The 378,705-nt window shown below is 67.8% G+C and carries 341 protein-coding genes, 2 pseudogenes and 3 riboswitches (1 of these 346 only partly in view); of the genes and pseudogenes, 186 read left to right on the top strand and 157 right to left on the bottom strand.

The features are described 5' to 3' along the window. From IEY58_RS05915 to rutD, 3 genes and pseudogenes are all read left to right on the top strand, one after another. Positions 1-124, top strand: a pseudogene (locus tag IEY58_RS05915) (electron transfer flavoprotein subunit alpha/FixB family protein); the annotation flags it as partial. A 259-nt stretch (positions 125-383) separates the two neighbouring features. Then, a complete protein-coding gene (locus IEY58_RS05910) occupies positions 384-1,256 on the top strand; it encodes a 3-hydroxybutyryl-CoA dehydrogenase (protein ID WP_189043466.1) in 873 nt (290 codons plus the stop codon). Positions 1,257-1,491: 235 nt separating this feature from the next. Then, complete coding sequence (gene rutD / locus IEY58_RS05905) at positions 1,492-2,292, top strand: pyrimidine utilization protein D (RefSeq protein ID WP_189043464.1); 801 nt, start codon at positions 1,492-1,494, stop codon at positions 2,290-2,292. Between the two features lie 95 nt (positions 2,293-2,387). Here the strand turns inward: rutD and IEY58_RS05900 are convergent, their stop codons facing one another. Further along, positions 2,388-2,879, bottom strand: coding sequence for a hypothetical protein (locus IEY58_RS05900; RefSeq protein ID WP_189043463.1), 492 nt, complete (start codon positions 2,877-2,879; stop codon positions 2,388-2,390). 172 nt (positions 2,880-3,051) lie between these two features. Then, complete coding sequence (gene phaR / locus IEY58_RS05895; protein WP_189043461.1) at positions 3,052-3,663, bottom strand: polyhydroxyalkanoate synthesis repressor PhaR; 612 nt, start codon at positions 3,661-3,663, stop codon at positions 3,052-3,054. 572 nt (positions 3,664-4,235) lie between these two features. Here phaR and IEY58_RS05890 point away from each other — a divergent pair. The 5 genes from IEY58_RS05890 to IEY58_RS05870 all read left to right on the top strand — a co-directional run bounded on the left by IEY58_RS05890 (position 4,236) and on the right by IEY58_RS05870 (position 9,971). Then, positions 4,236-5,348 carry an alpha/beta fold hydrolase gene (locus tag IEY58_RS05890; protein WP_229743517.1) on the top strand — a complete coding sequence of 371 codons (1,113 nt, stop codon included), beginning with the start codon at positions 4,236-4,238 and terminating at the stop codon, positions 5,346-5,348. A gap of 249 nt (positions 5,349-5,597) precedes the next feature. Beyond that, positions 5,598-6,773, top strand: a complete 1,176-nt coding sequence (locus IEY58_RS05885; protein WP_189043457.1) for an acetyl-CoA C-acetyltransferase — start codon at positions 5,598-5,600, stop codon at positions 6,771-6,773. A gap of 182 nt (positions 6,774-6,955) precedes the next feature. Further along, positions 6,956-7,678, top strand: coding sequence for an acetoacetyl-CoA reductase (gene phbB / locus IEY58_RS05880; RefSeq protein WP_189043455.1), 723 nt, complete (start codon positions 6,956-6,958; stop codon positions 7,676-7,678). Positions 7,679-7,891: 213 nt separating this feature from the next. Beyond that, entirely contained in the window at positions 7,892-9,151 is a 1,260-nt protein-coding gene (locus IEY58_RS05875) for a winged helix-turn-helix domain-containing protein (RefSeq protein ID WP_189043453.1), read from the top strand. Positions 9,152-9,242: 91 nt separating this feature from the next. Beyond that, the gene (locus IEY58_RS05870; protein WP_229743516.1) at positions 9,243-9,971 is read left to right on the top strand and encodes a gamma-glutamylcyclotransferase; all 729 of its coding nucleotides are present in this window, start codon (positions 9,243-9,245) and stop codon (positions 9,969-9,971) included. A gap of 79 nt (positions 9,972-10,050) precedes the next feature. On the opposite strand, the gene IEY58_RS05865 is transcribed toward IEY58_RS05870, so the two are convergent. Both IEY58_RS05865 and IEY58_RS05860 read right to left on the bottom strand, forming a co-directional pair. Beyond that, positions 10,051-11,517, bottom strand: coding sequence for a mannose-1-phosphate guanylyltransferase/mannose-6-phosphate isomerase (locus IEY58_RS05865; RefSeq protein ID WP_189043452.1), 1,467 nt, complete (start codon positions 11,515-11,517; stop codon positions 10,051-10,053). A gap of 71 nt (positions 11,518-11,588) precedes the next feature. After that, entirely contained in the window at positions 11,589-12,329 is a 741-nt protein-coding gene (locus IEY58_RS05860; protein WP_189043450.1) for an SDR family oxidoreductase, read from the bottom strand. Between the two features lie 266 nt (positions 12,330-12,595). Here IEY58_RS05860 and IEY58_RS05855 point away from each other — a divergent pair, with 266 nt between their 5' ends. The 6 genes from IEY58_RS05855 (at position 12,596) to IEY58_RS05830 (ending at position 19,216) form a co-directional block, all read left to right on the top strand. Continuing rightward, positions 12,596-13,729, top strand: a complete 1,134-nt coding sequence (locus tag IEY58_RS05855; RefSeq protein WP_189043448.1) for an ABC transporter substrate-binding protein — start codon at positions 12,596-12,598, stop codon at positions 13,727-13,729. Between the two features lie 66 nt (positions 13,730-13,795). Further along, complete coding sequence (locus IEY58_RS05850; protein ID WP_189043446.1) at positions 13,796-14,698, top strand: branched-chain amino acid ABC transporter permease; 903 nt, start codon at positions 13,796-13,798, stop codon at positions 14,696-14,698. A 21-nt stretch (positions 14,699-14,719) separates the two neighbouring features. Further along, a complete protein-coding gene (locus IEY58_RS05845; protein ID WP_189043444.1) occupies positions 14,720-15,559 on the top strand; it encodes a branched-chain amino acid ABC transporter permease in 840 nt (279 codons plus the stop codon). 5 nt (positions 15,560-15,564) lie between these two features. Beyond that, entirely contained in the window at positions 15,565-16,359 is a 795-nt protein-coding gene (locus tag IEY58_RS05840; RefSeq protein ID WP_189043442.1) for an ABC transporter ATP-binding protein, read from the top strand. Beyond that, positions 16,356-17,084 carry an ABC transporter ATP-binding protein gene (locus IEY58_RS05835; RefSeq protein WP_189043440.1) on the top strand — a complete coding sequence of 243 codons (729 nt, stop codon included), beginning with the start codon at positions 16,356-16,358 and terminating at the stop codon, positions 17,082-17,084. The genes IEY58_RS05840 and IEY58_RS05835 overlap by 4 nt, the downstream gene beginning before the upstream one ends. Before the next feature lie 95 nt (positions 17,085-17,179). Further along, on the top strand, positions 17,180-19,216 hold the full coding sequence (locus IEY58_RS05830; RefSeq protein ID WP_229743515.1) for a M13 family metallopeptidase: 2,037 nt from the start codon (positions 17,180-17,182) through the stop codon (positions 19,214-19,216). Positions 19,217-19,259: 43 nt separating this feature from the next. Here the strand turns inward: IEY58_RS05830 and IEY58_RS05825 are convergent, their stop codons facing one another. After that, on the bottom strand, positions 19,260-20,342 hold the full coding sequence (locus IEY58_RS05825) for a metallophosphoesterase family protein (protein WP_189043438.1): 1,083 nt from the start codon (positions 20,340-20,342) through the stop codon (positions 19,260-19,262). Positions 20,343-20,737: 395 nt separating this feature from the next. Between IEY58_RS05825 and IEY58_RS05820 the strand changes: the two genes are divergently transcribed. The 3 genes from IEY58_RS05820 to IEY58_RS05810 all read left to right on the top strand — a co-directional run bounded on the left by IEY58_RS05820 (position 20,738) and on the right by IEY58_RS05810 (position 23,488). After that, on the top strand, positions 20,738-21,961 hold the full coding sequence (locus IEY58_RS05820) for a Yip1 family protein (protein WP_189043436.1): 1,224 nt from the start codon (positions 20,738-20,740) through the stop codon (positions 21,959-21,961). 104 nt (positions 21,962-22,065) lie between these two features. Then, positions 22,066-22,686: a class I SAM-dependent methyltransferase gene (locus IEY58_RS05815; RefSeq protein ID WP_189043434.1), complete on the top strand. Its 621-nt coding sequence runs from the start codon at positions 22,066-22,068 to the stop codon at positions 22,684-22,686. Between the two features lie 145 nt (positions 22,687-22,831). Beyond that, positions 22,832-23,488, top strand: a complete 657-nt coding sequence (locus IEY58_RS05810) for a flavin reductase family protein (protein ID WP_229743514.1) — start codon at positions 22,832-22,834, stop codon at positions 23,486-23,488. 47 nt (positions 23,489-23,535) lie between these two features. Here the strand turns inward: IEY58_RS05810 and IEY58_RS05805 are convergent, their stop codons facing one another. After that, entirely contained in the window at positions 23,536-23,751 is a 216-nt protein-coding gene (locus tag IEY58_RS05805; protein WP_189043432.1) for a Rossmann-fold NAD(P)-binding domain-containing protein, read from the bottom strand. On the opposite strand from IEY58_RS05805, the gene IEY58_RS05800 reads away from it, so the two are divergent. The 6 genes from IEY58_RS05800 (at position 23,722) to IEY58_RS05775 (ending at position 28,361) form a co-directional block, all read left to right on the top strand. After that, a complete protein-coding gene (locus tag IEY58_RS05800; protein ID WP_189043431.1) occupies positions 23,722-24,483 on the top strand; it encodes a LysR substrate-binding domain-containing protein in 762 nt (253 codons plus the stop codon). The two genes, IEY58_RS05805 and IEY58_RS05800, sit on opposite strands and share 30 nt — an antisense overlap. A gap of 99 nt (positions 24,484-24,582) precedes the next feature. Continuing rightward, the gene (locus tag IEY58_RS05795; RefSeq protein ID WP_189043429.1) at positions 24,583-26,166 is read left to right on the top strand and encodes a peptide ABC transporter substrate-binding protein; all 1,584 of its coding nucleotides are present in this window, start codon (positions 24,583-24,585) and stop codon (positions 26,164-26,166) included. Positions 26,167-26,397: 231 nt separating this feature from the next. Further along, positions 26,398-26,634, top strand: coding sequence for a DUF6356 family protein (locus tag IEY58_RS05790; protein ID WP_189043427.1), 237 nt, complete (start codon positions 26,398-26,400; stop codon positions 26,632-26,634). Positions 26,635-26,671: 37 nt separating this feature from the next. Next, positions 26,672-27,442: a class II glutamine amidotransferase gene (locus IEY58_RS05785; protein WP_189043425.1), complete on the top strand. Its 771-nt coding sequence runs from the start codon at positions 26,672-26,674 to the stop codon at positions 27,440-27,442. Between the two features lie 81 nt (positions 27,443-27,523). Continuing rightward, a complete protein-coding gene (locus IEY58_RS05780) occupies positions 27,524-28,003 on the top strand; it encodes an Lrp/AsnC family transcriptional regulator (protein WP_189043423.1) in 480 nt (159 codons plus the stop codon). A 106-nt stretch (positions 28,004-28,109) separates the two neighbouring features. After that, positions 28,110-28,361 (top strand): DUF3297 family protein, encoded by a 252-nt coding sequence (locus IEY58_RS05775; RefSeq protein ID WP_189043421.1) that lies wholly within the window; start codon positions 28,110-28,112, stop codon positions 28,359-28,361. A gap of 22 nt (positions 28,362-28,383) precedes the next feature. Here the strand turns inward: IEY58_RS05775 and IEY58_RS05770 are convergent, their stop codons facing one another. Beyond that, positions 28,384-29,046 carry a cysteine hydrolase gene (locus IEY58_RS05770; RefSeq protein ID WP_229743513.1) on the bottom strand — a complete coding sequence of 221 codons (663 nt, stop codon included), beginning with the start codon at positions 29,044-29,046 and terminating at the stop codon, positions 28,384-28,386. A gap of 453 nt (positions 29,047-29,499) precedes the next feature. Between IEY58_RS05770 and IEY58_RS05765 the strand changes: the two genes are divergently transcribed. Next, positions 29,500-30,099 (top strand): PEP-CTERM sorting domain-containing protein, encoded by a 600-nt coding sequence (locus tag IEY58_RS05765; protein ID WP_189043419.1) that lies wholly within the window; start codon positions 29,500-29,502, stop codon positions 30,097-30,099. 120 nt (positions 30,100-30,219) lie between these two features. Here IEY58_RS05765 and IEY58_RS05760 read toward each other — a convergent pair whose 3' ends face one another. Together IEY58_RS05760 and IEY58_RS05755 are read right to left on the bottom strand one after the other, a co-directional pair. Then, on the bottom strand, positions 30,220-30,924 hold the full coding sequence (locus IEY58_RS05760; protein ID WP_189043417.1) for a glutathione S-transferase N-terminal domain-containing protein: 705 nt from the start codon (positions 30,922-30,924) through the stop codon (positions 30,220-30,222). Between the two features lie 344 nt (positions 30,925-31,268). Next, entirely contained in the window at positions 31,269-32,000 is a 732-nt protein-coding gene (locus IEY58_RS05755) for a hypothetical protein (RefSeq protein ID WP_189043415.1), read from the bottom strand. 407 nt (positions 32,001-32,407) lie between these two features. Here IEY58_RS05755 and IEY58_RS05750 point away from each other — a divergent pair, with 407 nt between their 5' ends. The 7 genes from IEY58_RS05750 (at position 32,408) to IEY58_RS05720 (ending at position 38,838) form a co-directional block, all read left to right on the top strand. Next, positions 32,408-34,090: a DUF1800 domain-containing protein gene (locus IEY58_RS05750; protein WP_189043413.1), complete on the top strand. Its 1,683-nt coding sequence runs from the start codon at positions 32,408-32,410 to the stop codon at positions 34,088-34,090. Next, a complete protein-coding gene (locus IEY58_RS05745; protein WP_189043411.1) occupies positions 34,084-35,370 on the top strand; it encodes a DUF1501 domain-containing protein in 1,287 nt (428 codons plus the stop codon). The genes IEY58_RS05750 and IEY58_RS05745 overlap by 7 nt, the downstream gene beginning before the upstream one ends. Before the next feature lie 54 nt (positions 35,371-35,424). After that, on the top strand, positions 35,425-35,739 hold the full coding sequence (locus IEY58_RS34580; RefSeq protein WP_189043409.1) for an SH3-like domain-containing protein: 315 nt from the start codon (positions 35,425-35,427) through the stop codon (positions 35,737-35,739). After that, positions 35,736-36,047, top strand: a complete 312-nt coding sequence (locus tag IEY58_RS34575) for an SH3-like domain-containing protein (RefSeq protein WP_189043407.1) — start codon at positions 35,736-35,738, stop codon at positions 36,045-36,047. Before IEY58_RS34580 ends, IEY58_RS34575 begins: the two co-directional genes overlap by 4 nt. Next, entirely contained in the window at positions 36,044-36,712 is a 669-nt protein-coding gene (locus IEY58_RS05730; RefSeq protein WP_189043405.1) for a nitrile hydratase subunit alpha, read from the top strand. Before IEY58_RS34575 ends, IEY58_RS05730 begins: the two co-directional genes overlap by 4 nt. Before the next feature lie 59 nt (positions 36,713-36,771). Continuing rightward, complete coding sequence (locus IEY58_RS05725; protein ID WP_189043404.1) at positions 36,772-38,178, top strand: hypothetical protein; 1,407 nt, start codon at positions 36,772-36,774, stop codon at positions 38,176-38,178. A gap of 114 nt (positions 38,179-38,292) precedes the next feature. Further along, positions 38,293-38,838: a thioredoxin family protein gene (locus tag IEY58_RS05720; RefSeq protein ID WP_189043402.1), complete on the top strand. Its 546-nt coding sequence runs from the start codon at positions 38,293-38,295 to the stop codon at positions 38,836-38,838. A gap of 133 nt (positions 38,839-38,971) precedes the next feature. Here IEY58_RS05720 and IEY58_RS05715 read toward each other — a convergent pair whose 3' ends face one another. The 4 genes from IEY58_RS05715 to IEY58_RS05700 all read right to left on the bottom strand — a co-directional run bounded on the left by IEY58_RS05715 (position 38,972) and on the right by IEY58_RS05700 (position 43,106). Beyond that, positions 38,972-40,999 carry a methyl-accepting chemotaxis protein gene (locus IEY58_RS05715; protein WP_189043399.1) on the bottom strand — a complete coding sequence of 676 codons (2,028 nt, stop codon included), beginning with the start codon at positions 40,997-40,999 and terminating at the stop codon, positions 38,972-38,974. Positions 41,000-41,088: 89 nt separating this feature from the next. Further along, complete coding sequence (locus IEY58_RS05710) at positions 41,089-41,301, bottom strand: DUF2842 domain-containing protein (protein ID WP_189043397.1); 213 nt, start codon at positions 41,299-41,301, stop codon at positions 41,089-41,091. A 119-nt stretch (positions 41,302-41,420) separates the two neighbouring features. Then, positions 41,421-42,371, bottom strand: a complete 951-nt coding sequence (locus IEY58_RS05705) for a glutathione S-transferase family protein (protein ID WP_189043395.1) — start codon at positions 42,369-42,371, stop codon at positions 41,421-41,423. A gap of 30 nt (positions 42,372-42,401) precedes the next feature. Then, the gene (locus tag IEY58_RS05700; protein WP_189043393.1) at positions 42,402-43,106 is read right to left on the bottom strand and encodes a pirin family protein; all 705 of its coding nucleotides are present in this window, start codon (positions 43,104-43,106) and stop codon (positions 42,402-42,404) included. Between the two features lie 405 nt (positions 43,107-43,511). On the opposite strand from IEY58_RS05700, the gene IEY58_RS05695 reads away from it, so the two are divergent. Then, positions 43,512-44,267 (top strand): carbonic anhydrase family protein, encoded by a 756-nt coding sequence (locus IEY58_RS05695; protein WP_189043386.1) that lies wholly within the window; start codon positions 43,512-43,514, stop codon positions 44,265-44,267. A 130-nt stretch (positions 44,268-44,397) separates the two neighbouring features. On the opposite strand, the gene IEY58_RS05690 is transcribed toward IEY58_RS05695, so the two are convergent. From IEY58_RS05690 to IEY58_RS05675, 4 genes are read right to left on the bottom strand one after another with little or no spacing between them, the layout of a single operon-like run. Continuing rightward, on the bottom strand, positions 44,398-46,497 hold the full coding sequence (locus IEY58_RS05690) for a hypothetical protein (protein WP_189043384.1): 2,100 nt from the start codon (positions 46,495-46,497) through the stop codon (positions 44,398-44,400). Beyond that, positions 46,494-49,253 (bottom strand): DUF4159 domain-containing protein, encoded by a 2,760-nt coding sequence (locus tag IEY58_RS05685; RefSeq protein WP_189043383.1) that lies wholly within the window; start codon positions 49,251-49,253, stop codon positions 46,494-46,496. Before IEY58_RS05685 ends, IEY58_RS05690 begins: the two co-directional genes overlap by 4 nt. 4 nt (positions 49,254-49,257) lie before the next feature. Beyond that, on the bottom strand, positions 49,258-50,190 hold the full coding sequence (locus IEY58_RS05680; RefSeq protein ID WP_189043381.1) for a DUF58 domain-containing protein: 933 nt from the start codon (positions 50,188-50,190) through the stop codon (positions 49,258-49,260). An 8-nt stretch (positions 50,191-50,198) separates the two neighbouring features. After that, a complete protein-coding gene (locus IEY58_RS05675) occupies positions 50,199-51,212 on the bottom strand; it encodes an AAA family ATPase (protein WP_189043379.1) in 1,014 nt (337 codons plus the stop codon). A 124-nt stretch (positions 51,213-51,336) separates the two neighbouring features. Here IEY58_RS05675 and IEY58_RS05670 point away from each other — a divergent pair, with 124 nt between their 5' ends. Genes IEY58_RS05670 through IEY58_RS05660 form a run of 3 tightly spaced genes read left to right on the top strand, consistent with a single transcriptional unit; the run spans position 51,337 to position 53,749 of the window. Further along, positions 51,337-51,897: a DUF1285 domain-containing protein gene (locus tag IEY58_RS05670; RefSeq protein WP_189043377.1), complete on the top strand. Its 561-nt coding sequence runs from the start codon at positions 51,337-51,339 to the stop codon at positions 51,895-51,897. Positions 51,898-51,929: 32 nt separating this feature from the next. Then, positions 51,930-52,505: a CoA pyrophosphatase gene (locus IEY58_RS05665; protein ID WP_308422394.1), complete on the top strand. Its 576-nt coding sequence runs from the start codon at positions 51,930-51,932 to the stop codon at positions 52,503-52,505. Between the two features lie 35 nt (positions 52,506-52,540). Continuing rightward, on the top strand, positions 52,541-53,749 hold the full coding sequence (locus IEY58_RS05660; RefSeq protein WP_189043373.1) for a CCA tRNA nucleotidyltransferase: 1,209 nt from the start codon (positions 52,541-52,543) through the stop codon (positions 53,747-53,749). A 69-nt stretch (positions 53,750-53,818) separates the two neighbouring features. Here IEY58_RS05660 and IEY58_RS05655 read toward each other — a convergent pair whose 3' ends face one another. The 3 genes from IEY58_RS05655 to IEY58_RS05645 form a co-directional block, all read right to left on the bottom strand. Continuing rightward, positions 53,819-54,223, bottom strand: coding sequence for a lytic transglycosylase domain-containing protein (locus IEY58_RS05655; protein WP_189043362.1), 405 nt, complete (start codon positions 54,221-54,223; stop codon positions 53,819-53,821). Between the two features lie 110 nt (positions 54,224-54,333). Next, positions 54,334-55,224, bottom strand: coding sequence for an oxygen-dependent coproporphyrinogen oxidase (gene hemF, locus IEY58_RS05650; RefSeq protein WP_229743511.1), 891 nt, complete (start codon positions 55,222-55,224; stop codon positions 54,334-54,336). Then, positions 55,224-55,697: a tRNA (cytidine(34)-2'-O)-methyltransferase gene (locus tag IEY58_RS05645; protein WP_189043361.1), complete on the bottom strand. Its 474-nt coding sequence runs from the start codon at positions 55,695-55,697 to the stop codon at positions 55,224-55,226. The genes hemF and IEY58_RS05645 overlap by 1 nt, the downstream gene beginning before the upstream one ends. A 228-nt stretch (positions 55,698-55,925) precedes the next feature. On the opposite strand from IEY58_RS05645, the gene IEY58_RS05640 reads away from it, so the two are divergent. The 11 genes from IEY58_RS05640 to IEY58_RS05590 all read left to right on the top strand — a co-directional run bounded on the left by IEY58_RS05640 (position 55,926) and on the right by IEY58_RS05590 (position 66,205). Continuing rightward, positions 55,926-56,483, top strand: coding sequence for a F0F1 ATP synthase subunit delta (locus tag IEY58_RS05640; protein ID WP_189043359.1), 558 nt, complete (start codon positions 55,926-55,928; stop codon positions 56,481-56,483). A gap of 4 nt (positions 56,484-56,487) precedes the next feature. Further along, positions 56,488-58,017: a F0F1 ATP synthase subunit alpha gene (gene atpA / locus IEY58_RS05635; protein WP_189043357.1), complete on the top strand. Its 1,530-nt coding sequence runs from the start codon at positions 56,488-56,490 to the stop codon at positions 58,015-58,017. 32 nt (positions 58,018-58,049) lie between these two features. Beyond that, a complete protein-coding gene (locus tag IEY58_RS05630) occupies positions 58,050-58,934 on the top strand; it encodes a F0F1 ATP synthase subunit gamma (RefSeq protein ID WP_189043356.1) in 885 nt (294 codons plus the stop codon). 28 nt (positions 58,935-58,962) lie between these two features. Continuing rightward, positions 58,963-60,387, top strand: coding sequence for a F0F1 ATP synthase subunit beta (atpD, locus tag IEY58_RS05625; protein WP_189043354.1), 1,425 nt, complete (start codon positions 58,963-58,965; stop codon positions 60,385-60,387). Positions 60,388-60,478: 91 nt separating this feature from the next. Beyond that, entirely contained in the window at positions 60,479-60,922 is a 444-nt protein-coding gene (atpC, locus tag IEY58_RS05620; RefSeq protein ID WP_189043352.1) for an ATP synthase F1 subunit epsilon, read from the top strand. A 163-nt stretch (positions 60,923-61,085) separates the two neighbouring features. Further along, on the top strand, positions 61,086-61,913 hold the full coding sequence (locus IEY58_RS05615; protein WP_189043350.1) for an acyl-ACP desaturase: 828 nt from the start codon (positions 61,086-61,088) through the stop codon (positions 61,911-61,913). Positions 61,914-62,224: 311 nt separating this feature from the next. Then, positions 62,225-63,292 (top strand): 3-deoxy-7-phosphoheptulonate synthase, encoded by a 1,068-nt coding sequence (locus IEY58_RS05610; protein WP_189043348.1) that lies wholly within the window; start codon positions 62,225-62,227, stop codon positions 63,290-63,292. Next, the gene (locus IEY58_RS05605) at positions 63,289-63,693 is read left to right on the top strand and encodes a GFA family protein (protein WP_189043346.1); all 405 of its coding nucleotides are present in this window, start codon (positions 63,289-63,291) and stop codon (positions 63,691-63,693) included. The genes IEY58_RS05610 and IEY58_RS05605 overlap by 4 nt, the downstream gene beginning before the upstream one ends. Positions 63,694-63,808: 115 nt before the next feature. Next, positions 63,809-64,474: a hypothetical protein gene (locus tag IEY58_RS05600; RefSeq protein ID WP_189043344.1), complete on the top strand. Its 666-nt coding sequence runs from the start codon at positions 63,809-63,811 to the stop codon at positions 64,472-64,474. A 112-nt stretch (positions 64,475-64,586) separates the two neighbouring features. Continuing rightward, on the top strand, positions 64,587-65,645 hold the full coding sequence (locus IEY58_RS05595) for a catalase family peroxidase (protein WP_189043343.1): 1,059 nt from the start codon (positions 64,587-64,589) through the stop codon (positions 65,643-65,645). Further along, a complete protein-coding gene (locus IEY58_RS05590) occupies positions 65,642-66,205 on the top strand; it encodes a cytochrome b (protein ID WP_189043341.1) in 564 nt (187 codons plus the stop codon). The genes IEY58_RS05595 and IEY58_RS05590 overlap by 4 nt, the downstream gene beginning before the upstream one ends. A 90-nt stretch (positions 66,206-66,295) precedes the next feature. Here the strand turns inward: IEY58_RS05590 and IEY58_RS05585 are convergent, their stop codons facing one another. After that, positions 66,296-67,612, bottom strand: coding sequence for a hypothetical protein (locus tag IEY58_RS05585; protein WP_189043339.1), 1,317 nt, complete (start codon positions 67,610-67,612; stop codon positions 66,296-66,298). 339 nt (positions 67,613-67,951) lie between these two features. On the opposite strand from IEY58_RS05585, the gene IEY58_RS05580 reads away from it, so the two are divergent. From IEY58_RS05580 to IEY58_RS05570, 3 genes are all read left to right on the top strand, one after another. Continuing rightward, complete coding sequence (locus tag IEY58_RS05580; protein ID WP_189043337.1) at positions 67,952-69,469, top strand: helicase HerA domain-containing protein; 1,518 nt, start codon at positions 67,952-67,954, stop codon at positions 69,467-69,469. Between the two features lie 264 nt (positions 69,470-69,733). Then, positions 69,734-70,195 (top strand): Hsp20 family protein, encoded by a 462-nt coding sequence (locus tag IEY58_RS05575; protein ID WP_189043335.1) that lies wholly within the window; start codon positions 69,734-69,736, stop codon positions 70,193-70,195. A gap of 77 nt (positions 70,196-70,272) precedes the next feature. Continuing rightward, entirely contained in the window at positions 70,273-70,980 is a 708-nt protein-coding gene (locus IEY58_RS05570; RefSeq protein ID WP_229743510.1) for a sulfite oxidase-like oxidoreductase, read from the top strand. Between the two features lie 48 nt (positions 70,981-71,028). Here IEY58_RS05570 and IEY58_RS05565 read toward each other — a convergent pair whose 3' ends face one another. The 8 genes from IEY58_RS05565 to IEY58_RS05530 form a co-directional block, all read right to left on the bottom strand. Next, positions 71,029-71,796 carry a transporter substrate-binding domain-containing protein gene (locus tag IEY58_RS05565; protein ID WP_189043333.1) on the bottom strand — a complete coding sequence of 256 codons (768 nt, stop codon included), beginning with the start codon at positions 71,794-71,796 and terminating at the stop codon, positions 71,029-71,031. A gap of 37 nt (positions 71,797-71,833) precedes the next feature. Further along, the gene (locus tag IEY58_RS05560; RefSeq protein WP_189043331.1) at positions 71,834-72,604 is read right to left on the bottom strand and encodes a HesA/MoeB/ThiF family protein; all 771 of its coding nucleotides are present in this window, start codon (positions 72,602-72,604) and stop codon (positions 71,834-71,836) included. Between the two features lie 25 nt (positions 72,605-72,629). Further along, on the bottom strand, positions 72,630-73,586 hold the full coding sequence (cysK, locus tag IEY58_RS05555) for a cysteine synthase A (RefSeq protein WP_189043330.1): 957 nt from the start codon (positions 73,584-73,586) through the stop codon (positions 72,630-72,632). Between the two features lie 124 nt (positions 73,587-73,710). Beyond that, entirely contained in the window at positions 73,711-74,160 is a 450-nt protein-coding gene (dut, locus tag IEY58_RS05550) for a dUTP diphosphatase (RefSeq protein ID WP_189043328.1), read from the bottom strand. After that, a complete protein-coding gene (gene coaBC, locus IEY58_RS05545) occupies positions 74,160-75,380 on the bottom strand; it encodes a bifunctional phosphopantothenoylcysteine decarboxylase/phosphopantothenate--cysteine ligase CoaBC (protein ID WP_229743509.1) in 1,221 nt (406 codons plus the stop codon). The genes dut and coaBC overlap by 1 nt, the downstream gene beginning before the upstream one ends. A 16-nt stretch (positions 75,381-75,396) precedes the next feature. Further along, positions 75,397-76,956 (bottom strand): 2-polyprenylphenol 6-hydroxylase, encoded by a 1,560-nt coding sequence (ubiB, locus tag IEY58_RS05540; RefSeq protein ID WP_189043326.1) that lies wholly within the window; start codon positions 76,954-76,956, stop codon positions 75,397-75,399. Between the two features lie 5 nt (positions 76,957-76,961). Further along, entirely contained in the window at positions 76,962-77,771 is an 810-nt protein-coding gene (gene ubiE, locus IEY58_RS05535) for a bifunctional demethylmenaquinone methyltransferase/2-methoxy-6-polyprenyl-1,4-benzoquinol methylase UbiE (protein WP_229743508.1), read from the bottom strand. A 52-nt stretch (positions 77,772-77,823) separates the two neighbouring features. Next, on the bottom strand, positions 77,824-80,466 hold the full coding sequence (locus IEY58_RS05530; RefSeq protein WP_189043322.1) for a DUF2339 domain-containing protein: 2,643 nt from the start codon (positions 80,464-80,466) through the stop codon (positions 77,824-77,826). A gap of 260 nt (positions 80,467-80,726) precedes the next feature. Here IEY58_RS05530 and IEY58_RS05525 point away from each other — a divergent pair, with 260 nt between their 5' ends. Further along, complete coding sequence (locus tag IEY58_RS05525; protein ID WP_189043320.1) at positions 80,727-81,158, top strand: hypothetical protein; 432 nt, start codon at positions 80,727-80,729, stop codon at positions 81,156-81,158. 163 nt (positions 81,159-81,321) lie between these two features. Here IEY58_RS05525 and IEY58_RS05520 read toward each other — a convergent pair whose 3' ends face one another. Then, on the bottom strand, positions 81,322-81,759 hold the full coding sequence (locus IEY58_RS05520; RefSeq protein ID WP_189043318.1) for a hypothetical protein: 438 nt from the start codon (positions 81,757-81,759) through the stop codon (positions 81,322-81,324). 374 nt (positions 81,760-82,133) lie between these two features. Between IEY58_RS05520 and IEY58_RS05515 the strand changes: the two genes are divergently transcribed. From IEY58_RS05515 to IEY58_RS05495, 5 genes are all read left to right on the top strand, one after another. After that, a complete protein-coding gene (locus IEY58_RS05515) occupies positions 82,134-83,360 on the top strand; it encodes an MFS transporter (protein ID WP_189043316.1) in 1,227 nt (408 codons plus the stop codon). 114 nt (positions 83,361-83,474) lie between these two features. Next, a complete protein-coding gene (gene mutM / locus IEY58_RS05510) occupies positions 83,475-84,305 on the top strand; it encodes a bifunctional DNA-formamidopyrimidine glycosylase/DNA-(apurinic or apyrimidinic site) lyase (RefSeq protein WP_189043314.1) in 831 nt (276 codons plus the stop codon). A 20-nt stretch (positions 84,306-84,325) separates the two neighbouring features. Next, positions 84,326-84,727, top strand: coding sequence for a hypothetical protein (locus IEY58_RS05505; RefSeq protein WP_189043312.1), 402 nt, complete (start codon positions 84,326-84,328; stop codon positions 84,725-84,727). A gap of 58 nt (positions 84,728-84,785) precedes the next feature. Then, positions 84,786-85,562, top strand: coding sequence for an enoyl-CoA hydratase (locus tag IEY58_RS05500; protein ID WP_189043310.1), 777 nt, complete (start codon positions 84,786-84,788; stop codon positions 85,560-85,562). Positions 85,563-85,570: 8 nt separating this feature from the next. After that, positions 85,571-86,458 carry a TIGR01459 family HAD-type hydrolase gene (locus tag IEY58_RS05495; RefSeq protein ID WP_189043308.1) on the top strand — a complete coding sequence of 296 codons (888 nt, stop codon included), beginning with the start codon at positions 85,571-85,573 and terminating at the stop codon, positions 86,456-86,458. Between the two features lie 44 nt (positions 86,459-86,502). Here IEY58_RS05495 and IEY58_RS05490 read toward each other — a convergent pair whose 3' ends face one another. Next, positions 86,503-86,844, bottom strand: coding sequence for a hypothetical protein (locus tag IEY58_RS05490; protein WP_189043306.1), 342 nt, complete (start codon positions 86,842-86,844; stop codon positions 86,503-86,505). 146 nt (positions 86,845-86,990) lie between these two features. On the opposite strand from IEY58_RS05490, the gene IEY58_RS05485 reads away from it, so the two are divergent. Then, a complete protein-coding gene (locus IEY58_RS05485; RefSeq protein ID WP_229743507.1) occupies positions 86,991-87,374 on the top strand; it encodes a VOC family protein in 384 nt (127 codons plus the stop codon). Positions 87,375-87,385: 11 nt separating this feature from the next. Here IEY58_RS05485 and IEY58_RS05480 read toward each other — a convergent pair whose 3' ends face one another. Further along, a complete protein-coding gene (locus IEY58_RS05480; RefSeq protein ID WP_229743506.1) occupies positions 87,386-88,606 on the bottom strand; it encodes an MFS transporter in 1,221 nt (406 codons plus the stop codon). A 186-nt stretch (positions 88,607-88,792) separates the two neighbouring features. Here IEY58_RS05480 and IEY58_RS05475 point away from each other — a divergent pair, with 186 nt between their 5' ends. Next, on the top strand, positions 88,793-89,068 hold the full coding sequence (locus tag IEY58_RS05475) for an ArsR/SmtB family transcription factor (protein WP_229743505.1): 276 nt from the start codon (positions 88,793-88,795) through the stop codon (positions 89,066-89,068). A gap of 18 nt (positions 89,069-89,086) precedes the next feature. Here IEY58_RS05475 and IEY58_RS05470 read toward each other — a convergent pair whose 3' ends face one another. Continuing rightward, positions 89,087-89,632 (bottom strand): MOSC domain-containing protein, encoded by a 546-nt coding sequence (locus tag IEY58_RS05470; RefSeq protein WP_189043302.1) that lies wholly within the window; start codon positions 89,630-89,632, stop codon positions 89,087-89,089. A gap of 198 nt (positions 89,633-89,830) precedes the next feature. On the opposite strand from IEY58_RS05470, the gene IEY58_RS05465 reads away from it, so the two are divergent. Then, positions 89,831-90,037, top strand: a complete 207-nt coding sequence (locus IEY58_RS05465) for a hypothetical protein (protein ID WP_189043300.1) — start codon at positions 89,831-89,833, stop codon at positions 90,035-90,037. 4 nt (positions 90,038-90,041) lie between these two features. Here IEY58_RS05465 and IEY58_RS05460 read toward each other — a convergent pair whose 3' ends face one another. Then, positions 90,042-90,389 (bottom strand): cupin domain-containing protein, encoded by a 348-nt coding sequence (locus IEY58_RS05460; protein WP_189043299.1) that lies wholly within the window; start codon positions 90,387-90,389, stop codon positions 90,042-90,044. Positions 90,390-90,915: 526 nt separating this feature from the next. Here IEY58_RS05460 and IEY58_RS05455 point away from each other — a divergent pair. The 6 genes from IEY58_RS05455 (at position 90,916) to IEY58_RS05430 (ending at position 96,522) form a co-directional block, all read left to right on the top strand. Beyond that, positions 90,916-91,440: a PAS domain-containing protein gene (locus IEY58_RS05455; RefSeq protein WP_189043297.1), complete on the top strand. Its 525-nt coding sequence runs from the start codon at positions 90,916-90,918 to the stop codon at positions 91,438-91,440. 141 nt (positions 91,441-91,581) lie between these two features. Then, positions 91,582-93,732: a methylmalonyl-CoA mutase gene (scpA, locus tag IEY58_RS05450; RefSeq protein WP_189043295.1), complete on the top strand. Its 2,151-nt coding sequence runs from the start codon at positions 91,582-91,584 to the stop codon at positions 93,730-93,732. Between the two features lie 93 nt (positions 93,733-93,825). Further along, positions 93,826-94,410 (top strand): DUF2889 domain-containing protein, encoded by a 585-nt coding sequence (locus IEY58_RS05445; RefSeq protein ID WP_189043293.1) that lies wholly within the window; start codon positions 93,826-93,828, stop codon positions 94,408-94,410. Between the two features lie 140 nt (positions 94,411-94,550). After that, complete coding sequence (locus tag IEY58_RS05440) at positions 94,551-95,135, top strand: TetR/AcrR family transcriptional regulator (protein ID WP_189043291.1); 585 nt, start codon at positions 94,551-94,553, stop codon at positions 95,133-95,135. Between the two features lie 32 nt (positions 95,136-95,167). Continuing rightward, entirely contained in the window at positions 95,168-95,707 is a 540-nt protein-coding gene (locus IEY58_RS05435) for a 2,4'-dihydroxyacetophenone dioxygenase family protein (RefSeq protein ID WP_189043289.1), read from the top strand. Next, positions 95,704-96,522: an alpha/beta fold hydrolase gene (locus tag IEY58_RS05430; protein WP_189043287.1), complete on the top strand. Its 819-nt coding sequence runs from the start codon at positions 95,704-95,706 to the stop codon at positions 96,520-96,522. The genes IEY58_RS05435 and IEY58_RS05430 overlap by 4 nt, the downstream gene beginning before the upstream one ends. Here IEY58_RS05430 and IEY58_RS05425 read toward each other — a convergent pair. The 3 genes from IEY58_RS05425 to IEY58_RS05415 form a co-directional block, all read right to left on the bottom strand. Further along, the gene (locus tag IEY58_RS05425; RefSeq protein WP_229743504.1) at positions 96,519-97,373 is read right to left on the bottom strand and encodes a helix-turn-helix domain-containing protein; all 855 of its coding nucleotides are present in this window, start codon (positions 97,371-97,373) and stop codon (positions 96,519-96,521) included. The two genes, IEY58_RS05430 and IEY58_RS05425, sit on opposite strands and share 4 nt — an antisense overlap. Positions 97,374-97,465: 92 nt before the next feature. Beyond that, positions 97,466-98,014: a carboxymuconolactone decarboxylase family protein gene (locus tag IEY58_RS05420; protein WP_189043285.1), complete on the bottom strand. Its 549-nt coding sequence runs from the start codon at positions 98,012-98,014 to the stop codon at positions 97,466-97,468. A 105-nt stretch (positions 98,015-98,119) separates the two neighbouring features. Beyond that, positions 98,120-98,407, bottom strand: a complete 288-nt coding sequence (locus IEY58_RS05415; RefSeq protein WP_189043283.1) for a BolA family protein — start codon at positions 98,405-98,407, stop codon at positions 98,120-98,122. Positions 98,408-98,582: 175 nt separating this feature from the next. On the opposite strand from IEY58_RS05415, the gene IEY58_RS05410 reads away from it, so the two are divergent. From IEY58_RS05410 to IEY58_RS05395, 4 genes are all read left to right on the top strand, one after another. After that, a complete protein-coding gene (locus tag IEY58_RS05410) occupies positions 98,583-99,125 on the top strand; it encodes a J domain-containing protein (RefSeq protein WP_189043549.1) in 543 nt (180 codons plus the stop codon). 73 nt (positions 99,126-99,198) lie between these two features. Next, a complete protein-coding gene (gene cobS, locus IEY58_RS05405; RefSeq protein ID WP_189043281.1) occupies positions 99,199-100,206 on the top strand; it encodes a cobaltochelatase subunit CobS in 1,008 nt (335 codons plus the stop codon). 30 nt (positions 100,207-100,236) lie between these two features. Further along, positions 100,237-102,102: a cobaltochelatase subunit CobT gene (gene cobT / locus IEY58_RS05400; RefSeq protein ID WP_189043273.1), complete on the top strand. Its 1,866-nt coding sequence runs from the start codon at positions 100,237-100,239 to the stop codon at positions 102,100-102,102. Between the two features lie 15 nt (positions 102,103-102,117). Then, entirely contained in the window at positions 102,118-102,597 is a 480-nt protein-coding gene (locus IEY58_RS05395) for a hypothetical protein (protein WP_189043265.1), read from the top strand. A 181-nt stretch (positions 102,598-102,778) separates the two neighbouring features. Here the strand turns inward: IEY58_RS05395 and IEY58_RS05390 are convergent, their stop codons facing one another. The 5 genes from IEY58_RS05390 to IEY58_RS05370 form a co-directional block, all read right to left on the bottom strand. Next, entirely contained in the window at positions 102,779-103,321 is a 543-nt protein-coding gene (locus tag IEY58_RS05390) for a hypothetical protein (RefSeq protein WP_189043264.1), read from the bottom strand. A 195-nt stretch (positions 103,322-103,516) separates the two neighbouring features. Next, complete coding sequence (locus IEY58_RS05385; protein WP_189043262.1) at positions 103,517-104,062, bottom strand: hypothetical protein; 546 nt, start codon at positions 104,060-104,062, stop codon at positions 103,517-103,519. Between the two features lie 30 nt (positions 104,063-104,092). Continuing rightward, the gene (locus IEY58_RS05380) at positions 104,093-104,638 is read right to left on the bottom strand and encodes a hypothetical protein (RefSeq protein ID WP_189043260.1); all 546 of its coding nucleotides are present in this window, start codon (positions 104,636-104,638) and stop codon (positions 104,093-104,095) included. Between the two features lie 264 nt (positions 104,639-104,902). Beyond that, positions 104,903-105,445 carry a hypothetical protein gene (locus IEY58_RS05375; protein ID WP_189043258.1) on the bottom strand — a complete coding sequence of 181 codons (543 nt, stop codon included), beginning with the start codon at positions 105,443-105,445 and terminating at the stop codon, positions 104,903-104,905. Between the two features lie 270 nt (positions 105,446-105,715). Then, the gene (locus IEY58_RS05370; RefSeq protein WP_189043256.1) at positions 105,716-106,258 is read right to left on the bottom strand and encodes a hypothetical protein; all 543 of its coding nucleotides are present in this window, start codon (positions 106,256-106,258) and stop codon (positions 105,716-105,718) included. A gap of 377 nt (positions 106,259-106,635) precedes the next feature. Here IEY58_RS05370 and IEY58_RS05365 point away from each other — a divergent pair, with 377 nt between their 5' ends. Next, positions 106,636-110,259, top strand: coding sequence for a hydantoinase B/oxoprolinase family protein (locus IEY58_RS05365; protein ID WP_189043254.1), 3,624 nt, complete (start codon positions 106,636-106,638; stop codon positions 110,257-110,259). Positions 110,260-110,507: 248 nt separating this feature from the next. Next, on the top strand, positions 110,508-111,713 hold the full coding sequence (locus IEY58_RS05360) for an ABC transporter substrate-binding protein (RefSeq protein ID WP_189043252.1): 1,206 nt from the start codon (positions 110,508-110,510) through the stop codon (positions 111,711-111,713). A 46-nt stretch (positions 111,714-111,759) separates the two neighbouring features. Here the strand turns inward: IEY58_RS05360 and IEY58_RS05355 are convergent, their stop codons facing one another. The 4 genes from IEY58_RS05355 to upp all read right to left on the bottom strand — a co-directional run bounded on the left by IEY58_RS05355 (position 111,760) and on the right by upp (position 119,771). Further along, complete coding sequence (locus IEY58_RS05355; protein ID WP_189043250.1) at positions 111,760-112,641, bottom strand: dienelactone hydrolase family protein; 882 nt, start codon at positions 112,639-112,641, stop codon at positions 111,760-111,762. 111 nt (positions 112,642-112,752) lie between these two features. Then, entirely contained in the window at positions 112,753-117,135 is a 4,383-nt protein-coding gene (locus IEY58_RS05350) for a translocation/assembly module TamB domain-containing protein (protein ID WP_189043248.1), read from the bottom strand. Positions 117,136-117,270: 135 nt separating this feature from the next. Next, positions 117,271-119,082 (bottom strand): autotransporter assembly complex protein TamA, encoded by a 1,812-nt coding sequence (locus tag IEY58_RS05345; RefSeq protein ID WP_189043240.1) that lies wholly within the window; start codon positions 119,080-119,082, stop codon positions 117,271-117,273. 44 nt (positions 119,083-119,126) lie between these two features. Further along, positions 119,127-119,771, bottom strand: a complete 645-nt coding sequence (gene upp, locus IEY58_RS05340; protein ID WP_229743502.1) for a uracil phosphoribosyltransferase — start codon at positions 119,769-119,771, stop codon at positions 119,127-119,129. A gap of 270 nt (positions 119,772-120,041) precedes the next feature. On the opposite strand from upp, the gene IEY58_RS05335 reads away from it, so the two are divergent. Continuing rightward, positions 120,042-121,412, top strand: a complete 1,371-nt coding sequence (locus tag IEY58_RS05335) for an FAD/NAD(P)-binding protein (RefSeq protein WP_189043238.1) — start codon at positions 120,042-120,044, stop codon at positions 121,410-121,412. A gap of 9 nt (positions 121,413-121,421) precedes the next feature. On the opposite strand, the gene IEY58_RS05330 is transcribed toward IEY58_RS05335, so the two are convergent. Then, positions 121,422-122,036 carry an ABC transporter substrate-binding protein gene (locus IEY58_RS05330; protein ID WP_189043236.1) on the bottom strand — a complete coding sequence of 205 codons (615 nt, stop codon included), beginning with the start codon at positions 122,034-122,036 and terminating at the stop codon, positions 121,422-121,424. A 408-nt stretch (positions 122,037-122,444) separates the two neighbouring features. Between IEY58_RS05330 and gcvA the strand changes: the two genes are divergently transcribed. The 3 genes from gcvA to IEY58_RS05315 all read left to right on the top strand — a co-directional run bounded on the left by gcvA (position 122,445) and on the right by IEY58_RS05315 (position 124,865). Further along, on the top strand, positions 122,445-123,365 hold the full coding sequence (gcvA, locus tag IEY58_RS05325) for a transcriptional regulator GcvA (protein ID WP_189043234.1): 921 nt from the start codon (positions 122,445-122,447) through the stop codon (positions 123,363-123,365). Between the two features lie 83 nt (positions 123,366-123,448). After that, the gene (locus IEY58_RS05320) at positions 123,449-123,901 is read left to right on the top strand and encodes an acyl-CoA thioesterase (protein ID WP_189043232.1); all 453 of its coding nucleotides are present in this window, start codon (positions 123,449-123,451) and stop codon (positions 123,899-123,901) included. Continuing rightward, on the top strand, positions 123,894-124,865 hold the full coding sequence (locus tag IEY58_RS05315; RefSeq protein ID WP_189043230.1) for a D-2-hydroxyacid dehydrogenase family protein: 972 nt from the start codon (positions 123,894-123,896) through the stop codon (positions 124,863-124,865). Before IEY58_RS05320 ends, IEY58_RS05315 begins: the two co-directional genes overlap by 8 nt. Before the next feature lie 38 nt (positions 124,866-124,903). On the opposite strand, the gene cimA is transcribed toward IEY58_RS05315, so the two are convergent. Together cimA and IEY58_RS05305 are read right to left on the bottom strand one after the other, a co-directional pair. Then, a complete protein-coding gene (gene cimA, locus IEY58_RS05310) occupies positions 124,904-126,511 on the bottom strand; it encodes a citramalate synthase (protein ID WP_189043228.1) in 1,608 nt (535 codons plus the stop codon). 18 nt (positions 126,512-126,529) lie between these two features. After that, positions 126,530-126,868 carry a hypothetical protein gene (locus IEY58_RS05305; RefSeq protein ID WP_189043226.1) on the bottom strand — a complete coding sequence of 113 codons (339 nt, stop codon included), beginning with the start codon at positions 126,866-126,868 and terminating at the stop codon, positions 126,530-126,532. 255 nt (positions 126,869-127,123) lie between these two features. On the opposite strand from IEY58_RS05305, the gene IEY58_RS05300 reads away from it, so the two are divergent. From IEY58_RS05300 to IEY58_RS05285, 4 genes are all read left to right on the top strand, one after another. Beyond that, entirely contained in the window at positions 127,124-127,927 is an 804-nt protein-coding gene (locus tag IEY58_RS05300) for an arylamine N-acetyltransferase family protein (RefSeq protein ID WP_189043224.1), read from the top strand. A 23-nt stretch (positions 127,928-127,950) separates the two neighbouring features. Next, positions 127,951-129,207 carry a pentapeptide repeat-containing protein gene (locus IEY58_RS05295; protein WP_189043223.1) on the top strand — a complete coding sequence of 419 codons (1,257 nt, stop codon included), beginning with the start codon at positions 127,951-127,953 and terminating at the stop codon, positions 129,205-129,207. Between the two features lie 87 nt (positions 129,208-129,294). After that, entirely contained in the window at positions 129,295-130,473 is a 1,179-nt protein-coding gene (locus tag IEY58_RS05290; RefSeq protein ID WP_189043222.1) for an LL-diaminopimelate aminotransferase, read from the top strand. Between the two features lie 86 nt (positions 130,474-130,559). After that, entirely contained in the window at positions 130,560-131,315 is a 756-nt protein-coding gene (locus IEY58_RS05285) for a MarR family transcriptional regulator (RefSeq protein WP_189043220.1), read from the top strand. Between the two features lie 143 nt (positions 131,316-131,458). Here the strand turns inward: IEY58_RS05285 and IEY58_RS05280 are convergent, their stop codons facing one another. The 5 genes from IEY58_RS05280 to IEY58_RS05260 all read right to left on the bottom strand — a co-directional run bounded on the left by IEY58_RS05280 (position 131,459) and on the right by IEY58_RS05260 (position 134,246). Then, the gene (locus IEY58_RS05280; RefSeq protein WP_189043218.1) at positions 131,459-131,896 is read right to left on the bottom strand and encodes a VOC family protein; all 438 of its coding nucleotides are present in this window, start codon (positions 131,894-131,896) and stop codon (positions 131,459-131,461) included. A 150-nt stretch (positions 131,897-132,046) separates the two neighbouring features. Beyond that, positions 132,047-132,613 carry a c-type cytochrome gene (locus IEY58_RS05275; RefSeq protein WP_229743501.1) on the bottom strand — a complete coding sequence of 189 codons (567 nt, stop codon included), beginning with the start codon at positions 132,611-132,613 and terminating at the stop codon, positions 132,047-132,049. Further along, positions 132,610-133,203 carry an SCO family protein gene (locus tag IEY58_RS05270; RefSeq protein WP_229743500.1) on the bottom strand — a complete coding sequence of 198 codons (594 nt, stop codon included), beginning with the start codon at positions 133,201-133,203 and terminating at the stop codon, positions 132,610-132,612. Before IEY58_RS05270 ends, IEY58_RS05275 begins: the two co-directional genes overlap by 4 nt. 5 nt (positions 133,204-133,208) lie before the next feature. Then, on the bottom strand, positions 133,209-133,769 hold the full coding sequence (locus tag IEY58_RS05265) for a copper chaperone PCu(A)C (RefSeq protein ID WP_189043214.1): 561 nt from the start codon (positions 133,767-133,769) through the stop codon (positions 133,209-133,211). An 81-nt stretch (positions 133,770-133,850) separates the two neighbouring features. After that, the gene (locus IEY58_RS05260; RefSeq protein ID WP_189043212.1) at positions 133,851-134,246 is read right to left on the bottom strand and encodes a hypothetical protein; all 396 of its coding nucleotides are present in this window, start codon (positions 134,244-134,246) and stop codon (positions 133,851-133,853) included. 157 nt (positions 134,247-134,403) lie between these two features. Here IEY58_RS05260 and IEY58_RS05255 point away from each other — a divergent pair, with 157 nt between their 5' ends. From IEY58_RS05255 to IEY58_RS05245, 3 genes are read left to right on the top strand one after another with little or no spacing between them, the layout of a single operon-like run. After that, positions 134,404-135,774 (top strand): chloride channel protein, encoded by a 1,371-nt coding sequence (locus IEY58_RS05255; RefSeq protein ID WP_189043210.1) that lies wholly within the window; start codon positions 134,404-134,406, stop codon positions 135,772-135,774. Continuing rightward, positions 135,771-136,523 (top strand): SDR family oxidoreductase, encoded by a 753-nt coding sequence (locus IEY58_RS05250; protein ID WP_229743499.1) that lies wholly within the window; start codon positions 135,771-135,773, stop codon positions 136,521-136,523. The genes IEY58_RS05255 and IEY58_RS05250 overlap by 4 nt, the downstream gene beginning before the upstream one ends. 11 nt (positions 136,524-136,534) lie before the next feature. After that, positions 136,535-137,044, top strand: coding sequence for an NUDIX domain-containing protein (locus tag IEY58_RS05245; protein ID WP_189043208.1), 510 nt, complete (start codon positions 136,535-136,537; stop codon positions 137,042-137,044). Between the two features lie 183 nt (positions 137,045-137,227). Here the strand turns inward: IEY58_RS05245 and IEY58_RS05240 are convergent, their stop codons facing one another. After that, positions 137,228-139,048: an alanine--tRNA ligase gene (locus IEY58_RS05240; protein WP_229743498.1), complete on the bottom strand. Its 1,821-nt coding sequence runs from the start codon at positions 139,046-139,048 to the stop codon at positions 137,228-137,230. 192 nt (positions 139,049-139,240) lie between these two features. On the opposite strand from IEY58_RS05240, the gene IEY58_RS05235 reads away from it, so the two are divergent. The 3 genes from IEY58_RS05235 (at position 139,241) to IEY58_RS05225 (ending at position 142,912) form a co-directional block, all read left to right on the top strand. After that, positions 139,241-141,232: an ATP-binding protein gene (locus IEY58_RS05235; RefSeq protein WP_189043207.1), complete on the top strand. Its 1,992-nt coding sequence runs from the start codon at positions 139,241-139,243 to the stop codon at positions 141,230-141,232. A gap of 63 nt (positions 141,233-141,295) precedes the next feature. Then, positions 141,296-142,117: a hypothetical protein gene (locus IEY58_RS05230; protein WP_189043205.1), complete on the top strand. Its 822-nt coding sequence runs from the start codon at positions 141,296-141,298 to the stop codon at positions 142,115-142,117. Positions 142,118-142,168: 51 nt separating this feature from the next. Next, positions 142,169-142,912 (top strand): sulfite exporter TauE/SafE family protein, encoded by a 744-nt coding sequence (locus IEY58_RS05225; protein ID WP_189043204.1) that lies wholly within the window; start codon positions 142,169-142,171, stop codon positions 142,910-142,912. Position 142,913: 1 nt separating this feature from the next. Here the strand turns inward: IEY58_RS05225 and IEY58_RS05220 are convergent, their stop codons facing one another. Next, on the bottom strand, positions 142,914-143,603 hold the full coding sequence (locus tag IEY58_RS05220) for an SH3 domain-containing protein (protein WP_189043201.1): 690 nt from the start codon (positions 143,601-143,603) through the stop codon (positions 142,914-142,916). A gap of 134 nt (positions 143,604-143,737) precedes the next feature. Between IEY58_RS05220 and IEY58_RS05215 the strand changes: the two genes are divergently transcribed. Both IEY58_RS05215 and IEY58_RS05210 read left to right on the top strand, forming a co-directional pair. Beyond that, positions 143,738-144,274 (top strand): NUDIX domain-containing protein, encoded by a 537-nt coding sequence (locus tag IEY58_RS05215; RefSeq protein ID WP_189043198.1) that lies wholly within the window; start codon positions 143,738-143,740, stop codon positions 144,272-144,274. Between the two features lie 51 nt (positions 144,275-144,325). Next, positions 144,326-144,829: a YybH family protein gene (locus IEY58_RS05210; protein ID WP_189043196.1), complete on the top strand. Its 504-nt coding sequence runs from the start codon at positions 144,326-144,328 to the stop codon at positions 144,827-144,829. Positions 144,830-144,844: 15 nt separating this feature from the next. On the opposite strand, the gene zwf is transcribed toward IEY58_RS05210, so the two are convergent. The 3 genes from zwf to IEY58_RS05195 all read right to left on the bottom strand — a co-directional run bounded on the left by zwf (position 144,845) and on the right by IEY58_RS05195 (position 148,474). Further along, a complete protein-coding gene (gene zwf, locus IEY58_RS05205; RefSeq protein WP_189043194.1) occupies positions 144,845-146,356 on the bottom strand; it encodes a glucose-6-phosphate dehydrogenase in 1,512 nt (503 codons plus the stop codon). An 81-nt stretch (positions 146,357-146,437) separates the two neighbouring features. Beyond that, positions 146,438-148,093, bottom strand: coding sequence for a copper resistance D family protein (locus tag IEY58_RS05200; protein ID WP_189043192.1), 1,656 nt, complete (start codon positions 148,091-148,093; stop codon positions 146,438-146,440). Between the two features lie 6 nt (positions 148,094-148,099). Further along, complete coding sequence (locus IEY58_RS05195) at positions 148,100-148,474, bottom strand: copper resistance CopC family protein (RefSeq protein WP_189043190.1); 375 nt, start codon at positions 148,472-148,474, stop codon at positions 148,100-148,102. A gap of 248 nt (positions 148,475-148,722) precedes the next feature. Between IEY58_RS05195 and IEY58_RS05190 the strand changes: the two genes are divergently transcribed. Further along, complete coding sequence (locus IEY58_RS05190) at positions 148,723-149,652, top strand: PfkB family carbohydrate kinase (protein ID WP_189043189.1); 930 nt, start codon at positions 148,723-148,725, stop codon at positions 149,650-149,652. Positions 149,653-149,704: 52 nt separating this feature from the next. On the opposite strand, the gene IEY58_RS05185 is transcribed toward IEY58_RS05190, so the two are convergent. Continuing rightward, on the bottom strand, positions 149,705-150,796 hold the full coding sequence (locus IEY58_RS05185) for a YncE family protein (protein WP_189043187.1): 1,092 nt from the start codon (positions 150,794-150,796) through the stop codon (positions 149,705-149,707). Between the two features lie 278 nt (positions 150,797-151,074). Between IEY58_RS05185 and IEY58_RS05180 the strand changes: the two genes are divergently transcribed. Beyond that, positions 151,075-152,316, top strand: a complete 1,242-nt coding sequence (locus tag IEY58_RS05180; protein WP_189043185.1) for a nucleotidyltransferase domain-containing protein — start codon at positions 151,075-151,077, stop codon at positions 152,314-152,316. Here IEY58_RS05180 and IEY58_RS05175 read toward each other — a convergent pair. Genes IEY58_RS05175 through IEY58_RS05160 form a run of 4 tightly spaced genes read right to left on the bottom strand, consistent with a single transcriptional unit; the run spans position 152,313 to position 154,549 of the window. Beyond that, positions 152,313-152,864 (bottom strand): GNAT family N-acetyltransferase, encoded by a 552-nt coding sequence (locus tag IEY58_RS05175; RefSeq protein ID WP_229743497.1) that lies wholly within the window; start codon positions 152,862-152,864, stop codon positions 152,313-152,315. The genes IEY58_RS05180 and IEY58_RS05175 overlap by 4 nt on opposite strands. After that, positions 152,861-153,409: a phage tail protein gene (locus IEY58_RS05170; RefSeq protein ID WP_189043183.1), complete on the bottom strand. Its 549-nt coding sequence runs from the start codon at positions 153,407-153,409 to the stop codon at positions 152,861-152,863. Before IEY58_RS05170 ends, IEY58_RS05175 begins: the two co-directional genes overlap by 4 nt. 14 nt (positions 153,410-153,423) lie before the next feature. Beyond that, on the bottom strand, positions 153,424-153,975 hold the full coding sequence (locus tag IEY58_RS05165; RefSeq protein ID WP_189043181.1) for a phage tail protein: 552 nt from the start codon (positions 153,973-153,975) through the stop codon (positions 153,424-153,426). Between the two features lie 31 nt (positions 153,976-154,006). After that, on the bottom strand, positions 154,007-154,549 hold the full coding sequence (locus tag IEY58_RS05160) for a phage tail protein (protein ID WP_189043179.1): 543 nt from the start codon (positions 154,547-154,549) through the stop codon (positions 154,007-154,009). A gap of 193 nt (positions 154,550-154,742) precedes the next feature. Here IEY58_RS05160 and IEY58_RS05155 point away from each other — a divergent pair, with 193 nt between their 5' ends. The 3 genes from IEY58_RS05155 (at position 154,743) to IEY58_RS05145 (ending at position 157,210) form a co-directional block, all read left to right on the top strand. Then, positions 154,743-154,880 (top strand): hypothetical protein, encoded by a 138-nt coding sequence (locus tag IEY58_RS05155; RefSeq protein WP_189043177.1) that lies wholly within the window; start codon positions 154,743-154,745, stop codon positions 154,878-154,880. A gap of 226 nt (positions 154,881-155,106) precedes the next feature. Continuing rightward, positions 155,107-155,244, top strand: a complete 138-nt coding sequence (locus IEY58_RS05150; RefSeq protein ID WP_189043175.1) for a hypothetical protein — start codon at positions 155,107-155,109, stop codon at positions 155,242-155,244. 73 nt (positions 155,245-155,317) lie between these two features. Beyond that, a complete protein-coding gene (locus IEY58_RS05145) occupies positions 155,318-157,210 on the top strand; it encodes an asparagine synthetase B family protein (RefSeq protein ID WP_189043173.1) in 1,893 nt (630 codons plus the stop codon). Between the two features lie 7 nt (positions 157,211-157,217). Here IEY58_RS05145 and IEY58_RS05140 read toward each other — a convergent pair whose 3' ends face one another. The 3 genes and pseudogenes from IEY58_RS05140 to IEY58_RS05130 form a co-directional block, all read right to left on the bottom strand. Next, positions 157,218-158,054 carry a sulfotransferase domain-containing protein gene (locus IEY58_RS05140; RefSeq protein WP_189043170.1) on the bottom strand — a complete coding sequence of 279 codons (837 nt, stop codon included), beginning with the start codon at positions 158,052-158,054 and terminating at the stop codon, positions 157,218-157,220. 479 nt (positions 158,055-158,533) lie between these two features. Next, positions 158,534-158,653, bottom strand: a pseudogene (locus IEY58_RS34775) (HPr kinase/phosphorylase); the annotation flags it as partial. 322 nt (positions 158,654-158,975) lie between these two features. Continuing rightward, positions 158,976-159,266 carry a PqqD family peptide modification chaperone gene (locus tag IEY58_RS05130; protein WP_189043166.1) on the bottom strand — a complete coding sequence of 97 codons (291 nt, stop codon included), beginning with the start codon at positions 159,264-159,266 and terminating at the stop codon, positions 158,976-158,978. A 107-nt stretch (positions 159,267-159,373) separates the two neighbouring features. Between IEY58_RS05130 and IEY58_RS05125 the strand changes: the two genes are divergently transcribed. Both IEY58_RS05125 and IEY58_RS05120 read left to right on the top strand, forming a co-directional pair. Next, the gene (locus tag IEY58_RS05125; protein WP_189043162.1) at positions 159,374-159,661 is read left to right on the top strand and encodes a DUF6916 family protein; all 288 of its coding nucleotides are present in this window, start codon (positions 159,374-159,376) and stop codon (positions 159,659-159,661) included. 19 nt (positions 159,662-159,680) lie between these two features. Continuing rightward, positions 159,681-160,154, top strand: a complete 474-nt coding sequence (locus tag IEY58_RS05120; protein ID WP_229743496.1) for a lasso peptide biosynthesis B2 protein — start codon at positions 159,681-159,683, stop codon at positions 160,152-160,154. Here IEY58_RS05120 and IEY58_RS05115 read toward each other — a convergent pair. The 3 genes from IEY58_RS05115 to IEY58_RS05105 form a co-directional block, all read right to left on the bottom strand. Further along, entirely contained in the window at positions 160,129-160,830 is a 702-nt protein-coding gene (locus IEY58_RS05115) for a GntR family transcriptional regulator (protein WP_189043538.1), read from the bottom strand. The two genes, IEY58_RS05120 and IEY58_RS05115, sit on opposite strands and share 26 nt — an antisense overlap. 95 nt (positions 160,831-160,925) lie before the next feature. Then, positions 160,926-162,779 carry a TRAP transporter large permease gene (locus tag IEY58_RS05110; protein ID WP_189043153.1) on the bottom strand — a complete coding sequence of 618 codons (1,854 nt, stop codon included), beginning with the start codon at positions 162,777-162,779 and terminating at the stop codon, positions 160,926-160,928. Positions 162,780-162,838: 59 nt separating this feature from the next. Beyond that, complete coding sequence (locus IEY58_RS05105) at positions 162,839-163,849, bottom strand: TRAP transporter substrate-binding protein (protein ID WP_189043152.1); 1,011 nt, start codon at positions 163,847-163,849, stop codon at positions 162,839-162,841. Positions 163,850-164,276: 427 nt separating this feature from the next. On the opposite strand from IEY58_RS05105, the gene IEY58_RS05100 reads away from it, so the two are divergent. After that, the gene (locus tag IEY58_RS05100) at positions 164,277-165,287 is read left to right on the top strand and encodes a Zn-dependent oxidoreductase (RefSeq protein WP_189043150.1); all 1,011 of its coding nucleotides are present in this window, start codon (positions 164,277-164,279) and stop codon (positions 165,285-165,287) included. A gap of 6 nt (positions 165,288-165,293) precedes the next feature. Here the strand turns inward: IEY58_RS05100 and IEY58_RS05095 are convergent, their stop codons facing one another. Further along, complete coding sequence (locus IEY58_RS05095; RefSeq protein ID WP_189043149.1) at positions 165,294-166,253, bottom strand: SDR family NAD(P)-dependent oxidoreductase; 960 nt, start codon at positions 166,251-166,253, stop codon at positions 165,294-165,296. A gap of 201 nt (positions 166,254-166,454) precedes the next feature. Between IEY58_RS05095 and IEY58_RS05090 the strand changes: the two genes are divergently transcribed. Further along, positions 166,455-167,378, top strand: coding sequence for an AraC family transcriptional regulator (locus tag IEY58_RS05090; protein WP_189043147.1), 924 nt, complete (start codon positions 166,455-166,457; stop codon positions 167,376-167,378). Positions 167,379-167,391: 13 nt separating this feature from the next. On the opposite strand, the gene IEY58_RS05085 is transcribed toward IEY58_RS05090, so the two are convergent. Genes IEY58_RS05085 through IEY58_RS05075 form a run of 3 tightly spaced genes read right to left on the bottom strand, consistent with a single transcriptional unit; the run spans position 167,392 to position 168,741 of the window. Then, a complete protein-coding gene (locus IEY58_RS05085) occupies positions 167,392-167,601 on the bottom strand; it encodes a GDCCVxC domain-containing (seleno)protein (protein ID WP_189043145.1) in 210 nt (69 codons plus the stop codon). 9 nt (positions 167,602-167,610) lie between these two features. After that, a complete protein-coding gene (locus IEY58_RS05080) occupies positions 167,611-168,333 on the bottom strand; it encodes a cytochrome c biogenesis CcdA family protein (protein WP_229743495.1) in 723 nt (240 codons plus the stop codon). Positions 168,334-168,339: 6 nt separating this feature from the next. Next, positions 168,340-168,741, bottom strand: a complete 402-nt coding sequence (locus IEY58_RS05075; protein ID WP_229743494.1) for a thioredoxin family protein — start codon at positions 168,739-168,741, stop codon at positions 168,340-168,342. Positions 168,742-168,924: 183 nt separating this feature from the next. Here IEY58_RS05075 and IEY58_RS05070 point away from each other — a divergent pair, with 183 nt between their 5' ends. Then, complete coding sequence (locus IEY58_RS05070) at positions 168,925-169,488, top strand: sigma-70 family RNA polymerase sigma factor (RefSeq protein ID WP_189043143.1); 564 nt, start codon at positions 168,925-168,927, stop codon at positions 169,486-169,488. Beyond that, the gene (locus IEY58_RS05065; protein WP_189043141.1) at positions 169,485-170,120 is read left to right on the top strand and encodes an NrsF family protein; all 636 of its coding nucleotides are present in this window, start codon (positions 169,485-169,487) and stop codon (positions 170,118-170,120) included. The genes IEY58_RS05070 and IEY58_RS05065 overlap by 4 nt, the downstream gene beginning before the upstream one ends. Positions 170,121-170,131: 11 nt before the next feature. Here the strand turns inward: IEY58_RS05065 and IEY58_RS05060 are convergent, their stop codons facing one another. Then, positions 170,132-170,617 (bottom strand): Lrp/AsnC family transcriptional regulator, encoded by a 486-nt coding sequence (locus IEY58_RS05060; RefSeq protein WP_189043139.1) that lies wholly within the window; start codon positions 170,615-170,617, stop codon positions 170,132-170,134. Positions 170,618-170,713: 96 nt separating this feature from the next. Between IEY58_RS05060 and IEY58_RS05055 the strand changes: the two genes are divergently transcribed. Both IEY58_RS05055 and IEY58_RS05050 read left to right on the top strand, forming a co-directional pair. Next, on the top strand, positions 170,714-171,937 hold the full coding sequence (locus IEY58_RS05055) for a diaminopropionate ammonia-lyase (protein WP_189043138.1): 1,224 nt from the start codon (positions 170,714-170,716) through the stop codon (positions 171,935-171,937). A 4-nt stretch (positions 171,938-171,941) separates the two neighbouring features. Then, positions 171,942-173,180 carry a Zn-dependent hydrolase gene (locus IEY58_RS05050; protein WP_189043136.1) on the top strand — a complete coding sequence of 413 codons (1,239 nt, stop codon included), beginning with the start codon at positions 171,942-171,944 and terminating at the stop codon, positions 173,178-173,180. Between the two features lie 131 nt (positions 173,181-173,311). Here the strand turns inward: IEY58_RS05050 and IEY58_RS05045 are convergent, their stop codons facing one another. The 7 genes from IEY58_RS05045 to IEY58_RS05015 all read right to left on the bottom strand — a co-directional run bounded on the left by IEY58_RS05045 (position 173,312) and on the right by IEY58_RS05015 (position 191,519). Then, positions 173,312-185,527 (bottom strand): filamentous haemagglutinin family protein, encoded by a 12,216-nt coding sequence (locus tag IEY58_RS05045; protein WP_189043134.1) that lies wholly within the window; start codon positions 185,525-185,527, stop codon positions 173,312-173,314. Between the two features lie 163 nt (positions 185,528-185,690). Continuing rightward, positions 185,691-186,677: a FecR family protein gene (locus tag IEY58_RS05040; RefSeq protein ID WP_189043132.1), complete on the bottom strand. Its 987-nt coding sequence runs from the start codon at positions 186,675-186,677 to the stop codon at positions 185,691-185,693. A 33-nt stretch (positions 186,678-186,710) separates the two neighbouring features. Continuing rightward, positions 186,711-187,223, bottom strand: coding sequence for an RNA polymerase sigma factor (locus tag IEY58_RS05035; protein WP_229743493.1), 513 nt, complete (start codon positions 187,221-187,223; stop codon positions 186,711-186,713). A 260-nt stretch (positions 187,224-187,483) separates the two neighbouring features. Next, a complete protein-coding gene (locus tag IEY58_RS05030) occupies positions 187,484-188,107 on the bottom strand; it encodes an STN domain-containing protein (protein ID WP_189043129.1) in 624 nt (207 codons plus the stop codon). Between the two features lie 211 nt (positions 188,108-188,318). Beyond that, positions 188,319-188,693 carry a hypothetical protein gene (locus IEY58_RS05025; RefSeq protein ID WP_189043127.1) on the bottom strand — a complete coding sequence of 125 codons (375 nt, stop codon included), beginning with the start codon at positions 188,691-188,693 and terminating at the stop codon, positions 188,319-188,321. 91 nt (positions 188,694-188,784) lie between these two features. After that, positions 188,785-189,969 (bottom strand): hypothetical protein, encoded by a 1,185-nt coding sequence (locus tag IEY58_RS05020; RefSeq protein ID WP_189043125.1) that lies wholly within the window; start codon positions 189,967-189,969, stop codon positions 188,785-188,787. 149 nt (positions 189,970-190,118) lie between these two features. Continuing rightward, complete coding sequence (locus IEY58_RS05015; protein ID WP_189043123.1) at positions 190,119-191,519, bottom strand: hypothetical protein; 1,401 nt, start codon at positions 191,517-191,519, stop codon at positions 190,119-190,121. A 542-nt stretch (positions 191,520-192,061) separates the two neighbouring features. Between IEY58_RS05015 and IEY58_RS05010 the strand changes: the two genes are divergently transcribed. The 7 genes from IEY58_RS05010 to IEY58_RS04980 all read left to right on the top strand — a co-directional run bounded on the left by IEY58_RS05010 (position 192,062) and on the right by IEY58_RS04980 (position 202,162). Continuing rightward, entirely contained in the window at positions 192,062-192,742 is a 681-nt protein-coding gene (locus IEY58_RS05010) for a winged helix-turn-helix domain-containing protein (protein ID WP_189043121.1), read from the top strand. Beyond that, positions 192,735-194,153, top strand: coding sequence for a sensor histidine kinase (locus tag IEY58_RS05005; protein WP_189043119.1), 1,419 nt, complete (start codon positions 192,735-192,737; stop codon positions 194,151-194,153). The genes IEY58_RS05010 and IEY58_RS05005 overlap by 8 nt, the downstream gene beginning before the upstream one ends. Before the next feature lie 317 nt (positions 194,154-194,470). After that, positions 194,471-195,880 carry a carbohydrate porin gene (locus IEY58_RS05000; protein ID WP_189043117.1) on the top strand — a complete coding sequence of 470 codons (1,410 nt, stop codon included), beginning with the start codon at positions 194,471-194,473 and terminating at the stop codon, positions 195,878-195,880. 176 nt (positions 195,881-196,056) lie between these two features. After that, positions 196,057-197,160: an efflux RND transporter periplasmic adaptor subunit gene (locus tag IEY58_RS04995; protein WP_229743492.1), complete on the top strand. Its 1,104-nt coding sequence runs from the start codon at positions 196,057-196,059 to the stop codon at positions 197,158-197,160. Further along, positions 197,153-200,266: an efflux RND transporter permease subunit gene (locus IEY58_RS04990; protein WP_189043113.1), complete on the top strand. Its 3,114-nt coding sequence runs from the start codon at positions 197,153-197,155 to the stop codon at positions 200,264-200,266. Before IEY58_RS04995 ends, IEY58_RS04990 begins: the two co-directional genes overlap by 8 nt. Before the next feature lie 8 nt (positions 200,267-200,274). After that, on the top strand, positions 200,275-201,753 hold the full coding sequence (locus IEY58_RS04985) for an efflux transporter outer membrane subunit (RefSeq protein ID WP_189043111.1): 1,479 nt from the start codon (positions 200,275-200,277) through the stop codon (positions 201,751-201,753). Further along, entirely contained in the window at positions 201,737-202,162 is a 426-nt protein-coding gene (locus tag IEY58_RS04980) for a cupredoxin domain-containing protein (RefSeq protein WP_189043109.1), read from the top strand. Before IEY58_RS04985 ends, IEY58_RS04980 begins: the two co-directional genes overlap by 17 nt. Positions 202,163-202,210: 48 nt before the next feature. Here IEY58_RS04980 and IEY58_RS04975 read toward each other — a convergent pair whose 3' ends face one another. Then, positions 202,211-202,717 (bottom strand): Fur family transcriptional regulator, encoded by a 507-nt coding sequence (locus tag IEY58_RS04975; RefSeq protein ID WP_189043107.1) that lies wholly within the window; start codon positions 202,715-202,717, stop codon positions 202,211-202,213. Positions 202,718-202,773: 56 nt separating this feature from the next. Here IEY58_RS04975 and IEY58_RS04970 point away from each other — a divergent pair, with 56 nt between their 5' ends. The 5 genes from IEY58_RS04970 (at position 202,774) to IEY58_RS04950 (ending at position 208,977) form a co-directional block, all read left to right on the top strand. Then, positions 202,774-202,935 (top strand): hypothetical protein, encoded by a 162-nt coding sequence (locus tag IEY58_RS04970; RefSeq protein ID WP_189043105.1) that lies wholly within the window; start codon positions 202,774-202,776, stop codon positions 202,933-202,935. A gap of 271 nt (positions 202,936-203,206) precedes the next feature. Next, positions 203,207-204,112, top strand: a complete 906-nt coding sequence (locus IEY58_RS04965; protein ID WP_189043103.1) for a LysR substrate-binding domain-containing protein — start codon at positions 203,207-203,209, stop codon at positions 204,110-204,112. Between the two features lie 211 nt (positions 204,113-204,323). After that, positions 204,324-206,540 (top strand): catalase/peroxidase HPI, encoded by a 2,217-nt coding sequence (gene katG / locus IEY58_RS04960; RefSeq protein ID WP_189043101.1) that lies wholly within the window; start codon positions 204,324-204,326, stop codon positions 206,538-206,540. 200 nt (positions 206,541-206,740) lie between these two features. Further along, on the top strand, positions 206,741-208,417 hold the full coding sequence (locus IEY58_RS04955) for a SulP family inorganic anion transporter (RefSeq protein WP_229743491.1): 1,677 nt from the start codon (positions 206,741-206,743) through the stop codon (positions 208,415-208,417). A gap of 161 nt (positions 208,418-208,578) precedes the next feature. After that, a complete protein-coding gene (locus IEY58_RS04950) occupies positions 208,579-208,977 on the top strand; it encodes a GFA family protein (RefSeq protein WP_189043099.1) in 399 nt (132 codons plus the stop codon). 7 nt (positions 208,978-208,984) lie between these two features. Here the strand turns inward: IEY58_RS04950 and IEY58_RS04945 are convergent, their stop codons facing one another. Continuing rightward, positions 208,985-209,866 (bottom strand): aldo/keto reductase family oxidoreductase, encoded by an 882-nt coding sequence (locus tag IEY58_RS04945; RefSeq protein ID WP_189043097.1) that lies wholly within the window; start codon positions 209,864-209,866, stop codon positions 208,985-208,987. 93 nt (positions 209,867-209,959) lie between these two features. Here IEY58_RS04945 and IEY58_RS04940 point away from each other — a divergent pair, with 93 nt between their 5' ends. From IEY58_RS04940 to IEY58_RS04900, 9 genes are all read left to right on the top strand, one after another. Next, positions 209,960-210,868 carry a LysR family transcriptional regulator gene (locus tag IEY58_RS04940; RefSeq protein ID WP_189043095.1) on the top strand — a complete coding sequence of 303 codons (909 nt, stop codon included), beginning with the start codon at positions 209,960-209,962 and terminating at the stop codon, positions 210,866-210,868. A 280-nt stretch (positions 210,869-211,148) separates the two neighbouring features. Beyond that, a riboswitch (SAM riboswitch) is annotated at positions 211,149-211,223 on the top strand. A 289-nt stretch (positions 211,224-211,512) separates the two neighbouring features. Next, a complete protein-coding gene (locus tag IEY58_RS04935; RefSeq protein ID WP_189043093.1) occupies positions 211,513-211,803 on the top strand; it encodes a hypothetical protein in 291 nt (96 codons plus the stop codon). 70 nt (positions 211,804-211,873) lie between these two features. Continuing rightward, positions 211,874-212,818, top strand: a complete 945-nt coding sequence (locus IEY58_RS04930; RefSeq protein WP_189043091.1) for a fatty acid desaturase — start codon at positions 211,874-211,876, stop codon at positions 212,816-212,818. After that, entirely contained in the window at positions 212,815-213,627 is an 813-nt protein-coding gene (locus IEY58_RS04925; RefSeq protein WP_189043089.1) for a phosphate/phosphite/phosphonate ABC transporter substrate-binding protein, read from the top strand. The genes IEY58_RS04930 and IEY58_RS04925 overlap by 4 nt, the downstream gene beginning before the upstream one ends. A 118-nt stretch (positions 213,628-213,745) precedes the next feature. Continuing rightward, positions 213,746-214,597, top strand: coding sequence for a VOC family protein (locus tag IEY58_RS04920; protein WP_189043087.1), 852 nt, complete (start codon positions 213,746-213,748; stop codon positions 214,595-214,597). 145 nt (positions 214,598-214,742) lie between these two features. Further along, positions 214,743-215,498 (top strand): MetQ/NlpA family ABC transporter substrate-binding protein, encoded by a 756-nt coding sequence (locus IEY58_RS04915; RefSeq protein WP_229743490.1) that lies wholly within the window; start codon positions 214,743-214,745, stop codon positions 215,496-215,498. Between the two features lie 54 nt (positions 215,499-215,552). After that, the gene (locus IEY58_RS04910) at positions 215,553-216,263 is read left to right on the top strand and encodes an aspartate/glutamate racemase family protein (protein ID WP_189043084.1); all 711 of its coding nucleotides are present in this window, start codon (positions 215,553-215,555) and stop codon (positions 216,261-216,263) included. Positions 216,264-216,423: 160 nt separating this feature from the next. Further along, positions 216,424-216,798, top strand: a complete 375-nt coding sequence (locus IEY58_RS04905) for a GntR family transcriptional regulator (RefSeq protein ID WP_189043082.1) — start codon at positions 216,424-216,426, stop codon at positions 216,796-216,798. Between the two features lie 63 nt (positions 216,799-216,861). Then, a complete protein-coding gene (locus IEY58_RS04900) occupies positions 216,862-217,713 on the top strand; it encodes a slipin family protein (RefSeq protein WP_189043080.1) in 852 nt (283 codons plus the stop codon). A gap of 14 nt (positions 217,714-217,727) precedes the next feature. Here the strand turns inward: IEY58_RS04900 and IEY58_RS04895 are convergent, their stop codons facing one another. Both IEY58_RS04895 and IEY58_RS04890 read right to left on the bottom strand, forming a co-directional pair. Beyond that, on the bottom strand, positions 217,728-219,191 hold the full coding sequence (locus IEY58_RS04895) for a sensor domain-containing diguanylate cyclase (protein WP_189043078.1): 1,464 nt from the start codon (positions 219,189-219,191) through the stop codon (positions 217,728-217,730). An 83-nt stretch (positions 219,192-219,274) separates the two neighbouring features. Continuing rightward, complete coding sequence (locus IEY58_RS04890; RefSeq protein WP_189043076.1) at positions 219,275-219,940, bottom strand: DUF1345 domain-containing protein; 666 nt, start codon at positions 219,938-219,940, stop codon at positions 219,275-219,277. A gap of 123 nt (positions 219,941-220,063) precedes the next feature. Beyond that, a riboswitch (TPP riboswitch) is annotated at positions 220,064-220,166 on the top strand. On the opposite strand from IEY58_RS04890, the gene thiO reads away from it, so the two are divergent. The 4 genes from thiO (at position 220,157) to IEY58_RS04870 (ending at position 222,988) form a co-directional block, all read left to right on the top strand. Beyond that, a complete protein-coding gene (gene thiO / locus IEY58_RS04885; RefSeq protein ID WP_229743489.1) occupies positions 220,157-221,320 on the top strand; it encodes a glycine oxidase ThiO in 1,164 nt (387 codons plus the stop codon). (Overlaps the previous riboswitch by 10 nt.) After that, on the top strand, positions 221,317-221,526 hold the full coding sequence (gene thiS / locus IEY58_RS04880; protein WP_189043072.1) for a sulfur carrier protein ThiS: 210 nt from the start codon (positions 221,317-221,319) through the stop codon (positions 221,524-221,526). The genes thiO and thiS overlap by 4 nt, the downstream gene beginning before the upstream one ends. A 14-nt stretch (positions 221,527-221,540) precedes the next feature. Continuing rightward, positions 221,541-222,311 (top strand): thiazole synthase, encoded by a 771-nt coding sequence (thiG, locus tag IEY58_RS04875; protein ID WP_189043070.1) that lies wholly within the window; start codon positions 221,541-221,543, stop codon positions 222,309-222,311. A 188-nt stretch (positions 222,312-222,499) separates the two neighbouring features. Further along, a complete protein-coding gene (locus IEY58_RS04870) occupies positions 222,500-222,988 on the top strand; it encodes a DUF3828 domain-containing protein (RefSeq protein WP_189043068.1) in 489 nt (162 codons plus the stop codon). Positions 222,989-223,034: 46 nt separating this feature from the next. Here IEY58_RS04870 and IEY58_RS04865 read toward each other — a convergent pair whose 3' ends face one another. The 6 genes from IEY58_RS04865 to IEY58_RS04840 form a co-directional block, all read right to left on the bottom strand. Beyond that, complete coding sequence (locus tag IEY58_RS04865; protein WP_189043066.1) at positions 223,035-224,561, bottom strand: ABC transporter substrate-binding protein; 1,527 nt, start codon at positions 224,559-224,561, stop codon at positions 223,035-223,037. A gap of 4 nt (positions 224,562-224,565) precedes the next feature. After that, entirely contained in the window at positions 224,566-225,351 is a 786-nt protein-coding gene (gene pcaD / locus IEY58_RS04860; RefSeq protein WP_189043064.1) for a 3-oxoadipate enol-lactonase, read from the bottom strand. Positions 225,352-225,582: 231 nt separating this feature from the next. Continuing rightward, entirely contained in the window at positions 225,583-226,563 is a 981-nt protein-coding gene (locus IEY58_RS04855) for an ABC transporter substrate-binding protein (protein WP_189043062.1), read from the bottom strand. 18 nt (positions 226,564-226,581) lie between these two features. Continuing rightward, positions 226,582-227,700, bottom strand: coding sequence for an adenylate/guanylate cyclase domain-containing protein (locus IEY58_RS04850; protein WP_189043060.1), 1,119 nt, complete (start codon positions 227,698-227,700; stop codon positions 226,582-226,584). Positions 227,701-227,711: 11 nt separating this feature from the next. Beyond that, positions 227,712-228,077, bottom strand: a complete 366-nt coding sequence (locus tag IEY58_RS04845) for a response regulator (RefSeq protein ID WP_189043058.1) — start codon at positions 228,075-228,077, stop codon at positions 227,712-227,714. Then, positions 228,074-231,013: an ATP-binding protein gene (locus IEY58_RS04840; RefSeq protein WP_189043057.1), complete on the bottom strand. Its 2,940-nt coding sequence runs from the start codon at positions 231,011-231,013 to the stop codon at positions 228,074-228,076. Before IEY58_RS04840 ends, IEY58_RS04845 begins: the two co-directional genes overlap by 4 nt. A 238-nt stretch (positions 231,014-231,251) precedes the next feature. On the opposite strand from IEY58_RS04840, the gene pcaC reads away from it, so the two are divergent. The 5 genes from pcaC to IEY58_RS04815 all read left to right on the top strand — a co-directional run bounded on the left by pcaC (position 231,252) and on the right by IEY58_RS04815 (position 235,102). Next, the gene (gene pcaC / locus IEY58_RS04835) at positions 231,252-231,635 is read left to right on the top strand and encodes a 4-carboxymuconolactone decarboxylase (RefSeq protein WP_189043054.1); all 384 of its coding nucleotides are present in this window, start codon (positions 231,252-231,254) and stop codon (positions 231,633-231,635) included. Continuing rightward, the gene (gene pcaH / locus IEY58_RS04830; protein WP_189043052.1) at positions 231,632-232,336 is read left to right on the top strand and encodes a protocatechuate 3,4-dioxygenase subunit beta; all 705 of its coding nucleotides are present in this window, start codon (positions 231,632-231,634) and stop codon (positions 232,334-232,336) included. The genes pcaC and pcaH overlap by 4 nt, the downstream gene beginning before the upstream one ends. A gap of 1 nt (position 232,337) precedes the next feature. After that, positions 232,338-232,910 carry a protocatechuate 3,4-dioxygenase subunit alpha gene (gene pcaG / locus IEY58_RS04825; protein ID WP_189043050.1) on the top strand — a complete coding sequence of 191 codons (573 nt, stop codon included), beginning with the start codon at positions 232,338-232,340 and terminating at the stop codon, positions 232,908-232,910. A 7-nt stretch (positions 232,911-232,917) separates the two neighbouring features. Continuing rightward, positions 232,918-234,276, top strand: coding sequence for a 3-carboxy-cis,cis-muconate cycloisomerase (pcaB, locus tag IEY58_RS04820; protein ID WP_189043048.1), 1,359 nt, complete (start codon positions 232,918-232,920; stop codon positions 234,274-234,276). Positions 234,277-234,448: 172 nt separating this feature from the next. Then, positions 234,449-235,102: a hypothetical protein gene (locus IEY58_RS04815; RefSeq protein ID WP_189043047.1), complete on the top strand. Its 654-nt coding sequence runs from the start codon at positions 234,449-234,451 to the stop codon at positions 235,100-235,102. A 7-nt stretch (positions 235,103-235,109) separates the two neighbouring features. Here IEY58_RS04815 and IEY58_RS04810 read toward each other — a convergent pair whose 3' ends face one another. The 6 genes from IEY58_RS04810 to IEY58_RS04785 form a co-directional block, all read right to left on the bottom strand. Beyond that, the gene (locus IEY58_RS04810) at positions 235,110-235,946 is read right to left on the bottom strand and encodes a DODA-type extradiol aromatic ring-opening family dioxygenase (protein ID WP_189043045.1); all 837 of its coding nucleotides are present in this window, start codon (positions 235,944-235,946) and stop codon (positions 235,110-235,112) included. 12 nt (positions 235,947-235,958) lie between these two features. After that, the gene (locus tag IEY58_RS04805; protein WP_189043043.1) at positions 235,959-236,498 is read right to left on the bottom strand and encodes a MarR family winged helix-turn-helix transcriptional regulator; all 540 of its coding nucleotides are present in this window, start codon (positions 236,496-236,498) and stop codon (positions 235,959-235,961) included. A 68-nt stretch (positions 236,499-236,566) separates the two neighbouring features. After that, positions 236,567-239,257, bottom strand: coding sequence for a nitrate reductase (locus IEY58_RS04800; protein ID WP_308422390.1), 2,691 nt, complete (start codon positions 239,255-239,257; stop codon positions 236,567-236,569). Next, positions 239,254-239,598 (bottom strand): nitrite reductase small subunit NirD, encoded by a 345-nt coding sequence (gene nirD, locus IEY58_RS04795; protein WP_229743488.1) that lies wholly within the window; start codon positions 239,596-239,598, stop codon positions 239,254-239,256. Before nirD ends, IEY58_RS04800 begins: the two co-directional genes overlap by 4 nt. 5 nt (positions 239,599-239,603) lie before the next feature. Then, positions 239,604-242,066 carry a nitrite reductase large subunit NirB gene (gene nirB, locus IEY58_RS04790; protein WP_189043041.1) on the bottom strand — a complete coding sequence of 821 codons (2,463 nt, stop codon included), beginning with the start codon at positions 242,064-242,066 and terminating at the stop codon, positions 239,604-239,606. A 21-nt stretch (positions 242,067-242,087) separates the two neighbouring features. Beyond that, entirely contained in the window at positions 242,088-243,299 is a 1,212-nt protein-coding gene (locus IEY58_RS04785) for a nitrate/nitrite transporter (protein ID WP_189043039.1), read from the bottom strand. 389 nt (positions 243,300-243,688) lie between these two features. Between IEY58_RS04785 and IEY58_RS04780 the strand changes: the two genes are divergently transcribed. Then, entirely contained in the window at positions 243,689-245,410 is a 1,722-nt protein-coding gene (locus tag IEY58_RS04780; protein ID WP_189043037.1) for a bifunctional protein-serine/threonine kinase/phosphatase, read from the top strand. A gap of 1 nt (position 245,411) precedes the next feature. Here the strand turns inward: IEY58_RS04780 and IEY58_RS04775 are convergent, their stop codons facing one another. Genes IEY58_RS04775 through IEY58_RS04765 form a run of 3 tightly spaced genes read right to left on the bottom strand, consistent with a single transcriptional unit; the run spans position 245,412 to position 248,389 of the window. Next, positions 245,412-246,476, bottom strand: a complete 1,065-nt coding sequence (locus tag IEY58_RS04775; RefSeq protein ID WP_189043035.1) for a CmpA/NrtA family ABC transporter substrate-binding protein — start codon at positions 246,474-246,476, stop codon at positions 245,412-245,414. Then, positions 246,463-247,065, bottom strand: a complete 603-nt coding sequence (locus tag IEY58_RS04770) for an ANTAR domain-containing response regulator (protein WP_189043033.1) — start codon at positions 247,063-247,065, stop codon at positions 246,463-246,465. The genes IEY58_RS04775 and IEY58_RS04770 overlap by 14 nt, the downstream gene beginning before the upstream one ends. A 37-nt stretch (positions 247,066-247,102) precedes the next feature. Beyond that, the gene (locus IEY58_RS04765; protein ID WP_189043031.1) at positions 247,103-248,389 is read right to left on the bottom strand and encodes a cobyrinate a,c-diamide synthase; all 1,287 of its coding nucleotides are present in this window, start codon (positions 248,387-248,389) and stop codon (positions 247,103-247,105) included. A 138-nt stretch (positions 248,390-248,527) separates the two neighbouring features. Between IEY58_RS04765 and cobG the strand changes: the two genes are divergently transcribed. Genes cobG through IEY58_RS34705 form a run of 3 tightly spaced genes read left to right on the top strand, consistent with a single transcriptional unit; the run spans position 248,528 to position 251,966 of the window. Then, positions 248,528-249,808: a precorrin-3B synthase gene (gene cobG, locus IEY58_RS04760; protein WP_189043029.1), complete on the top strand. Its 1,281-nt coding sequence runs from the start codon at positions 248,528-248,530 to the stop codon at positions 249,806-249,808. Beyond that, a complete protein-coding gene (locus IEY58_RS04755) occupies positions 249,805-250,443 on the top strand; it encodes a precorrin-8X methylmutase (RefSeq protein WP_456057517.1) in 639 nt (212 codons plus the stop codon). Before cobG ends, IEY58_RS04755 begins: the two co-directional genes overlap by 4 nt. After that, on the top strand, positions 250,440-251,966 hold the full coding sequence (locus IEY58_RS34705) for a precorrin-2 C(20)-methyltransferase (RefSeq protein WP_189043028.1): 1,527 nt from the start codon (positions 250,440-250,442) through the stop codon (positions 251,964-251,966). The genes IEY58_RS04755 and IEY58_RS34705 overlap by 4 nt, the downstream gene beginning before the upstream one ends. Here the strand turns inward: IEY58_RS34705 and IEY58_RS04745 are convergent. After that, positions 251,954-252,691, bottom strand: a complete 738-nt coding sequence (locus IEY58_RS04745) for a cobalt-precorrin-6A reductase (protein WP_189043026.1) — start codon at positions 252,689-252,691, stop codon at positions 251,954-251,956. The genes IEY58_RS34705 and IEY58_RS04745 overlap by 13 nt on opposite strands. 14 nt (positions 252,692-252,705) lie before the next feature. On the opposite strand from IEY58_RS04745, the gene IEY58_RS04740 reads away from it, so the two are divergent. Then, a complete protein-coding gene (locus IEY58_RS04740) occupies positions 252,706-253,815 on the top strand; it encodes a cobalt-precorrin-5B (C(1))-methyltransferase (RefSeq protein ID WP_189043024.1) in 1,110 nt (369 codons plus the stop codon). Between the two features lie 101 nt (positions 253,816-253,916). Here IEY58_RS04740 and cobM read toward each other — a convergent pair whose 3' ends face one another. From cobM to cobW, 6 genes are read right to left on the bottom strand one after another with little or no spacing between them, the layout of a single operon-like run. After that, a complete protein-coding gene (gene cobM / locus IEY58_RS04735; RefSeq protein ID WP_189043022.1) occupies positions 253,917-254,672 on the bottom strand; it encodes a precorrin-4 C(11)-methyltransferase in 756 nt (251 codons plus the stop codon). Next, positions 254,669-255,031 (bottom strand): cobalamin biosynthesis protein, encoded by a 363-nt coding sequence (locus IEY58_RS04730; RefSeq protein ID WP_189043020.1) that lies wholly within the window; start codon positions 255,029-255,031, stop codon positions 254,669-254,671. The genes cobM and IEY58_RS04730 overlap by 4 nt, the downstream gene beginning before the upstream one ends. Then, a complete protein-coding gene (cbiE, locus tag IEY58_RS04725; RefSeq protein WP_189043018.1) occupies positions 255,028-256,221 on the bottom strand; it encodes a precorrin-6y C5,15-methyltransferase (decarboxylating) subunit CbiE in 1,194 nt (397 codons plus the stop codon). Before cbiE ends, IEY58_RS04730 begins: the two co-directional genes overlap by 4 nt. Beyond that, complete coding sequence (gene cobO / locus IEY58_RS04720) at positions 256,218-256,841, bottom strand: cob(I)yrinic acid a,c-diamide adenosyltransferase (protein WP_189043016.1); 624 nt, start codon at positions 256,839-256,841, stop codon at positions 256,218-256,220. Before cobO ends, cbiE begins: the two co-directional genes overlap by 4 nt. Next, positions 256,838-260,494 (bottom strand): cobaltochelatase subunit CobN, encoded by a 3,657-nt coding sequence (cobN, locus tag IEY58_RS04715; protein WP_189043014.1) that lies wholly within the window; start codon positions 260,492-260,494, stop codon positions 256,838-256,840. Before cobN ends, cobO begins: the two co-directional genes overlap by 4 nt. Further along, on the bottom strand, positions 260,494-261,540 hold the full coding sequence (gene cobW / locus IEY58_RS04710; RefSeq protein WP_229743487.1) for a cobalamin biosynthesis protein CobW: 1,047 nt from the start codon (positions 261,538-261,540) through the stop codon (positions 260,494-260,496). The genes cobN and cobW overlap by 1 nt, the downstream gene beginning before the upstream one ends. A 96-nt stretch (positions 261,541-261,636) precedes the next feature. Next, a riboswitch (cobalamin riboswitch) is annotated at positions 261,637-261,846 on the bottom strand. Between the two features lie 133 nt (positions 261,847-261,979). On the opposite strand from cobW, the gene IEY58_RS04705 reads away from it, so the two are divergent. Both IEY58_RS04705 and IEY58_RS04700 read left to right on the top strand, forming a co-directional pair. Beyond that, positions 261,980-262,957, top strand: coding sequence for an NAD(P)H-dependent flavin oxidoreductase (locus IEY58_RS04705; protein ID WP_189043010.1), 978 nt, complete (start codon positions 261,980-261,982; stop codon positions 262,955-262,957). A gap of 41 nt (positions 262,958-262,998) precedes the next feature. Then, positions 262,999-263,676 (top strand): EF-hand domain-containing protein, encoded by a 678-nt coding sequence (locus IEY58_RS04700; RefSeq protein ID WP_189043008.1) that lies wholly within the window; start codon positions 262,999-263,001, stop codon positions 263,674-263,676. Between the two features lie 101 nt (positions 263,677-263,777). Here the strand turns inward: IEY58_RS04700 and IEY58_RS04695 are convergent, their stop codons facing one another. The 12 genes from IEY58_RS04695 to puuE form a co-directional block, all read right to left on the bottom strand. Beyond that, positions 263,778-264,104 (bottom strand): DUF6572 domain-containing protein, encoded by a 327-nt coding sequence (locus IEY58_RS04695; RefSeq protein ID WP_189043006.1) that lies wholly within the window; start codon positions 264,102-264,104, stop codon positions 263,778-263,780. Positions 264,105-264,198: 94 nt separating this feature from the next. After that, positions 264,199-265,545 carry a hypothetical protein gene (locus IEY58_RS04690; protein WP_189043004.1) on the bottom strand — a complete coding sequence of 449 codons (1,347 nt, stop codon included), beginning with the start codon at positions 265,543-265,545 and terminating at the stop codon, positions 264,199-264,201. Between the two features lie 183 nt (positions 265,546-265,728). Continuing rightward, a complete protein-coding gene (locus tag IEY58_RS04685) occupies positions 265,729-266,832 on the bottom strand; it encodes a nucleoside hydrolase (protein WP_189043002.1) in 1,104 nt (367 codons plus the stop codon). A 79-nt stretch (positions 266,833-266,911) separates the two neighbouring features. Beyond that, positions 266,912-269,239: a TonB-dependent receptor gene (locus tag IEY58_RS04680; RefSeq protein ID WP_189043000.1), complete on the bottom strand. Its 2,328-nt coding sequence runs from the start codon at positions 269,237-269,239 to the stop codon at positions 266,912-266,914. A 531-nt stretch (positions 269,240-269,770) separates the two neighbouring features. Next, positions 269,771-270,922: a cysteine desulfurase family protein gene (locus IEY58_RS04675; RefSeq protein ID WP_189042996.1), complete on the bottom strand. Its 1,152-nt coding sequence runs from the start codon at positions 270,920-270,922 to the stop codon at positions 269,771-269,773. A 13-nt stretch (positions 270,923-270,935) separates the two neighbouring features. Next, positions 270,936-271,406, bottom strand: a complete 471-nt coding sequence (locus IEY58_RS04670; RefSeq protein WP_189042994.1) for a nucleoside deaminase — start codon at positions 271,404-271,406, stop codon at positions 270,936-270,938. Next, a complete protein-coding gene (gene xdhC, locus IEY58_RS04665; protein ID WP_189042992.1) occupies positions 271,403-272,236 on the bottom strand; it encodes a xanthine dehydrogenase accessory protein XdhC in 834 nt (277 codons plus the stop codon). Before xdhC ends, IEY58_RS04670 begins: the two co-directional genes overlap by 4 nt. Continuing rightward, positions 272,233-274,554 (bottom strand): xanthine dehydrogenase molybdopterin binding subunit, encoded by a 2,322-nt coding sequence (gene xdhB, locus IEY58_RS04660; RefSeq protein ID WP_189042990.1) that lies wholly within the window; start codon positions 274,552-274,554, stop codon positions 272,233-272,235. The genes xdhC and xdhB overlap by 4 nt, the downstream gene beginning before the upstream one ends. Further along, a complete protein-coding gene (gene xdhA, locus IEY58_RS04655; protein WP_308422388.1) occupies positions 274,551-276,002 on the bottom strand; it encodes a xanthine dehydrogenase small subunit in 1,452 nt (483 codons plus the stop codon). Before xdhA ends, xdhB begins: the two co-directional genes overlap by 4 nt. Then, a complete protein-coding gene (uraH, locus tag IEY58_RS04650; RefSeq protein WP_189043523.1) occupies positions 276,002-276,358 on the bottom strand; it encodes a hydroxyisourate hydrolase in 357 nt (118 codons plus the stop codon). Before uraH ends, xdhA begins: the two co-directional genes overlap by 1 nt. Continuing rightward, a complete protein-coding gene (gene uraD / locus IEY58_RS04645; protein WP_189042988.1) occupies positions 276,355-276,867 on the bottom strand; it encodes a 2-oxo-4-hydroxy-4-carboxy-5-ureidoimidazoline decarboxylase in 513 nt (170 codons plus the stop codon). Before uraD ends, uraH begins: the two co-directional genes overlap by 4 nt. Continuing rightward, positions 276,864-277,775 (bottom strand): allantoinase PuuE, encoded by a 912-nt coding sequence (gene puuE / locus IEY58_RS04640; protein ID WP_189043515.1) that lies wholly within the window; start codon positions 277,773-277,775, stop codon positions 276,864-276,866. The genes uraD and puuE overlap by 4 nt, the downstream gene beginning before the upstream one ends. Before the next feature lie 187 nt (positions 277,776-277,962). Here puuE and IEY58_RS04635 point away from each other — a divergent pair, with 187 nt between their 5' ends. Beyond that, a complete protein-coding gene (locus IEY58_RS04635) occupies positions 277,963-278,943 on the top strand; it encodes a LysR family transcriptional regulator (protein ID WP_189042986.1) in 981 nt (326 codons plus the stop codon). 4 nt (positions 278,944-278,947) lie between these two features. Here the strand turns inward: IEY58_RS04635 and ade are convergent, their stop codons facing one another. The 4 genes from ade to IEY58_RS04615 all read right to left on the bottom strand — a co-directional run bounded on the left by ade (position 278,948) and on the right by IEY58_RS04615 (position 284,613). Beyond that, positions 278,948-280,666 (bottom strand): adenine deaminase, encoded by a 1,719-nt coding sequence (ade, locus tag IEY58_RS04630; RefSeq protein WP_189042984.1) that lies wholly within the window; start codon positions 280,664-280,666, stop codon positions 278,948-278,950. Then, positions 280,663-282,153 carry an AMP nucleosidase gene (locus tag IEY58_RS04625; protein ID WP_189042983.1) on the bottom strand — a complete coding sequence of 497 codons (1,491 nt, stop codon included), beginning with the start codon at positions 282,151-282,153 and terminating at the stop codon, positions 280,663-280,665. Before IEY58_RS04625 ends, ade begins: the two co-directional genes overlap by 4 nt. A gap of 85 nt (positions 282,154-282,238) precedes the next feature. Further along, on the bottom strand, positions 282,239-283,165 hold the full coding sequence (locus tag IEY58_RS04620; protein WP_189042981.1) for a LysR family transcriptional regulator: 927 nt from the start codon (positions 283,163-283,165) through the stop codon (positions 282,239-282,241). Then, on the bottom strand, positions 283,162-284,613 hold the full coding sequence (locus tag IEY58_RS04615; protein WP_229743486.1) for an NAD(P)-binding domain-containing protein: 1,452 nt from the start codon (positions 284,611-284,613) through the stop codon (positions 283,162-283,164). The genes IEY58_RS04620 and IEY58_RS04615 overlap by 4 nt, the downstream gene beginning before the upstream one ends. A 322-nt stretch (positions 284,614-284,935) precedes the next feature. Here IEY58_RS04615 and IEY58_RS04610 point away from each other — a divergent pair, with 322 nt between their 5' ends. The 5 genes from IEY58_RS04610 (at position 284,936) to IEY58_RS04590 (ending at position 291,221) form a co-directional block, all read left to right on the top strand. Continuing rightward, positions 284,936-286,516 (top strand): ABC transporter ATP-binding protein, encoded by a 1,581-nt coding sequence (locus IEY58_RS04610; protein ID WP_229743485.1) that lies wholly within the window; start codon positions 284,936-284,938, stop codon positions 286,514-286,516. Next, entirely contained in the window at positions 286,513-287,589 is a 1,077-nt protein-coding gene (locus IEY58_RS04605; RefSeq protein WP_308422387.1) for an ABC transporter permease, read from the top strand. The genes IEY58_RS04610 and IEY58_RS04605 overlap by 4 nt, the downstream gene beginning before the upstream one ends. Continuing rightward, on the top strand, positions 287,586-288,512 hold the full coding sequence (locus tag IEY58_RS04600) for an ABC transporter permease (RefSeq protein WP_189042977.1): 927 nt from the start codon (positions 287,586-287,588) through the stop codon (positions 288,510-288,512). The genes IEY58_RS04605 and IEY58_RS04600 overlap by 4 nt, the downstream gene beginning before the upstream one ends. 34 nt (positions 288,513-288,546) lie before the next feature. Beyond that, positions 288,547-289,632 carry a BMP family ABC transporter substrate-binding protein gene (locus IEY58_RS04595; protein WP_189042975.1) on the top strand — a complete coding sequence of 362 codons (1,086 nt, stop codon included), beginning with the start codon at positions 288,547-288,549 and terminating at the stop codon, positions 289,630-289,632. A 551-nt stretch (positions 289,633-290,183) separates the two neighbouring features. Next, on the top strand, positions 290,184-291,221 hold the full coding sequence (locus IEY58_RS04590; RefSeq protein ID WP_229743484.1) for a DUF3466 family protein: 1,038 nt from the start codon (positions 290,184-290,186) through the stop codon (positions 291,219-291,221). Between the two features lie 98 nt (positions 291,222-291,319). Here IEY58_RS04590 and IEY58_RS04585 read toward each other — a convergent pair whose 3' ends face one another. The 3 genes from IEY58_RS04585 to IEY58_RS04575 form a co-directional block, all read right to left on the bottom strand. Then, on the bottom strand, positions 291,320-291,820 hold the full coding sequence (locus IEY58_RS04585; protein ID WP_189042973.1) for a glutathione peroxidase: 501 nt from the start codon (positions 291,818-291,820) through the stop codon (positions 291,320-291,322). A gap of 62 nt (positions 291,821-291,882) precedes the next feature. After that, positions 291,883-292,197: a type II toxin-antitoxin system RelE/ParE family toxin gene (locus tag IEY58_RS04580; RefSeq protein ID WP_189042971.1), complete on the bottom strand. Its 315-nt coding sequence runs from the start codon at positions 292,195-292,197 to the stop codon at positions 291,883-291,885. Then, positions 292,194-292,445, bottom strand: coding sequence for a CopG family ribbon-helix-helix protein (locus IEY58_RS04575; protein ID WP_189042969.1), 252 nt, complete (start codon positions 292,443-292,445; stop codon positions 292,194-292,196). The genes IEY58_RS04580 and IEY58_RS04575 overlap by 4 nt, the downstream gene beginning before the upstream one ends. Before the next feature lie 223 nt (positions 292,446-292,668). Between IEY58_RS04575 and IEY58_RS04570 the strand changes: the two genes are divergently transcribed. From IEY58_RS04570 to IEY58_RS04540, 7 genes are all read left to right on the top strand, one after another. Next, the gene (locus IEY58_RS04570; RefSeq protein WP_189042967.1) at positions 292,669-293,109 is read left to right on the top strand and encodes a CBS domain-containing protein; all 441 of its coding nucleotides are present in this window, start codon (positions 292,669-292,671) and stop codon (positions 293,107-293,109) included. Between the two features lie 115 nt (positions 293,110-293,224). After that, positions 293,225-294,172, top strand: coding sequence for a sulfate adenylyltransferase subunit CysD (cysD, locus tag IEY58_RS04565; protein ID WP_189042965.1), 948 nt, complete (start codon positions 293,225-293,227; stop codon positions 294,170-294,172). Further along, positions 294,172-296,058 carry a sulfate adenylyltransferase subunit CysN gene (gene cysN, locus IEY58_RS04560; RefSeq protein WP_189042963.1) on the top strand — a complete coding sequence of 629 codons (1,887 nt, stop codon included), beginning with the start codon at positions 294,172-294,174 and terminating at the stop codon, positions 296,056-296,058. The genes cysD and cysN overlap by 1 nt, the downstream gene beginning before the upstream one ends. Before the next feature lie 88 nt (positions 296,059-296,146). Continuing rightward, a complete protein-coding gene (locus IEY58_RS04555) occupies positions 296,147-296,947 on the top strand; it encodes an SDR family NAD(P)-dependent oxidoreductase (RefSeq protein ID WP_189042961.1) in 801 nt (266 codons plus the stop codon). Between the two features lie 93 nt (positions 296,948-297,040). Beyond that, positions 297,041-297,322, top strand: coding sequence for a DUF427 domain-containing protein (locus IEY58_RS04550; RefSeq protein ID WP_189042959.1), 282 nt, complete (start codon positions 297,041-297,043; stop codon positions 297,320-297,322). A gap of 152 nt (positions 297,323-297,474) precedes the next feature. Continuing rightward, complete coding sequence (locus tag IEY58_RS04545) at positions 297,475-298,395, top strand: helix-turn-helix domain-containing protein (RefSeq protein ID WP_189042957.1); 921 nt, start codon at positions 297,475-297,477, stop codon at positions 298,393-298,395. 166 nt (positions 298,396-298,561) lie between these two features. Further along, positions 298,562-299,764, top strand: a complete 1,203-nt coding sequence (locus tag IEY58_RS04540; protein WP_229743483.1) for a lytic transglycosylase domain-containing protein — start codon at positions 298,562-298,564, stop codon at positions 299,762-299,764. Between the two features lie 19 nt (positions 299,765-299,783). Here IEY58_RS04540 and IEY58_RS04535 read toward each other — a convergent pair whose 3' ends face one another. Then, positions 299,784-300,746 (bottom strand): hypothetical protein, encoded by a 963-nt coding sequence (locus IEY58_RS04535; RefSeq protein ID WP_189042955.1) that lies wholly within the window; start codon positions 300,744-300,746, stop codon positions 299,784-299,786. 114 nt (positions 300,747-300,860) lie between these two features. Continuing rightward, positions 300,861-301,319 (bottom strand): MarR family winged helix-turn-helix transcriptional regulator, encoded by a 459-nt coding sequence (locus IEY58_RS04530; RefSeq protein WP_189043505.1) that lies wholly within the window; start codon positions 301,317-301,319, stop codon positions 300,861-300,863. A 135-nt stretch (positions 301,320-301,454) separates the two neighbouring features. Between IEY58_RS04530 and IEY58_RS04525 the strand changes: the two genes are divergently transcribed. Beyond that, complete coding sequence (locus tag IEY58_RS04525) at positions 301,455-302,378, top strand: ketopantoate reductase family protein (protein WP_189042953.1); 924 nt, start codon at positions 301,455-301,457, stop codon at positions 302,376-302,378. A 120-nt stretch (positions 302,379-302,498) separates the two neighbouring features. Here the strand turns inward: IEY58_RS04525 and IEY58_RS04520 are convergent, their stop codons facing one another. From IEY58_RS04520 to IEY58_RS04500, 5 genes are read right to left on the bottom strand one after another with little or no spacing between them, the layout of a single operon-like run. After that, complete coding sequence (locus IEY58_RS04520; protein WP_189042951.1) at positions 302,499-303,434, bottom strand: ABC transporter ATP-binding protein; 936 nt, start codon at positions 303,432-303,434, stop codon at positions 302,499-302,501. Beyond that, entirely contained in the window at positions 303,419-304,387 is a 969-nt protein-coding gene (locus IEY58_RS04515) for an ABC transporter ATP-binding protein (RefSeq protein ID WP_189042950.1), read from the bottom strand. The genes IEY58_RS04520 and IEY58_RS04515 overlap by 16 nt, the downstream gene beginning before the upstream one ends. Further along, positions 304,384-305,220 (bottom strand): ABC transporter permease, encoded by an 837-nt coding sequence (locus tag IEY58_RS04510; protein ID WP_189042949.1) that lies wholly within the window; start codon positions 305,218-305,220, stop codon positions 304,384-304,386. Before IEY58_RS04510 ends, IEY58_RS04515 begins: the two co-directional genes overlap by 4 nt. Beyond that, positions 305,217-306,188, bottom strand: a complete 972-nt coding sequence (locus IEY58_RS04505) for an ABC transporter permease (protein ID WP_189043503.1) — start codon at positions 306,186-306,188, stop codon at positions 305,217-305,219. Before IEY58_RS04505 ends, IEY58_RS04510 begins: the two co-directional genes overlap by 4 nt. A gap of 37 nt (positions 306,189-306,225) precedes the next feature. Then, complete coding sequence (locus tag IEY58_RS04500; RefSeq protein WP_189042947.1) at positions 306,226-307,785, bottom strand: ABC transporter substrate-binding protein; 1,560 nt, start codon at positions 307,783-307,785, stop codon at positions 306,226-306,228. Between the two features lie 255 nt (positions 307,786-308,040). On the opposite strand from IEY58_RS04500, the gene copM reads away from it, so the two are divergent. Continuing rightward, positions 308,041-308,424 (top strand): CopM family metallochaperone, encoded by a 384-nt coding sequence (gene copM, locus IEY58_RS04495; RefSeq protein WP_189042945.1) that lies wholly within the window; start codon positions 308,041-308,043, stop codon positions 308,422-308,424. Positions 308,425-308,473: 49 nt separating this feature from the next. On the opposite strand, the gene IEY58_RS04490 is transcribed toward copM, so the two are convergent. Continuing rightward, positions 308,474-310,870, bottom strand: a complete 2,397-nt coding sequence (locus IEY58_RS04490) for a TonB-dependent receptor plug domain-containing protein (RefSeq protein ID WP_189042942.1) — start codon at positions 310,868-310,870, stop codon at positions 308,474-308,476. Positions 310,871-311,105: 235 nt separating this feature from the next. On the opposite strand from IEY58_RS04490, the gene IEY58_RS04485 reads away from it, so the two are divergent. The 3 genes from IEY58_RS04485 to IEY58_RS04475 all read left to right on the top strand — a co-directional run bounded on the left by IEY58_RS04485 (position 311,106) and on the right by IEY58_RS04475 (position 315,246). Beyond that, positions 311,106-312,698, top strand: coding sequence for a peptide ABC transporter substrate-binding protein (locus IEY58_RS04485; protein WP_189042940.1), 1,593 nt, complete (start codon positions 311,106-311,108; stop codon positions 312,696-312,698). A 127-nt stretch (positions 312,699-312,825) separates the two neighbouring features. Next, entirely contained in the window at positions 312,826-313,203 is a 378-nt protein-coding gene (locus tag IEY58_RS04480) for a response regulator (RefSeq protein WP_189042938.1), read from the top strand. A 168-nt stretch (positions 313,204-313,371) separates the two neighbouring features. Beyond that, the gene (locus tag IEY58_RS04475; protein ID WP_189042936.1) at positions 313,372-315,246 is read left to right on the top strand and encodes an autotransporter domain-containing protein; all 1,875 of its coding nucleotides are present in this window, start codon (positions 313,372-313,374) and stop codon (positions 315,244-315,246) included. A 27-nt stretch (positions 315,247-315,273) separates the two neighbouring features. Here the strand turns inward: IEY58_RS04475 and IEY58_RS04470 are convergent, their stop codons facing one another. Genes IEY58_RS04470 through IEY58_RS04460 form a run of 3 tightly spaced genes read right to left on the bottom strand, consistent with a single transcriptional unit; the run spans position 315,274 to position 319,237 of the window. Then, positions 315,274-316,962: a methyl-accepting chemotaxis protein gene (locus IEY58_RS04470; RefSeq protein ID WP_189042925.1), complete on the bottom strand. Its 1,689-nt coding sequence runs from the start codon at positions 316,960-316,962 to the stop codon at positions 315,274-315,276. A 13-nt stretch (positions 316,963-316,975) separates the two neighbouring features. Then, positions 316,976-318,274, bottom strand: a complete 1,299-nt coding sequence (locus IEY58_RS04465) for an MFS transporter (protein WP_229743481.1) — start codon at positions 318,272-318,274, stop codon at positions 316,976-316,978. 60 nt (positions 318,275-318,334) lie between these two features. Continuing rightward, positions 318,335-319,237: a TauD/TfdA dioxygenase family protein gene (locus IEY58_RS04460; RefSeq protein WP_189042921.1), complete on the bottom strand. Its 903-nt coding sequence runs from the start codon at positions 319,235-319,237 to the stop codon at positions 318,335-318,337. Between the two features lie 265 nt (positions 319,238-319,502). Here IEY58_RS04460 and ggt point away from each other — a divergent pair, with 265 nt between their 5' ends. After that, positions 319,503-321,137 carry a gamma-glutamyltransferase gene (gene ggt / locus IEY58_RS04455; RefSeq protein ID WP_229743480.1) on the top strand — a complete coding sequence of 545 codons (1,635 nt, stop codon included), beginning with the start codon at positions 319,503-319,505 and terminating at the stop codon, positions 321,135-321,137. A gap of 14 nt (positions 321,138-321,151) precedes the next feature. Here ggt and IEY58_RS04450 read toward each other — a convergent pair whose 3' ends face one another. Beyond that, positions 321,152-321,427, bottom strand: a complete 276-nt coding sequence (locus tag IEY58_RS04450) for a hypothetical protein (protein ID WP_189042919.1) — start codon at positions 321,425-321,427, stop codon at positions 321,152-321,154. A gap of 107 nt (positions 321,428-321,534) precedes the next feature. Between IEY58_RS04450 and IEY58_RS04445 the strand changes: the two genes are divergently transcribed. Continuing rightward, the gene (locus IEY58_RS04445) at positions 321,535-322,932 is read left to right on the top strand and encodes an aminotransferase-like domain-containing protein (protein WP_189042917.1); all 1,398 of its coding nucleotides are present in this window, start codon (positions 321,535-321,537) and stop codon (positions 322,930-322,932) included. A gap of 19 nt (positions 322,933-322,951) precedes the next feature. On the opposite strand, the gene IEY58_RS04440 is transcribed toward IEY58_RS04445, so the two are convergent. Together IEY58_RS04440 and IEY58_RS04435 are read right to left on the bottom strand one after the other, a co-directional pair. After that, positions 322,952-323,461 carry an Lrp/AsnC family transcriptional regulator gene (locus tag IEY58_RS04440; RefSeq protein ID WP_189042915.1) on the bottom strand — a complete coding sequence of 170 codons (510 nt, stop codon included), beginning with the start codon at positions 323,459-323,461 and terminating at the stop codon, positions 322,952-322,954. Positions 323,462-323,496: 35 nt separating this feature from the next. After that, on the bottom strand, positions 323,497-324,246 hold the full coding sequence (locus IEY58_RS04435; protein ID WP_189042914.1) for a haloacid dehalogenase type II: 750 nt from the start codon (positions 324,244-324,246) through the stop codon (positions 323,497-323,499). Positions 324,247-324,472: 226 nt separating this feature from the next. On the opposite strand from IEY58_RS04435, the gene IEY58_RS04430 reads away from it, so the two are divergent. After that, on the top strand, positions 324,473-325,714 hold the full coding sequence (locus IEY58_RS04430) for a metal-dependent hydrolase family protein (RefSeq protein WP_229743479.1): 1,242 nt from the start codon (positions 324,473-324,475) through the stop codon (positions 325,712-325,714). Positions 325,715-325,773: 59 nt separating this feature from the next. On the opposite strand, the gene IEY58_RS04425 is transcribed toward IEY58_RS04430, so the two are convergent. Further along, positions 325,774-326,850 (bottom strand): hypothetical protein, encoded by a 1,077-nt coding sequence (locus tag IEY58_RS04425; protein WP_189042912.1) that lies wholly within the window; start codon positions 326,848-326,850, stop codon positions 325,774-325,776. A gap of 293 nt (positions 326,851-327,143) precedes the next feature. Beyond that, positions 327,144-327,554 (bottom strand): MerR family transcriptional regulator, encoded by a 411-nt coding sequence (locus IEY58_RS04420; protein WP_229743478.1) that lies wholly within the window; start codon positions 327,552-327,554, stop codon positions 327,144-327,146. 71 nt (positions 327,555-327,625) lie between these two features. Here IEY58_RS04420 and IEY58_RS04415 point away from each other — a divergent pair, with 71 nt between their 5' ends. Next, positions 327,626-328,261 carry a cation transporter gene (locus IEY58_RS04415; protein WP_189042910.1) on the top strand — a complete coding sequence of 212 codons (636 nt, stop codon included), beginning with the start codon at positions 327,626-327,628 and terminating at the stop codon, positions 328,259-328,261. Positions 328,262-328,341: 80 nt separating this feature from the next. Here the strand turns inward: IEY58_RS04415 and IEY58_RS04410 are convergent, their stop codons facing one another. Beyond that, complete coding sequence (locus IEY58_RS04410) at positions 328,342-329,295, bottom strand: cupin domain-containing protein (RefSeq protein ID WP_229743476.1); 954 nt, start codon at positions 329,293-329,295, stop codon at positions 328,342-328,344. A gap of 189 nt (positions 329,296-329,484) precedes the next feature. Between IEY58_RS04410 and IEY58_RS04405 the strand changes: the two genes are divergently transcribed. After that, positions 329,485-329,970, top strand: a complete 486-nt coding sequence (locus tag IEY58_RS04405) for a YkgB family protein (RefSeq protein WP_189042906.1) — start codon at positions 329,485-329,487, stop codon at positions 329,968-329,970. Positions 329,971-330,073: 103 nt separating this feature from the next. Here the strand turns inward: IEY58_RS04405 and IEY58_RS04400 are convergent, their stop codons facing one another. The 5 genes from IEY58_RS04400 to cyoA form a co-directional block, all read right to left on the bottom strand. After that, on the bottom strand, positions 330,074-331,423 hold the full coding sequence (locus IEY58_RS04400; protein ID WP_189042904.1) for an aminotransferase-like domain-containing protein: 1,350 nt from the start codon (positions 331,421-331,423) through the stop codon (positions 330,074-330,076). Positions 331,424-331,696: 273 nt separating this feature from the next. Then, the gene (cyoD, locus tag IEY58_RS04395; protein ID WP_189042902.1) at positions 331,697-332,098 is read right to left on the bottom strand and encodes a cytochrome o ubiquinol oxidase subunit IV; all 402 of its coding nucleotides are present in this window, start codon (positions 332,096-332,098) and stop codon (positions 331,697-331,699) included. Next, positions 332,098-332,751, bottom strand: coding sequence for a cytochrome o ubiquinol oxidase subunit III (gene cyoC, locus IEY58_RS04390; protein ID WP_189042900.1), 654 nt, complete (start codon positions 332,749-332,751; stop codon positions 332,098-332,100). The genes cyoD and cyoC overlap by 1 nt, the downstream gene beginning before the upstream one ends. 2 nt (positions 332,752-332,753) lie before the next feature. Further along, positions 332,754-334,733, bottom strand: a complete 1,980-nt coding sequence (gene cyoB, locus IEY58_RS04385; protein ID WP_229743475.1) for a cytochrome o ubiquinol oxidase subunit I — start codon at positions 334,731-334,733, stop codon at positions 332,754-332,756. Next, positions 334,734-335,720 (bottom strand): ubiquinol oxidase subunit II, encoded by a 987-nt coding sequence (cyoA, locus tag IEY58_RS04380; RefSeq protein ID WP_189042898.1) that lies wholly within the window; start codon positions 335,718-335,720, stop codon positions 334,734-334,736. Positions 335,721-336,552: 832 nt separating this feature from the next. On the opposite strand from cyoA, the gene IEY58_RS04375 reads away from it, so the two are divergent. The 3 genes from IEY58_RS04375 to IEY58_RS04365 all read left to right on the top strand — a co-directional run bounded on the left by IEY58_RS04375 (position 336,553) and on the right by IEY58_RS04365 (position 346,471). Further along, positions 336,553-344,457, top strand: a complete 7,905-nt coding sequence (locus IEY58_RS04375; RefSeq protein WP_189042896.1) for a hypothetical protein — start codon at positions 336,553-336,555, stop codon at positions 344,455-344,457. A 245-nt stretch (positions 344,458-344,702) separates the two neighbouring features. After that, positions 344,703-345,635, top strand: a complete 933-nt coding sequence (locus IEY58_RS04370; protein ID WP_189042894.1) for a LysR substrate-binding domain-containing protein — start codon at positions 344,703-344,705, stop codon at positions 345,633-345,635. Then, entirely contained in the window at positions 345,632-346,471 is an 840-nt protein-coding gene (locus tag IEY58_RS04365) for a tetratricopeptide repeat protein (RefSeq protein ID WP_189042892.1), read from the top strand. The genes IEY58_RS04370 and IEY58_RS04365 overlap by 4 nt, the downstream gene beginning before the upstream one ends. A 147-nt stretch (positions 346,472-346,618) precedes the next feature. Here IEY58_RS04365 and IEY58_RS04360 read toward each other — a convergent pair whose 3' ends face one another. Further along, positions 346,619-347,200, bottom strand: coding sequence for a TetR/AcrR family transcriptional regulator (locus IEY58_RS04360; RefSeq protein WP_189042890.1), 582 nt, complete (start codon positions 347,198-347,200; stop codon positions 346,619-346,621). A 210-nt stretch (positions 347,201-347,410) separates the two neighbouring features. On the opposite strand from IEY58_RS04360, the gene IEY58_RS04355 reads away from it, so the two are divergent. Continuing rightward, a complete protein-coding gene (locus IEY58_RS04355) occupies positions 347,411-348,595 on the top strand; it encodes an alpha/beta fold hydrolase (protein WP_229743474.1) in 1,185 nt (394 codons plus the stop codon). Between the two features lie 430 nt (positions 348,596-349,025). Here IEY58_RS04355 and IEY58_RS04350 read toward each other — a convergent pair whose 3' ends face one another. The 5 genes from IEY58_RS04350 to IEY58_RS04330 all read right to left on the bottom strand — a co-directional run bounded on the left by IEY58_RS04350 (position 349,026) and on the right by IEY58_RS04330 (position 354,368). Beyond that, on the bottom strand, positions 349,026-349,676 hold the full coding sequence (locus IEY58_RS04350; protein WP_189042888.1) for a CpaD family pilus assembly lipoprotein: 651 nt from the start codon (positions 349,674-349,676) through the stop codon (positions 349,026-349,028). Positions 349,677-349,726: 50 nt separating this feature from the next. After that, positions 349,727-351,088, bottom strand: coding sequence for a type II and III secretion system protein family protein (locus tag IEY58_RS04345; RefSeq protein WP_189042887.1), 1,362 nt, complete (start codon positions 351,086-351,088; stop codon positions 349,727-349,729). Next, on the bottom strand, positions 351,075-353,096 hold the full coding sequence (locus IEY58_RS04340; RefSeq protein WP_189042885.1) for an FHIPEP family type III secretion protein: 2,022 nt from the start codon (positions 353,094-353,096) through the stop codon (positions 351,075-351,077). Before IEY58_RS04340 ends, IEY58_RS04345 begins: the two co-directional genes overlap by 14 nt. Before the next feature lie 28 nt (positions 353,097-353,124). Further along, complete coding sequence (locus IEY58_RS04335; RefSeq protein WP_189042883.1) at positions 353,125-354,033, bottom strand: SctD/MshK family protein; 909 nt, start codon at positions 354,031-354,033, stop codon at positions 353,125-353,127. Between the two features lie 170 nt (positions 354,034-354,203). Continuing rightward, positions 354,204-354,368 carry a hypothetical protein gene (locus IEY58_RS04330; RefSeq protein WP_189042882.1) on the bottom strand — a complete coding sequence of 55 codons (165 nt, stop codon included), beginning with the start codon at positions 354,366-354,368 and terminating at the stop codon, positions 354,204-354,206. Between the two features lie 327 nt (positions 354,369-354,695). Here IEY58_RS04330 and IEY58_RS04325 point away from each other — a divergent pair, with 327 nt between their 5' ends. From IEY58_RS04325 to IEY58_RS04215, 23 genes are all read left to right on the top strand, one after another. Beyond that, the gene (locus IEY58_RS04325) at positions 354,696-355,295 is read left to right on the top strand and encodes a secretin N-terminal domain-containing protein (protein WP_189042880.1); all 600 of its coding nucleotides are present in this window, start codon (positions 354,696-354,698) and stop codon (positions 355,293-355,295) included. 36 nt (positions 355,296-355,331) lie between these two features. Continuing rightward, entirely contained in the window at positions 355,332-355,565 is a 234-nt protein-coding gene (locus IEY58_RS04320; RefSeq protein WP_189042878.1) for a hypothetical protein, read from the top strand. Beyond that, the gene (locus IEY58_RS04315; protein WP_189042876.1) at positions 355,562-355,942 is read left to right on the top strand and encodes a hypothetical protein; all 381 of its coding nucleotides are present in this window, start codon (positions 355,562-355,564) and stop codon (positions 355,940-355,942) included. Before IEY58_RS04320 ends, IEY58_RS04315 begins: the two co-directional genes overlap by 4 nt. Positions 355,943-355,961: 19 nt before the next feature. Continuing rightward, entirely contained in the window at positions 355,962-356,771 is an 810-nt protein-coding gene (sctJ, locus tag IEY58_RS04310; RefSeq protein ID WP_189042874.1) for a type III secretion system inner membrane ring lipoprotein SctJ, read from the top strand. Next, positions 356,768-357,418 carry a SctK family type III secretion system sorting platform protein gene (locus IEY58_RS04305; RefSeq protein WP_189042872.1) on the top strand — a complete coding sequence of 217 codons (651 nt, stop codon included), beginning with the start codon at positions 356,768-356,770 and terminating at the stop codon, positions 357,416-357,418. The genes sctJ and IEY58_RS04305 overlap by 4 nt, the downstream gene beginning before the upstream one ends. Continuing rightward, on the top strand, positions 357,415-358,023 hold the full coding sequence (locus IEY58_RS04300; RefSeq protein WP_189042870.1) for a FliH/SctL family protein: 609 nt from the start codon (positions 357,415-357,417) through the stop codon (positions 358,021-358,023). The genes IEY58_RS04305 and IEY58_RS04300 overlap by 4 nt, the downstream gene beginning before the upstream one ends. Further along, positions 358,020-359,327: a FliI/YscN family ATPase gene (locus IEY58_RS04295; RefSeq protein ID WP_189042868.1), complete on the top strand. Its 1,308-nt coding sequence runs from the start codon at positions 358,020-358,022 to the stop codon at positions 359,325-359,327. The genes IEY58_RS04300 and IEY58_RS04295 overlap by 4 nt, the downstream gene beginning before the upstream one ends. Then, positions 359,324-359,812, top strand: a complete 489-nt coding sequence (locus IEY58_RS04290) for a hypothetical protein (RefSeq protein ID WP_189042866.1) — start codon at positions 359,324-359,326, stop codon at positions 359,810-359,812. Before IEY58_RS04295 ends, IEY58_RS04290 begins: the two co-directional genes overlap by 4 nt. After that, positions 359,805-360,926: a type III secretion system cytoplasmic ring protein SctQ gene (gene sctQ, locus IEY58_RS04285; protein WP_189042864.1), complete on the top strand. Its 1,122-nt coding sequence runs from the start codon at positions 359,805-359,807 to the stop codon at positions 360,924-360,926. Before IEY58_RS04290 ends, sctQ begins: the two co-directional genes overlap by 8 nt. Further along, complete coding sequence (sctR, locus tag IEY58_RS04280; RefSeq protein WP_189042862.1) at positions 360,919-361,572, top strand: type III secretion system export apparatus subunit SctR; 654 nt, start codon at positions 360,919-360,921, stop codon at positions 361,570-361,572. Before sctQ ends, sctR begins: the two co-directional genes overlap by 8 nt. 27 nt (positions 361,573-361,599) lie before the next feature. Next, positions 361,600-361,869 (top strand): type III secretion system export apparatus subunit SctS, encoded by a 270-nt coding sequence (gene sctS / locus IEY58_RS04275; RefSeq protein ID WP_189042860.1) that lies wholly within the window; start codon positions 361,600-361,602, stop codon positions 361,867-361,869. Between the two features lie 3 nt (positions 361,870-361,872). Next, positions 361,873-362,700, top strand: coding sequence for a type III secretion system export apparatus subunit SctT (gene sctT, locus IEY58_RS04270; RefSeq protein WP_189042858.1), 828 nt, complete (start codon positions 361,873-361,875; stop codon positions 362,698-362,700). Next, the gene (locus tag IEY58_RS04265) at positions 362,697-363,746 is read left to right on the top strand and encodes an EscU/YscU/HrcU family type III secretion system export apparatus switch protein (protein ID WP_189042856.1); all 1,050 of its coding nucleotides are present in this window, start codon (positions 362,697-362,699) and stop codon (positions 363,744-363,746) included. Before sctT ends, IEY58_RS04265 begins: the two co-directional genes overlap by 4 nt. 198 nt (positions 363,747-363,944) lie before the next feature. Further along, positions 363,945-366,578, top strand: coding sequence for an ATP-binding protein (locus tag IEY58_RS04260; protein WP_189042854.1), 2,634 nt, complete (start codon positions 363,945-363,947; stop codon positions 366,576-366,578). A gap of 104 nt (positions 366,579-366,682) precedes the next feature. Beyond that, a complete protein-coding gene (locus IEY58_RS04255; protein WP_189042852.1) occupies positions 366,683-367,696 on the top strand; it encodes a sugar-binding transcriptional regulator in 1,014 nt (337 codons plus the stop codon). Between the two features lie 324 nt (positions 367,697-368,020). Then, a complete protein-coding gene (locus IEY58_RS04250) occupies positions 368,021-368,386 on the top strand; it encodes a DnaB-like helicase N-terminal domain-containing protein (protein WP_189042850.1) in 366 nt (121 codons plus the stop codon). 72 nt (positions 368,387-368,458) lie between these two features. Further along, the gene (locus IEY58_RS04245) at positions 368,459-369,790 is read left to right on the top strand and encodes an ABC transporter substrate-binding protein (RefSeq protein ID WP_189042848.1); all 1,332 of its coding nucleotides are present in this window, start codon (positions 368,459-368,461) and stop codon (positions 369,788-369,790) included. 133 nt (positions 369,791-369,923) lie between these two features. Next, complete coding sequence (locus tag IEY58_RS04240; RefSeq protein WP_189042846.1) at positions 369,924-370,763, top strand: carbohydrate ABC transporter permease; 840 nt, start codon at positions 369,924-369,926, stop codon at positions 370,761-370,763. Positions 370,764-370,767: 4 nt separating this feature from the next. Then, positions 370,768-371,583 (top strand): carbohydrate ABC transporter permease, encoded by an 816-nt coding sequence (locus IEY58_RS04235; RefSeq protein WP_189042844.1) that lies wholly within the window; start codon positions 370,768-370,770, stop codon positions 371,581-371,583. Between the two features lie 10 nt (positions 371,584-371,593). After that, entirely contained in the window at positions 371,594-372,724 is a 1,131-nt protein-coding gene (locus IEY58_RS04230) for an ABC transporter ATP-binding protein (protein ID WP_189042842.1), read from the top strand. A 10-nt stretch (positions 372,725-372,734) separates the two neighbouring features. Continuing rightward, positions 372,735-373,694: a carbohydrate kinase family protein gene (locus IEY58_RS04225; RefSeq protein ID WP_189042840.1), complete on the top strand. Its 960-nt coding sequence runs from the start codon at positions 372,735-372,737 to the stop codon at positions 373,692-373,694. Further along, complete coding sequence (gene xylB / locus IEY58_RS04220; RefSeq protein ID WP_189042838.1) at positions 373,678-375,132, top strand: xylulokinase; 1,455 nt, start codon at positions 373,678-373,680, stop codon at positions 375,130-375,132. Before IEY58_RS04225 ends, xylB begins: the two co-directional genes overlap by 17 nt. A gap of 37 nt (positions 375,133-375,169) precedes the next feature. Beyond that, entirely contained in the window at positions 375,170-376,651 is a 1,482-nt protein-coding gene (locus IEY58_RS04215) for a mannitol dehydrogenase family protein (RefSeq protein ID WP_189042836.1), read from the top strand. A 48-nt stretch (positions 376,652-376,699) separates the two neighbouring features. On the opposite strand, the gene IEY58_RS04210 is transcribed toward IEY58_RS04215, so the two are convergent. Both IEY58_RS04210 and IEY58_RS04205 read right to left on the bottom strand, forming a co-directional pair. Further along, positions 376,700-377,623: an ABC transporter substrate-binding protein gene (locus IEY58_RS04210; RefSeq protein ID WP_229743473.1), complete on the bottom strand. Its 924-nt coding sequence runs from the start codon at positions 377,621-377,623 to the stop codon at positions 376,700-376,702. An 89-nt stretch (positions 377,624-377,712) separates the two neighbouring features. Continuing rightward, a protein-coding gene (locus IEY58_RS04205; RefSeq protein WP_189042834.1) for an ABC transporter permease subunit crosses the window boundary here: on the bottom strand, positions 377,713-378,705 show its 3' portion. It continues 60 nt past the right edge of the window; 993 of the gene's 1,053 nt are visible here — the last part of the coding sequence; its start codon lies beyond the right edge, outside the window; the stop codon is at positions 377,713-377,715.

The raw sequence follows: 378,705 nt of genomic DNA, 5'->3' as shown, positions 1-378,705 counted from the left end.
GGTCATCGTCGCCATCAACAAGGACGAGGAAGCGCCGATCTTCCAGATCGCCGACTACGGCCTGGTCGGCGACCTGTTCAAGCTCGTGCCGGAACTCGCGGCCGAGCTCGACAAGGCGAAGTAAGCGCGTCCCGTAATCCCCGCGAGAGGCGGGGATCCAGGGTTGCCACGAAGGGCGCCCGACGCGGAACGGATGTACCGCTCGCCCTAGGTTCCCGCCTTCGCGGGAACGACGGCAAAGGGCGGCATCTCGCTTCCCTGCTGACGGGCGCCCAAAGGCTCGCTATGAATGGGGGCGGCGTGGGAGTGATCTCGCGCCGCCCTCGTTTTGCCGGCCACCAGAACTGCGGCACGACGAATGCGTTTCTTGTGATGAGGCGGACATGATTTCTCGGATCGGTGTCATTGGGGCGGGTCAGATGGGCAACGGCATCGCGCAGGTCTGCGCGCAGGCCGGCTATGACGTGCGCCTCAACGACGTGTCGACCGACGCGCTCGACCACGCGATGGCGAACATCGGCCTCCATCTCGACCGGGCGATCGGCAAGGGCAAGTTGACCCAGGTCGAGCGCGACCACGCCTTGGCCCGCATCCAGACCGGCACCGACTACGCCATGTTCGCCGAATGCGATCTCGTCATCGAGGCCGCGACTGAGAAGGAGGCGATCAAGCGCGAGATTTTCAAGCGCCTGATCCCGAGCATCCGGCCGGACACGATCATCGCGACCAACACCTCGTCGATCTCGATCACCCGGCTCGCCGCGTCGACCGACCGGCCCGGCAGCTTCATCGGCATGCATTTCATGAACCCGGTGCCGGTCATGGCGCTGGTCGAGCTGATCCGCGGCATCGCGACCGACGAGAAGACCTTCGCCGCCATCCGCGAGCTCGCGGTCAAGCTCGGCAAGCAGCCGGTCGCGGCGGAAGATTTCCCCGCCTTCATCGTGAACCGCGTGCTGCTGCCGATGATCAACGAGGCGGTCTATACGCTCTACGAGGGCGTGGGTTCGGTCGAGGCGATCGACACGGCGCTCCGGCTCGGCGCCAATCATCCGATGGGACCGCTCCAACTCGCCGATTTCATCGGGCTCGACACCTGCCTTGCCATCATGCAGGTGCTCTACGAAGGCTTGGCCGATTCGAAATATCGCCCCTGTCCGCTCTTGGTGAAGTACGTCGAGGCCGGCTGGCTCGGCAAGAAGGCCAACCGCGGCTTCTACGATTATCGCGGCGAGCACCCCGTTCCCACTCGCTGAATACTGATACCGTCCGTCTCCATAAAAAAATCTTCACGCTTTGTACCGGCTGCCTCAAGACGAGGCAGCCGGATGGCCAAGCAATCGGCAATGCTGCGCTGCGTCATAGCTTCGTCGTGATTGCATGGCGGCAATGCAGCCGGCACCGGGTCCTTGGGCACGCGATGATTTGACTCATCGGCGGGCCGGGTGATACCGACAATCACCCCTTTCCAAGAGCCCCGTAGGAGGCCCTATGCCACGCGTGTCGATTGGCGATTGCAGCCTCTATGTCGAGCGACATGGGGACGGTTTCCCTGTTCTGCTGATTTCCGGCCTGAGCGGCCATGCGGCCTATTGGGAGCCGCAGATTCCGGCTTTCTCGCGCGAGTTCGGGCTCGTGCTCCACGATCATCGCGGCGTCGGCCAGTCCGACCATGTGAAGATGTCCTACACCATCGACAAGATGGCGGCGGACGTGGTGGCGCTCATGGACAAGCTCGAGATCGAGCAGGCCCATATCGTCGGCCATTCGACCGGCGGCGCCATCGCGCAGGTCCTGGCCATCGATTACCCGTCGCGCGTCAGGGCCCTCGTGATCACGGCGAGCTGGCCGAAGCCGGACGCCTATTTCCGGCGCGAGTTCATGCTGCGCAAGGAGATCCTGTCGGGCCTCGGCCCCACGGCCTATGTGCAGCAGGCGAGCCTGATGCTCTATCCGCCCGCCTGGGTCGCCGAGCATAACGAGGAACTGCGCCATTACGAGGCGCGCATGATCGCGAATTTCCCGCCGGTCGAGATCATGGAGAGCCGCATCGATGCGCTCATGGCGTTCGACCGGACCAAGGACCTGGGCAAGATCAAGGCACCGACCCTGATCGTCGGCGCCGCGGACGACCAAGTGATCCCGTCCTACCAGAGCGAGGCGCTCGCCCGTGCCATCCCGGATGCGGAGCTCAAGATGTTCGCGTCCGGCGGCCATGCCTTCACCCAGGTGAAGCCGCGCGACTTCAACCAGGCCGTCCTGCCCTTCCTGCAGGCGAACACGCCGACCTGAGCCGGCCCGCGGGCCGGGAACACGCCGGCCTGTAGGGCACTTCTTCGACACGGATCGCCCTCAGGGTGCGATCCGTTGTCGGAACCCATCTGCGCCTACCCCCAATATCCCACCACCGCCCCTGGCGCGTTGAATAAGCCATGCAGGGCCGCGCCCAGCCAGAAGCCGAAGTGGCGGTCGCGGTCGCGCCAGGCGAGATAGACGGCGGCGGTGAGGAAATAGGCCGAGAACAGGAACAGGGCTTGGCTCGGCGGCGGCGCCGTGACGAGCGTGGCGCTTGCGGCCGCGACCACCGAGAGTGTCCTGCCCGTCTCGCCACGCTGGGCGATCAGGTGCAGCAGCAGCAGAAAGACCGCGTTCTCGACCAGCGGCCACAGCAGCACGGCCCGGACCAGGTGCATGACCGATCCCGGAACCTCGGGATCGGCTGGAACGTTAGGTGCCGAGACCAGGATGATGACGCCGCCGCCCCAGGCGAGATGGGCGAGGCGCAGGCTGCGAGCGACATAGCACGCCTTCGGAACCGAAGCGTCGAACAGCGGATCGATCAGGTTGAAGCGGATAGGGCTGCCGGTTTCGCGTGCCACCGATCGAATATCCTGCGCTGCCATGCAGCAGGATCATCGCGTCACGATGACGCCCGGGCCTGTGAAAGAGCTCACAGGAAACAGCCTGAACCTGCTCGTCCAGGACCAATCCCCCGTGTCGGTTGCGCATGAACGGGCCGCCGGCACGGGGGATCAAAGGGCACCGGAAGCGTCAGGTCCCGGTCTTGATGCCCTTCTTGGTCAGCGCATCCAGCTGGCCCTGCAGGCTGTTGAGCCGTTCGGTCAATTCCTGGATGCCGGGCGCCGGTGCCGGCGGTTCGCTCGGTGGCACTTCCTCCCCGCCGGCCGCCTCACCTTCGGCGCCGAACGGTGTGAACATCTTCATCGCCTTCTCGAAGAGCGCCATGTTCTGTTTGCCCATGTCTTCGAGCGAGCCGAACGGAAACAGGCCGCCGAACGAGCCGCCGACGCTCTTTGCCAGCTGTTCCTGGTTGCGCGCGAAGGACTTCATGGTGAATTCGAGATAGCGCGGCAGCAGCCATTCCATGTTGTTGCCGTAGAAGCTGATGATCTGCCGGAGAAAGCTGATCGGCAACAGGTTTTGGCCCTTCTGCTCTTCCTCGACGATGATCTGGGTCAGGACCGAGCGGGTGATGTCCTCGCCGTTCTTGGCGTCGTAGACGATGAAATCGCCGCCCTGGCGGACCATCTGGCTGAGATTATCGAGGGTCACGTAGCTAGAAGTCGCGGTGTTGTAGAGCCGGCGGTTAGCGTATTTCTTGATGATGACGGGCGCCGGATCGCTTTGCGGTTTGGCATTCATCGAGGGGCTACCTTGGCAGTGTTTTTTGCAGCTATGTTGCGCAGCATAACAGATGCAGAAGCGGTTGCCCCACCCCGATTTGTGTGGTGCGTCCGTAATCGCAACGACCCTTTAGCCGGATATAGTCCGATACATGTCGAAGCCGCCCGATCTCGAAGCGCTCGCCCGCCGCTATGTCGAATTGTGGCAGGATCAGGTTGCCGCGACCGCGGTCGATCCGGAATTGACCGACGGGCTTACGCGGCTGATGCAGCTGTTCGGCGGCAGCCTCGCGGCCCAGGCCGGCCTGTGGCAGGCGCTCTGGCCGGACCTGGTCGCCCGCGCCGGCGCGCCCTACGCACCGTTCACGCCCAACCCCCGCCCTGCCGCGTCGGAAGACCCGCATCGTGACGCCCCCCAGTCAAGATCCACCCAGCCAAGATCCACCCAGTCAGGATCCAACAGGCCAGAGCCCCCCCGGCCAGGGGCCGCGGCGGCGCCGTCAGGGTCCGCGCCCGTTGCCGGCGCATCTGCTGACGGCGGGCACGACATGGCACAGCTCAAGGCTCGCCTTGCCCTTCTTGAAGAGCGGCTTGCTTCCCTGGAAACCGGAGCTGGAACCCCGCGCCGAGGAGCTCGCCCGGGCGCTCGACGCCGTCGAGCTTCGTGACTTCGCCGAAGCGGTCGAGAGCGAGCTTGCCCAGCGCGCCGACCGTTTCGCCGCCGGTATCGAGGCCTATCGCCGCCACCCTTATCGTCGCGCGCTCGCCGATCCGCCGGAAATCTGGCGCTCGGGCACAACGCGCCTCATCGACTATGGCCCCGAGCACGGCCGGCCGGTGCTGGTCGTGCCCTCGCTCATCAACCGCGCCTACGTGCTCGACCTCGCGGCCGACCGCAGCCTCTTGCGCTATCTCGCCGCCCGCGGCATCCGGCCGCTGCTCGTCGACTGGGACAAGCCCGGCGAGACGGAGCGGCAGTTCGACCTGACCGCCTATATCGCCGGCCGGCTCGACGCCGCGTTCGAGGCGGCGCTCGACCGGGTCCGCGGCCCGATCGGCGTCGTCGGCTATTGCATGGGCGGGCTCCTGGCGCTGGCGCTGGCGCTTCGCCGCCGGCGCGAGGTGGCAGCACTCGGCCTGCTCGCCACCCCCTGGGATTTCCAAGCCGGCAACGAGGCGTATGCGCGCTTCGTAGCAGCGCTCGCGGGACCCGCGGACATCACGTTCGGGCCGATCGGGTGGGTGCCGACCGACATGCTGCAGACGCTGTTCTTCATGGCCGACCCGCATCTCGCGATCCGCAAGTTCAGCCGCTTCGCCGACCTTGACCCGAACACGCCCGAGGCGCTCAATTTCGTCGCGACCGAGGATTGGCTGAACGACGGCGTGCCGCTGGCCCTGCCCACGGCCAAGGACTGTTTCGGCGGCTGGTACGGCGAGAACCAGCCGGTGCGTGGAACCTGGTCGATCGCCGGCCAGCCGGTGGCGCCCGGCCACTTCGACCGGCCGGCCCTCGTCATCGCCCCGGCGCGCGACCGGCTGGTGCCGCCGGCATCCGCCCGGCCGCTCGCCGCCGCCCTGCCCAAGGCAACGCTCATCGAGCCTGACCTCGGCCATATCGGGCTCATCGTCGCCGGCCGTGCGCCGGCCCAGGTCTGGGCGCCGCTCGGCGACTGGCTTGAGCGCCACGTCCCACAGCCATAAATTCCCGCAGCGATAGCCGCAAATTTCATTAAATTGCCACGAAGCCCGGCGTCTCAGGCGATCCGCTGCAAATCTGCTGCAAATTCAACGACAAACGCCGTCAATTGTCGTCGCGCGACGCCGTCGGGGCTGGACGGCCGTTTTCGCAGCCCCTTATGGTAGCAAGGCGATAAACGTCATGCCGATCGCCAAGCCTGGTTCAACAGGCGGCACCGGCTTCTTCTCTCGTGTTCCCGGAGGAACCATCCCATGTCGGACGTCATCATCGCCGGAGCGGCCCGCACCCCCGTCGGCAGCTTCAACGGCGCCCTTGCCAGCGTCCCGGCCCATTACCTGGGTGAAATCGTGATCCGCGAGGTCATGGCGCGCGCCGGCGTCCAGCCGGGTGAGGTGAGCGAGGTCATCCTGGGCCAGGTGCTGACGGCGGCCCAGGGCCAGAACCCGGCCCGCCAGGCTGCCATCAACGCTGGGTTGCCGATCGAGACGACCGCCTACGGCATCAACCAGGTGTGCGGCTCGGGCCTGCGCGCCGCAGCACTGGGCTTCCAGGCGATCCGCAACGGCGACAGCCAGATCGTCATCGCCGGCGGCCAGGAGAGCATGAGCCAGTCGACCCACGCCTTGCACCTGCGCGCCGGCGTGCGCATGGGCGACGCGCAGATGATCGACACGATGATCCGCGACGGACTGTGGGATGCGTTCAACGGCTACCACATGGGCACCACGGCCGAGAACGTCGCCGAGAAGTACCAGATCACCCGCGAGCAGCAGGACGAGTTCGCGCTCAATTCTCAGCTCAAGGCCGTGAAGGCGGTCGAGTCCGGCCGCTTCAAGGACGAGATCGTCGCGGTCAAGATTGCCGGCCGCAAGGGCGACGTGCTGGTCGATACGGACGAGTATCCGAAGGCCGGCTCGACGATCGAGGGCCTGGCCAAGCTGCGGCCCGCCTTCTCCAAGACCGGCACGGTGACCGCCGGCAACGCGTCCGGCATCAATGACGGCGCCGCGGCCGTGCTGCTCATGAGTGCCGCCGACGCGGCCAAACGCGGCGTCAAGCCGCTCGCCCGCATCGTGTCCTGGGCGACCGCCGGCGTCGACCCGTCGATCATGGGCACGGGCCCGATCCCGGCAAGCCGCCTGGCACTCAAGAAGGCCGGCTGGACCGCGGACCAGCTGGACCTGATCGAGGCGAACGAGGCCTTTGCGGCCCAAGCCTGCGCCGTCAACAAGGACCTGGGCTGGGACACGGACAAGGTCAACGTCAACGGCGGCGCCATCGCCATCGGCCACCCGATCGGCGCGTCCGGCGCGCGCGTGCTGGTGACGCTGCTGCATGAAATGCAGAAGCGCGGGGCCAAGAAGGGCCTGACCACGCTGTGCATCGGCGGCGGCATGGGCATCGCCATGTGTGTCGAGCGGGAATAGCCAGACCGCCCCTTCCGTCATGGCCGGGCTCGACCCGGCCATCCACGCCCGTCTACCGCCACCATGTCTCGTGGCAACGCGTGGATCCCCGGGTCAAGCCCGGGGATGACAAACCATCGAGCTTCGGAGTTTCAACGGGGACCGGCCGGTTAACGGCCGGACGCTAAACAGGGAGACGTACAATGCCACGTGTTGCAGTCGTGACGGGAGGAACCCGCGGCATCGGGGCGGCGATCAGCGTCGCGCTCAAGAATGCCGGCTACAAGGTCGCTGCCAACTATGGCGGCAACGAGGACGTGGCGCGCGCTTTCACCGCGGAAACCGGCATCCCGACCTACAAGTTCGACGTGTCGAGCTTCGAGGCCGTGAAGAGCGGCATCGACAAGATCCAGGCCGAGCTGGGACCGGTCGAGATCGTGGTCAACAATGCCGGCATCACCCGCGACGGCACGATCCACAAGATGACGCCGGACCAGTGGCATGCGGTCATCGATACCAACCTGACCTCCTGCTTCAACCTGGCCCGGGTGGTGATCGACGGCATGCGCGAGCGCAGCTTCGGCCGCATCGTCAACATCGGCTCGATCAACGGCCAGGCCGGCCAGTACGGCCAGGTCAACTATGCCGCGGCGAAGTCGGGCATCCACGGCTTCACCAAGGCGCTGGCCCAAGAGGGCGCCGCCAAGGGCGTGACCGTGAACGCCATCGCGCCCGGCTATATCGATACCGAGATGGTCCGCTCGGTGCCGCCGCACGTGCTGGAGAAGATCGTCGCCAAGATCCCCGTCGGCCGCCTCGGCCAAGCGAGCGAGATCGCGCGCGGCGTCCTGTTCCTGGTCGCGGACGACGCCGGCTTCATCACCGGCTCGACCCTGTCGATCAACGGCGGCCAACATATGTACTGACCCAGGTCGAGGGCCTGTGGCAGGATCGCCCTGCCACAGGCCTTTTTTTCCGGGCATCGTTCTCACCCAAACCTTGACCAACCTTTCCGTCACAACGTCCGACCCCACCCTCGCCCGGCGCAACCGGGCGACGGCTGTCGACGGCTTCTGCAGCGGCCCGCCGCTCGCCTCGCGCGCGCTCTGGCATAGCCCCCAATCCAACTTGGTACAGCCATGACGCCGCGCGAGCACTTCAGCCCGTCGGAAGCGCGGCGCATTGCGCTCGCGGCCCAGGGCTTCGGCCTCGCCCGGCCCGAGACAACCGAGGCCGGACACCTGAAGAAACTGACCCGGCGCCTTGGCGTCGTGCAGATCGATTCGGTCAACGTGCTGGCGCGCGCGCACTACCTGCCGACCTTCTCGCGCCTCGGCGCCTATGACACCGAGCTTCTGCACCAGGCAGCCTATGCCGGGCGCCGGCGCCATCTCTTCGAATATTGGGCGCACGAGGCGTCCTACGTGCCGGTCGAGTATTACCCGCTGCTGCGCTGGCGCATGGCGCGGGCGGCGAGCGGCAGCGGCATCTATGGCGAGCTCGCCCGCATCGCGCGCGAGCGGCCGGACTATGTCGAGCGGATCTACGACGAGGTGCGCGCCCGCGGCCCCATCTCGGCCGGCGAGCTCGAGGCCGAGGCCGAAGCGGCGCCGCGGACCGGGTCGGGCGGCTGGTGGGGCTGGAGCGACGGCAAGCGGGCGCTCGAATATCTGTTCTGGGCCGGGCGGATCACGACCGCGACCCGGCGCGGCTTCGAACGGCTCTACGACCTGACCGAGCGGGTCCTGCCCCGCGCCGTGCTCGCGGCCCCCGTGCCCGAGATAGCCGAGGCCCAGCGCCAGCTGCTCATGATCTCCGCCAAGGCGCTCGGCATCGCGACCGAGCCGGACCTGCGCGACTATTTCCGGCTCCGGCCCGAGGACAGCAAGGCGCGGCTCGCCGAGCTGGTCGAGGCCGGGGCGCTGCTGCCGGTCACCGTCAAGGGCTGGAGCCAGCCGGCCTATCTCGATCCGGCGGCGCGCCTGCCGCGCCGGATCGGGGCCCGCACGCTCTTGTCGCCGTTCGACCCGCTGGTGTTCGAGCGCTCGCGGACCGAGCGCCTGTGGGACTTCCGCTATCGCATCGAGATCTATACGCCCGAGGCGAAGCGCGTGTTCGGCTATTACGTGCTGCCGTTCCTGCTGGGCGACAAGCTCATGGCGCGCGTCGACCTCAAGGCGGACCGGGGGAGCCGCGTGCTGCAGGTGCCGGCCGCCCATGTCGAGGGGCATGCAGACCCCGCCGCCGTCGCGCCCGAGCTCGCCCAGGCGCTGGTCGAGACCGCCCGCTGGCTCGGGCTCGAGCGCATCGAGCTGGGCAGCCGCGGCGATCTGATGCCGGCGCTCGCACGCCACGTGCCGGACGCCATGCGCAGCGAACCGGTCAGCCAGACCGCATAATGCGCAGCGCCCCCGCCCGGTCCCGCCTATGTTTTTCGAGCCCGTTTCTTGCAAGGTGGCGATCGACGCCACCTCGTCGGACGAGAACAGGATGGACCTGACGCCCACGCACCAGCCCATCGACACGCACCAGCCGATCGAACTGACCCGCGAAACGATCCAGGCGGGCACGGTCATCAAGCTCGCCTCCGCCCACGGCATGCGCGTGCTGACCGACGAGGAGCGCGCGACCTCGATCGCCGAAACGCTCGCGGCCCGGCCGAAGAGCGCCGACCCGAGCGGCGATCTCTGGCTGTTCGGCTACGGCTCGCTCATCTGGAACCCGGCCTTTCATTTCGCCGAGCAGCGCAAGGGCCGCGTCCACGGCTGGCACCGGCGCTTCTGCCTGTGGACCCCGCTCGGCCGCGGCAGCCCGGAGCAGCCGGGCCTGGTCCTGGCGCTCGAGCGCGGCGGCGCCTGCACCGGCATGGCGTTCCGCCTGGCGGCCGAGCAGGTTGCCTGCGAATTGGACATCCTCTGGCGCCGCGAAATGCTGAGCGGCGCCTACAAGCCGCGCTGGGTCAAGGTCACGACCGCCGACGGCCCGGTCGACGCCGTTACCTTCACGATCGATCCGGCCAACCCGCGCTATGCCGGAAGGCTCGCCGAGGACGAGATCGTCCGCGTCGTGGCGACCGCCGTCGGCCGGCTCGGCCCGTGCACGGACTATCTGTTCAAAACGACCCAGGCGCTCGCCGAGCTCGGCCTCGAGGACCGGACCTTGCAGCGCCTCAAGCGCCGCGTCGAGGTGCTGCTCGGCGGCAAGGTCGACTGCTCCTGAGCGCGCGGCCACCCTGGATTCCCGCCTGCACGGCAATCCAGGGCCGGCGCCCGATCGGCCGGAGTTACGCTCAGCCGCGTTACGCGCGCCCGTAAGTGTCCTCGAACCGGACGATGTCGTCCTCGCCGAGGTAGCTGCCCGACTGCACCTCGATCAGGTGCAGCGGGATGCGGCCGGGGTTTTCCAGCCGGTGGTTGGTGCCGAGCGGGATGTAGGTCGACTGGTTCTCGGTCAGCAGCAGCTCCTCGTTGCCGCGCACGATCTTGGCCGTGCCCGAGACGACGACCCAATGCTCGGCGCGATGGTGGTGCATCTGCAGCGACAGCTTGCCGCCGGGCTTCACCATGATGTGCTTCACCTGCACGCGCTCGCCGTTATGGATCGAGCGGTAGGTGCCCCACGGCCGATGCACGGTCGGCAGGTGGGTCAGCTCCTCTCGCTTGTCGAGCTTCATGCGGTCGATGAGCCGCTTCACGTCCTGAGCGCGCGACTTGGGCGCCACCAGCACCGCATCGGCCGTCGCGACCACGATCAGGTCATCGACGCCGACCGCGGCGAGCAGCCGCTCCTCGGTCCGGAGATACGAGCCGCGGCAATCGACCGCGACCACGTCGCCGATCTGGACCATCTGGTTCTCGTCCTTGGGCGAGATGTCCCAGAGCGCGTCCCAGGCGCCGACGTCGTTCCAGCCCATGGCGACCGGCACCACGGCGGCGTTCGACGTGTGCTCCATGACCGCATAGTCGATCGACAGGTTCTCGGCCTTGGCGAAGTCCTGGGCCGCCAGCCGATGGAAGTCGAGATCGCCCTTCTCGTGCGCCACCGCCGCCTCGACCGCGGCGTAACTCTCGGGCAGGCGCGCCTTGTACTCGGCGAGATACGTCTGCACCGGGAACAGGAAGATGCCGCTGTTCCAGGTATAGTCGCCCGAGGCGACATATTGCTCGGCCCGCTCGCGGTCCGGCTTCTCGACGAAGGCCGCGACCTCGAAGGCGCCGGTCTGGCCCACCGCCCCGCCGCGGCGGATATAGCCATAGCCGGTCTCGGGCCGGTCGGCATGGATGCCGAACGTCACGAGCTTGCCGGCCGCGGCCGCCGTGGCCCCGGTCTCGATCGCCTTCAGGAAGGCCGGGTGGTCGGCGATCGCATGGTCGGACGGCATGATCAGCATGAGCGCGTCGGGATCGCGCTGGCTGATCCAGAGCGCCGCGGCCGCCGCCGCGGGGCCGGTGTTGCGCGCAATCGGCTCCAGCATGATCGTCTGCGGCTTGACGTCGATCTGACGCAGCTGCTCGGCAATGATGAAGCGATGCTCCTCGTTCGCCAGGATCACCGGTGCCGCGAACAGGTCGGCCTGCAGCACGCGGGCGACGGAGTCCTGCAGCAGGCTGCGGGCGCTCAGGAGCGGCTGCAGCTGCTTCGGATAGGCCGCGCGGGACATCGGCCACAGCCGCGTCCCCGAGCCGCCGGACAGGATTACCGGATGAATAAGGCGCTTGGCATTCAGGATCTTCGGGTCGGCCACGGTCTTCGCCTCCTCGGGCATAGTCCTGTCGTTCGTCCGAAACGTCCGCCCATCCCCTGGATGCGGCGGACATCTCTCTTCGGTATCGCCAGTTACAACGCGAAACCGCCGTCCACCAGCAGAATCGTACCGGTCGTGAAGGCAGATTCGTCGCCGGCGAGATAAACCGCCGCCGCAGCGACCTCCTCCGCCTCGCCGAGCCGCCCCATCGGCTGCCGCTCGATGAAGGCCTTGCGGGCCGCGACCGGGTCGTCGAACGCATTAATACGGTCGTCGAGCGACGGGGTCGCGATCGTGCCGGGGCAGATCGCGTTGCAGCGGATGCCCTTGCGGATGAAGTCGGCCGCGACCGCCTTGGTCAGGCCCACCACGGCCGCCTTGGTCGTGCCATAGACGAAGCGATTGGGAATACCGCGTACCGACGAGGCGCCGGACGCGATATTGACGATCGAGCCCTTGCCCTCAGCCAGCATGCCCGGCAGGAACGCACGGATCGTGCGGTACATGCTCTTGATGTTGAGGTCGAAGCTGAAGTCCCAGTCCGCATCCGAGCATTCGAGGACGCTGCCGTGATGCACGAAGCCGGCGGCGTTCATCAGGATATCGATGGTGCCGATCTCGGCGGCGAGTGCCGCGATCGCCTGGTCGTCGCGCACGTCGAGCCGGCGCGTCTCGATGCCAGGCTTGCCCGCCAGTTCGGCGAGTGCTGCCTCGTTGACGTCGGTCGCGATCACCCGTGCTCCTTCGCGCGCAAACGCCAGGGCCGAAGCCCGGCCGATGCCCTGGGCCGCCGCCGTCACGAGCGCCCGCTTGCCGGCCAATCTCTCAGTCACTGTCCTAATCCTCCCGGTATGATGTCGCTGGGAATAACGCCGTTTGGCGGCTACCCGCTCAATCGTATCGGCCGGAACCGCCGGTCGCCAAGGGGCAGCCGGAACTTTGGTATGAGGAGAAATCGCCACTCGATTGCTTCCTGCGCATCCTTGTTTGCCGCCACGCGATCGCTCGGCTAAGGTGCGCGGCCGAACGAGGGCTGCCGGCCAAGGCAGCCGCCCGGGGATGATGGTCGAGACGCAATTTGCGATTAGGGGGAAAGCCGATGAGAAAAACGACACTCGCTGCCTTGGCTCTGCTGCCGCTCGCCACGGCCGGCGCAATCTGGACCGCGCCCGCCAAGGCCGAGGACGTCACCATCGGCGCGATCGAGATCCTGACCGGGCCGAACAGCCGCTATGGCGTCGCGATCAAGAACGGCTTCGACCTGGCGCTGGACGAGGTCAACAAGACCGGCGTCCTGGGCGGCAAGAAGCTCGTCATCCAGTACGAGGACTCGGCCGGCAACAAGGACCAGGCGGTCAATGCCGCGCGCAAGCTGATCGGCATCAGCAAGGTGCCGCTGCTCCTCGGCCCGACGCTGTCGAACGAGATGTTCGCCGCCGGCCCAGTCGCGAACGAGCAGAAGATTCCGATCGTCGGCACGTCGACGACCGCGAACGGCATCACGGCGATCGGCCCCTATGTCTTCCGCACCTCGCTGCCTGAGGCCGACGTCATCCCCGTGACCCTGAAGACCGCCCAGGCCAAGTTCGGCATCAAGAAGGTCGCGGTCATGTATGCCAACGACGACGCCTTCTCGAAGTCGGGCTATGACGTGTTCAAGGCGACGCTCGAGAAGCTCGGCATCCAGACGCTGACGACCGAGACCTTCGGCACGAAGGACAGCGATTTCTCTGCCCAGCTCACCAAGATCAAGAGCCTGAATCCCGACGCGGTCGTGGTCTCGGCGCTCGTCGAGCCGGCCTCGGGCATCCTCTTGGACGCGCGCTCGCTGGGCTTCGACGAGAAGGTCCGCTTCATCGGCGGCAACGGCTTCAACTCGCCGAAGCTGGGCGACATCGCGGGCGAAGCGGCCGACGGCACGATGGTCGGCAGCCCCTGGTTCATCGGCAAGGACGATCCGGCCAACACCAAGTTCGTGGCCGCCTATCGCGCCAAGTACAAGGATGATCCGGACCAGTTCGCGGCCCAGGCCTACGACACGCTGCACATCGTCGCGAACGCCATCGACAAGGCGGGTGCCGCCGATCCGGAGAAGATCAAGACGGCGCTGCAGGCGGCCAAGTACACGGGCGTCATGGGCCCGTTCTCCTTCACCGAGAACCGCGATCCGGCCGATGCGTCGGGCGTCGTGGTGCTCGAGATGAAGGGCGGCAAGTTCCAGATCCTGAAGTAACAGTCTGAACGGCCGGCGGATCTTCTTGTCCGCCTGCCGCCAGTCCGGCTTGGCACCTTCGAGACAATGCTCGCCCAGATCCTCCAGCAGCTTCCGCAGCAGCTCCTGAACGGCCTCGTTCTAGGCTCGACCTACGCGCTGTTCGCCCTCGGCTTCACGCTGATGTTCGGCGTGCTCGGCGTGATCAACCTGACCTACGGCTTCTATTTCACCACGGGCGCGTTCCTGGCGCTCTACGGCACGAAGCTTTTGGGCCTGTCGATCTGGCTGGCGCTGCCGGGGGCGGCGATCCTGACCGGCCTCATCGCCATCCTGTTCGATGCGGCGTTGCTCACGCCGCTCCGGCGCAAGAAGGCGCCGGAGCTCGCCTCGCTGATGGTGACGCTGGGTGCGACGCTCCTGCTCTATTCGCTCGCGACCGCAAGCTTCGGCACCGACATCCGGCGCCTGCCGCCCGCCGTCATCAGTCATGCCGCCTATACCATCGGCGGCGTGCGCGTGACGCTGTCGCAGATCCTGATCATCGTCACCACCGTGCTGATCGTGGTGGCGCTCCTGAGCCTCATCCGCGGCACGCGCTTCGGCCTCTCCATGCGGGCGCTCGCCGAGAACGGCGAGGCAGCCCAGCTCATGGGCGTCAATACCGACGCGGTGGTGCGCATGGTCTCGTTCATCTCGGCGGCTCTCGGCAGCACGGCCGGGGTGCTGATCGGGCTCAATTTCAACGCGATCCAGCCTTACATGGGCGAGAGCATGATGCTGAAGGGCTTCGCCGTGATCATCATCGGCGGGCTCGGCGACATCAAGGGCGCGCTCGTCGCGGGCCTGGTCATCGGCATCCTCGAGGTGCTGACCGCCGGCTTCATCTCCTCTGCCGTCAAGGATGCGGCCGGCTTCCTCCTGCTGGTCGCCACCCTCTGGTTCCGCCCGGTCGGCCTGTTCGGCCGCGCCCCGGTCAAGCGCGCCTGACGCCCGCCCGCGAGGAAACCCATGTCCGCCGCGCTCGACAGTTTCTTCTTCTCGTACCAGGCCCTGATCTTCGCCGTCGGCGTGAACGGGCTCCTGGCGCTCTCCATGTACACAGTGCTCGCGATCGGCCAATTGTCCCTGGGCCAGGCCGCGTTCATGGGCATCGGCGCCTATGTCTCGACCCTGCTGACGCTCGACGCCGGCTGGCCGTTCTGGGCCGTGCTTATGGCCGCCATGGCGGTGCCGGCGCTGGCGGCCCTCGTGATCGGCGGCCCGACCTTGAAGCTCACCGGCGTCTATCTGGCGCTGGCGACGATCGGGCTCGGCGAGATCCTGCGCATCTTCTGCAATGCGTCGGAGCTCACCGGCGGCGCCCTCGGCCTTTCGGGCATTCCGAACAAGACGAGCTTCGGGCTGATCTACGGCATCCTGGCGCTGGCGCTGCTCGGCGCTGTGCTGGTCGCGCGCTCGAAGCTCGGCCGCGCCATGGAGGCGATGCGCGAGGACGAGGTCGCGGCCGGCGTCATGGGCGTCAACCTGCCGGCCATGAAGCTGGGCGCGCTCGTCGTCTCGGCCATGCTGGCCGGCCTCGCCGGCGCCCTGAACGCGCATGCCAACAGCTTCATCGGCCCGAACGACTACGGCTTCGACCAGGCAGTGACGATCCTGTCGTTCGCGCTCCTGGGCGGCATCGGCTCGCCGTTCGGGCCGGTGCTGGGTGCCGTCATCCTGACCGTGCTGCCGGAGCTCTTGACCGCCCTTCACGACTTCAAGCTGGTGGTGAACGGCTTCATCATCGTCGTCGCCGTGCTGTTCATGCCGCGCGGGCTGCTCGTCTGGCGCATCGGGCGGATCGGGTGAGCGGCATGGCGTCCCCCCTGCTCGAGGTCCAGGACCTGACTGTGCGCTTCCGCGGGCTCGTCGCGGTCGACCACGTCAACTTCACGGTCGAGCCCGGCACGGTGCACGGGCTCATCGGCCCGAACGGCGCCGGCAAGACGACCTGCTTCAACCTCGTCTCCGGCCTGATCCCGCCGAGCGGCGGCACGGTCAGGCTCGCCGGTGCATCGCTCGACGGCCTGCCGAGCTGGAAGCGCACCCGCGCCGGCCTGTCGCGCACGTTCCAGAACATCCGCATGTTCCAGGAAATGACTGTGCGCGAGAACGTGATGACGGGCATGCATGCACGGCTCGCGGCCTCGATCCCGGAGATCCTCGCCCGCTTCGGCCGGTTCCGGCCCGAGGAGCGCCAGGCCAAGGCGCGAGCGGACGAGCTCTTGGCCTTCGTCGGCCTCACGGACGCCGCCGACCGGCGTGCCGGCGACCTGCCCTATGGTGACCAGCGCCGGCTTGAGATCGCCCGCGCGCTCGCCTCCGGCCCGAAGCTCCTGCTGCTCGACGAGCCCGCGGCCGGCATGAACCCAACCGAGACCCAGGCACTGGTTGGTTTGCTGAACCGCCTGAAGCAGGACGGGCTGACCTTGCTGCTGGTCGAGCACGACATGCATTTCGTCATGAGCCTGTGCGACCGCATTACCGTGCTGAACTTCGGCCGCAAGATCGCCGAAGGCAGCCCGCGCGAGGTGCGCGAGGACCCGGCCGTAATCGAGGCCTATCTGGGTGCCAAGGTGGCCGAGAAGCTGAAAGGGAGCGAGGCATGAGCGGGTCGCCCGGCTCTGTGCTGGAGGTCCGCGGCCTGACGCTGGGCTACGGGCGGACCGATGCGGTCAAGGGCATCGACCTCGACGTCGCCGACGGTGCCGTGGTCTCGCTGATCGGCGCCAACGGCGCCGGCAAGACCACGACGCTGCGCGGCCTTTCCGGCCTTCTGAGGGCGCGCTCGGGCTCGGTCAAGTTCGCCGGTGCCGAGATGGCCGGGCAGTCCGCCTACAAGATCGCGCGCGCCGGCATCGTCCAGGTGCCGGAGGGCCGCCAGGTCTTCGCGAACATGACGATCGACGAGAACCTGCGCATGGGCGCCTATCTGGTCGCCGACGCGGCCGAGATTCAGCGCCGCCGCCAGGGCGTGCTCGACCGGTTCCCGCGATTGGGCGAGCGGCTGCAGCAGCTGGCCGGCCTCTTGTCCGGCGGCGAGCAGCAGATGCTGGCGATGGGTCGCGCGCTGATGGCGGACCCGAAGCTGCTGCTGCTCGACGAGCCGTCGATGGGCCTGGCGCCGCTGTTCATCGAGGAGATCTTCCAGATCATCCGTGCCTTGAAGGCCGAACGACGGACCATTCTCCTGGTCGAGCAGAACGCCCAGGCCGCCCTCGAGGTCGCCGACCACGCCTACGTCCTCGAGACCGGCCGCATCAAGCTGCACGGGCCAGCCGCCGAGATCGCCAACAACCCGGAAGTGATCGCCGCCTATCTGGGGGCGGCGTGAGACTCCCCAACTATCCCCGCCTCCGCGGGGATGACGGTTTGTATTATCGGGCGGCAAAGCCTACCACGCTTCGTCACCTTCATAGAAAGCCCCGCTTGCGTCGTTCCCTGCTCCTGCCCGCCCTGATCCTCGCCAGCGTTTCGACCGCCGCGTCGGCCCAGGCCGTGGTGCCCACGGCCGAGGACGGGCTCATGGTGGGCGCCATCGATCCGGCCGTCTCGCCGTGCCAGGATTTCTACGCCCATGCCTGCAACGGCTGGCTCAAGGCCAACCCGATTCCGCCGGATCAGACCAGTTGGGACGCCGATTCCCAGCTGGTCGAGAGCAACCGGGCGAAGCTCAAGGCGATCCTCGAGCGGGCCGCCGCCGATCCCACGCCCGCGACCAAGCGCATCGGCGACTATTGGGCCGCCTGCATGGACGAGAGCGCCATCGAGGCCAAGGGCATCGAGCCGCTCCGGCCCGAACTCGACGGCATCGCGGCGGTGACCGAGCGCCGTGACCTGGCGCCGCTCGTAGCACACCTGCACCTGATCGGCACCGACGTGCTGTTCAGCTTCGGCTCCGACCAGGATTTCCGCGACGCGACCAAGGTCATCGCCGAGGTCGACCAGGCCGGTCTCGGTCTGCCCGATCGGGACTATTACCTGAAGAAGGGCAAGGAAGCGGACCAGACGCGCGCCGCCTACGTCGCCCATGTCGAGCGGCTGTTCGAGCTCCTGGGCGAGCCCGCGGCTCAGGCCGCGCGGGACGCCGACACGGTGATGGCGTTCGAGACGGCGCTCGCCCGCGCCTCGCTCTCGACCGTCCGCCGGCGCGACCCGAGCGCCGTCTATCACAAGGGCCCGCGCAGCGAGCTCGACCGGCTCGTCCCCGACTTCGACTGGGCGGCTTACCTCTTGGGTGTCGGCTCCCCGGATTTCGACGCGCTCAATGTCGCAGCACCGGATTTCCTCGCCGCGGTCGAGCGGCTGCTGGTCACGACGCCCGTCGAGGACGTGAAGACCTATTTGCGAGCCCATCTCCTCGCCCATGCCGCCGACATGCTGCCGGCGCGCTTCGTCGAGGAAAGCTTTGATTTCTATGGCCGCACGCTCACCGGTGCCAAGGAGCTGCGCCCGCGCTGGAAGCGCTGCGTCGGCTTCACCGACGGCGATCTCGGCGAAGACCTGGGCCGGATCTATGTCGAGGATGCGTTCGGCGCCGAGGGCAAGGCGCGCATCCTGGCGCTGGTCAAGAATCTGAAGGCGGCCTTCGCCCAGGACATCGCCGGCCTCGGCTGGATGGGCGCGGAGACCAAACAGAAAGCACTGCACAAGCTCGAGGTCATGGCCGAGAAAATCGGCTATCCGGACAAGTGGCGCGACTATTCGGCACTCGAGATCCAGCGCGACGATGCGCTCGGCAACCGTTTCCGCGGTGCCACGTTCGAGTTCCGCCGGCAGCTCGCCAAGATCGACAAGCCGGTCGACAAGGACGAATGGTACATGTCGCCGCCGACGGTCAACGCGTACTACGACGACCAGCGCAACGACATCAATTTCCCGGCCGGCATCCTGCAGCCGCCGAATTTCGACGCCCATTGGGACGACGCGATCAACTACGGCGCGATCGGCGCCACGATCGGCCACGAGATGACCCACGGCTTCGACGATTCCGGCCGCCTGTTCGATGCCGATGGCAATCTCGCCAACTGGTGGACGAAGAAGGACGCAGCGAACTACCACGCACGCTCGGAATGCATCGCGCGCGAATATGCCGGCTTCAGCCCGCTGCCGGGCGTCAAGCTCGACGGCCATCTGACCTTGGGCGAGAACACCGCCGACAACGGCGGCACGCGGCTGGCCCTGATGGCGCTCCGCAAGGCGCTCGCCGCCCCGGACCGGAATTCGCATACGCCCCAGAAGATAGACGGCTACACACCGGACCAGCGCTTCTTCCTCGCCTATGCCCAGAGCTGGTGCACGAACCAGACGCCGGCGTCCGCCCGGCTGCAGGCGCTGACCGACCCGCATTCGACCGCGTCCTTCCGCGTCAACGGCGTGGTCGCGAACATGCCGGAATTCGCACACGCCTTCTCGTGCAGGCCCGGCACGCCGATGGCGCCGGCCAAGAGCTGCCGGGTGTGGTGAGGAACGGGTCGGGGCTCAGCACCCCGCCCCGTTCCGCCTGAGCTCAGAGCGTCGGCACCGACTTCGGATCGGCAAGCTTCAGCGGCTTGGCCGTGTATTTGAACGGCTTGCCCTCGGTAACGTTCTTGTCGCGATCGACAAAGATCGGCACGCCGGAGATCGACTCGCTGTCGATCGTCAGGGTGAGGAAGCCCCAGATTTCTTCCGCGTCCTTCAGCACGGCGCCCGTGTCCACCGCGCTGTCGCCGGGCGCGGCGCTCAGCTGGTGCAAATTGTGGTAGCCGCCGTTGCCGACGACCAGGAACGGTGTCGGCGTGCCCGAGATGATCTCGTGCTCGATCAGCTGGTAATTATGCACATGGCCCGTCAGCACCATGTTCGGCACCCGGCCGGTGTCGCGGATCGCGTTCTCGAGCGCGTCCGCCATCTTGGAGCTGCCGCTGTGATACGTGTCGAACGAGTAGATCGGGTGATGCAGCGCCAGGATCAGTGCCCGGTCGTCCGGCGCGGTCGCGAACTCGTTGGTCAGCCACTGCTGCTGCGTCGAATCGATCGAGCCGTGCTCCGGCACGTTGGTATACATGCCGATGAAGGTCGCGAACGGCGTCACGAACGTCCAATAGACGTTGGGCAGGCTCAGCTGCACACGCGGCGCATCCTTGGAGATCGGGTCGACGTCCGGGTTGGCCTGCATGAAGTACTGCACCCAGCCGTCGAGCGAGGTCTGCGCCGAGGGATCGTCGACCTCGCCGTCGTGGTTGCCCGGGATCGAGAAGATCGGCGCCTCGTAATGCGCGTAGGGCTCGTAGAACTGCGCGTAATATTCGCTCTTGGCGCCGGTGAAATAGACCACGTCGCCGACGTGGTAGCAGAACTGCGGCTTGGCATCGCCGGCGTCCGCCAGGTGCTGCACCATCAGGGCCGCGACGTTGCCCTGATATTCCGCGTCCTTGATGCCGCCCGTGTCGCCGACGACGTGGAATACCTGCTGCTTGGCAGCGGTGATCGATTGCGCGATGTCCGGGAAATGGTCGGAGAGATCGTAGTGGTAGGGCGGCAGGCCGAGGGCCCGCGGCAGCGGCTGAAAGCTGGTGTTGCGATGGGTCACCGGATCGAGCGGCTGCACCCCCGGATGAGCCTGGGAATGCCCAGGCTTCGGCCTGGTCCGGACGGCACCCGGTCGGAACCGTTGATGCGATGCTTGCTGATGCGGGGTCATGCTGCCTCCCTCTTGCGATGGCGTGGTGATGCTTGAGCGCGGCGCGAGGCCGCGGCACAACGACGACGTGCGGGCGGGCGAGGCATCCTAGCGGAACCGCAGTAATTCGATTGTTATAGATAAATGAATCGATCTGCGATTGAGTTCGCCCATGTCATCAACACGGCATCGCAGCATGGCAAAGGCGCATTTCCATAGACTGTGACTCGGGTCACAACACCGCGAGACACTACCGGCGTATACTGACGCCCCTCTCATGTGCCTCGGGATTTGCCCCGTACGCCCAATAAGGGGGATCGAAAATGACGGTTCTGGATCATCCTCCGGCAGCCTTCGCCGGGATCGTCGCCCGCATCAAGGCGATCCTGCTCTCGCCCTTGACCGAGTGGCCGAAGATCGAGGCGGAGCCCGCCACGATCGGGGGCCTCTATACCGGCTATATCCTCATCCTCGCCGCCATCCGCCCGGTGTGCAGCGCCATCCACGGCATCGTGTTCGGCTACGGCTTTGCCGGGTTCAGCTATCGGCCGTCGGTCGGCAGCGCGCTCTCCACCGCCATCCTGCAATATGTCCTGGCGCTCGCCGGCGTGTTCGTCCTGGCGCTGGTGATCGACGTGCTCGCCCCGCGCTTCGGCGGCCAGAGCAACCGGGTGCAAGCCTTCAAGGTCGCGGCCTATTCCTCGACAGCCGCCTGGGTCGCGGGCATTTTTTCACTGCTGCCATGGCTCGGCGTACTGGGCATTCTCGGGCTCTACAGCCTCTATCTGCTTTACCTGGGCCTGCCGCGCCTGATGAAGGCGCCGGAAGCGAAGGCGCTCGGATATACCGCGACGGTCATTGTCGTCGCCGTCGTGCTCTATCTGGTCCTGGGCTTCATCGGCGGTCGGCTCGCCGGCTTCGGCGCCTCCGTGCCGCCCGAGCGGGCGGCCACCGCCACCCAGGGCAGCGCCGGCAGTGCCGGGACGATCGATCTGCCCAACGGCGCGCACCTCGACATGGGCAAGCTGCAGTCGGCGGTCAATCAGCTGGGCGCCGTCGCCAAGCAGATCGATCCGAGCCAGTCCGGCAACAAGAGCACCGACGCCGGTGCGCCGCCGGTCAAGGCTGTCTCGACCGACAGCCTCAAGGCGTTGCTGCCGGCGAGCCTGCCGGGTGGCTTCTCGCGCACCGAGCTCTCGAGCGGCACGGCGTTCGGTGGCGCCGGGGCCGAGGCGACCTACCAGAGCGGCAGCAATACGCTGAAGCTGAGCGTGACCGACCTCGCCGCCGCCGGCTCGCTCGCGAGCCTGGCCGGCGTGTTCGGCATCGAAAGCGACCATGAGACGGCAACCGGCTTCGACAAGGTCGCGCGCGTCAATGGCCAGCTGACGGTCCAGCAGTACGACCGACAGTCCCATGCCGGCAAATACAGCGTGCTGATCGACGACCGGTTCATGATCGGTGCCGAGGGCACGGTCGGCTCGTTCGACGACCTCAAGAGCGCGGTCGCGACCATCGCGCCGGAGCGGGTGCTGGCGCTCAGATAGCATCGAGGCCGCCACCGGCCGGCGCACGCTCACAGGCCGGAACCCCTTTGTCCGCAAAAGGTTTATAATCGGCACGGGCATTCAACTTTGCTTGGCGGTCCGCCATGATCACCCTCGCCGAAGCGCGCGAAGCCTATCGCGGCTATGCCCCGACCTATGACTTGCTGTTCGGGCCGCTGCTGCAGCGCGCGCGCCGGCGGGCGATCCGGGCGGCGAACGACCGGCCGGGGCAGCGGGTGCTGGAGATCGGTGTCGGCACCGGCCTGTCGCTGCCCTACTACCGGCCGGATGTCCGGCTCGTCGGCATCGACGTCTCGGCCGAAATGCTGGCCAAGGCTGAGGCGCGGGCCCGGCGCTGCGGCCTTGCCGAGCGCTGCCAATTCCAGCTGATGTCGGCCGAGGCCATGGCCTTTGCCGACGACAGTTTCGATCTGGTGGTGGCGCTCTTCGTCGCCTCCACGGTGCAGGACCTGGGCCGGTTCGGCGCGGAAATCGGTCGGGTCTGCCGGCCCCAGGGCCGCATCATGCTGGTGAACCATTTCTCGACGCCGGCCGGGCTCTCGGCCCGGCTCGACCGGCAGCTCAGCCGCTTCGCGGGCTCGCTCGGGTTCGAGCCCTATTTCCCGCTCGACCGCTTCCTCGCGGAAACCGGGCTCCGGGTCACGGCCAGCGCACCGGCCGGGTTGTTCGGCCGGCTCAGGCTCATAGAGGCGGGCAAGGGCTGATCGGCCGGCCCGCGCTGTCGCGCCTGCTGCTGGGTGCCCGCAACCGGGGCATCGTCGCTGCCGACGTCATCCTCGACGTTTTCGCGGGTGCGCCGTGACGGCGGTTTACTTGCAAAGACAAGAAACGTGCGCCATGTGAGGCACCTTGCCGAGACGTCTTCCGGAAGTGCCGCTCATGATCGACGACGCCGACCGCCACTATTATGAACCGTCCAAGGGCCACGGCCTGCCGCACGACCCGTTCAACTCGATCGTCGGGCCGCGGCCGATCGGCTGGGTCTCGACGCGCGGCGCCGACGGCACGGTCAACCTGGCGCCCTACAGCTTCTTCAACGGCTTCAACTACACCCCGCCGATCATCGGGTTCTCCAGCACGAGCCCCAAGGATTCGCTGCGCAACGTGCAGGAAACAGGCGAGTTCGTGTGGAACCTGACCACCCGCGAGCTGGCCGAGCGGATGAACCAGAGCTGCGCCGCCGTGCCCTATGGCATGAACGAGTTCGAGCTCGCCGGCCTGACCCCGGTGCCCTCCCGGCTCGTCAACGTGCCGCGCGTCGCCGAGAGCCCGGTCAATTTCGAGTGCAAGGTCGTCGAGATCCTGCAGCTCAAGAACCACAAGGGCGAGGCGACCCAGGCCTGGCTGACGCTCGGCGAAGTCGTGGCCGTGCACATCGCGAAGCATCTCCTGAAAGACGGCATCTTCGACACGTTCGGCGCCGGCATCATCCTGCGCGCCGGCGGCCCCAGCGCCTATGCCGAGATCGGCCCGGAGACCCGGTTCGACATGCACCGGCCGCGCTAAATCAGGCCCCCTCGCCCGCTCCTGCGGGCGAGGGCTTCCTTAGGCGTTCAGGCGGGAAAGTTGGTCGAGAGTGCCAGCGTCCGCCAGGCTTCGAGCTCGGCCGCGACGAAGCGGTTCTTTTCCTCGATCCGGGCGACCGTGTCGCTACCGAGCGGCAAGCGGAGCGGCGGCTCGGTGGCGTCGACGAGCGCCAGGATCGCGGTCGCGAGCCGGGCCGGGTCGCCCGGCTGGGCATGGTTGGCGCCGGTCGAGAATTCCCGCATGGCGCCGACGGTCGGGGCGTAGTCGGCGATGCGGGCCAGCGGCTTTACGACCGGATCAAGCCGGCCTTTCTCGACATCGGCGCGGCGATCGAAGATCTGAATGCCTTTCGCGACGCGCCGGTCGGCACCTTGCGCATCAATGCGGCGAAATCGGCCGCCCGGCTGGTGCTGCTGCCGATCGTGGCCCGGTTCCTCGCGACCTATCCGGGCGTGCGGGTCGAGCTGACGATCGACGACGCGCTGGTCGACGTGGTATCGGAAGGCTTCGATGCCGGCGTGCGCTTCGGCGAGATCATCGCCGGCGACATGATTGCGACCGCGATCGGGCCGCGCCAGCGCTCGGCCGTCGTCGCCACCCCCGCGTTTTTCGAACAGCACCCGCTACCCCGGGTGCCGCAGGACCTCTTGGGCCTGCCCTGCATCCGCTACCGCTTTCCGAGCGGCGCCCCCTATCGCTGGGAGTTCGAGCGAGACGGCACGCCCATCGAGATCGAGGTCGAGGGCCCGCTGATGCTCGCCGACTGGGACATGACGATCGACGCCGCCCTGGCCGGCGCCGGCGTCGCCTATGTGTTCGAGGGCATTGCCGAGCCCTTCCTCGCCGATAGGCGCCTCGTGCGGGTGCTCGAGGACTGGTGTCCCGCCTACCCGGGCTTCTTCCTCTATTACCCGAGCCGCCGCCAACTGTCCGCGGCGCTGCGCGCCTTCATCGAGTTCGCGCGGCGGGGGTAGATATGCCCTTGCCCGCTCGCGTGGGCGAGGGTTGGCGCCTTCCGCCCTGCCCCGATCTCTGCCACTCTCCTGCCGCTTGCAGGTCGAACGGGGGGATCGATGGTGCCGCGCGGTTTTCTGCTGTTGCTCACGATCCTGGCGTTGCTCACGATTCCGGCCCGCGCTGACCAGGTGCTGCGCCTCGGCAACGGGTCGGAGCCGGCGACGCTCGACCCGGCGCTGTGCGACCTCGAGCCGGACCTGCAGATCCTGCACGACCTGTTCGAAGGGCTGGTCGTGATCGGCCCCAAAGGCGAGGCGCTGCCGGGTGAGGCCGAGCGCTGGACCGTGAGCCCCGACGGCATGACCTATCGCTTCACGCTCAGGCCCGGTCTCACCTGGTCGAACGGCGCGCCCTTGACCGCCGAGGATTTCGCCTGGAGCTGGCGCCGCGCGGTCGATCCCGGGACCGGCTCGAAATACGCCTTTCCGTTCTATCCGATCCTGAATGCCCAGGAGATCGTGACCGGCAGGGCCGACCCCCAGAGCCTGGGCGTGCGCGCGCTCGACGACCGCACCCTCGAGGTCCGGCTCAAGGCACCGACCGGCTTCTTCCTGAAGCTCATCGGCATGCCCGCCTTCAGCCCGGCCTACCGGCCCGCGGTCGAGAAGTTCGGCCGGCAATATTCGCGGCCCGGCAACCTGGTCTCGAACGGCGCCTTCGAGCTCGCCGAATGGACGCCGCAGTCGCGCATCGTGCTCCGGCGCAGCTCGCGTTACTGGGACGCGGGCGCCGTGACACTCGACCGGGTCGAATACCTGCCGATCGAGAACCAGAATGAGGAGCTGAAGCGCTATCGGGCGGGCGAGCTCGACATGACTTACGACGTGCCGTCCGACCAGATCGACCTGATACGCGCCGAGCTTGCGCCCGACCTGCACATCCTGCCGTACCTCGGCACCTATTACCTGGGCTTCAACCTGACCCGGCCGCCGTTCAAGGACAATCTGAAGCTGCGCGAGGCGATCAACCTCGCAATCGACCGCGAGGCGATCGTCGGCAAGATCACCCGGACCGGCGAGACCGCATCCTACGGCTGGGTCCCGCCCGGGCTCGACGGCTATGAGAACCAGAGCTTTCCCTGGAAGGACGAGCCAATGGCGGCACGCATCGCGCGGGCGCGCCAGCTCTATGCCGAAGCCGGCTACGGCCCGGACCGGCCGCTCGAGATCGAGCTGCGCTACAACACGAACGAGAACCACAAGAAGATCATGATCGCGGTGGCAGCCATGCTGAAGCAGGCGCTCGGCATCCGGGTCAGCCTGGTGAACCAGGAATTCAAGGTGTTCGTCGAGGCGCGCAAGGAGAAGCGCGAGACCCAGCTGTTCCGCGACGGCTGGACCGCGGACTACCCGGACCCCAACAATTTCGCCGAGCTGCTGCTGTCGAGCGCCGGCCTCAATGACCCGGGCTATGCCAACCCTGAATATGACGATCTCGTCCACCAGGCCCAGGGGACCGTCGACGCGCCCGAGCGCATGAAGCTGCTCGAAGCGGCGGAGCGGCTGGTGCTGCGCGACCAGCCGCTGGTGCCGATCTACAGCTATTCGATCAAGCGGCTGATCAAGCCCTATGTCCACGGGCTCGAGATCAACATCCTGAACTTCTACTATTCGAAGCCGGTCCGGCTCGACCCGCATTGAGTGGGCGACGTCGGGACGGCGGGACTCTTGCCGCCGCCTCTCCTCCGTCATGCCCGGCCATGACGATTAGAGAAGAAGGCGATCGAAGAGTGAAAATTTTTCGACATATCACCACATAACGGTAAAATTTCCCAGTTCTACTCGATAAACCGCCACAGTTTGGGAACTTATGGCAGGAAATCCGCCATAGAATGGTGCCGTCCAGCAACGAAGCACCCCGAGAGCCCGCCCATGTTCGACAAGCTGTTCCTCGATCATCCGCGCACGGTCGACGAGACCTATTTCGAGCATATGCAGGTCGCAGGCTATTTCGGCGTGACCATGCTGCTCGCCGGGCTCGCCTGCCTCGTCCATGCGCTCATCCCCGGCGCCTTCACCAAGACCGGCAGCAAAGCGGTGCGCCATCTGCACGAGCGGATGGTGACGGCGCGCCATCGCGGCGCGGTCGCGGGGGCGGCGCGCTCCTGAGCCACCGCCGCCGCACCTTCACCACCAGACGCCCCTCATGTGCCGCTGGCTCTCCTATCTAGGCCCCGAGACCTATTTCGACCGGCTGCTCTACGAGCCGCAATATTCCCTGGTCCAGCAGGCGCTGGCGGCGCGCAAGTCGATCTCGACCACGCAGGGCGACGGGTTCGGGCTCGGCTGGTACGGCGATCATCCCGACCCGGGCCTCTATCGCGAGGCGCTGCCGGCCTGGAACGACCGGAACCTGCGCTCGCTCGCACGCCAGCTGCGCGCCCGGCTGTTCTTCGCCCATGTCCGCGCCTCGACCGGCACCGACACGGCACGCAGCAATTGCCACCCGTTCGCGCACGACAAATGGCTGTTCATGCACAACGGCCAGATCGGCGGCTATGCCCGGCTCCGGCGCCGGCTCGAGGCCAAGATCCCCGACGCGCTCTACCCGCTGCGCGCCGGCACGACCGACAGCGAGACCGCGTTCTACCTGCTGTTCCGCCATGATCCCGACGCCGATCCGGCGGCAGCGATCCGCGCCATGCTCGCCGACATCGAGGCCGAGCGCTTGGGTGCCAGCATCGACGAGCCGCTGCGCTTCACCGCGGCCTTGAGCGACGGCCGGCGCATCGTCGCCGTGCGCTACGCCAGCGACGACCGGCCGCCCAGCCTCTATTGGCGCGAGGATGACGGCGCCGTCATTATCGTGTCGGAACCGCTCGACGGCGATGGCCAGCGCTGGAACCGGGTTCCGCGCAACCATTTCCTGGTCACCGCACCGGACCAAGGCGTGACACTCCGCCCCATTGCCATGTGATCGATGGCACTGCGCGATCGGTGGAAAATCTCCCAGGCTATTCTATGATGATGTGACTTCATCCCACATCGAGCGACACCCATGGTAGATTTCGACCGGGCGGATGCACGCATCCTGGCCCGGCTCCAGACCGACGCCGACGTCACGATCGCCGAACTGGCGGAGGCCGTCGGCCTGTCGAGCAACGCCTGCTGGCGCCGCGTCAAGGCGCTCGAGGAGCAAGGGGTGATCAAGAGCCGCGTGGCATTGCTCGATGCCGCCAGGCTCGGCCTCGGCAGCACGGTGTTCGTCAGCATCCGCACCAGCCAGCACAGCGAGGAATGGCTCGAGAGCTTCGCCAAGGGCGTCGCCACGATCCCCGAGATCGTCGAGGTCTATCGCATGAGCGGCGATGTCGACTATCTTCTAAAGATCATCGTGTCCGACATCGCGCACTACGACCGGGTCTATCGCAAGCTGATCCGCGTCGCGAGCCTGCAGGACGTGAGCTCGAGCTTCGCCATGGAGCGGCTGAAGCACACGACCGCCCTGCCCTTGTCCGAAGTCGCGTTCAAGCCGTGACGCCGCGGTTGGCGCTGACGCTCGCGGAGCCTTACCGCTGGCTTGGCATTTCGCGCGCAGGCGGCTATCACCACCCGTCCACCCTCACCATGCAAGACCCGATCCCATGAGCGATGTCCCGCCCGACCGGCTGTCGACCGACCCGAAGAGCCCCCATTTCGACGAGGCCGCGCTGGCGCGCGGCGTCGGCATCCGCTTCGACGGTGCCGAGAAGACGACCGTCGAGGAATATTGCGTGAGCGAGGGCTGGATCCGCGTCGCGGTCGGCCGCACGCTGAACCGCCGCGGCCAGCCGATGACCATCAAGCTCAAGGGCGTGGTCGAGCCCTATTTCCGCGACGTCGCGCCGACAGCGTAAGCCCCCTCAGGACGGGACCGGCTCAGAACTGCACGAGGTCGGTCCGGGTCAGGACCACGTGCCCGGCGACCCCCGGCGCGTTCAGCATGTGCCAGGCCAGGTATTGCTCGGCATAGGGCGAATCGGACGAGACCCCGTCGACCGGGACCACGACCTCGAAGCCGCGCAGCGCCGCCTCCTCCGCCGTGAGCAGCACCGCGCCCTGGGCAGCGACGCCGACCGTGATCACGGTCTTGATGCCGCGCGCCCTGAGGCGCGCTTCCAGGTCGGTGCCGAGGAACTTGTCGGCGCTCGACGTGACCGTAGGCTCGCCGCCGACCGGCGCCGCCTCCTTCAGGACGGCGGCGGCCGTGCTGCCCGGGACCAGGCTGTAACCAACCATCATGCCGGCACGGCGCGCGCGCTCGAGCAGGCCGTGGATCGCCGGCAGGGTTGCGAGGCAGCGCGGCCGCCGCTCGGCATTGCAGGTCTGGGGCACGATGTCGAGCACGAGCAGCGCCGTCGTCTTCGGGTCGACCGTTGCCGGCTTCAAGGCCGGCACCGCCGGCGGCTGGACGGTCGCCCATTCGTCGATGATGGTCGCGGCCTCGGCCGAGGGCACGAGCAATGACCACAAGGACGAGGCCAGCATGGTGGCGAGCCCGAGGACGGCAAGGCGGCGCGTGGTAGGCGGTGGCGAGGACATGGCGTCGAACTCCCCAAATCGGCCCTGATCCCATCGAATGGGATCATATCGGTTGGCAGACCGTTCCCCGGCAGTCAAGAGGTCGCACCCGGCGCCCCAACACGAAACCCGAGCGCGACCAGCGGCCTAGGCCCGGCACTGTCGAATTATTTTACACATCCGTGACAAACGCCGCCGATTCGCCGTCGGGGCGGGGAAATCGAGACCGGGCAAGGCCTTGCCCGGTGCGGCCTCGAATCGGCCCGCTGATCTGCAGTTGCGCCGATTTAAAATGAAAAAATCCCTGGTCCGGGCGGCCGGCGGGGGCCCCGTCGAGATTCCTTACGGTCGCCTGAGGGCGTACCGCACCCAACCGATCGATCGGAAAAAATCCTTTATTATTCAACAAATTAAACTTGTGGCACGAGATATGCTCTGGGTCTGCCAGGGAGTACTGGTTAGGGGCCGACTATCATGCGCACCTTGTTCGGAATCCTGGCGGCGGCCACCGTCGCCCTGAGCATCGCTTCACCGGCCAAGGCCGACCTGATCACGAACGGCGGGTTCGAGACCGGTGATTTCACCGGCTGGATCCACGGCGGCAATCTGGGCGACACCTCTGTCGGCAGCTTCCCCATCGCGCCGAACAGCGGCAATTTCGCGGCCGAACTCGGCCCGATCGGCTCCGACGGCACACTGTCGCAGACCATCACCACGGTCGTGGGCGACGTCTATCAACTGAGCTATTTCCACATCTACGCGCTCGGCGACAACACGCCCGACGACTGGTCGGTCAGCTTCGACGGCATGCTGTTGCAGTCGGAGGCGAACGTCTCGACCCCGCAGACCTGGACCCAGTACACGTTCGACGTGACCGCCGTCGACACGTCGGCGACGCTGCTGTTCGCCTTCCGCGACGATCCGAGTTTTCAGGGCCTCGATGATGTGTCGCTGGTCGACCTAGGCCCCGCCACCAGCGTGCCGGAGCCCGCAAGCCTGGCACTGCTCGCTTCAGGCCTCATCGCGCTTGGCCTGATCACCCGTCGGAAGCCGGCCCGCCTACCCGTCGATTGACGCCGCACCTTACCGGAGACCCCGCACCTTACCGGACCGGCAAGCCGGCCTGCCTGCGCCCTTCTCGATCGAGCCCCGGGGCGCAGGCAGGTCTTTTCTTTCGGACGATGGCTTGTGTCTTTATGGGCGCGGCGGGATCTCGATGCCGCGCTGCACGGCCGGCCGGGCCAGGCCCCGCTCGAGCCAGGCGGGCACATGCTTCAACGTGTCGAACCCGACGATCTCACGCGCGCCGTAGAATCCCACCAGGTTGCGCACCCAGCCGAGCGTCGCGATGTCGGCGATGGTGTAGGCCTCGCCCATGAGCCAGTCGCGCCCTTCGAGCCGGGTCTCGAGCACGCCCAGCAAACGCTCGGACTCGGCGCGGTAGCGCTCATGCGGCCGCTTGTCCTCGTACTCGCGCCCGGCGAACTTGTGGAAGAAGCCCAGCTGGCCGAACATCGGGCCGATCGCCGCCATCTGGAAGAACACCCACTGGATCGTCTCGTAGCGCTCCGCCGGGTCGCCGGGCAGGAACCGGCCCGTCTTCTCCGCCAGATAGAGCAGGATGGCGCCTGATTCGAAGAGCGCCAGCGGCCGCCCGCCCGGGCCGTTCGGATCGATCATCGCCGGGATCTTGCCGTTCGGGTTGAGCGACAGGAATTCCGGCGTCCAGCTCTCGTTGGCGCCGATATTGACCGTATGCGGCTCGTACGGCAGCCCGGTCTCCTCCAGCATGATCGACGCCTTGACCCCATTCGGCGTCGGCAGGGAGTAGAGCTGGATCCGGTCCGGATGCTTCGCCGGCCAACGCTTCGTGATCGGGAAGGCGGAAAGATCGGTCATGTGGCTGGGTGCCCCTGATTGAAGAGCCGGGCGAACGCCGGCCCGAAAGAAGGAGCGGTAGATTTAGGTGCGGGGCGGGAGGGGGACAATGGGGGGATGGGATCGGCTCAATGTCGGCGAGTGGCCGATATGAGACCGTCCACTATCGGCTCGCGAGACCGTCCGAGGGACATAACACAGCTCAGTGCCCCCTCAGGCAGCCGCGGGGCTTGCTCACCTGGAGAGTCAAAATCGGCGCCCCATGCCCAACAATGCCCCATGCCCAACAATGCCCCATGCCCAACAATGCTCAGGGCGCCGATTGAGCCAATACCGACAGCGCGCGAAAGGAGGTCGGGCCGAAGTCAGGCTTTATAAATCTTGAATGCAAAGTCATTTGGATCTGGGTTGTTCGCCGTGGCCAGAGCGTATCCTTTCATCGGACCGTTACAGGTGCAGAAATCTCTGACATAAGCTAGGCCATACTGCCTTGCCGAGGGAACCGTCGGGTCGTTCGAAATAAGAGCCGAAAGTTCGTCTGCGTCACTTTTCTTTGCGGGCCGACGCGCTCCGGTGTAGCCAGGCAACTTCGGCCGCCCGCTCGAATCAATCAGCAGTCCGTCGCCGTATTTCAACTGAGTCGTCAGGCCGGTAATTTCGTTATGATTTAAATCAGACTGCGCTTCGTACTGATTCTCGTTCGTCAAGATCGGATTATTATCGACGCCAAAATACTTCCCGTTATTCAAGGCGGAAAGCGGATACTTATCATCAAACTGGACAGGAAATGACCACCGATCATGGTAGGTCGTACGGTCGGGTTCCTTTAGCGGCGCGTCCATCATCCAATTCATGATCTTTTTGAAGTCGATGGAACTCAGGGCGGTGCTTGCCAGCATCTTCGTCCCGTCCAACAACAGATCCACCCAGGTGGCGGCCTCCACGCCGGATAGCGGGGAGAATCTGGGGAGCGGAAGCAGGGCTACCGCACAGGATGCGGCTGATACGCAAAAAAGCCGCCGGCGCGTAAGGATTGTTCCCGGAACGCTACCGGCATAATCGGGCCATGCTTTGGTCGAAGCTGAGGAAATTTTCATGAGAGATCCTCCATTCTTTCGGATCAATTCGGATAAAATCTCACAATTCACCGCGCCATACATGATATTGCATGATATAGACGTCAAATTTTTCAGAGCCATGCTTTAAGTAACAAATATACTATTATAAAATAGTCCGAATACGGCCTCGCTCCTGGAGGAGTTCTGCCAAATTTCGATGGAAACGGTATCAAAATATGCCACTTATTTTCAACCTAGGCAAGTTTTTTTAATTTATATTCGCGCATAAGATCCATCCTTTCGCCCCAAATCGAGGCGCCGACACATAGGCCACCCCTCCCTCGGGGATGAATCCCCCAGCACCTGCCTACCAATGATGGAGTATGTTGCGCCCGATGGTCGGCGGCTCGTGCCCGCCGGACCAATCCCCAAGAGAGGGGCCGCCAATGGCGACCGCGCCCGAGAGCAAACCTGCCGCCCAAGCTGCTGCCAAACCGCCCGCCCAGCGCCCGCCCGCGGCGAAGCAAGCGGCCGCCAAGCCGGACCCGGCCGAGGCCGATCCCGGCTTCGCGCCCATGGTGCTGGCACGGCTCGGCTATGGCGCCAGGCCCGGCGAGGTCCAGGCGTTCCGGGCGATGGGCTATCGCGCGTGGCTCGACGAGCAGCTGGCGCCGCCGGCGGGCGACGAACCGGCGGTCGCGGCCAAGCTCGCGCGCACGACCTTCCACATCAAATATGCCGAGGGGAAGGACAAGGCCTACCCGGCGGTGGACGAGATGCGGCCGCTTGCAACGCTCGGCCAGCCGATCGAGGCGGTCTGGCCCACCGTGGCCGAGCGCGACAAGCACGACGGACAGGAGCGGCGCCGGCCACTCATGGAGGTCATGGCCGCGACCGTGATCCGTGCCACCTTCGCGCGCCACCAGCTGCGCGAGGTGCTGGTCCAGTTCTGGCACGACCACTTCAACGTCGACGCCTGGGACCAGGACCAGGTCATGGTGGCGCTGCCGACCTATGACCGCGACGTGATCCGGCGCCATGCGCTCGGCAATTTCCGCGCATTCCTCGAGGCGGTCGCGAGCTCGACCGCCATGCTCTATTACCTGTCGAACAAATCGTCGCGCGCGGGGGCGGCGAATGAGAATTTCGGGCGCGAGCTGTTCGAGCTCCATACGCTCGGCGCCGACGCCTATCTCAACGACAAGTACGACCGCTGGCGCGAGGTGCCGGGCGCGCTCAAGGGGCAGCCGGCGGGATATATCGACCAGGACGTCTATGAATCCGCGCGCGCGTTTACCGGCTGGACGGTCGAGGACGGCACCGGGCTCGACGGCCGGCGCAAGCTGCCCAACACCGGCAAGTTCGCGTATGTCGAGACTTGGCACGACGGCTATCAGAAGCGCGTGCTCGCGACCGAGTTCGACGCGTTCCAGCCGGCCATGGCCGACGGGCGCAAGGTCCTGGACCTGGTGGCGTTCCACCCGGCGACGGCCCAGCATCTCTGCCGCAAGCTCGTGGTCCGGCTCGCCGGCGAGAATGCCTCGGCGGCGCTCGTGGCAGAGGCGGTCGCGGTCTGGCAGAAGCAGGCCCATGCCCATGACCAGATCGCTGAGGTCGTGCGCGCGATCGTGACCTCGCCCGAGTTCAAGGCGACGCGCGGCCGCAAGGTGCGCCGGCCGCTGGCGCTCGCCGCCGGCTTCGCACGCGCGACCGAGCTCGACATCGTGCCGACCGAGCCGCTCCTGAACGGCATCGCCTATGCCGGCCAGCGGCTCTACGGCTATGCCCCACCGACCGGCCTGCCCGACCGGCGCGACATCCTGCTCTCGACCAACGCCATGCGCCAGCGCTGGCAGCTGGTGCTGGCGGTCGCCGAGAATTCCTGGGGCACGGGGACCGTCGATCTGGCCCACCTCATGGGGCCGGCCGCCGCCACGCCGCGCGCCGCCGCGGCCTTCTGGCTTCAGGCGATGACCGGCGCGTTCGACCCGGCTGAGACCGAGGCGCTCGCGAGCGGGCTCGGCTGGCCGCCCGATGGCCCGCTGCCGCCGGGTGCCCCCAATACCCAGAAACAGCTCGCCCGCATCGCCGCCTTCGCCGCCATGGCCCCGGGGTTCCAGACATGCTGAGCCATCCCACCCGCCGATCGATCCTGGGCGGCGGCCTCGCCGGGCTCGCCGCCGGGCTGCTGCCGGTGCCGGGCTTGCGCAATCTCGCGTTCGGCGGCACGGGGCCGGACCGGCCGCTGCTGGTCGTGGTCCATCTGCGCGGCGGCTGCGACGGCTTGAACCTGATCTCGCCCGCAACCGACCCGGAGTTCATCGACGCACGCGCGAGCGAGCTGCGCGTCGCGGTCGACGGGCCGGACGCGGGCCATGCGCTCGCGAACGGGCCTGACCCGAAGATCGATTTCCGCCTGCATCCGCAGGCGGCGGGCCTGGCCGAACTCTACAAGGGCGGCCAGTTGGCATTCCTCCATGCGGTGGGCCTGACCGACGGCACGCGTAGCCATTTCGTCGCGACCGACATGATCGAACGCGGCGTCGCCGATGCCGCAGCACTCAACCGGCAGAACGACGGCTGGCTGACGCGCGCGCTCGGCACCGACGGCGCCGCCCGCGGCCTGGTCGCGGCCTCGGCCTCGGGCACGATCTCGGGCGAGCTCCTGGGCCTGCCCTCCGCCATTGCCGTGCCGGGCCTCGATGGGGGCTTGGCGCCGCCGGGCGGGCCGCAGGCGGCCGAGGTGCTGAAGCGGCTCTATGCCTTTGCGCAGGGCGACGTCGGCATCGCCGGGCGTGACGCGCTTGGCGCCATGGCGACGATCGACGGCCGCCTGTCGCGCGATCCCCAAGGCCACATCCAGCCCTATCAGGCGGAGGCGCATGTCGACTATGGCCCCGCCGCCGACTTCGGCCGGCCGCTCAAGACGCTGGCGCAGCTCATCAAGATGGATATCGGGCTCGAAGCGGCGACCGTCGACATCGGCGGCTGGGACACGCACGAGTACCAGCCCGGCCGGTTCAAGGCCGCGGTCGACCATCTGTCGAACGGCATCGCGCAATTCTGGAACGACATGGCGCGCTATCACGACCGGATGATCCTCGTGACGCTGACCGAGTTCGGCCGGCGGCTGCGCTCGAACAAGAGCCAGGGCACGGACCATGGCCGGGCCGGCGTCATGGCGGTGCTGGGCGGCAAGGTGCACGGCGGACGCTTCTACGGCGCCTGGCCGGGCATGACGCCCGACCGGCTCGACGAGGGCGTCGACCTGGCCGTCGCGACCGACTATCGCCGCGTGCTGACCGAGGTGCTGGAGGCGCGCGAGGGTCGCCGGCTGCCTTCGGTCTTCCAGGGCTACAGCTATCCCGGAGCGCTCGGCCTGTTCGGCGCCGCCCCCGGCAAGGCTTGAGCCCATCCGCTCGCCGGCCCATACTCGCGCCCCAGCAACGGTGAGGGGGACGGCATGCGCAGCCATCACGACATGGGCGGGCTCGAAGCGGGGCCGGTCGTCCCGAGCGAGCATGACTACGCGCCCTGGGAAAAGCGCGTCGACGCGCTGATGATGCTCTTGTCGGCGCGCGGCCTGCTCAAGGTCGACGAGCTCCGCCGCAACATCGAGGCGATCGGGCCCGAGGCCTATGACCGCATGAGCTATTACGAGCGCTGGATCACCTCCATCACCCAGACCCTGCTGCAGCGCGGCGTGCTGACGTCCGACGAGTTGGGCAGGCGCATGGAGGAAATGAAGGCGCGCCACGCAGCGGAGCAGGCGCAGTGAGCGGGCCCGCGACCGACGCCATCCCGGCCCGCTTCAAGCCGGGCGACCGGGTGACGGTGCGCGAGGCCTATCCACTGGGCCATCTCCGCACGCCCTTTTACGCCCGCGGTGCGACCGGCGTCGTCGAGCGCCTGTGCGGTGCCTTCGCCAACCCGGAGGAGCTCGCGTTCAACCGGCCCGGCCTGCCGGCCCAGCCGCTCTATCGCGTCCGCTTCCGCCAAGCCGAGCTCTGGGCCGACTACCGCGGCCCGGCGCGCGACACGATCGAGATCGAAATCTATCAGCATTGGCTGGAGGCGGCGCCATGAGCGGCCAACCCCATGATCATCACGTCCAAGGGCATCACGACCACGACCACGATCATGACCACCCGCACGCCCCGCCGCCGGATGCGGACAGCGACCTCACATACCATCAGGCAATGGAGCTCGCCGTCACGTCGCTCCTGCTCGAGAAGGGCGTATTCTCGGCCGACGACATGCGCCGGCAGATCGAGGCGATGGACGCGCGCCATCCGGGCTTGGGCGGCAAGCTCGTCGCACGCTGCTGGGTCGATCCCGCCTTCAAGGCGCGGGCCTTGGCCGACGGCAGTGCGGCCTGCCGCGAGATCGGCCTCGAGATCGGCCCGTTGAAGCTGATCGTGGTCGAGAACACGGCCGAGGTGCACAACCTCATCGTCTGCACGCTTTGCTCCTGCTATCCGCGCATGCTCCTGGGCCTGCCGCCCGACTGGTACAAGAGCCGGGCCTACCGCAGCCGCGCCGTGCACGAGCCGCGCGCGGTGCTCGCCGAATTCGGGACCCACATCCCGGACGACGTCGAGGTCCGCGTCCATGATTCGACGGCCGACATGCGCTACCTGGTGCTGCCGCGCCGGCCGGCCGGCACCGAGGGCTGGGACGAGGCGCGGCTCGCGGACCTCGCCACCCGCGACAGTATGGTCGGCGTTGCCTTTGCTACTTCAGCGGGTTAACGCCTCGTTCGTCATTTGTCCCTAATTTTACAGAGGAGGGGAGTACAAGGAGACGAACGTTGCGCAGTCGGTGGCAATATACGCCGACGTCCAGTCACACGGCGGCACCTGTCGCGACCGCCGAGCCGATCCCGACGCCCGTTGCTTCGCCCGCTCCCGCCCCCACCATCCCGAGCCTCGATGCGTCCAAAGACGCGCGTTGGGCGCAGCTCGTCGAGCTGATCGCCAAGCTGCCGCCCGACAAGGCGGAGCAGTTGCGCGCCATGCTGGGCGCCGACAGTCTCGTGCTCACCCACTCGGCCGGCTTCGGCCAGGTGCTGCAGGCGCTGGAGCTGCGCCGCAGCGGCGATCGCGGCCCGGCGGCCGGCGAGCCCCTGATGCGCCGCGTCTGCCAGCTCCTGGAGCCGTTCCTGATCGACGAGCCGGACGATAGCGATACGGGCGTCATCCGGCGGCAATCGCTCGTGCCCTGGTGGGAGGCGTCGCTCGCCCAGTCGGCGGCGCTGCGCGAAATCGACGAGACCTACCGGCGCGCCGCCGCGGCCAAGGTCCCGGCCGAGATGGAGCGGCTCGAGGAGGAGGCGATGGCCGAGCTCGCGCGCCGTGCCAAGACGCTCGCCTTCAAGAACACGGCCCAGGCGGTGATCGAGGACGTGCGCCGCATCGGCATCGTGCTCGCCGGCGGTGCCGCGTTGGCCCGGGCGCTGAAGGATCTGAGCGTCGACGGACCGCCCCAGGCCCCGGGCATCGAGCTCGACGCCGTGCTGGTCCGCCGCTTCGGCAAGGCCTACGAGGCGCTGAGTACCAACCGCCAGTTCGACCCGGTCTGGCTCGGCCATGCCGTAATGAACCATCTGGCGCGGCCCTGGGAGGTGGTTACCCTCATCCATCGCGTGACCGGCTGCACCGACATCCAGATGCTGGAGCAGACCGAGCTGGCGCCGCTCGTCGACCGGGCCATCGGCCAGCTGGTCGCGGTCGCCGAAGAGGCGGTGCGCGCGATCCGCGAGGCCGCGCGCGGACGCAAGGCCGACCAGATCGAGACGGCCGCCCGATGCGCCAATCTTTATTTCGACCTGGCCGAATCGATCGCCCGCGAGATCAAGCTCGAACGGGCGTCGCATTGGGGCCAGGCCTACATGGCGTCGCGCAAGCAACTGTCGGACCTCATTCCCGCCAAGCTCGGCGATTTCGAGGAGACGATCACCGACTTCCTCGACGACTGGCGGCCGGGCGAGCACAGCCGCGCCGATCACCCGGCCTTTTTCGATGCGATCTCCGCCGCCGACTTCATCGGCGCCATGAAACTGCGCGCAGCGCGCCACGGTTTCGGCATGCCGTTCGGCGGCCTCGAACGGCGGCTGCAGGATGCGCTCGGCCGGCCGATGAAGCGGCCGCCGGCCGGTCGCCCCGACTTCTGGCCGGTACAGAAGCGGCGCCTGCTCGAGGGCCTGCGGCTCATCTGATCGCGCGTCACGAACCGGCTCCTTGCCAAACTGACCTTTGCCAAACCGGCCCCTTGCCAAACCGATCGGCGAGACGCACCCTCCTCCCCGAACCTGCGCGCGGAGGAGGGCGGCATGGCACGGTCGGTTCTGACGATCCCAGGGGCGATCCCAGTGGCGATCTCAGCGGCGATCGCCGTCCTGGCGATAAGCGGCGCAGCGCTCGCGGCCCCGCCGTCCGCAGCACCCGTCGTGACGGCCGACCAGGTGCAGGCAGCCCCGCATCCCTATGACGAGAGCGCCGACGCGCACCAGACGCTGGCGGCGGCGTTCGCCGCGGCGAAATCCTCCGGCAAGAAGGTGCTGGTCGATTTCGGCGCCAACTGGTGCCCCGATTGCCGGGCGCTCGGCGGCATCCTGGCGCTCGACCAGATCCGGAGCTATGTCGCGGCCCACTACGAGGTCGCGGTGATCGACGTCGGCCGCTTCAACAAGAACCTCGACATCCCGGCCGCCTACGGCTTCAAGCTGCGCGGCATCCCGACCGTGATGGTGGTCGATCCTGGGAGCAACCAGGTCCTGAACCGCGACGGCCTCGAGGCCCTGGGCGACGCCGGCACGATGCCGCCCCAGGCGGTGGTCGACCAGCTCGTACGCTGGACCGAGCGCCCGGCGGGCTGAGAAGTTTTTCCTCTCCCGTCGTCCCCGCGAGAGGCGGGGACCCAGGGTTGCCGCGCTGGATCTCTGGCCGAAAATCTTGCTTGTAGCTCTGGATTCCCGCCTTCGCGGGAATGACGGAGGGGAGCTTGGCGCCTTACCCGGCCCGCACGCGCGTGAGGAAATCCTCGACCTTGCGCTCGAGCGTGTCGGACTGGTGCGAGAGCTCGTCGGCGGCGGCCAGCACCTGACCCGCGGCCGAGCCGGTCTCGCCGGCGGCGAGCGTCACCCCACCGATCTTCTGCGCGACCTCGCCGGTGCCGTCGGCGGCATGGGTCACGTTGCGCGAGATTTCCTCGGTCGCGGCACTCTGTTCCTCGACCGCCGCCGCGATCGCGCTCGCGATCTCGTTGATTTCGTCGATCGTCCGGCCGATGCCCTTGATCGCGCCGACCGCATCGCCGGTCGCCGTCTGGATCGCCGCGATCTGCTGCGCGATCTCCTCGGTCGCCCGCGCGGTCTGCGCCGCCAGGTTCTTGACCTCGCTTGCCACGACCGCGAAGCCCTTGCCGGCGTCGCCCGCCCGGGCAGCCTCGATCGTCGCGTTCAGGGCCAGGAGGTTGGTCTGGCTCGCGATCTGGCTGATGAGCGCCACGACCTCGCCGATCTTCTGCGCGCTTTCGGCCAGCGCATTGACCGTGCCGCCCGTCGCCTCCGCCTGGCGCGCCGCTTGGCCCGCGATCGCGGCCGAGCGGCCGACCTGGCCGCCGATCTCGCGGATCGAGGCGGCGAGCTCGGCCGAGGCAGAGGCCACGGTCTGCACGTCTTCGAGCGCGCCGTGCGTCGCCTCGGCCACCTCGGTCGATTGCGCCGACGCCCGGCTCGCCGTCTCGCTCAAGGTTTCGGCCGACGACTGCAGCTGGACCGATGCCGCGGACACGGCCGTGACCACGCCCTTGACGCTCGCCTCGAACCCGTCGGCCAGCACCGCGAGGGCTGCCCGCCGCTCCCGCTCGGCCTCGGCCTTCGCCGCCTCCTGCTCGTGGCGCAGCCGGTCGGTCTCGGCAAGGTTCGTCTTGAACACGGCGACCGTGCGCGCCATGTCGCCGAGCTCGTCCTTCTGCCCCAGGCACGGGACCCCGACGTCGTGCGTACCACCAGCGAGGCGCTGCATGGCGTCGTTGAGGCCGATGAGGGGCCGCGCGATGGCCCAGGTCATGGCAAAGCCGACCGCGACGAGCAGCACGACCGCAGCCCCGGCGGTCCAGCCCATGAGGCCGGCACCACGGCCGGTCGCCCGCGTCACGGCCGTGACCTCGTCGCCGGCCCCGCGGGCGGCACCGGCGGCCACGCCGTCCAGCAGCTCGACCAGCTTGGCGCGCAGCGGCTCCACCTGCCCGGACGCCTGTTCGGCGGTCGCCTTGTTGAGCGCCACCACGCTGTCGGCCAGGTCGACATAGCCCTTGACCCGGCCGGTCGCCTCGTCGATCGCCGTGCCGAGCGGGCCGTCGCCGGCCAGCGTCTTGGCCGAGTTCATGTATTCGACGATGAGCCCGGTGGCGCGCCGGGCGAGCGCGATCTGCGTCGCATCGCCCGTTGCGAAATAGCGCAGCACGCTGACGCGCTGGTCGCCGAAACGGTCGCGCGCGTCGGTCAGGTTCTCGACCGCCGCCGGATTATCGGCCTTCGCCTGATTGATCGCCTGCTGCAGCGCCTGCAGGATCTGGCCGTTCGCCACCAGGAACGGCCCGTTGCGGGCGTCGAGCGCCTTCTTGCGGAACTCGGCGAGCTTGGCGAGCGCAGGGCTGAGCTGGCCCCAGGCATCCCGCGCCTGATCGAGCGCCTGGGCCAGTGTCGCATCGTCTGTGCGGGCGCGCGCCTCGCCGATCGCCTTGGCGCCGTCCGCGGCATAGCCGGCAACAGCCTCCTCGGCCTTCGCGGCCTCGTCCGACTTCTGCGCCAGCATCATGTGCTGCTGCTCGATGAGCGCGCCGCGGAGCGCCAGCTGCACCCGGTCGGTCGCCGTCGCGACGGCGAAGGCCGCGTCGATGCCGCCGATGTTGCGCTCGGCCGTGCCGAAGCCACGCAAACCGACGATCGCCATGGCGGCGACCAGGATTGCTGTAATGCCCAGCCCCAGGACCATCTTGGTCCGGATCTTGAGATCGATCAGCCAACGGAACATGCTGCAGCCTCCCCGCGCCGGTGCCGGCGTTTGGTCCGCCCGCAGCATTGCCGTGGAAGCTTAAGACTTTCTCTAGACGGTCGCCGGAATCAGTTGCCGAAACGGTCCGGCACCGGCGGCAGGTCCTGCATCCAGCGCGTAAGGCGGGCGGCGGGGAAGATCCAGACCGTGCCGGTCACGACGTAATAGGCGACCTCGATGAGCTGATTGTCCGGCAGCACCGCCACCGCCAGCCGCATGACGGCAAGCGCATAGATCGCCAGCCCCAGGATGAGGCCAAGCGTGCCGAAAAGAATGCGCAAGCGCATGAATCCACCCAACCCGTTCCACCATCGGGCCGCGGCACCGGGGCGCCGCGCCGCCGATCCATAGCAGGTCGAACGCGGCGCAGCCAGCCCGGGTAATCCGCAAGGCCGGGCGATCAGGCCGAGAGCCGGTCCCGGCCGTGCGGGGCGGCGAAGTCGATCGCCGGTCCGACCGGCACGATCTGGGTCGGGTTGACCGTGCGCTGGCTCACGTAATAGTGCCGCTTGATATGGTCGAGGCTGACGGTCTCGGCGATGCCGGGCATCTGGTAGAGGTCGCGGACATAGCCCCAGAGATTGGGGAAGCTCCGGAGTGTTTGCCGGTTGCACTTGAAATGGCCGTGATAGACCGCGTCGAACCGGACAAGCGTCGTGAACAGCCGCCAGTCCGCCTCGGTCAGCCGGTCGCCGAAGAGATAGCGGCCGCGGCCCAAGCGCGCCTCGAGCTCGTCGAGCATGGCGAAGAGCGCGTGGTAGGCAGCCTCGTAGGCTGCCTGCGATGTCGCGAAGCCCGCCTTGTAGACGCCGTTGTTGACCGCGTCGTAGATCCGCGCGTTGAGCGCATCGATCTCGCCCCTGAGATCGACCGGATAATAGTCATGGGACGCATCACCCAAGGCGGCGAGCGGGCCGTTCATCAGGCGGATGATTTCGGATGATTCATTGTTGACGATGGTGCGCGCCTGCTTGTCCCACAGCACCGGCACGGTGACGCGGCCGGTATAGGTGGGGTCGGCCGCAGTATAGACCTGATGCAGGAATTCGGCGCCCGTCACCGGATCGGCGTCGGCGAAGCGCCAGCCTTGGTCCAGCATCAAGGGGTCGACTACGCTCAGCGAGATGGCCGCTTCGAGCCGCTTCAGCTTGCGGAAGATGATGGTGCGATGCGCCCAGGGGCAGGCGAGCGATACGATGAGGTGGTAGCGCCCGGCCTCGACCGGAAAGCGGGCGCCAGGCTCGGCGCTCACCTGGTGGCGGAACGCGGAGTCCGCACGCTGGAAGGTGCCACCGGTCCGCTTCGTGTCATACCAGACGTCCTGCCAGACACCGTCGACGAGCATGCCCATGATCTCTCTCCGTTGTTGCGGCGTCGATGATCAGGCGCGCGGCAGGTCGGCCAGGACCAGGTCATACGCGTCCGGCCCGCCGATCGTGAGCCGCGTCTCGTCGGCGATGGCGACGCCGGCCCGGTTGGGCACCGCAATGCCGTTGACCACGATCGAGCCCGCCGACGGCACCAGATAGACGAGGCGGCCCGGCTCGATGTCGATCTCAAGCCCCTGGCCCGGGGCCATGCTGGCACCGAACAGGGTCGCGTCCTGGTGGATCGGCAGCACGCCTTCGTCGGTAATACGGCCGGAGGCGAGCGGCAGCAGCCGGCCCGCCCGCCCGACCTTCGGGAAGCGGCGCGCGGCCCAGGCCGGGGCCACCCCGCGCCGCGCCGGCTCGATCCAGATCTGGAACAGCTCCGTCGTCTCCGCCTCGCGATTGTGCTCGGCATGCATGATGCCGCGCCCGGCCGACATCACCTGCACGTCGCCCGCTTCGGTCCGGCCGACATTGTTCAGATGGTCCGTGTGCGTGATGGCGCCCTGCCGGACATAGGTGATGATCTCCATGTCGCGGTGGCCGTGCAGATCGAAGCCTGTGCCGGCCGCGATCCGATCGTCGTTCCAGACGCGCAGCGGGCCGAAGCCCATGCGCGACGGATCGTCGTATGAGGAAAAGCTGAAATGGTGCCGGGCATCGAGCCACTCGTTCCGGAACGCGCCGAGCTGTTCGTATGGGGTGACATGGATCATGGTGACGGCCTCTCGGAACGAAGGATTTCCTTGGTTCCAAAGATGGCTTGTCGACAACTGGCGGACAATCGGGCGAAATCCAAACAGACTGTTCCGCAAAACCGACCGATGATCACACCCCCACCCGAGGTGGTTAGTCCCGGTGTGTGATGGTTGGGTTGAAACGAGCGACTGCTGAACCATTGTCGCCGTCTCGGCGCGAGCGGGCTGCCGCCCCACACGGGACAATCGGCACTATTCAACGAGATGTTGCGGGCGCTTGATCTACAGGTCTGGATTTTCCAAATAGTAATACCCAATTATCGGCTGCACCAATCTCTTTAGTATAAGGAATTGACGGAATGATGTAGTTTAGTTGACGCGTAGTAATTCCAGATTTTCATCCGAAGTCATGGGGAGGTTGCAATGCAATCGCGTGAGGGTTGTTGTGCCTTTACCGATCCTCGGAACAGCGGACGGCGGGCATTTTTGAAAGCTGGAATGGGTGTCGGGGCGGTGACGCTGGTGGCGGGGACATGGTTTGGCGTGGGCCAGGCGGAAGCCGCTGCGTTGACCCAGGCCCAACGGGACGCCCTGACGCCGGACCAGATCATCGAGATGATGAAGAAAGGCAATGAGCGGTTCCGATCGGGCAAAATGAAAGCGCAGGATTTCCTTGCGCAGAAGCGAGCCAGTGCGGCAGGCCAATATCCGGCCGCGGCCATTTTGAGCTGCATCGATTCCCGCGCGCCGGCGGAAATCATTCTGGACATGGGTATCGGCGATACTTTCAACGCCCGCGTCGCGGGAAACATCGCCAATCAGGATATGCTCGGCAGCCTGGAATTCGCCTGTGCGGTGGAGGGCGCGAAGGTCGTTCTGGTGATGGGCCATACGGCGTGCGGAGCGATCAAGGGTGCGATCGACAATGTGCAGCTCGGCAACCTGACGGGGCTGCTTGACACGATCAAGCCGGCAATTGCCGCAACTCAGTATGCGGGTGAGCGCAGCAGCAAGAACGCCGGGTTTGTTGAAGCCGTGGCGCGTTCGAACGTGCGGCTGGCCATCGACACGATACGGAGCGGCAGTCCCACCCTGGCGGACCTGGAAAAGACCGGGAAAATCAAGATAGTCGGATCGATGTACAACCTCAGCAACGGCGAGGTGACGTTTCTGACCTAGAGCCGGATCGGAATGAGTGGAATCGCTTGGCGATCCACTCATTTCGTGAATCCGTCTCTAATCAAATAGGTAGAGCGCGATTCACGCATTGGCTGGTTCCAGCCAATGCGACCGCGCTCTAGCTGGCGCCTCAGCGTCCCTCGCGGCGCCAGGCGAGGATCAGGGTGCCGAGCGCCAGGATGAGCGCCGCCCAGGCGGGCATGAGCGGCGTCTCGTCGAGGCCGGTCACGATATAGTCGCCGTTCGCGCGGAAGCCGATCCAGCCGCGGCCGGCCGCGTCCCGCCCCGGGGCAACCCGGCGGACGTCCGGCAAGCTGGTGCCGGTGCCGGCCCAATTGATGCTGCCGCCGGTCGCGTCCGTGACGGGTTTCAGCTTGTCGGGCGTCGTGCGCACGTCGGCGAACTCGATCGGGTTGAGCGCGCCGGCGGCGGCGATGGCCGTGCGCGTGCCGTCGCTGATACGGTAGAGGCCGCTCGCCGTGATCGGCACGACGGCGACGGACCGGCCGCCGCTCTGCGGGTTCATCGTCACCGTCTCGGTCTTGCCGTCGGGCCGGGTGAGCTCGACCGGGTGGTTGTCGGGCTCGAGCGTGCGCCGCGTGATGGTGAGCCGCGAGCCTTCGACCATGCCGCGCAGGTCGTTCTCCTCGAGGTCCGGCTCCTTCATCAACCAATAGGCGAGCCGGCGCAGCAGCTCGGCCTGCGGCCCACCGCCCTCGAAGCCGCGCGTCCAGAGCCACATGTCGTCGGACAGGATCTGGGCGACACGGCCCTCGCCGACCCGATCGAGCACCAGCAGCGGCTCGCCATTGAGGCCGGTCATGACGGTCTGGCCGTGGTGCACCGTCGCCTCGACCTGGCGGAACCAGCGGCCCCACGTCGGCTCGCCGTTCGGATTCTTGGGAGCGCCGGGCAGGTCGGCGGTCACCGGATGACGCGAGCCCAATTCGGTGACCTTGGGCTTGAAGCCCTGCTCGTAGACCTCGCCCGATGGCTCGGTCGGCAGTACGGAGCCCAAAGGCGTCCGATAGAGCGTCGTGGCGGTGCCAAGGCTGGGCCCCGCCGCCTCCAAGAGCGCCCCGCCCTTGCGCACATAGCGGGCGATATTCTCGAGATACGTCGCCGGCAGCACGCCGCGCCGCCGGTAGCGGTCGAAGATGACCAGATCGAACTCGTCCAGCTTGACCTCGAACAGCTCGCGGATCGGGAACGCGATCAGCGACAGCTCGCGGATCGGCGTGCCGTCCTGCTTCTCCGGCGGGCGCAGGATGGTGAAATGCACGAGGTCGACCGACGGGTCGGCCTTCAAGAGGTTGCGCCAGGTCCGCTCGCCCGCGTGCGGCTCGCCCGAGACGAGGAGCACGCGCAGCCGGTCGCGCACGCCGTTGATCACGACGACCGCCCGGTTGTTGTCGAGCGTCAGCTCGTGCGGGCCCGGCTCGACCTCGACCTCGAACACGGTCTGGCCGCCGTGATCGATCATGACCGGCAGGCTCACGTCATGGCCGATCGGCATGTTGAGCGTGCGCGTCTCGCCGCCGTCCTTGCGCACGGTCACCCGCGCGGTCTGCGGATATGTGGCCCGCTCGGCGGCGCTGCCGCCCAGGTCCTCGACCTTGAGCGTCAGCTGCACTTCCTTGCCGACGATGCCGAAGCTGGGCGCCTGTGTCACGACGATGCGCCGGTCGCCCTCGTCCGGATGGCCCGACAGCAGGACATGGAGCGGCGCCGTCAGGCCCGAGCGGTCGGCCGGCGGCACGTCATGAACCTGGCCGTCCGTCACCATGGCGATGCCGGCGACGCGTTGCGGCGGCACGTCGGCGAGAGCCGCCTCAGCCGCGCCGAACAGTTCGGTGCCACGGTCGCCGGTCTGGGCCGGATCGCTGGCGCCGGCGTCGATCGTGCGAACCTCGAGGTTCGGCAGAGCTGCAAGCTTGTCCTGCAGCCCCTTGACCGCCGCATCGGTCGCGGCCCGCCGGTCGCCGATCGACTGGCTGGGCGAGACGTCCTTCACGATGAGCGCCACGTCCTTCTGCGGCCGGCGCTGTTCCTCGACAAGCGAGGGATTGGCGACCGCCGCCAGCAGGATCGCGAGAGCGACCAGGCGCCAGGTCGTCCCGCGCGCACGCCGCCACCAGCCGAACCCCAGGATGACGAGGCCCAGAAGCCCCGCCACGATAATCACCGTCCAGGGCAGGAGCGGGGCGAAGGCGATGCCGTAGCCGGTCATTGGCCGAGGCGCTCCAGGATCGCCGGCACATGGACCTGGTCGGCCTTGTAGTTGCCGGTCAACGCATACATCACGAGATTGACGCCGAAACGATAGGCCTGCTCACGCTGCGCCTCGCCACCCGGCACGACCGGCAGGCTCGGAAAGCCCTGACCGTCGACCGCCCAGGCGCCGGCCCAGTCGTTGGCGCCGACGACGACGGTCGAGACACCGTCATTGGTCCGATCCTCCGCCGGCTCGACCCAGAGCGTGCCGCCGATCCAGCGCCCGGGAAAATCCTGCATCAGGTAGAACGACTTGGTCAGCACATGGTCAGCCGGCACGGCGACGAGCGGCGGGATCTTCACGCCCGCGAGCAGCGTCTGCAACCGGCGCGCAGTGTCTGCGACACCGTAGGCGCCGGGCAGGCCCGTGCCCTGGTCGCGCGTGTCGAACAGGATCGTCCCGCCGGTCGCGAGGTAGCGGTTGACCCGTTCCGCCGCCGCGGGGCTGAGCGGCTTCTGCGTCCCGGTGATCGGCCAGTAGATGAGCGGGAAGAAAATGAGTTCGTCGGCCTCGACGTCGACCGCCATCGGATCGCCGGCCTCGACCGCGGTGCGCCGGCTCAGCACGTTGCCGAGCCCGACGAGGCCCGCCTTGCTCATCGCGTCGGTCTCGCCATCGCCGGTCACCACATAGGCGAGGCGCAGCTCACTGGTGGCGGCGACCGTAAAGGCATCCGGCCCGTTGGTTGCCGAAGCGGGCGCCGAAGATTGGGGCGCCGATTGGGGCGGCGCCGCCTGAGCCGGTGCCGCGGCCAAGGCCAGCGCGATCAGCACGCCCGCGAGCCCGGCGCGGCGCGGCCGGAGCAGGCCGCGCAGGCCATAGCCGATCAGGATGTCGATCAGGCCCAGCAGCAGCGCCGCGCCGAGCAGCCCGGGCCGGAGATCGACCTCCGGCATCCGGGTGTAGTTCTCGGCGACGACGCCGACCGGCAGCGAGCCGAAGGCGGCGAGCGACGGCACGGTGGGCCCGAGATTGAGCGCCCGATGGGTCGTCTCGTTGCCATAGAAGCCCGGCGGATGGGCCGGCCCGAGCGTGATCTTGGCCGCCTCGGCCGTGTTGAGCGGCTGCGCCGTCGCAAGCGGTGCGCCAAGATGCCCGTACCCGTCGAGCACCCGCCAGGGCGGCAGCACCGCGTCACCGGTGCCCTCGACGCCTTGGCCCAGCTGCACCAGGCGGCGCAGCATGTCGACGAACAGGCCCGAGAGCGCCAGGTTCGACCAGGCGGTATTGGCGCTGGTGTGGACGAGCACGAGCCAGCCCTTGCCGCGCTGCTGGGCCGTGACGAGCGGCGTGCCGTCCGTGAGCCGCGCCCAGGTCTTGGAGGCAAGATCGACCGCGGGCTCGGCCAGCACCTGCCGGTCGACCGTCACGTCCGCCGGCACGGGCAGGCCCGCGAACGGCGTGCCGGCCGGGAACTCGGCGAGATGGGCCGGCTTCTCCCACGACATGGCGCCGCCGATCGTGCGCCCGCCTCGGCGCAGCATGACTGGCAGCAGGTTGTCGTCCTCGCGCTGGGCCATGGTCGGTCCGGCGAAGCGCAGGAGCACCCCGCCGGCCTCGATCCAGTGGCCGATCGCCTGGTCCTGCTCCGGCGGGCCCGGGTCGCCGTCGGGCAGGACGAGCAGCGTGAGCGAGCGCCCGAGCAGCTCGGTGACGGTGCCGTGCCGAAGCTCGGCAAAGGGCGAGAGCGCGCGGTCGAGGTAATAGGTGTCGCTCAAGAGTGGCTGGCTGCTGCCGCTCGGCCGGTCCGTGGCGATGCCGACCGGGCGGCGGCGCGAGGATTCGTCGACCAGTTCGGTGGCGCCGGCCGAGGCCTCGCCCTCGATCTCGATCCGGCCGACCCGGTTGCGCAACTCGCTCGGCATGGGAATCGCGACATCGAGCGTCGTGCTGTCAGAGCGGAATTGCCCCTCCGCCTCGGCTATCTGCCGGCCGTCCTCGCTCGCCGCGCGCAGGCGGACGGTCGGCGCCTCGCCCTGGGTCGCGCGCTCGACCCGCACGGTCAGGTCTTTCGCCTCGCCGGGGCCTGGTTCGATGAGCCGCGCCAGCCGCTCGTCCGGCGGGACCACCAGCCGCACCGGCCCGAGGCCGCGCAGCGTCTCGAACAGCTGCTTGACCCCGCCGCGATCGTCGAGCCCGTCCGCCAGATAGAAGATCGTCGCCCCGGCCGGGATCGGCAGCCCCTTCAAGCGCTCGGCCGCCGCCGCGCGGTCGGTCGGCCAGGGCTTGGGCGCCAGGCCCGAAATGCGGCCGCGCGCATCGGCCGGGCGCTGCAGCGTCGCGGGTTCGGCCGGCTGTCCGGCCGCGGTCGTGACCAGCACCACGCGACGGTCGGCGCGATCCGCCTGGTCGATGATCTCGTCCGCCCGTCGCTGCATCTCGGGCCAATTGGCCGCCGATGCCCAGCCGTCATCGACGACCAGCACCACCGGCCCCGCGCCCGGCAGCTCGGCCGCCGGATTGAGCAGCGGATGGGCCAAGCCCACGATCAGCAGCGACGCGATCACGAGGCGCAGCAGGATGAGCCACCACGGCGTCTTGGCCGGCGTCTCGTCGGCCGGGTTGAGCCCCATCAGGAGGCGGATCGCCGGGAAGCGCACGATGGTCGGCGCCGGCGGCGTCACGCGGATCAGCCACCAGAGCACCGGCAGTACCGCGAAACCGGCGAGCAGCCAGGGAGCGGCAAAACCGAAGGCGCCGAAACCCAGCATCGCGTCAGGTCCCCGTCTGCTGGATGTCGCGGCGCTGCATGTCGTGCCGCTGGACGTCATGACCGGGGGGGAGCCCGCCCGACAACATGCCGTAGAGCGCCAGGAGTGCCCGATGCGGCGGCTGATCCGTGCGATGGCGCGCGAGCGACCAGCCGTGGCCGCGCGCGAGGGCCGCGAGCCCGTCCTGATGGGCCGCCAGCCGCGCCTGATATTCCTCGCGCACCGTGTCGACCCGCGCGATAAGCAGCGCGCCCTCGCGCTCCAGACCTTCGAACCGCACGCGTCCCTCGAACGGCAAACTCTCCTCCGCCGGGTCGAGCACCTGCAGCAGGTGGCCGCGCACGCCCGCCGCAGCAAAACCTGCCAGGAGTGCGTGCAGCTCCTCGAGCGGCATCAGGAGATCGCCGATCAGCACGATCGAGCCGTGCCGCGGCACGGGTTCGACCGCCGGCAGCCCGGTCACGGCCTCGCCCGCCCGTTCTATCGTGAGGGCGAGCCGATCGAGCACGGCACGGCCGTGCGCCGGCGGCAGGCCCGAGCCCAGCAGCGTTACCCGTTCGCCGCCCCGCACCAGAAGGGCCGCCAGCGCCAGCAGCAGGAGTGATGCCCGCGCCCCCTTGGTCGGCAGGTTCCGCTCGGAGCGCCAGTTCATCGAAGGTGAGCGGTCGTGCCACAGCCAGACGCTCTGCGCCGCTTCCCACTCGTTCTCGCGGATATAGGCACGCTCGGACTTCGCGGTCTCGCGCCAGTCGATGCGCGCAACCGGGTCGCCCGGCACATAGGCGCGGAACTGCCAGAAGGAATCGCCGGAACCGACCCGCCGGCGCCCGTGAACGCCCTGGGCAACCGTGGCCGCAACCCGTTCCGCCTGCACCAAGAGCGGCGGCAGGCGAGCGGCGAGCGCCTCGGCCTCGTGTCGGGAGCGGAGCACGACCATGTTATCGATCAGCCAAGCCGTTCGACCAAGAGGCCGACGATCCGGTCGAGCGTCACGCCGTCGGCCCGGGCGGCGAAGCTCAACGCCATGCGATGCCGCAGCACGGGACCGGCGAGCGCCGCCACATCGTCGATCGAGGGCGACAGCCGTCCGTCCAGGACGGCCCGCGCGCGCGCCGCCAGCATCAGCGCCTGACTGGCGCGCGGGCCTGGCCCCCAGGCGACGGACCGCTGGACCTCGCCGACCGGGCTCGTTTCCGGCCGGCCCGACCGGACCAGGTCGAGGATGGCGTCGACCACGCCCTCGCCGACCGGCACGCGCCGGATCAGCCGCTGGGCCAGCATCAGGTCCTCCGCAGTCATGGCTTGCTCCGGCACCGCCTCGGCCACGCCGGTCGTCGCCAGCAGCATGTGACGCTCCGCTTCGAGGTCGGGATATCCGACATCGATCTGGATCAGGAACCGGTCGAGCTGCGCCTCGGGCAGCGGGTATGTGCCTTCCTGCTCGATCGGGTTCTGCGTCGCCAGCACATGGAACGGCCGCGGCAGCGGATGATACTGGCCGCCGACCGAGACCCGATGCTCCTGCATCGCCTGGAGCAGCGCCGACTGGGTGCGCGGGCTCGCACGGTTGATCTCGTCGGCCATCAGCAATTGCGCGAACACCGGCCCGGGCAGGAAGCGGAACGAGCGGCGGCCGCTCTCGCCCTCCTCCAGCACCTCGGAGCCGATAATGTCGGCCGGCATCAGGTCGGGCGTGCATTGCACCCGCTTGTCGTCGAGCCCCAGGACGGTGCCGAGCGTCTCGACGAGCCGCGTCTTGGCAAGCCCGGGCACGCCGACCAGCAGCGTATGGCCGCCGGCGAGGAGCGTGATGAGCGCTTGATCGATGACGTCGCGTTGGCCGAAGATCACGCGGCCGATCCGCTCGCGCACGGACTTCAGGCGATGCCCCAGCGCCTCGATCTCATTGACAAGGTGCGTTGCCTCGGCGGCGGTCGTGGTGGTTGGATCAAGGCTCACGGGCGTTAGCTCCTAGGGCGTGCCGCGGGTCGATAGACCGATTGTCACCGGAAATGTGCGGACTGCAATCATGCTAGGCAACAGGGCGACCTAACGCCACAGCGGCTTTGGGAGTAGTGATGGAATGAAGACGCCCGAAACCGACGCCCCGCAGGCAGAGAGACCGACGCCCAACGCCATCGGGCCGGGCATCATCGAGAGCTGCGGCGATTTCAATATCCGCATCGCCCGCGACGGCACCTGGTATTACCGGAATTCGCCGATCCGCCGGCTGCCGCTCGTCAAGCTGTTCGCCACGGTCCTGCGCCGCGAAGCCGACGGCAGCTACTGGCTCGTAACGCCGGCCGAGCGCGGCCGGATCGAGGTCGAGGACGCGCCGTTCGTCGCGGTGGAGCTGGAGGCAGAAGGACAAGACAGGGACCAGAGCCTCACGTTCAGAACGAACCTCGATGATAAGGTAGTTGTCGGTGAAAACCATCCCCTGCGCGTCGCGACCGCGCCCGGGACGGACGAACCCCGGCCTTATGTGCTGGTCAGACCCGGCCTTGAAGCGCTGCTCCTGCGCCCGGTATTCTACCATCTGATTGAAAGAGGCGAAGAGGCGACGGTCGACGGCACGTCTCGTTTCGGTGTTTGGAGCAACGGAAAATTCTTTCCCCTCGACAATTCGACGGACGCTATCTGACGACTGACTTCGTCGTCGAGCGGCTGAACGAGGTGCTGGCGCGTCCGCCGGGCACGCGGCCGCGTGGCGATCACGACCTCAATCCCGGCTTCGTGCCGCCGCCCGCGCAGACGCAGGCCTCGGTCCTGGTGCCGCTCATCGACCGGCCCGACGGGCTGACCGTGTTGCTGACCCAGCGCACGGCGCACTTGGCCGATCATGCCGGCCAGATCAGTTTCCCGGGCGGGCGGGCCGAGCCGGACGATGCCGATGCAGTCGTGACGGCGCTGCGCGAAGCGCAGGAGGAAGTGGGCCTCCCGCCCGAGTGCGTGCGGGTGCTGGGCCGGCTCGACACCTACATCACGTCGACCCGCTACGAGGTGACGCCGGTCGTCGGCCTGATCCGCCCGCCCTTTCCGGTGGTCCCCGACCCGCACGAGGTCGCCGAGGTGTTCGAGGTGCCGCTCGCCTTCTTCGTCGATCGCGCCAATCACGAACGGCACAGCCGCGAATGGCAGGGACGCCGGCGCTTCTTCTATGTACTGCCATACCAGGACCGCTACATCTGGGGCGCCACCGCCGGCATGCTGGTCAATCTGGCGCTGCTGCTGCAGACGACGCCCCCATGAGCCGCCCATGAGCCCCTGCCCGTGAGCCCCTGCCTATGAGCAAAGCCGCGCCGGCCCGCCGGATCCCGGTGCCGGACTGGCTCGAACGACCGGCGCTCACGGCCCTGCTCGACGCGCTCGGCGAGGGCCGCTTCGTCGGCGGCGTGGTGCGCGACACGCTTCTGAACCTGCCGCCGGGCGACCTCGATCTGGCGACCCCGCTCGAGCCGCCCGAGGTGCTCCGGCGGCTTGATGCGGCCGGCATCCGGGCGATCCCGACCGGCCTCAGCCACGGTACCGTGACCGCGGTCCTGGCCGATGGCACGCCGGTCGAGGTGACGACGCTCCGGCGCGACATCGAGACCGACGGCCGCCGCGCGACCGTGGCGTTCACGAACAACTGGGCGGAAGATGCCGCCCGGCGCGACTTCACGCTGAACGCGCTCTATCTCGACCGCGCTGGCGGCATCTGGGACCCGATCGGCGGCATCGGCGATTGTCTTGCCGGCCGGATCCGCTTCGTCGGCGAGCCGCTCCGGCGCATCGACGAGGATGTGCTGCGCATCCTGCGCTTCTACCGCTTCCAGGCGCGCTACGGCCGCACCCCGGCCGATCCCGCGGCGCGGGCCGCCTGCCGGGCGCGCACCGACCGGATCGAGCGGTTGGCCGGCGAGCGGCTCCAAGCCGAGACGCACAAGCTGCTCCATGCCCGCGATCCGGCACCGACGGTCCGGCTGATGATCGAGGACGGCGTGCTCGCGGCCTATCTGCCACCGCCGTTCCGGCCCGACCGGCTCGCCGCCCTGGTCGCACTCGAGCCCGAGACCGATTCCCTGCGACGCCTGGCAGCACTGCTCCCGCCGGGTGCCGGCGCCGCGGCGGCCGAGCGCCTGCGCCTGCCGACAGCGATGCGCGATCGCCTCGTGCTCCTGACCGGCGCGAACCCGGTCGACCTTTCCGCCGATGCGCAGACGCAGCGTGTTCTACTCTATCGCCGAGGGGCTGCGCTCTATCGCGACTTCGTGCTACTCCGCGCCGCCGAAGACGGAAAGGCCGACCGGGCCAGGGCGCTGATCGCCCTCGCCGACGCCTGGACCAGCCCGGCGCTGCCGGTCGCCGGCCGCGACGTCCGCGCCCTCGGCATCGCGAGCGGACCCGCGATCGGCCGGATCCTGAGCGAGGTCGAAGACTGGTGGATCGCCGGCGATTTCCAAGCCGACCGCGCCGCATGCCTGGAACGGCTGAAGGCGATCGCCGGTGTTTGAGAACATCTCTTTGCGTCAAGCCCGGGGATGACGAGTGAAACAGGGAACGAGAAGGACGCTCTGCGAACCTTAGCCGCGGTTGCGCAGCCGGACTGCCGCCGCCAGGACCTTCGTCTGGTAGGCGGCTTTGAGCGCCGGCGTGTGGGAATGGTAGAATCCCACCGCCTCGACCATGTTGCCGTGTGCCTCGGCCTTGTAGACGTCGAGGATCGCGGCCGCGACCTTGACGTTGTAGCAGCCGTCCTCGATCAGCCGGGCGCGCACCGCCGGCTCGGCCGTACGGGTCGCGCGGGCGACCGCCGGGATCCAGCGCGTGTTGACCTGCATCAGGCCGAGATCGGCCGAACCGTCCTTGTCGCCGATGACGGCGCCCACAGTACCGCCCTCGACCGACTGGATCGCGGCCAGCGCCTGCACCGGCAGGTGATGGAAGGACGCAGCGGCAATCATGCACGCGAGAAACGGCACGCTCATCGTCGCTCCCTTGAGCCAACAGTCCTGTGACGAGGGATGCCGGACGACGGCGCGCCCGTCAATCCCCCGATCAATCCTTGTTAACCGCCGGCGCGGCGAATCCTCTCGCGTTACGGCCAAATCACCTCGGGCGGCATCGACATCAGGATCGCCTCGACGTTGCCGCCGGTCTTGAGGCCGAAGGTCGTGCCGCGGTCGTAGAGCAGGTTGAACTCGACATAGCGGCCGCGGCGGATGAGCTGGTGGCGCCGCTCCTCATCTGTCCAGGGCTCGAACATGTGCCGGCGCACGATGCGCGGGAAAGCGTCGAGGAATGCCAGACCCACGTCGCGCGTGAAGGCGAAGTCCTTGTCCCAGTCCCCGGTCCTGAGATTGTCGTAGAAGATGCCGCCCACGCCGCGCGGCTCCTTGCGATGCGGCAGATAGAAATAGCGGTCGCACCATTCCTTGAACTTCGGATAGTAGGCCGGGTCGTGCGCGTCGCACGCCGCCTTGAAGGCGCCATGGAAATCGCCCGTATCCGCGTCGTCCGGCACCATAGGCGTCAAGTCGCCACCGCCGCCGAACCAGGCGACCGTGGTCGCGATATGACGCGTGTTCATGTGCGCGGCCGGCACCTTGGGCGAGCGCATGTGGGCGACGAGGGAGACGCCGCTCGCCCAGAAGCGCGGATCTTCGGCCGCACCGGCGATCTGGCCGCGGAACTCCTCGGAAAACTCGCCGTGCACGGTCGAGACGTTGACGCCGACCTTCTCGAACACGTGGCCACGCATGATCGACATGACGCCGCCGCCGCCCTCGCCCCCTTGACTGCCTGGGCGCGACCAGGGCTTGCGCTCGAACCGCCCGGGGTCGCCGACCCGGGTCCGGGCGACATATTCGTCCTCGATCGCCTCGAACTCGGCGCATAGCCGGTCGCGCAATTCCTCAAACCAGGCGCGCGCCTCGGCGCGCCGGGGCGACGGGTCGGCCGCCGGAACAGTCATCGACGGGATGGTCATCAAGCGGATCCTTCGGCAAAGAGATGGGTCTGGCGCAACGCCTCGCCGATTACCATGGCGGCGGCGAGCGCCACATTGATCGAGCGCAAACCCGGCTGCATCGGAATGCGCACGCGCAAGTCGGCGGCCGCATGCACCGCATCGGGGACGCCCGCACTCTCGCGCCCGACCATCAGCGTGTCGCCGGGCGCGAAGCGCGCATCGATGTAACGCTCCTCCGCCCGCGTCGTCAGCAGCACGAGGCGCCCCGGGTTGGCACGGGCGCGGCGCTCGGCCTCGAACGCCGTCCAGGAGCGATGGCGGGCGAGATCGAGTCGGTCGAGATAGTCCATGGCCGAACGGCGGAATTTCGCGTCGCCCACGATGAAGCCGCAGGGCTCGATGAGATCGACCGCGAGCCCGAGGCAGGCGGCAAGGCGCATCATGGTACCGGCGTTCTGGGCGATATCGGGTTCGAAAAGGGCAAGTCGCATGGCGGCCATCGTGCCGGCTGCAACCCCCTCATGTCGAGAACGACAGCCCTGCGACAATAAGGCCGAGCCGTTGTTGCACCCTCGCCGCCCTTATGCTATTGCCGCACGGCTTCCGGACGGACATGGGCCCGCCAGGCCATCTTCGCGTGGCTCAACCCCCCGTTCGGGAAACACATTTCGCGGGGATTCCGGTCCCCATCTTCCGGTAATATCGAAGGTACAGCTCACGTGGCATCCGAAGCGACAGGCGTATCCGGACTGGCTGGCCGTTACGCCACCGCTCTATTCGATCTGGCCGATCAGCAGCAGGCTCTCGACGCGATCGAGGGCGATCTCGTCAAGCTTCGTCAGATGATCGAGGAGAGCCCCGATCTGGAGCGCCTCATCCGCAGCCCGGTCCTGAGCCGGGAGCAGCAGGCTCGCGCCATGGCGGCACTGATGGAGAAGGCGGCGTTCGGGCAGATCGTGCGCAACTTCGTGGGCGTCGTGGCGCAGAACCGCCGGCTGTTCGCGCTCACTGACATCATCAGGGGCTACCTCGCCCTCGTAGCCGAGCGCCGCGGCGAAGTCACGGCCCAGGTAACCGCGGCCCAGGCCCTTACCGAGGGCCAGCTGGCGGCGATCAACGAACAAATCAATCGGGCCATCGGGTCCAAGGTCGCGGTCGATGTGCGGGTCGATCCCGCAATCATCGGCGGACTGGTCGTCAAGGTCGGGTCGCGTATGGTCGACGGCTCGCTGCGCACCAAGCTCACGCGCCTGCAGCTTGCCATGAGAGGGATCTAAGAGAATGGAAATCCGGGCTGCGGAAATTTCCGCCATCCTCAAGGAACAGATCGCCAATTTCGGCACCGAAGCAGATGTGGCCGAGGTCGGCCAGGTCCTGTCGGTCGGTGACGGCATCGCGCGCATCTATGGCCTGGACAAGGTCCAGGCCGGCGAGATGGTCGAATTCCCGGGCGGCGTCAAGGGTATGGCGCTCAATCTCGAGACCGACAACGTCGGCGCGGTGATCTTCGGCGAAGACCGCGGCATCAAGGAAGGCGACACGGTCAAGCGCACCGGCGCCATCGTCGAGGTGCCGGTCGGCAAGGGCCTGCTCGGCCGCGTGGTCGATGGCCTCGGCAACCCGATCGACGGCAAGGGCCCGCTCACCGACGTCAAGATGCAGCGCGTCGAGGTGAAGGCGCCGGGCATCATCCCCCGCAAGTCGGTGCACGAGCCGATGCAGACCGGCCTGAAGGCGATCGACAGCCTGGTGCCGATCGGGCGCGGCCAGCGCGAGCTCATCATCGGCGACCGCCAGACCGGCAAGACCGCGGTGGCGCTCGACACGATCCTGAACCAGAAGGCGATCAACGCCGGCACGGACGAGTCGAAGAAGCTCTATTGCGTCTATGTCGCGATCGGGCAGAAGCGCTCCAGCATCGCCCAGTTCGTCAAGGTCCTGCAGGACTACGGCGCGCTCGAGTACTCGATCATCGTCGCCGCGACGGCGTCGGAGCCGGCGCCGCTGCAGTTCCTGGCGCCCTACACCGGCTGCGCCATGGGCGAGTTCTTCCGCGACAACGCCATGCACGCGCTCATCATCTATGATGATCTGTCGAAGCAGGCGGTCTCCTATCGCCAGATGTCGCTGCTGCTGCGCCGTCCGCCGGGGCGCGAGGCCTATCCGGGCGACGTGTTCTACGTCCACTCGCGCCTCTTGGAGCGCGCCGCCAAGCTGAACGACGCCAACGGCGCCGGCTCACTCACGGCGCTGCCGGTCATCGAGACCCAGGCGGGCGACGTCTCGGCCTACATCCCGACCAACGTGATCTCGATCACCGACGGCCAGATCTTCCTCGAGACCGAGCTGTTCTATAAGGGCATCCGTCCGGCCATCAACGTCGGCCTGTCGGTGTCGCGCGTGGGATCCGCCGCCCAGATCAAGGCGATGAAGCAGGTCGCCGGCACGATCAAGCTCGACCTCGCCCAGTATCGCGAGATGGCGGCCTTCTCGCAGTTCGCCTCCGACCTCGACGCCTCGACCCAGCGCTTGCTCGCCCGCGGCGCGCGGCTGACCGAGCTCCTGAAGCAACCGCAGTTCTCGCCGCTGCCGGTCGAGGAGCAGGTGGCGTCGATCTTCGCCGGCGTCCGCGGCCTGCTCGACAAGATCGAGGTCAAGGACATCAACCGGGCCGAGCTGGCCCTGCTGGCCGACCTGCGCGCCCGCGGCGGTGACATCCTGGACGCGATCCGCAAGGACCGCGAACTCAAGCCCGACACCCAAGAGAAGCTGAAGGCGTTCATCGAGACCTTCATGAAGAGCTTCGCCTGAGCCCAGGCCCGACCAGGACAAGGACTTAGCCGATGGCGAGCTTGAAGGACCTGCGGACACGAATCCGAAGTGTCCAATCGACGCGGAAGATTACGTCCGCGATGAAACTGGTCGCGGCCTCGCGCCTAAAAAGGGCGCAGGACGCGGCCGAGGCCTCGCGCCCCTATGCCGAGCGCATGGAACGGATGCTGGGCTCGCTGGCCCAGTCGATGGCCGGCCTGCCGACTGCGCCCGCGCTGCTCGCGGGCACGGGCAAGACGGACACGCACCTGTTGATCATCGCGACGTCCGACCGCGGCCTCGCCGGTGGCTTCAACGCCACCATCCTGCGCGAGGCCCGTCGGCTGATCCGTGCGCTCCAGGGTGAAGGCAAGACCGTCAAGGTCATGGCCGTCGGCCGCAAGGGCCGCGACGCGATGCGCCGCGAATTCCCGAAGCTCCTGATCGACAGCGTGACCGACGTCGGCCGCCGCGGCGTGCATTTCTCGGAAGCGAAGAGCATTTCCGCGGCGGTGCTGAGCCGGTTCGAGGCGGGTGAATTCGACGTCGCCACGATCATCTTCGCCAAGTTCAAGTCGGCGATCTCCCAGATCGTGACGGTGCAGCAGTTGATCCCGTTCGGCGCGCCCGCGGCCGCGGAGAAGACCGACGAGGCGGCCAGCGCCATCTACGAGTTCGAGCCGAGCGAGGAAGAAATCCTCACCGAGCTGCTGCCGAACAACGTGGGCGTGCAGATCTTCACGGCGCTGCTCGAAAACGCCGCGAGCGAGCACGGCGCGCGCATGACCGCGATGGACAACGCGACGCGCAATGCCGGCGACATGATCAAGGGCCTGACCCTGGTCTACAACCGCACGCGCCAAGCCACCATCACGAAGGAACTCATCGAGATCATCTCGGGCGCCGAAGCGCTCTAGAGGCTCGTCTCGCTTAAGGGAAGACATCATGGCCAACACCAACGTGGGGACGATCACCCAGATCATCGGCGCGGTCGTCGACGTCCAGTTCGAGGGCGACAAGCCGGCGATCCTGAACGCGCTCAGGGTCGATATCCCCGAACGCAACCTCATCCTCGAGGTCGCCCAGCACCTCGGTGAGAACACCGTCCGCACCATCGCCATGGATACGACCGACGGCCTGGTGCGCGGCACCAAGGTGAGCGACACCGGCGGGCCCATCGCGATGCCGGTCGGCCCCGAGACGCTCGGCCGCATCCTGAACGTCATCGGCGAGCCGGTCGACGAGCGCGGCCCGGTCGGCGCCACGCGCACCGCTCCGATCCACAAGCCGGCTCCGGAATTCGTCGACCAGTCGACCGAGGCCGAGATCCTCGTCACCGGCATCAAGGTCGTCGACCTGCTGGCGCCCTACGCCAAGGGCGGCAAGATCGGCCTGTTCGGCGGCGCCGGCGTCGGCAAGACCGTGACGATCATGGAGCTCATCAACAACGTCGCAATGAACCACGGCGGCTATTCCGTGTTCGCCGGCGTCGGCGAGCGCACCCGCGAGGGCAACGACCTCTATCACGAGATGATCGAGGGCGGCATCATCAAGACCGATGGGCCGGGCTCCAAGGTGGCGCTCGTCTATGGCCAGATGAACGAGCCGCCGGGTGCCCGCGCGCGCGTCGCCCTCTCGGGTCTGTCGGTCGCCGAATATTTCCGCGACGAGGAAGGCCAGGACGTGCTGTTCTTCGTCGACAACATCTTCCGCTTCACCCAGGCGGGCTCGGAAGTGTCGGCGCTCCTGGGCCGCATCCCTTCGGCGGTCGGCTATCAGCCGACACTCTCGACCGACATGGGCGCGCTGCAGGAACGCATCACGTCGACCAAGAAGGGCTCGATCACCTCGGTGCAGGCCATCTACGTGCCCGCCGACGACCTGACCGACCCGGCGCCGGCCACGTCGTTCGCGCATTTGGACGCGACGACGGTGCTGTCGCGCTCGATCGCGGAAAAGGCCATCTTCCCGGCGGTCGACCCGCTCGACTCGACCTCGCGCATGCTCGACCCGCGGGTCATCGGCGAGGAGCACTACAACACGGCCCGTTCGGTCCAGCGCGTGCTGCAGCAGTACAAGTCGCTGCAGGACATCATCGCGATCCTGGGCATGGACGAGCTGTCGGAAGACGACAAGCTGGTCGTCTCCCGCGCCCGCAAGATCGAGCGCTTCCTGTCGCAGCCGTTCCACGTCGCCGAAGTGTTCACCGGCACGCCGGGCGTGCTCGTGAAGCTCGAAGACACGATCAAGGGCTTCAAGGGCATCGTCGACGGCAAGTACGACGACCTGCCGGAAGCGGCCTTCTACATGGTCGGCACGATCGAAGAGGCCCAGGAAAAGGCCCGCAAGCTCGCCGCCGAAGCGGCCTGATCGGGTTCACATGCCTGATCGGGTTCACATGGAAGTGGGGCGTTCCCTGCGGCCTGCACGCCGGGGAACGCCCGAGGAAAGGTCCTGACGTATGGCCGAGAAGGTTAAGTTCGAGCTCGTCTCGCCGGAGAAGATCCTTCTCTCCGACACGGTCGAGATGGTCGTGATTCCGGGCGCCGAAGGCAATCTCGGCGTGCTGCCCGGTCATGCGCCGCTCATCTCCTCGGTCCGCCCCGGCACGATCGAGGTCTACGAGGGCAACAATGTCGCCGAGCGCATCTTCATCGCCGGCGGCTTCGCCGAAGTGACGCCGGAGCGCTGCACGGTGCTGGCCGACGAGGCGGTGACCGTCTCGTCGCTCGACAAGGCGGCGGTCGACGCCGAACTGGCCGAGGCGACCAGCCGTTATGGCGAGGCGCTCGCCACGGCCGAGAAGGGCAGCGACGCGGACAAGGTGCGGTTCAAGGCCGCAGAGCGACAGCTCGCGGTTGCGACCGCGAAGGCGCAGGCGGTCGAGGGCATCGTTCGCCACTAAGCCGTCCTGGAGTACCACCGATCGGCCGGCCTTGTCTGAGCGAGGCCGGCCGTCCTTGTTTTCAGGGGCTTACGGAACGACGCCCCTGATGGCATATAATCCCGGTCATGCGTAAGCTGCGAGCGAGTCGCAGCACCGAGAGTTCAAGAGATTAGGTGAGCCGATGTCGCACTGGACCCTGGATGACGTTCCCTGGAAGGAGTTCGACGCCGCGAAGGTGAATCCCGAACTCGTCCGGATCGTCAAGGCGGCCAGCCTCGTCGAGTACAATGGGCACGAGTACGTGAAGTACCTGTGCAATGTCTTCAAGGACGACGACGGCCTCAAGGAGCATCTGCGCCGGTGGGGTGCCGAGGAAGTGCAGCATGGCGAGGTGCTGGCGCGCTGGGCGAAGCTCGCCGATCCCTCGTTCGATTTCGAGGCGTCATTCGAGCGCTTCGTCACCGGCTATCACCTGGAAACCCAGGTCGACGCCTCGATCCGCGGCTCGCGCGCGGGCGAGCTCATCGCGCGCTGCATCGTCGAGACCGGCACCAGCTCCTATTACACTGCCCTTGCCGAGGCGACCGACGAGCCGGTGCTGAAGGACATCTGCAAGCGGATCGCGGCCGACGAGCTCAGGCACTACAAGCTGTTCTACACCCACCTCAAGACCTATCTGGACCGCGAGGGGCTGGGCTTCTGGGGCCGGCTGGGCGTGGCGCTCGGCCGCATCCGCGAGTCGGAGGACGACGAGCTCGCCTACGCCTATTACGCGGCCAACCATCCGGACGAGCCCTACGACCGGCAGCGCTGGACCCGCGCCTATATCGGCCGCGCCTATTCGGTCTATCGCCGCCACCATGTCGACCGGGTGAGCGCCATGGTGCTGAAGGCGGTGGGCCTGCCGGCCAACGGGCGGCTGAACCGCGTCGCCTCCAACTTCGCCTGGTTCACCATGCGCAACCGCGCCAAGCGCTTCTCCCGCTACGGCACGGTCGCCGCCGCCTGAACCCCGCAACGGACCAACATGCGAACGGCCGCCCCCGGACGGCTCCCACGGGCGGCTGTTTTGCTTTCGAGCGCGCGCAGCCAACATTCCGCGTGACACGGCCCCGCCATTGCGGTTAGCGTGCGGCGTCATGATCGCCGCCCCGACCTATTTTGCGCTGGCCTATTTTGCGCGATTTTATACCTGCTACATCGCTGGCGGGACCGGTGCCGTGTGACCTGACGACAAGAACACGCCATCCGACGAGCCGCCAGCTGCCTGGCGGCTTTTTTGTTGCCGCCGGGTCGCCCCACCCCCAGGAGTTGACCCCCGTGCCGCACACCACCGACGACCTGCGCATCCGCGAGATCACCGCCCTCGTTCCGCCGGTCGAGCTCATCGCCGAGCTGCCGCGCACCGACGCGGTGACCGAGACCGTGTTCCAATCCCGCGCCGCCGTGCACGATATCCTCGCCGGCGCCGACGACCGGCTGGTCGTCGTCATCGGCCCCTGCTCGATCCATGATCCCGTGGCGGCGCGCGAATATGCCGGGCGCTTGCTCGCCGAGCGCTGGCGCCTCTCCGACGCGCTCGAGATCGTCATGCGCGTCTATTTCGAGAAGCCGCGCACGACCGTCGGCTGGAAGGGCCTCATCAACGACCCGCGGCTTGACGGCAGCTTCCGCATCGACGAGGGCCTGCGCCTGGCGCGCGGCCTGCTGCTCGACATCAATCGTATGGGCATGCCGGCCGGCGTCGAGTTCCTCGACACGATCTCGCCGCAGTACATCGCCGATCTCGTCGCCTGGGGCGCCATCGGCGCGCGCACGACCGAGAGCCAGGTGCATCGCGAGCTGGCATCGGGCCTCTCCTGCCCGATCGGCTTCAAGAACGGCACGGACGGTGGCGTGCGCGTCGCGGTCGACGCGGTGACCGCGGCCTCGCACCCGCATCATTTCATGGCGGTGACCAAGGAGGGCCGCGCCGCCATCGCCGCCACGGCCGGCAACGAGGACTGCCACATCATCCTGCGCGGCGGCAGCAAGGCGCCCAACTATGACGCGGCGAGCGTCGAGGCGGCCGCGGCCGAGGCGGTGAAGGCCGGCATCCAGCCGCGCATCATGATCGATGCGAGCCACGCCAACTCCTCGAAGAAGCCCGAAAACCAGCCGAAGGTGGTGGACGCGATCGCGGCCCAGGTGGCGGGCGGCGACCGGCGCATCATGGGCGCCATGATCGAGAGCCACCTGGTGGCGGGCCGCCAGGACCTGGTGCCGGGCCAGCCGCTCGTCTATGGCCAGAGCATCACCGACGGCTGCATCGACTGGCCGACCTCGGTCACGGTGCTGGACACGCTGGCGGACGCGGTCCGGCAGCGGCGGCGGGCCAAGGCGGCATGAGCCTGAAAGGCAGCTGCCTCTGCGGCGCCGTGCGCTATGCGGTCGACGGCCTCGACGGCCCGATCGTGCAATGCCATTGCGCCACCTGCCGCAAGGCCCACGCCGCCGCCGTTGCCGCGACGGCGCGGGTGCTGCGGGAGCATTTCCGCTGGACCGCGGGCGAGGATCGGCTCGCCGCCTTCGAATCCTCGCCCGGCAAGCGCCGCCATTTCTGCACGACCTGCGGCAGCCACCTCGTGGCCGAGCGGCCGGCTGAGCCGCATGTCATCCTGCGCGTGGCGACGCTCGACGACGACCCTGGCCAGCGGCCGGCCATGCACATCTGGACCGGGCATGATGTGCCGTGGCTGACGGAAGATGAGGCGGTGCCGCGATATGAGGCGTGGCCGCCGGGACGCTGAGCCCGGCCGTCCTATTGCAGCCGTCACACCATAACCCTTTTGTGAAACCAAAGGGCAACGGGCGCCCGCAAGGATGGCGGTTCGAGTCCGCCGTTTCACCGAAAGGAACTGCCCGATGCCCAAGCCGAAAAAGCCCGAAGAAAAGACTGCGCCCACGGAGATCACCGACGCCATTCTCGTGCTCGACTACGACAGCGAGACGGCGGACTCCAAGGCGAGGATTCAGGAGGAAGCCGGCCAGATCGCGAAGAAGGTGGCGGGCAAGGCCGGGCGGACCGTGCGCCTCTGCAAGGGAGCGGACGAGTTCGCGGCGGCCATGAGCGATCCCTCGAACAAGACGCTGAAGAAGATCCACGTCGTGGCGCACGGCAACCAGGCCCAGGTCGGCAACTACAACGCCGGCCCCCTCGCCGACTGGCTGGCGCCGCTGATTACCAACAAGAACAATCTGGAAAAGATCACGCTGCACAGCTGCCGGTCCGCCGCGGCGCATCCCACGTCCGGCGAGATCTTCGCCAATCAGCTGGCGGCGGCGCTCGCCCCCAAGCTGCAGAAGACGCAGATCAAGAAGCTGACCGTGCGCGGCGCCGACGGCGATTCCTTCACGGACAGCGACGGGCACAACTGGGTGCTGAACGAGGGTGTCAAACCCGAGTACCGCGACACGAAATCTGCGGAAGCCGATTTTATCAAGAACAACACGGTTGACCGCGCGTCGGCGCGACCCAAATTCACGATCAGCCGCGGCGATCCCAGCAAGCCGTTCAAAGGCCCGTTCTGACGGGGGCTGAGGCGCCTGTTGCTCGAAAGAGTTGAACGGGCGAGCCGGCCGTGGCACGCAAGACAGCACGCCCGCTTCGACTCCCGTCGCCCCCGGCCCCCGTGAGGTTTCAATGCCCGAGCCCCACCGATCACCCGCGCGTTCCGCGCTTGGACCGCTGGTGCTGATCGCCGCCATCGTCGGCGCCGGCGCCGCTGCCTTCGCTTATACGGCGGGCTGGCTCTCGCCTGAGCGCCTGACGCCCAGCAAGCTGGTGGACGCGCTGACGCCGCCCTCGGGCCCGCCGCTCGGCCATCGCCGCAACCATGCCAAGGGCATCTGCTTCACCGGCCTGTTCGAGGCGAATGGTGCTGGCGCGGCGCTGTCACGCGCCCAGGTGTTCAGCCAAGGCCAATATCCGGTGCTGGGGCGCTTCAACCTCGGCACACCCGACCCGAACGCGGCGGACGCGATGGAGCGCGTGCGGGGCCTTGGCCTGCGCATCGCGACGCCGGACGGCCAGGAATGGCGCAGCGCCATGATCGACCTGCCGTTCTTCCCGGTGGCAACGCCGCAGGGTTTCTACGAGCTGCTGGTCGCCTCGGGCAGCAAGGAGCCGGACGCGATGAAGAATTTCGCCGCAGCGCATCCGGAGATCGCGGCGTTCGGCGCCTGGGCCAAGAGTGCCCCCTGGACCGCGAGCTATGCCGAGGAACGGTTCAACAGCCTGAACAGCTTCGTCTTCACCGACGGGTCCGACGCCGAGCATGTGGTGCGCTGGTCGCTGCTGCCGGCGGCGGCGCCGGTCGACGTGGCACCCGAGGACCTGGCGAAGCGCGGCGCGGACTTCCTCAACCAGGACATCACGGAGCGTGTCGCCGCCGGGCCGCAGCGCTGGACCATGACGGTGACCGTCGCCAACCCGGGCGACCCCACGGCGGACCCGAGCAAGGCCTGGCCGGCCGACCGCCGCACGATCGAGGTCGGCACGCTCGTCGTGCAGAAGATCGAGGCCGAGGCGGATGGGCCGTGCCGCGACATCAACTTCGACCCGACCGTGCTGCCGGCCGGCATCAAGACGTCGGACGACCCGTTCCCGGCCGCCCGCTCGGCCGCCTATTCGATCTCCTACAACCGCCGCACGGCGGAGGCCGCGAGCTATCCGCGAACCACGCCGGGAGCCAAGCCATGACGGGAACCCATCGCCGCTTCACCCCGCTGCAGCGCCTGCTGCATTGGCTCATGGCGGCCGCGATCCTGGCCATGCTGTTCATCGGCGTGGGCATGGTGTCGACCGTGACGCCGAAATACCTGGCGCTCGTCTCGCTCCACAAGCCGCTCGGCATCGCCATCCTGGTGCTGGCGCTGATCCGCCTGGCGCTGCGCCTCAGCCACGGCGCGCCGGCGCTGCCGGCCGACCTGCCCGAGCCGATGAAGCTCGCGGCCGTGCTCTCGCACTGGGCGCTCTATGCCCTGATGATCGGCATGCCGCTCCTCGGCTGGGGCATGCTGTCGGCCGCCTCATACCCGGTCGTGCTGGCGGGCGGCATCCACCTGCCATCGATCCTGCCGCCGAGCGACCGCCTGCACACGCTGCTATGGGACGCGCATTACTTCCTGGCCTTCGCCTTCTTCGCGCTCATCCTGCTGCATGTCGCGGCCGCCCTGTTCCACGCCCTCGTCCGCCGCGACGGCGTGTTCGAAGCGATGGCACCGACGCCGACGCGCGACGAGGCGGCGCCGGCGGAGTGAGGGCTGCCACGGGGTGGTAGGGCAAGTGAAAGGACGGGTATCTGAGAGAAACTGGCCTACCCTCAGATGCGCGTACTGTGATATCGAAGATTAACTAGTCCGTCGAAAGTCGACGATGCCGCTCTGCGTCAACATAGCGTCAAGAATCGCCTCGCCAGACATTTTACCCTCCAAAAACTCGCAGAAAGCGCACAGAAAATCAGCAGCGCCAACCAACGCGATCTCTCTTTGAACAGCGTGTTTCACCACATTTGTCGGGAAAACTGGGGTGTCAGCCGCTCCTCGCTCACTAGGCGGAAGGTTTCGCCACGCGTTGCCGAGTAAGACACCTTTTCCGTCGGGTTTGTCGGTCTCGAGAAATTTTAACACATGCGAGTCGGCTTGCCGCACATGTTCGAGCGAAACGCTCTTGCCGACACCCTTGCATTCGACAACGCCAAATTTTCCCATGTATTCAAAGACAAACTCCTCCTCCGCGTTAGCGGGAGTAGTTTGAGCGCCGAGTTTAACAATGGCCTCCTCAAAAATTTGCTCCAACTCGCGACCCGTCGCGTAGACGAGTTTTTTCCACTTCTCGATATCGGCACGCTTCTGCTCGTTGGCAGCGATTTCGTCGCTCAGCAATTTGATTTCGGCGTTCTTCTGAGCGATGTCAGCATTGATCGCCGCAACGAACGGCATGGGAATCTGATCGACCCAGTCGGGCGGTAACGACTGCTGCGGCTTACCAATTAAATCTTCGAGAATTAATCTCACCGCCTCTTTCTGCTCCAACTCCGGAATGGCAGGAAGGACGGTAACGCCACCACATATGTTATTATGTCCAGCAAAAGATATGGCCAAAAGCACATCACCAGCAAGCATCTTGCCATAGCGATTAATTGCATAAGCGTTGAGTTGGAGCATGTATTTATTTTGATGCGGCGAGCCAAATACGTCGATCAACTCGCCAGTGAGAGCACCTTGGGGTACGAAGAAGTAGAAGCTCCAACGCTTAAGCCTCGAGAGGTAACGCTCGAACATCGTCACCTTGGTCTCGATAGTGTCACCTGCCTCAAGCGCGATTCCGATATCGAAAGGGGACCACTCCCAGTTTGTGCGTGGGTCGTCGCTCTTTTGCTTGATCACTCGCCGTTCGGGCGTAAGCGCGATGATCTTTCCGCCAGATGCGAGCAGGAGTGATAGCTCCCTTCGGACCTTGTCAAAGAATCCGTGGCGAGGTAGCCGGGCAATCGTATTGTCGTCGAGCGACGCGACGTTGAAGACTATGACATCGAAGTCCTTGAGGTTGAGCGAGGTGAGGTCGGTCCAGGTCGAGCAAGTGACATGAGCATGACCGGCCGAGCCTACGACCAGCACTTTCAGCGGTGGATTAGGCTGTTCTAGTGTTACGGAACGACTGCTCATGGATGCTCCTTTAACTGTCTAGACGTGCCGAGGATGTGTTGCCGCGAGTCGCGCCCGCAACCGCGCGAGCGACGCTTGTACCGAGCGAAGACAATTCTCTTCTCATGGCGCGAGCCACCCGGCCACCAGGTCATCACACGTCATGCAGGTGGGGCACCAAGATTATTCTCCTCCTAGCAGGCAATAAAATACGAGAGCCCATCCCTTTCAAAGCAGAAGTCCCCGCACCCCGCCCCTGCGCGATCAAGACTCCTCTCCGACCCCGCGGATCCGCTATAGAAGCGGGCCCCCGGCCGGAGCCTCCGAGTCGGGGCTCCTTGCGGCTTTGAAGGGTGGGGCATGACGGTTGCCATCGACATGGGTCAGACGGCGGCGGGTTCGGCGGCGACGCTCGATCTCGAGGAGCTGCTGGCGACCCGGCTGTTGGTGCAGGGCAACTCGGGCTCCGGCAAGTCGCACCTGTTGCGCCGGCTCATGGAGCAGAGTGCGCCCTGGGTGCAGCAGGCGGTGATCGACCCCGAGGGCGATTTCGTCAGCCTCGGCGACAAGTACGGCCATCTGGTGATCGACGCCGCCGCCCATACGGAGGCGGGCCTGCAGCGCACGGCCGAGCGGGTGCGCCAGCACCGGGCCTCGGTCGTCCTGAACCTGGAGAACCTGGACGTCGAGCTGCAGATGCGCCATGCGGCGGCGTTCCTCGGCGGCCTGTTCGACGCCGAGCGCGACCATTGGTACCCGATGCTGGTCGTGGTCGACGAGGCGCAGCTGTTCGCGCCCGCCGCCGCCGGCGACGTGTCGGACGAGGCGCGGAAGGCGTCCCTGGGCGCCATGACCAACCTCATGTGCCGCGGCCGCAAGCGCGGCCTGGCCGGCGTCATCGCGACCCAGCGGCTCGCCAAGCTCGCGAAGAATGTCGCGGCCGAAGCGTCCAACTTCCTCATGGGCCGCACGTTCCTCGACATCGACATGGCGCGCGCGTCGGACCTGCTCGGCATGGAGCGGCGCCAGGCCGAGATGTTCCGCGACCTGGAGCGCGGCCATTTCATCGCCCTCGGCCCCGCCCTCTCGCGCCGGCCGCTGCCGCTCAGGATCGGCACTGTGGAGACCGCGACGCGCGGCATGAGTCCGAAACTGCTGCCGCTGCCGGTGGCGCCGTCGGACGAGATGCGCGACCTCATCCTGAAGGCGCCGGAGCCGGAGACGGCACGCCCGATCGTGCGCCGCACGGCGCCGGCGAGCCCGCCGCCCGACATCCTGACGCAGCTGGCCCAGTCGCGCCCGGCGCCGCTTTCCGAGCGCGGCCGGGCGGCGCTCAAGACAGCGACGCCGGAGGAGCTGGCCGAGACGGAGCGCAAGCTCGACGAGATCCTGGCCCAGGTCGCGACCGACCCGGAGGCGACGTTCCGCCCGGTCGCCGTGCTCTACCAGGATTTCCTGGTGCGCTGCCGCATCCACAATCTGCAGGGCAAGCCGCTCGACATCCCGGCGTTCCGGCGGCGGCTCGCGACCGCGCGCGCCGGCGTCGGCGCCGCGGCGGCGGCGAGCCCGGAATGGGGCCAGGCGCAGGCGATTGCGGCCACCCTGCCCGACGACGTGCAGGGCGTGTTCCTGCTGTTGGCGCGCGCGGCGCTCGACCGCCTGCCCTGCCCGTCCGACGAGACGATCGCGCGCGCCTATGGCAGCCGGTCGCTCGGCCGCGCCCGGCGGCTCCTCACCTACATGGAGGAGCAGGGCTCGATCGTCTGTCGCCCCGACCTCGCCGGCCACCGCATCGTGACCCTGCCGGAACTGGGCTGGGAGACGGCGCCGGGCGACCCGAACGCGCCGGATACGGCGGGGGAATTCGTCGAGGGGTAGGTCTCTCCGTCATCCCCGCGCAGGCGGGGATCCAGGGCAACCGCGCGGTGCTTGCTGACGCAGCGAGAGTCTTTGCGTCCCCTCTGGATTCCCGCCTGCGCGGGAATGACGGTAAAGAATACGAGCCACCCCTTGAACTCCCCGACGCCGTGACCAAATCGAGGATCGTCCGGACGCCCAGTCGGGGTTCGGACATGTAGGCGCGCAGGCGGTTCCGCTGCGGCCGTCTGCGCTCCCATGTTGCTCAATCACGAGGATATGGACATGAGTGCTCACGACTTCGCGCCCCTCTACCGTTCGGCCATCGGCTTCGATCGGGTGATGAATCTGCTTCAGGATTCCCTGCATCAGGCGCCGGCCGACAATTACCCCCCGTACAACATCGAGAAGACGGGCGAGCAGACCTACCGCATCACGTTGGCGGTGGCCGGCTTTACGCTCGATGACATCGCCATCACCGCCCGGCCGAACCAGCTCATCGTCGTCGGCAAGCGCCAGGCGCCGGCCAAGGACGGCGCGCAGGTGCTGCACCAGGGCATCGCCCAGCGCGGCTTCGACCGCCGCTTCGAGCTCGCCGACCATATCGAGGTCACCGGCGCCACGCTCGAGAACGGCCTGCTCGCGATCGACCTCAAGCGCGAGCTGCCGGAGGCGATGAAGCCCCGGACGATCCAGATCACCAGCGGCATGCCGAGCCCGAAGGTGATCGACCAGAAGGCCGCCTGACCGGCCCTTCAAACACCGGCCCTTCGGACAAGGTCTCGGTCGACGCCGCCCGGAGTCACTCCCGGGCGGCGTTTTTCATGGGTTCGCTATTCGCGCTTGCGATCACCGGATCGTGTCTGGAGCGGCCGCGGCCGCGCCCCCACATCCGGCGGATGAACCGCGACAAGCTGATCGACGCCAAGACCCGCTGGGCCGCCGAGGGTCGGCTGCTCGTCCCCCAGCCGGCCGAGCGCCGCCGCCTGCCGCCGGGCCAGACGCTGGTCACGGACTGGCCGGTGCTCGACCTCGGCACCCAGCCGAACCTCAGGCCCCGCGACTGGCGCCTCTCCGCCGGCGGGCTGGTCGCCCGGCCAATCGACTGGGGCTGGGACGAGCTCCAGCACTTGGGCGAGACGGAAAGCGTGTCCGACATCCATTGCGTGACGCAGTGGTCGCGCTACGACAACCGCTGGGGCGGCATCCGGGCGGCCGCGCTCGTACGCCGGCTCGAGCCGCTGCCGACAGCGCGCTTCGTGCGCATCCGCAGCTTCGACGGCTACGGCACGACCGTGCCGCTCGCCGATTTCACGGCCGAGGGCGCGATGTTGGCCACCCATTGGGAAGGCGCGCCCTTGACCCGCGCCCACGGCGGCCCGGTCCGGCTCGTCATCCCGCGGCTCTATTTCTGGAAATCGGCCAAGTGGCTGCGCCACCTGTGGTTCACCGACCGCGACGCCCCCGGCTATTGGGAAGCGCGCGGCTATCACCCCCGCGGCGACCCGTGGCGGCAGGAGCGGTATCGGTAGGGGGCTCCCCAATCGTCATTCCCGCGCAGGCGGGAATGACGATTTGTGTCACTGCATCGCCGCTTCCAGCGTCGCGGCCCATGTGCCGTCCGCCTTCGCCGGGCCGAGATACCCATCGATCGCCTGCTTCAGGGCGTCGTCCTTCGGGAAGTACCAGGCCTTGGTCAGATGCGTGAACGGCGCCGGCACGGCGGCGGCGCACAGCACGCCCGGGTGGCGCTTCGCGATCAGGTCGACCTCGATGCCGTCGGTCACGAACACGTCGGCCTTGTTGGCCACGATCTGGTCCGGGACGGTGATGTTATCCGGGTTCACCGTGATCGGCGCTTGATGGAAATTGGCGCGGGCGAAGGCCTCGTTGGCCGCCCCCGGATTGACCACGACGCGGGTCGCGGGCTGGTCGATCGCGGCGATCGAGACGAACTTGTCCTTGTCGGCGCAGCGCACGACCGGCCGCTTGCCGTCCTCGAGCAGCGAGACGGAGAAATCACCCTTGGCGGCACGGTCCGGCGTCACCGTGATGCCGCCGATCGCGATGTCGAACTTGCCCGCGTCGAAATCGCCCTGCAGCGCCGCCCAGCTGGTCGGCACGATCTCGAGCCGGACGCCGAGCTTGCCGGCGAAGCCCTTGGCCATGTCGATGTCGGCGCCCTCGTAGCTGCCGTCGGGGTTGCGCACCGCGAACGGGCGATAGTCGCCGGGCGTGCCGACGATGAGCGTGCCGCGCGCCTTGATCGTATCGAGCATGACGGGTTGGGCAGAGGCAACGCCGCCGGCGACGGCGGCGAGCAACAGGGCGGACAGGCAACGGCGCATCAACGGCCCCTCCCCAAGGGCATTGTTTTCGTTGACGCTAGCTTGCCCCGGCCCCGCAGCATGGGCAATTGGGATCGCGCGGCACCTTGACCGTGTAGAACGAAGTGCCGAGCGCGTCATACATCACGAGCCGGCCGGACAGGCTCTCGCCGATGCCAAGGAGCTCCTTCAGCACCTCGGTCGCCTGCAGCGTGCCGATGACGCCCGCCACCGGCCCTAGGATGCCGGCCTCCTCGCAGCGCGGGATGCTGTCGGGCGGCGGCGGTTCGGGGAAGAGGCAGCGGTAGCACGGGTGCTCCGGCCCGGCATGTGGCTTGTAGGTCGAGAGCTGCCCCTCGAAGCGCAGCAGCGCCCCCGAGACGAACGGCTTCTTCGCCCGGACGCAGGCGTCGTTCACCAGGTAGCGCGTCGTAAAATTGTCGCTGCCGTCGGCGACAAGGTCGTAGCGGCCGACCAGGTCGTCGACATTCTCGGCCGTCAGCCGCTCAGGGAAAAGCTCGAGCTTGACCGCCGGCTCGATCGCCTTCAGGCCCTCGGCCGCACTGTCGGTCTTGCGCCGGCCGACCGTGTCCGTCCGATGGATCACCTGGCGCTGCAGGTTCGAGAGCGACACCGCGTCGTCGTCGACGATGCCGAGCGTGCCGACGCCGGCCGCCGCCAGGTAGAGCAGCACGGGGGCGCCCAAACCCCCGGCCCCGATGACGAGGACGCGGGATTCGAGCAGCTTCGCCTGCCCCTCCTCGCCGACCTCGTCGAGGATCAGGTGCCGCGCGTAGCGCTCGAACTCGGCATCGTCGAGATCGCGCATCTTGCCCCTCAGAGCCCCTCGAACATCAGAGTCCCTCGAACAGCGGCGTCGAGAGATAGCGCTCGGCGAAGCTCGGGATGATCGTGACGATGAGCTTGCCCGCCATCTCGGGCCGCGAGCCGACCTCGAGGGCGGCGGCCAAGGCGGCACCCGACGAGATGCCGACCGGCACGCCCTCGAGCTTGGCCACCTCGCGCGCGATCTTGAACGCCCGGTCGTTCGAGATGCGCACGACCTCGTCGATCTGCTCGGTGTCGAGCGTGTCGGGCACGAAGCCGGCGCCGATGCCCTGGATCTTGTGCGGGCCGGGCGCACCGCCCGACAGCACCGGGCTGTCCTCAGGCTCGACCGCGATCATCTTCAGGCCCGGCCGGCGCGGCCGGATGACCTGGCCGACGCCGGTCAAGGTGCCGCCGGTGCCGACGCCGGAGATCACGACATCGACGAGGCCGGCCGTGTCGGCCCAGATCTCCTCGGCCGTGGTCCGCCGGTGCACCGCTGGATTGGCCGGGTTCTGGAACTGCTGCAGGATGATCGCGTCGCCGATATCCTCGACCAGCTCTTCGGCGCGCGCGATCGCCGCCTTCATGCCGCCGGCGGCCGGCGTGAGCTCGATCTCGGCGCCCAAGAGCTTCAGCATCTTGCGCCGCTCGACCGACATGCTCTCCGGCATGGTCAGGATCAGGCGATAGCCCTTGGCGGCGCAGACGAAGGCGAGCGCGATGCCGGTGTTGCCCGAGGTCGGCTCGACGATCACGGTCGTGGGCTTCAAGCGCCCATCGGCCTCGGCCGCCTCGATCATGGCGCGGCCGATGCGGTCCTTGACCGAGGCCAGCGGATTGAAGAACTCGAGCTTGGCGGTGATATCGGCCTTGACGCCGTAGTGCTGCGTCAGCTTCGACAGGCGGACGAGCGGCGTCGCCCCCACCGTGTCCAGAATGCCGTCATAGATCCGGCCGCGGAAAGAAGGCGCTTCAGACATCAGGTTCTCCTGGCGATCGATGAGGAACGGTGAGGGATCGTGCTTGCCAGCCCAAACACCAGTCGACTTTCGGGGAATGTAGGATGCCGTTCGTTCGTCCGCAAATGCCGCGGCGCCGCGGCCGCTACATCCTGCCGGTCGAGCCGTGGCCGCCGTCGCCGCGCTCGGTCGGCTCCAGCACCGGGACCTCCTGCCAGCCGATCTGCACGACCGGCGCCACGACCAGCTGGGCGATGCGCTGGCCGCGCTCGATCGCGAACGGGCGATGGCTCAGATTGATGAGCACGACCTTGATCTCGCCGCGATAATCCGCGTCGACCGTTCCCGGGCTGTTCAGCACGGTGACGCCATCGTTCAAGGCCAGGCCGGAGCGCGGCCGGACCTGCGCCTCGTAACCCTCGGGCAGCGCGATCGCGAGCCCGGTCGGCACGGCGATACGGCCGAGCGGCGGCAGGATCTGCGTCTGGTCGATCGCGGCGCGCAGGTCGACGCCAGCGCTGAGCGGGGTCGCATAGGCCGGCAGCGGCAGGTCGGCGCCGTGCGGCAGGCGCAGCACCCGGACTTGAACGGTCATCAGGCTTTTCCTTCGCCGAAATAGGCGTCGATGCGTCGGGCGAGGCGCTCGGCCACAGCGAGCTTGGTCGAGGTCGGCCAATGCTCGACCCCGGCCGCGTCGATCAGATGGATCGTGTTGGCATCGCCGCCGAACGTGCCGGTCTCGGGCGCCACGTCGTTGGCGAGAATCCAGTCGCAGCCCTTGCGCCGGCGCTTCTCTGTCGCGTGCGCCACGACATTCTCCGTCTCGGCCGCGAAGCCCACGACGAGCCGCGGCCGGTCCGGGCCCGCGGCCGAGAGGGTGGCGAGGATGTCCGGGTTCTCGATGAGCGACAGGGTCGGCGGCGCACCGCCGGTCTTCTTGACCTTCTGCCCGGCCGCCTCTGCGACACGCCAGTCGGCGACGGCCGCGGCACAGACCGCGACATCGGCCGGCAGCGCCGCCCGGCAGGCCGCCAGCATCTCGACCGCCGTCTCGATCGGCACGAGCGTGACACCCGGGGGCGTCGGCTCGCGGGTGGGACCCGAGACGAGCGTCACGTGCGCGCCGAGACGGGCGAGTGCCGCGGCAATCGCATGGCCCTGCTTGCCCGACGAGCGGTTCGCGATATAGCGCACCGGATCGATCGGCTCGTACGTCGGGCCGCTGGTGACGAGCGCGCGGCGGCCGGCGAGCGGCCTGTCGGTACCGGCGAAGAACGCCTCGACGGCAGCCACGATCTCGAGCGGCTCGGCCATCCGGCCGGAGCCGATCTCGCCGCAGGCGAGGTCGCCGGCATTGGGGCCGAGGCTGATGATGCCGCGTGCGATGAGCGTGCGGAAATTCGCCTGGGTCGCCGTGTGCTGCCACATCATAACGTTCATGGCGGGCGCCACCATGACCGGCTTGTCGGTCGCGAGCAGCACGGTGGAGGCGAGATCGTTCGCCATGCCGGCCGCCATGCGGGCGAGCAAGTCGGCGGACGCCGGCGCCACAACCAGCAGGTCCGCCTCGCGCGAGAGCCGGATGTGGCCCATCTCGCTTTCGTCGGTCAGCGAGAAGAGGTCGGTATAGACCTTGTCCTCGCTCAAGGCCGCAGCCGCGAGCGGCGTCACGAACTGCTGGGCACCCGCCGTCATGACGCAGCGCACGGCGCACCCTCGCTCGCGCAGGCGCCGGATCAGGTCCAAGGACTTGTAGGCGGCGATACCGCCCGAAATGATCAGCAGGACCCGCCGGCCCGCGAGGCTCAGTTCCATGGGCGGACTATAGCTCCTAATGCGTGGCGGCCACCAGTTGAGCGATCGCCATGGCGGCGAGCGCCAAGGCGGCGATCCACAACGGCCAGATCATGGGATTGCGCCCGCTCTCGCTGCCGCGGATCGCACGCACGGTCTCGGGATCGAGCGACAGGCCGCCGTGCGACAATTGCCTCAAGAGCCGCTCGAAATCGCCCATCAGCGCCGGCAGCCGCTCGAGCCCGGCGAGCGCCTCGCCCGCAGTCAGCATGGCCCGCGCCGGACCGGACCGGTTGATCGCCATCCAGTCCTCGACCAGCGGACGGGAGAGCGCCCACATGTTGACCGTGGGGTCGAGCAGGCGGCCCAGCCCCTCGGCCAGCACCATGGTCTTCTGCAGCATCAGGAGTTGCGGCTGCGTCTCCATCTTGAAGGTGCGCGTGATCTGGAACAGCTGCGACAGAAGGCGTGCGACCGAGATCTTCTCGAGCGGCTGGCCCATCAAGGGCTCGCCGATCGAGCGGCAGGCCTGGGTGAAGGCGTCGATCGACTCGCTCGCCGGCACGAAGCCCGCGTCGAAATGCACCTCGGCCACCTGCCGGTAATTGCCGGTGAGGAAGCCCAGGAGCATGTCGGCCAGATAGAAGCGGTGCCGGCGGTCGAGCCGGCCCATGATGCCGAAATCGACCGCGACGATGGCGCCGTCGGCCGCCACGAACAGGTTGCCCGGATGCAGGTCGGCATGGAAGAAGCCGTCGCGGAACACCATGGCGAAGAAGGCGCCCGCCGCCTTGCTGACGATGTCCTTGGGATCGTGCCCGGCCGCGACGAGCGCCGCACGGTCGCCCACGGGAACGCCCCGGATGCGCTCGGTCGTGAGCACGCGGCGGCTGGTCCTGAGCCAGTCGACCGCCGGCACCCGGAAGTCCCGGTCGTTCGCGAAATTCTGCGCGAGCTCGGCCGCCGCCGCCGCCTCGAGCCGGAGGTCCATCTCGAACGAAACGGACTCGGCGAGCCGGCCCACGACCTCGACCGGCTTCAGGCGGCGCATGCTCTGGAAGCGCTCCAACTGCTCCGCAAGCCAGAGCAGCAAGTCGAGATCGCGCGCGAACGCCTGTTCGACGCCGGGCCGGAGCACCTTGACCGCGACCTCGGTACCGTCAGTCGTGGTCGCGAAATGCACCTGGGCGACCGAGGCGGCCGCGACCGCAACCGGCTCGAACCGGCTGAAGCGCTGCGACAGCGGCACGCCCATCTCAGCCTCGATGACGGCGACGGCTTCGCTCCCCGGGAAGGCCGGTATGTTGTCCTGCAGCGTCGAGAGATCGGCCGCAACCTCCTCGCCGATCAGATCGGAGCGGGTCGAGAGCGCCTGGCCCAGCTTGATGAAGCTCGGCCCCAGCTGCTGCAGCGCCAGCGCCAGCCGCTGGCCCTCGCGCAAGCCCACCACGATCTCGGCCGGCGGCCGAACCCAGCGTGCCACGCGCAGGAACGGCGTCAGACCGACGATGTTGCGCAAAGGGAAGAGCGCGTCGTGCCGGGCCAGATGCCAGCCGATCCGGGCGAGCGACCCCAGATGCCGTGCCGCGCGGAACACGCCGATCAGAGCCGCCAGCCCGAATGCATCGCCGCGATGCCGCCCGAGAGATTGCGGTACTTCACCTGATCGAATCCCACCGCCCGCATGCGCAGGGCCAGCTCCTCCTGCGGCGGGAAGCGGCGGATGCTCTCGGCCAGGTAGCGATAGGACTCCTCGTCCTTCGCGACCCAGCGGCCGAGCCGCGGCAGTACCTCGAAGGAATAGGTGTCGTAGAGCCGGTCCAGGACCGGCAGGACGACATGGCTGAATTCGAGGCAGATGAAGCGGCCGCCCGGCTTAAGCACGCGCCGCGCCTCGGCGAGCGCCTCGTCGATGTGCGTCACGTTCCGGAGCCCGAAGGCGATCGTGTAGCAATCCATCGAACCCGAGGGCACCGGCAATTGCTCGGCATCGCCGCACACCCAGTCGATGCCGACCAGGATGCCGCGGTCGATCGCCCGGTCGCGCCCGACGCCCAGCATGTTCCAATTGATGTCGCAGACCGTCACCCGGGCCGCGACCGGCGGATGCTCCGCCGTGGCACCCCGCGGCCGCGTGCGCTCGAGAAAGCGGAAGGCGATGTCGCCCGTGCCGCCCGCGACATCCAAGAGATGCTGCCCCGGCCGCGGGTTGAGCCAGTCCATGAGCGCCGCCTTCCACAGGCGATGGATGCCGGCGCTCATGAGATCGTTCATCAGGTCGTAGCGGCCCGCGACCGAATCGAACACGCCGCGGACGAGGCCGACCTTCTCGTCCTCCGCCACGGTGCGGAAGCCGAAATGGGTGGAACCGGCGGGCTCGCTCTCGGGAGCGGAGGAATCTTGGCGCGTCATGGCGCGGAACATAGCGCGGGCGAACCGGGGCCGCTAGCCCGCCCAGGCGGCGCTAGGCCTGCTTCGCCGGCAGCACGAAACGGCGCTGCACCGCGCCGAGGCCGATGAGTGCCAGGCCGAGCCCAAGGAAGGATAGGACACGCCAGAGCCCGGTCAGGCCGGACATGTCGACGAGGAACACCTTGACGCACACGAGGCCGACGACGCCGAGTGCCGCCAGGCGCACCAGACGCGCGCCCGACCGGATGCCGACGACCATGAGGCCGACGCCGTAGAGGAGCCAGCCGCCCGACCAGGCCCAGAGCTCCGCGTCGTCGATATCGCCGGTAAACACGCTCAAGTCGTCCGGGTGGAAGATCTGCCGGATCTGCAGGCTGATCCAGGCGAAGCCGGCGACGAGCGCATAGACGGCGAGGCCGCGCCGGAACGAGCCGTCCGCGAGATACCGGCGGCCGGCGAGGGCGAGCCCTGCCGGCACGAGATAACCCAGGAGGAGGGAGGCGACACCCGCCTCGGCGCCGGTCAGCGCGGGATTGAGCAGCAGGAGTACCACGCCCAGGCCGACGGCGAGGCCGCCGAGGATCCGCCCGGCCATGGCCGTAACCCGGCGGCCGGTACGCCGGGCGAGGTGGAGATAGGCCAGTGCCTGAACCGCGAGCGTCACCAGATGCGCGGCCCCTTCCTCGAAATCGAGCTCCTCGCTGAGCCGACCCCCGCCAAACCCATGCCGGATCTCGAGTGCCACGAAGCAGGCCGCGAACGCGACCGCACCGGCTTCGAGCACGGAGACCAGCAGGTCGTCGGCGCGCCGACGAAACAGATGCGCCGCAAACGCAAAGGCTGCCGCTGGGAAGGCGTAGGCGGCGATGAGGCCGTTCACGATCTTCGTCGTGCCGAAGATGTAGGTGGGCACGTACCAGTTGAGCAGCAGCCGGACGAGCACGAGGGCGGCAACGGCAAGCGCCACCCGGCGCAGCGGCGGCAGGTCGGCGCGCGCCTCGATCCAGGCGAGCGCCGGCAGAAACAGGGCTACGGCCGAGGTCAGCCAATAATCATGCAGCAGCATCGCCGCACCGAGCGCCAGCGCCGCGACGGCGCCTGCGGCATGGATGCCGGCACGCTGCACCGCCCCGGCGCTGGCGGCGCGCGTCGTCGTGAGCGTGAGGCCGGCCGTCAGGCCAAGCGCCACCATTGCCCAGCCGGTATCTGCCTGGAAACGAGCAATCTGGGCATAGGCGACCGCAAGCGTCAGCACCGGCACGGCGGCGACGAGCGCCGCCCAGTTGATCGGGTTCGGCGCGCGGTTCTCTCCCCACAGGCCGGCAGCGGCATGGAAGACCGCAAGCAGAGTCGCGGCGTAGATGAGCGGACGAATGACCTGCGGCGCCCACGCCCCGGGCAGGACGGCCTGGACGACGCCTTCGATGCTGAGCACCTCGCCGGTCGGCTGCCATTCCGGCAGCGCCCAGCAGAGCAGCGTCAACAGGCCGAACAAGGCCGCGACCCACGGCAGCCGGTCGAGCCGCGGCTCCGTCGCCCCCTTCCACACGGCAATCGGCGACAACAGGAAGAGCCCGAGCCGCGGCATTGGACCGGGGCTGAGCGACTCCAGCACCAGCCCCGCCATGGCGAGCAGGGCAAACGGAATCCACGCCAGGCGCCGGCCGATCGGATGGTCGAGCGCGGCCCCGGGCAGCAGGACGAGGTTGAGCGCAGCGGCCGCGGGCATGAACGCGGCGGCCGACCAGACATCGGGTCCGCCTGCGGCGCCCCCCAGGACGATCCAGATCGCATCGGCCGCCATGGTCGCCCAGCCGAGCCAGGTCCAGGCCGTGTGCCGGACCACCAGGAGGGCGACGCCCGACACGACGAACAGATAGGCGAACAAGCCCGGCAGCGATGGTGATTCGGTCGCGACGAGTGCCGGCGTCACGAAGGCGCCGACGAGGCCGACCGCGGCGGTGAGCTGGCCATAGCGGAGAGCCGCCGCCAGGCCGATCAGGGATGCGGCCGCCATGGCGCCGAAGGCCGCGAGCGGCGCCAGCAGCCCGTAGAAAGGACCCGCTCCATAGGCGGCGCCGAACAGGACGGCCGTGCCGCCGGCCGCAAGACCGGCCGGCGCCTGGTCGACGCCGAACGGCCCGACCGCGAGCGGATCGTCGCGCCGCTTCAGCCATTCGGCCCCCGCCAGCAGCGCCGCACCCAAGAGTGCTGCAGCGACACACCGCGCGGCCGGGCCGAGCAACCCCTGCTCGGCGGCATAGCGGACGAGGAAGACGCCGGCGAACAGCAGGGCGGCGGCACCGACCCACACGCCCCAGCGCGTCGTGATCAGGGTTTCGAGGTCGCGGGCCGCGGCCGGAACCGGCTCCGGCGTCGTGCCGACAGGAGCCACAGGTTCGGGCGCCACGGGTTCGGGCGCCACGGGTTCGGGCGCCTCGGGTTCGGGCACGACGGCTTCAGTTGCCGTGGCTTCAGCGACGGGTTCGGCGGCTTCGGTCGAGATGGCTTCGCTAGTGGTCGGCTCGAGCGGAGCTGCAAGCACGTCGAGCTTCGGCTCGCCCGCGAGCGCCTCAAGCCGAAGCCGCAGTTCCCGGAGCTCGGACAAGGCCGTGCCTGCGCGGAAGAAGCCGACAAGGCCGAGCACCCAGCCGAGCATGCCGATCGCGAAGACGAAGAGCAGCAGAGATTCCACGGGCCTACCGCCTGGACGCCGGGCCGGCGTGATCCAGGCCCGGGCGATCCAGGCCCGGGCGATCCAGGCCGGAGCGGATCCGATCGCGCACAATCATGTGTAGAACAATAGCTTGGCGGAACCGAAGCCGCCAGTACCGAGGCCCCGGAGCTCGGCAGAACGACATCCGAAGGTTGCCTGCACCGGATCGAACCGGCAAGATCCGCGCGCTGGATGCGGGCCGATGCCCGCCGGCACGTCGAGGCCCGAGGGAGATGCACATGGGGAAGCGGATCAAGGCGTTCGGCGTCGGGGTGAAGCATTTCTTCCGGTCGAGCGCCGATCATTCCGCGCTGACGGAATATGCCGCACGCTTCAAGCAGTCGCCGAAGGTGCTGCGGGCTGGACAGGTCGGCGCCCTGGTCGCGATGTATGTCATCGCGAAGCACTCGCCGATCGGCATCGGCAAGACCGTTTCGGACAGCATCAAGGTCGCGCGATGGAACTACGGCGACATGAAGCACTCGGAGCAAAACGTCGACGATTTCCTCGAGACGACGAACCTGTCCGAGGAGGGCAAGAAGAAGGTCCGCAAGCTGCTGAAGAAAGGCAGCGCGGTCGACTACGAGCAATTCTCCTACGCGGATGAACAGGAGCTGCGCACCGTGTTCGGCGACATCTGCGTGGAGGCGGGTCTCTGCGTCAATTTCTGACGAGCTCGATTCCGACGACCTGGAACGAAGCGAAAGCTTGGTGCCCGGCGTCAAAAGCCCGGTTCCGACCCATCCTCGCCGTACAACGAGCTTTGCGCCGATCGCAAGAGTGGAAGTTGGGTGGGCCATTTGCTGATCGCAAGGCAGGGATCTTGTTGTCCTCTTAGCTCATGACAAGACAGTAGAGCAGGTCTGGATGCACCAAAACAAATCCGTGAGCTTTCGCCCATACTCGAACAACTTCAGTTGTCACTTTGGTACTGATAGAAGACGATAATTCGTCCGGGATATGAATCCAAGCAAGCCGTGCGCCATAATAAAAATCCAGAAATCTAGATGCCGATTCGACTGAATCGACATCTTTATCGAACCCATGATCGATGCAGAAATTTTCGAATTCAAATTTCGTAATTTCTTTGGAATCAAGGACATCGTTCAAATTTCGCACATCAATTTGATCCGGAACAGAACTGAGTCCAAGAAAAACATCTGGTGGTAACTTTGTATCACGATCGAATTTGGATTTTAAGCTCTTTCCAGTCGAGGCAGGCAATAGTTCTCCGGGTCTGGACCAGATTTCCAACTCGAGAACTATCTTCATTTTGCTCACAACCATAAAATCGTTATAGATTATTATCCAGCCACCGGATGGTATTTGCCGAAGTCGGGTGAGTGTGACAGCCGATCGCTAATGGCAGAACAGCAAGGCGGCATGGTCGTTCGGCCGAGCCGGTCTTACATTGCCAAATTCCTACAAGGTTGTTCAATCGAATGTCTGTCTAGAGAGCTTGGCTGCTCGAAAGCGGACTGGCAAGTTTCCACCCCGAGGCGACCTTGAGCACGGGCCGCCCCGTACGCTGGCGAACATGGGGGGCTAGCACAGCAGCACCTGTCCGTTTCGCGACAGAAATTGGCCGGACATCGCGAAACGCCCGGCGCTATGATTCAGGCCACTCAAACGGCGATGGCGGGATCATGAGCACGACGCTCGACGACGGCACACTGGCAAAACCGAAGGCCGCCGCCGCGGCGGGTCCGGTCTTCGGCATCCTGGGCTCGATCAGCTTCGCCCATATGCTGAACGACATGATCCAGTCGATGCTGCTTGCGATCTATCCGATGCTGAAGTCGAGCTTCGACCTGTCGTTCGGCCAGATCGGGCTCATCACGCTCACGTACCAGATCACGGCGTCGCTCTTGCAGCCGATGATCGGCTTCTACACCGACAAGCGGCCGAAGCCCTATTCGCTGCCGGTCGGCATGGGCTTCACGCTGGTAGGCCTCCTGCTGCTGTCGGTGGCGCCCAGCTATCCGGTGCTGCTGATCGCGGCCGCTTTCGTCGGCATGGGCTCCTCGGTGTTCCACCCGGAATCCTCGCGCGTCGCCCGCATGGCATCGGGCGGGCGGCACGGTTTCGCCCAGTCGCTGTTCCAGGTCGGCGGCAACCTGGGCTCGGCCTTGGGGCCTCTGCTCGCCGCCGCGATCATCATCCCGCGCGGCCAATATGCCATCTCGTGGTTCTCGGCCGCAGCCCTCCTCGCCATGTGCGTGCTGATCGGCGTCGGCCGCTGGTACCAGGCGAACGCGGCGCTCTTGAAGCCCAAGGCGAGGCACGGCGCCGACCATGCGGCCTTGAGCCGCGGCCGTGTCGGCCTGGCACTCGGCGTGTTGGCGGTGCTCGTCTTCTCGAAATTCTTCTATCTCGCGAGCCTGTCGAGCTATTTCACCTTCTACCTGATCCACAAGTTCGGGCTCTCGGTGCAGGACGCGCAGGTCCATCTGTTCATCCTGCTGGGCGCGGTCGCGGCCGGCACGATCGTCGGCGGGCCGGTCGGCGACAAGATCGGGCGCAAGATCGTGATCTGGGTGTCGATCCTGGGCGTCGCCCCCTTCACGATGCTGCTGCCCTATGCCGACCTCTTCTGGACGAGCGTGCTCTCGGTCGTGATCGGCCTGGTGCTGGCCTCCGCCTTCTCGGCGATCGTCGTGTTCGGCCAGGAGCTGGTGCCCGGCAAGGTCGGCATGATCGCGGGCCTGTTCTTCGGGCTTAGCTTCGGCATGGCCGGCATCGGCGCCGCCGTCCTTGGCCATGTCGCGGACGTCGCCGGCATCGACTATGTCTACAAGCTCTGCTCGTTCCTGCCGCTCTTGGGCATCTTCACCGTGTTCCTGCCGAACCTCGAGCGGCCGCGGCGGGCGTAATTAGCCTTTCGTTATATAACCCGTCGTTCCCGCGCAGTCGGGAACGACGGGAGTGGTGCAGGACGACCGGCCGGTCTATACCGGCCTTCCCGTTCCTTCCGTCCGCGCCGATCCATGCCCGAACTGCCTGAAGTCGAAACCGTCTGCCGCGGGCTCGCCTCGCGTCTTGAGGGGCGCGTCCTGACCCGGCTCGAGCTGCGCCGGCCGGACATGCGCTTTCCGTTTCCACCCGGCCTCAAGGGCCTGGTCGAGGGCCGGCGCGTGGTCGCGATCAAGCGGCGCGCGAAATACATCCTGATGACGCTCGACGACGGCGGCGTGCTGATCGGGCATCTGGGCATGTCCGGCCGCATGCTGATCGGCCCCAAGGCCGAGCTCGTGCTCGAGCCGCACGACCATGTCGTGCTCGAGACCGAGGACGGCACCGCCGTGCGCTTCAATGACGCACGCCGCTTCGGCTTCCTCGACTATTGCCGCGCCGAGGATCTTGGCACCCACAAGCTGTTCGCGGATATCGGGCCCGAACCGCTCGGCAACGAGTTTTCCGGCCCGTACCTGTCGAGCCGGCTCGAAGGCAAGATGACGCCGATCAAGGCGGCGCTGCTGGACCAGAAGATCGTCGCCGGCCTCGGTAATATCTATGTCTCGGAAAGCCTCTACTGGGCCGGCATCGCGCCGACGCGGCTCGCCATGACCGTGGTCGGCACCGCCGCCGACACGCTGGTGGCGGCGATCCGCCAGGTGCTGCTGAACGCGATCGCCGCCGGCGGGTCGAGCCTCAGGGATTACGTCCAGGCAACGGGCGAGCTCGGGTACTTCCAGCACCAATGGGCCGTCTACGGCAAGGAGGGCGAGCCCTGCCCCGATTGCACCTGCACGACGGGCATCGCGCGCATCGTGCAGTCGAACCGCTCGACATTCTATTGTGCCCAGCGGCAGCGATGATGGTGTAGACTGCGCCCCCGATGGTTCGACACCTGCTCCTGCCGGCGGCCGCGGTCGCCCTTGTGCTCGCCAGCCCCAGCCTCGCCGGCTCGGGCCTGACGCCGGTCTCGTATTCAGCACCGGTCTATGTGCCGGGCACCGAGGATGTGCCGCTGATGCCGGGCCTGGCCGCGGACGATGCCGCCTCGCTGGTGTTCGACAAGCCGCAGGGCCGGATCGTCGAAGCGGCGGCGCATGGGGCCGTGACGCGGCACGCGGTCGTGGCCTTCTACGACGAGAGCCTGCCGCAGCTGGGCTGGCGCCGCGCCGCCGCCCCCTCGACGACGACCAAATCCTTCGAGCGTGACGGCGAGCGCCTCAGCCTCGATTTCGACGGACGCGACGGCAATCTGCAGGTCGCCTTCACTCTGGCCCCGCGCTGACGCCGGCTGATCCTGCCCGGCCTGAGCCAGCGGGCCCTTCCCATCCGATGAGGAATTCATGACCTACGAAAATATTCTCGTGGAGAAGCGCGGCGCCGTCGGCATCGTGACCTTGAACCGCCCGCAGGCGCTGAACGCGCTCTGCGCCGCCCTCATCCAGGATCTGGGCGCCGCGCTTGACGACATGGAAGAGGACCAGGCGATCCGCGCCATCGTGCTGACCGGCAGCGAGAAGGCGTTCGCCGCCGGCGCCGACATCAAGGAGATGGCGTCCAAGACCTACATGGACGTTTACCTCAGCGACTTCATCACCAAAGGCTGGCAGCGCGTGACCACCTGCCGCAAGCCGATCATCGCGGCGGTCGCAGGCTATGCCTTGGGCGGCGGCTGCGAGATGGCGATGATGTGCGACTTCATCATCGCCGCCGACACCGCGAAGTTCGGCCAGCCGGAGATCACCATCGGCACGATCCCGGGCTCGGGCGGCACGCAGCGGCTGACCCGCTTCGTCGGCAAGTCCAAGGCCATGGACATGTGCCTGACCGGCCGCATGATGGATGCGGCCGAGGCGGAGCGCGCGGGCCTCGTGAGCCGCATCGTGCCGGCGGCCGAGCTCCTGGCCGAGGCGATCAAGGCGGCCGAGAAGATCGCGTCCTTCTCGCTGCCGGCCGTCATGATCGCCAAGGAGGCGGTCAACCGCGCCTACGAGACCTCGCTCGCCGAGGGCATCCTGTTCGAGCGCCGCGTATTCCACTCGACCTTCGCGCTAGAGGACCAGAAGGAAGGCATGGCCGCCTTCGTCGAGAAGCGCAAGCCGGTGTTCAAGCATAAATGAGCGCGCTCATGTCGGAGGCCGACGGCTGGGTCGTGCCGGTCGTCGGCGGGATCGAAGAGATCGCGCACCGCTATGACGGCTTCATCCTCGACGTCTGGGGCGTGCTCCATAACGGCGTCGAGCCCTATCCACGCGTCGTCGACACGCTCTATCGCCTGAAGCGCGCCGGCAAGCGGCTCTGCGTGCTGTCGAACGCGCCGGTGCAGGCCGAGACGGTGGCCGGCCGGATCGAGAAGATCGGCATCCCGCGTGATGCCTACCACCACATCATGACCTCGGGCGAGGAGGTCTGGCAGCATCTGAAGCACCGGCCCGACGCTTTCTACCAGGGCCTCGGCCGCCGCGTGCTGCATATCGGGCCGGAGCGCGACAAGGGCATGCTCGACGGGCTCGATCTCGAACGGGTCGAGGACGCAGGTGCGGCGGATTTCGTGCTCAACACCGGCCCGGGCGAGCCGGCCGACACGGTCGCGACATACCAGCCGGTGCTGGACGCGGCGCTCGCGCGCAATCTGCCGATGGTCTGCGCCAACCCGGACCTGACGGTGATGCGCGGGCCGGAAGTGCTGATCTGCGCCGGCTCGCTGGCCCAGGCCTACGAGGCTGGGGGCGGCACCGTCCGCTGGCACGGCAAGCCGTTCCCCGGCGTCTACCGCACCTGCCTGGCACTGCTCGGCGTCGCCGACAAGCGTCGCATCGTCGGCTGTGGCGACAGCCCGCGCACGGACGTGGCCGGCGCCAACGCGGCCGGGATCGACAGCCTGCTGGTCGCGGGCGGGCTGCATGCGGACGAATACCGCTTCGTGCCCGGCAACCGGCTCGACCCGCAGCACCTGACGCGCGTCTTGACCGACGGCCCGCGCCCGACCGCCGTGGTCGGCCGTCTCAACTGGTGAGGCTGAGACGGGTCTAGCGCCCGCCGCGCCGATCAGTGGTCCGATCAGTGGTCGGCGCGGTGCAGGATCTGGTCGGCGAGGCCGGTGTCGTAGGCCATGCCCTCGACGGTGACGAGCGCGCCGTGCGGGAAGTCCGACTCGATGAGCCCCTTGCGCTCGAGCGCCTTCCAGGCCGCTTCGTTGGCGAGCCCGGTCGCGTCCGCCGTCATGACGACCGCATGGCCGACGTGGAAATGATTGCCGTGCGGATGCGGCATGTTGCTGATCTCGACGGCGCCGCCGTCGCGCGGGCTCGCGTGATTGGGCGAGCGCGCCAGCTCCTGCATCAGCGTCAGGGTCTTGAGCTGCAGGGCATTGAGGCCGAGCGGATTCTTCTTCGGAGGCATGGGGAGGCTCGTTCGCGGGAGTGAAATGGACCGTCAGGCGTAGCGGTTTAGGGGAAGGTGGGCAAGCGACCGGTCACATGTTCGTCATTTGTTCCAAATCCGGAAGCTGCTAGGATTGCCCTCTGCCGTCAATCGGAGCCTCCGCGATGCCGCCGACCCTGTTCAGCCATCTTTCCCTCGGCGTCACCGACCTCGCGCGCAGCATCGCGTTCTATGACGCGGTGATGGCGGCGCTGGGCGGCGTGCGCTGCTTCACCGGGCCCGTCTCGGTCGGCTATGGGCCGACGATGGACAAGGAGGATCTGGCGCTCAAGCTCCGGCCCGGATCGGACGTGACGCCCCGGCCCGGCTTTCATCTGGCGTTTGCGGCCGATAGCCGCGAGATGGTCGACCGCTTCTATGCGGCAGCGCTCAGCCACGGCGGCAAGGACGACGGCCCGCCCGGCCTGCGCCCCTACTACGGCCCGACCTATTACGCCGCCTTCGTCATCGACCCAGACGGGCACCGGCTCGAGGCCGTGCATCAATAGGCCGCCTGCGCCTATCGCTTCGCCAGGCGACGGGCCACGAACAGGGCGCCGACGACGGCTGCAGTGCCGAGGAAAACGGCGAACGCTGTCGCGCCGACCGCGAGCCCCGACCGGTCGATGAGATAGCCGGTCGCGACCGGCAGCAGGCCCGCCGGAATATAGCCGCCGAAATTGAGCACCGCGTTGGCCTCGGCCCGGCGATGCGCCGGCACATGGAGGCCGATCAATGTCAGCCCGCCCAATTGCCCGAGTCCCTGCCCCGCCCCCGCGAGCAAAGCGGCCGCAACCATGACCGAGGCGATCGAGCCGTTCACCGCGATGGCCACGCCGACCATCGCGAGCACGGTCGCCGTCGAACCGATGAGCAAGATCGCCCTGACCGACAGGCGCCGCACCGCGAACTGCACACCGGTTGCGGTCAGGAACATGACGCAGGCCATGCCGCCGGCGATGAGCGGACTGGTCACGCCCAGCACCCTCGACAGGAGCGAAGGCCCGAGCGACAGCACGAAGGAGGTCGCGGTGATGCCGGGGCCGAAGACGGCGATTCCGCACGCGAGATGCGGCCGATTCTCCACCGGAACGCCCGGCAGACGCGGCCGCCATGTCCCCGGAGTTGGAGCTGGGCGCTTCAGCGGCAGCAGAGCGACCGCAATGAGGGCCGTCGCGAGCACAACAAACTCGACCATGAAAATCGGCAGCACCGGCCGCGCGAGGCCTTGCGCCAAGGCACCCGCCAAGAGCGGCCCCAACCCCGCGCCCAGCACCATTGCGACCGACGCCATGAGCGACGCCTGCTTGCGGCGCTCCGGTCCGCCCAGGTCGACGACGGAGGCCATGCCCGCGGAGACGATCGCGCCGACCGCGGCGCCGGAGAGCAGCCGTGCGGCGACGAGCATCGGCACCGCGTGTGCCGCCGCGAACAGGAAACAGGCGACGATCGCAGCCAGAAGGGCGGGGACCAGCACCGGCTTGCGCCCATACCGATCGGACAGCTGGCCGGCGACGAGCAGCGCCGCCAGGAGCCCGAGGATGTAGGCGCCAAAGATCTCGGTTAGCGTCGCGGCTGAGAAGCCGATCTCGCGCTGCCAGTGGACATAAAGCGGCGTCGCCGAATTCGACAGCACGAACACTGCCGTCACCACCCAGGCCGCCGCCCACATGCGCGAGGCGGCGGGGGCGCGTGTCGCTTCGGGTGCGACGGGGACATCGATCGGCGTCTGGGCGGACATGAGGCGGACTCCACAGGGCGCAAGTACGAATTTTTTCGAACTTACGCAGTCCGAGAAAACTCGTAAAGCCTGTTCGACAAAAATCGTACAGGCTGCTATACGGACCTCATGCCGTCACATCCCACCCCCGATCTGCCCCCGGCCCTGCCGGAGCCTTCCGTCGATGAGTTCCGGCTGGAAACGGTCATGGCGGCGCTGGCCGACCCGCTGCGCCTCACGATCATCCGCAAGCTTCTGCTGGAGTCAGACGAATACGATCACACATGCGGCTGGTTCGGCTTCGATCGCCCGAAATCCTCTCTGACCCACCATTTCAAGGCCTTGCGTGAAGCCGGCCTCATCCGGCAGCGGCAATATGGCCTCGAGCGCCGCAGTCGCGTACGGGTCGAGGATCTGAACCAGCGCTTTCCTGGGCTACTCGATCTCGTGACGAACTGGCAGCCGGTCGAGCCCGTGCGATAGCGGCCGGACCAGTACCGATCAGACCGGCACCAGGGGGCGATACGGTGCCGGCGGCAGTGTCACTTCGATCGGGTCGCCGGGCCGGATCTCGCCCGCGGCGAGCACGATCGCCATCACGCCGGCCTTGCGTACGAGCCCGCCCGCCGCGTCGCGATCGAGCACGGCCGCCATCAGGCCGGGCTGGAACCCGTCGATCTGCCGGCACGGGTTGCGCAAGCCGGTCACCTCGACGATCGCGTCGGCGCCGATGCGGAGCCGGCTACCGGTCGGCAGCGCCAGGAGGTCGAGCCCGCGGGTCGTCACGTTCTCGCCGAGCGCGCCCGGCGCCACATCGAAGCCCCCGGCGCGGAGTTCGCCGAACAATTCCGCGTGAATGAGATGGACCTGGCGCAGGTTCGGCTGGCTCGGGTCCTTGGCGACGCGCGAGCGATGCTGGACCGTCCTGCCGCGATGCGCATCGCCTGCGACGCCCTCGCCGACGATGAGCGCGATGCTCTCCTGATTGGTCTTGCTGAAATCATGCCCCGCGTGCCGGCTCACCGCCACGACCTGCCCCTGCCCCATCCAGCCCCTCGCCTTGCAAAAGTTCCCGTGCAAAAGTTCCCTCATGGGCCGCCCCATGAGCCATGCTGGCCAACCCCTTGCGCCGTAGAACGCTTGTCTCGATCATGGCGCCCGCGACCCATTAGCAAGGGACTTTTAAGCCTGGTTCACTTAGGGTCGCGCGAATTTTTCGCGTCGAGGCTGGAGAGGGTAGGATTGATGAGCGCCGAAATCATTGCGTTTCCGCTCAAGACACCATCCTGCATCGACCAGCAGCGCTGGATTCCTGCGCCCCGGCCGCGCCAGCCCGAGCCAATGCCCGTCTCGGGTTACCTGCACCTCTTCGGCTTTCTGGTCGTTGCCGTGTCAAGCTGGTTCCTGATCGCCGGCACGGTGCGCCGCGCCGCGAGCCTGCTCCACTGCTGACGTTTCACGGCTGATAGATCGCGTAGAGCTTTCGCGCCGCGGTCACCACTTCCCAGGTCCCAGTGAAGCCGGCCGGCACGACAAAACTGTCGCCGGCGCGATAAGGTGCGACCGTGCCGTCATCGCCGTGCAGGACAACCTCGCCCTCCAGCAGGTGGCAGAACTCATGCTCGGTATAGGCGACGCGCCAGCGGCCCGGTGTCGAAGCCCAGAGCCCGGCCGAGAATTTGCCGTCGTCGGAGCCATAGGCGTCGACAATACTCTGCTGCGGCACGCCTGAGAGGATGCGGTCCGCCGGCGGCAGATAGGGTGTGGCCGGCGCCGTATCCGGCGTGATCTTGAGCGTGCCCATCCGGCCTCCTCCCTCGACTGTGTCCGACCATGCTAGCCGGACGGCGGCACGCGGCATATGCCAAAGGAAACAAAGGCAAAACAATCAAATGCCCGACAAACCTGTGCCGCGGTTCACAGGTGGGCCGCGATCGGTCCGGCTATTCGGGGGTCCTCGACGCCTGAGGGGGAACCCGTTTCCATGAACCAGCGCCAGCGAACCGCCTGCCCCGATTGCCACGGCACCGGCAGCGATCCGACGCGTCGCCCCGTCCCTCTTCATCCAGCCCATCTGCGCCCAACCGTTCTTCACCCGGCCCTGCTTTGCGGCACCCCGCCGCACCCGACGCCCCATCAGGCGGAGTCCGCTCCCGCGCTCTGCCGGCAATGCCTCGGCACGGGGCGGCGCTGGGTGACGGCCGAGACGGCATAAGCCTTTCCCTCATCGCGCCCCATGGGCCGGCCCATTGGTAAGGGGTCGGCAGTCATTCGGATCCAGGATGCACCGTGGCCGCCGTTCCCTTCCGGCGGGCCCGACGAGAGGTGCCATGGACGGTTTGCTGCTGGGGCAGGTCGAGGCGGTCGAGCTCGATCTCGCCGCGAATCCCTATCCCGATCTGGTGCGGGCCCATGCCTATTGGCTGGCCAAGCGGCAGGATCGGCTGGCGCCCCGGCGACGCGACCTCGACCCGGTCGACCTGGTTGAGGTGCTGCCGCGCATCATGCTGGTCAACGTCGAGCGCGAACCGCTCGATTTCCGCTATCGCCTGTCCGGCACCGGCATCGGCGAAATGCACGGCTCCGACTTGACCGGGACCCGGCCGCGCGATCTCAGGCCCCCCGCCTATGGCCGGCTGATCGACAGTCATTATCGCGCCGCCGTGGCGCGCCGGACCCCGCTGCTGCACCTGATCGTGCTCGACACGACCGATCGGGCGCACGCCTATGTGCGCCTGCTGCTGCCGATATCGGAAGACGGCGTTGAGGTCACCATGCTGATGTCGATCGACGGCAAGGACCAGAACAAGCTCCCGCTCCGCCGCTTCTTCGAGACCCTGACCTCCCGCCGCTGAGCGGCCTCGTCGGGAGTCTTGCGGGGCCGCCCTGTACGCCACCCTCATGACGCGGCGCAATAGCCCCTATATACTGGCCCCGAGGACGAGACGCGGGATGCTACCCGCGCCCCTGGTTTGGTCTGGAGAGGAGCAGCGCCCATGGTCGATTTCCCCAAGCGGAGCCTTGCCGATTGGCAGGCGCTCGCCGCCAAGGAATTGAAGGGCGCCGCCCCCGAGACGCTGGTCACGACCACGCCCGAGGGGTTGGCGGTGAAGCCGCTCTATACCGAGGCCGATCTCGAGGGGCTCGGGACGCTCGGCACGCTCCCTGGCTTCGCACCCTATCTCCGAGGCCCGCGCGCGACCATGTACGCGAACCGGCCCTGGACGATCCGGCAATATGCCGGCTTCTCGACCGCCGAGGAATCGAACGCCTTCTATCGCAAGAATCTCGCCGCCGGGCAGATGGGCCTGTCGGTCGCCTTCGACTTGGCCACCCATCGCGGCTATGACAGCGATCATCCGCGCGTCGTGGGCGACGTCGGCAAGGCCGGCGTCGCGATCGACTCGGTCGAGGACATGAAGATCCTGTTCGACGGCATTCCGCTCGAGCAGATGAGCGTGTCGATGACCATGAACGGCGCCGTGCTGCCGGTCCTGGCCGGCTATATCGTGGCCGGCCTCGAGCAGGGCGCCCGTCTCGACCAGTTGTCGGGGACCATCCAGAACGACATCCTCAAGGAGTTCATGGTCCGCAACACCTATATCTACCCGCCGGAACCCTCGATGCGGGCCGTCGCCGACATCATCGAGTACACGGCGCAGAACATGCCGAAGTTCAACTCGATCTCGATCTCCGGCTACCACATGCAGGAGGCGGGGGCGACGGCGGTGCAGGAGCTGGCCTTCACGCTCGCCGACGGGCTCGAGTACGTGCGCGCGGCCCTCTCCAAGGGGCTCGCGGTCGACGCCTTCGCGCCGCGCCTCTCGTTCTTCTTCGCGATCGGCATGGATTTCTTCATGGAGGTGGCGAAGCTCCGCGCGGCGCGCCTGCTCTGGGCCGAGCTCATGAGCCAGTTCCAGCCCAAGAAGCCGGAAAGCCTGGCGCTCCGCACCCATTGCCAGACCTCGGGCGTGTCCTTGACGGAGCAGGACCCCTACAACAACGTCGTGCGCACGACGATCGAGGCGATGGCGGCCGTGCTGGGTGGAACCCAGTCGCTCCACACCAATTCCTTCGACGAGGCGCTGGCGCTGCCGACGCCGACCTCGGCCCGCATCGCGCGCAATACCCAGCTCATCATCGCCGAGGAGACCGGGATCCCGCGCGTCATCGACCCGCTGGGCGGCTCCTATTACGTCGAGCATCTGACCGCCAGCCTGGCCGATGCGGCGAGGAAGCTCATCGGCGAGGTCGAGGCGCTGGGCGGCATGACCAAGGCGGTGGCCTCCGGCATGCCGAAGCTCAGGATCGAGGAGGCGGCCGCGCGCCGTCAGGCACGCATCGATCGCGGCGAGGAAGTGATCGTCGGCGTCAACAAGTACCGCACGACCGAGAGCGCCGAGATCGAGATCCTGGATGTCGACAATGCCAAGGTGCGGGAAGCCCAGGTGGCGCGCCTGAAACAGATCCGCACGACGCGCGACGGCGGGGCGGTCGAGCAGGCGCTTGGTGCGCTGACCGAGGCCGCGCGCACCGGGACGGGCAACCTGCTGGCGCTCACGGTCGAGGCGATGAAGGTGCGCGCGACCGTCGGCGAAGTGTCGGACGCGCTCGAGAAGGTCTTCACCCGTCATTCGGCCGAGATCCGCTCGATCGCCGGCGTCTACGCCTCGGTCTATGAGGGCGACCAGGGCTTCGAGCGCATCCGCCACGAGGTCGACGCCTTCGCCGAGGAGGAGGGCCGCCGGCCGCGCATGATGGTGGTGAAGCTCGGCCAGGACGGGCACGACCGCGGCGCCAAGGTGATCGCGACCGCGTTCGCCGACATCGGCTTCGACGTCGACGTCGGCCCGCTCTTCCAGACACCGGAGGAAGCGGCGCGTCAGGCGATCGAGAACGACGTCCATGTCATCGGCATCTCGAGCCAGGCCGCCGGGCACAAGACGCTGGTGCCGGCGCTGATCAAGGCCCTCAAGGACCAGGGCTCGAGCGACATCCTGGTCGTGTGCGGCGGCGTCATCCCGCCCCAGGACTATCCGGCCTTGAAGGCCGCCGGCGTCGTCGCGGTCTATGGCCCGGGCACCAACATCCCGAAGGCCGCGGCCGAGATCCTGGGCCTGATCCGCGAGCAGCGCCTGGCCGCCTGAACCCTGTTTCCCGCGCCCTGCGATCAGGGCGCGGGAGCCCAGCGGTTCGTGCGGTTGCTGCGCTGCCAAACAGTCGTTAGGCTGGACCGCATCATGCCGCTCTCAGCCCCTGCTCCGCGCGAGCATATCCATACCCGTCACGTCGAGTGCCGCGGCTATCGCCGTGCCGATGGCCTGTGGGACATCGAAGGCCACATGACGGACGTCAAGACCTATGGCTTCAAGAACGACTGGCGCGGCGAGATCGTGGCCGGCGAGCCGCTGCATGAGATGTGGATCCGCATCACGGTCGACGATGATCTGGTGATCCACGACATCGAGGCCGCGACCGACCATTCGCCCTATCGGATCTGCCCGGACATCGTCGGCAATTTTGAGCGCTTGAAGGGCCTGCGCATCGTCGGTGGCTTCACCAACAAGATGAAGGCGCTGGTCGGCGGCACGGAAGGCTGCACGCACCTGGTCGAGCTCATGGGCCCGATCGCGACCACGGCGTTCCAGACCATCTTCCCGCTGAAGAAACGCCGCGAGAAGACGCCGGAAGAGATCGCCGCAGAAGCAGGCCAGCCGCCGAAGCGCCCGCCGCTGCTCGACACCTGCCACGCGTTCGCGAGCGACAGCCCGGTCACCAAGAAGAACTGGCCGCAGTTCTATACGGGGCCGCAGGACGAGGCTTAGTGATCCGTCTTTGATTTCTCCTCTCCACCCCCGGGGTAGAGAGGAACCGCTGTGCATATTTTCTGACCATCGCCCCTTGCCTCTCGCATCCCATGCGCCATATCCATTATGGAGCGTTTGATCCGAAACAGGGTGTCGCGATGGGCCGACCGCGTGAATTCGACGAACAGGACGTGCTCGCCACCGCCGGCGAGATCTTCTGGGCCAAGGGCTATGAAGGCACCTCGACGCGTGACCTGACCGCCGGGACCGGGCTTACCCACAGCAGCCTCTATGGCGCGTTCGGCGACAAGCGGGGCCTTTATCTGAAGGCGCTCGACCAGTATCTCGACCGGACCTTGCGTGAACGCATCGCCCGGATCGAACGGTCGCACACGGGTGCCGCCGCCATCGGCGCATTCTTCGACGAGATGGCGGCCCGCTCGCTCGCCGATCCGCTGCATCGCGGCTGCATGATGGTCAACACGGCAATCGATGCGGCCCCGGGCGAGGCGGAGTTCCAGCGCGTGGTCGCCGACGAGACCCAGCTCATCGAGGCCTTCTTCCGCCGCGCGGTCGAGGCCGGCCAGGCGTCGGGCGAGATCGCGCGCCGGCAATCGGCCACGGATCTGTCGCGCCATCTTCTGTCCGTTCTCCTCGGCCTGCGCGTGCTCGCCCGCGTGCGGCCGGATGCGGACCTGCTGAACGGCCTCGCGCGCTCCGCCCGCGCGATCCTCACCACCTAGCCTGTCAAATGTCGATCCCAGGAGCCCTGATCATGAGCGAAGCGAAACCCACGCTCGACGAGAGCAAGGTCGCCTATCAACTGCCGCAGCCCGTGGGCATGGTGCCCGACGTCTTCGTGCCGGCCGTGCTCGACCTCGACGGCGGCGACCCGCGCGAGTGGGTCCCGCAATCGGCCCATGTCTCGTTCAAGCCGCTGATCCTGAACGTCAGCCAAGGCTACTACGTCAATATCCTGCGCGTGCGCCAGGCGGGCGTGCTGTCGCGCCACCGCCATAGCGGCCCGGTCCATGCGCTGACACTGCGCGGCTGCTGGCGCTACCTCGAGCACGACTGGATCGCGTCCGCCGGCGACTACGCGTTCGAGCCGCCGGGCGAGACCCATACGCTGGTGGTGCCCGACGACGTCGACGAGATGGCGACGCTGTTCCACGTCACCGGCGGCTACACCTATGTCGACCCCTATGGCGTGGCGCTGGGCTACGAGGATGTGTTCACCAAGCTCGAGAACGCCACCAAGCACTACGAGGCGGTCGGGCTCGGCGCCGATTACGCGAAGAGGTTCGTGCGATGAGGCGCCTTTCGATCGAGGTCGACGGCACGCCGGCCAGCTATCTCACCGCCGGCGACGGCGGCCCGCCGCTTCTGCTGCTGCACGGAACCTACTGGAGCCGCGTCTGGCAGCCGGTGCTGGAGGACCTGGCCCGGGCCGGCCTCACGCCGATCGCGGTCGACCTGCCCGGCTTCGGCCGGTCGGCGGGGGAGCTCACGCCAGACCGGGCAAGCGTGCCGGCGCTCGCACGCTGGGTCGAACGCTTCGTGGCAGCGCTGGGCCTGGCGGACCAGCCCGTGCTGCTCGGCGGCCACGACATCGGCGGCGGCATCGCCCAGCAGCTGTTCGTCGACGCCAATCTCGACATCCCGCGGCTCGCCCTCATGAACGCCGTCATGTACGAGTCCTGGCCGGCGCCGACCGTGCTGCGCTTCCGTGATCCGGATGTCGCCGCTGCGACCACGCCCGCCGACATTCTGGCGGCACGCCGGCAATCGGTTATCGCCGCACTGGCGCGACCGGCGAGCGAGGCCGAGATCCTGGAATGGCTCGATCCCTGGACCGATCCGCGCGTCGCGCGCTCCTGGCTCGCCATGGCGGTCGCCGCCGACCATCGCTACACGATGGAATTGGTGCCGGCGTTGAAGGCGTCGACCAAGCCGAAGCTGCTGATGTGGGGTGAGGACGACGGGTTCCAGAAGGTCGAGTACGCCGAGCGCTTCGCGGCCGAGATCCCGAACACGCGCCTCGTCCGCATTCCCAAGGCCGGGCATATCCCGACCGAGAACGACGCGGCCGGGATCGCGCGCGAATTGATCGGGTTCTTTACCGCTTAAGCCCCCAGCTCGTCCGGCGTCGCCGTGCCGATGAGCTCCCCGTGCAACGCCTCGGTCGCCTCGTCAGCCGGAAACAGGCATTCGAGGCGTAGTTCCTGGGCCGCGACGGTCTGCGGCGTGCCAACGGTCGTGACCATCGAGAAATAGTCGAGCCGCCTGCCATCCTTGATGAAGCTCAGGGGGACGACCGGCGTCACAGCCTGGATGCTCGTCGCCTTGGGCGGGGCCCAGCCGGGCTCGACCTCCGGATAGGCCAGCAGGGCCGCCAGCAGCTCCTTGATCTTGTCGTCGACCACGCGGCCGACCGCTTCGCGATAGACCCGCTCGATGAGGCTCTGCGCCACGCGGGGCCAATCGGCGACAAACGGGCGCATGCCGGCGGGATCGAACATCAGATGCAGCATGTTGCGCGGGCTCTTGCGTGCCGACAGGTCCGTAAAGCAGCCGAAGAAGCGCGGTGCTGCCCCATTGGTCATGAGCACGTTCCAATAGCGGTCCATGACCAGCGCCGGGAACGGCTCGTGCTGGCGCAGCATGCGGTCGAGCGCCGCGGTGATGCTGCGCATCTCCGGCCCGTCCCAGGCGCCGTCCGGATAGATCGGCGCGTAGCCGCCGGCCAGCAGCAGCGTGTTGCGGTCGCGCAAGGGCAGGTCGAGTGCCGTCGCGAGATCGATCAGCATCTGACGGCTCGGCACGCTGCGTCCGACTTCGATGAAGCTGATGTGCCGCTGCGACACGCCGGTGTCGAGCGACAGCTCGAACTGGCTCTTGCCGCGGACGTCCCGCCAGTGCCGCAACAGGGCACCCAATTCGCCGCCCGGGGACATGACGGTTGAATTCTGTGAAGGCATCCGGGCTTCCTCTCGACACAAGAAGCTGATCCGTTCGCGGCGAGGCCGGCCGCACCGGCCGATCAAGCGGCAGGGCGGCCGGCTTCGATCCCTTAAGCCTGCCAGGCGTGCCGCTGCAGAAACTCCTCGAGCGGCGGCTTGGTCATGGTGCCTGCATAATTGGTGATCGCGGAAGCCGCGACGACCGCCAGTATTTCCAGCGTCTGCTCTCGCCGGAAGCCGGCCTCGACGAAGGCCGCCAGATCCTGCTCGCCTACATGGCCGCGTGTCTCGATCAGCTTGCGTGCCAAGGCGGAGAGTGCCGCGTGACGTTTGTCGGCCGGCAGCCGGCGCGAGCGGATCGCCTCGACGTCGGCCGGGGAAAGACCTTCCTTGAGCGCCAGCATGGAATGGAAAGCAACCGCCCATGCGCAGGAATTCGTGACCGCGTTGGTCAGCAGCAGGGTCTGGATCTCCGCCTCGGTGAAGGTGCCGGCATGGACCTGCTGGAACAGCCCGATGAAGGCCTTGATCAGCTCCGGCGAGTTGGCCATGGCGCCGGCGATGTTCGGGATCAGGCCGAACGTCTGCTTCAGCTGGTCGAGCACCGCCTTCGACTTTTCCGGGGCCGAGGCAATGCTGTGGATCGGATAGGAAGTCATGATCGCTCCTCGTCAATGTCCCGACCAACGGAACCGTCGGGACAGCGAGGAATGAACGCGAAACGCCGATGCCCGCCAACTACCTCCCAGGTATTAAACGGGCTCTCAGAGCCCCGCCTCTTCCGGCGTCGCGGTCTTGAGCGAGAGCGCATGGACCGGGCCCGCCAATTCCTCCTTCAAGAGGTCGTAGACGACGCGCTGGCGGGCGACGCGGCTCTGCCCGGCGAAGGCGGCGGAGACGATCTCCAGGTTGAAATGACTCTCGCCGCCCTTGTGCCCGGCGCCCGGATGACCCGCATGGCCGGCATGGCGCGCGGAATCGTCCTCGATCACGAGGCGTACCGGCTTCAACGCCTCGGTGAGTTTCTGTTCGATCGACTGGGCAACGCGCATGCGATGGGGCCTTCGGCGTAAGTCAGAAAAAGGTTGATGGTGAGATGGGGCCTCCCCACCTGCCGTGTCAACCGACCCCGCGTGTCAATGGGCCGCGTGTCAACCGGCCGGCACACGGGCGGTACGCGCGGCGCGCGCTTGTCTTCCCCCCCGGCGGGCACCCATACTCATCATCATGGCCCGAACCCGCGCCGAATATGTCGACCCAACCGAGCCCGCACGGCCGCTGACGCGCTGCTGCGATCACGAGGGTTGCGTCGCCGAAGGCGAGTTCCGGGCACCCCGCTCGCGCGACAAGCTCAACAGCTATTGGTGGTTCTGCCTCGAACACGTACGCGCCTACAACGCCGCCTGGAACTACTACGAAGGCATGAGCGAGGCCGAGATCGAGGCGGACTTGCGCAACGACACGGTCTGGCAGCGGCCGACCTGGCCGCTCGGCTGGCGCCTCAAGATGCGCGACCCGCTCCATATCCTGGACGACGACGATCCGGACGGCAGCCGCCATCCGCGCCAGCGCGAGCTGACCATAGAGGAAAAGGCCCTTGCGGTTTTCGAACTTGACCCGCCTTTCACCTTGGTCGAATTGAAGAAACGTTACAAACTTCTGGTCAAGCGCCACCATCCGGACGCGAATGGCGGCGACAAAGACTCCGAAGAGCGTTTGAAAGTGATCAATCAGGCCTTCGCGCTGTTGAAGGCCAAATACTTCGCCTGAGAGTGCCTGTCCGACCCACCACCTCCGACCCGCCACCCTCGAAACGCCAACCAGTCACGGGATTGTCCAGCCGATGCCTTCCGCCTCTTCCACCGCTGCCGATACGGTCGTCAAGCACACGCTGCCGGACATCACCGTCTCGGTGCGTCAGACCTTCGGCATCGACAGCGACCTGCAGGTGCCGGCATTCAGCGCGGCCAACGAGCATGTGCCGGATGTCGACGAGGCCTACAAGTTCGACCGCGAGACGACGCTCGCGATCCTGGCGGGCTTCGCCTTCAATCGCCGCGTCATGGTCCAGGGCTATCACGGCACCGGCAAGTCGACCCACATCGAGCAGGTGGCGGCCCGGCTCAACTGGCCCTGCGTGCGCATCAATCTCGACAGCCACATCAGCCGCATCGACCTGATCGGCAAGGACGCCATCGTGCTGAAGGACGGTGTCCAGGTGACGGAATATCGCGAAGGCATCCTGCCCTGGGCGCTGCAGAGCCCGACCGCGATCGTGTTCGACGAATATGACGCGGGCCGCCCGGACGTGATGTTCGTGATCCAGCGCGTGCTCGAGGTCGAGGGCAAGCTGACGCTGCTCGACCAGAACAAGGTGATCCGCCCTCACCCGGCGTTCCGCCTGTTCTCGACCGCCAACACGGTGGGCTTGGGCGACACGACCGGCCTCTATCACGGCACGCAGCAGATCAACCAGGGTCAGATGGACCGCTGGAACATCGTGACCACGCTCAACTACCTGCCGCATGACGACGAGGTCGCGATCGTGCTGGCCAAGGCGCCGAACTTCGACGACGAAGCCGGCCGCAAGATCGTCTCGGCCATGGTGGCGCTCGCCGACCTCACGCGCGCCGGCTTCATCAACGGCGACATCTCGACCGTCATGTCGCCGCGCACGGTCATCACCTGGGCCGAGAACACGCGCATCTTCGGCGGCGACATCGCCTTCGCGTTCCGTCTCACGTTCCTGAACAAGTGCGACGAGATCGAGCGGGCGACGGTCGCAGAATATTACCAGCGCTGCTTCGGCACGGAGCTGAAGGAGACCGGGGTCAGGGCCGGCCGCGCCTAAGGCGGCAGGCACGCCATGGGAGCTCCCGAGATGAGCATGGCCGACGACGCGGTGGAGGAGTTCAAGCGGGCGACCGCGGCGACCCTCCGCGCCATCGCCGAGCGCGACGATGTCACCGTCGCCTATGCCGCCGATCCGCCGGGCCTGAACGGCACGAAGGCGCGCCTGCCGGTGCCGCCGCGTGACCTGCCGCCCGACATCGCGGGCCAGGTGCGCGGTGCCGCCGACGCGATCGCGCTGCGCTTGAAGCATCACGATCCGGCGCTGCACGCCCGCCGCCTGCCGCAGGGCGAGCAGGCGCGCGCGATCTTCGAGGCGGTCGAGCAGGCGCGCGTCGAGGCGATCGGCGCCCGGCGCATGGTCGGCGTCGCCGACAACCTCGCCCAAGGCCTGAATGAGCGCTATCGCCGGGCGGGCTTCGACCGGATCATCGAGCGCAGCGAGGCGACGCTGCCCGAGGCAATCCGCCTTATCGCCCGCGAGCAGATGACCGGCGCCCCGCCGCCGCCGGCGGCCCGCCAGCTGATGGAGCTGTGGCGGCCGTTCCTGCAGGACAAGCTGACCAAGGATTTCGCCGCCCTTGCGCGCGAGATCAACGACCAGGACGCCTATGCCTCGGCCGCACGCCAGCTGATCCGCGACCTGGAGCTTGACCTCGGCGAAGTCGAGGGCGACACGAGCGACGGCGACGACGACCAGGACAGCGCCGACCAGGGCGAGAGCGGCGACAGCCAGCAGGCCGAGCAGCAGTCGGGCGAGGGCCAGCGCGGCGAGCCCGAGATGATGCCGGCCGATGCCGAGCCCGAGGACGGCGAAGAGGGCGGCGCCGACGAGATGACCGGCGAGATGATGCCGGGCGCCGCCGACGACGATGACGAGACCCAGCCGGGCAAGGCGAACCAGCGCCATGCCGGCGGCACGGGCACCGATCCCCATGCCTATCGCGCCTATACGACGGCGTTCGACGAGATCGTGCAGGCCGAGGAACTGTGCGACGCCGACGAGCTGACGCGGCTTCGGGCCATGCTCGACCAGCAGCTCTCGAACCTGCAGAGCGTCATCGCCCGGCTCGCCAACCGCCTGCAGCGGCGCCTCATGGCGAAGCAGACCCGGTCGTGGGAGTTCGATCTCGAGGAAGGCCTCCTGGACGCGGCGCGGCTCTCGCGCATCGTGACCAATCCGACCTATCCCTTGAGCTACAAGATCGAGAAGGACACCGACTTCCGCGACACGGTCGTGACCTTGCTCATCGACAACTCGGGCTCGATGCGCGGCCGGCCGATCAGCGTCGCGGCGATGAGCGCTGACATCCTGGCGCGCACGCTCGAGCGCTGCAATGTCAAGGTCGAGATCCTGGGCTTCACGACGCGCGCCTGGAAGGGCGGCCAGTCGCGCGAGCGCTGGATCCAGGACGGCAAGCCCGCGAACCCGGGCCGGCTCAACGACCTGCGCCATATCATCTACAAGCCCGCCGACGCACCCTGGCGTCGCGCCCGCCGGTCCTTGGGCCTCATGCTGCGCGAGGGCATCCTCAAGGAAAACATCGACGGCGAGGCGCTGCTCTGGGCGCACAACCGCTTGCTCGCCCGGCCCGAGCAGCGGCGCATCCTGATGGTGATCTCCGACGGGGCACCCGTCGACGATTCGACGCTCTCGGTCAATCCGGGCAACTACCTGGAAAAGCACCTGCGCCAGGCGATCGAAATGATCGAGCGGACTTCGCCGGTGCAGCTGATCGCGATCGGCATCGGCCATGACGTAACCCGCTACTACCGCCGCGCCGTCACCATCGTCGACGCCGAGCAACTGGGCGGCACGGTGATGGAGAAACTCGCCGAACTGTTCGACGAGGCGCCAAACGGCAGCCGGCAGCAGCGGCAGCGGCGGCTGGCTTAAGGCAAGCGATTGAATATGGCCGAACGTTCGACTGCTTCGTCGCAGGAGGTCCGGTTCAACACAACCAGCTATCCGAGAAATTATCGTTTCCGGATGCCGATGTTGCTCCTTTGGACCTTCGTCTGCATCATCCCGATTGCAGGCCTCATAAAGCTCGCGCTCGCTGCCATTCTCAAACCGGCACAGACCATGATCCTCGTGCCGATGATTGCGATGGCGATCTTGTTCGTTCCGATATTTTCTTGGCTGCTCGCCAACTTTTGGCGAGGTCTGGTCATCCTGCATGCGGATCGCATCGTCTATGGCCCATGGCCCTGGACCCGGACTATTCGTCGAGATGAGCTCGAAGGCTTTCGTGTGGGCGCCAAGCCGATACCGCTGCTAGTGCTGATCCCGAAAGGCAAGCCGCGCGACGCGTTCGTGTTATCCGTGCATCAACTCGGCAAGGACGACCGATTCTGGCACTGGTTCGAGACGCTGGGCGACACGAAATAATCGTTCCGCGCTCCGGGAGCGACAGGCGCGGATACATACCCTCGCCTGCGGGAGCGGGAGGGTGGCGAGCGTCAAGCGAGCCGGGTGAGGGTGTCTCGGACGAACCACCCTCACCCTCCCCGGCCCTTACGGACCGGGTCCCTTCCCTCTCACGCTCATGCGGGCGAGGGACAATCCATCGCTACCTCACCAATATCCCCGAGAACGGTTGCGGGTTGTACGGGAAATCGGCCACCTCGCAGGCGTTCGTGTGGACGTTGATCGAGCCCGCAATGTTGCCCTGCATCTTGCCGCCGATATATCCGTGGAAGGTGATCGCCCCTTCGTAGGACGCGCTCTGGAAGAAGCAGGGTTGGCTGTAGGACCAGCCGAACGAGATTTCGTAATAGTTGCCGGTATGGGCCGGGATGCCGAAGCTGCCGATGTCGGGATGGATGGTGATCGTGCCCGAGACCGGCATGGTCATCTGCGGGATAGCCGGCACGACCTGCGGCGCCCAGATATAGCCGGTGAACGCCCCGGTCGTGGTGTCGATCGAGGCGAAATGCAGATGGTTGAGCGACGGGTTGCCGAAGCCCTCGTCGTCGAGCTCGAAAAATTGCTGGTTATGGACGAACATCGTCTCAAGATCGCTCAATTGAAAATAATATTGTGCCTCCGCCCGGCCTGGGGCCGCGAAGAGGGCGAGCAGCAGCAAGACAGCGAGCCAGCACCGTTTCAGCATGATGAACCTCCAAGGCGCCAAGGAAGCGCCTGCAGAGGAAGCATCGCGGCCGGTCGCGGAAACGGACTCGGTCGAATGTCCACAGGCGCGCTGTCCGACGAGAACGCTCTGCGATCGACCGAAGGTTGAAGACAGCGCAACAGAGTAAATCTCGGCCGGTCGCAGAACAAGATGCCGGCATCCCGCCGCCAGAACTTATTTGGTCAGGACGCCCGAGAACGGCTGCGGGCTATAGGGCAGCGTAGAGATGCCGCAAGCGCTGTAGTTCGAGGTGATCTTGCCAGCGATCGTGCCTCGCATCTTCGCGCCCTGATAGCCGAGGAACGCAATCGCCCCGTGGTAGGACGCCGTGTTGGTGTTGCAGATGCTGCTGATGGTCCAGGAAAATTCGATTTCGTAATGGTTGCCGCCCTGGCTCAATGGGCCGTTAGCCGAGGTGCCTTGGTGGACCGTGAGCTTGCCGGTAACCGGAATGACCTGCTGCGCCGCCGCCGGCAGCAGCTCCGGCGCCCAGATCGCGCCGGTAAAGGCGCCGGTCGTCGTGTCGATGGTCGTGAAATGCAGATGATTGAACGACGCGTCGTCGAACCCCTCGTCGTCCAGCACGAAATACTGCTTGTTTTCGACGAAGATCTTTTCCAGATCCGCGAGAGAGAAGTAATAGGGCACAACTTGAGCCCCAGCCGGGTCGGCCAGCACCGCAAGATATAGGCCGGCCGCGAGGCAGGATCGTTTCAGCATGACGAAACCTCCCACTCTTTAGGGTTGCCGCTATTTCGTGAGCTTTCCCGAGAACGGTTGCGGGCTGAAGGGATAGTCGACGTAGCCGCAGTCCGGCACGGTCGACCGGATCGTGCCGGCGATGTTCGCCTGCATCGTGCCGCCGACATAACCGCGGAACCGGATCGCCCCGTCGTAAGTCATGTACTGGCTGTCGCAGTCGTTGGCATGCGCCCAGAAGAACGCGATCTCGTAGTAAAGCCCCTGCCCTGACGGAATGCCGAACGGGCCGACGTCGGTATGGATCGTAAGCTTTCCCGCGACCGGCACGGTCACTTGGGGTACGTCCGGCTGGACCACGGGGGCCCAGAGCGTGCCCGTGAACACCCCGTCGGTGACATCGATACTGGTGAAATGCAGGTGGTTGAGTGAGGGATTGGCCGTCCCGTCGTTGTCCAGCACGAAATACTGCTGGTTCTGCACGAAGATCTGTTGGAGATCGGCATAGGTGAAATAATAGCCGGTAAAATCGGCCCTGGCCGAGCCTGACGTCAGGGCAAGGAATAACAGCGCCGCCAAACACGATCGTTTCATCATGATGAGCCTCCAAGGCGCCAAGGGAGCGCCTGCGGGGCAAGCATCGCGGCCGGTCGCGGAAACGGACTCGGTCGAATGTCTGCAGGCGCGCTGTCCAACGAGAACGCTCTGCGATCGACCGAAGGCTGAAGACAGCGGCGTACAATACCATCGCAACGGGCAGGGTCATCGGCAAATCCGACCGGCGGCGCAAGCCGCGTACTACCTTCGCTCTCCAGGGATGCCCGGGTCGAGCCCGGGCATGAACTAAGAGACGAGGCCGGTCTACTGCACCAGGACCCCGGAAAACGGCTCCGGGCCAAGGTTGACGCCGCCTGACACGCACTGGACCCAGTCGCTGTTGAACGTGCCCGCGATGTTGGCCAGCATCTTGCCGTCGCGATAGCCGACGAAGGTGATCGCCCCGGTGTAGGACGCACCCTGTTCGAAGCAGTCGGTCGTGTAGGTCCAGCTGAACGTGATCCCATAATTGTTGCCGGTACCGAAACTGTAGCCGTGGTCACCGACGTCGGAATTGATTGTGATTGTGCCCGTGACCGGGACGTTCATCGACTGAAATGACGGCAAGACCTGCGGCATCACGATGTAGCCGGTGAAGTTGCCGGTCGTCGTGTCGATGCGCACGAAATGCAAGTGGTTGGCCGACGGGTTGCCGAGCCCCTCGTTGTCCAACGCGAAATACAGGTGATTCTTGACGAACAGCGTGTCGAGATCGCTCAAGGTAAAATAATACTGTGCCTCCGCCCGGCCCGGGGCCGTGAGGACGGCAAGAAGCAGCAATAGAGCAAGCCAGCACCGTTTCAGCATGATGCACTCCAAGACGCTAAAGGGAGCGCCTGCGGAGACAGCATCACGGCCGGTCGCGGAAGCGGACCTCGGTCGAATGTCCGCAGGCGCACTGTCCGACAAGAACGCTCTGCGACCGACCTAAGGCTGAAGACAGCGAGAAATGGTACCACCTAACCGGGCGCGTCCATCAGCGAATCTGATCGGCGGGGCAAGCCACGCACAGCCTGTCACCCCACGGGGATGCCCGGGTCGAGCCCGGGCATGATGGGAAGAGACGAGGCTGGCGTCCTATTTCACCAGCACTCCCGAGAACGCGATGGGGGAAAAGTTGACGGGGCCTATCTGGCACTCCGCCCAGCTGGCGTCGATCGAACCCGCGATGTTGGCCTGCATTTTGCCGCCACGATAGCCGCGGAAGGTGATCGCCCCGGTATAGGAGGCGCTTTGGTCGAAGCAGAAGGTGCTGTTGTCGTCCCAGCTGAACGAGATGCCATAGTAGTTGCCGGTACCGAAGAGGCCGCCGATGAAGCTGTCGGGATTGATCGTGATCGTGCCCGAGACCGGGAGCGACTTTTTCGCGATCGCCGGTACGATCTGCGGCGCCCAGATATAGCCCGTGAAATTGCCGGTCGTCGTATCGATGTGCGAGAAATGCAGATGGTTGACCGACGGGTCGCCGAAACCCTCGTCGTCCAAGACGAAATACTGCTGGTCCTGGACGAACAGCTTTTCGAGATCGCTCAAGGAAAAGTAATACTGCGCCTCCGCGCGGCCCGGGGCCGCGAGGACGGCAAGAAGCAACAATAGAGCAAGCCAGCACCGTTTCAGCATGATGCACCTCCAAGACGCCATGGGGAGCACCTGCGGAGGCCGCATCACGGCCGGTCGCAAAAACGGACCTCGGTCGACTGTCCGCAGGCGCGCTGTCCGACGAGAACGCTCTGCGACCGACCTAAGGATGAAGACAGCACCCCACGGTAAATTTCATCTGTTACAGGCACAAGCTAACCGTGCATCGAGCGGGTATGACGCGTTCAGCACCTGGCGGGGCCGATCTTTTCCAATGAGAACTGAATCTCGCAGTCCGGCCATCAGCAGCGATCACTGAAATTGATCGCATCACATAGAAATTGAAAATTGGACGCCCGGCGCCCTGGGCGGCTTTAATCATCCCGCGTTAATGTGATCCAGAAATCGGGGACGGGGCGATGCAGGGCGAAGGGCTTTCCAGCGGGCGGTGGCAGTTCTGGATCGACCGCGGCGGCACCTTCACCGACGTGGTGGCCAAACGCCCGGACGGTACGCTCGCCACCAAGAAGCTACTGTCGGAAAACCCGGAGCGTTATCGCGACGCCGCCCTCCAGGGCATCCGCGAGTTCCTCGAACTGGGACCCACGGACCCGATCCCGGCCGAGCGGATCGCCGCCGTCAAGATGGGCACGACCGTCGCGACCAACGCGCTCTTGGAACGCAAGGGCGACCGCACGCTGTTCGTCACCACCAAGGGCTTCCGCGACGCGCTCCGCATCGCCTACCAGGACCGGCCGCATATCTTCGCGCGCCGCATCGTGCTGCCCGAGCAGCTCTACGAGCGGGTCGTCGAGGTCGACGAGCGGATCATGGCCGACGGCACGGTGCTGCAGGCGCCCGATCTCGGCGCCGCGCGGCGCGATCTCAAGAATGCCTATGACGCCGGCATCCGTGCCTGCGCCATCGTGTTCATGCACGGCTACCGCTGGCGCCAGCACGAGGCGGCGGTCGCCCGCATCGCCCGCGAGCTGGGCTTCACCCAGGTCTCGGTCGGCCACGAGACGAGCCCGCTCATGAAGCTGGTCGGCCGCGGCGACACGACCGTGGTCGATGCCTATCTCTCGCCGATCCTCAGGCGCTATGTCGACCAGATCGCGGGCGAGCTCGGCGGCACGCGGCTCATGTTCATGCAGTCGAACGGCGGCCTGACCGACGCGCGCATGTTCCAGGGCAAGGATTCGATCCTGTCCGGCCCGGCGGGCGGCATCGTCGGCGCGGTGCAGTCGACGCTCTCGGCCGGCTTCGACCGCATGATCGGCTTCGACATGGGCGGGACCTCGACCGACGTCTCGCACTATGCCGGCGAATACGAGCGCGCGTTCGACACCAAGGTCGCGGGCGTGCGCATGCGGGCGCCGATGATGCAGATCCACACGGTCGCGGCCGGCGGCGGCTCGATCCTGACGTTCGACGGCAGCCGCTTCCGCGTCGGCCCGCATTCCGCCGGCGCCAACCCGGGCCCGGCCGCCTATGGCCGCGGCGGCCCGCTGACCGTGACCGACGCCAACGTCATGGTCGGCAAGCTCTCGCCCGACTTCTTTCCGAAAGTGTTCGGGCCCGCAGCCGACCGGCCGCTCGACAAGGCCGTGGTCGAAGCGAAGTTCCGGGATCTCGCCGCCGAGATTTCGGAGAAGACCGGCATCGCGCGCAGTGCCGAAGAGGTCGCCGACGGCTTCCTCAAGATCGCGGTCGAGAACATGGCGAACGCCATCAAGGAGATCTCGATCCAGCGCGGCTACGACGTGACCCGGTACACGCTCTGCTCGTTCGGCGGCGCCGGCGGCCAGCATGCTTGCGCTATCGCCGACACGCTCGGCATGACGCGGATTTTCCTGCATCCCTTGGCCGGCGTGCTCTCGGCCTATGGCATGGGCCTGGCCGACTTCCGCGTCATGCGCGAACGCGCGGTCGAGGAGCCGCTCGGGCCCACGACGGTCGACGGGCTGCAGAGCCACGTGGTCCAGCTCGGCGAGGCGGCGCGCGGCGATCTTACAGCCCAGGGCATCCCGGAAAGCCAGATGACGGCGATCCCGACCGCGCGGCTGCGCTACGAGGGCACCGACGCCTTCCTGGTGGTCGAGCTGCCGCCCGCCGGCTTCGATGCAACCGCCGAGCTCGCCCGGCGCTTCGAGGCGGCGCACCAGCGGCGCTACGGCTTCATCGTGCCGGGCAAGCGTCACATCGTCGAGGCGGTCGCGGTCGAGGTCGTGGGCCACATGGACCGGCACGAGGATCCGGCGGTGCCGGCCACGACCGGCGCGCCCAGGCCGCTCGGCCGGACCCGGATCTACAGTCACGGCGCGCAGCACGAGGCCCTGATCTTCGACCGGCTCATGCTCCGTGCCGGCGACCGGGTCGATGGGCCCGCCATGATCGTCGAGCCGACCGGCACAAACATCGTCGAGCCCGGCTGGCAAGCCCTGCTCACGGAGAAGGGCCATCTGGTGCTGACCCGCGCGATACCGCTCGCCCGCGACCACGCGGTCGGCACCAAGGTCGATCCGATCATGCTCGAGGTGTTCAACAACCTGTTCATGTCGATCGCCGAGCAGATGGGCTCGACGCTCGAGAACACGTCGCACTCGGTCAACATCAAGGAACGGCTCGATTTTTCCTGCGCCCTCTTCGACGGGGAGGGCGAGCTCATCGCCAATGCGCCGCACATGCCGGTGCATCTGGGCTCCATGGGCGAGAGCGTGAAGACGATCATCCGCCTCAACCCCGACATGGCGCCGGGCAACGTCTATGTACTGAACGCGCCCTATAACGGCGGCACGCACCTGCCGGACGTGACGGTCGTGACGCCGGTGTTCCTGGGCGAGTCCCTCAAGCCGATCTTCTACACGGCGAGCCGCGGCCATCACGCCGACATCGGCGGCCTCTCGCCCGGCTCCATGCCGCCCGGCAGCCGCACGGTCGAGGAAGAGGGCGTGTTGATCGACAATTTCCTGCTGGTCGAGCGCGGCCGGCTGCGCGAGGCGGAGATGCGGGCGCTCTTGGCGTCCGGCCCCTACCCGGCGCGCAACCCGGACCAGAACATCGCCGATCTCTCGGCCGAGATCGCCGCCAACGAGAAGGGCGTGAGCGAACTCCGCCGCATCGCGGGCCAATTCGGGCTCGCGACCGTCCAGGCCTACATGCGCCACGTCCAGGACAATGCAGAGGAGCAGGTCCGGCGCGTCATCGACGTGCTGAAGGATGGTGAATTCGCCTACGAGCTCGACAATGGCGCCGTGGTCAAGGTCCGGGTCACCATCGACAGGGCGAAGCGGGGTGCCCGCATCGACTTCACCGGCACCTCGGCGCAGCTGCCGGACAATTTCAATGCACCGTCGGCCGTGTGCTTCGCCGCCGTGCTCTATGTCTTCCGCACGCTCGTCGACGACGACATCCCGATGAATGCCGGCTGCATGCGGCCCTTGCAGGTCGTGATCCCCGAGGGCTCCATGCTGAACCCGCGCCATCCGGCCGCCGTCGTCGCCGGCAATGTCGAGACGAGCCAGGTCGTGACCGACGCGCTCTACGGCGCCTTGGGCGTCATGGCCGGCGCCCAGGGCACCATGAACAATTTCACCTTCGGCAATGCGACCCACCAATATTACGAGACGATCTGCGGCGGCGCCGGGGCCGGGCCGGACTTCGACGGCACGACCGCGGTCCATACCCACATGACCAACTCGCGCCTGACCGATCCCGAGGTGCTGGAATGGCGCTTCCCGATCCTGCTCGAGAGCTTCGCGATCCGCCCGGACTCGGGCGGCGCCGGGCGGCATCAGGGCGGCGATGGTACGGTTCGGCGGCTGCGCTTCCTCGAGCCGATGAATGCGGCCATCCTGTCGAACCGCCGGCGCGTGCCGCCCTATGGCCTGGAGGGCGGTGCCGCGGGCCGGCCTGGCCGAAACCGGGTCGAGCGCGCGGACGGCACGGTGACCGAACTCGCGTCGACGGACGAGACCGCGATGGCACCGGGCGACGTGTTCGTAATCGAAACCCCGGGCGGCGGCGGGTTCGGGCGGGCGTGAGGATGCACCCTCATTATGTCATCCCCGCGAAGGCGGGGATCCATGCGCAAGCCGGAGGCTTGTCGCAGGGCCGACATATCGATGGTGCCGGCAATGAGCAGCCTTCGCTTGCCCTGGGTTCCCGCCTGCGCGGGAACGACGGGGAAAGGGTTACTTTCATGACTCTTCCCTCGAATACCCCTTAAGCTTGCCTAAAAAGGCGCCCGCCAGAGGACGCCCCAATATCCCCCAACAGGAGCTTCACCCCGATGAGACAGATCTTGGGCATCCTCGCCATGCTGCTGGCCGGCTTCGCCGCCGTGGCACCGGCCTCGGCCGAAATCAAGGGCGACGCCGTGCGCATCGGCGTGCTGAACGACCAGTCCGGCCCCTATGCCGACCTGGGCGGGCCCGGTTCGGTCGTGGCCGCCCAGATGGCGATCGACGATTTCGGCGGCTCGGTCCTGGGCAAGCCGATCAAGCTCCTGGTCGCCGACCATCAGAACAAGGCGGACGTCGGCCTGTCGATCGCGCGGCAATGGTATGGGCCCGACCATGTCGACATGATCATCGACTTCACCAATTCGGCGATCGCGCTCGCCGTCCAGGCGCTCGCCAAGGAGCAGGACAAGCTCGCGATCTTCACCTCGGCCTCGTCGTCGGATCTGACCGGCCCCGCCTGCACGCCGACCGGCATCGCCTGGACCCACAACAACTGGTCGAACGCGGTGGCGCCGATCCGGGCGCTCATGAAGCAGGGCTACGACAGCTACTTCTTCCTGACCGCCGACTATGCCTTCGGCAAGAGCCTCGAAGCCGACGCCACGGCCGAGATCACGCGGCTCGGCGGCGCGGTCAAGGGCTCCGTCCGCCATCCGCTCAACACGGCGGATTTCTCGTCGTTCCTGCTGCAGGCCCAGGGCTCGGGCGCCAAGGTCGTCATGCTGGCCAATGCCGGCGCCGACCTGATCGGCTCCTTGAAGCAGGCCGGCGAATTCGGCATCTCGCCGAAGCAACTGGTGACAGCGCCGGTCGTCTATCTCTCCGACGTCAATAGCATGGGGCTGAAGGAAGCGCAGGGCCTGCTGCTGATGCAGTCCTGGTACTGGGACACCGACGACAAGACCCGCGCCTGGGCCAAGCGCTATTTCGCCAAGATGAACCGCATGCCGAACGACAGCCACGCCGGCGTCTATTCGGCCATCACCCATTACCTGAAGGCGATCCAGAAGGCCGGCACCGCCGACACGGATCCGGTCGTGGCCGCCATGAAGGCGACGCCGGTCGAGGATGTCTTCACCGCGCACGGCGAGATCCAGTCGAACAACAAGCTGGTGTTCGACCGGCTCTTGATGCGCGTCAAGAAGCCCGAGGAATCGAAGTATCCCTGGGACTATCTGGAAAAGGTCGCGACCGTACCGGCGGCCGAGGCGTTCCTGGCGCCGGAGAAGACCGGCTGTCCGATGTCGAAGTAGGAGGCGGACAGACCCTCTCCCGCAAGCGGGAGAGGGCGTTTTCTCATTACGCCTCTTCCTGGCCCACGCCGTTCGCGCGCAGCCAGGCGAGGCAGCGGGACATGCCGTCCTTGGCGTCGGCCTCGTTGTAGCTCGGCCGGTAGTCGGCGTTGAAGCCATGCTGGGCGTCGGGATAGACGACGATCTGCGACCGGGTGTTGCCGGTTTCGAGCAGCTTCGCGCGCATGGTCTCGACATGCTCCTTGAGGATGCCCTGGTCGAGCCCGGCATAGAGGCCGAGGATCGGCGCCTTGATCTCGCCCGCGACATCGACCGGGTTGGTCGGCATGGCGTCGGTCGGCGTGCCGACGAGCGGGCCGTACCAGGCGACACCGGCCTTGAGGTTGTGATTATGCGCGGCATACATCCAGACCGTCCGGCCGCCGCGGCAGAAGCCGGTGATGCCGAGGCGCCTCGTATCGCCGTGGTTCTTGCCGGCCCAGGCGACGGTCGCATCGAGATCGCTCATCTCGGTCTTGTCGGGCGCCTTGTTGACCGTCGCCACCACCTCCTTGATGTCGGTCATGGCGACGACGTCGCCGAGCCGGCTATAGAGCTCCGGCGCGATAGCGAGATAGCCCTGCTTCGCGAAGCGGCGGCACATGTCCTTGATATGCTCGTGCACGCCGAAGATCTCCTCGACCACGAGCAGGACCGGGTGCGGGCCGGGCTTGGCAGGCTGCGCGCGATAGGCCGGGATCGTACCGTCGGCGACCGGGATCTGAACCTCGCCGGCGACGAGTCCCTCGGTATCGGTCGTGATCGTGCTCGCCTGGACCGGCTGCACCGTGAGCGCGAAGCCGGCCGCGAGCGTGGTGACGACGAAGCCGCGGCGGCTCAGGTCCATGGTCGGAAACAGGCCAGCAATATCGGATGCGACATGACGCATGGTGAACGTTCCCTCCTCGGAGATGGGGAGATTGGGCGAGACCGACCCTAAGCCCGAGCGGAACTCGTTCGCCGATCAAACCTGCGCGAGCGGCGAAATGCCGCGCGGCAATCAGTAGTCGAATTTATAATTGACACCCATGCTGGTCGACTCGGAACCGGTGCCGACCGTGGCGTCGACCGTCACGCGCGGCACAATCTCGACCTCGACCCGCGCCTTGGTCGAGCCGGCCCCGGCGCCCTGGTCGACGCCGACGAACACCCCGGGGGCGACATATTTCCCGCCACTGACCGAAGCACCACCGAGCGCGCCCTTCTGGCTGCTGCTGCTGGAGCCGCTCGAGGTGGAGGTATTGTCGGAATTGAGCGTCAGCCGGTCGAGCCCGGTCGCGTTGCGCACTCGGTCGAGCACGCCCGGGCCGCCGCCGCTCGCGAGGGAGGCCGCGGCCGCCGCGAGCTGCAGGCCCTGCACCGCCGAGACCTGGCCGACCGAGGTGCCGAACAACACGCGCGACAGCACCTCGTCCTGCGGCAGTTCGGGCGTCGAGGTGAGCTTCAGCGTCGGGCTGGTGGGCGAACCCTGCAGCAGGACGTTTGCGGTGATGTCGGCCGTCTTGGCGGTCGCCAGCAGGTCGAGCTCCGGGTTGGTGCTGCCGGCGAAGCCCACGATGCCGCGCTGGATCGTGAAGGTGTGGCTCAAGACGGCGAAGGTGCCGTTCGCCACCTCGAACTGGCCGGTCACGACCGGTGCGGCACTGGTGCCGCCGACATGGAGCTTGCCGCGCCATTCGCTGTCGAGCCCGCGCCCGCGCACGAAACATTGCCCGGGGGAGCTGAAATCGATGTCGAGCGTGGCGGCGAACGGCGGGGCCGCCGCCTGGCTCTCCGGCGCGCGGCGGTTCGGATAGCGTGAATCGATGCGCACCACGTCGAGCTTCGCGACATTGGGCGGCAGCTGGTCCGGGACGTTGATGTCGGCGCGGTCGAGCGTGATCGCCGCCTTGACCGCCGGACCGGAAAGCGGCCCGGAGACGGCGGCCGTGCCGCTGACGATCGCCGTCGCGGTATCGCCGCGCGCGGCGGTGAAGCTCTTGAGCTCGGCCTTGAGGTCGAGCGCCGGCCCGCCGGCCGCCGCGAGATCGACCCGGCCCGAGGCGCCGACCGTGCCCTGGCCGCCATCGTTGCCGGCGAGGCTACGCAGCACGAAGGATTGCTGGTTGCCGGCGAGATCGACTGTAAGCGCGCGCAGCGTCATGCCAGAGGCGTCATTGTCGTAACGCCCATCGCGGATCGCGAGCTGGCCGCCGGCGTCGGGATGGGCGACGGTGCCGCCGACCGAGAGATCGATGGTGAAGGCGCCGCCGACCCGGTCCTCGCCCAAGGGCAGCATCTCGCTCAGCGTCTCGAGCCGGCCCTCACCCTCGAGCTTGAACAGAATGGCACCGTCGGGCGGGATCACGACACCCGAGAGGTCCGGCTTGATCTGCAGCGGACCGTGGCCATAGAAGCCGATTGCCTGGTTCTTGAGCCCGTCGACCTTGCCCTTGACGTCGACCCGCCCCGGTGCAAGCTCGGCAGTGACGGCGACGCCGACCGGCGGCAGATCCGGATGGGTCGCGGCCGCGAGCTTCAGATCGGGCACAGCGACCGTGACGGCGCCGGCCGGCCGAGCGGGCGAGCCCGAGAGCTTCGCCGAAAAGCCGAGCGTGCCCTCGGTTCCCGCCTGGCCCGCGAGCGCGCCCAGGGCGCCGATCGACAGGTTCTTGCCGTCAAGATCGAGCTTGAGGCTCCTGCCGTCCGCATTGCCGGCGCCGGTAATGCTGCCCTGGCCCACGGCGAGCGCCAGGTCGGCGAAGCTCATGCCCGTTCCCTTGCGCGCCAGTGTCAATTGCCGGCGCAGATCGAACGGCAGGTCGGCAAACTTGCCGTCGAACTTCGCGAGCCTGAGCGTCGCGTCGCTGCCGGGCCCGAGAGCCAAGCTGCCCTGGGCGGCGACCTGGAACGGCTTCTGCGCCGTGCCGGCGCCGTCGAGCGTGAAGCCGAAGGCACCCGCCTTGTCGCTCGCTGCGGCAAGCTTGGCATGATCGACCGAGGCGCCGGCGGCCACGAGCTTGGTCACGTCGAGCGTGAGCTTGCCGCGCGGTCGCGCCCAGATGTCGGAGAGATCGGCCGCGAGGCCCAGATGCTCGAGTGTAGTCCGGCCATTGTCAGCGCTGGCGCCGACCGCGAGATGGGTCGCATCGAGATCGAGCTTGGCGGCAGTGCCTGCAAGCTTGCCCGTGATCTTGACGCCGCCGCCGAGCGGCATGCCCGCGAGCGGCGCCCAGGCGACAAGGTCATTGACGGCACCATCGATGCTGCCGCTGCCGCGCTTGGCCGCAAGGTCGACCGTGCCGTCCACGGCGAGCCGCGTGCCCGGTCCCGCGAGCTTCAGGTCCTTGACCGTATAGGCGGCATCGCCGGTCTGGGCCACCGTGCCGGCGAGCGTCGCCGAGAGCTGGCCCGCATCGAGCTTTGCCTGCAGGGCCACGCTGCGCTGGATCAGGCTCGCGAGCTTCGCGGTCACGGCCAGCCGGTCGATCTTCCGGCCGCCGGCCTCGATGCCGGTGCCGTCAACCTGTGCGGTGACGGCCGGATCGTTCGGCTTGCCGGTCGCATCGACCGTCACGGTCGCCTGGCCGGCATAGCCGGCACCGAGCGCCGCAAGGCGCGGCAAGCTGAGCACCGCCTTGCCGTCGAGCGCCTCTGCCTTCGGGTCGAACGTGCCGTGCCCGGTCAGGTTCACGTCCGTCCCGGAGACGGCGAGATCGGCGAGCGAGAGAGTGCCCGCGGCCGAGCGCCCGCCCGCCGCCTTGAGCGTGACGGTGCCACCCAGCAGCCCATCCGCCTCAGGGATGCCGGTCTTGAGATCGGCGAGGCGTCCCGTCAGCTTGGCGTCGATCGCCTTGCCGTCGGGACTCGCGACCGTGCCGTCGAGCGTCACGCTGCCGCCGAGCGCCAAGCCTGCCAAACCACCGAAGCGGGCGAGATCGGCCGCGGCCAGATGCAGCGTGCCGTCGGCTGCAGTGCCGTCGAACCGGCCCGACGCCTCGAACGCGACGCCGGCGCCGGACGCGGTCGCCTTGCCGAGCTGGATCCGGCTCGCCTGCTTGTCGGCGGTGAGGTCGACCGTCCAGTCGAGCCGGTCGCCGAGCGCGTCGGGCGGCGGCGCGCCGGCGGCCTTGATGCCGTCGAACCGGCCGCCGCCGGTAATGTGCAAGAGGTCGTCGGTGCCGGTGACCAGGTCGAGCTTGGCGGTCACCGTGCCGACGCCGTTCTCGCCGGCCGAGAGCCCGTGCGCGTCGAGACGGATCGATGCGGTCGGCCGGGCGACGGCGCCCTTCATGCCGAGGTCGAGCTCGAAATTGCCCTGGACCGGCTGGCCCGCGACGCTTTCGAGCGTGTGGACGTCGCCCTTGATCGTCGCCGTGGCGTCGAGCGTCTGCTTCGCCGGGTCGAACCAGCCCTTGGCGGCGACCGAGCCGGCGGCGAGCCGTAAGTCGGCGTGGTCGAGCGTGATCGGCTTGTCCTTGGGACCGGCCGCTGCGATGTCGAAGGCGATGTCCGTGCCGGCAGCGGGCTTCATCTGGTCGGCGAGCAGTGCTGCGACATCGGCCGTGCCCTTGATCGACGCGGCCCAACCCTGATCGAGCTTGGCCTTGTCAAGCGCCAGGGAGAGATCGGCCCCGAGCTTGGCGCCGCCGCCGGTCGAGCCGTCGAGCCGGCCGTGCCAGCCGGTGAGCGGGCCGCTGCCCTTGAGCGTGAGGTCGAGCGGCTGCGCGCCCGCATCCGGATCGAGCTTCGCCATGAGCTCGCCCGACTGGTCGGCCGCTTCGAGATCGAGGGTGAGCGTCCGATCGTCGAGCGTCAGCGCCAGGGTCGCCTTGCCCGGCGCCGCGCCGACGCGCACGAGCGAGATCGCCGCATCGGCGCGCCCGCGATGCAGGCTGGCCTTGCCATCGAGCGTCAGGCGCGCCGGCTCGCCCAGCAACGGGGCGCCCAAGTCGATCGCCGGCACGTCGAGGCTGCCAAGCTCGATTCCGACTGGCAGGCGCGGCAGCGAAAACGGTTCGTTCGACGGCTGGGACGGCGTGGTCGACGGCAGCGGCGCCCGCGCGACCAGGATATGGCCGGCGGCGATGCGGTCGATCCTCGCCGTGCCGCGGAGCAGTGCCGCCGCATCGAGATCGACCGCAGCATTCTCGACGGTCAGCCACGTGCCGTCACGGTCGGCGAGCTCGAGCCGGGCGAGCCGCAGATGGAACGGCACGGCACCCTCGAGGCCCGCGATGGTCGCCTTCGTGTCGGCACTGGTGAGCGCGCCCGTCACCTGCGCCGTGAGCCAGGCATGGCCGCCGGCGCTGCCGAGCCACCAGAGCCCGCCGGCGAAGGCGACGACGATCAGCACGACGATCGCGGCAAGGCCGAGGCCGATCCAGCGGAGCACGCGCCTCATGGCTTCTTCCTTTCCGTCATTCCCGCGCAGGCGGGAATCCAGAGCGAGCGACGGCTATGCATCCAGCCTTTGCGGCCGCCCTGAATCCCCGCCTGCGCGGGGATGACGGGGGAAGAACTGCCTGGCGTCACCATCCTAGAACGCCTGTCCGAGGCTGACATAGATCTGGATCGGCGAGTCGACATTGCCGCGCGGGTTCAAGGGGGTGGCAAGATCGAGGCGGACGGGGCCGACCGCCGTGAAATAGCGGAGCCCGATGCCGGCGCCCAAGGCCACGCGGCCCTTGAAGTCGGGGAATTGGCTCGCGTAGTCGGAACCGGCATCGAGGAACGGCACCACGCCGATCGTGTCGGTGACCTTGGTGCGGAGCTCGGCGCTCACGACAGCGAGCGAGCGGCCGCCGATCGGGTTGTCGAATTTGTCGAGCGGGCCGCCCTTCTGATAGCCGAAACCGCGCACCGAGCCGCCGCCACCCGCATAGAAGCGATGGTCCTTGGGAATCTCGGCGAGCGAGGTGCCGACGGTGGCGCCGAGCGTCGCCTGCAGTGCCAGAACGTAGGTGCCCTTGGGGTCGAGCCCGTCGTACCAGCTGCCGGTCAGCTTCGACTGCAGGAAACTCAGGTTCGAGCCGATCGCGCGCAGATAGGGGGTCGTCTCCAGTGCCGCGCGATAGCCCGAGGTCGGGTTCAGGAGATCGTCGCTCGCGTTCTTCTTCACGAACAGCGGCAATCCCACCAGCGTGTAGACGCGCGTGTCGACCTTCTCGTCGACGCGCGCATGCTCGGCCAGGATCGAGGCACCACCGGTGAGCGTCGGATCGAAACGCCGCTCGAGCCCCAGCTGCGCCTTCTGGTCGATCGAGCGGAAGGCGTCGACATTCTGATTCTCGAACGCGATCGAGGCGACCAGGTCCTGGTCGGTGCGCCACAGGTCGGGCCGGCGGAACGTGGTGTTCAAGCCATTGTCGGTCGTGCCGCCGGTCGCGGTGACCTTCAGGCTCTCGGCGCCGCCGAACAGGTCGCGATGCTCCCAGGAAACATTGGCCGAAATGCCCTGGGTCGTATTGTAGCTGGCACCGACGCCGACCGAGCGGGGCGCGCGCTCGATGATGCGCACCTGCATGGGGACGGAGCCGTCGGGTGCCACCGGACCGTCCGGCATGACGTTCACCATGCCGAAGAGCCCGCTGCCGACCAGCGCCTGGCGCGTCGCGTCGACCTTGGCCTGATCATAGGGCTCGCCCGCGGTCCAGGTAATGCGGCGCCGGATCCAGCGCTCGCGCAGGCGCGTGAGCCCGTCGACCTTGACGGCCCCGAACCGTGCCGGCGCCCCCGGGTCGAGCACGATCGTCACCTCCATGGTCTTGGTGGCGATGTCGACCACGACATGCTTGTCGGTGACCCTGGCGAAGGGATAGCCCTTCACCTGGTAGAGCCGGGCGATCTTCGCATCGGCGTCGACGATCGGGCTCGAGACGGCCGGCCCGCCGACCGTGAGCCCGACCGTGGCCGGATCGAACGGGCCGATGTCCGGCGGGGCAGCGCCGCCCGCGGTCGTGAGCGCGACCTTGGCAAGCGTATAGCGCGGGCCGGGCGTGACCTTGAGCTCAACCTGGACCGGCGTCGCCTTGTCGTCGATCACCGGGTCGATATGGGGCTCGTAATAGCCGGCGGCCTCGATCACCGCGGTCAGCCGGTCGGTGTCGTCGCGCGCGCGCCGGGTAAGCGCGCCGATCGTCTCCGGCGGCTTCGACTCCTGCAGCTTGACGAGCTGGGAGCTCGCCTCCAGGTCGGACTGCAGCGCGCTGTCCTCGATGCCCGTGATCTTGGTCTCATAGGCGACCGGCTCCGCCCGGGCGACTGTCGAAGACATGAGCAAGACGAGGAAGCCGGCCCGACTGAGGCACCAGGACAGGCGCCGGCGCGGGCGGGCGGAGGGGCGGATCATCACGGCAAACGGCGCCTGCTGAAGCGGGTTCCGCAACCTTGGCGTCACTTCGTGCCGAACAGCCGATCCCCGGCATCACCCAGGCCAGGCACGATATAGGCGTTCTCGTTCAAGCACTGATCGAGGGCCGCACCGAACACCCGCACGCCCGGGTGAGCGTCGGCGAATTTCGTCATGCCCTCGGGTGCTATCACCAAGGCCAGGAAACGGATGCGCGCGTCATCGACGCCACGTTTGTTGAGCACGTCGACCGCATGGATCGCCGAATTGCCGGTCGCCAGCATCGGGTCGACGATGATGAAGAGGCGCCCTTCCGGCTCCGGCAGCTTCACCAGATATTCGACCGGCATTTTGGTATCGTGATCGCGATAGAGCCCGATATGCCCGGTGCGCGCCGACGGCATCAGCTCGTGCAGGCCCTCGGCCATGGTGAGCCCGGCGCGCAGGATCGAGACGATCGCCACTTTCTTGCCGTGGATGCGCGGCGCGTCCATGGCGACGAGCGGTGTCTCGATCCGCTCCGTCGTCAGCGGCAGGTCGCGCGTCAGCTCGTAGCCCATCAAGAGCGCGATCTCTTTGAGGAGCTGACGGAACTGGATGGTCGGCGTGGTCTTGTCGCGCATCAGGCTCAGCTTGTGCTGGATGAGCGGATGGTCCACGAGCTGAAGCGAGGGGAAGGCGGCGGTCACGGGATGGCGGGCTCCGGATCGAAGAGACCCTAGGGTTATATGCCGCAAGCCCCTCTCTGTGCAGGGCAAAACGCCGTCCCCTGGGCCTCGCCGTCAGGGCCCGAACCGACAGTCGACGCGCAGCACGCGGCCGGCCTCAAGCGCGTAGCATGATACCTGCCGCCTATGGCGTAACGATTCTGTAGTTAAAATTTCATTGACGATCGTTTCATGTGGAAACAATCATCGGCTGCCTCCAACCGGGAGGTTACAGCCGAGGGTGCTCACCGCATGACCGCCATCGCGATCATTGGCGCCGGATTCAGTGGCACCTTGCTGGCGCTTCATCTGTTGCGCCGGACGCCCGCCAGCGTGCGGGTCGTGCTGATCGAGCGGCACAACCGCTTCGCCCAGGGGCCGGCCTATGCGACCGGCAATCCGAGCCATCTCCTGAACGTGCCGGCCGGGCGCATGAGCGCCTTCCACGACCGGCCGTCGGATTTCCTCGAATGGCTGGCGCGCCAGCCGGACGCAGCATCCGACGTCGGTCCGGCGAGCTTCGTGCCACGCCGGCAATTCGGCGTCTATATCCGCCAGCTGCTGCACGAGGAGCTGAAGCGCCCAGGGGCGGCCGACCGGCTGGAGCTGGTGCGCGGCGACGTGGCAGCGGTCGAGGCGGAACCGCACGGGCCGCTCTCGCTCTGCATCGGCGCCGAGCGGCGCATCGCCGCCGACCTGGCCGTGCTCGCCATCGGCAATTTCCCGCCGGAGCCGCCGGTGATCGCCGATCCGGCCTTCTTCGACACGCCGTTCTACCAGCCCGACCCCTGGGCTGGCGACACGCTGAACAGCCTCGACCCGGATGCCCCCGTGCTGCTGATCGGCACCGGCCTCACCATGGTCGACACCGTGATCTCGCTCGAGGACGCCGGCCATCGTGGGCCGATCCACGCCCTGTCGCGCCGGGGCCTGACGCCGCGCTGCCATGCCGCGGGCGCCATCGCGCCGCGCCGGCCGGGGGCGGCGATCCCCGACCGTCTCACCGACAGCCTGCGCATGCTGCGTGCCGAGGCCCGGCGCGCCCAGCGCGAGGGCAGCAGCTGGCAGGCTGTTCTCGACGAGCTCCGGCCGTTCGGGCGCGATCTGTGGCAGGCGCTGCCGCCGCAAGACCGGTCGCGCTTCCTGCGCCATCTCCGGCCCTGGTGGGACGTGCATCGCCATCGCCTGGCACCGGCCGTCTCGCAGCGAATCGAGGCCGCGCGCGCCCGCGGCCAGCTCATGATCCATGCCGGCCGGATCGAAAGCATCACCGCCGGCAGCGAGCGGGCGACGCTCGTCTATCGGCCGCGCGGCGCCGACGAACGGCGCACGCTCGACATCGCCCGTGTGGTGAATTGCGCCGGGCCGGCCTGCGATTTCGACCGGATCCCGCATCCGCTGGTCCGCCGCCTGCTCAAAGACGGGTTCGTCCGGCCCGACCCGCACCGGCTCGGCCTCGATGTGACACCATCGGGCGCGCTCAAGGACCGCTCCGGCGCCATCTCGCGCCAGCTGTTCGCGGTCGGTCCGGTAACGCGCGGTGCCTTCTGGGAAATGACCGCCGTGCCGGACATCCGGCGGCAATGCGAGCTGCTGGCAGCTCAGCTTGCCATGCTGGCGTAATGGACAGCGCTATTTCTGCAGCGCGTCGGCCTTCTCGGTCAGCACGGAGATCAGCTTGTCGATGCCGCCGGTCTTCAAGATCGAGGAGAATTCCGAGCGGCGGGTCGCAAGCTGGCTGATCGTGCCGGTGAGATAGATGTCGCGGATCTGCCAGGCGATGTCATTGTCGTGCATCACATAATTGATCGAGATGGGCTCGCCGTCCGATTTCACGATCTGGGTGCGCACGAGTGTCGCATGCTTGACCGGCTGCTCGCTCAGCACGTTGAGCTGCTCTCCGGAATAGCCATCGAACTGCAGGGCGTAGGTCGCGGTGATGTAACGGCCGAAGGCCTGCGCGAGCTCTTTCTTCTTGTCGGGCGTCAGCTGGTTCCAGGTCGGGCCGACCGACAGGCGCGACATGAAGGGGATATCGAAGGTCGACGTCACGACCGGCTCCAGCTTCGCGTAGCGGCCTTTGACGCCCAGCGCCGCAGCATTCTTCATGTTGCTCAACAGCACGTCATAGAAGCTGCGGATCTGGTCCGAGGGGCCGGCGGCCGCTTCAGCCCGGCCGGCCACGAGCCCGAGGCCGAAGAGGAGGATGAAGCCCAGGGTGAATCCGGTCCGGACGATCGACTTCATTGCAACCTCGCTCTTCAGGGGCGTTCGCCTCACACTAGAGGAAGTGCGCGGTATGGTCGACAGTCCATTTCCGTGAAAGACATCCGCGAAACCCTTGCCGTTCCACGACAAAGTGGTCCCAGACAAAACGGCCGGCCCCACTACGGGACCGGCCGTTCGATCGGATGTCGACGCGCTTCGTCGACTTTCGAGGGGACGAGATCAGATCTCGGCCGGAAGCTTGTCTTGAGCCGCCGGCCGCAGGGTCAGGAAGCCGGCGAGCTCCCCGTAGACCCTGAGAATCCAGGACGACATTTGACCATTCTCCTTGCTCTGGTACCGGGTGATTTCAGCCGCTCTCGCCAATTTCCGCAAACGGCGATATCTTGGGCTCTGCATAACGACAGGTTATGCGACCGAGAGGATGCGATGGCGCGACGGCTCCCGTCCCTGACGGCGCTCAAGGCGTTCGAGGCCGCGGCCCGGCACCAGAGCTTCACGCGCGCCGCCGACGAACTGTTCGTGACCCAGGCGGCGGTCAGCCGGCAGATCCGCGAGCTCGAGGAGGCGCTCGACCGGCCGCTGTTCCATCGCCTGCATCGCCGGGTCGAGCTGACGGAGGCCGGCGCTACGCTCGCCGCCGCCACGACGCGCGCGTTCGAGGGCATCGAGGCCGCCCTGGCGCAGATCGGCCGCGCGGCACCGGAAAGCCTGCTGCCGATCAGTGTCGAGCCGCCGTTCGCCATGCAGTGGCTGCTGCCTCGGCTCGGCCGCTTCAATGCGCTGCACCCGGAGATCGACGTCGTGCTCGATCCGGATTTCGCGATCGTCGATCTCGCCGGCAGCGGCACCGAACTCGCCATCCGCTATTCCGACGACCAGTCGAGCTGGCTCGGCAGCACGAGCCATCCGCTGGCCGAGATCTGGGGCGCCCCTGTGCTGGCGCCGCGCCTGCTTGCCCAGGGCCCGCCGCTCGAAGGGCCGGCCGACCTCGTGCATTACACGCTGCTGCACGAGGAAGACCGGGAATATTGGGCGCGCTGGTTCCGCGACGCCGGTCTGCCGGACCAGGCGGTCAGGCGTGGCCCGGTGTTCAAGGACGCAACGCTCGCGATCGAGGCGGCCGTGCTCGGCCAGGGCGTCGTGCTGGGCGACCCGATCCTGACCGGCGACGACGTCGCGGCCGGACGCCTCGTCCAGCCGCTGCCACAAAGCTCCTGCTTCGGCGCCTACTGGCTGGTAACGCCGGAGGACGGCCCGCAGAGCGACGGTGCTGCCGCCTTCGCCCGATGGCTGCTGGACGAGATGGCGGCCTTCCGCGCAGCTCGCGGCATCGCCCTGCCGGCATGAAGTCAAAGTCCTTGTCCGACGCCCCCGCCTCGGGCGACCTTCAGCCAGCACGCCCCGCCTCTCGCCCTCAAGGAACCGTCGTTATGTCGCCCCCCTCGTCGGATGCCCCGCCCCTGTCGCCGCCGGTCCTGCCCTCCGGCGTGCCGATGATCCGCACCATCGCCATGCCGTCCGACACCAACCCGGCCGGCGACATCTTCGGCGGCTGGCTCATGGCGCAGATGGACCTTGCCGCCGGCAATGCCGCGGCCCGGCGCGCCCGCGGCCGCTGCGTCACGATCGCGGTCGACGGCATGGCGTTCCTGTCGCCGGTTCATGTCGGCGACGAGGTCAGCCTCTATGCGCGCATCCTTTCCGTCGGTCGCACCTCGATGAAGATCCTGGTCGAGGCCTGGCGCCGGCCGCGCCACGCGTTCGAGAGCATCCAGGTCACCAAGGCGACCTTCACCTTCGTCGCGATCGACGAGAACGGCCGGCCGCGCCCGGTGCCTGAGGATCAGCCGCCGCCCGAGAACCAGGACTGCGAAAATGCTTGAGCTTGCTATCCTCGACGATTACCAGCGCGTCGCCCTCTCGCTGGCCGATTGGGGCAGCCTTAAGGACCGGGTCCGCATCACCGTGTTCGACCGGCCCTTGGGCGCCGATGCCGCGACGCTGCTGGCGCCGTTCGACATCCTGTGCCTGATGCGCGAGCGCACGCCGTTCCCGCGCAGCCTCATCCAGCAGCTGCCCAGGCTCAAGTTCATGACGCTGACCGGTGCCCGCAGCCCGTCGCTCGATCTGGAATCGGCGAGCGAGCGCGGCATCGTCGTCAGCCACACCGGCTACGCGAGCCAGCAGGCAACGGCGGAGCTTGCCTGGGGGCTGATCCTGGCGTCGGCCCGCCATCTGCCGGCAGAGACCCAGGCCATGCGCGAAGGGCGCTGGCAGAGCACGGTCGGCCGGGTCGTCGACGGCAAGGTGCTGGGGCTTCTGGGCCTCGGCCGGCTCGGCAGCCGTATGGCCGCGATCGGCCGGGCCTTCGGCATGGAAGTGCAGGCCTGGAGCCAGAACCTGACGGCCGAGAAGGCCGAGGCGGCGGGCGCACGCCTCGTCGACAAGGCAACGCTGTTCCGCACCAGCGACTGGATCAGCATCCATCTGGTGCTGTCCGAGCGCAGCCGCGGCCTGGTCGGTGCGGCGGATCTCGAGCTGATGAAGCCCGACGCCTGGCTCATCAACACCTCGCGCGGGCCGATCATCGACCAGGCGGCCCTGCTCGCGGCGCTCGAAGCGGGCGCCATCGGCGGCGCCGGTCTCGATGTCTATGACGAGGAGCCGCTGCCGGCCGACCATCCGCTGCGCCGAGCCCCGCGCACGATCCTGACGCCACACCTGGGCTTCGTCACCGAGGACGCCTACCGCGTGTTCTACCGCGACACGGTCGAGGACATCGCCGCCTGGCTCGCCGGCAGCCCGATCCGCGTCATGAACCCGGCGTCGCTCGACAAACGGGCGTGATGGTTATCGCCGATTGAGCGAACGGGGCGTTCCCCACCTCAAGCGACCGCCCGCTCGACCGTGGCACCGCGCGTCATCAGGCGATAGACGAGCGCATCTTCAAGCGCCTGGTACGAAGCATCGATCACGTTCGAGCCGACGCCGACCGTCGACCAGCGCTCGCCCGAGGGGCAGCGGCTTTCGATCAGCACGCGCGTGATCGCCTTGGTGCCGGCCTCCGGCGTCAGGATGCGGACCTTGTAGTCCGTGAGCTTGAGGCCGGCGAGCGACGGGTAGACCGGCTCCAAAGCCCGGCGCAGCGCCGCGTCGAGCGCGTCGACCGGGCCGTTGCCCTGGGCCACGACCATGACCGGCCGGCCGCCGACCTCGAGCTCGACCTGTGCCTCCGACAGGGTCTCGATGCTGCCGTCGGCGGCGCGGCGGCGCTCGTCGACCACGCGGAAGCCCGCCAGGCGGAAATAGGTCGCCGGGGCACCGGCATCGAGCGCGCGCCGGACCAGCAGCTCGAAGCTGGCGCCGGCGCCGTCATAGGCAAAGCCGGCCGCCTCGCGCCCCTTCACCAGCGCCAGCAGGTCGGCAAGCTTCGGATCGTCGGCCGCGAGCGGCAGATGCAGCTCGGCGAGCCGCAGCATCAACGTCGCACGGCCGGCCTGGTCGGACACGACAATGTGGCGCTCGTTGCCGACAAGCTCGGGCGCCACATGCTCGTAGCTGCGCGCGTCCTTGGCGACGGCCGAGACATGCAAGCCGCCCTTGTGGGCGAAGGCCGCGGCGCCGACATAGGGCGCCCGCGGATCGGGCAGGCGGTTCAGCCGATCGTCGACCTGGCGCGACAGCTGGGTGAGCTCAGCCATCGCCTCGGCCGTGACCCCGGTCTCGTAGCCGAGCTTCAGCGTCAGTGTCGGGATCAGGCTGATCAGGTTGGCGTTGCCGCAGCGCTCGCCCAGGCCGTTGAGCGTGCCCTGGACCATGCGCGCGCCGGCGTGGACGGCGGCGAGCGAGTTGGCGACGGCGTTGCCGGTGTCGTCATGGGCATGGATGCCGATGCGGTCGCCGCCCAGGAGGTCGGCCATGGTGCCGACGATGCGGTCGACCTCGTGCGGCAGGGTCCCGCCGTTGGTGTCGCACAGCACGAGCCAACGGGCGCCGGCATCCGCCGCGGCACGCAGGCAGTCGCGCGCGAACGGTGCGTTCGCCTTCCAGCCGTCGAACAGATGCTCCGCGTCGAACACGACCTCGCGGCCCTGCTCGACCGCATGGCCGACGGATTCCGAGATCATGTCGATCGCCTCGGTGAGGCTCGCACCCAGGGCCGAGGTCACGTGGAAGTCCCAGGTCTTGCCGACGAGGCAGACCGCGGGCGTGCCGGCCGCCAGCACGGCGGCGAGCCCCGGATCCTCCGCTGCCTTGAGCCCGGCCTTGCGCGTCATGCCGAAGGCGGCGAAGCGGGCGTGCCGGAGCCGCGGCAGATCGGCATAGAGCGCCGTGTCGGCTGGATTGGCGCCGGGCCAGCCGGCCTCGATCGTGTCGACGCCCAGCCGATCGAGCAGGAGCGCCAGTGCGCGCTTGTCGGCGCCGGAGAAATCGACGCCGCGGGTCTGCGCCCCGTCGCGCAGCGTGGTGTCGTAAAGATGGATGCGCTTCATCGGACGGTCCTCCGGCGCTCAGGCGACGCGCGCCGGCAGGACCTCGGCGGTGAGCACACGCTCGACCACCCAGATTTGCCGCAGGCTTTCGGCCACGACCTCGACCAGCGCAGGCTCCATGCCGCCGACCTGCAGATCGACCGAGAGCGCCGACTCGGCGCCGCCCGTGAGGCGGGCCTGGACGCTCGACGGCACCAGCCCGCGCTTGGCGAACAGTTCGAGGATACGCGGCAGGCTGCCCGGATCCGCGGCGGCGCGGACGGCAAAGCATGCAGTGACGGTCTGAGTTTGTTCGAGTTGGGCTTGTTCGAGTAGAGCGACGCGATCAGCGTCGAGACGGACAGTATCCGTGGACATGATGGGGCAGCTCCCACTGGGCATGACGGCGCAACAATTCGACCCGACCCTCCAAGAGGATCGGGCGAATAATTCGCCGAATGGCCAGAATGGGCAGGTGCCGGTCCATATTGCGATGCACCCTATCCCGAGACGCGCGATAAGGGCAAGCGGTTATTTTCATCCTCTTGCGCGGAACAAGTTACGCGCGCAACATTCGGAAAGGGCACGCCCATCGGGCTTGTGCTTCATGGACCATGGCATTGGGGGACATGGATGGCTTCAACTGCTGATCCTTGCGATCTCGACGCCTATCTGGCCCGCATCGCCCATGACCGGCCGCTTCGGGTCGACGCCGCGTGCCTCGCCGACCTGCATGAGGCGCATCAGGCCGCCATCCCGTTCGAAAATCTCGACGTGCTGCTCGGCCGGCCCATCCGGCTCGATCTTGCCTCGGTCCAAGAAAAGCTGATTCATGCCAGGCGCGGCGGGTATTGTTTCGAACACGCAACATTGTTCAAGGCCGCGCTGGAGCAGGTTGGCTTCCATTGCCGGCTCCTCGCCGCACGCGTGCTCGTCGGCGCCCCCACAACCCCACGGGCGCGCACGCACGCGCTCCTCGAGGTCGACACGCCGCAGGGCCAATATCTGGCCGACGTCGGGTTCGGCGGCGCCGGGCCGCTGCACCCCTTGCCATTGCTGCCGGGCCTGGTCAGCCACCAGCCGGGCTCGGCCCATCGCCTCCGCCACGAAGGCGGCCTCTGGGTGCTGGAAGGCGATGTCGGCGCCGGCTGGTCCGACCTCTACGCCTTCACGCTCGAAGCGCAGCTGCCGATCGACATCGAAATGGCCAACCATTTCGTCTCGACCCACCCCTCGTCGGTGTTCAGGCAGATCGTCACCGCCCAGCGCGTCCGCCGCACGCGGCGGGCGGTCTTGCGCGGCAGCACGCTGGAGGTCCGTGTCAATTGCCATTCGGAGACCCGGGAGATTAACGCGGAGGAGGAGCTCCTGCCGCTGCTCGCGCAGGAGTTTGGGCTGGTCTTTCCACCCGGAACGCGCTTCACTGCGCAAGTATAGTTAATTGGAAGCCCGCGGCGCCGATGCAGTTGGATCCCCTCAACCGTCCCCGCACGCCGATTTCCCAGGCGGAACTCGACGAGATCATACGGCGCCACGAGCTGTTCCAGTCCGGGCGGCACGGCGGGCAGCGGGCGCTCCTGTCCTATCGCGACCTGACCGGCCTCAATCTGAGCGGCCAGAATCTCTCCGACTGCGACCTCACCGCCGCGTTCCTCGAGAACACCATCTGCATCGGCACGCTGTTCAACAACGCGATCCTGTTCGGCGCCAACCTGGCCCATGCCGACCTGCGCCGTGCCAAGCTCATCCGCGCCGACCTGCGCGGCGCCAGCCTGCGCGGCGCCAACCTGACCGGGGCCGATCTGTTCGACGCCGATCTGCGCGACGGCGCGCTCGCCGCGCGCATCAGCCCGGGCGAATACCGCAGCATCCGCATCGACGAGGGGGCGAGCGACCTGGTCGGCACGCGCATGGTCAACGCCAACCTGAGCCAGGCGCGGCTCTCGGGCGCCGTCGCGAACCACACCGACTTCAGCGACGCCATCATGCGCAACTGCAAGCTGGTGCGCGCAGACCTGCGCAATGCGGTCATGACTGGCGTCAACCTGGAGGGGGCCGACCTGAACGGCGCCGACCTGCGCGGCGCCGTCTTGAAGGACGCCATCCTGGTCGGCGCCGACATGAGTGCCACCGAGACCGCGGGCGCCGATCTCTCCGGCATCCTGACCGATCGGCCGGCAGGCAAGCAGCTGCACCAGCTGACGGAGCCGCTCGAGACCCTCATCCGCCGGCATGAGGAATGGGCGGCATCGAGTGGTGCCAAAGGGGCGCCGCTCGACTTGAGCGGCTACGACCTCAGGCACGCCCGTTTCCCGGCCGGGGCGTCCCTGCCGGCGCTCCGCGCGACCGACGCGGTGCTGGTGGCGCTCAATCTCGAGGGTCTGGGCCTGCAAGGCGCCCAGTTCGAGGGCGCCGATCTGCGCTCGGTCAAGCTGGTCCGGGCCGACCTGCGCGGCGTCAATCTCAAGGAGGCGAAGCTCAATTACGCCGACCTGCGCGACTGCAACCTGGGCGCGCTCATCCTCGGCGCCAACCGCTACCTGCCGGCCCGGCTCGACAATGCCCGGCTGCGCCATGCCGACCTGCGCGGCGCCGACCTGCGCCGCGCCAACTTCACCGGCGCCGACCTGACCTCCGCCAACCTGACCGGCGCCCACACCGAGGAAGCAGATTTCACGAACGCGACTCTTTCCGACATGATCGGAATGAAACGCTGACCCGAACAATCCGCTTATTGCGCTGCGGGAGAATTTGGTGCTGAGTGGTCGGCCCTTTTTGCTCCAATGCCCGAGTTGCGCGCCACCATGGTCGAGTCCGAATTTCATCGCATCCGCCGCCTGCCGCCCTATGTCTTCGCCGAGGTCAATCGGCTGAAGGCCGCGGCACGCGCCGCCGGGCGCGATGTGATCGACTTCGGCATGGGCAACCCGGACATGGCGAGCCCGCCGCACGTGGTCGCGAAGCTGGTCGAGACGGTGCAGGACCCGCGTACCCATCGCTATTCCAATTCCAAGGGCATCCCGGGCCTCCGGAAAGCGATCGCCGGCTATTACCAGCGCCGCTTCACGGTCGACCTCGACCCGGAATCCGAGGTCATCGTGACCTTGGGCTCCAAGGAAGGCTTGGCGAACCTCGCCCAGGCGATCTCGAGCCCCGGCGACGTCATCCTGGTGCCAAACCCCTCCTATCCGATCCACGCCTTCGGCTTCATGATCGCGGGGGCCGCGATCCGGCACATCCCGCCGTGCGAGCCGGAGCAGTTCCTGGCGACGCTCGAGCGCGCCTACAAGCATTCGGTGCCGGCGCCCATCGCGCTCATCGTCAACTACCCGTCGAACCCGACGGCGGAGGTCAGAGACCTCGACTTCTACGGCGAGATCGTCGAGTTCGCCCGGTCGCGCGGCATGTACGTCTTGTCCGACGTCGCCTACGCCGAGATCTATTTCAACGACAAGCCGCCGCCGTCGATCCTGCAGATCCCGGGCGCCCGCGACATCGCGGTCGAGTTCGGCAGCCTCAGCAAGACCTACTCGATGCCGGGGTGGCGCGTGGGATATGCGGTCGGCTGCCGCAAGCTCATCACCGCCCTCGGACGGGTCAAATCCTACCTCGACTATGGCGCCTTCACGCCGATCCAGGTCGCCGCGATTGCCGCCTTGAACGGCCCGCAGGACTGCGTCGCCGAGTTCCGGGCGACCTACAAGCGCCGGCGCGACGTGCTGATCGAGGGGCTGGCATCGGCCGGCTGGCAGGTGCCGTCACCAGAGGCGTCCATGTTCGCCTGGGCACCGATCCCCGAACGGTTCCGCCATCTGGGCAGCCTCGACTTCTCCAAGCTGTTGCTGGAGAAGTCGAACGTCGCCGTCGCCCCCGGCATCGGCTTCGGCGAATACGGCGACACGCATGTCCGTCTGGCGCTGGTCGAGAACACCGACCGCATCCGCCAGGCCGTGCGCAATCTGAAGCCCCTGTTCGGCGGCTGATCGACACCCCATATCGCCTATCTCACCCGAGGATCTCCCGCGACGAGGTCGACCGCTTAACCCCGAGCCGAGTTCGAGTTGCTGACATGTCTGCATCCCGCCGAGCGCTTTCCCCCGTCGCAGAGAACCCAGTCGCCCATGGCCCCGCCGAGTTGATCGCCCTCGAGAAGTACCGGTCGCTCGGCGGCGAATCGCACCGCGTGCTGCGCTGCCTCGACACGATCCTGGCGAGCGACCGCTACGAGATCGTCGATACCGGTGAGATCGCCCGTTTCCTCGGCATCCGCTCCCAGGCGGTGAGCCGCGCGCTCAAGACCCTGGTCGACCGGTCGATCATCGAGCGCGGCACCCGGATCGGCCGCTCGCACACGTTCCGCCGGATCGAGCCCGCGCCGGCGAAGGCCGCGGTCGACGATCATCTCCTGCAGCTCGACATCGGCCAGACCACGGAAATCGAAGTGGTGCGCGGCTTCCTCGAGGCGAACGACCCGGGCTTCGACGAGGCGGCGCTCCGGCTCAGCCTCAAGTTCGGCATGGTGCTCTACCTGCGGAGCGAGGGCAAACCCGTCGCCGCGGCGCTCATCGACTACAACCCGGCGATCGACAGCGGGCCGACCATCGCCCGCCTGGTGGTCGAGCGCAGGATGCGGGCGCTGGGCCACGGCCGGCGGTTTCTGATGCAGATCGAGCGGCATTTCGCCGGCAAGCGCATCTTCGCCCATGCGCCGGTCGACAATAAGGAGCTGGTGATCGCGCTGCTGCGCCATGGCTTCGACATCGTCGGCCAAGAGACGATGGACGGCCGGATCTCGCTCATCCTGAAGAAGGGTCCGGGGGCATAGAGTCCGTTTGAGAACGTCAGTGGCTGATACGTCGGAGCAGAAGACGGCCCATGGCGTGGAGGGATGGACCTCGAACAGGCGGGTCGGCCTCGGACGCGCTCGCTGACATTGGTCACTCTTCGCCATTTGTCTTCGTATTGCGCTCAGCTGAGTTCTTGGGCGAGCCCGATGAGCAGCCCCTCAGGCCCACGGATGTAGCAGAGCCGATACGCGTCATTATACTGGACGACTTCGCCTACGAGCTGCGCGCCGCGCGTGCGGAGCCTTTCCAGCGTCTCGTCGACGTCGTCCACGGCGAACATGACGCGGAGGTAGCCTAGGGCGTTGACCGGGGCGTTCCGGTGATCTGCGACGACAGACGGCGTGAGGAAGCGGGAGAGCTCGATCCGGCTGTGGCCGTCCGGCGTGCGCATCATGGCAATCTCGACACGCTGATCGCCCAGTCCAGTGACACGTCCGGCCCATTCTCCTTCGATCGTGGCTCGCCCTTCGAGCTCGAGGCCGAGTTCGCGAAAGAAATCAATCGTCCTTCCGAGGTCTTCGACGACGATTCCTACGTTGTCCATCCGCTTGAGCGCCATGTTTCCAATCTCCAAGGGGTCGCCTAATCGAACAACGGAGCTTGAGGTGCCCCAACACCGGCGGCCATCCGGGCCCGATTCGCTGCTGTCCACATCAGAAGCTCGAATCATGGACCGCCTCAAACCGCCGCCCCGTGTTCAACCGGTCTCTTAGGGCGCTCTCTCGTCCGCTGCCCGGACCTTGGCCGGGAAGTGATAGTCGCAGGTCGGCGGGAAGCGCCAGTCGCCGGGCAGTTCGGCCAAGGACGGGCCGCCGGGGTTCTGCGCCGCCTGATAGGCGCGGATGCCGGGGGACCAGGTGCTCTTGACATAGGCGATGGTCGCATGGATCTCGGCCGGTGTGAGCTTGCCCTCGAACGCCGGCATGGCGGTCTTGTAGCCGGCCGGCGCAAAGGACGCGACGCTGTGGGTGACGAGCTCGACAAGCTCCGCGTCGGAATGCTGCCAGGTGTGGCCGGTCTCGTCATGGGGCGGCGCCGGCAGCAGGCCGTCCGGCCCCGGCTCGTGCCAGTTCGGCTGCCCTTCCAGATGGACGCCGTGGCAGGCGGCGCAATTCGCCTGATAGAGCACGGCGCCCGCCGCGATCTCCTTGGGATCGTCGCCCGGCACGGTCCATTTGGCCCGCGCGGGCGCGAAGGTGTAGCCGGCGAGCCCGAGCCCGCCGGCCGCCAGTACCGCAACCAGAACGCCAAACGCTATGACGGGCCGGCCACTCACGAGGCGAGCGACATCAGTTTCGCCGCCATCTGGTCTGGGTCGGTCTCGTGGGTGAAGTTCGTGACGAACCGGCCCGAGGGATCCATGACATAGATGATCGAGCTATGGTCCATGTCGTAGCCACCGTCCTTGGTCGGATGCTTCGCGGCGTAGACCCGGTATTCCTTCTCCGCCTGAGCGATCTGCTCGGTCGAGCCGGTCAGGCCCACGATGTCCGGCGCGAAGCTCGCGACATAGTCCTTCATCACGTCAGCCGTATCGCGCTCCGGGTCGATGGTGATGAACACCGGCGCCATGGCCGCGCGCTTCTCGCCCAGCTTGTCGAGCGCCAGCGACAGGTCGTTGAGCGCCGTCGGGCAGGCGTCCGGGCAATGGGTATAGCCGAAATAGATCAGCAGCCATTTGCCCTTGAAGTCCTGGTCGGTGACGGTCTTGCCATTGCGCGCGTCGACCAGCTGGAACGGCCCGCCGATCTTGGCGGTTGGCGCCCCCTCATGCCACTTGTCCCAGGCGAGGCCGCCGACGAGCGCCACGCCGACCAGCAGCAGGGCCGCGATCGCGACCAGGCCGCTGATCTGGTAGGTCTTCATGCTGCTCATCCCTTGTGCCCCGCCATGCCGCCCATGTCCATATGGTCCATGTCGTGACCGACTGCTGGGGCTGTACCAGCCGGGCCCGAGGCGCCGACGCCGCCGATTGCGACGCTGGTCTCGACCGTGCCGGCCTTCTCGAACGTGAGCGTCAACGGGAAGCTCTGGCCCGCGACCAGCGGCGCCTTCAGGTCGATCAGCATGATGTGGTAGCCGCCAGGCGACAGCGTCACGGCCTGGCCGGCCGGCAGCGGCACCGCATCGACCTGACGCATCTTCATGACGCCACCCTCCATCGTGTGCTGATGGATCTGGACCGTGGCGGCGACCGGGCTCGCGGCCCCGACCAGCCGGTCGTCGGCTGCGGCCGTCACCGTGAGATAGGCGGCACCGATCGTGGATTTGCCAGGGGTCGCACGCGCCCAGGCCTGGGTCACCCGGACCGCCGCAGACGATGGGGCGGCCGCCGCGGATTGGGCAACGGATTGCGATTGCTGGGCGAAGACGGCGCCGGCCACGGCAATGATCGCGGCCAGCGCACTGAACGGAAAACGACGGAACTGCATCGCGGGAAAATCCTTCTGCACGGGGAAGGTCCGCACGGGACGCGCGATGGCGTCGGCGGACGGCAATTCAAGGCGAAGCGGTCAGGCCGCGCCCGGCGGCCCTCGTGCGTGACGGCCGGCGACGGCCTTGGTCTCGACCGCGACGGTTTGCGGCCGCCAAACGACCTCGCCTGCCGGACGCGGTACCGCGATCTCGAACCCGGCCGGCGGCGGAAAGCCCCAGACGACGGCGGGCGCCTGGCATTGCGGGCAGGCGACATGCAGCAGCTTGCCGTGTGCGCCGGGCGACCCGCCCGCGTCGTGGCCGGTTGCAGTCGAGGTCGTGCAGATCGGTGCCGCCGCGAGCGGGTCGGCCATCATGGCGAACGCCGCGGCCGGCGGCAGCATCAGCTGGGCCAGCAGGGCAACAAGCATCAGCACGGCGCCGATCTGGCGCCGGGCGTGCACCCGCCCGGGACTGGAGACATTCCGTCGCATCGGCGGTGATCCTAGCCGATCACGCCCGGCCGCGTCAGGACATTCCGTCGCAGGCCTCCATACGGCGACCGACGCTTGACCGCGGCCGGCCAACCCGCAGCGGTTGACCGGCCGTGCAGGCGAACCGACACTGGCTCATCAGCCAACCGGCAGCAGCATGGAGGATCCCGAAATCACCTTCGCCAGCGGACGTGTATCCAGCCGCCTGCGCCGGCCGCAGACCCTGCTCCTGTCGCGCCGCCTGTGGCGCCGCCGGCTGGTGTTCTGGGGCGGCGCCATCGCGACCGGGCTGATCGGCGCCGGATTCGCCATTGCCGCCAACCGGGCGAGTGCGCTGTTCGGGCTGCTGCTCGCCTGGTCGCCCTGGCTGCCACTCGTCGTGACGCCGCTGGGCTTCGTGCTGTCGGCTCTCGCCTGCCGCAAGCTCTTCCCCGGCGCGCAGGGCAGCGGCATCCCGCAGGCGATCGCCGCGCGCCATGTGCGCAACCCGGCCGGCCGCGATCGCCTGCTGTCGATCCGCCTCACCATCGGCAAGATCGCGCTCACGCTGTTCGGCCTCCTCTGCGGCGCCTCGATCGGCCGCGAGGGCCCGACCGTGCAGGTCGGCGCCTCGATCATGCTGCAGGCCGCACGGCTCGGCGGCATGGGGCGCGAGCGTGGCCTGATCCTGGCCGGGTCGGCAGCCGGCGTCGCGGCCGCCTTCAACACGCCCCTGGCCGGCATCGTGTTCGCGATCGAGGAAATGGGCCGCAGCTACGAGCACCGGACGAACGGCCTCATCCTGTCAACCGTCATTCTGGCCGGCATCGCCTCGATCGCGCTGCTCGGCAACTACAGCTATTTCGGCGTCACGAACGCCGGCATCGGCGCGCTTGGGGACTGGCCGGTCGTAGCCCTCTGCGGCATCGGCGGCGGCGTCGGCGGTGCCGTGTTCAGCCGGCTCGTGCTCTTGGGCTCGCACGCTCTCAGGGCATTCGTCGCGCGCCGGCCCGATCGCAACTCGGTAATTGTCGCCGCGGTCGCCGGGCTTGTCATGGCGCTCCTCGGCATCGCAAGCCACGGCGCCGTCTACGGCACCGGTTATGAGCAGGCGCGCAGCGCGCTCGAAGGCACGCCGCTGCCCTGGACCTATGCGCCGATGAAGCTCGCGGCGACACTCGCGTCCACGCTGTCCGGCATCCCGGGCGGCATCTTCGCCCCGTCGCTCTCGGTCGGCGCCGGGCTCGGCAGTGCCGTCGCGCCCTGGTTCCCGGCGACCTCGTGCGGGGCGATCGTCGTGCTCGGCATGGCGGGCTATTTCGCCGGCGTCGTTCAGGCGCCGATCACCGCCTTCGTCATCATCGTCGAGATGACCGCCGACCACGGCATGATCATCCCGCTGATGGCGGCTGCGGTCCTGGGCTTCGGCACGTCACGGCTGATTTCGCCGGAGCCGCTCTATCATTCGCTCGCGGAGCATTTCATCTCGACCGCGCGCGCCGCCTCGGCCGCAGAAGCGGTGGCCAGCAAAACAACGGAGGAAGCATGATGGCAACGGGCAAGACGGCACTGGTCATCGCCGCCGGCCACGGCATCGGCGCCGCCTCGGCCCGGGCGCTCGCGGCCCAGGGCTGGCGCGTCGGGCTGATGTCCACGTCTGATGCCTGCGAGACGCTCGCGGCGGAGCTCGGCGGCTTCGCCCGGCGCGGCTCGGTCACCGAGACCGCCGATCTCCAGGCGCTCATCGACCTGGCGCTCGCGACGACTGGCCGCATCGACGCCGTCGTCAACAACACCGGCCACGGCGCCGGCTCCAGTGCCGCGACCCAGGCCTCGACCTACAACCCGGACGGCGACCATCACCTGCTCGACATCGGCGATACGGACTGGCACCACGGGCTCGACCTCTATGTGCTGAATGTCGTGCGCATGGCGCGGCTGGTGACGCCCATCATGCAGCGCCGGGGCGGCGGCGCCATCGTCAACATCTCGTCGCTCGGCACCGTCGAACCGCGGCCGGAATATCCGCTGTCGGTGCTGCGCCTGGCGCTGCACGGTTTCACCAAGCTCTATACCGACCGCTACGGCCGCGACGGCATCCGCATGAACAACGTGCTGCCCGGCTTCGTCGAGAACTGGCCGGTCGTGGACGCGGTGCAGCGGGGCACACCGATCGGCCGGACGGTGAAGCTGACGGAGATCGCCGACACGGTCGCCTTCCTGCTGTCGGACGGCGCCGGCGCCATCACCGGTCAGAACATCCTGGTCGACGGCGGACTGGTGAGGGCGGCCCGGTGACGGAAAAGCCGGTGACCCAGATCCCGGAGCGCGCGCTGGCGGCGTTCTGCAGGCATTGCGGCTCCGCCCTGGCGCCGGTCGCGGACGCGCCGAACCAGCGCCGCTGCACGAGCCCGGATTGCGGCAAGGTCACCTACGACAATCCGATCCCGGTCGTGGCCGGCATCGTCGAGCGCGACGGCGCCATCCTGCTCGTGCGCAGCATCGGCTGGCCCGCCGAATGGTTCGGCCTCGTCACGGGATTTCTGGAGCCGCACGAGCTGCCGGAGGCCGGCGTCGTACGCGAGATCAAGGAAGAGCTGGGGCTGGATGCGCTCGCCTGCCGCTTCGTCGGCCATTACCTGTTCAAGCCGATGAACCAGCTGATCATGGCCTATCACGTCGAGGTCGGGCCGGGCGAAGTCCGGCTCGACGAGAGCGAGCTCGAAGCCTGGAAGGCGGTTCCGGTCGAAAAGCTCAGGCCCTGGCCGTTCGGCACCGGCGAGGCCGTGCGCGATTTCCTCGCCCGGCGCTTCGGCTGAGGCTGTCCTTTATCTCCCGCTCTGCCCCATTGGGGCGGAGAGGGTCGGGGTGAGGTGGGGCCTCACCAGCGCCTGTTGTCTAGCGGCGCTGCCCACCTCATCCTAAATCCTTCTCCCCCCTGAAGGGCGGAGAAGGACTTGTCCTGCGACCCGATCGAGCCTGGTTTCAGATCACTCTAGCAATCAGCTGATGACGGCGCGGATGCGGCGGACGCCGGCCGAGGAGGACTGCTCCTTCTGGATCTTGAACTTGCCGATCTCGCCCGTGTTCTGGACGTGCGGGCCGCCGCAGAACTCCATCGACTTGTCGCCGATCGTATAGACCGAGACCTGGTTGCCGTACTTGTCGGAGAAGAGGCCGATGGCGCCCTTCTTGCGCGCATCCTCGAGCGGCAGGACCTCGTTGGTCACCGGGATCGCCGCATCGATCGCCGCCTGCACCCAGGCCTCGGCCCGGGCGATTTCGTCCTTCGTCATCGGCGCCGGATGCGAGAAGTCGAAGCGCATGCGCTCCTGCGTGATGTTCGAGCCCTTCTGCATCACATGGTCGCCGAGGATATCCCGGAGCGCCGCGTGCAGCAGGTGGGTCGCCGTGTGGTAGCGCACCGATTCCTCAGAGAGGTCGGCGAGGCCGCTCTTCGCCGCCTCGGTCTTCGACGCCTCGCGATGCTCGGCGAAGCGCCGCTCGTAGCCGTCCATGTCGACCGTGAAGCCCTGCTCGCCGGCGAGTTCGCGGGTGAACTCGATCGGGAAGCCGTAGGTGTCGTAGAGCTTGAACGCCGCCTCGCCGGAGAGGACGGTCGTGCCCCCGGCCTTCAGGTCCTCGATGTCCTTGGCGAGCAGGCGGATGCCGGTCTTGAGCGTCGTGTCGAAGCGCTTGTACTCGAGCATCAGCTCGTGGCCGATGCGCTCCTCGTTCTGGCGCAGTTCGGGGTAGGCGTCGCCGAACATGCCGACAACCGTCTTGTGGGTCGCAACCCACTCGGTCGGATCGATGCCGAGCGTGTCGCAGAAGCGGATGGCGCGGCGGATCAGGCGGCGCAGCACGTAGCCCGCCCCCTGGTTCGACGGCGACGTGCCGCGCTCGTCGCCGATCACGAAGACCGAGGTGCGAAGATGGTCGCTGATGACGCGCAGCGCCTTCAGGAGCTCGGGCTTCGCCCGGATCTCCTCCTCGGTGTATTTCGACTTGGCGATGAGCGCCTCGACGATCGGCCGGAAGGACGAGGTTTCATAGACCGTCTCGACCCGGTTCAGCACGGCGAGCGTGCGCTCGAGCCCCATGCCCGTGTCCACGTTCCGCTTCGGCAGATCGGTGATCTGGCCGGCCGTGCGGTTATAGGACATGAACACGTTGTTCCAGATCTCGACCCAGCGGCCGCACGGGCAACCCGGGCGGCACTCGGTGCCGCGCTCGCAGGTGCCGCCGATCGGATTGTAGAAGATCTCCGTATCCGGGCCGCACGGTCCCTCGTCGCCGGCCGCCCACCAATTGTCCTCGACGCCGAGGAACGCGATACGCTCCTCCGGCATGCCGATCTTGCGCCAGACGCGATAGGATTCCTCGTCGCGCTCGACGCCGAGCCCGCCGCCGAAGCAGCTGACCGCAATCCGGTCCTTCGGGATGCCGAGCCATTCCGGGCTGGTCAGGAATTCCCAGCTCCAGGCGATCGACTCTTCCTTGAAATAGTCGCCCAAGGACCAGTTGCCGAGCATCTCGAAGAAGGTCAGGTGCGTGGCGTCGCCCACTTCCTCGATGTCGTTGGTGCGGATGCATTTCTGGGTATCGACCAGGCGCGTGCCGGCCGGATGGGGCTGGCCCATCAGGTAGGGCACCAGCGGATGCATGCCGGCGGTCGTGAACAGCACGCTCGGATCATTCTCCGGAATGACGGAGGCGCTCGGGATCACGGCATGGCCACGCTCGGCGAAGAACTTCAGATAGAGGGAGCGCAGACGGTCGCCGTCGATCTTCAAGCTGCCAGGGGTATGTCCGGTATCCAAGGCTCAGAACCTTCGTCTAAAGCGTGAAAGGGCTCGTGTGCCCGAAATTGGGCATTCGGTCGAGACCTGTCAAACGCTTCTTGGCGATGAGACCGTCCCAATTCTGGAACGGTTCAAATTGCGCGAAACGTTAACCTCCTGGCCTCTAGGAGAATGGTTTACTGCACGAGAGGGAACACGCGGGACCGATCGATGGACCCGAAATGGGCACCATACGGCTTCATGGCCGAGCTGCTGGACAGCCTGAACATCGCCGTCTGCCTGTTCGACGACGACGATCGTACCGTGCTGTGGAATCGCAAGTTCCTCCGGCTGTTCCCCGAGCACGACGGCGCAGTGCACGAGGGCGAGCCCTACGGCGCCAACCTGCATCGCTTCTACCGGCAGCGGCTCAGCGCCGAGGAGCTGCCGCATATCGAGCAGTACGTCCAGGACGGCATCGCGCGCCACCGCGCGCAGACGCGTCCTTTCGTGTTCGAGCACCGCGGCCAATGGGTGCGCGTCGCCTCGCAGCCGGTGCCGGGCGGCGGCCGCATCCGGGTCTGGACGCAGATCGACGCCCCGGGCGTCAATACGGTGGCGGCGCACGCGCTGAGCGGCAGCAGCGACAGCGCGATCCTGGAGAATGTCGCGGACGGCGTGATGGTGCTCGACGCCGCCGACCGCATCGTCCAGGTGAACGAGCAGGCGCTCCGGCTCTATGGCCTCCCGAGCCGTGACGACGTGGTCGGGCGGCGCTACGAAGAGGTCCTGGCGGCGGTCTGGCTCAGCCAGTCGCCGTATCAATCGCCACAGCGTTCGGACGAGCACTGGTCACGGATGCTGGCCGAGCATCGGCGCTTCGCGGGCGCGCCGTTCGAGGTGCAGCTGCCGCGCGATCGCTGGCTGCGCGTCATCGAGCAGCGCAACCAGGATGGCACCGCCTACAGCACGCATATCGATATTTCCGAGCTGAAGCGCCAGCAGCGCACGGTGACGCTGGCCAAGGAGGCGGCCGACCGGTCGAACGCGGCGAAGTCGGCCTTCCTCGCCATGATGAGCCACGAGATCCGCACACCCATGAACGGCATCATCGGCATGAATCACCTGCTGCTCGACAGCCCGCTCGACGACCGGCAGCGCTTCTATGCCGAGACGATCGGCAAATCGGCCGAGACCCTGCTTGGCATCATCGACGACGTGCTAGACGTCTCGAAGCTCGAGGCCGGCAAGCTTTCGCTCGAGACGATCCCGTTCGATCTCGACGAGCTGGTCGACCAGGCGATCAGGCTGATGGCGCCCAAGGCCCACGAGCGCGGCCTGAGCCTGGCCCGCGCCGCGGCACCCGGCGCGTCTACGTTCGGACGCGTATTGGGCGATCCGACGCGCGTTCGCCAGGTGCTGCTGAACCTGGTGTCGAATGCGGTGAAATTCACCGAGACCGGCGAGGTGACGGTCACGGTCGCCGTCGAGGCGCCCGGGCGGATCCGGATCGAGGTCGCCGATACCGGCATCGGGCTCGACCCGACCGCGATCGAGCGCCTGTTCGCCCGCTTCGAGCAGGCCGACGGCACGATTGCACGCCGGTTCGGCGGCACCGGGCTCGGCCTGCACATCTCCCGCCAGCTGGTCGAGATGATGGGCGGCCGGATCGGCGCCGAGCCGCGTCCCGGCGGCGGCAGCCGGTTCTGGTTCAGCCTGCCGCTGCCCGCGATCCCCGACGAGGCGGTCCTCGAGGAGGCGGACGCTGGCGCGACGCTGGAGGAGAGCGGGGTGGTCGCGCCCGCGCAGCGCGATGGGCGGGTCCTGGTGGTCGAGGACAACATCATCAACCGCATGGTCGTCGAGGAGATCCTGTCCCAGGCGGGCTTCACGGTCGAGACCGCAGCGAGCGGCCAGGCGGCGATCGACCTGATTGCGGCACGCCTGCCGGAGTCGGCCCAGAACCCCGACCTCAGGCTGCCCGACCTCGTGCTGATGGATGTGCAGATGCCCGGCATGGACGGGCTCGAGACGACGCGCCGGATCAGGGCCCTGTCCACGGCGACCCTGGCGCTGCCGATCGTGGCCTTGACCGCGAACGCCATGGAGGGCGACCGGCGGCAATGCCTCGCCGCCGGCATGGTCGACTATATCGCCAAGCCCTTCGAGCCGAAGCGCCTCATCCGCACGGTCGACCGCCGGATCCGGCGGCAGGTGTCGTAGCAGGTTGCTAAGCCCGCTGCGAAGCCGCTAACTACACTCTCGGTTTAGCGATGGAGCAGCACTTTGCCCAAAACAGTCGCGTGGGTTGTAGGACTCCTCTTTGTGCTGGCGGCATGCAGCGCAGCATCGATCAATGTCAGCAAAGAGGATCGAGATTTTGCCGAGCGTTTCGTCACGCTGCTGAAGGCAAAGGAATACGACCAGATCGATCCGCTGTTAGATCCTCGAGTAAAAACCGCAACCCTACGGGACGCAATGGACCAGGCGGCGGGATTGTTCCCATCGGAACCGCCACTAAATATCCAGTTGATAAACTTGAACAAATTCTTCGTAAAATCGGTCTCCGGCGTTAGTAAAGAACACGTCTCCTTGGAATTTCAGTATCATTTTAGCACTACTTGGCTTTTGATCGACATTGGCTTCTCGAAACAAAATGCATCGATTCTCGTCGATCAATTTCATATATCGCCACTACCAGACTCACTCGAGAACATCAATCGTTTCACTCTCGCTGGGAAGGAACCTGCGTTCTACGTGTTCTTGGGGCTAACAGCTCTGGTGCCGCTGTTCATCGTGATAACGGCGATCATCTGCACCTTGACGACAATGCGACGGCGCAAGTGGCTATGGCTGCTGTTCATTCTGTTCGGCATCGGTCAGCTTTCGCTGAATTGGACGAACGGTTCCCTCTATGTGACGCCTACCTTCGTCCAATTGCTCGGTGCCGGCTGGTCGCAAAGCGGCCTTTATGGCCCCATAATGCTGCATTTCTCCGTGCCACTTGGTGCGATCATCTTCGTTGTCCTGCGCCGACGGCTCGATCGTCGGAATATCGAGGCGACACCGCGCGCAGTATCCTTCCAACCTCCCCCCGACTGGAAGTGAACTAGCTCGAGCGCCAACTCCGTCCCAGCAGGCCACATCTGATTGGACAATATGCTCGCGAACCTGCTGCTCTTTGCCGCCGCGTTCGCCGCCGGCGTCATGAATGCCGTCGCCGGCGGCGGCTCGTTCCTGACATTTCCGGCGCTGGTCTTCACCGGCGTGCCGTCGGTCATCGCCAACGCGTCGAGCACGGTTGCCACATTTCCAGGCAGCTTCGTCAGCGCCTGGGCCTATCGCCGGGATTTCCGGCCGTTCGACGGCATCGGCATGGGCGCCATCCTGGCCGTCAGCCTGGCGGGCAGCGTCTTGGGCGCGCTCCTGCTGCTCCTGACGCCGCAGCGGACGTTCGATGCCGTCATCCCATGGCTGCTCGGGCTTGCGACGCTGCTGTTCGCGGTCGGCCGGCAGCTGACGCCGCGGCTCGCGCGCCTCGTGCGCATCGGCCCTTCGACCGTGCTCGCGGTGCAATTCCTGATCGCGATCTACGGCGGCTATTTCGGCGGCGCCATCGGCATCCTGATGCTGGCGCTGTTCGGCCTGTTCGGGCTCGACGACATCCACCGCATGAACGCCATGAAGACGCTCCTGGCCGGCACGCTCAACGCGGCCGCCGTCGTCTGCTTCATCATCGCCGGCAAGGTGTGGTGGCCCCAGACCCTGGTCATGCTCGTGGGCGCCGTCTTGGGCGGTCTCGCCGGCCCTGCCGCCGCCAAGCGCATGCGGCAGGCTCATCTGCGGGTCGCCATCATCGCGATCGGCGTCGCCATGACGATCGCCTTCGCGCTTCGCCGCTAAGTCAGCGCGGCTGATCGCCCGGCCCCGGCTGACCGCGACGCTCTTCCTGTGGATGGGGCGCCGGCTGCTGCGGGCGCGGCGCCGGCTGCGGACGCGGCGGCGCCTGTGGCCGTTGCTCGGGGGCCCGTTGCTCGAGCGGGCGCTGCTCGAGCGGGCGCTGCTCGGGGACTCGCTGCTCGGGTGGCCGCATCACCGGCTGCGGGCGCTGTTCCATCGGTTGGGGACGGGGGGCCACAACGGGCGGCCGGGCGCCCTGATTGCCCTCGCCCTCATGGCGAAGCGGCGGTGGTGGCGGCGCATGGTGTTCCCAGCGGTCGCGCTCGCGAAAGAACGGCCGGTCCCGATAATGGCGGTCCCAATAGTCGTTGAACGAAAAGACGACGATCGGCAGGCCGAGCTCCGGACCATATGTGTCGATCGGCAGGGACTGATCCTCATAGGGAAAAGCCAGGGCCTCGGCACTGACCCAGCCGCGCGCGTCACCGTAGGACACGTCGCACCAGGTCCAGCCGTCGAGGCAGCCCCAGAGATCGAGCGGCGTGCCGGGAGCAAGCTCGACCAGGGCCGGATAGTCGGTGTCGGGGCCGGCATCGAGCGTCACGCTGGTCGTCGTGTAGGCCGTTTCCTGTGCTGCGGCCGGCAGCGCCAGCAGCAGCGCCGCCAGGCCGCAGAGGGCCATCTGTTTCTTCACGTTCTTGACCGCTCCGCTGTTCCAAACGCCGCGGGCCCAAGCTCGCATCGATAAAAAACAGCGGGCGCCGAGATTTGGTTCAAGCGCGAGACTGGGTTAGGCTCTGCCGCGACGCAACGCAAGCCGGATGCCCCATGATCAAGACCGTCTCCACCAGGCTCGTCTACGAGAACCCCTGGACCCGCGTGCGCGAGGACGTGATCGAGCGCGCCGACGGCTCGCGCGGGCTCTATGGCGTCATCGACAAGCTCGACTTCACCCTCGTCATCCCGCGCCAGGGCGACGACCTGTGGCTGGTCGAGCAATATCGCTACCCGGTCCAGGGCCGCTTCGCCGAGTTCCCGCAGGGCGCCTGGCACGAACGGCCGGACGCCGATCCGGCCGAGGTCGCGCGCGGCGAGTTGCGCGAGGAGGCGGGGCTGCTGGCAGCGGAGCTGGAACCCCTCGGCTTCTTCTATTGCGCCTATGGCATGGCGAGCCACGGCTGCCATGTCTTCCTCGCGACCGGGCTCTCGCCGACCGAGCGGGCGCCCGAGCTCGAGGAACAGGACATGACCGTGCGCAAGGTCACGGTATCCCAGTTCGAGGACATGATGCGCTCGGGCGAGATCCGCGACAGCAACTCGATGGCGGCGTGGAATCTTTACCGACTAAGGTACAATAATACCTAGCCGATCGGCGCGACGGCCGGAGACGCGCCGTCGAACGAACGGGAGGGACAGATGCAGATTCGCCTCGCGAACGTCTTGGCCGCTGGCGCCATGCTCTTTGCCGCCACGGCCGCCTCGGCCAGCGATGCCGACGTCACCAAGATCAAGACCCTCGAAGCCCGCTTCGCCGCCGCGTTCAGCGCCAAGGACCTGGACGGCATCATGAAGGTCTATGTGCCGGACGAGAGCCTGGTCGTGTTCGACGTCGTCCCGCCCCGCCAGTATGTCGGCGGGGCTGCCTACCGCAAGGACTGGCAGGCTTTTCTGGCGACTTTCGACGGGGCACCGCAATTCACCCTGAGCGACCTGACGGTCGCCGCGAACGGCTCGATGGGCTATGGCCACAGCATCCAGCACGTCGTCGGCAAGGGCACCGACGGCAAGCCGATCGACTTCACGGTCCGGGTCACCGACGTCTATCGCAAGATCAAGGGCCAGTGGCTGATCGTCCACGAGCATGTCTCGGTCCCGGTCGACATCGAGACCGGCAAGCCGGACTTCACCTCGAAACCCTAAGCCAGCAACCCGCGCCTAGATCTTGCGCCAGACCCGGCCGTCGCGCGCGAGCAGCTCGTCGGCCTGGCGCGGCCCCTGCGTGCCGGCCTCGTAGTTCGGGAAGTCGCGCGGCCGACGGCTTGCCCAGACGTCGAGCACCGGCTGCACCACCCGCCAGCCGGCCTCGACATTGTCGGCCCGCTGGAACAGGGTCGCATCGCCGATCATGGCGTCGTAGATGAGCGTCTCGTAACCGGTCGAGGGCGCCGACTGGAAATAATCCTGGTACTGGAAGTTCATCTTCACATTGCCGATGTCGAGCGCCGTGCCCGGGATCTTGGCGCCGAACTGCAGCGACACGCCCTCGTCCGGCTGGATGCGCAGCACCAAGAGGTTGGACCCCACATCCTCAACTGGCGTGTCGCGGAACACCGCGATCGGCGCCCGCTTGAACTGGATCGCGATCTCGCTCATGCGGCGGCGGAGCCGCTTGCCGGTCCGCATGTAGAACGGCACGCCGGCCCAGCGCCAATTGTCGATGTTGAGCTTCAAGGCCGCATAGGTCTCGGTCACCGAATCGGCCGCGATCCGGGGCTCGGCGCGATAGGCCCAGACCGGCTTCTCAGCGAGCACACCGGCGCCGTACTGCCCGCGCACGGCGTCCATCGGCACCGAAGCCGGGTCGATCGGCCGGACCGAGTCCAGCACCTTGACCTTTTCCGAGCGCAGCGCGTCGGCGGCGAACGAAGTCGGCGCCTCCATGGCGATGAAGGACAAGAGCTGGAACAGGTGGTTCGGCACCATGTCGCGGAGCGCACCGGTCTGCTCGTAGAAGCTGCCGCGCCCCTCGACGCCGACCGTCTCGGCCACCGTGATCTGGACATGGTCGATATGGTCGCGGTTCCACAGCGGCTCGAAGATGCCGTTGGCGAACCGGAACACCATGATGTTCTGGACCGTCTCCTTGCCCAGGTAATGGTCGATCCGATAGATCTGCCGCTCGTTGAGCACAGCCAGCAGGTCGGCATTCAGGGCCCGGGCCGAGACGAGATCGTGGCCGAACGGCTTCTCGACGATCACGCGGCGCCAGGTCTCGCCCTGCTCGCGCGTGAGGCCGGCGGCGGCCAGCCGCTCGACGATGGGCGCGAAGAATTCCGGCGCCGTCGCGAGATAGAACAGGCAGTTGCCGATCGCGTCCGGTCCGCCCGCCGCCTCGGCCAGGTCATCGGCGAGCGTCTGATAGGTCGCGGGATCGTCGAATGCGCCTGAATGGTAGGTGACGCGCGCGACCAGATCCTCCCACTCCGCCATGTCGACGTCGGTCGTCGCGAACTCGGTGATCGCCTTGGTGAATTCCTGGCGGAACGTCTCATCGTCGAGCGGGCTGCGCGCGATGCCGATCAGGCGGAAGCCCTCGGGCAGCAGGCCCGCATGCTTGAGGTTGTAGAGCGCCGGTACGAGCAGCCGCTTGGTCAGGTCCCCCGAGGCGCCGAAGATGACCATGGTGCAGGGATCGGCCTGCCGTCCGGTCTTGAAGATCGACGCCATGCTGCCTTCTCCCTCTCTGCACGCAAAGCAACCGGGCGACGTCGCCGCCGCCCGGCGGAGCAACTCTACAGGAACTTGCGGTCAGATCTCACGATAAGACAGCAACAGGAAGCCGATGAAGATGAAGCAGGCGGGCCAGATCCAGCCCGCGATCTTGTTGCCCGGCGGATCGAGCCGGATCTCGAGCCAGCGCGACCAGCCCAACGCGACGCTGGCGAGCGCCAGCGGCGTGTGGGTGAGCTCGATCAGCAGCTGATCCTTGACGTTGGCGATCGCGTGCTGATGGGTCAGCAACAGCGCACCGCCAAGCGCGGTCATGATCGGGAAGACCAGCGCCGCCTTGGTCTTGGCGAGCCCGCCGACGCGCACGCGCCACTCGAACAGGCCGAAGATGACGGTGAGCGCCACGAACATGCGGTGCTGCACCACCTCGACGTCGCGGAAGCTTTCCCAGAAGCCCTCTTCGCCCAGGGGCCAGACCTCCGGGTCCGAACGCAGGAACAGGAAGACCGCCAGCCCCAGCAGCACGAGCGGCCAATGTTTGGTGACTGGCCGGGCGAGCTTCGCCTGATTGGCGAGCGCCAGCACACCCATCAGCAGCACGAACAGGCCGGCCCAATGATGGTTGTATTCCGACCAGCGGATGTCATCGAGATTGCGCGGCGGCAGGTCGCCGGAGCCGGGCACGAACGCCGGCGGCGGGTTCTTCTTCTGTGCCTCAGCCTCCTGGTCGAGCTTCTGCTGCAGCGCCGGCAATGCCAGCGCAGCATGGTCGGGCGAGGTCAGCACCGGCATCTGCGGTGTGTTGCGCTCGACGATCTCGTTCCAGGTGACGCGGTCGGTCGAAAGGTCGATCGCCGGCGCCACCGAGGTGAGCGACGCCGCCGCGAAGAACAGCGTGAAGCCGATACCGATCTCGACCTCGGCGAAGCGCTTCAGCCGTGTGATCGGCGTCGCGGGATTGGTCCTGAGCCGCTCGACCAGCAGGTAGTTCATGGCGCCGAGGCACAGGAGACCGGCGAACATCGCCATCTTGGCGCCGACCATGACGCCGTAGGCCGTGCCGTAGAAGCCTGGCAGGTCGCCGACATAGAGGTAGGTCATCGTGGCGCCCGACACGAGGATGCAGGCGACGCCGACCGTCGACATCTGGGAGAAGCGCTTGCCGACCTTGCGCCAAGCCATGCCGTCGTGGCAGCGGCCGAGCGCCATGATGAAGCTCGGGATGCCGCCGATCCAGATGGCCGCGCCCAGCTGGTGCAGGCCCTCGACGATCAAGAGCGGCACGCGGTCCTCGAGCCGGGCATTGGCATGGGTCGTGAGCGTCGCCGCCGCCAGCTCCAGCAGCACGACGCCGGCCAGCACCGGCCGGGGCGTGTTGGGGAAGCCGAAAGCGAGCACGACCAGGAGGGCCGCCGCCAGGATCTTGATCTGGCCGGCGATGGCGAAATCGGCCGACATCACATCGGCGAAGCTCAAGTCGACCGTGCCGATGAGCACCGCCCCCTGCAGCGCGATCGTCGCCGCCTCGCAGACGATGAGTGCCACGGCCGCCCAGCCAGCGATGCGGCGGGTGCGCCGCAGAATGTCGTCGCCGACCGTGCCGAGCGCGTCCGCGAACGGCCGGGCCAGGAAGATCAGGAACAGGATGCCGCCCAGCGCCATGGATTGGGCGACGATGGTCAGTCCGTGCAGAATGACCGACAGGTAGCCGAACAGGTCGATGAGCAGCGCCATGGCGGGTCAGTTCCCGCCGACGGTGAACGGCACGTCGCCGCGCGTGATATGGCCGTCGATCGCCAGCACCTGCCAGCGCAGCGTATAGGCGCCGGGCTTGAGCGCCGCCTTGGTCGTGAGTTGGTCTTCCGGCCCGTCCTCCGCGATCGGCAGCACCTGCTGGCTCCGGTCCGGCAATGTCAGCGTCAGGCGCGAGCGCTTGTGATCGATGCGGCTGTTGAAGCGCAGATCAAACGAGACGTCCGGCCCCTCAGCCGTGCCGTTGACCGCCGGCGTCGAGGCCATGAGGATCGCATGGGCGAAGGCCGGCAGCGGCGCGCCAAGCGCCAGGAAAAGAGCCGCCCCCAGGACCTTGCGGCCGGTCGAGATCGATCGCGTCATCAGATGCATAGTCCGTATCGGGAAAACACGCGCCCGGCACCGCGCGCCCGCGGAGGGACGCCCGGGCAGGGGCAAGGGTTTAGCGCAAGCGGCCGCCACACGTCCATCGCCGGGACGCGCGGCAGACAGCCACGCCGGGCATGGATTTGCCGGATGAAATTCGGTGAAATCGCCCTATCGTAAGCGCCGACTGCGAGCAGGCGCCGGCGCACCGCAGTCTCCCTTCCCTCCGGGCTTGCGAGCAAACCTTGTCCTTCCCCTCTTCATCCGCGACCGAGCGCCCGATCATCTCGCTCGGCTGCGCCTTTTGGGACACGATCCTGCGCGTGCCGGCGATCCCGCGCCACGGCACCAAGGTGCTGGCGGAGGACGCGGTGCAGGCGGCCTCGGGCATGGCGACGGCGGCGGCGGTGACGATCGCGCGCCTGGGTGGGCGGGTCGACCTGTGGAGCCGGATCGGCGACGATGCGACCGGCGACGCGTTCCTCGACGATCTCGCACGCGAGGGCGTCGGCCATGGCCGCGTCCGGCGTGTGCCGGATGGGCGCACCTGGATCTCGACCATCATCGTCGATGCGGAGGGCGAGCGCCTGGTCGTGCCCTTCGCCGACCCGGCGCTCGATCGGGACCCCGGCTGGCTGCCGCTCCACGAAATCGCCGACGCGGCGGCAGTGCTGGTCGACATGCGCTGGCCGGAAGCGGCCGAGCCGGTGCTGGCCGAGGCGCGGCGCTGCCGGGTGCCGACGATCCTCGATGCCGACGTGGCACCGCCCGAACTGCTGCGCCGGATGATCCCGCTCGCCGACCATGTGCTGTTCTCGGAGCCGGCGCTCCTGTCGCTCGTCCCGGGGGCGGACGTCGGCGAAGCGCTCACGACGATCGCAGCCGACCTGCCGGCCGTCGTCGTCGGCGTCACGCTCGGCGCTGAAGGCGCGCTCATGCTGACGGACGGCGCGCTCAGCCGTGTCGCGGCGATCCCGATCGCGGCGCAGGATACGCTCAACGCCGGCGACGTCTGGCACGGCGCCTATGCGCTGGGGCTCGTCCGCGGCTGGGATCTCGTGCGCCGGGTACGCGTCGCCAACGTCGCCGCGGCGATGAAATGCGAGGTGTTCGGCGGCCGGCGCGGCGCGCCGACCTTGGCGGCGGTGCTGGCACGGCTGGCAGAGGCCAAATGAAAATCCCGGACCCACGAAGGGTCCGGGGCAGCAAGGCCGCTATTTCGCGAAGTTACTTCAAGCCATAGATGCCGACGCAGCCGGCGAGGCACTGCGGATCCGACGGGTTCGCCGGCAGCGGCACGAACACGTGGTTGTTGACCGGATCGGCCGCGACCGAATGCGAGCCCTTCGAGGTCGGCACGGTGCCCACGACGCTGTTGGAGGTGGTGCTGACGATGCCCAGCACGCCGCCGGTCGGATTGCCGTTGGCGGCCACGTAGAAATTGCGGTCGCCGGGGTTGAACCATACCTCGTCGGCACCGCCGAACGAGGTGAAGCGATCGACCAGGTCGCCGTTGGCAGCATTGAGCACCAGCACCTGGGGCGGATCCTTGTTGACGACGGAGGCCGAGCCGCAGCCGACGAACAGCGTATTGTTGGGCCCGAGCGCCAGGCCGGCCGGCTGGCATTTCTCGACCGGGAAGTTCGTCAGCACCGTGCCGGAGACGGGATCGGTCACGGCAATGGCCCCGTTGTCCGGATAGCCGCCGACCTGGGGAATGGACGTATAGAAGAAGCCGGTATTGGGGTTCCAGACCGTCTGCTCGATGCCGTTGGTCGCGGCGGGGAACGGGATCTTCTTCACGACATGGCGATTGGTATGGACGGTCGAGATCAGGCTGATGAACGGGGGCGAGTCCGCGTCGTTGGCGATCGCGATCACGTGGTGCCGCGGGTCATAGGCGAGCTCGTCCGCCCGCTTCTTGCCGCCGGTCGACACCACGTCGACGACCTGGTTCAGGTTGAGGTCGACGACCTTGACCGTGCTGTTGCCGTCGCCGACCCAGGCCTCGTCGCCCACGACGACGACGCCATCCGGGCCCGCAACGTCCGTGCCCTTGGCTTTGTTGAAGCCGGCGAAGCCCGGCACGCGCGCAACGAGCGTGCCAGTCGCCGCATTGAAGATATCGAGCGCCGCGTTGGACCGGTCGGCGAGGAAATAGGTCTCGGTCGTCGGATCAACCCAGCTGATGTCGAACTGCTCGAGCGGTTGCCCGGGAATCGGTATTGTTCCAATACGCTGATAGGATTGAGCGTGCGCTACGCCCAGGCAGGCGGAAAAGGCGATCGCGCTGCAAAGTGTCCATCGTAATAGAGACATGGCACCCTCCCGATTTTTCTTTCAGAAGACGCGTCTTCACGAGAAAAATGCGGTCAGGATCCAAGCCGAAGACGCACGACGTTTCGATCATCGGGGGTTCGACGGGACGCGACAATCGTACACGCGTGTCAAAATTGGGGCGCAACGACAGCGGGAGAAGGCGAGCGCGCATGAAAGCATGGGGCAAGCGTACCTCCGCTTGCGAGCCTGGGACAATTTGCCTCAAGCTTGTGTGACCGGGACGCTGTCCGGTGCCGACCATCATCGGGAGCGAGTCTTTGCCGGCCCGAAAATCATCCCGCCTCTTCGCTGCCCCGCCCGAATTCCGGCTGCTCGCCGACTGTTCGGTCTGGCCGCCGTCCGAGCGGCACTGCCGTGCCATCCGAGAAGCGGCAGCCCGCGTCGACTGGGATCAGGCCCTGGCGCTTGCCAAGCGCCATCGCGTCGAGGGCCTGCTGCATGCCGGCCTCTTCCGGGCGCAGGCCGCCGTGCCGCCCACGGTCCGCGAGGCGCTGGGCGCGCTGGCAAGCGCGCTGGCCCGCGCCAGCCTCGCCCTCGGGGCGGAGGCATTGCGGCTGCAGGCCCGTTTCCAGGCCGCCGGCATCCCCGTCCGCTTCGTCAAGGGTACGAGCCTGGCTCAGCTTGTGTACGGAACGCAGAGCCTCCGCCACGCCAAGGACATCGATCTGCTGGTCGCTCCCGATGAGCTCGATGCGTCGTTCGAGATCCTGGCCGAGGCCGGATACGTCCGAGTGGTGCCGCCGGCCGGCATGCGGCCGGACCTGGTCCGACGCTATCTGCGCCACGCCAAGGAATGCGCCTTCGTTCATCGGCAAACCAGGCAGCAGGTGGACGTGCATTGGCGCCTCGTCGACAATCCGGCGGCGCCGGACTGCAGCTTCGACGGGACTCGCCGCATCGACCTGTCGAACCAGCAGAGCCTGGAAACGCTCGGCGGGCCGGCGCTGTTCGCCTATCTCTGTCTCCATGGCGCCTCCCACGGCTGGTCGCGCCTCAAATGGCTGGCCGACATCGGGACATTGCTGGCGCGCGAGGATGCAGCCGGCATCGAGCGGCTGTACCGCGCGGCGCGGTCCATGGGAGCGGGCCGGAGCGTCGATCAGGCGCTGTTGCTGTGCCGGCGCTTGTTCGACCTGCCGCTGCCCGCGGCGCTCGCAACCAAGATCGGCGTGGATCGGCGCGCCCGCTGGCTCGAGGCTATTGCCCTGCACTGCCTGGCAGGCGCGGGTGCGGCCGAGCTCTTCGACCGCCGGTTCGCGACCTCGCTCGTCTTTCTCTCCGGCTTCCTGCTCGGCGACGGTTGGCGCTACTGGCTCGGCCAGCTGCGCCAAATCCTCTTCAGCCTTGACGACATGGAAGGACTGCCGCTGCCGCCATGGGCCACCGGACTCTACCCGCTGCTTCGCCTGCCGCTTTGGCTACGGCGCCGCATCGCGCACGGGGGACGATCGGCCGTCCGCCGGTGGCGGCTTGCCCCTTCCGGGAGCGGCCGCGGTTAGGATTGCGGCGACAGCCGCTGGTCTGACCGGACCTCCATCAGCAGATAGGGCCCGCGCTCGCCGATTTCGCGAAAGCCCAGGCGGCGATAGAGCCGCAGGGCCGGATTGAACTGCTCGACATGGATGCTGACGGTCTTGCCCTGACCGAACGCCTCGTCAAGCACGGTGGTCAGCAGCGCCGTGCCGATCCCCTGCCCGCATGCATCGGGCTTGAGCGAGATGTCGACAATGCGGTGATCCGTGGCGCCGCGGAACAGATAGAGGCGGCCGATCGCGGCACCGCCGCGCTCGACGATGGTGAATTCGGCATCGCGATAGACATCGTCGTAGTGCCGGGTCTGAAGCGCGAACTGATCGAGCAGAAAACGACGCAGCACCGCGTCGGGCCAGCCAGCCTGGGCGAACTCCGGCCACCGGACCGCGAGGTAGAGCTCGGCCAGGAAGGGATGGTCGTGGTCGGTCCGCGGCCTGAGGTTGAGGCCCAGCTGCCGCGGCGCCGCCGAGAGCGGCAGCGCGGGGGGCAGCGCCGCGTCAGCCGCTGCCGTCACGGCCGGATCGGGAACACGCCGTCTTGGGCACAGATGCAGAACTGCATCGCGAGATAGGGCTGACGGTTCTCGTGCGGCAGTCCCTTGCCGACCGGGGCGATGGAGGCGGAATTCAGGGTGGTGGTCGGGTTGGTCGGTGTGAAAGACGGCGAGATGAGCGGTGTGCCAGCCGCGTTCTTGGTGCCGGAATAGACCCGGGTCGGCAGACTGCCGCCCGATACGGGCCCCGAGGTCGCGCCCACGTTGCCGGCTTCGTAGATGATGGTCGCCTCGTGGTTATGCGCCGGCATCTGCGAAAGAAGCAAGGTCTCTGTCTCGCTGCCGGCGAAGACGCCGTTGCCGTTCGCGGCGGCGCTGCCCGTGGCGGCAGCACCTCGGAGATCCGGCAGATGAAACTGCTGGGTGTCGCCGCCGAAGGTTGGGCCTATCACCGCATAGAGCGCCTGGTAATTCGCGATGGGCAGGGCCTGCCCGTTGCACGGTAGCCAGCCCTGCGGCGCCCAGCTCCAGGGGAACACGCGGATCTCGCCGATGAAGCCGTCCATGACGACGCCTCCTCCTAGTGCTGCGTGGGATAAATGCCCTGCGTGCAGATGATGTAGTTGATCGAGAGCGACGGCATCACATTGTCATGGGCGCCGCCCCCGCCCATGGTGGATATCGTCTGCTCCCCCAGGACAAATTTCGTCGCGCCGGTCGTGTTCGCCGGCAGATAGGCGAGCGGCTGCAGGCTCGAACTGCTGCCCGGATAAGCTGTGGTGGCGAGGCCCAGTGCCGCCCCGGGCTCGGTCGACGTGGCGGCGGCGGTGCTGGCCATGACGGCGTGAGTATGAGCCGGCAGCGTCGACGCATCGAGCGCAGCCTGCGTCCCGCCGCCGGTTTGGCCGATCGTGCGCGCGGTCAGACTCGTCCCCTGGCCCTGGCCGATCGGCAGGCGGCCGCGCAGGTCGGGCAGCTTGAAGTTGGTCGTATCGCCGCCCCAGGTCGTTCCAATGAGCGCGTAGAGCGCCTCGTTGCCTGAGACGGATAGGGACGAGCCGTCGCACAGCGCCCAGCCTTGCGGGGCGTAGGGACCGGCGAACATGCGAATTTCGCCGAGATAGGCTTCCATCGGATCCTCCGATCTGCCTTGACGCGGGTGCCTACGGGCGCATCGGATAGAGGCCCGTCAGCGCGATGCAGTAATTCACCACGGCGAAGGGCTGCATATTGTTATGGCCCGCACTGCCGCCCACCGTTGCCAGCATCGTCGAGGACAGCGGCACCGGCGACGCGCCCAACGCGCCATAGAGGTTTGGCGTGTTGCCGTCCGGGTCCGCCGCGACCGCGCCGAAATAGTGACCGGACGGGTTGCCGCCGATGCCTGGGGTCGTCGACGCCTCCAGCGCATGGTTATGCAGCGGGATCTGGTCTGCCGCCAGCGCGACCGTCTCCGATCCGCCCTGATTGCCCACCTGATAAGTCGTCCCGCTGCCCGTGCGGCTCACCCCGGAATGGATCGGCGTTCGGCCGCGCAAGTCGGGCAGATTGAAGGCGACGTTGTTGCCGCCGTAGGCGTTTCCGATTAGCGAATAAAGCGCCTGATTCTGATTGACCGACAAGGATGCGCCATTGGCCAGCGCCCAGCCGGATGGCGCGAAGGCGAAGCTGAACGCCCTGATTTCACCGATGAAATAGTCCGACATCGCTCCCTCGCTCATGTAGCCAGAGGTACGCCGTCACTGGGTTATATCAGATTTCATCAGCAACTATAAGTGGAGAATTTGAAATTTCTCGCTCACGCGCCTTCTTGCAATCTCGCAACCCTTCCCGCACGCTATGGAAGTGCACATCATAAACTACAATCGTGCAGCGACCTATCCAAAGGGAGACCGAGCGATGGGTATGGAGACGGCACCAGCGATCGAAAATGGCGACGTGAAGCCCATTTGGCAGGCACCGGTCATCGAGCTGTTCGACGTGTCGGAGGCCGAGTCCGGGGCTACGCCGATCACAGAAGGCGGCGTCAGCTCGTAAGCGGCAGGAAGTCGTGAGTAGCCGCAAAGCCCGAAATCTCGATGCGGCGCCCGGACAGGCCTGGCAAGCCATATCGGTCTGCAGAGGCGTCGTAGCCTCAGAGGACGTCCGGGCCGAGCTTGAGTGCTCCTTCGAGGCCCTGTGCCGTGGGCTCCCGTACTGCTCGGCGACGCTGGATCGGCCCAGGCATCAATCATAGGATGGCATATCCAGAGGGGGATCAACGATGGGTATGGAGGCGGCGGCGGCGACCGAAAATGCCGAGGCGAAGCCGATCTGGCAGGCACCGGTCATCGAGGTGTTCGACGTGACGGAGGCCGAGGCGGGTCCTACGCCGATCACAGAACCCACCTCAAGCTCGTAAGCGACGGCAATTCGTGGGTAGCGCCCGCGAGGCCCGGGACCGCCACGCGCCGCAAAGACGCGCCCGGTAGCCCATGTCGATCTGCGGAGGCATCCCAGCCGCGGCGGATGTGCGGGCCGAGCTTGAGCGCTCGCTGTCGGCGCTGTGCCGGGGGCCGCGCTCCGCCACGCGGCGCTGGACCGGCGCGAGCGCGGGCCTGGCGGCATGCGACGACGGCGGCCTGTTCGCCGACACGGACGGCACCGCCGTCGTCGACGGGCGGATCGACAATCGAGCCGAACTGCTCGGCGAATTAGGACTCGGCCCAAGCACCGGTCTGTCGGACGCCGAACTCCTCCTCCACCTCTACCGGAAATCGGGGGCCGCGTTCTCAGACCGCGTCCTCGGCGATTTTTCCTGCGCCGTCTGGAACGCGCGCGAACGGACCTTGCTGCTCGCCTCAGATCCGGGCGCGTTGCGGCCGATGTTCTATTGGCTGGGGCCGGACGAGATCCTGTTCGCGAGCGAGCAGCGCGGCCTCTGGTGCCATCCGCGCGTGCCGAAGCAGCTCGACGAGGACCAGATGGCGGCGTGGCTCGCGCGCCTGCCGCGGGAACCTTCGCGCAGCTTCTACCGGGACATCTGCCGCGTGCCGCCGGGCCACAGGGTCGTCTGGCGGGACAACCGTGTCACGATCGACCGCTACTGGCGGCCGGAGGACCTGCCGACGCTCCGGCTGAAGCGCGACGAGGATTATGCGGAGGCGCTGCATGACCTGCTCGACCAGGCGGTCCGCTGTCGCATCGGAACACAGGGCCCCGTCGCCACGCAGCTGAGCGGCGGGCTCGACAGCAGCAGCGTCACAGCCTTGGCCGCGCGTGCGCTCGCCGAGCAGGACCGCCCGCTGATCGCGCTCACGATGGCGCCCACAGGCGAGGTCAGCGACCCCGGCCCCGGCCGCTTCGCGGACGAGTCGTCCCATGCCGCCGCCGTGGCGCGCGGACACGCCAACATCGAGCATGTGCTGATCCCCAATTTCCCCGAACCGTTCCTCGACGCGCTCGACCGGCGCGAGGCCGTGCAGGACTGGCCGGTGCTGAGCGTGTTCGGCGTGCCGGGCGTCGATCACATGGCGCGCACCGCGGCGCACCGGGGCTGCAAGGTGATGCTAACCGGCAACCTGGGCAACATGACCGCGAGCTACGACGGGCTCACCCTGCTGCCGGCACTGGCACGCAGGATGCACTGGCGGCGCCTGGCGCAGAGCATGGCGCAGATGCGGGCGCGCAGCGGTCACAGATGGTCGTCGATCTTGGCCATGACCCTGCTGCCGCTGCTGCCGCTTCCCGCGGCCCGCGCGGTACGGCAGCGGTTCGGCCGGCCGGAACTGGCGCTGCCCGACTATTCGCTGATCAATCCGGCGTTTCTCAAACGATCCGGCCTCGAGGCGCGGGCCGTACGGCATGGCGGATCGCTCGGCAATCTGGTCGACTGGGACGGCCGCCGGCTCCGCCTCGCGGTGTTCGATCGCAGCGATCATCGGGGGCACATGGCGGCGGCGCTCCGGCGGCAATTCGGCGTGGACATGCTGGACCCGACCAGCGACCGGCGCGTTGTCGAATTCTGCCTCGCCATACCGGAGGAGCAGTTCCTGCACCAGGGCGAGCCGCGCGCGCTCATCCGCCGGGCCATGGCGCCGCTGCTGCCGCCGGAAATCCTGCAGGAGCGGCGCCGAGGGTTGCAGATGGCCGACTGGCACGGCGTCGCCACCGCGGCGCGCAAGGAACTCGCCGCAGAGGTCGCCCGGCTGGAGCAGAGCCCGCTCGCGCAGCAATGCCTTGATCTGCCGCGCCTGCGCCGCCTGATCGACGATTGGCCGGCTGCCCACGACATTCGCGCCGACAATTATGTGCTCTATCAGTTCGCCCTGCCCTTCACGCTGTCGGCCGGGCGCTTCATCCGTCGCCTCGAGGGCGGGAACATGTGAGCGCGCGTCACGCCTCGTAGCCGAGCCGGCGCATGACCGGCCCGTGGTCGCGCCCGATCGCCTCGACGAGCGCCGCCGGCAGGCCCTCGCGCCAGGCACCCGCCCTGCCGCGATAGAAGAATGGTGCGGCCGCATCCCAATGCCTTTCACGGAACCCCAGCGCGCGCTCCTCCGCGGCGAGTGCCGCGAACGCGCAAGCATCGACGGCCCGGCCGAGCAAATCGGCATCGGCCGGCAGACCGAAGAAGCGCGCAGCCGCGGCGAAGCTTTCGAGCGGCGCCTGCAGCAGGTCCTCATAACGCAGGCACAGGATCGTCAGGCCAGGCGCGTCGAGCCAGCTTTCGACATGCCGGCTCCAGCTCGACAGGAATTGCTCTAGGTTCGGGTTGAGGCCGGTTTCCGACCGCCCCATCCAGAAAGCTGTATCCGCAAGGCTTGCGACCGCCTGGTCGAGCGAAAACCCGAAATGGCGCGCGAACGACAGCGCCACATCGCGCGGGTCACGTACGATGTAGAGCACGCGATCGACGGCGCCTGGGTCGAACGGCGGGCCCGCTGCGCCGGGGGGCGTCAGATTGGCATCGTGCATCTTCAGGATCCGGCCATCGGCTGCGGCCCGGCACTGCGCCGAAACCCACGGCCGCGCGCGGGCGATTTCGAGCGGGCTCAGGTCCGAAGTCTCGATGTCGAGCGCCTGGTCGTACCTGAGCCTGGCCGCGGCACTCTCGATGCCGAGCGCGTCGAGCGCCGGCCGCTGCCCCTCCCGGCGCAGCGTCTCGAGCACGAGCCGCATCCAGGTATTGCCCGACTTGGGATATGACGCGAGGAGTATCAGGCCGCTCATGCGATCCAGGATTGGGCCAGTCGCGCCACGTCCTCGTTGAGCCGCGCGAAGTCCTTGCGCCGGCGCCAACGCAGGACCGGGACGCGCGCGGCGATCTGCGTTTCGGCATGGAACAGGGCGTTCGTATAGCCGAGCGCCACCGCGACGGATCGCCGGAAGACCTGGTCGTGCAACGCGCGCACGGCCTCGAACGGCTTCTCGATCCGCTGGACGGACCAGTCCTCGCCCGCGGATACCGTCTCCAGCAGATAGATCGCCGCCAGCGGCACAGGCCCTGCGACATCCCCCTGCCGCGCCAGATAATGGTATTTCTCCTGGAACCGACGGTTGCGCTCGAGCCCTTCGGCCGCGAGATCGAGCGCCGTCAGCGAATCGTGCCAGAGCTTCAGCCGGGGAAATGCCGGCAGCACCACGGGACCGTCGGCGGCATGGGCATCGATCACACAGACGTCGTCCGACAGCAGCGGGTAGCCCCGTTGGGCCAGGGCGGCCGCCAGCGTCGATTTGCCGGCGCCCGACGGGCCGGCGAAGGCGACCGCCGCGCCATCGCAGCCGATGCTCGCGGCGTGCAGCGGCAAGAGCCCGCGCCGGTGGCAGAGAATGCCCAGCGCCGACCCGAGCAGAAACAGCCGGAGTTCGGCGTCCGTGGCGCCCGCCCGGGGCTCGATCACCACCTCGTCCCGACGCACGAGATAGCCGCCGACCGCGTCGATCCGCAGGAGACCGCTGCCGTCGCGCCCGATCTGCATGAACGGAGTCTCGCCGACGACGTCCGGCAGCTGCTCCGGAACCGGCCCGAAACGAACGGTGATGTCCGGTGGCCGGTCGATCCCCTGCCAGGGCGAGAGTTCCGGCAGCGGCAGCTCCGAGCGGACGCGCCAGCCGCAAAGATAGCCGTCCGGCCCGGCCGGCATGGCCATGTCAGGCCGGATCGATATCGACGAGCCCGTAGGCGTGAAGACGCGTGAGGAAGGCCAGCACGTCGCGCCGCAGTTCCGCCGCGTCGGCGGTGAAGGCGCTCATCAGCTGCGCGCAGAGATCCCGCACGCTGACCGGCTCGGCCAGCCGCTGCCAGATCGCGGTACCGACCGCGTCGAGGCCGATATATTTCCCGTGATCGATACTCATCAGAACGGTCTGCGTGCCCATGTCGGCGCTCAAATGTCCTTGGCCGCGCGCAACCCTTGACGTGTCAGACAATTCGACGGTCATGGATCCCCCCTCGAACGGAGCGAAGCGCCCCGATATTGCCAGGGGTTGCACTCGAGTTTAAGTTCAATTTGAGCGAAATGCGGTAGGCGACCGTCGCTGGAGGACGCATGTGGGCGCTGGAGACATTCGTCCCCCACCTGGGCGAGACCTTCTCGGTCGACATCGGCGAGAACGCCAGCATGGCGATCGCCCTCATCGAGGCGGGGGCTCTGCCCGGACCGACCGGCCGAGACGGCGCAAGCCCGTTCCAGCTGCAGTTCGCGGGTCCCGGTCCCGCCTGCCTTGCCCAGAGAACGCACCGGCTCATGCATGACAGCCTGGGCGAGATGGCGATCTTCCTCGTGCCGATCGGCCGGCATGGCGACGGCTTCCTCTATCAGGCGGTCTTCAGTTGACCACAGGATGGGCAGCGCCATGACGGCGGCACTGCGCAAGTGGCGGCGGCTCGCCTGGCCCGATCGCGCGCTCCTGTGCGAGGCGGTCCTCCTGCTGGCGATCGCCCGGGTCGCGATCGCGGCGCTGCCGTTTCGCTGGCTGGTCCGGCTGCTCGGCCGCGGCGACAGCGCGGCGGCGCCGTTGGCCGACATGCCGGAGGCGCTGATCACCCGCGTCCGCTGGGCCGTGGTCGCCGGCGCCAGGCGCGTGCCATGGCGGGCGGTCTGCTTCCAGCAGGGCGTCGCCGCGCACTGGATGCTGCGGCGCAGGGGCGTCCCATCCGTGCTCTATTACGGCACGGCGCCGACCTTGACCCAAGCAGGGGCGGCGAAGGGGCTGGCCGCCCATGTCTGGGTCAGGGCCGGCGCCCTCGACGTGATCGGCGGCGAGGTGGCCGGCCGGTTTGCGGTGCTGGCACGCTTTCCGCTCAGCCGGCCGCGCGCTGCGCCCTGAGCTTGGTCAGACTTTCCTGCTGGGCGATCACCGCGTTCGCACGGCGGAACACCTCGCGCAGATGGCGGCGCATGGCGGCGACGGCCTGCGCCTCGTTGCAGTTGGCGAGCCCGTCCAGGATCTCGCGATGCTGCTCGATCAGGAGCGGGATGTGGTCGGCGTCCAGGACCAGCGTCAGATGGCGCACGCGATCGAAATGGATCTTGGTCTGGCGGATCACCGTCCATACGCCGACATAGCGGCTCAGCCGCGCAATCGCGTCGTGGAACGCCTCGTCATGCTCGTAGAACGCCTCGCTCTGGCCGGCCGCGGCGGCCTCGTCCTGGCGCTCGATGATCTCGGTCAGCTCGCGCAGTGACGTCGCGTCGATATAGCGAACCGCCTCGCCGACGAGCGCGCATTCGAGATGCTCGCGGATGAACTGAGCGTTGCGGAACGCCTCGAACGAGATCGGCGCCACGAAGCTGCCGCGCTGCGGCAGGATGCGGACGAGGTCGGCGTCGGCAAGCTTGATGAGCGCCTCGCGCACCGGCGTGCGGCTGACGCCCAGCCGCTGGCACAGGTCGAGCTCCGCCATCGGCGTGCCCGGCGGCAGCGTGCCGCGCACGATATCGCCCAGCAGGCGCTCGTAGACCTGGTCTGCCAGTCGGCCGCTCTGTCGATCGGTATCGTTCATGGCCAAGGCGGGTCGGCTCCATGGAGTACGGGTCGGCGAGTGCGAGGCGGATCGGTCGCCGCCCTTTGCTGTCAATCATCCATCCGATTGTGCCGTCAAAGGAAGCCGATCGAGATCCACGGGATGGCGATGATCAGGATGAGTGCCACGACGAGCGCGGCCAGATGCGGCCAGACATGGCGGATGACATCGTCGGGCGAGGCCCGGCCGATCGCGCAGGCGAGATAGAAGCCGACGCCGAACGGCGGCGTGAACAGCCCGAGCCCCATCGAGAAGACGGCGACGATCGCGTAATAGACCTCGTTCACATGCATCAGCCGGGCGATCGGGAACAAGAGCGGCCCGAACAGCACGATGGCCGGCACGCCCTCGAGCACGCTGCCCAGGATGACGAACATGACGGCCGAGATCGCGACGAAGCCCCAGCGTCCGCCCGGCATGCCCGCCATCGCCGCCACCAGGTCCTGCGAGAAGCCCGACTGCGTCAGCGCCCAGGCCAACCCGGTCGCGGCCCCGACCACGAGCAGGATGGCGCCCGACAGCGAGGCGGTATCGACCAGGATCGGATAGACCTTGCGCCAGTCGAACTCACGATAGACGAAGATGCCGACGAGGATCGTGTAGATGACGCCGATGGTCGCGACCTCGGTCGCGGTCGCAATGCCGTCGACGACGGCGGTCCGGATCACGATCGGCAATCCCAGGCCGGGCACCGCCCACACGAAGAGCTTGAGGCGGGTCCGGCCATCGACCCGCCGCGCGCTGCTCATGTCCTCCCGCCGGGTCTGCATGAACACGACGAAGCAGAGCGCGATCATGCCGACCACCGCCGGCAGCAGGCCGCCGGTGAACAGCGCCGCGATCGAGACGCCGGTCACCGATCCGACGGTGATGAGCACGATCGACGGCGGGATCGTTTCGGACATGACGGCCGAGGCCGACAAGAGCGAGACCAGGTCGCCGTGGCGGTTGCCGCGCTTGCGCATCTCCGGGAACAGCGCCGGCGCGATCGCCGCCATGTCGGCCGCCTTGGCGCCGGAGATGCCGGAGACGAGATACATGGCGCCCAGGAGGACATATTGCAGGCCGCCGCGCAGGTGCCCGACCAGCGAGACCAGGAAGGCGATCATCGCCCGGGCGAGCCCGGCCACCTCGATGAGCGCGCCCAGCAGCACGAACATCGGCACGGCCAGCAGCACGAGGTTCGACATGCCGGCGCTGAGCCGGGCCGGCACGATCGACAGCGGGATGGTCGACGTGAAATGCAGGTAGGCGACCGTCGCCAGCACGAAGGACAAGGCGATCGGCATGCCGAGCATCATGCAGAAGCTCAAGAGCCCCAGGAAGAAGATCAGCAGGTTGTAGTTGCCGAGATCGTCGAAGAGCGGCATGGCGAGGTAGAGCCCGCCGCCCATGACCATCATGACCGCAAGCGAGCCCGCGACCTGCAGCGGTGTCGCATGCTGCACGAGCTTGTCGATCGCCGTCACCAGCATGAGGGCGGTGCCGACCAGCAGCGCCGCCTCGCGCCAGGCCTCGCTGATTTCGAGGACCGGCGTCGCACCCTCCAGGTGGTTCTGCACATGCTTCAGGCTGGGCGGGATGAGCGCCACCAGGACCGCAGAGACCAGGACCAGGCCCAGCGCGTCGGCGCGCGCCCGCCAAGCGGGCGGCATGTTGCGCACGAAGGTCGTGAGCCGCATGTGCTCGCCGCGCCGGAGCGCCACCACGGATCCCAGCATCGACAGCCACACGAACAGCACGGTCGCGAGCTCGTCGGACCAGGTGAGCGGGCTGTTGAACAGATAGCGCGCCGTGGTCGCCCAGCCGAGGAGAACGGCCTCGGCCACGACGAGGAGGGCGGCCGCGGCTTCGACGGTCATCCCGAGCAGCCGGTCGAACCGGGCGAACAGGCCGGGCGGGGCGAGCGACGCGGTCGCGATTTCCATGGGTGTTCTCCTCGGCTACGGCCCTGGAGCGAGACGTCGTGAGCGGGGTCAGGCGCCGCTCAGAGCGGGCCCGAATATTTCTCCAAGAGCGCCCAGGCCTCCGGTCCGAACTTGGCCTTCCAGTCGCTGTAGTAGCCGCCGTTGCGCAGCGCGTCGCGGAACGGCTTGGTGTCGACCTTGTTGATGGTGACGCCCGAGTTCGTCATTTCCGCCGACACCTGCTCGTTGAAGTGCTGGATGTCCTGGCGCTCGAGATCGGCCGCCTGGCTGAGCGCCTCGGTGATCGCCTTCTGCGCGTCCGGGGGCAGGCTCGCCCATTTGTCGCCGTTCGCGAAGATATAGTGCCCGTCCCAGATGTGCCCGGTCAGCGAGATGTATTTCTGCACCTCGTAGAGCTTGGCGCTCTGGATCAGCGCCAGCGGATTCTCCTCGCCGTCGACGATCTTGGTCTGCAGCGCGGCATAAAGTTCGCCGAAATCGATCGGCGTCGGCGAGGCGCCCAGCGTCTTGAACAGGGTCACCCAGAGCGGGTTGCCCGGCACGCGGATCTTGAAGCCCTTGAGATCGTCCGGCGTCACGATCGGCTTCGCCGAGGACGTGATGTTGCGATAGCCGTTGTCGAGGCTCTTCGGCATGACATGCAGGCCGGCCTTGCCGAAGGCGGCGCGCACATGATTGCCGAGATCGCCGTCCATGGCGGCCCAGACCTTGTCGTAGCTCTCGAACGCGAACGCCACGGCGTTGATCCCGCCGACCGGCACCACGGTCTGGTTGACGCCCGAAGTGGACATGAAGTCGAGCGCGCCTGACCGGGTCTGCGAGAACATGTCGGCTTCGCCGCCCAGCTGGCTGCTCGGATAGACCTGAAGCTCGACCAGGCCGTCGGTCGTCTTCTTGATCGCCTCGGCGGCTTCCATGATGCGCTTGGCGCCGGGATGGCTGTTCGGGAAGGCCGTGCCGTAGCGCAGTCGGTACTTCGCCGCCGCGGACGCACGCTGGATCCCGAAACCGGCTGCGACCACGCCGGCCGCGAGGACCGACATGCCGAATTCACGCCGCGAAATGCTCATTGCTTCTCTCCCTCCCTTGAGCGCCGCATGAAACCGTCGGGATGAGATCGACGGGAGGGGGGCCGCCCGATATGCCGGGCGATCCGTGCGGCAAGGCAGGATCGGGGCAGGAGCAAGTCGGCGTTCCTCCACATCGAACAGCCGCTCTCGAAGGCGGCTTGGGATTTCATTGGCAGGACGACCCTACGCTCTAGGATACCAGCGCGCAAGCGCTACGATTCGGCATGAAGCCGCAATCGAGCGTCGCAGCGACCAATCTATAAGGAAATACGCCGAAATTTCGTCGCCATCTTCAGTTTATGGCAGCGACGGCGCCGTACTTTGCATCGCCGCTTGTATCCCAGTTCGTTTATCGATAGCCTTTATATCGGGCCGGCGGCTGCCAGCCTTGCGGACAGCTGCCGGGATTGGCGATCGGGAGAGTGGGATGAAGAGCCTCGTCGTGGAGCGGCCGGGACAGTTGACGGTACTGGAGCGGGCGACGCCGGAGCCCGGGCCTGGCGAGGTGCGCGTTCGCGTCGAGCGCGCGGGCATCTGCGGTTCGGACGTCCATATCCTCCACGGCAGCAACCCGTTCGCCCAATATCCGCGCATCATCGGCCACGAGTTCTTCGGGCGGATCGACGCCGTCGGGACAGGCGTCACGGCGACGCTCGGCACCCGCGTCGTGGTCGACCCGGTCATCGCCTGTGGCCACTGCTATCCCTGCTCGGTCGGGCGCCCCAACGTCTGCACGGAACTGCAGGTGCTGGGCGTTCATCGCGACGGCGGCTTCGCGGAATATTGCTGCGTGCCGGCCGCCAATGCGCTGCCGGTGCCGGACGGCGTGTCGGACGAGCAGGCGCCGCTGGTCGAGCCCTTCTCGGTCGCGGCCAACATCACCGACCTAACGCGCGTCTTGGCCCAAGACGTGGCGCTCGTCTATGGCGCCGGCCCGATCGGGCTCACCGTCGTCCAGGTGCTGAAGGGCGTCTATGGCGTCAAGGATCTGACTGTGTGCGACCGGATCGACGAGCGGCTCGACGCCGCCCGGGCGAACGGCGCCGACCGCGTCGTCAACACGGCGCGCGCCCCGCTGCCGGCGGCGCTCGCGGCAGCCGGCCTCAGGCCGACGCTGATCATCGATGCCGCCTGCCATCCGGCGATCCTCAGCGAAGCGATCGAGATCGCCTCGCCCGCCGCCCGCATCGGCATCATGGGCTTTTCCGCCAATCCCTCGACGGTCGTGCAGCAGCGGATCACCAGCAAGGAACTGTCGATCCACGCCTCCCGGCTCAACAGCCGGAAGTTCGAGAAGGTGCTGAGCTGGTTCGCTACCGGCCGGCTGAAGCCGGAGCGGCTGATCACGCACCGCTACGGCTTCCAGGATTTCGCGACGGCGTTCGACGTGTTCGAGCACCGGCCGACCGAGTGCTGCAAGGTGCAGCTGTCCTTCTAGGCCCCCTCAGAAGCGCTCGCCGACCAGCGCCTCGCTCTTCGCCCAGAGCGTCTTCGCGCGCTCGGGATCGAGGGCGTAGGGCCGGACCCCGGCGCGGATGCCCTCGCCCTCGACCAATTCCGCCACGTGACAGTCCTCGCAATAGCGGCCGCCGACCTCGTCCGGCGACGCCACGACGCCGGCCCAGACCGAGGTCGCAGCGCCCTGCGGCACGGTCTTGTAGCTGAACTCCGGCGTCCCGGCCGGCCGGTTCGCGTTGATCGACGCGATCAGCTGCTCTCTCACCTCGTCCGTCATGTATCGGCCGAGTTCCGTCTGGATCGCGCCCGGATGCACGGCAGTGGCGCGGATACCCCGGCCCCGGTGGCGCCGGTCGAATTCCACGGCGAACAGGATATTGGCCGTCTTTGACCGGCCATAGGCGCCGAACGGCGTATAGGGCGTGCGCGCGAAGCCGAGATCGTCCAGATCGACGTCGGAGAAGCGATGGCCCGCCGACGACAGGTTGACCAGCCGGCCGCCCGGCTTCAGCAGGGATGCAATCCGGTTGATCAGCGCGAAATGGCCGAGATGGTTGGTGCCGAACTGGGTCTCGAAGCCGTCGGCCGTGACACCCTGCGGGCAGGCCATCACGCCGGCGTTGGCGATCACCAAATCGAACGGCTCGCCGGCCGCGACGAGCGCGTCGGCACAGGCGCGCACGCTCGCAAGCGACGCGAGGTCGAGCGCCACCAGATCCAAACCGCCGCTGCCGGTGGCCTGCCCATGAATTGCCGCGGTCGCGGCCCGCGCCTTCGCAAGATCGCGCGCAGCGCCAACCACATGCGCGCCGCGCGCCGCGAGCGCACGCGCCGTCTCGACGCCGAGACCGGCCGACACGCCGGTGACGAACACGCGCTTGCCCGACAGATCGATGCCCGCGAGCACCTCGTCGGTCGTGGACTCGGCGCCGAAAATCCTGGTCATGGTTGTCTTCCTCCTTGAAACGACGTTGCAGGGCCTGGCCATGTCGCCACGGCAGCAGGCCCTGGTCGTCGAAGAAACTGGCGGTTGGCACCGCCGACGGCGCGCCCGATCGCCTCGATCTCTTGCCTGATCCTCTCAAGTGCGATCGCCGGAGCCTGCTGCCGCCTTGCCTGGCGCCAGGCGGGCGCCGATGATGCGGTCATGCACGAGCAACTGGACCAACTGCGCGCCCTGACGGCGCGTCATGCCCGCGGCCGCCGTACCGAGACGGCGATCGCCCGCGTGACGATCCATACGGGATGGCAGACCACACCGACGCTGCCCGGCCTCTACGAACCGATGCTGTGCCTGGTCCTGCAGGGCGCCAAGGAAGTGACGATCGGCGACAGCGTCTTTCGCTACGATCCCGCCAGCTGCTTCATCGCCTCGGTGGAGGTGCCGGTATCAGGTCGGGTGCTCGAGGCGAGCGCCGAGCACCCCTATATCGCCGTCACCCTGGCGCTGGACCGGGAAGCGCTCGCGGCATTGCTGCCCGAGATTCCGGCCGGCACCAAGGCCCCCGCACGCATCGAGCCCACAGCCGCCGGCTTCGGCGTCAGCCCGGTGACGCCGGCGCTGCTCGATGCCTGGCTGCGCCTTCTGCGCCTGCTCGACGCGCCCGAAGACATTGCTGTGCTGGCGCCGCTCGTCGAGCGCGAGATCCTTTACCGCCTGCTGCAGGGGCCGCAGGGCGGTGTGCTGCGCCAGCTCGCCCGCACCGACAGCCGCCTGTCCCGAGTTCGCAACGCCATTGCCTGGATCCGGGCACATTACGACCAGCCGTTGCGCATCGATGCGCTGGCGGCCCTCGCCGGCATGAGTGCCGCCTCGCTGCATCGCCATTTCAAGGCAGCGACGGCGATGAGCCCGCTGCAATACCAGAAGAGCCTGCGCCTGCAGCAGGCGCGCAAGCTGGTCGTCGCCAACTACGACGCGGCGCGCGCGGGCTATGCCGTCGGCTACGAGAGCGCCTCGCAGTTCAGCCGGGAGTATGCGCGGATGTTCGGTGCGCCGCCAGCCCGCGACGCCGAGCGGCTCAGGGGCGACGGGACCGCCCTGGCCGAGATCACCGCCGCGGCCGAGTGAGCGCCGGGATGGATCAGCAACACCCCTTCTTGCCGCCCGCCGCCTGCACGGGCGGACAGGGCACGGATCCATAGGAGCAGAAGACGCAGCAATCGCCCGGCTTCGGGCGGAGCAGCGCGCCGCATCCCGTGCATTCGTAGAAGAATAGGCAGGCGTCGGTCGGCATGGTCTCGCTCTTCCGGGTCGCGCAGAGCGGGCAGGTGATCGTGGAATCGGTGATCATGGCGAAGACCTAGAACCGGGTCGTGAGATCGGTCAGCCAGGCGGGCGAGGCCGTGACGAGGAAGGCTTCGACGGCCCGGTCGGCCCCGGTCAGGATCAGGACCGCGACGGCCAGGGCACCGCCGCCCAGCAGATATTTACCGACAGCGCCACCGCTCATCATCCGGCCGCGCCAGCGGGTGAGCGCCTCGCGCGACAGCATGCCCACGATAACGAGCGGGACGGCGGTACCCAGGCCGAACGCCATCATCACGAGCGCGACCGAGCCCAGGTCCCGGCCTTGGGCGGCGAGCACGGACGCAGCGCCGAGCGTCGGGCCGACGCAGGGGCTCCACACGGCGCCCAGGATCACGCCGATCGCGAGCTGGCCGCCGAGGCCGGACGGCGCCACGCGCGCCATCAGGCCGTTGGCTTCATTGCCGAGGCCCGCGGTCGCTAAAGCGAAGCGCTGCTGCAGGCTGCCGCTCAGGAGAACGATGCCAAGGCCGGCCAGCAGGACCGCCGATGCATCGCGGAAGACGGCGCCGTCAAGCCCGATCGAAAAGCCGACCGTCGCCACGAACAGCCCGATGCCGGTAAAGGACAAGACGAGCCCCGCGGTGAGCGCGACCATCCCGAACCGATGAGCCGCCACCGCGCCGCCGAGCACGATCGGCAGCAGCGGCAGGACACAGGGCGAGAGCGTCGACAGCACGCCCGCGAGGAAACTGAAGCCGACGCTCCCCATTGCCATGACGGGTCAGACCTTCGCTTTGGCGAGCAACGCCTGGATGGAGCCCGCGTTCGTGTCGCCGGTCGAACGCCCCTGCTCGGTGGAGCCGTGGAATACGATCAGCGTGCTCTGCATCTGGGCGCCCATCGCCCGGACCACGTCTTTCTGCGCATCGAAATCGACCTTGAAGACCACGAGATCCTTGAAGGCCGGATCGGCTGTCAGTTTCTCGAGGATCGGCCGCTGCGCGGCGCAGACCGGGCACCATGAGGCCGCAATATCGACCAGGATGGGCTTGCCGGCCGCCTGGGCTGCCGCGAAGGCGGCCTTGTCGTAATTCTGCTCCGTCGCCGCCCGCGCAGCGCCGAAACCCAGGGTCAGAGGGGCAGCGACAAGGGCGGCAAGGAGGAGCGTTCTGCGACGCATCATGGTTTTTCCTTCGGTGGTCTCACAACGGAGCGACGCCGGCCTCAAGACCGGCTCGTCCCACCATTCGCCGCGAGGGACGTCGGGGTTACATTCCCAATTGCGAAACCAGCTACAAGATATCGTGATGCGCTTGGGACCCGGCCGGACTCGTCAGCCGCTGCCCGCCCGGTATAGTCAGCCGCGATGCCCGACGATGACAGCGAAGATTGGTCGACACTGATGGCGCGCGCCCAGGATGGCGATGGCGCCAGCTACCGCCGCCTGCTGCTGGCGATCACGCCTTACGTGCGCGCGATCGCTATGGGCCGCCTCAGCGATGCGGACGAGGTCGAGGATGGCGTGCAGGACGTCCTGCTGACCGTCCATGCCATCCGACAGACCTATGATCCGAGGCGGCCCTTCAAGCCTTGGCTCGCCGGCGTGGCGCGGCACCGGCTGGTCGACTTCCGCAGACGTCGAGCCCGATCGTCAGGGCGCGAGGTCACGCTCGACGCCGACGACGAAACCTTTGTGGCACCCGCATCGAACCTGGAAGAGGGCGCCGGCGACAGCCGGCCTCTGCACGCGGCGATTCAGGCGTTGCCCGCCGGCCAGCGCCAGGCGATCGAGCTCCTGAAGCTGCGCGAACTGTCATTGAAGGAGGCATCGGCCGTGAGCGGCATGTCGGCCGCGGCACTGAAGGTCGCCAGCCATCGCGCCATGCAGCGCTTGCGGCAGCTGCTCGGCCTTTCGGATTCCCGCCCATGAGGCGGACTCCCGACCTCATCGAGGCGCTGGTCGCGGACGCGGCCCCCGTGCATCGCCTGCGCCCCCCTCTGCTGCGGGCCGGCCTGTGGCTGCTTGTTGCGGCGGCCGTCATCGGCATCCTGTCGCTCATCTTCGGCATCAGGCCCGATTGCGCCCGGCGACTGCGCGAGCCCATGTTTCTGACAGGCACCGCCGCCTCGATCCTGACCGGCACGCTGGCGGCACTCGCCGCCTTCATGGCGAGCTTGCCCGATCGGTCGCGCCTGTGGCTGGCGCTGCCCGCACCGGCCGCCGCCCTCTGGCTCTGCACGATCGGCTATGGCTGCATCAGCAATTGGGTCGCCATCGGTCCGGGCAGTATCCAAGCGGGAGAAGCCGTGCGCTGCTTCTGCACGTTGCTTGCCACCGGCCTGCCTCTCACGGGCATCCTCTTCTGGATGCTGCGGCACGCCGCGGCGCTGCGGCCGCGTGGCGTCACGTTCGTCGCCAGCCTGTCGGTCGCCGCCTTCACCGCTTCGGCCTTGACGCTGTTTCACCAATTGGACACGTCGCTGATGATTCTGCTCTGGAACTTCGGCACCGCGGTAGTGATCCTTGGCATCGATCACGCCGTCGCGCGCCGGGTGCTTTAGCGGAGAGCACGTCACTCGGCGAGTGTCGGCACGGCCATCCGCGTCTTGACCCGGTCCATCACGACGAGCGTCCGGAAGCGTTTCACATTGTCGTCGGCCAGCAGCAGGCTGCTCGTCAGCGCCTCGTACTCCGACATGGTGGCGACCGTCAGCACCACGACGAAATCGGCCTCCCCCGTCACGTAGTAGCATTGCTGCACCTCGGGTGCCACGCTGAGCCGCTGCTTGAGTGCCGCGATCCGCTCCGGGCGCTCGCTCTCGACCTCCAACTCGACGAGGATGGTGATCGGGCGTCCGACGCTCGCCGGATCGACCAGTGCCACATTGGCGGCGATCACGCCGGCCTCCTCCATGCGCCGGATGCGGCGCTGCACGGCCGGTGCCGAGAGCGCTACCGCCTCGCCGATCTCGCGCTGCGGCGTGCGGTTGTCGCGCTGGAGAATGTCGAGGATCGCGCGGTCGAACTGGTCGAGCGGAGCGAACGAATGCTGCGCCATGACGCCCTTTCATGAAAAAAACATGCGTTGAGCTGGGCAAACTGTAGCGCCTGGATCGCTTCGGCTGCACTAATGTTTCGGGCAACGGAGACGACGATGCTCTTTGCCAATCCCGACCCTGCCCACCGCCAGCCGCTTGACCCGGCGGATGCCGCGATCCTCGATCCTGCCGCGGCGGACGATGTGGCGCGCTATCTGGCCTATCGGCCCGATCATGCCCCGACGCCGTTGCGCGCGCTGCCGGCACTCGCGGCCGCCTGTGGCGTGGCTGCGATCCACGTGAAGGACGAGTCCAGTCGCTTCGGCCTGGGCAGCTTCAAGGCGCTGGGCGGCGCCTATGCGGTCGTTCGCCTCGTCCTCGAGGAAGCCGCGCGCCGGTTCGGCCGCCCGGTTGGCTATGAGGCGATGACCGCGCCCGACGTGCGCGCCGTCGCCCGGACCATGACGGTCGCCTGTGCCACTGATGGCAACCACGGCCGGTCCGTGGCGCAGGGGGCGCAGCTGATCGGCGCGCGTTGTGCGATCTTCGTTCATGCCGGCGTCAGCGATGTGCGCGTTGCCGCCATCGCCCGCTTCGGTGCGGAGATGATCCGGGTCGACGGCACCTACGACGATGCCGTGACCGAGGCGACGCGCGTCGCGGCGGCGCGCGGCTGGCTGATCGTGTCGGACACGTCCTGGCCCGGCTATGAGCGGATCCCGGGCCTCGTCATGCAGGGCTATACGGCCATGATGCGGGAGGCGGTGCAGGCGCTCGGCGAGCCGCCCAGCCATGTGTTCATGCAGGCCGGCGTCGGGGGCTTGGCGGCGGCCGCCGCCGGGTATCTGGCGCAGCACTATGGCGCGGACCGCCCGACCTTCGTGGTGGTCGAGCCGGATCGCGCCGCCTGCCTCTATGAGACGGCGCGCGCGGGCCATCTCGTGAAGGTGCCGCACGGCGCGCCGACGGTGATGGCGATGCTCGAATGCTATGAGCCCTCGCTGATCGCATGGCGCGTGCTGTCGCGCACGGCGGACGCCTTCATGACGGTCGGCGAGGACGACGCCGTCGCGATGATGAACCGGCTCGCCCGCCCGAGGCGCCAGGACCCGGCGATCGTGGACCCGGCGATCGCGGACCCGGCGATCGTGGCGGGCGAAAGCGGCGGCGCGGGCCTCGCCGGCCTTGCCAGGATCGCCGGCGATGCGGCGGCCCGCACCGCCATCGGCCTCGGCGCAGATGCCCGCGTCTTCGCCATCAACACCGAAGGGGCGACCGACCCCGTCTTGTATCGAACGCTGACCGGGCTTGATCCGGCGTCGGTCGTGAAGGAGAGCTGAGGCCATGACGATCGGGATAGACGGCAACCGCCTCATCGCCCGCCTGCGCGAACTGGGCGAGATCGGCCGCGACGCCGATGGGCGTCTCATTCGCGTGGCACTCAACGACGCTGAGAAGCAGGGGCGCGGCCTGTTCGTGTCCTGGCTCAAGCAAGCCGGGCTCGACGTGGTGATCGACCGCATCGGCAACATCTTCGGCATCTGGCGGACGGGCGATCCCGATGCTGCGCCGATCATGCTCGGCTCGCATATCGACACGGTGGTGAATGCCGGCATCTATGACGGCTGCTACGGCGTGCTTGCCGGGCTGGAGGTGATCGACGCCCTGAAGTGCCACGCGTTCGAAAGCAGCCGGCCGATCATCGTCGGCGCCTTCACCAATGAGGAGGGCGTGCGCTACGTCCCGGACATGATGGGCTCGCTGGTCTTTGCCGGGGGCCTTTCGGTCGACGCGGCGCTGGCGGCCGTCGGCCATGACGGGACGGTGCTGGGCCGGGAACTGGCGCGGATCGGCTATGCCGGCGAAACTGAACCGGGGTTCGTAACACCCCATGTCTATGTCGAGCTGCATATCGAACAGGGGCCGGTGCTGGAGCGGGACGGCATCCAGATCGGCGCTGTCGAGAACCTCCAGGGCATTTCGTGGCAGCGGATCACAATCGACGGCACCGCCAACCACGCCGGCACCACGCCGATGGCGATGCGCTGCGACGCCGGCCAGGCGGCGGCGCGCGTCATCACCTTCGTCAAGGATCATGTCGAGCGGGCCGGCACCAGCGGCGTCGCGACGGTCGGCACGATCGCTTTCCATCCGAACGTCATCAACGTCATCCCCTCGCGCGCGACCTTCACCGTCGACCTGCGCGACCCGGACGAGGCGAAGCTCAAGGCGGCGGAGGCGGCGCTGGCGGACTACCTCGGCCGGCTGGCCGCGGAGATGGGCGTGCGTGTCGCGACCGAGCGGCTGGCGCGGTTCGAGCCGGTGGTGTTCGACGCGCGCGTCTGCGGCCTGATCGAGCAGGCCGCCCGCGAGCACCAGCTCTCGGTCCGCCGCATGACCTCGGGCGCCGGGCATGACGCGCAGATGATCGCGCGCATCTGTCCCGCGGCAATGATCTTCGTCCCCAGCCGCGACGGCATCAGCCACAATCCGCGCGAACATACCGAACCCGACCAGCTCGTCGCCGGCGCGAACGTGCTGCTCGACGTCGTGGCACGGCTCGCGCGGGAATCCGCCCCCTGAGGGCGGGCCCAGTTTCCGCCGGCATCGGCAATGGCGCCCCCAGCCGCTGGAGGCGCATCAACGTCTGCCCCCACCGGATCGGCACGGCAATTCAACGCTTCTCGTTTCCGTCAGGCTGAGCCGTTCCGCTATCAGGGCTGCGCCAGCCTTTCACGCTCTTCCGGCGTCAGGAGTTGCGCCTTTGCCTCGTCGAGCGTTCCGTAACCTGCGACCTGGACCGCGCTCCTGTCATTGTAGGCCGGCCTGGCATCGGAGCTTTTCTGCTGCGGCTTGTCGCGCGGACTGGTGTTCCGCTGGTCCTGCGCCGGCGTCTCGCCGCCGCCGTAGCCGATGACCTCGACGGTGATGATCGAGGGCAGGTCCTGCGCCGGGCGGCTGCTCGACCGGCGTGCCGCGTCCGCCGCCGCGGCACCGGCGGCACCCGACGCGTTGGACGCCGTCGTCAGCGCGCCGATGTTCGGCGCCGCCGCCACGGGGATGCCGGTCGCGGTACCCTGGACCTGGATGTTGGCGGCGTTGACGACCTGCAGCGCTGCGATATTGAGGTTGCCGGAGGCGCGGATACCGCCCTCGCCCGCGTCGACCATGCCGTTCGGCGCGATCAGATCGATGTTGCCGGGCGGCACCTGCGGGATCGGATTGAGCGTCGCGATGCCGGCGCCGGCCGACGGCACGGTCGGCGACAGCGTGACGTCGCCGTAATTGTCGTAGGCGCGCTTGGGCGGCGTGAAGATCGTCGTCGTCTTGGAACCGCGGCCGGCGTTGATGTCGCCGGTTGCCGACCACACCAGGATGTTGCCGCCGAACGTCGTCATGATGCGGCTCTGGCCGAGCAGCACGCTGTCGAGCGAATAGACGTCGATATCGCCGGAGCCCTGCGTGATCAGGCCGGCGCCAGCACCCGGCGTGACACCCTCCTCGCCGATCAGCGTCTTCCCGCCCGGATCGAGGATCTGGATGTTGCCGCCGAACAGGGTGTGGATGCCGGCATCGGCCGTAACGGGGACATTGTGGCCGTTGACGAAGCTTGTTCCCGTGATGGTGCTGAACATCGTGATGCCGCCGGAATAGGTGACCGGCTGTCCATTGGCGTTCAAGGACGGGAACAGCGTCGCGATCGCGTCGAGCCCGCGCAGGTAGGTTTTGTAGCGCGAACTCGATGGATCATTGTACTCGCGGCCGCCGGCCGTGAGCTCCTCGTAATAGACCTGGCGCACGAACACGCCTTGCTGCTCGCTGGGCAGCGCCAGGAAATAGGCGAGCGCATCGGCCGCCGACCCGGTATAGCCGAAGCGCTGCTGGAGCCACTGCAGCAGCTCCTGGCCATAGGCGTGGACGACCTTGCCGCTGCCGGTGAGCCGCGCGTTGCCCGACAGCTGGTTCGCCGGGTCGAAATAGAGCTTGGCGAAATCGGCATAGTTGGGTCCGTTGGCCCCCACGCCGGCCATCACCGTGATGCCGGCGCCGCCGGCCGTGTCCGCCGGGTTGACCACATCACCCGCGCTGGTCAGCGAGCCATAATAGCCCTGATAGAGGTTGCGGCCGGCCTCTACGTCAAGCAGGCCGCGACCGGCGATGGTCGCCGACTGATAGATGATGTCGCGCCCGGCCCGGATCAGCGAGATGTCGTTCGCCCCCGGATTGAAGAACGCATCCGCCGTCGTGCCTAACCCAACGATGTCGCGGCCGGCGATGACCTCGAACGGCTTGGCGGCGAGGTACCAGGTCGTGGGCGACGGCACGAAGCCATTGCCGAAGCCAGGCGACACGTTCAGCACCTGCCCGAGGCCCAGGTCGACGATATCCACGCCCGCGTAGACGAGGGCCGGCTGATTGTCACCGGCATGCAGATCAGTGAGTGGCGTGTCCGGCCCGAACGCGATTGGATTGTTTGTGGACGAACCGAGATAGGGCGATGTCGCGCTGGCGTTGCTCTTGCCGTCGCTGCCCTGAAACACAGGCTGGAACGGTGTCGCGAGCGTGTTCATGGCGGCGCCCGACATCGCCACCACCTGGCTCGACCCGTAGATGGAGCCGGCAGCCAGCAGCGCGAGCTGGCCGGACGGGGACGGCATCAATTCGAGGACCGGGAAGGTTGCAGAGTTTGATGCGGGTTCAGCGAAACGGATGTCGCCGTTGGCGGCCGCCACGATCAGCGTGCCCGGATAGAAGCCGTTGCCGTTCTGGGTGCCGTTCTGCCAGCCGGCGCCCACCAACGGTGCGACGTCGCCGCCGGCCGCGTAGAGATTGATCGCCGTTGCCGGCGTCCACAGGGTGAAGCTGGATAGCCCACCGCTCGAGACCAAGGTCGGGGTCCCGCTTGCATTGGGCAGCGTATAGGGCATGCCGTTGAGGTCGACCAGCGACTCCATGCCCGCGTCGCCGGCGCCGCCGAACACCAGGTTGCCGCGCGTTGTGACGCTGACGGTGCCGTCGCCTGGTGTAAAGATCGGTCCGGGCGTCTTCAGCGAGCGCCTGAACGTATTGGGATCGAGGGTGCGCGGATCGACCGAGCTATAGGCCGAGCCGAAGGTGTTCGGCGCCAGCGCACCGATCGAGCCGGCAATCATCGTGATATTGCCGCGCAGGTCGGTCACCGCGCCGTAGTAGTCGGGAGCGGTTGCGGAGAGGTTGAGCGGCGCCACCGGATTGATCGCGCCGCCGACTTTCACCGTGAGATCGCCGCCGCCGGTCTCCACCAGCGTGCCGTCGGCCTGCACCCGGCCGGTGGACGCGACGGCGAGATCGAGGCCGGTCGAGCCGTTGCCCAGCACGCCGGCGTTGCGCCCCGCGATCACGGTCAGATTGCCGCCACCGAGCGTGCCGATGCCCTGGAAGCCGACGAGCTGGGTCCCGGACACCCAGGCGCCGGTCTTCGCGAAACTGCCGAAATTGATCCACCATGCGACGGGATCGGCGGACACGCCGCCGCCCTGGCGCCGGAACCAATTGCTGGTCAGATCCGAGTCGACAAAGCGCGTGTTGCTGTTGGCGATCTGGATATTGCCCGTTACATCCTGCTGAGCCACGAGGAGCAGGTCGCCGCCCTGCTCAGGATAATAGGCATGCGTGCCGCCGGCGCTCGCGGTGCCGACCACATCGTACGGGTTGCTGCCGTTCACCAGGATGGGTGCCGCCTGCGTGCCGGCCGTGTAGACGCCGTACGGCGTCGCCTCGCTGAAGCTGCCGCCGGCGAGCAGGTCGAGGCTGCCGGTGCCGGTACGAACCACGCTGAAGTACGTGCCGTTGAGGGAAGAGTTGTAGGCCGGATCGTTGAGCGTCAGGTTTCCTGTACCATTGAGGAGCCGCGCCGCCTCAAGCGTTCGCGGGTCGGCAGCGGCCAGGTCGGCACCCGCGACCAGCCGGACCGAGGCGGAGAGCGAGCCCGGTGCGAGCATCGCCGCCGTGGCCGACGTGGCAGGTGCGGGCGGGACGGCCGGGCTTACCACCACAGCGACGGCGGGCGGCGCGCTCCCCTCGAAGGCGATGCCGGACCCCGCGCTCAGTACCGTGCCCGCCGGGATCGTGGCTCCGGGGTTGTAGTAGTTCCCGTTGACGTCCTGCAGGCCGCCCCACCAGTTGTTATAGAAGGCGTCGTTCGGAATGGTCCAAGCCGTCAGAAGAGTCACGTTGGTGGTCACGTCCGCCAAACAGGTATAAGGCCCACAGTTGGCAGGGCCACCGCTGAAAAGCGGGCTGTTGGTGACGTCGATGGGGCTGTAGACCGCCGGCACGCCGGGCGTCGATTGGAAGCCGTCCGATAGGCTCCCCTGGAGGGTGAGATTGCCGCCCGCCCGGATCGCCAGCGCCAGCGGCTCGCCGGCGCCATAGGTCGGCGAACTTGTGTTGCGGTCGGCATTGGGGCCGTAGCGGTAATAGGACAGGTCGATATTGCCCGACACGGTGAGATCGCCGTTCGGGGTCGCGCTGTCGATCTCGACGCCGGGGCGCAAGTGGAATGTGCCGCCATAGGCGGTGAGCCCGGCCAGTCGTCCCGTGAGCGCGTTGTTGGCAAGCGCGCCGTTGACGAAGGCCTGGCTGTCCTGGTCGATGAGATCGAGCCAAGCCTGCGTGACGAGCTGACCGTTGGCATCATTGGGATCGGCCGGCGCATTGGCATAGCGCGCGACGCCGTCGAGCGCGATGCCGCGCGCGCCTTGGATGGCAAGCGGCCCGGCGGCGGAGATCGCGACGTCGTTGCCCGTGGCGTTGGCCGGTGCCCCCGCCCCGGTCGCGCTCGCTACGGTCGCGCCGACGCGCGGCGCGTTCAGCACGACATCGCCATAGGCGACGCCGTCGGGCGTCGACAGGTTCATCGCCGCGCCCGGCGCGAGCGTCAAGGTTCCGGCGGTCGTGGTGAGCTCGATATGGCCGCGGTTCCTGGCCTCGATCGGCAGGCCGTAGCTATCGACCTGCAGTACGTTACCATGGGCGTCGAGCACCGCGCCCGAGGCGAGCGTCAGGCCGTTCGCGGCCGCCAGGCGGATGGTGCCGGGTGCCGCACCCGAGGCGTCGATCGTGCCGGTGACGGTCAGGCTGCCGCCGTCGACCGACACGGTGACGCTGTGGGCCTTCACGCCATTGCCGATGGCGAGATCGCCCTGCTTGAGGTCGAAGCTGCGGGCATCGAAGATGCCGCCCTGGGTCAGGATGGTGTTGAGCCCGGTGAAGTCGGCGAGCGTGCCGGCGGTGACGCTGAAGTCGCCGCTGGTATGGCTGCCGGTCGTGCTGCCATCGAGCATGCCGTCGAGCGCTACCGCGCCATTGCCCGCGCCGATGGTGATCGAACCGGCATTGGCATTGGTCGCGGAGACATCGATGACCGAGCCCGGTGCCTGCACTACCCCGCCTTCAGCGCTGTTGAGGATCGCGGTGCCGCCGAAGCCGTAGACGGTCGCGCTTTGCACCATCGACGGCCGGCCGGAGAGGTCGATGCGGCTGCCGGCATTGAGCGTGACGTTGTTGGTCGCATTGACCAGCAACTTGCCGCTCGGCAGCAGGATGGTGCTGCCGATGGCGACGCTGTCGCCGGTCAGGTCGATCTCGGCGCCCGAGAGGGTCGAGGTCGGGGCACTCGGCGCCAGCCCTGCGGGCACGGTCACGCTGAGCGCGCCGCCCGCCGTATAGGCCATGACCGACTGCTGCACGCCGGTCAGCAGTGGGGTCGACAGCGTGAGATTGCCGCCGCTCCCGCTCTGGCCGAACACCGCGCCCGGGGCCGTGCTCGGCGCTTGGTACACGTAGAGCGCGCCATTGCCGGCCGAAACGATCTTCGAGCGGGCCGTCAGGTTGACATTGCCGAAGCCGTAGATGACGCGGCTGGTCGAGGAGGTGTCGAGCGAGACGAGCTTGCCGAAATCGATCTCGGTCGCGACGAGATCGAGCGTGCCCGTGCCGGTCCCCGGCCCGCCCGCGGCGATGGCCGGCGGCGTGGCGCCGACAACGCCGTTCCAGGTGATCTTCCCGGCCGAGATCTTCGCGTCGTCGCCTGCCGCACCATAGCCGTAGATTGCCGGCGTGTTCAGCACGAGATTGACACCGGTGCCGCTGGCATCGAGCCCGGCGCTGCCGAACAGGTTGATCGAACTGGCGGCGCTCAGGCTGATGCTCTGCAGCGCGGGCGTGCCATGGGTAGCATCGCCGCTGACAAGCGTGTTGAACAAGGACTGGCTGAACAGGAGCCCGCTCGGCGCACCCGCCGCCGCGACGGTCGTGCTGTCGCCGACGTTGATGGTGCCGGCTGCGAGCGCGATGTTGGCCGCCCCGAAATGCGCGGTCGGATCGATCTGCGACGGGCCGTTGGCGGCAAACGCCAGGGTCCCTTCGGAATAGAGCCCGGATCCGGCGCCGATGGTGATGGCCCCGGAACCGCTGTTGCTGCCGACGAAATTGAGATCGCCGTTGGACAGCGCCAGCACCGTATCGTTCCAGGCGGAATAGCTGAGCCCGGTGGACAGCGAATCGTACGGTGCCGGCCCGTGCCCGACGGTGGAGAGCGTCACGTCTTGGCCGACGGTGATGTTGCCGCCCACCAGGAACAGCTCGGCGGCGTTCAGCGTAACGCCATCGCGGATGAAGAGATCCCCTCCGCCGCCCTGGATCGCGATCAAGCCGTTGAGGACGATGGGGGTGCCATTGATCATGAGCCGCGGCGCGCCGATCGCGTCGAGATCGCCAGCGCTCACCGACACCCCGGTAAACCCGCTGGTCCGTGCGTCGGCATAGACTTCGCCCACCCCCTGCAGCACAGCCTGGCCGCTGATGCCGCCCCGATCGGGCTGGAACAAGGCCGTTCCGTCGAAGGTCAGGGCCGACCCCGTGGTGGGAACCGTAGGCGGCAGCTCGAACTTCACCACCAATGCTTGGCCGTCGCTCGGCAGAAACGGCCGCGGCGCGCCGAATTGCGCCGTCGAGGTCAACAGGAAGTCGCTATAGCTCTGCTCGTTGTATTGCGAATAATTGCGCACGGCCGTTCCCGGCGTGACGAGCGCCGTCACCGGCAGCGCGCTTCGGGTGCCGGTGTTGGCGACGCCGGTATAGGCCGCGGTCACGTAGGTGCCGTTGCCGATTTCGCCGGCACCGCGCAACGGCACCGTCATGGTGCTGCCGAGCTCGACCCGATAGGCGCCGGGCAGCAGGGCATAGTTCGACGGCAGCAGCGTGTAGGTGCCGGACGGCAGGCCCGGCACGCCGGCGGGAATCGTGATCTGCTGGCCGATCGCCGGATCGCCGGCGCCGTTTTCGGGGGCGACCGGCGCATAGCCCGACGCGTAGCCGGGCAGGATCGCATAGACCTTGTCGGTCGACTTGCTCATCGGCGTGGTCGGATTGGCATTGACGAGCGGGGTCGTCAGCACGTTGACCGAGCCGCCGCGACCGGAGATGAAGCCAGCACCGGCGAGCGTGCCACCGCCCGACAGGTCCAAGGTCGCCCCGTGCTGGACATTGATGGACTCCCCGTCCAGCACGACGCCGGAGGCCACGCCGCTCACGTTGAAGTTCGTCAGAATCCCCGCTCTGACGCTGGAGCCATTGTAGGTGTAGGTCACGCCGTCGACGGTGCCGCCATAGGGAATGGTCAAGCCCGCCATCGAGACCGAAGTCAGGCTGCCTGGCAGCAGATCGACCCGTTGCGCGACCGGGTTGTAGCCGCCCCCGAGCACGATGTTCCCGAACGGGGCGCGGACGATGCCGCCCTGCTCGACGATCGGCGCGGTGAGCGTGAGCCGGCCGAATGCGGACAGCGGTGCCGCCGGGACGCTGTCGGTGGTCCGGCCGATGGTCAGGGTCGCATTGTAGTTGGGGTTGTTCTCCCCTGCGGTGACGGTGGCGATGGCACTGGTGACGGGATAGATCTGGGCCGCCAGAAGATCGAGATCCCAGGAGGTCGCGATCTGGGACCCTTGCTGGGCGGTGGTCGTCAGGAAGCGGATGTCGCCGCGGCTCGCCAGCTTCGTCGTCAGGAACCCGGGCGCGTTGAGGCTGACATTGCTGTTGGTCGAGCTGTCGTAATAACCGCCCCCGCCCGAGAAGGTGATCAGCCCCTGAAGATCGATCTGGTCGGCATCCGCCTCGAAGGTCGCGGTGGTCACGGCCGCATTGGGACCTGGGTTCCGGATGCTGCCGGTGTCCGTGTGATCGGGAATGTTGGCTGGAGGTTCGCTCAGCAGGATATAGGGCGCGGACAGCAGCACATTGCCGCTGCTGGGCAACGGCGCCCTTGCGGCGGGACCGGAGGTGAAGGCGGCTGCGGTGAGCGCGAGGCTCTGGCCGAGCCCGAGCGACACGTTGCCCGAGAACTGCATGTAGTCGTCGGAGTGGAGGGTCAGGCTGCCGAAGCCGCCGGCCTCGACCATGTCGGCGCTGACTGTGGTCTGGCCGAACGCCAGCGACGACGCATCCGTGCCGGGCGCGATGTCGGCCGGCAGTACGGAGGCCGGGTACGATTGCACCACGGTCATCACGCTGGGGACGATAACGTTCGCCGGCGCGCCGTGGAGAAAGGAGGTATCGGGAAACGCCGGCGTCAGGAGCGAGATCGAGAGGCTGCCGCCCGCCGCCCCCGCGCCACCGGCGGCGGCGTGCAGGTTGCCGTCCATGTAAAGCCCGCTGAGCGAGCTCAACGAAATGACGCCACCATTGCCGGCGAGCGTCTGTGTGCTGCCCGACAGGGTCGGGTCCAGGCCCGCCGCCGAGTTCACGGTGACGCTGGCGCCGTCGGCATTAAGCTCGCCACCGGGGCGGATGATCACGAACGCGGTACCGCCATCGAGGCTGATGCTGCCGCCATTCGTTACCGTGCCATAGGGGCGCCCCATCCAGTCGGCGGCCGTGTAGCTGGCACCCGAAACATCGAGCTTGCCGGTGGCGCCGACCCACAGCGAGATGCCGCGGCCGTTGCCCGCCGCGTCGAAGTTGCGCAAGGCATCCGTGCTGCCGTCGGTTTCGTTGATCAGGCTGATGCTGCCGCCATGGGCGGTGATGCTGCCGTCGACCGTGATCTGGCCGTAGGCGTCGAGCTTGACGCTCTGCCCGGGGTCGACGGCGATCGACGCGCCGTCGGCCACCACGATCGAGCCGCCGCTGACGAGGGCGCCGCCGCTGTCCTTGATCAGGGTATGCAACGTCAGGCTGGCGCCGCCGCGTTGCGTCAGCGTGGCGTTGAGCGGGTTCTCGGTATAGAGCGGCGGCAGCCAGAGTGACATCGCTGCAGCCGGATCGCTGCCGGACCGCGCGGCAAAGCTGCTGGCGGTGAATTGATAGACCGGCATGGTCGGCGCGATGCTGGCGCCGGACGCCACCACCAAGCCCAAGCCGGCATTGATGTCGTAGTTGGAGAAGCCTGCGCTGAAGAACGTGGGGCCGAGCCCCGGCGCCGGCGCCACCGATGCGGTCTGCGGCAGAACCGCACCCTGCGGAATCACATAGCCGACCGGATAGGTCATCGGCGTGGCCTGAACCGACCCGGCGGCGTAGGTGATCTTGTAGGGCTTGACCGGAAGACCGTCGGGAAAGACGTCCGAGGGAACGGTGGTCCCGGCCGGGATTTCCTCCGTTCCGGCCCATCTTTGGATGGTCGTGCCGGCTGGCACGACCTGTCCGGTTCCGTAGAGATTGTTTCGGGTGTCCCAGACATACAATCCACTCGGGACAGTCCAATCCGCGCCGGTCGGCGTGCTTGGCGGCTTGTCGGCCAACGGAATATCGACAGGCGTCGGCGCATCGAGGACTATTGCGGTGTAGGTCAGGGTCAAGGCCGTCGGCAACGGCTGCCCCGCGGGAATGGTCATCGCCTGCGTCAGCTTCAGTGCGACGGGCGCCGGCGTGCCGGCCGTGAGCGTGCCGCCGGCGAACGAGGCATTCGCACCGACGACGAGCGCGCCGGGTGCGATCAGGTTGCCGGGCGAGGACAAGGTCAAGGTGCCGCCGCCAGTGACGCCATAGGCTTGGATGGCGCCATCCAGGACCAGGGTGCCGTCACCCGGCGTTCCGCCGCCGTCGGTATGACCGGCAAGCAGCGTGACGTTGCCGCCCTTGCCGCCCGCAGTCTTGCCGTTGGCGAGAATGGCGCCGCCCGAGGACACGTCGATCAGGCTGCCCTTGGTGAGCGTGAGATTCTGCGTCGAATCGAACGTGACATTGCCGCCGTTGAGGAAGGCAAGGCCGGCGAAGCTGTTCGGATCGGTCAGCGCGTTGACCCACAAGCCGCGCGCGTCGACGGTGGCACCGGCCTCCAGCGTGAGCTGCGCGCCGCCGGTCGCGGTCGTCAGCGCCCCGACGTTGGGGAGAATGTTGGTGACCGTGATGCTGCCGGAGCGCGCGGTGATGTCGGCGGCGACGTCGACGGTCGGCGCCGTCAGCCTGACCTGCGCGCCTGGTGCCAACTGCAGCGGCGCATTGACGGCGATCGCACCCTGGGTCGCGATCGTGAGGCCGCCGAGGCCGAAGCCGTCGAGCGTCGCCGCATCGAACCAGGCGGTATTGACGCGGCTGGCCGGGAGCGACGCGGTAAGATCGAGCGTCGATGTTACCGGCGCCACGGTGTCGAACTTCACGTCGGTCGTATAGGGGCCGGCTAGACCATCGCTGTTGTACTCCGCGAGCGTGAGCGAGCCGGCAAGCGGTGCGGTGGTCTGCGTCAGCTTGTAGCTGTCGGTGACGCCCGCCGGCCGTGCCGTCACCTGCTGCTGGCCGGTGATGACGTTCGCGGAGATGTCGCCCTCGAACAGCGCGGTCGGCGTCGACAGGATGAGGCTGCCGGCGTCGCGCCCGACGGTGTAGCCCGGCTGGTAGATCTCGCTCGGCGTATGCAGCGGGTTGGCATAGATCTGGGTCAGCTGGGCATCGGGTTGGCCGTCGACGTAATGAACAACGGTAAAACCGTTGTAGACGCCGGCATAGGTCAGGTTGGCCGGGGCGACATTGATATTGTAGACTTGGCCGTTGCTCGCCTGCACATAGCTCTGCTTGAGATAGCCGCCCTGGTATTGAAGCGAGCCGCCATCGATGTTGAAGGTCGAGCCGGGCTGCGCCACCACGGCACCGGCCCCGCCCGTCGCGAGCGTGATCGTGCCACCGGTCGCCATCCATTCGCCGATCGTGTGCGGCGTGTTGGCGAGCCAGCCCGAGACTTCGAGGAGACCGCCCGCCGTGTAATAGCGGTCGCTCGAATAGCCCCCGGTGCCGGCCGGCACCAGCGTCAGCTGCTGCGCATCGACATAGACGGTATTGCTGTTGAGCTTGGTGGTCAGCCGGTTGCTCGGCGCGTCACGCAGCTCGTTGCCCTGGATGTTGACCGAGATGTCGTTGGCCGACATCGGCAGGGCGACATTGACGAGGCCCGAGACGTCGATGATGGCGCCGCTGTCGGCCTGGATGCGCTTCGCGGCGCTCACCGCCACCTGCCCGCCCTGGGCGAGCGTCAGAGAATTGGCCTGGAATTCGGCCGTGCCGCCGGTGACGATTTCGACCCGCGATTGATCCTGCAGATCGGCCAGCGTGCTCAAATCGTCAAACGTCCCGGTCGCCAAGGGATTGACGCCGGAGGCGGCGATCAGCGCCGCGCGCTGGCTGTCGAGTGCCGTAGCACCGCTGCTATCCGGCAGGATCGCGGCAAGGCTGCCGCCGCCGAGCGTCACACTGCCGAACGGGTCCGATGCGGAGGACAGCAAGTGGATCGTGCCACGCGCGTTCACCGAGGTGGTCGAGAGCAGGATGCCACTCTGTGTCACCGTCTCGCCGACGAGCGTGATGTCGCCGGTTGGGGCGTAGATGAGGCCGGCATTGGCGACGCTGCCGCTGCCGCCCTTCGTGCTGCTGCCGAGTGTGTTGAGCCCGACCGCGATCTCGTTGCCGCGGGTGGTCGAGTACTGGTTTGCATTCGTGCCGAAGCCGGGGCGAACGACGAAATCGTCGCCCGCCGCGAGCAGGGTCTGCCCCATCGGCGTAGTGATCGAGCCGGCGTTCTCGACGCTTGTGCCCATCAACAGCACGAAGCCGCCACCGGCCGTGACCTGGGATGGCGCGCTCGTGGCGATCTGCGCGCCGGCCTCGACCGTGATGGCACCGCCGGCATAGCTGAAGCTCGGGTTGTAGGCGCTGCCGGTCTGGGTCGAGTAGATGCCGTTGGTGAGGAACTGGCTCGGGCTGATGACGGCCGACGAGGCGATCAGCGCGTTGACGTTCACCTGGGAGGCACCACCGAAGATGATGCCGTTGGGGTTGATGAGATAGACCTGCCCGTCGGCCTTGATCGACCCCAGGATCTGGCTCGGCACGCCCGTTGCCGCGATCTGGTTCAGCGCCACCCATTTGGTGTTGCCCTGCTGGTCGAAGTCGACCGTGGTTCCCGTCCCGACGTTGAAGCTCTTCCAGTTGAGGAGCGCCTGCGCCTGGGTCTGGTGAATGGTGACCGTGGTCTGGCCATTGGCGCTCGTCTGGACCGGCGTGCCGGCGCCGGCCCAGCTGATGACCGGGTTGGCGACGCCGGGGCTCGCCAACCCGCTGTCCGGCACGAGCCCGCCCGTCGCGAGCCCGTTCGGCACCGCGCTGGGTGCCGCAAGCGCCAACGCCCGCGCGGCACTTTGCGCCGCCTGCATCGCTTGCAGCGCCTGCGTCGCCCGCGCCAGCGAGTTCTGCGCCTGTGCCGCCACCTGGGCCGCCTGCTGCGCCGAAGCAATGGCAGTGGCACTGGCACTCGCCACCGCCGCCGAAGCCCCACCGCCGCTCGCCAGGATGTTGCCCGCTTCAGCCGGCGCCGCGAGGGCGAGCAAGGTAAGCGCGCTGACGCTGGTCAGGAGCGCGATGTGGAACGTGTGACGGCGGAACGCAACGGAACGGACGGGCATGAACGGGCTCTCTCCGAAGGTCACGACTGCGCCCAACGACGGTCGACGCAGCAAGCAGAGGCCGAGACTGGATCTCGCCCCCCTCGCTTAAGAGACCGCCACCCTCGGACCGATCCCGAACAGCGCCGCGAAAATTTTTTGTCGGACCGGAATCTGCCCGGGCTCAGCCGAGCAGCACCACGCCCCCCGGCAGGACGGTCGCCCGGGCGCCGAACGCCTGCTCGATATGCGCCACCACCTCGTCGATCCGATCGAGATGAAAGCTCGCGACGACATCGCGGGCGCCGAGGCCGGCATCGAGCAAGACGATCCGTCCCGGCCGGTACCGGTTCACCTCGGCGATGACGTGCGCGAGGGTTTCGTGCCGGAAAATCAGCACCCCGTGCTGCCATGCTGTCGCCGCCGCCACATCGATCGGCGAGACCGGCCCTAGCCCGCTCCTGTCGTAAGTGATCTGGTGCCCGGGCGGCACCGTTGCGGAACGATCATGGCGAGCGACTTCGACCGCGCCATCGAGGCTGGTGACGCGGACGGTCGCCTCATCGCGGCGGATGATGAACCGGGCCACGGACGCGCTGACACGACCGTCCGCCGCCAGAACAGTGACGGGGTCAGCAGCACTGGCGTTCGCCGTTATGGCCGCCTCGCCGGAGATGAGATCGATCCCGCGCTTGCCCGACGAGCCGGTGCCGATATCGACGCTCGTCCGTGTATTCAGCAGCAGCGACACATCGCCCGCCACGACGACTTGTCGCTGTTCTCCTGTGCCGGTCCGGTAATCAGCCCGCAACTCGTCGATGGAGGGCCAGAGACCGAACGGGGGTCGTGTCCCGAGATATGCGGCCGCCCCAGCCGAGGCGGCCAGGGCGCCGCCGATGAAAGCGCGGCGTCCGAGGTGCTGGGCCGCGTACCGGCCGGCGACGTCGGCGACCGGCCCGCGCCGGGCGATCTCCTTCGCTGCGGGGCCGAGCGCCTCCCACAGCAGCTTGGCTTCGGCGAAGGTCCGCCGATGCAGCTCGCTCTGCTCGCGCCAGCGACGCAGCGCGATCGCGTCCTCTTGCGTCGCCTTGCCAGAGGTCAGGCGCATGACCCAGGCCATGGCCTGATCCTTCACCGCGGCCTCCTCGCGCGTGCCCTGATCGGTCTCCATGCCTTCGTGCGCCCAATCCGCCACAATCGTTTCCTATCTCTTAGACGATGCCGAACGGCCCGTCCCGAACGGTTGTGAACGATTTATTTCCAGCCGGTCCCGGCAATGGTCGAGCGCCTGCTTGAGTTCGCGCTCCACAAGGCGCGTCGAAATCCCGAAACGGGCCGCGATTGCCGCATGGGACGCCCCGTCGAGCCGCGCCGCCATGAAGATCGCCCGCTTCCGTGGCGGCAGATCATCAAGCGCCTGCACCAGGGCGCGAAGCGACGAGCGCCCTTCCGCAACCCGCTCGGGATCGAGCTCGTCCTGCTCGAGCCGCAGCAGCAGTTCGATTTCGGAGCGGCCGAGCCGCCGATTGTCCGACCGGCGCAGGTCGGCCGCGATATTGAGGGCGATGCGGAAAAGATACGGCAGCGGGCGCTGAACCGGCCCCTCTCCCGGCGTCCGCTCGACACGGAGATAGGTTTCCTGCAGCACCTCATCCGCGGCGTCGGCGGACCCCAGCCGGCGCGCGAGCCGTCCCTTCAATGCGCTGTAATTGCTCATGAACAGCCGCAGCAGCAGGGCTTGGTTTGTATCCGCCATAATGCTGGCTTGAGGGCTCGCTTGCAGAGACGCTACCGACGTCGATCGGTTGCCGTGGAATTCATACAGCTCCGGCAGTCATATCGTCGGAGTGTTATCTTTTTTTGTCGGTGTCCTAGAGCCGGATCGGAATGAGTGGAATCGCCTCGCGATCCACTCATTCCGTGAAGCCGTCTCCAATCAGATAGTTAGAGCGCGAAATCGCGGCGAGCTGAGTGTTGCTATGAGCAATCGCCGCTGACCTGCGGCGAGCGCGGCAGGATCACCACGATGACAGGTTGCGGAAGCGCCACCGGCGGCGGCGTTCCGACCCCGCTCCCCACGAGAGTTTCGTGAAGTCGCCGGTCGCGCACCGGATCGCCGGTCGAGCTCAGCAGATCGGCCCTGGAGACCGTACCGGACGGATCGAGCCAAAGCCGCATGGCGGCGCGGTAAGAGCCGGGCCGCGTGCCGAGCTCGCGGCACAGCATGCGAACGACAGCATTTTGTACGAGGGCCGAATAATCTCGATAAAGCGCGCTGCTGGGGATCCGTTGGGGCGAGAGCGTGATGGCGTTGGAACCGATTTTCTCTGCCTTGAGGCCGCTTCCGAGCAACAGAACGCGCAGCGCCTGCTCGGGCGTAAAGACGCCTTCGACCGCCGCCGATCGCCGGCCGGCAACCTCTCGGCCGTCCACGAGGACCTCGATGCCTGTCGCGGTATCAAATGCGTAGAGCGCATCTTCAAGCGGTTGTGGCGGGATATCGAACGAGATGGCGCCCACTGCTGCTTCTGCCGCCGGTCCGGCATCCGCAGCGATGGCTCGCCCGGGAAGGCCCGCGACGGTTCCCAGAACCAGCAACACACTGGCGGCAAGGCTCCGAAGGGCATCACCCGCTAGGTTGCCGGCCTCTCGCCCAATTGTCATGGCACGACGATCGCCAGGGAACAGGTCGGAGCAGAACGTCGCCCGAATTCGCCCAAGATCACCCCCAAGGCGCGCAAGCCGGCTTGGTCTATCACAGCCAGGCGCCACGACGGGCACCGAAATCCGTCGCCGGCGCGAACTTTCAGGCTCACAGGCAAGATGGCATCGAGCCATTGCCGCCGTCCGATGCTTTGTCGCACCACTCGAACGACGTCTTGAGGTCTATCGTTGAAAATACGGTATGGCCGCGATGGCTCTCGTAGCCCATTGCCGGGCGGCCATTCAGCTCGCCGGACCACCAGGCACCGGAGTTCTTGCCGGAAAACCGGATTTCGGCCTCTCCAGCAGTAAATATCATGTGGTGCTCCAGGTTGGACGTGACGGAGTCCGTTATCCGGCACGGTTTGGCCTGCTCCGCATCAAGCCGGCAGAAAGCTTGCCAACTGACGGGACTGCCCGCGTATCCGTCCACAATCGTGCCGAGCAAAACAAACGCACCGATGATCGTCACGATACGCTGCATGACCGGCCTTCTGCCGACGGTTTCTCTGTGGCGCCGGAGAAAATCTGCCAATCGGCCCATCGGTTTTCCTTCAATGATCACGGTCGCGGGCTCACGGCCTGCCGACGAGACCCGCGTCGGTCAGCAGCGTCGCACGCAGATCAACATTCTGCTGGCGTTTGAACGCCTGCCAGACCACATCCGCCAATTGCTGTCGGGCCCTTTGATCCGCCAGGCGCTCGGCTTCCTGGCGCAAATGGATCAGCCAGACCGTTTTATACATAATTTCTTCGGCGCCAAGCTGACGCTGCACCGGATCAAGATGGATGCCCTGCTCGGCAAGCACCTCGTGCAGCTGCCCGCCCACAGCCTGCACTTGCGGCTTGGTCGGCGGGGGAGCCTGGTTGGCCGCCATCCACATCGCCACATAGTAGGCGGCAGTGACATCCGCCAGATCGTTCAGGTGCAGCCCATAGGGTGAAATCGCCAGGCCGAATTGCGACCGGACATCCTGCTGCTGGAGCGAGAGCTCGATCTGTCTTGTCAGGCCGTTGCTTGCGCCGCGATGAATGTCATCCAGAAAGGCTTGCCTCGCGCGCGCGGAGACCGCCGGATCGTTCCCGACCGTAAGGTCGACTGTCGTCCCGCGTGCTGAATGCACAGCCTTGTCCGGCCCGGCAGCCCTCTGCAGGATGTTGCGGCTGAGCTGCGGCGAGATGATCGGGAAGTTGAAGTTGGCGAAGGAGCCGGGGCTGCCGCCGAATGCCAGGGCTTGTGCGTGGGCCGGGACGGGCATGGCCAGAAGCAGGGACAGTGCCGCATGTCGAATGGAGAGGCGCCGGTTCTTCATTTCGGTTTCCAATCTATCCTCGGTTGTTACATGAACATCCGATCCGGCGAAAAATCCCATGCCGTCAGGCCTCGGGTGCATGCGTGAGGTTGAGGACCATGTCTCGCAGAAATCCCAGCACCGTGCGCCCGGCATTCGGCCGTTCCGCCAATGAATGAGACGCCATCGGCCGCACGCAGGCGGTTTCCCGCTCGCCTGTACGGGCTCTCGCTGCTCGCGATCCTCCTCCTGACGTTCTTCCCGGTTCTTTCCGTCGTCGCGGCCGGCCTTCTCGCAAACATTGCGGAATGCGAACTGAACGAGGCGGCGGTTCACCCTTGCGTGATTGCCGGCCATGATTTCGGTGACCCGCTCTACACCATGGCGGTTCTCGGATGGCTGGCACTCGCGACCATCCCCTTCGGGGGTGCTCTGTTGATCTGCTGGGCCGTCGTCTTTTGCATCCATCTCCGCCGCAACGCTCTTCGCCGGCCGGCAGGCCCGCCCCGTCGACCGGCCGGCGATTGACACGCCGCGATCAAAGCCCGGGACTAAACATCTGGATCACCGTCGGCATGCGCGAGGTCGAGGCGAACGGGCAGATGCAACAACCGTCCCTACTTTGGCAGATAGACGGCACCAACCGAGCTGTCGCTGACGAGCACGTAATTCTCCAAAAGGGCATCGAAGAAATCGTTGGTGAACCGGGTCGGTCCGTCGAAATCCGAAACACGCCGGCCGTTCGGCGTGGTGCGGAACCGCGCGCGCGTGCGCAACTGCACCACCGCTATGGCACGTCGCTTCAGCAGGCCGGTCACAGCTTCGTCGTCGACCCGTCCGGCGAGAATGGCTTGGTAGGAGTTGTAGGGATCGACGACCAGCGGCTTGCCCGCATCGAAGCACAGCAACAGGCTTTCGCAGATCGCTGGCCCCGGGTGCGCCGTCAGCAGGCGCCGCGCCGCTTCGAAGTCTGCGGTCCGCTGAGCCGCAGGCGTGCCGTCGACAGAGAACCGGACCAGGTTGACGATGGGCGTGCGAATGCGGTCGAGGATCGGGGCGGCGATGATCGCCGGCAGCAACAGGACGAGCATGGTGCGGCCGCGACCGGCCGGCATCGGCGCCCGGCTGCAGCGATCGATGGCGAGCCCGCCCGTGATGGCGAGAAAAACGGCCATGTCGATGAAGTTGTTATAGGAGACGCCCGCGCCGCCGGCGAAGGCGACCGACGACAGGAAGGAGATCGTGCCCCAGGCGACGATCGCCACGTGACGGTGCGGCCCTTTCACTCGAGCGAAAAACACGCCCAGCGCGACGAGCGGAATCTTGAACGCGTTGAAGAACTTGCGCAGATGGGGCAGCAGGTGGTGGAGCCCCCATTCGCGCGGCGCCAGAAGCTCGGTCAAAAAATCGCCGCCGGCCAAGGCATAGGTCGCACCGAAGAGCGCGAGGATCGCGCCGGTCGACAAGAGCAGCCACTGCCACAGCACGCGACGATGGTTGACGGCGATATCGAGCGTGATCGCGCAGGGAATGGCGACGAGATTGTGCTTCGTGAAGCCCGCAAGCGCCATCAGGGCGGCCGTCATCGCCAGCCGGCGCGTCGTGGGCGCTCTGCCCAGATGGTGGGCCAACGCGAGCAGCATCAAAGCCTCGGCGAGCAGCTGCGGGTCGTCCACACCGACCCATCGCGGCGCCTGGACCCCCACGAACCCGACGGCGAGGAAGGCCGTGCAGATGGAACCGATCCCCTTGCCGCCAAGACGGCGGACGATCCAGGCCGACGTCAGCCCGATCGAGGCCAGCCCCAGGAGGTTGAGCAACCGGCCCGCCATAAGAACGCCGCCGGCGAGGGGCGCCAACCACGCGGCCAGAAAGAACGACAGGAATGGATAATTGACCGGCCGCAGCGGATTGCCGGCATAGAATGGACCGCCGTCCAGGGCGCGGGCCGCGTGATAGGCGTTCCAGCCTTCGTTGTAGTTGCGCTCGAACGGCAGGCTCGCTGCGAGGAGCGGCATGGCGATATGCAGGATCGCGCCGATCGCGAGCAGGGCGCAGCAACAGCGAAAGACACGCCGAGCAACGACCGTGGGCGATCGCACATCGCCTCGGGCTGGCGCTCCCAGTAGCTCGGAAACCCGGAACGCAGGGACTACCAGCGTCGGCCCGTCAGGCAAAGCGTCCTCCGTTGCACCGCCCTCCCCCGGCGCGCGATAAGAATAGTTCACAATAATAAATTTCTCCTGGTCACGAGAGGCAAGCAAGCCCCAAAGCCCATGAAGCATGGCCTATATCATGACCGGATCCGACTTCAGCAGATCTGAAACATTAACATTTGGCAATGTAGCGAGGGCGAAGAAGAGGACCGAACGCCGCACTGTAAAAATGAGTTCGCAGCGCGCGACTGGCCGGGGAGCGCGTATCGCGCTGGGGAGAACGCCCTCCCGCACGCAGGGACGGTTTGGCCCAATGGATCAGCATTCTTGATAATTCGCCGTCATGCGGCGTGATCGCGCGGGTTATAGTCGGTTTCCGACCTGAGTGATGGAGCCTTCCGCGCGTGCGGTGCTTGGTAATCGAGGATGAAGCGGACACCGGGCGATATGTCTGCAACGGGCTGCGCGAGGCCGGTCATACGGTGACGCTGTCGTGCGACGGTGCCGACGGGCTTCATCTCGCCAGCAATGAGCGGTGGGACCTCATCATCCTCGATCGCATGCTGCCGGGTGATGTCGACGGACTGTCGATCCTGCGGACGCTCAGGTTGCTCGGCAAGACGACGCCGGTCCTGGTGCTGAGCGCTCTTGCGAGCCTCGACGAACGCGTCAAAGGGCTGCGCGGCGGCGGTGACGATTATCTGGCGAAGCCGTTTGCGTTCTCCGAGCTGCTCGCACGCGCGGAAGCGCTGTTTCGCCGCTCCAATATCCACGAGGAAGTCTCCGAGCTCCGGATCGCGGATCTGCGGCTCGACCTCCGGAGCCGCAAGGTCGAGCGCGCCGGGCAGGCGATCGCGATCCAGCCGCGCGAGTTCCGTCTGCTCGAGTATCTGATGCGGCACCAGGGACAGGTCGTCACGCGCACGATGCTGCTCGAGGCGGTATGGGACTATCATTTCGACCCGCAGACGAACGTGATCGACGTGCAGATCAGCCGGCTGCGCAACAAGATCGACCGCGGGTTCAGCCCGCAGCTGCTCCGCACCGTGCGCGGCGTCGGCTACTCGCTGGCCGCCGATGAATAAGTCGCCCCAATCCGTCACCGTGCGGCTGGCGGTCGGTTACGGCCTGCTCGTCCTCCTGTGCCTGCTTGCTGCGTCCGCAACCTTCTACTTCGCCACCGTGGGCGTGCTCGCACGCGAAATCGACTCGGCGCTGACCGCCAGCTCGGCCCGCCTTACGCGCCATTTCGACCAGCGCGGCGCCGAGACCGTGCGGCAAGAGATCGAGCAGCTGCTGACCGACGGCATCAACCAGGATACCGAAGTCTATCTGCTGCTGGCACCGGACGGCCGCAGGCTCGCCGGAAACCTCGATCGGTGGCCGGGCACTCTGCCTTCGTTCGACACGCTTTCGGACCAGAAGGTGGTTCGCTACGGCCGGACGTCGACCAGCCGGCTGCTGCCGCACCAGCTCGCGAACGGCTATGTCCTCGTGGTCGGCCGCGACATGCAGGACCAGCGGGAAATTGAGGCGTTGGTTGTGCGCGCGCTGGCGATCGGCAGCGCCATTGCGGTTCTTCTGGCCGCCTTCGGCGCGAGCCTGTTCCGGCGGCAGATCGAAAGGCGGATCATGGAGATCCGCCGAATGACCTTGGACATCAAGGCGGGCAATCTCCGTCGGCGGATTCCGATCACCGAGGGCGGCGACGAGTTCGCCAAGCTCAATCGCGATCTCAACAATATGCTCGACTGGATCGAGCACTTGATGGACGGCGTTCGCCATGTCTCGAACGCGATCGCCCATGACCTCCGGACACCGCTCGCTCGGATCCGCAGCCGGCTCGACGAGGCGATCCAGCCCCAGAAGGAACCCTCGGCAGTCACCGCAGCCGCCGAGGGTGCTATCCAGCAGATCGACGATCTGAGCCAGCTGCTGGATCGATTGCTACAGATCGCCGAGGCCGAGGCCGGCGCCGGCCGGGAGAGCTTCTCGCCCGTCGACCTTCGGCCGATCGTAGTCGACATTGCAGAGCTTTATGACGCCGCCGTCGAGGCATGCGGCATGACGCTCGAGACCGAAATCGTCGGTGAGCCACGCACGTTCGGCGACAAGCATCTGCTTGCCAGCGCGCTTGCCAATCTCGTCGATAACTCGATCAAGCATTCTGGTGCCCCAGGCGTGATCAGGATCACGGCCATCGAGGAGGCCGAGACGGTCGTGCTGGCCGTGAACGACAACGGCACGGGCATTCCCGCAGACGAGCTGCCGCGCGTGGTCGAGCGCTTCTATCGCCTCGACCAGAGCCGTTCGCGCCCCGGGAGCGGGCTGGGCCTGTCGATCGTCGCGGCGATTACCAGCCTCCATTTCGGCAAGCTCAAGCTGGAGGACGCCCGCCCCGGACTCTCTGCGCGCATAGTGTTGCCCAAATGGGAGGCGCGCACCTTTCCAAATGGTAAGGTGGCGGAAACCTCCGGGATAACCGGGGCTCTGTAACGTCCGCCCCGACCTTGCGGCGCGCCTTGTCGCTGACGGCGCACAAAGGGGGATGGCGAAGTGAGCGACCAGAAAAGATCGCCGGCACGGCAGGCCGGCCCTGACATACCGTCCTAGCGCCACAAGAGTGTCGCCCAGACGCGACGCATTCAATTCGGTGCGAACACTTTCGTGCCGACAAGCTTTCGTTCAGCTGCAGCAACCGAAGACGGCCACCAAGGCCGCGACCGCCCCCGCGCAACGGCCCCCAGCGTGAAGGCTTGGGACCACCGCGAGCGCGGCGCGCTTCGTTGCGCAGCCCGCCGGACTCCAAGAACATGAGCGACTTGAACCGGAAAGGCCCGACCGTCAAAGCCGAGGCAGGTTTGGTGCCGCGGTTGGACGCATTCCTCGACCGGCTCCGGACGCGATATGGCGTCGCCGGGTTCGTCGGGCTGATGCTCGTCATCCAGACGCTCGCGGCGCGGGCCGACGATCAGCCGGCGCCCGGCAGCGGCGACGAAGGCGCGGATTGGAGCAACCACTACCAGCTGACCTACATCGAGCAGGGCAACCCCGCCTTCACATCGCCCTATCGCGGCCCGAACAGCCTCGATCCGGGCACGCGCACGCGGGAGACGATCAGCGCCACGGCCATGTGGGGCTATCGCCTGCTGCCGAACACCGAGCTCTATTTCAATCCAGAGTTCAACCAGGGCTTCGGCTTGAGCCACACGTTCGGCTTGGCTGGCTTCCCGAACGGCGACGCGCAGAAGGCGGGCGCCGACGTACCGAAGCTCAATATCGCGCGGCTCTATATCAAGCAGACCATTGGCCTCGGCGGCGAGACCGAAGAGGTCGAGGACGATCTGAACCAGATCGCGGGCCGGCGCGATATTGCCCGGATCACCATTTGGGCCGGCAAGCTCGCGGTCAACGACATCTTCGATACGAACAGCTACGCCCATGATTCCCGGAACGATTTCTTTAACTGGGCGATCTGGGAGGGGGGCGCCTACGACTATGCCGCCGACCAGAAGGGCTACACGGACGGCGTGGCGATCGAGCTGAACCAGAAGAGCTGGGCCGTGCGGCTCGGCGACTTCCTGGTGCCGAAATTCTCCAACGACCGCGACCTCGACACGAATTTCCTGAAGCGCGGCGGCTATCAGGCCGAATTCGAGCAGCGCTATCAGCTATTCGATCACGATGGCAAGGCGCGGGTAACGCTGTTCGCCAACCGGGCCAACATGGGCTCTTATGCAGCAGCGCTGCAGAACCCGACCATCGATATTACCGCGAGCCGGACGGATCGCTGGAAATACGGCTTTGTGCTCGGTGCCGAGCAGGGCATCACCGACGATCTCGGTGCCTTCGCCCGCTTCAGCTACAACGACGGCCAGAGCGAAATCATCTCGTTCACCGACATTTCGCGCAGCGCATCGGCCGGCATCAGCCTGAAGGGCACCGCCTGGGACCGTCCGACTGACACCGTCGGGCTCGCCGGCGCGGTGAATGCGCTCTCGCGCGTCCAGGCCGACTATTTCAAGGCCGGCGGCCTCGGCATCCTGATCGGCGACGGCAAGCTCACCTACGGCACTGAGGATATCGTCGAGGGCTATTACCGTTACCAAGTCAGCGAACCGATCTCGCTCACCTTCGACGGTCAGTTCATCAATAATCCCGCCTACAACACCGATCGCGGTCCCGTCTGGATCTTCGCGGTTCGATTGCACGTCCAGATTTAGTCAAGATCAAATTGACCATCAGGCGGATCTCTACTTTTGGGGAAGCCGCCAGACACCGCCGCGACATGGGCGAACCAACCAAATCCGGCAGGAATCGGAGTGGAACGATGCGTAATTGGGTTCGTGCCCTAGGTTGGGCGCGTCAACATCGACGGCTGACGCTCGGCGCCGGAGCGATGCTTCTCAGCGCCGCCATCGGTCTTCCGAGCTTCATGTCGGGCCCGGGGCCGGCTCGCGCTGCCGACCCACCGGCCGCGCCGGCGCTCGTCCATGACCACGACAGAATCGTCGTTCCCGAGGGGTCGCCTTATCGCAAGCGCCTCTTCGTCGAGGCGGCGGCGACGCAACAGCTCCAGCGGGCGCTCGAAGTTCCGGCCACGGTCGAGGCCGATCCGGCGCTGACGGTGAAGGTGCTGCCGCCGCTCTCTGGGCGGATCGTCGATCTCAAGGTCTCGCTCGGCGACCACGTGAGCCAAGGCCAGGCGATTGCCGTCATCGAATCGCCCGATCTTGCCCAGGCCTATGACGACGACGCGAAGGCGCAGTCCGCACTTGAGCTGACCAAGAAGGCGTACGACCGGCAACGCGGCGTCACCGGCATCGGCGCCGGCGCCGACAAGGACCTGGAAACCGCGCGCGACGCCTATAACCAGGCGAACGCCGAATATCAGCGCACCCAGGCGCGCCTCAAGACGATCGGCCAGTTCGTCGATCTGAAGGACAAGTCGCGCCTATTGACGATCCGAGCGCCCATGAGCGGCGACGTGACCGAGCTCGACATCGCGCGGCGCGGCTACATCAACGACCCGACCCAGTCGCTGATGACGATCTCGCAGCTCGATACGGTCTGGGTCACAGCGAACGTGCCGGAGAAGGACATCGGCGTCGTCAAGAAGGGCGAGCAGGCAACCATCAAGTTCGCCGCCTATCCGACCGAGACGTTCCAGGGGAACGTGCAGTTCGTGAGCGCGGTGCTCGAGCCCGACACGCGCCGGAGCAAGGTGCGCATCGCCTTCGCGAACCCCAGCGGCCGCTTCAAGCCCAACATGTTCGCGACCGCCACCTTCATGCGCGCCGAGATCCCGCAGCTGGTCCTGCCGACCTCGGCCTTGCTCATGAACAACGACAACACGACGGTCTTCGTCGAGGTCGCACCCTGGACGTTCGTGCGCCGCACCGTCGAGCTCGAATATCAGACGGGCGACGCGGTCACGATCGTCAACGGCGTGGCGCTCGGCGAGCGGGTGCTGATTAAGGGCGGGGTGCTCTTGAATGATTAGCAAGCTCGTCAGCCTCTGCCTCGACAAACGGCTCGTGGTGGTGATGATCGCGGTCTTCGCCGCGGTCTACGGCTACTATTCCTGGACGCAGCTCGCCGTCGAGGCCTATCCGGACATTGCCGACGTGACCGCCCAGGTCACGACCCAGGCGCCCGGCCTCGCCGCCGAGGAAATCGAGCAGCAGATCACGGTGCCGCTTGAGCGGGCCCTCGCCGGCACGCCCGGCCTCTCCACCATGCGGTCGAGCAGCACGTTCGGGCTCTCGCTCATCACGATGGTGTTCCGCGATGGCGCCGAGGACTATTGGGAACGGGAGCGGATCAACGAGCGGATCCAGCAGGTGGCGCTCCCGCCCGGCATCACGCCGGGCCTCGATCCGGTCACGAGCCCGATCGGCGAGATCTATCGCTACACGCTCGAGTCCGACACCAAGAACCTGATGGAATTGTCGGAAATCCAGCGCTGGATCGTCATCCCGGCGCTCCAGCAGGTGCCCGGCATCACGAACGTCGACAATTTCGGCGGCTTCACCAAGCAGTTCCAGCTCGAGCTCGACCCGAAAGCGCTGCTCCGCTATGGCCTCGCGCTGAACGATGTCGTCACTGCAATCAACGCCAACAACGCGAACGCCGGCGGCAGCCGGATCACGCGCGGCGAGCAGGCCTACGTCATTCGCGGCATCGGCATGGTCCATTCGCTCGACGACCTCGGCAACATTGTGGTCACCCAGGCGAACGGCGCGCCTGTTCTGGTCAAGGACGTCGGCAAGCTGCAGTTCAGCCACCAGGAGCGCGAGGGCATCCTCGGCAAGGACGGCAATCCCGACACGATCGAAGGCATCTGCGATCTCCTGAAGGGCGAGAACGCGTCGGAGGTGCTGAAGGGGCTGCATGCCAAGATCGCAGAGCTGCAGAAGAAGCTCGACCCGATGGGCGTGAAGATCGTGCCCTATATCGATCGCGACGAGCTCGTCCATGCAACCGTGAGCAAGGTCGGGCATACGGTGATCGAGGGTGTCGGCCTCGTCTTCATCGTCCTGATCCTGTTCCTGGGCAGCCCGCGCAGCGCGATGGTCGTGGCGGTCACGATCCCGATGGCGCTGGTCGCGGTCTTCGCCATCATGAATGCGTTCAAGATGCCGGCGAACCTGTTCTCGCTCGGCTCCATCGACTTCGGCATCATCGTCGACGGCGCCATCGTCGTGACCGAGGCGATCCTGCGCCGGCGCGAGGATGCGCCGAAAGAGCCGCTGACGCCGTACGACATCAAGGAGACGGCGCAGCACGTCATCCGGCCGATCTTCTTCGCGACTCTCATCATCATCACTGCCTATTTCCCGCTGTTCGCCTTCGAACGGGCGGAGGCGAAGCTGTTCTCGCCGATGGCCTATACCGTCGGCTTCGCGCTGTTCGGTGCCCTTCTCTGCACGCTGACGCTGATCCCCGGCCTCGCCTACATGGCATTCCGCAAGCCGCGGCCGGTGTTCCACAACAAACCGCTCATCTGGCTGCAGGCGCGTTACCAGGCGCTGCTCGGCGGATTGCTCGACCGGCCGGTCATCGCCTATGGCCTGACGGGCCTCACCTTCGCCGCCGTCGTGGTGCTGGGCCTGACGGTCGGCCGCGATTTCCTGCCGGACCTCGACGAGGGCGCGCTCTGGCTCCAGGTGCAGCTGCCGACCGGCCTGTCGCTCGAACAGGCGAGCGAGTTCGCCGGCGAGCTGCGCCGGGCAATCCGCGAATTCCCGGAAACGTCCTACGCGATCACGCAGCTTGGCCGCAGCGATGATCAGACCGACCCCTGGACCCCGTCGCACATCGAAGCGCCGGTCGGCCTCACCCCCTACGATACCTGGCCCCATGGCGAGACCAAGGCGCAGTTCGTGGCCAAGCTCAACGAGCGGCTGAACCAGCTCCCCGGCTTCCAGGTCGGCATCAGCCAGCCGATGATCGACGGCGTGAACGACATGGTCGGCGGCGCGCACAGCCCGCTGGTGATCCGCGTGTTCGGGCCCGACTTCAAGGAGCTGCGCCGGATCGGCAACGGCATCGTCGACGTGCTGAAGGGCATCCAGGGCACGGCCGACGCCGCCATCTTCCAGGAGCCGCCGATCCCGCAGATGGTGGTCAACATCAACCGCGCGGCGGCCGCGCGCTACGGCATCAACGTCCAGGACATCACCAACCTGGTCCAGACGGGTGTCGGCGGCAGCCCGATCGGCCAAGTCTATGTCGAAGATCGCGTCTACGGCATCACGGTCCGCTTCCCGGCGGAGGCGCGCAAGGATCCGGAGACGCTCGGCAACCTGACCCTGACCGCCGCCGGCGGTGCCAAGGTGCCGCTGGCGCAGCTCGCCTCGATCAAGCTGCAGAACGGCGAGAGCACGATCGCGCACGAGATGAACGAGCGGAACATCACCGTGCGTATCGACCTCGAGGACCGCGACCTCACGACCTATCTGGCCGAGGCCCAGCAAAAGATCGGGCAGGCCGTCCATTTCGACCCGCAGAAATATCGCCTCGAATGGGCAGGGCAGTTCGAAAACCAGCGGCGGGCCGAAGCGCGCCTGGTGCTGATCCTGGCTCTCGTCATGGGCCTCATGCTGCTCTTCCTCTACATCGGCTTCGGCCTCATGCGGCAGGCAGCGCTCGTGCTGGGTGTCGTGCCGCTCGCGACCTTGGGCGGTCTCATCGCGCTGCACGTCACCGGCGAGACGCTCAATGTCGCGACCGCCGTCGGCTTCATCGCGCTGTTCGGCGTGTCGGTGCAGAACGGCATCATCATGGTGGCGAACCTGAACCGTGTGCGCGAGCACGAAGGCCGGCTGCAGTCTGCCGTGCTCGCCGGTGCCACCGAACGGTTTCGGCCGGTGCTGATGACGGCCACCGTCGCGACCGTAGGCATGCTGCCGGCGGCGCTCGCGACCGGCGTCGGCAGCGACGTTCAGCGCGGCCTTGCCACGGTCGTGGTCGGCGGCCTCGTCGTCGCGACCCTGCTGACCCTGTTCATCCTGCCGACGCTCTATTTCGCGCTCGAGCGCTATGTCGAGCGGCGGACCGTCGTGAACCCCCTCGAACGCCCCGCGGAAGAGGGGGTCGACCTGTGAGAGCGCCCATGATCAACAAGCTGGTCCCGCGTACCGCGATCGTGGCCCTTCTGCTGAGCGGCTGCGCCGTGGGACCGGACTTCACGCCGCCGCCAGCGCCGGACGTCAAGGGTTACGCCAAGGAGCCCCTTGCGCCCGAGACCGTGTCCGTCGCGGCACCGGCGGGAGCCTCCCAGCGCTTCGTCGGCGACATGGATATCCCCGGGCAATGGTGGACGCTGTTCCATTCGCCGGCGCTCAATGCGCTGATCGAGCAGGCGCTCAAGACCAACCATGATTTGACGGCTGCCCAGGCGGCACTCCGGCAGGCCGAGGAAAACGAGAAGGCAACGGCCGCCTCGTTCTTTCCGACTGTCGAAGGCAACTACTCGGCAAGCCGGCAGAAGAATGCGCTCGGCACGCTCGCCGCTACCCTGTTCAACAACCAGCCGATCTTCTCGCTGCACACGGCGCAGCTCACGATCTCCTATACGCCCGACGTGTTCGGCGGGACGCGGCGGGCGGTCGAGTCCGCGATGGCGCAGGCCGAGCAGCAGCGCTTCGAGCTTGAGGCGACCTATCTCACGCTGACCTCGAATCTGGTGGCGGCAGCGGTGCAGGAAGCGTCGCTCAGGGGACAGATCGCCGCGACCGGGCGGCTGGTCGCGATCGAGCGGGAGCTGACGGACCTGTTCCATCGGCAACGGGCGCTGGGTCAGGTTGCCGATGCGGATATCCTGGTCCAGGAGGCGGCGCTCGCCCAAACCGAAGCGACGCTACCGCCGCTGGAAAAGCAATTGGCCCAGCAGCGCGATCTGGTGACGGCGCTGTGCGGCCGTCTGCCGAGCAACGAGCCCGAGCAGACGTTCGAGCTCGCCTCGCTCGACTTGCCCGTGGAGCTGCCGGTCAGCCTGCCGTCGAACCTCGTCGAGCAGCGGCCGGACGTGCGGGCGGCCGAGGAGAACCTGCACGCGGCAACCGCCGAGGTCGGCGTCGCGATCGCCGCCATGCTGCCGCAGTTCTCAATCTCGGGCTTCAGCGGCACGGCTGCGACCGACATCGCCAAGCTGTTCACGCCGGGCAACGGCTTCTGGGGCATCACCGGCGGCGTGGACCAGACCTTCTTTGACGGCGGCGCGCTGCTGCACAAGCGCCGCGGCGCCGATGCAGCGATGGACCAGGCGGCCGAGCAATACCAGAGCACGGTCGTGGCCGCGTTCCAGAACGTGGCCGACGCGCTCCACGCGGTCAAATCGGATGCGGATGCGCTCAAGGCCCAGGTGGCAGCGGAGCAGGCGGCCGAGCGCAGCCTGGACTTGGTGCGCAAGGAGCTGCCGCTCGGCCAGGTCAGCCACCTCACCGTGCTCAATGCCGAGCAGATCTATCAGCAGGCGGTCATCGCGCGGGTTCAGGCGCAGGCCGCGCGCCTGGCCGATACCGCCGCCCTGTTCCAGGCGCTCGGCGGCGGCTGGTGGAACCGGAGAGACGTTGATGTCGCGAAGCTTTAATGGCGCGGGACGGCTTCGGCCGATTCTTGAAGCTATCATCCTCGGCGGCAGCCTCGCCGCCTGCGCCTTGTCTCAGGCGTCCGATCCGAACGAGTGGCGCAGCGTGACCGTCGTCAGCGGACGTTTCAACCGCGACAGCATCGTTATGACAGCACACACACCCGTCACGCTTGAGGTAGGGCTCAAGGGGCTGATGACGGCATCGATCCGCAGTCCCGAACTTGGGATCGAACCAACCCTGCTGCCGACCAATCCAGTGGACGAAAGCAAGACCCATGCGCCGGGTCCTGGCTACTTCAAGACGGTGAAAATCCCGATCCAGCCTTTGGCTGCCGGCAAATATCAAATCGTCTGCGACTGCGGCGGGCATGAAGAAAGCCTGCCCGTTATCATCCGACCGGAGGAATAGACCCGAGACACCCCCCGTCGTTTTTGCCGTGGCTCGAACTCGATCTCATCACCTTCGCACTCGGACGACTATATCGAGCCGTTTCGGCCCGATCTCCACGAGATTTTCCGGCAGATCGACGAGCCCGTCTTGCCGCGCCGGAACGGACAGCAACTCGCCGCTTTCCTCGTAGTAGATGTGATGGTGATGTTTCGTGTCTGTGTCGAAGAACACCTGACTTGGGCCGACGACGATACTCTTAAGCAGGCCGGCGTTCGTGAAGGCATGCAGGGTGTTATAGGCCGTTGCCTTGGCAAACCGCAGCCCTGAAGCCTTCATCTCAGTCCATAAATCGTCCGGGGTCACATGGCGATCGCCGTCTCTAAGTAAGAGCCGGAGGAGTGCGACGCGCTGCCGAGTAGGCCTCAGCCCGACAGCGACGAGACGGTGACTCGCATCTGCCCATGTTACCGACACCGCTTCCGCCTCAGGGCTGGATTTCTCCGATGCTGCTTCCCTGGCCGCCAGTCCCGACCTTATCGGCGTGCCTTGCGTGTGCCTTTCGGTTCTCGGCATGGTCGGCTCCGATTATTTGTTCTGATCACAGAGTCCCAACTGGATTCGAGCAGCCCATGGCCGAGTTTCGAAGCAATACTCTGGGCACGCCTCTCCAACTCGTTGTCTTTGAACTCGACAACTTCGCCACTTTTGAGATGCCTCAGGCGATGACGTTGATCGATATTAGCTTCGAATCACGAGTATTCGCCGATGCGGTCAATCGAGACCATCGGTAGCCAGAGGACGCAATAAACAAGGAGATCACGGGTCAGGACGGCGGAGTCGAGCAAGAGCGGCGACAACAAACCCGAGCCGGCACCCCACCGACCTCGTTTCGACGCGTCCTGGACAGAACAGGCCGGGATCCTTGTGGCAGCCGGCACGACGACAGTCCCCTCCCCTTTGGTAGTTTAGCGTTCTTTGAATGGATGATGGTCAACCCCTTGCCCTTTGTGAAATTGATTATAATTATGCCGACGATTGACAATAGCTATTGTTTGGGACGACATGACATTGCAAGAGCTTCGCTACCTCATTGCCGTTGCCGATTACGGCCATTTCGGCCGTGCGGCAGAGGCGTGTCATGTGACCCAGCCGACGCTCAGCACTCAGCTGAAAAGGCTAGAGGACTTCCTCGGCGCGACATTGTTCGAGCGCACCAACAAGACAGTTCATGTGACACCCATCGGCGAGGAAGTCGTCGCAAGAGCCCGCAAGGTTGTCGCAGAAGCGGACGCCCTTGTGGATTCGGCTCAGGAAAACAAAGAGCCATTGAGCGGCCCACTTCACATCGGCATCATTCCGACCTTGAGTCCTTATCTGCTTTCCTGGCTGCTTCCGGCGCTGAAACTTGCCTATCCGCATCTTCAGATGGTCGTACACGAGGATCTGACGGACCACCTCCTGGAAAGGCTGACAGATCATAAGCTCGACGCGGCACTCCTGGCGCTGCCCGTGGATACCGCAGACCTCGAGGCCATGCCGCTTTTTAATGAGCCGTTTTTCTTCGCCGCACCAAAGGGCCATCCGCTCACCAAGACCAAGACGGTCAAGGTATCGGAGCTCAAGAACGAGCATCTGCTCCTGCTTACTGATGGCCATTGCCTGCGCGATCAGGCGCTCGCGGTCTGCGGCTTCTCAGAAGCCGCTCGAAACGAAGAAATGGACTTTCGCGCCACCAGTCTCGAGACGATCCGCAGCATGGTGGCGGCCGGCATGGGTTGCACGCTGATGCCCGCGCTAGCGGTCGCCGGCGGCGCGTCTCGTGACATCGAGGTCCGCCCGCTCGCAGGCCGTAGATCTTCGCGGCAGATCGGCCTTGTCCGGCGCCGGACCTACCCGAAGCTCCGCGAACTTCAGCTCTTCGGGCAGGCCATTCGTGACAGTCTCCCTCCGTCCGTCGTCGCAGCCTAGCCTGCGCTTCCCTGTCCCAGGCATTCCCGTCCCAGACCAGCGCTGAATGTGACGATCGACAATCTCAATCGATCTGATCCAGACAATCAATTTTACAAAACAACAACCAAAGTTAGAACAATTCCAGACAGATGGGGTACCCCATCTGATGCCTGGCGGACGTGCGAAGCGTCCTGCCACCGCATGCCACGCCCTGTTGAGGAAACCGAGCATGTCCGAAGATCAGAAGCAGACGGCGTCCCCCGAGGCCGGCACGAGTGCAGGCAAATGCCCGGTCCTGCACACCAGCGCCGGAGCACGGTCCAACCGAGACTGGTGGCCGAACCAGTTGAACCTGAGAATTTTGCATCAGCATTCCTCGCTGTCCGATCCCTTCACGGAAGCATTCAATTACGCGGAAGAATTCAAGAAGCTCGACTTCAAGGCCTTGAAGAACGATCTCCACGCTTTGATGACGGACTCGCAGGACTGGTGGCCGGCCGACTTCGGCCATTACGGACCGCTCTTCATTCGCATGGCATGGCACAGCGCTGGCACTTATCGCACCGGTGACGGCCGTGGTGGCGCGGGCGGCGGACAACAGCGTTTCGCGCCGCTCAACAGCTGGCCGGACAACGGCAATCTCGACAAGGCTCGCCGGCTGCTTTGGCCGATCAAGCAGAAATACGGCAATAAGATCTCCTGGGCCGACCTGATGATCCTTGCCGGCAACGTCGCGCTCGAATCCATGGGCTTCAAGACGTTTGGCTTCGCCGGTGGGCGCCCTGACACCTGGGAGCCCCAGGAAGACATCTACTGGGGCAAGGAAGGCACTTGGCTTGGCGACAAGCGCTACACCGGCGACCGCGACCTGGAGAATCCTCTCGCCGCCGTGCAGATGGGGCTCATCTACGTCAATCCGGAAGGCCCGAACGGCAACCCCGATCCCCTCGCCGCCGCACGCGACATCCGCGAGACGTTCGCACGCATGGCCATGAACGACGAGGAGACAGTGGCACTCATCGCCGGCGGCCACACCTTCGGCAAAACCCACGGCGCGGGCGATGTCACGCTGGTCGGCCCGGAACCCGAGGGCGCCAGCATCGAAGAACAGGGGCTCGGCTGGAAGAACCGTTTTGGCAGCGGCAAAGGCGCAGACGCCATCACCAGTGGTCTCGAAGTCATTTGGACCTCAACGCCGACAAAATGGAGCAATAACTTCTTCTGGAACCTGTTCGGCTACGACTGGGAGCTGACCAAGAGCCCGGCGGGCGCCCATCAGTGGCGACCGAAGAACGAGGCTGGCGCGGGTTCGGTGCCGGATGCGCACGACCGGTCGAAACGTCACGCGCCGTCCATGCTGACGACCGACCTCGCCTTGCGGTTTGACCCGGCCTACGAAAAGATTTCCCGGCGCTTCTACGAGAATCCGGATCAGTTCGCCGACGCGTTCGCCCGGGCCTGGTTCAAGCTGACCCACCGCGACATGGGCCCTCGCGCACGCTATCTCGGGCCCGAGGTTCCCGGAGAAGAGCTGATCTGGCAGGACCCGATCCCAGCCGTCGACCATCCGATGGTAGATGCGAAAGACATCGTCGACCTCAAGGCTAAGGTGCTCTCTTCGGGGCTCTCGATTGCCGAACTCGTCTCCACCGCTTGGGCGTCGGCCTCAACCTTCCGCGGCTCCGATAAACGGGGTGGCGCCAATGGCGCGCGCATCCGGCTCAGCCCGCAGAAGGACTGGGAGGCCAACCAGCCCGCCCAATTGGATCGCGTGCTCGAAACCCTTGAGGCGATCCAGAAAGCGTTCAATAGCGCGGCAAGTGGCGGGAAGAAGCTGTCGCTTGCCGACCTGATCGTCCTCGGCGGATGCGCCGCGGTCGAAAGTGCTGCGACGGCGGGCGGGTACAAGGTGGAGGTTCCGTTCACGCCGGGCCGGACGGACGCGACGCAGGAGCAGACCGACGCGGACTCCTTCGCCGTGCTCGAGCCGATTGCAGATGGGTTCCGCAATTACCTCAAGGGCAGGTATGCCGTTTCGGCGGAGGAACTGCTGGTCGACAAGGCGCAACTCCTGACGTTGACCGCGCCGGAGATGACGGTTCTCGTGGGCGGCATGCGCGTGCTGAACGCGAACGTCGGCAAGTCACAACACGGCGTCTTCACCAACCAGCCCGAAACGCTCACGAATGATTTCTTCGTGAACCTGCTCGACATGAGCACTGAGTGGAAGCCAACCTCGGACGAAAACCTGTTCCAGGGATTTGATCGCGAAAGCGGCAAGTTGAAGTGGACCGGCACGCGTGTCGATCTCGTGTTCGGCTCGAACTCCCAACTGCGCGCTCTGGCCGAAGTCTATGGCTCGGCCGACGCACAGAAGAAGTTCGTGGTCGACTTCGTGGCTGCCTGGAACAAGGTGATGAACGCGGATCGCTTCGACGCCGCCTGATCGCTGAAGGATAACGCTCAGCAGCTGGGCGTCGAACCGACGAAAACCCGGTCGACGCCCAGCCCGACCGTCTTTCGCCTGCAGCACCACCCCTTTCTCTTCCCCGCGGCTGCTGGCTATGCTGGCGGCGCCGTGCGGGCACGGGGCTCGGCCATGAGACCTGTAGCCCGTTGATCAAGCGACAGAACTTGGGAGCATCGGTGGCTTTGAAGCTGTTTCGGGGTGTAGGGCCGCTCGATCGCACCGCGATCCTGCGGGACGGCCTGGCCGGGATCGCGCTTGCGTCCATGAACATTCCGCAGGTGCTGGGCTATGCCCGCATCGCCGGGATGCCGCTCGTGACCGGGCTCTATACGGCGCTCCTGGCACCCGTGGCGTTCGCCATTTTCGCTTCCTCGCGCCATCTGGTCGTGGCCGCCGATTCGGGTACGGCCGCCATCCTGGCCGGCTCGCTCTCCGCCATGGCGAGCCCGGGCTCGCCGGATTATCTGGCGCTGGTCGGCATGGTGGCGCTCCTGACCGCCGGCCTTCTGCTGCTGGCGCGTCTGTTCAAGCTGGGCTTCCTCGCCGATTTCCTGTCGCGCACCGTGCTGGTCGGCTTCCTGACCGGCGTCGGCATCCAGATCGCCATCGCCATGCTGAGCGACATGCTCGGCATCGCGGTCGACACGCGCCGGACCGTCGTGCAGCTGTGGGAGCTCGCCCGCGGGCTGGGTCAGGTCAACGGACCGACCCTGGCCCTCTCCGCGATGGTCGCGGCGATCATTCTCATTGGCCGGCGCTATGCGCCGCGGCTGCCGGTCTCCATGGCGGTCGTGCTGGCGGCCATCGCGGCGAGCTGGTGGTTCGACTTTGCCGGCCATGGCATCGCGACCATCGGCCCGGTGCCGAGCGGCGTGCCGGCCTTCGGCCTGCCGGACGTGATCTGGACCAAAACCTTGCCTCTGCTGCCGGTCGCAGGTTCCTGCTTCGTCGTCATCATCGCGCAGAGTGCCGCGACTGCCCGCGTGTTCGCGGTGCGCTACAAGGAACGGGTCGACGTCGACGCCGACATCCTCGGGCTCGCCGCGGCGAATGCCGCCGCCGCGGTCGGCGGCGCTTTCGTCGTCAACGGCAGCCCGAGCCAGACCGCCATGGCGGAAGGAGCCGGCGCGCGCGGACAGCTGGCGCAGGTCAGCTTCGCCGTGACCGTGCTGGTCGTGCTCCTGTTTCTGACCGGTCCGCTGCAGTTCCTGCCGCGATGCGTGCTCGCCAGTGTCGTGTTCGCGATCGCGGTTCGGATGGTCGATATCGCCGGCTTGCGCGCGATCCTGCTCGAGACCCCGAGCGAGTTTGCGCTGGCGCTGGTCACGGCCGCCGCCGTCGCGGCCGCCGGCGTCGAGTACGGCATCCTGCTCGCGATCGCGCTCTCGCTGCTCCGGCACGTGCGGCACAGCTACCATCCGCACACGATGGTGCTGCAGCCCAACGAACATGGCGGCTGGGCGCCGGTTCCAGCGGCCCCGGGGCTCGAGACCGAGCCGGGGCTGATCCTCTACCGGTTCAGCGCCGATCTGTTCTACGCCAATGCCGGCCGGTTCGCGGACGAGGTCCTGGCGCTCATCGACCATGCGCCGACGCCGGTGCGCTGGTTCGTGGTCGAAGCGGCGGCAATATCCGATCTCGACTATTCGGCTGCCCGCTCGCTCAGCGATCTATTCCGGGAACTGGCGCGGCGCGACGTCAATATCGCCTTCGCCCGGGTCGGTCTCTATCTCAAGGCCGACATGACGCGACATGGTCTTCTCGAGATCCTGGACGAGGGTCGGTTGTTCCCGACGCTGCACGGCGCGCTTGCCGCCGTGCGCCAGCCGCAACAGCCCACCCAGCCTGTGTGACGCAGCGGAAAGCGGAAGCTTGGTCCCGGACCGCGAACCTATCCTGCACCCGATCGATATCGTCGACTTGCGCCCGACCCACGCTGGCCCTGGAGTTCGACTATCGGCGGTGCGGCGGGCTGGGGTAAGATCTGGCAGCAATCTTTTGGAGAAGCCCGCGGATGATCACCCGACGCGCATCCTGCTGCTGCGGCCAGCTTACCGTCGACTGCACGGGCGAGCCGATCCGGGTTTCGATGTGCCATTGCCTCGCTTGCCAGCAACGGACCGGCAGCGCGTTCGGCATCCAGGCGCGGTTCCGGCGGGAGCAGCTGGTGATCGCCGGACGGGCGGCCGAATATGTCCGGATCGGCGACGAGGGTAGCCACGCGCGGTTCCGCTTCTGCCCGGAGTGCGGCTCGACCGTCTATTGGGACCACGCCGGAGGCGAAGAGTTCGTCGCGGTTGCGGTCGGCGCCTTCGCTGACCCCGGCTTTCCGCCACCGACCGTCTCGGTCTACGACGTGCGGCGCCATCCGTGGGTCAGCGTGCCGCCGTCGGTCGTCGAGCGCTGGGATTAGCGGCTGATCAGTGCGCCTTCTCCTCGCCGGCGATCCGGTCGAGCACGGCCACGGTCTCGGCGGATAGGACGAGCTCGGCCGCGGCAAGGTTTTCCCGGAGATGCCCGATCGACGACGTGCCGGGGATCAGCAGGATGTTCGGCGCGCGCTGCAGCAGCCAGGCCAGCGCCACCTGCATCGGGGTGACGCCGAGCCGGGAGGCGACGTCCGACAGCGTGTTCGACTGCAGCGGCGAGAAGCCACCGAGCGGGAAGAACGGCACATAGGCGGTGCCGGCCGCGGCCAGCTCGTCAACCAACGCTTCATCCTCGCGGTGAGCCAGATTGTACTGGTTCTGCACGCAGACGATGTCGGTGATCTTGCGGCCGTCGGCGATCTGCTTGCGCGTGACATTGCTGAGACCGATATGGCGGATCAACCCTTGCCGCTGCAGTTCGGCCAGCGTGGTCAGCGGCGCCTCGAGCGAGCCCTCGGCCGGCCCGTGGACATCGAACATGGCGCGCAGATTGACGACATCCAGAACGTCGAGGCCCAGGTTGCGCAGGTTGTCATGGACGGCGGCGGTCAGCTCTTCGGCCGAAAAAGCCGGGTTCCACGATGCGTCCGCGCCACGCTTGGCGCCGACCTTGGTCACGATCGTCAGATCGTCGGTGTAGGGATGCAGCGCCTCGCGGATGATCTGGTTGGTCACGTGCGGGCCATAGAAATCGCTGGTGTCGATATGGTTGACGCCACTCGCCAGCGCCTCGCGCAACACAGCGAGAGCCCCCGCATGGTCCTTTGGTGGGCCGAACACACCCTTGCCGGCGAGCTGCATGGCGCCATAGCCGAGACGCGTTACGGTGCGGTCGCCGAGCCTGTAGCTGCCGGACTTGCTGATATCGGTCATGGTCGATCTCCCGTGGTTTCGCCAGCATGTAGACAATTCCATGTCGTATGATAACTGGACGCAATTGGGACAGGCTGTACGGGATTACGAACAATGGCAGCGGACCTTGGCGACCTGACAGCCTTCGCCGCAGTGGCGCGGGCCGGGGGCTTCCGCGACGCAGCGCGGCAGACGGGCGGGAGTGCGTCAGGCCTCAGCGAAGCGGTCCGCCGGCTGGAACAGAAACTGGGGGTCCGGCTGCTCAACCGGACGACGCGCAGCGTCGTCCCGACCGAGGCCGGCGCGCGCCTGCTCGACCGGCTGGGTCCGGCTCTCGGCGAGGTCGAGGCGGCGCTTGACGTCGTCAACGGCTTTCGCGACCGGCCGGCCGGCACGCTCAGGCTCAACGTGCCGGTCAGCGCCGCCCGCCTGGTGCTGCCGCGCATCGTGCCCCCGTTCCTTGCGGCCTATCCCGACATTCGCCTGGAAGTGATCGCCGAGGATAGTTTCGTCGACGTGCTGGCGGCCGGCTGCGACGCGGGCATCCGCTATGGCGAGCGGCTGGAGCAGGACATGATCGCAATTCCGATCGGCCCGCGCCGGCAGAGCTTCGCGGTCGCGGCCGCGCCGGCCTATCTGGACCGGCACGGCCGGCCCACGCATCCGCGCGATCTGTTGAACCATGCCTGCCTACGCGGGCAATTCTCCAGCGGCGCGATGACGACCTGGGAGTTCGAGCGGGACGGCGAGGTGGTGAAGGTCGACCCGACCGGCCCGCTGCTCGTCCGCGTCGGGGCCGCCACCGACCTCGCCGTCGATGCCGCGATCGCCGGCACCGGCATCATCCAGCTCTTCGAAGACTGGCTGCGCCCCCACCTCGACAGCGGCGCGCTCGAGCCGGTGCTGGAGCCCTGGTGGCAGCATTTCTCGGGCCCGTTCCTGTACTATCCCGGCCGGCGCCACGTGCCGGCGCCGCTCAGGGCCTTCATCGATTTCACCCGCTCATTCGGGGTCTGGGCCTGAAGCCCGATCGGGCATGTGGTTCGAGAGTGCCAAGGCACCTGAGATGGGCATGAGTTGAGGGCCCGCCCAACGCATCAATCTTGCCGGCATATTCCGATATTATCCATCGGCACTATCGATATATGAGATCATCCCCGGCGACAGACGCTGGCTGGCGCTGATCGTTCTGTGCCTCGGCGGTCTGCTGACCAACCTGTTGAGCAAGCTGCTCCGTCACCAAATTTCAACATAAATTATGTGTTATTATTTTCTATTGACGATCATAAATTGTTGTTTAAGGTATGCATCCAGCGCCGATTTGAACAACCAGATTGCGGGCGCTTAACAAATGCGGCTAAAGCGGGGCATGCCGCCCCGGATGAACTCGGATCTTGCCTATCGGGCAGATCTTCACAGGAGCGCGGTCAATGTCTTGCCACGTCAATCTCCGCACCATCGGGCGTTCCCTTCGGATCGGACGCTGTTGCCGTTGCTGAGTCCAGGGACCGCATTGGCCGCCTGACGATCTCCATCGGGGATCCGCTTCGGCGGGAACGCCTGGCGTCAATGCCTATCCGCAACCGAGCTTTGACCGGTGTCATTCAGTCGCCGCAGCGAACGCGGCCCTGACGGAGCCCCCCATGTCTCTCACGCTAGATCGCCTTGTGCGGCACATCTCGGCCGGCCACGCCGCAGCTGGCGCGGACGCTCCCGATCCTGCCGATCTCGATGCCCGCCCGCGCGGGATCGAAGCTGCGCTGCATGCTTATCTTCGCTGGGAACGGAATCTCCCGCATCCCGCCCCAGGCGACGCCGCCTTCATCGAACGCAGCGCTCCGGCCGGCGAGCGGCGGCTCAGCGACGCCGGTTTCCGACTGGCCCGGCACCGCTTTCTGGGCGTTCTCGATCGTTCCGTCGCGGCCTGCGCCGCCGGCTTCAACGAGGTCGATGCATGACCGGTACCGGCCTCTGCGGTCTGCGGTCGCTTGAAGCGCAAATCACTTTCGACGGCGGCTTCCCGGCACGATGAGCATCTTCCATCTCGCGCGCCGATATGTCGGTCGCCTGGCCACTCTTCGTCACTGGGAATGGCCGACCATTACCGTCGCGGCCGTCCTCTACGCCGGCTTCGCTTTCCTGACCTCGAATTGGGGCAACCTGCCGCTCTGGGTGGCGGCACCGCTCGGTGCGGTGCTGGTCGCCTGGCATGGTTCCCTGCAGCACGAGACGATCCACGGCCATCCCACGCCGTTCGGCCGGGTGAACACACTCATCGGCGCGCCACCGTTGTCCCTGTGGCTGCCCTATGCGCTCTATCGCGAAACGCACCTCGGCCATCACAAGGATCATGGCCGTGATTTGACCGACCCGATCCGGGATCCGGAATCCCACTACCTGCACCGAGGAGCCTTGGGAGATGCCGGTCGGCTGCAGGTGGCACTGCTGCGTTGGCACAATACCCTCGGCGGCAGAATGCTGATCGGTCCGGCGCTGCTGGTCGGCCGGTGCTGGCTGACGGCAGTACGCCGTACCCGGACCGACCCACATCATCGGCGACTTTGGCTTCGGCATGGCTTGACAGTGCTGCCGATGCTCGCCTGGATCGTCGGCGTCTGCCGCATTCCGATCGCGGAGTATATCGGGCTGGTTGTCTATCCCTCGATCGCCTTGGGCCTCATCCGGTCCTTTGCGGAGCATCGCGCGGCCCCCGCGCCCATCGACCGAACCGCCGTCGTCGAGGCCGGATGGTTCTGGAGCCTCCTGTTCCTGAACAACAATCTGCATGTCGTGCATCACCAGCAGCCGAGCCTGCCCTGGTACCGAATTCCCGACACCTGGCGCCGACTTCGTGGCCAAATCGGCCTCGCCCCCGGCATGCTGTACGAGCGCGGCTACGCCGAGATATTCGCGCGCCATCTTCTGAGACCGATCGGACCGGCCGAGCATCCGGGCTTCGAGGTGCTACCATGAGCGGACGCGTGGCGGGCTTGCCCATGTATGATTTCGGCCATCTTGCAGCCGCAAACGATGTCATGTGGCAAGCCGTCGCGGGCAAGCTCGAGGCGGCCGGGTTGCGTGACGTGCCGGCGAGGCTCGATCGCAGCTTGCCGCTCGACCGGCTTTGGCAGGATCGCGGTCTCCTGCTGGCGCAAACCTGCGGCTATCCGCTGATGACGTCGCTGCTCGGACGAGTCCGCCTGGTGGCGACGCCACGCTATCGGGCGTTTGGCTGCGATGGGCCCCGCCATGGCAGCGCCCTCATCGTCCACGCCGACGACGACACCAGCGATCTCGCGGGGCTGCTGGGTTGTCGCTGCGCGGCCAATCAGCGGCATTCCAACACGGGCATGAACCTGCTGCGCGCAACGGTCGCCGATCTGGCAAACGGCAGGCCCTTCTTCCAGAGCGTGACCTGGACCGGATCCCATCGGGCGAGCCTGGCAATGGTCGCCCGCGGCAAGGCCGATCTGGCGGCGATCGACGTCGTCACGTTGGCCCAGCTACGCCGAAGCGAGCCGGAGCTCACCGCGCAGGTGCGCGTGCTCGGCTGGACCGAGGCCACGCCAGGCCTGCCCTTGATCACGTCGGCCGAGACCGACGACGAGACGATCGAGCTGTTGCGATCAGCCCTCTTCGACGTCGCGTCGGCGCCCGCCCATGCGGCACTCAGAGACGATCTCCTGCTCGACGGCTTCGAGCTCGTGCCGGAAACCGCCTACCGCTCGATCCTCAGGTTGGAACAACACGCGATCGACCTCGGCTATCCGCACCTGTGTTGAACGGGAGGAGCGAGACACCTCACCACGACGCTGCACTATCTGGTCCACACAATGCCCGGACGCTCGCCGTCTTCGCGGCGTAACCACGCGGCGGATGTTTCAGGGGAGAAATGCGTTCATGCGCCAGCACATCGCCGGCATCGACCATTGCTTCGCGCTCGTCCGCGATCTCGACGCGGCGTCGGACACCTACCGGCGCCTGGGATTTACCGTCTCCCCGCGCGGCACGCACAGCGCCCATAAGGGCACGGCCAACCACACGATCATGTTCGAGCGCGATTATTTCGAGTTGCTGGGCGTGGTGACGCCGACCCCGGCCAACGCGATCCAGCGCGGCCTGCTCGCCGCGCGCGAAGGCCTGGCCGCAATCGCGCTCAGGACTCCAAATGTGGACGCGGCGGTGGGCGAGCTGCGCGCTGCCGGCATCCGGCTCACCGACCCGCTCGAGTTTTCCCGCCCGGTCGCGCTGCCCGACGGCCGGACTGCCGCCGCCGCATTCCGCACGAGCCAGTTTCCCGACGGCGCCGCACCCGGCTTCCATCTGTTCTGCTGCCAGCACCGCACACCGGAGACGACCTGGCTGCCCGAACTGGTTCAGCATGAAAACACCGCCTGTGGCCTCGATCACCTGACGGTTCTCTCGGCGACGCCGCACGCCGACGCGGAAGTCCTTGGTGCCCTGCTGGACGTCGAACCGGTGAGGGAGACGGCGGATACGGTGCGGGTCGACACCGGCACGGTCGCGATCCATTTCGTCCACCCTGTCGCCTTCGCCGTCCGTCACGCCGGGCTCGACCCCGACAGCCTGCCTGCCCAAGGCTTGGCGGCCCTCGCCGTCAGGGTTCGCTCGCTCGACGCCGTCCATGAAACGCTCGGGGCCCATGCGGTGCCTTACACCGCCACGCCGGCCGCCTGCACCGTCGCTCCGCACCTAGCGTGCGGGGTCGTGGTGCAGTTCGTCGGGCGCTGAGCTTGCCGCCAGGAGGAGCGCAGCGGCGGCGCCTCCCGCCGAAATGGCGCTCGCAGCCCACTCGGACAGGCATCCAATATTACAGATTCGGATCGGCAGATAAGGATTGGACATGAATAGAATGCTTATCCTGTGGGCGATGCTCGTGGCGCTCGTATTCCCGGTCGGCACCGTGTGGGCTGCGGACACACCGCTGCGGGTTGGCGCATCGCCCGGCCCCTATGCCGATTTTTTGCACGAGGCGGCGAAGCTCGCCGAGGCACAGGGCTTTCCGGTCAAAGTCATCGAGTTCACCGAACCGACCCAGATCGATGAAGCGACGCAGGCCGGTGACATCGACCTCAACGATTTTCAACATGTCGCGTACATGGAGGCCCAGAATGCGTCGCGAGGCTACAAGATCGTTTCGCTGAAGCCCTGTTTCGTGGCCCCGGCCGGCATCTATTCTGCGAAATACAAAGCGGTCGCCGATTTCCCCCCGGGCGCCAAGATCGGCATTCCGAACGATCCGGCCAACGAAGCGCGCGCGCTTGTCCTGCTCGAGAAGGCGGGTCTCATCAAGCTCCGCGCCGGTGCAGCACTTCATGCCGAGCTCGAGGATATTGCGGAAAATCCGAAGCGCTTCAACATCGTGCTGCTCGACGAAATTCAGGTGCCGCGGGTGCTCGACGATCTGGGCGCGGGCGTGGTCACCCTGAACAAGGGCGTTCTGGCCGGCCTCGATCCCAAATCCGCCCTCATGCTGGAAGACAAGGGTTCGCAATGGGCGATCGTCTGGGCCGCGCGGGCAGACAAACAGAGCGATCCGCGCATCAAGCGCTTCATCGGCATCTTCGAATCACAGCCGATCAAGGATTACATCCTTGCGAAATTCGGTGGCACCGTGATCCCGGCCTGGTGAAGTGCTTCCCGTCGTTCTCCGACGGCAATCCTCCGCTCCAACCCCGGAAAGCCCATGGGTAAGAAGACCTTCTACGGCGTTACCATCGGCATCTTGATGGTGAAGACTCATTTTCGCCGGTTCCCCGGCGATATCGGCCATGCCGGCACCTGGCCGTTCCCCGTGCAGTACCGGATCGTGGAAGACGCGACCCCGGCACGGATGACCGACCTGCACAACGTGAGCCTGCTCGAGCCCTTCAAGCGCGCGGCCCGGGAATTGGTCGAGGCTGGCGTCGATGGCATTGCGACCACCTGCGGGTTTTTGTCGATCTATCAGCGGGAGCTTGCGGATTTCTGCGGCGTGCCGGTCGCGACCAGCAGTCTGCTGCAGCTCCCGATGGTGCAACAGCTCATTCCATCGGATAGGCGGGTCGGCATCCTCACGTACGATGGGAATGCACTGAACGGTCCCTATCTCGATGCAGTCGGCATAGCGCGCGATACCCCGGTTGTCGGCATGCCGGTCGGTTCGGAGTTCGTCCGGTCGATTAAGCAGGGCGACGATACCGTCGCCTATGAGACACTGCACGCAGAGGTGCTCGCTGCGGCGGCGCAACTGGTGCGCGACCACGGCAACATCGGCGCGATCATCGCCGAATGCACCAACCTCGCCCCCTTTTCCGCCGCCATCGCCGATCACGTCGGCCTGCCGGTCTTCGATGCCGTATCGCTCGTCAACTGGTTCCAGGCCGGTTTGCGGCCGCGACGATATCCGCGGGAATGACGGCGCACGCCCGCGTTTCCAGGCTCGTCCCTCCGGATATGGCCGTCCGCCGTTCCGGTTTGCTGCGCCAACTCCGGTTTGGCATGTCCCCCGACAGCAGCTTGACGCCCCACACGATAATACCATATTGTATGAACATGTTCATACAATAGAGCCCTTCATGCTCGACCGGTTGCATGTGGCCGACACCGGCGTTCCGATCTATGTCCAGCTGCGCGAGCAGCTGCTGGGGCTGATCGGATCGGGCGTGCTCCGGCCCGGCGCACAGCTGCCGACGATGCGGCAGGTCGCGGTCCAGCTCAAGATCGACCTCAATACGGTGCAGCGCGCCTATGGCGAGCTCGAACGCGACGGCGTGCTGACGACCATGCGCGGCCGCGGCACCTTCGTCGCGAGCGCACCGCCGCCGCTCGACCCGATGCGCCGCGCGGCCGAAACCCAGGCGCTCGCCGCCAAGACCATCGCCACTGCCCGCGCCGCCGGGCTCGACCCGGCCGAGATCGCGCGGGAAATTCTCGCCAGGCTCAACCCTTGAGACAGAAGCCCCCGAGACAACTGCCCCGAGATAACTGCCATCAAGACAACTGGAGCATTCGACATGAGAAGAGCGAACGCACCTGCGATCCTGCTCGCCGGCCTGTTCCTTTTCGCCGGCATCTTCTGCATCGGCATCCTGCGCCTGTTCGCGGCCGGCGTGCCGCTCATCATCCTCGGCATCCTGACGCCGCAGAGCCTGCTGATCGCCGACCAGTGGGAAAAGGCGGTCGTGCTGCGCCTGGGCCGCTTGAAGGCGATCCGCGGGCCCGGCTGGTTCCTGATCGTGCCGTTCATCGACCGGGTCGCGGTCATCATCGACCAGCGCATCCAGACGACCGAGATCAATGCCGAGCAGGCGCTGACCAAGGACACGGTGCCGGTCGGCGTCGATGCCATCGTGTTCTGGCAGGTCCATGACGCCGAGCGCGCGGCGCTCGAGATCACCGATTACATGCGCGCGATCCAGCGGGTGGCGCAGACCTCATTGCGCGAGACAATCGGCGCCTCGCTCCTGTCGACGCTCTTGGCCGAACGGCGTGCCGCCGACGAGCGCTTGAAGGAGGTGATCGGCAAGAAGACCGCGGAATGGGGCGTGTCGTGCCTGTCAGTCGAGATTCGCGACGTCGCGATCCCGGTCGGGCTGCAGGACGCCATGAGCCGCCAGGCCCAGGCCGAGCGCGAGAAGGAGGCACGCATCATCCTGGGTTCGGCCGAGGCCGCGGTCGCCGAACAGTTCCTCGCCGCGGCGCGCACTTATGCCGGCGAGCCGGCGGCGCTGCAGCTGCGCGCCATGAACATCATCTACGAGACGACCAAGGAGCGTGGCGCCACCATCCTGATGCCGACCGCCATGGTCGACGCGATGAACCCCGCCGTAGCGGCGGCGCTCAACCTCGCGAGCGGGACGAAGTAACGAGAGGGGCGCCGTCAGGTCGAGCGCGCCCAGGAGACGGCGCTCTCAGACGCGATGCCGGTCTGGAACGCCTTGAGCTCGGCATGCATAACCCGGTCGCGGCCGGCGGATTTCGCCCGGTAGAGCCCCATGTCGGCCGCCGCGACCAGCTGGTCGGCGATCATGCCCTCCGGCGGCACCAGGCTCGCGAGCCCGATGCTGATCGTGACGACATGGAGCGGGCTGCCCGCATGGGGGATCGCGAGATCGCAGAGCGCCTTGCGGATCTTGGTCGCGATCTCGTAGGCGCCGGCGGCGGGCGTGCCGGGCAGGCAGACGAGGAATTCCTCGCCGCCGTAGCGTGCCACGAAATCGGCCGGCCGGCGGACGGCATCCTGGAGCACGGCCGCGAGCCGGCGCAGGCAGGCGTCGCCTTCCTGATGGCCATAGGTGTCGTTGAAGCCCTTGAAATAGTCGACGTCGATCATCAGCACCGAGAGCGGCTGGCGGTCGCGCTTGGCGCGCAGCCATTCGCGCGCGAGCGCCTCGTCGAGGCGCCGCCGGTTGAACAGGCCTGTAAGCCCGTCGCGCCCGGCCTGGTCCAGCAGCGCCTCGTTCGCGACCGCCAGGTGGCCGTAGACCCGGGTCAGGTCATAGAACAGCGACACCATCACGGTGAGCGAGGTGAACACGCTACCGAACATGGCGAGATACCAGCCGAGCGAGAAGTGCGCGCCGCCGCGATAGGTCAGCCACACGTCGAAGCAGGCGGCGACCATGCCGACGCTGAGCCAGAGCTGCTCCGGCGTGCGGGCACCGAGCCGTGCCACCGCGGCCGTCGCGAGCATGAGCAGCGCCAGAATCGAAAGCGGCAGGGCGGCCGCCCAGCCGGCGAACTGCGTCCCCCCACCGCCGGAAATGGCACCACCGGAAATGGCGGCACCGGAGACCACCGGCAGGCGGTCGGCGCCGAAGTCGGTCACCAGCGTGACCGCAAGCACGATGACGAGCACGGAAAGGACCTGGCGGAACACCGGCGAGGCCCGGCCGACCGGACGCGGCAGCAGGGCATAGCGCAGGATCGCAAGCGCGAAGCCCAGATGCCAGCCGCACCAGAGCCAGAGCTCGCTGTCCGCATTGCCGATCACCGGCCCCGCCATGATCCCGCCAGGCGATGCGGCAGTCAGCGGCACGAAGATCGCCGCGATGAAGAAATAGGCCGCACCCAGCCGGACCGCGTCCTCGCGATCCTCGATCGCCCCCTTGCTGAACAGGAATGCCGCCAACAGGATGTTGATGACGAACATCGCCGTACCGAACACGGTCGTGTAGCCGGGCACCGGCGGCAGCGGCAGCGTCGCGACCGGCGTCGCGACGACGGCGACGACGAGCAGCCCGATGCTGAACAGGTTGGCGACAAAATAGTGCCGGCGGCTGACGCGCTCGCCCGGCACGGCGGCACCGCTGCTCTCGTCGAAAAGGTTCTTGGCCGACACCATGGCGAGGCCCGCTCTCCAATCATTCCGCGGTACTGTACTATGAAAAATCGCCCGCGAATCGATTAAATTTGTCGAAACCCAGATTAAAGCAGACTCGCTGCAATGTTCACGCTGAAGGCGAGTACAACTGTATTAAAAAAGAACGTCAGTACGGCGTGGGCGAGTGTCAGGCGACGCATGGCGGTTGTGGTGACTGCGATATCCGAGGTCTGAGCAGTCATGCCGATGGTAAAGGCGTAATAGGCGAAATCGAGATAGTTCCAGGCCTTGGCGTCGCCGGGGAAGGCGAAGCCGCCGCGCGTCTTGCGCCGCCCGGCCGTGCCGTCGCCGATGGCACCGTAAAATTCGTGCGCGTAGTGCATCGTGAACACGGTATGGAGGAACAACCAGGACAGGAGGATGGTCACCACGGCGGCGGCCAGATGGGCCACCCCCTCGCCCGGCGGCAGGTTCTTGAAGTCGGCGAGCAGGTCCACGATCGCGCCGAGGCTGGTCGCGGCGGCGCCGGCACTGATCGCCAGGATGGCCCAGCGCCCGTCGTCCTCGACAAGCGCCCGGCTCTGCACATTCGCCGTGTCCGAGCGCAGGAACATGATCCAGGCGAGCAGCAGGTAGAGACCCGCCGCCACGTCCCAGCCCAAGATCATGCGCAGGCCTTGCGACCAGGCGGCCGGCAACAGCAGGCCGACCGCGACGCCGAGTGCGGCCGAGCCGAAGAGCCGCGGGTGATTGCGCACCGAACTGATCATGCGAAGAAGCTCCGTCGTCGTGAGCTGGATATGCGGGGGATCGATGTGCGTCGGGACGATGGCTGGAATGCCGCGCGCTCCTGAAGCATTGAAGCCGCCGCCGGGCCGGTGCTAGGGTCCCGGTAACGTGTCATGGGGTGCCGTCTGGATCTGCCGGCGGCTGAGATCATACCCACAACACCTGATCTGGGTCATGCCAGCGAAGGGATGCACGAGATGCAGAACGCTTCTCCCATCGATTCATCCTCTACCCGCCCTTCCGTCGCCATCATCGGCGGCGGCGTCATCGGCCTGGCCCTCGGCTGGCGCCTGGCCAGCACCGGCTGCCCGGTGACGCTTGTCGAGCGCAATGGCGAGACCGGCCGCGGCGCCTCCTGGGCGGCGGCCGGCATGCTCGCCGCCGGCATCGAGGCGGAGCCGACCGAGGAGGCGCTGTTCCAGCTCGCCCGCTGGAGCCAGGCGCTCTGGCCCGGCTTCGCGGCCGAGCTCGAGGCAGCGGCGGGCCTGCCGGTGGGATATGACACGACCGGCACGCTCGTGTGCGCCTTCACCCGCGACCAGGCGGAAAAGCTGCGCCACGGCATCCAGTTCCAGCGCTCGCTCGGCGGCGTATTCGAGTGGCTGGGTGCCGCCGCCGCGCGCGAGCGCGAGCCGGGCCTGGCCCCGAGCCTGGTTGCCGCCGCCTTCAGCCCGAACGACCACCAAGTCGACAACCGCCTGCTCGCAACCGCGCTCACGCAAGCGTTCCGGCGCGCCGGCGGCCGGCTCGTGACCGGCGTCGAGGCGTCGGTCGACATGGCCGGCGGCCGCGCCGTCGGCATCGTCGCGGGCGAGGCGCGCCATGCCGCCGACGTGACCGTCGTTGCGGCCGGTGCCTGGAGCCGGATGGTGCCGGGCCTGCCCGCGGCGGTACGGCCACCGACCCGGCCGGTCAAGGGCCAGATGCTGGCGCTCCGCATGCCACCGGCGGCACCACTCGTCCGCCATGTGGTCTGGGGCGGGCATTGCTATCTGGTACCGCGCGCCGACGGCCGGTTGCTGGTCGGTGCCACGGTCGAGGAGCGCGGCTTCGACGCCGAGATCACGGCGGGTGGCCTCCTGGGCCTGCTCGACGACGCCTGGCGCACGCTGCCCGCGATCGAGGATCTGCCGGTTCACGAAACCTGGGCGGGCTTCCGTCCGGGCTCGCCCGACGATCAGCCGATCCTGGGCCCGACCGGCATCGACGGGCTGCTGGTCGCGACCGGCCATCACCGCAACGGCATCCTGCTGACGCCGGCGACGGCCGAGGCGATGACCGAGCTGATCCTCATCGGCCGGACCAGCGACCGCATCCGTCCCTTCGGCCTCGACCGGTTCGAGAAGGAGCCTCGCCCATGAGTGCGACCATTCAGGTGAACGGCGCGGAGCGCGCGCTCGACGCCGACACGATCGCGGCGCTCGTCGCGACGCTCGGCATTCCCGCCGAGGCGCGCGGCGTCGCCGTCGCCTTGAACGGCGCGGTGGTACCACGCGCCCGCTGGGCTGAGGCGACGCTTGCGGCCGGCGACCGGGTCGAGGTGATCCGCGCGATGCAGGGTGGTTGAGAGAGGAAGGAACAATGACGGATCGCTTCGAAATCGCCGGCGTGCCGGTCGGCTCGCGCCTGCTGATGGGCACGGCGGGCTATCCGAACCGGGCGAGCCTGATGGCGGCGCTGGAGGCCGGTGGCGCCGAAATCGTCACCATGTCGGTCCGGCGCATCAGCCTCGACGGCTATGAGGGCAGCCTGGTCGACGATCTGGGTGATCGGTTCCGCCTGCTGCCGAACACCGCCGGCTGCGCCACCGTGCGCGACGCGGTGCTGACGGCGGAGCTCGCGCGCGAAGCGCTCGGCACGAATTGGCTGAAGCTCGAGCTGATCGGCGACCGCGACACGCTCTATCCCGACGTCGAGCAGCTGGTGCGCGCCGCGACCGAGCTCGTCGACAAGGGCTTCGCCGTACTGCCATACACCAACGACGACCCGATCACCGCGCGCAAGCTGGCCGACGTCGGCTGTGTCGCGGTCATGCCCTTGGGCAGCCTGATCGGCTCCGGCAACGGCATCGAGAACCCGCGGGCGATCGAGCGCATCTGCACCCGCTCGCCGGTGCCGGTCATCCTCGACGCCGGCGTCGGCACCGCGTCCGACGCCTGCCTCGCCCTGGAGCTCGGCTGCAGCGCGGTGCTGGTCAATACCGCGGTCGCCAAGGCGAATGACCCGGTCGCCATGGCGGCCGCCCTCCGCCACGGCATCGAGGCGGGCCGGCTCGCCCGCGCCGCCGGCCGCATCCCGAAGCGCGACTTCGCCGAACCGTCGAGCCCGCAGCTGGGCCTGATCGGCGCTTAACGGTAAGTTGCATCGATGGAGCTGCAGCCATCCGTTGTTGCGGCCAGCTTACCGAGGTAAGCTCTGGAACCGTTGGCTCGGGGCAACGATCAGATGGCATCAACCGCACCGGATACTGAGACCGCAGTAAGGCATCTCGACCAGAATGCGCACCCTTACGCGACCTGGATGTGCGCGAAGGCCGTGCGATGAGCCGGTTACCGGGATTGACGCTTCTCCTCGTCAGCGGCCTCTTCATTGGTTGCGCGACGGCCCATGCCCAGGACAAGCCGTCGGTCGACGCCTTCCTGCACAGCGTGTACGGCCGGTATAAATCCGGGGGCAAGCCCATCGCTCCCACGGATGCCGATGCGGCATCAATCTACGCGCCTGCGCTCGTGAAACTCTTCCTGGCGGATGAAAAAGCAGTGAACGGGGAGGTCGGCGTTCTCGAGGCCGATCCGATCTGCGCCTGTCAGGACTTTGACATTCGATCCGTCCGCATTTCCTCCCATCAGTCCGCCCCCGGCCGCTCCGATGCGACCGCGCGCTTCAACAATCTCGGCACGGCAACGGTCGTCCGGTTCGAGCTGGTGGCGGTCGACGGGAACTGGCGCATCGCGGACATTGACGAGGACGGTGTCGGGCTTCTGAGCAAGGCGCTCAAAGATGAGATCGCCGCCATTGCCGCACAATAAATCCGGCGGCGGCGTCTCTTCCGATCGACCTTAGGGGCCGATCGACCTAAGGGGCCAGCGTCACGCCGTCGAGCCGAATGATGCCGTCGGGCCGTGGGCGGAAGCCCTGGAGCTTCGCCTTCGCCGCATAGAGCCATTGGGCGTGGTAGAGATAGACGATCGGCAGCTCGTCCTCGAGCACGGCGGTCGCCTTGGCATAGGCGGGCTTGCGCTGGGCCGGATCCGGCGTGGCGCGCGCCGCGGCGAGGGCGGCGTCGAGATCGGCATTGCAGAAGTGCCCGTCGTTGCCGGCGGCGCCGCAGCCCAGGAGCGGCGCAATGTTGAGATCAGGGTCGACCCGGCCGCTCCAGGCGATGAGGTCGGCCTGGAAATCGCCCCGCCGGGTACGGTCGAGCAGGCTCACGAACTCGCTCTGCACCAGGTTCACGGTGATGCCGGCCTCGGCCAGCATGGCCTGGATCATCTGGCCGATCTGCGCGCGCACCGGGTCGGTCGGGATCAGGAGCTCGAGCGTGACCGGCCCGACATGGGCCGAAGCCAGCGCCGCCTTGGCCCCGGCGAGATCGCGCTTCGGCACTGGTAAAGCCGTGTCGTAATAGGGCGAGGCCGGCGGGAACGGCTGGTTGCCGGCGGGAAAGCGGCCGTCGAACGCGACCTGGACGATCGCCTCGCGGTCGATCGCCAGGCTGATCGCCCGCCGGACCGCGGCGGACTTGCCGGCCGGATTGTCGGCGCGCGCGCCGTTCGCGATGTTGAAGGTGATGCCGCTATAGCCGAGGCCCATCGTCTCGAAGCCCTGGAGCGACTTGTCCGCCTTGACCTGGCTCATGTCGGTCGGTTGCACCTGCTCGATCAGGTCGAGCTGGCCCGAGCGCAGGTTGGTGAGCCGGACCGCCGTGTCGCTGATCGGCACATAGGTGAGCCGGTCGAACGTGTAGTCGCCGGCGCGCCAGTAGTTGGGATCCCGCTCGAGCGTGATGTGGTCCTGCACGACCCGCTCGGCAAAGCGATAGGGCCCGACGCAGACCGGATGCTGGGCGAAATTGGCCCCCGCCTCGGTCGCGGCCTTGGGGCTCACGATCATGCCCGGCCGGTCGGCGAAGGCGGCGAGGAGCGGTACCGCCGGTTTCGAAAGATGGATCGTGACGGCAAGCGGTCCCGTGGCCTCGACCGCCTCAATCGCGTCGATCTCGCTCTTGCGCCGGCTGCCGGGCAGGGTCAGCTCGCGCTCCAGGCTGAACTTGACGGCCGCCGCGTCGAACGGCGTGCCGTCCTGGAACGTCACATGGTCGCGGAGCTCGAGCGTCAGCGTCTTGGCATCGTCCGACCAGTGCCACCCCGTCGCCAGCATCGGCACGAGCGAGAGATCGGCGCCGACATCGACGAGCTTGTCGCACATCGACTGCAGCACATGACGGCCGACATAGGTCCAGTTGAGCGCCGGGTCGAGGCTGTCCGGATCATCCTGCAGGCCGATGCGCAGCTGGCCCGCGGCGTGGGCCGTCGCAGGGGCGCCGGCGAGAGCCGCCAGCGCCAGGCGGCCAAGAAGCGCCGGCGCCCAACGCCGAAGCATGCTGTCAGAGCCCGGCCAGGAACTGACGGATCGCCGCCGTGACCTCGGCCGGCCGCTCGACGGTCGGGATATGGGCGGCATTCGCGAGCACCGTGAGATTCGCCCCCGGGATGGCCGCGCTGAGCGCCTCGGCGGCCGACGGCGGCGTCGAGACATCCTGGTCGCCGACCAGCACCAGCGTCGGGCAGGCGATGCGGCCGAGCGCAGACGTCGTGTCGCCGTCGCGCACGGCGAACGCGGCCGAGATATAGGCCTCCGGCGGCATGCGCAGCAGCATGGCGCCGAAGCCCCGGGCCACTTCCGGCGCGGCGGCGATGAATTCCGCCGTGAACCAGCGCGCGAGGATCGCATCCACGAGCGTGGCCATGCCGTCCGTCCGGATGGCGGCGGCGCGGCTGTCCCAGTTGCTCTTGGGCCCGATCACGCTCGCCGTATCGCCCAAGACGAGCGAGCGGACGCGGCTGCCATGCTCGATGCCGAGCGTCTGCGCGATCATGCCGCCCAAGGACACGCCCGCGACATGGGCGCGCTCGATGCCGAGGGCGCCCAGGAGCGCCACCGCGTCGCCCGCGAGCATGCCGAGCGAATAGGCGCCCGCCGTCCCCTCGCTCAAGCCATGGCCGCGCAGATCGTAGGAGATCACCCGGAAATCCTCGGCGAGCGCCTCCGCCTGCGGCGCCCACATCTCAAGCGAGGTGCCGAGCGAATGGATCAGCAGCAGCGGCGGCGCCTCCGCCGGGCCGGCGATCCGATAATGGACCGAGAGACCGTTGACCAGAACGAACGGCATGGCGCTCTACTCCCTCTCATTTCGTCATGCCCGGGCTTGCCCCGGACGTCCACGCACGGCGGCTCGGCGCTTCTTTAGCCAAGCCGGGCGCGCATCGTCGGCCGATGCGGCGGGCGGGGTCAAGCCCGGCCATGACGATCGGCGAATCTCTGCCCGGAACCATAAAACCAATCGCGGTGACTTGATTTCATTGAGAAACCGGTTGGCGAAGTGCGCGTCCTCATCGCGACGTCATTCGATGACCTCGTCGGCGCGGGCGAGGATCGAGGGCGGGATCGTGAGGCCGAGCGCCTTGGCGGTCTTGAGGTTGACGACCAGTTCGAACTTGGTCGGCTGCTCCATCGGCAGATCGCCGGGTTTGGCGCCCTTCAATATCTTGTCGATGTAATAGGCGACGCGTCCCTGGAGGTCGTGCATATTCGGCCCATAGGACATGAGGCCGCCGTCGAAGACCGGTTCGCGGAACTCGTAGACCGCCGGGAGTCGGATCTCCGCGGCGAACTCGACGATCCGCTTGCGATTGAGATTGGTCAGGGCGTCGGTGATCATGAACATCGCGTCGGGTCGATCGCGACGCATCGCGGCGAAGGCGTCGTCGAAATCCTCCGGCTCCCGAACCCCCAGCGGCTGAATCGCGACCTGCAACGTTTTGGCCGCGGCCTCGATTTCGTCAAAGCGGAGGGTCATCGCGCGGTCGGCCGCGTTCCACAGCACCGCCACACGCGAGACCGCGGGTATCGCCTCCTTGAGCAGTTCGAGACGTTTCGCACTCAACTCGGTCGAGGCCTCGGTAACGCCGGTGATGTTGGCACCGGGCCGCGCGAGGCTTTTGACGAGGCCCGTCCCGATGGGATCACCCCCGCCGAGGACAACGATCGGAATGTCGTGGGTCGCCTTGCTTGCCGCCTCGGCCGCCTGATAGCCCTGCGCCAGTATCACATCCGGCCTTGAGGCGACGAATTCGGACGCGATCGTGGCAAGCATGTCCCTTCGCCCCGCCGCGAATCGGCGTTCGACAACGAGATTGGTGCCCTCGACATATCCCAGTTTGCGCAACGTCGGCCAAGGCGGCGCCTCGTGAGGGTCTGGAGGCGGCGGACCAAGGTAGAAGTACCCGATCCTGAAGACCCTGCCCGCTCGCTGCGCGCGGACGCCGAGCGGCCAGATGAGCGCCGCACCGCCAAGTAATGCGATCAGTTCGCGCCGCCTCATCTGCGCCTCCACGCAAGATTAACCCTGCTTCAGTCCGATCACGTGACTCACTTCCGTTGGCCGACTGAGGCCCTTGAAGGTCGCTTCGCCAAGCGAGCGGAGGTCGGCAAAGGGCTCGACTGCCGCAGCGACGCGGGCGGTTACCAGAATCTCGCCGTCCTTTGCCTCGGCGCAAAGCCGAGCCGCCAGATTGGTCACGGTGCCGATCGCCCCATAGTCGGCGCGCCCTTCGAAGCCCATCCGCCCCAATGTGGCGAAGCCTTGCGCAATGCCGATGCCGAAGCCGATCTCATGGCCACGCTTGCGCCAGCTCGCCGCAAGAAGTGCAACCGCATCGCGCATGGCGACGGCGAGCCGGACGGCACGCTCGGCCGGGTCGGGACACGGGAGCGGATCGTTGAAGAAGACCACGAGCCCGTCGCCGGTGAACCGCTCGAGCGTGCCCTCGAACTGATGGATGAGCGGACCCAAGGCCTGATGGTAGCCGTCGAGCAGCGCCATCACTTCTTCGGGCTCGCCGACCTCGGCAAAGCTTGTGAAGCCCCGCAGATCGCAAAACAGCACCGCGATGTCCCGGCGGTGGCTCTCGAGAATGCGGTCGTCGCTGGCCGAAACGATCATTTCCGCGAGTTGCGGCGGCAGGAAGCGCTTCAGGCGGCCGACGCGCTCGATCTCGCCGATCTGCGCCGCGACACGCTCCTCGAGCGTCTTGTTCCAGGAGGCGAGCTCCGCCGCCTGCTCCTGCACCGTGTCGTGAAGCGCCTTGATCCGCAGCATCGAACTGACGCGCGCAACCAAGGCGGCATGATCGAAAGGCTTCGTGAGGTAGTCGTCGCCGCCGGCGTCGAGACCCGACACGACGTCCTTGGCGTCGGCCTTGGCGGTGACAAGGATGATCGGAATGAACGGCAAGCTCGCGTCTGCCTTGAGGCGCCGCGTCACCTCGATGCCATCGAGCTTCGGCATCATGATGTCGAGGAGAACGAGGTCAGGCCGGTCTCGCCGGACACGCTCAAGCGCCGCCTCGCCATCGGTTGCGGTGATGATCTCATAGCCACGGCTTTCGAGACGCACCCGGGCAATGTCGAGGTTGGCCTCGTTATCGTCGACGATCAGGATGCGGGGCGGATCATGCATGGCGCAGCCATTCAGCCGAGAGATTCGCGCACCATCGCCAAGAGCTGGCGCGGGCTGAACGGCTTGGCGATGTAGCCGTCACAGCCAGCCGCGCGCGTCTTCGCCTCGTCGCCCGGCAGGGCATAGGAGGTGACGGCGATGATGGGAATGTGCCCTGTCGCAGGATCGGACTTGAGCCGCCGCGTCGCCTCGTAACCGTCGATCCCCGGCAGCTGGATGTCCATGAGGATGAGGTCGGGGGCGTGACTCGCCGCCATCGCGACGCCGCTCGGCCCGTCGGCGGCCTCGAGGAGCTCATAGCCAGCACTGGTCAGGAGGTCGCGAACGATCCGGCGGTTGTCCTCCGTGTCCTCGACCACGAGCACCCGCTTCGTCATTGCGCCGCCTCCTTCTGCTCCTCGGCCTGGACCGGCACGACCAGACGGAAGGTCGAGCCTAGCCCCGGCGCGGACTCGACCGTCAGGCGGCCCCCGTGCATTTCGGCGATGCGCTTCGCGATGGCCAAACCCAGTCCGGTGCCACCCTTCTCCCGCGTCGTCGTGTTGTCGACCTGATGGAACTCCTCGAAGATACGCTCCTGGTCGGCCACGGCAATGCCGGGACCGGTATCGCGCACGGCGACCTCGAAGTTGCCGCCCGTAGCCGTGGCGGCGAGTTCGACCGTTCCTTCGTCGGTGAACTTGATCGCATTGCCGACAAGGTTCAGGAGCGCTTGGGCCAGCCGCCGCTCGTCGCCTCGACCGAGCGGCATGCCATCGGCGATATTGGTGCCGAGTGTCAGCCCTTTCGCGCGCGCCAGGGACTCGGTCGACGCCACGACGGAGGTCACGATCGCCGCCATCGAATAATCGTCTATCGCCAGCGTGAGCTGGCCCGCCTCGATCTTGCTGAAATCGAGCACGTCGTTGATGAGACTGAGAAGGTGCTTGCCGTTGGCCTGAACACGCGCCAGCACATCCAGCACCTTCTCCGGGAGGTCTCCGTAAATGCCGTCCGCGAGCAGCTCGGCGTAGCCGAGGATTGCATTGAGCGGCGTGCGCAGCTCGTGACTCATGTTGGCGAGGAATTGCGACTTGTGCAGGCTCGCGACGGCGAGCGCGCGGCCCTGCTCTTCGACCTCGCGGAAGAGGTTGGCGTTCTGGATCGCCAAGGCCGATTGGCTGGCGAAGGTCTGCATCAGATGGACCGTGTCCTCGGGGAACTCCCCGAGCGTCTTCTTCTGGATCGCGAGCGCGCCGAACACGCGCTCGGCGCCAACCAACGGGACGATCAGCACGGAGCGGAACCCGGCGGCAACGATAATGTCGCGCAGCGGCAGGTGAGGTCCGGCACTGAGGTCGGGAATCTGAACCGGCGCGCGCGCCTTGACCGCGCGAGCGAGCGCCATCGTCTCGTCTTCGCGGATCCGCACACCACGGATCTGTTCCGTCAGCGCTTCGTCATATCCCCAGGACGTGCCGAGCAGGAACCGGCGGTCGGACTTGCGGTAACGGAAGATTGCCCCGGCATCCGCGCCGGACAGCGCGACGGCGCGCGTGACGATGGTCGTGAGGACAGTGCCGAGGTCGAGCGTCGAGCTCACGGCCTGACCGACCTCGCGCAATGTCGTGAGCTCATCGACCGATCGGGCAAGTTCGGTCGTGCGTTGGCGCAGCTCACCGAGCAGGCGGGCGTTCTCGATTGCAATCACCGCCTGGTCGGCGAATGTCTGCAACAGGTTGATCTGCACATCGGTGAAGGCGCTGGGGCGCCGACGCATGACCAGGATGGCGCCGATGGCAAGGCCGTCGCGCACCATCGGTACGAACACGAACGCCCGGCCTCCGGCCTTCGCGACCGTGTGCCGCATGCGACTGCGCGGGTCGACCATGATGTCCGGCGCGTGCACGACGGTCCGTTGCTCGATGGCTTCGGCCAGAAGGCCAACCGGCTCCGACGGGAACGCCGCCTGCAGCGGCGCGATTTCCTCGACGTCGATGCCGTGCAAGGCCACCAGATGCGCAAGCCTGCCGTCATAGCGAAAGATGACGCCGAAATCGCCTTCGCAAAGTCGCTGCGCGCTCGCTGCGATCGCCTCGAACACCGGCTGCGCGTCCGCGGGCGAGCTGCTGATCGCGCGGAGCACGTCGCTGGTCGCGGTCTGGTGGTCCAGTGCCTCCGATAGATCGCGCGTGCGCGCCTCGACTTTCGATTCCAGCGTCGCATAGGACTCCTGGAGCTGCGCGCCCATGCGGTTGAAGCAGTCGGCGAGTTCTTCGATCTCGTCGCCCGTGCGCACCTCGATGCGGTAGTCGAACTCGCCCGAACCAAGCCGCTCGGCACCCAATTGCAGCCGCCGGATCGGAATCACCATGTGGCGCGCGAGAAGCCAGCCCGCGATCGCCGCAAGGAGAAAACCCAGGCCGAGCAGCGCGCCGGACCTCGCAAGCAGCGCATAAAGCGGCTCAAGCGCTTCGCTTGCGGGCAGCTCGACGAAGACGAGCCAGTGCAGCGGCGCGATAGTGGCGTGCGCCGTCAGGACCGAGGCCCCGGCGTAGTTCGGGGCGATTGTCACCCGCTCGGCCGCATCCTGCATGCTGTCCGGGGCGGCAAGCGCTTTTGCGACCTGAGGCAACGCCGAAAGATCGGTGTCGCGAAGGACCAGGCTGATGTCGGGATGGGCGATGAGGCGGCCGTCCTGTCCCACGACATAGGCATAGCCTGCCTTGCCCACCTTGATGGCGCTCACCACGTCCCAGATCAGCTTCAGGTTGACCTCGGCGACGGTGACCCCGGGGTGGCCGCCAGCCTGGGCAAGGGCGATGGTCATGTATGGCTCGGACTGCTTGCGGAAATAGACCGGGCTGAACCAGATCTTCCTCGCGACCGCTTCCTTGAACCTGGGCTCCTCGGAGTAGTCGATGCCGCTCCCGGCAACGTCCATGGCAAGACGCGAGACTTTGAGCTGCTCGCGACCGTCGCCGTCGAGCTGTTCCAGCTCGGTAATCGCGGGTACCTGCCGCAGCAGCCGAAGATAGTCGAAGCGGCGCTGGTCGGCAGAGCCCCTCGCCCATTGCGCGTTCGTCGTCCAGCCGATCTGATGCTCGATCTCGTCGACGAACTCCACGATGCGCCGAGCGGCGGACTCCGCTTTCTCCTGTTGGATACGGACGAGCGTCTGTTTCGCCTCTTCGTAGGAGAACCAGACCTCGAGCATGCCGTTGGCAACGAGAACCAGGCTGACGAGCCCGATCAGCCAGATCACGTACTTGACGAAAAGCCGTCCGCCGCGTGGCCTCGCCGAAGAGGTGCCGTCGCCTGAGGACGCGCTCATTCGATCGCCTCATCGGCGATCGCGAGCAGCGGCAGGAACTGACGCCGGTTCAGTTGACCGAATTGCATGTGCTGCCCTCATCGAGGGACCCGCGGACATGATACCGGATTAGCGAGCATTGCATCAGAGAGACGACGCTTCGCTGTTGACAATAGTTATGGTCTTAAACTGAAATGCCGGACAGCCAGATTGTCCGGGCCGATCGGCCGGGCAGCCCCAAGGGAGAGGAACGGCCGCGATGGATGACGAACTCTACGCGCGCGGCATGAAGGTCCGGCGCGCGGTCCTGGGCGACGCTCACGTCGATCGCGCGACCCAGAAGATCACGGACTTCGATCGCGATTTCCAGGAACACATCACGCGCCACGCCTGGGGCGCCATCTGGGACCGGCCGGGCCTCGACCGCCGGGTAAAGCATCTCATCACCATCACGCTGATGGCGGCCTTGGGGCACGAGGAGGAATTCGCCATGCACCTCCGTGCTACGCGCCAGACCGGGGTCACGGCCGACGAGGTCAAGGAGGCCCTGATGCATGTCGCGGTCTATGCCGGCGTTCCGATGGCCAACAGCGCCTTCCGCATCGCCAAGACGGTCTTCGCCGAAATGGAGCAGCAGCCATGAGCACGCCCGACAGTTTCAACCCGGTGCCGGCGGGGACACACCCGGCCTACGCCTCGCCCGAATATAAATCGACCATCCTGCGCTCGCCGGCGCAGCCGCTGGTCCGTCTGCCCCATACGCTGACCGAGGTGACCGGGCCGCAGCCCGGCGCCGACGTGCTGGGCCCGACCGTCGCCGACTTCACGAAGTACAATGGCGGCGAGGCGGTCGGCGAGCGGATCATCGTGACCGGCCGCGTGCTTGACGACTACGGCCGTCCGGTGCCGCACACGGTGCTCGAGATCTGGCAGGCCAACGCCGCCGGTCGCTACCATCATCCGGTCGACCAGCACGCGGCACCGCTCGACCCGCATTTCCTCGGCAGCGGTCGCGTCACGACCGACGCCGACGGCACCTATCGCTTCCAGTCGATCAAGCCCGGCGCCTATCCGTGGAAGAACCACCACAATGCCTGGCGGCCGAACCACATCCATTTCAGCCTGTTCGGCCCCGGCATGGCGACCCGACTCATCACCCAGATGTATTTCCCGGGCGACCCGCTCCTGGCGCTCGACCCGATCTACAACAGCATCCCGGACGCGGCAGCACGCCAGCGGCTCGTCTCGCATTTCGACATCGAGGTGACCCAGCCGGAATATGCGCTGGGCTACCGCTTCGACATCGTGCTGCGCGGCCGGCACGCGACCCCGATGGAGAATTGACATGTCCGGACTGACCAGCTCCCAGACGATCGGCCCGTTCTTCCATCATGCGCTCCTGCGCGACGGCCAATCGACCGTGACCCGGCCGGCGAGCCAGGGCGAGCGCATCATCGTCGAAGGCAAGGTGACCGACGGCGACGGCGCGCTCGTGACCGACGCCATGATCGAGATCTGGCAGGCGAACGCCGCCGGCCGCTACGACCACCCGGCCGACACCCAGGACAAGCCGCGCGATCCGGCGTTCCACGGCTTCGGCCGCGCCCGAACGGACGCCAACGGCATCTACCGGTTCGAGACGGTCAAGCCTGGTGCCGTGCCCGGCCGCGGCAACAGCCTGCAGGCGCCGCACATTGCCGTCACGATCTTCGCCCGCGGCCTCTTGAACCATCTCTCGACCCGGCTCTATTTCGCCGATGAGCCGCTCAACGACAGCGACGCGGTGCTGGCACTGGTGCCGGACGCCGCCCGGCGGCAGACCCTGATCGCGACGCCGGTTGCGGGCGCCCCGGTCAAGACCTACCGTTTCGACATCGTCCTGCAGGGCGAGGGCGAAACCGTGTTCTTCGAGATCTGAGGCGGCCATGACGTTGAACCCCGCCGATTCACTGCTGTTCGGCGGGCTCTACGGCACCGACGAGATCCGCGACCTGTTCGCGGACCGCCGGCGCCTCGGGTTCATGCTGACGGTCGAGGTCGCACTCGCCCGCGCGGAAGCGGCCGTCGGCGTCATCCCGGCCGACGCCGCCGAGGCCATCGCCGCGGCAGCCGACCCCGATCGGCTCGATCTCGCAGCATTCCGCGTCGAGACCGAGAAGGCGGGCCAGCCGGTCATGGCACTCGTCAAGGCGCTGACCAAGGCGGCCGGCCCCGAGGCCGGGCGCTGGGTCCATTGGGGGGCGACGACCCAAGACATCACCGACACGGCGCTGGTGCTGCAGCTTCGCGCGGCACTCGACATCCTCGAGCGCGACCTGGCGGCGCTCGTCCGGGCGCTCGCCCGGCAGGCCGACGCCCATCGCCTGACCGTCATGGCCGGGCGCAGCTTCCTGCAGCAAGCGCTGCCGGTCAGCTTCGGCTACAAGGCAGCGGTCTGGCTCATGCCGTTCCTGCGCCATGTCGAACGGCTCCATCAGCTGAGGCCGCGCCTGCTGCAGGTCCAGTTCGCCGGCGCCGTCGGCACGCTCGCCTCGCTTGGGCCGCAGGGCCGCGCCGTGACCGAGCGGCTTGCGGCGGATCTAAGCCTCGCCGCCCCCATCGCCCCTTGGCACAGCGCGCGCGACACGATCGCGGAACTCGGCGCCTGGCTCGGCCTCGTCGCCGGCAGCCTCGCGAAATTCGCCGGCGACGTGACGCTCCTGGCCCAGACGGAGCTGGGCGAGCTGGTCGAGACGACCGAGACCGGCCGCGGCGGCTCCAGCACCATGCCGCAAAAGCGCAATCCCATCATCAGCACGCATATCGTCGCCGCAGCGATGGCCGCGGAAGCGCAAGTGCCGCTGCTCTTGGCCGCCCAGCATCACCAGCTGGAGCGCGCCGTCGGCCCGTGGCAGGCGGAGGCGCTTGCCCTGCCCCAGGCGCTGGCACTCACGGCGGGCGCGCTTGCCCAGGCGGTCCGCGTCGCGGAAGGCATGAAGCCGGATCCCGAGCGCATGCGCGCCAACCTCGCCATCACCAACGGCCTCGTCATGGCCGAGCGGGTCATGATGGCGCTCGCCGAGCGGCTTGGCCGCGATGCCGCCCATCACCTGGTGCAGGCCGCCTGCCAGCAGGCGTTGGCCGAGCACCGGCCATTGCGCGAGATCCTGGGCGAGACGGCCGAGGTCGCGAGCCGGTTCGACGCGGCGGCGCTCGACCGGCTGCTCGACCCCGCGGGCTATCTGGGCGAGAGCGGCGTCGTCATCGACCGCGTGGTCGCCGCCGCGCAGGCATTTCCAGCCTGACCCTCGCCCGCCTCAAACGCATTACCGCTGTAGCCGCTTCGGCGGGAACGGAAACCGCCGCGTAATCCTCGCCCTCGACAGTCCCAGGTTCCCCGGACGCGCCTATCCGCCACGGCCTTCCTTGAAAAGCCGCGTCCGCATTGCCTCCGGCCGTCGGCATCGAGGAACGAGCATGAAGGATCTAGGCTACGGCAAAAAGGGTTCCGGCGACGGCAAATGCCCGCGCTGCGGCAAGGGCTCCGATACGCACGAGATCGCGAGCTGCGACATCACGGACGGGACGGTAGCGGGCGTCAAGGCCATCCTGGCCTCGACCAAGGCGGCACGCGGAGCGGCCGACCACATGGTCGGTGCCGCAATCGCCCGGACGGACACGGGCCTCGAGATCAAGCTGATCGCCGTCAGCGGTGGCGGTGACATGCCGGGCACGGTTTCCGGCTGGCAGGCGGCCAACGTCAAGGTCCCAAAAACGAGCGCGGGCTGGACCGACATCTACGGCGAGACCTTTAGCCTGCCGGCCGACCTGGTCGCCCGGCAGCCGCAGGTGGTGAACCGGGCCTGCGCCGCGATCAAGCTGCTGATCAAGCTCGGTGAACTGAGGAGAGCGGCGCGCGTCAAATACCGCTACAAGTCGATCACGCTCTACGAAGAGGCCGTGCCGGTCGTGGAAACCGTCACCCTGCCGAGCGGCCGGGAGAAAGAGGCCAAATCGCGCATCAACCGGTGGCGCGGCGAGTCGGGGGAGTTCATCTACGCCGCCCATTCCTGCGAGGAATGCGAGTCGCGGATCCCGCTCATGCTGTGCAGCAATCCATCGATCGACTAGGCAGCAGCTATTGCGGCAGCACCGCGATCGAGACGTGCCCGCTGCCGGCAATGGCGCCGTATTCGCCGAACCGCTCGCCACGATAGCGCTCCGCCGTCTCGTCGAGCGCACCCAGGAAGGCGGCGAGCGGGCGGCCGCCCATCTCGACGCCGGAGGCCTCGGCATAGGCCGGCAGCGCCGCCTTGGCGGCCGCGATGTCGCCGTTGAGCACGAGCCTCAAGAACTCCTGATCGACGGCGAGCGCCGCCTCGGGTGACCAGGCGCGCGGCCCGCGCACCATGCGGGCGGCGAAGGCGGTGCTGGCGACGAACACGGCGCGCCGGCCGAGCGTCTCGGCCGTCTGCCGGACGAGGCGGCCGAGCCGGAGCCCGTCGTCGAGCGAGCCCAGGAGGCAGGTGCTGACGAGCACGGCCGGCAGCCGGTTCTCGGGGTCGATGAGGTGCAGCGGCACGGCACTGCCATAGTCCCAGGCGAGATCGGTCGTCGACGACACGGGCATGCCGGCACCCCGCAAACCGTCGACGAGTGCCGCCGCGAAGGGTGGATCGCCTGGCCGGTCATAGGGCAGGTCGAGGGTCCGGCTTGCATCGGGATCGCGGCAGACGCCGCGATGCTGCGGATCGGCGCCGACGAACCACAGGAACGGCGACGCCCAATGGGAACTCTCGACGACCAGCAGATCGGGCCCGAGCGCGCGCACCGCGGCGCCGAGCGCCTCTGCCCCGGCGCGGATGCCGCGGGCATAGAGCGGCACATCGGCCGGATCGACCAGCTTCGGACTGTGGGGCGTCACCACGCTCGCGAGCAGGCGACCCTCCAGGGAGCGGGCCACGGGGCGAGCCATGGGGCGCGCGCCCTATTCCGCCTCTTGCCCGTTCAGCCGGCACAGGAGGCGCAGCAGCGTCTGCCGTTCCTCCTCGCTGAGCGGGGTCGTCACCTGCCGTTCATGGTCGCGCACCACGCCCTTCAGCCGCGCGATCAGCACCTGGCCGGCCCGGCTCGGCACGACCGCGTGCGAGCGCCGGTCGGCCGCCGATTTCTCGCGCACGACCAGGCCGCGCGCCTCGAGCTTGTCGAGCATCGGCACCAGCAGCGAGCGGTTGCTGCCGATCGCCTTGGCGAGCGCGTTCTGGTTCAGCCCGGGATTGGCGCCGATCAGCACCAGGAGGCCGAACTCGCCCGGCGACACGTCGAGCTCTTCGAGCCGCTTCAGGAACGAGTTGAACACGCGCACCTGGGCCCGGCGCAGCTGATAGCCAAGCAGTTCGGGCAGGATGTCGAGATCGACGTCCGCTGGGGTCAGCTGGAATAGCTCCGCCGCGGCCAAGGACTCCGCCCTGGACGTTACCGTGGGCGTTGCCGCCGCCTTCGCCGCCTTGCGCACCGCTTCCGTCATGGATCGTCCTGATCGTTCAGCACCGGAACAATCCTACCGGGCCGCCCGCCGGGATCGCAAGAACCGCTTCAGGCGACGGCTTCGGTCGCCTCCAGCAGGCCTTTCAGTTCGGGGATGCACGAGCCGCAATTAGTCCCGGCCTTGAGGGCGGCACCGATCTCGGCGACCGAGGCGAGACCGTCGGCCGCGATCGCCCGGCGCAGCGTGTCGATGCCGACGGCGAAGCAGGAGCAGACGATCCGGCCGACCGACGGCGCATTGCGTGCGGCACCGGCGAGCACGCCGACGCGCGAGCCGTCGGGCACGCGTTCGCCCAGTTGGGCCGCGACCAGGCTGCGGGCTGGCACGACCGCCCCCTCGGCCTCAGACAGGATCAGCCAAGCCTCGAGCCGCCCCTCGACCAGGAGCGCGTAACGATAGGTGCCGCGCCGCGCGTCGACCGCTTCGAGCCGCTCCGCCCCAACTGGCGCCGCCAGAAGTGCTGCGGCGAAGGCCTCGAGTGCCGCCCCGTCCGGCAAGGCGTCCCAGCCGGCGAGTTCATAGGCCTGGCCGCGCTCGACCGGCACGCGCGCCCAATAGAAGTCGCGTGGCAGAGCGCCGCCCGCCCGTCGGACGAGCAGGCCACGCCAGCGCGCCCGCACCTTCTCGACGGCCGCGGCCGTCGCCTTCAGTTCTGGCTGGCCCGACACCGGGTCGGTCGCCCCCTGCACCAGCCGATCCGCCGGGCCTGACGCGGTGAAATCGTCGGTCCAATGCATCGCCGCGAACAATTCGCCCGGGCGCTGCTCGGCACTCGGCTCCGCCTTGAACATGGCCGTGCCCTCGGCCGTCGTGACGCGGACAAGGTCGCCGGCGTCGACACCGAGACGGCGCGCGTCGTCCGGATGGAGCGCCAGACGCGGCTCGTCCCGATGGCTCATCAGCCGCGGCACGAGGCCCGTCCGGGTCATGGTGTGCCACTGGTCGCGGATGCGGCCAGTGTTGAGCAGGAAGGGAAACGCCTCCGTCGCTGCCGCGACGGGCGGGCGATAGCGCACGGCGACGAAGCGCGCCTTGCGGTCGGGCGTGAAGAAGCCGCCGTCCGCGAACAGGCGCCCGCCGGCCGGCCCCGAGGCCGGCACCGGCCAATGTACCGGCTCGAGCGCGTCATAGGTCGCATCCGAAAGCTCGGCCAGGCCCCCGATGTCGAAGCCGCGCGTGCCGCCGTTCTCGAAGCCCGAGAGTGCCGCATGCTCGCGGAAGATCGCGGCGGGTCCGTCGTAGGTGAAGGCGTGTGCCCACGTCTCGGCGGAGGAATGGGAGAGATGGCGGCCCAGCCGCTTGCCCACCTCGGCCAACATCCACCAGTCGGGCCGGGCCTCGCCCGGGGCCAAGCGGAACGGCCGCTGGCGCGAGATGCGCCGTTCGGAATTGGTGACGGTGCCGTCCTTCTCGCCCCAGCCGGCGGCCGGCAGGGTGACATGGGCATAGCGCGTCGTATCGGTCGGCCAGCAGTCGCTGACGACCACGAACGGGCAGCGGGCGAGCGCGTCGCGCACCCGGTCGGCGCGCGGCAGGCTCACGGCCGGATTGGTCGCCATGATCCAGAGCGCCTTGACGCGGCCGTCGGCCACGGCCTCGAACAGCTCGACCGCCTTCATGCCCGGCTTGGTCGCGATATTGGGCGCGCCCCAGAAACGGCCGACCCGCTCGATCGCCGCGGGATCAGCGAAGCTCATGTGGGCGGCCAGCTGGTTGGCGAGGCCGCCAACCTCACGCCCGCCCATGGCGTTCGGCTGGCCCGTGACCGAAAACGGCCCCATGCCCGGCCGGCCGATGCGCGCAGTCGCCAGGTGGCAATTGACGATGGCGTTGACCTTGTCCGTGCCGGCCGACGACTGGTTGACGCCCTGGGAATAGACCGTGACGGTCCGCTCGATCTCGGCGAACAGACGATAGAACGCCTGAATCTCACCGGGCTCGAGGCCGGTGATGTCGGCGACCCGCCCGGCATCCATGGCGGCCGCGACCAAGGCCGCCTCGATCCCGCTCGCATGCGCCTGGACCCACTCGGTCGCAACCCGCCCGTCCATCGCCAGATGGGCGAGCAGCCCTTGGAACAGCGCCACATCGCTGCCGGGCGCGAGCGCCAGGTGCAAGTCGGCAATCTCGCAGCTGGCCGTCCGGCGCGGATCGATCACGACGACCTTCGTGCCCCGCTGCCCGCGCGCCGCCGTGAGGCGCTGGAACAGCACAGGATGGCACCAGGCAAGATTGCTGCCGACCAGCACCACGAGATCGGCCTCTTCCAGGTCCTGGTAGCAACCCGGCACCACATCGCCGCCGAACGCGCGGTTGTGCCCCGCGACCGACGAGGCCATGCAGAGGCGCGAGTTCGTGTCGATGTTGCCGCTGCCGATGAAGCCCTTCATCAGCTTGTTGGCGACGTAATAATCCTCGGTCAGGCACTGGCCCGAGACGTAGAAGGCGACCGCATCCGGCCCATGCTCGGCGATGGTGCGGGCGAAACGGTCGGCCACCAGATCGAGCGCCGCATCCCAGCTTGCGGGCTGGCCGTCGACCAGCGGGCGGGTCAGCCGGCCGCTGTCGATCAGGGTGTCGGCGAGCGCCGACCCCTTCGAGCAGAGCCGGCCGAAATTCGCCGGATGGTCCGGATCGCCCTTCACCTGCCAGCCGTCCGCGGTTTCGGTCGCGACAATGCCGCAACCGACGCCGCAGTAGGGACAGGTCGAGCGGATTCCGCCCGGGATTTCCCTCACGGGCGCGGGACCCGGAGCAGGATGCGCTCGCCCTGGCGCAGAACATCGATCGTGCGCGTACAGCCGTGATCCGGCGCGCAAGCCTCGCCGGTCTCGAGCTCGATCACCCAATTGTGCAGCGGGCAGCTGACGCCCTTGCCGTGCACGATGCCCTGGGACAGCGGCCCGCCCTTGTGCGGGCAGCGGTCCTCAAGCGCGAAGATCTCGTCCTCGGCGGTACGGAACAGTGCGATATTGCCGATGGCGCTTGCCACGACCCGGGCGCCCAGCCGCGGGATGTCGGCGACCGTGCCGACATCGACCCAGCCATCCATCCATTCAAGCGCGGGAACTGCGGACATCAGGCCTACTCCACCAGCGCCAGAGGACGGAACTCGTGCCGCTGGGCCGCATCCTCCGCGACCCGCTCGGCCCAGGGATCGACCTGGGCGAACTGCTGGGCATAGAGGAAGCGCTCGTAGAGCGCCTTGCGGCCCTCGACGTCCTCGACGATGCGGCTCTTCACGTAGTCGAGCCCGACTCGCTCGACCCAGGGCGCCGTGCGCTCGAGATAGCGCGCTTCCTGGCGATAGAGCTCGAGGAAGGCCGCGCAATATTCCAGGACTTCGGCCTCGGTCGCGACCTTGCAGAGGAAATCGGTGCCCCTGAGCTTGATGCCGCCGTTGCCGCCGATGTGCAGTTCCCAGCCGCTGTCGACCGCGATCACGCCGAAGTCCTTGATGGTCGCTTCGGCGCAATTGCGCGGACAGCCGGAGACCGCGAGCTTGACCTTATGCGGATGCATCGAGCCCCAGGTCATGCGCTCGAGTGCTATGCCCATGCCGGTCGAATCCTGCGTGCCGAACCGGCACCATTCGGAGCCGACGCAGGTCTTGACCGTGCGGAGCGCCTTGCCATAGGCGTGGCCCGAGACCATGCCGGCGGCGTTCAAGTCACGCCAGACGTCCGGCAGCTGCTCTTTCCTCACGCCCAAGAGGTCGATGCGCTGGCCGCCGGTCACCTTGACCTCGGGAATGTCGTACTTGTCGACCACGTCGGCGATGGCGCGGAGCTCGCGCGAATTGGTGACGCCGCCCCACATGCGGGGGACGACCGAGAAGGTGCCGTCCTTCTGGATGTTGGCGTGCGCCCGCTCGTTGATGAAGCGCGACTGGGCGTCGTCGACATATTCGCCGGGCCAGGCCGCGAGCAGGTAGAAATTGAGCGCCGGCCGGCACGACGAGCAGCCGTCGGGCGTGGTCCAGCCGAGCGCGCGCATCACCGCGGGGATCGACTTCAGGCCGTCGGAGACGATGCGCGCCCGCACCTCCTCGTGCGGATGGGACGTGCATTTGCACATCGGCTTGGCGACCGGTTTCTGGTACGCCCCGCCGAGCGAGAGGGCCAGGATCTGCTCGACCATCGGCGTGCAGCTGCCGCACGACGCCGAAGCCTTGGTGTGGGCGCGCACCGCGTCGAGGCTGTCGAGCCCCTTTTCGGCGATGGCGGCAGTGATCTTGCCCTTGCACACGCCGTTGCAGCCGCAGACCTCGGCGTCGTCGGCCATGGCCGCGACCGCCGCCAGCGGGTCGACCTGCGCCCCGCCGCCGAGTGCGAAAGCCTGGCCGAAGATCAGGTTGTCGCGCATGGCGCCGACCTGTGTTCCGTCCTTCAGCAGCTGGAAGTACCAGTTGCCTTCGCTCGCATCACCGTAGAGCACGATGCCGGCGATCCGGTCACCCTTCAGGATCAGCCGCTTGTAGACGCCGCGCGAGGCGTCGCGCAGCACGATGTCCTCGCTCTCGGCGTCGCCCAGGATGTCGCCGGCCGAGAACATGTCGATGCCGGTCACCTTGAGCCGCGTGCCGGTGACGGTGCCCTCGTACAGGCTCCCCGCCGTGGCGGTGATACGGTCGGCGCAGACTTTGGCCATGTCCCAGAGTGGCGCCACCAGCCCGTAGGTCTCGCCGCGGTGCTCGACGCATTCGCCGATGGCGTAGATCGCCGGATCGGACGTCACCATGCCGTCGTCGACCAGGATGCCGCGCTTGGTCTCAAGCCCGATGTCCCGCCCCAGTGCACTGTTCGGCCGGATGCCGACCGCCATGACGACGAGATCAGCCGGAACCTCGGTGCCGTCCGAGAGCTGCACGGCGCGCACGCGATCGTCGCCCAGGAGCGCCTTGGTGTTGGCCGAGGTCATGACCTTGATGCCGCGCCGCTCGAGATCGCTCGCGAGCAACGCGCCCGCCGCCTGGTCGAGCTGCCGCTCCATGAGCGTCGGCATCAGATGGATGACGGTCACGTCCATGCCGTTGATCGCGAGGCCGTTCGCCGCCTCGAGGCCCAGGAGGCCGCCGCCGATCACGACCGCATGGCGGTGCGTCTTGGCCGCGGCCAGCATGGCGTCGACGTCGGCCATGTCGCGGAACGTCACGACGCCGGGCAGGCCGGCGCCCGGCACCGGGATGATGAACGGGTTCGAGCCGGTTGCGATCAGCAGGACGTCATAGGGCCGGACCGAGCCGTTCTCGCCCGTCACCTGGCGCGCCTCGCGGTCGACGGCGACGATCTTCTCGCCGGCGATCAGCTCGATGTCGTTCGCGTCGTACCAGGCGCGGTCGTTGATGACGATGTCGTCGAAGCATTTCTCACCGGCCAGCACCGGCGACAGCATGATGCGGTTGTAGTTCACGTGCGGCTCGGCGCCGAACACGGTGATCTCGAACCGGCCGGGGGCGCGCGCCAGGATTTCCTCGACCGTGCGCATCCCGGCCATGCCATTGCCAACAACGATCAGGCGCTGCTTGCGGGGGGTCAGCATATTCATGATGGAGCCCTCGTTGTTGAATTAGACGCGTGCGGCGCTGAGGCCGGCGGCACCCCAGGTCGTCCGCCACCGCCGCTTGACGCCGGTCAGGCCGAGAAGCGCGACGAACGCCAGGCCCGCGAACACCAGGAAGCCGGTCTGGTAGCTGCCGGTCAGCTGCTTCGAGTAGCCGAGGCTGGACGCGAGATAGAAGCCGCCGAGGCCGCCGGTCATGCCGACGATGCCGGTCATGACGCCGATCTCGCGCCGGAAGCGCTGCGGCACCAGCTGGAACACCGCCCCGTTGCCCATGCCGAGCGCCAGCATGCCGAGCACGAAGACGCCGAGCGCCATCCAGGCCGCCGGCAGGCCGAAGCTGACGACGGCGAAGGCGGATGTCGCGACCATGTACATGACCGAGAGCGCCCGGATGCCGCCGATCCGGTCGGCGACGGCGCCGCCGATCGGCCGGACCAGCGAGCCGGCGAACACGCAGGCCGCCGTGCAATAGCCGGCGGTGACCGGCGTGAGCCCGTACTGGTCGTTGAAATAGATGCTGAGCGAGGAAGCGAGGCCGACGAAGCCGCCAAACGTGACGCTGTAGAAGAACATGAACCACCAGGCGTCGCCGATCTTCAGCACCGAGAAGTAGGCAGCGAGCGACTTCGGCGGCGGGCATTCCGGGCTATCCTTCGCGAGCACGGAATAGGCCACCAGCACGATCGCGAGCGGGATCGCGACCAGGCCGAACACATTGGTCCAGCCGAAGGCAACGGCGAGGCTGGGCGCGAACAGGGCCGCGAACACCGTGCCCGAGTTCCCCGCACCGGCGATGCCGAGCGCCATGCCCTGGTGCTCCGGCGGATACCAGCGCGACGCCAGCGGCAGTGCCACCGCGAAGGAGGCGCCGGCCAGGCCCAGCACGATGCCGACCAGCATGGTCTGGCCGTAGCTGTGGATGCCGAAATACCAGGCGGCGAGCAGCCCGGCGATGACGATCGCCTGGCAGATGAGGCCGGTGAGCTTCGGCTTCAGATAGTCGACCGCGACACCGTTCACGACGCGCAGCACGGCGCCGGCCAGCACCGGGGTCGCGACCATCAGGCCCTTCTCAGCCGCGTCGAGGTGCAGGTCCTTCGCCATCTGCACGGCGAGCGGCCCCATCAGCACCCAGACCATGAAGCTGACGTCGAAATAGAGGAACGCGGCAATGAGCGACGGCGTGTGGCCGGCCTTGAGGAAACTGGTCTTCACGGCACTCTCCCGGCGGAACCGATGGGCTTGAGGCCCATCCGTCCGGTGATGGATCGCCGTTGATCCACCGCTGAAGCGGAAGCGGAACTTGACCGGCCAGATGCCCGGGTTCCGATAATCGAGACGGCCTCGCCGTTGAGGGTCGTCCGGCCCGGGAGCGCAAAGGCGCCGTCACCAGGCACCATGTTGCACTGCAAAGAGCGGGCCAACACAGAAGGCGAGCAATTCCCTCGCTGCGTCGCAGTACAGCTGGTCAAAAAATGAGCATCGTCGATCAAGCTAAAATCAAACGATTAAAATATAAGCACATTCGTATTCAGCCCGGCCATGACCGAACCGGGGGGTGTTCTCGCCGATCGACGGGAACGCCGCGTGCATGGCACAGGGGGATGAGCCAGATCGTTCTAGACACACCACGCGCCGTGCTCGACCTCCGGGCCGGTTTCGCCAGTGCCTGCGGACGGCGGGTGCGCAATGAGGATTGGGGCGGCATCTGGCTGGGCGACCGGGACCAGCGGGCGCGGCTGGGGGCACTCGCCGCCTTGGCCGACGGCATCGGCGGCGCCGAGGCCGGCCATGTCGCGGCCGAGCTCGCGGTGCGCGGTTTCGTCGACGGCTATCTGGGCCAGAGCGAGACGCTGGGCGTGCGGCGTGCCGCCGCCGTGGCGCTCGACGCGGTCAATCGCTGGATTCATGCCCAGGGCCGGAGCGATCCGGCGCTCGACGCCATGGGCACGACGCTCGCCGTACTCATCCTGCGTGGCCGCCAGGTCCACCGGCTCTCCCTCGGCGACACGCGGATCTACCGGCTGCGCACCGGGCGGCTCGCCCGCCTCACGGTCGATCATGTCTCGCCCCGGCCCGACCAGCAGCATGTACTGCTGCGCTCGGTCGGCGGTGAAGAGGGCGTGCGCGCCGACTATGCCGTCGAGACCGCGCGCGCCGACGACCGCTACCTGATCGCGACCGACGGCGTCCATGGCAGCCTCGACGACCGGCACATCGCCGAGATCCTGGCCGCGGCGGCGACACCCGACGCCGCGGCCGATGCGCTGGTCGCAGCCGCACTCGCCGCCGGCTCGCAGGACAATGCCAGCGCCATCGTACTCGAGATCCTGGCGCTGCCGCCGGCCGACACGACGGAGCTGGAGCTGGCGATCGCCGCCCTGCCGATCCTGGACCCGCCACGCCCGGGCGAGCGGATCGACGGCTACACGATCGGCACCGTGCTCGCCGACGGCCGGTACAGCCGCCTCTTCCGCTCGGTCGACGAGACGGATGGCCGGCCGGTCGCCCTCAAGTTCCCGAAGCCGCGCATTGCCGAGGACGCCTCGTTCCGGCTCGCCTTCCTGCGCGAGACCTGGGTCGCGGCCCGGGTCCGCAGCCCCTGGGTCGGCGAAGTGATCGAGCCGCCGCCCGACCGCCGGACCCGGCTCTATTCGGTCATGCCGTTCTATGATGGCGAGAGCCTGGAGCGTCGGCTTGCCCGCCTGCCCGCGATCGGCCTCGGCGAGGGGCTCGCCATCGCCAGCAAGCTCGCCAAGGCGGTGGCCGCCTTGCACCGTGCCGGCATCGTCCATCGCGACATCAAGCCGGACAACGTCATCCTGGAACCAAGCGGCGGGCTCAAGCTGATCGATCTCGGCGTCGCCTACCTGCCGCATCTGCCTGACTTTCCAACCGCTGACATCCCGGGCACGGCCAGCTACATGGCTCCCGAGCAGTTCGCTGGCAGCGTCGGCAGCGAGCGGAGCGATCTCTTCGCCTTGGGCGTCACGATCTACCGGCTGTTCAGCGGCGGCGCCTATCCCTATGGCGAGATCGAGCCGTTTTCCCATCCGCGCTTCGGCCGGCCGCAGCCGCTGGCACGCCATCGCCCGGACCTGCCGCCCTGGCTCGACGAGCTTCTGGCCCGCTGCCTCGCGGTCGATCCAGCGCAGCGCCTCAGCGACGCACTCGAACTCGCCCTCGAATTGGAGCAGGGCCAGGGCCGCCAGCGCCCGCCCACGCCGCGCCGCCGCTCGCTCTACGAGCGCAACCCGGTCCGCGTCTGGCAGGCAGTCTCGGCGGTGCTGTTCCTGCTGCTTCTGGCGGCGCTGCGCCTTCGCTGACTCACGGCTGGTCGAACAGCCGGTCGGGCACGGCCAGCTCGACCGGTTCGCCCGCCGCCCGTTCGTAGAGGTCCGGCCGATAGACGGCGCGCGCGACGGCGGCCCGGTCGACCTCCGCGCCGAACCGACCCCAGCGCGCCATCTGGTCGAGGAACCAAGCGGCATGGCTGAGGCGCGGGGCGGCCGCTCCGCCGGCGAAGAAGCGCGAGACATCGACGCCGCCACCCGGTGCCGCGCCCGGCAGAGAGGCTTGAAGTGCCGCGGCCGGCACACCCATCCGTCCGGGTGCCGCCAGCATCAGCGCGACCTCGTCGGCATTGGCTGGCACGTCGCAGAAGCGCTGGGCGCGGATGAGCGCACGCAGCACGGCGGCCAGGCCCGCCGGATGGCGCTCAGCCCAATCGGTCGTGACACCGAGGCACTTCTCCGGGTGGTTCCGCCAGATCGCCGAGCTGCGCAGGATCGTGCGACCGACGCCCTCGGCGGTCGCGACGGCGCCCCAGGGCGCGCCAGCGCAGAACCCATCGATCTCGCCCGCCGCAAGCGCTGCGACCATGTCGACCGGCGGCACGGCGACCAGCTCGACCGCCTCCGCCGGATCGAGGCCCGACGCGGCCAGCCAGTAGCGCAGCAGCAGGTCGTGCGAGGAATAGGCATGGACAACGGCAAAGCGCAGGCGCGCAGCGCCCGCCCCCCGCACCCGGACGACATCGGCGAGCCGGTGCCCGAGCGACGCCGCATCCGCCGGACCCGGCCCGATCGCCGCGGCGAGCGCCGGCGACACGGTGAAGGCGTTGCCGTTCTGGCTGATCGACAGCGGCACGAACAAGGGTGCCCCGGCGCCGCGCAGGCCCAGCGCCACGGCGAAGGCGAGCGGCGGCAGCATGACCGCGGCGTCGAGTGCCCGATAGGTGAGCTTGTCGGCGATATTGGCCCAGGACGGCTCGATCGACAGCTCCGCCTCGACCCCTTCGGCCACGAAGAACCCCTTGGCCTCGGCCACGAAGGCCGGTGCCATGTCGGTCAGCCGCACCAGGCCGATACGGATGCGCTCAGCGGGCGCCATTGGCTCCTCTCCTTTCCTTGGTCGGGGCGAGGCTGCCGTCGAGCACGTCCGCCGCGATGTCGGCAATACGCCGGCCGCGGTCCATCGCCTGGCGGCGGAGCCAGCCATAGGCGTCGGGCTCGCTCAGCCGCCGCTCCTGCATGAGCTTGGCCTTGGCGCGGTCGATCAGCACCCGTTCCTTGAGCGAGGCCTCGGCTTTCCTGAGTTCTTCCTCGACCTGCCGGTAGCGGCGGAACATCACGACCGCCGCCTCGACGATCGGCTTCACGTCCGGCAGCGCCGTGCCGACGACATTGTAGGAACTGACGCCGGCCTCGATCGCTGCCTCCATGAAGGCGGGATCGTTGCGATCGACGAACAGCACGATCGGGCTCGGATGGCGCGAGGCGACCTCGCGGATCGAATCGAGCTGGTCGCGGTCGGGCCGCGCCATGTCGACAATCACCACGTCCGGCCGGTGCCGGGCCACCGCCTGGGCCAGGCTTTCGCCGGCATCGAGACGCAGCACGTCGACCGCGCCGGAGCCGGCCAGATGGTCGGCAACGGAAGCGGCGCGATCGAGATTGGCGTCGGCGAGCAGGACCCTCATGCCCTTGCTGCACTGCAAAAGGCAGACCAGTCGGGTTTCAGGCCTGGTCGATCAGGTGCAGGAAGGAGCCGAACACGCGCCCCAGTAGCGCACCGTAGGCACCATGGCCCTCGGTCTCGAACAGGGTGGGCACGGCGCCCCGGCCGGTCTCGCGCGCGAAGTGGAACTCGTGCCCACGAAAGCAGCGGCCCGCCGGCCCAAGCGGCGTTTCGGCCGCAGCCATGATGCGGCGATAACCCAATTGCCGGCGCGGCACCGCGAACGAGGTCTCGACCGGCAGCAGCCCGAGCATGGCATGGCGCACGCCGTCGCCATCGATGAGGCCGTCGCCCAAGGCCATGTAGCCGCCGCACTCGCCATAAATCGCGGCACCGCGCGCCGCGGCGGCCAGCATGCCGCGCCGGAATTCCGCGGCGGCAGCGAGCCGGCCGGCGTGCAGCTCCGGATAGCCGCCCGGCAGATAGACCGCGTCGGCGTCGCCCGGCGGCGCCTCGTCGGCGAGCGGCGAGAAGAAGTCGAGTTCGACCCCCGCAGCGCGCCAGCCGTCGAGCACATGCGGATAGGCAAAGGCAAAGGCGATGTCGCGCGCAACAGCGATCCGTCTGCCCAGCGGCGGCAACGCCACGGCCGCGGCACCGCCGGGCGCGATCGGCCGGGCGCAGGCGGCGAGCCGGTCGAGATCGATCGCCCCCTCGAGCAGGTCGGCCGCGCGCTCGAGGAAGCCTTCGAGATCGGCCTGCTCGCCCGCCTGGACCAGCCCCAGATGACGCGACGGCACGGCGATGCCGTCGGCGCGGGCAAGTGCCCCCAGCACGGGCAGGCCGAGTTGGTCGAACGCCGGGCGAATGAGGTCGGCGTGCCGGGCCGAGCCGACCCGGTTGAGGATCGCGGCCGCGACCGTCACGTCGTCGCGAAACCGCGCGAAGCCCTGGGCGGTCGCCGCTGCCGAGACGGTCTGGCCGCGCACGTCGAGCACCAGCGCCACCGGCAGCCCGGTGAGCGCCGCCAGGTCGGCGGTCGAGCCGCCGCCATCGGCCGCCCCGTCGAACAGGCCCATGACGCCCTCGACCAGCAGCAGGTCGGTGCCCTCGGCCGCGCATGCCAGCGCATGGCGCAACGTCTCCGGTCGCATCGCCCAGGGATCGAGATTGCGGCACGGCCGGCCGCTCGCCGCGGCATGGAACGCCGGGTCGATATAGTCCGGCCCGACCTTGGCCGAGCCGACGGCGACGCCGCGGCGGCGGAACGCCCTGAGCAGGCCGAGCGTCACCATGGTCTTGCCGGAGCCGGACGCGGGAGCGGCGATGACGAGGGCGCGGGTCATGATGGCCGACCCTAGTCGAGCGATCGGCCGATGGCGACGGGAAACGACGGCGCTCGGAGCGTCGCGCGATCATTGCGCCGCCATCGTTGCGCCACCATCGTTGCGCCATTGGGGCGAGCCCGTATGATCGAGCGCACCATGACGCGCCCCTTGCCTCACCGCGAGCCCGCCGCCGGCGATCCCCAGGCGCTCACCGACTTCTGCCCGGGCATCCTCCATGCGGTGCCGGCGAAGGACGGCATGCTGATGCGCCTGCGCCTGCCCGGCGGCGTGCTGCCGCCCGCGACGCTCGCAGCGATCGCCGAGCTTGCCGCCCGCCACGGCGACGGGCACCTGGACCTGACTGCGCGCGCCAACATCCAGCTGCGCGGGATCGGGCCGGCGCAGCTCAAACCGATGACTGAGGGACTCGCGCGCGCCGGGCTGCTGCCCTCGGCGAGCCACGAGCGCATCCGCAACATCCTGGTGAGCCCGTTCGCCGGCGTTGATCCGGACGAGCACATCGACCTGACGGGGCTCGCCCAAGCGCTGGACCGGGCGCTGATTGCCGACGCCGCGCTCGCGCAACTGCCCGCGAAATTCGCCTTCACGCTCGACGGCGGCGGGCTCGGCTTCGATCCGGGCGGCGCCGACCTGACGCTGACGGCCGTGGCGCCCGACCGGCTGCACCTGAGCCTTGCCGGGCAGCCGACCGGCCTCGGCACGGCACCCGACGCGGCGGTAGCGCTGCTGATCCGCGCGGCACATGCGACCCTCGTGGTGGCGCAGAGCCATGATCTGCCGGCGCGCGGGCGGTCGATCGGCCGGGTGCCGGCGGCCTATGACGAATTCCGCACCGGCCTGGCGGCGAAATCCTGTTCCGTGCCGGCACCGCGTCAATCAGCACCCGGCTTCGGCATCGTCGCCGGCACGCTGCTGCCGGTCGTGCCGTTGGGCCGCCTCTCCAGCGCGCAGGCTTTGGCGCTCGCGGATGCCGCCCGGCAGTTCGGCTTCGACATGCGGCTCACGCCCTGGCGCAATCTCGCGCTGCGCGGCGTTGCGGCCGGGGACCTGCCCGCGCTCACGGCGACGCTCGCCTCCCTTGGCCTATCACTCGACGGCCGCGACGGCTTCGCCGGCCTCGCCGCCTGCGCCGGCAGTGCGGGCTGTGCCGCAGCGCTCGGCGACGTGCGCCACGATGCGCGCCGGTTCGCCGAGAGCGTCGCCAGCACCGCCCCGACTGCCGGCTGGGCGATGCATGTCGCCGGCTGCGCCAAGCGCTGCGCCATGCGCGGGCCAGCCGTGGTCGATCTGATTGCGACCCAAAACGGCTATGATGTGCTATTCGACGGCGTTGTCGCCCTGACTGGCCTCGCGCCGGACGAGGCGCTCGCCGCCGCCCGCACCGCCTACCGCACGAAAGCGCTTCAAACGCCGTGACCTTGGATTCCCGCGACTACCTGACCGACGGCGCCGAGATCTACCGCCGGTCCTTCGCCATCATCCGGGCCGAGGCCGATCTCTCCGGCCTCTCGCCCGACCTCGCGCGCACGGTGGTGCGCATGATCCATGCGTGCGGCATGACCGACCTGCCGCGCGATCTCGCCGCCGCACCGGGTGCCGCCGAGGCCGGACGCGCGGCACTGCTCGCCGGCGCGCCGATCCTGTGCGATGCCGCCATGGTCGCGGCCGGCATCACGCGCGCGCGCCTGCCCGCCCAGAACGAGGTGATCTGCACGCTGAACGCGCCGGAGGTGCCGGATCTGGCGGCGAAGCTCGCGACCACGCGCAGCGCCGCAGCACTCGAACTCTGGCGCGACCGGCTGCAAGGCGCTGTCGTCGCGATCGGCAATGCGCCGACGGCGCTCTTCCATCTGCTCGACATGATCGATGCCGGGGCGCCGAGGCCGGCGCTGATCCTGGGCCTGCCCGTGGGCTTCGTCGGCGCCGCCGAGTCGAAGGCGGCGCTCCAGGCCGACAGCCGCGGCGTGCCGTTCATCACCATCCTCGGCCGGCGCGGCGGCAGTGCCATCACCTCGGCCGCCGTCAACGCGCTCGCGAGCGAGGCGGAATGACCGGCCCCGTCCACCCCGGCCCCATCCGCCCCGGACGGCTCTACGGCGTCGGCGTCGGCCCGGGCGACCCGGACCTGATCACGGTCAAGGCGCTCAAGGTCATCCAGAGCGCCGATGTCGTGGCCTACCTGGCCGCGCGCCACGGCCGCAGCAACGCGCGCGCCATCGTCGCGGGCGAGCTCACCCGCGGCCAGCGCGAGCTCACGCTCATCTATCCGCTGACGACCGAGACGACCGACCATCCGGATGGCTACGACGGCGCCATCGCTGAGTTCTATGACGAGGCGGCGCGCACGGTCGCAGCCGAGCTCGATGCCGGCCGCAATGTTGCCGTGCTGTGCGAGGGCGATCCGTTCTTTTACGGCAGCTACATGTATCTGCACGACCGGCTGGCGCAGCATTACGAGACGGAGGTCGTGCCGGGCGTGCCCTCGATCATGGCTGGGGCCGCCCGGCTCGGCCGGCCGCTCGTCCGGCGCGACACGGAACTCGCGATCCTGCCCGGGACGCTGCCCGAGGCCGAGCTTGCCCGGCGCCTCGCCCACGGCCAGGCCGCTGCGATCATGAAGCTCGGCCGCAATTTCGCGAAGGTGCGCCGCGCCATCGAAACTGCCGGCGCCGCGGACAGGGCACTCTATATCGAGCGCGCGACCATGGCGGCCGAGCGGATCGTGCCGCTCCACGAAGTCGACCCGGCGCAGGTGCCCTATTTCTCGCTGGTGCTGGTGCCAGGGGCCGAGGTCGTGCCGGTGAAATGCGCCCCCGGCGCCGCCGGCCAACTGATCGTGCTGGGCCTCGGCCCCGGTGCGCCGGAATGGCTGTCGCCTGAGGCGCGCGAGGCCCTGGCCGACGCGACCGATCTCGTCGGCTACCAGCCCTATCTCGACCGGGTGCCGCCGCAGCCGGGCCAGATCCGCCACGGCTCCGACAATCGGGTCGAGGCAGCACGGGCCCGGCATGCGCTGGAACTCGCCACGGCCGGCCGGCGGGTCTGCGTCGTCTCGTCGGGCGACCCGGGCATCTTCGCCATGGCGAGCGCGGTGCTGGAGCAGGTGGAGGCCGGGCCCGCGACCTGGCGCGCGCTCGACATCCGCATCGTGCCCGGCATCTCGGCCATGCAGGCGGCGGCAGCCCGGGTCGGCGCCCCCTTGGGCCATGATTTCTGCGTCATCTCGCTGTCGGATCGCCTGAAGCCCTGGCCGACCATCGTCGAGCGGCTGGACGCCGCGGCACGCGCCGATTTCGCGCTGGCACTCTACAATCCGATCTCGTCGGAACGGCAGTGGCAGCTGGGCGAGGCGCGCTCGGTGCTGCTGCGCCATCGCGCGCCCGAGACACCCGTCATCGTTGCACGCGACGTCGGCGGCGCCGGCGAGCGGATCACGGTGACCGACCTCAAGGGGCTCGACCCGGCTGAGGTCGACATGCGGACGATCCTGCTGATCGGCAATTCCCAGACCCGCCGGCTTGCCGGCGTCGAGGGGCGGCCGCTGGTCTATACGCCGCGGCGCTACGGGGTGTGATGCGGCCGGTCGAGCCAGGCCACGACCGCCTCCAGGCTGCCGGCCTCGTCGGTCGCCGGGCGGGCCGGCCGCTCGACCATCACCACCGGCAGACCGAGCGCGCGCGCCGCCGCGATCTTGGCATAAGTCGCGGGGCCGCCGCTGTTCTTCGAGACGACGAGATCGATCGCGTGGACGCGCATAAGATCGATCTCGTCCGCGAGCGCGAACGGCCCGCGCGCCAGCAGCAGCGCGTGCCGGGTCGGCAACGGCCCGTCGGGCGGGTCGATCGTGCGGATCAGGAACCAGGCGTCCACGGCGGCGAACGGCGCCAGTTCCTGCCGGCCGACCGTCAGGAACACACGGCCGCGGCAGAGCGAAGCCGCCGCCGCTATGTCGGCGACCGGCAGCCAGCGATCGTTCGCCTGCGGTTGCCAGGCGGGACGCACGAAGGTCAAGAGCGGCACGCGCACGCGCCGGCAGGCTTCGGCGGCGTTCCAGCTCATACGCGCCGCGAACGGATGGGTCGCATCGACGACTGCATCAATGCGCTCAGCCTTGAGATAGGCCGCAAGCCCATCGACGCCGCCAAAGCCGCCGACGCGCACGGCGCCCGTGGGCAGGCTGGGGGCGGCGACCCGGCCGGCGAGCGACGAGACGATGTCGAGATCGGCTCGGCCGGTGAGATGGCGGGCGAGCATTGCCGCCTCGCCGGTGCCGCCCAGGATCAGCAGCCGCCGTTTCATCGGGCGGGCGCGCCATGAGCGACGACAACGCCGACGATACCCTGCCCCCCGAAGGCGCGCCGCTGCGCCGCGGCTGGACGACGGGCGCCTGCGCCACGGCCGCGACCAAGTCGGCCTATGCGGCGCTCATCACCGGCAGGTTCCTCGATCCGGTCGAGATCCTGCTGCCCGGCGGCGAGCGGCCGAGCTTCGCGCTTGCCAAGGAGAGCCACGACGGCGACAGCGCCACCGCCGGCATCGTCAAGGACGCCGGCGACGACCCGGACGTGACCCATGGCGCGCTCGTGCTCTCGACCGTCCGGCGCGGGCCGCCCGGCAGCGGCGTCACGTTCCGCGCCGGCCCCGGCGTCGGCACGGTGACGAAGCCCGGCCTGCCGCTGCCGGTCGGCGAGCCCGCGATCAACCCGGTGCCGCGCCAGATGATGCGCGCCGCCGTAGCCGAGATCGCGGCGTCGCTGGGCGATACCGGCGACCTGGTGGTCGAGATCTCGATCCCGGGCGGCGAGGCGATCGCCGCCAGGACCTGGAACCCCCGGCTCGGCATTCTGGGCGGGCTCTCGATCCTCGGCACGACCGGCGTGGTCGTGCCCTATTCCTGCGCTGCCTGGATCCATTCGATCCATCGCGGCATCGATGTCGCGCGTGCCACGGGCGTAACCCACGTCGCGGGCGCCACCGGCGCGACCTCCGAGGCGGCGGTCATGAAGCTCTACGGGCTCGAGGAGGGCGCACTCCTCGACATGGGCGACTTTGCCGGCGGCCTGCTCAAGTACCTGAAGCGCCATCCGGTGCCGCGGCTCACCATCGCCGGCGGCTTCGCCAAGCTGACGAAGCTCGCTCAGGGCCATCTCGACCTGCATTCCGGCCGGTCCCAGGTCGATCTCGGCTGGCTCGCGACCGTCGCGGCGGAGATCGGTGCCGCGCCGACGCTCGTCGCGGACATCGCCGCCGCCAACACCGGCCTCGCCGCGCTGCGCCTGGCACAAGCGGCCGGCCTGCCCTTGGCCGACGCCATCGCCGCCCGCGCCCGCGCGACCGCGCTCGCAACCCTCGCCGGCGCTCCGGTCGCGGTCGACGTGCTGGTGGTCGATCGCGAGGGCAATCCGGTCGGGCGGGCGGGATAGAACCTTCGCTTGCCCTGGATTCCCGCCTACGCGGGAACGACGGCCAATATCGATCGTCATCCCCGCGAAGGCGGGGATCCAGAGCGAGCGACGGGTGCCTGTCACGTCCTGCGCCGCGGCCGTTCGCGGTCGGCCGAGTAGAGATGGCTCGTCCCGAAGCTGGGTCGGCCGAGGCCGCGGCCGACCAGGATCAGTGCCGTGCGGTCGATGCCGGCTTCCTTGACCACGCCCTCGATCGTCGCGAGCGTGCCGCGCAGCACCCGCTCGTCGGGCCAGCTCGCGCGGAACACGACCGCGACCGGGCAATCAGTGCCATAGAGCGGCGTCAGGTCGGCCACGACGCGTGCCAGGTTCATGATCGAGAGATGGATCGCGAGCGTGGCGCCGGTCGCACCCAGGCTCTTCAGATCCTCGCCCGGCGGCATGGCGGTCGAGCGCGTCGCGGTGCGGGTGAGGATCAGGGTCTGCGCCACCTCGGGCAGGGTCAGCTCCTGGCCCAAGGCCGCGGCAGCGGCGGCGAAGGACGGCACGCCCGGCGTCACGTCGTAAGGGATGCCGAGTTCGTCCAGCCGCCGCATCTGCTCGGCCATGGCGCTCCAGACCGAGAGATCGCCCGAGTGAAGCCGCGCCACGTCGAGACCTTGTTCATGCGCCGCGGCGATCTCGGCGATGATCTCGTCCAGATGCATCTCGGCCGTATCGACGATCCGAGCCCCCGCTGGCGCATGGGCGAGCACGCCCGGCGGCACCAGCGAACCCGCATAGAGGCAGACCGGCGAGGCGGCGATCAGGTCGCGCCCGCGCAGGGTCAGGAGATCGGCGGCGCCGGGGCCGGCGCCGATGAAATGGACGGTCATGGGAGCTCCGCGAGCGCACAGGTACAGAGAATGCCGGTCCGGCGTGGCTGGACGAGCCGCGCGCCCGGGCCGAGCGCCGCCAGGGCTGCCGCCTCCGCGACGCTGGCGCTGCCGACCGCGGCAGCCGACCGGGACGAGGGCGTGACAGTGCCCGGAACGGCGGCCAGTTCCTCGGCTGAGAACAGACGCAGCTCCAGATCGAGCGCCTTGGCAACAGCCGCAGCCAGATCCGCACGCCGGTCGATCGTCGCGAGGCAGACGCCGTCGAACCGGCCGACGGTCGTGCGGACAAGCACCAGCACATCCTCGAGCCGGGCCGCCGAGGCAGCACCGATGCCGATGGCGCGCCGGACGGTCATGGCTTGATGGCCGCCCATTGCGTGACCGGCGCCAGGCTCTTCCAGCCGAGCAGACCGCCGATCGGCCGGGCGCGCGACACGGCGATGCGCACGAGCTCGCCGCCCAGTCGGGCATGCCACTGGGCAAGCGTCGCCTCGCCCTCGATCGTGACGACATTGGCGACGAGCCGGCCGCCGGGCTTGAGCGCGGCCCAGCAGCGCTCGGCCAATCCGTCGGTGCCGATGCCGCCACCGATGAAGATCGCGTCCGGCACCGGCAGCCCATCGAGCGCCGCCGGCAATTCACCCTCAACGACCCGCAGGCCCGGCACGCCCAGCGCCCGAGCGTTGGCGGCGATGCGCTGGGCCCGGTCCGGCCGGCGCTCGACCGCGATCACCCGACAGGACGGATGCGCGCGCGACCATTCGATGCCGATCGTCCCCGTACCGGCGCCCAGGTCCCACAAGAGCTGGCCCGGCAGCGGCACGAGGCGCGCGAGCGTCGCGGCGCGCACCTCGCGCTTCGTCATCTGGCCGTCGCTGTCATAGGCCTCGTCGGGCAACCCGGCGAGGGTCGCGAGCGGCCGGGTTTCGGCATCGGCGAGGCAGGTGACCGCGACCACCGCGAGATCGGCCCCGGCGGGATGATCCCAGCACCGCGCGATGCCGTCGCGCCGCGCCTCGGCTGGGCCGCCCAGATGCTCCAGCACCGTGACGCCGCTGCCGCCATAGCCCATGTCCGTCAACAACGCCGCGACCGCGGCCGCCTGGGCGCCATAAATCGTAAGACGTCGCCCCGGCTGAACCGCGACGCGCATCAGGTCGAGCGGCTTGCCGACGGCCGAGATGAGCGTCACCTCGGCCTGGGGCCAGCCGAGCCGAGCGCAGGCCAGGCTGAAGGCCGAGACCTGCGGGATCACGCGATACTCGCCGGGCGCGAGCCGGGCTGCGAAGGTGGCGCCGACGCCGTGCAGCATCGGGTCGCCGCTCGCCAGCACGACGACCTTGCGGTCGCGCAGACCCGCCAGGATCTCGTCGACCAGCGGCATCATGGGCGACGGCCAGGCACGGCGCTCCGCCTGGCTTTCCCGCACGAGCGCCAGATGGCGCGCGCCGCCGATGAGCAGGTCGGCGTGGGCAACCGCCGCCCGTGCCTCGGCGCCAAGCTCGCCGTCCTCGCCGATGCCGACGATGGTGAGCCAGTGCGTCAAAACTCGATGCCCTTCTGCGCCTTGATGCCGGCGGCGAACGGGTGCTTCACCGCCTCCATCTCGGTCACGAGGTCGGCCGCTTCGATCAGCTCCGGCTTGGCGTTGCGGCCGGTAACGATGATGTGGAGGCCTTCCGGCCGGCCCTGCAGCACGGACACGATCTCGTCGACCGGCAGATGGTCATAGCGCAGTGCGATATTGAGCTCGTCGAAGACGAGCAGGTCGTAGGCGCCCTCGTTCCGCGCCGCTTCGATCATGCCGACCGCCAGATCCCAGGCGGCGCGGGCGCTCGCGATGTCGAGCGCGCGGTTTTGCGTCTCCCAGGTGAAGCCCTCGCCATGGGCATGGATCGTCACCTGGTCGCCGAACTTGGCGAAGGCGGCGCGCTCGCCCGATTCCCACTTGCCCTTGACGAACTGCACGATGCCGACGCGCATGCCGTGGCCCAAGGCGCGGAACGCGACGCCGAACGCGGCGGTCGACTTGCCCTTACCCTTGCCGGTATGGACCATCAAGAGGCCCTTGGTCTCTGTCTTGGTCGCCATGATCTTGTCGCGCGCTTCCTTGCGCTTCTTCGACTTCTCGTCGGCGCGGGCGAAGTCCTCGGGTGTCTCGGTCATGCCTGGAGCTCCTGCAAAAGATCGTGCGCCCGGTTGTGGCGCGGCTGCCAGCGGCCGGCCGCGATCATCTGGGCCAAGCGCTGCCCGACGGCGCGAGCGGCCGCCGGGTTGCGGGTGATGAGGAAATGGCGAACCGTGTCGTCCGCGACATAGGCGTCGTAGATCGCCTCGAAATGCTGCGGCGAAACGACCGGCACCAGGTCGGCGAAGGCGGCGAGATAGTCGACGGTGGCCGCGATCTCGGCCGCCCCCTTATGGCCGTGGCGCATGACGCCAGCGAGCCATTTCGGGTTGGCGGCGCGGCCGCGCACGACGCGCGCCATTTCTTCCGCGAGCGTGCGGATGCGCGGATGCTCCGGATTGGCGGTATCCGCATGGAACATCGCTGGCGCCCGGCCGCGGAGCTGCGTCACTGTCGCGGCGAGCCCGCCCTCGAAGCCCCAATAGGCATCGCTGTCGAGCAGGTCGTGCTCGCGATTGTCCTGGTTCTGCACGACTGCCTCGACCGCCGCGAGGCGATCGACGAAGCGATCGTGCAGCGCCTCGCCCGCGAGCCCCGCGCCGTAAGCGAAGCCGCCGGCCGCAAGATAGGCCTCGGCCGGGTCGATCGCGGCTTCCGGATCGGTCAGCAGCGCCTCGAGCCCGCTGCCGTAGCGGCCGGGTGCCGCACCGAACACGCGGGCGCCGGCCTGGAGCCGGGCGCGCGCGGGCTCGACTCCGGCCGCCTCGAGCGCCGCCGCCTCGCCGCGCACGCGGGCAGCGAGCGGGTTCACGTCCTCCGGCTCGTCGAGCGACGCCACGGCGCGCGCCGCCGCGTCGAACAGCGCCACCTGGGTCGGGAAGGCGTCGCGGAAGAAGCCGGAGATGCGCAGCGTCACGTCGACGCGCGGCCGGTCGAGGATCGACGACGGCAGGATCTCGAACCCGGTCACGCGGTTGGACGGGCCATCCCAGGTCGGCTTCACGCCCATGAGCGCCAGCGCCTGGGCTAGGTCGTCGCCGCCCGTGCGCATGTTGGCGGTCCCCCAGGCGGTGATCGCCATGCGCCGGGGCCAGTCGCCCTCGTCCTGGCGATAGCGGTCGACGATGAGGCCGGCCGCGCGCCAGCCGAGGTGCCAGGCGGTCGGCGTCGGCACGGCCCGGCTGTCGAGGGCATGGAAATTGCGGCCCGTGGGCAGTACGTCGAGCCGCCCCCGCGTCGGCGCGCCCGCGGGACCGGATGGCACGAAGCGGCCGGCGAGCCCCTTCACGAGACCGTCGAACTCATGGACGGCGCAGCCTTCGACCGCGGGGCGAAGGCGTTGCTCGATCGCATCGAGCACGGCGCGCGTGCACGCCCAGGCCGGATCGCACGGGCGCCCGCCGACGAGCGCGCGCGCCAGAAGTTCGAGCCGCTCGACCGTGTCCCCCGCGGTGCGCCAGGCGTCAGACCCGACGAGCGCCGCCGGGCGCGGCCCCGTCCAGGGCTGGCCGAGCTCGGCTGTCAGCGGATCGAACTCGAGCGCCAGATCCTGCGCCAGCGCCCGCGTCAGCGAGGCGTCGCCGCCCTCGCCCGCCCCGCGCGGCTGCCGGGTCAGGGCCACGAGCAGGTCCAGGAGCTGGTCGCCCGCGGGCGACTGCCCGAACACATGCAGCCCGTCGCGGATCTGCAGTTCCTTCAACTCGCAGAGATGATTGTCGAGCTTGGCGAGCGCCGAGTCGGACGTCTCACCCGCTTCGATGCCGCAGTCGCGGTCAAGCCCGGTCCGGGCTGCGAGGTCGAGGATGGCGTCGCGGAGCAGCGCGAGCCGGCGCGGATCGACGCCCGCCGCCTCGTAATATTCGTCGACCAGCCGTTCGAGCTCGGCCAGAGGGCCGTAGGCCTCGGCCCGGGTCAAAGGCGGTGTCAGATGGTCGACGATCACGGCCTGGACGCGACGCTTCGCCTGGCTGCCCTCGCCGGGATCGTTGACGATGAACGGATAGAGATGCGGCATCGGCCCGAGCACGACCTCCGGCAGGCATTGCTCGGACAAAGCGACCGCCTTGCCCGGTAGCCATTCGAGCGTGCCGTGCTTGCCCAGATGGATGATCGCATGGGCGTCGAACGCGCGCCGGAGCCAGGCATAGGTCGCGAGATAGAAGTGCGGCGGCACCAGCGCCAGGTCGTGGTGCGCCTGGCGCGGATCCAAGCCCGGCCCGCGGCTTGGCTGCACCAAGACCGCGATATTTCCGGCGCGCAGGATCTTGAGGCGGAAGGCGCCGTCGCGGACGCCCGGGTCCTCGGCCGCGGCCCCCCAGCGCGCCTCGACCGCCGCCCGCACCGGCGCCGGCAGGGTCGCAAAGAAGCGCTCATAATCCGCGACCGGATAAGGCTCTGCGGCGCCGGCCAAATCCCGCATCAGCCGGTCGCCGTCGTCGAAGCCGGAGCCGGTCGCGTAGCCCTCGTCGGCGAGCCGGCGCAGGATGCCGATCGCCGACGCCGGCGTGTCGAGCCCGACGCCGCAGCCGATGCGGCCGTCCTGACCAGGATAGGAGGCGATGACGAGGCCGATACACCGATCCGCCGCCGTTGTGCGCCGGAGTCGCACCCAGCGGGCCGCCGTCTCCGCGACGAATGCGACCCGGTCGGCGACCGGGCGATGCCGGACGAGCGCGCTGTCGACCAGCGGATCGACGTCGCCGGCCGACTTGAACGAGATCGCGCGGGTGATGATCCGGCCGTCGATCTCGGGCAGCGCCACGTTCATGGCGAGGTCGCGCGCCGTGAGGCCGGCCTGGCCGCTGCGCCAGGTTTCCTCGTCCTGGCCGGCCAGGATCACCTGCAACACCGGGCAGTCGGCCGCGGCGAACGGATTGTCCGCCCCATCGCCCCCCTGGGTCGAGACGGCGAAGCCGGTCAGGTTCAGGATTACGTCCGGCGGATGGCGCGTGAGTGTCTGCGTCAAGACTGCCGCCGAGACCGGGTCCTTCAAGCTCGCGACATGGATCGGCAGGGCCGCAAGGCCGTGGGCTTCGAGCGCTTCGACCAGCGCGTCGACCGGTGCCAGGTCGCCCGCCTGCAAGAGCGCGCGGTAGAACACGACCGGCACGACCGGCCGCGTGCCCGGATCGAGCCGGTCGAGCGGCACCGCGCCCTCGCCCGGCCGATAGAAGCCGGCGCGCGGCAGCGGCACCGGCGGCGCCGGCTCGACCAGATGCCCCAGAAGCGCCGCCGCCTGGTCGAGCAGCGCGCGCATGTTGGCGGGGCCACCCTCGAGGCAATAGCGCCAGAGCCGCACGACCGCCGCCCGGTCGACGGTCGAGGCTGCCATCAGGTCGTCGTCCGGCCGTTCGTCGCCGGGCAGGAAGGCGCACGGCACACCCGACGCGGCGATGCGCTCGACGCCGTAGGACCAGTAGCCCATGCCGCCGATCACGCGCACGACGACCAGCTTGGCGCGCGCAATCACCTCGTCCAGATAGAGATCGACCGTCATCGGATGGCCAAGCTGCAGCAGGCTCGCCACACGCAGGCTCGGGTAATCGTCGGGGCACGCGGCGCGCGCGACGGCCAGCGCCGCAAGCTCCGTATCCGCCGCCGACAGGAAGACGATGTCGCCCGGCGACTGGGCGAGCCGGACGGCCTCGCCAGCCGCCTCGACCCGTCCCGGTGTCGCCTTCAGCAGATGCATCAGGCCGCCAGTTCTGCGCGGATGGCGGCCTGATCGAGCCCTTTGAGGCCGATCACGACCAGGCGGCCGACCGGCGCCTCGCCCGCGGCCCAGGCACGGTCGAAATAATGGCCGAACCGTTCGCCGACTCCCTGGACCACGAGCCGCATCGGCTTGCCGGCAATCGCCGCGAATCCCTTGATGCGCAGGATGTCGTGCCGGCCGGCGACCGCCTTCAGCCGGTCGACCAGCGCCGCGGTCGAGGCGGCCGCCGGGATTTCGAGCCAGAAACTGTCGAAATCGTCGTGGTCGTGTTCGCCCTCATCGTCATGGACCGACTTGCGGCCGGCGATGTCGTCCTCCGCGGCCGCGCCCAGGCCCAGGAGCACCGCAGCCGGCAGCTCGCCGAAGCTGGCGCGCACGGTCTTGACGCCCGGGCGGGTGAAGCGTGCGACCTCAGCCTCGGCCGCGGCGATCCGTGCCGCGTCGATCAAGTCGGTCTTGGTGAGCACGACCAGGTCGGCGCAGGCGAGCTGGTCGTGGAACAGCTCTTCGAGCGGCGCATCGTGCTCGAAATTGGGATCGGCCGCGCGCTGGGCCGCCAGCAGCTCGGGGTCGGTTGCGAAACGGCCGGCCGCGGTCGCGTCCGCATCGATCACGGCGACGACGCCATCGACCGTGACGCGCGTGCGCACCGACGGCCAGTCGAACGCCTGGACCAACGGCTTCGGCAGCGCCAGGCCCGAGGTCTCGATGATGATGTGGTCGGGCCGGTCCGGCCGGGCGAGCAGCGCCTCCATGGTCGGCAGGAAATCGTCGGCGACGGTGCAGCAGATGCAGCCGTTCGCGAGCTCGACGATGTCCTCTGCCCGGCAGGTCTCGCTGGCGCAGCCCTTCAGGAGCTCGCCGTCGAAGCCGAGCTCGCCGAACTCGTTGACGATGAGCGCCAGCCGCCGGCCGCCGGCATGGGCGATCAGGTGGCGGATGAGCGTCGTCTTGCCGGCACCGAGGAAGCCGGTGACGATGGTCGCGGGTATCTTGCCGAGGGAATTTGAAGGTTGGGCCACGCTCGTCGAACTCCACCGTTCGCCATCGCGTGCAAAAGGCCGATCCCGCTCAAGTCCCGAGACCATCCCGCCGGTGCACCCCGCCCGTCGTTGCCGCTTTGGCGCGTTCCGACGGCAGGTCTCCTGGCTCGCGGGTCGGCGCCGTCGCATCGGCCTTCCCGGGCCTTCGAGGCCCAGTGGCGCATCGTCGATGCTGGCTCGTCGCTTACAGTTGCGGGGGCAGCCGCGGCTTACGAACGTCCGTCAGGACGTCGGGCCCGCGTTCCCTTTTGATCCCCGAGGGGAACCGTCGGAGGCCGCATACTAGGCGAGCCGCCCGCCGGGGGGAAGAGCCCCGTTACACCGGCCCCGTGACAGCAGGACGGTTGCGCCCGGCTCCGCCCGGCGGCAAGGTGCCGGGCAAGAAGGGTGCTGGAAGCGCCGAGCCCGAGGAGACACCATGAGCCTGCCCGCCATCCTGCGCGATCGTCTGCAACTGCCGGTCATCGCGTCGCCGCTGTTCATCATCTCCTGCCCCGACCTGGTCATCGCCCAGTGCAAGGCGGGCGTGGTCGGCAGCTTCCCGGCGCTGAACGCGCGGCCGGCCGAGGTGCTGGAGGAATGGCTCGAGCGCATCACGCGCGAGCTCGCGGCGCACGACGCGGCACATCCGGACCGGCCGGCGGCACCGTTCGCGGTCAACCAGATCGTCCACAAGTCGAACGACCGGCTCGAGCACGACCTCGAACTCTGCGTCAAGTACAAGGTGCCGATCGTCATCACGTCGCTGGGTGCCCGCGAAGACGTGAACCAGGCGGTCCATTCCTATGGCGGCATCGTGCTGCACGATGTCATCAACGACAAATTCGCCCGCAAGGCGATCGAGAAGGGGGCCGACGGCCTGATCGCGGTCGCGTCGGGCGCCGGCGGGCACGCCGGCACGCTCTCGCCCTTCGCGCTCATCCAGGAAATCCGCGAATGGTTCGGAGGCCCCCTCGTGCTGTCGGGCGCCATCGCCAACGGCGGCGCGGTGCTGGCGGCCCAGGCGATGGGTGCCGACCTTGCCTATGTCGGCTCCGCCTTCATCGCGACTGCCGAGGCGAACGCGCCCGGGGCCTACAAGCAGGCGATCGTCGACGGCCGGGCCGACGATATCGTCTATACGAACCTGTTCACCGGCGTGCACGGCAACTATCTCAAGGCCTCGATCGTCCAGGCCGGCCTCGACCCGGACAACCTGCCAGTGTCCGACCCGACCAAGATGAACTTCAGCGGCGGCAGCGCCAAATCCAAGGCCTGGCGCGACATCTGGGGCTCGGGCCAGGGCATCGGGGCCGTCAAGTCCGTGATCGGCGCCGGCCAGCTCGTCGACCGGCTGAAGCAGGAATATGCCGCGGCACAGGCGCGCCTGCTGCCGGCAGCCCGAGCGGCTGAATAATCGCGGCTGAATGACATGAGATACGTTGAGAGACCCGCCCGATGATCCCCGCCCACCGCTTCCGTCGCCCGATCGTGGCTCTCGCCCTCGTCCTGGGCCTCGCCGCCTGCAATGGCGACGCGGCGCACCAGCCCTATACCATCGCCGTCACCACGCCCAACGGCGAACCGCTGCCGACGCCGCCGCTGCAGGGCTTCGATTCGCCCGGCTGCCCGCCGATCCTGGCCACCTGGTTCGACCGGATCGATACGAAGCACGACGGCGTCATCGACCGCGCCGAGTTCATGGCGGATGCCGAGGCACAGTTCAGCCGCATGGACCTGAACCACGACGGCATCATCACGCCCGGCACGCTCGCGCAATATCGCGCGGGCTTCCAGGGGCACCAGCCGTTGAAGCCTCTCAGCAACCGGACCGGCGGCGGCGACGGCAGCGAGGCGCGCCCGGTGCAAGTCGCCGACGCCGACATCTTCGGCGGCGGCAAGAAGGCGAGATCGCTGAGCGACCTCGTTCAGGGCGGCTCCGACCTGCGCGCCGAGCCGGACCTCGTGATGTCGGCCGACACGAGCCTGCGCTTCCAGGTGACCAAGAAGGACTTCATGGACCAGTCGGCACGGCGCTTCGCCCGGCTCGACATGGATCATGCCGGCCGCATCACCAAACAGCAGGCCATGCTCTGGTGCCTGAAGCAGGTCCGCTGGCCAGACCAGCCGGAGTAGGAGCCGGCTGGTTGGAGACGTAATCAGCGGGGACTGGGATGGGTGGATTCCGGTCAGTCCGGTTGTGGCAACAGCCAAGCCAAAGCGGACGTTGCGTCAATTCAATGGGATCGCCTGACGGTCAATCGTAAATCGAACCCGGCAGCATCTATCGCTTCTTTCGCCTTGGCGAGAAACGCATTAGCGACGTCGGAAGGCTCAAACTTTGCTACTATATTGAAAACTATCGGACACTCGATTGTCTCAGGAAATTTCCGCCCAAGTTCACCACTTTCTGTGAACCGAAGATAGGCGTTGAGCTTTTCCTGCAATAACAGCAGGTGTCTGCTCTGATCGTCCCAGGAGAGATGATCGCTGATCGTCAGCAGGGCTTCACCACCATCGCTGATGGTCACAAAATCGATTTTATCGGTGTCCTCGATCGTCATAGCTTTGGCCGCTTCTAAAAAGGCGGACGGGGGCTTGCCTGGGCAAGTATGGGTCGAACCCAGCCGTTGCCAATCGGGCTTCCGCCCCACCCTCTCAATAGTGGAATTCGGCGAACACGACATGGCCCTCGCCAAGCGGGAAGGTGCGCACCGTCAGGTGCTCGCCGTTCAAGGTGACCGGCACCGAGCGCGCCGGCCCGGCTTCGAAGGCGCGCGTCACGCTGTCGACCGCCGGCACGCCGCTTTCCACCCCCGGCGGCTCCGTGCCGTCGATCGTGAACCGGTCGCGGCCATGTGCCAGATAGCCGCGCGGGCGGGTGAGCGTCACGATGGCGCCGGCCTTGGCATAGGCCGGATCGACCGGGGCGAGGCGCAGGTCCAGATAGCGGAACGAGCGCGGGAACGGCGTGCGGAAGATATGGGTCGTCGGATAGCCGGGCGCCGTTACGACGAACTCGTAATAGACCGTGCCGTCGGCGGTGAACGGGCCCCAATGTCCGTCGGCGCCGGTCGTCTGCTGCCAGACGGGCGCGCCGAGGCGAAGGCCAGTTTTGGGATCGACGGCGTAGACCGTGACCGTGGCCTCGCCAAGCGGCAGGTTCGTCGGTGCGCCGTTCTCGAAGCCGCTCACCATGCCGTCGAGCACCGGATGGTCGATCGGCACGGGATCGAGCGTCGTGGGTTCGTGCCCGGCGACGACGCAATAGATTTCGCGGAACGCCAGACGATGGAAGGCGACCTCGCGATGATCGAGGCCCGGCAGCACAATATTGTCCGCCCCGGCCAGCGCCGGCCCATCGTGGCCGATGAAGGTCGGCACATAGGGAAAGCCGATGTAGCGGCCGGTCGGCTGCGCGAACTTGTCGTTACGGTCGCTGCGCAACGTCATGAAATGCACGCCCGGATCGGTCTCGGCCGGTTGGTTGAGCCCTTCCAGAAACGGGCCGTCGCCGTTGAATTCGTTGGACCGCTTGTAGAACGGCAGGGCGAAGACGCCGTGGTTGGGCGTGCCGCCCAGGATCGCGAGCGCCACGGTCGCGCGGCCGCGATCATGGCGGATATAGTCGCGGATCGGATAGCCGCCGCGCGACGAGCCGACGAGCACGAGCTTCGAGCGGCCGGTTTCCGCCAGCACCCGGTCGACTGCCGCCGCGAGCGCCGTGCGCTCGTCCGCCACGCTGCTGCGATTGGGCTCCGGCACGTCTTCAGCCGCCCTGGCCGTCGGGTGCGGGAAGTCGATGGCACTCAGGAGCGCCGGGTCATAGCCGTTGCTCTCGAAGCGCCAGATGTCGGTCTCCCAGAGCGCCGCGCTGTCGCCGTTGCCGTGGACGAACAGGATCGGCAGCTCCGCCTGGACAGCTTCCGACGGCGCGGCCCACGACGGGCATCCCACGACGGCGCAAAGGGCTGCCACGGCCGATAAAACCAGTCTGAGTCTCATCGGCCACGACGCTCCATCTCGACCCTCGCCCCCCGACTCTCGACCGGCGATGCCGGCGCGGCATCAGAGCATTCGGCGAGGACACAGGGCAAGTGCCGCCCGTCGCGCGTCGGTGCGAAAGATCAGGGATGCCGGGCGGAGTCCCCTCTCCCGCTCTCGCGGGCGAGGGGACATGAGCGCCCCCTACTTCCCCTTCACCGGAAACTGCGCCGCCTTGACGAAGGCGTCGTAGAAGCGGTCGAAATCGACGCTCTCGACGATCGTGACCTTGCGCTCGCCCTGGTGCGGCCGGGTCGCCTCGGGCCAGACATGGGCTTGGCCGTAATGCATGCCGTGCTCGAGGTCGATGTCCATGTAGGCGTCGACCGTCTTGGTCACGAGGCTCGGGTCGACCGTGACGGCGGCCGTGAGCTCGTCCCACATCGGCAGCTTCTGCGCATATTTCGCCAGGAACTCGGTCACCGGTGTCTTGACCGCGGCCATGCGCTGTGTGAGTTCCGGCGTCATCATGGTCTGGTTCGTGACATTGCCGACCGACACGATCTTCGCCCAGGGCGCCGTCAGCACGATATGGGCCGCCTCGGGGTCGAACAGGATGTTGAAGTCGGAATAGAAGTCGGCGTCACCGGTCACCTGCAGCGGGTTGTTGCCGACGAGGCCGCCCATGAACACCAGCTCCTTGGCGAGCGAGGCGAATTCCGGATCGAGCCGGATCGCGAGCGCCAAGTTGGTGAGCGGCCCACTCTCGAGGATCGTGACCTGGTGCGGGTGTTCACGCACCTGCTGGATCAGGAACTCGGCGGCCGTGCCGGGGGCCGGCTTGGTCGTGGGATTGCCCGACGGATTGTCCGGGACGAGATAGGGATCGTCCGGATGGAAATTCTCGCCCGGCTTCGGGTCGTTCCAGGCGCCTTTCCACGGGATTTTGCCGTAGGCCTGTTCCCAGGCGCGCATGCGTTCGACCGAATTGACCAGCGGAAACACCGCGCCTTGCACGACCGGAATGTCGGTGCGCTTGGCGATCTCGAGAAAGCGCAGCAGATGCGCCGTCTCCTCGGGCTCCCAGCCGTCGCCGCTCACGACCGTGAAGCCCAGCACCCGGACCGCCGGGTTGCCGAGCAGCATGACGGCCGGCTGGATGTCTGGACCGCCCGGCCCCACGAAATCATTGTCGTGGATGACGAGCATCGGCTGGTCGGCCCGGGCCGGCACCAGACCGACGAGCCCCATGCTGACGAACGACAAGGCAAGGAAGGCAAGCGCCGTCCGCCGCGCAAAGAACCTCATGATGTCTCTAGCTCTCGAATGGCAGCGGCGCGTAGGGTTCGAGCCGCCTCGGGCTCGAACCCCACTGCCGCACCCGCAATCAGAAGCGGTAACGAACCTCGACGCCGTAAGTCCGCGGATCGTTGACGAAACCGGTCAGGTTGTCGAAGTCGATGGCGCCCGTGACCTTCACATTGTCGAGGATGTTGTGCACGTAGGCCGCGAACTCGAGCCCGCGATCGCGATCGACATAGCCGACGCGCAGGCCGCCCAGGAGCAGCGACTGGCCGGTGAATTCCTTCGACTGGTAGAGGAAGAAATTCTCCGTGCTGCGATAGGACCAGTCGGTCAGCACATAGACCTCGTTGTTCCGGTTCAACGGGATGCTGTAGCGCGCCGTGCCATCCAGCACCCAGCGCGGCGCGTTGGGCAGCGGGTTGTGGTTGATCTTGACGTTGCCGGTCACCGGATCGATGGGGCTCGTGACCGTGCAGGCGCTGCAGGGTGAGACCTCCAGGCTCGAATCCTGGATCTGCGTGAAGTTGTAGCTGCCGCTCGCGGTCAAGAGCCACTGCTCGGTCGGCTTGAACTCGAACTCGGCCTCGAAGCCCTCGCCGATGGCGCTCTTGGCGTTCAGGAGGTTGGTGCCCTGGGTCGAACCGCCGATCGCGGCAAGCTGCAGGTTGTCCGTGTTCCAGGCATAGGCGGTCAGGTTCAGGTTCGCCCGGTGCTGGAGCAGGTTCGACTTGAGGCCGATTTCATAGGAGGTCGTGGTCTCGGCCTTGGCGACCGAGAGCGGCGCCGGGCCGGAGAAACCGTCGAACTCCACATTGCGGCCATCGAGCGCCGGCGCCAGATAGCCGGTCGCGATCCGGCCGTAGACGTTCATGTCGGGCGTGACCGAATAGGTCGCACTCAGGTCGAACGTCGTGTCGGAGCTGTTGGTATGGAGCGTCGGCTTCAGCGGATTGAAGCAACCGATGAAGCAGCCGACGTTGTAGTCCTTGGAATCCGTGCTGAAACGGATGCCGGCGCCGAGCTTCAGGTCGTCCGTGACCTTGTAGGTCGCGGAGTCGAACACGCCGAACGACTCGGTGCCCTGGGTCTGGTTCATCGAGACCGCGGTCGAGCCATCGGTATTGTAGGAGAACGAATCGACCCGGAGATATTCGTGGAAATAGAAGAAGCCACCCTGGTTGAAGAACGGACCGTCGCCGTTCGTCTGCAGGCGTACTTCCTGGGTGAACTGGTCGAGACCCGGAATGGAATCGCTCGTCTCGTCCGAGAAGAGGTTCGAGCCGGGGCTGAGGAACGGCGAGCCGACGGCCGCGCTGAAATTGCCGCCGTCGATGTCGCCGCGGCTCCGCACGCTGCCGTGCTCATAGGCGCTGACCGAGGTCAGTGTCACCGGGCCGAAGTCGTTGTTGACAGTGAGGTGCGTGCCCCAGGTGCCGAGGTTCTGGTAGTTGTCGCCGTCGAAATCGACCCGGTCGACGCGGAAGCCGTCGACCAGCTTGTTGGTGCCGGGCTGGATGATATTGGCGCGGAACAGGCGGGCCGTGCCGTCGAGCGCGCGGCCGTCCACTTCGAGGAGCGCGTCGAGCGTGTCGGTCGGCTTGTAGAGCAGCTGCAGCCGGGCCGCCGTATCGGTATAGCCCTCGAGATCCCGGTGATAGGGCGTGTTCGGATTGACGTTGTGCACCCAGTCGTCGCGCCGCTCTTCGAGCACGGAGGCGCGGAAGTCGAGGATGTTCGGCACGATGGCGCCGCCGACGGCACCACTGAAATTGACCGTGTTCCAGTTGCCGTAGCTGAGGTCAACATAGCCGCTGTAATCGTCGTTCGGCTTCCTCGTGTCGATCTTGACCACGCCGGCCGGCGTGTTGCGACCGAACAGCGTGCCCTGCGGCCCGCGCAGCACTTCGACGTCCTGCACGTCGAACACCGGGAACGCCTTCAGGATCGGGTTTTCCAGCACCACGTCGTCGCTGACGACCGAGACCGGCTGCTGCGCGTTGTAGGTGAAGTCCGGATTGCCGAGGCCGCGGATATAGAAGCGCGGATAGGTTCGGCCGAACGAGGATTCGACGTTAAGGCTGGGCACGCGGGCGGCGAGGAAACGGATATCGTCGCCGCTCGACGTCAAGTTGTCGACCGTCTGCGCATCGAGCGACGTCACCGCCAGCGGCACGTCCTTCTCATATTCCGGCTTGTGCTGAGCGGTCACGACGATCTGCTCGAGCGCCGGGGCAGCCGCCTGCGCACCCGCCTGTGTCCCGGCCTGAGCCGTCGCATCCTGCGCCCGTGCCGTGCCCGCCAGTCCCACAACCCCCGACAGCCCAGCTGCCAGCGCCAGGGCCGACACGCTGCAGGCGCTCAGCAGCCCCGTCCAGCGGACCGTCGCCGGCCCGTGCCTAAAACCCCTCATCACCAGTCCCCCGTCTTTGAATATTCAAGCAGCGCGCAGCACGGGCCCCCGACCTCTCCGGATCGCAAGACCGCAGCACTTCGCCAATTTCAGCAATTTCCCCAAAGCGCAGCTTTCACTGCCCGTTTTCTCGACCCTTCATTTCCCAGAACTGCGCGACGCGCAGTAACCACCCCGACAGTTTTTTTGTTTCATCGCAACGTTCACAAATCGGTAGCAGGATCCGTGCCAGACGGCGAGCCGGAATGAACCCGCGCCGCGATGCCGTCATCCCCCTGTAACCGGCGCACCACAGTCGCGCCAAAGTCGCAGCAGACTTGAGCGATTCCGGTCAGGGGCGGCCGTCCGACGCCCTGCCCGATCGGGTGCGACGCCGTACGCGTTTCGGCAACGATTGGCGGATCTTTGCGCCCGGTGCCGCCCCACTATTCGCGCTTGGTCAATTCAACGGCAGGCTGCCCGCCGATCTGCCCCAATCGGGCCGCGTTGCCGTTCCGGCAACAGCGGAAGCCGGAACGGGCACGCGACCGTTCAGGCCAGCGCCGCGGCCGCCCGCGCAATCGCCGCAACGGCGCGGTCGATTTCGGCCCCGGTCGTGAACCGGCCGAGCCCGAGCCTGAGCGTCGCCTGCGCCGCGACGGGATCGAGGCCGAGCGCCGTCAGGACCGGCGACGGCAGCCCCGACTCGGCCTGGCAGGCTGCCCCGCTCGACAGCGCCAGCTCGGGCAGCGCCTCCATGAGCTCCGTCGCGTCGATGCCCGGAAAGGTCAGGCTGAGCAGGCCTGGGGCCACATGTGCCGGATCGCCGTTGCGGCGCAAGCCGGGCACGGCCCGGCTCAGCCCCTGCCAGAGCCGCTGGGTCAAGCGGCCGACCTCCGCCGTCTCCGTCGGCAGCGCCGCCGCGGCAAGCGCGGCTGCCTGGCCGAAGCCGACGATCAAGGGCGTCGGCAGCGTGCCGGGCCTCAAGCCCCGCTCCTGCCCGCCGCCCTCCATGAGCGGCTTGAGGTCGCTTGCCGTCGCCGAGCGGACATAGAGCGCGCCCACGCCCGGCGGGCCATAGAGCTTGTGGGCGCTCACGCTCGCGAGATCGAGCTCAAGCGCGTCCACGTCGAGCGGCATGCGCCCCGCCGCCTGGGCCGCATCGCTGTGGAAGAGGATGCCGCGCGCCCGGCACAGCGTGCCGATTGGACCAAGCGGCTGGATCACGCCGATCTCGTTGTTCACCGCCATGACCGAGACCAGCACCGTATCGGGGCGGAGCTCGCGGGCGAGCCGGTCGGGGTCGACGCGGCCGCCGGCGTCGACCGGCAGCACGGTGACGGACCAGCCCTCGCGGGCGAGTGCCTCCAGCGGCTCCAGCACCGAGGCATGCTCGGTCGCGACGGTGACGATGTGCCGGCCGCGCGCGGCGCGCGCCCGGGCGACGCCCTTGAGCGCCAGATTGTTCGCCTCGGTCGCCCCCGAGGTGAACAGGATCTCCGCCGGGCGGGCCGCGATCAGCGCCGCCACCTCGGCCCGGGCTCGCTCGATCGCCGCCGCCGCAGCCCGGCCGGGCGCATGGTTCCGGTTGTGCGGATTGGCGGCCGTTGCCGAAAAAAACGGCAGCATGGCGTCGACCACGCGCGGATCGCACGGCGTAGTCGCCGGATAGTCGAGATAGACCGGCGTCGTCGCTCCGGACATCGCCTTGGACCTGCTAGTAGGGGATCTTGTCCGCCTTGGCCGACCAGGCCGCGAAGGCGGCCTCGGCCTCGTCGGGCAAGAGCTGGACCGTCGGGATCCGGCGCGCGCCCAGCGGCTGCGCGATCTCGTCATAGAGGAACGCGTCGTCGAAGCCGATCCGCGCCGCATCGGCACGGCCGTTGCCGTAATGGATGCGGTCGAGCCGGGCCCAATAGATCGCCGCCAGGCACATCGGGCACGGCTCGCAGCTCGTATAGATCTCGCAGCCGGCAAGGTTGAAATCATGCAGCGCCGCGCAGGCGTTGCGGATCGCCACGATCTCGGCATGGGCGGTCGGGTCGTGCGACGAGGTCACGCGATTGGCGCCCTCGGCGATGATGCGGCCGTCCTTGACGATGACCGCGCCGAACGGGCCGCCCACGCCGGCACGAACCTGCTCGACCGAGAGTGCTATGGCCCGGCGCATGAAGATTTCCGCACTCACCCGAATATTCCTCCGTTCGACGCCGTTGCGGCGCCCTTTTCCGCCGGCGCCAGCCGGACGGCCTGATCGGTCTGCAGGATCTGCGCTGCGACCGCGATGGCGATTTCCGCCGGATGCTTGCCGCCGGCGCCCGGCACGCCGATCGGGCAGACGAGCCGGCGGATCGTGTCGAGCCCATGGCCGCGCAGCGCCAGCCGCTTGACGAAGCGGGCTCGTTTCGTAGCCGAACCGATCAGCCCGACCGTCGCGAAATCGGTCCGCTTCAACGCCGCGTCGACCAGCTCGAGGTCGAGCTGGTGGCTGTGGGTCATGATCAGCACTTGGGCGCCGGCCGGCAGCCGCTCGACCTCATGGACCGGGAGCGCCGAGACCAGCATCTCGACATTGCCGGGCACGTCAGGCGGGAATTCGGCCGCGCGCGGGTCGATCCAGAGAACGCGGCACGGCAGGGTGCCCAGCACATGGGCGAGCGCGCGACCGACATGGCCGGCGCCGAACAGCGCCACCACGAGCCCGGGCGGCAGCACCGGCTCGAACAGCAGGCCCGCCGCCCCGCCGCAGCATTGACCGAGCGCCGGCCCGAGCGGGAATTCCTTGAGCACCGGGCCAGCACTGCCGACGGTCGGATCCGCCAGCAGCGCGCGGGCGATCTCGAGCGCGCGGAATTCGAGATGGCCGCCGCCGATCGTGCCATAGAGCCCGTCAGCCGTGACCACCATCTTGCAGCCGGCCTCGCGCGGCGTCGAACCGTTGGCCGTGACGACGGTCACCAGCACCGCCGACTCGCGTCGGGTCTTGAGACGGGCAAGCGCGTCGATCCAGTCGGTCATTTCGCCGCCACCGGTTCAACCGCCGCCGCATGGACATGCTCGATCGCGAGCAGCACGCGCTCTGGCGTCGCGGGCGCATCGAAACGGGGCGAGACACCCGGCCCGACCGCCGCCGCGACCGCGTCCTTGAGGGCCTGGAACACCGCGATGCCGAGCATGAGCGGCGGCTCGCCGACCGCCTTGGAGCGATAGATCGCGTCTTCCCGGTTGTCGCCGCGATAGAGCGCCACGCGGAAGTCGCGCGGCGCATCGGACGCGGTCGGGATCTTGTAGGTCGACGGGGCATGGGTCGTGAGCCGGCCTTGCGCGTCCCACGCAAGCTCCTCGGTCGTAAGCCACCCCATGCCCTGGATGAAGCCGCCCTCGACCTGGCCCAGATCGATCGCCGGATTGAGCGAACGGCCGCAGTCGTGCAGCAGATCGGCGCGCAGCACCTTTGATTCACCGGTCAGCACGTCGATCGCCACCTCGGCAACCGCAGCGCCATAGGCGAAATAGAAGAACGGCCGGCCCTGATGCGTCGCTTCGTTCCAGTCGAGCCGCGGCGTCCGGTAGAAGCCGGTCGACGACAGCTGGACCCGCGCCAGATGGGCCGCCTTTGCCAGTTCTGCGAAGCTGATGCTCTGCCCGCCACCGCTGACCCGGCCCTCGCGGAACGTGATCTCTTCCGCCGGCACGCCGAAGCGCTGGGCCGCGACTTCGGCCATCCGGTCCCTGATTGTCAGCGCCGCGGCCTCCGCCGCCTTGCCGTTGAGGTCGGCGCCGGACGAGGCTGCCGTCGGCGAGGTGTTCGGCACCTTGCCGGTCGAGGTCGCGGTCAGCTTCACCCGCTCGAGCGGCACGCCCAGCGTCTCGGCCACGACCTGGGCGACCTTGATGTAGAGGCCCTGCCCCATCTCGGTGCCGCCGTGGTTCAAGAGCACGCTGCCGTCGGTATAGACATGGACGAGCGCGCCCGCCTGGTTGAGGTGCTTCGCCGTGAACGAGATGCCGAACTTCACCGGCGTCAGCGCCAGGCCTTTCTTGAGCCAGCGGCTCGACCGGTTGAACGCATCGACCGCGGCCCGCCGGGCATCGTAATCGGCGCTCGCCACCAGTTCCGCAACCAGGTCCGGAATGATGTTGTCCTCGACCACCATGCCGTAGGGCGTCACGTTGCGGTCGGTCGTGCCATAGAAATTGCGCCGGCGCACCGCTAGCGGGTCGAGGCCCAGGTGGCGGGCGATCTCGTCCATGACATACTCGATCGCCATCATGCCCTGCGGCCCGCCGAAGCCGCGGAACGCTGTATTCGACACCGTGTGCGTCTTGCAGCGGTGGGACGTGATCGTGACATGCTCCAGGAAGTAGCAATTGTCGGCGTGGAACATGGCGCGGTCGTTGATCGAGCCCGACAGGTCCGGCGACATGCCGCAGCGGGACGCGAGCGTGAATTCGACGCCGTCGATCCGGCCGTCGTCCGCGAAGCCCACGTCATAGTCGATCAGGAAATCGTGCCGCTTGCCGGTCAGCTCCATGTCGTCGTCGCGGTCGAGCCTGAGCTTGACCGGCCGGCCGGTCTTGCGCGCCAGCAAGGCCGCGACGCAGGCGACAATCGCGGCCTGGGTCTCCTTGCCGCCGAAGCCGCCGCCCATGCGCCGGACCTCGGTCGTGACCGCGTGGTCCGGCAGGCCCAGCACCTTCGCGACCAGGTGCTGCACCTCGGTCGGATGCTGGGTCGAGCTCAGCACCAGCATGTCGCCGTCCTCGCCCGGCACGGCCATCGCGACCTGGCCTTCCAGATAGAAATGATCCTGGCCGCCGACCGCGAAGCGGCCGCTCAAGCGATGTGGCGCCTGGGCGAGCGCCGCCGCCGCATCGCCGCGCCGCAGCACCCTGGTCGGCAGCACAAAGCTGCCTGCCGCAAGGGCCGCCTCAACCGTCAGCGCTGCCGGCAGGTCCTCGTAATCGACGCGCGCGAGCCGGGCGGCGCGGCGGGCCTCAAAGACGCTCTCGGCCGCGACCGCGAAGATCGACTGGCCGTGATATTCGACGAGCCCATCGGCGAACACCGGGTCGCCCGGCAGCACCGGGCCGATGTCGTTCGACGCCGGCAAGTCTTCCGCAGCCATGACCGCGACAACGCCGGGCGCGGCGCGGACTGCATCGAGGTTGAGCCCCAGGATGCGGGCATGGGCGCGCGTGCTGAGGCCGATCGCGGCATGGAGCAGGTCGCGCGGCTCCGGCAGATCGTCGACGTAGCGCGCCGTGCCGCGCACATGCTTGTCGGCGCTGTCGTGGGCGACCGGGCGATGAACGGTCTCGGGGATGGCACTCATGGCTGGGCCTCCGCGAGCGCCAGCACATCGATCGATCCGGTACCGCTCGTCTCGAGCTGGAACTTGCGCAACAGGTTCGCCGCAACACGGGCTCGATAGTCGGCGCTCGCCCGCATGTCGCTGAGCGGTGAGAAATCGAGCGCCAGCGCCGGCAGCGCCGCCGCAACGGCCGCCTCGGTCCAGGGTTGGCCGAGGAGCGCCTGCTCCGCCTGCCGCGCGCGTGCCGGGACGGCCGCCATACCGCCGAACGCGAGCCGGATGTCGGCGACGCGGCCGTCGTCGAGCGTCACCGCGAAGCCGCCGCATACGGCCGAGATATCCTGGTCGAACCGTTTCGAGATCTTGTAGGCGCGGAACCGGGTCGTGGGTCCCGCACCTGGCACGCGGATGCGCGCCAGGAACTCGCCCGCGGCCAGCGCCGTCTGGCGATATCCCAAGAAGAAATCCTCGATCGGCAATTCCCGCTCGACCGAGCCCCGGCGCAGCACCAGGACGGCGCCGAGCGCGATCAGGGCCGGCAGGCTGTCGCCGATCGGCGAGCCGTTGGCGATATTGCCGCCGATCGTGCCGGCATTGCGCACCTGGGTCGAGCCGAGCCGGCGCAGCAGCCCATCCATTTCTGGATGGCGCTGCGTCAAGATCGGCATCGCGTCGGTATAGGTCGCGGCCGCGCCGATCGTGATGCCGGCGGCATCGACCGCGATGTCCGCGAGCCCCGCGACCCGGCCCAGGTAGATCACGGTGTCGAGCCGGCGCAGTTGCTTCGTCACCCACAAACCGACATCGGTGCCGCCGGCAAGCAAGGTCGCATCTGGATGGGCCAGCACGAGCTCCGCGAGCGCATTGAGGTCGGTGGGTGCCAAGAAGCGGCGGCCGTCCTGCTCGATCGCAAGCGTCTCGGCGGGCTCGAGCGCCGCCAGCTGTGCCACGCTCGCGACCGGCCGGGGCTCGCACCGGTCGGCCGCGGCGCAGGCGCGCTCGGCGGCGGCCACGATCGGCCGGTAGCCGGTACAGCGACAGAGATTGCCGGCGAGCGCCTCCTCGATCTCGGCCCGCGTGGGCCGGCCACCTTGGCGCCACAACGCATAGAGCGCCATGACGAAGCCGGGCGTACAGAAGCCGCATTGCGAGCCGTGGCAGTCGACCAGCGCCTGCTGGACCGGATGGGCCGGGCCATCGGCGGTGGCCAGGCTCTCGACCGTCACCAGCTCTTTGCCGTCGACGGCACCCATGAACAGGATGCAGGCATTGACCGCCCGATAGCGCACGGTGCCGTCAACGGGCTCGCCCAGCACGACGGTGCAGGCGCCGCAATCGCCCTCGGCGCAGCCCTCCTTGGTGCCTGAGCGCCGTTCGAGGCCGCGCAGATAGTCGAGCACAGTCAGCGTCGGGTCGAAGCCGCCCAAGGTCCGGACCGTGCCGTCGATGAGGAAGCGGATCCGATCCATCAGCTGCCCCGGTAGGTCGTGTAGCCGTAGCGCGCCAGGATCAGCGGCACGTGATAGTTCTGCGCGGGGTCGCCGACACGGAAGCGGATCGGCACTTGGTCGTAGAACAGCGCGTCTGCCGCCATGCCGTTCGCCTTCTGATAGGCGCCGGCCTCGAACAGGATCTCGTAGAGACCGGGCACCAGGTCGGCGCCGGCAAGCAGCGCCCCGTCGCCGCGGCCGTCCGCGTTGGTCCGGCCGCTCGCCAGCCAGGTCCGCTCCGGCCCGTCGAGACGGAACAGTTGATAGACCAGGCCCGCCGCCGGCCGGCCGAGGCTGGTGTCGAGCGCATGGATGGTGAGGCGTCCGCTGCTCATGACGCCGCTCCCGATTCGGCCAGCGCTTCCAGCCGGAACCGTGCGATCTTGGCGACCTCGGCGAGCGCGGTCGCGATCTCGGTTGCCCGGTCATGCTCGGCGCGGGTTTCGAGCGCGCCCAGGATCACCCGCCGGTCGCGCTGCGCCTTGACCGCGATGATGAACGGGAAGCCGAAGCGCGCGCGATAGCGGGCGTTCGCCTGGTCGAACCGGGCGACCTCCGCCTGGTCGAGCCGATCGAGGCCGAGGCTCGCCTGCTCACCGGCCGAGGCCGCCGTGAGGCCGCCCGAGCGGGCGAGCTTGCCGGCCAGTTCCGGATGGGCCTCGATCAGCGCCAATTGCTGGGCGGGCTCGGCCGCCATGACGGCTGCGACCATGGCGCGGTGCAGCCCGTCCAGGCTGCCGAACGGCCGCCGGTCTACGACCGCCTCGGCGACCCAGGGCGAATGCTCGAAAATGCCGCCGAGCCGGTCCAGGAACTCCGCCCGCGGGAGCGCGTCGAAATTCATGGTGCCGCCTCCGCATAAGGATGCTCGGCGATCCAGTGCCGCGCGATGTCGACCCGCCGGCACACCCAGACGTCCTTGTGGGCGCGGACATGTTGCAGGAACCGGCGCAGGCCCTGGATGCGGCCCGGCCGGCCGATGAGCCTTGTGTGGAGGCCGACCGACATCATCCGCCCGCCTTCGGCATAGAGCGCGTCGAACGCGTCGCGGGCGTAGGTGAAGAAATCCTGGCCCTGGTTGAAGCCCTGGGCCGTGCCGAACTTCATGTCGTTGACATCGAGCGTATAGGGCACGACCAGATGCGGCCGGCCGGCCTCGACGACCCAGTAAGGCAGATCGTCGTTATAGGCATCGGCGTCGTAGAGGAAACCGCCGTGCTCGACCACCAGCCGACGGGTGTTGGGGCTGAGCCGGCCGGTGTACCAGCCGAGGGGCGCCGCGCCTGCGAGCCGGGTCAGCGTCTCGACCGCGAGGCGGATATGCTCGCGCTCGATCTCTTCCGGCACATGCTGGTAGTCGATCCAGCGCCAGCCATGGCTCGCGATTTCGTGGTCGGCCGCGAGGATCGCGGCAGCCGCGTCCGGATGGCGTTCGAGCGCCATGGCGACCGCGAACACGGTGACCGGCACGTCGAATTCCTGGAACAGCCGCATCAGCCGCCAGAAGCCGGCACGGCTGCCGTATTCGTAGATCGATTCGACCTGCAGGTTGCGTGCGCCCTGGATCGCCGGCGCGCCGACCACCTCCTGCAGGTAGGTCTCGGCATGGGCGTCGCCGTGCAGGATCGAAGCTTCGCCGCCTTCCTCGTAGTTCATGACGATCTGCACGGCCACCCGCGCACCGTTCGGCCAGCGCGGATCGGGCGGGTTGGCGCCGTAGCCGACGAGATCGCGCGGGTAGTCGCCGCTCATCGGCCGCACCCCCGAGCTCCTGAAAACTGCTGCATAAATCCCCATCGGACAGAGTCGCCCATTTCCTCAAGCGTCGGCCCGGAACGCACGAGCGACAAGCAGTATTTGGCGAGCGGCGCGAGCGCAAAATGGCATCAATTACAAGCCGTCGCTGTCAAAGAGAGAGCATTGGCAGTACCCTTGCTGCATGACCTCGGAAATCAACCGCCCCCGCCCTTCCCCGCGCAAGCCCGCGCTGACGCGCGATCAGCTGGCGCGGGCACTCTATGGGCCGGCGCTCTATTATTTCGCGGCCGTGTGCGAGACGCTGTCGATCCGCGCCGCCGCCCGCCAGCTCAACATCGCCTCATCCGCGGTCAACCGGCAGATCCTGCAGCTGGAGGAGACGATCGGCGGCCCGCTGTTCGAGCGGCAGGGCCGGACGCTGCGCCTCCTGCCGATGGGCGAGGTGCTGGCGCGCCACGCGCGCATGACCTTGGGCGACCTGGAGGCGACCGCCGCCGACATGGACGCGATCCAGGGCCTGCGCCGCGGGCTGGTGCGCGTCGCCTCCGTCGAGAGCATCGCGAGCGACCTCCTGCCGGCGGTCGTCGCCGAATTTGCCCGGCGCTTCCCGCTGATCCATGTCGCGGTCACGGTCGAATCCTCGAGCCGGGTAACCGATCTGGTCGCGCGCGGCGACGTCGAGATCGGCTTCACGTTCAATCCACCGAAACAGGCGCATCTGAGCGTCGCCTTCGCCCGCGACCTGGCGATCGGCGCGGTCGTGGCGCGCGACCATCCGCTGGCCGCCCGCCCGCAGCTGGCGCTCGCCGACTGTCTCGATTATCCGCTGGTGCTGCCGGCCAAGGGCCTGTCGATCCGCGACGCGCTCGAAAGCGCCTTCGCCGCCAACGGCCTGGCGCCGCGCAGCTTCGTCGAGGCCAACCTGCTGCGCTTCATGACCTCGCTGGCGCTGCAGGGCCAGTTCGTCGCGTTCCAGACACGCTTCGGCATCGCCCGCCAGCTGGCCGACGGCAGCCTGATCTTCATCCCGCTCGCCGCCGCCGGCCTGCCGGCCGACCGGCTGGCGCTCGTCACCCGCACCGATCCGACGCTGCGGCTCGCCCCGGCGATCTTCTTCGACGTGAGCCGCCAGGTGCTGGGCGAGCTGCTGCCCCAGGCGTGACGCCCTAACCGTCGAGCCCGATCACCTGGAAGCGATCGACGTCGATCAGGCCGTGGTCGGTGATCTTCAGGTGCGGGATGACCGACAGCGGCAGGAACGCCATCTGGACGAACGGCTCGGCGAGTTGGCAGCCGAGGTCGCGCACGGCGGCACGCAGATGGCGGAGATCCGCCTCCACATCTTCGGCCGACTGGTCGCTCATGAGGCCTGCGACCGGCAGCGCCAGCTCGGCCAGCACGCGGCCATCGCGCACCGCAACAAAGCCGCCCTGCAGTTCGATCAGCCGGTTGACCGCGAGCGCCATGTCGGCGTCGTCGAGCCCGACCGTGATGATGTTGTGCGCGTCATGGCCGATCGACGAGGCGAGCGCGCCGCCCGTGAGGCCGAACCCCTTGACGAAGCCGCGGCCGATATTGCCGTTCCGGCCATGCCGCTCCAGCACTGCGACCTTGGCGACGTCCTGCGCCGGGTCCGGATGTCGCTCCCCCGCGCGATAAGGCAGCGCGAGCGTCAGCGCGTCAGTCACGATCTGGTTGACCCTAAGCCCGATGACCGGGCCGGTCGGCCCCCCGCACGGCACCGCGAAATCGGTGGCACTCACCGGCGCGCGCTTGACCGAGCCGTATCCGACGGCCGGCGGCAGCCGGCGGCCCGCGAAGGTCTCCGGCCCGACCGGCCGGCCGGCACGGATGACCCGGGCGACCGCGCAGCTGTCGAGATCGTCGAGCAGCACGATGTCGGCGAGCCGCCCGGGTGCCAGGATGCCGCGATCCTTGAGCCCGAAATGGTTCGCCGCCGACCAGGTCGCCGCCCGATAGACCGCGTGGGCCGGCCGGCCCTTGGCGATCGCCGTGCGGATCAGATGGTCGAGATGGCCGTCCTCGACGATGTGCAGCGGTGTGCGGTCGTCGGTGCAGAAGCCCAGGAACGGCGAGTGGGTGATGTCGATGAGCGGCGCCAGCGCATGGACGTCGCGCGTGACGCTGCCGTCGCGGATCAGCACCTGCATGCCCTTGCGGAGCTTCTCGCCCGCCTCGGCCAGGCTGGTCGATTCGTGGCAGTTGCGGATGCCGCAGGAAAGATAGGCGTTGAGGTCGCGGCCGCCCAAGAGCGGCGCATGGCCGTCGATATGGCCGTCCTGGAACGCGACCAGCTTGTCCAGCACCTCGTCGGTCTTGGCGAGCACGCCCGGAAAATTCATGAACTCGGCGAGGCCCAGCACTTGCGGCCGGCCGCGGAGGGCTACGAGCGCCGCCGCGTCGAGCCGGGCGCCCGAGGTCTCGAGCGGCGTCGCCGGCACGCAGGAGGCGAGGTTGATGCGCAAGTCCATGGCGAGCACGCCGGCAGCCGCAATGAAATACTCGAGGCCCGGTGTGCCCAGCACGTTCGCGATCTCGTGCGGGTCGGCAATCGCCGTCGTCGTGCCGCGGCCCAAGAGCAGCCGGTCGAACTGGTCGGGCAGCACCAGCGTCGATTCCGGATGGACGTGGGTATCGATGAAGCCGGGCACGGCGAAATATCGGCTGCCGTCGATCTCCTGCCGGCCCCGATAGTCGAGATCATAAGTACCGACGATGACATCGCCGCACACGGCGATGTCGGTGCGCACGATCTCGCCCGTCGCCATGTCGAGCATGCGCGTGTTCTTGACGACGAGGTCGGCCTCGCGGCTCCCCCGCGCCTGGTCGATCCGCCGTTTCAGGTCGTCGCGGCCGAGCGTCATCGGAATGCCGTCTCCGCGAAGCTTCTGAGCTTGCGGCTATGCAGCCGCTCCAGCCATTCGTTGCGCAGCATCTCCATGGCCAGCACGCCGATCCTCAGGTGCTGGTCGACTCGCTCCCGGTAGAACCGGTCGGCCATGCCAGGCAGCTTCAGGTTGCCGTGCATCGGCTTGTCCGAGATGCAGAGCAGCGTGCCGTAGGGCACGCGGAAGCGGTAGCCGTTGGCGGCGATCGTCGCCGATTCCATGTCGAGTGCTATGGCGCGCGACAGGTTGAAACGGGCGACCAGCTCCTTCTGGTCCTTGAGCTCCCAGTTCCGGTCATCGGTGGTGGCGACCGTGCCGGTCTGCATCAACGACTTGAGGCCGTAGCCGCTGACGCCGGCGACGCTGGCAACGGCGCTCTCCAGCGCCTGCTGCACCTCGGCGAGTGCCGGCAGCGGGACCCAGGTCGGCAGCGCGTCGTCCAGCACATGGTCGTCGCGCACATAGGCGTGCGCCAGCACATAGTCGCCGAGCTTCTGCGAGCCCCTCAGCCCCGCGCAATGGCCCAGCATCAGCCAGGCATGCGGCCGGAGCACCGCGACATGGTCGGTGATCGTCTTGGCGTTGGAGGGACCGACGCCGATGTTGATGAGCGTGATGCCGGCGCCGTCGGCGCGCTTCAGGTGATAAGCCGGCATCTGCGGCTGGCGCGGCGGCCGAGTGCCGGTCGCCTCGGCCTTGGGATCGAGCACCCGGTTCGGCGTCGTGAGGTTGCCGGGTTCGACAAACGCCGTGTAGCCGTGCCCGGCCCCGTCCTGCATCATGGCGTGGCCGAGCCGCACGAACTCGTCGACGTAGAACTGGTAGTTCGTGAACAGCACGAACTGCTGGAAATGCTCGGGATTGGTCGCCGTATAGTGGCGCAAGCGCTGCAGCGACAGGTCGACGCGCGCGGCGGTGAACAGGGCCAGCGGCTGGCGGTTCGCCGTCGGCAGGAAATAGGTGCCGTTCGGCACCGCGTCATCGACGTAGGTCAGCTCCGGCAGATCGAAGAAGTCGCCGACCAGCTCGAGCCGCGCGGGATCAAGGTTCGCCTCCGGATGCATGTTCTCGCCGAGCGCGAAATGGATCGGGATCGGCCGGTTCGACAGGCCGACCTCGAGCGGCACCTTGTGGTTCTGCAGCAGAAGCTCGAACTGCTTCAGGTAATAGTCGCCGAACAGGTCGGGCCGGGTCAGCGTCGCGCGATAGGTGCCGGGCGCCAGCACGAAGCCGTAGGAGAGGCGGCTGTCGAGCCGGGCGTGGCTCGTGGTCGAGATCTCGACATAGGGATAGAACGCGCGGACCCGGCGCGGCAGGTCCGCGCCCTGGACATACTCCTCGAACCGGCGTGTGAGATAGGCGGACTGCGCCTCGTAGATCGCGCGGACCTGGGCGAGAGCCGCGGCCGCTTCGGTGAAACGGGTCGGAACCGGACGCGGTTCGGACGTGTCGATGAGCGACATTCAGTAAAACTTTCCTTCCTCGGCGGGTTTCTCCCGCCTTTTGGGCATCGGGCGCCCCGGCATCAGACAGTCAGGCACTAGACGGTCACGCCGCGGCATCTTGGCGCTCTAGCAATGACAACTCGTCGCGCACCAGCGCGATAAAGGCATCGAGTGCCACCGGCAAGGCCCGTCCCTCGCGTAAATATACACCCAGTTCCGTCGTGAGCACGCCGGCGCCATGCAACGGCACGTGGACGAGCCGGCCGCTCGCAAGCTCCGCCTCGAGTCCGATGCGCGACTGGAACGCGATGGCGCCGAGCCGCAGCGTCAGATTCTTGATCAGCTCGATCGAGCTCGCCTCGACCAACGTCTCGAGCTTGCCGCGAAAGCGCCTGAGCTGCGGCTCGAGCAGCGTATGGATCGAGAGATCGGCGCTCGGCAGGACGAGCGGGTAGCGCACGCACTGAGGAAAGGTCACCTGCGCCTCGCGTGCCAGCGCATGGTCCGGCCGCATGACGGCGCCCAGGCGGAAGCGGCCGACCGCAACCTGGGTCAGTTCCGGGTGGTGATAAAGCGAGAATGCCAGGCCCAGATCCGCATCGCCGGCGGCGAGGGCCGACGGGATCGAGTTCGAGCCCGCAGTGCGCACCTTGAGCGCGATGCCCGGGTATTTCGTGACCATGCGCTCGATCAGCGCCGGCAGGAACGCCGCATTGAGCGACTCGACCGCGATCATGCTGATCTCGCCGCGGCGCAGGCCCTTGAGCGCGTCGAGTTCGCTCGCGGCGCGCTTCTCGTCCTGCAGCACGGCGATCGCGTGGCGCGCGAAGATCTCGCCGGCCGGCGTCAGCTTCATGCCGTCCGCCAGCCGCTCGAACAGCGGCAGGCCGACCTCGCCCTCGAACTTCAGGATCTGCCGATTGACCGCAGAGGCCGCGACGTCGAGCCGGCGCGCCGCCTCGCGGATCGAGCCGTAGCGCCGGACCGCATCGAAATAGCCCATGGAGCGATAGTGGATCGGCCGCTTCATCGGGCGTCCGCCAGTCGGGTATCCGTCAGTCGGGTATCCGTCAGTTCGGGCGGCGGACCGTCGAGATGGATGAGCTCCGGCTCCGCATAGGCCATGAGCGCCGCGCAATGAGCCTCGGCATCCTCCGTGAACAGCGATTTCGCGATGCCGGCAACCAGCCGCTGGACGCCATACTTGAGCCCGCTGATCGATCCGCCGGCCAGCCCCACGCTTGGCATGGTAGCGAAAGTGAAGTCGTGGATATGGCCGAGATACGGATGGCTGCCCGGCAACTTCGCGGTGAAGGAGCAGTCCGGCGCCAGGTACGGGAATTGCGCCAGCGCCGCGTGTGCCTCGCCCTCGGGCGGCCGATAGCGGTCGGCCCAGGTCGCGATGTGCGGGGCAAGGCCGCTGAGCGCCGGCCTGAGCGCCAGGTCGACGGTGAAGCCCGTGCCGATGATGAGGAAATCGAACGTGAAGGTCCGGTCCGGCGTCTCGACCCGGATCGCCTCGCCCGCCATCTCGACGCGGGTCCAGGGGCAGCCGGTGTGGAGCCTGAACCCGTCGAAGACCTGGCAGCGCCAGAGCGTGTCCTGCGGCGGCGGCTGGTTCATGTCGAAGATCCGGCGCGTCATGCGCCAGCGGATCGGGTCCGGCAGGTCCGCGAAATGGCCGAGATAGCCGGCGTTCTCCATCCAGCGATAGGGATTGATCCGCGGCAGTTCCGTCCGCCGGACGCAGAGGTCGACCGCGGCGGCGCCCGCCTCGAGTGCCGTCGCCGCATTGTCGAAGGCTGAAGCGCCGCCGCCCAGCACGCCGACGCGCTTGCCGCGGAGGGCCGCGAAATCGATCGCCTCGGCGGTATGAGCATAGCGCTCCCGCGGCAGGTGGTCCGAGACGAACGACGGGATCTGCCAGCGCCCGCCGCCTTCGATGCCGGTCGCGAGCACGATCCGGCGCGCGTAGCGGGTCTCGCCGGTATCGAGCTCGGCGGCGAGCAGGTCGCCGTCCGGCCGGATCGCCGTCACGCGCACGCCGTTCCGGACCGGCAGGTCGAGCACCCGGCGATACCAGACGAGATAATCCTGCCAGTCGCGCCGGTCGATCTTGCCGAGCTTGGCCCAGGCATCGGCACCGTAGCGCGCCTCGAACCAGGCGCGCGGTGAGAGGCTGGGCAGGCCCAGGTCCGGGCCGGTCACGTGCTTTGGCGTCCGGAGCGTGATCATGCGGGCGAAATCGACCCAGGGTCCTTCGAGCCCCGCCGGCTTCGCATCCAGCACCTCGACCCGGGTGATCCGTTCGCGGCGCAGGCCGAAGGCGGCGGCCAGCCCCGCCTGGCCGCCGCCGACGATCAGCACGTCCGGCACAGGCTCGCCCGCACGCACCGTCTCCGGCACCCAGCCGCGCGAGGGGTAGCCAAGGAACTCCAGTTCCTGCCGTACGCGACGTTCGAGGGTTTCGAGGCTCATGGGGCGGGTCTCATCGAAAGGCGTCATCCCGCCATTCTGCGCGATTGGGCGCTGCCGTCCATGAAAATGAAAAGCATCACCCGTTGCCGATTCGGCAACGGGTGGAGTTGCGGCACCCGCAGTGGGCAGACTGCCCGTACTGAAGTCAGAAGCGGCACCCTTCCGTCATCTCCGTCGTCAAGCCCGGCCATGACGATAGGGGAAGGACGATTGGCGCTGATCGGACGGTCGCGAGGCAAGCCCAGGCCCGAATGCCCCCGCTGGCATGGATCCTGCGACGATGACAATATGGCGCCGCGTTCGAAGGGGGCAGAGCGGGGGAATGGGTGAGGTCGAGGTCGAGCCATGCCGAGGGGCTGCGATGAGCGGCGGCGGGCCGGAGACGGTCGTCCCGCGCCTCTCTATCCGCGGCATCAGCAAGCGGTTCGGCGACCTCGCGGCCAACGCCGACATCGACCTCGAAGTGGCGCCCGGCGAGATCCATGCGCTCTTGGGCGAGAACGGCGCCGGCAAGTCGACCCTGGTCAAGATCCTCTATGGCCTGCTCGCCGCCGACGCGGGCGAGATCCGCTGGGATGGCGCCGTGATGCCGATCACCTCGCCACGCGCCGCACGCGCGCTCGGCATCGGCATGGTGTTCCAGCACTTCTCGCTGTTCGAGGCGATGAGCGTGCTCGAGAACGTATCGCTCGGCCTCGACCATCCGGAGCGCGCCGACCGGCTCGCGGCCCGGGTGCGCGAGGTCAGCCGTGCCTACGGCTTGCCGCTCGATCCGGCGCGCATCGTCGACACGCTGTCGATCGGCGAGCGCCAGCGCATCGAGATCGTGCGCTGCCTGCTGCAGGCGCCGCGGCTGCTGATCCTCGACGAGCCGACGTCGGTGCTGACGCCGCAGGAGGCCGAGGCACTGTTCCGCACGCTGCGCCAGCTTGCGGCCGAGGGCTGCGCCATCCTCTACATCAGCCACAAGCTGGCCGAGATCCAGGCACTCTGCGACCGGGCGACGGTGTTGCGCGGCGGTCGGGTCGTGGGCCGCTGCATCCCCGCCGAAACGCCGGTGCGCGAGATGGCGCAGATGATGGTCGGCGCCGGGTTGCGCGAGGTCTCGCCGCGCGCCGGCCGGCCCATGGGTCCTGTGCGGCTCGAGGTCGCTAACCTCGACCTGCCGGCGGCCGACCCGCACGGCGTGACGCTCCGCGGCATCCGCTTCACGCTCCATGCCGGCGAGATCCTGGGCATCGCGGGGGTCGCCGGCAACGGCCAGGGCGAACTGCAGCAGGCACTCGGCGGCGAGCGGCCGGCGGTACGCGCGGACGCCCTGCTGCTCGACAGCAAGCCGATGGGGCAACACGACGCCGCCTGGCGCCGCCAGCACGGCCTGTGTTCTGTGCCCGAGGAGCGCAACGGCCATGCCGCCGTGCCGGGCTTCAGCCTGATCGACAACACGTTCCTGACCGCCCACGACCGGGCCGGCCTCGTCGGCCGGGGCGGACTCGTCCGGCAGGAGCGGGCGCGGGCGCTCACCGAACGCATCATCGCCGAACGCGACGTGCGGGCGGGAGGCCCCGCCGCTGCGGCCGCGACGCTGTCGGGCGGTAACCTGCAGAAATTCATCATCGGCCGCGAGCTGGCGCAGCAGCCGGACGTGCTGGTGGTGGCACAGCCGACCTGGGGCGTCGATGCGAATGCCGCGGCCGCGATCCATCAAGCGCTGGTGGCGCTCGCCGAGGCCGGCAGCGCCATCGTCGTGATCTCGCAGGACCTGGACGAGCTGTTGCTGCTCGCCGACCGGATCGCCGTGCTGCACGGCGGTGAACTGTCGCCGGCCCTGCCGGTCGAGGGCCTGTCGATCGAACATCTGGGCCTGCTGATGGGCGGCGTCAGTGCGGAGGCGGCATCGTGAGGCTCTCTGTCGAGCCGCGCGCCGAGCCGTCGCGCCTGCTCTGGACCGCGACACCGCTCCTGGCGCTGGCATTCACCATGGCGATCGCGACCGCGCTCTTCGCCGCGCTCGGCCATAATGCCGGGCAGAGCTTCATGGCGTTCTTCGTCTCGCCGCTCACGAGTCTCAATGGCTTGACCGAGCTGGGCGTGAAGGGAGCACCCCTGCTCATGATCGCGGCCGGCCTCGCGATCGCGTTCCGTGCCGGCGTCTCCAACATCGGTGCCGAGGGGCAGCTCATCATGGGCGCCGTCGCCGGCGGCGGCGTGGCGCTTGCCTGCTGGGACCTGTCGGGCCCCTGGATTCTGCCGCTCATGATGCTGGCCGGGATCGCAGGCGGCATGGCCTGGGCCGCGATCCCCGCCTTCCTGCGCGTGCGCTTCGCGGTCAGCGAGATCCTGACCAGCCTGATGCTGACTTATGTCGCCTCGCTGTTCCTGAACCTGCTGGTCTACGGCCCCTGGCGCGATCCCGAGGGCATGAACTTCCCGCAGTCGCGCCTGTTCAACGACGACGAGACGCTGGGCATCCTCGTCGACGGCACGCGGCTCCACACCGGCACGGCGATCGCCCTCGGCCTGACGCTCGTCGCCTGGTTCGTCATGACCCGGACGCTTACAGGCTTCCGCATCCGCACGGTCGGCGCCTCGCCCGCGGCGGCGCGCTATGCCGGCTTCGGCACGGACCGGACGATCTGGCTGACGCTGCTTGCCAGCGGCGGGCTCGCGGGCTTGGCCGGCCTCATCGAGGTCGCGGGGCCGATCGGCCAGATCATCCCGGAGATCACGCCCGGCTACGGCTTCACGGCGATCATCGTTGCGTTTCTCGGGCGCCTGCATCCCTTGGGCATCATCCCGGCGGCGCTCGTCGTCGCCCTCTCCTACATCGGCGGCGAGAACGCGCAGGTGCTGGTGGGATTGCCCAAGGCGGTGACCGGCGTGGTGCAAGGCCTGCTGCTGTTCGTGCTGCTCGCCTCCGACTTCCTGGTGCGCTATCGCCTCAAGCTCGTGCGCCCGGCCGGAGCCGCGGCATGAGCCCCGACACGCTCGTCTCGCTGCTGGCGACCACGCTCACCGCCGCCACCCCGCTCCTTCTGGCGGCGATCGGCGAACTGGTCGTCGAGCGCGCCGGCGTGCTCAACCTCGGCGTCGAAGGCATGATGCTGACCGGCGCCGTTTCGGGCTTCGCCGCGATGGCGCTGACCGGCAGCCACGCCTTGGCCCTCCTCGCCGCCATTCTGGCCGGCATGGGCCTGGCCGCGGTCTTCGGCTTCCTGGTGCTGACGCTCATGAGCAACCAGGTCGCGACCGGCCTGGCGCTCACCATCTTCGGCACGGGCTTGAGCGCGCTCATCGGCACCGGCTTTACCGGCGAGCCGGTGCCGGCGCTCCCCAAGCTCATGCTGCCCGGCCTCAGCACCTTGCCGATCCTCGGCAAGCTGTTCGAGCAGGACGCGCTCGTCTATTTCGCCGTCTTCGCGGTCGCGGCCGTCGCCTGGTTCCTGAGATCGACGCGGGCGGGCCTCGTGCTCCGCGCGGTCGGCGAGGCAGATCTCTCGGCCCATTCGATCGGCTATCCGGTATTGCGCATCCGCTTCCTGGCGATCCTGTTCGGCGGCGCCATGGCCGGCCTCGGCGGCGCCTACCTATCGCTCGCCTATACGCCGATGTGGGTCGAGAACATGACCGCCGGGCGCGGCTGGATTGCGCTCGCCATCGTCGTGTTCGCGGCCTGGCGGCCGTGGCGGGCGGCGGGCGGCGCCTATCTCTTCGGCGGCGTCACGGTACTGCAGCTCTACCTGCAGGGCAGCGGCCTCTTGCCGATCCCGCCGCAATTGCTTTCCATGTTGCCGTACCTGGGGACGATCCTGGTCCTGACCCTGATCTCCTCCGGCCCGTTCCGCCGCCGCTTCAGCCCGCCGGCCTGCCTCGGCAAGCCGTTCCGGCCGCCCGCATGAAGCATCGATCATGAACCATCGATAAGGACCTGCCATGCCGAACACCGTCGACCGCCGCCGCTTTCTCCTGGGTTCGGCCGCACTTGGGAGCGCTGCGCTCGCCTCCCGCATCCTGCCGGCACGCGCCGCCGGGCCGTTCCAGGTCGGCTTCCTCTATGTCGGCCCCGTCGGCGATTTCGGCTGGAGCTACCAGCACGACCAGGCGAGGAAGGCGGTCGAGGCCAAGCTTGGCGACCAGGTGAAGACGAGCTTCGTCGAGAATGTCGCCGAGGGGCCGGACTCCGAACGGGTCATCCGCCAGCTGGCCTCGGCCGGCAACCAGCTGATCTTCTCGACCTCGTTCGGCTTCATGAACTCGGCGCTCAAGGTGGCAAAGCAGTTCCCGGCGGTGAAGTTCGAGCAGGCGACCGGCTACAAGACCGCGCCCAACGTCGCCGAATACAACGGCCGCTTCTACGAGGGCCGCGCCGTCTGCGGCACGATCGCCGGCCATGTCTCGAAATCGGGCATCGTGGGCTACGTCGGCTCGTTCCCGATCCCCGAGGTCGTGATGGGCATCAACGCCTTCACGCTCGCCGCCCGCAAGGTCAACCCGGCGATCAAGGTCAAGGTCATCTGGGTCAATTCCTGGTTCGACCCGGGCAAGGAGGCGGATGCCGCGAAGTCGCTCATCGACCAGGGCGCCGACATCCTATGCACCCACACCGACAGCTCGGCCATCGTGCAGACCGCCGAAGCGCGCGGCGTCCATGCCTTCGGCCAGGATTCCGACATGAAGCAGTTCGGGCCCAATGCCCAGCTGTCGGCGATCGTCAACAACTGGGGCGACTATTACATCGCCCGCACCAAGGCGGCGATGGACGGCAGCTGGAAGGAGCAGAGCGTCTGGGAGGGCCTCAAGGAAGGCATCGTCCAGCTCGCGGCCTATGGCCCCGGCGTCACCGATGAGGCGCGCAAGGCGGCGGACACGACCAAGGCCGGCATCGTCGCCGGCACGCTGCATCCCTTCACCGGACCGGTCAGCGATAACAAGGGCAAGGCCCGCATTGCGGCCGGCGCCAAACCGACGGACGAGGAACTCCAGAAGCAGGACTGGTACGTGGAAGGCGTGCAGGCCTGAGGCCGGACGCCGGTTTCGAAGCACAGAAGCTCAGTCGATAGACCGGCGGAAGCTGGTGCGACGCCGGGCGATTCCGCGCGGGGATCCCGCCTGCTACCGCAAGGTCGCGCGTGGCCGCGACCAGGGTGGTTACGGCGATCCTGCCTCGCGCGCACAACCGCGGGCGCCACGCCCGACAGGCGGTCCCGGCGGAAATCCGCGACTTCCCGCGATCATTGCTGAAAATTATCATTAACAACCAGAATTACTAATTACACTTACGTACAGCACTTCAAGGTAGTGAACAATATCCGATACATCTCTGAATATACGCGAAGTAACTACCAATTATATAAGTACACCATCGGACAATTTCTGATTGTTTCCACAAATTTATTTGAGATTATTTCTAGTAACGATTACTGCTACAGTTACTCTGAACGCGCAGACCTGAATCCAAATGTAGCCGGTGCAGTTTTCCACGGGACAGACGCCCGCTGGCACGTGGCAAGCGTCGCGCTTACACCCACGATGCCGATCTCGACATAGGTCATGCTCTAGAAAAGGGGTTCATGATGCCCTACGCACGCGAGCGATTGAGCGGGGGGCGCGACTACGCCCGCCGCGCGCTGACGGTTTTCGCCCTGTTGGCCCTTTCCGCGTTCCATCCTGCCGCCGGCCAAAGTTTCGCCATACAGGACCTAGGCACGCTCGGCGGCACCTCGAGCCAGGCGGCCGGCATCAACGATCGCGGACAAGTGGTGGGCCAAGCGGACACCGCGAACGGAGTTTCGCATGCCTTCTTGTTTGAAAAGGGGGTGATGACCGACCTCGGCACGCTCGGTGGCAGCAGTGCCGCGTTCGGGATCAACGAGCCAGGCCAAGTGGTCGGCAGTTCGAATACCCACAGCACAATCCAGGACGCTTTTCTATTTGAAAACGGGGTGATGACGGACATCATTCCTGGTGATGCTCGCACTTTTGCTACCGGCATAAACAATCGCGGCCAAATCGTCGGCTACACTGGCGAGAGACACGGTCGACCACTCACGGCGGCTTTTCTATATGAAGACGGGGTGGTGACCGTGCTTCCCGGTTCGCTCCCCGGTGCTTCCTTTAGCGCAGCTTTTGGGATTAACGACCGCGGCCAAATAGTGGGATCGGCGATTATCTCGCCCGGACCCTATCACGCTTTTCTGTTTGAAAATGGAGTAATGTCCGATCTCGGCACGCTCTCGGGCGCTAGCTTGAGCAGCAGCCGGGCTTTCGGGATCAACAACCGCGGCCAGGTGGTGGGTGTATCGGACACCGCGAACTCTCAGCACGCTTTCTTCTTTGACAATGGGATAATGACTGACCTCGGCACGCTCCCGGGCGGCAGCTTCAGCCAGGCTCTGGGGATTAACGAGCGCGGCCAAGTGGTTGGCGAGGCGGACACGGCAAGCGGAGCCCTCCACGCTTTCTTGTTTGACAATGGGGTAATGACTGACCTCGGCACGCTCCCGGGCGGCAGCTTCAGCCAGGCTTTCGGGATCAACAACCGCGGTGAGGTGGTAGGCGTGGCGAGCACCGCAAGCGGAGCCCAGCACGCTGTTCTCTGGACGCCATAGACGGGAGGCCGGCCGATCAAAGCGGCTGGTGGCCGTAGCGGCGCTGCGCTACGTCCGCCCCGAACCGGTCGGCGACAAGACGGCCTGATCTTGCCGAGTCAGGCGTCGCCCGGGCCGATCACCCGGCGCACGGCCCGGTCGAAGCGGCCGCTGTCGGGCTTGGTCGGGCTCAAGAACCAGGTCTTGAGCCGCCCGTCGCGGCCGATCAGGTATTTGTAGAAGTTCCAGCGCGGCCGCGAGAAGAAGCCGCCCTCGGCCGCGAGCCAGCGGAACAGCGGATGCGCCGCCGGCCCGCGCACATGGACCTTTTCCGTCATCGGGAAATCGACGCCGTAATTGATCTCGCAGAACGAGGCAATCTCGTCGGCCTCGCCCGGCTCTTGGGCTCCGAAATCGTTCGATGGCACGCCGATGATCACGAGCCCCTGGTCCTTGTGCCGCCGCCAGACTTCGGTGAGGCCGGCATATTGCGGCGTGAACCCGCATTTCGACGCGGTATTGACCACGACGAGCGGCCGGCCCCTGAAGCGCACAAGATCGAACGGCTCGCCCTGGAGCGTCCGGAAGCTGAAGTCGTAAGCAGTCTTGCCGTCGGCCACGCGTGTTTCTCCAATTTGCTTGTCGAGCCTGCTCGTCGGAACAGTCGGCTCAGGCTTCCCGACTATTCTTTCAATTCTTTGCGTCGCGCGACAAGGGCTCGGGCAAGATCGCGCGCACCGTGAAACACAGCCAGGATCGTGACGACCTCCGCCTCCGCCCGATAGACGATCAGATAGGGCTGGGAGGGGACCGGAAACTCGCGGGTGTCAGGTAAGCGCCCCGGACGGCCGCTGTCGGGAAAGCCGGCAAGATGGCGGGATGTGGCAACGATCGCCCGGTAGATCTTCTCTGCCGCCGCCGGATCCTCGTCGGCGACATAGTCGACAATAGCATCGAGATCCCGTTCGGCCGGCTCCGCGAAGACCAGTCGCCTCAACGCGACCAGCCGTGTTTCGCCGAGATCCTTGCAAACACGTCATCGGCCGGCCGTACGCGCCCGGCATCCGCAGCCGCAATGCCTTCCCGGATGCGTTCGACCTGCCAGGCATTGGTTTCCAGATACTGCTGAAGCGCCTGGTTCACGATATCGTCGCGCGAACGATCGGTAGCGGCGGCAAGCGCGTCGATTTCCGCGACCGTCTCCTTCTCAGCGTGGACCGTTATAGATGCCCTGGCCCGGCTCATCGCATACTCCTTCATCCCTCGCCACGATCATAAGGCACAAACGCCAGAGACAAAACCGCCGGCAAAATCCTGCAACTTTTGCGACGACGGCCCGGATGGCCCCAAGTCTTCTGATGCTTTGCGGCGCCATCAGTGGTGAACTAGTGCTGCAACAGAAATGGCTTGATCGGGTATCATTCCGGTTCCAACGCCGCGGCGGCACGACAGATCGGGGAGGCATTCCATGACGAACGTGGCCCATATCCTTCAGTCGAAATCCGACATGACCGTCTACAACGTGTCGCCGAGCACATCGATGTTCGACGCGATCTCGCTGATGGCGGAGAAGAACATCGGGGCCTTGCTCGTCATGGACGGAGACACGATCAGCGGCATCGTCTCCGAGCGCGACTATGCCCGGAAGATCATTCTGGCCGGCCGATCGTCGCGCGAGACGCCGGTCGGGGACGTCATGTCCTCCCCCGTCATGTATGTGGCGCCGTCGGCCAGCACCGAAGAATGCATGGCGCTCATGACCAAGAACCGGCTGCGCCATCTGCCCGTGCTCGACAACGGCAAGCTGGTCGGGCTCATCTCGATCGGCGACCTGGTCAAGGACATCATTTCCGAGCAGAGCTTCATGATCGAACAACTGCAGCACTACATCTCGGGGACGCCCGCCTGACCGAAGTTCTACATATTGATATCGGCCATGCGAAATAATTACAGATCGACGGCGGCTTATCGCTTATGGTGCCCGCCCCGACGGTTGGAGCCGTCGATCTGAAGAGGGAAAGAGGGTGCAGTCCGCTACCGTCCAAACGCTTCCGGCCCAAACGCTCCCGGCCGCCGGCCTTACGCACCTGCAGCGGCTGGAGGCGGAAAGCATCCACATCATGCGGGAGGTCGTGGCCGAGGCCGAGAACCCGGTGATGCTCTATTCGATCGGCAAGGACAGCGCCGTTATGCTGCACCTGGCCCTGAAAGCGTTCTATCCGGGCAAGCCGCCCTTCCCGCTGCTGCATGTCGATACCACATGGAAATTCCGTGAAATGATCGTGTTCCGCGACCAGATCGCGGAACGCTACGGGCTCGACCTGCGCGTCCATATCAATCCGGATGGGCTCGCCCAGGGCGTCGGCCCCTTCACCCACGGCTCCGAGCGGCACACCCACGTCATGAAGACCGAGGCGCTGAAGCAGGCGCTGGACCACGGGCGCTTCGACGCGGCGTTCGGCGGCGCCCGGCGCGACGAGGAGAAGAGCCGCGCCAAGGAGCGCGTCTTCAGCTTCCGCACGGCCCAACATCGCTGGGACCCGAAGCATCAGCGGCCGGAACTCTGGCACCTCTACAACACGCGCAAGCACAAGGGCGAAAGCTTCCGTGTGTTCCCGCTGTCCAATTGGACCGAGCTCGACATCTGGCTCTATATCCAGGAACAGAACATCCCGATCGTGCCGCTCTATTTCGCCAAGGAGCGCCCGGTCGTGCGCCGCGACGGCACCTGGATCATGGTCGACGACGCCCGCATGCCGCTCGAGCCCGGCGAGGAGCCCGAGCTGCGCCGGGTCCGCTTCCGCACGCTCGGCTGCTATCCCCTGACCGGCGCGATCGAGAGCGAAGCCGACACGCTCGACAAGATCATCGATGAGATGCTGGCCGCGACCAGTTCCGAACGCCAGGGCCGCATGATCGACAAGGACACCGCCGCGTCGATGGAGCAGAAGAAGCAGGAGGGCTATTTCTGATGGCGCCCGAAGCCCTGCCCCAGAGCCCGACGCCGGCGCAGACGCCCCAGCGCGATCTTCTGCGCTTCATCACCTGCGGCAGCGTCGACGACGGCAAGTCGACGCTGATCGGCCGGCTGCTCTACGAATCGAAGATGCTGTTCGACGACCAGCTGGCGGCCCTCGAAGCCGACAGCAAGAAGGTCGGGACCCAGGGCGGCGCGCTCGATTTCGCGCTGCTCGTCGACGGGCTCGCGGCCGAGCGCGAGCAGGGCATCACCATCGACGTCGCCTACCGCTTCTTCGCGACCGAGCGGCGCAAATTCATCGTCGCCGACACGCCAGGCCACGAGCAATACACGCGCAACATGGTGACGGGGGCGTCGACCGCCGATCTCGCCGTCATCCTGATCGATGCGCGCAAGGGCGTGCTGACCCAGACCCGGCGCCATGCCTATCTGGTCTCGCTCTTGGGCATCCGCCGGATCGTGCTCGCGATCAACAAGATGGACCTCGTCGATTTCTCGCAAGAGGTCCACGAGCGGATCGTAGCCGACTTCACCAGCTTCGCCCGGCAGATCGGCCTCGACGACGTCGTCGCGATCCCGCTGTCGGCGCTCGCCGGCGACAATGTCACGGAGCAGAGTCCGCGCATGCCCTGGTACCAGGGCCCGGCGCTCATGCCCTATCTCGACGAGATGGCGCTGCCCGAAGCGAAGGCGGACCGGCCGTTCCGCCTGCCGGTGCAATGGGTCAACCGCCCGAACCTCGATTTCCGCGGTTTCAGCGGCCTCGTCGCCTCCGGCCGCATCCGGCCGGGTGATCCGGTCCGCGTCGTGCCGTCCGGCCGCGTGAGCCGGGTCGCCCGCATCGTGACCGCCGACGGCGACCTCGACGAGGCGGTCGAAGGCCAGTCGGTGACGCTCACGCTCACGGACGAGATCGACATCAGCCGCGGCGACGTGCTGGCCGACGCCGCCCGTCCGCCCGAGGCGGCCGATCAGTTCGAGGTGACGCTCGTCTGGATGGCCGAGGAGCCGATGCTGCCCGGCCGTTCCTATCTCTTGAAGCTCGGCACCAGCACCGCGCAATGCACGATCACCTCGGCCAAGTACAAGGTGAACGTCAACACGCTCGAACACCTGGCAGCGAAGTCGCTGGCCTTGAACGAGATCGGCATCTGCAACATCGGGCTCGACCGGCCGATCGCCTTCGACGCCTACGACGACAACCGCGAGCTGGGCGGTTTCATCCTGATCGACCGGATGACCAACGAGACGGTCGGCGCGGGCCTGCTGCATTTCGGGCTCCGCCGCGCGCAGAACGTCCATTGGCAGCCGGTCGACATCGACAAGACGGCGCAGGCCCGGCTCAAGGGCCAGAAGCCCTGCATCCTATGGTTCACGGGCCTTTCCGGCGCCGGCAAGTCGACCATCGCCAACCTGGTCGAGCAGGATCTCTACGCTCGCGGCCGGCACACGGCGCTGCTCGACGGCGACAATGTGCGCCACGGCTTGAACAAGGACCTGGGCTTCACGGACGCCGACCGGGTCGAGAACATCCGCCGGGTCGCCGAGGTCGGCAAGCTGATGGTCGAGGCGGGCCTCATCGTCATGGTCTCGTTCATCTCGCCGTTCCGCGCCGAGCGGCAGATGGCGCGCGAGCGCGTCGAGCCGGGCGAATTCATCGAGATCTTCGTCGACACGCCGCTCGAGATCGCCGAGGCGCGCGACGTGAAGGGCCTCTACAAGAAGGCGCGGCGCGGCGAGCTCGCCCATTTCACCGGCATCGACAGCCCGTACGAACCGCCGGAGGCGCCCGACATCCGGGTCAACACCTCCATCATGACCGCGCGCGAGGCGGCGGACAGCATCATCCGCTACCTGATCGACCACGCGATCATCTGAAACCGTCCTCGTGGTACCGCTCGTCTGCTTGACAGGGTGCTTCGGCCACTTACTTTCATTATGAAAGTTTTAGGCCAGGAGGTTTCACATGGATCTGCAATTGTCCGGCAAGCGCGCCCTCGTCACCGGCTCGTCGAGCGGCATCGGCGAGGCGATCGCGAAGCTGTTGGCGGCCGAGGGCGCCCTGGTGGTGGTGCAGGGTCGCCGCGCGGCCGAGGTCGAGCGTGTCGTGGGCGAGATCAAGGAGGTCGGGCATATTGCGGCCGGCGCCGTCGGCGACGTCAGCCGGCCCGGCGAGGCGGAGCAGGTAGTGCACGCGGCGCTCGCGGCTTTCGGCGGCGTCGACATCCTGATCAACAATGCGGGGGCGGCCCCGCTCGCCGGCTGGTTCGATGGGTCGCCCGAGCTCTGGCGCGATCTCTACGAGCAGAATGTCGGCAGCGTCGTGCGCATGGTGCAGGCGTTCGTGCCGGCGATGCGCGAGCGCGGCTGGGGCCGCGTCGTCAACCTCGGCTCGATCGTGGCCGACGCGCCGCGCAACGCCAATCCGCATTACACGGCGACGAAGGCGGCCAACGTCAATCAGACGGTCAGCCTCGCCAAAGAGTTGGCCGGCACCGGCATCACGGTCAATTCGGTGAGCCCGGGCCTGATCCGCACGCCCGCGACCGAGCCCTGGATGCAGGGATGGGCGAAGCAGCACAATTGGGGCGACGACTGGGACGTGATCGAGCGCAACGTCGCGACCCACATCGTGCCCAACCCGTCCGCGCGCATGGGCCGCCCGGGCGACATTGCCTACGCGGTCGCCTTCCTCGTCTCGCCGCTCGCGAGCTTCATCAACGGCGCCAACATTCGCGTCGACGGCGGCGGCAACCCGACGATCTGATCGACCGGCCGCCTAACTCGGTCTTGTCCGGTCGGCGGGCTTGTCCCGCCGGCCGCCGGATCCAATCTGGATGAGGCGCAGAGGAGAGGCGGCATGAAGGCGATCTGGAATGGTGCGGTCCTGGCTGAGAGCGACGATATCGTGCAGGTCGAGGGCAACGCCTATTTTCCCGCCGGTTCGCTGCGGCACGATCTGACGACCGACAGCGAACTCACCACCGTCTGCCCCTGGAAGGGCACGGCACATTACCTGAACCTCACGATCGACGGCCGGACCAACGAGAATGCGGCCTGGTACTATCCGGCCCCGAAGCCGGCGGCGGCGCAGATCAAGGACCGCGTCGCCTTCTGGAAGGGCGTCACGATCGTCGCCTGATACCCCCAGCCCGCCGCATCGCGGAAAATGCGTATCGGGCCCCCGATTATCCAGGCGCAATCTGCGCGACAATGGTTTAAGAACCTAGATACAGAGTCCGGCGCGTCCGCACGGGATGGCGCCTTCCGCATTTTCCGAAGAACTGCCTGACCATGAGCTCGAAAATCCCGCCAGCGGAATGGGACGCCATCGCGGCGCGTCGCGACAATGGCGAATCCGTCGCCTATATCGCCCGCACCTACGAAACCAGCCCGGCCACGATCTACGGCATCTTGAAGAAGGTCGCCGAAGCCAAGGCGGGGCAAGCGCCCAGCCCCACACAAGAAGCGCCTGCCCAGGAACCCCCTGCCCCGGCAGCGCCGCAGCCCGCTGCACCGGTGGTCAAAGCCCGGCCTGCCGAGGCACCCGCGGCCCGGCCTGCAGTGGCACCGGCGCCGGCCGCAGCGGAGACTGCACCGGCCGCGACTGTGCCGCCGCGGCGGGAACCGTCGCGCCTGACCCTGGCGTCGGCAGCGCCGCCGCGACCGGCCCCAGCGCCCGCCCCCACGCCTGCTCCGACGCCTGCACCTGTCCAGGCGGCACCGGCTCCGGTGGCGCCGGCGACACCGGCTCCAGCAACGCCAGCCCAGGCCCCGGCCGCGCCGGCGACCGCGGCCCCCCAGGCGCAGCCGGCAACACCGTTCCGCTTCACCTATGAGAACCGTGCGGTCGAGCCGCCGCCGCGCCAGCCGCGGCAGCCGATGCCGCCCCGGCCCTTTGCCGAGCAGGAGCCGAAGACGGCGCTCAACGCCAACCTGGACGCGGAGTTGCGCGCCCAGGCGGACGCCGCGATCGCCACGTTCCAGAGCGCGTTCGAGCAGGTGCTCGGCGAGGAGACCGCGGCGACGCGCAAGGCGTTGCGCCAGGCGGCGTCCGACCTCATGCGCGTCGCTGCCCGCACGACGATCGCGCTCGAGCGCAAGGACGCAATCGCCGACCGCGCCGCCATGCCGCAGATGCAGCGCTATCGGAACGAGCCGCCCGGCGAGCCCGGCGGCGAGTTCCGCCACGGCCGCCGTCCCCCACGCAACTGAGGGCGCGCGGCTGACGGCGCTTTCTCCACATCGGGGATGATGTTTGGATACCGCTCGAAGGACGGTATCCAAACCCCCGACTCTACACGAATATTGCTCTTTGCGGCGCTTCATGGTTAACGTGGCGCTTCGAAGCCAGTTGGGGGGACATCTGGCGATGACGCGCATGATGTTCAGGGGAACCATGTGCCGCGTGCCGATGCGCGGCATGGTCGAAGTGCGCCGGGCCGCAGTCGGCGTCGTGCTCTTGTCGGGCCTCGCGGCCTGCGCGGGATCGCCGCCGGGTGCCAGCACGGCACCGGTATCGGTGGCGGCACCGCAAAGTGCTGCCGCCAATTACGCGCCGCCCGGGCCGCCGAACGACCCGTGGGGACCGTACATCCACGAAGCCTCGACCCGTTTCTCCGTACCGGAGAAATGGATCCGCGAGGTCATGCGCCAGGAATCGGGCGGCCGCGAATATATCAACGGCGGCCTCACGACCTCGTCCGTCGGCGCCATGGGGCTGATGCAGCTTATGCCCGTGACCTATGCGGAGATGCGCGACCGCTACGGCCTGGGCCCGGATCCCTACGCACCGCACGACAATATCCTGGCCGGCACCGCCTATATCCGTGAAATGTATGCGCGCTACGGATCGCCGGGCTTCCTCGCCGCCTACAACGCCGGGCCGGGCCGGCTCGAATCCTACCTCTACGGCGCCACCCCCCTGCCGGCTGAGACCGTCGGCTACCTGACCTCGGTGGCACCACGCCTCGGCGACGATGCGGCGCCGAGCGGCCCGCTCGCCCATTACGCGATGGCCGAGACCTCGTCGGATTCGCTCAACGCTCGCTCGCTCGCGGGCACCCTGCCCGCGTCATCTCCGCAACCGGTGCCCGCGGCGCCTGCGCCCGCAACGGGGGCCGTACAGATGGCGAGCTATCAGGTGCCACCGCCGGATGCGCCGTCGGGTGACCTCTATCGCGAACTCCAGGCCAAGGCGACGCGAGCGCCGATCGAATCCTCGCCGCTCGCGGCCTATGCCCCACCGGCCCCGCCGCCAAAGCCGCAGCCGCAACAGGCGCGGGTCGTGCTCGCCGCCGCGACGGCGCCCGCCCTCGCCCCGGGCGGAAGCTGGGCCGTGCAGGTGGGCGCGTTCAGCACCGCGGCGCAGGCCCAGACGGCGGCGGCCGATGCCCGCAGCCGCGCCCGCGGCACGCTCGACCGCGCCCAGCCGTCGGTCGCGACTGTCAACCGGCCGTCTGCGCCGGCGGTCTATCGCGCCCAGCTGGTCGGCCTCAGCGCCGACGGCGCGAGCGACGCCTGCAGCCGGCTTGCGCATGAGCATGTCGCCTGCATCGTGGTGGCGCCGCACGGCAGCCTGTAGCCGCCGCCAGCAGCATCTGCTAGCGGCAGACGACGTCCGCCACTGCAGCCGGCGGGCCTGGGCTGATGCCGCAGAGCCGCGTGCCCCCGGCATAGTCGACGCGATAGACCTCGAGCGGCCGTTCCCGCGGGTCGAAGGGATGGCGCGGCAGCAGCTGGTCGAGATAGGTCACGTCCTTGAGCGGGCCGAGTTCGGCCACGTCCGTCCGCATGTCGTCCAGGTTCCGTCGTAGGCGGGCCGCCGCCTCGGGCGCATAGCGATCGGCGGTGAGATGGCCCTGGGCGATATCGGCCAGCACGGCGCGCAGCAGCGGGGCACTCGGCCGTTCGGGCCCCGAGCCCTGCCCCGAACCTTGAACGGTCAATTTCGTTGCGTGGATCGGCACGCCGCCGGTCAGCTGGGTGCCGAGCGCGCCGCCGCTGATCGTCCCGGTAAGCGCGCTGCTTGTCGGCGCGGATGCTTTCAGGATCAGGGTCGCCGGCCCGACCCAGGAGCGTAGGACGATCTGGTTGCCGTCGATGCTGCCGGCCGCCGTGCGGTCGAGACGCAGGCAGCGGGCGTCGAGCGCGGTGCCGGTCTGGCGCAGCTCGCAGATGTCGCGGTCGCCGGTCTCGCCGCTGTAGCGGATGTGCACGCCCGAGAAGAGTCCCACATCCATGGCGAGCCGCTTCGGCGAGTTCACTTTCCAGAGGCCGGTGAAGCTGCGTCCGAGGACGGTGATCTGCTCGGTCGAGCCGGATACGGGCGCCGTTGCAGCGGCCGTGACGGTGGGAGCGGCGGCGACCGGCGCGCTGTTGTCGCTCGCAGAGGCCGCGGCAGCGCGTCCCGGGTCCGCCGGCGCCTCTGCCGCGGCGGATAGCGGAACCGCCAGCGACGTCTCGCCCGGCTCTTCCTGGCGCGCGACGCATCCGGCCACGCCGGCGAGCAAGCTCGCCAGCAGCACGACCCTCGCCCCTCGTCCGATCCGGTCAGCGGAACGCATGATCCCTCCGTCGAGCGTATCGCCCATCATAGAAGAGAGACGCACGGGACGGCAAAGACCACGCGGCGGCGCAGCCGGCACTGGCCGGCGCGCGGCCGTCAGGACGGCCCGGGATCAGAAGGGGCGGGCAGCGGCGAACGCGCGCTCGAAACCGTCGTCGGCGATGAAAGCCAAGGTCGCGCGCAGCGCCTCAGCCTGTTCGCGGCCGAACACGGCCTCGAACCGCTCCTGCGCGTCGTGCCAGAGCGCCGTCGTTGCGTCGAGCTTTGCCGTTCCGAGCGAGGTCAGGGCGACCAATCGGCTGCGCCGGTCCCCGGGATCGACCGTGACCGCGACCAACCCATCCCGCTCGAGCGGCTTCAGGTTATGGGCGAGCGCCGAGCGGTCCAGCACGAGCAAGGCCGCGAGTTCGCCCATCGTCGGCGTGCCAGCGCGCGCGATATGGATCAGGATCGCCCGCTGGGTCGAGCGCAGCCCGCTCGGCGCCAGGGCCGCGTCATAAAGCTGCGACACCCGCCGCGTTGCTTTGCGCAGGGCCGTAAAATTGCACTGCCCGCCGTCGGCCCGGTTCATCGCCGTCACCCATCCTCCTCGCGTCGCTTGACGGATATTAGCACATACCCATAATCACAATAGCGGCATATGCAAATAATGATTTGTCGTCGCCGCGAACGCATGAGGCGACGGCATGGACGGAAGGAGAGGACGATGCGGATTCTGATCGTCGGCGCCGGCTCGACCGGTGGCTATTTCGGCGGGCGGCTGGCCCTAACCGGGCGCGACGTGACCTTCCTGGTGCGGCCGACGCGGGCTGAGCGCCTGCGGGAGGCCGGTCTCGAGATCGTGAGCCCGCACGGCAACTTCACGCTGGCGCCGTCGCTCGTGACCGCCGGCCAGATCGACAAGCCCTACGACGTCGTGCTGCTGACCGTGAAGGGCTTCGGCCTCGACGCAGCACTCGACGACCTCGCCCCCGCGATCGGGCCCGAGACGATGATCCTGCCCGTGCTGAACGGCATGAAGCACGTCGAGACGCTCGAGGCGCGCTTCGGACCGCGGGCGCTCGTCGGCTGCGTCTGCAAGGTCGCAACCCACCTCGACGATGCCGGCCGCATCGTCCAGCTGACCCCGCTCCACGAGCTTGCCTATGGCGAGATGGACGGGGCGCCCACGGCCCGCGTCGCGGCCCTTGACCGCATCATGCAGGGTGCCGGCTTCGATGCCCGGCTGTCGTCCGCGATCGCGCGCGAGATGTGGGAGAAATGGATCTTGCTCGCGACCATCGGCGGCGTCACCTGCCTGATGCGCGGCAATATCGGCGCGATCGAGGCGGTGCCCGGCGGCGCCGATTTCGCGCTCGCCTTCCTCGACGAGGTCACGGCGATCGTACGCGCCGTGGGCGTGCCGCCGAGCGACGGTTTCCTTAAGGCAACGCGGCCGCTCGTGACCCAGCACGGCTCGCCGCTGACCTCGTCCATGTATCGCGACCTCGAAGCCGGCCGGGCGGTCGAGGTCGAGCAGATCCTGGGCGACCTTTTGGCCCGCGGCCAGCGCGCCGGCCTCGCGACGCCGCTCGTTCACGCCGCGACGACCCACCTGCGCGTCTACCAGAACCGCGTCGCGCCCCGCTGAGGGCGGTTCGATCCAGGTCGCCTCTCTCACGTCCCGGCCGGGCATGCCCCACGGCTGTCCGATTTATTTTTCCCGTCATCCCGCCTGCGCAGGGATGACGGAAGAGAGGTGGGGACACCGCTAGATCAACGGCTTATGGCACCGCACCATCCGTCCGTCGGCGAGTGTGGTCGGCGGCGGCTCGACCGTGCGGCAATGGTCGTCGGCATGGGGGCAGCGGCCCTGGAAGCGGCAGCCGGGCGGCAGGTGGGACGGGCTCGGGATCTCGCCGTAGAGCACGGCCGGCGGATGGGTCCGGTCCGGGTCGAGGCGCGGGGTCGCGTCGATGAGCGCCCGGGTATAGGGATGGGCCGGCCGCCGGAAGATCTCGGCCGCCGGCCCGGTCTCGACGAACTGGCCCAGATACATGACCGCGAACCGGTCGGCCATGACGCGCACGACCTTGAGATTGTGCGACACCAGCAGATAGGTCAGCCCATAGTCGCGCTGCAGCTCGCTCATGAGGTTGACGAGCTCGCCCTGGACCGAGACGTCGAGGCCGGCGGTCGGCTCGTCGGCCACGACCAGGCGCGGGCGCAGGATGAGCGCGCGGGCGATGCCGACGCGGCGCGCCTGGCCGCCGCTCACCTGATGCGGATATTTGCCGAGCAGGGTCTCGTTGAGCCCGACCCGGCGCAGCAGGTCGAGCACGCCGGGCCAGGCCTTGGCCTCATCGATGCCATGGATCGCCAGCGGCTCGGCGAGCAGGCGCCGGATGGTGAGGCGCGGCGAGAGCGAGGCAACCGGGTCCTGGAAGATCATCTGCACGTCACGGCGGAAACGCTGCCGCTGCGCGCGATCCTGGCGGGCGAGGTCGCCGCCGTCGAACAGCACCCGGCCGGCGCTCGGCCGGACCAGACCGACCAGCAGGCGGGCGAGCGACGACTTGCCCGAGCCGCTCTCGCCGATCAGGCCCAGCGTCTCGCCCGGCCGGATCTCGAGCGAAATGCCGTCGACCGCGCGGATGCCGCCATAGGTGACGGTCGCGTCCTCGAGCGCGATCAGAGCCGGCTGCATGCCGCCCTCCGCTCCGGCCCGAACGCGCGCAAGTCCGGAACCCGGTCGCGACACGCCGCCACCGCGTCGGGGCAGCGGTCGGCGAAGATGCAGCCGGCTGGCACGCGGGAGAGATCCGGCGTCTCGCCCGGGATCGAGGCGAGCAGATCGCCATGCTGCTTGTCATCGCCGATCTCGCAGGCGACGAGCGCCCGCGTGTAGGGATGCAACGGCCGACGGAATACCTCGGCCATCGGCCCGGTCTCGACGACCGTGCCGGCGTAGAGCACGACCACGTCGTCGCACAGCTGCGAGATCAGGCCCAGGTCGTGCGAGATCAGCATGAGCGTGTTGCCGGTCTCGGCATGCACGTGGCGCATCAGCGCCACGATCTGCGCCTCGATAGTCGGGTCGAGCGCCGTCGTCGGCTCGTCAGCGATCAAGAGGTCGGCCTCGGTCAGGAGGGCCGCCGCGATCATCACGCGCTGGCGCATGCCGCCCGAGAATTCATGGGGATAGTCGTGGAAGCGGCGCGCCGGATCGGCGATGCCGACATGGGCCAGCATGGCGAGCGCCCGCTCCCTGAGCTCCGCGGACGGGGCGAACGGCCGCCTCGCGCGCTGGAACTCGACGAGCTGGCTGCCGACGGTGAACACCGGGTTGAGCGCCGTCATCGGGTCTTGGAACACCATCGCGAAGCGCGTGCCGCGCAACGCCATGGTCTCGGCGAGCGGCAGGGCGAGCAGGTCCCGGCCCTCGAAGCGGATCGAGCCGTCGAGCCGAGCGAGGTTCGCCGCGAGCAGCCGCATCAGCGCCGCCGCGAGCGTCGACTTGCCCGACCCGCTCTCGCCGACGACGCCGATCGCCCGCCCGCGCCCGAGATCGAGCGAGACATGGCGTAGCGCCTCGGCCGTGCCCCGGTCGGTCCGGAAATGGACCGAAAGATCGCGGATCTCGACCAAAGGCTCGCTCATGGCTGGACCCTGAGCTTGGGGTCGATCGCGTCGCGCAGCGCCTCGCCGAACAGCGTGAATCCCAGCGTGGCGCCGGTCAGCATCAGGCCGGCGAAGGCAACCGGCCACGGCGACTGGGTCAGGCTCGTATAGCCGTCGTGCAGCAGCCCGCCCCAGCTCGCCCGCGGCGGCGGCACGCCGATGCCGAGGAAGGAGAGACCGGCCTCGAGCGTGATCACGACCGGGATGTCCATGCTCGCCAGCACGACGAGCGGCCCCAGGATGTTCGGCAGGACATGATGGCAGACGAGCCGCACGGGCGAGGCGCCCAGCACCCGCTCCGCATCCAGGAACGGCGCCTGGCGCAGCGACAGGGTCTGGGCGCGCGCGATCCGGCCGAAATGCGGCACGAGCGTCACCGCGATGATCAGGATGACCTTGTCGAGCCCGGGACCCAGCAGCGCCACGATCGCGAGCGCCAGGATCAGGCTTGGAAACGCACTCAGCACGTCGAACAGGATGAGGATGACCCGTTCGAGCTGGATCGGCGCATAGGCGGCCGCGATGCCGAGCAATGTGCCGCCGACGAGCGACAGCGCGATGGTGCTGAGGGCGACGCCGAGCGCGATCTGGCCGCCGATCGCCATGCGGGCGGCCAGGTCGCGGCCAAGATTGTCGGTGCCCATCCAATGGTCCGGCGACGGACCCGCGAAGCGATGCAGCACGTCGAGCCGGTTGGGCAGCTGGTCGATGACGAAAGGCCCGCCGAAGCTGAACAGCAGCACGAGCACGACCAGGGCCAGGCCGATACGCCCGGTCGGGCTGCGCCAGACGGCACCGAACGCGGCGCTCATCGCTCCTGCCCCAGCCGCCGGCCGAGCCGCGGGTCGAGCCAGAGATAACTGAGGTCGGTCAAAAGGTTGGTGAGCGTGAACACGCCGACCACGACCAGCACCGCCGCCTGCACGACCGGATAGTTGCGCAGGTTGATCGCGTCATAGACGAGCGTGCCCAATCCCGGCCGGGCGAACACGATCTCGGCGAAGATGGCGCCGCCCAGGAGCCGGCCGACGCCCAGGCCCAGGATCGCGACCGTTGGGATCGCTGCCAGCTTCAGGGCATTGCGATAGACGAGCCGCCGCTCGGCGACGCCATAGGCGCGCGCTGTACGGATATGCGGCTCGCCCATCACCTCGAGCAGCGAGGCGCGCAGCAGCCGCGCGATATAGCCGACCCAGCTCAAGGCGAGCGACAGGGCCGGCAGCACGAGGCGCAACGCCGCGTCGCCCCAGCCGCCATCGCGGCCGACGCCCAGCACCGGCAGCCAATGGAGCCAGACTGAGAAGATCAGCACCAGGAACACCGCGACGACGAAATTCGGCATGGCGATGAAGGCGACGCTGGTCACCGCGCCCACCTGGTCGGCGAGGCTGCCGGGGTGTGTCGCGGCATAGCAGCCGAGCGGCACGCCCAGGAGCACGGCGAGCCCGATCGCGGCCAGCGTCAGAGAGAGCGTGTAGGGAAAGACCTCGAGCACCAGGTCGAGTATCGGCCGGCCGCTGATGATGTCGCGGCCGAGGTCGCCGCGGAGCACATTGCCGAGGAAGATCGCAAGCCGTTCCAGGAGCGGCCGGTCGAGCCCCATGGCATGGCTGTAGGCCTGGACCGCCTCGGGCGTCGCGCGCGGGCCCAGCAGCACCTCGGCCGGGTTGCCGGGAATGAGCAGCGTCAGCGCGAACAGCAGGACCGTGGCACAGAGGAGCACGAGAATCGTGGTCACCAGCCGGCTCGCGACATACCGCAGTTTCGGCGAAAGGTTCATTGAAGCGACGACGAAGCCCCAGTTGGATCGCAGCAAATCAGATCGCGGTGAAACGGTCGTAAAGCATGTCGTCGCCGTTCGGCAGCACCGCGGGCCTGAGCCACGGGCGGAAAGCGAAGATGTTCGCCTCGTGCGTCAGCCAGATGTAGGCGCCCGACGCCTCCATGCGCTTCTGCGCCTCGATGTAGAGCCGGTTGCGCTCCGCCTTGTCGTTGGTCGCGGCGGCCTTGGCTGAGAACTCGTCGAACTCAGGATCGTTCCAGCGCTGCCAGTTCCAGGTGCCGATCTGAGACGCCACGAACCATTGGGTCTGGAACGCCGGGTCGGCCTTGCCGCCGAAGCGCTGCAGCGCCATGTCGAGCTTCTTGCCAGCCTCACCCTGACCGGCGGCATAGTAGGCACCGGCGTCGAGCACCTGCAGGTCGACCTGCACGCCGACATCGGCGAGCATCGCCTGGACGATCTGGCCGATCGCCTGGTAGGTCGGCTTGCTCATGAGGGTGAGCGTGCATTTGAAGCCGTTCGGATGGCCGGCTTCGGCCAGAAGCTTCTTCGCCGCGGCCGGATCGGGCTTGGGCTTCGGCGCGTCGGCCCAATATCCCAAGAGCCCCGGCGCCATGAGCGCATAGGCTGGCTTGACCGTGCCGTTGTAGGCGCCAGCCAGCACCTGGTCGGTGTCGATCGCGAGCCGGATCGCCTGGCGGACCTTGGGATTGTCGAACGGCGGCTTCTCGACGTTGAGGCCGATCCAGACATAGTTGATCGAATCCTGTCGGAGCAGGCTCGTGTCCGGCTGCTTCTGGACCTCGGCCGCATCGGCGGGCTCGATCAGCGTGAACTGCAGTTCGTTCGCCCGAAGCGCCAGCTCAGCCGTCTTCGGATCGCGCACCGGCTGCAGCACCAGTTCGGGAAAGCCCGGCTTGTCGCCCTTCCAGTCGGGATTGGCTTTCAGGACGACGCGCTGGTTCGGGACCCACTCGGCGAGCATATAGGCGCCCGTGCCGATGAGCTTGATCGGCTGCTGGTCCGAGCGATAGCAGCCGGCCTCCCACGCCTTCTTGGAGATGATGAGGCCGGAATTGTCCGGCAGCACGACGAGCCAGAGCTGCGGCGACGGCGTCTTCAGCACGATGCGGCCGGTGTATTTGCCGGTCACCTCGACGTGGTCGAGCGCCGCCCAATCCTTGGCATAATCGGCCGGCTTGCCGTCCGGGCGGTTCTTCTGGAACAGCTCGAAGGAGAACTTGACGTCGTCGGCCGTCATCTCGCCGTAGCCGCCGTGGAACTGGAGGCCGGGGTTGAGCTCGAACTCGATCGCCGTGTCGCTGACCTGCGTGAGCGTCTTCGCCGCCCACAGATCCCAATCGAACGAACCCGGCTTGAAGCGGATCAGCCCCTGGCAGACCGTCCGCATGATGTTGCCCTCGATCGCGCCGACCCGGTAGGGCGGGGCCAGCAGGCCCTGGATGTCGCGGGTGATCGCGAACGTCACGCTGGTGTGGCTCGCGGCGAGGACCGGAAAAGGCAGCCCGGTGGCCATGAGGCCGGCCGTGGCCGCCGTGCCTCCGAGCATCTGGCGGCGGCTGAGCATCGTCATGCGTCGTCCCCTCTTCTCGAAGCGCCCGGTCCGAGGCGGCCATTTCAAGGCAGTGGCGCGCCCGGCCATTGAAACTGTTGTATTTTCCTTATCCCAATGTGACACGGGGCTTTATCGAGTTATATCACAATCTCGTACTTCGCCGCGGCGGCGTCCGCCCAGGCGAGGGTCACGGCATGATCGGCCGCGCTTGACCCTGACACCATTGGAAGCTTCAGCCTTCAGGGGTTCGTTGTCCCGTCTGAAGGAAGACCCATGACCTCCCGCTTATCTCGTTCCCTCGTCCTGCTCATGCTCCTGGCCCTGCCGCTCCCGGCCATAGCCCAACAAAACATGGCCCACCAGAATATGGCGGGCATGAACATGCCCTCGACCGCTGTCCCCAGCGGCTCCTCGGAAGCCTTCAAGGCCGCTGATGCCAAGATGATGAAGGACATGGACGTACCACTGACCGGCGATACGGACCGCGACTTCGTCGCCGGCATGATCCCCCATCATGCGGGTGCGGTCGACATGGCCGAGATCGAGCTCAAGAGCGGCAAGGACCCGGCGTTGCGCAAGCTCGCGAAGAACATCATCGCGGCTCAGCAGGAAGAGATTGCCTTCATGAAGCAATGGCAGGCAGCCCACGCCCAATAGCCGGCTCGCGTGCCCGCCGCGGAAGCAGCCCCGCGGCGGGTGCCGCGCCTCAGAACGCGTAGCTGAGGCGCGTGTAGTAAAAGCCGCCGTTGAAGCCGAACGGCGAGGTCGTGTCGTAGGTGTTCCAGCCGGACGGCGCGAAGGTCGCCGGATTGGTTTTGTTCGGATAGCGGTTGAACAGGTTGTCGGCGCCGACGGCCAGATGCAGGCGGCTCGAGATGTCGTAGCCGACCTCCATATCGGTGATGTAGGCCGCCTTGACCACGTTCAGGAAATAGTTGCTGAAGGTCACCTGGTCGAGGTCGTACTGGGCGACATGGCCATAGCGCGTCTCGTGCAGCGCCAGGCTCCAGTCGTCCAGGTACCAGGTGCCGCCGATGATGATCTTGTTCCGGGGCGTCGCCGTCGACAGGTACGAGATGCCGGCCACATTCAGGTTCGGCGTGCCGAGCGAATTCAGCCGGATGTTGCGCACGGCCGTGTAGTTGAGATTGAGCGCGCCGTCCCAGCGCACCTGGCCCCATCGGCCGAAGTCGGTCGTGTAGTCGGCCTTGATGTCGAGGCCGCGCGTCAGCGTGTCGGCGCCGTTGGTGTAGTACTGCGCCGAGGTCGTGGTCCCGGCCGGGATGACCTCGCCGTTCTTGAGCAGGGCGGCACTGACGAAACCCGTCGCGTCGTCGGTATAGAGCGCGCTGTCGACGATGCGGTCCTTGATCTTGATCTGATACGCATCGACCGTGGTGTGCAGGTGCGAGACCGGCTCCGCCACGATGCCGACGCTGTAGTTCGTCGATTTCTCCGGCTTCAGCGCCGTCGAGCCGAGCGCGAGCGCCGCCGGCGAGGTCACCGGCAGCTGGACCGAGGCATAGCCCGGGCCGACGTTGACGGCCGAGAAATATTCCTCTGCCAGCGATGGCGCGCGGAAGCCGTTCGAGACCGTGGCGCGCACGCCGAAGCGCGGGCTGAAATCGTAGCGCGTCGAGAGCTTGCCGTCCGCCGTGCTGCCGAAATCGCTGTAATGCTCGTAGCGGCCGGCGAGATCGACCTGCCAGGCCGACGTCAGGTTGGTCGAGAGATCGACATAGGTGCCGACGCTGTTGCGGGAGTGCCCGCCGGCGACCGCCGGCAGGTTGCCGGGCAGGCCCTGGGCGCCGCTGCCGTAGGTGCCGGACGTCGCCGGATCCGTGCTCGTGTAGTAGGACGCTGGATCGCCGGCGCCGAGGCTATAGCTCTCGCGCCGATGCTCGAGCCCGAGCGCCACATTGAGCGGCGCCGGCAGCAGGCCGGTCGCGAACGGCCGGCTGACATCGAGATTGTTGGTCCATTGCGTGGTCTGGTAGTCGCCGACGTGGAACGACGTCGGCGTGGCACCGGTGTCGACATAGAGGCTCGAATTGGCCGAGCTCACGAGCCCGATCCGGTCGGAATCGCCGCCATAGGTCGAGCTCACGTCCCAGCGCCAGCCGAAGAAATCATTGCCACGGGCACCGGCCGTCAGCGAGAAATCGTTCTCGTCGATCGTCTCGGCCGGCGCGAAGCCGTTCGGATAGAGCGGCGCCAGCGCCTGGGCGTCGGCATTGCCGGCATCCGGGTTCGGATTGCGGAAATTCTCCCAGCTCTCGGCATTCCGGTGCGCGTAGGTGCCGAACAGATAGAGCTCGACGCCGTTGCCGAGCTTCTCGCCGGCGTTGAAGGCCAAGGCCTCGCGCGTGCTCTCGGGATCGCCCAGCACACGGGTGTCGACGATATTGCCGTTCTGCGGGTCGGGGCCGCTGCGGTTGCTGAAATTATGGTAGTGGAATTCACCGCTGAGATGCAGGAAGCCGTTGGGGCCGAGCGCCGTGCCGACATCGCCGGAGAGGCCCTGGGTGAAGCCGTCGCCCTTGTAGTAGGCGCCGGTCGTGGTGCTGGCCGAACCGCCCTCGGCGCCCGATTTCAGGATGATGTTGACGACGCCGGCGATCGCGTCGGAGCCGTATTGCGCGGCAGCGCCATCGCGCAGCACCTCGATATGATCGATGGCGCTGATCGGGATCAGGTCGAGATCGACCGGGGCCGAGCCCTGGAGCGGCCCGACGTCGGCATTGATGTTGGCCGTCGTGTGCCGGCGCTTGCCGTTGACCAGAACCAGCACCTGATCCGGGCTCAGGCCCCGGAGCTGGATCGCGTCGGTCAAGGCACCGGTATCATAGGCCGCGGCCTGGCGGCTGAACGACGGCAGCAGGCGGGAAAGCACGTCACGCAGATCCGTCTGGCCGGTTGCCGTCAGCTGCTCGCCGCTCACGATGTCGATCGGCGCCAGGCTCTCGCTCGCCTTCTTGTCGGCCTCGCGCGTGCCGGTCACGATGACCGTCTCGGAGGCGTCGGCGGCAAGGCCGCTGCCGATGCCATGGAGCGACATGAGCGCGAGGGTGCTCGCGCCGATGAGACTGGTGCGCTTGATCACGTCGAAACGGTCTCCCCTGATCCGTCCGGACAGGAACGGCCGCAATCCCCCCAGGATGCGGGCCTCCGGACGGGTGTGACGGTTTCATGGCACCGCACAATCGGTCAATATGTCGGACGACATGACCAGTATGACGTTCAAGCCTAGCTGCTCCGGACGACCGGCGGTAGGAAGGTGCCGCGCAAGCCGCTAGGATCCCGCATCCGCACCGCTCTTCCACCGCCCGAAGGCCCTCATGCGCCGTTTCGTTCTGCTGTTCGCCGCACTGCTGGCCTCGTATCCGGGGGCCGCACATCCGGCCTGGGCCGAGAGCGTGCTCATCCGCGCGGTCGGCGCCGAAGTGACGTCGCTCGACCCGCATCTGATCGGCAACCAATATGAGACGGTGGTGGCCGCCGATCTGTTCGAAGGCCTGACCGCCTATGGTCCGGACGGCTCAATCCGCCCCGGCGCCGCGGCAAGCTGGGACGTTTCGGCCGACGGCAAGACCTATCTCTTCCATTTGCGGCCGGGCCTCGTCTGGTCCGACGGCAGCGCGCTTACGGCCGAGGATTTCGTCTATGCGTTCCGGCGTGGGCTCACCCCCAAGACCGGCGCGCCCTACAACGAGATTCTCTATCCGATCCTGGGTGCCGAGGCTTGGGCGACCGGCAAGACGACCGATCCGGCGGCATTGGGCGTCGATGCGCCCGACCCGGCGACCGTGCGGATCCGGCTCGAACGGCCGGCACAGTTCCTGCCGGCGATCCTCGCCTATTCCATGGCCTTTCCGGTCCCGCGCGCCGCGATCGAGCGCTGGGGTGCCGATTGGACCCGGCCCGGCCATCTCGTCGGCAACGGCCCGTTCACGCTCGTGGAGGCGGTGCCGCAAGCCCGCCTGGTGTTCGCCCGCAACCCGCATTTCCACGACGCGGCCTCGGTCAAGCTCGATCAGGTGCGCTGGGTCGTCATGGCCGACGAGGCCGCATTCAAGGCGTTCCGCACCGGCGAGATCGATCTCGCCACCGTGCCGGCGCGTCTCCTGCCCGAGGCGCGCCGCGATCTCGCCGCCTCGCTTCGGGAGCAGCGGCTGCTGATCGCGCACTACGTCGACATCAACATGACGCGCGCACCGCTCGGGCAGGACCCGAAGCTCCGCCGGGCATTGGCGCTGGCGCTCGACCAGGTCGCGGTCGAAACCAAGGTGGTGAAGGACGGCGGCGTCGGCGGCTTCAGCATCGTGCCCGACGGCATGCCCGGCTACCGGCCGGCGCGCGAGGATTTCGCCGACCGCCCGATGGCTGACCGGCTGGCCGAGGCGCGCCGGCTCTGGGCCGAGGCCGGCTACGGCCCCGACCATCCGCTGGCCCTGCGGCTCATGACCGACGACGTCGCGAACTACCTGCTCGAGGGCAAGGCGATTGCCACGCTCTGGCAGGCGGCACTCCCCGGTCTCAAGGTCTCGCTCGACGTCAATGAATACCAGGTCGTCACCGGCCGCCTCGTCGATCACGACTACGACGTGGCGCTGTCGAGCTGGAGCGCCGATTTTCCCGACCCGTGGAATTTCCTTGCCGCCTGGCGTACCGGCGCCGGCAACGCCAACGTCGTGGGCTATCGCAACGCCGCCTACGACCGCCTGCTCGACGAGGCGGCGGCCCTTCTCGAACCGGCGTCGCGCCTCGCCCGGCTTGCGGCTGCCGAGCGGGTCCTGCTCGACGATTGCGCGATCCTGCCCTATGGCTTCGAGAGCGAGAGCAGCCTGGTCGCAGCCCGCGTGACCGGCTGGCAGCCGAACGAGCTCGGCATCCACTTGAGCCGTTATCTCGGGGTCACCGGCACGCCCTGACCCCTCGGCGCGACGGATTTCACAGAGCGATCCATTGACTCGCCCGGCCCATTGCCTCAGCCTCAGATGGAGCGGCTTCCCATCTGCACTCGTAGCGGGTGGCGCCGACCCCTGATGGAGGTCGGAAATGGCGCGCATTTTGATCATCGATGACGACCCGGCCATCCGGGCCCTCTTGTCGGGCATTCTGGAAGCCGGCGGTCATTCCGTCGTCACCGCCCGCGACGGTCAGGCGGGCCTGACGGCGTTCGACGGCGAGCAGGTCGACTTGATCGTGTGCGACATCGTCATGCCGGAACAGGAAGGCATCGCGACGATCAGCGCGATCCGCCGTGCGAGTGCCACGGTGCCCATTCTCGCGATCTCCGGCAGCAGCACCGTCGGGCGCTACGGCAGTCACCTCGATGCCGCGGCACTCATGGGGGCGAATGCGACGCTGCCGAAACCGCTCACGGCGGACGCTTTTCTCGAGGCCGTGGAACGCTTGCTCGCCGCCCGGCATTAGCCGCTTGTCGACCGGTCGTCCTCGACGTGGGCAGCCGTGCCGGCGCCCTGTGGCGGGCCCGCCACAGGCGGTCGGGCGATTTTTCGCAGTCGCACAATCTCGGATTGTTGGGCGAATCTAGCGGATGATAGAAGCGTACTCGGTTGTTTCCTCGAGGCGGGGTTCGGCATGCGCTTTCTGACGTCGACGGCTATCGCGACTCTTTTTCTATCCAGCACGGCGCTCGCCCAGCAATTCTCCAGCATCACCGTCTTCGGCGACAGCCTGTCCGACAACGGCAATATTCCGAAGCTCTACGGCATCACCGCCCGCCCCTCGCCGCCCTATTATCCCGGCCGTTTCTCCAACGGCCCGGTCTATGCCGAATATCTGCCCGGCCTCCTCAACGTCCCCGTTGCCAACTTCAGCGACAACGCGATCGGCGGCGCGCTGTCGGGGACGAGCAATCTCGGCAATTTCCCGAGCTCGGGCACGATGGACGAGATCAACCGCTATCTGGCGACCGGCCAAACCGCCAGCAGCCGCGACCTGTTCGTGCTGTGGACCGGGGCCAACGACTATCTGGGCCTGTCCGGTGCCATCTCGCCGGCCGTGCCGCCGGCCCTCATCCAGGCGGTGGTGAACCAGACAGCCGCGGCGGCGGTCGGCAACATCAGCGCGGAGGTCACGGCGCTCGCCCGGACCGGCGCCCGCAATTTCCTGGTGCCGAACCTGCCGAACCTGGGCGAGACGCCGCTGCTGAACGGCTCCGCCTTGAGCGCGTCGGTCGGTGCCTATGCCGGCTCGGTCCATGACGCGGCGCTGACCCAGGCCATGGCGGCCCTGTCGGCGCAACTGCACGTCAATATCGTGGTCGCCGACGTGAAGTCGCTGGTCGACGACGCGGTTGCCAATCCGGCCAAATATGGTCTCACCAACGTCACGGCCGAATGCGTGCAGAACGCCGCCTGCGTCGCGCAGAAGCAGCCCTACCTGTTCTGGGACGAGGAGCATCCGACGGAGCAGGTGCACCAGATCCTCGCGCAATATTTCGCGACTTCGCTCAACGGCCCGACCGTGGTCGGCGCCGAGGGCGAGATGGCGATCATCGCGGCGCAGTCCTTCTCTGATCACGTGTCGGAGCGGTTCGAGGCGCTGCGCAACGGCGCCACCGGCCTCTCGGTCTCGACCGGCGGCGGCGATGGCGCCACGGTCGCGGGCGACCCGGCAAAGCCGTTCGGCGCCTTCCTGTCGGGCAGCTACGGCTGGGGCTCGCGCGACGATCGCTATGGCGCCGTTGGCTTCTCCTACGACCAGACCGACATCACCGCCGGCGTCGACTACAAGCTGACGCCCAACCTGGCGCTGGGCGCGGTGTTCGGCTTCGGCACGATCACCGGCGACCTGCATGAAAGCATGGGCGAAGCCCGGCAGCGCTCGTATCAGGGCGCCCTCTACGCGACCTACTTCACCGACGATTTCCACGTTGGCGCCATGCTCGACTATATCGGCAACGACTGGGACAAGCTCCGCCGCAACACCTTCGTCGCCAGCCAGACCGCAACCGCGAACGCCGGCGGCCGCACGCTCGGCTATGCGCTCGAGGGCGGCTATGACCTCCACGCCGGCGACGTCCGGTTCGGCCCCGTCGCAGCACTCCGCTACGCCCATATCCATATCGACGGCTATACCGAGACGGGTGCCGTCGGGCTCAACCAGACCATCGACAGCCAGGGCATCAATTCGCTGATCGGCGAGTTCGGCGTCGAGGCGTCGTTCAACACCCAACTCGCCGGAACGGCGCTCCGGCCGCACCTGCGCGTGACCTACGACAACCAGTTCACCGACGGGCCGCGCAACGTCACCTCGCGCCTCGTCACCGAATCGGCCCTCACCATCACGACGCCAATCGATCCGGCCAAGAGCCACTGGCTGCGCCTCGCCGGCGGCGTGGACTTCCCGATCGACCCGAGCTTCACCGCGACGCTCGGCTTCGACACGGCACTTGCCCGCGGCGACGGCTCCGACAACCGGGCCGAGGCCAAGCTCAGGATGGCGTTCTAGCCCCGCGCCGAGGTCGGGCGCCGAACGTCAAGCTGCGCGGACGCCGGCCAGGAACTGGTCGACCTCGCGGCGCAGCGCCCCCGCCTCCTGGCCGAGCGAGCCGGCCGCCGACAGCACCTGCTGTGCCGCAACGCCGGTCTCGCTGGCGGCGTCCTTGACGGCCACCGCGTTGGCGGCGGCATCCTGGGTCCCGAGAGCGGCCTGCTGCACGTTGCGCGCGATCTCCTGGGTCGCGGCCCCCTGCTCCTCGACCGCGGAGGCGACCATGGTCGTCACTTCCGTGATGGCGCCGATCGTGCCGGTGATGGCGCGGATCGTCTCGACCATCTTGCCCGTGGCACTCTGCATGCCTTCGACCTGGCCGTGGATCTCGCCGGTCGCGGCCGCCGTCTGCTGTGCCAGCGCCTTGACCTCGCCCGCCACCACGGCGAAGCCCTTGCCCGCGTCGCCGGCCCGTGCCGCCTCGATCGTCGCATTCAGGGCCAGAAGATTGGTCTGCTGGGCGATGTTGTTGATGAGCGAGACGACCTCGCCGATCTTCTTTGCCGCGTCGGCCAGTTCCTGCACGTTCGCGTCGGCGGCCGAGGCCTGCCTCAGTGCCGTGTCGACGGTCTCGGTCGCGCGCGTCACCTGCTGGCCGATCGACGAGGTGGAGGACGCCAGCTCCTCGCTCGCCCCCGCAACGGTCTGGACATTGGCCGATGCCTGCTCCGACGCCGAGGCCGTCGCGAGCGCCTGGCCGCTCGTGCGCTCGGCAACCGACGCCATGGTCCGGGACGTGCCGGTGAGCTCGGTCGAGGCGGCCGAGACGGCGCTCACGATCTGTTCGATCCGGCCCTCGAACGAGGCGGTAAGCGCCTCGAGGGCGGCGACCCGCTTTTCGCGCGCCGCCTGCTCCTCGGCCCTGAGCGCCGTCACACGCTGGGCTTCGATGCCATTGTCCTGGAACACCCGGACGGCGCGCGCCATGTCGCCCAGCTCGTCCGCCCGCTTGGCGCCCGGCACACGGGCATCGAAATCGCCGGTCGCGAGCACGCGCATGACCGAGGTGAGCGCGGTCAGCGGCCGGACGATCGCCCGGGCCGTGACCTGGAACGACAGGATGAGGCCGGCCGCGATGCCGATGACGGCGATGCCGATCAGCTCGCTGAGGCTGCCCCGGTAGCGCTCGTCGAGCCGCCTGTTGATGTCCTCGATTTCCTGCTGGTTCGCCTGGGCGAGTTGGTCGATCGCCTGGCCCAGCCGCTGACGGTTGCCGCGATTCGTGTCGTTGTCGCTGTAGGTCCGCGCGTCGGCGGTGCCGACCTCGCGCGCGAGCCGGATCGTCTCGGTGCGGAAGGTGACGAACTCCCGCACGTGAGCCGACGCCTGATCGAGGCTGGCCGCCCGGTCCGGCGGCAGCAGGCGCCGCCATTCCTGCATCAGCTCGTCGATGCGGCGCAGGTTCGCCGCCATCGGCTTCGCGTATTTCTCGATCTCGTCCGGGCTGCGCGACATGAACAGGCCGCGCGTATCCATGACGACCGCATAGATCAGGCCATTGACCTGCAGCCCATGGGCGGAACGATCCGCGGCGAGGCGCATGGCTTGGACGTCGGCCTGATAGGTCGCGAGCGCGTCGATGCCGCGCCAGCTGATCAGCGCCGCGACGACGGACAGCAGACCGACGACGGCATAGATCTTCGTCCCGATCTTGAGTGTCCGGATAAAGTTCATGGGCATTCCACCTTCAAGCAAGATCGCCGGACGCACCGGCAGGCAGCTCCCCGTCCGGGGGTGCGGGCTCCGCGGGATCGATGAACGGCTCGTCCGGGCGCATGCGGTAGGCAAGGCCGGCGCCGGCGAGCAGCAGGCCCATCGACACGGCGAACGGCACGGTCCAGGTGCCGGTCAGGTCGATGAGATAACCGAAGCAGGAGGGCGAGATGATGCCGGCGACGCCGAATCCTAAGTTCATGAGACCGCTGGCCGAGCCGGCATGGCGCGGCGCGATGTCCATCGGCACGGACCAGATCGGCCCGACGATGAGCTCGGCCGAGAAGAAGGCAAGCGAGAGGAACAGCGCGTCGATCGTCAGGTCATGGATGGCCACGACCGGGATCAGGCACAGGAAGGCGCCAAGGAAGCCCACGATGATGACGTTGCGCCGCGCCGCCGCGAGCCGGCCGGTGCGCTTCAGGATCCGGTCGCTCACCATGCCGCCCAAGAGGTCGCCCACGACGCCCGCCGCGAACACGCCGGTCGAGAACAGGGCCGAGCCCTTCAGGTCGAGCTTGAACGAATCGTAGAAGAAGGACGGGATCCAGCTGAGGAACAGCCACAGCGTCCAGCCGTAGCAGAAATCGACGCAGGTGACGGGCAGCATGCGGCGCGCAAGCGCCCACCAGGAGGTGGCGGAGCGTTGTGCCGTGCCGCCCACCCGTGCCGCCGGCAGCGCCGTCCGACGACCGTCCTTGGCCGAGACCCAGACCCACGGCACCAGCCACAGGAGGTTGAGGAGCGCAAACACGACGAAGGAGCCGCGCCAGCTGAGATATGCCACCAGCAAGGCCACGAGCGGCGGGGTCACGGCATTGCCGATGCGTGCCGCCGAATGGGTGATGCCCTGGGCGAAGCCCCAGCGCGCCTCCGGGACCCATCCGGCCATCGCCCGGGTCGCGGTCGGGAAGGTGGCGCCCTCGCCCAGGCCCAGCGCGAAGCGCGCCGCGATCAGCGAGGCGAGCCCGCCGACGAGGCCGGTCGCGAGCGTCGAGAGAATGACGACGATGCCGCATAGCCCGAGGACCCGGCGCGGCCCGAACCGGTCGCCGAGCCAGCCGCCGACCAGCTGGAACAGCGCGTAAGGGTAAGCGAAGGCGGAAAACGCCAGGCCCAGCTCGGCGTTGCTGAGCTTGAGCTCGCTCCTGATGAGCGGCGCCGAGGTCGAAATGTTGACCCGGTCGATATAGAGAATCATGTAGAGCAGGCAGAGGACGAACAATACCCGGCCCGAAGCGCCCAGTCCCAAAGCGCCGAGTCGCGCGCGCATCCGCATCATCCTTGCTGCGTTGTCCTTGCTGGACCGTTCTTGTTCGCGAGGCCGGAAAGCTCAGGCCGTTGGGCGTTCCTGTCCCTGGACCTGGGTGCGGTGCATGACGCGCCGGCTGTCGGCCGCGAAGGGATTGCGCCGATGCATGGTGCAGCGGTTGTCCCACATGACCAGGTCGCCGACCCGCCAGTTGTTGTACCAGCTGAGTTCCGGCCGCGTGGCGCAGCCCCAAAGCTCGTCAAGCAGCGCCTCCGACTCCTCGAGCGCCAGGCCCAGGAGGTAGGCGTTGCGCCGCCGGCCGAGATAGAGATTGCGCCGGCCGGTCTCCGGATGGGTGCAGACGAGCGGATGCACGGCGCCGGGCGAGGTGCGCGGATCGTCGGTCGCGGTGACGCCCTGCCGCAGGTAGCCGCCGCTGTTGTAGGTGCCGTCGTGCTTGATCGTGAGGCCGTCGATGCGGCGCTTCAAGCCGTCCGGCAGATTGTCGTAGGCCGCGTACATGCTGCAGAAGCCGGTCTCGCCGCCGACGGGCGGCACCTCGAGCGCATAGAGCATGCTCATCTTGGGTGGCTCGACCAGATAAGACATGTCGGTGTGCCAGACCGCCTCACCCGAACCGAGGCTGCCGATCGGCTCGCCGTCGGCGCCGAGCACGTTCGAGACGACATAGATCTCGGGATAGCCCTCGACGAAGCGGCGCCCGGTCTCCTGGACCGGCGCGAAATCGAGCGTGCCGAAGCGCCGGCTGAAATGGATCAGGTCCTCGTCCTCCAGCGCCTGGTCGCGGAACAGCAGCACACTGTAATCGAGCCAAACCTGATGGACCGCCTGGAACTCGGCATCGTCGATCGACGCAAGGTCGACGCCGCGGATCTCGGCGCCAAGAGCCGCACCGGTCGGCACGATCTCGATCGGCGGCAGATAGCTGGCCGGGGCGTCGATCGGTTGCGGATCCTGAACCATGCTGCACATCCGAGGATAGAGGATTTCGGCCGACTTCACGCCCTGAGGGGTTAACACTTCACTACCGGCGCGGGCCAAATTATCCAGCATTTGTGGGGTCAGCTGGCGGCGTTCGGCCCTCGGGATCATCGCATGAAGCACGGCCAGCGGCAAAGCAGCGCGCCGCATGCGATGATCCTCGGCATGCCTTAGGCTAGAGTTTCACCCCGCCTCTCACCCAGTCCCGCCTCCCACCCAGTCCCGCCCATCAGCCAGGAAGCCCGCCATGCCGAGACCGAGCCGTCGCCGTCCCGCCTATAAGGCCATGATCGTGGCGCCGCAGCCGGAGGCAACTGAGGCTGGCCTCGCGGTGCTCGAGGCCGGCGGCAACGCGCTCGACGCCGTCGTCGCCTGCGCGCTGACCCAGGGCGTGGTCGATCCGGCCATGTGTGGTTTGGGCGGCCTTGGCAGCCTGCAGATCTTCGACCCGGCGAATGGGCAGGCAACCGTATTCGACGGGCTGTCGACCTGCCCTGCGGCGGCGACGCCCGACATGTGGGCCGACATCTTCGAGCGCGAATGCAGCGACGGCTACGGCTATGTACTGAAGGGCGCGGTCAACGAGCTGGGCCACGCCGCCGTCACCACGCCGGGCATCGTGCGCGTATTCGGCGACGCGCATCGCGCGTTTGGCCGGCTCGCCTGGGCCGAACTGTTCGGGCCGGCGATCGGCTTCGCGCGCGACGGTTGGCTCATCCGCCCGCATGTGGCGTCGATGTTCGCGCTCAACGAGACGAGCGTCGGGCGCCGGCCCTATGCCGACAAGCTGGCGCTGACGGCCGACGGCCGCGAGCTCTACCTGCGGCCCGACGGCACGCCGAAGAAGCTCGGCGACGCGGTCCGGAACCCGGCGCTCGCTGAGACGCTCGCCAACCTGGCGCGCGATGGGGCCGACAGTTTCTACACCGGCGAGATCGCCCGGCGCATCGCCGATGACATGGCGGCGCACGGTGGGCTCATGACGCGCGCCGATCTCGCGGGCTTCCGGGTGCAGCGGAAGGCGCCGCTCGAAGTCAACTACCGCGGCCGCCGGATCTCGGCCCCGCCGCCGCCGGCCGGCGGCATCTATGTCGCGGAGGCGCTGCGCATCCTGGAGCGGTTCGTGCTCACGGCGCTCGCGCACAACGGCGCCGACTATATCGCAATCGTCGCCGAGGCGATGAAGATCGCCGGCGCCGACAAGGACCGGTTCATCGGCGACCCGGACTTCGTGGCGCCGCCGCTCGACCGGCTGCTGTCGGACGCCTATGCCGACGAGTGTGCTGCCCGGATCCGGCGCGGCGAGAAGACGCCGCTCGTCCGCATCACGGGCGACAGCCAGCACACGACGACCGTGTCCTGCATCGATGCCGACGGCATGGTCGTCTCGCTGACCCACACCAACGGCGTGCCGTCCGGCGTCATCCCGCCGGGCGTGGGCTTCATGCTGAACGGTGCCATGAACTGGTACGACCCGCGTCCCGGCCGCGCCGGCTCCATCGCACCGGGCAAGCGGCGCTTCTCGTCGATGAGCCCAACCATCGTGTTCGAAGGCGAGACGCCGGTCTTCACGTTGGGGGCGCCCGGCGGCGCCTGGATCGGCCCGGCCATCCTGCAGGTCCTGCTGAATGTGCTCGACTGGGGCATGCCGGTCGCAGAAGCGGTCGCAGCACCACGCTTCAGCGCCACCTCGGACGCGATCGACATCTCGAACCGCATCCCGCGCCGCGTCGAGCACGCGCTCACGGCCAAAGGCTACGCGGTAAAACGCTCGCCGCTCTCCTACCCCTTCGCAGCCCCGCACGGCATCACCTGCTGGGACGGCCAGCTCGAGGGCGGCGCCGACCCGCAGCGCGACGGCTACGCCGCCGGCCTCGCCTAGAGATCCCGCGCCCGCTATTTCCGCTGCTCGCGCTCCGCCTCTTCCTGCTCCTCGGCCTCGGCGTCGCGGATCTCCTGCTGACGGCCGCGGAAATACACGCCGACGATGATCGCGGCCAGGATCAGCATGCCGACAATGCCGAGCACCATCGGCACGCGCCCGGCCGGATCGAGGCTGCCCGGGATGTAGTTCCAGAACTCGATCGACCGGAACAGGATGACGACGAAACCGGCGAGCATCGCGAGCGTGATGCTGACGGCGAAGATCTTGTCGCCTCTGGTGGCAGGCATGCGTCCCTCCTAGGGATTCGCGGCGCCAATATCTGCATTGTATGCCGCTTGTATGGACCATTAAATCCATATAATGTACATATATATGCAGGAGCGGAGTAGGCGCAATGGCCGAGGATGAAGAAACTGCGCCCTGGCAGCCGGCCATCCGCAAGGGCGGCGGCCCCCTATATCTCGCGATTGCGGACGCGCTCGCGTCGGACATCCAATCCGGCGCGCTCGCCGCGGGCACCCGCCTGCCGACTCAGCGCCGCCTGGCCGAAGCGCTCGGGATCGATTTCACAACCGTAACCCGCGCCTATACGGAGGCGCGCCGGCGCGGGCTGATCGAGGGCCGGGTCGGCCATGGCACGTTCGTCCGGGCACGGCCATCGCCGCGCGCGCTCAGCCCTTCGTCCAGCATCGTCGACATGGCGATGAACCTGCCGCCGCGCTTTGCCGATGCGCGGCTCGCCGCACGGCTGTGGCAGGGCATCGCCACCCTGGAAGCCGGCGACGGGCTCGACCTGCTGCTCTGCTACCAGGAGCCGGGCGGCACGGTGCAAGACCGCGCAGCGGGCGCCCAATGGCTTGGCCGGCGCTTCCCTTTGCTCGCGACGGAGCGCCTCCTGGTTTCGGCCGGGACCCAAGGCGCGCTGCTCGCAATCACCAGCCAGCTCACGGTGCCGGGCGACGTCGTCTGTGTCGAGGCGCTGACCTATCCTGGCTTCAGGGCGCTCGCATCTCATCTCCGCCTGCGCCTCGCCCCCGTCGAGATTGATGCCGAGGGTCTGGTGCCCGAGGCCTTCGCCGCGGCCTGCCGGCGCGAGCGGCCGAAGGCGCTTTATTGCACGCCGACCCTGCACAATCCGACGACGGCGACGATGTCCCTGGCGCGGCGAACCGCGATCGCCGCAGTCGCGCGCGAGCACGGCGTGCCGATCATCGAGGACGACGCCTACGCCATGCTGCCGGCAGCACCACTGCCGCCGCTCGCGACGCTGGCGCCCGAGCTTACCTATTATGTGGCCGGCCTTGCGAAATGCCTGTCGCCGGCGCTGCGCGTCGCCTATGTCGTGCCGCCGGACGCCAGTGCCGCGGCGCGCCTTGCCGGGGCCATCCGGGCCACGACCACCATGGCATCGCCGCTGACGGTGGCGACCGCGACGCGCTGGATCGAGGACGGCACGGCCGACGCAGTGACGGCGGCGATCCGGGCCGAGGCCGCCGCCCGGCGGGCGATCCTGCGCGCCCTGCTGCCCGACGGCGTCCTGTCAGCGCCGGTGGACGCGTTCCATGCCTGGCTCGCCCTGCCGCCGCCCTGGACCTCAGCGATGTTCGTGGCCCGGCTGCGCTCGGCCGGCATCGGCGTGGTCGGTGCCGACCAATTCGCCGCTGGAACGGCGCCCGAGGCGGTACGCCTCAGCCTCGGTGCCGCGCGCACACGGGACGAACTTAGCGCCGGCCTCGCCGTCGTCGCCGACCTGCTGGCCGAGCGCCCACGGCTGTCGGCGCTCGTGGTCTGAGCCTTCGGTCTTGGGGCCTTCAGTCTTGGGCCTCGGGCATGAGCAAGGCCAGCGGATAGCCGCCGCTGCGCTTCACCTGCTTGATCGCGACGTAGCTGAAGTATTTTTCGACGCCGAGATCGCGATCGAGCAGGCTTTCGACCGCGAGCTGATAGTCGAGGATGTCACGGGCGATGAACTGCGCCAGGTAGTCGTAGCCGCCGGTGACCAGGAAGCAGTTCAGGATATGCGGGATGTCCTGGATGCCGCGCTCGAACCGGAGGAAATCCTCGCGCCGGTGGTTGCGCAGCATCACCTGGGTGAAGACGGTGATGCTGCTCGCCAGCCGGTCGATGTCGAGCTCCGCCCCATAGCCGCGGATATAGCCGGCCGCCTCCATGCGCTTCACGCGTTGCAGGCAGGGGGTCGCGGACAGGCCGACCGCCTGGGCCAGATCGAGGTTCGTCATCCGGCCCGAGGCCTGCAGCGCCGCGAGGATCTTGAGATCCAGCCGGTCCAGCCTGATGGCGCCCCCGTCGCCGCGCTTCATGGCCGCCCCCTCGTCCGGTCGATCGACGCCATCGCTCAGGCCGTTTCACCACGCAGATGGGCCTGATGCAGCGCCACGAACTCGGCCATGCTCGCGACCTGGAAATGCGGCTTGGCGGCATCGCCGGCGGCGGCCGGCATTGGCGTGGCACCCCAGCCGCCGACCTCCTTGCGCCGGTTGATCCAGAGCGTGGTGAGGCCGACCTGTTTCGCCGGTACCACGTCGTGGAAGATGCTCTGCGCCGTATGCAGGATCTGCGACGGGCCAACGCCCAGCGAGCGCTCCAGATCGGCGAGCGCATACTGGAAATTCCGCAGGTTCGGCTTGTAGGAGCCGACGTCTTCGGCCGTGATGACGCGGTCGAACTCGACGCCGAGCTTCTGGTTGCTGAGCGCGAAGGACGCCCGGTCGACGTTCGACAGGATGACCAGCTTGTAATAGCGCTTCAGATACTGCAGCGCCGTGGCGCTGTCGGCGAAGGCCGGCCAGCGGCCGACCGACTGGCCGAAATCCGCCGTCTCGTCGGCCGCCGACCGGATCTCCCACTGCCGGGCGAGCCGCCGGTGCACCTCCTCCAGGATCTGCGGATAGAGCGTCGCCGGCGTCTCGGCCTCGCAGGCGGCCTCGGTCTGGCCGAACGTCTCCAGGATCTCGTCGTCGCTCAGGCCCTGGCGACCCTGCCGATCGACCCACGGCCGAAGCTCGTTCAGGATGCCGCGCTCCCAATCGATGAGCGTGCCGTAGCAGTCGAAAGTAAGCGTGCTGAACTCGTTCACCTGGGTCATGGCTCCCTCCTTGATCCCGTCGCCATCGACCGGCGACCATGTCCCAGAGCCTAGCGGCAGGCCCGCAGGATGGGGCGCCAAAGTTCAGCCACGCGACAGAGGATCTGCAGAGCGATCTGCCGAAACTTAGCAATTCCTGCTGCAGCCGGCTTCCTAATATCCTTAAGTGAGCAAGCCTGGACGCAGCGGCGCCGGGCTCCCCATCGACGAAAGGCGGACCAGAGCCGTGAGCGAGCCCCAGATCACCCTGCTGCGCAATGCCCAGATCCTCGACACCGTGGCGGGCGAGATCCTTGCCGACCGGACGGTCCTGGTCCGCGACGGCCGGATCGCCGAGATCGATTATGCCAACGGCCCGGCGCCGGCCGCGGCGCGCGTCATCGACCTCCGCGGCCTGACGCTGATGCCCGGCCTCGCCGACGCCCACGTCCACCTGACCGCGGCGACGCCCGATTTCGCCGCCTTGACCCGCTGGTCGCCGACCTATGTCGCGGCGCGCGCGGGCGAGATCCTGGAAGGCATGCTGATGCGCGGCTTCACGACCGTGCGCGATGCCGGCGGCGCCGACTTCGGCCTGGCCGATGCCGTCGCCGAGGGGTACCTCACCGGCCCGCGCATCCTGTTCTGCGGCCATGCCTTGTCGCAGACCGGCGGCCACGGCGACATGCGCTCACGCGGCGAGCACAGTTTCGAGGGCTGCTTCTGCTGCGCGGGCCTGGGCGTGGTGTGCGACGGCGTCGCCGAGGTGCGCCGCGCCTGCCGCCACGAGATCCGCAAGGGTGCCACCCAGATCAAGATCATGGCGTCCGGCGGCGTCTCCTCGCCGACCGACCGCATCACCAGCACGCAATTCTCGATCGAGGAGATCAAGGCGGCGGTCGAGGAGGCCGAGGGCGCCTCGATCTATGTCATGGCCCATGCCTATACCGCCCGCGCCATCAACCGGGCGCTCGACTGCGGCGTCCGCTCGATCGAGCACGGCAACCTGCTCGACGAGACGAGCATCGCGAAGTTCCTGGAGCATGACGCGTTCCTGGTGCCGACGCTCGCGACCTATCACGCGCTCGCCGAGGAAGGCGTCAAGGTGGGATTGCCGGCCGATATGCACGCCAAGATCTTCGACGTGCTCGACGCCGGCAGCCGGGCGCTCGAGCTGGCACACCGCAGCGGCGTGAAGCTGGTCTACGGCAGCGACCTGCTGGGCGCCATGCACCGGCGGCAGCTGACCGAGTTCGCGCTCCGGGGCGAGATCCAGCAGCCGATCGACGTGATCCGCGCCGCCACGACCAATGCGGCAGAGCTGTTCCGCCTGGAGGGCGAGATCGGCGTCGTGGCACCGGGTGCGCGCGCCGACCTCCTCGCCGTCGACGGCAATCCGCTGGACGACCTGGGCGTGCTGCAGGATCCGGAGCGGCGGCTCAAGCTGATCATGAAGGACGGTACGATCTACAAGCAGGCGCTCGACTGAACAGGCAAGAAGCGAGCATCGCCGCCGACGACGGCCGGCGATGCTCGCCTTGAACTTGCTTACTGGGCGACGAAGGCCAGGCCGTGCGGGCTCGTCAGGTTGGTGACGGCCGGCAGCACCACGCCGCTGTGCAGGTCGATCTGGCCGACATAGGCCGGGACCGCGGGCGTGCTGCCCGACGCGGCGACGCCGGTCGACGCCGAGAAGGCGGTGCCGACCTGCCAGACGTTGCTCGAGAGCTTGTAGATCGTATTCGAGTTCCGGTCCGCGATCAGCAGATAGCCGCGGTTCGCCGTCACGAAGGCCGTGTCGTCGATCTGCATGCCGCCCTGCAGCGGGATCACCTGGATCGGCGGCTCGTTCGAGTTGGACGCCCTGAGCAGGACGAGCTGACCGTCGCCCTGATCGTCGAGCAGCAGGTCGCCCCACGGCGTCAGGATCATCGAATCCGGATCGGTCAGGTTGAGCCGGGTCGGCGTGCCGAACGTGAAGTTCACCGCCTCCGGCGTGCCGGACATCACCGGATAGACGTCGACCGTGTGGTTCTGCCGCAGCACGGCGCGCACGATCGCGGGGCCGATGTTGTTGCCGTTCTTGTCGAGCGTCGGGTTGGACGCGCTCAGGTACGTGTAGCCATCCTTGAACACGATATCGTCATAGCCGCCACCGTGCAGCGGCTTGCCGAAGGTGAAGAGCTCCGTCGCAGCCGTCGTCGGGTCGATCAGGACGAGGTTGGCGTTGGCATCCTCGTTCTGCAGCGCCCACAGCTTCTTGTTGACCCCGTCGTAGCGCAGGCCGTCGTTGTGGCCGGCGACGGTTAGCACCCGCAGGACCGTACCGGTGTTGGAATATTCCACGATCTGGCTCTTGGCGCCGCCAGTGCCGTCCGGGTTACCGGTGTTGCCGTAGCCGACCCAGACCGTGGCACCCACGACGGCGATCGAGTCCGGCTGGCTCGACCCGGCGAGCGGGCCGGCGAAGGTCGAGAGGGTAAAGCCCGTCGTGGGCGTCGGCGCCGTAGCGGCCGCGGTCGTATCCGCGCCGAAGGACGCCTGCGAAGAGACGGCGAGGCCGAGGGCGAGGATCGCCGCAGCCGCAGGCCGTCCGAGGAAATATGCGGGGTTCGATGCGCGCATGGTCGTCACCCTTATGGTTAAATTTCCGTTAACCATCTTGCCGGGCGGTTGTGACTACCATGTGAAGTCGCCCGTGACATTTCTGAGATTACCAAGAATCAATGTCGGGGTGCCGCCGGGTCCCGAGCGGCGGCATGCTCACCGTCCGCGGCGGGCGCCGACCTCATCGCCCTCGACGGCTGCCCGCTCGATGACCTGGGCGTGCTGCGGGATCCGGAACGCCGGCTCAAGCTGATCATGAAGGACGGCGCCGTCTACAAGCGGGCCCTCGACTGAACGAACCTCAAGGCGACTCAGGCCGACGCCGACAAGCTCTCGACGATCCTGCAGTCAGCGACATTGCCGCCGTTGCAGCTGTCAATGATGCGGCGGAGTTCTCCGGCGAGGCGTTCGAGGTGGGCCGCTTTTCGCTCGACCTCTACCAGATGGAGGCGGGCGATCCTGTCGACTTCCGCGCAGTCCCGCTGCGGATGGTCGGCGAGATCGAGCAGCGCGCGGACCTCGCGGAGGGTAAAGCCCAGATCGCGCGAGCGCTTGATGAAGGCCAGGCGCTCTACGTGCTCGTTCCGATAGACCCGGTAGTTTCCGGCCGAGCGGTCAGGCGACGGAATCAGGCCAACGCTTTCGTACCAGCGGATGGTCTCCACCTTGATACCGGTCGCCCGCGCGACAGCGGCAATATTCATGTCCACGCGCTCGACCATCCCTTGACCCTCTAGTGGCTACAGGGTCCATATGGGTATGTGATCGGTTTCCAACCAGGGTCACGACCTTCATGTCCGGCTGCTGCTCCGTCGCCACCTGCCAGGCGCCACCCCCGGATCCGAGCTATCGTCGGATCCTTTTGATCGCGCTGATGCTGAACGGCGCGATGTTCGTCGTCGAGGCGGTCGCCAGCCTGTTTGCGGGATCGATTTCCCTTCAGGCGGACGCGCTTGATTTCCTGGGTGACGCGGCGAACTACGCGGTCGGGTTGACCGTTCTCGGCATGGCTGTCCGCTGGCGCACCCGCGCCGCCATCGGCAAGGGCCTCGTCATGGGCACGTTCGGCCTATACGTCGCCGGGAATACTGTGTGGCACGCGCTCTCCGACGGTGTGCCGCGATCGGACCTGATGAGCGGCATCGGCCTGCTCGCGCTCGCTATCAACGTCGGCGTCGCGCTCCTGCTGTTCCGCCACCGGACGGGCGATGCGAACCGATTGTCGGTCTGGCTCTGCACGCGGAACGACGCCATCGCGAATGTTGCCGTCATCCTCGCGGGCGCCGGGGTCTGGCTGACCGGGACGCATTGGCCCGACATCGCCGTCGCCGCGGTCATCGCGTATCTGGGATTGACCAGCGCGGGACAGGTGCTCCGCCAAGCCCGGCTGGACAATCGAGCGATCGGTCTATCGGCCTTCGCCGAATGATGTCGCATCAAGCGGGGTGGTCAGGTGCCTGCTTTGCGGCGTCTCATCGATTGTAAGCCAGTGCCGATGATCTCGATCCGCTACAGCTCACCGTCCGCGGCGGGCGCCGACCGGCGCCATTGCGCCGGCGTCACGCCCATGTGCTGCTTGAAGGCACGCTGGAACGCGGCTTCCGACTGATAGCCCGCCGCATCGGCGACAGCACCGACGGCGGTCGTGCCGTGGCGCAACAGGTTGGCGGCGAGCGTCATGCGAATGTCGGTCAGAAGCTCGGCCGCCGAGCGCCCGAGACTCTCCTGGAAATGGCGCGCGAAGGTCGCGCGCGACATGTGGCAGAGCCGGGCGAGTTCCGGCAGCGACCAGGGGTGACCCGGGTTCTGGAACAGCGCCGTCAGCGCGGGCGCCAGGCGCGGATGGCCGGCGAGCGCCAGCAGGCCCGTCGGCGCCGTGTCCGCTTCGCTCGCGAGCCGCAGCGTCAGTGCGAACATGGCGGTCGACAAGGCATTCAGCATGGCACGGCTGCCCAGGCTCTCGATCGCCGATTCGATGCGCAGGAGCGAGACCAGCCCCGCGAGTTGGGCACCGGCCCCGGGCGGCGCGGTCGCGGCGCTATGGTCGGCCGCACGCACCACCAACTGCGGCGGCAAGTGATCGCTGACCAGGCGATCGTGCGGCGGGCTCAGCATGAAATGGCCGCACAGCATGTCGAGCCGGTCGCCCGTGCCGGCATTCTCGCTGAAGGTCACGTTGAGCCGCACGCGGGCCTCGGCCGGCATCGGCGGCCCACCGCCGCCGTCGTGCAGCACGTGCCGCGGATTGCGCGGCAGCAGCAGGATGTCGCCCGCGGTGAGCCGCCGCGGCCGGCCGCCGGCCGGATCTTCCAGCACGGCCGACCCGCCCAGCACGGCGTGATACGGGATTTCGCCCGGAGCGCCCGGCCCTTGCTCGATGCGCCAGGGCGCGCCGTAGAAGCAGCGCAGATCGAGCCGGCCGCGCACGGGCACCAGCTCCAGCAGGCGGCTCAGCCAATCCATAGGTTCCGACATCACTCGACCAGATTGAGACGAATAGGCATGAACAAGAGCTTCTATAGCATTAAAGATCCCATTCGTCAGCCATAGATTGACACTCGTACGGCGCTCGGATCCCCGCGACGCCGAACCCAGGAAGGAGTGTCATCCCATGTCCCGCATCCATACCCTCGCCATCGAGGGAGCCAAGTCATGAATTCGCTCGCCAAGCTCGCCGCCAGCTCCGCTCTCGCCACGGGCGACCTCGACTATCACCTGATGCGCGCCGCGATGGTGCTCATCTTCGCGCTGTTCGGCTATCAGAAGTGGTTCGACTACGAGGCGCAGGTGCTGATCCCGTTCATCAGCAACGGCCCGTTCATCTTCTGGCTCGAGCCCGCCTTTGGCGTCCATGGCGCGAGTTATTTCCTCGGCGTCTCCGAGTGGCTGTTCGGCGCGCTGCTGCTCGCCGGCTTCTGGAACAGGACGCTCGGCATCCTCGGCGCCATCGGCTCGACCGGCACGTTCGTGATGACCGTCACCATCATCCCATTCATCCCAAACGGCTGGGCCGCGGTCGGCTTCCCGGCGATGGCGATCAACAACGCCTTCCTCCTGAAGGACGTCGTCCTGCTCGCGGCTTCGCTCTACCTGCTGAAGCAGGACATCATCCGGCTGGCGCGCGCTACCGCGGCGTGACGCGGCCGGGAAAGGATCTGGATCAGTCGAGCGGCCGGCGGGCGTTCAGTCCGCCGGCCGCGACGTTCTTATGGGCCAGCCCTGTACGCCAACCAGCCAGTCCTCAGACGAAGGCGCGCGTCGTGAGCGACGGCTCGGCGAGCAGGCTCGCGACGAGCGCCAGCGCATCCTCGAGCGCCGCCCGGTCCGGCACGCCGAGCGACAGGCGCACGGCCTCGATCGATGGCGCCGTGACGGCGAAGAGCGTGCTCGGTGCCAGCGTCACGCCCAGATGCCCTGCATGCTCGGCGAAGTCGGTCGCCTGCCAGGACGGCGGCATGTGCAGCCACAGGTGATGGCCGTGCGGGTCGGCGGCGAAGCTCGCCTCGCCGAGCACCGCCGCCGCGATCTTCTGCCGCTCGACATTCTCCGCCCGGATCGCCGTGACGATCTCGTCCAGCACGCCGTCCGCGATCCAGCGCGAAGCAAGCGCCGCCATGAGCGGCGGCGCCATCAGGGTCGTCGCGCGCAAGACGCCGGCGAGCCGCAAGGCCTGCGCGCCGCCGGGGGCGACGACATAGGCGACGCGCAACGCCGGCGTGGCACATTTCGACAGGGTCGCGATGTGCCACGTGATGTCGCCGGCGAGGGCGGCGAGGCTCGGCGGACTTTCCGGCCTGAGCGGCCAGTAGGGGTCATCCTCGATGATCGTCACGTGATGCCGGCGCGCGATCGCGATGAGCTGTCGCCGGCGATCCTCCGGCAGGGTCGCCGTCGTCGGATTGTCGATCGACGGCACGACATAGAGCGCCCGCGGCGCCCCGTCGCGGCACGCCGCCTCAAACGCGTCGGGCATGATGCCGCCCGCATCCATGGCAAGCGGCTTGAGGGCGATGCCCTTGTGCGCCGCCACCGCGCGAAGCCCCGAATAGGTCACGGTGCCGACGGCGAGCGCGTCACCCGGGCGAAACTGCGCTTCGCAGATCGCGAAGAGCGCGCTCTGCGCGCCGGCGGCAACCAGCATCCGGCTGGGCGGCACCGGGCCGAGCCGCCGCTCGAGCCAATCGGCGCCCGCCGCCCGGTCCTGCTCCGTGCCGGTGCTGTCCTGGTATTGGAAATGTCGGGCCCCGCGCGCGCCCGCCATGAGGCCGAAGAGGCCGTCGGCGATGGCGCGGCGCAGATTGGCGGTCGCCGGCTGCGGCGGGATGTTCATGCTGAGATCGATCGGCGGCGTGCCGGCCGCCGCACCAGGTGCGCGATCCGTCCCCAGCGCCTCGCGGATGAAGCTGCCGCGCCCGGCCTGGGCGTCGACCAGCCCGCGGCGCCGCGCCTCGTTGAACGCCCGGGTAACGGTGGTGAGATCGACGTTCAGGCTGTCGGCGATCGCCCGCTGGGCCGGCAGCCGGTCACCCGGCCGGACCCGGCCGGCACGCACGTCGGCTTCCAAGGCCTCGACAATGCCCAGGTATTTCATGCGGGCGCTCTCTACGAGTCTTGGTCGCCATGAAGACATTGGACATCAATCCGTATGCGTCGATCGCATGCAATAATATTAACCTGTTTGCCCAATTCTTGGGAAGGCTCTCCCCACTGCTGCCTCGAACGCAGGCAGCACGCCGGCTCGCGCGGCCGCAGGGTCGCGGGCGGGCACGTCCGGAATGTCCGAAGATCGGCGCTCGCCCGAGGCCGGCGCATGAGCGCCGCCTCGGGCAATCGGGTTCCGTCGCTAGGGCTCAGTCACCCGAATTCAGTCACCCGACATGGCGCGTTCGGGCGACATGTGCATCGGCATCATGTTGATGTCGGCATTGTGCATGACCCAGAGCGAGCCGCTGACGATCGTCGCAATGAGCAGGACGGCGAACACGAAGATCATCGTGTTGCTGCGCTGGCCCACCGAGGTGCCGAGATGCAGGAAGAACCCGAGCTGCACCAGGAGCTGCGCCACGGCGAGCACGACGATCGCCTGGAGCATCATGCCGTGCGGCACGTACCCGCTCATCACCGCGCCGAACGACAGCACGGTCAGGACGAGCGAGAGCGCGAAGCCGATGGTGTAGGACTTGAGGCTGCCGTGGGACGCGTCGTGCGCGCCCCCTCCAGAACCGTGGACGGCAGAACCGTGGGCGGTAGCATGGGCGGTCGACATCACAGCACCCCGCGCAGATAGACGAAGCTGAACACGCAGATCCAGATCAGATCGAGGAAGTGCCAGAACAGGCTGAGGCACGCGACGCGGCGCCGGACGACGCCGTCGAGGCCGAAGCGCATCACCTGATGCATCATGACGGCGAGCCACAGAAGGCCGGCAGTCACGTGCAGGCCGTGGGTCCCGACCAGGGTGAAATAGGCCGAGAGGAACGCGCTGCGGCCGGGGCCGGCACCCTCGTCGACCAGATGGATGAATTCCTGCACTTCCATGCCGATGAAGCCGGCACCGAACAGGAAGGTGACGGCGAGCCAGGCGATCACCTGCCCCTGCCGGCCGGCCTGCATGGCGAGCACCGCCAGGCCGAAGGTGAAGCTGCTGATCAAGAGCAGCAGCGTCTCGCCGCCAACATAGGGCAGATCGAACAGCTCGCGGCCGCTCGGCCCGCCCGCCGTATTGGCGGAGAGCACGCCGAAGGTCGCGAACAGCACCGAGAAGATCAGGCAGTCGCTCATGAGATAGATCCAGAAGCCGAGTACGGTCTTGGATCCGTCGTCATGGGCATGGTCGTCGTGGCCATGCGTGGGGCCGTGGCCGACCCCAGGCGTGGCCCGAAGCGAGGCGTGATTGAGGGTGGTAACAGAGCTGCCCATGATCACGCCGCCTTCCGCACGAGCGCGAAGCGCTCGCTTTCGATGCGCGCGACTTCCGCCGCCGGGACGTAGTAGTCGACGTCACGGTTGTAGGTGCGCGCGATGAACGTGCCGATCATGCCGAGGAGGCCGACCGCCGCGATCAGCCACATGTTCCAGATCAGCGCGAAGGAGAGCACGAAGCCGAAGGCGGAGATGACGACGCCCGCCGCCGTGTTCTTCGGCATGTGGATGTCCTCGTACTGGCGCGGCCGGGCATAGGCGCGGCCCCGCTCCTTGTCGTCCCAATGCTGTTCCAGCGAATCGATCTCGGGCACATGGGCGAAGTTGTAGAACGGCGCCGGCGAGGCGGTCGCCCATTCGAGGCTGCGGCCGTTCCAGGGGTCGCCGGTCAGGTCGCGGTTCTCGGCGCGCTGCCAGATGCTGACGACCAGCTGGATGACGAGCGCCACGATGCCGAGGCCGATGATGACGGCGCCGACGAGGGCCACGACCAGCCAGGGATGCCACGCCGGATTGTCGTAGTGGTTCATGCGGCGCGTCATGCCCATGAAGCCCAGCACGTAGAGCGGGATGAAGGCGAAGTGATAGCCCACGATCCAGCACCAGAACGACACCTTGCCCCAGAACTCGTTCAGCGTGAAACCGAAGGCCTTGGGGAACCAGAAGTTCATGGCGGCAAGGCAGCCGAACACGACGCCGCCGATGATCACGTTGTGGAAGTGTGCGACCAGGAACAGGCTGTTGTGCAGGACGAAGTCCGCACCCGGCACCGCCAGCAGCACGCCGGTCATGCCGCCGATCGCGAACGTGACCATGAAGCCGATCGTCCAGAGCGTCGCCGAGTGATAGCGCACGCGGCCGCGGAACATGGTGAACAGCCAGTTGAACAGCTTCACCCCGGTCGGGATCGAGATGATCGTCGTCATGATGCCGAAGAAGGCATTGACGTTGGCGCCCGACCCCATCGTGAAGAAGTGGTGCAGCCAGACGAAGAACGACAGAACGCCGATCGAGGCGGTCGCATAGACCATCGACTTGTAGCCGAACAGCGGCTTGCCCGAGAAGGTCGAGATGATCTCGGAGAAGGCGCCGAAGCACGGCAGGATCAGGATGTACACCTCCGGGTGGCCCCACACCCAGATGAGGTTGATGTACATCATCGGGTTGCCGCCGGCCTCGTTGGTGAAGAAGTGCATGCCCAGCATGCGGTCGGCACTGAGCAGCGCCAGCGTCGCAGTCAGCACTGGGAAGACGGCCACGATCAGGATGTTGGTGATGAGCGCCGTCCAGGTGAAGACCGGCATCTTCATCAGGCCCATGCCCGGCGCGCGCATGCGCAGGATGGTCACGATGAAGTTGATGCCGGTCAGCGTCGTACCGAGGCCTGAGATCTGCAGCGACCAGATGTAATAGTCGACGCCGACCGTCGGGCTGTAGCCGAGCTCGGACAGCGGCGGATAGGCGACCCAACCGGTCGCGGCGAAATCGCCGACGAACATCGACAGCATGACGAGCGCCGCACCCATGGCCGACAGCCAGAAGCTCAGCGAATTCAAGAACGGATAGGCCACGTCGCGCGCGCCGATCTGCAGCGGCACGATGACGTTCATCAGCCCGATGATGAACGGCGTCGCCATGAAGAAGATCATGATCACGCCGTGGGCGGTGAAGATCTGGTCGTAATGGTGCGGCGGCAGGTAGCCGGCCGCGTCATTGTTCGCCATCGCCTGCTGCGCGCGCATCATGATGGCGTCGGCGAAGCCGCGCAGCAGCATGACGAGCGCCAGGATGATGTACATGACGCCGATGCGCTTATGGTCGACGGAGGTGATCCATTCGCGCCAGAGATAGCCCCACTGGCGGAAATAGGTGATCGCACCGAGCAGAGCCAGGCCCAGCAGCGCGACGACGGCGCCGGTGCCCACGATGATCGGCTCGTCGAGCGGGATCGCGTCGAGAGTTAGTTTTCCGAGTATCATTTATTGCTCCTCAGCTTTCGCTGTGGTCTGGCGCACGGCCGCCGAATTCATCGCTTGGCCGTTCATCGCCTGGTCGTTCATCGCCTGGTCGTTCGACGCCGTGTGCGGCATGGCCATGGCCGGCATGTATTTGTCGACGACACTGTCGAACAGGCCTGGGATCACGCTGGAATAGATCGTCACCGGCACCTTGGAGCTGGGCTTTTCCAGCGCCTCGTAGGTGTCTTGATCGAGCGTCAGCCGCGAGCCCTTGGCCTCTTGCACCCAGGCGTCGAAATCCTTGGGCTCGGCCGCGACCGCGGCGAAATGCATGTCCGAGAAGCCCGGGCCGCTGAACGAGGCGGAGAGGCCGGCATAGGTGCCGGGCTTGTCGGCGATCAGATGCAGCTGGGTCTGCATGCCGGCCATTGCGTAGATCTGGCTGCCGAGCTGCGGGATGAAGAAGGAATTCATCATCGACTCGGCCGTGATCTTGAAGTCGACGGGCCGGTTGGTCGGCAGCTCGAGGTGATTGACCGAAGCGACGCCGTAGTCCGGATAGATGAACAGCCACTTCCAATTGAGCGCCACGACCTCGACATGGACCGGAGCCGCGTTCGACTCGAGCGGCTTGTAGGGGTCGAGCGAATGGGTCGTGCGCCAGATGAGCACGGCAAGCGTGGCGACGATCAGGCATGGGATGGTCCAGACCACCACCTCGATCGCGGTCGAATGCGCCCATTTCGGCGCGTAGGTCGCCTTGGTGTTGGACGCCCGGTAGCGCCAAGCGAAGAACAGGGTGAGCAGGATCACCGGGATCACGACGAGCAGCATCAGGCCCAGCGCGATGAGGATCAGGTTCTTTTCCTGGGCGCCGATGTCGCCGCCGGGATTGAGCAGCTCAAGATCGCCGAGGCTGCTGCAGCCGCCAAGGGGCAGGAAGGCGAGGGCGAGGAGGGCGAGCGGGCCGAGCGCGCGAGCCGCCCGCGTGAGCGATCCGCGCGTCATCGTGCACCTCGCCCGAAGGCAGGAATTCGTACGCTGGGGCGACCGTGCGCGGGCTGGTGCTGCTGATTGCTCTGCCGGCGATGGCTCTCAAGGATCCGCTCGGGAATCTCCCGTGCCTCGCCCGGACGGGCGTCGGCGATCTGTACCGTCAACACTACGTTCCCCTCGATGCACCGCCTCATTGCTCCCCGCGCGCCGGGGGACACGGCCCAGACAGGCTGCTTGCGGCCTGACGAAGACATGGCGGCAAAAGATATATGGCCTATAGCCATACATTCTTATAGGTGCACCGCAGCAGGGGAAAAGTCAAAAGCCTGAAAAATCATGGCATGCGACGATACGCGCATATCTCGCGTATGCACTCAATCAAGATTAAAGCTTCGATATCTTCTCAATGTATGGAGGTGCGACCGATCTTCGCATACATTGGTTTGGTAACGGACGGTCGGCGGCCTGTCCGGTCGGCGCGAACGGCCGGAAACTGCGGCATTGGGGCCGCGCGGGCGCCATTTACCCGATGTGCCGGGTCGCCATCCAGAAGATCAGGGCTGCCATGCCGAAACCGCCCCCATCAGCCGACGAACGTCAGCCGGCGAGCGCGATCGCTTCGTCCTCGCCGCAGCAATTTTTGTGCTGGCAAGAACCGATCTCTATCGCCGGCCGCCATGCCTCGACGGCGGCGGGTCCCGCGCCGGCCGCATTAATTTCCGTCCCGACCTCTTAAATTTTATTGGTTTGCCGAGAAAACCCCCACGGCCGCACCCTTTGGCTGTCGCGGTCGCTCTTTCAGGCGATGGCGGTCCGCAGCAGGTGGATCTGGGAGGATTCTCGAATGCTCATCGGTCCGGACGGCGAAGCCGTAGGCATCCCCTATCGCCCGGTCACCTTCACGCTGCCGCCGCCACCCCCGCCCCCGCCCCCACCGCCGCCGACGCCGCAGCAGGTCACCCACTACGAGACGGAGATCGTCGCGAAGCTGCCGCACCAGAGCTCGGCACCGACCGCGGCGGAGATCGCTGCGGCGGTCGCCGCCGTGCAGCAGACGGAAGAGACGTCGGCCGACTACAACGAGCAGGCGCTGGCGCAGGCCTCCGTGCTCGTCGAGGGGCAGACCGTCCCGCCGCCGACGGGGACCTCGAACGACGCCCCCGTCGATCCGATCGACGCGGCGCTCGCCAAGGCCAAGACCGACGGCCTCGCCTCCCTGTTCACGAACGGCAAGGCGCTCGACCAGGCGGCAAGCGCCTTGAAGGCACCGACCCTGCCCCCGATCTCCGGGGCGGATGCGAATGCCACCGACAAGGCCTACCAGGCCTATGTCGCCAATCCCCATGACCCGGCTGCAGTCGCCGCCTTCCACTCGGCGCTCATGAAGGAGCTGCAGGACGAGGGCATCACCCAGCCGATGCTCGCGAACATCGGCTACTACGAGGACTACTTCAATCAGGCGCAGTTGGGCCTGCTCAAGGGCGAGGCCCAGCTGCTGCCGGCCGGCACCGACCCGTCGTGGATCACCACCTTCGGAACCCAGACCGAGGCGGCGCTGGTCGTGGCGCAGGCGCAAACGGCGGCCGGTCCCGCGGGCACGGACTTCAAGGCATTCGCGACAAGCCTCAGCGAGAATCTCGCCGGCGTCCCGGCGAGCGACCCGCTCTACCAGGCGGTCATGTCGGACAAGAACATCCAGACGGTGATCGCCAATGCCGCGAACCAGATCACCGGGACGATCCCTACCAACGTGTGCCTCTCGAACCAGGACGCCAAGGCCGCCCTGCAGAAACTGGCGGCGCTGTTGAACACCTATCGCATGCCCGACGCTTCGGGCACGCCGCAGGACGTGATCTACGACCAGCTGGTGACCGAGGTCGCCAACGCGCCGGCGACGCAGCAGCTGTTCGACCAGCTGCTGCCCGGCGACACGCTCTCGCCCAGCGACCACGCGGTGCTGGACCAGGCGGCGAACGCGCTCGAGCCGCTCCAAGCGTCGCCCGAGCTGGCGCTAGCGCTCTATCAGCAGAAGTTCGAGGGCGACGGCAAGTCGGGCGGCGTGCTCGCCGCCGTCACCCATTATGACCAGGGCCAGGTACCCGACAACAACACCGCCTCGGCCTATTACGGCGACATCGCGCGCATCTACACCTATATCGGCGGCCACGGCAGCGTCAGCGGCGCGGCGCTGCTCAAGGCGACGGCAGACCGGCTCAACGGCCCGGCGCTCAATACCGTCGTCAACGGCAAGTACGACCTCGGCATCGATCTCGCGGTCAAGGGCGGCGCGCCGAAGCAGCTGTTCCAGGACATGGCGAACGGCTATTGGACGACGACACCGGACGGCACGCCGACCCTGGTGCCCGCTCTCCTCAACATGGATCCGGGCACGACCGTCGACCTCGGCGACGGCTCGGGCGAGTCCGTGCAGGTCGGCGGCGGCCTCGGCATCGAGGTGCTCATCGAGGCGGGCCTGACCCAGCAGACGCCGGCCGCCCCCAAGCCCGGCGACCCGCTGCCGGCGAACGGGCCCCAGGTGCTGGACAACCTGCAGACCTACACCTCCAAGACGGCGGTCACCGCCCAAGTCGCCCAGGCGCTCGGCGTCAAGCCGGGGGCCGACGGCACCTACGACGGCAATACCAAGGTGTTCGGCGACACGACCTTGAACCAGGTCGTGAACCAGATCGAGTCGATCGGCGGCTCCGACGTGGTCATGGCGCTCCTGCCACTCGAGTTCCAGAAGAAGGACGACAAGAACCCGCAGCAGCTGGCCGTGTTCGAGGTCCAGTCGGCCGCGACCGGGCAGATGTGGTACGTGGGCCCGAACGGTCATGCCGAGCAGGGCTGGTCGAACTGGGTCAACAACAACGGGCTCGGCGACGGGCAGCTCGCGTTCCTCACCGGCGGCCACGAGACGCTCGGGCTCGACGGCCAGATCCTGCAGGACACCGACACCCATCAGAACGTCTCGCACACGCACAGCATTTGGGGCGACGTCGAGCTGGGCCTGACCGTGGTCGCGGCCGTCGGCTCGATCATCCTGACCGACGGCGCCGACACGCCGCTCGCCATGATGATGCTCGCCGGCTGCGAATCCTACCTGACCGCGACCGCCGTCGTCGGCACCACGCAGGCGACGGTCCAGCTGTTCTCGCGCGGCCAGGACGGCCAGATGGGCTATACGCACTGGCAGAACTGGCTGAGCTTCGGCGCCAATGCCTTCGGTGCTGTGGTCGGCGCCGGCAGCCTCAGCGGCCGGGCGGCCCAGCTCGTCAGCCGTTTCGGCGCCGAGGATTCGACGCTCGTCAACATGGCGGGCAAGGTCGAGGCCGGATCGAAGGCGATCACCGGGCAGAAGGCGCTGACCCTCACCACCGTCGGGCTCAACCTGACCTCGCTCGGCGTGCAGGGCCTGCAGCTCGCCTGGGCAGCCCTCCACGGACAAAAGGTCAGCGCCAGCGACGTCGAAAATGTCGCGGTCTCCGCCGGGCTCATGGCGATCGGCGTCGCGCACGGCGCCAAGTCCAAGTCGGGCTCGGACTCGACCGCGACCGCGACCGGAGACACGACGCCGACCGAGCCCACGACGCTCACCCTGCCCGAGAGCACGCAGGCGACGCTCACGGCCGACGTGCTGCCGATCGAGACGACCGACACCGCCACCTCGCGCTCCGACGAGGGGCGCATCGAGGCGCAACAGGCGGACTATCGCACTGAGAGTGATCCGGGCGACATGCCCTTTGCCGCCAGCCGGACCGGCAGCGGCAAGGCGGCAAGCGCCGGCGAGCCGGCGTTCCAGCCCGCGCGCGAGGGCGATCCGTGCCGCGACACCGGCTGCGGCGGCCATATCGACGGCGACGGCTATTGCGACACCTGCGGCCTGTCGCCCTATACCCAGGCAGAAGCCCAGCGACTCCAGTACGAAGGCCTGCCGACGCCGGACGAGATGCAGGCGAACCTGGTGGCGGGCGTGATCGACGCATTGCAGGAGCGCTTCGGCAACTACCTCCCCGCCGAGGACAATATCAGCGGCCAGGTCCGCGTCGCGTCGGACGCCCAGTTCGACAGCCTGCCAGCGAAGCCCTCGGCCAACACTCAGGGCATCTATGTCCACGACGCCGCCGGCCAGCCGTTCCTGGTGCTCAGGGATTCGGTCATGACCGCCGACGGGCTCGACAGCTTCAACCGGCAGCTGGACAACCTCCCGGCCGACCAGCCCGTCGCCGACACCAAGACGCCCCGCTCGATCGTCGGCCACGAGCTGCTGCACCATTTCACGGCCCCGGCCTTCACTGACCGCGCGCGCCAGCTGGCGAGCGACATGGCGGCCGACGGCCGCCCTCCCCTGCGCGTGGACGAGGGGCTGGTCGAGTTGCTGGCCTGGCGTACGCTCGGCAACCGGCCCCCGGTGCCGACGGACGCCCCGCTCATCCACGACGCGGCCGTACAACAGCTGACCGCGGCCGACGACACGGCCGTGTTCCAGACCTACCCGAGCGAAGTCGCGGCTGCGGAGAAGCTCTTCGATCTCGCCGGGCGGAAGACCGTCTATGCCGCACTGTTCAACGGCGATCCGGCGGCGCTCGACCAGGTGTTCGCGCTCGCGCACGGCCCGGTCGCAGATTTCTATGTCGATCATGTCACGCAGAACAGCGGGGACGGCACATCCCAGGCGACGCCGCCGGCCGGCGGCTCGCTGCCGATGCAAAGCACGACCGGCAGCGCGCCTGGGCCCACCGGTGGCTCCACGGGCGGCTCCACGGGCGGCCCGGCTGGTAGCTCGACGCCGCCGTCCAATGTCATTCAGGTGGCGGCCCGGTCCGCGACGGCGCCGGTCGACCGGCTCATGATTTCGGGCGAGCATTTCGACGACCTCGTCGCCGCCGCTCAAGCGCATGACCAGAACGGCCTGACCGGCGCGCGCGTCTACATCTACCACGCGGCGGATGCCGCGGGCTTCCGCCCGACCCTGAAGGGCAGCTTCCTCGCCAACGCCTTCATCTCGAACACCGGCGAGATCCTGATCGAACGGCCGGGCCAGTCGCCCGAAACGATCCAGGATTTTATGAGCAACCAGCCCGCCGGCGGCAGCTATCGCTTCGTCCTGTCGCGGGAGAAGGTGAGCGCCGTCAACAAGCGCCAGGGCGCCATCCCCGCCTCGGCCGGCGGCTACCGGACCTATGAGCCGACGGTCGCGACGCCGACCAAAGCGACCCCGGCCAAAGCGACCCCGGCCAAAGCGACGCCGACGACGGCAACCCCGACGACAACGACGCCAACCACAACGACGCCGGCCACACCGACGCCGGCCACACCGGCCGTCGCTGCGGCGCCCGCCTCCGCAACACCCGCCCCGGCAACACCCGCCCCCGCAGCACCCGCAACAGCGACGCCGACGACCCCAACAACGACCACCGCGTCAGGTACGGCCAGCCGCCCGACCATAGAGCTGCCGGATACGAACATCCGCCAGCTGGCCCAGCAATCGGGCGGGCGGCGTCTCGGCAACCTGTTCCGCGACGTCAAGGGCACGTTCGGCGTGCAGCGCGGCGTGCTGCTCGTCAAGCACATGTTCGACATGACCCAGGACGCCGGCGCGCAGGATCCGGCGCTGCATCAGGACGCCGTCGACAACGCCGTGTCGACGAGCGCGCTCTACCGCACCGTGCTGGGCAAGGGTGCGGCGTCCAAGCTGCTGCCGGCCAAATACCAGGAGACCGACACTTCGCCGACGATCTGGGGCGTCGCCTCGGTCTGGGCCGCCAAGCTCAAGACCGGCGAGAAGGTCACGGACGTCGCGACCTCGGCCGACGCTTCGCGGCAGAACGGTGTCTTCCGCGCCGTCGTGATGCATGTGCTGACCCAGAACGAGGACCCGGTCGGCCGCAGCTTCGGCAATATCGGCTTCTTCAGGGGCTCGGGCCTCGCGTTCCACATGGACCTCGACTCCGCGCTCACGATCAACGAGGACGGCCATCCGAAGTCCATGGTGCGCTTCACCTCGGTCGACGACGTGAAGAGTGCCATCGATGATCTCAAGAATAACCCGAACAACATGGGCGTGTTCGAGGATCTGAGCGACGAAGATGTCGTCGCGAGCTTTGACGTGCTCCTGGGCCGCAAGGACGAGCTCGTGCCGCAGCTGCGCCAGATCCTGGAAGGGGGCGGCCCCGGCACCGCTGCCGAGCGGACCGCGCTCGCCGACACGCTCGCGCACAATATCGACCTCATGGGCCAGTGGCGCGACGCCACCGTCGCCGATATCTCGCCGGACAACACCGCGACCCGGCCCGACACGCTCGCCGCCGCCTACGAGGCGGCGCCGCCGCAAGCGAAGCGGGTAACCGCGAACAGCCTCGCCGCGTCCGCGCCGGGCGGCCTCAACCGCCGGCAACAGGTGGGGGGATTCTTGAGCTACCGGCTGGTCGACCGGCCGCTGCTCTGGACTCAGCACAATATCCGGCACGTCGCGGTCAAGGTGGGTACCAGCGCCGTCGGCAGCAGGATCGGCCTCGGCAAATGGGCCAATTCGTTCGACGACCGCGTGACGCCGAACCCGCTGCCGGACCGGACCACCTTGGCGGACAATCCGGCGCGCAAGGCGATCGATCTGCCGGGTGGCCGCGTCAAGGATCTGGATACCGTCTTCGTCGGCGGCGTGCCGGACGCTCGCTTCCAATTCCTCAGCACCACGGCATCGCCCAAGGAGGTCTTCAACAAGCCGGGCAAGCCCGCGGGAACGACCTACAGCGCGAGTTCCTTCAGCACGCTTAAGGACCAGCCGACGACGCTGCTCGCCCGGGGCGAATATCTCTACCTTTACGACGGCACCACGGGCGCCCGCTCCAAGCCCTATGGCTATATTCGGCTCGACCACCATGGCAACCCGGTCTGGTACGGGCAGTCCTACCTGCCGGCGCAGGCCCATGTCGCGGCGGCGAGCCTGATCGGGCTGTCCGGCACCGCCGGTGCGGCCATTGACCTCGCGACACCGGTCGGGCACGCCTCCTGGCTGTCGCCCACTGCTTCGACGCTGCGCAACGGCGTCAACGTGCTGAAGCTGCAATCCCGCCTGCGCGCCAAGATGCTGGGCGAGCTGGGTTCCGGCGATCTGCGCAACGCGGTCGACATCGTCAATAATTTCCACCGCGGCGCCATCACGTCGGCCGAGCATTTCGGCGTCGACCCAGCCGACCTGGCACTGGCGAAGAGCCACACGGCGACCATTCTCGGCCTGATCCAGCAGGCGAAGATCAACATGGGCGCGATCGTCAACGACCCGACCCCGTCGGCGGCCGATCGTTCGACCAAGCTCGGCGAGGTGACATCCCAGGCCAAGAAGGACGTGGCCGCCTATCTCGCCAAGATGGACGAGACCCTGGGCCTGTCGGCCGCCGGCCTCGATTCCACCCATCCGCGCACCCGCTACGGGCTGGCGCTACGCGGCATCACGTTCGCGACCTGGTCGGGCAGCCTTGCGACGACGGTCACCAAGCTGTTCACCCACGGCAAGTCGGTCCTGTCGATGTCCAGCACGGCCGCCAATGGCGGGAGCCTGGCCATCTCGCTCGTCACCTCGGCGCTGGAGACCGCCAACGCGCGCTTCGGCCGCTTCCCGTTCGAATTCAGCAGCCGGATCAAGACCACGCTCAAATGGGCGGGACGCCTTGGCAACGCCATGTCCTCGTGGGGCTATATCGAGACCGGCTTCTTCGAGACCGGCACGACGCTCGGCCACGTCAGCAGCATCACGGCCGGCGTCTTCAACATGGCCTCGGCCTTGACCGACGCGGGCTTCGATGCGGCCAAGTACCGGGGTGCCACGCAGGACCGCATCTATGTCTACGATGAGGTCACGCCCATAAACAGCGGCCTGAGGAAGGCCAACCTCAAGGGCTATTTCGTGCCGAGCGGGGATGATGTCAGCTGGTCGCGCTATGACGGCGTCAGCGGCCGGTTCGCCGAGAGCGAGACACTCACCCGCGACTTCGTCCTAACGCAGAACGACGCCAGGGCCGCGGAGTTCGGCGATCATCCGCGCTTCGTCGTCGGCCGCACGCAGCCGAAGAAGATCAAGGACCTCCCGTTCGACAAGTACGAAACGCCCGGAACCGGCACGCTCGATACCCGAAAGCCAGTCATGTTCGGGGAGGACCAGCTCAACAACCTGTTCGAGCGCATAGACGACAAGCAGCTGAAAGAGCCGACGAAGGTCAAGGCGCCGCCCGGCTTGATCCTGTTCCTCAGCCTCGGCGGCCTGGTCGCCGGTGCGATCACGCCGGTGACGACCGTGGCCAAGGACCTGATCGGCCTGTTCCAGGACAAGAAGAAGGCAGCACCGCCGCATCTCAAGGCTCCTCCCAAGACCGGCACGGGCGGGCCCAAGCCCAGCCCCAAGCACAACCTCAACGGCACCGGTCAGCCCGGCAGTGTTCCCGGCAACAGCCATACTGGAACCGCCCCCGGCCCGACTTCCGGAGCGACGCCCCACGCTCCCGGCCCTGGCACACCGCCGACCGTTCGGCATGCCCGGGCGCCGGCGCCGCCGGCGGTGATACCGCACCCGCCCCATGGCGGCGAAGGGGGCAAGCCGCATCACCCGACCCGCCACCATCACCATCATCATCCTGTTCATCGGCCGCATCACCCCGATCACCGCAACGATCACGACGGCGATGATCGGCGCGCGCGCGACCGGGCCGTCCGGTGGGTTGCCGGCGGCCGGGCCATGCCGCCCGAGGGTTGAGAATTTTTGATGTCTTTTGACTGGCCGCACGGTTACGTTTTGTTAACTATAAAACTCGCATCACGCCCCACCTTCGGCTGGATGCCAGAGGTCCAAGGCCCAGAGGTCCACGGCAATGTGCCCCGAGGGGATCCGCTCGCACCGGATCCCCGGGGTGCGGGTTCCGCGACAGCGCCTCAGACCCTCATTTGACGCGGCGCACCGCCTCGCAGCGGTCGCCCGACGCCAACGAGGAAGCGCCATCAATGGGCAAGTCTCCGCCATCCATCCGATCGCTTGTCGCCTTCGAAGCCGTTGCCCGGTTGCAGAGCGTCAGTCGCGCCGCCGAGGAATTGTGCATCACCCAGGCGGCCGCCAGCATCCGCGTCAAGGGGCTGGAGGAGCATCTGGGCTTCCTCCTGTTCACACGCGAGAACGGCCAGGTGCGCCTGACGCCCGCCGGCGCCCGCTATCTCGAAACCGTGCGGGACGTCATCGACCGCCTGGTCGAGGCAGCCGAATGGGCCGGGCGGCCAGCCACTGTCGTACGTCTCACCGTGTTCGACGCCTTCGCGCAACATTGGCTCATCCCGCGCTTCGATCGGCTGATGGAAGAACTGGCCGACATCGAGGTGTCGCTGATCGTCGACAACGAACGGGAATCGACGCCGCTGCGCGAGACCGACCTTGCCATCCAGCTCACCGACACACCGCCGCCGGGCGCTGTCAAGATGCTGGACGACGAGCTGGTCGCAATCTGCCGCCCGGATTTCCAGATCCGGCACCGGCTGTTCGAGCCGCGCGATCTCGACCGGGTCAAGCTGCTCGTCGACCACACGGACGCGGGCCGGGCGCCGGCGGCGCCGTCCGATACGGTGCTGTGGCTGAAGCGGGCCGGGCTCGACGTCCGGCGGCTGGAGAGCGCCATCGAATTCCGCCAGGCTGCCCTGCTGATCGACGCCGCGCTGCATCGGGTCGGCGTGGCGCTCGTCCGCCAGTCGCTCGTCATCGACGAGATCGCCGAGGGGCGGCTCGTCATCCCGTTCGACCACAGCGTGCCCTGCCAGCAGCCGATCTATCTGGCTGCGGCCCCGCTGACCGGCGGCGACGAGAATATCCGGCGCGTCCGCGACTGGCTCTTGAGGGAAGCGCGGGCGACGCGGACGGCGATCGAGCCAGCGTTGCTGATGAAGGCATGAGGACCGGCGCCGTGTTCCGTCACGGGACGCTCTGCGCGCTCGCCCTGCTGGGCCTGCAGGCGTGCAGCAACGGCGGCTCGAGAGCCGAAGCGCCGACCGTTGCGTCCGCCACCGCCGACCGGGGCGAGAGCCTCGCCCGCATGGCCGACGACGCCGCCGCGCGCGGCGACATGACGACCGCCCTCGCCTTCTATCGGCAGGCGGCGCTCGCCGCCAGCAACGGGGCCGACGGCAATGCGGCCGGCCCGATGCTGATGTACGGCAACGCCCTGATGGCGGTCGGCGCCTATGACCAGGCAGGTGGCGCGTTCCGGCGCGTCGTCGAGCGCGAGCCGGAGAACGCACAAGCCCTGGTCGGGCTCGGCAGCGCCGACCTGGCGCTCGGCAAGAGCACCGAAGCGGCGGACCTGCTGCAACGGGTGATCGCGCGCCATCCCGAGGATCTCCGGGCCCGCCGTAATCTGGGCGTGGCACTCGACCTCGCCGGCCGCCACGCGGAGGCGCAGGCGGCCTATCGCGAGGGCCTCGGCCGCTCGCCGGACGACGAGGACTTGAAGGCCGACCTGGCGCTCTCGCTGGCCCTCGCCGGCGATGCAGGCCAGTCGGTGGCACTCATCCGCGAGGTCGCGGCCTCGCCCTTCGCCGAGCCGCGCCACCTGCGCAACGCGGTGCTGGTGCTGAGCCTGGCCGGTCAGGACCAGGAGGCGCAGAGGCTCGCTGAGCGGCGATTGCCGGCGGACACCGCCCGGCAGCTGATGGCGCGCATCCAGACGCTCAAGACCAAGGAAACCGCCCAGGATCGGACGGCGGCGATCGGCTTCGAAGTCGGCGGCTAGCGGATGGAATCTACCACTTGGTACACCGAGCTCGATGTCGGTTTAGAGTGGGAGGCGGTCCTTCCGCTTTCGGATGGTGACGCGGGATAGCGGACGTTCGTCCGTCGGCTCGAATTAGCTGAGATGGGCAAGAACATTGGACCCGGATCACCCCTCGGGGGCAGCCCACCTCCGGACACTAACATCCGCCAGCGCCTCGAATATGGCCGGCGTGCGTTCCAGGCGGGCGATCGTTCGCGCGCCTTCGAGGGCGGCTACCAATGCGGCTGCGGTAGAGGATGCGCGCGCGGGTGCGAAACCGCACCCTCTAAAATGCTCCGCAACAATCTCGGTCGAATCAGCAAATCCGCGCGCTACCCGTTTGGTCAGCTCAGCGTCGAGCGCGGGCAGCTCATTCGCCAGATTTTGCATTAGACATCCATACTGGAAATCTGAGGCGACCATTTCGGCTGCGAATGTGCCGAAAAGCTGATGCACGAAATTCAGAGCATTACCCGCCGTATTCGCCGAAATGCTCCGCAATACAGAAATTCTAGTCGCAATGTAGTGATCGATCGCTTCCTCCGCCAACTGCGCCTTGCCGCGTGGAAAGTGAAAGTAGAACGACCCTTTCGGCGCGCCGCTTTCTTCAAGGATCTGGGTCAATCCAGTCGCGGTATAGCCTTGGATGCGAAACAGTCGCTCGGCGGTTTCAATTGCACGAGCGCGGGCGTCGGTCTTGCGAGTCATGCCGCCAACCTAACAGCTTTCGCTTGACGCCGCTATGGCGATCACCATACTAGGGCGATCGCCATAGTATGGTGATCGCCCTATTGGAGCACAACGATGCCCCTTCATCACCCATCGGTATCCCGACGAGCCATCTTGGCGACGGGTGCGGCCAGCCTGGTTGCGGCTTCACTTCGACCAGCCCGCGCAAACCCCACAGGAGGAACTGATTTGACCACATCGCCATATGGCGAAGGAACGCTGCCCAAGGGCGTCCGCTCGCGCATGATCCATGGGGTTAATGGCCTCGATGTCCATATTCTCGAGGCCGGTTACGAAAGCCCCGGCCGGCCGTTGGCACTGCTTCTGCACGGCTTTCCGGACTTGGCTTATGGCTGGCGACATCTGATCCCAATCCTGGCTGACGCCGGGTACCATGTCGTGGCGCCCGACCAGCGGGGTTTTGGCCGCACCACCGGCTGGGTGAACAGCTATGACGCCCAGCTGGAGCCCTTCAGCCTCTTGAATATGACGCGCGACGCGCTCGGATTGGTTTCGGCGTTGGGGTATCGACGTACGGCAATGCTCGTCGGGCACGACCTCGGCTCGCCCGTGGCGGCCTATTGTGCGCTAGCCCGACCGGACGTCTTTCCCTCGGTGGTGCTGATGAGCGCACCGTTCCCCGGTCCGCCGGCGTTTCCGTTCAACATTGCGGAAAGCGAGGCATCGTCGGTTCAACCAAACACCGAAAATCAAAAGTTAGCGGCCGCGCTGGCGGCGCTCGATCCGCCGAGAGAGTATTATCAACAATACTTGAGCACACGGGAGGCGGACTATGACATGTCGCACCCCCCTCAAGGCTTACACGCGTTTCTTCGTGCATTTTTCTACGTCAAGAGCGCTGACTGGCCGGGGAATAAGCCGCATCCGTTGAAGGCGCGAACCGCCATAGAACTTGCACAAATGCCTACCTATTACGTCATGGATCTCGGCAAGACGATGCCCCAGACCGTCGCTCCATTCCAACCTTCCGCCGCCGAGGTCCTGGCCTGCAAATGGCTCACCGAGCCGGAACTTGGAGTGTACACGGCGGAGTATGGCCGCACTGGGTTTCAAGGCGCCCTGCAGGCTTATCGCGTCTATTCCGATCCTGACCTAAATGCTGAGTTGCGCCTGTTTTCGGGCAAGACGATCGATGTCCCGTCGCTCTTCATCGGTGGGAAGAGCGATTGGGGCACCTATTCGGCGCCGGGCGCCGTCGATTTTATGAGGACGAAGGCGGCGACGAGGATGGGTGACATCGAGCTGATCGATGGCGCCGGTCACTGGATCCAACAGGAGCAGCCGGCTCGGCTCGGCGTGCTCCTGCTCGCCTTCATCAAGGAGGTGGGTGGGGCGGATCACAGCAGCGAATAGGTCGGGGGAATGCCTATCGTCGCTCTCGATAATATTGCCCGGCGTCCAGATCACCGTCCCGTCAGGTCCGTCACGCTTCAGTGAAGCGCTTGAATTTGGTGGTCCAAGTCAGGCGTTAGCTTCTGGCTTCCCGATCGGGGCAGCGAAATCATTGCCCCGGCGGGATATTTCGGCGGGATATTTCGGCGGGATATTCCGGCGGGGTCGGATTACCAAGAGCCGAGTGAGGACGGCTATCATTATGGCCCGTCGGCCGTACGCAGAATCTCGCGCCCAGGCTCCGATGATTGCGAGCCGCTACAGCTAAATCCAGGAATCCTCTTAGGTCGGCTTACAGCTCTGCCGAATTTCCCATCAGATGTCGGGCTTGGCTCGGAACCGGTCTAGCAACGTCAGGTAACTTGCGTCAGATCTTGGCGACCACAAGACGCTACGGCGACGGGCTTGGCGCGGCCGTGCTGCTCACACTGGACGCTTTCGTGTCGGACGTGGCCTCCGACAAGGTCGCCTCGCCGCCCTGCTCGAGATAGCGCAGCGCTGCCCGCGCGACCGGCCCGGCCGGCGCCGGCCCGAGCGGCCGGCCGGCGGTGAGGTCGGCCGGGGCGTCGACCATGCGCGCCAGATTGAGTGCGTTGCTGCAGCCGAGCGGCCGCCCGCCCTCGACGGCAGCCTCGGCGTCGGCCCGGCAGGCGCGCGGCAGATAGGCCTGGCGCACGACCGCCACCCGTACGCGCGTCTCGGCACCCGGGGCAAGATGGCCGGCCGTGCTGCCGATCGCCATGCCGCGCAGGGCTCCGAGCACGACGGCCTGGGCGTCGGCCGCCGACGGCCCCTCCGCATCGACCCGCACCGTTGTCCCCGCCCCGCCGTTCCGTGCCAGGAAATCGGCGAGCGCCGTCCGCTCCGCCGGAGCCAGCGCCGTCTCGCCCGGCGCCAGTGCCACGGCATGCTCGAGCTCGACCGCCTGGATCTCGAACCCGTCCGGCGGCGGCGCCTCCCGCTCCGGCAGGCAGGCGGTAAGTGCGAGCAGGAGGGGGAGGCCGAGGAGCCCGCTCAGATGCCCGGGGGCTGGTCGCTTCATGGTGCCCTGTCCTTCATGATGCCCTGCCCTTCATGATGCCGGGCCTTCGCTCAATCGATGATGAAGCCGGCGAGCCCGATGGCGGCCGGGCCGGACGCGGTGTCGGCGCCGATGCGGTCGGTCGGCGCGGTCAAGGACCGGTCGGGGCTCGGCTTCACCAGGTAGGGGGTGATCAGGATGACGAGCTCGCTCTCGTCACGCTCGTACTTGGACGAGCGGAACAGCGGGCCTAGCACCGGCAGCGCGCCCAAACCCGGCAGCTTGTCGAGATCGTCGCTGATGTTGTGCTGCAGGAGGCCGGCGATCGCGAACGTGTCGCCGCTCGCGAGCTCGACCGTCGTCTCGGCCCGCCTCACGGAAAAGGTCGGCGCCGAGACGCCGTTCAGCACGATCGGGCTGTTCTGCACGATGGTGCTGACCTCGGGCTTGACCCTGATGCCGATGCGGTCGTGCTCGAGCACGGTCGGCGTGAAGGCGAGCGAGACGCCGAACTGCTTGTAGTCGAGCGTGATCGTCCGGTCGGACTGCGGCACCGGGATCGGCACCTCGCCGCCGGCGAGAAAGCTCGCAGTCTGGCCGCTCACCGTCGTCAGGTTCGGCTCGGCCAGCATGGTCAAGGCCTGCTCACGCTGGAGCGCGTCGAGCAGCACGTCGACATTGGCGCGGCTGGTGACGAGGCCGCCGGTGATCGTGCCGAACGTGCTCGACGTATCGACGCCACCCTGCAGGAACGAGCCGGAGGTCAGGCCCAGCGTGAACGCGCCCGGCCGCAGCAGCGCCTGCCAATTGACGCCCAGATTGCGGATGCTGGTGCGTGAGACCTCGGCAAAGCGGACGCGCAGGTTGATCTGCGTCGCCTTGTCGATGGTCGCGCGATCGACGACGTCCTTGTCGTCGGGCACGCCGCTGCGCGCGGCGATGGCCGCGTCCATCGCGCCGCCGACATCCTGGGCCTCGCCGCGCACGACGAGCCGGTCGCCGGCGAAGGCGAGCGTCACGGCCGAATTCGGATGCAGGGTCTGGAGCGTGCTTTCGGCCGAGCCCGGATCGCGCGTCACGCGCAGGTCGATGGCCGCGATCTGCCGGTCGCCGGCGCCGATCGCGACGAGATTGGTCGAGCCCACGCCGTTGGCGAACACATAGATGAGCCGGGGCGAGATGACATGGACGTCGGCGATCTTCGGGTCGCCAACCAAAGCCGTATCGACCGGCTCCTCGAAGCGGAACGCCCGCCCCTTGCCGAGCGTGAGCTGGACCGACCGGTCGACGCGGGTACCGAGGTCGACCTTCGAGCGGGCATCCGCGTTCGGCGCATCCTGAGCGACGCCGGTGCAGGGCACCAGGGCGACCGACAGCACGAGCGCAGCCAGGCACAAGCGGTGCCAAATACCCCGCCCGCTATTCCGCGGCATTGGCGCTCTCGCCGGTCTCGATCAGATGCAGGCCGCCCGGCGGCACGGCGACGCCGCCGCAATTGACGAAGCCCAGCGAGCGGACGGAGACGTCGCGCGACAGCTCCTGATACGACAGCACCGCGAGCGGCAGTTCCTGCCGGACCAGCAGGCCGCGCAGCAGGCGCCGGATGTCGAACGACGCGAGCAGCACCGGCCGCGGCCCGTCGTCGGGTGCCGCCTCGAGATGACCGCGCACCCCGTCGACGAGCGCCGTCAGCGCCTCGTCGGTGAGGCGCAGGCTCGGGCCCGCGGAAGTCTGCCGGATCGAGGTGCGCACCAGGTCCTCCGCCTCGCGTTCCAGAATGATGACTCGGAGCACGCCCTTGGCATCGGCATGGGCGTGGCAGATCTGTCGGCGCAGCGCCGCCCGGGCGCGCTCGACGAGCAGGCCCGCCTCCTGGTCCCGCGTGCCGGCCTCGACGAGCGCGCCCAGGATCAGCTTGAGCGGGCGGAGCGCCACGCCCTCGTCGAGCAGGCGACGGAATACGTCGGCAATCGTCGCGATCGACGCGACCCGCTGCACCTCCTGCACCAGGTCGCCATAGTCGGCCTCGGCCGCGTTGAGCAGCCGACGGGCTTCCTGCACGCCCATGAAATGCTCGAGCGCGCCGGTGATCGCCCGCGCCATCGCCGAGGGCAGCGTCTCCAAGCCCTCGTCGGTTTGGTCCAATGTGCCGCCGGCCGCCGGCACATCATCAATGTCGAGGCGGAAGGCGGTGCCGTTCAGACTTGGGTCCGGCCGGACAGCCGGCCGCGGCAGCTCGATGCCGAAGCGCTCGGCCAGGGCCGCCTGCCGCTCGGCGAGCCGCCGGCCCAGGAGGGCGAGATCGAGCCGCACCGCGAGATCCGGCGAGAGCGCCATCAGCACCGGCCCTTCGCTGGGCGGCGCCTCGAGTTCGGGCACCGGGGTCGCCGGTTCGGCCTCGGCCGACCGTTCAGTCGCGAGTGCCTGGCGACGGCGGAGCGACAGGGCGCCGGCACCAGCTCCAGCGGCGAGCAGCAGGAAGATCGCCGTCGGGAAGCCTGGCACCGCGCTCAGCAGCACCAGCACCGTCGCGGTCACGATCAGCGCGCGCGGCTCGCGCACGACTTGCCGCACGATGTCGGTGCCGAGGTCGCGCGGCTGTTCGGCCGCGACCCGCGTCACCACCGTGCCGGCGGCGAACGAGATGAGCAGCGCCGGGATCTGCGCCACCAGCCCGTCGCCGACCGTCAGCAGCGAATAGGTCTGGATCGCCTCGCCGATCGGCATGTGATGCTGCAGGCAGCCGACCGCGATGCCGCCGATCAGGTTGATGACCACGATGACGAGGCCGGCAATCGCGTCGCCCTTGACGAATTTCATGGCGCCGTCCATGGCGCCGAACAGCTGGCTTTCCTGGGAGAGGAGATGGCGCTGGCGGCGCGCCTCGTCCTGGCTGATGTCGCCGGCGCGCAGGTCGCTGTCGATGCTCATCTGCTTGCCCGGCAGGGCATCGAGCGAGAAGCGGGCGGCAACTTCCGCCACGCGTTCCGAGCCCTTGGTGATGACGATGAACTGGACCACCGTGATGATGAGGAAGGTCGCGAGCCCGACCACCACGTTACCGGCGACGACGAACTCGCCGAAAGCGCGGACGATGTTGCCGGCGTCGGCCTCGACCAGAACGAGCCGTGTCACCGCCACCTCGGTCGCAAGCCGGAGCAGCGTCGCGATCAGGATGGTCGCCGGCAGGGTCGAGAATTTCGTCGGTCGGTCGAGATAGAGCGAAACCATCAGCACGAGCGCCGAGGCACCGATATTCCACGCGATCAGCGTGTCGATCAGCGGCTGCGGCAGGGGCAGGATCATGATCGCAATCGCGATCACGACGAGCGTCACGATCGCAAGATCGCCGCGCAGCCCCAGTTTCGCGGCGAGTGCTGCGACGCCCCGCCCGCCACGAATTGCAGGGCTGCCGATCGACGAGAAGGAATCGACTGTCATGCACCGCTCCGCCGTCGGGTCACAGCGCTCACAGCGTCAGCGCCACCGATTGCGCGCCCCGGCGCAGGATCACCCGGTCCGGCAAGATCTGCACGATCTGCCAGCCGTCAGGGGTCACAGCGCCCTCGCCCAGACGGTTGCCGTCGGGATCGATGACATACGGCGACGGCCCGGCCCACACCGCCTGCACCTCGATCGCCGGTCGCGCGATCCGGTCGGCGCCGAGTTCGGCGCGCAGCAGGATATGGCCGCCGTATGTCGCGTCGAACGTGCGCTCGATCGCCTGCCAGGCCGGCCGCTCCGCATCCGACAGCGCACCGCGGACGATGATGGTGCCCGGCGCGCTTTCGACCGACAGCATGTGCAGATCTTTCGCGTCAAGCAGATGCTGAAGCTCGGTGGCGGCCGTGGCCTCCGGCGCCGGCATGGCGTTGCTCGCCGCGACGGCGGGTGCCGGGCGGACGCCGAACGCGCCGGCGATCGCCATGCCGTTGCCGCCGATTTCATAGAGAATGACCGCGAGGCCGATTGCGCAGCACAAGGCTACGCCGAACGCCCGGCCGCGCACGCCGAACGTGCGCATCCCCGGTACCGATGGCACCGCATCTGCCACCATATCGGCCGCGGGCGGCGGCGGCCCCTCGACACGCAGCTGTACGTCGCCCATGGCGAGTTCGAGCGGCAATGCCGCCTGGAGCGGGTCGCTCCCCACGCAGGGCCGCGATCCGATGAGGAGACCGGGCGCGCGATCGTCGAGGACGGCGCCCTCTTCCGTGAGTTCGAGCGTGACATGGAACGGCGCCACGTCCGGATCATCCAGGAGGATGTCTGCCGCGGGATCGCAGCCGACCCGGTAGAGGCCCGGCGGCAGCGAGAGCCTGGCGCCCGCATGGGTACCGGTCAGCACGGACACGGTAAAATCTCGCGATTGCTCCATGGCTCAAGGCCTCCTCATGCCGCAGCTCGTCGCTCGGCGGCGACGCCGTCGCCGATGACGGCAGATGATCGGGCAGGCAGGAGAGCCGCGATCCTGCCTGCCCTCTGGATCAACCCCCTTTTGGTTCAACCCCCCGGGGATCAACCGCCCAGGGATTAACCGCCCGCGGATCAGCCCTGCTGCGGCCGCTGCGAGGCGGCGTCGAGCTCGACCTTCTTCGTGGTCGTGATCGCGGTGATCTTGGCCGACTCCTTGATCGCTTGGTTGAAGGCTTCCGTCATCTCGTTGATGGCGTCCTGGTTGCTGTTGGAGCTGGTCGGGGACACTTGGGTCATCTTTCATCCACTCCCATCGTAGGGCTTCGACTGGTGATCGTTTTGACGATCGGTTCGGCCGCTGTGGCCTCATCGACCGCCAGGAAAAGACGAGTAATCTCGTTTTCCGACACCCCCATGATCAGCATACGTTCCAACCGGTCAACACAAAGACCGAGGCCATAAAATCAATCAATAACGGAAAATTAATTTTTTGGAGAGATCATGAAGTCATTTTTAAGTTTCGTTATGGCGTATAAATAGTTTTTATTTGATACGTTCAAATCAGAACCACATCCTTCTGCAACTCGGGCGCGGAATGCGCGCTCCGGCTCAAGGAGGGTGGCGATGGATCCCTTCACGCTGGCGGAAAGGTCCTGGAAGCGCGGCTGGCGGCTCAAGGCCGTGAGCCTCGGCCTGGGCGTTGGCTTCCTGGGCCTCGCCCTCGCGGCGGCAGCCGCGGCCGACCCGGCCGCGGCCTGGCAAGCTGCTCCCTTCAATTACGCCGTGGTCGACCAGGACCTGCGTCAGACCCTGAGCGAATTCGGCCGCAACCTGGGGCTGGCCGTCGAGATGAGCGACGCGGTGCGCGGCCGCGTCCGCAACATGGCGGCGGCCGGGACGGCCGGCGCGTTCCTCGACGCGCTCGCCGCCAAGTATGACCTCGTCTGGTACCTGGACGGTGCCGCCCTCCATATCGCCACCGCCGGCGAGATCGGCTCCAAGATCCTGGCGCTGAACGGCGTCGCCGCATCGCGCCTGCAGCAGGCGCTCTCACAGCTCGGCACCAGCGACCTGCGGTTGACACTCCACGCGAGCGAGGCAGCGCGGCTCGTCACGGTGAGCGGCCCACCCGACTATGTCGATTTCGTCGAGCAGACGATCACCGCCCTTGCCGCCGAACATCCGCCCGAGGTGCGCGTCATTCGTGGCGGCACTGCCTCGTGAACGAAGCCTCCCGGGCACAATGAGAAGGAACAAGCCATGATCACGCCGACTGTCGGCCCGACCAGCGTTAATACCACCACGCCCACGACCACCCAGGATTTCCACACGGCGCTCGATCATGCCCGCACCAGCCAGGCCGCGGCGCAGACGCCGATCGATCCCGGCCTGATGAGCATGTTCGTGACGGACTTCGCCGCCGTGATGGAGCCGCTGATGCTGAACCAGCTCAACGACATCCTGGGCGATGCCTTTTCGGGCGGCGACCTGTGAGCGGCACCCCCATTGCGGCGGCGCCCACCGCCGAGATCAGCATCCGGGCCCAGACCGGCGCCGAGTTCGATCACGCGCTGGCGCAGCAACGGGTGCTCCAGGCTCAAGGGACCTCGGTCCAGACCCCCCAAATGCAGGCCACCCAAACGCAGGCAACGGCGGTTCAGCAGCCACCGTTCGGCGACGTGCTATTCGCGCAGATCGATCGCATAGAGCGGCAACGGGCAGCTCTCGACCGGGCAATGCGCGCCGACGATCCGAAGAGTCACGAACGGATGATCGCGACCGCGTTCGACTGCGCGATCGAGACCGCGTGCTTCGGCCGCGCCGGCTCGCTCCTGAGCGGCTCGGTCAAGTCGCTCGTGCAGGCGCAATAGCGATCGGAGGGAGGCGGCGATGGCGACGGATGGACGGAAGAGCAGCGCCCGGAAAGGCGGCGCTGGACGCCTGGCGCTCCTCCTCGGCACCCTGCTGCTGCTCGCCGGCTGCAAGACCGAGCTCTACAGCCACCTGAGCGAGGGCGAGGCGAACCGGATGCTGGCAATCCTGCTCGACGCCGGCATCTCGGCCGATCGCGCGACCGACGCCAAGGAGCGCACGCTGACCATCTCCGTCGACAAGAGCCGCTTCGCGGCAGCGGTCGAGATCCTGGCGGCGCACGGCTATCCGAAACAGAAATTCGCGTCGCCGGCCGACATCTTCCCGGGCGACGGGCTGGTCGTGTCGCCGGTCGCGGAACGCGCGCGGCTGCTCTATGCCACGAGCCAGGAACTGTCGCACACGGTATCCGAGATCGACGGCGTGCTCTCGGCGCGTGTGCAGGTGGCCCTGCCGGAGAGCGACAATTTGCGCGCGACCGCCGCACCGCCCTCCGCCTCGGTCTTCATCCGCTATGTCCAGTCGGCGCCAATCGATCCGCTGGTGCCGCAGATCAAGACGCTCGTCGCCGACAGCGTGCCCGGCCTGAGCTACGACCACGTGAGCGTGGTGCTGGTGCCGGCCGCGGCGAACGGCTTCTCGCCCGCTGCATCGGCGACGGGCGACGCACAGGCCGCCAACTGGGCCGGCAGCGGGGCCTTCGACATGTCGTCCGGCATCCTGCGCTGGCTCGCGATCCTCGCGGCGCTGGCCGCGCTCGGCGGTCTCGCCGGCTGGGCCTACAGCCATCGGCCGCGCCCGTCGCGTCCGGAACAGGACGCCGCATGATGGCCGCGATCGTGCCGGAGGATTTCGCTAGGGATTTCGCGCGCTTCGCCGATCGGCCGATCGACTATGTCGGGCCGGAGCGGCTGGCGGCGATGCTCGGCATCGGGCCGGCCGCGACCGAGCGCCTCGCCGCGGCACCGCGCTTCGCCAAGCGCCTGTCGGGCCTGCTGATCGAGGATCTGGGCACCTGCCGCGCCGATGCGGCCGGTGCGGGCGATCTCCGCATCGCGCTGCTGCCGCCCGCGCAGGTCGACCGGCTGCCGCTCGCCATCGGATGCCTCTGCCACGCGGACGCGATCCGGCGGATCATCCTGGGCCAGGCGCGCGCCCGGCTCGTCGCCGCGGTTGGCGACGATCTCTATCGCCTGGCACTCCATGCACCGGATTTCGGCTTTGCCGCAGATACCGAGAACGAGGAAGCCTTGCCGCTCGCCATTGTCGAGGCCGGCACGCGGTTGTTCCTCGGCTGGCTCCGGCGCCTGCCCCGGCCGGTCGCCCGGCGCGTCGCCCTGATGCTGCCAGAGGGCACGTTGCCTGGGGGCGTGTCGCCCTCAGGTGGCCCCGGCGAGGCGCCGCCCGCAGCCATGCTCGCCTATCTGGCCGAGGCCTGGCGGCCGGAGCCGTCCGATGCCGGAGCCGTCCGATGACCGACGTCGACAGCCCGCCGCTGCGCCTGGCGCGGATCGTGCGCGCCGCCGAGGCCGAGGCCTGGCAGGACGGCTACCGCTTTCTCGAGCAGGCGCAACGTGACGCGGAGCGCTATCGGGACGACACGCGCCGGACCAGCGAGGAGGCGCGCCGCACCGCGCTCGAGGACGGTCGCCGGGCCGGCATCGAGGCGGCCGTCCGCCTGCTCGAGGAGACCGGTGCCGCCGTCGTCACCACGCTCGCGACACTCGAGCAGGATCTGGTGCTGCTGGCGGTCGATCTGGCGGAGCAGGTGCTGGGCCGGTTCGACGATCGGGACACGGTGCTGCGCGCCGCGGCGCAGGCGCTGGCCCAGCTCCGCACCGGCGATGACGTCGTGCTCCATACCGCCCCGCGCCATCTGGAGGCGCTGCGCCGGCACCTGCAGGAGCAGCTCGCGGAATTGCCGACGGGATCGGTCGCCGTCGCCGCCGATGCGCTGGCCGGCCCGCGCGACTGCACGCTTGCGACGCGGCGCGGCATCTTGGATCTGCGCATCGAGGCGCAGCTGGCGGCGCTCCGAACCGGCATCCGCCGCTGGTATCGCGAAGAGGCGCGTCCATGAGCGAGGCGGTCCGCCATCTCGAGCCCCGGCCGCTGCTGGGCCGTGTCGCCCGGGCGGTCGGCACGACGATCGAGGCGACGCTGGCGGACGTCCGCGTCGGCGAAGTCTGCACGCTCCGCAACCCGCATGCCGAGGTGATCGGCCAGGCCGAGGTGGTCGGCATCGCCGACGGCAAGGCGATCCTGACGCCGCTCGGGCCGGTCGCCGGCCTCTCGACCCGGACAGAGGTCGTGCCGACCGGCGCGAGCCTCGCGATCGAGGCCGGCCCGAACCTGCTGGGACGCGTGCTCGACGGCCTCGGCCGGCCGATTGACGGCGCCGAGATCGCCCCCCACCCGGCCGATCGCGCCTGTCCGATCGACGGGGCAGCGCCCTCGCCGCTCGCGCGGCGGCCGGTCGACCAGATCATGCCGCTCGGCATCCGCGCGATCGACGGGCTGCTGACCTGCGCCGAAGGCCAGCGCTTCGGCATCTACGGCGAGCCCGGCACCGGCAAATCCTCGCTGCTGGCCCAGATCGTGCGCGGCGCCGCGGTCGACGTGATCGTCATGGCGCTCCTGGGCGAACGCGGACGCGAGGTCCGGGAATTCGTCGACAGCCGCCTCGGCGAGCGCCGGCGGCAGACCGTGGTGGTCGCGGCAACCGCCGATCGCCCGGCCGCGGAGCGGACCAAGGCCGCCGGTGTGGCGACCGCGATCGCCGAATATTTCCGCGACGAAGGCCGGCGCGTCCTGCTCGTCGTCGACAGCCTGACGCGCTACGCCCGCGCGCTGCGCGAGATCGGCCTCGCCGCGGGCGAGCCGCCGGCGCGGCGCGGCTTCACGCCGTCGGTGTTCGCCGCCCTGCCGAACCTGCTAGAGCGCGCGGGGCCGGGTGCTGCCGGCTCGATCACCGCCTTCTACACCGTGCTGGTCGAAGGCGACGGCACGAACGACCCGATCGCCGAGGAGACGCGGGCGATCCTCGACGGCCATATCGTGCTGTCGAACGCGCTCGCCCAGGCCGATCATTTTCCGGCAATCGATATCCTGCGCAGCCGGAGCCGGCTCGCCCATGCCGTCGCAGCACCGGCGCATCACCGGCAGGCAGGCCGCCTGCGCATGCTCATCGACCGGCATGCGGAAATCGAGCTCATCCTGCGCATCGGCGAATACCGGCACGGCAGCGACGCGCTCGCCGACGAGGCAATCGCCCGCAAGCCGGCGATCGACCGCTTCTTGCGCCAGCGGCCCGAGGAGACGACCGATTGGCCGGCGCTCGAGGCGGCGCTTGGTGAGATCCTCACGGGCGAGGTCCTCAAATGAACGCGCGCGACTGGATCCAGCTTGTCCGCTGCCGCGATCTGCGCGCCCGGCGGGCCGAGGCGGCGCTCGCCCGAGATCACGCGGATGCCTCGACCGCCATGGACGCAGCGGCGGATGCCACGCGACGGTTCGAGGAAGCTGCCGAGCGGCAGCGACAGCGTGACGAGCGGCAACGCCGCGCCCTCACGGAAGGCACAATCTCGGTCGAGCGCCTGCACCATGCGATCGAGCGGATGGCTGAAGACGCGCGCCGTACGGCGGAGCGCCGGGTGGAGCTCGACCGGCGCCAACAGGACGTGGCCGTGGCGGAGGACAAGGTGGCCGCATCGCGCCGAGCCTACCGGCGCACGGCCGACGCGCTCGACTGGGCATGTGACCAGCGGCGTCAGCTGCAGCAGGCCGATGAGGCGCGGCACGAGCTGCTCGCCGAGTTCGAGCTCGAAGACGCGGCGCGGGCCAAGCCAAGGGGCATGCCCGATGCTTGACGAGCTGCCCGTGCGTGCGAGCATCGTCACCAACCGGCCTGGCGCCCCGTCGACCGGGCTGCAACCCGTTCCGCTCGGGCGGCCGATCGATCCGCGCGGCCTCGGCCTGCGCGGTCGGCTGTTCCGTCCCATCGAACCGATCGCACTCGACTGGCCGGCCTTGTCCGAGAGCCCCACGATCTGGCGCTCGCTCGGCGAATACCAAGGCCCCGAACAGCCCTTCGCCATCCGGCTCGCGCTCGGCGACAGCCCCGCCTGGCTGTCGCTGCCGCCGGCGCTCGTGACCGCACTGCTCGCAGCCGTCGAGCCGGGCCGGACGGCGCAAAGCCGCTCCAAGACGGCCGCGCGTGTCCTTGCCCTGCTGCTCGAGCTGGCGTTCCTCGAACCGATCGAGGCGCTGGAGCGCGCAACCGGGCTCACGGTCCGCTTTCTCGATGTCGCAGCGCCCTCTGCCATCCCGCCCGCAGCACTCCGGCTCGGCCTCGCCGTCGGGCGCGGCGGCGCGACCGAGACGCTGTGCCTGGCGCTGCCGCCCGAGACCGCCGCGCTCGTTTGCCGGTCCCTCGACCGGCTGCCGGCGCCGCGCGGCGTTTGGCGGCAGTTGCCGGTGCCGCTGGCGATCGAGATCGGCGGCTGCTGGGTGGCGCTCGGCGCGTTGCGCACGCTGGGCCCACGCGACGTGATCCTGCCGCCGGGCTTCGATCCGGCGCCGGACGAGGTCGTGCTGACGCGGCCCGACGGCGCTCGGGCAACCGCGCGCCGGATCGGCGATGGGCTCGGGCTGATCACCCCTTTCATCCGTTCCGCCAGCGAGGAGGAGGCCGCCATGGGCGATGCCGCAGACGCAGAACCGGTCGAGCAGCTCGACGCGCTACCGATCCGTCTGACCTTCGAGGCCGGGCGCCTCGAACTGCCGCTCGCCCGCCTGGAACGGCTCGGCCCCGGCGAGGTGCTGATCCTGCCGCGCTCGCCCGACGCACCGATCGCGATCATCGCGAACGGCCGCCGCATCGGCCAGGCTGAGCTTGTCCGGGTTAGCGACCAGGTCGGCATCCGCGTCTTGAGCCTCGACTATCAAGATCCCGACCACCCCGGCTCCCAGCATCATGGATAACGTGCAATCCAATGTCGTAACACTGGTCGCCCTCGGCATCGGATTCGGTCTTCTGCCGCTCATCGCCGTGACGGCCACGGCATTCCTCAAGATTTCCGTCGTGCTGTTCCTGGTGCGAAACGCGCTCGGCACCCAGCAGACACCGCCCAATCTCGTGCTCTACAGCGTCGCGATCGCGCTCACCGTGTTCGTGACCGCCCCGCTCGCAAGCCAGCTCTACGGCCGTCTCGCCGCTCCCGATCTCGACCTGCACAGCAGCGCCGGCTGGCAGGCCGCCGTCGCCCGGGTGACGCCGCCGCTGCGCGACCATCTCACCCGCTTCATCGACCCGACGGAGCATGATTTCTTCGTAGGTGCCAGCCGCCAGGTCTGGGGCGACACCGCGACCGACGACATGCCGGCGGACAGCCTGCTGGTGCTGATCCCGTCCTTCGTGATCTCGGAGCTGACCCGCGCGTTCGAGATCGGCTTCCTGCTCTATCTGCCGTTCATCGCGATCGACCTCATCATCTCGAACGTGCTGATGGCGATGGGCATGACCATGGTGTCGCCGCTCGTCATCTCGGTGCCGTTCAAGCTGTTCCTGTTCGTCATGATCAACGGCTGGGGCCGGCTGCTGCACGGGCTCGTGCTGAGCTATCGCTGAGCAGCCCCCCATGAGCGAACCTCAGACATGAACGAACCCCAGATCATCGAGCATGCGAGCAACATCCTGATGCTGGTGCTGCTCCTGTCCCTGCCGGCGCTTGCGATCTCGGTCGTCGTCGGCCTGATCGTGGGCCTGCTGCAGGCGGTAACGCAGATCCAGGACCAGACCCTGCCGCAAGCGATCAAGCTCGTCTGCGTGCTGGTCCTGCTGATCGCAGCCGGCCCCTGGATGCTGGGCCCGCTGGTCGAGCAGGCGCGCCAGGTGTTCGACGCCTTCCCGACCCTGGTCCGCTAGCCGATGGCGGCACTGCCGGTCCCGGCCGCGGCCCTGCTGTCGGACGCCCTGCTGCGCACCGGCTTCGGCTATCTCATGCTGATGACCGTGACGATGGCGCGCCTGTCGATCATGGTGCTGGTGCTGCCGGTGTTCACGCGCGCCGGCTTGACCGGCCTCCGGCGTCTCGCGGTGGCACTCGCCCTGTCGCTGCCCGTCGCCTGGCACCTGTCGGGCTCGATCGACCAGCTGCTGGCCGCGGATCCGGCCTGGGTCGTGCTGCTGCTGACCAAGGAGGCCGTCGTCGGCCTGCTCCTGGGCCTGGGATTCGGCGTGCCGTTCTGGGCCGCCACCTCCATGGGCGACGTGCTGGACCTGCAGCGCGGCTCGTCCATGGCCTATCTCACCGATCCGACGGCGATCGACGTCGCGTCGATGAGCGGCACGTTCTTCGAGCTGATCCTGGTCGGGCTGTTCTATGTCGGCGGCGGGCCGGACCTCATGCTGCAGGCGCTCTATGAGAGCTACCGCCTGTGGCCGGCCTTCGCCGCCCTGCCGCCGATGAGCGCCGACACGGCACCGCTTGTCCTGGGCCTCATCGATCGGGTGATGGAGCTCGCCCTGCTGCTGGGCGGGCCGTTGTTCGTCGTCCTGTTCATGGTCGAGGCGGCGATGGCGCTCGTCGCGCGCATGGCGCCGCAGCTGCACGTGTTCTACGTGACGCTGCCGGTGAAGGCGATCGCACTGTTCACCGTGCTGCCGGCCTATGCGATCTTCTTCGTCCATCACGCCCGGCCGGCGCTCAGCGCGGGCCGCGGCGTCTTGACCGAGATCGGCCGGTTCCTGCCGTGAGCGACCAGCAGCCGACCGAAGAGAAATCGCTGCCGGCCAGCCCGCGCAAGCTGCGCGAGGCGCGCCGCAAGGGCCGCGTCAGCGGCAGCCAGGACTTCGTCACCGGCCTCGCCGTCGCCGCCGCGACCCTGTTCCTGGTGCTGCGCTGGCCGCACATGCTCGCCGCCTGGCAGCATGCGGTCGACGTGACCGCCGACGCGACGACGGTGCCGTTCGCCGCGGCGGAGACGATGGTGAACCCGGCGCTCGCCTCGCTCGCGACCGCCACCGCGCTGCCGCTCGTCGCCGTCATCGTCGCGGCCGTCATGCTCGCCAACATGATCGTCAAGAGCGGCATCCCGCTTTCCGCGGAATCGATCAAGCCGAAGCTCGAACGGGTTCATCCGATGAACGGACTGAAGCTCATCTTTTCGCTGAAGAGCCTGTTCGAATTCCTGAAATCGATCGTGAAGGCAAGCCTGCTGCTGGTCGTGCTGGGCGCCGCCATCCTCTATGGGCTGGGCCCGCTGATGGCGGCGCCGGCCTGCGGCGTCCTGTGCCTCGGCGCGGCCGCGGCCGCGGCCTTCCTGCCGCTCCTGATCGGCGGCGTGCTGCTGTTCCTGGTCGCCGGCTTCCCGGACATCGCGCTGCAGCGCTGGCTGTTCCTGCGCCAGATGCGGATGACGCGCAGCGAGCTCAAGCACGAGCGCAAGGAGGAGGAGGGCAATCCCCTGTTCCGGCGGGCGCGGCGCGAGCGGCATCGGGAGAGTCTCGCGGGCGCGCGGCTCGACATCACGCGGTCGACGGTCGTCCTGCTGGCGCCAGGCGAGCTTGCCGCCGGCCTCCGCTTCGTTGCCAACGAAACGCCGGCCCCGGTGCTGATCGCCCGCGCTGCCGGTGCCGCGCTTGCAACCGAGCTCGCGCGGGCGCGAGACGCCGGGATCATGATCCTGGAAGATCCGGATCTCGCCCGCCGCGTCGCCGGCCGCACGCCGCTCGGCAGCTTCATTCCGAAATCGCTGTTCAACGAGGTTGCGGCCTTGCTGGTCCGCCATGGTCTCGCTTGACAGGTTCCAATCTGCAATTGTGGCGATTCGGTGTCGTCTTCGATAACATCGTCTGCTGCCGGTGTATTTCGCCCCTTTCGCGACGGCATTGCGCCGCCGTTCATGAACATTCATGACAACCCCAGCGTCGGTCCCATTGGCCGGCGGGCCGTTCGTTGTCGGCCGTCGGGTGTTGCGACTGGAAGCCACGGGCCCGACATGATCTCTGCGGATCTCTGCTACGCGTTCGGTCCTTTCCGGCTGCTGCCGAACCAGCGCCTGCTGCTGCGCCATGAGCAGCCGGTCGCGATCGGCGGCCGCGCCTTCGACCTGCTGGTCCATCTCGTCGAGAACCGGGCCAACTATCTGGGCAAGGCCGGCCTGAAACAGCTGCTCTGGCCCGACCAATCGGTGCCCGACCACAATCTCGCGGTCCATCTCTCGACCCTGCGCAAGGCGCTCGGACCAGACGCGACCCGCTACATCGCCACCGTCTCCGGCCGCGGCTATCGCTTCGTAGCACCGGTCATTGTCGCCCCGGACGACATCCACGACCGATCGGGTATCCCCATCAACGGCACCCCGGTCCGCACGGCGCTGCCGGTGAGCTCGAGCACGCACAATCTGCCGGCGCCCTTGACCCAGCTGATCGGCCGCGAGGCGGAAGTGCAGACCGTGCGCGCGCTGTTGCGGGAGAGCCGGCTGGTGACGCTCACCGGCCCCGGCGGCATCGGCAAGACCCAGGTGGCGCTCGAGGTCGCGCGGCGGATGGTTCCGGAAGAGCCCGACGGCGTCTGGCTGGTCGGGCTCGCCGCCGTCACCGATCCGCAACTCGTCCCCGCCGTGATCGCCGCGGCGCTGCAGATGCAGCTGGCCGGCGAGGAAAGCTACGACAGCATCGCCCGCTTCTTGGTCGATCGGGCCGCCCTCGTCCTGCTCGACAATTGCGAGCATCTGCTGCAGCCGGTCGCGACGGCCGCCGAACTGATTCTCAAATCCTGCCCCTCCGTCACCATTCTCGCGACCAGCCGCGAGCCCCTGCGCTGCGAGGGCGAGCGCCTGCACGGGCTGCCGCCGCTGGCCCTGCCGCCCTTCACCCAGCCGGACGCGGCGGCCGGCCTGCCGGCGGCCAGGCTGTCGGTGGCCGGGCTGTCGGTGGCCGGGCTGTCGGTGGAGGAGGCGCTGGCCTATCCGGCCGTCGCCCTCTTGGCCGAGCGCGCCCGCTTCACGCTCGGCCGGTTCGAGCCGGCGGATGCCGACGCGCCGCCACTCGTCGAGATCTGCCGGCGTCTCGACGGCATTCCGCTGGCGCTGGAGCTGGCCGCTCCGTTGCTCGGCCTGATGTCGCCCAAGGAGGTCGCCGAACGGCTCGACGACCGTTTCCGGCTGCTGACCGGCGGCCGGCGGACGGCGCTCCCGCGCCAGCAGACGCTGAAGGCCGCGATCGACTGGAGCTATGAGTTGCTGGCGCCGCCGGAGCAGCTGCTGTTCCGCCGCCTCGCCGTCTTTGCCGGCACCTGGACGCTCGACGCGGCGCTGGCGGTGGTAGCGGACGACATGCTCGCGATCGAGCGGGTCCTGCCGCTCCTGACCGCCCTCGTCGACAAGTCCCTGGTCGTGGTCGAGTCGCAGCCGCCGCGCGCGCGCTACCGCTTTCTCGAAACCACGCGGCGCTATGCGGCGGAGCAGGCGGCCTTGCTGGACGAGCCGCCGCGGCTCGCCGAGCTCTCGGCCTGGCTGCTGTCGCTCGGGCCGGAGGCGAACCGCAGCTGGCAGATCACCGGCGACGAGACCTGGGTCGCCCATTACGCCCAGGATGCCAACGCGCTTAGGACCGCGCTGACCTGGTGCTTCGAGCCGGGCGGCGACCATGCGCTGGGCGCCGCCCTCGTCGGCTGCTGCTTCGCGCTGTGGAGCGCGCTCTCGCTGCCGGCCGAGCGCCATCGCTGGTTCGCCCGCGCGATCGAAAGCATCACGCCCGCAACCCCGCCGGAGGTGGAGGCCCAGCTCTGGCTCGGCTGGAGCTTCACGGTCAGCCTCAACGACCCCGAACTGCTCACCGAGACGTTGCGTGCCGCAACCCTGTTCGAGGCCGCCGGCAATACGTTCGATCATGCGCGCACCCTGGTCCGCGCCGCCTTCGCCGCGACCGGCACCGGCGACATGGCGGCCGCACGCCGGCATCTCGCCGAAGCCTGGCCGGCGCTCCGCGACCATCCGCCATCGCGCTCGCTCGCCGCCTGGTTCCGCGCGAGCGGCGAGCTCGACTACCTCGCCCGGGACTTCGCCGCCGGCCGCGCGGCCTTGCAGCAAGGTGCGAAGATCGCGCGCATCATCCCGAGCCCGCGCACCCTGCTCGATATCGAGGTCAGCATCGCCGAGGTGGAATTCGCCGCCGGCGACGTCGACCGCGCGATCGCCACGGCCGAGCACGCGCTCGGGCGGATCGACGACCCGCGGGACCGTTACGACGGCACGATCCGCGCGCTTGCCAATCTTTCGACCTATCGGCTGGCGCAGGGCCGCATCGGCGACGCCGAGGCGCTCGCCCGGCGCGCGCTGACGGCCGCACGCGCCCAGGGACTGCGCATGATCTACCCCTGGCTGATCGAGCGGCTGGCGCTCTTCGGCCTCGAGCGCGGCAAGGCGGCGGAGGCGGCCCAGCTGCTGCACTATTCCGAAGCGCGGCTCGCCGCCAAGGGCATCATCCGCCGACCGAGCGAGTTCTTCGTGGTGCACAAGCTGCGCGCAGCACTCGAGCAGGCGCTACCGCACGAGGCGGCGCACGATATCGGCCGCGTCGGCTCGACCTGGAACGAGGACGCGGCGCTCAATACGGCGCTCACGATCTGAGCCAGATCCTCCTCCCAAGATGAGTTGACGTTTCCGCATTGCCGTACACAAGGTCTTGGGCGGCCGATCGATCGGTCGACGCCAATTTCCAGCGATGAGCGACCGTGGCAGGCAAGAAGACAACGCGCATTCAGGCGACGAAGCCGTCCACCGCCGGCCTGGCGCCGGTCCCGGCAATCGAACTCGATCGGATGAAGCGGCGGCTCGACCAGGCGACCCGTGCCGCCTGGCTCTATTATGTCGGCGACAAGACCCAGGACGAGATCGCCCAGCGGCTCAACGTCTCGCGCCAGATGGCGCAGCGCTTGATCGCCATGGCGCGCACGGCCGGCCTCGTTCAGTTCCGCATCGAGCGGCGCGCCACGGAATGCGCCGAGCTGTCGGAGCAGCTGCGCACACGCTATAGCTTGAGCTTCTCAGACGTGGTGCCCTTTTCGGGCCAGGACACGCCCGATGTCGCGGTCAGCGCCGCCGAGCAGATCGAGGCGGTGCTGGCCGAGACAGATCCGGTGATCCTGGCGATCGGCTCAGGCCGCACGCTCCGGAGTGCCGTCACCCAGGTGTTTCCTTCGCCCTGCCCGCAGCACCGCATCGTCTCGCTGGTCGGCAACATCACCCGGCTCGGCCGCGCCAGCCCCTATGAAGTGGTGCAGCGGCTCTCGGACCTGACCGGCGCCGAATATCATCCGATGCCGATGCCGGTCGTCGCCGACAGCATCGAAGAGGCGGCGCAGATGCGCTCCCAGCGCGTCTATCGACTGCTGCACGACCTCGTGCGCAATGCCCATACCCAGTTCGTCGGCGTCGGCAATGTCGCGCGCGGCGCGCCGCTGCATCAGGACGGTTTCGTCAGCGACGCGGAAATGGACGAGCTCATCGCCCTCGGCGCCGTGGGCGAGATCTGCGGCCGGGCGCTCGACCGCGACGGACGGATCGTCGCCCACGGCACCAACGCTCGGGTCATGGCGATCCCGCTGGACGATCCGCCCGCGCCGACACGGATCGGCGTTGCCGCCGGGCCGCTCAAGGTCGAAGCCCTGCGTGCAGCCCTCCGCGGCGGCTGGCTGTCCGGCCTCATCACCGACGAACCGACCGCGGCCGCGATCCTGCAGGATTGATCGCGCCACCTGCCGATCGCTCTTGACGCCCAAGCGGCAAGGTGGAAGTAATTGCTCATGTGCCGAGCGAATGCTCAAATTCGCCGAAAAGCGCATAGCGTCGGGGAGGGCTCTCGATATGGCGTGGCGCCACAACCACGCGTCGACTGCGCGGGTGCAACAGCACCCCAAGCCCATTTGCCGACAGCCCGGCTGCCGACGGCCGCCGACCCTCCGCATCTTCCATAAGCCTGTCGCTCCCGTGCCGCCCAGCGCTCTCTTCTGAGCGATGGCGTCGGCTCGTCCGTCACGGGATCGGCGAAAAACAAGCTGCAGGGAAGAGTCATGGTCAGTCTGGATCATGAGAGGCGCTACGGAATCCTGGACGCGGAACGCGAGCTGATCGCCGCCATCCTGGAGGACAATCGGGTCTATCGCGCGGTCTGCCACCTGCTGGTGCCGGACCATTTCCTGTCGCCCGACCATCAGCGCCAGTTCGCCGCCATCGCCCGCGCGATCGAGCGGGGCCGCCCAGTCGACCGTTGCCTCGCGATCGAGGGCCGAGCTTTCGAGACTGGCCGGCCGCTCATCGGCTTTCCGCCGATCGATCCGCTCGACCATGCGCTCATGATCTACGGTAGCTTTCTCGGGCGTACCGCGATCGGCGCCGCAACCCCGGACTGCAGCCTTGACGGCGCGGCCTTAAGCTGAGAGTAATTGCTCACGCGCCGAGCGAATGCTCAAGTTCGCCGAAAGAGCGCGGACCGATAGGGAGGAGCCGGCATGGCCAGCAACCGCACCAGCGCCTTTACCATCGCGAGTCTTGCGCTCTTGACCGGGCTCGCCCCGGCGGGTGCGGCCCGCGCCGACGCCACGCTGACCGTGGCCACCGTCAACAATGGCGACATGGTCGTCATGCAGAAGCTCTCGAGCGAGTTCGAGAAGCAGCATCCCGACATCCATCTGCGCTGGGTCGTGCTCGAGGAGAACGTGCTGCGCCAGCGCGTGACCACGGACATCGCGACCAAGGCCGGTCAGTTCGATATCGTAACGATCGGCAACTACGAGGTGCCGATCTGGGCGAAGCAGGGCTGGCTCGCCCCCTTCACCGACCTGCCGGCGTCCTACGACACGAACGACCTGCTGAAGCCGGTGCGCGACGCACTGACCTACGAGGGGAAGCTCTACGGCCTGCCGTTCTATGCCGAGAGTGCCATGACCTATTACCGGACCGATCTGTTCGAGAAGGCCGGCATCAAGATGCCGGACCATCCGACCTATACGCAGATCCGGGAATTCGCCGATAAGATCACCGACAAGAGCCACCAGATCTACGGCATGTGCCTGCGCGGCAAGCCCGGCTGGGGCGAGAACATGGCCTATGTCACCTCGCTGGTCGACACGTTCGGCGGCCAATGGTTCGACATGGGCTGGCACGCCAAACTCGACACGCCGGAATGGAAGAAGGCCGTCACCTATTACGACGACATCCTGAAGCAGGACGGGCCGCCGGGTGCGACCTCGAACGGCTTCAACGAGAACCTGGCGCTGTTCGCCGGCGGCCATTGCGGCATGTGGATCGATGCAACCGTCGCGGCCGGCCTGCTCTACGACAAGAAGCAGTCGCAGGTCTCAGACAAGGTGGGCTTCGCGCCCATGCCGGTCGGCGACTATGCCGGCGGGCCGACGTGGCTGTGGAGCTGGAACCTGGGCATCCCGGTCTCGTCCAAGCAGAAGGCGGCGGCCGAGAGCTTCGTCGCCTGGGCGACGTCGAAGGACTATCTGAAGCTGGTGGCGAGCCAGAACGGCTGGGTCGCGGTGCCGCCCGGCACGCGGCAATCGACCTATGATTCGCCCGACTACAAGCAGGTGGCGCCGTTCGCGGGCTTCGTGCTGGACGCGATCAATACCGCGAACCCGACCGGCAGCACCAAGGAGCCGCGGCCCTATCTCGGCGCCCAGTTCGTGGCGATCCCGGAATTCCAGGGCATCGGCACGCAAGTGGGCCAGACGATCGCCGCCACGCTCACCGGCCAGATGACCGTCGATGCGGCCTTGAAGGCCGCGCAATCGGCAACCGACCGCGCAGTCAAGCAGGCCGGCTACCAGAAATAGGCAACCGACGGCCGCCTGGGTCCAGCCAACGGATCCGGGCGGCCCTTTCGGGAGGGCCCTCGCCATTTCCGTCTCCGCCGCCTCCTCCGAATTCCACAAGCCCGCGCGCACCGCGCGCAAGCCGGGCACGCTCATGCTCGTCGCCCCCTCGGTCGCGGTCCTCCTCCTGTGGATGATCGTGCCGCTGGTCATGACGTTGTGGTTCTCGCTGCAGTACTACAATCTCCTGAACCCGACGGGTGAAGGCTTCGCCGGCCTCGACAATTACCGTTACCTCGTGACCGACCCGGATTTCTGGGTCTCGCTCGCCAACACGCTGATCCTGCTGGCGTCGGTACTGATCATCACGACCGTGTTCGGGACGCTGCTGGCCGTGCTCTATGACCAGCCGTTCCCCGGCCGCAATGTGGCGCGGCTCCTGGTCATCGCCCCGTTCTTCGTCATGCCGACGGTGAGCGCCCTCGTCTGGAAGAACCTGATGATGCACCCGATCTATGGCGTGCTGGGCTTCCTCGCGCGCGCCATGGGTCTGGAGCCGATCGACTGGTTCGCCGAATATCCGATGGCGTCCGTCATCGTCATCCTGTCCTGGGAGTGGCTGCCCTTCGCGCTCCTGATCCTGCTCACCGCCGTGCAGTCGCTCGACCATGAGCAGCGCGAGGCGGCGCGCATGGACGGCGCCGGGCCGGTGGCACAGTTCTTCTACATCACGCTGCCGCACCTCGGCCGCGCGATCAGCGTCGTCGTGATGATCGAGACGATCTTCCTCCTGACCGTATTCGCCGAGATCTTCGTCACGACCTCGGGCGGACCCGGCAACGCCACGACCAACCTCGCCTTCCTGATCTATGCGCGGGCCCTGATCCAGTTCGACGTCGGCGGGGCGTCCGCCGGCGGCGTGGTCGCGATCCTGCTCGCCAATATCGTGGCCTTCTTCCTGGTGCGGACGATCGCCCGCCGGCTGGAGGTCTGAGCCCATGCGCACGAGCACGACCACTTGGGTCCTGACCACGCTCCTCGGCTGGGGCGTCGCCGTCCTGATGTTCTTCCCGATCTTCTGGATGGTGCTGACCAGCTTCAAGACCGAGGGGACGGCGATCATCCCGCAACTCTTCTTCGCGCCCACGCTCGAGAGCTATGCCGAGGTGCAGTCGCGCGCCGACTACCTGAGCTTCGCGTTCAACAGCGTCGCGGTCTCGGTCGGCGGCACGGCGCTCGCCCTTGCCTTCGCCATCCCGGCCGCCTATGCCATGGCGTTCCACCCCTCGAAGCGGACGCGCGGCACGCTCTTGTGGATGCTGTCGACCAAGATGCTGCCGCCGGTCGGCGTGCTGGTGCCGATCTATCTTCTGTTCCGCACCATCGGGCTCCTGGACACGCGCATCGGGCTCATCATGATCTATGCGCTCATGAACCTGCCGATCGTGGTCTGGATGCTCTTCACCTTCTTCAAGGAAATGCCGAACGAGATCCTGGAGGCCGGCCGCATGGACGGGGCCAAGGCCTGGGGCGAGGTCTGGTACCTGCTGCTGCCGCTGACCCTGCCCGGCGTCGCGTCCACGGCGCTGCTCTCGCTCATCCTGTGCTGGAACGAGGCGTTCTGGAGCCTCAACCTGACCTCGTCGGCAGCAGCACCGCTCACCACCTTCATCGCCTCGTTCTCGAGCCCCGAGGGGCTGTTCTTCGCCAAGCTGTCGGCCGCGTCCACGATCGCGGTGGCGCCGATCCTGGTGTTCGGCTGGTTGAGCCAGCGCCAGCTGGTGCGCGGCCTGACCTTCGGCGCAGTCAAATAGGAACCCGTTCATGGCGACGCTTCAAATGCGCGACATCCAGAAGAGCTACGGCGGCCTGTCGGTCATCAAGGGCATCGACCTCGAGGTGGCCGATCGCGAGCTCGTGGTCTTCGTCGGCCCGTCCGGCTGCGGCAAGTCCACGCTCTTGCGCATGATCGCGGGCCTGGAAGACATCAGCGGCGGCGACCTCTACATCGACGGCAAGCGCATGAACGAGATCGGCCCGGCCGACCGCGGGCTTGCCATGGTGTTCCAGTCCTATGCGCTCTATCCGCACATGACGGTGCGGCAGAACATGGGCTTTGCCCTGAAGCTCGCCCATGTGTCGAGGCAAGAGCGCGAGCGCAAGGTGGCGGAGGCCGCGCGCATCCTGCAGCTCGAGCCCTATCTCGACCGCAAGCCCGGCCAGATGTCGGGCGGCCAGCGCCAGCGCGTCGCGATCGGCCGCGCCATCGTGCGTAACCCCAAGATCTTCCTGTTCGACGAACCCTTGTCGAACCTCGACGCCGCGCTGCGCGGTCAGATGCGCATCGAGTTGGCACGGCTGCACGAAGAGCTCAACGCGACCATGATCTATGTCACCCACGACCAGATCGAGGCCATGACCATGGCCGACAAGATCGTCGTGCTGCAGGCGGGCCGGATCGAGCAGGTCGGCACGCCGCTGCAGCTCTATCACCACCCGGCGAACCTGTTCGTCGCGGGCTTCATCGGCGCGCCGCGCATGAACTTCCTCAAGGGCCGGGTCGCCGGCGCCGACCCGACCGGCGTCGCGATCGACCTGCCGAGCGGCGCCCGCATCGCGGTGCCGGTCGAGCCCGGGCGTGCCCGCGACGGTGATGCCGTAACGCTCGGCGTCCGCCCCGAGGCGCTCAGGCTCGACGCGGCCGGGCCGCTCGCCGGCACGGTGCGGCTGGTCGAGCGGCTGGGCGGCCTGACGCTGATCCATGTCGACCTCGACCGGGATGGGCCGGTCGTGGTCCAGATCGAGGGCAGCGACGGCACCATGCCCCACCAGACGGTCCGGCTCGCGGTCGACCCGGCCGCCTGCCACCTCTTCGACGAGGAGGGCGCGGCACTCGACCATATCGCACGCCATCCGCTCGCCCACGCCCTCGCGCCCTCCTCGCTCGCACACTGAGGTCCAACCGATGATCCTCGTGTGCGGCGAAGCGCTGATCGACCTGTTCGCGGGCGAGCCCGACGGCCAGGCCCTGGCCGCGCGCGCCATTGTCGGCGGTTCGCAGTTCAATGTGGCGCTGGGCTTGGCGCGGCTCGGAACGCCGGTCGGCTTTCTGGGCGGCATCTCGACCGACCGGTTCGGCCGGTTCCTGGCGGACGCGCTCGAGCGCGAGGGCGTCGACACGCGGTTCCTGAAGCTGAGCCAGCAGCCGACGCCGCTTGCCGTGGTCTCGACCGACGCTGAGGGCCAGCCGAGCTACGGCTTTCACAGCATCGATTGCGCCGAGCGCGATCTCGAGCCCGCCGACCTGCCGCCGATCGACGCCGGCATCACGGCGGTGGCACTCGGTTCCTACCCGATCGCGGTCGAGCCCGTTGGCTCGACCTTGCTGACGCTCGCCGAGCGCGCGGCGGGCCGGCTGGTCGTCAGTCTCGACCCGAACCTGCGGCCAAGCCTCATCGGCGATCTCGACCTGTGGCGCCAGCGCTTCGAACGCTTCGCGCGGACGGCGGCGATCATCAAGCTGAGCCGCGAGGATCTCGCGATCGCCTTCGATGCCGAGCCGGACGCCTGGGCCGCGGAGCAACTGGCGGGCGGCGCCCGGCTGGTCGTCGTGACCGACGGGGCGGCCGGCGCCACCGCCTATCACCGGCAGCACCGGCTGCATCGGCCGGGCCGCGCCGTCCCGGTCATCGATACCGTCGGCGCGGGCGACACGTTCCATGCCGCCCTGCTGGCGCGGCTGGCCCAGAAAAACCTGCTGAGTCGGCCGGCGCTCGCCGGCCTCGAGCTCGAGGCCCTTGCCGACCTCATCGACTATGCCATCGGCGCGGCCGCCCTCACCTGCATGCGCCGCGGCGCCGACCTGCCGCGCCGGGCAGAGGTCGAGGCGCTGCTGGCCGGAGGCGCCGATGTTCCTCGGGCTTGATTTCGGCACCTCGTCGGTCAAGGCCCTGCTGGTCGACGAAGAACAACGCATCGTCGGCCATGCCGCCGTGGCGCTCACCGCCGCGAGCCCCGCGCCTGGCTGGAGCGAGCAAGACCCCGAAGCCTGGTGGCAGGCGATGCTGGGTGCCGTCGATGCGCTCAAGGCGGCCCATCCCCGCGAGCTGGCGGCGGTCGCCGGCCTTGGGCTCTGCGGCCAGATGCACGGCGCCGTGCTCACCGACCGCAACGGCCGGGTGCTGCGCCCATGCATCCTGTGGAACGACACAAGGTCGACCCGGGAGTGCCGCGAGCTGGAAGAGATCTTCCCGCAGCTCCACGACGTGACCGGCAATCTCGCCATGCCGGGCTTCACCGCGCCGAAGCTGCTCTGGGTGCGCCGGCACGAGCCCGACGTCTTCGCCCAGCTCGCCCGGATGCTGCTGCCCAAGGCCTATATCCGCTATCGCCTGACCGGCGAGGCGATCGAGGACATGTCCGACGCCTCGGGCACGCTGTGGCTCGACGGCGCCACGCGCGACTGGTCGGACGCAGCACTCGCCGCAACCGGCCTCGACCGCCAGGCCATGCCGCGCCTGGTCGAAGGTGCCAGGCCCGCCGGCACGCTCAAGGCCGAGCTTGCCCAGCGCTGGGGCATGGCGCGGCCGCCGCTCCTGGCCGGGGGCGCCGGCGACAATGCGGCGAGCGCGGTCGGGCTCGGCGCGGTCCGGCCGGGCGATGCCTTCCTGTCGCTCGGCACCTCGGGCGTGCTTTCGGTCACAACGGATCACTTCGCGCCCTATCCGGCGGCCGCGGTCCACAGCTTCTGCCATGCGCTGCCCGGCCTGTGGCAGGAGATGGGCGTCACCCTGTCGGCCGCCGCCTCGCTCGCCTGGTGGGCCGGGGTCAGCGGCCACCCGGAAGCGGCCTTGCTCGCTGAAATCGATCCTTCTGCCGGACCGAGCGCCGCTTGGTTCCTGCCCTACCTCTCCGGCGAGCGGACGCCGCTCAACGACGGCACGGTGCGCGGCGCCTTCGCCGGCCTGTCGCACCAGACGAGCCGGGCCACGCTGACACGGGCCGTGCTCGAGGGCGTCGCCTTCTCGTTCCGCGACTGTCTCGACGCGCTCGCCCAAGCCGGCATCAAGATCCGCGACGCAGATGTCGTGGGCGGCGGCTCGCGCTCCCGCCTGTGGATCGAGATCCTGGCCGCGGCACTCGGTATCCCGCTCAACCGGCTCACCGACGGCGAGCATGGCGGCGCCTTCGGGGCCGCCCGCCTCGCCCGGCTTGCGGTTACGGGCGAGGACCCGGCCGCGGTCTGCACGCCGCCCAAGCGGCTCGAGACCATCGCGCCCGATCCGGGCTTGGCCGAGGCCTATGCCCAGCGCATCACGCGCTATCGCCAGCTCGGCGCCGCCGTCAGGACCGCGCTCGCCTGAACCTTGCCTCCCAAGAATTCCCAGGACCCGTTTACTCATGGAAAAGCTTCCGCTCACCCGCGCCAACCTCGGCCGCCTCGGCCCCGGCATCCAACGGCCGGCCTATGACCCGGCCCAGGTCGTGCCCGGCATCGTGCATCTGGGCCTGGGCGGCTTCCACCGGGCGCACATGGCGCGCTTCACCCATGACCTGATGACGCTCGACCCGGCAGCGCTTGGCTGGGGCATCGTCGGCGCCGGACTGCTGCCGGCCGACCGGCGCATGTACGACGCACTGACACCACAGAACGGGCTCTATACGCTCGTCGAGCGCAGCGGCACGGCGGAGACCGTGACGGTGATCGGCGCCATTCCGGAGGTCATCCATGCCGCGGATTCGTCGGCGGCGCTGCTCGCCGCGATCGACCGGCCGGAGATCCGCATCGTCAGCCTGACCGTGACCGAAAACGGCTATTGCCTCAATCCCGCGACCAAACAGCTCGACCCCGACCATCCACGCATCGCGGCCGATCTCGCCGACCCTGCGCAGCCGCTGAGCGCCGTCGGCATCATCACCGAGGCCTATCGCCGCCGGATGGCGGCGGGCCGGCCGGCCTTCACCGCCATGACCTGCGACAACATCCAGCACAACGGCAATGTGCTGCGCGCGGCCGTGCTGGATTTCGCCGGCCGGCGCGATCCGGCGCTCGCCCGCTGGATCGAGACGCATGCCCGCTTCCCCAACACGATGGTCGACCGGATCACGCCGGTGACGGCACCCGAAGACACGGCGGCGCTCGCCGAGCACTACGGCATCCTCGACCATTGGCCGGTGTTCTCCGAGACCTTCACCCAATGGGTCATCGAGGATGATTTCGCCGCCGGCCGCCCGGACTGGGACCGGGTCGGCGCGCAGTTCGTCGCCGACGTGGCGCCCTATGAATTCATGAAGCTGCGCCTGTTGAACGCGAGCCATCTGGCGGTCGCCGGCCTCGGCCGGCTCGCCGGCTACGGCTACATCGATGAGACGATGCGCGACGCGCGGCTGCGGCGCTACATGGAGGCGCTGATGGACCGCGAGACCGGGCCGACGCTGCCGCCGGTGCCGGGCATCGATCTTGCGCATTACAAGGCGACGCTCGTCGAGCGCTTCGCCAATCCGACCATCAAGGACACGGTCGAGCGGGTGAATACCGACGCGCCGCTCAACGTGCTGGTCGATCCGATCCGCGACAGGGTCAAGACCGGCGGCGGCGTCGAGCTGCTGGCGCTGGCGCTGGCATCCTGGCTGCGCCGGATGCGGGGTGAGGACGAGCAGGGCCAGCCCATCGAGATCCGCCATCCGCTGGCCGACCTGCTGCGAGCGAAGGCGATCGAAGGCGGCGCCGACCCGCGGCCGATGCTCGGCATCGAGCGGCTGTTCGGCGAACTCGGCCGCGACGGCACCTTCATCGCGACCGTCGGGAAATGGCTGGCCTCGCTCTACGCCGTCGGCGCCGCCAAGACGCTTGAGCGTGCCGAGCGGGAACTGGGTTTCTGAGAAGAGACGTTCCCTCTCCCGCTCTCGCGGGAGAGGGTCCTCAGACGATCAGCGCGAGGTCCAGCCCTTGTAGTCCTTGACGTTGTCGCGGGTGACGAGCGTCGGCTTCAAGAGGACGGTGGCGTCCGCCGGCTTCTTGCCATTCATCACGTCATAGCCGATCGCGACCGCCTGCTGCGCCATGGCATAGGGGTCCTGGCTCGACGAGGCCTGGATGAGCGTGTCGGACTTGAGCGCGCTCTCGATGTCCGGCGCGCCGTCGACCGAGGTGATCACGATGTTCGCGCGCTTCAGTTGCTTCGCCGCGAGATCGCTGCCGATCGCCTGCGGATCGTTGATGGCGAAGACGCCGTCGAGCTTCGGGTAGCGCGTGAGATAGCCCTGCATGATGTTGAGGCCGCCGTCGCGCGAGCCCTTGGCGTCCTGGTCCGACGATAGGACCTTGATGCCCGGATATTTCGCGAAGACCTGCTTGCAGCCGGTGACCCGGTCGATCACAGCCGAGACCTGCGGGCCGTTCTCGATGACGACGTCGCCCTTGCCGCCCAGCTTGTCAGCCAGGTACTGGCAGGAAAGCTCGCCCGCCTGGACGTTGTTGGTCTGCACCGTGGCGTCTGCACCGGACGCGGTGACATCGACCGCGACCACCGTGACGCCGGCGGCGTGCGCCTTCTTGATCGCGGGCTCGATCGCCTTCGGATCGACCGCGTTGATCAGGATGAGATCGACCCCGGCGGCGATGAAATTGTCGACCTGGGTGAACTGCTTGTTCAGGTCATAGTCGGCCGAGACCGAGTTCACCTTGACCGACGGGTTGATCTCCTTGGCCTTGGCTTCGGCGCCCTTGGCGAGCGTCACGAAATAGGGGTTGCCGAGCGAGCCCAAGGTAATGCCGACCGACTTCAGGTCCTTGGCCTCGGCCGAGCCGAGGGCCAGCGCCATGGCGGCACCGGCGAGCAGCAGGTGTTTCAAGCTTCATCCTCCCTGGTCTTCGTTGGATTGCAGCGGACGGGGCCGGCCGAGACCATTACGGCCGACGACACCGTCAAAGGTGCGGGGTGTCAGGTGCGCGCGCTGCCGCGCAGACGATACCGGTCGAGGGCGACGGCGCCGATGATGACGATGCCCTTGACGATCAATTGCCAGATGTCGGAGACGCCGAGCAGGATGAGCCCGTTCGACAGCACCGCGATGATGAGCGCGCCGATGAGCGTGCCCCAGATCGAGCCGATGCCGCCGACGAAGCTGGTACCGCCCAGGATCACCGCCGCGATCGCGTCGAGCTCGTAGGACTGGCCCAGCTGCAGGCCGTTCGCGGCATAGAGCCGCGCCGCAGACATGGCGCCGCCCAGGCCTGCCAAGAGGCCCGACGTCGCATAGACGAACAGGAGCACGGCCCAGACCTTGATGCCCGAGAGCCGGGCCGCGTCCGGGTTGCCGCCGACCGCGTAGATGCGCACGCCCAGCACGGTGCGGCGCAGAATGAACCAGGATGCGAGGATCACGACGAGCGCGATCACCGCCAGGCCCGGCAGGGCGACATAGCCCGGCACGATCGGCACCGAGCCCGACGCGATGCCGGCGAACGGCAGTTCCGGATTGAACACGGTCGTATCGTTGCCGAGCAGGCGCGCGATGCCGCGCACGGCGGTCATCGAGCCCAGGGTCACGATGAAGGGCGGCAGGCGGATGAAGGCGATGAGCAGCCCGTTCAGCACGCCGAACAAGAGCCCGGTCACGAGCGCCACGACGATGCCGAGCGAGCCGTAGCCGAGCGACGCCATGACCGCGGTCATGGCCGAGGCCGCCAGGATCGAGCCCACGGAGAGATCGATGCCGCCGGTCAGGATGACGAAGGTCATGCCGGCGCCCAGCACCATGTTGATCGCCGCCTGCTGCAGCACGATCGACAGGTTCTGGCCACTCAGGAACCGGCCTTCGCCGTCCAGATAGAAGGTCGCGGCCTGGATCAGGATGCACAGCAGCACCAGCACCGGCAGCATGCCGATGGTGCGCAGCCAGCCCTTGAGACGGGCCTGCCGCAGCGGCACCAC

This window comes from Aliidongia dinghuensis (genome assembly GCF_014643535.1).
Taxonomy (GTDB): domain Bacteria; phylum Pseudomonadota; class Alphaproteobacteria; order ATCC43930; family CGMCC-115725; genus Aliidongia; species Aliidongia dinghuensis.
The sequence above is the reverse complement of the archived record's forward strand: the minus strand, read 5'-3'. Positions and strand labels throughout refer to the sequence as shown.

Bases quoted from the DNA above. Each gene is read 5' to 3' on its own strand.
- IEY58_RS05910 (WP_189043466.1), top strand. From the start codon at position 384: ATGATTTCTCGGATCGGTGTCATTGGGGCGGGTCAGATGGGCAACGGC.
- rutD (WP_189043464.1), top strand. From the start codon at position 1,492: ATGCCACGCGTGTCGATTGGCGATTGCAGCCTCTATGTCGAGCGACAT.
- phaR (WP_189043461.1), bottom strand. From the start codon at position 3,663: ATGAATGCCAAACCGCAAAGCGATCCGGCGCCCGTCATCATCAAGAAA.
- IEY58_RS05885 (WP_189043457.1), top strand. From the start codon at position 5,598: ATGTCGGACGTCATCATCGCCGGAGCGGCCCGCACCCCCGTCGGCAGC.
- phbB (WP_189043455.1), top strand. From the start codon at position 6,956: ATGCCACGTGTTGCAGTCGTGACGGGAGGAACCCGCGGCATCGGGGCG.
- IEY58_RS05875 (WP_189043453.1), top strand. From the start codon at position 7,892: ATGACGCCGCGCGAGCACTTCAGCCCGTCGGAAGCGCGGCGCATTGCG.
- IEY58_RS05870 (WP_229743516.1), top strand. From the start codon at position 9,243: ATGGACCTGACGCCCACGCACCAGCCCATCGACACGCACCAGCCGATC.
- IEY58_RS05865 (WP_189043452.1), bottom strand. From the start codon at position 11,517: ATGCCCGAGGAGGCGAAGACCGTGGCCGACCCGAAGATCCTGAATGCC.
- IEY58_RS05855 (WP_189043448.1), top strand. From the start codon at position 12,596: ATGAGAAAAACGACACTCGCTGCCTTGGCTCTGCTGCCGCTCGCCACG.
- IEY58_RS05850 (WP_189043446.1), top strand. From the start codon at position 13,796: ATGCTCGCCCAGATCCTCCAGCAGCTTCCGCAGCAGCTCCTGAACGGC.
- IEY58_RS05845 (WP_189043444.1), top strand. From the start codon at position 14,720: ATGTCCGCCGCGCTCGACAGTTTCTTCTTCTCGTACCAGGCCCTGATC.
- IEY58_RS05840 (WP_189043442.1), top strand. From the start codon at position 15,565: ATGGCGTCCCCCCTGCTCGAGGTCCAGGACCTGACTGTGCGCTTCCGC.
- IEY58_RS05835 (WP_189043440.1), top strand. From the start codon at position 16,356: ATGAGCGGGTCGCCCGGCTCTGTGCTGGAGGTCCGCGGCCTGACGCTG.
- IEY58_RS05820 (WP_189043436.1), top strand. From the start codon at position 20,738: ATGACGGTTCTGGATCATCCTCCGGCAGCCTTCGCCGGGATCGTCGCC.
- IEY58_RS05815 (WP_189043434.1), top strand. From the start codon at position 22,066: ATGATCACCCTCGCCGAAGCGCGCGAAGCCTATCGCGGCTATGCCCCG.
- IEY58_RS05800 (WP_189043431.1), top strand. From the start codon at position 23,722: ATGGTTGGCGCCGGTCGAGAATTCCCGCATGGCGCCGACGGTCGGGGC.
- IEY58_RS05805 (WP_189043432.1), bottom strand. From the start codon at position 23,751: ATGCGGGAATTCTCGACCGGCGCCAACCATGCCCAGCCGGGCGACCCG.
- IEY58_RS05795 (WP_189043429.1), top strand. From the start codon at position 24,583: ATGGTGCCGCGCGGTTTTCTGCTGTTGCTCACGATCCTGGCGTTGCTC.
- IEY58_RS05790 (WP_189043427.1), top strand. From the start codon at position 26,398: ATGTTCGACAAGCTGTTCCTCGATCATCCGCGCACGGTCGACGAGACC.
- IEY58_RS05785 (WP_189043425.1), top strand. From the start codon at position 26,672: ATGTGCCGCTGGCTCTCCTATCTAGGCCCCGAGACCTATTTCGACCGG.
- IEY58_RS05780 (WP_189043423.1), top strand. From the start codon at position 27,524: ATGGTAGATTTCGACCGGGCGGATGCACGCATCCTGGCCCGGCTCCAG.
- IEY58_RS05775 (WP_189043421.1), top strand. From the start codon at position 28,110: ATGAGCGATGTCCCGCCCGACCGGCTGTCGACCGACCCGAAGAGCCCC.
- IEY58_RS05770 (WP_229743513.1), bottom strand. From the start codon at position 29,046: ATGTCCTCGCCACCGCCTACCACGCGCCGCCTTGCCGTCCTCGGGCTC.
- IEY58_RS05765 (WP_189043419.1), top strand. From the start codon at position 29,500: ATGCGCACCTTGTTCGGAATCCTGGCGGCGGCCACCGTCGCCCTGAGC.
- IEY58_RS05760 (WP_189043417.1), bottom strand. From the start codon at position 30,924: ATGACCGATCTTTCCGCCTTCCCGATCACGAAGCGTTGGCCGGCGAAG.
- IEY58_RS05755 (WP_189043415.1), bottom strand. From the start codon at position 32,000: ATGAAAATTTCCTCAGCTTCGACCAAAGCATGGCCCGATTATGCCGGT.
- IEY58_RS05750 (WP_189043413.1), top strand. From the start codon at position 32,408: ATGGCGACCGCGCCCGAGAGCAAACCTGCCGCCCAAGCTGCTGCCAAA.
- IEY58_RS05745 (WP_189043411.1), top strand. From the start codon at position 34,084: ATGCTGAGCCATCCCACCCGCCGATCGATCCTGGGCGGCGGCCTCGCC.
- IEY58_RS34580 (WP_189043409.1), top strand. From the start codon at position 35,425: ATGCGCAGCCATCACGACATGGGCGGGCTCGAAGCGGGGCCGGTCGTC.
- IEY58_RS05730 (WP_189043405.1), top strand. From the start codon at position 36,044: ATGAGCGGCCAACCCCATGATCATCACGTCCAAGGGCATCACGACCAC.
- IEY58_RS05720 (WP_189043402.1), top strand. From the start codon at position 38,293: ATGGCACGGTCGGTTCTGACGATCCCAGGGGCGATCCCAGTGGCGATC.
- IEY58_RS05715 (WP_189043399.1), bottom strand. From the start codon at position 40,999: ATGTTCCGTTGGCTGATCGATCTCAAGATCCGGACCAAGATGGTCCTG.
- IEY58_RS05705 (WP_189043395.1), bottom strand. From the start codon at position 42,371: ATGGGCATGCTCGTCGACGGTGTCTGGCAGGACGTCTGGTATGACACG.
- IEY58_RS05700 (WP_189043393.1), bottom strand. From the start codon at position 43,106: ATGATCCATGTCACCCCATACGAACAGCTCGGCGCGTTCCGGAACGAG.
- IEY58_RS05695 (WP_189043386.1), top strand. From the start codon at position 43,512: ATGCAATCGCGTGAGGGTTGTTGTGCCTTTACCGATCCTCGGAACAGC.
- IEY58_RS05690 (WP_189043384.1), bottom strand. From the start codon at position 46,497: ATGACCGGCTACGGCATCGCCTTCGCCCCGCTCCTGCCCTGGACGGTG.
- IEY58_RS05685 (WP_189043383.1), bottom strand. From the start codon at position 49,253: ATGCTGGGTTTCGGCGCCTTCGGTTTTGCCGCTCCCTGGCTGCTCGCC.
- IEY58_RS05680 (WP_189043381.1), bottom strand. From the start codon at position 50,190: ATGGTCGTGCTCCGCTCCCGACACGAGGCCGAGGCGCTCGCCGCTCGC.
- IEY58_RS05670 (WP_189043377.1), top strand. From the start codon at position 51,337: ATGAAGACGCCCGAAACCGACGCCCCGCAGGCAGAGAGACCGACGCCC.
- IEY58_RS05660 (WP_189043373.1), top strand. From the start codon at position 52,541: ATGAGCAAAGCCGCGCCGGCCCGCCGGATCCCGGTGCCGGACTGGCTC.
- IEY58_RS05655 (WP_189043362.1), bottom strand. From the start codon at position 54,223: ATGAGCGTGCCGTTTCTCGCGTGCATGATTGCCGCTGCGTCCTTCCAT.
- hemF (WP_229743511.1), bottom strand. From the start codon at position 55,224: ATGACCATCCCGTCGATGACTGTTCCGGCGGCCGACCCGTCGCCCCGG.
- IEY58_RS05645 (WP_189043361.1), bottom strand. From the start codon at position 55,697: ATGCGACTTGCCCTTTTCGAACCCGATATCGCCCAGAACGCCGGTACC.
- atpA (WP_189043357.1), top strand. From the start codon at position 56,488: ATGGAAATCCGGGCTGCGGAAATTTCCGCCATCCTCAAGGAACAGATC.
- IEY58_RS05630 (WP_189043356.1), top strand. From the start codon at position 58,050: ATGGCGAGCTTGAAGGACCTGCGGACACGAATCCGAAGTGTCCAATCG.
- atpD (WP_189043354.1), top strand. From the start codon at position 58,963: ATGGCCAACACCAACGTGGGGACGATCACCCAGATCATCGGCGCGGTC.
- atpC (WP_189043352.1), top strand. From the start codon at position 60,479: ATGGCCGAGAAGGTTAAGTTCGAGCTCGTCTCGCCGGAGAAGATCCTT.
- IEY58_RS05615 (WP_189043350.1), top strand. From the start codon at position 61,086: ATGTCGCACTGGACCCTGGATGACGTTCCCTGGAAGGAGTTCGACGCC.
- IEY58_RS05605 (WP_189043346.1), top strand. From the start codon at position 63,289: ATGAGCCTGAAAGGCAGCTGCCTCTGCGGCGCCGTGCGCTATGCGGTC.
- IEY58_RS05600 (WP_189043344.1), top strand. From the start codon at position 63,809: ATGCCCAAGCCGAAAAAGCCCGAAGAAAAGACTGCGCCCACGGAGATC.
- IEY58_RS05595 (WP_189043343.1), top strand. From the start codon at position 64,587: ATGCCCGAGCCCCACCGATCACCCGCGCGTTCCGCGCTTGGACCGCTG.
- IEY58_RS05590 (WP_189043341.1), top strand. From the start codon at position 65,642: ATGACGGGAACCCATCGCCGCTTCACCCCGCTGCAGCGCCTGCTGCAT.
- IEY58_RS05585 (WP_189043339.1), bottom strand. From the start codon at position 67,612: ATGAGCAGTCGTTCCGTAACACTAGAACAGCCTAATCCACCGCTGAAA.
- IEY58_RS05580 (WP_189043337.1), top strand. From the start codon at position 67,952: ATGACGGTTGCCATCGACATGGGTCAGACGGCGGCGGGTTCGGCGGCG.
- IEY58_RS05575 (WP_189043335.1), top strand. From the start codon at position 69,734: ATGAGTGCTCACGACTTCGCGCCCCTCTACCGTTCGGCCATCGGCTTC.
- IEY58_RS05570 (WP_229743510.1), top strand. From the start codon at position 70,273: ATGGGTTCGCTATTCGCGCTTGCGATCACCGGATCGTGTCTGGAGCGG.
- IEY58_RS05565 (WP_189043333.1), bottom strand. From the start codon at position 71,796: ATGCGCCGTTGCCTGTCCGCCCTGTTGCTCGCCGCCGTCGCCGGCGGC.
- IEY58_RS05560 (WP_189043331.1), bottom strand. From the start codon at position 72,604: ATGCGCGATCTCGACGATGCCGAGTTCGAGCGCTACGCGCGGCACCTG.
- cysK (WP_189043330.1), bottom strand. From the start codon at position 73,586: ATGTCTGAAGCGCCTTCTTTCCGCGGCCGGATCTATGACGGCATTCTG.
- dut (WP_189043328.1), bottom strand. From the start codon at position 74,160: ATGACCGTTCAAGTCCGGGTGCTGCGCCTGCCGCACGGCGCCGACCTG.
- coaBC (WP_229743509.1), bottom strand. From the start codon at position 75,380: ATGGAACTGAGCCTCGCGGGCCGGCGGGTCCTGCTGATCATTTCGGGC.
- ubiE (WP_229743508.1), bottom strand. From the start codon at position 77,771: ATGACGCGCCAAGATTCCTCCGCTCCCGAGAGCGAGCCCGCCGGTTCC.
- IEY58_RS05525 (WP_189043320.1), top strand. From the start codon at position 80,727: ATGGGGAAGCGGATCAAGGCGTTCGGCGTCGGGGTGAAGCATTTCTTC.
- IEY58_RS05520 (WP_189043318.1), bottom strand. From the start codon at position 81,759: ATGAAGATAGTTCTCGAGTTGGAAATCTGGTCCAGACCCGGAGAACTA.
- IEY58_RS05515 (WP_189043316.1), top strand. From the start codon at position 82,134: ATGAGCACGACGCTCGACGACGGCACACTGGCAAAACCGAAGGCCGCC.
- mutM (WP_189043314.1), top strand. From the start codon at position 83,475: ATGCCCGAACTGCCTGAAGTCGAAACCGTCTGCCGCGGGCTCGCCTCG.
- IEY58_RS05505 (WP_189043312.1), top strand. From the start codon at position 84,326: ATGGTTCGACACCTGCTCCTGCCGGCGGCCGCGGTCGCCCTTGTGCTC.
- IEY58_RS05500 (WP_189043310.1), top strand. From the start codon at position 84,786: ATGACCTACGAAAATATTCTCGTGGAGAAGCGCGGCGCCGTCGGCATC.
- IEY58_RS05495 (WP_189043308.1), top strand. From the start codon at position 85,571: ATGTCGGAGGCCGACGGCTGGGTCGTGCCGGTCGTCGGCGGGATCGAA.
- IEY58_RS05490 (WP_189043306.1), bottom strand. From the start codon at position 86,844: ATGCCTCCGAAGAAGAATCCGCTCGGCCTCAATGCCCTGCAGCTCAAG.
- IEY58_RS05485 (WP_229743507.1), top strand. From the start codon at position 86,991: ATGCCGCCGACCCTGTTCAGCCATCTTTCCCTCGGCGTCACCGACCTC.
- IEY58_RS05480 (WP_229743506.1), bottom strand. From the start codon at position 88,606: ATGTCCGCCCAGACGCCGATCGATGTCCCCGTCGCACCCGAAGCGACA.
- IEY58_RS05475 (WP_229743505.1), top strand. From the start codon at position 88,793: ATGGCGGCGCTGGCCGACCCGCTGCGCCTCACGATCATCCGCAAGCTT.
- IEY58_RS05470 (WP_189043302.1), bottom strand. From the start codon at position 89,632: ATGGGGCAGGGGCAGGTCGTGGCGGTGAGCCGGCACGCGGGGCATGAT.
- IEY58_RS05465 (WP_189043300.1), top strand. From the start codon at position 89,831: ATGAGCGCCGAAATCATTGCGTTTCCGCTCAAGACACCATCCTGCATC.
- IEY58_RS05460 (WP_189043299.1), bottom strand. From the start codon at position 90,389: ATGGGCACGCTCAAGATCACGCCGGATACGGCGCCGGCCACACCCTAT.
- IEY58_RS05455 (WP_189043297.1), top strand. From the start codon at position 90,916: ATGGACGGTTTGCTGCTGGGGCAGGTCGAGGCGGTCGAGCTCGATCTC.
- scpA (WP_189043295.1), top strand. From the start codon at position 91,582: ATGGTCGATTTCCCCAAGCGGAGCCTTGCCGATTGGCAGGCGCTCGCC.
- IEY58_RS05445 (WP_189043293.1), top strand. From the start codon at position 93,826: ATGCCGCTCTCAGCCCCTGCTCCGCGCGAGCATATCCATACCCGTCAC.
- IEY58_RS05440 (WP_189043291.1), top strand. From the start codon at position 94,551: ATGGGCCGACCGCGTGAATTCGACGAACAGGACGTGCTCGCCACCGCC.
- IEY58_RS05435 (WP_189043289.1), top strand. From the start codon at position 95,168: ATGAGCGAAGCGAAACCCACGCTCGACGAGAGCAAGGTCGCCTATCAA.
- IEY58_RS05430 (WP_189043287.1), top strand. From the start codon at position 95,704: ATGAGGCGCCTTTCGATCGAGGTCGACGGCACGCCGGCCAGCTATCTC.
- IEY58_RS05425 (WP_229743504.1), bottom strand. From the start codon at position 97,373: ATGCCTTCACAGAATTCAACCGTCATGTCCCCGGGCGGCGAATTGGGT.
- IEY58_RS05420 (WP_189043285.1), bottom strand. From the start codon at position 98,014: ATGACTTCCTATCCGATCCACAGCATTGCCTCGGCCCCGGAAAAGTCG.
- IEY58_RS05415 (WP_189043283.1), bottom strand. From the start codon at position 98,407: ATGCGCGTTGCCCAGTCGATCGAACAGAAACTCACCGAGGCGTTGAAG.
- IEY58_RS05410 (WP_189043549.1), top strand. From the start codon at position 98,583: ATGGCCCGAACCCGCGCCGAATATGTCGACCCAACCGAGCCCGCACGG.
- cobS (WP_189043281.1), top strand. From the start codon at position 99,199: ATGCCTTCCGCCTCTTCCACCGCTGCCGATACGGTCGTCAAGCACACG.
- cobT (WP_189043273.1), top strand. From the start codon at position 100,237: ATGAGCATGGCCGACGACGCGGTGGAGGAGTTCAAGCGGGCGACCGCG.
- IEY58_RS05395 (WP_189043265.1), top strand. From the start codon at position 102,118: ATGGCCGAACGTTCGACTGCTTCGTCGCAGGAGGTCCGGTTCAACACA.
- IEY58_RS05390 (WP_189043264.1), bottom strand. From the start codon at position 103,321: ATGCTGAAACGGTGCTGGCTCGCTGTCTTGCTGCTGCTCGCCCTCTTC.
- IEY58_RS05385 (WP_189043262.1), bottom strand. From the start codon at position 104,062: ATGCTGAAACGATCCTGCCTCGCGGCCGGCCTATATCTTGCGGTGCTG.
- IEY58_RS05380 (WP_189043260.1), bottom strand. From the start codon at position 104,638: ATGATGAAACGATCGTGTTTGGCGGCGCTGTTATTCCTTGCCCTGACG.
- IEY58_RS05375 (WP_189043258.1), bottom strand. From the start codon at position 105,445: ATGCTGAAACGGTGCTGGCTTGCTCTATTGCTGCTTCTTGCCGTCCTC.
- IEY58_RS05370 (WP_189043256.1), bottom strand. From the start codon at position 106,258: ATGCTGAAACGGTGCTGGCTTGCTCTATTGTTGCTTCTTGCCGTCCTC.
- IEY58_RS05365 (WP_189043254.1), top strand. From the start codon at position 106,636: ATGCAGGGCGAAGGGCTTTCCAGCGGGCGGTGGCAGTTCTGGATCGAC.
- IEY58_RS05360 (WP_189043252.1), top strand. From the start codon at position 110,508: ATGAGACAGATCTTGGGCATCCTCGCCATGCTGCTGGCCGGCTTCGCC.
- IEY58_RS05355 (WP_189043250.1), bottom strand. From the start codon at position 112,641: ATGCGTCATGTCGCATCCGATATTGCTGGCCTGTTTCCGACCATGGAC.
- IEY58_RS05350 (WP_189043248.1), bottom strand. From the start codon at position 117,135: ATGAGGCGCGTGCTCCGCTGGATCGGCCTCGGCCTTGCCGCGATCGTC.
- IEY58_RS05345 (WP_189043240.1), bottom strand. From the start codon at position 119,082: ATGATCCGCCCCTCCGCCCGCCCGCGCCGGCGCCTGTCCTGGTGCCTC.
- IEY58_RS05335 (WP_189043238.1), top strand. From the start codon at position 120,042: ATGACCGCCATCGCGATCATTGGCGCCGGATTCAGTGGCACCTTGCTG.
- IEY58_RS05330 (WP_189043236.1), bottom strand. From the start codon at position 122,036: ATGAAGTCGATCGTCCGGACCGGATTCACCCTGGGCTTCATCCTCCTC.
- gcvA (WP_189043234.1), top strand. From the start codon at position 122,445: ATGGCGCGACGGCTCCCGTCCCTGACGGCGCTCAAGGCGTTCGAGGCC.
- IEY58_RS05320 (WP_189043232.1), top strand. From the start codon at position 123,449: ATGTCGCCCCCCTCGTCGGATGCCCCGCCCCTGTCGCCGCCGGTCCTG.
- IEY58_RS05315 (WP_189043230.1), top strand. From the start codon at position 123,894: ATGCTTGAGCTTGCTATCCTCGACGATTACCAGCGCGTCGCCCTCTCG.
- cimA (WP_189043228.1), bottom strand. From the start codon at position 126,511: ATGAAGCGCATCCATCTTTACGACACCACGCTGCGCGACGGGGCGCAG.
- IEY58_RS05305 (WP_189043226.1), bottom strand. From the start codon at position 126,868: ATGTCCACGGATACTGTCCGTCTCGACGCTGATCGCGTCGCTCTACTC.
- IEY58_RS05300 (WP_189043224.1), top strand. From the start codon at position 127,124: ATGGCTTCAACTGCTGATCCTTGCGATCTCGACGCCTATCTGGCCCGC.
- IEY58_RS05295 (WP_189043223.1), top strand. From the start codon at position 127,951: ATGCAGTTGGATCCCCTCAACCGTCCCCGCACGCCGATTTCCCAGGCG.
- IEY58_RS05290 (WP_189043222.1), top strand. From the start codon at position 129,295: ATGGTCGAGTCCGAATTTCATCGCATCCGCCGCCTGCCGCCCTATGTC.
- IEY58_RS05285 (WP_189043220.1), top strand. From the start codon at position 130,560: ATGTCTGCATCCCGCCGAGCGCTTTCCCCCGTCGCAGAGAACCCAGTC.
- IEY58_RS05280 (WP_189043218.1), bottom strand. From the start codon at position 131,896: ATGGCGCTCAAGCGGATGGACAACGTAGGAATCGTCGTCGAAGACCTC.
- IEY58_RS05270 (WP_229743500.1), bottom strand. From the start codon at position 133,203: ATGAAGACCTACCAGATCAGCGGCCTGGTCGCGATCGCGGCCCTGCTG.
- IEY58_RS05265 (WP_189043214.1), bottom strand. From the start codon at position 133,769: ATGCAGTTCCGTCGTTTTCCGTTCAGTGCGCTGGCCGCGATCATTGCC.
- IEY58_RS05260 (WP_189043212.1), bottom strand. From the start codon at position 134,246: ATGCGACGGAATGTCTCCAGTCCCGGGCGGGTGCACGCCCGGCGCCAG.
- IEY58_RS05255 (WP_189043210.1), top strand. From the start codon at position 134,404: ATGGAGGATCCCGAAATCACCTTCGCCAGCGGACGTGTATCCAGCCGC.
- IEY58_RS05250 (WP_229743499.1), top strand. From the start codon at position 135,771: ATGATGGCAACGGGCAAGACGGCACTGGTCATCGCCGCCGGCCACGGC.
- IEY58_RS05235 (WP_189043207.1), top strand. From the start codon at position 139,241: ATGGACCCGAAATGGGCACCATACGGCTTCATGGCCGAGCTGCTGGAC.
- IEY58_RS05225 (WP_189043204.1), top strand. From the start codon at position 142,169: ATGCTCGCGAACCTGCTGCTCTTTGCCGCCGCGTTCGCCGCCGGCGTC.
- IEY58_RS05215 (WP_189043198.1), top strand. From the start codon at position 143,738: ATGATCAAGACCGTCTCCACCAGGCTCGTCTACGAGAACCCCTGGACC.
- IEY58_RS05210 (WP_189043196.1), top strand. From the start codon at position 144,326: ATGCAGATTCGCCTCGCGAACGTCTTGGCCGCTGGCGCCATGCTCTTT.
- zwf (WP_189043194.1), bottom strand. From the start codon at position 146,356: ATGGCGTCGATCTTCAAGACCGGACGGCAGGCCGATCCCTGCACCATG.
- IEY58_RS05200 (WP_189043192.1), bottom strand. From the start codon at position 148,093: ATGGCGCTGCTCATCGACCTGTTCGGCTACCTGTCGGTCATTCTGCAC.
- IEY58_RS05195 (WP_189043190.1), bottom strand. From the start codon at position 148,474: ATGACGCGATCGATCTCGACCGGCCGCAAGGTCCTGGGGGCGGCTCTT.
- IEY58_RS05185 (WP_189043187.1), bottom strand. From the start codon at position 150,796: ATGTCTCTATTACGATGGACACTTTGCAGCGCGATCGCCTTTTCCGCC.
- IEY58_RS05170 (WP_189043183.1), bottom strand. From the start codon at position 153,409: ATGGACGGCTTCATCGGCGAGATCCGCGTGTTCCCCTGGAGCTGGGCG.
- IEY58_RS05165 (WP_189043181.1), bottom strand. From the start codon at position 153,975: ATGGAAGCCTATCTCGGCGAAATTCGCATGTTCGCCGGTCCCTACGCC.
- IEY58_RS05160 (WP_189043179.1), bottom strand. From the start codon at position 154,549: ATGTCGGACTATTTCATCGGTGAAATCAGGGCGTTCAGCTTCGCCTTC.
- IEY58_RS05155 (WP_189043177.1), top strand. From the start codon at position 154,743: ATGGGTATGGAGACGGCACCAGCGATCGAAAATGGCGACGTGAAGCCC.
- IEY58_RS05150 (WP_189043175.1), top strand. From the start codon at position 155,107: ATGGGTATGGAGGCGGCGGCGGCGACCGAAAATGCCGAGGCGAAGCCG.
- IEY58_RS05145 (WP_189043173.1), top strand. From the start codon at position 155,318: ATGTCGATCTGCGGAGGCATCCCAGCCGCGGCGGATGTGCGGGCCGAG.
- IEY58_RS05140 (WP_189043170.1), bottom strand. From the start codon at position 158,054: ATGAGCGGCCTGATACTCCTCGCGTCATATCCCAAGTCGGGCAATACC.
- IEY58_RS05130 (WP_189043166.1), bottom strand. From the start codon at position 159,266: ATGACCGTCGAATTGTCTGACACGTCAAGGGTTGCGCGCGGCCAAGGA.
- IEY58_RS05125 (WP_189043162.1), top strand. From the start codon at position 159,374: ATGTGGGCGCTGGAGACATTCGTCCCCCACCTGGGCGAGACCTTCTCG.
- IEY58_RS05120 (WP_229743496.1), top strand. From the start codon at position 159,681: ATGACGGCGGCACTGCGCAAGTGGCGGCGGCTCGCCTGGCCCGATCGC.
- IEY58_RS05115 (WP_189043538.1), bottom strand. From the start codon at position 160,830: ATGAACGATACCGATCGACAGAGCGGCCGACTGGCAGACCAGGTCTAC.
- IEY58_RS05110 (WP_189043153.1), bottom strand. From the start codon at position 162,779: ATGGAAATCGCGACCGCGTCGCTCGCCCCGCCCGGCCTGTTCGCCCGG.
- IEY58_RS05105 (WP_189043152.1), bottom strand. From the start codon at position 163,849: ATGAGCATTTCGCGGCGTGAATTCGGCATGTCGGTCCTCGCGGCCGGC.
- IEY58_RS05100 (WP_189043150.1), top strand. From the start codon at position 164,277: ATGAAGAGCCTCGTCGTGGAGCGGCCGGGACAGTTGACGGTACTGGAG.
- IEY58_RS05095 (WP_189043149.1), bottom strand. From the start codon at position 166,253: ATGACCAGGATTTTCGGCGCCGAGTCCACGACCGACGAGGTGCTCGCG.
- IEY58_RS05090 (WP_189043147.1), top strand. From the start codon at position 166,455: ATGCACGAGCAACTGGACCAACTGCGCGCCCTGACGGCGCGTCATGCC.
- IEY58_RS05085 (WP_189043145.1), bottom strand. From the start codon at position 167,601: ATGATCACCGATTCCACGATCACCTGCCCGCTCTGCGCGACCCGGAAG.
- IEY58_RS05080 (WP_229743495.1), bottom strand. From the start codon at position 168,333: ATGGCAATGGGGAGCGTCGGCTTCAGTTTCCTCGCGGGCGTGCTGTCG.
- IEY58_RS05075 (WP_229743494.1), bottom strand. From the start codon at position 168,741: ATGATGCGTCGCAGAACGCTCCTCCTTGCCGCCCTTGTCGCTGCCCCT.
- IEY58_RS05070 (WP_189043143.1), top strand. From the start codon at position 168,925: ATGCCCGACGATGACAGCGAAGATTGGTCGACACTGATGGCGCGCGCC.
- IEY58_RS05065 (WP_189043141.1), top strand. From the start codon at position 169,485: ATGAGGCGGACTCCCGACCTCATCGAGGCGCTGGTCGCGGACGCGGCC.
- IEY58_RS05060 (WP_189043139.1), bottom strand. From the start codon at position 170,617: ATGGCGCAGCATTCGTTCGCTCCGCTCGACCAGTTCGACCGCGCGATC.
- IEY58_RS05055 (WP_189043138.1), top strand. From the start codon at position 170,714: ATGCTCTTTGCCAATCCCGACCCTGCCCACCGCCAGCCGCTTGACCCG.
- IEY58_RS05050 (WP_189043136.1), top strand. From the start codon at position 171,942: ATGACGATCGGGATAGACGGCAACCGCCTCATCGCCCGCCTGCGCGAA.
- IEY58_RS05045 (WP_189043134.1), bottom strand. From the start codon at position 185,527: ATGCCCGTCCGTTCCGTTGCGTTCCGCCGTCACACGTTCCACATCGCG.
- IEY58_RS05040 (WP_189043132.1), bottom strand. From the start codon at position 186,677: ATGGAGACCGATCAGGGCACGCGCGAGGAGGCCGCGGTGAAGGATCAG.
- IEY58_RS05035 (WP_229743493.1), bottom strand. From the start codon at position 187,223: ATGAGCAATTACAGCGCATTGAAGGGACGGCTCGCGCGCCGGCTGGGG.
- IEY58_RS05025 (WP_189043127.1), bottom strand. From the start codon at position 188,693: ATGCAGCGTATCGTGACGATCATCGGTGCGTTTGTTTTGCTCGGCACG.
- IEY58_RS05020 (WP_189043125.1), bottom strand. From the start codon at position 189,969: ATGGATGCAAAAGACGACGGCCCAGCAGATCAACAGAGCACCCCCGAA.
- IEY58_RS05015 (WP_189043123.1), bottom strand. From the start codon at position 191,519: ATGCCGCTCCTCGCAGCGAGCCTGCCGTTCGAGCGCAACTACAACGAA.
- IEY58_RS05005 (WP_189043119.1), top strand. From the start codon at position 192,735: ATGAATAAGTCGCCCCAATCCGTCACCGTGCGGCTGGCGGTCGGTTAC.
- IEY58_RS05000 (WP_189043117.1), top strand. From the start codon at position 194,471: ATGAGCGACTTGAACCGGAAAGGCCCGACCGTCAAAGCCGAGGCAGGT.
- IEY58_RS04995 (WP_229743492.1), top strand. From the start codon at position 196,057: ATGCTTCTCAGCGCCGCCATCGGTCTTCCGAGCTTCATGTCGGGCCCG.
- IEY58_RS04990 (WP_189043113.1), top strand. From the start codon at position 197,153: ATGATTAGCAAGCTCGTCAGCCTCTGCCTCGACAAACGGCTCGTGGTG.
- IEY58_RS04985 (WP_189043111.1), top strand. From the start codon at position 200,275: ATGATCAACAAGCTGGTCCCGCGTACCGCGATCGTGGCCCTTCTGCTG.
- IEY58_RS04980 (WP_189043109.1), top strand. From the start codon at position 201,737: ATGTCGCGAAGCTTTAATGGCGCGGGACGGCTTCGGCCGATTCTTGAA.
- IEY58_RS04975 (WP_189043107.1), bottom strand. From the start codon at position 202,717: ATGCCGAGAACCGAAAGGCACACGCAAGGCACGCCGATAAGGTCGGGA.
- IEY58_RS04970 (WP_189043105.1), top strand. From the start codon at position 202,774: ATGGCCGAGTTTCGAAGCAATACTCTGGGCACGCCTCTCCAACTCGTT.
- IEY58_RS04965 (WP_189043103.1), top strand. From the start codon at position 203,207: ATGACATTGCAAGAGCTTCGCTACCTCATTGCCGTTGCCGATTACGGC.
- katG (WP_189043101.1), top strand. From the start codon at position 204,324: ATGTCCGAAGATCAGAAGCAGACGGCGTCCCCCGAGGCCGGCACGAGT.
- IEY58_RS04950 (WP_189043099.1), top strand. From the start codon at position 208,579: ATGATCACCCGACGCGCATCCTGCTGCTGCGGCCAGCTTACCGTCGAC.
- IEY58_RS04945 (WP_189043097.1), bottom strand. From the start codon at position 209,866: ATGACCGATATCAGCAAGTCCGGCAGCTACAGGCTCGGCGACCGCACC.
- IEY58_RS04940 (WP_189043095.1), top strand. From the start codon at position 209,960: ATGGCAGCGGACCTTGGCGACCTGACAGCCTTCGCCGCAGTGGCGCGG.
- IEY58_RS04930 (WP_189043091.1), top strand. From the start codon at position 211,874: ATGAGCATCTTCCATCTCGCGCGCCGATATGTCGGTCGCCTGGCCACT.
- IEY58_RS04925 (WP_189043089.1), top strand. From the start codon at position 212,815: ATGAGCGGACGCGTGGCGGGCTTGCCCATGTATGATTTCGGCCATCTT.
- IEY58_RS04920 (WP_189043087.1), top strand. From the start codon at position 213,746: ATGCGCCAGCACATCGCCGGCATCGACCATTGCTTCGCGCTCGTCCGC.
- IEY58_RS04910 (WP_189043084.1), top strand. From the start codon at position 215,553: ATGGGTAAGAAGACCTTCTACGGCGTTACCATCGGCATCTTGATGGTG.
- IEY58_RS04905 (WP_189043082.1), top strand. From the start codon at position 216,424: ATGCTCGACCGGTTGCATGTGGCCGACACCGGCGTTCCGATCTATGTC.
- IEY58_RS04900 (WP_189043080.1), top strand. From the start codon at position 216,862: ATGAGAAGAGCGAACGCACCTGCGATCCTGCTCGCCGGCCTGTTCCTT.
- IEY58_RS04895 (WP_189043078.1), bottom strand. From the start codon at position 219,191: ATGGTGTCGGCCAAGAACCTTTTCGACGAGAGCAGCGGTGCCGCCGTG.
- IEY58_RS04890 (WP_189043076.1), bottom strand. From the start codon at position 219,940: ATGATCAGTTCGGTGCGCAATCACCCGCGGCTCTTCGGCTCGGCCGCA.
- thiO (WP_229743489.1), top strand. From the start codon at position 220,157: ATGCAGAACGCTTCTCCCATCGATTCATCCTCTACCCGCCCTTCCGTC.
- thiS (WP_189043072.1), top strand. From the start codon at position 221,317: ATGAGTGCGACCATTCAGGTGAACGGCGCGGAGCGCGCGCTCGACGCC.
- thiG (WP_189043070.1), top strand. From the start codon at position 221,541: ATGACGGATCGCTTCGAAATCGCCGGCGTGCCGGTCGGCTCGCGCCTG.
- IEY58_RS04870 (WP_189043068.1), top strand. From the start codon at position 222,500: ATGAGCCGGTTACCGGGATTGACGCTTCTCCTCGTCAGCGGCCTCTTC.
- IEY58_RS04865 (WP_189043066.1), bottom strand. From the start codon at position 224,561: ATGCTTCGGCGTTGGGCGCCGGCGCTTCTTGGCCGCCTGGCGCTGGCG.
- pcaD (WP_189043064.1), bottom strand. From the start codon at position 225,351: ATGCCGTTCGTTCTGGTCAACGGTCTCTCGGTCCATTATCGGATCGCC.
- IEY58_RS04855 (WP_189043062.1), bottom strand. From the start codon at position 226,563: ATGAGGCGGCGCGAACTGATCGCATTACTTGGCGGTGCGGCGCTCATC.
- IEY58_RS04850 (WP_189043060.1), bottom strand. From the start codon at position 227,700: ATGCATGATCCGCCCCGCATCCTGATCGTCGACGATAACGAGGCCAAC.
- IEY58_RS04845 (WP_189043058.1), bottom strand. From the start codon at position 228,077: ATGACGAAGCGGGTGCTCGTGGTCGAGGACACGGAGGACAACCGCCGG.
- IEY58_RS04840 (WP_189043057.1), bottom strand. From the start codon at position 231,013: ATGAGCGCGTCCTCAGGCGACGGCACCTCTTCGGCGAGGCCACGCGGC.
- pcaC (WP_189043054.1), top strand. From the start codon at position 231,252: ATGGATGACGAACTCTACGCGCGCGGCATGAAGGTCCGGCGCGCGGTC.
- pcaH (WP_189043052.1), top strand. From the start codon at position 231,632: ATGAGCACGCCCGACAGTTTCAACCCGGTGCCGGCGGGGACACACCCG.
- pcaG (WP_189043050.1), top strand. From the start codon at position 232,338: ATGTCCGGACTGACCAGCTCCCAGACGATCGGCCCGTTCTTCCATCAT.
- pcaB (WP_189043048.1), top strand. From the start codon at position 232,918: ATGACGTTGAACCCCGCCGATTCACTGCTGTTCGGCGGGCTCTACGGC.
- IEY58_RS04815 (WP_189043047.1), top strand. From the start codon at position 234,449: ATGAAGGATCTAGGCTACGGCAAAAAGGGTTCCGGCGACGGCAAATGC.
- IEY58_RS04810 (WP_189043045.1), bottom strand. From the start codon at position 235,946: ATGGCTCGCCCCGTGGCCCGCTCCCTGGAGGGTCGCCTGCTCGCGAGC.
- IEY58_RS04805 (WP_189043043.1), bottom strand. From the start codon at position 236,498: ATGACGGAAGCGGTGCGCAAGGCGGCGAAGGCGGCGGCAACGCCCACG.
- nirD (WP_229743488.1), bottom strand. From the start codon at position 239,598: ATGTCCGCAGTTCCCGCGCTTGAATGGATGGATGGCTGGGTCGATGTC.
- nirB (WP_189043041.1), bottom strand. From the start codon at position 242,066: ATGAATATGCTGACCCCCCGCAAGCAGCGCCTGATCGTTGTTGGCAAT.
- IEY58_RS04780 (WP_189043037.1), top strand. From the start codon at position 243,689: ATGAGCCAGATCGTTCTAGACACACCACGCGCCGTGCTCGACCTCCGG.
- IEY58_RS04775 (WP_189043035.1), bottom strand. From the start codon at position 246,476: ATGGCGCCCGCTGAGCGCATCCGTATCGGCCTGGTGCGGCTGACCGAC.
- IEY58_RS04770 (WP_189043033.1), bottom strand. From the start codon at position 247,065: ATGAGGGTCCTGCTCGCCGACGCCAATCTCGATCGCGCCGCTTCCGTT.
- IEY58_RS04765 (WP_189043031.1), bottom strand. From the start codon at position 248,389: ATGACCCGCGCCCTCGTCATCGCCGCTCCCGCGTCCGGCTCCGGCAAG.
- cobG (WP_189043029.1), top strand. From the start codon at position 248,528: ATGACGCGCCCCTTGCCTCACCGCGAGCCCGCCGCCGGCGATCCCCAG.
- IEY58_RS34705 (WP_189043028.1), top strand. From the start codon at position 250,440: ATGACCGGCCCCGTCCACCCCGGCCCCATCCGCCCCGGACGGCTCTAC.
- IEY58_RS04745 (WP_189043026.1), bottom strand. From the start codon at position 252,691: ATGAAACGGCGGCTGCTGATCCTGGGCGGCACCGGCGAGGCGGCAATG.
- IEY58_RS04740 (WP_189043024.1), top strand. From the start codon at position 252,706: ATGAGCGACGACAACGCCGACGATACCCTGCCCCCCGAAGGCGCGCCG.
- cobM (WP_189043022.1), bottom strand. From the start codon at position 254,672: ATGACCGTCCATTTCATCGGCGCCGGCCCCGGCGCCGCCGATCTCCTG.
- IEY58_RS04730 (WP_189043020.1), bottom strand. From the start codon at position 255,031: ATGACCGTCCGGCGCGCCATCGGCATCGGTGCTGCCTCGGCGGCCCGG.
- cobO (WP_189043016.1), bottom strand. From the start codon at position 256,841: ATGACCGAGACACCCGAGGACTTCGCCCGCGCCGACGAGAAGTCGAAG.
- cobN (WP_189043014.1), bottom strand. From the start codon at position 260,494: ATGCATCTGCTGAAGGCGACACCGGGACGGGTCGAGGCGGCTGGCGAG.
- IEY58_RS04705 (WP_189043010.1), top strand. From the start codon at position 261,980: ATGAGCCTGCCCGCCATCCTGCGCGATCGTCTGCAACTGCCGGTCATC.
- IEY58_RS04700 (WP_189043008.1), top strand. From the start codon at position 262,999: ATGATCCCCGCCCACCGCTTCCGTCGCCCGATCGTGGCTCTCGCCCTC.
- IEY58_RS04695 (WP_189043006.1), bottom strand. From the start codon at position 264,104: ATGACGATCGAGGACACCGATAAAATCGATTTTGTGACCATCAGCGAT.
- IEY58_RS04690 (WP_189043004.1), bottom strand. From the start codon at position 265,545: ATGAGACTCAGACTGGTTTTATCGGCCGTGGCAGCCCTTTGCGCCGTC.
- IEY58_RS04685 (WP_189043002.1), bottom strand. From the start codon at position 266,832: ATGAGGTTCTTTGCGCGGCGGACGGCGCTTGCCTTCCTTGCCTTGTCG.
- IEY58_RS04680 (WP_189043000.1), bottom strand. From the start codon at position 269,239: ATGAGGGGTTTTAGGCACGGGCCGGCGACGGTCCGCTGGACGGGGCTG.
- IEY58_RS04675 (WP_189042996.1), bottom strand. From the start codon at position 270,922: ATGTCCGGAGCGACGACGCCGGTCTATCTCGACTATCCGGCGACTACG.
- xdhC (WP_189042992.1), bottom strand. From the start codon at position 272,236: ATGACCGACTGGATCGACGCGCTTGCCCGTCTCAAGACCCGACGCGAG.
- xdhB (WP_189042990.1), bottom strand. From the start codon at position 274,554: ATGAGTGCCATCCCCGAGACCGTTCATCGCCCGGTCGCCCACGACAGC.
- xdhA (WP_308422388.1), bottom strand. From the start codon at position 276,002: ATGGATCGGATCCGCTTCCTCATCGACGGCACGGTCCGGACCTTGGGC.
- uraH (WP_189043523.1), bottom strand. From the start codon at position 276,358: ATGAGCAGCGGACGCCTCACCATCCATGCGCTCGACACCAGCCTCGGC.
- uraD (WP_189042988.1), bottom strand. From the start codon at position 276,867: ATGAATTTCGACGCGCTCCCGCGGGCGGAGTTCCTGGACCGGCTCGGC.
- puuE (WP_189043515.1), bottom strand. From the start codon at position 277,775: ATGAGCGGCGACTACCCGCGCGATCTCGTCGGCTACGGCGCCAACCCG.
- IEY58_RS04635 (WP_189042986.1), top strand. From the start codon at position 277,963: ATGACCTCGGAAATCAACCGCCCCCGCCCTTCCCCGCGCAAGCCCGCG.
- ade (WP_189042984.1), bottom strand. From the start codon at position 280,666: ATGACGCTCGGCCGCGACGACCTGAAACGGCGGATCGACCAGGCGCGG.
- IEY58_RS04625 (WP_189042983.1), bottom strand. From the start codon at position 282,153: ATGTCGCTCATCGACACGTCCGAACCGCGTCCGGTTCCGACCCGTTTC.
- IEY58_RS04620 (WP_189042981.1), bottom strand. From the start codon at position 283,165: ATGAAGCGGCCGATCCACTATCGCTCCATGGGCTATTTCGATGCGGTC.
- IEY58_RS04615 (WP_229743486.1), bottom strand. From the start codon at position 284,613: ATGAGCCTCGAAACCCTCGAACGTCGCGTACGGCAGGAACTGGAGTTC.
- IEY58_RS04610 (WP_229743485.1), top strand. From the start codon at position 284,936: ATGGGTGAGGTCGAGGTCGAGCCATGCCGAGGGGCTGCGATGAGCGGC.
- IEY58_RS04600 (WP_189042977.1), top strand. From the start codon at position 287,586: ATGAGCCCCGACACGCTCGTCTCGCTGCTGGCGACCACGCTCACCGCC.
- IEY58_RS04595 (WP_189042975.1), top strand. From the start codon at position 288,547: ATGCCGAACACCGTCGACCGCCGCCGCTTTCTCCTGGGTTCGGCCGCA.
- IEY58_RS04590 (WP_229743484.1), top strand. From the start codon at position 290,184: ATGATGCCCTACGCACGCGAGCGATTGAGCGGGGGGCGCGACTACGCC.
- IEY58_RS04575 (WP_189042969.1), bottom strand. From the start codon at position 292,445: ATGAGCCGGGCCAGGGCATCTATAACGGTCCACGCTGAGAAGGAGACG.
- IEY58_RS04570 (WP_189042967.1), top strand. From the start codon at position 292,669: ATGACGAACGTGGCCCATATCCTTCAGTCGAAATCCGACATGACCGTC.
- cysN (WP_189042963.1), top strand. From the start codon at position 294,172: ATGGCGCCCGAAGCCCTGCCCCAGAGCCCGACGCCGGCGCAGACGCCC.
- IEY58_RS04555 (WP_189042961.1), top strand. From the start codon at position 296,147: ATGGATCTGCAATTGTCCGGCAAGCGCGCCCTCGTCACCGGCTCGTCG.
- IEY58_RS04550 (WP_189042959.1), top strand. From the start codon at position 297,041: ATGAAGGCGATCTGGAATGGTGCGGTCCTGGCTGAGAGCGACGATATC.
- IEY58_RS04545 (WP_189042957.1), top strand. From the start codon at position 297,475: ATGAGCTCGAAAATCCCGCCAGCGGAATGGGACGCCATCGCGGCGCGT.
- IEY58_RS04540 (WP_229743483.1), top strand. From the start codon at position 298,562: ATGATGTTCAGGGGAACCATGTGCCGCGTGCCGATGCGCGGCATGGTC.
- IEY58_RS04535 (WP_189042955.1), bottom strand. From the start codon at position 300,746: ATGCGTTCCGCTGACCGGATCGGACGAGGGGCGAGGGTCGTGCTGCTG.
- IEY58_RS04530 (WP_189043505.1), bottom strand. From the start codon at position 301,319: ATGAACCGGGCCGACGGCGGGCAGTGCAATTTTACGGCCCTGCGCAAA.
- IEY58_RS04525 (WP_189042953.1), top strand. From the start codon at position 301,455: ATGCGGATTCTGATCGTCGGCGCCGGCTCGACCGGTGGCTATTTCGGC.
- IEY58_RS04520 (WP_189042951.1), bottom strand. From the start codon at position 303,434: ATGCAGCCGGCTCTGATCGCGCTCGAGGACGCGACCGTCACCTATGGC.
- IEY58_RS04515 (WP_189042950.1), bottom strand. From the start codon at position 304,387: ATGAGCGAGCCTTTGGTCGAGATCCGCGATCTTTCGGTCCATTTCCGG.
- IEY58_RS04510 (WP_189042949.1), bottom strand. From the start codon at position 305,220: ATGAGCGCCGCGTTCGGTGCCGTCTGGCGCAGCCCGACCGGGCGTATC.
- IEY58_RS04505 (WP_189043503.1), bottom strand. From the start codon at position 306,188: ATGAACCTTTCGCCGAAACTGCGGTATGTCGCGAGCCGGCTGGTGACC.
- IEY58_RS04500 (WP_189042947.1), bottom strand. From the start codon at position 307,785: ATGACGATGCTCAGCCGCCGCCAGATGCTCGGAGGCACGGCGGCCACG.
- copM (WP_189042945.1), top strand. From the start codon at position 308,041: ATGACCTCCCGCTTATCTCGTTCCCTCGTCCTGCTCATGCTCCTGGCC.
- IEY58_RS04485 (WP_189042940.1), top strand. From the start codon at position 311,106: ATGCGCCGTTTCGTTCTGCTGTTCGCCGCACTGCTGGCCTCGTATCCG.
- IEY58_RS04480 (WP_189042938.1), top strand. From the start codon at position 312,826: ATGGCGCGCATTTTGATCATCGATGACGACCCGGCCATCCGGGCCCTC.
- IEY58_RS04475 (WP_189042936.1), top strand. From the start codon at position 313,372: ATGCGCTTTCTGACGTCGACGGCTATCGCGACTCTTTTTCTATCCAGC.
- IEY58_RS04470 (WP_189042925.1), bottom strand. From the start codon at position 316,962: ATGAACTTTATCCGGACACTCAAGATCGGGACGAAGATCTATGCCGTC.
- IEY58_RS04465 (WP_229743481.1), bottom strand. From the start codon at position 318,274: ATGCGCGCGCGACTCGGCGCTTTGGGACTGGGCGCTTCGGGCCGGGTA.
- IEY58_RS04460 (WP_189042921.1), bottom strand. From the start codon at position 319,237: ATGGTTCAGGATCCGCAACCGATCGACGCCCCGGCCAGCTATCTGCCG.
- ggt (WP_229743480.1), top strand. From the start codon at position 319,503: ATGCCGAGACCGAGCCGTCGCCGTCCCGCCTATAAGGCCATGATCGTG.
- IEY58_RS04450 (WP_189042919.1), bottom strand. From the start codon at position 321,427: ATGCCTGCCACCAGAGGCGACAAGATCTTCGCCGTCAGCATCACGCTC.
- IEY58_RS04445 (WP_189042917.1), top strand. From the start codon at position 321,535: ATGGCCGAGGATGAAGAAACTGCGCCCTGGCAGCCGGCCATCCGCAAG.
- IEY58_RS04440 (WP_189042915.1), bottom strand. From the start codon at position 323,461: ATGAAGCGCGGCGACGGGGGCGCCATCAGGCTGGACCGGCTGGATCTC.
- IEY58_RS04435 (WP_189042914.1), bottom strand. From the start codon at position 324,246: ATGACCCAGGTGAACGAGTTCAGCACGCTTACTTTCGACTGCTACGGC.
- IEY58_RS04425 (WP_189042912.1), bottom strand. From the start codon at position 326,850: ATGCGCGCATCGAACCCCGCATATTTCCTCGGACGGCCTGCGGCTGCG.
- IEY58_RS04420 (WP_229743478.1), bottom strand. From the start codon at position 327,554: ATGGTCGAGCGCGTGGACATGAATATTGCCGCTGTCGCGCGGGCGACC.
- IEY58_RS04415 (WP_189042910.1), top strand. From the start codon at position 327,626: ATGTCCGGCTGCTGCTCCGTCGCCACCTGCCAGGCGCCACCCCCGGAT.
- IEY58_RS04410 (WP_229743476.1), bottom strand. From the start codon at position 329,295: ATGGATTGGCTGAGCCGCCTGCTGGAGCTGGTGCCCGTGCGCGGCCGG.
- IEY58_RS04405 (WP_189042906.1), top strand. From the start codon at position 329,485: ATGAATTCGCTCGCCAAGCTCGCCGCCAGCTCCGCTCTCGCCACGGGC.
- IEY58_RS04400 (WP_189042904.1), bottom strand. From the start codon at position 331,423: ATGAAATACCTGGGCATTGTCGAGGCCTTGGAAGCCGACGTGCGTGCC.
- cyoD (WP_189042902.1), bottom strand. From the start codon at position 332,098: ATGTCGACCGCCCATGCTACCGCCCACGGTTCTGCCGTCCACGGTTCT.
- cyoC (WP_189042900.1), bottom strand. From the start codon at position 332,751: ATGGGCAGCTCTGTTACCACCCTCAATCACGCCTCGCTTCGGGCCACG.
- cyoB (WP_229743475.1), bottom strand. From the start codon at position 334,733: ATGATACTCGGAAAACTAACTCTCGACGCGATCCCGCTCGACGAGCCG.
- cyoA (WP_189042898.1), bottom strand. From the start codon at position 335,720: ATGACGCGCGGATCGCTCACGCGGGCGGCTCGCGCGCTCGGCCCGCTC.
- IEY58_RS04375 (WP_189042896.1), top strand. From the start codon at position 336,553: ATGCTCATCGGTCCGGACGGCGAAGCCGTAGGCATCCCCTATCGCCCG.
- IEY58_RS04370 (WP_189042894.1), top strand. From the start codon at position 344,703: ATGGGCAAGTCTCCGCCATCCATCCGATCGCTTGTCGCCTTCGAAGCC.
- IEY58_RS04365 (WP_189042892.1), top strand. From the start codon at position 345,632: ATGAGGACCGGCGCCGTGTTCCGTCACGGGACGCTCTGCGCGCTCGCC.
- IEY58_RS04360 (WP_189042890.1), bottom strand. From the start codon at position 347,200: ATGACTCGCAAGACCGACGCCCGCGCTCGTGCAATTGAAACCGCCGAG.
- IEY58_RS04350 (WP_189042888.1), bottom strand. From the start codon at position 349,676: ATGAAGCGACCAGCCCCCGGGCATCTGAGCGGGCTCCTCGGCCTCCCC.
- IEY58_RS04345 (WP_189042887.1), bottom strand. From the start codon at position 351,088: ATGCCGCGGAATAGCGGGCGGGGTATTTGGCACCGCTTGTGCCTGGCT.
- IEY58_RS04340 (WP_189042885.1), bottom strand. From the start codon at position 353,096: ATGACAGTCGATTCCTTCTCGTCGATCGGCAGCCCTGCAATTCGTGGC.
- IEY58_RS04335 (WP_189042883.1), bottom strand. From the start codon at position 354,033: ATGGAGCAATCGCGAGATTTTACCGTGTCCGTGCTGACCGGTACCCAT.
- IEY58_RS04330 (WP_189042882.1), bottom strand. From the start codon at position 354,368: ATGACCCAAGTGTCCCCGACCAGCTCCAACAGCAACCAGGACGCCATC.
- IEY58_RS04325 (WP_189042880.1), top strand. From the start codon at position 354,696: ATGGATCCCTTCACGCTGGCGGAAAGGTCCTGGAAGCGCGGCTGGCGG.
- IEY58_RS04320 (WP_189042878.1), top strand. From the start codon at position 355,332: ATGATCACGCCGACTGTCGGCCCGACCAGCGTTAATACCACCACGCCC.
- sctJ (WP_189042874.1), top strand. From the start codon at position 355,962: ATGGCGACGGATGGACGGAAGAGCAGCGCCCGGAAAGGCGGCGCTGGA.
- IEY58_RS04305 (WP_189042872.1), top strand. From the start codon at position 356,768: ATGATGGCCGCGATCGTGCCGGAGGATTTCGCTAGGGATTTCGCGCGC.
- IEY58_RS04300 (WP_189042870.1), top strand. From the start codon at position 357,415: ATGACCGACGTCGACAGCCCGCCGCTGCGCCTGGCGCGGATCGTGCGC.
- IEY58_RS04295 (WP_189042868.1), top strand. From the start codon at position 358,020: ATGAGCGAGGCGGTCCGCCATCTCGAGCCCCGGCCGCTGCTGGGCCGT.
- IEY58_RS04290 (WP_189042866.1), top strand. From the start codon at position 359,324: ATGAACGCGCGCGACTGGATCCAGCTTGTCCGCTGCCGCGATCTGCGC.
- sctQ (WP_189042864.1), top strand. From the start codon at position 359,805: ATGCTTGACGAGCTGCCCGTGCGTGCGAGCATCGTCACCAACCGGCCT.
- sctR (WP_189042862.1), top strand. From the start codon at position 360,919: ATGGATAACGTGCAATCCAATGTCGTAACACTGGTCGCCCTCGGCATC.
- sctS (WP_189042860.1), top strand. From the start codon at position 361,600: ATGAACGAACCCCAGATCATCGAGCATGCGAGCAACATCCTGATGCTG.
- sctT (WP_189042858.1), top strand. From the start codon at position 361,873: ATGGCGGCACTGCCGGTCCCGGCCGCGGCCCTGCTGTCGGACGCCCTG.
- IEY58_RS04260 (WP_189042854.1), top strand. From the start codon at position 363,945: ATGATCTCTGCGGATCTCTGCTACGCGTTCGGTCCTTTCCGGCTGCTG.
- IEY58_RS04250 (WP_189042850.1), top strand. From the start codon at position 368,021: ATGGTCAGTCTGGATCATGAGAGGCGCTACGGAATCCTGGACGCGGAA.
- IEY58_RS04245 (WP_189042848.1), top strand. From the start codon at position 368,459: ATGGCCAGCAACCGCACCAGCGCCTTTACCATCGCGAGTCTTGCGCTC.
- IEY58_RS04240 (WP_189042846.1), top strand. From the start codon at position 369,924: ATGCTCGTCGCCCCCTCGGTCGCGGTCCTCCTCCTGTGGATGATCGTG.
- IEY58_RS04235 (WP_189042844.1), top strand. From the start codon at position 370,768: ATGCGCACGAGCACGACCACTTGGGTCCTGACCACGCTCCTCGGCTGG.
- IEY58_RS04230 (WP_189042842.1), top strand. From the start codon at position 371,594: ATGGCGACGCTTCAAATGCGCGACATCCAGAAGAGCTACGGCGGCCTG.
- IEY58_RS04225 (WP_189042840.1), top strand. From the start codon at position 372,735: ATGATCCTCGTGTGCGGCGAAGCGCTGATCGACCTGTTCGCGGGCGAG.
- xylB (WP_189042838.1), top strand. From the start codon at position 373,678: ATGTTCCTCGGGCTTGATTTCGGCACCTCGTCGGTCAAGGCCCTGCTG.
- IEY58_RS04215 (WP_189042836.1), top strand. From the start codon at position 375,170: ATGGAAAAGCTTCCGCTCACCCGCGCCAACCTCGGCCGCCTCGGCCCC.